At 39.8% G+C, this 461,373-nt stretch carries 399 protein-coding genes, 6 tRNA genes, 1 other RNA gene, 12 pseudogenes and 1 CRISPR repeat array (1 of these 419 only partly in view); of the genes and pseudogenes, 220 read left to right on the top strand and 198 right to left on the bottom strand.

Features of this window, described 5'->3' with window-relative positions; translation table 11 throughout:
* Nucleotides 1-269 precede the first annotated feature (269 nt).
* Complete coding sequence (gene pap, locus PL9214_RS14250; RefSeq protein WP_072719482.1) at nucleotides 270-1,757, bottom strand: polyphosphate:AMP phosphotransferase; 1,488 nt, start codon at nucleotides 1,755-1,757, stop codon at nucleotides 270-272.
* A 172-nt stretch (nucleotides 1,758-1,929) separates the two neighbouring features.
* Between pap and PL9214_RS14255 the strand changes: the two genes are divergently transcribed.
* Nucleotides 1,930-2,598 (top strand): phosphatase PAP2 family protein, encoded by a 669-nt coding sequence (locus tag PL9214_RS14255; protein ID WP_072719483.1) that lies wholly within the window; start codon nucleotides 1,930-1,932, stop codon nucleotides 2,596-2,598.
* Nucleotides 2,599-2,612: 14 nt separating this feature from the next.
* Nucleotides 2,613-4,394 (top strand): ArnT family glycosyltransferase, encoded by a 1,782-nt coding sequence (locus PL9214_RS14260; RefSeq protein WP_072719484.1) that lies wholly within the window; start codon nucleotides 2,613-2,615, stop codon nucleotides 4,392-4,394.
* A 47-nt stretch (nucleotides 4,395-4,441) separates the two neighbouring features.
* Here the strand turns inward: PL9214_RS14260 and PL9214_RS14265 are convergent, their stop codons facing one another.
* Entirely contained in the window at nucleotides 4,442-4,855 is a 414-nt protein-coding gene (locus PL9214_RS14265) for a thiol-disulfide oxidoreductase DCC family protein (protein ID WP_072719485.1), read from the bottom strand.
* A 394-nt stretch (nucleotides 4,856-5,249) separates the two neighbouring features.
* Here PL9214_RS14265 and PL9214_RS14270 point away from each other — a divergent pair, with 394 nt between their 5' ends.
* Entirely contained in the window at nucleotides 5,250-8,645 is a 3,396-nt protein-coding gene (locus PL9214_RS14270) for a diguanylate cyclase domain-containing protein (protein WP_072719486.1), read from the top strand.
* A gap of 213 nt (nucleotides 8,646-8,858) precedes the next feature.
* Here the strand turns inward: PL9214_RS14270 and PL9214_RS14275 are convergent, their stop codons facing one another.
* Together PL9214_RS14275 and PL9214_RS14280 are read right to left on the bottom strand one after the other, a co-directional pair.
* A complete protein-coding gene (locus tag PL9214_RS14275; RefSeq protein ID WP_072719487.1) occupies nucleotides 8,859-9,110 on the bottom strand; it encodes a MoaD/ThiS family protein in 252 nt (83 codons plus the stop codon).
* 211 nt (nucleotides 9,111-9,321) lie between these two features.
* Nucleotides 9,322-9,444: a photosystem II protein Y gene (locus PL9214_RS14280; RefSeq protein WP_072719488.1), complete on the bottom strand. Its 123-nt coding sequence runs from the start codon at nucleotides 9,442-9,444 to the stop codon at nucleotides 9,322-9,324.
* A gap of 553 nt (nucleotides 9,445-9,997) precedes the next feature.
* On the opposite strand from PL9214_RS14280, the gene PL9214_RS14285 reads away from it, so the two are divergent.
* A complete protein-coding gene (locus PL9214_RS14285) occupies nucleotides 9,998-11,833 on the top strand; it encodes a vWA domain-containing protein (RefSeq protein ID WP_072719489.1) in 1,836 nt (611 codons plus the stop codon).
* 327 nt (nucleotides 11,834-12,160) lie between these two features.
* On the opposite strand, the gene PL9214_RS32710 is transcribed toward PL9214_RS14285, so the two are convergent.
* The 4 genes from PL9214_RS32710 to PL9214_RS14305 all read right to left on the bottom strand — a co-directional run bounded on the left by PL9214_RS32710 (nucleotide 12,161) and on the right by PL9214_RS14305 (nucleotide 17,236).
* Nucleotides 12,161-13,747 (bottom strand): SDR family NAD(P)-dependent oxidoreductase, encoded by a 1,587-nt coding sequence (locus PL9214_RS32710; protein WP_072719490.1) that lies wholly within the window; start codon nucleotides 13,745-13,747, stop codon nucleotides 12,161-12,163.
* 145 nt (nucleotides 13,748-13,892) lie between these two features.
* Nucleotides 13,893-15,512, bottom strand: coding sequence for a glutamine-hydrolyzing GMP synthase (guaA, locus tag PL9214_RS14295; protein WP_072719491.1), 1,620 nt, complete (start codon nucleotides 15,510-15,512; stop codon nucleotides 13,893-13,895).
* Between the two features lie 180 nt (nucleotides 15,513-15,692).
* Nucleotides 15,693-16,871 carry a cobalt-precorrin-5B (C(1))-methyltransferase CbiD gene (gene cbiD / locus PL9214_RS14300; protein WP_072719492.1) on the bottom strand — a complete coding sequence of 393 codons (1,179 nt, stop codon included), beginning with the start codon at nucleotides 16,869-16,871 and terminating at the stop codon, nucleotides 15,693-15,695.
* Between the two features lie 44 nt (nucleotides 16,872-16,915).
* Nucleotides 16,916-17,236, bottom strand: a complete 321-nt coding sequence (locus PL9214_RS14305; protein WP_367400274.1) for a TMEM14 family protein — start codon at nucleotides 17,234-17,236, stop codon at nucleotides 16,916-16,918.
* A 215-nt stretch (nucleotides 17,237-17,451) separates the two neighbouring features.
* Here PL9214_RS14305 and PL9214_RS14310 point away from each other — a divergent pair, with 215 nt between their 5' ends.
* The 5 genes from PL9214_RS14310 to PL9214_RS14330 all read left to right on the top strand — a co-directional run bounded on the left by PL9214_RS14310 (nucleotide 17,452) and on the right by PL9214_RS14330 (nucleotide 22,290).
* Entirely contained in the window at nucleotides 17,452-18,771 is a 1,320-nt protein-coding gene (locus tag PL9214_RS14310) for an ATP-binding protein (RefSeq protein WP_072719494.1), read from the top strand.
* An 82-nt stretch (nucleotides 18,772-18,853) separates the two neighbouring features.
* Complete coding sequence (locus PL9214_RS14315) at nucleotides 18,854-19,267, top strand: tellurite resistance TerB family protein (protein ID WP_072719495.1); 414 nt, start codon at nucleotides 18,854-18,856, stop codon at nucleotides 19,265-19,267.
* A 108-nt stretch (nucleotides 19,268-19,375) separates the two neighbouring features.
* A complete protein-coding gene (locus PL9214_RS32920) occupies nucleotides 19,376-20,431 on the top strand; it encodes a hemopexin repeat-containing protein (RefSeq protein ID WP_072719496.1) in 1,056 nt (351 codons plus the stop codon).
* A 23-nt stretch (nucleotides 20,432-20,454) separates the two neighbouring features.
* Entirely contained in the window at nucleotides 20,455-21,402 is a 948-nt protein-coding gene (locus tag PL9214_RS14325) for a putative 2-dehydropantoate 2-reductase (protein WP_072719497.1), read from the top strand.
* A 60-nt stretch (nucleotides 21,403-21,462) separates the two neighbouring features.
* Nucleotides 21,463-22,290, top strand: a complete 828-nt coding sequence (locus PL9214_RS14330) for a DUF1206 domain-containing protein (protein ID WP_072719498.1) — start codon at nucleotides 21,463-21,465, stop codon at nucleotides 22,288-22,290.
* A 195-nt stretch (nucleotides 22,291-22,485) separates the two neighbouring features.
* On the opposite strand, the gene PL9214_RS14335 is transcribed toward PL9214_RS14330, so the two are convergent.
* Nucleotides 22,486-22,869, bottom strand: coding sequence for a phage holin family protein (locus PL9214_RS14335; RefSeq protein ID WP_072719499.1), 384 nt, complete (start codon nucleotides 22,867-22,869; stop codon nucleotides 22,486-22,488).
* Between the two features lie 207 nt (nucleotides 22,870-23,076).
* Here PL9214_RS14335 and PL9214_RS14340 point away from each other — a divergent pair, with 207 nt between their 5' ends.
* Nucleotides 23,077-23,274, top strand: a complete 198-nt coding sequence (locus PL9214_RS14340) for a YqaE/Pmp3 family membrane protein (RefSeq protein ID WP_072719500.1) — start codon at nucleotides 23,077-23,079, stop codon at nucleotides 23,272-23,274.
* A 289-nt stretch (nucleotides 23,275-23,563) separates the two neighbouring features.
* Here the strand turns inward: PL9214_RS14340 and PL9214_RS14350 are convergent, their stop codons facing one another.
* Nucleotides 23,564-25,210 carry a sensor histidine kinase gene (locus tag PL9214_RS14350; protein ID WP_245824251.1) on the bottom strand — a complete coding sequence of 549 codons (1,647 nt, stop codon included), beginning with the start codon at nucleotides 25,208-25,210 and terminating at the stop codon, nucleotides 23,564-23,566.
* A 1,088-nt stretch (nucleotides 25,211-26,298) separates the two neighbouring features.
* Between PL9214_RS14350 and PL9214_RS30095 the strand changes: the two genes are divergently transcribed.
* The 3 genes from PL9214_RS30095 (at nucleotide 26,299) to rpsU (ending at nucleotide 33,728) form a co-directional block, all read left to right on the top strand.
* Nucleotides 26,299-31,740 (top strand): DUF4347 domain-containing protein, encoded by a 5,442-nt coding sequence (locus tag PL9214_RS30095; RefSeq protein ID WP_083580025.1) that lies wholly within the window; start codon nucleotides 26,299-26,301, stop codon nucleotides 31,738-31,740.
* A gap of 104 nt (nucleotides 31,741-31,844) precedes the next feature.
* Entirely contained in the window at nucleotides 31,845-33,167 is a 1,323-nt protein-coding gene (locus PL9214_RS14365) for a calcium-binding protein (protein ID WP_072719503.1), read from the top strand.
* A gap of 363 nt (nucleotides 33,168-33,530) precedes the next feature.
* Nucleotides 33,531-33,728, top strand: a complete 198-nt coding sequence (rpsU, locus tag PL9214_RS14375; protein ID WP_006616180.1) for a 30S ribosomal protein S21 — start codon at nucleotides 33,531-33,533, stop codon at nucleotides 33,726-33,728.
* Nucleotides 33,729-33,868: 140 nt separating this feature from the next.
* Here rpsU and PL9214_RS14380 read toward each other — a convergent pair whose 3' ends face one another.
* The 3 genes and pseudogenes from PL9214_RS14380 to PL9214_RS14390 form a co-directional block, all read right to left on the bottom strand.
* Nucleotides 33,869-34,324: a GAF domain-containing protein gene (locus PL9214_RS14380; protein WP_083580027.1), complete on the bottom strand. Its 456-nt coding sequence runs from the start codon at nucleotides 34,322-34,324 to the stop codon at nucleotides 33,869-33,871.
* A 69-nt stretch (nucleotides 34,325-34,393) separates the two neighbouring features.
* Nucleotides 34,394-34,747 (bottom strand): annotated as a pseudogene (locus PL9214_RS14385) (RNA-guided endonuclease IscB); the annotation flags it as partial.
* A 21-nt stretch (nucleotides 34,748-34,768) separates the two neighbouring features.
* Complete coding sequence (locus PL9214_RS14390) at nucleotides 34,769-35,881, bottom strand: YihY/virulence factor BrkB family protein (protein WP_083580028.1); 1,113 nt, start codon at nucleotides 35,879-35,881, stop codon at nucleotides 34,769-34,771.
* Nucleotides 35,882-36,001: 120 nt separating this feature from the next.
* Here PL9214_RS14390 and PL9214_RS14395 point away from each other — a divergent pair, with 120 nt between their 5' ends.
* Nucleotides 36,002-37,186: an aminotransferase class V-fold PLP-dependent enzyme gene (locus tag PL9214_RS14395; RefSeq protein WP_072719506.1), complete on the top strand. Its 1,185-nt coding sequence runs from the start codon at nucleotides 36,002-36,004 to the stop codon at nucleotides 37,184-37,186.
* Nucleotides 37,187-37,222: 36 nt separating this feature from the next.
* Here PL9214_RS14395 and dcm read toward each other — a convergent pair whose 3' ends face one another.
* Genes dcm through mfd form a run of 5 tightly spaced genes read right to left on the bottom strand, consistent with a single transcriptional unit; the run spans nucleotide 37,223 to nucleotide 42,564 of the window.
* Nucleotides 37,223-38,509 carry a DNA (cytosine-5-)-methyltransferase gene (gene dcm / locus PL9214_RS14400; protein ID WP_072719507.1) on the bottom strand — a complete coding sequence of 429 codons (1,287 nt, stop codon included), beginning with the start codon at nucleotides 38,507-38,509 and terminating at the stop codon, nucleotides 37,223-37,225.
* A 7-nt stretch (nucleotides 38,510-38,516) separates the two neighbouring features.
* Nucleotides 38,517-38,636 (bottom strand): hypothetical protein, encoded by a 120-nt coding sequence (locus tag PL9214_RS33250; protein WP_437126714.1) that lies wholly within the window; start codon nucleotides 38,634-38,636, stop codon nucleotides 38,517-38,519.
* On the bottom strand, nucleotides 38,620-38,775 hold the full coding sequence (locus PL9214_RS31275) for a hypothetical protein (RefSeq protein WP_186440392.1): 156 nt from the start codon (nucleotides 38,773-38,775) through the stop codon (nucleotides 38,620-38,622). Before PL9214_RS31275 ends, PL9214_RS33250 begins: the two co-directional genes overlap by 17 nt.
* 12 nt (nucleotides 38,776-38,787) lie before the next feature.
* On the bottom strand, nucleotides 38,788-39,024 hold the full coding sequence (locus PL9214_RS14405) for a DUF6737 family protein (RefSeq protein ID WP_072719508.1): 237 nt from the start codon (nucleotides 39,022-39,024) through the stop codon (nucleotides 38,788-38,790).
* 27 nt (nucleotides 39,025-39,051) lie between these two features.
* Nucleotides 39,052-42,564, bottom strand: a complete 3,513-nt coding sequence (gene mfd / locus PL9214_RS14410) for a transcription-repair coupling factor (RefSeq protein WP_072719509.1) — start codon at nucleotides 42,562-42,564, stop codon at nucleotides 39,052-39,054.
* 233 nt (nucleotides 42,565-42,797) lie between these two features.
* Here mfd and PL9214_RS14415 point away from each other — a divergent pair, with 233 nt between their 5' ends.
* The 3 genes from PL9214_RS14415 to PL9214_RS14425 are packed head-to-tail and all read left to right on the top strand — an operon-like array spanning nucleotide 42,798 to nucleotide 46,489.
* Nucleotides 42,798-44,141 (top strand): hemolysin family protein, encoded by a 1,344-nt coding sequence (locus PL9214_RS14415; RefSeq protein ID WP_072719510.1) that lies wholly within the window; start codon nucleotides 42,798-42,800, stop codon nucleotides 44,139-44,141.
* A gap of 58 nt (nucleotides 44,142-44,199) precedes the next feature.
* Nucleotides 44,200-45,414, top strand: a complete 1,215-nt coding sequence (locus PL9214_RS14420; protein ID WP_072719511.1) for an SGNH/GDSL hydrolase family protein — start codon at nucleotides 44,200-44,202, stop codon at nucleotides 45,412-45,414.
* A 1-nt stretch (nucleotide 45,415) separates the two neighbouring features.
* Nucleotides 45,416-46,489, top strand: coding sequence for an SGNH/GDSL hydrolase family protein (locus PL9214_RS14425; RefSeq protein ID WP_072719512.1), 1,074 nt, complete (start codon nucleotides 45,416-45,418; stop codon nucleotides 46,487-46,489).
* A 27-nt stretch (nucleotides 46,490-46,516) separates the two neighbouring features.
* On the opposite strand, the gene PL9214_RS14430 is transcribed toward PL9214_RS14425, so the two are convergent.
* The gene (locus PL9214_RS14430) at nucleotides 46,517-47,353 is read right to left on the bottom strand and encodes a hypothetical protein (RefSeq protein ID WP_139295061.1); all 837 of its coding nucleotides are present in this window, start codon (nucleotides 47,351-47,353) and stop codon (nucleotides 46,517-46,519) included.
* Between the two features lie 203 nt (nucleotides 47,354-47,556).
* Here PL9214_RS14430 and mnmG point away from each other — a divergent pair, with 203 nt between their 5' ends.
* From mnmG to PL9214_RS33260, 3 genes and pseudogenes are all read left to right on the top strand, one after another.
* Complete coding sequence (gene mnmG, locus PL9214_RS14435) at nucleotides 47,557-49,473, top strand: tRNA uridine-5-carboxymethylaminomethyl(34) synthesis enzyme MnmG (protein ID WP_072719514.1); 1,917 nt, start codon at nucleotides 47,557-47,559, stop codon at nucleotides 49,471-49,473.
* 212 nt (nucleotides 49,474-49,685) lie between these two features.
* Nucleotides 49,686-49,881, top strand: a pseudogene (locus PL9214_RS33255) (IS701 family transposase); the annotation flags it as partial.
* Nucleotides 49,882-50,136, top strand: a pseudogene (locus PL9214_RS33260) (IS701 family transposase); the annotation flags it as partial. It abuts the pseudogene before it with no gap.
* A gap of 96 nt (nucleotides 50,137-50,232) precedes the next feature.
* Here PL9214_RS33260 and PL9214_RS14450 read toward each other — a convergent pair.
* Nucleotides 50,233-51,429 carry a M20 family metallopeptidase gene (locus PL9214_RS14450; protein WP_072720049.1) on the bottom strand — a complete coding sequence of 399 codons (1,197 nt, stop codon included), beginning with the start codon at nucleotides 51,427-51,429 and terminating at the stop codon, nucleotides 50,233-50,235.
* A 140-nt stretch (nucleotides 51,430-51,569) separates the two neighbouring features.
* Nucleotides 51,570-53,033, bottom strand: coding sequence for a glycoside hydrolase family 13 protein (locus PL9214_RS14455; protein WP_072719516.1), 1,464 nt, complete (start codon nucleotides 53,031-53,033; stop codon nucleotides 51,570-51,572).
* 292 nt (nucleotides 53,034-53,325) lie between these two features.
* On the opposite strand from PL9214_RS14455, the gene PL9214_RS14460 reads away from it, so the two are divergent.
* Nucleotides 53,326-55,428: a S8 family serine peptidase gene (locus PL9214_RS14460; protein WP_072719517.1), complete on the top strand. Its 2,103-nt coding sequence runs from the start codon at nucleotides 53,326-53,328 to the stop codon at nucleotides 55,426-55,428.
* Nucleotides 55,429-55,436: 8 nt separating this feature from the next.
* Here the strand turns inward: PL9214_RS14460 and PL9214_RS14465 are convergent, their stop codons facing one another.
* Nucleotides 55,437-57,950: an NACHT domain-containing protein gene (locus PL9214_RS14465; RefSeq protein WP_083580029.1), complete on the bottom strand. Its 2,514-nt coding sequence runs from the start codon at nucleotides 57,948-57,950 to the stop codon at nucleotides 55,437-55,439.
* 304 nt (nucleotides 57,951-58,254) lie between these two features.
* Between PL9214_RS14465 and PL9214_RS14470 the strand changes: the two genes are divergently transcribed.
* The 5 genes from PL9214_RS14470 (at nucleotide 58,255) to PL9214_RS14490 (ending at nucleotide 61,831) form a co-directional block, all read left to right on the top strand.
* Nucleotides 58,255-59,544: a glucose-1-phosphate adenylyltransferase gene (locus PL9214_RS14470; protein ID WP_072719519.1), complete on the top strand. Its 1,290-nt coding sequence runs from the start codon at nucleotides 58,255-58,257 to the stop codon at nucleotides 59,542-59,544.
* A gap of 201 nt (nucleotides 59,545-59,745) precedes the next feature.
* The gene (locus tag PL9214_RS14475; RefSeq protein ID WP_072720050.1) at nucleotides 59,746-60,858 is read left to right on the top strand and encodes a hemolysin family protein; all 1,113 of its coding nucleotides are present in this window, start codon (nucleotides 59,746-59,748) and stop codon (nucleotides 60,856-60,858) included.
* Between the two features lie 71 nt (nucleotides 60,859-60,929).
* Nucleotides 60,930-61,011: transfer RNA gene (locus tag PL9214_RS14480), tRNA-Tyr, on the top strand.
* A gap of 66 nt (nucleotides 61,012-61,077) precedes the next feature.
* A tRNA-Thr gene (locus PL9214_RS14485) sits at nucleotides 61,078-61,149 on the top strand.
* A gap of 262 nt (nucleotides 61,150-61,411) precedes the next feature.
* On the top strand, nucleotides 61,412-61,831 hold the full coding sequence (locus PL9214_RS14490) for a helix-turn-helix domain-containing protein (RefSeq protein WP_245824252.1): 420 nt from the start codon (nucleotides 61,412-61,414) through the stop codon (nucleotides 61,829-61,831).
* A 188-nt stretch (nucleotides 61,832-62,019) separates the two neighbouring features.
* Here PL9214_RS14490 and PL9214_RS14495 read toward each other — a convergent pair whose 3' ends face one another.
* Together PL9214_RS14495 and PL9214_RS14500 are read right to left on the bottom strand one after the other, a co-directional pair.
* Nucleotides 62,020-62,457 (bottom strand): hypothetical protein, encoded by a 438-nt coding sequence (locus PL9214_RS14495; protein ID WP_072719520.1) that lies wholly within the window; start codon nucleotides 62,455-62,457, stop codon nucleotides 62,020-62,022.
* Between the two features lie 57 nt (nucleotides 62,458-62,514).
* Entirely contained in the window at nucleotides 62,515-62,847 is a 333-nt protein-coding gene (locus PL9214_RS14500) for a 2Fe-2S iron-sulfur cluster-binding protein (RefSeq protein WP_072719521.1), read from the bottom strand.
* Nucleotides 62,848-63,128: 281 nt separating this feature from the next.
* On the opposite strand from PL9214_RS14500, the gene PL9214_RS14505 reads away from it, so the two are divergent.
* The gene (locus tag PL9214_RS14505; protein WP_083580030.1) at nucleotides 63,129-64,931 is read left to right on the top strand and encodes a ShlB/FhaC/HecB family hemolysin secretion/activation protein; all 1,803 of its coding nucleotides are present in this window, start codon (nucleotides 63,129-63,131) and stop codon (nucleotides 64,929-64,931) included.
* Here PL9214_RS14505 and PL9214_RS14510 read toward each other — a convergent pair.
* The 4 genes from PL9214_RS14510 to PL9214_RS14525 all read right to left on the bottom strand — a co-directional run bounded on the left by PL9214_RS14510 (nucleotide 64,928) and on the right by PL9214_RS14525 (nucleotide 70,103).
* Nucleotides 64,928-66,232: a TldD/PmbA family protein gene (locus PL9214_RS14510; protein WP_072719522.1), complete on the bottom strand. Its 1,305-nt coding sequence runs from the start codon at nucleotides 66,230-66,232 to the stop codon at nucleotides 64,928-64,930. The genes PL9214_RS14505 and PL9214_RS14510 overlap by 4 nt on opposite strands.
* Nucleotides 66,233-66,385: 153 nt before the next feature.
* Nucleotides 66,386-68,080, bottom strand: coding sequence for a DNA mismatch repair endonuclease MutL (gene mutL / locus PL9214_RS14515; RefSeq protein WP_072719523.1), 1,695 nt, complete (start codon nucleotides 68,078-68,080; stop codon nucleotides 66,386-66,388).
* 212 nt (nucleotides 68,081-68,292) lie between these two features.
* Nucleotides 68,293-69,432: an ATP-binding protein gene (locus PL9214_RS14520; RefSeq protein WP_072719524.1), complete on the bottom strand. Its 1,140-nt coding sequence runs from the start codon at nucleotides 69,430-69,432 to the stop codon at nucleotides 68,293-68,295.
* 173 nt (nucleotides 69,433-69,605) lie between these two features.
* Nucleotides 69,606-70,103: an acyl-CoA thioesterase gene (locus PL9214_RS14525; RefSeq protein WP_083580031.1), complete on the bottom strand. Its 498-nt coding sequence runs from the start codon at nucleotides 70,101-70,103 to the stop codon at nucleotides 69,606-69,608.
* 115 nt (nucleotides 70,104-70,218) lie between these two features.
* Between PL9214_RS14525 and PL9214_RS14530 the strand changes: the two genes are divergently transcribed.
* Entirely contained in the window at nucleotides 70,219-71,073 is an 855-nt protein-coding gene (locus PL9214_RS14530; protein WP_072719525.1) for a universal stress protein, read from the top strand.
* Between the two features lie 99 nt (nucleotides 71,074-71,172).
* On the opposite strand, the gene psbM is transcribed toward PL9214_RS14530, so the two are convergent.
* Together psbM and PL9214_RS14540 are read right to left on the bottom strand one after the other, a co-directional pair.
* The gene (gene psbM / locus PL9214_RS14535) at nucleotides 71,173-71,286 is read right to left on the bottom strand and encodes a photosystem II reaction center protein PsbM (protein WP_072719526.1); all 114 of its coding nucleotides are present in this window, start codon (nucleotides 71,284-71,286) and stop codon (nucleotides 71,173-71,175) included.
* A gap of 155 nt (nucleotides 71,287-71,441) precedes the next feature.
* On the bottom strand, nucleotides 71,442-71,690 hold the full coding sequence (locus tag PL9214_RS14540; protein WP_083580032.1) for a Uma2 family endonuclease: 249 nt from the start codon (nucleotides 71,688-71,690) through the stop codon (nucleotides 71,442-71,444).
* A 239-nt stretch (nucleotides 71,691-71,929) separates the two neighbouring features.
* On the opposite strand from PL9214_RS14540, the gene PL9214_RS14545 reads away from it, so the two are divergent.
* The gene (locus tag PL9214_RS14545) at nucleotides 71,930-77,671 is read left to right on the top strand and encodes an alpha-2-macroglobulin family protein (RefSeq protein WP_072719527.1); all 5,742 of its coding nucleotides are present in this window, start codon (nucleotides 71,930-71,932) and stop codon (nucleotides 77,669-77,671) included.
* Between the two features lie 83 nt (nucleotides 77,672-77,754).
* Here the strand turns inward: PL9214_RS14545 and PL9214_RS14550 are convergent, their stop codons facing one another.
* The 5 genes from PL9214_RS14550 to PL9214_RS14570 form a co-directional block, all read right to left on the bottom strand.
* Entirely contained in the window at nucleotides 77,755-78,657 is a 903-nt protein-coding gene (locus tag PL9214_RS14550) for a succinate--CoA ligase subunit alpha (protein WP_072719528.1), read from the bottom strand.
* Nucleotides 78,658-78,705: 48 nt separating this feature from the next.
* Nucleotides 78,706-79,860 carry an ATP-grasp domain-containing protein gene (locus tag PL9214_RS14555; RefSeq protein ID WP_072719529.1) on the bottom strand — a complete coding sequence of 385 codons (1,155 nt, stop codon included), beginning with the start codon at nucleotides 79,858-79,860 and terminating at the stop codon, nucleotides 78,706-78,708.
* A 10-nt stretch (nucleotides 79,861-79,870) separates the two neighbouring features.
* Nucleotides 79,871-81,517 (bottom strand): glycosyltransferase family 2 protein, encoded by a 1,647-nt coding sequence (locus PL9214_RS14560; protein WP_072719530.1) that lies wholly within the window; start codon nucleotides 81,515-81,517, stop codon nucleotides 79,871-79,873.
* Nucleotides 81,518-81,726: 209 nt separating this feature from the next.
* Entirely contained in the window at nucleotides 81,727-82,338 is a 612-nt protein-coding gene (locus PL9214_RS14565) for a hypothetical protein (protein WP_072719531.1), read from the bottom strand.
* A gap of 119 nt (nucleotides 82,339-82,457) precedes the next feature.
* A complete protein-coding gene (locus PL9214_RS14570; RefSeq protein ID WP_072719532.1) occupies nucleotides 82,458-82,967 on the bottom strand; it encodes a hypothetical protein in 510 nt (169 codons plus the stop codon).
* 58 nt (nucleotides 82,968-83,025) lie between these two features.
* Between PL9214_RS14570 and PL9214_RS14575 the strand changes: the two genes are divergently transcribed.
* From PL9214_RS14575 to PL9214_RS14605, 7 genes are all read left to right on the top strand, one after another.
* On the top strand, nucleotides 83,026-83,943 hold the full coding sequence (locus PL9214_RS14575) for a histone deacetylase family protein (RefSeq protein WP_072719533.1): 918 nt from the start codon (nucleotides 83,026-83,028) through the stop codon (nucleotides 83,941-83,943).
* A 312-nt stretch (nucleotides 83,944-84,255) separates the two neighbouring features.
* Complete coding sequence (locus PL9214_RS14580) at nucleotides 84,256-86,862, top strand: ATP-binding protein (protein WP_072719534.1); 2,607 nt, start codon at nucleotides 84,256-84,258, stop codon at nucleotides 86,860-86,862.
* Between the two features lie 58 nt (nucleotides 86,863-86,920).
* Nucleotides 86,921-87,211: a DUF7734 family protein gene (locus tag PL9214_RS14585; RefSeq protein ID WP_072719535.1), complete on the top strand. Its 291-nt coding sequence runs from the start codon at nucleotides 86,921-86,923 to the stop codon at nucleotides 87,209-87,211.
* A 119-nt stretch (nucleotides 87,212-87,330) separates the two neighbouring features.
* Nucleotides 87,331-88,710: a GUN4 domain-containing protein gene (locus PL9214_RS14590; protein WP_083580033.1), complete on the top strand. Its 1,380-nt coding sequence runs from the start codon at nucleotides 87,331-87,333 to the stop codon at nucleotides 88,708-88,710.
* Nucleotides 88,711-89,229: 519 nt separating this feature from the next.
* On the top strand, nucleotides 89,230-89,547 hold the full coding sequence (locus tag PL9214_RS14595; RefSeq protein ID WP_072719536.1) for a hypothetical protein: 318 nt from the start codon (nucleotides 89,230-89,232) through the stop codon (nucleotides 89,545-89,547).
* Nucleotides 89,537-89,899, top strand: coding sequence for a papain fold toxin domain-containing protein (locus tag PL9214_RS14600; RefSeq protein ID WP_072719537.1), 363 nt, complete (start codon nucleotides 89,537-89,539; stop codon nucleotides 89,897-89,899). The genes PL9214_RS14595 and PL9214_RS14600 overlap by 11 nt, the downstream gene beginning before the upstream one ends.
* A 25-nt stretch (nucleotides 89,900-89,924) precedes the next feature.
* The gene (locus PL9214_RS14605; protein ID WP_072719538.1) at nucleotides 89,925-90,272 is read left to right on the top strand and encodes a hypothetical protein; all 348 of its coding nucleotides are present in this window, start codon (nucleotides 89,925-89,927) and stop codon (nucleotides 90,270-90,272) included.
* A gap of 170 nt (nucleotides 90,273-90,442) precedes the next feature.
* Here PL9214_RS14605 and atpC read toward each other — a convergent pair whose 3' ends face one another.
* The 9 genes and pseudogenes from atpC to tnpA (PL9214_RS14650) all read right to left on the bottom strand — a co-directional run bounded on the left by atpC (nucleotide 90,443) and on the right by tnpA (PL9214_RS14650) (nucleotide 97,502).
* Nucleotides 90,443-90,856, bottom strand: coding sequence for an ATP synthase F1 subunit epsilon (gene atpC, locus PL9214_RS14610; RefSeq protein WP_072719539.1), 414 nt, complete (start codon nucleotides 90,854-90,856; stop codon nucleotides 90,443-90,445).
* Between the two features lie 92 nt (nucleotides 90,857-90,948).
* Nucleotides 90,949-92,397, bottom strand: coding sequence for a F0F1 ATP synthase subunit beta (gene atpD, locus PL9214_RS14615; protein ID WP_072719540.1), 1,449 nt, complete (start codon nucleotides 92,395-92,397; stop codon nucleotides 90,949-90,951).
* Nucleotides 92,398-92,548: 151 nt separating this feature from the next.
* A complete protein-coding gene (gene minE / locus PL9214_RS14620) occupies nucleotides 92,549-93,034 on the bottom strand; it encodes a cell division topological specificity factor MinE (protein WP_072719541.1) in 486 nt (161 codons plus the stop codon).
* Nucleotides 93,035-93,092: 58 nt separating this feature from the next.
* The gene (gene minD, locus PL9214_RS14625) at nucleotides 93,093-93,899 is read right to left on the bottom strand and encodes a septum site-determining protein MinD (RefSeq protein ID WP_072719542.1); all 807 of its coding nucleotides are present in this window, start codon (nucleotides 93,897-93,899) and stop codon (nucleotides 93,093-93,095) included.
* Nucleotides 93,900-93,959: 60 nt separating this feature from the next.
* On the bottom strand, nucleotides 93,960-94,781 hold the full coding sequence (gene minC, locus PL9214_RS14630; protein ID WP_072719543.1) for a septum site-determining protein MinC: 822 nt from the start codon (nucleotides 94,779-94,781) through the stop codon (nucleotides 93,960-93,962).
* A 144-nt stretch (nucleotides 94,782-94,925) separates the two neighbouring features.
* Nucleotides 94,926-94,998 (bottom strand) — tRNA-Ala (locus tag PL9214_RS14635).
* 54 nt (nucleotides 94,999-95,052) lie between these two features.
* Nucleotides 95,053-95,781 (bottom strand): HAD family hydrolase, encoded by a 729-nt coding sequence (locus PL9214_RS14640; protein WP_072719544.1) that lies wholly within the window; start codon nucleotides 95,779-95,781, stop codon nucleotides 95,053-95,055.
* A 178-nt stretch (nucleotides 95,782-95,959) separates the two neighbouring features.
* Nucleotides 95,960-97,030: pseudogene (locus PL9214_RS14645) on the bottom strand (amylo-alpha-1,6-glucosidase); the annotation flags it as partial.
* Nucleotides 97,031-97,103: 73 nt separating this feature from the next.
* Nucleotides 97,104-97,502 carry an IS200/IS605 family transposase gene (tnpA, locus tag PL9214_RS14650; protein ID WP_072717176.1) on the bottom strand — a complete coding sequence of 133 codons (399 nt, stop codon included), beginning with the start codon at nucleotides 97,500-97,502 and terminating at the stop codon, nucleotides 97,104-97,106.
* A gap of 35 nt (nucleotides 97,503-97,537) precedes the next feature.
* On the opposite strand from tnpA (PL9214_RS14650), the gene PL9214_RS14655 reads away from it, so the two are divergent.
* Complete coding sequence (locus PL9214_RS14655) at nucleotides 97,538-98,764, top strand: RNA-guided endonuclease InsQ/TnpB family protein (RefSeq protein WP_222425192.1); 1,227 nt, start codon at nucleotides 97,538-97,540, stop codon at nucleotides 98,762-98,764.
* On the opposite strand, the gene PL9214_RS14660 is transcribed toward PL9214_RS14655, so the two are convergent.
* On the bottom strand, nucleotides 98,756-99,700 hold the full coding sequence (locus PL9214_RS14660; protein ID WP_072719545.1) for a glycogen debranching enzyme N-terminal domain-containing protein: 945 nt from the start codon (nucleotides 99,698-99,700) through the stop codon (nucleotides 98,756-98,758). The two genes, PL9214_RS14655 and PL9214_RS14660, sit on opposite strands and share 9 nt — an antisense overlap.
* A 380-nt stretch (nucleotides 99,701-100,080) precedes the next feature.
* Between PL9214_RS14660 and PL9214_RS14665 the strand changes: the two genes are divergently transcribed.
* Complete coding sequence (locus PL9214_RS14665) at nucleotides 100,081-101,577, top strand: polysaccharide deacetylase family protein (RefSeq protein ID WP_072719546.1); 1,497 nt, start codon at nucleotides 100,081-100,083, stop codon at nucleotides 101,575-101,577.
* Nucleotides 101,578-102,000: 423 nt separating this feature from the next.
* Nucleotides 102,001-104,124, top strand: coding sequence for a PAS domain S-box protein (locus PL9214_RS14670; protein ID WP_245824253.1), 2,124 nt, complete (start codon nucleotides 102,001-102,003; stop codon nucleotides 104,122-104,124).
* Between the two features lie 21 nt (nucleotides 104,125-104,145).
* On the opposite strand, the gene PL9214_RS14675 is transcribed toward PL9214_RS14670, so the two are convergent.
* Genes PL9214_RS14675 through PL9214_RS14690 form a run of 4 tightly spaced genes read right to left on the bottom strand, consistent with a single transcriptional unit; the run spans nucleotide 104,146 to nucleotide 107,019 of the window.
* Nucleotides 104,146-104,955: an MBL fold metallo-hydrolase gene (locus PL9214_RS14675; RefSeq protein WP_072719547.1), complete on the bottom strand. Its 810-nt coding sequence runs from the start codon at nucleotides 104,953-104,955 to the stop codon at nucleotides 104,146-104,148.
* Between the two features lie 27 nt (nucleotides 104,956-104,982).
* On the bottom strand, nucleotides 104,983-105,972 hold the full coding sequence (locus PL9214_RS14680; RefSeq protein ID WP_072719548.1) for an NAD-dependent epimerase/dehydratase family protein: 990 nt from the start codon (nucleotides 105,970-105,972) through the stop codon (nucleotides 104,983-104,985).
* Nucleotides 105,973-105,985: 13 nt separating this feature from the next.
* The gene (locus PL9214_RS14685; RefSeq protein ID WP_072719549.1) at nucleotides 105,986-106,564 is read right to left on the bottom strand and encodes a SitI3 family protein; all 579 of its coding nucleotides are present in this window, start codon (nucleotides 106,562-106,564) and stop codon (nucleotides 105,986-105,988) included.
* Nucleotides 106,565-106,584: 20 nt separating this feature from the next.
* Nucleotides 106,585-107,019 (bottom strand): CdiA C-terminal domain-containing protein, encoded by a 435-nt coding sequence (locus PL9214_RS14690; protein WP_072719550.1) that lies wholly within the window; start codon nucleotides 107,017-107,019, stop codon nucleotides 106,585-106,587.
* Nucleotides 107,020-107,141: 122 nt separating this feature from the next.
* On the opposite strand from PL9214_RS14690, the gene moaA reads away from it, so the two are divergent.
* Nucleotides 107,142-108,128, top strand: coding sequence for a GTP 3',8-cyclase MoaA (gene moaA, locus PL9214_RS14695; RefSeq protein WP_072719551.1), 987 nt, complete (start codon nucleotides 107,142-107,144; stop codon nucleotides 108,126-108,128).
* A 100-nt stretch (nucleotides 108,129-108,228) separates the two neighbouring features.
* Here the strand turns inward: moaA and rpsD are convergent, their stop codons facing one another.
* The 3 genes from rpsD to PL9214_RS14710 form a co-directional block, all read right to left on the bottom strand.
* Nucleotides 108,229-108,837: a 30S ribosomal protein S4 gene (rpsD, locus tag PL9214_RS14700; RefSeq protein ID WP_072719552.1), complete on the bottom strand. Its 609-nt coding sequence runs from the start codon at nucleotides 108,835-108,837 to the stop codon at nucleotides 108,229-108,231.
* Nucleotides 108,838-108,906: 69 nt separating this feature from the next.
* Nucleotides 108,907-109,320: a type II toxin-antitoxin system VapC family toxin gene (locus PL9214_RS14705; protein ID WP_072719553.1), complete on the bottom strand. Its 414-nt coding sequence runs from the start codon at nucleotides 109,318-109,320 to the stop codon at nucleotides 108,907-108,909.
* On the bottom strand, nucleotides 109,313-109,546 hold the full coding sequence (locus PL9214_RS14710) for a hypothetical protein (RefSeq protein ID WP_072719554.1): 234 nt from the start codon (nucleotides 109,544-109,546) through the stop codon (nucleotides 109,313-109,315). Before PL9214_RS14710 ends, PL9214_RS14705 begins: the two co-directional genes overlap by 8 nt.
* Before the next feature lie 329 nt (nucleotides 109,547-109,875).
* Here PL9214_RS14710 and PL9214_RS30635 point away from each other — a divergent pair, with 329 nt between their 5' ends.
* Together PL9214_RS30635 and PL9214_RS14720 are read left to right on the top strand one after the other, a co-directional pair.
* The gene (locus PL9214_RS30635) at nucleotides 109,876-110,154 is read left to right on the top strand and encodes a hypothetical protein (RefSeq protein WP_072719555.1); all 279 of its coding nucleotides are present in this window, start codon (nucleotides 109,876-109,878) and stop codon (nucleotides 110,152-110,154) included.
* Between the two features lie 26 nt (nucleotides 110,155-110,180).
* Complete coding sequence (locus tag PL9214_RS14720; protein WP_245824275.1) at nucleotides 110,181-110,999, top strand: Druantia anti-phage system protein DruA; 819 nt, start codon at nucleotides 110,181-110,183, stop codon at nucleotides 110,997-110,999.
* 78 nt (nucleotides 111,000-111,077) lie between these two features.
* Here the strand turns inward: PL9214_RS14720 and PL9214_RS14730 are convergent, their stop codons facing one another.
* Nucleotides 111,078-111,269: a hypothetical protein gene (locus PL9214_RS14730; RefSeq protein ID WP_072719556.1), complete on the bottom strand. Its 192-nt coding sequence runs from the start codon at nucleotides 111,267-111,269 to the stop codon at nucleotides 111,078-111,080.
* A gap of 320 nt (nucleotides 111,270-111,589) precedes the next feature.
* Here PL9214_RS14730 and PL9214_RS14735 point away from each other — a divergent pair, with 320 nt between their 5' ends.
* The 6 genes from PL9214_RS14735 (at nucleotide 111,590) to urtD (ending at nucleotide 119,971) form a co-directional block, all read left to right on the top strand.
* Nucleotides 111,590-111,838 (top strand): hypothetical protein, encoded by a 249-nt coding sequence (locus PL9214_RS14735; RefSeq protein WP_072719557.1) that lies wholly within the window; start codon nucleotides 111,590-111,592, stop codon nucleotides 111,836-111,838.
* A gap of 129 nt (nucleotides 111,839-111,967) precedes the next feature.
* Complete coding sequence (locus PL9214_RS14740; RefSeq protein ID WP_072719558.1) at nucleotides 111,968-114,529, top strand: glycoside hydrolase family 31 protein; 2,562 nt, start codon at nucleotides 111,968-111,970, stop codon at nucleotides 114,527-114,529.
* 903 nt (nucleotides 114,530-115,432) lie between these two features.
* The gene (urtA, locus tag PL9214_RS14745) at nucleotides 115,433-116,773 is read left to right on the top strand and encodes an urea ABC transporter substrate-binding protein (protein WP_186440366.1); all 1,341 of its coding nucleotides are present in this window, start codon (nucleotides 115,433-115,435) and stop codon (nucleotides 116,771-116,773) included.
* 102 nt (nucleotides 116,774-116,875) lie between these two features.
* Nucleotides 116,876-118,039, top strand: a complete 1,164-nt coding sequence (locus tag PL9214_RS14750) for an ABC transporter permease subunit (RefSeq protein ID WP_072719560.1) — start codon at nucleotides 116,876-116,878, stop codon at nucleotides 118,037-118,039.
* A complete protein-coding gene (gene urtC, locus PL9214_RS14755) occupies nucleotides 118,036-119,217 on the top strand; it encodes an urea ABC transporter permease subunit UrtC (RefSeq protein ID WP_072719561.1) in 1,182 nt (393 codons plus the stop codon). Before PL9214_RS14750 ends, urtC begins: the two co-directional genes overlap by 4 nt.
* Before the next feature lie 4 nt (nucleotides 119,218-119,221).
* A complete protein-coding gene (gene urtD, locus PL9214_RS14760) occupies nucleotides 119,222-119,971 on the top strand; it encodes an urea ABC transporter ATP-binding protein UrtD (protein WP_072719562.1) in 750 nt (249 codons plus the stop codon).
* Nucleotides 119,972-120,087: 116 nt separating this feature from the next.
* Here urtD and PL9214_RS14765 read toward each other — a convergent pair whose 3' ends face one another.
* From PL9214_RS14765 to PL9214_RS14780, 4 genes are all read right to left on the bottom strand, one after another.
* A complete protein-coding gene (locus PL9214_RS14765; protein ID WP_072719563.1) occupies nucleotides 120,088-122,082 on the bottom strand; it encodes an adenylate/guanylate cyclase domain-containing protein in 1,995 nt (664 codons plus the stop codon).
* 140 nt (nucleotides 122,083-122,222) lie between these two features.
* Nucleotides 122,223-122,903, bottom strand: a complete 681-nt coding sequence (gene plsY, locus PL9214_RS14770) for a glycerol-3-phosphate 1-O-acyltransferase PlsY (protein ID WP_072719564.1) — start codon at nucleotides 122,901-122,903, stop codon at nucleotides 122,223-122,225.
* Between the two features lie 121 nt (nucleotides 122,904-123,024).
* Nucleotides 123,025-124,068, bottom strand: coding sequence for a DUF3086 domain-containing protein (locus PL9214_RS14775; RefSeq protein WP_072720053.1), 1,044 nt, complete (start codon nucleotides 124,066-124,068; stop codon nucleotides 123,025-123,027).
* A 480-nt stretch (nucleotides 124,069-124,548) separates the two neighbouring features.
* Entirely contained in the window at nucleotides 124,549-125,445 is an 897-nt protein-coding gene (locus PL9214_RS14780; RefSeq protein WP_072719565.1) for an ABC transporter permease, read from the bottom strand.
* Between the two features lie 103 nt (nucleotides 125,446-125,548).
* Here PL9214_RS14780 and ccmP point away from each other — a divergent pair, with 103 nt between their 5' ends.
* Nucleotides 125,549-126,190, top strand: a complete 642-nt coding sequence (gene ccmP / locus PL9214_RS14785; protein ID WP_072719566.1) for a beta-carboxysome protein CcmP — start codon at nucleotides 125,549-125,551, stop codon at nucleotides 126,188-126,190.
* 182 nt (nucleotides 126,191-126,372) lie between these two features.
* Here ccmP and PL9214_RS14790 read toward each other — a convergent pair whose 3' ends face one another.
* The 3 genes from PL9214_RS14790 to PL9214_RS14805 all read right to left on the bottom strand — a co-directional run bounded on the left by PL9214_RS14790 (nucleotide 126,373) and on the right by PL9214_RS14805 (nucleotide 129,242).
* A complete protein-coding gene (locus tag PL9214_RS14790; protein WP_072719567.1) occupies nucleotides 126,373-126,756 on the bottom strand; it encodes a hypothetical protein in 384 nt (127 codons plus the stop codon).
* Nucleotides 126,757-126,767: 11 nt separating this feature from the next.
* On the bottom strand, nucleotides 126,768-127,178 hold the full coding sequence (locus PL9214_RS14795; RefSeq protein ID WP_186440367.1) for a CdiA C-terminal domain-containing protein: 411 nt from the start codon (nucleotides 127,176-127,178) through the stop codon (nucleotides 126,768-126,770).
* A 1,188-nt stretch (nucleotides 127,179-128,366) separates the two neighbouring features.
* Nucleotides 128,367-129,242, bottom strand: a complete 876-nt coding sequence (locus tag PL9214_RS14805) for a hypothetical protein (protein WP_083580037.1) — start codon at nucleotides 129,240-129,242, stop codon at nucleotides 128,367-128,369.
* Nucleotides 129,243-129,499: 257 nt separating this feature from the next.
* On the opposite strand from PL9214_RS14805, the gene PL9214_RS14810 reads away from it, so the two are divergent.
* Nucleotides 129,500-130,420: an IS5/IS1182 family transposase gene (locus tag PL9214_RS14810; protein WP_072717485.1), complete on the top strand. Its 921-nt coding sequence runs from the start codon at nucleotides 129,500-129,502 to the stop codon at nucleotides 130,418-130,420.
* A 151-nt stretch (nucleotides 130,421-130,571) separates the two neighbouring features.
* On the opposite strand, the gene PL9214_RS14815 is transcribed toward PL9214_RS14810, so the two are convergent.
* A complete protein-coding gene (locus PL9214_RS14815; RefSeq protein WP_083580038.1) occupies nucleotides 130,572-131,576 on the bottom strand; it encodes a dynamin family protein in 1,005 nt (334 codons plus the stop codon).
* Between the two features lie 276 nt (nucleotides 131,577-131,852).
* On the opposite strand from PL9214_RS14815, the gene PL9214_RS14820 reads away from it, so the two are divergent.
* Complete coding sequence (locus tag PL9214_RS14820; protein WP_072719569.1) at nucleotides 131,853-132,506, top strand: pentapeptide repeat-containing protein; 654 nt, start codon at nucleotides 131,853-131,855, stop codon at nucleotides 132,504-132,506.
* A 73-nt stretch (nucleotides 132,507-132,579) separates the two neighbouring features.
* Here PL9214_RS14820 and PL9214_RS14825 read toward each other — a convergent pair whose 3' ends face one another.
* From PL9214_RS14825 to PL9214_RS14835, 3 genes are all read right to left on the bottom strand, one after another.
* Nucleotides 132,580-133,335 carry a WecB/TagA/CpsF family glycosyltransferase gene (locus PL9214_RS14825; RefSeq protein WP_072719570.1) on the bottom strand — a complete coding sequence of 252 codons (756 nt, stop codon included), beginning with the start codon at nucleotides 133,333-133,335 and terminating at the stop codon, nucleotides 132,580-132,582.
* Between the two features lie 234 nt (nucleotides 133,336-133,569).
* Nucleotides 133,570-133,788 (bottom strand): hypothetical protein, encoded by a 219-nt coding sequence (locus PL9214_RS14830; protein WP_072719571.1) that lies wholly within the window; start codon nucleotides 133,786-133,788, stop codon nucleotides 133,570-133,572.
* A gap of 239 nt (nucleotides 133,789-134,027) precedes the next feature.
* Nucleotides 134,028-135,359: a S8 family serine peptidase gene (locus PL9214_RS14835; RefSeq protein WP_072719572.1), complete on the bottom strand. Its 1,332-nt coding sequence runs from the start codon at nucleotides 135,357-135,359 to the stop codon at nucleotides 134,028-134,030.
* A gap of 217 nt (nucleotides 135,360-135,576) precedes the next feature.
* On the opposite strand from PL9214_RS14835, the gene PL9214_RS14840 reads away from it, so the two are divergent.
* Together PL9214_RS14840 and PL9214_RS31285 are read left to right on the top strand one after the other, a co-directional pair.
* Nucleotides 135,577-136,962, top strand: a complete 1,386-nt coding sequence (locus PL9214_RS14840) for an MFS transporter (protein ID WP_072719573.1) — start codon at nucleotides 135,577-135,579, stop codon at nucleotides 136,960-136,962.
* A gap of 101 nt (nucleotides 136,963-137,063) precedes the next feature.
* Nucleotides 137,064-137,516 carry a hypothetical protein gene (locus tag PL9214_RS31285; RefSeq protein WP_222425241.1) on the top strand — a complete coding sequence of 151 codons (453 nt, stop codon included), beginning with the start codon at nucleotides 137,064-137,066 and terminating at the stop codon, nucleotides 137,514-137,516.
* A 63-nt stretch (nucleotides 137,517-137,579) separates the two neighbouring features.
* On the opposite strand, the gene PL9214_RS14850 is transcribed toward PL9214_RS31285, so the two are convergent.
* The gene (locus PL9214_RS14850; RefSeq protein ID WP_072719574.1) at nucleotides 137,580-138,716 is read right to left on the bottom strand and encodes a Rid family detoxifying hydrolase; all 1,137 of its coding nucleotides are present in this window, start codon (nucleotides 138,714-138,716) and stop codon (nucleotides 137,580-137,582) included.
* 268 nt (nucleotides 138,717-138,984) lie between these two features.
* Between PL9214_RS14850 and lysS the strand changes: the two genes are divergently transcribed.
* Nucleotides 138,985-140,547: a lysine--tRNA ligase gene (gene lysS, locus PL9214_RS14855; RefSeq protein WP_072719575.1), complete on the top strand. Its 1,563-nt coding sequence runs from the start codon at nucleotides 138,985-138,987 to the stop codon at nucleotides 140,545-140,547.
* An 84-nt stretch (nucleotides 140,548-140,631) separates the two neighbouring features.
* Here the strand turns inward: lysS and PL9214_RS14860 are convergent, their stop codons facing one another.
* Entirely contained in the window at nucleotides 140,632-142,629 is a 1,998-nt protein-coding gene (locus tag PL9214_RS14860) for a CHASE2 domain-containing protein (RefSeq protein ID WP_083580039.1), read from the bottom strand.
* Nucleotides 142,630-142,997: 368 nt separating this feature from the next.
* On the opposite strand from PL9214_RS14860, the gene PL9214_RS14865 reads away from it, so the two are divergent.
* The gene (locus tag PL9214_RS14865; RefSeq protein ID WP_072719576.1) at nucleotides 142,998-144,599 is read left to right on the top strand and encodes a diguanylate cyclase domain-containing protein; all 1,602 of its coding nucleotides are present in this window, start codon (nucleotides 142,998-143,000) and stop codon (nucleotides 144,597-144,599) included.
* Nucleotides 144,600-144,680: 81 nt separating this feature from the next.
* Here the strand turns inward: PL9214_RS14865 and PL9214_RS14870 are convergent, their stop codons facing one another.
* Entirely contained in the window at nucleotides 144,681-145,301 is a 621-nt protein-coding gene (locus PL9214_RS14870) for a DedA family protein (RefSeq protein ID WP_072719577.1), read from the bottom strand.
* A gap of 493 nt (nucleotides 145,302-145,794) precedes the next feature.
* On the opposite strand from PL9214_RS14870, the gene PL9214_RS14875 reads away from it, so the two are divergent.
* On the top strand, nucleotides 145,795-146,148 hold the full coding sequence (locus PL9214_RS14875) for an STAS domain-containing protein (protein WP_072719578.1): 354 nt from the start codon (nucleotides 145,795-145,797) through the stop codon (nucleotides 146,146-146,148).
* A gap of 112 nt (nucleotides 146,149-146,260) precedes the next feature.
* Here the strand turns inward: PL9214_RS14875 and PL9214_RS14880 are convergent, their stop codons facing one another.
* The gene (locus PL9214_RS14880; RefSeq protein ID WP_072719579.1) at nucleotides 146,261-148,243 is read right to left on the bottom strand and encodes a diguanylate cyclase domain-containing protein; all 1,983 of its coding nucleotides are present in this window, start codon (nucleotides 148,241-148,243) and stop codon (nucleotides 146,261-146,263) included.
* A 557-nt stretch (nucleotides 148,244-148,800) separates the two neighbouring features.
* Between PL9214_RS14880 and PL9214_RS14885 the strand changes: the two genes are divergently transcribed.
* The gene (locus tag PL9214_RS14885; protein WP_072719580.1) at nucleotides 148,801-149,283 is read left to right on the top strand and encodes an orange carotenoid protein N-terminal domain-containing protein; all 483 of its coding nucleotides are present in this window, start codon (nucleotides 148,801-148,803) and stop codon (nucleotides 149,281-149,283) included.
* 100 nt (nucleotides 149,284-149,383) lie between these two features.
* On the opposite strand, the gene PL9214_RS30645 is transcribed toward PL9214_RS14885, so the two are convergent.
* Nucleotides 149,384-152,296, bottom strand: coding sequence for a calcium-binding protein (locus PL9214_RS30645; RefSeq protein ID WP_072719581.1), 2,913 nt, complete (start codon nucleotides 152,294-152,296; stop codon nucleotides 149,384-149,386).
* Between the two features lie 591 nt (nucleotides 152,297-152,887).
* Nucleotides 152,888-153,613, bottom strand: a complete 726-nt coding sequence (locus PL9214_RS14895) for a Bax inhibitor-1/YccA family protein (RefSeq protein WP_072719582.1) — start codon at nucleotides 153,611-153,613, stop codon at nucleotides 152,888-152,890.
* Nucleotides 153,614-153,877: 264 nt separating this feature from the next.
* Between PL9214_RS14895 and PL9214_RS14900 the strand changes: the two genes are divergently transcribed.
* Complete coding sequence (locus PL9214_RS14900) at nucleotides 153,878-154,918, top strand: tyrosine-type recombinase/integrase (RefSeq protein WP_186440368.1); 1,041 nt, start codon at nucleotides 153,878-153,880, stop codon at nucleotides 154,916-154,918.
* A 343-nt stretch (nucleotides 154,919-155,261) separates the two neighbouring features.
* Here the strand turns inward: PL9214_RS14900 and PL9214_RS14905 are convergent.
* Nucleotides 155,262-155,335, bottom strand: a tRNA-Arg gene (locus PL9214_RS14905).
* A gap of 264 nt (nucleotides 155,336-155,599) precedes the next feature.
* Here PL9214_RS14905 and PL9214_RS14910 point away from each other — a divergent pair.
* The 3 genes from PL9214_RS14910 to PL9214_RS14920 all read left to right on the top strand — a co-directional run bounded on the left by PL9214_RS14910 (nucleotide 155,600) and on the right by PL9214_RS14920 (nucleotide 158,516).
* A complete protein-coding gene (locus PL9214_RS14910; RefSeq protein ID WP_072719584.1) occupies nucleotides 155,600-156,271 on the top strand; it encodes an Npun_F0813 family protein in 672 nt (223 codons plus the stop codon).
* A gap of 134 nt (nucleotides 156,272-156,405) precedes the next feature.
* A complete protein-coding gene (locus PL9214_RS14915) occupies nucleotides 156,406-157,446 on the top strand; it encodes a hypothetical protein (RefSeq protein WP_072719585.1) in 1,041 nt (346 codons plus the stop codon).
* 92 nt (nucleotides 157,447-157,538) lie between these two features.
* The gene (locus PL9214_RS14920; RefSeq protein WP_072719586.1) at nucleotides 157,539-158,516 is read left to right on the top strand and encodes a helix-turn-helix domain-containing protein; all 978 of its coding nucleotides are present in this window, start codon (nucleotides 157,539-157,541) and stop codon (nucleotides 158,514-158,516) included.
* Between the two features lie 65 nt (nucleotides 158,517-158,581).
* Here the strand turns inward: PL9214_RS14920 and PL9214_RS14925 are convergent, their stop codons facing one another.
* Nucleotides 158,582-159,439: a methyltransferase domain-containing protein gene (locus PL9214_RS14925; protein WP_072719587.1), complete on the bottom strand. Its 858-nt coding sequence runs from the start codon at nucleotides 159,437-159,439 to the stop codon at nucleotides 158,582-158,584.
* Between the two features lie 114 nt (nucleotides 159,440-159,553).
* Between PL9214_RS14925 and PL9214_RS14930 the strand changes: the two genes are divergently transcribed.
* The gene (locus PL9214_RS14930) at nucleotides 159,554-160,888 is read left to right on the top strand and encodes a TrkH family potassium uptake protein (protein WP_072719588.1); all 1,335 of its coding nucleotides are present in this window, start codon (nucleotides 159,554-159,556) and stop codon (nucleotides 160,886-160,888) included.
* Nucleotides 160,889-160,922: 34 nt separating this feature from the next.
* On the top strand, nucleotides 160,923-161,621 hold the full coding sequence (locus PL9214_RS14935; RefSeq protein ID WP_072719589.1) for a potassium channel family protein: 699 nt from the start codon (nucleotides 160,923-160,925) through the stop codon (nucleotides 161,619-161,621).
* Between the two features lie 13 nt (nucleotides 161,622-161,634).
* Here the strand turns inward: PL9214_RS14935 and PL9214_RS14940 are convergent, their stop codons facing one another.
* The 3 genes from PL9214_RS14940 to PL9214_RS14950 all read right to left on the bottom strand — a co-directional run bounded on the left by PL9214_RS14940 (nucleotide 161,635) and on the right by PL9214_RS14950 (nucleotide 165,167).
* Nucleotides 161,635-162,045, bottom strand: a complete 411-nt coding sequence (locus tag PL9214_RS14940; RefSeq protein ID WP_072719590.1) for a hypothetical protein — start codon at nucleotides 162,043-162,045, stop codon at nucleotides 161,635-161,637.
* Nucleotides 162,046-162,147: 102 nt separating this feature from the next.
* The gene (locus tag PL9214_RS14945) at nucleotides 162,148-163,824 is read right to left on the bottom strand and encodes an ABC1 kinase family protein (RefSeq protein WP_072719591.1); all 1,677 of its coding nucleotides are present in this window, start codon (nucleotides 163,822-163,824) and stop codon (nucleotides 162,148-162,150) included.
* A gap of 188 nt (nucleotides 163,825-164,012) precedes the next feature.
* A complete protein-coding gene (locus PL9214_RS14950) occupies nucleotides 164,013-165,167 on the bottom strand; it encodes a DegT/DnrJ/EryC1/StrS family aminotransferase (protein WP_072719592.1) in 1,155 nt (384 codons plus the stop codon).
* Between the two features lie 201 nt (nucleotides 165,168-165,368).
* On the opposite strand from PL9214_RS14950, the gene PL9214_RS14955 reads away from it, so the two are divergent.
* The 7 genes from PL9214_RS14955 to PL9214_RS14985 all read left to right on the top strand — a co-directional run bounded on the left by PL9214_RS14955 (nucleotide 165,369) and on the right by PL9214_RS14985 (nucleotide 172,356).
* Nucleotides 165,369-166,598 carry an RNA-guided endonuclease InsQ/TnpB family protein gene (locus PL9214_RS14955; protein WP_072719593.1) on the top strand — a complete coding sequence of 410 codons (1,230 nt, stop codon included), beginning with the start codon at nucleotides 165,369-165,371 and terminating at the stop codon, nucleotides 166,596-166,598.
* A gap of 427 nt (nucleotides 166,599-167,025) precedes the next feature.
* Nucleotides 167,026-167,376, top strand: a complete 351-nt coding sequence (locus PL9214_RS14960) for an antibiotic biosynthesis monooxygenase (protein WP_072719594.1) — start codon at nucleotides 167,026-167,028, stop codon at nucleotides 167,374-167,376.
* 163 nt (nucleotides 167,377-167,539) lie between these two features.
* On the top strand, nucleotides 167,540-168,193 hold the full coding sequence (locus tag PL9214_RS14965; protein WP_072719595.1) for a hypothetical protein: 654 nt from the start codon (nucleotides 167,540-167,542) through the stop codon (nucleotides 168,191-168,193).
* A 126-nt stretch (nucleotides 168,194-168,319) separates the two neighbouring features.
* Nucleotides 168,320-169,381: a class I SAM-dependent methyltransferase gene (locus PL9214_RS14970; protein WP_072719596.1), complete on the top strand. Its 1,062-nt coding sequence runs from the start codon at nucleotides 168,320-168,322 to the stop codon at nucleotides 169,379-169,381.
* A 99-nt stretch (nucleotides 169,382-169,480) separates the two neighbouring features.
* Nucleotides 169,481-169,957, top strand: a complete 477-nt coding sequence (locus PL9214_RS14975) for a YbjN domain-containing protein (protein WP_072719597.1) — start codon at nucleotides 169,481-169,483, stop codon at nucleotides 169,955-169,957.
* On the top strand, nucleotides 169,926-170,711 hold the full coding sequence (locus PL9214_RS14980) for a lipoate--protein ligase family protein (protein ID WP_072719598.1): 786 nt from the start codon (nucleotides 169,926-169,928) through the stop codon (nucleotides 170,709-170,711). The genes PL9214_RS14975 and PL9214_RS14980 overlap by 32 nt, the downstream gene beginning before the upstream one ends.
* A gap of 436 nt (nucleotides 170,712-171,147) precedes the next feature.
* On the top strand, nucleotides 171,148-172,356 hold the full coding sequence (locus PL9214_RS14985; RefSeq protein ID WP_072719599.1) for a 4-hydroxy-3-methylbut-2-enyl diphosphate reductase: 1,209 nt from the start codon (nucleotides 171,148-171,150) through the stop codon (nucleotides 172,354-172,356).
* A gap of 106 nt (nucleotides 172,357-172,462) precedes the next feature.
* Here the strand turns inward: PL9214_RS14985 and PL9214_RS14990 are convergent, their stop codons facing one another.
* Nucleotides 172,463-173,881 carry an aldehyde dehydrogenase gene (locus tag PL9214_RS14990; protein WP_281250336.1) on the bottom strand — a complete coding sequence of 473 codons (1,419 nt, stop codon included), beginning with the start codon at nucleotides 173,879-173,881 and terminating at the stop codon, nucleotides 172,463-172,465.
* Nucleotides 173,882-174,068: 187 nt separating this feature from the next.
* On the opposite strand from PL9214_RS14990, the gene PL9214_RS14995 reads away from it, so the two are divergent.
* The 3 genes from PL9214_RS14995 (at nucleotide 174,069) to PL9214_RS15010 (ending at nucleotide 180,201) form a co-directional block, all read left to right on the top strand.
* Entirely contained in the window at nucleotides 174,069-175,184 is a 1,116-nt protein-coding gene (locus PL9214_RS14995) for an RNA-guided endonuclease InsQ/TnpB family protein (protein WP_245824254.1), read from the top strand.
* Between the two features lie 745 nt (nucleotides 175,185-175,929).
* Nucleotides 175,930-177,825 carry a group II intron reverse transcriptase/maturase gene (gene ltrA / locus PL9214_RS15000; protein WP_072717411.1) on the top strand — a complete coding sequence of 632 codons (1,896 nt, stop codon included), beginning with the start codon at nucleotides 175,930-175,932 and terminating at the stop codon, nucleotides 177,823-177,825.
* A 318-nt stretch (nucleotides 177,826-178,143) separates the two neighbouring features.
* The gene (locus PL9214_RS15010) at nucleotides 178,144-180,201 is read left to right on the top strand and encodes an NAD(P)/FAD-dependent oxidoreductase (RefSeq protein WP_072719602.1); all 2,058 of its coding nucleotides are present in this window, start codon (nucleotides 178,144-178,146) and stop codon (nucleotides 180,199-180,201) included.
* Here PL9214_RS15010 and PL9214_RS15015 read toward each other — a convergent pair.
* On the bottom strand, nucleotides 180,198-180,575 hold the full coding sequence (locus PL9214_RS15015) for a hypothetical protein (RefSeq protein WP_072719603.1): 378 nt from the start codon (nucleotides 180,573-180,575) through the stop codon (nucleotides 180,198-180,200). The two genes, PL9214_RS15010 and PL9214_RS15015, sit on opposite strands and share 4 nt — an antisense overlap.
* Before the next feature lie 445 nt (nucleotides 180,576-181,020).
* Here PL9214_RS15015 and PL9214_RS15020 point away from each other — a divergent pair, with 445 nt between their 5' ends.
* The gene (locus PL9214_RS15020) at nucleotides 181,021-182,163 is read left to right on the top strand and encodes a linear amide C-N hydrolase (protein ID WP_072719604.1); all 1,143 of its coding nucleotides are present in this window, start codon (nucleotides 181,021-181,023) and stop codon (nucleotides 182,161-182,163) included.
* A 101-nt stretch (nucleotides 182,164-182,264) separates the two neighbouring features.
* Here PL9214_RS15020 and ftsH read toward each other — a convergent pair whose 3' ends face one another.
* On the bottom strand, nucleotides 182,265-184,166 hold the full coding sequence (ftsH, locus tag PL9214_RS15025) for an ATP-dependent zinc metalloprotease FtsH (RefSeq protein ID WP_072719605.1): 1,902 nt from the start codon (nucleotides 184,164-184,166) through the stop codon (nucleotides 182,265-182,267).
* Nucleotides 184,167-184,394: 228 nt separating this feature from the next.
* On the opposite strand from ftsH, the gene PL9214_RS15030 reads away from it, so the two are divergent.
* Complete coding sequence (locus tag PL9214_RS15030) at nucleotides 184,395-184,850, top strand: NADPH-dependent FMN reductase (protein WP_083580042.1); 456 nt, start codon at nucleotides 184,395-184,397, stop codon at nucleotides 184,848-184,850.
* Here PL9214_RS15030 and PL9214_RS30650 read toward each other — a convergent pair.
* From PL9214_RS30650 to PL9214_RS15045, 4 genes are all read right to left on the bottom strand, one after another.
* Complete coding sequence (locus tag PL9214_RS30650; RefSeq protein ID WP_139295063.1) at nucleotides 184,771-185,181, bottom strand: hypothetical protein; 411 nt, start codon at nucleotides 185,179-185,181, stop codon at nucleotides 184,771-184,773. The genes PL9214_RS15030 and PL9214_RS30650 overlap by 80 nt on opposite strands.
* 48 nt (nucleotides 185,182-185,229) lie before the next feature.
* Nucleotides 185,230-185,931, bottom strand: coding sequence for a cyclase family protein (locus PL9214_RS15035; RefSeq protein ID WP_072719606.1), 702 nt, complete (start codon nucleotides 185,929-185,931; stop codon nucleotides 185,230-185,232).
* 18 nt (nucleotides 185,932-185,949) lie between these two features.
* Nucleotides 185,950-187,167, bottom strand: coding sequence for a glycosyltransferase (locus PL9214_RS15040; protein ID WP_072719607.1), 1,218 nt, complete (start codon nucleotides 187,165-187,167; stop codon nucleotides 185,950-185,952).
* Nucleotides 187,168-187,346: 179 nt separating this feature from the next.
* Nucleotides 187,347-188,243: an alpha/beta fold hydrolase gene (locus tag PL9214_RS15045; RefSeq protein WP_072719608.1), complete on the bottom strand. Its 897-nt coding sequence runs from the start codon at nucleotides 188,241-188,243 to the stop codon at nucleotides 187,347-187,349.
* Between the two features lie 81 nt (nucleotides 188,244-188,324).
* On the opposite strand from PL9214_RS15045, the gene PL9214_RS15050 reads away from it, so the two are divergent.
* A complete protein-coding gene (locus tag PL9214_RS15050; protein WP_072719609.1) occupies nucleotides 188,325-188,789 on the top strand; it encodes an MEKHLA domain-containing protein in 465 nt (154 codons plus the stop codon).
* 54 nt (nucleotides 188,790-188,843) lie between these two features.
* Here PL9214_RS15050 and PL9214_RS15055 read toward each other — a convergent pair whose 3' ends face one another.
* On the bottom strand, nucleotides 188,844-191,114 hold the full coding sequence (locus PL9214_RS15055; protein ID WP_072719610.1) for a RelA/SpoT family protein: 2,271 nt from the start codon (nucleotides 191,112-191,114) through the stop codon (nucleotides 188,844-188,846).
* 370 nt (nucleotides 191,115-191,484) lie between these two features.
* Here PL9214_RS15055 and patD point away from each other — a divergent pair, with 370 nt between their 5' ends.
* The 3 genes and pseudogenes from patD to PL9214_RS15070 all read left to right on the top strand — a co-directional run bounded on the left by patD (nucleotide 191,485) and on the right by PL9214_RS15070 (nucleotide 194,693).
* Nucleotides 191,485-191,847, top strand: a complete 363-nt coding sequence (gene patD / locus PL9214_RS15060; protein ID WP_072719611.1) for a heterocyst frequency control protein PatD — start codon at nucleotides 191,485-191,487, stop codon at nucleotides 191,845-191,847.
* A gap of 316 nt (nucleotides 191,848-192,163) precedes the next feature.
* A pseudogene (locus PL9214_RS15065) lies at nucleotides 192,164-193,159 on the top strand (IS1634 family transposase); the annotation flags it as partial.
* Between the two features lie 516 nt (nucleotides 193,160-193,675).
* Nucleotides 193,676-194,693, top strand: a pseudogene (locus tag PL9214_RS15070) (group II intron reverse transcriptase/maturase).
* A 167-nt stretch (nucleotides 194,694-194,860) separates the two neighbouring features.
* Here the strand turns inward: PL9214_RS15070 and PL9214_RS15075 are convergent.
* Complete coding sequence (locus tag PL9214_RS15075) at nucleotides 194,861-195,385, bottom strand: M48 family metallopeptidase (RefSeq protein ID WP_186440369.1); 525 nt, start codon at nucleotides 195,383-195,385, stop codon at nucleotides 194,861-194,863.
* 172 nt (nucleotides 195,386-195,557) lie between these two features.
* Entirely contained in the window at nucleotides 195,558-195,965 is a 408-nt protein-coding gene (locus tag PL9214_RS15080; RefSeq protein WP_072719612.1) for an AbrB family transcriptional regulator, read from the bottom strand.
* A 468-nt stretch (nucleotides 195,966-196,433) separates the two neighbouring features.
* Here PL9214_RS15080 and PL9214_RS15085 point away from each other — a divergent pair, with 468 nt between their 5' ends.
* From PL9214_RS15085 to proX, 10 genes are all read left to right on the top strand, one after another.
* On the top strand, nucleotides 196,434-196,877 hold the full coding sequence (locus PL9214_RS15085; RefSeq protein ID WP_072719613.1) for an Rrf2 family transcriptional regulator: 444 nt from the start codon (nucleotides 196,434-196,436) through the stop codon (nucleotides 196,875-196,877).
* 63 nt (nucleotides 196,878-196,940) lie between these two features.
* Nucleotides 196,941-197,939, top strand: coding sequence for an adenosylcobinamide-phosphate synthase CbiB (cbiB, locus tag PL9214_RS15090; protein ID WP_072720057.1), 999 nt, complete (start codon nucleotides 196,941-196,943; stop codon nucleotides 197,937-197,939).
* Between the two features lie 47 nt (nucleotides 197,940-197,986).
* Nucleotides 197,987-198,526, top strand: a complete 540-nt coding sequence (gene pyrR, locus PL9214_RS15095; protein WP_072719614.1) for a bifunctional pyr operon transcriptional regulator/uracil phosphoribosyltransferase PyrR — start codon at nucleotides 197,987-197,989, stop codon at nucleotides 198,524-198,526.
* 132 nt (nucleotides 198,527-198,658) lie between these two features.
* Nucleotides 198,659-199,732: a type 2 isopentenyl-diphosphate Delta-isomerase gene (fni, locus tag PL9214_RS15100; protein ID WP_072719615.1), complete on the top strand. Its 1,074-nt coding sequence runs from the start codon at nucleotides 198,659-198,661 to the stop codon at nucleotides 199,730-199,732.
* Between the two features lie 74 nt (nucleotides 199,733-199,806).
* Nucleotides 199,807-201,633, top strand: coding sequence for a signal peptide peptidase SppA (gene sppA / locus PL9214_RS15105; protein ID WP_072719616.1), 1,827 nt, complete (start codon nucleotides 199,807-199,809; stop codon nucleotides 201,631-201,633).
* A 194-nt stretch (nucleotides 201,634-201,827) separates the two neighbouring features.
* Nucleotides 201,828-203,363 (top strand): radical SAM protein, encoded by a 1,536-nt coding sequence (locus PL9214_RS15110; protein ID WP_072719617.1) that lies wholly within the window; start codon nucleotides 201,828-201,830, stop codon nucleotides 203,361-203,363.
* Nucleotides 203,364-203,390: 27 nt separating this feature from the next.
* Entirely contained in the window at nucleotides 203,391-203,888 is a 498-nt protein-coding gene (locus tag PL9214_RS15115) for a DUF427 domain-containing protein (RefSeq protein ID WP_072719618.1), read from the top strand.
* 3 nt (nucleotides 203,889-203,891) lie between these two features.
* Nucleotides 203,892-205,247, top strand: coding sequence for a MurL-like N-terminal domain-containing (locus tag PL9214_RS15120; RefSeq protein WP_072719619.1), 1,356 nt, complete (start codon nucleotides 203,892-203,894; stop codon nucleotides 205,245-205,247).
* Nucleotides 205,248-205,280: 33 nt separating this feature from the next.
* Complete coding sequence (locus PL9214_RS15125; protein WP_072719620.1) at nucleotides 205,281-206,483, top strand: quaternary amine ABC transporter ATP-binding protein; 1,203 nt, start codon at nucleotides 205,281-205,283, stop codon at nucleotides 206,481-206,483.
* 33 nt (nucleotides 206,484-206,516) lie between these two features.
* Complete coding sequence (proX, locus tag PL9214_RS32325) at nucleotides 206,517-208,463, top strand: glycine betaine/L-proline ABC transporter substrate-binding protein ProX (protein ID WP_245824256.1); 1,947 nt, start codon at nucleotides 206,517-206,519, stop codon at nucleotides 208,461-208,463.
* A gap of 24 nt (nucleotides 208,464-208,487) precedes the next feature.
* On the opposite strand, the gene PL9214_RS15140 is transcribed toward proX, so the two are convergent.
* Entirely contained in the window at nucleotides 208,488-209,273 is a 786-nt protein-coding gene (locus PL9214_RS15140; RefSeq protein WP_072719621.1) for a TIGR00297 family protein, read from the bottom strand.
* Nucleotides 209,274-209,291: 18 nt separating this feature from the next.
* Here PL9214_RS15140 and PL9214_RS15145 point away from each other — a divergent pair, with 18 nt between their 5' ends.
* A complete protein-coding gene (locus PL9214_RS15145) occupies nucleotides 209,292-209,720 on the top strand; it encodes a VOC family protein (protein ID WP_072720059.1) in 429 nt (142 codons plus the stop codon).
* 11 nt (nucleotides 209,721-209,731) lie between these two features.
* Here the strand turns inward: PL9214_RS15145 and PL9214_RS15150 are convergent, their stop codons facing one another.
* Nucleotides 209,732-210,382, bottom strand: coding sequence for a lipase family alpha/beta hydrolase (locus tag PL9214_RS15150; RefSeq protein ID WP_072719622.1), 651 nt, complete (start codon nucleotides 210,380-210,382; stop codon nucleotides 209,732-209,734).
* Between the two features lie 301 nt (nucleotides 210,383-210,683).
* On the opposite strand from PL9214_RS15150, the gene PL9214_RS15155 reads away from it, so the two are divergent.
* Both PL9214_RS15155 and hetR read left to right on the top strand, forming a co-directional pair.
* Entirely contained in the window at nucleotides 210,684-211,055 is a 372-nt protein-coding gene (locus tag PL9214_RS15155; RefSeq protein WP_072719623.1) for a hypothetical protein, read from the top strand.
* A 454-nt stretch (nucleotides 211,056-211,509) separates the two neighbouring features.
* Nucleotides 211,510-212,412, top strand: a complete 903-nt coding sequence (hetR, locus tag PL9214_RS15160) for a heterocyst differentiation master regulator HetR (protein ID WP_072720060.1) — start codon at nucleotides 211,510-211,512, stop codon at nucleotides 212,410-212,412.
* Between the two features lie 144 nt (nucleotides 212,413-212,556).
* On the opposite strand, the gene PL9214_RS15165 is transcribed toward hetR, so the two are convergent.
* Entirely contained in the window at nucleotides 212,557-213,318 is a 762-nt protein-coding gene (locus tag PL9214_RS15165; protein ID WP_072719624.1) for a peptidylprolyl isomerase, read from the bottom strand.
* A gap of 97 nt (nucleotides 213,319-213,415) precedes the next feature.
* Between PL9214_RS15165 and PL9214_RS15170 the strand changes: the two genes are divergently transcribed.
* Nucleotides 213,416-213,691, top strand: a complete 276-nt coding sequence (locus PL9214_RS15170; RefSeq protein ID WP_072719625.1) for a cupin domain-containing protein — start codon at nucleotides 213,416-213,418, stop codon at nucleotides 213,689-213,691.
* A 49-nt stretch (nucleotides 213,692-213,740) separates the two neighbouring features.
* Here PL9214_RS15170 and PL9214_RS15175 read toward each other — a convergent pair whose 3' ends face one another.
* Nucleotides 213,741-214,622 (bottom strand): 4-hydroxybenzoate solanesyltransferase, encoded by an 882-nt coding sequence (locus PL9214_RS15175; RefSeq protein WP_072719626.1) that lies wholly within the window; start codon nucleotides 214,620-214,622, stop codon nucleotides 213,741-213,743.
* Between the two features lie 104 nt (nucleotides 214,623-214,726).
* Between PL9214_RS15175 and PL9214_RS15180 the strand changes: the two genes are divergently transcribed.
* Nucleotides 214,727-216,346, top strand: a complete 1,620-nt coding sequence (locus tag PL9214_RS15180) for a Ppx/GppA phosphatase family protein (RefSeq protein ID WP_072719627.1) — start codon at nucleotides 214,727-214,729, stop codon at nucleotides 216,344-216,346.
* A 42-nt stretch (nucleotides 216,347-216,388) separates the two neighbouring features.
* Here the strand turns inward: PL9214_RS15180 and PL9214_RS15185 are convergent, their stop codons facing one another.
* Nucleotides 216,389-218,635 (bottom strand): glycosyltransferase family 2 protein, encoded by a 2,247-nt coding sequence (locus PL9214_RS15185; protein WP_072719628.1) that lies wholly within the window; start codon nucleotides 218,633-218,635, stop codon nucleotides 216,389-216,391.
* Between the two features lie 223 nt (nucleotides 218,636-218,858).
* Nucleotides 218,859-222,638, bottom strand: a complete 3,780-nt coding sequence (locus PL9214_RS15190) for a hypothetical protein (protein ID WP_072719629.1) — start codon at nucleotides 222,636-222,638, stop codon at nucleotides 218,859-218,861.
* 238 nt (nucleotides 222,639-222,876) lie between these two features.
* On the opposite strand from PL9214_RS15190, the gene PL9214_RS15195 reads away from it, so the two are divergent.
* The gene (locus PL9214_RS15195) at nucleotides 222,877-223,614 is read left to right on the top strand and encodes a Uma2 family endonuclease (protein WP_072719630.1); all 738 of its coding nucleotides are present in this window, start codon (nucleotides 222,877-222,879) and stop codon (nucleotides 223,612-223,614) included.
* A 112-nt stretch (nucleotides 223,615-223,726) separates the two neighbouring features.
* Here PL9214_RS15195 and petN read toward each other — a convergent pair whose 3' ends face one another.
* On the bottom strand, nucleotides 223,727-223,816 hold the full coding sequence (gene petN, locus PL9214_RS32715; RefSeq protein ID WP_071782645.1) for a cytochrome b6-f complex subunit PetN: 90 nt from the start codon (nucleotides 223,814-223,816) through the stop codon (nucleotides 223,727-223,729).
* Nucleotides 223,817-223,820: 4 nt separating this feature from the next.
* Between petN and PL9214_RS15205 the strand changes: the two genes are divergently transcribed.
* Nucleotides 223,821-224,306, top strand: coding sequence for a hypothetical protein (locus PL9214_RS15205; protein WP_245824257.1), 486 nt, complete (start codon nucleotides 223,821-223,823; stop codon nucleotides 224,304-224,306).
* A 29-nt stretch (nucleotides 224,307-224,335) separates the two neighbouring features.
* Here the strand turns inward: PL9214_RS15205 and PL9214_RS15210 are convergent, their stop codons facing one another.
* Nucleotides 224,336-225,013: an SDR family oxidoreductase gene (locus PL9214_RS15210; protein WP_072720062.1), complete on the bottom strand. Its 678-nt coding sequence runs from the start codon at nucleotides 225,011-225,013 to the stop codon at nucleotides 224,336-224,338.
* A 186-nt stretch (nucleotides 225,014-225,199) separates the two neighbouring features.
* Here PL9214_RS15210 and PL9214_RS15215 point away from each other — a divergent pair, with 186 nt between their 5' ends.
* Nucleotides 225,200-227,128 carry a PP2C family protein-serine/threonine phosphatase gene (locus PL9214_RS15215; RefSeq protein ID WP_072719631.1) on the top strand — a complete coding sequence of 643 codons (1,929 nt, stop codon included), beginning with the start codon at nucleotides 225,200-225,202 and terminating at the stop codon, nucleotides 227,126-227,128.
* Nucleotides 227,129-227,145: 17 nt separating this feature from the next.
* Here PL9214_RS15215 and PL9214_RS15220 read toward each other — a convergent pair whose 3' ends face one another.
* Both PL9214_RS15220 and PL9214_RS15225 read right to left on the bottom strand, forming a co-directional pair.
* On the bottom strand, nucleotides 227,146-228,084 hold the full coding sequence (locus PL9214_RS15220; protein WP_072719632.1) for an SPFH domain-containing protein: 939 nt from the start codon (nucleotides 228,082-228,084) through the stop codon (nucleotides 227,146-227,148).
* Nucleotides 228,081-228,464: a hypothetical protein gene (locus tag PL9214_RS15225; protein ID WP_139295064.1), complete on the bottom strand. Its 384-nt coding sequence runs from the start codon at nucleotides 228,462-228,464 to the stop codon at nucleotides 228,081-228,083. The genes PL9214_RS15220 and PL9214_RS15225 overlap by 4 nt, the downstream gene beginning before the upstream one ends.
* A gap of 490 nt (nucleotides 228,465-228,954) precedes the next feature.
* Nucleotides 228,955-229,650: a CRISPR direct-repeat array (repeat unit 37 nt; unit sequence GTTATAATAGCCATTAATCCCTTTCAGGGATTGAAAC).
* A 191-nt stretch (nucleotides 229,651-229,841) separates the two neighbouring features.
* On the opposite strand from PL9214_RS15225, the gene PL9214_RS15230 reads away from it, so the two are divergent.
* From PL9214_RS15230 to PL9214_RS15240, 3 genes are all read left to right on the top strand, one after another.
* Nucleotides 229,842-231,353, top strand: coding sequence for a family 10 glycosylhydrolase (locus PL9214_RS15230; protein ID WP_072719634.1), 1,512 nt, complete (start codon nucleotides 229,842-229,844; stop codon nucleotides 231,351-231,353).
* A gap of 94 nt (nucleotides 231,354-231,447) precedes the next feature.
* Nucleotides 231,448-232,305: a prohibitin family protein gene (locus tag PL9214_RS15235; RefSeq protein WP_072720063.1), complete on the top strand. Its 858-nt coding sequence runs from the start codon at nucleotides 231,448-231,450 to the stop codon at nucleotides 232,303-232,305.
* A 207-nt stretch (nucleotides 232,306-232,512) separates the two neighbouring features.
* Complete coding sequence (locus tag PL9214_RS15240; RefSeq protein ID WP_072719635.1) at nucleotides 232,513-234,453, top strand: ABC-F family ATP-binding cassette domain-containing protein; 1,941 nt, start codon at nucleotides 232,513-232,515, stop codon at nucleotides 234,451-234,453.
* Nucleotides 234,454-234,499: 46 nt separating this feature from the next.
* Here PL9214_RS15240 and PL9214_RS15245 read toward each other — a convergent pair whose 3' ends face one another.
* The 14 genes from PL9214_RS15245 to PL9214_RS31295 all read right to left on the bottom strand — a co-directional run bounded on the left by PL9214_RS15245 (nucleotide 234,500) and on the right by PL9214_RS31295 (nucleotide 246,308).
* Nucleotides 234,500-234,808, bottom strand: a complete 309-nt coding sequence (locus tag PL9214_RS15245) for a hypothetical protein (RefSeq protein ID WP_072719636.1) — start codon at nucleotides 234,806-234,808, stop codon at nucleotides 234,500-234,502.
* 225 nt (nucleotides 234,809-235,033) lie between these two features.
* A complete protein-coding gene (galT, locus tag PL9214_RS15250; protein WP_281250337.1) occupies nucleotides 235,034-236,071 on the bottom strand; it encodes a galactose-1-phosphate uridylyltransferase in 1,038 nt (345 codons plus the stop codon).
* A gap of 44 nt (nucleotides 236,072-236,115) precedes the next feature.
* Nucleotides 236,116-237,156 carry a DUF2891 domain-containing protein gene (locus PL9214_RS15255; protein ID WP_072719638.1) on the bottom strand — a complete coding sequence of 347 codons (1,041 nt, stop codon included), beginning with the start codon at nucleotides 237,154-237,156 and terminating at the stop codon, nucleotides 236,116-236,118.
* Nucleotides 237,157-237,399: 243 nt separating this feature from the next.
* Nucleotides 237,400-237,912: a CVNH domain-containing protein gene (locus PL9214_RS15260; RefSeq protein WP_083580043.1), complete on the bottom strand. Its 513-nt coding sequence runs from the start codon at nucleotides 237,910-237,912 to the stop codon at nucleotides 237,400-237,402.
* 101 nt (nucleotides 237,913-238,013) lie between these two features.
* Nucleotides 238,014-238,679 carry a DUF4340 domain-containing protein gene (locus PL9214_RS15265; protein ID WP_072719639.1) on the bottom strand — a complete coding sequence of 222 codons (666 nt, stop codon included), beginning with the start codon at nucleotides 238,677-238,679 and terminating at the stop codon, nucleotides 238,014-238,016.
* A 56-nt stretch (nucleotides 238,680-238,735) separates the two neighbouring features.
* Complete coding sequence (locus PL9214_RS15270; protein ID WP_072719640.1) at nucleotides 238,736-240,361, bottom strand: GldG family protein; 1,626 nt, start codon at nucleotides 240,359-240,361, stop codon at nucleotides 238,736-238,738.
* Between the two features lie 62 nt (nucleotides 240,362-240,423).
* Nucleotides 240,424-241,224: an ABC transporter permease gene (locus PL9214_RS15275; RefSeq protein ID WP_072719641.1), complete on the bottom strand. Its 801-nt coding sequence runs from the start codon at nucleotides 241,222-241,224 to the stop codon at nucleotides 240,424-240,426.
* Between the two features lie 5 nt (nucleotides 241,225-241,229).
* A complete protein-coding gene (locus tag PL9214_RS15280) occupies nucleotides 241,230-242,330 on the bottom strand; it encodes an ABC transporter ATP-binding protein (protein WP_072719642.1) in 1,101 nt (366 codons plus the stop codon).
* Nucleotides 242,331-242,877: 547 nt separating this feature from the next.
* Nucleotides 242,878-243,216, bottom strand: coding sequence for a DUF5615 family PIN-like protein (locus PL9214_RS15285; protein ID WP_222425242.1), 339 nt, complete (start codon nucleotides 243,214-243,216; stop codon nucleotides 242,878-242,880).
* An 8-nt stretch (nucleotides 243,217-243,224) separates the two neighbouring features.
* Nucleotides 243,225-243,554 carry a DUF433 domain-containing protein gene (locus tag PL9214_RS15290; RefSeq protein ID WP_072720065.1) on the bottom strand — a complete coding sequence of 110 codons (330 nt, stop codon included), beginning with the start codon at nucleotides 243,552-243,554 and terminating at the stop codon, nucleotides 243,225-243,227.
* Nucleotides 243,555-243,794: 240 nt separating this feature from the next.
* Nucleotides 243,795-244,703, bottom strand: coding sequence for an AAA family ATPase (locus tag PL9214_RS15295; protein WP_072719643.1), 909 nt, complete (start codon nucleotides 244,701-244,703; stop codon nucleotides 243,795-243,797).
* A gap of 181 nt (nucleotides 244,704-244,884) precedes the next feature.
* Complete coding sequence (locus PL9214_RS15300) at nucleotides 244,885-245,931, bottom strand: bifunctional riboflavin kinase/FAD synthetase (protein WP_072719644.1); 1,047 nt, start codon at nucleotides 245,929-245,931, stop codon at nucleotides 244,885-244,887.
* Nucleotides 245,932-246,015: 84 nt separating this feature from the next.
* Nucleotides 246,016-246,165 carry a hypothetical protein gene (locus PL9214_RS31290; protein WP_186440370.1) on the bottom strand — a complete coding sequence of 50 codons (150 nt, stop codon included), beginning with the start codon at nucleotides 246,163-246,165 and terminating at the stop codon, nucleotides 246,016-246,018.
* Complete coding sequence (locus PL9214_RS31295) at nucleotides 246,165-246,308, bottom strand: response regulator (RefSeq protein ID WP_186440371.1); 144 nt, start codon at nucleotides 246,306-246,308, stop codon at nucleotides 246,165-246,167. The genes PL9214_RS31290 and PL9214_RS31295 overlap by 1 nt, the downstream gene beginning before the upstream one ends.
* A 511-nt stretch (nucleotides 246,309-246,819) precedes the next feature.
* Between PL9214_RS31295 and PL9214_RS15305 the strand changes: the two are divergent.
* From PL9214_RS15305 to PL9214_RS15320, 4 genes and pseudogenes are all read left to right on the top strand, one after another.
* A pseudogene (locus PL9214_RS15305) lies at nucleotides 246,820-246,942 on the top strand (transposase); the annotation flags it as partial.
* A 238-nt stretch (nucleotides 246,943-247,180) separates the two neighbouring features.
* An RNA gene (gene rnpB / locus PL9214_RS15310) (RNase P RNA component class A) lies at nucleotides 247,181-247,599 on the top strand.
* Between the two features lie 85 nt (nucleotides 247,600-247,684).
* On the top strand, nucleotides 247,685-248,419 hold the full coding sequence (rnc, locus tag PL9214_RS15315) for a ribonuclease III (protein ID WP_072719645.1): 735 nt from the start codon (nucleotides 247,685-247,687) through the stop codon (nucleotides 248,417-248,419).
* Nucleotides 248,420-248,484: 65 nt separating this feature from the next.
* Complete coding sequence (locus PL9214_RS15320) at nucleotides 248,485-249,501, top strand: Gfo/Idh/MocA family protein (protein WP_072719646.1); 1,017 nt, start codon at nucleotides 248,485-248,487, stop codon at nucleotides 249,499-249,501.
* 31 nt (nucleotides 249,502-249,532) lie between these two features.
* Here PL9214_RS15320 and PL9214_RS15325 read toward each other — a convergent pair whose 3' ends face one another.
* Nucleotides 249,533-251,545 (bottom strand): sensor histidine kinase, encoded by a 2,013-nt coding sequence (locus PL9214_RS15325; protein ID WP_072719647.1) that lies wholly within the window; start codon nucleotides 251,543-251,545, stop codon nucleotides 249,533-249,535.
* A 1,061-nt stretch (nucleotides 251,546-252,606) separates the two neighbouring features.
* On the opposite strand from PL9214_RS15325, the gene PL9214_RS15330 reads away from it, so the two are divergent.
* Nucleotides 252,607-252,825 carry a DUF2811 domain-containing protein gene (locus PL9214_RS15330; RefSeq protein ID WP_072719648.1) on the top strand — a complete coding sequence of 73 codons (219 nt, stop codon included), beginning with the start codon at nucleotides 252,607-252,609 and terminating at the stop codon, nucleotides 252,823-252,825.
* Between the two features lie 178 nt (nucleotides 252,826-253,003).
* On the opposite strand, the gene PL9214_RS15335 is transcribed toward PL9214_RS15330, so the two are convergent.
* From PL9214_RS15335 to PL9214_RS15355, 6 genes are all read right to left on the bottom strand, one after another.
* Nucleotides 253,004-253,684: a response regulator transcription factor gene (locus tag PL9214_RS15335; RefSeq protein WP_072719649.1), complete on the bottom strand. Its 681-nt coding sequence runs from the start codon at nucleotides 253,682-253,684 to the stop codon at nucleotides 253,004-253,006.
* 210 nt (nucleotides 253,685-253,894) lie between these two features.
* Nucleotides 253,895-254,590: a response regulator transcription factor gene (locus PL9214_RS15340; RefSeq protein ID WP_072719650.1), complete on the bottom strand. Its 696-nt coding sequence runs from the start codon at nucleotides 254,588-254,590 to the stop codon at nucleotides 253,895-253,897.
* A 109-nt stretch (nucleotides 254,591-254,699) separates the two neighbouring features.
* Nucleotides 254,700-256,649, bottom strand: coding sequence for a tetratricopeptide repeat protein (locus PL9214_RS15345; protein ID WP_072719651.1), 1,950 nt, complete (start codon nucleotides 256,647-256,649; stop codon nucleotides 254,700-254,702).
* A 222-nt stretch (nucleotides 256,650-256,871) separates the two neighbouring features.
* The gene (psb34, locus tag PL9214_RS30660) at nucleotides 256,872-257,042 is read right to left on the bottom strand and encodes a photosystem II assembly protein Psb34 (RefSeq protein ID WP_139295065.1); all 171 of its coding nucleotides are present in this window, start codon (nucleotides 257,040-257,042) and stop codon (nucleotides 256,872-256,874) included.
* Nucleotides 257,043-257,107: 65 nt separating this feature from the next.
* Nucleotides 257,108-257,935, bottom strand: a complete 828-nt coding sequence (locus tag PL9214_RS15350; RefSeq protein ID WP_072719652.1) for a thiazole synthase — start codon at nucleotides 257,933-257,935, stop codon at nucleotides 257,108-257,110.
* 134 nt (nucleotides 257,936-258,069) lie between these two features.
* Nucleotides 258,070-258,900 (bottom strand): sulfurtransferase, encoded by an 831-nt coding sequence (locus tag PL9214_RS15355; RefSeq protein WP_072719653.1) that lies wholly within the window; start codon nucleotides 258,898-258,900, stop codon nucleotides 258,070-258,072.
* A 289-nt stretch (nucleotides 258,901-259,189) separates the two neighbouring features.
* Here PL9214_RS15355 and PL9214_RS15360 point away from each other — a divergent pair, with 289 nt between their 5' ends.
* The 3 genes from PL9214_RS15360 (at nucleotide 259,190) to PL9214_RS15370 (ending at nucleotide 262,550) form a co-directional block, all read left to right on the top strand.
* Nucleotides 259,190-260,062, top strand: a complete 873-nt coding sequence (locus tag PL9214_RS15360) for a tRNA (5-methylaminomethyl-2-thiouridine)(34)-methyltransferase MnmD (protein WP_072719654.1) — start codon at nucleotides 259,190-259,192, stop codon at nucleotides 260,060-260,062.
* A 61-nt stretch (nucleotides 260,063-260,123) separates the two neighbouring features.
* The gene (gene glmU, locus PL9214_RS15365) at nucleotides 260,124-261,509 is read left to right on the top strand and encodes a bifunctional UDP-N-acetylglucosamine diphosphorylase/glucosamine-1-phosphate N-acetyltransferase GlmU (RefSeq protein ID WP_072719655.1); all 1,386 of its coding nucleotides are present in this window, start codon (nucleotides 260,124-260,126) and stop codon (nucleotides 261,507-261,509) included.
* Nucleotides 261,510-261,569: 60 nt separating this feature from the next.
* Nucleotides 261,570-262,550: a homogentisate phytyltransferase gene (locus PL9214_RS15370; protein ID WP_072719656.1), complete on the top strand. Its 981-nt coding sequence runs from the start codon at nucleotides 261,570-261,572 to the stop codon at nucleotides 262,548-262,550.
* A 414-nt stretch (nucleotides 262,551-262,964) separates the two neighbouring features.
* On the opposite strand, the gene PL9214_RS15375 is transcribed toward PL9214_RS15370, so the two are convergent.
* From PL9214_RS15375 to PL9214_RS15390, 4 genes are all read right to left on the bottom strand, one after another.
* On the bottom strand, nucleotides 262,965-263,615 hold the full coding sequence (locus tag PL9214_RS15375; RefSeq protein WP_072719657.1) for a Maf family protein: 651 nt from the start codon (nucleotides 263,613-263,615) through the stop codon (nucleotides 262,965-262,967).
* A gap of 18 nt (nucleotides 263,616-263,633) precedes the next feature.
* Nucleotides 263,634-264,179, bottom strand: coding sequence for a photosystem II reaction center PsbP (gene psbP, locus PL9214_RS15380; RefSeq protein WP_072719658.1), 546 nt, complete (start codon nucleotides 264,177-264,179; stop codon nucleotides 263,634-263,636).
* 141 nt (nucleotides 264,180-264,320) lie between these two features.
* The gene (locus tag PL9214_RS15385; RefSeq protein WP_072719659.1) at nucleotides 264,321-265,007 is read right to left on the bottom strand and encodes a hypothetical protein; all 687 of its coding nucleotides are present in this window, start codon (nucleotides 265,005-265,007) and stop codon (nucleotides 264,321-264,323) included.
* A complete protein-coding gene (locus PL9214_RS15390) occupies nucleotides 265,004-265,408 on the bottom strand; it encodes a RusA family crossover junction endodeoxyribonuclease (protein ID WP_083580044.1) in 405 nt (134 codons plus the stop codon). The genes PL9214_RS15385 and PL9214_RS15390 overlap by 4 nt, the downstream gene beginning before the upstream one ends.
* A gap of 215 nt (nucleotides 265,409-265,623) precedes the next feature.
* Between PL9214_RS15390 and pyrF the strand changes: the two genes are divergently transcribed.
* Nucleotides 265,624-266,331, top strand: coding sequence for an orotidine-5'-phosphate decarboxylase (gene pyrF, locus PL9214_RS15395; RefSeq protein ID WP_072719661.1), 708 nt, complete (start codon nucleotides 265,624-265,626; stop codon nucleotides 266,329-266,331).
* A 15-nt stretch (nucleotides 266,332-266,346) separates the two neighbouring features.
* Here the strand turns inward: pyrF and crtH are convergent, their stop codons facing one another.
* On the bottom strand, nucleotides 266,347-267,891 hold the full coding sequence (crtH, locus tag PL9214_RS15400) for a carotenoid isomerase (RefSeq protein WP_072719662.1): 1,545 nt from the start codon (nucleotides 267,889-267,891) through the stop codon (nucleotides 266,347-266,349).
* Between the two features lie 420 nt (nucleotides 267,892-268,311).
* Here crtH and ilvN point away from each other — a divergent pair, with 420 nt between their 5' ends.
* The 4 genes from ilvN to psbQ all read left to right on the top strand — a co-directional run bounded on the left by ilvN (nucleotide 268,312) and on the right by psbQ (nucleotide 270,796).
* Nucleotides 268,312-268,842, top strand: coding sequence for an acetolactate synthase small subunit (gene ilvN / locus PL9214_RS15405; RefSeq protein WP_072719663.1), 531 nt, complete (start codon nucleotides 268,312-268,314; stop codon nucleotides 268,840-268,842).
* A gap of 184 nt (nucleotides 268,843-269,026) precedes the next feature.
* Nucleotides 269,027-269,482, top strand: coding sequence for a hypothetical protein (locus PL9214_RS32330; RefSeq protein WP_245824258.1), 456 nt, complete (start codon nucleotides 269,027-269,029; stop codon nucleotides 269,480-269,482).
* Nucleotides 269,472-270,143 (top strand): hypothetical protein, encoded by a 672-nt coding sequence (locus PL9214_RS32335; protein ID WP_245824259.1) that lies wholly within the window; start codon nucleotides 269,472-269,474, stop codon nucleotides 270,141-270,143. The genes PL9214_RS32330 and PL9214_RS32335 overlap by 11 nt, the downstream gene beginning before the upstream one ends.
* Before the next feature lie 173 nt (nucleotides 270,144-270,316).
* Nucleotides 270,317-270,796, top strand: coding sequence for a photosystem II protein PsbQ (gene psbQ, locus PL9214_RS15415; protein WP_245824260.1), 480 nt, complete (start codon nucleotides 270,317-270,319; stop codon nucleotides 270,794-270,796).
* Between the two features lie 70 nt (nucleotides 270,797-270,866).
* On the opposite strand, the gene argB is transcribed toward psbQ, so the two are convergent.
* From argB to PL9214_RS15435, 4 genes are all read right to left on the bottom strand, one after another.
* Nucleotides 270,867-271,760, bottom strand: a complete 894-nt coding sequence (gene argB / locus PL9214_RS15420; RefSeq protein WP_072719664.1) for an acetylglutamate kinase — start codon at nucleotides 271,758-271,760, stop codon at nucleotides 270,867-270,869.
* Between the two features lie 78 nt (nucleotides 271,761-271,838).
* Nucleotides 271,839-272,378 carry a rod shape-determining protein MreD gene (gene mreD, locus PL9214_RS15425; protein ID WP_072719665.1) on the bottom strand — a complete coding sequence of 180 codons (540 nt, stop codon included), beginning with the start codon at nucleotides 272,376-272,378 and terminating at the stop codon, nucleotides 271,839-271,841.
* Between the two features lie 266 nt (nucleotides 272,379-272,644).
* Entirely contained in the window at nucleotides 272,645-273,463 is an 819-nt protein-coding gene (mreC, locus tag PL9214_RS15430; RefSeq protein ID WP_072719666.1) for a rod shape-determining protein MreC, read from the bottom strand.
* A gap of 76 nt (nucleotides 273,464-273,539) precedes the next feature.
* Nucleotides 273,540-274,547: a rod shape-determining protein gene (locus PL9214_RS15435; protein ID WP_186440372.1), complete on the bottom strand. Its 1,008-nt coding sequence runs from the start codon at nucleotides 274,545-274,547 to the stop codon at nucleotides 273,540-273,542.
* 1,184 nt (nucleotides 274,548-275,731) lie between these two features.
* Here PL9214_RS15435 and ltrA (PL9214_RS15440) point away from each other — a divergent pair.
* The 7 genes and pseudogenes from ltrA (PL9214_RS15440) to PL9214_RS15470 all read left to right on the top strand — a co-directional run bounded on the left by ltrA (PL9214_RS15440) (nucleotide 275,732) and on the right by PL9214_RS15470 (nucleotide 281,843).
* Nucleotides 275,732-277,420 carry a group II intron reverse transcriptase/maturase gene (gene ltrA / locus PL9214_RS15440; protein WP_072719668.1) on the top strand — a complete coding sequence of 563 codons (1,689 nt, stop codon included), beginning with the start codon at nucleotides 275,732-275,734 and terminating at the stop codon, nucleotides 277,418-277,420.
* 107 nt (nucleotides 277,421-277,527) lie between these two features.
* Nucleotides 277,528-277,809, top strand: a pseudogene (gene ssb / locus PL9214_RS15445) (single-stranded DNA-binding protein); the annotation flags it as partial.
* Nucleotides 277,810-277,821: 12 nt separating this feature from the next.
* A complete protein-coding gene (locus PL9214_RS15450) occupies nucleotides 277,822-278,349 on the top strand; it encodes a tetratricopeptide repeat protein (protein WP_072719669.1) in 528 nt (175 codons plus the stop codon).
* A gap of 192 nt (nucleotides 278,350-278,541) precedes the next feature.
* Nucleotides 278,542-279,483, top strand: coding sequence for a response regulator (locus PL9214_RS15455; protein ID WP_072719670.1), 942 nt, complete (start codon nucleotides 278,542-278,544; stop codon nucleotides 279,481-279,483).
* A 14-nt stretch (nucleotides 279,484-279,497) separates the two neighbouring features.
* Nucleotides 279,498-280,205 carry a bifunctional demethylmenaquinone methyltransferase/2-methoxy-6-polyprenyl-1,4-benzoquinol methylase UbiE gene (gene ubiE / locus PL9214_RS15460; RefSeq protein ID WP_072719671.1) on the top strand — a complete coding sequence of 236 codons (708 nt, stop codon included), beginning with the start codon at nucleotides 279,498-279,500 and terminating at the stop codon, nucleotides 280,203-280,205.
* A gap of 99 nt (nucleotides 280,206-280,304) precedes the next feature.
* Nucleotides 280,305-281,537, top strand: coding sequence for a DUF445 domain-containing protein (locus PL9214_RS15465; protein ID WP_072719672.1), 1,233 nt, complete (start codon nucleotides 280,305-280,307; stop codon nucleotides 281,535-281,537).
* Between the two features lie 30 nt (nucleotides 281,538-281,567).
* Nucleotides 281,568-281,843 (top strand): DUF3493 domain-containing protein, encoded by a 276-nt coding sequence (locus tag PL9214_RS15470; protein WP_139295066.1) that lies wholly within the window; start codon nucleotides 281,568-281,570, stop codon nucleotides 281,841-281,843.
* 266 nt (nucleotides 281,844-282,109) lie between these two features.
* Here the strand turns inward: PL9214_RS15470 and PL9214_RS15475 are convergent, their stop codons facing one another.
* Complete coding sequence (locus PL9214_RS15475) at nucleotides 282,110-283,078, bottom strand: DUF1565 domain-containing protein (protein WP_072719674.1); 969 nt, start codon at nucleotides 283,076-283,078, stop codon at nucleotides 282,110-282,112.
* A gap of 902 nt (nucleotides 283,079-283,980) precedes the next feature.
* Between PL9214_RS15475 and PL9214_RS15485 the strand changes: the two genes are divergently transcribed.
* Nucleotides 283,981-284,925 (top strand): calcium-binding protein, encoded by a 945-nt coding sequence (locus PL9214_RS15485; RefSeq protein WP_072719676.1) that lies wholly within the window; start codon nucleotides 283,981-283,983, stop codon nucleotides 284,923-284,925.
* 69 nt (nucleotides 284,926-284,994) lie between these two features.
* Here PL9214_RS15485 and yidD read toward each other — a convergent pair whose 3' ends face one another.
* The 3 genes from yidD to PL9214_RS15500 all read right to left on the bottom strand — a co-directional run bounded on the left by yidD (nucleotide 284,995) and on the right by PL9214_RS15500 (nucleotide 287,042).
* Complete coding sequence (gene yidD / locus PL9214_RS15490) at nucleotides 284,995-285,219, bottom strand: membrane protein insertion efficiency factor YidD (RefSeq protein WP_072719677.1); 225 nt, start codon at nucleotides 285,217-285,219, stop codon at nucleotides 284,995-284,997.
* 13 nt (nucleotides 285,220-285,232) lie between these two features.
* On the bottom strand, nucleotides 285,233-286,126 hold the full coding sequence (truB, locus tag PL9214_RS15495; RefSeq protein ID WP_072719678.1) for a tRNA pseudouridine(55) synthase TruB: 894 nt from the start codon (nucleotides 286,124-286,126) through the stop codon (nucleotides 285,233-285,235).
* A 61-nt stretch (nucleotides 286,127-286,187) separates the two neighbouring features.
* Nucleotides 286,188-287,042 carry a calcium-binding protein gene (locus PL9214_RS15500; protein WP_083580047.1) on the bottom strand — a complete coding sequence of 285 codons (855 nt, stop codon included), beginning with the start codon at nucleotides 287,040-287,042 and terminating at the stop codon, nucleotides 286,188-286,190.
* A 355-nt stretch (nucleotides 287,043-287,397) separates the two neighbouring features.
* On the opposite strand from PL9214_RS15500, the gene PL9214_RS15505 reads away from it, so the two are divergent.
* The 3 genes from PL9214_RS15505 to PL9214_RS15515 all read left to right on the top strand — a co-directional run bounded on the left by PL9214_RS15505 (nucleotide 287,398) and on the right by PL9214_RS15515 (nucleotide 291,555).
* Entirely contained in the window at nucleotides 287,398-288,360 is a 963-nt protein-coding gene (locus PL9214_RS15505) for an Npun_R2479 family HD domain-containing metalloprotein (RefSeq protein WP_072719679.1), read from the top strand.
* A 108-nt stretch (nucleotides 288,361-288,468) separates the two neighbouring features.
* Nucleotides 288,469-290,508, top strand: a complete 2,040-nt coding sequence (gene ligA / locus PL9214_RS15510; protein WP_072719680.1) for an NAD-dependent DNA ligase LigA — start codon at nucleotides 288,469-288,471, stop codon at nucleotides 290,506-290,508.
* Between the two features lie 114 nt (nucleotides 290,509-290,622).
* Nucleotides 290,623-291,555, top strand: coding sequence for a DMT family transporter (locus PL9214_RS15515; RefSeq protein WP_072719681.1), 933 nt, complete (start codon nucleotides 290,623-290,625; stop codon nucleotides 291,553-291,555).
* A gap of 44 nt (nucleotides 291,556-291,599) precedes the next feature.
* Here PL9214_RS15515 and PL9214_RS15520 read toward each other — a convergent pair whose 3' ends face one another.
* The gene (locus PL9214_RS15520; RefSeq protein WP_083580048.1) at nucleotides 291,600-291,917 is read right to left on the bottom strand and encodes a Uma2 family endonuclease; all 318 of its coding nucleotides are present in this window, start codon (nucleotides 291,915-291,917) and stop codon (nucleotides 291,600-291,602) included.
* Between the two features lie 179 nt (nucleotides 291,918-292,096).
* Between PL9214_RS15520 and PL9214_RS15525 the strand changes: the two genes are divergently transcribed.
* Nucleotides 292,097-292,801: a DUF1997 domain-containing protein gene (locus PL9214_RS15525; RefSeq protein ID WP_072719682.1), complete on the top strand. Its 705-nt coding sequence runs from the start codon at nucleotides 292,097-292,099 to the stop codon at nucleotides 292,799-292,801.
* 72 nt (nucleotides 292,802-292,873) lie between these two features.
* Here the strand turns inward: PL9214_RS15525 and PL9214_RS15530 are convergent, their stop codons facing one another.
* Complete coding sequence (locus PL9214_RS15530; RefSeq protein WP_072719683.1) at nucleotides 292,874-294,544, bottom strand: DUF655 domain-containing protein; 1,671 nt, start codon at nucleotides 294,542-294,544, stop codon at nucleotides 292,874-292,876.
* Between the two features lie 288 nt (nucleotides 294,545-294,832).
* Here PL9214_RS15530 and PL9214_RS15535 point away from each other — a divergent pair, with 288 nt between their 5' ends.
* The 6 genes from PL9214_RS15535 (at nucleotide 294,833) to PL9214_RS15560 (ending at nucleotide 299,982) form a co-directional block, all read left to right on the top strand.
* A complete protein-coding gene (locus tag PL9214_RS15535; RefSeq protein ID WP_072719684.1) occupies nucleotides 294,833-295,234 on the top strand; it encodes a DUF7682 family zinc-binding protein in 402 nt (133 codons plus the stop codon).
* Nucleotides 295,235-295,304: 70 nt separating this feature from the next.
* A complete protein-coding gene (locus tag PL9214_RS15540; RefSeq protein ID WP_072719685.1) occupies nucleotides 295,305-296,483 on the top strand; it encodes a cysteine desulfurase family protein in 1,179 nt (392 codons plus the stop codon).
* Nucleotides 296,484-296,513: 30 nt separating this feature from the next.
* Nucleotides 296,514-297,830 (top strand): TRM11 family methyltransferase, encoded by a 1,317-nt coding sequence (locus tag PL9214_RS15545; protein ID WP_072719686.1) that lies wholly within the window; start codon nucleotides 296,514-296,516, stop codon nucleotides 297,828-297,830.
* On the top strand, nucleotides 297,830-298,402 hold the full coding sequence (locus PL9214_RS15550; RefSeq protein ID WP_072719687.1) for a hypothetical protein: 573 nt from the start codon (nucleotides 297,830-297,832) through the stop codon (nucleotides 298,400-298,402). Before PL9214_RS15545 ends, PL9214_RS15550 begins: the two co-directional genes overlap by 1 nt.
* 34 nt (nucleotides 298,403-298,436) lie before the next feature.
* Complete coding sequence (locus PL9214_RS15555; RefSeq protein WP_072719688.1) at nucleotides 298,437-299,180, top strand: DUF1995 family protein; 744 nt, start codon at nucleotides 298,437-298,439, stop codon at nucleotides 299,178-299,180.
* A 46-nt stretch (nucleotides 299,181-299,226) separates the two neighbouring features.
* Nucleotides 299,227-299,982: a metallophosphoesterase family protein gene (locus PL9214_RS15560; RefSeq protein WP_072719689.1), complete on the top strand. Its 756-nt coding sequence runs from the start codon at nucleotides 299,227-299,229 to the stop codon at nucleotides 299,980-299,982.
* An 89-nt stretch (nucleotides 299,983-300,071) separates the two neighbouring features.
* Here the strand turns inward: PL9214_RS15560 and PL9214_RS15565 are convergent, their stop codons facing one another.
* The 5 genes and pseudogenes from PL9214_RS15565 to plsX form a co-directional block, all read right to left on the bottom strand.
* The gene (locus PL9214_RS15565) at nucleotides 300,072-300,908 is read right to left on the bottom strand and encodes an alpha/beta fold hydrolase (protein ID WP_245824261.1); all 837 of its coding nucleotides are present in this window, start codon (nucleotides 300,906-300,908) and stop codon (nucleotides 300,072-300,074) included.
* A gap of 87 nt (nucleotides 300,909-300,995) precedes the next feature.
* Nucleotides 300,996-301,856, bottom strand: coding sequence for an ACP S-malonyltransferase (gene fabD, locus PL9214_RS15570; RefSeq protein ID WP_072719690.1), 861 nt, complete (start codon nucleotides 301,854-301,856; stop codon nucleotides 300,996-300,998).
* A 66-nt stretch (nucleotides 301,857-301,922) separates the two neighbouring features.
* Nucleotides 301,923-302,915, bottom strand: a complete 993-nt coding sequence (locus PL9214_RS15575) for a beta-ketoacyl-ACP synthase III (protein WP_072719691.1) — start codon at nucleotides 302,913-302,915, stop codon at nucleotides 301,923-301,925.
* A 72-nt stretch (nucleotides 302,916-302,987) separates the two neighbouring features.
* Nucleotides 302,988-304,262, bottom strand: coding sequence for an RNA-guided endonuclease IscB (gene iscB, locus PL9214_RS15580; RefSeq protein ID WP_072719692.1), 1,275 nt, complete (start codon nucleotides 304,260-304,262; stop codon nucleotides 302,988-302,990).
* 379 nt (nucleotides 304,263-304,641) lie between these two features.
* Nucleotides 304,642-305,637: pseudogene (gene plsX, locus PL9214_RS15585) on the bottom strand (phosphate acyltransferase PlsX); the annotation flags it as partial.
* Nucleotides 305,638-305,770: 133 nt separating this feature from the next.
* Here plsX and PL9214_RS15590 point away from each other — a divergent pair.
* The 3 genes and pseudogenes from PL9214_RS15590 (at nucleotide 305,771) to PL9214_RS33065 (ending at nucleotide 307,672) form a co-directional block, all read left to right on the top strand.
* Nucleotides 305,771-307,093, top strand: coding sequence for a D-alanyl-D-alanine carboxypeptidase (locus PL9214_RS15590; protein WP_072719694.1), 1,323 nt, complete (start codon nucleotides 305,771-305,773; stop codon nucleotides 307,091-307,093).
* Between the two features lie 89 nt (nucleotides 307,094-307,182).
* Nucleotides 307,183-307,466, top strand: a pseudogene (locus PL9214_RS33060) (ScaI family restriction endonuclease).
* Nucleotides 307,388-307,672: a ScaI family restriction endonuclease gene (locus PL9214_RS33065; RefSeq protein WP_186440388.1), complete on the top strand. Its 285-nt coding sequence runs from the start codon at nucleotides 307,388-307,390 to the stop codon at nucleotides 307,670-307,672. Before PL9214_RS33060 ends, PL9214_RS33065 begins: the two are co-directional and overlap by 79 nt.
* A 7-nt stretch (nucleotides 307,673-307,679) precedes the next feature.
* On the opposite strand, the gene PL9214_RS30110 is transcribed toward PL9214_RS33065, so the two are convergent.
* Complete coding sequence (locus PL9214_RS30110) at nucleotides 307,680-308,054, bottom strand: DNA-methyltransferase (RefSeq protein WP_139295068.1); 375 nt, start codon at nucleotides 308,052-308,054, stop codon at nucleotides 307,680-307,682.
* Between the two features lie 401 nt (nucleotides 308,055-308,455).
* Here PL9214_RS30110 and PL9214_RS33265 point away from each other — a divergent pair, with 401 nt between their 5' ends.
* A complete protein-coding gene (locus tag PL9214_RS33265) occupies nucleotides 308,456-308,635 on the top strand; it encodes a hypothetical protein (RefSeq protein WP_072719696.1) in 180 nt (59 codons plus the stop codon).
* A gap of 22 nt (nucleotides 308,636-308,657) precedes the next feature.
* On the opposite strand, the gene PL9214_RS15605 is transcribed toward PL9214_RS33265, so the two are convergent.
* Entirely contained in the window at nucleotides 308,658-311,369 is a 2,712-nt protein-coding gene (locus PL9214_RS15605) for a DNA methyltransferase (protein ID WP_072719697.1), read from the bottom strand.
* 224 nt (nucleotides 311,370-311,593) lie between these two features.
* Between PL9214_RS15605 and PL9214_RS15610 the strand changes: the two genes are divergently transcribed.
* Nucleotides 311,594-313,507, top strand: a complete 1,914-nt coding sequence (locus PL9214_RS15610; protein WP_072719698.1) for a S9 family peptidase — start codon at nucleotides 311,594-311,596, stop codon at nucleotides 313,505-313,507.
* A 134-nt stretch (nucleotides 313,508-313,641) separates the two neighbouring features.
* Here PL9214_RS15610 and PL9214_RS15615 read toward each other — a convergent pair whose 3' ends face one another.
* From PL9214_RS15615 to PL9214_RS31305, 3 genes are all read right to left on the bottom strand, one after another.
* Nucleotides 313,642-314,136, bottom strand: a complete 495-nt coding sequence (locus PL9214_RS15615; RefSeq protein WP_072719699.1) for a PIN domain-containing protein — start codon at nucleotides 314,134-314,136, stop codon at nucleotides 313,642-313,644.
* The gene (locus PL9214_RS15620; protein WP_072719700.1) at nucleotides 314,133-314,378 is read right to left on the bottom strand and encodes a UPF0175 family protein; all 246 of its coding nucleotides are present in this window, start codon (nucleotides 314,376-314,378) and stop codon (nucleotides 314,133-314,135) included. Before PL9214_RS15620 ends, PL9214_RS15615 begins: the two co-directional genes overlap by 4 nt.
* A gap of 109 nt (nucleotides 314,379-314,487) precedes the next feature.
* Entirely contained in the window at nucleotides 314,488-314,655 is a 168-nt protein-coding gene (locus PL9214_RS31305) for a hypothetical protein (RefSeq protein ID WP_186440373.1), read from the bottom strand.
* Between the two features lie 106 nt (nucleotides 314,656-314,761).
* Here PL9214_RS31305 and miaB point away from each other — a divergent pair, with 106 nt between their 5' ends.
* Nucleotides 314,762-316,120 carry a tRNA (N6-isopentenyl adenosine(37)-C2)-methylthiotransferase MiaB gene (gene miaB / locus PL9214_RS15625; protein WP_072719701.1) on the top strand — a complete coding sequence of 453 codons (1,359 nt, stop codon included), beginning with the start codon at nucleotides 314,762-314,764 and terminating at the stop codon, nucleotides 316,118-316,120.
* Nucleotides 316,117-316,671 carry a hypothetical protein gene (locus tag PL9214_RS15630; RefSeq protein ID WP_083580049.1) on the top strand — a complete coding sequence of 185 codons (555 nt, stop codon included), beginning with the start codon at nucleotides 316,117-316,119 and terminating at the stop codon, nucleotides 316,669-316,671. The genes miaB and PL9214_RS15630 overlap by 4 nt, the downstream gene beginning before the upstream one ends.
* Nucleotides 316,672-316,728: 57 nt before the next feature.
* On the opposite strand, the gene PL9214_RS15635 is transcribed toward PL9214_RS15630, so the two are convergent.
* The 4 genes from PL9214_RS15635 to cax form a co-directional block, all read right to left on the bottom strand.
* Entirely contained in the window at nucleotides 316,729-318,375 is a 1,647-nt protein-coding gene (locus PL9214_RS15635; RefSeq protein ID WP_072719702.1) for a serine/threonine-protein kinase, read from the bottom strand.
* A 94-nt stretch (nucleotides 318,376-318,469) separates the two neighbouring features.
* Entirely contained in the window at nucleotides 318,470-319,252 is a 783-nt protein-coding gene (locus tag PL9214_RS15640; RefSeq protein ID WP_072719703.1) for an HAD hydrolase family protein, read from the bottom strand.
* A 286-nt stretch (nucleotides 319,253-319,538) separates the two neighbouring features.
* Nucleotides 319,539-321,593, bottom strand: coding sequence for a serine/threonine-protein kinase (locus PL9214_RS15645; RefSeq protein WP_072719704.1), 2,055 nt, complete (start codon nucleotides 321,591-321,593; stop codon nucleotides 319,539-319,541).
* A gap of 352 nt (nucleotides 321,594-321,945) precedes the next feature.
* A complete protein-coding gene (cax, locus tag PL9214_RS15650; protein WP_072719705.1) occupies nucleotides 321,946-323,061 on the bottom strand; it encodes a calcium/proton exchanger in 1,116 nt (371 codons plus the stop codon).
* Nucleotides 323,062-323,729: 668 nt separating this feature from the next.
* Here cax and PL9214_RS15655 point away from each other — a divergent pair.
* Complete coding sequence (locus PL9214_RS15655; protein WP_083580050.1) at nucleotides 323,730-326,435, top strand: DUF3536 domain-containing protein; 2,706 nt, start codon at nucleotides 323,730-323,732, stop codon at nucleotides 326,433-326,435.
* 116 nt (nucleotides 326,436-326,551) lie between these two features.
* On the opposite strand, the gene PL9214_RS15660 is transcribed toward PL9214_RS15655, so the two are convergent.
* From PL9214_RS15660 to PL9214_RS15680, 4 genes are all read right to left on the bottom strand, one after another.
* Nucleotides 326,552-328,141 (bottom strand): CheR family methyltransferase, encoded by a 1,590-nt coding sequence (locus PL9214_RS15660; RefSeq protein ID WP_072719706.1) that lies wholly within the window; start codon nucleotides 328,139-328,141, stop codon nucleotides 326,552-326,554.
* A gap of 477 nt (nucleotides 328,142-328,618) precedes the next feature.
* Nucleotides 328,619-330,379 carry a R3H domain-containing nucleic acid-binding protein gene (locus tag PL9214_RS15670; RefSeq protein ID WP_072719707.1) on the bottom strand — a complete coding sequence of 587 codons (1,761 nt, stop codon included), beginning with the start codon at nucleotides 330,377-330,379 and terminating at the stop codon, nucleotides 328,619-328,621.
* Between the two features lie 46 nt (nucleotides 330,380-330,425).
* Nucleotides 330,426-331,718: a circadian clock protein LdpA gene (gene ldpA, locus PL9214_RS15675; protein ID WP_072719708.1), complete on the bottom strand. Its 1,293-nt coding sequence runs from the start codon at nucleotides 331,716-331,718 to the stop codon at nucleotides 330,426-330,428.
* A 112-nt stretch (nucleotides 331,719-331,830) separates the two neighbouring features.
* The gene (locus PL9214_RS15680) at nucleotides 331,831-332,307 is read right to left on the bottom strand and encodes an NAD(P)H-quinone oxidoreductase subunit N (RefSeq protein ID WP_072719709.1); all 477 of its coding nucleotides are present in this window, start codon (nucleotides 332,305-332,307) and stop codon (nucleotides 331,831-331,833) included.
* A gap of 866 nt (nucleotides 332,308-333,173) precedes the next feature.
* On the opposite strand from PL9214_RS15680, the gene rplC reads away from it, so the two are divergent.
* The 37 genes from rplC to PL9214_RS15865 all read left to right on the top strand — a co-directional run bounded on the left by rplC (nucleotide 333,174) and on the right by PL9214_RS15865 (nucleotide 355,701).
* Nucleotides 333,174-333,863 (top strand): 50S ribosomal protein L3, encoded by a 690-nt coding sequence (gene rplC / locus PL9214_RS15685; protein ID WP_072719710.1) that lies wholly within the window; start codon nucleotides 333,174-333,176, stop codon nucleotides 333,861-333,863.
* A 14-nt stretch (nucleotides 333,864-333,877) separates the two neighbouring features.
* Complete coding sequence (gene rplD / locus PL9214_RS15690) at nucleotides 333,878-334,510, top strand: 50S ribosomal protein L4 (protein ID WP_072719711.1); 633 nt, start codon at nucleotides 333,878-333,880, stop codon at nucleotides 334,508-334,510.
* Nucleotides 334,503-334,811 (top strand): 50S ribosomal protein L23, encoded by a 309-nt coding sequence (locus PL9214_RS15695; RefSeq protein WP_072719712.1) that lies wholly within the window; start codon nucleotides 334,503-334,505, stop codon nucleotides 334,809-334,811. Before rplD ends, PL9214_RS15695 begins: the two co-directional genes overlap by 8 nt.
* 80 nt (nucleotides 334,812-334,891) lie before the next feature.
* A complete protein-coding gene (rplB, locus tag PL9214_RS15700; RefSeq protein ID WP_072719713.1) occupies nucleotides 334,892-335,755 on the top strand; it encodes a 50S ribosomal protein L2 in 864 nt (287 codons plus the stop codon).
* 71 nt (nucleotides 335,756-335,826) lie between these two features.
* Nucleotides 335,827-336,105 (top strand): 30S ribosomal protein S19, encoded by a 279-nt coding sequence (gene rpsS, locus PL9214_RS15705; protein WP_072719714.1) that lies wholly within the window; start codon nucleotides 335,827-335,829, stop codon nucleotides 336,103-336,105.
* A gap of 55 nt (nucleotides 336,106-336,160) precedes the next feature.
* Nucleotides 336,161-336,520, top strand: coding sequence for a 50S ribosomal protein L22 (gene rplV, locus PL9214_RS15710; RefSeq protein WP_072719715.1), 360 nt, complete (start codon nucleotides 336,161-336,163; stop codon nucleotides 336,518-336,520).
* A 104-nt stretch (nucleotides 336,521-336,624) separates the two neighbouring features.
* On the top strand, nucleotides 336,625-337,353 hold the full coding sequence (rpsC, locus tag PL9214_RS15715; protein ID WP_072719716.1) for a 30S ribosomal protein S3: 729 nt from the start codon (nucleotides 336,625-336,627) through the stop codon (nucleotides 337,351-337,353).
* A 33-nt stretch (nucleotides 337,354-337,386) separates the two neighbouring features.
* Nucleotides 337,387-337,812 carry a 50S ribosomal protein L16 gene (gene rplP, locus PL9214_RS15720; protein ID WP_072719717.1) on the top strand — a complete coding sequence of 142 codons (426 nt, stop codon included), beginning with the start codon at nucleotides 337,387-337,389 and terminating at the stop codon, nucleotides 337,810-337,812.
* Nucleotides 337,813-337,860: 48 nt separating this feature from the next.
* The gene (rpmC, locus tag PL9214_RS15725) at nucleotides 337,861-338,082 is read left to right on the top strand and encodes a 50S ribosomal protein L29 (RefSeq protein WP_072719718.1); all 222 of its coding nucleotides are present in this window, start codon (nucleotides 337,861-337,863) and stop codon (nucleotides 338,080-338,082) included.
* 133 nt (nucleotides 338,083-338,215) lie between these two features.
* A complete protein-coding gene (rpsQ, locus tag PL9214_RS15730) occupies nucleotides 338,216-338,473 on the top strand; it encodes a 30S ribosomal protein S17 (protein WP_072719719.1) in 258 nt (85 codons plus the stop codon).
* Nucleotides 338,474-338,534: 61 nt separating this feature from the next.
* Complete coding sequence (rplN, locus tag PL9214_RS15735; RefSeq protein WP_072719720.1) at nucleotides 338,535-338,903, top strand: 50S ribosomal protein L14; 369 nt, start codon at nucleotides 338,535-338,537, stop codon at nucleotides 338,901-338,903.
* Entirely contained in the window at nucleotides 338,903-339,256 is a 354-nt protein-coding gene (gene rplX, locus PL9214_RS15740; protein ID WP_072719721.1) for a 50S ribosomal protein L24, read from the top strand. The genes rplN and rplX overlap by 1 nt, the downstream gene beginning before the upstream one ends.
* A 79-nt stretch (nucleotides 339,257-339,335) precedes the next feature.
* Complete coding sequence (gene rplE / locus PL9214_RS15745; protein ID WP_072719722.1) at nucleotides 339,336-339,881, top strand: 50S ribosomal protein L5; 546 nt, start codon at nucleotides 339,336-339,338, stop codon at nucleotides 339,879-339,881.
* Nucleotides 339,882-339,926: 45 nt separating this feature from the next.
* On the top strand, nucleotides 339,927-340,328 hold the full coding sequence (rpsH, locus tag PL9214_RS15750; RefSeq protein ID WP_072719723.1) for a 30S ribosomal protein S8: 402 nt from the start codon (nucleotides 339,927-339,929) through the stop codon (nucleotides 340,326-340,328).
* A 110-nt stretch (nucleotides 340,329-340,438) separates the two neighbouring features.
* On the top strand, nucleotides 340,439-340,987 hold the full coding sequence (gene rplF / locus PL9214_RS15755) for a 50S ribosomal protein L6 (RefSeq protein ID WP_072719724.1): 549 nt from the start codon (nucleotides 340,439-340,441) through the stop codon (nucleotides 340,985-340,987).
* Between the two features lie 3 nt (nucleotides 340,988-340,990).
* Entirely contained in the window at nucleotides 340,991-341,353 is a 363-nt protein-coding gene (gene rplR, locus PL9214_RS15760) for a 50S ribosomal protein L18 (RefSeq protein WP_072719725.1), read from the top strand.
* 77 nt (nucleotides 341,354-341,430) lie between these two features.
* Entirely contained in the window at nucleotides 341,431-341,970 is a 540-nt protein-coding gene (gene rpsE, locus PL9214_RS15765; protein ID WP_072720071.1) for a 30S ribosomal protein S5, read from the top strand.
* A gap of 39 nt (nucleotides 341,971-342,009) precedes the next feature.
* Nucleotides 342,010-342,468 carry a 50S ribosomal protein L15 gene (gene rplO, locus PL9214_RS15770; RefSeq protein WP_072719726.1) on the top strand — a complete coding sequence of 153 codons (459 nt, stop codon included), beginning with the start codon at nucleotides 342,010-342,012 and terminating at the stop codon, nucleotides 342,466-342,468.
* Between the two features lie 129 nt (nucleotides 342,469-342,597).
* Complete coding sequence (gene secY / locus PL9214_RS15775) at nucleotides 342,598-343,902, top strand: preprotein translocase subunit SecY (protein WP_072719727.1); 1,305 nt, start codon at nucleotides 342,598-342,600, stop codon at nucleotides 343,900-343,902.
* Nucleotides 343,899-344,471, top strand: coding sequence for an adenylate kinase (locus tag PL9214_RS15780; RefSeq protein WP_139295069.1), 573 nt, complete (start codon nucleotides 343,899-343,901; stop codon nucleotides 344,469-344,471). The genes secY and PL9214_RS15780 overlap by 4 nt, the downstream gene beginning before the upstream one ends.
* 313 nt (nucleotides 344,472-344,784) lie before the next feature.
* Nucleotides 344,785-345,009, top strand: a complete 225-nt coding sequence (gene infA / locus PL9214_RS15785) for a translation initiation factor IF-1 (protein ID WP_008191178.1) — start codon at nucleotides 344,785-344,787, stop codon at nucleotides 345,007-345,009.
* A 104-nt stretch (nucleotides 345,010-345,113) separates the two neighbouring features.
* Nucleotides 345,114-345,227: a 50S ribosomal protein L36 gene (rpmJ, locus tag PL9214_RS15790; RefSeq protein ID WP_071782548.1), complete on the top strand. Its 114-nt coding sequence runs from the start codon at nucleotides 345,114-345,116 to the stop codon at nucleotides 345,225-345,227.
* Between the two features lie 315 nt (nucleotides 345,228-345,542).
* The gene (rpsM, locus tag PL9214_RS15795; protein ID WP_072719729.1) at nucleotides 345,543-345,923 is read left to right on the top strand and encodes a 30S ribosomal protein S13; all 381 of its coding nucleotides are present in this window, start codon (nucleotides 345,543-345,545) and stop codon (nucleotides 345,921-345,923) included.
* A gap of 92 nt (nucleotides 345,924-346,015) precedes the next feature.
* The gene (rpsK, locus tag PL9214_RS15800) at nucleotides 346,016-346,408 is read left to right on the top strand and encodes a 30S ribosomal protein S11 (RefSeq protein WP_072719730.1); all 393 of its coding nucleotides are present in this window, start codon (nucleotides 346,016-346,018) and stop codon (nucleotides 346,406-346,408) included.
* A gap of 136 nt (nucleotides 346,409-346,544) precedes the next feature.
* Nucleotides 346,545-347,504, top strand: coding sequence for a DNA-directed RNA polymerase subunit alpha (locus PL9214_RS15805; RefSeq protein WP_186440374.1), 960 nt, complete (start codon nucleotides 346,545-346,547; stop codon nucleotides 347,502-347,504).
* Nucleotides 347,505-347,655: 151 nt separating this feature from the next.
* Nucleotides 347,656-348,006: a 50S ribosomal protein L17 gene (gene rplQ, locus PL9214_RS15810; RefSeq protein WP_072719732.1), complete on the top strand. Its 351-nt coding sequence runs from the start codon at nucleotides 347,656-347,658 to the stop codon at nucleotides 348,004-348,006.
* 85 nt (nucleotides 348,007-348,091) lie between these two features.
* On the top strand, nucleotides 348,092-348,898 hold the full coding sequence (gene truA, locus PL9214_RS15815; RefSeq protein WP_072719733.1) for a tRNA pseudouridine(38-40) synthase TruA: 807 nt from the start codon (nucleotides 348,092-348,094) through the stop codon (nucleotides 348,896-348,898).
* A gap of 96 nt (nucleotides 348,899-348,994) precedes the next feature.
* Complete coding sequence (gene rplM / locus PL9214_RS15820) at nucleotides 348,995-349,453, top strand: 50S ribosomal protein L13 (protein ID WP_072719734.1); 459 nt, start codon at nucleotides 348,995-348,997, stop codon at nucleotides 349,451-349,453.
* The gene (gene rpsI, locus PL9214_RS15825) at nucleotides 349,453-349,863 is read left to right on the top strand and encodes a 30S ribosomal protein S9 (protein WP_072719735.1); all 411 of its coding nucleotides are present in this window, start codon (nucleotides 349,453-349,455) and stop codon (nucleotides 349,861-349,863) included. The genes rplM and rpsI overlap by 1 nt, the downstream gene beginning before the upstream one ends.
* Nucleotides 349,864-349,950: 87 nt before the next feature.
* Nucleotides 349,951-350,178, top strand: coding sequence for a 50S ribosomal protein L31 (rpmE, locus tag PL9214_RS15830; RefSeq protein ID WP_072719736.1), 228 nt, complete (start codon nucleotides 349,951-349,953; stop codon nucleotides 350,176-350,178).
* A gap of 193 nt (nucleotides 350,179-350,371) precedes the next feature.
* Nucleotides 350,372-351,481 (top strand): peptide chain release factor 1, encoded by a 1,110-nt coding sequence (prfA, locus tag PL9214_RS15835; protein ID WP_072719737.1) that lies wholly within the window; start codon nucleotides 350,372-350,374, stop codon nucleotides 351,479-351,481.
* Nucleotides 351,482-351,743: 262 nt separating this feature from the next.
* Entirely contained in the window at nucleotides 351,744-352,160 is a 417-nt protein-coding gene (locus PL9214_RS15840) for a response regulator (protein ID WP_072719738.1), read from the top strand.
* Nucleotides 352,161-352,249: 89 nt separating this feature from the next.
* Complete coding sequence (locus PL9214_RS15845) at nucleotides 352,250-353,950, top strand: ABC-F family ATP-binding cassette domain-containing protein (protein ID WP_072719739.1); 1,701 nt, start codon at nucleotides 352,250-352,252, stop codon at nucleotides 353,948-353,950.
* A gap of 46 nt (nucleotides 353,951-353,996) precedes the next feature.
* Nucleotides 353,997-354,641, top strand: a complete 645-nt coding sequence (locus PL9214_RS15850; protein ID WP_072719740.1) for a Uma2 family endonuclease — start codon at nucleotides 353,997-353,999, stop codon at nucleotides 354,639-354,641.
* 49 nt (nucleotides 354,642-354,690) lie between these two features.
* A complete protein-coding gene (locus PL9214_RS15855) occupies nucleotides 354,691-354,972 on the top strand; it encodes a type II toxin-antitoxin system Phd/YefM family antitoxin (protein ID WP_072719741.1) in 282 nt (93 codons plus the stop codon).
* Nucleotides 354,969-355,238 (top strand): PIN domain-containing protein, encoded by a 270-nt coding sequence (locus PL9214_RS33070; RefSeq protein ID WP_072719742.1) that lies wholly within the window; start codon nucleotides 354,969-354,971, stop codon nucleotides 355,236-355,238. The genes PL9214_RS15855 and PL9214_RS33070 overlap by 4 nt, the downstream gene beginning before the upstream one ends.
* Nucleotides 355,239-355,329: 91 nt before the next feature.
* Entirely contained in the window at nucleotides 355,330-355,701 is a 372-nt protein-coding gene (locus PL9214_RS15865; protein WP_072719743.1) for a hypothetical protein, read from the top strand.
* 59 nt (nucleotides 355,702-355,760) lie between these two features.
* On the opposite strand, the gene PL9214_RS15870 is transcribed toward PL9214_RS15865, so the two are convergent.
* A complete protein-coding gene (locus PL9214_RS15870; protein WP_072717485.1) occupies nucleotides 355,761-356,681 on the bottom strand; it encodes an IS5/IS1182 family transposase in 921 nt (306 codons plus the stop codon).
* 70 nt (nucleotides 356,682-356,751) lie between these two features.
* Between PL9214_RS15870 and PL9214_RS15875 the strand changes: the two genes are divergently transcribed.
* The 3 genes from PL9214_RS15875 to ptsG all read left to right on the top strand — a co-directional run bounded on the left by PL9214_RS15875 (nucleotide 356,752) and on the right by ptsG (nucleotide 362,319).
* On the top strand, nucleotides 356,752-357,315 hold the full coding sequence (locus tag PL9214_RS15875) for a hypothetical protein (protein WP_072719744.1): 564 nt from the start codon (nucleotides 356,752-356,754) through the stop codon (nucleotides 357,313-357,315).
* A 489-nt stretch (nucleotides 357,316-357,804) separates the two neighbouring features.
* Nucleotides 357,805-360,348, top strand: a complete 2,544-nt coding sequence (gene ptsP, locus PL9214_RS15880) for a phosphoenolpyruvate--protein phosphotransferase (RefSeq protein ID WP_072719745.1) — start codon at nucleotides 357,805-357,807, stop codon at nucleotides 360,346-360,348.
* A 126-nt stretch (nucleotides 360,349-360,474) separates the two neighbouring features.
* Nucleotides 360,475-362,319, top strand: a complete 1,845-nt coding sequence (gene ptsG, locus PL9214_RS15885) for a glucose-specific PTS transporter subunit IIBC (protein ID WP_072719746.1) — start codon at nucleotides 360,475-360,477, stop codon at nucleotides 362,317-362,319.
* A gap of 120 nt (nucleotides 362,320-362,439) precedes the next feature.
* On the opposite strand, the gene PL9214_RS15890 is transcribed toward ptsG, so the two are convergent.
* Complete coding sequence (locus PL9214_RS15890) at nucleotides 362,440-363,147, bottom strand: calcium-binding protein (protein ID WP_072719747.1); 708 nt, start codon at nucleotides 363,145-363,147, stop codon at nucleotides 362,440-362,442.
* A gap of 198 nt (nucleotides 363,148-363,345) precedes the next feature.
* A complete protein-coding gene (locus tag PL9214_RS15895; RefSeq protein WP_072719748.1) occupies nucleotides 363,346-364,026 on the bottom strand; it encodes a ComF family protein in 681 nt (226 codons plus the stop codon).
* Between the two features lie 113 nt (nucleotides 364,027-364,139).
* Here PL9214_RS15895 and PL9214_RS15900 point away from each other — a divergent pair, with 113 nt between their 5' ends.
* Nucleotides 364,140-366,521: a putative PEP-binding protein gene (locus tag PL9214_RS15900; RefSeq protein WP_083580051.1), complete on the top strand. Its 2,382-nt coding sequence runs from the start codon at nucleotides 364,140-364,142 to the stop codon at nucleotides 366,519-366,521.
* A 139-nt stretch (nucleotides 366,522-366,660) separates the two neighbouring features.
* Here PL9214_RS15900 and PL9214_RS15905 read toward each other — a convergent pair whose 3' ends face one another.
* Nucleotides 366,661-367,182, bottom strand: a complete 522-nt coding sequence (locus tag PL9214_RS15905; RefSeq protein WP_245824262.1) for a YbjN domain-containing protein — start codon at nucleotides 367,180-367,182, stop codon at nucleotides 366,661-366,663.
* A 43-nt stretch (nucleotides 367,183-367,225) separates the two neighbouring features.
* On the bottom strand, nucleotides 367,226-367,837 hold the full coding sequence (locus PL9214_RS15910) for a hypothetical protein (RefSeq protein WP_072719749.1): 612 nt from the start codon (nucleotides 367,835-367,837) through the stop codon (nucleotides 367,226-367,228).
* 221 nt (nucleotides 367,838-368,058) lie between these two features.
* On the opposite strand from PL9214_RS15910, the gene PL9214_RS15915 reads away from it, so the two are divergent.
* Nucleotides 368,059-368,529 carry a hypothetical protein gene (locus tag PL9214_RS15915; protein WP_072719750.1) on the top strand — a complete coding sequence of 157 codons (471 nt, stop codon included), beginning with the start codon at nucleotides 368,059-368,061 and terminating at the stop codon, nucleotides 368,527-368,529.
* A gap of 259 nt (nucleotides 368,530-368,788) precedes the next feature.
* On the opposite strand, the gene PL9214_RS15920 is transcribed toward PL9214_RS15915, so the two are convergent.
* From PL9214_RS15920 to PL9214_RS15935, 4 genes are all read right to left on the bottom strand, one after another.
* Nucleotides 368,789-369,244 carry a molybdenum cofactor biosynthesis protein MoaE gene (locus tag PL9214_RS15920; RefSeq protein ID WP_186440389.1) on the bottom strand — a complete coding sequence of 152 codons (456 nt, stop codon included), beginning with the start codon at nucleotides 369,242-369,244 and terminating at the stop codon, nucleotides 368,789-368,791.
* A gap of 142 nt (nucleotides 369,245-369,386) precedes the next feature.
* Nucleotides 369,387-370,382, bottom strand: a complete 996-nt coding sequence (locus tag PL9214_RS15925; RefSeq protein WP_072719751.1) for a polysaccharide deacetylase family protein — start codon at nucleotides 370,380-370,382, stop codon at nucleotides 369,387-369,389.
* A 222-nt stretch (nucleotides 370,383-370,604) separates the two neighbouring features.
* The gene (locus PL9214_RS15930; protein ID WP_072720075.1) at nucleotides 370,605-372,137 is read right to left on the bottom strand and encodes a bifunctional pantoate--beta-alanine ligase/(d)CMP kinase; all 1,533 of its coding nucleotides are present in this window, start codon (nucleotides 372,135-372,137) and stop codon (nucleotides 370,605-370,607) included.
* Between the two features lie 129 nt (nucleotides 372,138-372,266).
* Nucleotides 372,267-373,367, bottom strand: coding sequence for a septal ring lytic transglycosylase RlpA family protein (locus PL9214_RS15935; RefSeq protein WP_072719752.1), 1,101 nt, complete (start codon nucleotides 373,365-373,367; stop codon nucleotides 372,267-372,269).
* A gap of 475 nt (nucleotides 373,368-373,842) precedes the next feature.
* Between PL9214_RS15935 and purM the strand changes: the two genes are divergently transcribed.
* The gene (gene purM, locus PL9214_RS15940) at nucleotides 373,843-374,874 is read left to right on the top strand and encodes a phosphoribosylformylglycinamidine cyclo-ligase (protein WP_072719753.1); all 1,032 of its coding nucleotides are present in this window, start codon (nucleotides 373,843-373,845) and stop codon (nucleotides 374,872-374,874) included.
* Between the two features lie 136 nt (nucleotides 374,875-375,010).
* Complete coding sequence (gene menB, locus PL9214_RS15945; protein WP_072719754.1) at nucleotides 375,011-375,844, top strand: 1,4-dihydroxy-2-naphthoyl-CoA synthase; 834 nt, start codon at nucleotides 375,011-375,013, stop codon at nucleotides 375,842-375,844.
* 54 nt (nucleotides 375,845-375,898) lie between these two features.
* Here menB and PL9214_RS15950 read toward each other — a convergent pair whose 3' ends face one another.
* Entirely contained in the window at nucleotides 375,899-376,168 is a 270-nt protein-coding gene (locus tag PL9214_RS15950; RefSeq protein ID WP_072719755.1) for a hypothetical protein, read from the bottom strand.
* 323 nt (nucleotides 376,169-376,491) lie between these two features.
* Entirely contained in the window at nucleotides 376,492-377,091 is a 600-nt protein-coding gene (locus tag PL9214_RS15955; RefSeq protein ID WP_072719756.1) for a DciA family protein, read from the bottom strand.
* 147 nt (nucleotides 377,092-377,238) lie between these two features.
* Between PL9214_RS15955 and PL9214_RS15960 the strand changes: the two genes are divergently transcribed.
* From PL9214_RS15960 to grxC, 4 genes are all read left to right on the top strand, one after another.
* Nucleotides 377,239-378,528 (top strand): hypothetical protein, encoded by a 1,290-nt coding sequence (locus tag PL9214_RS15960; protein ID WP_072719757.1) that lies wholly within the window; start codon nucleotides 377,239-377,241, stop codon nucleotides 378,526-378,528.
* Nucleotides 378,529-378,618: 90 nt separating this feature from the next.
* Nucleotides 378,619-379,380, top strand: a complete 762-nt coding sequence (locus PL9214_RS15965) for a PspA/IM30 family protein (protein WP_072719758.1) — start codon at nucleotides 378,619-378,621, stop codon at nucleotides 379,378-379,380.
* A gap of 392 nt (nucleotides 379,381-379,772) precedes the next feature.
* A complete protein-coding gene (locus PL9214_RS15970) occupies nucleotides 379,773-380,021 on the top strand; it encodes a hypothetical protein (protein WP_072719759.1) in 249 nt (82 codons plus the stop codon).
* 115 nt (nucleotides 380,022-380,136) lie between these two features.
* Nucleotides 380,137-380,448, top strand: a complete 312-nt coding sequence (grxC, locus tag PL9214_RS15975; protein ID WP_072719760.1) for a glutaredoxin 3 — start codon at nucleotides 380,137-380,139, stop codon at nucleotides 380,446-380,448.
* A gap of 34 nt (nucleotides 380,449-380,482) precedes the next feature.
* On the opposite strand, the gene folB is transcribed toward grxC, so the two are convergent.
* Nucleotides 380,483-380,842 carry a dihydroneopterin aldolase gene (gene folB, locus PL9214_RS15980; protein WP_072719761.1) on the bottom strand — a complete coding sequence of 120 codons (360 nt, stop codon included), beginning with the start codon at nucleotides 380,840-380,842 and terminating at the stop codon, nucleotides 380,483-380,485.
* Between the two features lie 56 nt (nucleotides 380,843-380,898).
* On the opposite strand from folB, the gene PL9214_RS15985 reads away from it, so the two are divergent.
* Nucleotides 380,899-380,971: transfer RNA gene (locus PL9214_RS15985), tRNA-Arg, on the top strand.
* 152 nt (nucleotides 380,972-381,123) lie between these two features.
* Here PL9214_RS15985 and PL9214_RS15990 read toward each other — a convergent pair.
* Both PL9214_RS15990 and PL9214_RS15995 read right to left on the bottom strand, forming a co-directional pair.
* The gene (locus PL9214_RS15990) at nucleotides 381,124-382,803 is read right to left on the bottom strand and encodes an ABC1 kinase family protein (protein WP_072719762.1); all 1,680 of its coding nucleotides are present in this window, start codon (nucleotides 382,801-382,803) and stop codon (nucleotides 381,124-381,126) included.
* 51 nt (nucleotides 382,804-382,854) lie between these two features.
* The gene (locus PL9214_RS15995) at nucleotides 382,855-384,516 is read right to left on the bottom strand and encodes a GspE/PulE family protein (protein WP_072719763.1); all 1,662 of its coding nucleotides are present in this window, start codon (nucleotides 384,514-384,516) and stop codon (nucleotides 382,855-382,857) included.
* A 213-nt stretch (nucleotides 384,517-384,729) separates the two neighbouring features.
* Between PL9214_RS15995 and PL9214_RS16000 the strand changes: the two genes are divergently transcribed.
* From PL9214_RS16000 to PL9214_RS16010, 3 genes are all read left to right on the top strand, one after another.
* Nucleotides 384,730-386,418, top strand: a complete 1,689-nt coding sequence (locus PL9214_RS16000) for a DUF3352 domain-containing protein (RefSeq protein WP_072719764.1) — start codon at nucleotides 384,730-384,732, stop codon at nucleotides 386,416-386,418.
* 74 nt (nucleotides 386,419-386,492) lie between these two features.
* On the top strand, nucleotides 386,493-386,741 hold the full coding sequence (locus tag PL9214_RS16005) for a ribbon-helix-helix domain-containing protein (RefSeq protein ID WP_245824263.1): 249 nt from the start codon (nucleotides 386,493-386,495) through the stop codon (nucleotides 386,739-386,741).
* Entirely contained in the window at nucleotides 386,741-387,058 is a 318-nt protein-coding gene (locus PL9214_RS16010; RefSeq protein ID WP_072719765.1) for a type II toxin-antitoxin system RelE/ParE family toxin, read from the top strand. Before PL9214_RS16005 ends, PL9214_RS16010 begins: the two co-directional genes overlap by 1 nt.
* Before the next feature lie 52 nt (nucleotides 387,059-387,110).
* On the opposite strand, the gene PL9214_RS16015 is transcribed toward PL9214_RS16010, so the two are convergent.
* Nucleotides 387,111-388,262 (bottom strand): pyridoxal-phosphate-dependent aminotransferase family protein, encoded by a 1,152-nt coding sequence (locus PL9214_RS16015; protein WP_072719766.1) that lies wholly within the window; start codon nucleotides 388,260-388,262, stop codon nucleotides 387,111-387,113.
* Nucleotides 388,263-388,458: 196 nt separating this feature from the next.
* Nucleotides 388,459-388,532, bottom strand: a tRNA-Asp gene (locus PL9214_RS16020).
* A 78-nt stretch (nucleotides 388,533-388,610) separates the two neighbouring features.
* On the opposite strand from PL9214_RS16020, the gene glsA reads away from it, so the two are divergent.
* Nucleotides 388,611-389,624, top strand: a complete 1,014-nt coding sequence (glsA, locus tag PL9214_RS16025; protein ID WP_245824264.1) for a glutaminase A — start codon at nucleotides 388,611-388,613, stop codon at nucleotides 389,622-389,624.
* On the opposite strand, the gene PL9214_RS16030 is transcribed toward glsA, so the two are convergent.
* Together PL9214_RS16030 and PL9214_RS16035 are read right to left on the bottom strand one after the other, a co-directional pair.
* Nucleotides 389,617-390,723 (bottom strand): NAD(P)/FAD-dependent oxidoreductase, encoded by a 1,107-nt coding sequence (locus PL9214_RS16030; protein ID WP_072719767.1) that lies wholly within the window; start codon nucleotides 390,721-390,723, stop codon nucleotides 389,617-389,619. The two genes, glsA and PL9214_RS16030, sit on opposite strands and share 8 nt — an antisense overlap.
* Before the next feature lie 50 nt (nucleotides 390,724-390,773).
* Nucleotides 390,774-392,237 carry a bifunctional orotidine-5'-phosphate decarboxylase/orotate phosphoribosyltransferase gene (locus PL9214_RS16035; RefSeq protein ID WP_072719768.1) on the bottom strand — a complete coding sequence of 488 codons (1,464 nt, stop codon included), beginning with the start codon at nucleotides 392,235-392,237 and terminating at the stop codon, nucleotides 390,774-390,776.
* Between the two features lie 263 nt (nucleotides 392,238-392,500).
* Here PL9214_RS16035 and PL9214_RS32340 point away from each other — a divergent pair.
* From PL9214_RS32340 to PL9214_RS16070, 7 genes and pseudogenes are all read left to right on the top strand, one after another.
* A pseudogene (locus tag PL9214_RS32340) lies at nucleotides 392,501-393,145 on the top strand (transposase); the annotation flags it as partial.
* A 209-nt stretch (nucleotides 393,146-393,354) separates the two neighbouring features.
* Nucleotides 393,355-394,449 (top strand): chemotaxis protein CheW, encoded by a 1,095-nt coding sequence (locus PL9214_RS16050; RefSeq protein ID WP_072719770.1) that lies wholly within the window; start codon nucleotides 393,355-393,357, stop codon nucleotides 394,447-394,449.
* Nucleotides 394,450-394,532: 83 nt separating this feature from the next.
* Complete coding sequence (locus PL9214_RS16055) at nucleotides 394,533-395,981, top strand: methyl-accepting chemotaxis protein (protein ID WP_072720078.1); 1,449 nt, start codon at nucleotides 394,533-394,535, stop codon at nucleotides 395,979-395,981.
* Between the two features lie 281 nt (nucleotides 395,982-396,262).
* A complete protein-coding gene (locus tag PL9214_RS31310) occupies nucleotides 396,263-396,439 on the top strand; it encodes a hypothetical protein (protein ID WP_186440376.1) in 177 nt (58 codons plus the stop codon).
* Between the two features lie 42 nt (nucleotides 396,440-396,481).
* The gene (locus tag PL9214_RS16060; protein ID WP_072720079.1) at nucleotides 396,482-399,022 is read left to right on the top strand and encodes a hybrid sensor histidine kinase/response regulator; all 2,541 of its coding nucleotides are present in this window, start codon (nucleotides 396,482-396,484) and stop codon (nucleotides 399,020-399,022) included.
* Between the two features lie 62 nt (nucleotides 399,023-399,084).
* Nucleotides 399,085-400,230 (top strand): chemotaxis-specific protein-glutamate methyltransferase CheB, encoded by a 1,146-nt coding sequence (gene cheB / locus PL9214_RS16065; RefSeq protein WP_072719771.1) that lies wholly within the window; start codon nucleotides 399,085-399,087, stop codon nucleotides 400,228-400,230.
* Between the two features lie 180 nt (nucleotides 400,231-400,410).
* Entirely contained in the window at nucleotides 400,411-401,160 is a 750-nt protein-coding gene (locus tag PL9214_RS16070; protein ID WP_139295070.1) for a hypothetical protein, read from the top strand.
* 102 nt (nucleotides 401,161-401,262) lie between these two features.
* On the opposite strand, the gene tnpA (PL9214_RS16075) is transcribed toward PL9214_RS16070, so the two are convergent.
* Nucleotides 401,263-401,661: an IS200/IS605 family transposase gene (gene tnpA, locus PL9214_RS16075; RefSeq protein ID WP_072717176.1), complete on the bottom strand. Its 399-nt coding sequence runs from the start codon at nucleotides 401,659-401,661 to the stop codon at nucleotides 401,263-401,265.
* A gap of 35 nt (nucleotides 401,662-401,696) precedes the next feature.
* Here tnpA (PL9214_RS16075) and PL9214_RS16080 point away from each other — a divergent pair, with 35 nt between their 5' ends.
* Nucleotides 401,697-402,923, top strand: coding sequence for an RNA-guided endonuclease InsQ/TnpB family protein (locus PL9214_RS16080; protein ID WP_222425192.1), 1,227 nt, complete (start codon nucleotides 401,697-401,699; stop codon nucleotides 402,921-402,923).
* Nucleotides 402,924-402,965: 42 nt separating this feature from the next.
* On the opposite strand, the gene smpB is transcribed toward PL9214_RS16080, so the two are convergent.
* The 7 genes and pseudogenes from smpB to PL9214_RS16115 all read right to left on the bottom strand — a co-directional run bounded on the left by smpB (nucleotide 402,966) and on the right by PL9214_RS16115 (nucleotide 417,522).
* Nucleotides 402,966-403,433 (bottom strand): SsrA-binding protein SmpB, encoded by a 468-nt coding sequence (gene smpB / locus PL9214_RS16085; RefSeq protein ID WP_072719773.1) that lies wholly within the window; start codon nucleotides 403,431-403,433, stop codon nucleotides 402,966-402,968.
* A 73-nt stretch (nucleotides 403,434-403,506) separates the two neighbouring features.
* Nucleotides 403,507-404,955: a HAMP domain-containing methyl-accepting chemotaxis protein gene (locus PL9214_RS16090; protein ID WP_072719774.1), complete on the bottom strand. Its 1,449-nt coding sequence runs from the start codon at nucleotides 404,953-404,955 to the stop codon at nucleotides 403,507-403,509.
* Between the two features lie 268 nt (nucleotides 404,956-405,223).
* Entirely contained in the window at nucleotides 405,224-411,859 is a 6,636-nt protein-coding gene (locus PL9214_RS16095) for a type I polyketide synthase (protein WP_072719775.1), read from the bottom strand.
* Between the two features lie 176 nt (nucleotides 411,860-412,035).
* On the bottom strand, nucleotides 412,036-412,608 hold the full coding sequence (locus PL9214_RS16100; protein ID WP_083580052.1) for an acyltransferase domain-containing protein: 573 nt from the start codon (nucleotides 412,606-412,608) through the stop codon (nucleotides 412,036-412,038).
* Nucleotides 412,609-412,611: 3 nt separating this feature from the next.
* A pseudogene (locus PL9214_RS16105) lies at nucleotides 412,612-413,822 on the bottom strand (IS5 family transposase).
* A 180-nt stretch (nucleotides 413,823-414,002) separates the two neighbouring features.
* Nucleotides 414,003-414,536, bottom strand: a complete 534-nt coding sequence (locus tag PL9214_RS16110) for an EF-hand domain-containing protein (protein WP_072719777.1) — start codon at nucleotides 414,534-414,536, stop codon at nucleotides 414,003-414,005.
* A 244-nt stretch (nucleotides 414,537-414,780) separates the two neighbouring features.
* Nucleotides 414,781-417,522, bottom strand: a complete 2,742-nt coding sequence (locus PL9214_RS16115; protein ID WP_072719778.1) for a phycobilisome rod-core linker polypeptide — start codon at nucleotides 417,520-417,522, stop codon at nucleotides 414,781-414,783.
* Nucleotides 417,523-417,884: 362 nt separating this feature from the next.
* On the opposite strand from PL9214_RS16115, the gene PL9214_RS16120 reads away from it, so the two are divergent.
* Nucleotides 417,885-419,078, top strand: coding sequence for a class I SAM-dependent methyltransferase (locus PL9214_RS16120; RefSeq protein WP_072719779.1), 1,194 nt, complete (start codon nucleotides 417,885-417,887; stop codon nucleotides 419,076-419,078).
* A 204-nt stretch (nucleotides 419,079-419,282) separates the two neighbouring features.
* On the top strand, nucleotides 419,283-420,620 hold the full coding sequence (locus tag PL9214_RS16125; protein WP_072719780.1) for a serine/threonine-protein kinase: 1,338 nt from the start codon (nucleotides 419,283-419,285) through the stop codon (nucleotides 420,618-420,620).
* A 471-nt stretch (nucleotides 420,621-421,091) separates the two neighbouring features.
* Here the strand turns inward: PL9214_RS16125 and PL9214_RS16130 are convergent, their stop codons facing one another.
* Nucleotides 421,092-421,664, bottom strand: a complete 573-nt coding sequence (locus tag PL9214_RS16130) for a transposase (RefSeq protein ID WP_437126713.1) — start codon at nucleotides 421,662-421,664, stop codon at nucleotides 421,092-421,094.
* Nucleotides 421,665-421,748: 84 nt separating this feature from the next.
* Between PL9214_RS16130 and PL9214_RS16135 the strand changes: the two genes are divergently transcribed.
* The gene (locus PL9214_RS16135) at nucleotides 421,749-422,375 is read left to right on the top strand and encodes a GerMN domain-containing protein (RefSeq protein WP_072719781.1); all 627 of its coding nucleotides are present in this window, start codon (nucleotides 421,749-421,751) and stop codon (nucleotides 422,373-422,375) included.
* A 10-nt stretch (nucleotides 422,376-422,385) separates the two neighbouring features.
* Here PL9214_RS16135 and accB read toward each other — a convergent pair whose 3' ends face one another.
* On the bottom strand, nucleotides 422,386-422,916 hold the full coding sequence (gene accB, locus PL9214_RS16140) for an acetyl-CoA carboxylase biotin carboxyl carrier protein (RefSeq protein WP_072719782.1): 531 nt from the start codon (nucleotides 422,914-422,916) through the stop codon (nucleotides 422,386-422,388).
* Between the two features lie 146 nt (nucleotides 422,917-423,062).
* A complete protein-coding gene (gene efp, locus PL9214_RS16145) occupies nucleotides 423,063-423,620 on the bottom strand; it encodes an elongation factor P (RefSeq protein WP_072719783.1) in 558 nt (185 codons plus the stop codon).
* 561 nt (nucleotides 423,621-424,181) lie between these two features.
* Here efp and PL9214_RS16150 point away from each other — a divergent pair.
* The 3 genes from PL9214_RS16150 to PL9214_RS16160 all read left to right on the top strand — a co-directional run bounded on the left by PL9214_RS16150 (nucleotide 424,182) and on the right by PL9214_RS16160 (nucleotide 426,457).
* Complete coding sequence (locus PL9214_RS16150; protein ID WP_072719784.1) at nucleotides 424,182-425,315, top strand: peptidylprolyl isomerase; 1,134 nt, start codon at nucleotides 424,182-424,184, stop codon at nucleotides 425,313-425,315.
* A gap of 94 nt (nucleotides 425,316-425,409) precedes the next feature.
* Nucleotides 425,410-425,724, top strand: a complete 315-nt coding sequence (locus tag PL9214_RS16155) for a hypothetical protein (RefSeq protein ID WP_072719785.1) — start codon at nucleotides 425,410-425,412, stop codon at nucleotides 425,722-425,724.
* A 106-nt stretch (nucleotides 425,725-425,830) separates the two neighbouring features.
* On the top strand, nucleotides 425,831-426,457 hold the full coding sequence (locus PL9214_RS16160) for a hypothetical protein (RefSeq protein ID WP_139295071.1): 627 nt from the start codon (nucleotides 425,831-425,833) through the stop codon (nucleotides 426,455-426,457).
* Nucleotides 426,458-426,798: 341 nt separating this feature from the next.
* Here the strand turns inward: PL9214_RS16160 and PL9214_RS16165 are convergent, their stop codons facing one another.
* Entirely contained in the window at nucleotides 426,799-428,091 is a 1,293-nt protein-coding gene (locus PL9214_RS16165) for an AAA-like domain-containing protein (protein ID WP_072719787.1), read from the bottom strand.
* Between the two features lie 17 nt (nucleotides 428,092-428,108).
* A complete protein-coding gene (locus PL9214_RS16170; RefSeq protein ID WP_072719788.1) occupies nucleotides 428,109-430,064 on the bottom strand; it encodes an AAA-like domain-containing protein in 1,956 nt (651 codons plus the stop codon).
* A 444-nt stretch (nucleotides 430,065-430,508) separates the two neighbouring features.
* Here PL9214_RS16170 and PL9214_RS16175 point away from each other — a divergent pair, with 444 nt between their 5' ends.
* From PL9214_RS16175 to PL9214_RS16190, 4 genes are all read left to right on the top strand, one after another.
* Entirely contained in the window at nucleotides 430,509-431,420 is a 912-nt protein-coding gene (locus PL9214_RS16175) for a hypothetical protein (RefSeq protein WP_083580067.1), read from the top strand.
* A gap of 94 nt (nucleotides 431,421-431,514) precedes the next feature.
* Nucleotides 431,515-431,838 (top strand): hypothetical protein, encoded by a 324-nt coding sequence (locus tag PL9214_RS16180; protein ID WP_072719789.1) that lies wholly within the window; start codon nucleotides 431,515-431,517, stop codon nucleotides 431,836-431,838.
* A gap of 32 nt (nucleotides 431,839-431,870) precedes the next feature.
* Entirely contained in the window at nucleotides 431,871-432,665 is a 795-nt protein-coding gene (locus tag PL9214_RS16185) for a YdcF family protein (protein WP_072719790.1), read from the top strand.
* A 48-nt stretch (nucleotides 432,666-432,713) separates the two neighbouring features.
* Complete coding sequence (locus PL9214_RS16190) at nucleotides 432,714-432,938, top strand: hypothetical protein (RefSeq protein WP_072719791.1); 225 nt, start codon at nucleotides 432,714-432,716, stop codon at nucleotides 432,936-432,938.
* 59 nt (nucleotides 432,939-432,997) lie between these two features.
* On the opposite strand, the gene PL9214_RS16195 is transcribed toward PL9214_RS16190, so the two are convergent.
* Both PL9214_RS16195 and PL9214_RS16200 read right to left on the bottom strand, forming a co-directional pair.
* A complete protein-coding gene (locus tag PL9214_RS16195; protein ID WP_072719792.1) occupies nucleotides 432,998-433,222 on the bottom strand; it encodes a ferredoxin-thioredoxin reductase variable chain in 225 nt (74 codons plus the stop codon).
* 210 nt (nucleotides 433,223-433,432) lie between these two features.
* Nucleotides 433,433-433,714 (bottom strand): DUF3288 family protein, encoded by a 282-nt coding sequence (locus PL9214_RS16200; RefSeq protein WP_072719793.1) that lies wholly within the window; start codon nucleotides 433,712-433,714, stop codon nucleotides 433,433-433,435.
* A gap of 244 nt (nucleotides 433,715-433,958) precedes the next feature.
* Between PL9214_RS16200 and patX the strand changes: the two genes are divergently transcribed.
* Entirely contained in the window at nucleotides 433,959-434,165 is a 207-nt protein-coding gene (patX, locus tag PL9214_RS16205; RefSeq protein WP_139295072.1) for a heterocyst-inhibiting protein PatX, read from the top strand.
* 352 nt (nucleotides 434,166-434,517) lie between these two features.
* Nucleotides 434,518-434,754: a hypothetical protein gene (locus PL9214_RS16210; RefSeq protein ID WP_072719795.1), complete on the top strand. Its 237-nt coding sequence runs from the start codon at nucleotides 434,518-434,520 to the stop codon at nucleotides 434,752-434,754.
* A gap of 49 nt (nucleotides 434,755-434,803) precedes the next feature.
* Here PL9214_RS16210 and PL9214_RS16215 read toward each other — a convergent pair whose 3' ends face one another.
* On the bottom strand, nucleotides 434,804-436,204 hold the full coding sequence (locus PL9214_RS16215) for a TldD/PmbA family protein (protein WP_072719796.1): 1,401 nt from the start codon (nucleotides 436,202-436,204) through the stop codon (nucleotides 434,804-434,806).
* Between the two features lie 175 nt (nucleotides 436,205-436,379).
* On the opposite strand from PL9214_RS16215, the gene PL9214_RS16220 reads away from it, so the two are divergent.
* From PL9214_RS16220 to PL9214_RS16230, 3 genes are all read left to right on the top strand, one after another.
* A complete protein-coding gene (locus PL9214_RS16220) occupies nucleotides 436,380-438,014 on the top strand; it encodes a sensor histidine kinase (protein WP_245824265.1) in 1,635 nt (544 codons plus the stop codon).
* A gap of 547 nt (nucleotides 438,015-438,561) precedes the next feature.
* Nucleotides 438,562-438,942, top strand: coding sequence for a DUF4189 domain-containing protein (locus PL9214_RS16225; RefSeq protein ID WP_072719798.1), 381 nt, complete (start codon nucleotides 438,562-438,564; stop codon nucleotides 438,940-438,942).
* A gap of 74 nt (nucleotides 438,943-439,016) precedes the next feature.
* A complete protein-coding gene (locus PL9214_RS16230; RefSeq protein ID WP_072719799.1) occupies nucleotides 439,017-440,021 on the top strand; it encodes a hypothetical protein in 1,005 nt (334 codons plus the stop codon).
* 185 nt (nucleotides 440,022-440,206) lie between these two features.
* Here the strand turns inward: PL9214_RS16230 and PL9214_RS16235 are convergent, their stop codons facing one another.
* The 4 genes from PL9214_RS16235 to sppA (PL9214_RS16250) form a co-directional block, all read right to left on the bottom strand.
* Nucleotides 440,207-440,503 carry a type II toxin-antitoxin system RelE/ParE family toxin gene (locus PL9214_RS16235; RefSeq protein WP_072719800.1) on the bottom strand — a complete coding sequence of 99 codons (297 nt, stop codon included), beginning with the start codon at nucleotides 440,501-440,503 and terminating at the stop codon, nucleotides 440,207-440,209.
* Nucleotides 440,493-440,717 carry an addiction module protein gene (locus PL9214_RS16240; RefSeq protein WP_072719801.1) on the bottom strand — a complete coding sequence of 75 codons (225 nt, stop codon included), beginning with the start codon at nucleotides 440,715-440,717 and terminating at the stop codon, nucleotides 440,493-440,495. The genes PL9214_RS16235 and PL9214_RS16240 overlap by 11 nt, the downstream gene beginning before the upstream one ends.
* Before the next feature lie 207 nt (nucleotides 440,718-440,924).
* Entirely contained in the window at nucleotides 440,925-441,038 is a 114-nt protein-coding gene (locus PL9214_RS33400; RefSeq protein WP_496196695.1) for a hypothetical protein, read from the bottom strand.
* A gap of 166 nt (nucleotides 441,039-441,204) precedes the next feature.
* Nucleotides 441,205-442,050 carry a signal peptide peptidase SppA gene (gene sppA / locus PL9214_RS16250; RefSeq protein ID WP_072719802.1) on the bottom strand — a complete coding sequence of 282 codons (846 nt, stop codon included), beginning with the start codon at nucleotides 442,048-442,050 and terminating at the stop codon, nucleotides 441,205-441,207.
* Nucleotides 442,051-442,141: 91 nt separating this feature from the next.
* Between sppA (PL9214_RS16250) and PL9214_RS16255 the strand changes: the two genes are divergently transcribed.
* Nucleotides 442,142-443,206 (top strand): DMT family transporter, encoded by a 1,065-nt coding sequence (locus PL9214_RS16255; RefSeq protein ID WP_072719803.1) that lies wholly within the window; start codon nucleotides 442,142-442,144, stop codon nucleotides 443,204-443,206.
* A gap of 46 nt (nucleotides 443,207-443,252) precedes the next feature.
* The gene (gene treZ, locus PL9214_RS16260) at nucleotides 443,253-445,073 is read left to right on the top strand and encodes a malto-oligosyltrehalose trehalohydrolase (protein WP_072719804.1); all 1,821 of its coding nucleotides are present in this window, start codon (nucleotides 443,253-443,255) and stop codon (nucleotides 445,071-445,073) included.
* A gap of 180 nt (nucleotides 445,074-445,253) precedes the next feature.
* Here treZ and PL9214_RS16265 read toward each other — a convergent pair whose 3' ends face one another.
* From PL9214_RS16265 to PL9214_RS16305, 9 genes are all read right to left on the bottom strand, one after another.
* On the bottom strand, nucleotides 445,254-446,342 hold the full coding sequence (locus PL9214_RS16265) for a nucleotidyltransferase family protein (RefSeq protein WP_072719805.1): 1,089 nt from the start codon (nucleotides 446,340-446,342) through the stop codon (nucleotides 445,254-445,256).
* A gap of 17 nt (nucleotides 446,343-446,359) precedes the next feature.
* Nucleotides 446,360-447,307, bottom strand: a complete 948-nt coding sequence (locus PL9214_RS16270; protein WP_083580053.1) for an SMP-30/gluconolactonase/LRE family protein — start codon at nucleotides 447,305-447,307, stop codon at nucleotides 446,360-446,362.
* A gap of 29 nt (nucleotides 447,308-447,336) precedes the next feature.
* Nucleotides 447,337-448,236 carry an SDR family NAD(P)-dependent oxidoreductase gene (locus tag PL9214_RS16275; RefSeq protein ID WP_072719806.1) on the bottom strand — a complete coding sequence of 300 codons (900 nt, stop codon included), beginning with the start codon at nucleotides 448,234-448,236 and terminating at the stop codon, nucleotides 447,337-447,339.
* A 33-nt stretch (nucleotides 448,237-448,269) separates the two neighbouring features.
* Nucleotides 448,270-448,968, bottom strand: coding sequence for a glycosyltransferase family 2 protein (locus tag PL9214_RS16280; RefSeq protein ID WP_245824266.1), 699 nt, complete (start codon nucleotides 448,966-448,968; stop codon nucleotides 448,270-448,272).
* A gap of 5 nt (nucleotides 448,969-448,973) precedes the next feature.
* Nucleotides 448,974-449,678: a glycosyltransferase family 2 protein gene (locus PL9214_RS16285; protein ID WP_072719807.1), complete on the bottom strand. Its 705-nt coding sequence runs from the start codon at nucleotides 449,676-449,678 to the stop codon at nucleotides 448,974-448,976.
* Nucleotides 449,678-450,496 carry a glycosyltransferase family 2 protein gene (locus PL9214_RS16290; protein WP_072719808.1) on the bottom strand — a complete coding sequence of 273 codons (819 nt, stop codon included), beginning with the start codon at nucleotides 450,494-450,496 and terminating at the stop codon, nucleotides 449,678-449,680. The genes PL9214_RS16285 and PL9214_RS16290 overlap by 1 nt, the downstream gene beginning before the upstream one ends.
* 3 nt (nucleotides 450,497-450,499) lie before the next feature.
* Nucleotides 450,500-451,579 carry a hypothetical protein gene (locus tag PL9214_RS16295; protein WP_072719809.1) on the bottom strand — a complete coding sequence of 360 codons (1,080 nt, stop codon included), beginning with the start codon at nucleotides 451,577-451,579 and terminating at the stop codon, nucleotides 450,500-450,502.
* Nucleotides 451,580-451,647: 68 nt separating this feature from the next.
* Complete coding sequence (locus PL9214_RS16300) at nucleotides 451,648-452,112, bottom strand: PqqD family protein (RefSeq protein ID WP_245824267.1); 465 nt, start codon at nucleotides 452,110-452,112, stop codon at nucleotides 451,648-451,650.
* Nucleotides 452,113-452,373: 261 nt separating this feature from the next.
* A complete protein-coding gene (locus PL9214_RS16305; protein ID WP_083580054.1) occupies nucleotides 452,374-453,606 on the bottom strand; it encodes a nucleotidyltransferase domain-containing protein in 1,233 nt (410 codons plus the stop codon).
* 294 nt (nucleotides 453,607-453,900) lie between these two features.
* Here PL9214_RS16305 and treY point away from each other — a divergent pair, with 294 nt between their 5' ends.
* The gene (gene treY / locus PL9214_RS16310) at nucleotides 453,901-456,693 is read left to right on the top strand and encodes a malto-oligosyltrehalose synthase (protein ID WP_072719812.1); all 2,793 of its coding nucleotides are present in this window, start codon (nucleotides 453,901-453,903) and stop codon (nucleotides 456,691-456,693) included.
* Between the two features lie 71 nt (nucleotides 456,694-456,764).
* Here the strand turns inward: treY and PL9214_RS16315 are convergent, their stop codons facing one another.
* Together PL9214_RS16315 and PL9214_RS16320 are read right to left on the bottom strand one after the other, a co-directional pair.
* Nucleotides 456,765-457,589: a helix-turn-helix domain-containing protein gene (locus tag PL9214_RS16315; protein WP_072719813.1), complete on the bottom strand. Its 825-nt coding sequence runs from the start codon at nucleotides 457,587-457,589 to the stop codon at nucleotides 456,765-456,767.
* A gap of 61 nt (nucleotides 457,590-457,650) precedes the next feature.
* Nucleotides 457,651-458,487: a DUF4351 domain-containing protein gene (locus PL9214_RS16320; RefSeq protein WP_072719814.1), complete on the bottom strand. Its 837-nt coding sequence runs from the start codon at nucleotides 458,485-458,487 to the stop codon at nucleotides 457,651-457,653.
* Between the two features lie 211 nt (nucleotides 458,488-458,698).
* On the opposite strand from PL9214_RS16320, the gene PL9214_RS16325 reads away from it, so the two are divergent.
* Both PL9214_RS16325 and PL9214_RS16330 read left to right on the top strand, forming a co-directional pair.
* The gene (locus PL9214_RS16325; RefSeq protein ID WP_072719815.1) at nucleotides 458,699-459,526 is read left to right on the top strand and encodes a transporter substrate-binding domain-containing protein; all 828 of its coding nucleotides are present in this window, start codon (nucleotides 458,699-458,701) and stop codon (nucleotides 459,524-459,526) included.
* 34 nt (nucleotides 459,527-459,560) lie between these two features.
* Nucleotides 459,561-461,373 carry the 5' portion of an ABC transporter substrate-binding protein gene (locus PL9214_RS16330; protein ID WP_245824268.1) on the top strand. Its footprint extends 368 nt past the window's final position, so the window shows 1,813 of its 2,181 coding nt (coding positions 1-1,813); its start codon is at nucleotides 459,561-459,563; its stop codon lies off the right edge, out of view.

The following is a 461,373-nucleotide window of genomic DNA, read 5'->3' on the forward strand; positions in this document are numbered from 1 at the left end:
TGTTCCCTGTTCCCAGTTAAGCTGTTCCCTTTTGAGCAGAAATTTTGGATACAAATCAAATAGGATTGCTATATGTTTGCTCTGCAATAATAATACTAGGGTTATAGCACTACCCATGACAGTGGTACAGACGTGCCAATAGCCTTACAGCATAAATAGGCACGTCTCTACTAATCTACTAAATCCAGCAAACCCTTTCCCAATTCGTAATTCCTAATTCCTAATTCGTAATTCCCAGTTAAGCTATTCCTGCTTCAAGTAACGCTAGATTAGTCCTGTTTTAACCGACGGCGAATCGCCTCAACAACGGTTTCAATGACTTTCACACGAGCATAATATTTATTATTAGCAGCTACTAATGTCCAAGGCGCATGGGGTGTATGGGTGCGTTGAATCATTTGATTAGCGGCTACTTCATACAACGGCCATTTTTCGCGGTTTCGCCAATCTTCTTCCGTGAGTTTATGTAATTTATAAGGGTTGTCTTTCCGTTCCTGAAAACGTTTTAATTGTTCTTCTTGATCAATATGTAACCAGAATTTAACTAACACATAGCCCGCACTGGTTAACTGTTCTTCAAATTCATTAATTTCTTGATAAGCTCGTCGCCATTCTAACTCAGTCGCAAAGCCTTCGACTCGTTCTACTAATACTCGACCATACCAACTGCGGTCAAATACTCCTAATTTTCCCCCCGGAGGTAACCAACGCCAAAACCGCCATAAATAATGATGAGCTTTTTCTTCATCCGTCGGTGCAGCAAAGGTATTTACTTCATAACTACGGGGATCTAAAATATCGGTTAATCGTTTAATTGCTCCTCCTTTTCCTGCCGCATCCCAACCTTCAAATAAAGCTAAAACGGGGATTTGTTGTTGATGGAGAGTTTGTTGCAATTGACTTAAATTAACTTGTTGCTGACGTAACTGGATTTTGTAGTTTTCCGAAGATAAGGCGGCACTTAAATTAACCGCAGCCAGGGGGTTAGGTTCTGTGGGTTGTAAACGGTCTTGAGGCGTTGTAAAGGCAGGAGGTAATTGAATATACAAACGGTCTAAGGCTTCTTTTATGGAAGCCACCATTGTTGATAATACCTTTACCCTAGCCCAGCGTTTACAGTCTCCTTCGACTAATATCCAAGGGGCTGAACCTGTCCCAGTATGAATCACCATTTCTTCTGCTAGGGTGCTATAGGTATCATAATTTTTGGCTTGTTTCCAATCTTCAGGACGCACCCGCCAAGCTTCTAACTCATCTTCTGAAGCCGTTTTTAGACGTTTTTTCAGTTCTTTTTTACTCAAATGGATCCAAAATTTCGCCATCACCGCCCCATCATCGACAAGCTGACGTTCAAAGGCGTTAATTTGTCGCATGGCCATGGGCACATCCGGTGCTTCCAGTCGCCCAAACAAGCGATCTTCTAAAATATGGGTATACCAACTATGATAAAAAATGCCAATAGTGCCTTGAGGAGGTAATTTTTGCCAAAACCGCCACAGAAACGGATAACGGGATTCTTCAGGGGTCGGGGGCCAGATGGGATGAACCGTAAACCCCCTCGGGTCCATGTATCCCACCATTTTTTTCACGAGTCCACCTTTTCCCGCCGCTGCCCATCCTTCTAATACAATAATAATCGGTAATTTTTTATCTCGGCAGGTTTGTTGAAGCGATCGCAACTCCTTCATTAAAGCTTCTATCTGAGTTTTATAGCTTTCTTTATCCAGCGATAGCGTCAGGTCAAGGGTATCTAACATTGACTCTTTGATCCTCATGAAGTCCTGATTCAATATTCTAATTCTGATTAGGGCATGACTCAAAAACCTAAATAACTTTTTTAACTTTTGGTTTGAGAACATTCACCGGATTGGGATCAGTTATTGTATAATCAAAACTCACTCAACTACGGATTAGTAAACGTGGGAAATAATGCGTTTAACTTGCAATCGTCGATTTGTTTCGTTTAAAAAAGCCATTTCTCAACAGCAAGCTTGGATTTGTCTGGTAATTTTAGTTCCTTTTATCTTACTTTCTGTTCGATTTAATGTTCACGAAGATTTATTACTGGATCAAATTTTAATTCAAGTTCCCCATCAAATCTTTCCCCAGAGTTGGGATGCTATTTTTCGGTTTTTTTATTTATTAACAGGGGTCAAAGGAACAGCCGTTATTATTGCTTTAACTTTAGGGTTACTCGTTTGGAAACGGTATTGGATTGAAGCCAAAGTTTTAGCGTTTTCCACCTTGGGTATTTTAATTGTAGTCGATGATATCCTGAAACCGCTAATTTCTCGCAGTCGTCCCCCAGATCGATTAGTTGAATCTGTCGGAAGAAGCTTTCCCAGTGGTCACGCGACGGGGAATGTTTTGTTTTATTTTTTTATGGCTTATCTCCTCGCAGAACGTTATCCCAAATTAACGCCCTATATCTATGGATTTGCTACCCTCTGGGTACTGATTATTGGCTTTAGTAGTGTTTATTTAAGATGTCATTGGCCGAGTGATATTCTCGCCGGGTATGGTTTAGGCTATATTAGTTTAACCCTGAGCTTGGCGTGGTTAAAAATAGCGCGTGAAAATCATAAAATCAGGAAATAGTCAACCATCAACCCATGTTATTGAATCAATCTTTTAAAACGATCTGGAAATCCTGGGAAAATTATCCGAAATTTCTTTGGGGAATAACTATTCTAGGATTATTATTGCTCAGTGTGATCGCCTTTTTAAGTCATTTAGGCGATATTGGGTTAATTGATAAAACCGAACCCATGTTTGTTGAAGCCGCCCGACAAATGCACCTCACAGGCGATTGGATTACTCCCTATTGGAATGGGGAAACTCGTTTTGATAAACCGCCCTTAATTTATTGGTTAATGGTGATCGCTTTTCAAGCTGTAGGGGTGAATGAATGGGGCGCACGATTACCGTCAGCTATAACCGCAATTTTATCGACTTTTTTTGTATTTTATACCCTGCGTTACTTTGGAAACCCAGCCTCTTTACTAGGGGAAATTAAACCTTCTACCCTGCGTCAACAGTGGATTGGAGCCTGGTGGGGAATGGCAATGATGGCCTTAAATCCAGCTTGGATTGCTTGGGGACGCACGGGGGTTTCCGATATGCTTTTAGCCAGTTGTTTAACGATTTCATTATTAGCATTTTTCTTAGGTTATGCTCAACCCCAAACTCGCCAACAAAAAGCTTGGTATTTTACATTTTATACCTTTTCTGCTTTAGCCGTTTTAGCCAAGGGGCCGATTGGAATTATATTTCCGATTTTGATTATTGGTGCATTTTTAATTTATACCCAACAATGGCAAAGAGTGATTTGGGAAATGCAGTTATTACCCGGAATTTTAATTTTTATCATCATAGCAGTTCCCTGGTTTATTTTAGTCACCCTTGCCAATGGTCAAGCTTATTTAGACACATTTTTTGGACATCATAATTTAGAACGATTTACCAGTGTGGTTAGTAATCATCCTGGCCCTTGGTTTTATTATTTCCCCGTAATTTTAGTAGCGTTATTACCTTGGTCTGTCTATTTACCGATAGCAATTTATCAAGTCAAATTTTGGCAACTTCAAGAGTGGCGTTCTCAAGATCGTTCTCAACAGTTAGGTGTATTTGCTTTATTGTGGTTTGTGATTATTTTCGCTTTTTTTAGTGTATCTGCAACCAAACTACCCAGTTATGTTTTACCCTGTATTCCCGCCGGAGTGATTTTAATCAGTTTATGGGGAAATCAGCAGAATAATATTGAGTCAAACAAAACTAAAATATCTCTGCCTTTTTTAATCACAGGCAGTATTAATATTCTGATATTATTAATATTAGCAATTGCCAGTTTTTTAAGTCCGAAACTGGTGGGAGAAGATACTCCTAATTTTCCTCAATTATTACAAACCAGTCATTTACCCATAATATCAGGAATAATCTGGTTAATCGCTAGTGGAATCACCCTTTATTGCCTTTTGCAACCTCGATGGAGACGGGCAGTTTGGATCGGAAATGTTTTAGGATTTTTAGCATTTATGAGTTTAGTTGCCTTACCAGTGGGTCAATTATTAGATACTCAAAGACACTTACCTCTGCGACAATTATCCCTACGAGTTCAACAAGTTCATCAACCCAATGAACCCCTGATTACCATTGGTGTTTTTAAACCCAGTTTGGTATTTTATACCCAACGCCGGATCTATTTCATGACCTACAATATTAAACAACGATTATTAGAATTATTTCCTTTAAATCGTCCCATTGATACCATTTTAATGATTACAAAACCTAAAGAAATCGCCAAATTAGGATTAAATTCTTCAGAATATCAAGTTTTAGAAAATCAAGGCGGTTATCAATTAATTAGAATTAAGCGAGATGTGCTATTAAAATAATAGAGGTGGAGAAACCCCACCTCAAATAGTTCAGCCAGAATTTGGTGTTAAAGATTACATTTACCCTTTGTACAACAACTAGGATAAGTAGACTGATAAGGAGTTGAGCGTTTACCAAATAATAAATATCGATGATCCCGAACTTGTTCATAAAGGCGATCGCCGATCCATTTTAACCCAGGTAAGGCTCGATAAGTTGCGACAAAAATTCCTCCTGCGGGTAAAAGTCTGCCAATTTCTTCCGCCGCGTCACTTCCTTGCCAACGGTGGTTAGGTTGATTCCCATCAATTAAAATCATACCTAAGTTACACTCGCCGGGAGTAATGGCAAAATGGCTTAACCCTTGCTCATCCTGCATAGGAATATAGGTAAACTGGTGTCCTTGATCTAAAATTTCTAACAGTTGCACCAAGGTAACACATAAGTTGCAATTCCCGTCATAGATTACATGATATGTCATTAAATTAGCCCAGAGTCACAATCCGATAGTGTTACCATGCTCTTATAGGATAAAACATTTCTAACCATCCAGGGAATTAAGAAGTGATATTGATTCAAGGATCACCTCTATCTAAAGAAATAGGGGAATTCATCAGTATTTTTGTACCAGTACCGTATCAAGCCTAATCTGTACAACGCTTAAAGTTCCGTAATATCACTGTTTCCTACAGATATTTTTTTGAGTAAACTAATAAGTTTATCTCGAAAAATTTTTGTGAGGTAGGATCGTTTAAATCCTCATCTTAAAATCTTTTTTTTTCTGTATAAGCCAGTTTTCTTAGCTATAGATAGAGGGAAATACCGAAAGATTGAGGTTAAAATTGATAGCCATCTCAAAAACTGGAATTGTCAATATGAATCAGAATGGAAGCAATCACTCTTGGCAACTCAAAACTCATCTACAACAATCTTTTTTTGAGAAGAAAAAGACGGATTTTGAGCCTTTTTCCCGGTCAATGGGTTTAGACTTAATCAGTTTAGTGCTAAGTGTGCTGTTAGGTTTGTATTTGAACAGTTCGGTTTTGAATATTGTCTTACGAGATTTTTTCAAGATTCAAGTTGATATGGCGTTTTGTCTGGTTTTAGCGGGAATCAGTTTATGGCTATGGTATCAAAACTCTTCATTTGTTTTTCAGAAATTTACACTATTTTGGCTTAAATTTCAGGGCGTGTATCAACTCGCCTGTCAAATCCTCCAACAGTTTTTACCCAGAATATTTTTAATGGGGTTGTTCCTACGAGGATTAATCTTTTTAGGGTTCCATTACCCCCTCTACACTCGTGAACCTGAAGAGATGATCCAAAATCTGACCAATTGGGTTTTGTTTCTAATCTTTATTGGGTGGATCATCCATCATGTTAATTATATGTCCTACCGCCATTCTCAAGCTGAAGACTCAAACCCTCTGGAACTAAAACAGAACTTGCCACCGGGGGAAAATGACACCTCCCAACCCCAAGAAAAGCTTTACCAAGCTCTTTTATCTGCCCCCCATCCCATGATGCTACACACCGAAGATGGCGAAGTCATTGAAATCAATCAGAGTTGGGCAGAAATTACAGGCTATACTGTGGCTCAATTACCCACCATTTCAGCCTGGAGCCAACGGTTAACGAACCCAAAACCTCTCCCCAGCACTAAAAATCTAGTCGGGGGCTCTCGTTTACCTGAACTTCGCCGAAATTATCTGATTACAAATCATCAAGGCTATCTGAGAATTTGGGAATGGAGTACCCTGACCTTGGGACAATTGACCGATGGTAGAGCATTACTTCTAAGTACAATTGTAGATGTTACAGAAGATCAACCAACCCAAACGCCTATTCAACAATCTCAACAATCTAATGAACAACTACAACTTTCTTTATTACAATGGACAGCCGAATTAACTCAGGCGAATGATGGGTTACAAGAAGAACTCCAACGTCGTCAACAAATGACATCGGAACTTTATCAAGTCAGTGAACGCCTTAAACAATTACTTCGCAGTAGTCCGGCGGTGATTTTTAGTTGTCAACCCCAACCCCACTATCAAATTACATTTATTAGTGACAATGTATATACGCTTTTAGGATATGAAGTTACTACTTTTTTAAAGGAAGAAAATATTTGGCACAACTATGTTCCAGAGGAAGAAAAATCTCAATGGCAGGATGCTTTTATTCAGGTGTTAACAACTGGAACTTATATTCATGAAGCTCGTTTTTTACACGCTCAAGGTCATTGGCGTTGGTTACGGTTAGAAATGCGATTGATTAAAGATGGGCGCGGAAATCCCTTAGAAATTGTGGGTTATTTCGTTGATATTACTGATCGCAAAGAAGCTGAAATGCAACTTTTAACAACACAAAATCGGTTAAAAACAGTGATTGAAACTGTGGGCAATGGAATTATGCTTAGTGATGAACAGGGGAATTTTTATCTGTTTAATCCTCAAATGACAGAAATTACGGGATATACCTTAGAAGAAGCTCAATCTCATTCCGATTTTCTGGCTTTATTATATCCAACGCCTGAAGGTTATCAGAAGGCGCAAGAGCGATTAAAAAAGGTGATTGCAACGGGTTCAATTTTTAATTTAGAAACCACAATTCAAGCTAAAAATGGGCAGTTAAAAACCTTACTGTTATCAACGGTGATGATGCAAGATCAGCAACATCGCTTATTTTTATCCACATTTCAAGATATTACACCGCTCAAACGAGCCGAAAAAGCATTGTGTCAACTGATTGTTCAAGAACATTTAATTTGGGAAATTACCCATCAAATTCGTCAATCCTTGAATTTAGATGATATTTTAAATGCAACGGTTAAAGAAGTTCAACAATTACTCGAATGTGATCAGGTTTTAATTTATCGAATTTTTCCAGATCGGCGAGGTAAAATTATTGCCGAAACAGAACCCGATGAATCGTTAAAATTTCTGAGAAACCAACAATCTAAAACTCCTTTAATACCTCTGGAATGCTATGAAAATTTTAATCAAGGTCGGATGCGAGTGATTAATGATATTAATCATGATCCGATTCATTCAGGAATGCTCAAGGTCTTAAAATATTGGGGAATTTGTTCGGCGATTATGGTTCCTTTATTTGAACAAAATCAACTTTGGGGACTCTTAATGATTTGTCAAAATCATGGGTTACGCCATTGGTTACAGTGGGAAGCGACGTTACTGCGACAAATTTCCGAACAAGTTGGAATTGCCCTACAACAAAGTCAACTTTATCAACAAACTCAATATCAAGCTCGTCGTGCCCAAACGTTAAATCATGTGATTCAATTCATTCGTCAATCGTTGGATTTAGATACCATTTTTTCCACAGCCGTCGCTGAAATTGTCACCTTATTACGGGTGGATCGCGCTTGTATTTTACAACATCTTCCCCAAGAAGAACAATGGAAAGAGGTAGCGTCCTATAGTTATGATCGCAATACAACTCCTGCAATTCTTTCCCCCATTCAGCAACTTCATCACTCAGAAACTGAAGATCTAACTGTTCCAAATTCTCAAGAAATTCAACATTTAACTGGAATTTCAGGAACCTGGTTGCCGATTCCTTTGCGGGTGGGTTCTCAAGTTTGGGGCTGTTTGGGGTTACTTAAACATCAACATTTAAGGGGTTGGAAAGAATCGGAAATCGAGTTAACTTGTGCCATTGCTGATCAATTAGCGATCGCAATTCAACAATCTGAACTTTATCAAGAATTACAAGTTGCTAACCAACAATTAAAACGCCTCGCCACCGTTGATGGTTTAACTCAAGTGGCAAACCGTCGTCGCTTTGATGAATATTTGGAACAGGAATGGCAACGTTTACAACGAGAACAAGGTTCTTTAGCTTTAATTATGTGTGATATTGACTATTTCAAACAATATAATGATTACTACGGACATCCCGCCGGAGATAGCTGTTTGAAACAAGTCGCTCAAGCAATTGAGAATACGTTACGGCGCCCTGCTGATTTAGTCGCTCGTTATGGTGGAGAAGAATTTGCCATTATTTTACCCAATACCAATCAGGATGGAGCGATTCATGTTGCACAACATATTCAAGGGGCGGTTTTACAACTAGAAATACCCCACGACAAATCAACAGTAAGTCAGTGGTTAACTTTAAGTTTAGGGGTGGCTTGTACCCTTCCCTCTCCTTTAACGTCTTTGTCTGTGTTAATTGAGGCTGCTGATCAAGCCTTATACCAAGCTAAACAACAAGGACGCGCCCGTTATTGTGTTCAACCCGTGTAGAATTTACTGTTTTGGAGAAATATCGATTCCCAATAAGAATGTACGGTATAAAATTTTATGCCTAATAGGGGTTTCGTTTTTAAAACAGGTGTGATAGTATACTATTGTGATGAAATTTTGGGGACTGAGCGCTCTGTTGAACTGAAAGGGGGAGAGCGCTCTTCATTAATTCCAACAAATCAATAGCGGTAAATCACCTCAATTCCCTTAAAATTAACCACCACTAACCGGGGGAATTAAAACAACTTCATCTCCATTTTTTAGAGGTGTCTCAGCACTGGCAAATTCTAGGTTAATGCCAAATTGCGTTAGATTTCGCCATTTCTCTAGTTCAGGATGTTCCTGAATACAGTGGTCTAAAATTGCAGATACAGGCGTTTGAGGTGGAAGGTGTAACACTAATTCGGAAACACTGTAGGCTTCTTGAAAGGCTGCAAAGAGTTTAACCGTAACCGTAATTGACATATTGAGAATGAAGACTTAAAAAATATTATGATAACAAAAAAAGCAGCTGATCGCGGCTTGAAATGAAAAATCAAATTGTTATTTTTTCCACTAGAGAAAAGTTTTAAAAATTAGCTTAATCTTAACGTTAATTTGAACCCTTTTAAAGCAAATAAAAACCCTACCCCTTAGAATCACAGGATAGGGCAAAGCATTGCTTAAGAGTTAATATTTAACTTTTATTTAAAAAGCCTTGAACTTGTCTGAGGGCGATCGCACCAATATTATAGACAGCCCATCCCGCCGCAGCCAGCAAGGGTAACAGAACAATGAGAATCCGAAAATCGAAATCCATAGATTTTCCTCCTAAAAATTTTTAAACGTCTCTCATCTTTTTATTGTGATCGTATTTTTGTCTTTACTGGTCTTAAATTTCCTCCCCAGGCAGGAGTTGGGGTTCCCAAGACCCAAGACCCAAAAAACTGATCTTTGACTGTTTAGCGATTAGCTAAGGTTTCGCTAATGGCCTAAAGTCAAGCATGATAAGGAGATTCTATCAGATTTCCGGGGGGATGGAATGAGAACCCTGTTCAAAAATGTGAAGTTTTGTTAATTATCTTCAGGGAAAGTCCCCAAAACCTATAGCGCTACTTGAAGAGGGAACAGCTTAACTGGGAACACCGAACAGTAAGCAGTGAATCCTTTTGCTGGATTTAGAAATGTCCTAACTGTAATGTGTAGCGCTATAGACCCAAAAAGCAAATCTTAAATTTTGATCGATTTGAACCTTGACTGGGCACAATAGAAACCAGAGAAATTGGGGGATAGACCATGTTAACCCGATCACACTTGTGATGACAGCTTTTGATGAATTTTGAAATTTTGGCTGATCTTTAGGAGTTTAAATTATGATTCAGGTTAACTATTCGCTTTCTCATTCATTAATTGCTACGAATACAGCGACTACCGTTGATTTAATTCTAAATTTTAATGGAGAAAAAACAGCCCGTGTTTCTTCTCGACGACCGTTGAATTTAAGTTTAGTCATTGATCGTTCGGGTTCAATGGCAGGTCAACCTTTGCGTTATGCCATTCAAGCTGCCCAAAAGTTAGTTGAATCTTTAACGGAGCAAGATATTGTTTCTGTTGTCATTTATGATGATCAAGCTGATTTAATTTTACCTCCTCAACCCGTTAAAAATAAAGCGGAAATTTGTAAAATCCTGGGCAAAATTAAAGCCGGAGGTTGTACAAATTTAAGTGGGGGTTGGTTATTAGGCTGCGAACAAGTTAAATCTTGTCTCAATCGTGAACATTTAAACCGAGTTTTATTATTAACCGATGGACAAGCCAATGAGGGCATTACCGATCCTCAAATCTTGACAAAAACGGCTCATAAACAATCAGAACAGGGTATTATCACAACTACATTGGGATTTGGTACTTATTTTAATGAAGATTTATTAATTGCGATGGCTAAGGCGGCGGGAGGGAATTTTTATTTTATTCAATCTCCCGATGAAGCCACCGATGTCTTTCGGATTGAATTAGAAAGTTTAACCTCCGTAGTTGGCCAAAATTTAACCGTAACATTACACCCTGAATCCTCGATTGAACTCCGAGAAATCTTAAATAATTACCGAACATCCTCCACTGAAAAGGGCTTAGAAATTTTTGTCGGGGATGTTTATGAAATAGAAGCCAAACAGTTAGCCGTACAATTAGTAATTCCGCCTCAAAATCCTATTGGTCAACTGCCACTGATCTCGATTCATTATCAATATCAAACCCTTGTTAATGACAGTATTGAACAGCTTTCTGGAGAATTACCGATTACCATTAATATCGGTTCCGAGGCAGACGCTCAACAAGTTAAACCCGATCAATCCGTTTTTGAACAAACCAGTAAATTGAGAATTGCTCAAGTTAAAGAACAAGCGATCTCTTTAACCGATAAAGGAGACTATCAAAAAGCGGCGGAAACCTTACGATCTGCGATTCAAGACATTCAACAAAAACTCTTAAACGAAATCTTTGAAATTGCTGAAGAAATTGAACAATTAGAATATTATGCTCAACGGATTGAAACCCGAAATTTTGATTCCGTCAGCCGTAAAGAAATGCGAGATCAATCCTATCAAACCCGAACTCGCAACCGAGAAGACTTAAATTTACGAGGAATTGCAGCCGGAGATGCTGATAGTTTAGAGGCCGTTTCCAGTTTTGAACAAGGGGTATTAGTCGAATGTATTCGCGAGGGGGGAAAATTAAGAGTTCGAGTTATTTCAGACGGGTATAATCCAGAGTTTAATGTTCAGTTTCCACGTCATATTCGAGAAGAAGGCGTTACTTATATTGTCGAAGAAATTAAACTGTCTGCCAATGGAGATTTTTATCGTGCTTCTGGAACCATTAAACGCTTCGTCAAACCCGGAGAAGAATGTCAAGCCGGAACACAGAAAACCCCAAAAACGACTAATTTACAAGCTGCTAAAGCTCCTAAATCCTTCGCTGATTTAGAAACCACTGATACCGTCGGAAATGGCGTGATTATTCAATGTGTGAAAGAAGGCAGTAAACTCCGGGCGCGAGTTGTTTCCGATGGTTATAATCCTAATTATAATATTCGCTTTCCTCGTGATATTCGCGCCGAAGGTGTACTCTATGTAGTTGATGAAGTTCGGGAGTCTTCCGATGGCAAATCTTATGCCGCTTATGGCAAAATTCGCCGTCTGATTCAATAGAATTGGATGCTAACCATCAACACTTAAAGAAAATAAACCTCAAGGTTTCGGGTCTAAACAACTAGCACATATTACTGAAAAAAGGAATCGTCTACGGCAGGCTTGGTCGCTAGTGATTCAATGCTGACTGTAGTTATAATGCCCTGAACTCAAGTTCGGGCTAAAAGCTCAAACCCGTTTTAACGGGTTAAGAAAAACAAGCCTTCAGTCATCTTTAGATGACGTAGAGACGTTGCATGCAACGTCTCTACAGCCTGAAATTTATTTCAAGGCTTTTAGGGTTAAGTTGACGGACTTTGAAAGAAACCTCGCTCCTACGATTTACCTCTAAAAAAATACAATGGGAGATTGGATGTGAGAACTATAACTTCTACACATTTTAACGCTAGATTCGGCAAAACGGAGGGTTAAGGAGAGACGAACTTGACCACTCATATTACAAATCGAACGGTGAATTAAATCATCAGTAAAAAAGATAAATTCTCCCGGTTTTAAACAAACGGGTAATGCCAATTGTTCTACATCTGTTTTGACTTCAAAAAAAGGATTTCCGCTAAAGGGATCATTCATTTTAACCGAACATAACGAGTTATATTTTTCCGGTAAATATTGAAATCCATTGCCCGCATTTACTTCAGTTAAAGCAAGATAAGCATGGAGAGTTTTTCCCGTTTTTGTTAATAACTGAGGATATCGGTCTTGATGCCAAAGGGGAATTAATTGTTGTGCGGGATAATTCACCCATAATTCAGAACGCCAAAGAAACAAAGATTCTCCTAAATATTCTCGAACTTTTTCGAGTAAATAGGGGTTTTGGCAAAGTTCAAAAATAACAGGAGAATCTAAATGGCGTTCCATGTGAAATTCCCGTTTTAATCCTTGAATTAGTAATAATATTAATGAGCCAAAATTTCCGGTTTTGAGAAATTGATAGCTATTAAAAAGGACGGGAATAGGAGAACGGGGTAAAACAATCTTGAAAATCTGTTTTTGAATCTCTTTCAGTTCGGTTTCGGTTAAATTTAAAGAATAAGGCCCCCAGATTCCATCTTCAGGGTTATATTGAACGGGGGTTTGTATAATTGGATTAGATAATCCAGTCCAAAATAAACTTTTTTCCCAAATTTGACTCGCTAAATGATCATTTATGCTAACATCCGTTAAGGGCATCGGTTGAAGATTTCGATTTAGGAATTGACCTTGAACTGAATTATATTCAGGATCAGTCAAAAATTTCATAATATTTTTACTTATTTTTTGAGGAGAATTACCAATCTTTAAAAAACGGCTTAACTGATGCCAAATGGTAATATTAGATTGAACAAAACCCGGATGAAATGTATTGACTCTGACGGCGGTTTGATACAATTGATGTTGTAGAAGATACCGCATCAAGAGTAATAAACACATTTTAGAATCTGCATATAATTTCAGGAAGTTCAAGGGCGTTTTCTTCACCCATCGTTTCCAGTCCAGATTTTTTGACCATAAAGCTACATCAGAACCTATGAATATTATTTGGCTGGATTCTGATGAGTTGAGTTTATCTAATAATAAATAGGTTAATAAAAAATGTCCTAAATAATTGGTTCCCCAAATTAATTCAAATCCTTCTTCTGTGGTTCCAGATTGATTAAAAATACCTGCATTATTAATTAATAAATTTAACGGAAGCTGTCGTTTTTCAAAATGATTAACACAGCAACGAATTGAATCTAATGAAGCTAAATCTAACGGTAAAAATTCAACTTTTCCCTGATTTGTGTGTTTTTCAATATAATCAATGGCTTGATAGGCTTTGCGTTCAGAACGACAAGCTATTAAAACATGATATCCCTGTTTAGCGAGTTCTAATGCGGTGGTTAAACCTATTCCAGAACTTCCCCCGGTGATTAGACAAACTGGTGGTTTCATATTAACTCTGGTTAAAATTCACTCTGGTTAAAAAAATGCCCTTGTAGAGACGCGCCTATTTATGCCGTCAGGCTATTGGCGCGTCTCTACGGTTATTGAAGGCGCGTCTCTACGATTGTTTATGGGGAATTTGACTTAAAAAATTCTATTCCCATTCAATAGTTCCAGGCGGCTTAGACGTAATATCATAAACGACCCGATTCACGCCACGAACTTCATTCACAATCCGATTAGAAATCTGTTCTAATAAATCATAGGGAACCCGTGACCAATCGGCCGTCATGCCATCTTCACTACTCACAAATCGTAGAACAATCGGATAAGCATAGGTGCGATGATCTCCCATCACCCCAACGCTTCGCACCGGAAGTAATACTGCAAAAGCTTGCCAATAATCGTGATAAACCCCTTGTTTATTGATTTCTTCACGAACAATTAAATCTGCATCTCGGAGAATATTTAACTTTTCAGCCGTGACTTCTCCTAAAATCCGAATGGCTAAACCAGGGCCAGGAAAAGGATGACGTCGAACAATTTCTTCGGGTAAACCAATAGAACGCCCGACTTTTCTGACTTCATCTTTAAACAGTTTTCGCAGGGGTTCTACTAATTTAAACCGTAAATCTTTAGGTAATCCTCCGACATTGTGATGGCTTTTAATTTTAACCGCAACCCGTTCTCCGGTTTTGGGATCAACATTAGTATCAGCCGATTCAATCACATCAGGATATAATGTTCCTTGAGCTAAATAATCAAAGGGCCCTAAACGAGTCGATTCTTCTTCAAAAACTCGAATAAATTCTCGACCAATGCGTTTACGTTTTTCTTCGGGGTCAGTAACACCTTCAAGTTGTTTTAAGAAGCGTTCACGGGCGTTCACATATTGAACCGGAATATGAAATTGTTCATGAAATAACTTAACTAATCGTTCCGGTTCTAATTTCCGCATAAACCCTTGGTCGATAAACATACAAGTTAAATTATCGCCAATGGCACGGTGTAATAAAAAGGCTAAAGTTGAAGAATCAACGCCACCGGAAAGTGCTAATAATACTCGTTTATCACCAACTCGCGCACGAATTTCTCGAATGGATTCTTCAACAAAAGCTTCCATTGTCCAAGTCGGTTGACAGCGACAAATATGATAAACAAAATTGCGAATTAAGGCTTGACCCCCAATGGAATGAACCACTTCAGGATGGAATTGGACACCATATAAACGTCTTTCATGGTCAGCAATGGCGGCGCAGGGGGTATTATCAGTATGGGCTAAAACTTCAAATCCAGGGGGTAATTGGGTGCAGGAGTCAGCATGACTCATCCACATCGTTGCACCCTGTTCAACATTGGTGAGTAAATCCGTTGGATCATCAATCTGTAAAGAAGCTTTACCATATTCGGCGCGTTTGGCTCGTTCTACGCCGCCACCTAGCTGTTTTACCATTAACTGCATTCCATAACAAACCCCTAAAACGGGAATACCCAACTCCCAGAGTTGGGGATCACATTCGGGTGCGCCTTCATCATAGACAGAATTGGGGCCACCAGAGAGGATAATGCCTTTTGGGTTCAGGGCTGTGAGTTGTTCGGCGGTGGTGCGGTAGGAAATCACCTCAGAATAAACCTCGGTTTCCCGAATGCGGCGGGCAATTAATTCGGAATATTGGGAACCGAAGTCAAGAATGACAATCATTTGTCGGTTCAATTTTTCGCCTGAAGTATGAGTATCTTGGGGTTGAGTTGGAGTTTGAGTCTGGGGAGACATATTGAGTTTAATGTAAGGGATAGAAATTAGAAGGTCAAAAACTATAAAATCCACACGTCCTCTAGTCTCACTGAGGAGAATATATAGAGGAGGCTTTCAACGGCTCATGACATGATTATAGATTTAGCGATCCTGAATTAGCGGTTATGGGTCAGGATGGACAAATCTTGACAACAGCCTTCAAGAGTGATTCAAATTAGAATAACAAATTTGCTGTAAAAGTGTATCAGCGATTTTACTTGTGATGATAATTTTACGCTTACGGTCGAACATTAGGGAACCTACCTTGACATTTTTTTCGCAGTGGGTGTAAATATAAGCCTGGGATCGGTGATCAATCGCGGTTGCGATCGCTCCATAAACTTGATTAACCCAATTTTCCCCTTGTATTACCTCTAATTCTCGCAGATATTGTAAGGCATCCTCAGCCGTTGTGCTGTTAAAAATTTGTTGAAGATTTACGGTGGGGAGTCCAGCAGTTGCACAATAGGCGGTTAATATTTCTAATCGGCCATCAGCTAGATGATGATGGGTGTGGAAAATTCCCCCCGCTAATTTGATTAATTTGCCATGATAACCTAATAATAAAATGGATTGAATTCCAGCTAAGGCTGCGGAAACTAACATTGATCCTAACCAATTTGCTGTTTTCACGATTTGTTGAGGTGGAATTCCCATTTTCTGAGCCAAATCTAATCCATTTTCACCAATACAGAAAACTAAACAATCAAATTCTCTAGCTTTTTCTTGTAATTGCGCTTGATAGTGTTCTAATTGTTCAGGAACAGTTAAGGCTTGAGAAATTCCGGTTGTTCCCAATAACGATAAGCCTTCAACAATTCCAAAAGCAGCATTAGAGGTGCGGGTTGCCAGTTGTTTCCCTTCAGGTAAAATAAAGGTGATTAAAATTTTTTCGTTAGGTTTTAGGTATTTCTCAAGATTGGCTAATAATAAAAGTTTTGCATAACGATAAATTGCGGTTTGTCCGGTTTTTTCATGATAGCCAATTCCTTCTCCACCTTGAATAAAAATAGCATCTGAAAGTTGATCCCTTCTCCCTGGAGAAGACAAAGGTAGGGGTAAATGATTCACCCATTCTACCCTTGCCCAAATGGGCGTATTTCGAGTTAAATCTAAATTATCTCCTGGATCAGAACGAGTAATCGCTAAAGCAGAATTTTCGGTTAACATCGCAATTTGTTCAATGGGGATATTAACTGTTTCCGCCGGATCTATTAAATCAATGGAAACTTGCTGAAGGAACTGATTTTTTTGTTGTAAATATTGTAAAGCAGCTACAGCCGCAGCACAAGCAAAAACAGGAAGTGTATATCCAGAACAAGGTTGATTTATAATCATAATTTTTAGCTGTATTCCCTATTCCCTATTCCCTATTACTATATTCAAAGAATTTGCAGTTGATATCCCATCAAAGCCAAGGCAACAAATCCGGCAATAATCATTAATCCAGAAGGCATGAATTTACGGGTTTTGAATAAACGGGAAATAAAAGTAATGATCAAAAAACCCGACAGAACAATGGAGAAAATTAATCCCCAGGTTAACCCTTGAATCTGAAGAATTCCACCTAACACCAGTAATAGACCAGTGGTACAACCTGCAAACAGAGAAATTTTACTTTTAGCTTTAGTATAACCAACAATGCCACCGATAATCGCTAATAAGCCGTAAGCGATCGCAGCAATTACCCCTAAACTCATCATAACTCCTGTTCATCCCATTATTACAAAGTTCTTTTATACAACTTTAGGGGCGAACTGGATTAACATTTGTTCTAATTGTATCAAAAGTTAAACTTTAACGTTGTAAAAATTTATATAGAGCTTGTTAATCCTAGAAATCCAGCATCTGGGAAAAAAAGAGTTTCTGAATCAGACAATTTTTGGTAAAATGGAAGATAAATTGTCAACTTGTTCCTATGTCTTCTCTGAATAGTCAAATCATCTCTCAGGTACGCTTTTTGCAACGTCAAGCTGCATCTTTATTATTATATCAAGAGGTTTTAAATGATGAAATTGGACAGGCATTTTTAAGCCTGCTAGAAGCATTCCATCACGGTGAATCTAGTATTTTAAATTGTTTAAAAGCCTATGGAATTTGGTTTCAAGTTCAAGCCAAACATCGACAAACTTGGCAAGACTATTTAATTACCCAAATTTTACGCGCTGATAATCCCTTTAGTCAACAAGCGCAGCAAATCTCCTTTAATCAATTATCCTCGTCTTTAATTGAAGCAACAAAACTAGACTTAAAAACATTACAAACCCTCTATCAATGTAATAGTGAAAAAATAAGTCAGTGGTTACGAAGTATTGCCCAATTATCCGAAAATCCGACAATTTGGCAACCGCAACCGGAACAGTTAAATAAAATTGAAGAATTGCCCCTAAAAAGTCAGTTTTCAACCTTAGAAAATTGGTCAGATGCCGTAGAAAGTTTAGCAGATCATTATCGGAAATTTGGGACGGGTTTATTTGCCAGTGCCTCTGCATTTCGTTGGCAACAGAAACAATTTATTAAAATTTTAAATCCCGATCCTGTCCATTTAAACCAGTTAGTCGGTTATGAAACCCAACGGGATATGCTCTTAAAAAATACTGAAATTTTATTAGCCGGATATCCCGCCTTAAATGTTTTATTATATGGAAGTCGAGGTGCGGGTAAATCCTCTTTAATCAAGGCATTATTACACCATTATAGGGATCGAAATTTAAAATTAATTGAAGTCGCAAAATCAGATTTAAAAGATTTATCTCTTGTGGTCGAACAGTTGCAAGGTGTACCGCAAAAATTTATTATTTTTGTGGATGATTTATCCTTTGAAGAAGATGACGATGCTTTTAAAGCCTTGAAAGTTGTATTAGAAGGAAATTTAACAGCCCGTCCTCAAAACGTTGTGGTTTATGCAACCTCTAACCGTCGTCATTTAGTGCGAGAATATTTTGAAGATCGACCGTCTCCAAAAGATCAGGATGAAGTTCATGTTTGGGATACGGTACAGGAAAAATTATCCTTTAGCGATCGCTTTGGTTTAACCTTAACCTTTGAACCGGCGGATCAAAATACTTATTTGAATATTGTCAAACATTTAGCTTATCAAGGAGGAATTGAGATTAGTCCTGAAGATTTGCAGTTTCGAGCCTTACAATGGGCCACTCGTCATAATGGTCGATCTGGGCGGACGGCGCGACAATTTATTGACTTTTTAACGGCTGAATTAGCAATTTTCAGAAAATAAATTGGAAAAAATCAGCAGATAGTGTCATCATAAGCGTGGGAAAAATCTGCTTCAATTCCAAATTAGTCAGGAGGTTTTAACAATGCCAAGTCCCATTGAACTGAATTCTGCGGAAGCTTTTGCTGCGATCTCATTAATTGCAGTAGCAGCCGATGGTTATATTACCGGAAGTGAGTCCCAAGCGATAACAACAACGTTTTCACGAATGCAGCTTTTCAGTGATTATTCCGGTGAGAAAATGCGAGCTATGATTGATCAACTCCTAAATCAATTACAAGAGCAGGGATCGGATGTATTATTAAAAGCAGCCGTGGAAAAATTGCCTAAAGAATTGAGAGAAACGGCTTTTGCCGTTGTTACAGATATTACCTTAGCCGATGGAGAAATTACCGAAGAAGAAGATGCCTTGCTCGATAATCTCTTTAATGTCTTAGAGATTTCTGAAAGCATGGCAAATAACATTATTGATGTTATGTTGATCAAAAATAAAGGATGATACAATTAGAGAAAAAGAATTAAAATTGAGTAGGTGGGCATTGCCCACCTCAGTGTATTTTTACAAAATTTAAGTTTTCAAGATTTAGGTTTGAAATGAGAGGATAAAATGACTTATATCTACAGTCGAATCGTTCGTTTTCAAGATACGGATGCTGCGGGTGTGGTTTATTTTACCAATATTTTGGCGATGTGTCATGAAGCTTATGAAGCCTCTCTAACAACGGCTGAAATTGATATTAAAAATTTTTTTATTAATCCTGATTCTGCTATTCCTGTTGTTCATGCAACAGTTGATTTCCGCTTTCCTTTATATTGTGGAGATCACATTTTAATTGAATCAACCCCTGAATTGATTAATGAAACTTCTTTCAAAATACAATATAAAGTTGTCTTGAAATCTTCTGATCAATTAATTGCTCAAGGATCAACGAAACATATCTGTATTGATCCAAAAACTCGTCAACGCAAACATTTACCAGCAGAAATTCTTAACTGGTTAGATTTGGGAAAAGCTCGGTTTTTGATGGCGGATTTAGATACAGTTGTAATTTGGCGAGATGGAAATGCTTATTTTTTCAAAGGCAATCAGTATATTAATTATAATTTAGCCCACCACTGTATTGAATCAGGATACCCTAAAAAAATTCAACAGGGAATCGGAGCTAGTTTTCCAGAGTCCTTTCATCAGGGAATTGATGCGGGTTTACTCTGGAATAATGGCAAAGCATTTTTATTTAAAGGAAATGAATATCTTCGCTTTGATTTATATCAAAATCGGGTAGAACCGGGTTATCCTCAAAAATTAAATAGTGGGAATTGGTTGGGATGGCCTAGTCATTTTTATCAAGGAATTGATGCTGCTGTTTTATGGAATAATGGAAAAGCTTATTTTTTTAAAGGGGATGAATATATACAATATGATATTTATAAAGAAATGACAGATCGAGGTTATCCCAAGAAGATTAAAGACGGATTAGGAAAAGAATGGCCTTTGAAATTTACGGAAGGGATTGATGCAGCCGTAACACTTAATTATCAGAAAGCCTTTTTATTTAAAGAAGATCAATATATTGTCTATGATATTAATCTAGGCTCTATTGAGCCAGGTCATCCTAAAAAAATCAATGAAACTTGGTCAATTTTTTATTGTAAACCTCGTTAAATTCAGGAGCGTTTTTTAAGGTTATGGCAACTCGAAGCTATGCAATTATTGGTACAGGTGCAGTCGGAGGGTTTTACGGTGCGAAACTTCAAAAAGCGGGTCTGGAAGTTCATTTTCTCCTAAATCGAGATTATGAATTTGTCCGTACACAAGGTTTAAAAATTGACTCTTTAGAGGGGAATTTTACCCTGCCCCAAGTTCAGGCCTATAATGATGTTCATCAAATGCCTCCCTGTGATGTTGTGATTGTTGCTTTAAAAACGACTCACAATTATTTATTACCTCAACTATTGCCACCCATTGTTAAACCCGATGGAGTTGTTTTACTCTTACAAAATGGACTCAATGTTGAACCTCAAATTGCTGAAATCGTTGGGGAAAAACGAGTGATGGGGGGACTTTGTTTTATTTGTTCTAATAAAGTCGGGCCTGGACATATTCAGCATATTGATTATAGTGCGGTTCATTTAGGAGAATATCAAGCTCAATATCAACCCGGAGGAATTTCCGAGCGTATGCAAGAGATTGGAAGAGATTTTCAGCAAGCTAATATTCCGGTGGAACTGACAGAAGATTTAATGTTATCTCGATGGAAAAAATTAGTCTGGAATATTCCTTATAATGGTCTTTCAGTGGTGTTAGATGCCAGAACCGATGAAATCATGGCAAACCCAGAAACTCGTCTTTTAGCAGAAGAATTAATGGGAGAAGTCGTGGCGATCGCTTCTAGTTATAATCGCCATCTTCCTAAAAATTATATTGAATTGATGCTCGATCATACGGATAAAATGAAGCCTTATTTAACCAGTATGAAGTTAGATTATGACGCTCATCGTCCTTTAGAACTGGAAGCTATTGTTGGAAATCCTTTACAAGCTGCTATTGCTCAGGGTGTTGATGTTCCTAAAATTACGATGCTCTATCAACAGTTAAAATTTTTAGATGCCCGAAATCAAACTATCCTCCGATAGAGGGAGAAATTAGGAAGGGTTCGTTAAATTAGAAAGATCAAATCTAATTTGAAGGACGTTATGAGTTCTAATCGACCTTCCTATACTGTCACTGCAAATCGTTCAACTTGGATAGAACGTTTAGCCCGCTTAGGGTATATAACGAAAGGCTTTGTTTATGGATTAATTGGAGTGTTAGCCCTAATGGCTGCCTTTGGTTTGGGCGGACAAACAACGGATACCACTGGAGCCTTACAGACAATTGCAACCCAACCTTTTGGACAATTTCTATTAGTATTAATCACGATTGGATTAATCGGATATGCCCTATGGCGATGGATTGAATGTATTCAAGATCCTGAACATAAAGGCAGCGATGCAACAGGAATTTTCAGCCGTTTAGGTTATGCGATAAGCGGATTAATTTATGCGGGATTAGCCTTAACATCGGCTCGTTTAGTGATGGGTGCAGGTAGCGAAGGTGGAAATTCCCAGCAAGATTGGACAGCGTTTGTACTCGCTCAACCTTGGGGAAATTGGCTAGTTGCCACCCTAGGAGCATTCATTATTGGCTTAGGGTTTTATATGTTTTATAAAGCCTATAAAACTAAGTTTACTCAAGAGCTAGATTTAAGGAATTTAGAACCCAAAAAGCAAAACTTATTAATTAATATTTGCCGATTAGGGATTTTTGCTAGAGGGATTGTTTTTGTTATTATTGGTTTTTTCTTGATTCAAGCCGCTCGTTTTACTAATCCCAATGAAGTTAAAGGAATTGATGGAGCTTTACAAACCTTAAAACAACAACCTTTTGGTAAATTTCTATTAACTTTAGTCGCTTTAGGTTTAGTTGCTTACGGAATTTATATGGCGGTAAAAGCCATTTATAAGCGCATTGAAGTGGATTAAGGAGTTTAGGGGGAATCTTTACTAATTTGTATCAGATATATAGCAAGTTGAAAGGAATTTTATAAAATGGTCAACTTGATTATTAATACTAAAAAATACTTTGATTTGCAGTTCGGGGCGAGGCGCGCCTCGCCCCTACGATCAATTGGGATCAAGACAGTTGTACAATTGATTTAGACTTACTATAGATGCCACTTATTTAGTTAAGGGTTCTTGAGCATTAAATTGTTGGGGATATTTCTCCACAAAATAACTATTCAAGAAAGTATTAACGGCTGATAAAATTACAGGGCCTAAAATAAAGCCCAAGAAACCATAGACCTGAAATCCAGGAACTAATACAGAAGCCAACCAGAAACACAAACCATTAACAACAAAGGAAAAAGCACCCAAGCTTAAAAAATTCAGGGGAAGAGATAATGTTGAGATCACAGGCTTAATAAAAGCATTCACCCCACCAATGGCTACTGCCGCAATTAAAGCAGCCGGAAATGTGGCTAGATTTACTCCAGGAACAACAAGATCAACAACTAATAAACTTAGAGCCGTTGCTACCAAAGTCAATAACGATGCCATCATAAATTTTCCTCAATTTTTTACAAATCTAACAAATTTTACTTTTTATCTTAGTTAAAAAAAGTAATGATTGACCTCTATAGATAGATAGATTCGTTATCGTAAATCATTTTCATCCCCCAGACCTGAATCGTCCTTTAGAAAGATGTAAATCTAAGGGTTAAAATTAAAAATAAAAGCATAAGGTAGTTGCTATGGAAACCAATTCTGATGAGATTATTACAAGTTATCTTAGGAATTCTTTTGCCACCTCTTGGGGTTTATTTAACAGTTGGGTTTAGTTCAGCACTGTTATTTAATATTCTGCTTACCCTGTTAGGTTGGCTACCCGGTTCAATTCACGCGGTTTGGGTGATTGCCAAGCACGCCGAAAGACAAGGAGAAGTAGAAAGAACCTACAATACTTAACAGATTTTCTCGAATTTTATCTCGGTAATCTCTACAGGGTCGCCAATAAATTTCGAGTTAGGATTTGTTCCAAAGTTAAGCCTGGTTTCATCATGAAACTGGGTTTTTTTACAAGTTATAGAACTACGCGCTTTTATAGCACTACGCATTACGGTTAGGACATTTTTAAACTCTGAAACCCTTTCAATTCTTACTGTTCCCTGTTCCCTGCTCCCTGTTCCCTCTTCAAGTAGCACTATAACAAAGAATAGTAGGTTCTAACCCTTGTTACAAGGTTGAGTATGGTTATTTATCCTTTGACATGAACGGGTAGCCAAACACTAAAAATAGAACCTTTATTAATTTGACTTTCTACCGTAATCACTCCCCCCAAAATTTGGCATAAACGCTGACTAATAGCTAGTCCTAAACCCGTTCCCCCAAAACGTTTTGTTGTAGAAGCATCCGCTTGAATAAACGGTTTAAAAATCTGTTGTAATTGTTCTTCTGTCATCCCAATTCCTGTGTCTCGTACTCGAAACACCAGATATTGAGGAGAGTTAGCAATCAATCCATACATTAACTCATCATCTTCTGAAATAGGGGGTTTTTCCTGAGTTCGTTCAATAATTAAATAAATCGTTCCTTTTTCAGTAAATTTAGAAGCATTACTCAGTAAATTTAATAAAATTTGTCTAACTTTCGGCATATCGGCATACATCGTTCCAATATTAGATTTAGCCTTAACTTTCAAAACATTATTATTTTTTTCGGCTAAGGGTTTAGCCGTTGTAATCACATCTTCTACCAATTTATCAACGGGGAAATTTTCTAAATATAGGGTGACATGACCCGCTTCAATTTTAGAAATATCTAAAATATCACTAATCATATCCCGCAGATGCTTTCCGGCGGTTTGAATTCGTTCTAGGTCAGGTAAAAAGTCTGTATATCCCAAATCTTCAGATTCATCATGAAGCATTTCACTATAGCCAATAATCGCATTTAAAGGGGTTCTTAATTCATGACTCATATTGGCTAAAAAGACACTCTTAGAACGGTTGGCAGCTTCCGCCGCCATTTTTGCTTTTTGCAATTCTTCCGTATACTCAGCAACCCGTTGAATTAAATGATTTAAAGATAGCGTTAATGCTCCCAATTCATCGGAACTGGTCACGGGAGCTTGTAAGGCAAAATCCGATTCTTCACTCACTTGCTCGGCGACTTTAATCATTGTTTCCAAAGGAAAGGCAATCATTCGACCAATACCAATGGCTAATATGATTGCTAATCCCCCAGATATTAATAAAGTAACGATAATAATTTGATTGCTTAAAACACTGATTTTATCATAAGCTTGGATTGCATTTTCGGCTCGTTTCCGAAATCTATTTTCAAGTTGAGTTGTTTCTGAATAAAGGGGATAAACTTGGGTAATTCCGGCACTCCGATTCAAATCAATCAAAGATTTTTGAACGGATTGCAAAATTTTAGGATTAAGGTTAGGTCTTTCTGTGATTTGAATGAGTTTTTCAAACGGGGATGAATAGTTATTGAGTCGTTCTTTATAGCGTTGAGTTAAGTCTTGTAAGAGTTGATAATCCTGTTGAACCTCGTTATCTGTAGTTTCAGGAATATTTTGAAGTTGTTGAAGCTGATTATTCATCACAAAAAGAGTAGAACGCAAGGCTGAAACCCCTCGTTCAACTTTTTCCATATCCTGGCTATTGCTGAGGAATTGGACTAAATTATCTTGATTATGCTTTAACTGTAGAAGACTTTGGCTGAGTCCATCAAGAACCGTTGCTTTCTCCTGATCAATTTGCAATTGGGTTCGCAGAGGTTTTTGAGAAGCGGTTTCAATTAAAAATGCTGTGGTTACGCCAACCAGCACTACCCCAATCACTAATCCATAACCCCAGCCAATTTTTTGCCGAATGCTTAGACGATCAAACATAGGCAATACAATGCCAGAGGAACGTTTACTTTTTGTTAAGTTATGTTGAGATGAAATTAGAGACATCCGCAAGGTCGCTCTTAGCCAAGAAGGTCTATATTATTTTATGCTAGTTGACATCCACCTTGCTGTTCTACGCCAGGGATTTCCTAAAACAAAATTAACTGAATTGCTTGAGGGATGTTGACGCTTCACGGGATGCCACTACTTTTAAGATAACCTTATGTTTCCTTGTCGTCCATTTTCTCTAGCTGATTGCCCACCCGGAACGTTACGATTTACCCCAGTATTTTCCAGCGAGTACACCCAACAAACTGAGAGAGTGGGATTTTTGATCAATATATCCGTGTTAACTCGGATAATAGTTTTAAAACAGGGTCATAGAAGTTAGAATCTCAATTGATTATTCTTAATATTTCTCCACTCATCTATCGCTTCTCTACAACAAGATAATAGGTCTATAACCCTTGTGGGGAGGGATTTGGTTCCCAGATTTAATGAATTGGATTCAAAAAAGCACTTTTACTATATTGATAGTATCTTGTCAACTGTTAATAGGACAATTTTAAATCTGACATATACAGAGTGATTTTCTCAAACATCCGCATTTATACTTACAAAATGTAAATTGTGATACACAATTTTAATTCAGGGTCAAAAGCATCATAATAGTGTATCAGTGTCTCTCGAATACAAACTGGATCATCAGTTTTCGAGAAATCTAGCTTTTTGTATAAAAAAAATCCTTCTTTCTATGAAAGAGCATTGTTTTAATTGTGTATATTTCTGCACAAATCTAGTTTTAAAAGCTTCCCTACTTGTTTGATGATTTCTAAAAGTAGTGATGAATATTTTTGGATTTGCTCGCCAATGCCTTTCAAAGCAAAAACGCATCTCTAATAGGAGTTTATCAGTATAATCTCTAATCTAATGAGCAAAAGCTTTTTTGCTATAAAAATTTGCGTTTAAGATAGATTATACTTAATGGATAAAAAAGTATCTTGCCATTTAAGATACTGAGTTTATCTTGTATAAACCCCATTTATTAAACTTTCTTAAAGCCTATCTCAATCAAAGGAAATCAGGGTATGTCATCTAATCATAATTCCATCCATAATTCTCATAAAACCCTTGTTGTTATTGATTCTCAAGTTGAGAATTATGAAACATTACTACAAGGTATTGATCCAAATGCAGAGGTAGTAGTTCTTGACCCAAATCAAGACGGAATTTATCAAATTACTTCTATTTTATCAAATTCTAACAATATTGGCTCTCTACAAATTATTGCTCATGGAAGTTCAGGAAGTATCCAATTAGGCAATACAATTTTAGATAATCAAACCTTAAATCAATATACTGCACAATTCCAAGAATGGCAAACCGGATTAACTGAAAATGCTGATATTTTATTATATAGCTGTAATACGGCTTCAGGAAGTTTAGGACAATCTTTCGTTACAAATTTATCCCAACTAACTCAAGCAGACATCGCAGCCTCGGAAAATTTAACAGGTGCGACTCAGTTCGGAGGAGATTGGAATTTAGAATATGCAACCGGAACCATTGATACCAGTTTAGCCATTCAAACTCAAACGTTATCGAACTATGATGGCGTATTACTGAACACATTAGTCGATGAATCTTTTAATAATAGCACCCTAACACCTCAACCCCCAGGAAGCGCTTCACCTACGATTAATTGGTTGTATGGAAATAACACGAAAGGTTCGGCGGATGTTGTTGCTGATCCTTCTCTGTTAAATACTCAATTTTTTCCCTACTTAACAGCGCGAACAATTAGAGCACCTCAACAAACTACTGGTGCAATTCCTGGGATTCCTTCATCAGGAGTAACGGCTGATCCTGATGGGACGGGAGCCTTAAGGTTAACTTCAGCTACCACTAACCAGTCAGGGTTTGTGATTTATAATCAACCCGTTTCTTCCACCTCTGGATTAACAATATTATTTGATTATTACTCCTATGGAGGAACCGCTGATGCAACAGGGAATAGAGGAGATGGATTAAGCTTTTTTTTAATAGATGGCAGCAAATCTCCAACCAAAGCAGGAGCGTTTGGGGGTTCCTTGGGATATGCTCAAAACCGCTCTAATAATACAGACGGTATCGCCGGAGGTTATATTGGAATTGGATTTGATGAGTATGGGAACTTTGCTACAGAGGTCAGAAGTAGTGATAGTGCAACTATTCGTGTAGGAGCAAGTCCCCTAGCAGGTGCCGCTAAAAAAACTTCTGTTCCTGATTCGATTACAATTCGGGGGAGGGAAATTCTATCTGGAGCCGGGGTACAAGATCGCAATCAATCTTATCCCTGGATTAATACTTATAATACCTTAGCAGGAGGTATTACTAGCATTGATGGGCCTAATGGTGCAACGAAAAGAACGGATGCAGGTGTTGAAAGAAAAGTAGGAATTCAACTGTCTAAAGATGGAAAATTAAGCCTTTTCTTTGATGCTGATGCTGATGGAATTGGAGATGCAGGTGAATATGTTTTTCAGAATTTGGATATCAAAGCAGCCAATGGAGGTATAGTACCTGCTACCTTCAAATTTGGCTTTGCTGCCTCTACGGGTGGAACTACAAATATTCATGAAATTACCAATACCAAAGTATTAAGTTTGGGTTCTCCCCCAGTTGTTGATTTGAATGGCAGTACCATTGGAACTGATTATACCACGACCTTCACCGAAGGTAATAGTCCAGTTAATATTGCTAGTAATATCGTGGGTAATCTTGCCACCGTTAGTGATCCTGATGGGAATGATATTATCAGTCTTACCCTTCAGATTTCTGGTATTTTAAACGGAGCCTCAGAGGTCTTAACAATTGGGGGTACAGAGTTTCCCCAAAATGCAAATAAAACAGCAACAATTACAGTAGGTAGCACCAGTTTCAATGTTGCTTACGATGACACCCAAAAGGAAATTAAAGTTACTAAATCCGATAACAGCAATATTCTGACGGCTGACTTACAGAGTTTATTACAAGGTATTACCTACAAGAATACTTCAGAAAACCCCACTGCCGGAGATCGTAAGATTAATGTGTTTGCTAATGATGGTGTTAATGTTAGTAATACTGCTGTTAGTACAATTACGGTTGTACCTGTCAACGACCCCCCCGTCATCGATTTAGACAGTAGCCAACCCGGAACAAACTACACAACAACCTTCACCGAAAACAGTGCAGGAGTAGCCATAGCCAATAGCGATATTAGTATCACAGACCTAGACGATACCAATATTGAAAATGCTGTTATTACCCTGACGAACGCTCAAACAGCAGACAATTTAACCCTGCCCACATTCCCCACAGGAATTAGCGGAACAATTGACACCAGTGTAGCTGGACAAATCACCGTGAATTTAACGGGGAGTAGCAGTTTAAGCAACTATCAAACCGCCATTAAAGGAATTCAATTTAGCAACAATAGCAGCAACCCCGACCTCACCCCTCGGAATATTTCAGTGGTGGTCAATGACGGAGAAAATGATAGTAATATTGCTCAAACAACCATTAATATTAATCCGACACCAACACCAACACCATCTCCAACACCATCTCCAACACCAACACCAACACCAACACCAACACCATCTCCAACACCATCTCCAACACCATCTCCAACACCAACACCGACACCGACTCCATCTCCATCTCCATCTCCATCTCCATCTCCCACACCTAATCCCACACCAACACCATCTCCAACACCAACGCCGGAACCGACTCCCACACCGCCACCGAATCCCACACCGACACCAACGCCGGAACCAACTCCCACACCATTACCAACACCTTCACCGACACCAGCGCCAGAGAATATTTCTCCGGTGGCTGACAGCCTGAATGCTGCGGTTTTACCCAATAGTAAGATTCCCATCTCACTATCAGGAAGTGACTTTGATGGTACTATTGTTAGTTTTACAATTACCAGCTTACCGGATGCAGCCGATGGGATATTGCTGCTCAATGGTCAACCTGTACAGTTGAATCAGGTTTTAACCCCAGAAGAAGCGACACAACTGGAGTTCCAAGCTATAGGAACCTTTAATGGGGGTAGTTTTGGTTATACCGTTACGGATAATCAAGGAGCAACTGACTCCACTCCAGCTACGGTAACACTGATTCAGCCTTCGGTAAATCAACCTCCGACTGCTAATAATATCAACCTTACCTTAACTCCGAATAGTACCACACTTGTTTCTTTATCGGGACAAGATCCGGATGGAACAATCGCGACTATCACCATTACCAGCTTACCGGATGCAGCCGATGGGATATTGCTGCTCAATGGTCAACCTGTGGAGTTAAATCAGGTTTTAACGCCTGAAGAAGCTACACAACTGCAATTCCAATCTACAGGAACTTTTGATGGTAGCCAGTTTAACTACATTGTCACGGATAACCAAGGTTTAAGTTCGCCAGGAGTTGCTGTTGTTAGTTTAATTGCGCCTCTGGTAAATCAACCGCCTGTGGCGAATAATTTGAACGTTTCTATTACCCCTAATACCACTGTTCCTGTCAGCTTATCGGGGAGTGATCCTGATGGGACTGTCGCAAGTTTTACCATTACCAAACTGCCAGATCCGGCGGATGGGGTGCTGCTGCTTGATGGTCAACCTATAACATCCAACCAGGTTTTGACCCCTGAACAAGCCTCTCGCCTGCAATTTCAATCTACGGGTAGCTTTAATGGTAGTAGCTTTAGCTACACAGTAACAGATAATCAAGGTTTAACTTCAGCCGGAGCCGGAACCATAGGGTTGATCCTACCTCCCGTCAATCAACCTCCCATTCCCAATAACTTAAATACTCTGATTGTCCCGAATAGCACCGTAAATCTACCGAGTCTATCAGGGACAGATGCCGATGGAACCGTTGCCAATTATACAATTACTGCTTTACCAGATCCGGCTGATGGCTTGTTATTACTGAATGAAAACCCTGTCACCCTGAATCAAACTGTTACACCCGAACAAGCTTCTCAACTGCAATTCCAAGCAACAGATCAGTTTGACGGAGGTAGCTTTAGTTACACGGTTACGGATAATCAAGGGACAGTTTCAGTACAGGCGGCAACGGTGGATTTAGTTGTGGTGGATGTTAATCAACCTCCTACCGCCAATAACCTGAACGTTTCTTTCCTACCCAATAGTACCTCCTTTATTCCCCCGTTATCGGGGACTGATCCTGATGGTACGATCACGGGTTTTACGATTACGCAACTCCCCGATCCCGCCGATGGTGTGCTGCTGTTGAATGGAAAACCTATCGAACTCAACCAAATCCTCACACCAGAAGAAGCGGCTCAACTACAATTTCAATCTACAGGTTCTTCAAACGAGGTTGTTTTTGCTTATAAAACCATAGATAACGAAGGATTAATTTCTTCGACAGCAGCTACGGTGTCTTTAGTTCCTCTGGAGGTGAATCTGCCCCCAGTTGCCAATCCTGTGGATCTGCCTGTACAACCGAATAGCCTTGTTAAGGTGCCTCCGCTATCAGGAAACGATGCTGATGGTACAATTACGAGTATCACGATTACTCAACTCCCCGATCCGGCGGATGGGGTACTGCTGCTCAATGGTAAACCTGTAACCGTGAATCAGGTTTTGACCCCTGAAGAAGCGGCGCAACTGCAATTTCAATCCACAGGTAACTTTGATGGCGGTGGCTTTAGTTTTACAGTCACGGATGACAAAGGCGCAACCTCTCCAGCGACGACTTTAAACTTAAACTTTCAACCCATTCCCAATCAACCTCCGGTTGCTACGGATGAAAATCTGGAAAGCACTCCTAATACACCAATTACTTTTAATATTGCTGATCAGATCACTGACCCCGATGGCACGCTTAATTTAGCCACTGTGGATCTTGACCCCAATACTCCGGGTCAACAAAAAACCATTACTCTGGACAATCAAGGAACCTTTAAGGTTGATGATCAGGGCAATATTACCTTTACCCCAGTTCCAGGGTTTGCTGGAGTTGCAACCCTGAGTTATACGGTTGAGGATAATCAAGGTGCTACTTCAAATCCTGCCAAAGTTGGGGTGACGATTCCCAATCAACCCCCAGTTGCTGAAAATCTTAACCTTTCAGGAATTGTCAATACTTCTGATTCGGTGAAAATACCCAATTTGGTCGCAACGGATTTAACCGGAAGTATCGTTGGCTATAGTCTCACCAGCTTACCTAATTCTGAACAAGGAACCTTATTCTTAGGTCAAACCCCGATTACGGATCTGAGTCAGGTACAAGGACTCACCCCAGAACAAGCCCAAACCCTAGCCTTCGCTCCCAATCCTAACTTTGTAGGTTCCTTTGTTCTCAATTATCTGGCAACGGACAATTTCGGTGCTACTTCTAATCCAGCAACCCTAACCATTTCTGTAGTAGCTGCACCCATTCCCACGCCAGAACCCACGCCAGAACCCACACCCATTCCCACGCCAGAACCCACACCCATTCCCACACCCATTCCCACACCCANGGTTTAGAGTCACCCAATCCTACTTTCAGTATCCTGAATGGAACACAGGGCAATGATGTTGTCATCGGAGTCATTGCTAATCAAAGCATCTTTACCTTTGGTGGGGATGATTTGATTACAGCCTTTACAGGAAATGAAAATGTCTATGCTGGTGAAGGAAATGATACCGTTGATGCTTTATCCGGTAATGATTGGATTGAAGGAGGCGGGGGTGATGATTTACTTCGGGGTAGCTATGGCAATGATACCCTTCAGGGTCAAGAGGGGAATGATACTCTCTTAGCTGGAATTGATGATCCTGATGTTCCCCAAGACTTGGAAGGACGGGATTGGCTCAGTGGGGGTACTGGAGATGATTTTCTATCGGGTAACGAAAACAACGATACGCTGACGGCAGGAGAAGGCAACGATATCGGATATGGGGGTCAAAATGATGACCTAATTTTTGGAGATCACGGCAACGATACTCTCTATGGTGATGAGGGGAATGATACTGTGATTGGCAGTCCCACTGATGATGTTGTTAACGCAGACGAGGAACAGGATGTCCTCTATGGCTACACAGAGGACGATTTACTCCAAGGCGGTGTTGGCAACGATACGGTTTATGCTGGCCCTGGCAATGATTTTGTGTTTGGCGGTCAAGGTGACGATCTCCTCCGGGGTGAGTTGGGTACGGATACGATCTATGGAGATCAGGGTAATGACACCATCTTTGCCGATAATCTCAGTATTGGTATTGACACCGATGCTCTCAGTAACACTGGAGATGGGGCTGATGTAGTTTGGGGAGGAGCCGGAAATGATTGGATTTCTGGCAACCGCAACAACGACACCCTCATGGGCGGTGAGGGCGATGATACAGGATATGGCGGTGAGCAGGATGATATGCTCTATGGAGATGTTGGAAATGATCTCCTGTACGGTGATCAAGGTACGGATATTCTCTGCGGTGGTGATGGAGATGATACCCTCTATGGCGGTCTGGGCCAGAATAATACCGTTCATGATAGTTCAGCTAAAGATCAATTAAGTGGTGGTGCGGGTAACGATCTACTGTCGGCCAATGAGGGAGAGAATAAACTTTGTGGTGGCGATGGCAATGACACCCTCTACAGTGGACAACAAAATGATACCTTGAGTGGGGGGTCAGGGGATGATTGGTTGTTTGGGGATCTCGGTGATGATTTAATCAGTGGCGGCAGTGGTAGTGATCGCTTTGTTATGTCTGCTGAAACTGGGTTTGACCAAATTATTAATTTCCAAGTCGGAGAAGATATTTTAGTCTTGGCTAACGGTTTAACGTTTAATCAATTAACCCTCACCCAAGATGGAACTTCTACCTTAATTCGGGTAGGGGATAAATCCTTAGCCCGTCTTGCGGGTGTATCGGTAGATTTAATTACTCCGAATAGCTTTGAACTCTTAAGTTAAGCTATAAAGGAGCATTTCCAGCCTGGTACTCTTTGTGACTCGACATCCTGATTCCCAAAAGCTGATTTTCTCTTATCTGTTTGCATTCATCACAACCGTCTTAGTTGTGTTATGGACGCTCAGGGGCTTATCCTTTTTAGCTTTTATTCCGGGTTATGTGATTTGGATATTACTCATCCTCTCAATTGGTACTGGTGTTTTAAGTTCGGTGAGCCGCTAAATTTAGGCTCTATGCCCTACTATCTCCAGGATTGTAGCCATCACAAACATGGACGAGATCTCCCCTATTGCTGTAATATGGCATAAGGGGAATAATCTCACAAAAAATTTTCAAATGTTGTTGTAGACCATTAAGGAGAGGACATGACCCAAGTTATTCTGGGTGAAAATGAACAGCTAGAGTCAGCCTTAAGACGTTTTAAGCGTGAAGTTTCTAAGGCTGGCATTTTGGCGGACGTTAGAAAAAAACGTCACTTTGAAACCCCTCCAGAAAAGCGTAAGCGTAAAGCCATCGCTAACCAACGTCAAAGACGTGCTTTCCGCAAAAAACGGATGTTCTAGTTTTAGGGATTTTACAACCTAAAACCTCACTCTGAATGAACCGCGCCACAACTCCCGCTTGAGGCCCAATGGACAAAGCCGGGAGTAACGTCGCGGATTTTCGTTTTTTCCAGGTCTCTTTGATCTTGCATACCTTCATTCTAACTTGTGGATTCTGAATGTTGAGAGAGGGGAAGGTAATCGGAAATCGTCGCTCCATAATTGACTAACTTTTGCTGATCTTGTTCAGTAAAGCTTTCAGCGTCTAAACGATTCAAAGCCATTAAAGCACCCCAAAGTTGACCTTGGAAAAATAAAGGTATTGCTAAAGCGCTTTTAATTCCCCAGGCTTGTGCAGTATCTTGGCGAACTCGAGGATCTCCCTTGGTATTTTCGACTAAAACAGGACATGAACCTTTAAACACTATTCCCGGTAAACCGGATGTCGCTGCATTTGCTCGTTTTCCCACAACATCTGCTGCATATTTTCCTACGGCTGCCGCAAAGTAAACTTGCTCACCAGAAGATTCTGCCAGCATAACAACAACCGTTTCAGCTTGCAGTAATTCTTGAACTTGTTCAGCAATGGTTTGTAATGTTAGAGCTTGATTCATCATTCTTTCTCTGTGGAGACCCCCACTGAACCTGTAATCAGGTCAGTGGTGGGAGGAAACAGAGGGTGGGTTTTAGACTGCATATAAGTAACCATCCTTTTTGTGAATTATTGTGCAGTATTTGTAACTGATTCCTTGAACAATTGCCCCTTTCGAGGTGATATTGAAACTCCCGCTTGAACGAACAGCAATTCGTCCAAAATAGGTTCCAATTTTCTTTCCTTGAGTCACAACAGCTTTAATAATGTCCCCGGTCTGGAATCCTTTAACAAATTTAAAGCGAGGAACATAACGAGACGGAAACCCGTATTTATCGGTTCGACACATTTGCCTTGACCCATGACCTGTTGCCTGAATCAATAACGGTTGACGAGTTAAGATTTTTAAGGATTCAACTTTTCCCACACAAGCTGCATCTAACCAGTGTCAGTGGGGGTTGTTTACTGCTTAGGAGTTAGTGTTCATGGCATCTCCCACAATAACATTAAGTTGAGCACCAATCAACATAATCAATGAACTGATTTGCAGCCAAAGTAATAAGACAACGAAACCGCCAATTGTGCCATAGGTAATATTAAAATTACCAAAATGGTAAACATACCAGCGAAATAAATTAGACACAAATGCCCAAAATACAGCCGCTAAAATCGCTCCCGGCATCAACGGAGTTCCGGGTTCTCGGTAACTGGGTGCATAACGATAAATAAACGCATAGTTTGTGGAAACAATTCCTAACGTTATCGGCCAGCGAAATTGTTTCCAGGTTTCTAATAAAGTTGATTCTAATAAACAACTTTGTACTGGAGGTTTGATCATACAAATTGCTAAATCCTCTAAAGCACAATTACCAACCGTCTCAAGCATACAACTTTGCCGAGCCATTCCTTCAACAATCAAGTCACTAATTAAGACTAATGCTGATGCCAAAATTAATAATAATAGAGTCCCTAATGCTAAAGCTAAGGCAATTAATTTATTTTTCCAAAAAGGTCGAAGATGATCCTTTTTAACGCGATGAATATGATTTAATGCGTCCATCGCTGCACCAATAACACCTGAAAAAATCCACAAAGAAACCAGAAAACTAAACGAGAGTAAACTAGAACTAGGCGTGAGGGATAATTGATCAATGCCATTTCCAATTAAATCCTGTACCTCTTCCGGGACAATCTGACTCAGTAAGATTGCCATTTGATAGAGTTCAGTTTGTACTAATTGAAATGAACTAATAGCAATTAATAAAGCTAATACGGCTGGAAATAAAGCGAGGGTAGCATGATAAGCCATTTCCGCCGCAAAACCTGGTAATCGTTGTTCTAGGCTGGCTTGAATTAGCTGTTTGAAGGTTCTGCGATTCAAATACAGAAAAAAACAGCAAAAACGCATCATTCGCCGATGAATCCTTTTGAGTCCTTTGATTAGGATAGGAAACAAGGCAATTAATAGATCAGCGACGCAATCAGCACTGTCAGCAATCAGTTTTACTAAATGGGTGTGAACTGAACAAGGTTGCCACTTTACCCATTTGAGATGTCGCCAGAACCGGAAAAAGCTGGCCATTACCATTGACTTAAGGAAAGCATACTTTCTTTCTAATTTACAAGGATTCTGAAACAGTGGTTCAAAATAAATTAGCTCAAGATTGATTTAAGATTATTGTAGCTCTTAATATTATCGGACATGAAAGATAATCCTTCACAGACTAAACCTGAATATTCTGCTTTTCATCGCTATTGGATGTTTGATCCAGAGGTAACTTTTCTGAATCATGGTGCTTTTGGTGCTTGTCCGATTCCAATTTTAGACGCTCAATATCAATTTCGACAACAACTTGAACAGCAACCTTTCCATTTTTTTGTCCGAGAATATGAAACTTTACTCGATCAGGCTAGACAACAGTTAGCTGATTTTGTAGGGGCAAATCCTGAAGATTTGGTCTTTGTTCCGAATGCGACAACAGGGATCAATACGGTTTTGCGATCGCTTTCTTTTTCAGAACAAGATGAACTCCTCACCACCAATCATGAATATAATGCCTGTCGCAATGTCTTAGATTTTGTTGCAACTCGCACAGGAGCTAAAATTATTATAGCAGATATTCCTTTTTTTATCACTTCATCTCAACAAATTATTGAAGCAGTCATGGCAAAGGTTTCTCCTCGTACAAAATTAGTATTAATTGATCACATTACGAGCCAAACGGGGTTAATTTTTCCGATTCAACAGATTATTCAACAATTAAATCATTTAGGAATAGATACTCTAATCGATGGAGCCCATGCACCCGGAATGTTAGCTTTAAATTTACAAGAAATTAAGGCAACTTACTATACGGGAAATTGCCATAAATGGTTATCTGCACCCAAAGGAGCGGCGTTTTTAGCAGTACAACAAGATAAACAAGCGTTGATTCGTCCCCTTACTATTAGTCATGGAGCTAATTCTACCCGTAGCGATCTCTCTCGATTTTTATTAGAATTTGACTGGACAGGAACCCCTGATCCGAGTGCTTATTTATCGATTCCTAAAGCAATTAATTTTATGGGTTCTCTTTTACCCGGAGGATGGTCAGAATTAATCAAAACCAATCATAATTTAGCGGTAAATGCTCGAAAATTATTAGCAGAAAAGTTAGATATTCCTTTACCTTGTCCTGATCATCTAATCGGTTCAATGGCGGTTTTACCATTAGGAAAAAGATGGCAAGGGTTCTCCGATTTGAATCAAAAACTCTGGAAAGAACATCAAATTGAAGTCCCAATTATGCCTTGGGATGATGACAATCAACCTTTAATCAGAATTTCTGCCCAAATTTATAATCATTTATCTCAATATGAATATTTAGCAGAAGTTTTATTAAATTGACTCAGGTTGCAGGTGTCACTTATTAGCCAATAACCTTTAAATTGTAGGATGGGTCAGCAAATAAATTTCACTCAATAACACTTTTGACAAAACTTCCTTAGCAATAAACTCTATCACATTAATACTAACTGAATTCCCCAGTTGATAATAAGCCTTATCATCATTATAATGCAGATTAAAATGGTCAGGAAAACCTTGTAAACGGGCTGCTTCACGGGGAGTAATCCGACGAACTCGACCCTGATGATAAATTCCTAACTTATTTGCATCACTCGCTACTAACGTTACAGCAATAGATTCAGGATCTAAAAATTTATACACTTCAAAGGAAAAATTACCACTAGCAGGTTTATATTGATTATTAATCATTTTTAGGTATTTTTTATCAACCAATCCTTGCAGAATATCATCTAAATTAGGAGCATTAAAAAACGTCGCAATTTGCTCTTGGGTTAAAAGCTTTCCATCTTGTTCATCTCCAAACTCTTTATTTCGTCTTTTTAAAATAAAACGATTCATTAACTCGATTTCTTCGGGACTGCATTCTCCTTTTAAACCAAGTTCCCAAGAATGAATTGAGTTTCCTCCTCGGTAATCAATTAATCTTTTCCCATGTAACTTGTCTAAGTCTCCCTTAAAATGGTGTTTTAAGCGTTCAATAAACACAGGAGAACAATCATATTTAGGATCAGGATTATCTTCTAAAATTGTTTTTACACAGGAAAATTGATGCTGTTGAAACAGAGAAAGTTGCTGACTATAAGAATGAGAATCGGGTGGCCCACAATCGGAAACAATATTTAATTTAGGTGATTTTTCTAATACCCCAATCATATAAGCTCTTAATCGATTTTGGGGTAAACCAAAGTTGCAGCTATTCAATAAAAAAAATTGAAAACTATAACCTCTTTTTGTAATTTCATATTCTATAGTTTTTAGGGTTCTTCCCTGATCATTAGTCTGGATTCCTCGTACATTTTCTAAAATCATGATTTGAGGTTTATTGGTATCTATTAATCTCATGATTTCAAAAAATAAGGTTCCCCTCGTATCTCCAAAGCCTTCTTTTTTTCCCGCATAAGAAAAAGATTGACAAGGAAAACCCGCTAGTAAAACATCATGTTCTGGTAAGTGTTCAAGTGTTCTAATATCACCGAAAGACTGTTCTTTAAAATTAGCTTGATAAACCCATCTCGAATCTTGATTAATTTCACTACTGAGTAAACATTGGGGTTTAAATCCTAATGAAGAAGCAGCTTTTTCAAATCCGAGTCTAATTCCTCCAATTCCAGCAAATAAATCAATAAATTTAATTATTTTCATTGTAATGTTATGAATTTTCTTGAATAAACTTAGCTAACAGTTGAATTTCTTCTTTTGAGAAAGCTACAGTACAATCACTATAACGGCAAATTGTACTTACTGCATTTTCTCTAATATTTCGATTCATCAATAACACGAATCATTTGATGATGAGTTGCTTGTTCATCAGGAATAAATTGATAAATCTTTTTTACTTCTAAGGAAGCTGGATAATCTTGGTTATTAACACAGACCACAAAATATTGTTCTTGATCTTCTTGATACATGGTTTTAATCACTTAATCTTTATTGCTTAAATACTCCTGAGCATAAACCTCCGCCATTAACTTCGGCCATATCAATAGAAAAAATCCCATCCAAGCTAACAAAGGAATAGCAACTAAAATCGTAATCCAAATAATATGCAATAGAAACCAACTTCCTAAAATCAACGTCATTCCAGTTAATAGAATAGACCAAGGTTGACACCACCAAGGTTTATAATTCCAGGGGTTAAACGGTTCTTGATTCGTCATTTTATAATTCCCTTAAAACGTCAAGTTCTAAACAACAGAATTCTCTGGTAAAGCGGTTTGCATTTGAGCCAACCAACTTACCAAAGATTCTAACTGCTTATCGGCGCTGACGGCGGCTAATCCCCGAACAGTAACTTTACCTTTACTATACACAAACCGACTGTGTAAATGTTCCGCTAAATTCGCTTTTAATAAATTCCAGGCGGGTTCTTCCATTGGAGTTTCTAATAAGATATGTTGTTGACCGTCGGGTTTAATGCGAGAAAAGCCTAATTTCTTGGCAATTTGTTTAAGTTCCATAATTCTAATTAATTGACGTGCTGGGGTAGGAATAGGGCCATAACGATCGCACCAATCTTCTTGAATTCGAGATAATTCATCTCGACTTTGACAAGCCGCTACTGAGCGATAGGCACTGACTTTTTGATCTAAATCAGGGATATAATCGGAAGGAATAAAGGCAGTTAAACTTAAGTCAATTTGAGTATCATCAACCTGCGGGATTTCTTGACCTTTGACTTCTTGAATGGCTTCCTGTAACATTTCACTATAAAGATCAAACCCCACCACATCCATTTGACCGGATTGTTCTGCCCCTAAAATATCACCCGCACCCCGAATTTCTAAATCTCGCATCGCTAATTGATAACCCGATCCTAACTGAGCAAATTCTTGAATCGCTCTTAATCTTTTACGAGCATCATCAGTTAAATTAACCCGTCCATCGGCGGTGGTGGGATAGAATAACCAGGCGTGAGCTTGTACTCCTGAACGTCCAACCCGACCTCTTAATTGATACAATTGAGCTAACCCGAAACGGTGAGCATCTTCAACTAAAATGGTATTAACTCTGGGAATATCTAACCCGGATTCAATAATCGTGGTACACACTAAAACATCCGCTTCCCCAGAACTAAAAGTTAACATAATCGATTCTAATTCAGAGGCATCAATTTGTCCGTGAGCGATCGCTAATCTGACCCCAGGAATCATCTCTCGAATTTGGGCAGATTTTTCTTCAATTCCTTCAATTCTAGGCACAACATAAAACACCTGTCCGCCTCGGTCTAATTCTTGACGAATAGCGGTTCTTACGGTTTCTAAATTTAACGGTGCTAAATGGGTTTGGATGGGGCGACGGGAGGGAGGTGGAGTTGTAATTAAACTCATTTCTCGAATTCCCGATAATGCCATATATAACGTTCGAGGAATGGGAGTTGCAGTTAATGTTAACACATCCACATGGGTTTTTAAGGTTTTGATTTTTTCTTTTTGATTAACACCAAATCGTTGTTCTTCATCCACCACTAATAACCCTAAATCTTTAAAATGAACGCCTTTTCCAAGTAACGCTTGGGTTCCGACAATCACATCAATTTCCCCGGTTGCTAATCGTTTTAAAATTTCTTGTTTTTCTGCTGTTGTCCGAAAACGATTCAGTAAAGCAACTTCAATGGGATAGGGGGCAAATCGTTCTTTTAAGGTATGATAATGTTGTTGAGTTAAAATTGTTGTCGGGGCTAATAATGCCACTTGTTTTCCAGCCGTCGCTGCTTTAAAAATAGCTCGAATTGCCACTTCAGTTTTGCCAAATCCCACATCTCCACAAACTAAACGATCCATCGGGCGATCGCTTTCCATATCCCATTTAACGTCTTGGGTGGATTTAATTTGATCCGGTGTGGGTTGATAGGAAAAGGAATCTTCAAGTTCCTGTTGCCAAGGCATATCTTCAGGAAAGGCATAACCCGTTTGTTGGGCACGTTGGGCGTATAATTTCAATAAATCAACGGCTAATTTCTTTAAGGATTTTTTGACTTTTTCCTTGGTTTTTTCCCACGCTTGTCCGGTGAGTTTATTCAGTTGAGGAACTTTCCCTCCCGCACTTCTAAACCGCGATAAACTTCCGACTTGATCGGCCGCAACCCGTAGGGTTCCATCTTCATATTGTAATACTAAATATTCACGGGTTTCATGATTAATCACTAAACTTTCTAATTTAATAAATTTTCCCACCCCATGTTGACGATGAACGACAAAATCACCGGGTCTTAGTTTATTTAGGTCAACTTGTTTGGAGGTCGCCCGACGCCGCTTTCTAATATAACTGGGAGTGGCGAGGGAATGTTGCCCATAAAATTCTCGATCGGTGATTAAAACTAATCGAAATGTCGGTAAAACAAACCCTTCTAATTCTGCTAGTCCGGTATATTTTAAGGCGACGGGGGTATTTTTAATTAAGTTATCAATAGCCGGATAATCACGGGGGTTAGGAATAAATTTAGACGGACAATCATGTTCGGATAACAGTGCAACGGATCGACTAGGTTGAGCAGAAACGAGAAAAATAGCAAAATGTCGTTGTCGTTCGTGACGAATGAGTTCAGCGAGTTTGGCAAATTGATGGGGAGTGGCAGGTACGGGACGGGAAGATAAATTTAAACTAGGAACATCAGCAATATTAATTAGAGTGGGTTGATAATCTGCTAATTCAGATAAATATAATTTGTCAAACCCTTCAATTTTTTGGAGAGCATCTATAAAAGAACGGTGAATTTTCGGCAGTTTTTCAGGTAACGTTTGCCATTGTTCTTCAATATGTTCTAACCAGCGATCGCTATGGGCACAACATTGATCCGGTTCATCAATAACAATTAAGGTAGTATCGGTTAAATAATCTAATAACGAAGCCGGAGTTTCAAAGGCTAATCCTAATAAAGGATGATAGGATTTGGGGGGTTTATAATTAGTATTATCCAGTTGAAATTCCGGTGTCGGAGTTGGGGGAATCACTTCTGTAATTAAGGTTTCTGCTTCCGGTAAATTCCCCTGAATCATGACATCAAAATTCGTTGGGGTGAGAATCAAACTTTCGATTTTATCTAATGATCGTTGGGTGGTGGGATCGAGTTCTCGAAGTTGTTCTAATTCATCTCCAAACCATTCTAAACGCACGGGTAATTCCGAGGCGACGGGAAAAATATCGACAATATCCCCTCGCCGACTCCATTGTCCTTCGGTTTCGACGGTGGCTACCCGTTCATAGCCTAATTTAGCCAACTGTTGATCCAGGGTTTTTCCTTCAAACGTCATTCCCCGATACAGCGTTAAACAATAAGGTTGAAAGACGTTAACGGGGGGTAAATGGGGTTGTAAACTGCGTTCTGTGGCGACCACCGCAACGGGAGAACCAGGGTTTTTTAAACGTCCTGCTAAGTCGGCTAAAACTTGCATTTGTCCCCAGGTCATTTCTTCAGAAGACACCGACTCGTAGGGGGAGGCTTCCGACGTGGGGTAAAAGTGAACCGTTGTCCATCCCATAGCCTCCAGTTGCGCCGCCCAGCGTCCGGCTTCCTCTAAGGTGGCGGTGACGACGAATAAATTTAATCCCGACTCCTGCGCTAAGGTGGACGCAACTAACCCCTTGGGAATGCGAGGCATACCGTTGAGGTAGAGGGCTTGAAATTTGTTAAGTTTGGTCAGGAGTTCAGCCGTTAACGGCGATCGCCCCAATGCACGCACGATAGAGGAAAACGTCATATAGAGGAGGGAACAGGGAACAGATCATGGCCTGGGTAGAGACGGGCCGTGGCGCATCTCTACAACAGTCGTTCTCATATTTTAAGGAATTCCAGAAGATTCGATCTCGAAAGAAGTTAGATTATTTTCCCGTCTAAACACAGATGACACAATCTGACCTTTGGGGTTTAGAATCATCACATTGAGATGTGATCGGTTATTCTTATCTTTTATCGTTCTATCCTGACCCAAAAATGTCATCTGTGTTCCAAGAAATTTTGATTGTTGTTCTGCTGATTCTCGCCAATGGGGTTTTTGCGATGTCCGAAATGGCGATTGTTTCTTCGCGTAAAGTGCGGTTACAACAATTAGCCAATCAAGGCAATAAAAAAGCAAAAGTCGCTTTAGAATTAGCAAACTCTCCAAATCGTTTCCTCTCAACGGTGCAAGTGGGAATTACCTTAATTGGAATTTTAGCAGGTGCCTTTGGAGGGGCGGCAATTTCGGCTCGATTAGATACCCAACTCAAGCAAATTCCAATTTTAGCCCCTTACAGTAATGCCATTAGTTTTACCGTTGTTGTAATTACGATTACCTATTTATCATTAATTGTAGGGGAATTAGTTCCGAAACGGTTGGCTCTGAATTCTCCTGAATTAATCGCAACTACGGTTTCTATTCCTATGCGTTGGTTATCTCGCGTTAGTTCCCCTATTGTTCATTTGTTGAGTGCGTCTACAGAATTAATTGTTCGGTTTTTAGGCAGTCATACCTCGACAGAGCCGGAAGTCACCGAAGAAGAAATTAAAATTCTGATTGAACAAGGAACAAAATCAGGAATTGTTGAGGAAACGGAACAAAATATTGTCGGACGGGTGTTTGAATTAGGCGATCGCCAAGTGCGAACCTTAATGACCCCTCGCCCGGATATTTTTTGGATTGATATTGATGATCCGGTTGAAGAAAATCGTCAAAGTATTTCCGAAAGTTCTTATACTCGGATTTTGGTTTGTCAAGAAGATTTAGATCATGTTGTCGGGTTTATTAAAGTCACGGATTTATTAACCCAAGCTTTATCGGGTCAACCCTTAGATTTAACGGCTAATTTATGCCGCCCTTTATTTGTACCAGAAACCACATCGGTTTTAAAAATTTTAGAATTATTTAAACAGGGAGAAACCCATTTTGCGTTGGTGGTCGATGAATATGGGGTGATTCAAGGATTAGTCACCTTAAATGATATTTTAATGGAATTAGTCGGGGATATTCCGTCTTGGGAAAACCCAGAAGAACCGCAGAAAGTTCAACGAGAAGATGGGTCTTGGTTGTTGGATGGGATGTTACCCGTTGAGGAATTTTTTGAGCTATTTGGTTTAGAACATTTATTAGAAGAATCAGAAGGAAATTATCACACCGTTGGGGGGTTTGTGATTACCCAGTTAGGTCGTATTCCGGCAGCGGCGGATCATTTTGAATGGCAAAATCTCCGTATTGAAGTTATGGATATGGATGGAAACCGAGTCGATAAAGTGTTAATTGTACCTTTATCTTCCCCTGAAAATAACCCCGCTTCTGATATTGAACCCGAAGAAGCTTAAACCTAACAGACTAGGTTTAGGATATTTGTGATCGCTCATTTCCGTTTCCTTTTGATTCATGTTTAAAAAGTTCTCCCAATTGCGTTTAAAATCCCTACGCCAAAGCTTACTATTGTTATTTTGTTGGACAATTTTACCATTATTTCTTGTGGAATTGTTAATGATTGTCCTCGAACCTTATTTATCCCAAGGGCTATATCAATACGATCCAGATTTAGGCTTCAAAATTCGTCCCTATGCTAATGGAAACAATCAATTTGGCTTTAATGATCGAGATTATCCCCTACAAAAACAACCTGAAAACTATCGAATTTTAATTCTCAGTGATTCTTTTAACTGGGCGGGAGGAAAGGAAGGAAATTATACAGCGTTATTAGAAAAACAATTTGAACGCTATTATCAAAAACCTAACGTTGAAGTGATTAATGCTGGATACCCCGGAACTCATACCGGGGAACAGTTAGCCTTATTAAAAAAATATGCTTTACAATATCATCCTGATTTAGTCGTGTTAGGGTTTTTTGTCGGCAATGATTTTATTGATGCTGACCCCAACCGAAAACGCATTATTGTTAATGATATTTATATTGATATTGATAAACGCAAAGAAGTAAAAATCTTCGGTTATCCCATTATTAATCAATCTCGTTTCCTTCTGTTTCTTCAACAAAAATATAAAATTTTTCAAGAAGCCACCAAAGCAAAACAACACTCCGTTATTCCATCTTCCTCCCCCTATCAATTCCAACTCGTTTCTAATTCATCTCTCCCAGAAAAATCTCCGGGTATTTTATCGTTAGAAACCTTTCTGGATACTGAAAAAACTCGCTTAGACTTTTGTAAACGCAAAGATTTGCAAAAGGGTGTCTGGAATGATAATATTAACTATATTTTCCAAAGCATTGATGAAATGAACCAGCTGTTAAAACAGCAAAATATTCAATTTATCGTTGCCATTTATCCTGATGAATTCCAAGTCAACCCAAATTTATTAACCCAAATTACCCAAACCCATAAATTAAACTTAGCAAATTATGATCCAACCTGTATGCAGAATCTTCTGATTCCTTATCTTAAAACACAACAAATTGCTTATCTTGATTTCTTACCTCAATTTCAAGCGGAACAAAAACAGCGTCTCTTATATCTATTACAGGAACCTCACTGGAATACAGCCGGAAATCAATTAGCTGCGGATATCCTCTTTAATCAGTTATTAGAAAAAACTCAACAATTTTTTAAACGTCTACCTCCTTCCTCAAACAAAATTTAAAATGCAAAAACTTAAACTCAAAGCTTTTAGTAAAATTCTCGGACAAACCGCCTTAATTGCCTTAATTACCTTTGTAATGTCCGAAATTACCTTAAGAATTTATAATAAAATCAATCCCAGTTTTGTGTTTTATGATTCATCCTATAATCGGTTTCGTGGAAAACCTAACGCCCCCGACTATGACTTTAAGTTAAATTCCCAAGGCTTTAAAGATGTTGAATTTACCGTTGAAAAACCTGCGGGAACCTATCGAATTTTAGGGATAGGAGATTCCTTTGCTTATGGCGTGGTTCCCTATCAATATAATTATTTGACGCTTTTAGAGGAAAACTTAAACCAGTCTGGTCAAAAAACAGAAGTGATTAATATGGGAATACCCGGAATGGGGCCAAGAGATTATTTATCAATTTTAGTCAATGAAGGATTAAAACTTAATCCCGATAAAGTGATGGTATTTTTCTATATTGGCAATGATTTTTTAGATAATTCCTTGACCGCTAACCTTAGAACTGAGGAAAAATCCTATGTGATTGCTTTAATTAAATCTTTAATTAAAATTCAAAGTAATTATAAAGGAAAAGTTCTCAATCCAACGTCGGTTAAATATAACGATAATCAACCCACATTTAATAACCAAAAATATCTCCAAGATACGGTTAATAAAAGTAATATGTTTGTTAGAAACCCTGCGGATAGTATTTTTAAAAGCTTTGTAGAGGATGCGGTACAAGATTTACTAAAAATTAAACAAATTTGTGATTCTCAAAAGCTCCCCTTAACCGTTGTGATCATTCCCGATGAAGTTCAAGTCAATTCCCAACTTCAACAACAAGTCAAACAAGTGTTTGATCCTAAGAATGAGAATTTATTAGACTTTGAACTTCCCAACCGAATGTTAACAGAACAGTTACAGCAAGCTAATATTGATTATTTGGATTTATTACCTTATTTTAAGGCTTCTTCTCAACAAACCCGCCTCTATAAACCCAATGATACCCACTGGAATATCGCCGGAAATCGTTTAGCGGCTGAATTAATTACCCAACATCTCACCTCAAAAAACAACCAACCTTAGAAACGGAGTTTTTAACTGTAGAAGAAACTACAAAGACACAAAGGGGATGAGCTTAATTTTATCGGTATTGCATATTCTAACAGTCCCTAGCTTTTTGCAAGAATACTGAGTGGTAATTATCTTTTCTCCCTCTGTCACGAAATTATTCCAATTCTCCATTATAATTTTTCTCTCCGCATCTCTTGGCAACACGGAAACTCTGCTGTGATGAAGCGAAAATGACTCATCAACGATGAGTGTCGGTGACGTTTTGATGCAAGTAAGAATATTATCCAATCTTTCGCGAGAATAGAAAGGATACTGAGCAAAGTCTGGGCACAGGAGTTTATCGTTGGCGGCTCCATATGGTATTATATAAGTGTTTAGACCAAGCCGCGCAAATGCTGCTCCATTTGGATATATAGCCCTGAAAGCTCTGGTTTGAGGTGGCTCTTGAGTTAAGGATGAAATCTTTGTTATTATTTCCTGTGGGGAGACAACATAGTGAGTCAAGCGAAGTGTCCCACTGAGTAGGATTGCCAAAACTACAAATGCAATTCCAAATGATGAATTAATAAAGGCTTTCTTTGGCTTAAAGTTTATTGCTATGTAAATTAATATAAGAGTTTGCGAGAAGTATATTAGCTGCAGGTGATGAGACCATATACCTGTCAACCCCAATATTATTATTGAAATGATGTATGTAGCGAGTGTGCTAATCAAAAAAGACTTGCTCTTCTTCTCGACCGTGGGTTGAGTTGCAATATATCCAGAAAAGCTTATGATTGCTATTATTGAGAGTCCTATGCGTAACGACCCACCAGATAGCAGGAAGATTGATCGAAGATGCGAAGCAAAAGAATTTCCTAGGTTACTATTAGACATCTCCGAAAATCTCCAAATGCCCTCTATCGCTACTTTTGGAATCTCTAGCACTCCTGTGCCGGCTTCTCCAAAAGNACATCGAGTGATTGGAGAAATTGGTTTAATAAGCTGTATTTATGTAAATACAGAAACGGGATATTATGATGATATTAATTTTAACCGCTAAAATCAAAAAATAAGTCTATAAAACCTTAAACTAACCTATGACCCTAACATCTTCAGTAGAATTTTTAGATGAATTTGACATTGTTGTTGTCGGTGCTGGACATTCCGGCTGTGAAGCAGCGCTGGCTTCCGCGCGGTTGGGATGCCGTACCCTGCTGTTAACCTTAAATTTGGATAAAATCGCTTGGCAACCCTGTAACCCGGCTGTCGGAGGCCCTGCTAAGTCCCAACTCGTCCATGAAGTGGATGCTTTGGGGGGGGAAATTGGCAAAATGGCTGACCGTACCTATTTGCAAAAACGAGTGCTGAATATTTCTCGTGGCCCTGCGGTGTGGGCGTTACGGGCGCAAACCGATAAACGGGAATACGCCGCCGTGATGAAAACTATTATTGAAAATCAGGATAATTTGACCGTCCGAGAAGGGATGGTGACGGATTTAATTTTAGGTAAAAATGAGGAAATTATTGGAGTACAAACTTATTTTGGAGTTGCCTTTAAATGCCAAGCAGTAATTTTAACAACGGGTACTTTTTTAGGGGGAATAATTTGGGTCGGGAATAAATCAATGGCTGCTGGACGGGCGGGAGAATTTGCAGCTATTGGATTAACAGAAACTCTCAACCGTTTAGGGTTTGAAACGGGACGATTAAAAACCGGAACTCCAGCGCGAGTGGATAAACGGTCTGTTGATTATTCTAAGTTAGAACCGCAACCGGGAGATACAGAAGTGCGGTGGTTTAGTTTCGACCCGGAAGTTCAAATTGAACGGGAACAAATGTGTTGTCATTTGACTCGAACCACAGCCGAAACCCATCGAATTATTCGAGAAAATTTGCATTTATCTCCGGTTTATGGCGGTTGGGTGGATGCGAAGGGCCCCCGTTATTGTCCGAGTATTGAAGATAAAATTGTTCGGTTTGCGGATAAAGAAAGTCATCAGATTTTTATAGAACCGGAAGGTCGAGATATTCCTGAGTTGTATATTCAAGGATTTTCGACAGGTTTACCAGAAACGTTGCAATTGCAAATGTTAAGAAGTCTTCCAGGCTTAGAAAATTGTGCAATGTTGCGTCCGGCTTATGCGGTGGAATATGATTATTTACCCGCCACTCAATGTTATCCCACGTTGATGACGAAGAAAATTGAGGGGCTATTTTGTGCGGGACAAATTAATGGCACAACGGGCTATGAAGAAGCGGCAGCGCAAGGTTTTGTAGCCGGAATTAATGCGGTGCGATTTGTCAAACATCAACAAATGATTGTATTTTCCCGTGAACAAAGTTATATCGGAACGTTAATTGATGATTTGTGTACCAAAGATTTGCGAGAACCCTATCGAATGTTAACAAGTCGGTCTGAATATCGGTTATTATTACGGTCTGATAATGCGGATGAACGGTTAACGCCGTTGGGTCGAGAAATTGGGTTAATTGATGACCGTCGTTGGGAGTTATTTCAACAGAAACAAGAAAATATTATTGCTGAAAAAGAGCGGTTATACTCGACTCGAATTAAGGAAAATCATCCGGTGGGAATTGCGATTTTTAATGACACCCAACAAAAAATTAAAGGGTCAATTACCTTAGCAGATTTATTGCGTCGGCCAGGGTTCCATTACGTTGATTTAGAAAAGTATAATTTAGGCAATATTAATCTTAATCAACTGGAAAAAGAAGGAACAGAAATCGAGATTAAATATTCAGGGTATCTGCAACGCCAACAAAACCAAATTGACCAAGTTAGTCGCCAATCAAATCGGGCATTACCTGAAGATTTAGACTATATGAAAATTGAAACTTTGTCTATGGAGGCGCGAGAAAAGTTAATGAAAGTTAAACCATTAACGGTGGGTCAAGCGTCGAGAATTGGCGGGGTGAATCCTGCTGATATTAATGCGTTATTGATTTATTTAGAAGTGCGAAATCGTCAACATCAGGTGAGTCTTAATTCTTAAAGTTCACTGATTTTTGATAGTAAGTTTAAATCAGTTGTACATCAGTCTGAAAATCCAATTCAGTGTAGGGGCGAGGCGCGCCTCGCCCCTACCCAAAACTTGGGTATTTTTTATAATTAATAATTGGGTTCATTATCGGTACTTAAACAGAAAAAAAGAAATAAAACGTCTATAATATCGATAGGGTAAGTATTCTACGTTGGGAAGCTGCCATGAAAGAAACCACTCCCTCTGCTATGCCACCGTGCTTTGAGAAATGGTGCGCTAGGTTCGATTTGGTATTCAGGAATCCATCTCAAAAAAAAGGATTTAGGCACTATTTAGGAGGATTATTGGGCGAAAGTGAACGAAAAAACTTAACTCAGATGTCAAATAATGCAGCTTTGCGTGGTTTATCACCAATTGCATCAAGAATATCAGACTCGAAGTCTTAAAAGCCTTCATCGGCATCTAATCTTAGTTTTTTGTGCCTACAGTTTCATTATTTGGCAACAGTTAACTGGCGGATTAAGACGGCGTTGGGCTAACAAACCGTTAAATACATTTACTGATGCTTTATCCGCTTTTAGAACAGCTATATCTTATCGATTTGTCGCTTGGCTCCAAGAGAATCATGATGTATTTGCTCTACATCTAAGCAATTTGGGGCTTGTTTGGGCTTGAACTTTGTTCAAATCCCGTTAAGAACTATAGAGTTATAGGCAGTTCCCCCAAGGGTTACGCAAACTTTACATTTCTTTACAATAGTCAACCTGTTGATTAACTCTTTTCCATTGTTAATTGTTTCTGACAATATTTATAAGTAGAATAAGCTAATGTCACCACTCCCGTAATAATCGCAGATTCATCGACTTCAAATTTGGGATGATGTAAGGGATAATTTTGTTTCTTTTTGTGTCCGACACCCAACCGAAACATCATGCCTGGTGCATAATCTAAATAGACGGAAAAATCTTCTGCACCTAAAGAAGGTTCGGGTAAATTAATAATAGCTTGAGTGCCAAAGGCTTCTCGTACCGTTTCTTCTACAATTTGAGTTAATATTGGGTCATTTTGCACCGAAGGAACGCCCCGACGATAATTTAACTCATAATTTGCCCCATACATTTGACAGACATTGGCAACAATTTGTTCAATCCAATTAGGTAAAGCTTCGTAGGTTTCAGGATGAAGCGATCGCACCGTTCCTAATAGTTTAACTTGATCCGCAATAATATTAGGAGCCCGTCCCCCCATAATTTGACCAATAGATAAAACCACAGGTCTTAACGGATTTTGGGTGCGACTAATGGCTTGTTGTAACATGGTAATTACCTGTGCGGCTATCCAAATTGCATCCTTAGCTTCATGAGGTCGCGCCCCATGACCGGACTCCCCGATAATTGTTAATTCCAAATCATCCGCCGCCGCCGTTAACGCACCTTGGCGCAGTCCCACACATCCGGCGGGAATACTGGGGAAGACATGAACCCCCAAAATCGCCGCCACATCCTCCATGACGTTATCATGTACCATCCAGGTCGCGCCTTTGGCAATTTCCTCCGCCGGTTGAAACAGAAACCGCACCTTTCCAGGGAACTCCTGACCTAACTGAGATAACACCATCGCTGTTCCTAACCCCAAGGTGGTGTGCAAGTCGTGTCCGCAGGCGTGCATGACTCCTATCTGTCGGGAAGCATACTCTAACCCGGTTAATTCCGTCATCGGTAAAGCATCCATATCCGTGCGAATCGCAAACCAACGGGAAGCGGTGGTGTTTCCCTTGAGTTCTCCGATAACTCCCGTTTTTCCTACCCCTTCTTGAACTTTAAGTCCACAGGAAGATAAAACCCCAGCAACATAAGCAGAGGTTTGATATTCTTGACCACTGAGTTCTGGATGTGCATGAATGTGGCGACGAATTTCAATTAACCGAGGTGCTAAAGCAGTCGCAATCTCTTTAATTTTTTCAAGCATAGATGGGGGAGTCTGGGTCATGGGCTAGAATGAAATTACCAAGTATTCAATTAAAGTTGATTCTTTATTATAGGGTAATTTTCTAACCCTAGGGCATGGCATTGCCATACCCTGATCTTGAATTTCTCTCCTCGAAGATTCTAAAAATTCGCTACAATTATCCCTTGACGCGGGGGAATGTATACCTCTAATTCTGTGTGTTCATCTTCTGGTTTCCAGCTAATTTTCCCTTCTCCATAAATCAACCGATTCGGACAGGTTTTTAAATCGGTAACAGTACAATGAATATGGGCTGGTTCAGTTCCTGAATTCACCCAAACCATCACTTCTTCGTTTTCTAAACACCGGGCAAACCCATAAACAATTCCCTCAGCATATAATATTTTGTAGGAACCGATTCGTAATGCCTGATACTGATGACGAATAGCAATCAGTTTTTTATGATAATCTAAAACATCCTGATGCCAAGATTCTTTCATCGGGAAAGCGCGGCGAGAATCAGGATCAAGCTGTCCTTCTAACCCGACTTCATCCCCATAATAAATACTAGGTGCACCGGGAAAAGTAAATAATAATAGCGTAGCTAATTGAACCGTAACTTTATCGCCTCCAGCAATCGTAATTAATCGGGCTGTATCATGACTATCAAGTAAATTCAATTGGGTGAGTTGAATGTCCCAAGGATATAAGTCTAATAACGCTTTAATTTTCTCTCCATATTCTTTTGCAAATAAAGGCGGATAGGGAGAATAAGAAGGGCCTTCGACTAATTCCATTTTAACGCGATCGCCTGCGGTAAACGCAATGGTTGGGCCTGCAAATAAATAATTCATTACCCCATCAAATTGGGTTCCATCTAACCATTCTCTGGAATCCCCCCACACTTCTCCGACAATATAAGCCTCTGGATTAACCGCCTTCACTCGCTCTCGAAATTCCTTCCAAAACCCTGGAGTTTTCACTTCAAAGGGTACATCTAAACGCCAACCATCAATGCCAAAATCAACCCAATATTCGGCAACTTCCATAATAAATTCTCTAACTTGAGGGTTATCATGATTAAATTGAGGTAAAGCCCGATTTCCAATCCAACCTACATAATTTGCAGGTTTACTCCCATCATAAGCTGATAGCGGCCATCCTTCAATTTTAAACCAATCTAACCAAGGAGAATGGGGGCCATTTTCTAAGATATCATGAAACTGAAAAAAACCCCGACTGGCATGATTAAATACCCCATCTAAAACAACTTTAATATTGCGTTGGTGAGCCGCTTTTAGCATTTCTTCAAACGCTGGATTTCCACCTAAGATGGGGTCAATTTGATAATAATCATGGGTATGGTAACGATGATTAGAAGCGGATTGAAAAATGGGGGTAAAATAAATCGCATTAATTCCTAAATCTTGTAAATAATCTAATTGTTCAATCACGCCCCATAAATTTCCTCCTTTATATCCTTGTAAGCTCGGAGGTAAATCCCATTGTTCCCAGCGATCAGAACTTAACAATTTTTTGCGGGGAATGGCAGCTTGAGCAAAGCGATCGGGAAAAATTTGATAAAATACCGCGTGTTTGACCCAATCAGGCGTTTGTACAATCATAGAATCCTTATAACTCATCCAAAATACAGTAAAAGCCTCTATCCTATTTAACCTCTGACTTTAGGTGTAAATTTTGGTAGCAATTCTAAAGTTAAGCAAAATTTCACAAAATTACTTCATTTAACTTAACTAAACTAAACTAAGCTGGGACATTAGTGATTATACCCCTAGTTATTGTTACTTAAAAAGATCAAGCGTCCTGATCAAATATTGAATTTTTCTTAAGACATCCTAAATTTCTCAGTTATCTATGATAGGTTAAAAACAAATTATTGGATTTGCACCCAGAGGGATGAATGACTTAAATAATAAATTACCATCAATTGTGTATGCGGAAGCCTCCGTCCATTCCCAAGGCGGGGTTTCCCTATTCCAATTTTCAGAACAAATTACCCATGAGAATATTAATCAATTTTATTCTCATCCTCAACAGGTTAATTTAGCGATTCAGCGTCTACAAGCAGAAGGATTTGAAGTTTTACAAACCGGACGAGTTACTCTCAGCATTGCAGGTTCTATTGACCTGTACGAGCGGGTTTTTAAAACAAAAATCATTGCTAAAGACAAAACCGTTATCAAAGGGGGAGGATTAGAAAGTATCGCCACATTTTTAGATACTCCCGATACTGATATGGTGGGTTTTGTTGATCCGTCTTCTAGTCCTTTATCCGATTTAATTGAAGGAATTGCCTTAAGTGAACCTGTTTATTATACAGATGTCGGCTTACCTTCGGAATCTCCTCCAAATCCGTCCTATTGGCATTTAATACCCCAGGATATTGCCCAAAAACTCAATGCAGTAACGGCTCATCACCAAGGAATTAAAGGTCAAGGGATTAACGTTGTCATGGTCGATTCTGGATGGTATCGTCATCCTTTTTTTGCCCGGAATCGATATCAAGGTAAAGTTATTTTAGGGGCAGGATGTATTAATCCCGAAGTCGATGAAAATGGACATGGAACCGGAGAATCTGCCAATCTATTTTCTGTAGCTCCAGATATCAATTTTACCATGATAAAATGGAACTTTAAAAATTCCATTGCAGCCTTTAAAAAAGCGGTTTCCTTGCGTCCTGATGTTATTTCTTGTAGTTGGGGAAGCAGCAAACAATATTTGCCTTTATCTGCCTATGATATTGCCTTAACTGCTAATATTGCCGATGCAGTTTATCAAGGAATTATTGTTGTTTTTTCCGCCGGAAATGGACATTGGGGATTTCCCTCTCAACACCCAGATGTGATTGCGGCTGGAGGCGTTTATATCAATTCTGATGGCAAGTTAGAAGCGAGTAATTATGCTAGTGGTTTTAGCAGTAACATCTATTCGGGGCGAATTGTTCCTGATATTTGTGGGTTAGTGGGAAAAAAACCCAGGGCGGCTTATATTGTCTTACCTGTTCCCCCTGGAAGCACGTTAGATGCCGTTTTTGGTATACCCGGTGTTAAACACCCTGACGCGGATGAAACGTCCTCAGAAGATGGTTGGGCAGCCTTTAGTGGAACATCCGCCGCAGCCCCCCAAGTGGCGGGAATTTGCGCGTTGATGAAGCAAGTTAACCCGCAATTATCGCCCCAACAAGCTAATGAAATTCTACAACAGACCGCCATTGATGTAATTGCAGGAAATTGCAATTCTGCGACGGGAGGACATTCGGCAAAACCCGGATTTGATTGGGCAACAGGGAGCGGTTTAGTTAATGGGTTTGAGGCGGTAAAAACAGCAAAAAAATTAGCAAAAGGGGAAACAAAAAGACAAAATCGAAATTCTCAAGTTCGATATGCACACCCAGTTTCAAAACATCAAAACATCAAACCAGTGGAGGGATTTATGAATTTTTCTGTTGATATTCAGTCTAACGAACAGCTTACCCAAAAATTAAACAAATTAGATATTAAGTGGCAACTTGACCAAAAACTGCAAGAGCTTCTAAAGGATGCTCGACGCCATGATCCCGATATCCCCTATCTGGAAATTGATCAAATCAGCTTTACCATACGCTCTCCAAAAACTAATGTTGTTGCTGCACTGAAACAAGAAATTGAAGAAGTGAAAAATAGCATGAAAAATGTAGGAAAAATCAACATTCCTCTGTCGGCTTTAGTCGCGGCTGAAAGTCTATTAAAGATGGGTCAAGCCGATGATTTTGTAATTGAGTTTCTGACAGAAGTATTGGAAAAAGCTGATCGCCCAATAGCAAGATCTCGTGCAATTAAAGCGTTAGGAGAACTGAGTTTTTGTGGTTGTGGTTCAAAATCCAGTAATCCTAATGAGGATGATGAACTGATGGTACGATGCAGTGACGGTACATCTGCGGAGTGTAATATAAAAGAAAATGGAATTTGGAATGCGCGTTGCGGACGAATGCTCATTCCATGTACCCCACCCAATAGATAGAGAAAAACTTAAATCTTTGAGTTGGAGCCTGAACTTGTTCTCGTATCAAGTTCTAATAATACAAACTCAGGGATTTTTGCAGCTTTATCGTTAGCTAAACAACAATCTAGCACTGCTAATAGCAATCCTTTAATCATTTCCGGCGTACCTTGTTGTATATCGGCTTGAGCAAAAAATTCATGCCATAACTGCTCATTATTACCGCAATGTTCTACAACGGACATAGCCGCTAGGTACTCAGCTAAAGGATCAAGCACAAAGCGAATTTCAGTGTAACTAGGAGGAATAGTTTGGATGATGCAGAGACGATTTTCTAAATATTTGAGACGCACTTCTGCATCATCACTCCCTAACGCTTTAACAACAGTCTCTTTTAACGCTGTTGTCGGTCGATACGTTTGTTTTAGACATTCCCAAGCAATAATTTTAACATCCTGATGAATCTTAGAGTTTTCTGGATGATCACCTGATATATTCCCATTAATTCGATTTAAGTATTCTAAGATTAAATCAGGGATATTTTGAGGAAACTTATCAATATTTCCTCCCGTTTTAACTGAAATAATCTGTTCAATAAAAAGTTTAGTTAACAGCACTGTAACATCTCTTTTATCGGCAATCATCAACAGTCGATCACGGGCATTAACTAATTCTTGATCTTTAAAGATATCGTGTTTTCCCCGTTGAGTAATATAAGCCTGCATAAAAGGTAATAGGCGATCTCGCTCAACTCGCATCGGTTGAAGTATCGTTTTATTCACTCCACCTAATGATTCCTCCATCCGTGATGTTACAATCAAAGCATTAACAGGAAATCCGGGTAATTCAGGACGAATTTGTTCGCGGGTTGGTGAACTCATTTCTGAGAAGTGATCCACAATTACCAGTAAACGTTGTTGAATCAGAAGTTGTTCTAAAAATTCTTCAGAAACCGGCTTCTGAGCATCGACTAAATTTTTCAATAAACCTCGGATAACCTCAAGAAAAACCTGTTTTCCTTCAGCAACTTTAACATCTAGTTCCTGTTCAACTAATATTGGCAGCATCCGATGTTTACACAGCCGTTTTTCAGGAACATCTGACATAGCCCAGCGTGCAATTTGACAGGCAAGACTTGTTTTTCCTGAACCCCCTTCACCCCAAATTAAAAGACATTCTTGTTGTTCACTAAATTTAGCTTGCAATTCCTTCGCTGTCAATTCCGCTATATCAATACCATCTAAAATGACTGGGATGGGAACATAAATACTACGCTCTTTAACCGTTGTTTTTTTGTCAAATTCTTTACGAGCTTTACCTAAATTATCTTTAACCCATGCGTCTAGTACCCTGGGGTGGTAACAAGACCGAAATAAAAGCAACCTTAATAAATCTGAAATTTTGAGATTTCCTAGAAAATTTGGTAAGGGAATATCGGTATAGCGCTGTAGAATATCATTACACCTTAACAGCCACAAAGGACGTAACCACAGAGACATTAAAACAAAATATAGCCAAGATATAATGATTAATATTGGCACGGATTCTTGAGGTTTACTGACTATCCAATCCAGTATAATTTTAGGTTCTACTGAGTCGGGTATATTATCAATATTATTGATGGCATAATTTAAAGATTCTTTGGCTTGGGTGATATTTGATCTTGATTGTTGATCTTCACTACTATAGTTTTGATTCAAATAATCTAAAGCATCTTCCAAACCTTCTTTAGCATTGGACTTTTCTTCTTTTGTTAAGTTAGATGATTTTATTGATAATTCATCTCCTGCATAACGCAATGACGTAATTACCTCTTGTGTTATTTCTTGATCTTGTTGGTCTAATAATTGTTTAAAGGTGGTAATTGCGGTTTTAACGTCTCGACCACTACTTGCAAGAGCATAAGCAGCACCTAGTCGTACTTGCCAATCATTGCTTTTAGTTAATGCAACTGATCTCACGTCTACTAGAGCCTGTTGTAAATCTGAAGAATCAATTTTACGAAGTAGAAAATAGATAGCACCAGCAGCGCGATAACGAACACCTTTGTTATTATCTTTCAGGGTATTTAATAAAATTTTAAGTGTCTTCTGTATTTTCTCTGGCGGTGCAATCTTGCTCAAAACATCAATAGCATAAACACGCACTAACTGATCAGGGTGACTGAGCAACTTATGATCAATGATTAAATTAGTAATATAATCAGTTTGTTGAGGCAGAATTTTAGTAGTTTGTGCAATTTCTGATAAGGCTTGGAGTACAGAGGCAATAACTTCAGGATTGTTATTATTTTCTAATTCTTGAATTAAAGTATTAACAACATCAGGAATTTTGCTTAATTGGCTAATAGCTTCTTGATCATTATCAATATTATCATCCATCAACATCTCAATCGGCTCTTTAATTCTCGGATCAACCTGAATAGCTTCTTGCTTAACATTCTGTTGCGCTAACCCAGCACTCGACAACAATAACGGTAAAGAAACGCCAACCACAGCCACTTTAATCGCCTGAGAAACCTTATGCCAATATGGGTGCATCATAAATCCTCTGTTCTGAATCAAAATTGATTCTGTTTATTCTGGTATAACCTTAATTATTCAAAACCGTTCCCCATTAATCCAGCAAAAAAATATAAAGAATTATCAACAACAATGCAAGTAGAAACGATTCAACCCTTAAAATTCAATTCTTCTTGAACAATTCCTTGGCCATTGTTATCCCTTCCTGTTAACTTCCCCCTAACCCAAACTTAAGACAGGTTTTGCTTCTCCCCCCTTGTCAAGAGTACCGTACAGTCGGACACTGGACTTGGGAAGACTATTGGCAGTTGAGAGGTAATTTTTTGTGAAACGAGTTTTAGCAATCATTCTCGGTGGCGGTGCGGGTAGCCGCCTGTATCCTTTAACCAAAATGCGGGCCAAACCTGCGGTGCCCATTGCGGGTAAATATCGGTTAATCGACATCCCCATTAGTAACTGTATTAACTCCGAAATCCTCAAAATCTACGTTTTAACCCAGTTTAACTCAGCATCTTTAAACCGTCATATTGCTCGTGCTTACAACTTCTCTGGCTTTGATGATAGCTTTACAGAAGTGTTAGCCGCCCAACAGACCACCCAAAACCCCAATTGGTTCCAGGGTACAGCAGATGCGGTGCGTCAGTATTTGTGGTTGTTTCAAGAATGGGACGTTGACCAATATCTGATTTTATCCGGTGATCATCTTTACCGCATGGACTATCGACAATTTGTCCAACGTCATTTAGATACTAATGCGGATATTACCCTTTCAGTATTACCCATTGATGAAAAACGAGCTTCTGATTTTGGGTTAATGAAACTGGATGACTCAGGGCGAGTGGTCAGTTTCAGTGAAAAACCAAAAGGAGACGCTCTCAAACAAATGCAGGTCGATACCTCCATGTTGGGTTTATCTCCTGAACAAGCGAAAGAAAATCCTTATATTGCTTCGATGGGGATTTATGTCTTTAACAAAGATGTCTTGATTAAGCTGTTAACAGACAATCCTGAACAGACAGATTTTGGTAAAGAAATTATTCCCAGCGCCTCCGGCGATCATAATGTTCAAGCCTTTTTATTTAAAGACTATTGGGAAGATATTGGAACCATTGAAGCATTTTATAATGCCAATATTGGTTTAACCCAACAACCTCAACCTTCCTTTAGTTTTTACGACGAAAAATCCCCGATTTATACCCGTTCTCGTTATTTACCCCCCACGAAAATCTTAGATTGTCACATTACTGAATCTATTGTTGCTGAGGGTTGTATTCTCAAAGAATGTCGGATTGATCATTCTGTTTTGGGCTTACGTTCCCGTGTGGAAGCTGGATGTGTGATTGAAGATACCCTGCTTATGGGTTCAGACTTTTATCAACCGTTTTCAGAACGTCAATCGGGTTTACAAGAAGGTGGAGTTCCATTAGGGATTGGTTCTAATACCTTAATTCGTAAGGCAATTGTTGATAAAAATGCCCGCATTGGTCGCAATGTTAAAATTATCAACAAAGATAATATCCAAGAAGCAGAACGGGAAGATTTAGGATTTTATATCCGCAGTGGAATTGTTGTTGTTCTTAAAAATGCGGTGATTCCTGACGATACCGTGATTTAAGGCTACTGCCAAAATAAAACTTAACCCATTGTATTCAGAGGACTTCCTGAAAATCAGGAGTCCTTTCTTGCATAGATTCCTTTTCAAAATTGGCTGACTACAATGACAATGCTCTACAATCAAAACAGTTTTTTTAGATAACTTTATCCTGTTGTGTTTACAACTTTTCCGTCTGAATTCTTGTTGGCCCTTGCGGAAGCGATGCCTTTACTGGGAAATGTTGGGCTAGATATTCTGGTTCTGACCTTCATGCTGGTTCTCTCTGCCTTTTTCTCCGGTTCCGAAACGGCTATCACCGCCCTCGATAATTTAAAACTGCGAGCTTTAATTAAAGAACAAGGTGACCCCAATGGAATGTATACCTTGGTTTTAGAAAAACGGGCAAGATTTATTACAACGTTGTTAGTGGGAAACAACTTGGTGAATAATTTCTCTGCCATTCTCACCAGTAATTTATTTGCAATTTGGCTAGGAAATGCGGGAATAGGAATTGCAACGGCTGTTGTTACTTTCTTAGTCCTAATTTTTGGAGAAATTACTCCCAAATCCTTTGCCATTAACAACATTTTACCGATTTTTAAAGCTGTAGTTCGCCCGATTTACCTGTTATCTATTATCCTGTCTCCGGTTATTGTTCTATTAGAAACGATTACTCAAAGCATTATTCGCCTGTTTAGCCCCGGTGGAGTCCAGCAGGGGTTATCGGTGCAAGACCTACGACTGATGATTGAAATTTTAGGGGGTCGGGGTCAGTTAGATTGGCAAAAACATCAACTGTTGAATAAAGCGTTGATGATGGATTATTTAATGGCGCGAGAAGTCGTTAAACCGCGAATTGAGATGCGAACAATTTCCAACCAAGCCACTTTACCCGAAGTGATTGAGTTATGTTTAGAAACCGGATATTCTCGAATTCCAGTTCAAGGAGAATCCAAAGATGAAATTGTGGGAATTGTTCATTTAAAACGGGCGTTACAATTAGCTCATACCCACGAGGAGGAACGCAACACTATTTCTGTCACCGAAGCTATGAGCCCGCCGGTTTACGTTCCCGAAACGAAACGAGTCGGGGATTTACTCAAGGAAATGCTACAACAGCGCCTCCACCTGGCGATTGTGGTTGATGAATATGGGGGAACCGTTGGGTTAATCACGTTAGAAGATATTTTAGAGGAGTTAGTCGGGGAAATTTACGATGAGAGCGATTTTCCGAGTCGTACCCAACGTCCCCGCAATCCCTCCCGCCCAAACCGAACTTCAGAACAATCCCGCCGACTCCCAAATCGTCAGTATTTTGAGCCTCCTTCCTCCTAATGGAAAAAAAGTTTTCCAAACCCCTAGACATTTCCTGAGATTGTGCTACTATATAAAATTGTTGAATAAATGGGTCGATGCCCGAGCGGTTAATGGGGGCGGACTGTAAATCCGCTGGCTACGCCTACGCTGGTTCAAATCCAGCTCGGCCCACCTCTAAAATTAAACCTTAGAGATTAGGAACTTCCAAATCTTAGTTCTTACTTCTTAATTTTTTTTGCCCGTGTAACTCAGTGGTAGAGTACCTCCTTGGTAAGGAGGAAGTCACGAGTTCAATCCTCGTCACGGGCTTCTGTTCTTTCGTTCACTCTAAGCACTTGCTGACAAGGCTTACATCGTGACTTCAGCCTTACGCAAGAGAGATTCTACCACTGAGTTACTCAAAAATTACTCAATCTATATCTAGCTTAAGAGTAAAATGAGTAACTCACCCATAACTTTTATATAGAAATGCCCAAACGAGCCCCAAATTAGCTAGATGTAGAGCGAATAAGCTGCTACGCAGCTTGATTGTATAATAGAAGATTAAGTGTTTTTAGGAATATAACCCCCAATGCCAGCCAAAAATCATCTGTCTAAAGAGCAAAAAAGAAAATTACTTAAAGAAATGAAAGAGAATAAAAATGCTCAAATTAGAGAAAGAATATTAATTTTATTATTAATGAATGAGGGAAAAACGTATCAAGAGATAGCCAATTTTTTAGAGATTTCCTATCCGACAGTAGCGTACTGGGCCGTTCATGGAGATCCAGATAAAATGGAGAGTTTTATAGATGGGAGAAGCCAAGGAAACTTTCGGAAAGCCACTGCTGAATATGAAGAAATGTTAGTAGAAGTAGTAGAAAAAGAGCCATCAGAATATGGATATGAATTTGGGAGATGGACAGGAAATAGATTAGCAACATATTTAGAGCAAGCAACAGGAATTAAGTTGAGCGGCTCTCAAGTCAGGAGAATATTACAAAGAAAGTAGAGCAGCTAGAAGACTTGTTACATAAATTATTAATGAAGGAAAGCTAATCATCAATTGGCATCGTAAAATTAAAAACAAGGGAAATGCCGTTTATTAAATCAAGCTGCTACGCAGCTTATGACAAGGAGATTCAGCATAACACGCCCCGCACAACCGAATTGGTTCCATAGTTAATGTACAAGAGTTTTTTATGGCTCGGTGACTGTCCCAGAACGATCTAATCCGGCTTTGACCCAATTAATACAATCTTGTTGTGAAAGGAAAAGTTTAGGGGCTGCAATATTATTTAAACTATAAGGTTTGTAATGATCGTAAAAGTATTTTTCCGCTTCTTGATAAATTACAATTAAATCATTTTGATAGGTATATCGACAGTGAAAATAATCTTCTTTAGGAACAATATCCGAATAGTGATCTAAATGATCTTGAGCAATTTCGATAATTTTTTCCAGTTGACTACAATAGAGATCAGCCGGATTTTCAGATTTGTGAAATTTTCCTTTATGTCCCCATTGGGATAATAACATATAAGAATAAATCTTTTTATCACTCACCGTTACTCGAACGAAGGGAATAATTAAATACCCTTGATAAGAAATAGATTTTTCGTATAAAAAACGATCCATATTAAGAATAAAAAGTTAAGTTTTGACGGCGAGTTTAGATGAATCAAGGGATAAATATCAATCTGAATTGGGTTGATGATAAAGAGAGGATTGATATAAAACTTGTTCTTGATGGGTATAGAGGGTACAATCTGAACGAGGATAAGCAACACAGGTTACAGTATACCCCAGCGCGATTTCCGCAGGACGGAGAAATTTTTGTTCACGTTGATCAACTTGACCGTTGAGGAGTTTAGCAACACAAACTGAACAATCTCCTTGTTCACATCCTGATGGTAGACGAATACCATTGTCTTTTGCAATATCGAGAATATACTGATCATCAGGAACCGGAATGGTGCAATCTAAACCTTGAGCTTCGTTAATTAAGCGGACTTGATAAACGGTCATTGTAAAAATTTGACTCAATTGCTGTTCAGGAGTAGCCTAATTTTTAATTATAAAAGAAGAAGGAGATACTGTAGACCCAAGATCTCTAATCTTGATATCAATTTGTTGCAAAAGTTAAAATGGCTAATAATCAGGATTTAGATTGGCTGAATTGAAGAAAGAAATCAATAGAAGAATCAAGGCTCTGGAGGTTGATGAAATATTCATGCTCTGGACTATTTTCAATTTCTGGATTCCTTAACTTCTAAGACTCTAGTAAAACCAGATTTATATATTTTTTTATGCCTCATTTTTTACATTTTTTTAACATCAAAAACTTTTGTTTTAATTCTTTAAAACTTAATATTAAACTTCGTTTTTTTCCTGCCTATTCTCAACTTTTAATCCTACTTTTACAGATCAATTCTGCCTTTGCTCAGGTGAGTCCTCCTCTAACAGATCAACGTCCTGAATCTTTACCCCACGACGGATCAATTATCCCAATTCCCCCTCAACCCTCACCCCCAGAACCTCAACTTCTTTCTCCTTCTCCTCCATTAGAACCCTTGCTTTCTCCGTCAGTTCCTACCCCAATTCCCTCAGAACAAATTCCTGAGAGTTTGAATACTATTACAATTGAACGGTTTGAATTTGAAGGGAATACGGTTTTTAGCGATCAACAGTTAGCGGAAATCACTAAACCCTTTGTGGGTCATCCGATCACCTTTACTGAATTATTGCAAGCGCGTTCTGCGGTGACAAATTTTTATATTTCTCAGGGTTATATTACGTCCGGTGCATTCATTCCACCCCAAACCTTAACGAATGGAACCGTGACCATTTCAGTTTTAGAAGGAAGAATTACAAACATTAATATTGAAGGAAAAGGGCGGTTAAATCCTAACTATGTTAAAAGTCGGTTGGAATTAGTAACTCGTAAACCCTTTAATCAAAAACACCTTCTACAAGCTTTACAATTGCTGCAACTTGATCCGGTTGTGGAAAGGATTTCGGCGGAATTAGCAACCGGAATTAATCCAGGTGAAAGTATTCTGAATGTTACGTTTGAAACGGCAGACACCTTTAATGTTAATTTATTTACCGATAATAATCGCTCTCCGACGGTCGGATCATGGGAACGGGGAATTGAAGTCAGTGAAGGGAATTTATTAGGACAAGGCGATCGCTTAGACTTGTCCTATAGTAATACTCAGGGGAGTAATATTGTTGATACGTTGTATACCTTTCCCGTTAGCTCTCGCAATACGACATTAGGCTTTTATTTTAACTATACTAATAGTCGAATTGTGGAACCCCCGTTTAACGATTTAGATATTAAAGCTAATAGTGTTAGTTATGAATTCCGCGTTCGCCAACCCATTATTCAAACCCCCACAGAAGAATTCGCATTAGGGTTAACCTTTGGTCGTCGGGAAAGTGATACCAGCATTTTAGGGGTGGGTTTTCCTTTGTCCAGAGGGGCTGAGGAGGACGGGAAAACGCGACTTTCGATTTTGCGCTTTTCTCAAGAATATACCTATCAGGGGCCAAAACAGGTGTTTGCGGTGCGATCGCAATTGAGTTTTGGTGTCGGACTGTTGGATGCAACTTTGAGTTCAGATCAACCGGATAGTCAATATTTTGCTTGGCGGGGTCAGGCGCAGTGGGTGCGGTTGTTAGCACCGGATACGTTGTTTTTATTGCGGTCTGATGTGCAACTGACGAACCAAGAATTACTCCCCTTAGAACAAATGGGACTGGGAGGGATGGAAAGTGTGCGAGGGTATCGTCAGGATGTGTTGTTACGCGATAATGTGATTTTCGCTTCCGCAGAATTGCGTTATCCCCTAGTTCGCACCAAAAATGGTCAGGGAGTCTTACAACTCACCCCCTTTATAGATTTTGGTCAAGGTTGGAATGCGCCGGGAGAATTGGAGTTACCCGATCGCACGTTATTGTCCGTCGGGTTAGGATTAAGGTGGAAATATAGCGATCGCTTGACTGCACGAATTGACTGGGGAATTCCTTTAATTAAAATAGAGTCCGGCGATCGCACCTTACAGGAACAAGGGATTTATTTTCTACTCAATTGGAGTCCGTTTTAATGTTTAGCTGCAACTCCTAACTGTTGAAATAATAAACTAGGAACATAGGAACTACTTCCCACCCATTCCGGTTGATTTCCTAAATCCACTAACTGTTTAAAAGCTTCAAAAATATTTCCGGCTACCATTGTATTTTTCACCCGACCGACAATTTTACCTTGTTCAACTTTATAGCCTAAATCGAGGTTAACGGAAAATTCTCCTGCGAGTTGATTTGATTGACCCGCCCCTAAAACTTGATCCACAATTAAGCCTTCATCAATACTAGCAATTAAATCTTCTGTTGAGGTTTGTCCGGGTTCAAGACATAAATTAACTAAGGATGGACTGGGACGAGATAACCCCCCGCGAAATCCATTTCCGGTGGATGAAATTTGGCCACGACTTCCCCATTGTCGATCCCAATAAAATTGATTTATTGTTCCGTGATCAATGAATCGTTTGACGGTGGTGGGAGTTCCTTCATCGTCAAAAGAACAGGCGGAGGGGCCGAAATTGGGGTCTTCATATAAACTTAAGCGAGAATCAAATAAAGTTTCTCCGATTTTATCAAGTAAGGGGGAAGATTTTTGAACAATAGTTTGACCGGATAAAATTGTTCTGAATAATCCCCCAAATATTCTCGCAACCGCTTGAGGGGTAAAAAAGATGGGGAAAGTCCCACTTTGAATCGTGGCTTTTTGTTCGGCTAGGGAATATTTTCGGATTAAGTCTTGGAGTAAGCGGTCAGTTTGTAAAGGGCGATCGCTGGCGACATCATAACAGGCAATTTCTAAAAAATCTTCTCCTCTGACTAAATTTCCCGATAAGGAAGCACTGAATAACTGACTAGAACGTTCTGCATAAACATCCTGATTTGTGGCAATTTGGATTTGTTGACGAGAAATATTAAATCCCACACTGACTAAGATTTCAGGATTATAATTAAGTACCTGTTCAATCAAGTTTTTTCCGATTTCAACTAATTCTTGAGTTGCGGGAGGAATAAAGGCGGAAGCTGGAGAAGATAAATGTACATCCGCAGCGAATTCAAAATCAGCCGGGGCTCCAATTTCTGAAGTTTGTAAGGCTGCTTCTACTAAATCTTCTAAACGGGTTAAATCCGTTGAACTGGCAAATCCTAATTTACCTTGGTGAATGAGTCGTAATGCTACTCCTTGTCTCGCTTTTGTTTGTAGGGACTTGAGGCGATTATTTTCAAACTCAATGGGAGTATTCTGACTCGACAGATAATAAACCTCAACATCATCTGCTTTTTGAGTGGCGAGTTGTAAGATTTGATCGAGAATAGGATTTACCATGGGAAATTGATATAAATAGATTTTTTTATTGTATAGCACTAGGGAACAGGGAACAGGGAACAGGGAACAGTAAGCATTGAAAGGGTTTTAGGATTTAGAATTGTCAAACACTTTCATGCGTACTGCTATATAATTTTATTGAGCAAAAATTGCTTAAATCCCATGACTTTTTCCAATCACCCAATGGCGACGGAAAAACCGAGATAGGGAAGATTCTTCTAATTGTAAAACAATCGGGCGACCATGGGGGCAAGTCCGGGGATTTCGAGTTTTGATCCATTGATCTAATAAAGTTTGCATTTGGGTTAAACTCAGAGATGTTCCATTTTTAATCGCACTACGACAAGCCGTTGCAACTTGGGCAGCTTGTAAATCTCCGCCTAAACTTAATTCTAATAAAGCTTCTGAACAATCACTGCGTTTTGCTAATAATTCCGGTGCATTTCTAACAACCCAAACCCCCTCGCCAAACAGATCAATTTCTAATCCTAAACGCTGCATTTGTTCTAATTGGGCTGTTGATAGAGATTGTAAAATAATACCGGGTTCGAGAGGAACTAATCGCCATTGATCACAAATTTGTTCATATAAAACCCGTTCATGGGCAATATGTTGTTCAATTAACCATAATCCGCTAGAATGTTCTGCAATAATATAAGTATTAAGAACTTGGGCGATCGCTTTAATTTCGATCATCCCTAATTCATTGTGAGAGGAAGTTGCAGATTCTTCTAAATTAGAGTTTATCGAAGAATTAATTTGATACTTTCCCTTTTCTTCTGAGACTTTTATTAACTGATCGATTCGATTTTGAGGTAGGGAAATTCGATCAAAATTTAACCGTAAAGCTTGGTCAATTCCTTGACTGATTTGTTCTTGTAATAAGTTTAAGTTTTGGAGATAAATTTCACTTTTATCCGGGTTACGATTCCAGTCTATTTGTTCAGGAGAAAGGTGAACATGAATAAAACAAATGGGATAGCGATCACGGGGACAAGTTCGCGCTAAAGCCGTTAATAAGGTTTGTTCTAATTCAGGCGATCGCACCATACGACCATTAATTGCAACCTTCACCCAATCAGGTTTACGACGATGGCATCGGTCGGGTAATCCTAATATTAATTCAATAGTTTCTTCATTAATATTATCAAAATTTTGCGGGATTTTTAAATAATATAAATCACTCAAACGAATATTTTTAATAATTTGAGGTAAAATCTGTTGAGCATTGACCCCCGGACTAATTTGAAACCAAGGAGTATTACCTTGACGAAGTTGCCAAGTAACCTGGGGATGACATAAGGCAATTTGCTGAATTGTTAACTGAATTCCCCGCAATTGTTGAGCAGAAGAAGGTAAAGATTGGCGACGAGTTTGCCAATTTTCAAATAAATTAGAAACAGTAACAACGGTTCCCGATGCAACAGCAATAGTTTCCGTTTTAATTGCTTCTCCTTGCTGATTATAATGAACTCGCCAACCGGAACTTGAAGCAGAAGGAGAACTCGGACGACTAATAATTTCTAAATCCGACAATTGCGCTAAACTATGTAACGCTTCCCCACGAAATCCTAAACTTTTAATTTGAAATAAATCAGTAATAGTATTAATTTTACTGGTACTATGGGCGGTGGCAGCTTGTTTTAAATTGGCTAAATCCATTCCTAAGCCATTATCCGCCACTTGTACCCGCCACAATTCCGGCAATACAGAGATTGTAATCCGAGTTGCGTTGGCATCTAAGGCATTTTCAACTAATTCTCGAACCACAGCGGCTAAGGAATCAATAACTTCACTAGCCGCAATTAAATAAACAACATCTTGGGGGAGTGGACGAATTAAATTCAATGGAAAAGAAGTTAAGTTTAACGTTAAAGTGCTGTAGAGATCGAGTTTATTCTTTCCCTACAGTTCCTATCCTGATGTCAGGGTTAACACTTATAGCAGTTGCCAAGGCAGTTAGGACATAAACTGATGCTAAAACCATGAGCAGAGAACCCTTTTCCTGCCTGTTCCCTGTTCCCTGTTCCCTGTTCCCTGTTCCCTACTATAATTTAATTTTAGTGTAATTTGACTTCTTCAGCAACTTCTTCTAGCATTTCTTGGGGTTGGGTTTCTGGCAATAGAATATAAAACGTAGTGCCTTCGTGAGCAATCGATTTAAACTCGATTTTACCGCCATGAGCATCAATAATTGATTTAGCAATTGCTGTTCCTAATCCCGTCCCACTGCGTTTTCCATAGGTGACAAAAGCATCAAATAAATGCTCTCGAATGGCTTCAGGAATTCCAGGGCCATTATCCGCAATGGCAATCGTAACCCAGCCTGGAGTTTTTGAGGTGGTGATTACAATTTTTCCTCCTGGTTTTTCAAAGGCTTCTACCGCATTCCCCACTAAATTTTGAAAGACTCGAATCAATTTATTTTCATCAACATAAATAATACAATCATCATCCGCCTTCACAGAGAACTCAACTTGAGTGGATTGAAAATAAACTCGATTTAATTTCTCAAAATGTTCCAGCATTTTAGCAACATAAACGGGTCGGCGATACAAGACCGTGCTGCCTTTGGCAAATTCCAAAACTTCCTCCGCCATGCCTAACATTCGTTGAATTTGCATCGAAATTAAATCACACCATTCTTCCGTTTCTTCATCGGGGTGCATTTCCTTCAGCATGGCGCTGGATAACTGAATTCCGGTAAAAGGACTTCTAAAGTCATGCAAAATGGTATTGACCATTTCCCCGACTAATTCCATTTTTTCTTTCCGAACCAACTGATTAACATATTGATTAGTAGTCACTCGCAAATGGTGAATAATATAACTAAATAAATTCAGAATAACTTTACCCTTAGCATTGCTTAAAATTTCCATCAAGTGAGGTCGGGAAATTTTGGCTAATTTGATTTTTCCAGCCGCCATTGCTCTAGCGCTGCGAGGTTGTCCATCTAAAACCCCAAATTCTCCAAAAAAGTCATTGGCTTTAGCAACAGCAACGGTTTGATATTGATTCAAGGAAGCTTGTTTTTTAAACTCAACTTGACCTTCTAAAACTAAGTATAAAAAACTAGGGTCTTCCCCTTCTTCAAAAATAATAGATTGGTCTGTAAATTGTTCAACAACGGCGAGATCACAGAGTTGTTGAGCTTCTGGAGCATCAAAATAACTAATAAATCGATGGGAGGCTAGATCCATTTCAAAATACCGGGTTATTATGCAGAATAGGAGTGATCCGCTCTTGTAGCGTTAAACAGGGGAAGAGAAAGGGCTTGATAGTTAAGAAAAGAGGGATTTCAAAGGTAGGATTGGATTAGGTTTTGGGGATCAAAAAACGAAAGTTCAATATCATGACTCAATTATAGCTTGAGTTAATCCAGCAGTTGAGCTAAAGATGCTTGCAACACCGGAGGTAGACAACGCATAATTTTTCCGGTTTGTCGGTCTATGGGAACTAAAGTTACTTGAGCCGTAAGATAAAGGCATTGACCGTCTAAGGATTCAATCCGATATTCCCAGGGCAATCGCACGCCTTTTGTTGGTAGGATTCGACTTTTAACAACAATCTCCATGCCCATTTTCACGGGTTGATGATAACGAATATTGAGATACACAACCGGCAATTCGCACCCGATTTCTACTAAAGTATGATACTCCAATCCGGTCAAACGTAACCGTTCTACCCGCGCTTCTTCCAGCCAAGACAGATAAGTTCCATGCCAAACAATCCCGCCATAGTCGGTATGGTGGGGAAAAACTCGCACAATATAGTCAAACCAAGGCTGTTCGGAAGCGGTATCCGTTGAGAGCCGAGACTGAGGGAAAGGATTTGTTTCAAACACGTTACAAATAGATTGAGAACGCAACATTTCTACAAATTATCTGTCAACAGTCAGGTTTATTCTAGGTATAGAACCTTTTTAATCCGAGTCGGATGTAATCTGACCACTGACAAATCATTTATTTTAATCCAAGGAAATACAGATGATAAACAAAATTCTAGTTGCTGTTGCAGGTCGGGGATTGTGCGAAGAAATGCTGAATATGCTGTTGGATATCCCCTCCTTCCAACAAGCATCTGTCACGGTTCTGCACGTTGTTTCCCCTCAAGTCAGTTCAGATACAATGTCAGAAAAGTTAGAGGAGGGGGGAAAAATTTTGGCGGAGGCTGTTAAATCAATTCACCTTGACTCTAAACAAATTACTCCTCAACTTAAACAAGGTGACCCTAAAGATATTGTCTGTCAAGTGGCTGATGAGGAAGATGCGGATTTAATTATTATGGGTTCACGGGGTCTGGGACGCATTCAAGCCATTTTGGAAAACTCCGTTAGTCAATATGTGTTTCAATTAACCAGTCGTCCGATGCTATTAGTTAAGGACGATACTTATGTCAAAAAACTCCGCAAAATTATGGTAGCGGTGGACGGTTCTGAATCCTCTAAACAGTGTTTGCAGTTGGCGATTTCCTTTGCTAAAGATCTTCCAGGTGCTCAACTGATTTTAGTCCATATTAATAAAGATTTATCGGGGAAATCGAGCGAAGATTTCAGTATGAATGCCGAAAGAGACCCGATTTTAGCCCCTGCTATTGAAGAAGCAAAACGCATGGGAATTAGCTACCGTTGTGTCAGTGGGATTGGTAAACCCGGCCCTGAATTATGTCGTGTTGCTGAAGAAGCAAACGCTGATTTATTGATGTTGGGTTCCCCAGACCGTCGCCCCAACGTAGCGAAGAGCTTCATCGACTTAGACCGATTGTTAGGAGCTTCACTATCAGATTATGTTCGAGTTTATGCGAGTTGTCCTGTGTTATTAACCCGAACAACCAGCGCATAATTTCTTCTGAATCAACCCTAATTAGAAAAAAGCGCCACAGTAATAGTCTGAGGGCGCTTTTTTGAATGAAAATTCAACTAAAATTTAGGAAAAACGAAATTAACCTTGTTTTCCTTCCCGGCTTTGAGTTTGGATATACAGAATCAACAGGAAAACAGCCGGAACTAGCACGAACAAAATGCTGGCAACAAAACCCAGATCATTAACTTGCATAATTGCCCTACCTTAACTTAAACAGAAAATTCTAATAGACATAGGATATCATTGATTGACGTTTCCGTATAGTGTTAATGGTTGCCGAGTGCGGAGTACCAAGTACGGAGTTCCTCTCCCTGGTCTTCAGTGTTGCGGTGATAGGTAAGCACAACTTACCAAATTGTAGTTAAATCTAACACAAAACCGGGTAAAATGTCCTCTCCTGAAATTTGGTTTGGATAATCTAAAATTTCCACATCTTGATTCAAGCGATAGATTTCAATTTGTTGCTGTTTCCGATTAATTAACCATCCTAATTTTGCCCCATTTTCTTGATATTCTTGCATTTGCCAAAATTGTTCCGCCGTTAAATCAAGTTTTAATGTTAAAAGAGGGGGTAAAGTCAAAATATTGGTTTCCATATTAATCTCAATCTTAAAACTTTAGGATTTAATTTAACATAAATGTCTTGAAAATGAACCGTTTCCTTGAACAAACTCATCTTTTTTATTGTTAACTTTTGTAACAAATATTTGCTCAAAATCCGATTCTCTTGTTCCCTTGAAATTCAAATAAAAACTAAAATTAAATCTTCTGGAATTTTCGGGAATTTCACTTGAAATATCTGTTATTACAAAAGGAAGTATTTTAATTAAAGACGATGAGAAATTTTACTCAACTCCGTCTCCGTCGCAGGCGGTTTATCTTCGTTTTTCTGTTTATCTTAACTCTGGTGGGATGTCGCATCATCAGTCATTCTCCGGTTAGCGAAGTGATTCCGATGGTGGCTGATTTACCCAAACCCCAACTTCCTACCTGGATTGAAGCCATTAATCCGTTAGGGGATAGTCCAGAATTAAGCCAAATTCATGTTATTTTTAAAGATCCTTTAATTCCGGTTGAAAATTTAGAGAGTTCTCGACAAAAAAAATTACTCAAAAACTTTGAAATTACCCCTAAAATACCCGGAGAATTTCGATTTTTAACCCCAAAAATGGTCGGATTTCAAGCTGATAAAGCATTACCTTTAGCAACTCGGTTACAAGTCACTGTTAAAAAAGGATTAGCCGATTTAAACCAACATCAATTAGAGCAGGATATCGCCTGGACATTTGCCACCGAACCGATAAAATTATCAAATTTACCGGGAAGTAAAGAACAACCGGAATCTCCAGAAAACCCTTTAGGATTAAATCCCCAACTCAAATTTAACTCTAACGTAGAATTAGATTTAAACTCTTTAAAACAACATTTACAACTGATTTCACAAAAAACAAATCAAGTGATTCCAGTTGAGGTTAAACTTGCAGAACCCGAAGAAAATAAAACCCCCATTGAACCCGACGTTAAATTTAATCCGGCTGTTCAAACCAAAGAATATATTGTTACGCCTAAACAACTTTTACAAACCGCTACCCAATATCAATTTAAAATCACACCTGGGTTACGTCCGGCGCAAGGAAATTTAGAGACTCAAGTTGAAATTTCTAGCTTGATTAAAACCTATGACTCGTTAAAATTTATCAGTTTACAACTTCCCGGTAAAGCCAGCATAGAAGGAACATCAGGACGGTTTGTAACCGGAAACCCCCAACTGCAATTTAATAATGGAATTATTGCAGAATCTGCCCTTAAAAATATTACCATTAAACCGTCACCAAAACCCGATATTAAATTAATCCAAGCCTATGATAATAATGACATTGTAACCCTGAATCCTTGGGCTTTAGAACCCCAAACCAATTATACAATTACCATAGGGGGAGAACTTGAAGATCAATTTAACCAGAAACTAGGCAAACCTGTTACTATTACTCATAAAACCGGAGATTTAACCCCCGATATTTTTGTCCCTTCAGGACTCAATATTTTTCCCTCTCAACAGAATTTAGAACTCAATATTTCCACATTAAATTTACCTCAATCTCAATATCAAGCGAGTTATAACGTTGTTCAACCAACAGATTTAGTTTATACCGATAGTGCTTACCCCAGAAACGAGGGGAAAAATTTATTGCCTCCCGTAGAAAAATGGGCAACGTTTGTGGCTTCTACCCCGAAAAATAAAGTTCAAGAAACTTCCATTAATTTACGAGAAAAATTAGGCCGAAATACGGGACTTTTAGCCTATGGGGTGACAGCAAAAACCACTCAATATCAACAAGAAGGTCAACAAAAATGGAGTGAACCTCAATTTTATGGACTGGTACAGTTAACTAATTTAGGAGTCTTTGCTCAATGGTTTCCAGAATCAGGATTAGTTCGAGTTCATCACTTAGATACGGGTTCCGTTGCTGAGGGGGTATCGGTGGATATTTATCCATCTCAACTGGAGGCGAAATCCTATCCTCAACCCAAAGCTTGTGCAACGGGAACGACTGACGAACAGGGAATGTTAGTGTTTAATTCTCAACAGTTACAGCAATGTATGAAGGGGAAACGATTTGCTAAAGCACCGGAATTATTAGTGATTGCTAAAGAAGGCAAAGATTGGGCATTTACTCGAACTTTTTCCTATAGTGGAGCTTACGGTTATGGAATTGACGCCAATTGGGAAGACCAACAAATTTCATCACGGGGAGTGATTTTTTCCGACCGTCAACTTTATAAACCCGGAGAAAAAGTTGCCTTAACGGCTATGGCATACTCCTTAGATAAAGGAACCTTAAAACCGAATAAAAATGAAAGTTATACCGTGACATTAGAAAATCCTAAAAAGCAAATCCAAACTTTGGGAGAGTATAAAACTAACGAATTTGCAACATTTTCTGTAGAATTGCCCTTAACAGAAAACCAACCATTAGGGAATTATATTGTTCGGGCAAAAAATCAAAATGGGATAGAAATTTTAGGCGATTTTCGTGTCGCTGAATTTAAACCCCCTAATTTTAAAGTAGATCTAAGTTTAAATCAACCATTTGCTCAAATTGGAGAAACAATTACGGCTAATGCTAAGAGTGAATATTTATTTGGTTCTCCCGTTGCGGAGGGTTTAGCTCAATATTATGTCACCCGGACAGCAACGGATTTTATTCCGAAAGGATGGGAGAATTATTCCTTTGGTCGCCAATGGTTTTGGCCAGAAGAAAAACCGAATGTTTCTGATAGTGTGTTGCAAGAAAATCAACCGTTAGATGCTCAGGGTTTGGGAAGTAAAACCGTTACCGTTGCCAAAGATTTACCGTATCCCATGACCTATCGTGTTGATGTAGAAGTGACGGATATTTCTAATTTATCCGTTGCCAATTCTCAATCGTTTATTGCCCTTCCCAGTAATCGTTTAATTGGGTTAAAAACACCCTTTATTGGAGAAGCAGGTAAACCCTTACCCATTGATGTCATTGTTACCGATTATCAGGGAAAACCCTTAGAAAATGTTGGGGTGAATTTGCAATTGCAAAAAATGGATTATAGCCAGGTTACACGGGTAGTAGAAGGTGCACAAACCAACAAAAACCAAATTCAATATCAAACAGTTGCTCAAATTGATGTCAAATCGGGTCAACAAGAACAAACGGTTTCTTTAACTGCCCCAGAGTCAGGTTCCTATCGTATTCGGGCGAATTTTAGTGACACCAAGGATGAAATTACAGCCACAGATTTACAGATTTGGGTAACAGGAAATGAATTGGTGAACTGGGGAGGGATAGACGAGAACCGTTTAGAAATTAAACTCAATAAAACTACCTATAAACCTGGAGAAACGGCAACGGCTTTAATTCAATCTCCCTATCCTGAAGGAGAATTATATTTTGCCGTCGTCCGCGATAAACCTCTGTATCAAACGGTCATAAAAGTTAAAGGAAGCGCGCCAGAAATCAAGTTTCAAGTGACTACTGAAATGTTACCGAATGCAGCAGTTGAAGCGGTATTAGTTCGACAAGGAAAACCCATTTCTGACCTTGAACCGGGGAGCTTAGAAAACTTAGCTAAAATTGGGTTAACACCGTTTAATATTAATCTCGAAGATCAATATCTCAAAGTCCAAGTTAATCCTCAACACAACAAGCTAGAACCCAGTTCTAAACAAACCTTAAATTTAACTTTAACAGATGCCCAAAATCAACCTGTTCGCGGACAATTGACGGTAATGGTAGTGAATGATTCGATTTTACAACTTAATGGTTCTCGTCCCCCCAATTTAATCGAAACAGTCTATGCTGACCAACCCATTTCCACCCGATTTAGTGATAATCGTCCGGCGGTTATTTTAAATCAAGTCGCCTCTCCGTTAGCAAAAGGTTGGGGTTATGGAGGCGGTTTATCCACTGCAACTGCTAATCCTCGAATTCGCAAAGAATTTCAACCTTTAGCTTTTTATAACGGTTCAATTGTTACGGATAATCAAGGAAAAGCAACGGTTAATTTCAAGGTTCCTGATGATTTGACGACTTGGCGAGTCATGGTTGTCGCAACGGATGGAAATCTTAAATTTGGTTCGGAGGAAACCACATTTATTACCACTCAAGCGTTAATTTCTAATCCCATTTTACCTCAATTTGCTCGTCCTGGCGATCGCATTTTAGCAGGATTATCCATTACCAATTTAACGGAAGAACAAGGTAACTTAAATATTACAGGAACCGTTAATGGCGGGATTCAATTTTCTCCTGGAAATACGAATCAACAAACTTTAAAAACCAAAGCTGAAGCTGGAACCAATGCTTATCGTTTTCCAATTTTAGTGAAACAAGCGGGTAACGCTAAAGTTCAGTTCAAAACGGAATTCAACAACAAATTCGATGGGTTTGAAGTGCCTTTAGAAGTTAAAACGTTTAACGTTATTGAACAGGTGATTGAGTCAGGACGCACGACAAATTCCGTCACCATTCCCCTGAATATTAGTAAAAAAGTTGTTCCTGATGTGGGAGGATTAGAAATTAATTTAGCGAGTACCTTAATTCCTCAATTAACGGCTTCTGCTGAACAAGTTTTTAATCAAGAAAAATTTCCTTTTCTGGAACCGGCTGTAAGTGAATTGCTCATCGCTGCTAATTTGGAAATTTTGGGTAAAAAATACAATCAAAGTTTGAGTGAATTGCAGTTACCTGAACGTGCTAAAACAGCTTTAGCTCAGATTAAGACGTTACAACAGGAAAATGGCGGGATTGAAGCTTATCCGGGTTTAAAAGCCTCTGATCCTATCCTTTCAGCTTATACGGGGGAAGCCTTAGCTCAAGCTCAAAAAGCAGGGTTTGCTGTTGATTCTCAGGTAATTAGTTCCCTAAAAACCTATTTAATACAAGGTGTTAATGACCCTGGGAAATATGACTTTTGTACCGAGGACGTTTGTAAAAATGAAATTCGGTTAAATGCGTTAATTGCTTTGGATAATTTGGGAGAAAAACGCAGTGATTTCTTAGATACTATCTTGCAAAACTTTGAGGAATTTGATACTGTTAACCAAATTAAATTGGTGCGTTATTTATCCCAATTTCCTCAATGGAAAGAAGAGTATAATCGTCTCTTTGAGCAAGTCCAGAAACAGATCTATATCACCGGAAGAACTGCGACGCTCAATTTCCCCCAAGGCTACCGTTGGTTAAATTCTCCGACAACCATTCAATCTCAAGGATTACGTTTAGTGATCACCCAAAATCCCCAATCTCAAACCGTTGATAAACTGGTACAAAGTTTATTGAATCTGCGTAAAGATGGCACTTGGGGAAGTAGTTATGATAATGCACAAGCGTTAACAGCTTTAGTTGCTTATGCAGACACGGAAACGACACCTCCTAACTTTAATATTGCCATTCAACTCGGAAATCAAACTTTAGGAGAAACTCAATTTAAGGGGTATAAAGATTCGAGTTATCGTTTGAATGTACCGATGTCAGAATTACCAAAAGGCAAAAATGATTTAATTCTCCAACAATCTAATCAAGGTTTATTAAATTATTGGGTTGCCTATCGGTATCGTTTAGAAGGAAATCAACCGGGACGATTAAATGGCTTAAGAATTACCCGAACAATTCGTTCTGCTGATGAGGATAAAGTTTTACAAACAATTGATTTAAACTCTCCTCAACAGCTTTTGAAAGTTCAACCTGGACAAGTGTTTGATATTGGGTTAGATATTATTACTGATCATCCCATTGATCAGGTGATGATTACTGATCCCCTTCCGGCTGGATTTGAAGCGATTGATGCTAGTTTTAAAACGACTAATTTGGCAGTACAAGCTCAAAAAAGTAGTTGGGAAATTAACTATCAAACCATTTACAAGGATCGAATTATTGCCTATAGTGATCGTTTAGAACCGGGGGTTTATCAACTGCATTATTTAGTTCGGTCTGTTACCCCAGGAGAATATTTATGGCCCGGTGCAGAAGCTAAATTACAATATACTCCTGAAGAATTTGGTCGCAGTGCATCAACAACTTTATTAGTTTCTAAACCTTAGTCCCCTGTAGAGACGCGCCAATAGCCTTCGGCATTGCTACGCTAAGGCGCGTCTCTACTCTACTAGATCTGAAACCTGTCCCATTATTTTTTCCGTCTTTTGATCGCTTTTTTAACTAAAATTGGAATTTCTGAAGGACGTTCTGCAACGAGAACTTCTGCCGTTTTAAAAGCCGCAATTTTACTTTCAACAGTGCCTGCATCTACCATATTACTGACAACTTTTGAAGTCATTAATAAACTAGCATGACCTAAAAGTTTAGTCGCTGGAGCGTGTAACCCGGCAATATAAGCAACAACGGGTTTATCAATGGCTTCGGCGATATAAGAAGCGGCTTCTTCTTCGCTAGTTCCCCCCATTTCTCCTACTAAGACAATCACCTCTGTATTTTCATCTTCATCTAAAATTTCTAACCATTGTAAAAAAGAAGAACCTACAATAAAATCACTCCCAATACTGACCGCCACCGATTGACCTAATCCCGCTTGGGTTAATTCTGCCGCTACTTCATAAGTTAAGGTACTACTTCGACTTAATAATCCCACATTTCCCGGTTTATAAAATTCACTTGGATGGGTTCCTAATAACAATTGATCTGGAATAATAATTCCTGAACAATTAGGGCCAACGACTAAGGTTTCTGTAGCTTCCGCTTTGCGGACTAAATGTACCATATCTAAAGGGGGCATTCCTTCAGTAACAATAATTAACTGACGAATTCCCGCCGCCATTGCTTCTAAAGCCGCATCTAAAACATGATAAGGATGAACAAAAATCACACTAATATCGATATCTCCGACACTGGCAATCGCTTGTTCAACTAAATCAAAAACTGGTATTTCATTTAACTCCTGCCCTCCCTGACCCGGACTGACACAGGCGACAATCTGAGTCCCGTAGGTTTTCATTTGCATAACCGCTTGGGTTAAGGAGGGCGAGATCGTTGTACCCTGTACGATCACTTTACTATCAGGAGTTAAATTCATATTTGATCATCCAAATTCGGGGGAAGTTTTACAAGGGTGAGTTACAAACTATTTTGCTAAATTAATCGCTGCCACTACAGCTAAATCTAACCGATCAAATAAATTTACAGGTAAATCAGCAAACTGTTCTCGACAGGATTCGGGTTCAATTCCAGCTAACCGAAACACAAATTGAGGTAAATTAGTTGTTCGAGCTTTGCGTTTTAAATACCCGGCAATTTCCACTAAGAGCGGGAAACGAATCGTAGGTTGAACCCAGAAATTTGCAATCACAACCTTAACCTGTTTGGATTGGGTTACTAAATCAATTCCCCGATATAATCGTTGGCGAAAATCTTCTGTAATTTCATAATGATCTGCCCCGCCTAAATTCAGAAAATTTGCAGGTTTACCAGAGGATTGCATGACTAAATCTAAGGTTGCCATGGTTAACCCAGCACCATTACATAAAATCCCCATATTACCTTCTAATTCAACTAAATTCAGTTGGGGATGAAACAATTCATCGGTAATTTTCGGTAGGGAAACCGCATGATAAGTTTGTTGGGCTTTCAAAAGCAAAATCAAGTCTTCATGTCGTCCCAAGGCACCACTATTGGCAATGACTTTGCCATCTAGTGCCATAACTTCACCCGTCGGACTAATGCCTAACGGATTAATTTCAACGAGATCTAAATCTTTCTCAACAAATAGACGATACATTTTTTCAACAATGGTACTCACCGAGAGAATTAAATCTCCCTCTAATCCCATTTTCAACATTAATCGTCGAGCATAAAACGAGGAAAAATCCTGATCGACAATCACTTGCTGAATTTTGGAAAGGGTGGCTTCTACATTCACCCCTCCCTGTTGCGATCCCAATAACACCGGACGCCGTGATCCCGGATCTAAGGTAACGGCTAAATATAATTCCCGGTCTGCATCATATTTGGCTTCGGCTAAGAGGACTTGGGGACATTCACCGCGAATGGGTAAATTAAAAATCATTTGGGCGGCGGCGACCGCATCAATGGTATTTTCCACAAACCGAATGCCTCCGGCTTTTCCCCTTCCTCCCGCCCGGACTTGGGATTTAAGCACCACCGGATAGGGGATGGTCAAACCCTTCAAATCCTGAGCTTGATCAATCCGTTGTGAAGGTAAAACCGGAATCGCCATTTGACGAAATAACGTTTTAGCTTGATACTCTAGCAAATCCATGCACAATTCCTCATTCAGGGGTTAGGGTTCCTTGATGAACGGTCTTGACCCACTTCAGTTGTTTGGGACGAATCGAAATCCGAGCCGTTGTACTCCCCACCACTAATAACCAGTGAAGCATATAGACCGTACCCCGAACGGTATCAATCCACAGGGTTAAGGGTTCGGGGAGGCGCAACCCTAGACTCTGAGCCAAAGCCGGTTGAGGCGAGGTCACGTTTGTTGACTCTGGGGAAGTCAATTCTCCGGTTTTCCTGAGTTGACCATTGGTTTTGACTTTTAGGGGTTTGGTTTGGCGAATTCGTTGTAAGCCCAGAAACATTCCCAATAAAGACAGGGTGACGGTAAAACAAGTTAAGGGTGTTGTTAAGGGTAAACGGCGTTGAATTAAAGACAGTACCAAATCGGGAACCGCCGCCGTCGGTAAGATATATTGAGTAATCCAAAAACCCAGCAAATCGATGGTTTTTGAAGTTCCCATGCGATTACGGAGAATTAAACGCCAATAATCTAAATAGCGTTGATACCCTCCTTCTGCCCAACGATTGCGTTGATGCCATAAGGCTTTAAAATGGGTAACTCCTTCTTCATTTACCGGAGGAAAGGACAAACATTCAATGTCCCATTGATCCAAATGCAATCGAATCGTTAAATCTAAATCATCGGTAATGGTTTCTTCATTCCAACCCCCACAACTTAACAAAGCCTGACGTCGGACAAACTGCCCATTTCCCCGCAGTTCTCCAATGCCACCAATGGTAATTCGTTGTTCTTGAAAATAAGCATCTAAAGCCATCTCTGCGGCTTGAGAACGAGTCCAAAAATTTTCCGAGGCATTGGCTATGGCTTTTCGCACTTGGACAGCCCCCACCTGTTCCGCATTGAAGAGAGGAACAACGTGGTGTAACATATCCGGTGCGATTTGAGCATCGGCATCAAAAACTCCGATAATATCGCCTTGAGTTAAGGGTAAAACTTTATTTAAAGCCCCTGATTTCCCACCCGTAGCATTTCCTGAACGCCGTAATACCTTGAGTTGAGGATAGTCTGGGGCGAGTTTTTCCAGAACAACCGAGGTTTGATCGCTGCTATTATCGTCAACGACCCAGAGTTCATAGCAATCACTGGGATAATCTAAGCTACAGAGATTTTTAACCAAACGACCAATGACGGCTTCTTCATTTTTAGCGGCGACTAATAACGAAATATAAGGCCAATTTTGTTGGGGTTGTTCCGGTAAACTTTCGTCTAGGGAGCGGGTTTTGGCTAAAAAAATTCTTAAGGCATGAATGGATAATAAACCCGTTAAACCGAGGATAAATCCCATTCCCCAAGAAACAAAATGTAGAATAATGATTCCACCCCAAATTAAGCTAAGGGCAACGGCCGCTTTCTGTCTACGACCTTGATACCACTGGGAGCAAACCTTGAAGTTTGACTCTTTGGGGGAAAAACTCGTGCCAGCGTGTGGAGTAGCGACATTTACCGAGGGATAAACCATTGAGGCTCCATTCCCACTGACCCCACTATCCTGCTGATTCCGTTGAGATTTCCAAGCCGGAGATGAATCAGGATAGTCTTGATCACTGGTTAGCGCTTTTACATCACCGTTGCATAAGCTGTCAGCATCCTTTTCTGGCCAAGACTGTTTTGGCATAGATAATCTGATTTAACCCTCAATATTCGTCCAATCTGCTATCTAGTATCCAATATTGTGGCACTTCTTCGCGGTTCAAGGCAGATTAACTGTTGAGAGCATTTTATGGGTGATGCTGGAATCATGGCTAGGTTTGGGATCTCAGATAGAAACCGAACCCTAAATCGAGTTCTATGCAGGCAAACGAGATGAAATAGCGCTGCTCCTCTTCAACAAATGGGCTGCTGACCCGGTTTAACGGCATGAATATTTTCACTTCCTGATTGAGGCCAACCCCGTCGATCTCCGGCTTCTCCAGGTTGTCCCCAACCTAATTGTAATAACATCTCTAAAAAACTAGATTTTTCCCATTTCCAAATACAAGCCCATTCCGTGCGTTGAACAATAGCATCTACTTCTTCAACACAAATTTGGCGATAATCTTTACCACTATTTAAACTTAAATATAAATCCATTCCCGCCGTTACCTCATGCCAAAATTTTAAAACTCGAATTTTTGCCGTTTTTAACTGTTCAAAATCACAAGGTAAGGCGATTAATTGTTCATTCACAAAGGGAAACTGTAGGGTTTTTCCCTTAACGGTAATTTCTCGCTCCAGAACCCCAGAAACTTGATTCTCTTTTTGGTACTGGTGAATGGTGGCTTTAAAATTTTGATAGGCTGTAAACTTTTGAATTCCCTCCGGCTTCAAAAAACAATCAATGACTGGATTTCCGACGGCAGGCGTTGCCTTTAAATTCAAACGCTCCCCTTTCAGACAAGCCTCGCGCTCCTCATTTAAGATGTGGATCAGTTCCTCTGTGCTATAGATTTTTGACATCAGAAACGTCCTAACTTGCCAGTATTTATCAGATGGGTTTGTGATTAGACGACATGGTAGTGCATCAATCTCAGGGATGTCAAGGAACTGATCCGGGGTTGAATCACATCTGGGTGCAGTTATTGATCAGAACTCAGTTTAGATTTTAACAGGTTCAGTCGATCTAAACTCAGATTGATTTTCACTTCTATTAACTGTTGATGATCTCGTAATAAAATCATACCATTTTTACCGACTGCTAAATCTGGATCAGTTAATTCAATCAGTTTATAGGGCAGTTTATAGCGTTCCACTCGAATCACAATTTGTTGTTGAGATTCAGGAAAAATATACAATCGTTTTTGTTGTACATCCAATTCTAATTTATGGGGGGTAATACTTCGTTCTTGAGGTTGTTGGGGTTTAAACCAATAAAGTGTAGCACCCCGAACTTGTGGGGTCTTAATGGTAAAGATTTCATCAAATTGTTGGGGTTCCCAGTCTAAATGGATGAGATCTCCATCGGTCGGGAGTAACCGTTGTTGCCAATGAATTTCCTGATCTTGTAAGGATGCCCACCACTGACGAATGGTATCGAGATGGGTTGCATTATCAGGGTTACTACTGCCATACTGCCAAAGGGTTGTCATTGTTTTTGACTCAATTCTATTTTCTTTAACTCTAACGTTTTAACTACAATTAGCGAGTATGGATTTACCGATTGTTTTTCATCCTGATTATGTTGTTCCGTTACCGCCAGAACATCGGTTTCCGATGGCTAAGTTTCGTTTATTATATGAGTTATTATTGCGGGATGGAGTGACAGACATTTCTCAAGTTCATACCCCAGAATTACCGCCTCAAGACTGGATTGAATGGGTGCATGATAAAGATTATGTAGAGGGGTATTGTCAGGGAACTCTTGAGCCTAAAGCACAACGTCGCATCGGTTTACCTTGGAGTCCGGCTTTAGCAAGGCGAACTTGTATTGCCGTGGGCGGGTCAATTTTAACTGCAAAATTAGCGTTATCTCAGGGTTTAGCGTGTAATACGGCCGGAGGAACTCATCATGCGTTTCCCAGTTTTGGATCGGGATTTTGTATTTTTAATGATATGGCGATCGCTACTCGTGTGGTACAAGAGTTAGGACTGGCTAAAACAATATTAATTCTGGATTTGGATGTACATCAAGGAGATGCAACGGCCGTTATTTTCCAAAATGATCCGAATGTATTTACTTTTTCGATGCACTGTGAGGCGAATTTTCCGGCTAAAAAACAAATCAGTGATTTAGATGTTCCCTTACCTATCGGTATGGAAGATGAGGAATATTTACAAACTTTAGCTGATTATTTACCGGATATATTATCTCAAGTGAAACCCGATTTAGTCTTTTATGATGCAGGCGTTGACCCCCATTGTGAGGATCGATTAGGAAAATTAGCTTTAACTGATACGGGGCTTTGGCGACGAGAAATGCAAGTTTTAAGCACTTGTGTTAGTCTAGGTTATCCGGTTGCTGGAATCATTGGTGGAGGTTATTCCGATGATTTAGAAGCATTAGTTTATCGCCATTCTTTACTGCATCGCGCTGCTTCCCAAGTTTATCATCAATATCGTCTTTAATCGAATAAAAGCTTTAGTATTCAATCAAAAACCCACAAAAATTATTTAAAATAAAACAATGATTTTCGACGTTAAAACTCTAAATATATTCAAAAATTAGCTCAAATTGTTGTTTTCATTAAATTTTCTCATTCTGATTTAATCAATCTATTTAATTTAGCCTAAAATAACGCAATATCCCGGCTTGAAGATACTCTTGTTTCCATCGGCTGTCATTATTAACTTTAAAGATAGACTTACAACTTCCCCTGGGGTAGTTTAAACTAAAGAATATGTCCCCTAAATTCCCGTCCCAACGGTTCCGAAGTGACAATGATCACAACTCAATCTAATTCTATTGTTTCAAGTACGATTGTTATTCTATCCATTCCGATTCTGGTTGGCATCTTTACACCAGAAGTCTTTCAAACCCTATTTAATGGGTCTGGTTTTATTCCTCATGGTCATTGTTATTTATGGAAACCCGGACTGGTCTGGATGCACGTCAGTTCTGATGTTCTGATTGCTTTAGCTTATTTTTCCATTTCTGTCACATTGGTTTATTTTGTTCATAAATCTCGTCGAGAAATTCCCTTCCATTGGATGTTCTTAGCGTTTGGAGCCTTTATTATTGCCTGTGGAATGACTCATCTGATGGAGGTCTGGACACTCTGGCATCCGATGTATTGGTTAGCGGGAGTCATTAAAGTTATTACAGCCTTTGTTTCAGTGGTAACGGCGTTAGCATTACCGCCTTTAGTTCCCGAAGCTTTAGCTTTAATTGAATCGGCTCATTTATCAGAACAACGGCATCAAAATTTAAAATCTGCTAATCAAAAATTAGAAACGCTTTATGATCAACTCAAGGAATTAGATCACCTCAAAACACAATTTTTTGCCAATATGAGCCATGAACTTCGGACTCCTTTGGCATTAATTTTGGGGCCAGCAGAACAGTTATTAGCTTCACCCGAACTTCCTCAACAACACCATAAAGATATCCAAATTATTGAACGTAATGCGCGTTTATTACTCAAACAAGTGAATGACCTGCTAGATGTCTCTAAATTAGCAGAAGGTCAAATGGAGCTTCACTATAGCTCGGTGGATATTGCCCATCTGGTGCAAGTGATGGCCGCAAATTTTGACGGATTCGCCCAGGAACAAAATATTGATTTCACGGTAGATACGCCAGAATGTGTTCTAGCAGAAATCGATGTGGAAAAAATGGAACGTATTTTATTAAATTTACTTTCAAATGCCTTTAAATTTACGCCAAAGGGGGGGAAAGTTTACTGCGGTTTATCTGTGTCTGAAAAAACAGATTCTCCTTGGGGAATTATACAAGTGCAAGATAGTGGAATTGGGATTGCGCCTGAACTTCGGGAGGAAATTTTTGAACGGTTTCGTCAAGTAGATACGGGGTTAGCTCGACAGTTTGGAGGAACGGGATTAGGATTAGCCATTGTTAAAGAATTTGTGGAACTTCAAGGCGGTTTTGTTACGGTTAAGGATGCACCAGAGGACGGAGCATTATTTTGGGTAGAATTTCCGTTAAGAATGATCTCTGAGACTGAAGTTGAGTCTTTAACTACTACCAATATTAACCAGAATTCCCCCATTTGGAGTGAAAAGAAAATTCAACCTTGGTTAGATGAACTGCGAACCTTAATCCCTAATGAGTCCTTATCTCAAAAAATTTCTCAACCGGAAAAACCGTTAGTTTTGGTAGTCGAAGATAATCCAACGATGAGTCAATTTGTCTGTACGACTTTAGCATTAGACTATAATACAGCTACTGCTAATAATGGAGAAACAGGTTTACAGCAAGCCCTCGCCCTACATCCTGATTTAATTATTAGTGATATTATGATGCCTGGAATGAGTGGGGATGAACTGGTACATCAAATCCGAACTTATCCAGAACTAAATATGATTCCGATTGTGATGTTAACGGCTAAAGTGGATGATGAATCACGGGTACAATTATTACGAGAAGGCGCACAAGATTATTTAATGAAACCCTTTTCGGTAGAGGAATTAAGAGCCAGGGTTAGTAACTGGATTATCATTAAGCGAACCAGAGAGTTATTACAGCAAGAATTAGCGACTCAAAGTGTAGATTTAGAAACCTTAGCTCAGGAATTAGCGTTAAGAAAACGAGAATTACAAATTGCTTTAAAAGGACTCCAACAACAAACAGAAGAATTGACACAAGCTAATCAATTAAAGAATGAATTTTTAGCAATCGTTTCCCATGAATTAAGGACTCCTTTAAATGTTATTTTAGGTTGGTTATATCTTTTGCGTACCCGTTCTTTAACTCCTGAACGTTCCCAAGCCGCCTTAGAAACGATGGAACGTAACGCTAAGGCTTTGACGAAGTTAATTGAGAATTTATTAGATATTTCTAATTTATTACAAGGCAAAACTAAAATTAATTTAATGTCTGTTAAGTTACAAGCGGTGATTGAATCTGTATTAAAAAACTTTGAATCTGTCGCAATTACCAAAGGAATTAATTTGCAAGTACAAGTGGATGAATCCGTTAGTAATGTCATTGGAGATCCAGAACGATTACAACAAATTGTAGAACATCTTTTAGATAATGCGATTAAGTTTACCCCTCAAGGGGGACAGGTTAAGATTAGTTTAACAACAAATTCAACTCAAGCTTTTATTCAAGTTCAAGATACAGGTCAAGGCATCCCAGAAGAATCCTTACCTTCTATTTTTGAATCCTTTCGACAAGCTGATAGTTCAATTACTCGACAACATGGAGGATTAGGATTAGGATTAGCTATTGTTAAACAGTTAGTCAAATTGCAGCACGGAAGCGTTCAAGCTGAAAGTGCAGGGGAAGGAAAAGGATCAACTTTTACGGTTACTTTACCCTTGAGAAAATCATCTTATTTCGCTGCTCTTAATTCTAACAATTAAATGAATCAAAATTAGGCTATCTTCTGAATACAGTTTTGCAAAAAAACAGGTTTTAATTATGATTTTACATCGCTTAGAACAATATACTATTAAACGTCCACAAGAAGTTTTAATTGTTAAAATTGAAATTGAGGGAGACGCGGATGAAATTGCTATTTTCAAAGGATTTTCCAGTTCGTTAATGCGTCCTACTGCTTTTGATCCTGATGTTCCAGTTCTTCCTAATACTGCTAAAATTATTGAAATTGATCGCTTATTAAGCCCTTATAATCCCACCGAACCCCGTTATATTCAACAGGGATTAACTTGGGAAATGATGCAGGAATTATTAACAGAATTGGGACTATAGCAAAACTAAATTCGTCGTAATATTTTATTGTAGGGGGTTAGATCTTCCATTGCTATTTGTAGAGAATATGATAAAATCAAATCACTTGTATTATCCCATCCTTAAACCAGTTCTCAGCCATGAGCCAATGTCTTAACCCTGATTGCCTCCAACCCAACCCAAAAACCACAATTTTTTGTCAAAAATGTGGTTCTAAATTACTGTTAAAGGAACGATATCGAGCGTTAAAAATATTAGGTCAAGGGGGGTTTGGTCGAACGTTTCAAGCAGTAGATGAAAATAAACCTTCTCAACCCTATTGTGTAATTAAACAATTTTTACCCCAAGCCCAAGACACGAATAATCAACAAAAAGCCGAAGAACTATTTAAACAAGAAGCCATACAATTAGAACGTTTAGGAAAACATAATCAAATTCCTGAATTATTCGCCTATTTTATCCAAGATCATCGTCACTATCTTATTCAAGAATATATTGAAGGACAAAATTTATTACAAGAATTAAATCAAAATGGGGCATTTTCAGAAACTAAAACCATTAATCTGTTAGGAGATTTATTACCTATTTTAGCATTTATCCATCAACAACAAGTAATTCATCGAGATATTAAACCGGAAAATATTATTAGAAGACAGGGGGATAATAAATTAGTTTTAGTGGATTTTGGAGCGGCTAAAACTGCTACCCACACTGCGTTAGTGGTGACAGGAACAGTGATTGGTTCTGCCCAATATGTGGCACCCGAACAAGCAATGGGAAAATCGACTTTTGCCAGTGATTTATATAGTTTAGGGGTAATGTGTATTCATTTATTAACGAATATTGAACCGTTTGATTTATTTGATGTCAGTGAAAGTGAGTGGGTGTGGCGAGATTATTTAACGGTTAAAGTTAATGATCGTTTGGGTCAAGTATTAGATAAACTACTACAACAGGCAACTAAAAAACGCTTTCAAACCGCCCAAGAAGTATTAGCTGCTTTACAATTAACTATTAAACCGACACCCCAAGCGACACCCCAAACTGATATAGAATTAAAGTCAGCTAGAGGTGTTAATTATGGTCAATTAGAACAACTTTTGAAAGCGGGAAACTGGAAAGAAGCTGACCGAGAAACTGCTAATAAAATGTTAGAAGTGGCGGGAATAAAAAACCAGGGATGGTTAAGGGAAGAAGATATTGATAATTTTCCCTGTGAGGATTTACGCACCATTGACCAACTTTGGGTAAAATACAGCAATGGTCGCTTCGGCTTTTCGGTACAGAAGCGCATCTATCAAAGTCTGGGAGGAACCCGGAGTTATGATAGCAAAATTTGGGAAGCGTTTGCTGATCAGGTGGGTTGGCGTGTGAAGGGAGATTGGTTGTATTATGATTATCTAAAATTTAATCAGACAGCACAAACTGGCCACCTCCCGTTATTACGTTGCGGGGTAAGGAGGATGTTAGGTGTTGGGGGGGGGTTTGGAGGTTCTCTTCTCTCGCGTCGAGACTTGTAGACTGTAATATATAAGGCTTACAGATTTTCGTAAAGATTTATGACATCAACATTTTCCTCGAAGTCATACGGGTTGCGGGTTTCCGATAGGGTCAGAAACCGGGTTTCTTAATTGAGCTTTTTGTTAGTAACAAAGGTTAAGGTAGAAACCCGGTTTCTTGGAGGCGTGGGTGGGGCTCAGAAACCGGGTTTCTTAAGTTATCTTTCTGTTAATAGCAAAGGTTAAGGCAGAAACCCGGTTTCTTGGAGGGGTGGGCGTGGGTGATGCCTGTTCGATATAATTAAGTTAAAGGAAAAGAAAAGGAGGTGAAACAATCGTACATAAGTTCTCTGGCCAAAAAGTATGTGACATTTTAAAACTAAAAAAAGGCAGTATCAAACAAGCACAACTTCCACAAGGATCGCCTAGCTGGGAAGAATTTAGTGAGATGACATGGGAAGAAATAGAAAAAGGAGTTGCTGAAAACTCTCCGGGTTTTAAAGTTGTTCGCAAATTATTAAGTGATCGGAGGTTTGATAAATGAAAAATGATATTTTTGATCAGTTTCTTGGTTTCTTACAAAATTTAGATCAACAAGAAATTAGCTATTCTCTAGCTCATCATCGGGATGAGGCGATTATGGTGAGTGTTGCGCTTCCTGGGGAGCGTTGGGAAGTTGAATTTTTGAATGATGGATCTGTCGAGATTGAAAGATTTATTAGTCAAGGCGAAATATCTGGAGAAGAAGCTTTAAACGAATTATTTTCTCGATATTCAGATCCAGAGGATGTTTCTATTGAGACTAATTCAAATCCTAACTTGATATCTACGTTCTTAATTCCCAATAATGTCCAATAATTCCCAATTTCCCGATGAACAAATCTATCAACAAATTGCTCAAATTATTCAAAAATACAAATTGTTAGAATGTGCGGAGTGTGCTGCTGCTATCAAAAACTGGTTAAAGGCGAATCAAATTAATGGTATCCATCTGAAAATAAAACTCGTAGGTCGGGGATTATTTATTGTTAGTAAGCGTTGGGATAATGGTCAAACATCAATTACCCAAAATGGAACGCACTATGGTATTGAAGCAAGAGGTAAAGTCTTTGATAACCTATCTACTTTCGGATTAACTAGAGAAGAATGGATAGTAGACTTTGACTGTCCAAGTGGAAAGTTTATAATAGAAGAAATTGAAAAGTTTTAACTATAATATTTCTGGAGAAATAAAGATGACAAACCTCTATGACTTACTCGAACAAATTAAACAAAAACCAGGAATGTATATTGGGAACCCTAATATTAATAATTTATTGATGTTTTTGTGTGGTTATCAATACGCCTGTGAAGCGATGGAACTTCCTGAAACTCAACAAGAAATAGAATTTGCACAATTTCAGCCTTGGCTACAAGCTAAATTTGGAGTCAATACTTCCGCATCTTGGGCTAGAATTATTTTATTGTATTCTAGTGATGAAGCCGACGCTTTTAAAAATTTCTTTGATTTATTATCAGAGTTTAGAAATCAGCAACATGATTCAGAAACAATTAAAAAAGAGTCTTTATCTTTAAAGGTTTAAATTACTGGTGAGGGTCAGAAACCGGGTTTCTTAAGTTATCTTTCTGTTAATAGCAAAGGTTAAGGGAGAAACCCGGTTTCTTGGAGGTGGGTGAGAGTCAGAAACCGGGTTTGTTAAGTTATCTTTCTGTTAATAGCAAAGGTTAGGGCAGAAACCCGGTTTCTTGTTTGTTACTCGACGCTACCACCCGCCGCTTGTAACCTTGCTCTGGCTCTTTTTACTCTTTTTTTGGCTTTAATTTTGCCTTCTTCAGAACCACTACTTTCAGCCGCTTCTAAATCAGCTTGAGCTTTGGTATAAGCAGTCCGAGCATCCTCTAAATTAATAGAGTCACCGCGCTCGGCACCATTCACTAAAATTGTGACTTCATTGGCTTCAACTTCAGCAAACCCACCCATTAAAGCAATAGGAGTCCATTGGTTTTTTAACCGAACCCGCAGTACCCCGGTATCTAAAGCCGTTAATAGGGGGGCGTGACCTGTCAGAATACCCAGTTGTCCTGTGGTACTCGGAAGAATCACCTCATCGGCAGTTTCATCCCAGACCGTCCGATCTGGAGCGATTACACGCACAGTTAATGTCATTTGTCAAGAGGTAAAAAAATATTGTGGAGATTAAAACAGAATCGTTGTTGGACTGATGCCAAATAGCTAAAGCCCAACAACGCAGGTGAAAGTTAGCCTTTCAATTTTTCAGCTTTAGCAATCACTTGGTCAATATCGCCCACCATGTAAAAGGCTTGTTCTGGCAGATCATCAAGTTCCCCAGACATAATCATATTGAACCCTTTAATGGTTTTTTCCAGGGTGACATATTGACCCGGAGAACCCGTAAACACTTCCGCCACAAAGAAAGGTTGAGACAGGAATTTCTCAATTTTCCGAGCACGAGCCACCGTCATGCGGTCTTCTTCAGACAGTTCATCTAACCCTAAAATGGCGATGATGTCTTGCAGTTCTTTGTACCGTTGCAGGGTAGCTTGTACAGCACGAGCGGTGTTATAGTGTTCGCTACCGACAATCCCCGGCTGTAACATTGTGGAAGTCGAATCCAGAGGATCAACCGCCGGATAGATTCCTTTAGACGCCAAACCCCGTGATAATACGGTGGTTGCGTCTAAGTGAGCAAAGGTAGTGGCCGGAGCGGGGTCAGTTAAGTCATCCGCAGGGACATAAACCGCTTGAATTGAGGTAATAGACCCTTCGGTGGTCGAGGTGATGCGCTCTTGCAGTTCACCCATTTCCGTCCCTAGAGTAGGCTGATATCCCACAGCAGAAGGCATCCGACCTAACAGCGCGGACACTTCAGAACCCGCTTGCACGAACCGGAAGATATTATCAATAAACAGCAGCACGTCTTGTTTGCTGACATCCCGGAAATATTCAGCCATCGTCAGAGCCGACAGACCCACCCGCATTCTAGCTCCAGGGGGTTCATTCATCTGACCATAAACCAGAGCCACTTTAGATTGAGTCAGGTCGTTGGTGTTGATAACCCCAGACTCAATCATTTCATTGTAAAGGTCATTCCCTTCACGAGTCCGTTCACCCACACCGCCAAACACGGATACTCCCCCGTGAGCTTTAGCGATGTTATTAATCAGTTCCATAATAATAACGGTTTTGCCCACTCCGGCTCCACCGAACAAACCAATTTTTCCACCCCGACGATAGGGAGCTAACAGGTCTACCACTTTAATCCCCGTTTCAAATACGGCGGGTTTTGTTTCTAACTGAGTAAATGCAGGGGCGGGACGGTGAATAGACGAGGTTTCTTGGGTTTGTACCGGGCCAAAGCTATCAACGGGCTCGCCCACCACGTTGAAAATCCGTCCCAAGGTAGCAGGGCCAACGGGAACACTAATGGGGGCGCCCGTATCCACTACTTCCATCCCTCGGACTAAGCCATCGGTGGTACTCATGGAGACGGAACGGATTTGGCCGTCGCCGAGGAGTTGTTGGACTTCGCAAACAACGGAAACTTCCTGACCAACTTCGTTTTTGCCACTAATTTTTAATGCGTTGTAGATTTCCGGCAATTTACCGCTCGGAAACTTAACATCTACAACCGGGCCAATGATTTGAGTAATGTAGCCTACGTGTGTTTTTTCTGCGGTGGTGACCATGGGTTTGCCTATGGGTTAATACAAGCTGATTCCGAATTCATCTCGGAAAGCTTTAGAAGAATTTAATATTGCCATCTTTTAGGGTATCACGCTATCAGTCACCCGTTAACAAAGAGTTGGCTATTGGCTGCAACCCAGGTTAGACCTAATCCTACTCCTGTGTTCTTGTTTTCTTCTCTTCTTCTGCTTTCGGTTTCTTCCCCTGCTTCTCCTCTTCTGCTGCTCCTGCTTTCCCCAGTGGGGTTGGGGAGGGTTCAGAACTCTCCGTTAGAGGTTCGGGGTTTTTTTCTATTTTGTCAGTTTTTTCCGCTTGAGACGGTTCAGGTTGAGGTTCTGGAGTAACTTCAGGCTCCACCGAATCAACTAATGCTTTTTGTTTAACCCGGCGAATCGGTAAATTAGCAACTAAGGCGGTGACTCGGTTATCGCTTTCTAAATTAAATTCAGAATCATTGGTGTCGATTTCTACATAGCGGGACACCACTTCAAGGATTTCTTTTCGCATGGCTTCCACCATTTCCGGTGGTAAATCAGCCCGGTCATGGGCTAAAACAAATTTCAGACGTCGTTTAGCTGCTTCTCGACTACTCTGATTTGTTCGAGGAAAAAGTCGTTCTAGGATTTCATTAATTTTCATGGGGTGTTTGCAGGGTAACTACAGAGGCAGAAAAATCAAAAAACTAAGAGAAAAACCTTTAACCCACTTTAGAGGTAAACAAACGACGTAGTTTTGCAAAAAACCCTTCTGGACGGGGATTGAGATCCAAGAATGCTACTTTTTCCCCTTCAATGCGGCGCACGACATTATTAAACGCTTGGGCAGCTTGAGAGGCGTTTTCTGCTAATATCAACGGTTCTCCTTTATTGGTGGAAACAATCACGGTTTCATCATCAGGAACCACCCCAATTAAAGGAATCGCTAAAATTTCTTCCACATCCTGCACCGACATCATATCGTTAGCTTCCACCATCAAGGGTTTAATTCGATTAATTAATAGCCGAATTTGTTTAACGGAATTGGCTTCTAATAACCCAATCACTCGATCCGCATCTCGAACGGCAGAAATCTCTGGAGTCGTGACAATAATGGCTTCTTTAGCGGGAGCGATCGCATTTTGAAACCCTTGTTCAATACCCGCCGGACAATCAATTAAAATATAATCATATTTCCCCTCTAACATTTCTACTAATTGTTTCATTTGATCCGGGGTCACGGCTTCTTTCATGCGATTTTGAGCCGCAGGTAATAACACTAAACGGGCTTCTCGTTTATCTTTAACTAAAGCTTGTTCTAAGCGACATTCCCCGGATAAAACTTCCATTGCGGTATAGACAATTCGATTTTCTAAACCCAGGAGTAAGTCTAAATTTCTTAATCCAAAATCGGCATCAATCAGGACAACTTTATGTCCTCGTTTTGCTAATGCCATCCCCACATTAGCGGTGCAGGTTGTTTTTCCGACTCCTCCTTTTCCAGAGGTAATTACAATAACACGACTCATATTTGTATTCAGCAATAATTGATCCGGTGATTAGGATAACGTATTTATGCGCTTAATCGGTTAAGGCTCAAGGGTCAATACTCTGGCTTTAGCAACTTCCCTGGCGTGACTGATGCGAATACCGTTAGCATTAATATAAGCCACTTCAGGATAAACTTGTTCGGGTGATGTTTCTGGCCCCCGTGCCACTTGATCCGCAATCCGAATTAACTTGGGTTCCATTTGCAGGGCCATAATTAAACTGTTACGGTTGCCTTTAGCCCCGGCGTGGACATTTCCCCCTAAACGTCCCCAAATAATAATATCGCCATCGGCAATAATCGAACTACCCGGATTAACATCCCCAAAAATCACAATGGTTCCCGGATGACGAATATCCACCCCAGACCGCACCGTTTTTTTCAAATATAACGGTTCTGCTAAGGTGGATGGGGAAGGTTCCGAGACAGATTGAGTTAAGGTTTCCCGTTCTGCATCTTGATCAACACTATATCCTGCCATGACGGCGGCGACGGCGGTTTGACGACGACTGGTTTTAACCCGTTTCAGTTGCAGTTCGACTTCGTTTAAGGCTTCGGCGATATCTTGCAGTTGGCGAACATCTAATAACCGATTTTCGGCGATCAGATGCACCTCGGTTTGGGGTTGTTCTGCGTGTTCACCGCCATTGAGACGATGTTTGAGTTGTTGCCAAAGTTCTGTCCAGGTATTATTGAGGTTAGTCTCAGTATCTTCTCGATTATTTTCCGGTGGTAAGAATAAGAGTAATCGTCCATCTTCGCGCTTAAACCGGACTTGTAAATTCGGATCAACCTCCAGTACACTCGCAGGAGATTCAGGTTCAGTGGTGATCAACTCGGAGGTCGGGGTATCCAAAGACATAGATAAAAATGTAATGGGCAATCGTTCAACTCAATTGGTTATTCTAAGGGATCAGGGACAGATCTAATAACTTCAGGAAATTAGCTGAGGGGGTAGAAGCTAGAATTACCCCAGAGATTCAGAAATTTGAGTTCCCAACAAAAATGGAGAATAGGGGATTCGAACCCCTGACCTCTGCGGTGCGATCGCAGCACTCTACCAACTGAGCTAATTCCCCGTGCGAGTCAAACAATCCAGTGTGAGGAATGATGTCTGACTCCGATTTATTATTCTAACACAACGGAACCCCAGATTGTAAAGATTCTTGTAAAAAATTTTTTTGAATTCTGTCTAATTCCAGATCACCGAATCGATCCACAGCCCAATTAGCCCAGCGTTGGAGAAGATGCAGGGGGTAGGTATGGGCGATACCGACCACTTGAATATCAGCCCGTTGAGCCGCGATAATCCCGACAAAGGTATCTTCTAAAGCCAGACAGTCCGAGGGCTGTAAATTTAACTGGGGGTAGACTTGGTTTAAGGTTTGTACTGCTAATAAATAGCCTTCGGGTTCGGGTTTGCTGAGGATAATATCATCCCCCGTTACAATCACCGGAAAAGCTTCCATCAGCCCGATTTTATTTAAAATCAGTTCCACTTCTGGCCGGATCGCCCCCGTCACCAAGGCTAATTTTAGATCAGCTGCTTGCAAGTGTTGAATAAACTCCTCAAGACCCGGATAGATAGGAAGTTGTTCTAGCTGTTCTAAACGCTGTTTATAGGCAAGGGATTTACGTTCAATTAACTGATCCAAATAGCTATTGGTAACAGTACGACCGCAATAAGTTAACAAATCTGTTAAACAAGCCCGATCACTTCTTCCTAAACAAAATTTGCGAATTTCCTCCCGTTTAGAACGTAGGTTTTCTGCCAGTAACAATTCTTCTATCAGTTGTTCATGGATAGGCTCATCATTAATAATGACTCCATTAAAATCAAATAGAACTGCCTTTAAACTCATCGTCCAAACCCTAAACTTAAGAGAGGGAACAGGGAACAGGGAACAGGGAACAGCAATAATACTTTTGGCTGTTTTATGTCAGTTGTAAATGATTACAACCTCGGCGCAAATTGCTATAAGATTTGCTAATTATAAACTGATAACTGATAACTGATAACTGATAACTGATAACTGATTTTCATCTAAAACGTTCTATCGCTAACCAAGCCCGAAGAATTTCTCCCACTGACCAAGCTTGTGCAATACAGCCCTGGGGGTGCATGGGGGCATTGCCATCAAAAATTTCGCTAATACTTCCGATCCCGGCTGTTGAAAGATGGTTAATCATGGGGTCTAAAAAAGTACGGGCTATATTGGGATTTTGGAACACCCGCAAATGGGCGATCACAAACGGCCCTAACAGCCACGCCCAAACTGTCCCTTGATGATAAGCACTATCTCGTTGAATCGGATTTCCCCCATAATACCCTCGATAGTGAAAATTATTGGGGGCGAGCGATCGCAACCCAAAGGATGTCAGCAAAAACTGTCCGCAGGTTTCAACAACGGCCCGTTGCTGTTCGGGGGGCAGAGCACTGTTAGGCAAAGAAACAGCAAAAATTTGATTCGGACGCAAGGTGGCATCATCCCCATAAATGCCATCGATCACATCATAGCAATAGCCTAATTCAGGATGCCAGAACCGTTCAAACCGAGCTAAAGCTCGATCCGCTAGGGCATCATATTCTTGATAAGGTCTGCCAATTTGACGGGCAAATTTCCCCATGATTCGCAGGGCATTATACCAAAGAGCATTAATTTCAATGGGTTTGCCGATGCGGGGCGTAACAACCCAATCCCCGATCTTGGCATCCATCCAGGTTAATTGAGTTCCGGGTTCTCCGGCATACAGTAAACCATCGGCCGGATCAAGGTGAATATTGTAGCGAGTTCCTCGACAGTGAGAGTGAATAATATCCGTCAGTACAGGAAATAAATTTTCGATCACATCAAGATCTTCAGTGAGTTCATAATATTGACGAATGGCTTCAAAATACCAAAGGGTCGCATCAACGGTGTTATATTCTGGGATTTCTCCTTCGTCGGGGAAACGGTTGGGTAACATCCCTTGATCAACGTATTTGGCGTAGGTATAAAGAATCGCGCGGGCAATTTGTAGCCGACCTGTGGTGATGGTCAGACCGGGTAAACTAATCATGGTATCCCGTCCCCAATCACCAAACCAAGGATAGCCAGCTAGAATGGTTTTACAATAACCGTATTCAAAGCCCACGTCTTTCAAGCGTGGGATGTAGAATACCCGCCTTTAGGCGGAGTGAAGGCTAGTGAGAGTTTTGGTTAGCAATATACTTTTTGATAGTTTCACTAGAAACAGAACCAGCCGTCCCACAATAATAGCTTCGACTCCACAAAGAAGGTAGTTTAAGTAAATGAGGAAATTCTTTTCTTAATATTCTTGATGATGCCCCTTTGATTCTGAACATAATTTGATGTGGAGCAATCAAAGGGTGACAACTAATAAATAAATGCACATGATCAGGCATTATCTCCAGAGCTAGGACATCACATTCTAGCTCTTTTGCTTTTTGGTAGATAATTTCCTCTAATCTTCTGCTCACTCCGTTAACCAACACCCTTTTCCTCCTTTTTGGGCAAAAGACAAAATGATAGTTGATCAGACTAACTGATGTGTTTTTTCTTCTATATTGATTTTCTGTCATTGTCGATACACACGATTCATCAACCTTATGTTATCATGGATGACATGACAAAAATAACTCGGACGATTAAATTGAAATTCGTGGATCTCAACCGTTGTAAAGCTCAGGTGTTTGAGCAAATGACGGCAGAAAACACACGGGTTGCCAACAAGCTGTTGTCATTGCCGATTAAAGAACGGCGTAAAATGACAACAGCTAAAATTATGTCCGAGTTAAAATCTGCCCTTGTTAACCAAGTAATCCGACATACCACATCACCCACAGGTCGTAAAACCAAACAATATAAAGTTCTTCCTGTGGAAGTTAACAACCAAAACTGGAAGTTAACCCTAAAAGGGAATACTTATTCAATTAGTTTTCCAACCCTTAAAGGTGAAAAAAGAATTCCCATTGAAGTTGCATCTCCCCATTGGCAACCTGTTTTAGACGGATTGTTAGAGGGAACAATTCAAGGGGGTTCTTTTAAATTAATTAAACATCGAAATAAGTGGTATGCCTATCTGTCAATTACTGAGGATGTTCCAGAAGTTAAGACGGAGAAAAGATTAGGATGTGACCGAGGACAGAATAATTTAGCGGTAGTTGCACCTAAACAGGGTTTTGGTAAGTTCTTTAATGGTCAAAGCGTTAAGCATCGGAGACGTTATTTTCAACAACGAAGAAAACAACTTCAAGAAGCTAAAAAGTTTCGAGCATTAAAGAAATGGGACAAAAAAGAACGACGATGGATGGATGCAATCAATCATACAATCAGCCGTCGAATTGTTCGTTTTGCCGAATACCATAATGCTGATGTTGTTATTGAGGATTTAGAAGGATGTCGAAGCACAATGAAACAGAGCCAAAAATCTCGTTCTGATTCCGGTGAATCTCGACATAATTGGTCTTATTATTCTTTGGAACAGAAACTTAATTATAAGTTGGCTCTTAAAGGATTGAAATTAATTAAAAGACCTGCGCCATACACTTCCAAATCCTGTTCAACCTGTGGTTTTATTGGTAAAAGAAATCGACATGATTTCAATTGCCCTAATGGTCACTACCATAACTCTGATTTGAATGCTGCGAAAAACCTAGCTCAATGGGACGGTTTTTCTTGTCAGTTAGACCTACAGAGAGATGCTTCTGTAATGGATTCATCCGGTTTAACTGATGGGGTGCTTGGCACACCCCTGAACTCGGTGAATACAGTCAAACAAGAGTATATTCAACTGTCTCTGCTTGACTGGACTAGATACGAGAATCCCACCCCTTTAGCGTAGCGCAGGGGTGGGAGTGTCAACAACTGGATTTTCGGGGATGGGACGATTGACAATAAATTGATCCGCCGCAAAAACTAACTGTTGTATCCATTGAGGCGTTTCTCGGATGTTAGCCGGACAGCTATCTTGCCAAAATCCTAATAATTTGCGTTCGTAGGTGCGACGGACTTCTAAGGCGGCTTCTCCATTTAAACTAGGATTGGGTTCTGTACTCGCAACAAAACATAAAGATTCTCCGGGGTTTAAGGTGGCGGTGAAGGTGGCGGCTTGAAGATGATCTTCGTAATCTCTTAAGCCACGCTCGCGTTCCCGTGCTAAATCAAAGTTATAGTGCCATTGGGGGGTAGGGGTAACACTAGCGCGATCGGTTAATAAATAAAAAGGCACTGCTTCTGCAAAGGGAGTCACACAAACGCCGTTTTCAACGTGTTCGATCTGCATTTGCCAATTCCCGGCCTGGGTATCGCTATGATAATCTCGATAATTAACAAAAACTTTTAATGTCAGGGTAATAGGGCCAGAGGCACGAGTTAAACTATAACGAACGTAGGTAATATTCGCTTCGGGCTGCATCCAAATTCGTTTTTCCAGCAACGCATCGGCGCAGGCAAATTTCCAGGTGGGGATCGTTCGTTCTAACTGAAACCGTTCAATCTGGTGATGTCCATAACCGTCAATTGAGCCTCCGGCCCAACGGTTCGTATAAAGAGGGTAAACTTGTCCCTGATAGTTTACAAGGTCATCTATTTTCGCCACCAGTAAGGTACGACCCAAGGGAGGTTTTAAAGCCGCCACTAATAACCCTTGATAACGGCGTGTTAGTACACCTGCGATTGTTCCTGAAGCATAGCCACCGATCCCATTGGTGACTAACCATTCTCGTGCTTCAGCACTGGGCAAATTACAGCAAGTTTCTCGTCCAAAATTAATACTCATACTACCTTAAACACTCAAAATTTTGCATCAACAATAAAATTAAAGATTTAGAAGCCTTTCACCCTCTCAATTCACAACTTAAACCTCTACAACAGATGAAGGATCATTTGTCCAATTTCAGGATAGAATGTCAGTAATAACTGTTTACGACTCAAAAAGGTTGTCCTTGTTGACTCCACGTCAAGTACCAGCGTTATTTACTATAACGTTTTATCGTCTAAATCAAAACCCCCATTTGCTCAAATCGAACCTTGACTAAACCCCTTCCTCTCGTCTCTCAAAATATTGCGGTGTATTAACTGCCCTTTTTTGAGTTTTTGTCTTCAAAAGTATGATGGGATTATTAAATTTTGTGTTCCAATTGCTGAAGATTTAGTTTTATGACAAAGCCCGAATTTTTAACTCCTTTTCCTATTTTAGAACACTTAGATTCTAACCTCCCTAACTTTTGTGGTTGGGAAGCCCAAATCCAGGATCTTGTTAATCATAATTATCCCATATTTTTGCCAAAAACAAATTTAAACTTAGATAAAATCACGGCTGGCTTTGCTTGTGCGTTACATTTTCATCAACCCACGATTCCGGCGGGGGAAAATGGGGCATTAATCAGTAATCTTCAATATATGTATGAGCATCCCCAGGAAGGGGATAACCATAATGCGGAACCCTTTGCTTGGTGTTATCGGCGGATGGGAGAGTTTATTCCTCAATTAGTCGCCGAAGGATGTAACCCTCGAATTATGTTGGATTATTCCGGGAATTTATTATGGGCATTTGAGCAAATGGGGCGAGAGGATATTCTAAATTCTTTGAAAAAAATTACCTGCGATCCCAACTATCAACCCTATGTGGAATGGTTAGGAACTCTGTGGAGTCATGGGGTGGTTCCTTCAACTCCGATTCCTGATATTTTATTACAAATTCAAGCTTGGCAACATCATTTTGCAGCTATTTTTGGAGAAGAAGCTTTGAAGCGAGTTAAGGGGTTTTCACCTCCCGAAATGCACTTACCCAACCATCCCGATACCTTATATGAATATATAAAAGCGTTAAAAGATTGTGGTTATTGCTGGTTATTGGTTCAGGAACATTCGGTAGAAACCTTAGAAGGTGGCGGGCTCCCTCAAGAGCAAAAATATAGTCCTAATCGGTTAATTGCCCGGAATTCTCAGGGGGAAACGGTAAGCATCATTGCTTTAATTAAAACCCAAGGATCGGATACCAAATTAGTCGCCCAGATGCAGCCTTATTTTGAAGCAAAAACCAAACAAAAACAATTGATTTCTGGGGTTGAAATTCCGGCGTTAGTCACCCAAATTGCCGATGGAGAAAATGGCGGGGTGATGATGAATGAATATCCCCGTGATTTCTTTAGAATTTACTATGAAATGCGGGATCAAAATCCAGAAAATTCTGGAGTTGTAGCGTTGAATGGAACGGAATATTTAGAATTATTAGAAGCATCAGGAGTGAACCCAGAAGATTATCCTACCTGTCAAGGAGTTCATCAGCATAAAATTTGGCAACACGTTGATCCCCATCAAGCAACACCGGAAGCCGTTGAAACTGCGATCGCCCATTTAAAACAAACCGATCATTCATTTCAAATGGAGGGTGCATCCTGGACAAATAATTTAAGCTGGGTACAAGGCTATGAAAATGTTTTAGAACCGATGAAACAATTGAGTATTGCTTTTCATCAAAAGTATGATTCCTTAGTGCAGCAAAACCCCAATATTACAAAAGACGTTCATTATCAACAAGCGTTATTGTACAACTTGTTATTACAAACCAGTTGTTTTCGCTATTGGGGACAGGGAACCTGGACAGATTATGCTCAAGAACTTTATCGTCGAGGAATGGAATTGTTAAATTAATTCATTTTGGGATAAAAGTCGCTGAAATTATCTTATTGACCGTGTTATAGGAAGTTAGTCATCTCTAACTTCCTCGGAAACTGAACAAAACAATGCCATACTCTACTTAACCCAAGATAGAGGAAATCTCTACTGGACGTGAGTTACATTAATTAGTTACTGAGATTTCAGTATCAGAGATAACAATTAATTTAAAAAAAGAATGATTAACTGTCTAGCCAGCCCTCACCGCCGAGAATTTCGACGATAAATCGAGGGTACTTATAGACAACAGGGTGTAATTAATCATACAATGGAGGGTAATACCCCTCATTCGGGTAAACTTCCATTTAAAAGTCTATTTCAGAAATCAATTTCTTCCATCTTGTATTCAGAAATGGATCAACTTATTTGACCCAACCTTGACTGAGGGAGTGCCAAACCGTGAACAAAAGGCGAGTTCTACCCATTATCATTTCTAACCCTCCTGATCCCCCAGGGAAGTTGATTCTTTCCCCGACTTCTGCCAATGCCGAGGAAGATTATTTCCGTCGTTTCGTGGAATATTTACCAACGGCAGTGGCAATGGTTGACTCGCAACTGCGATATTTAGCCGTGTCCCGTCAATGGCAACAACATTATGCAGGTGGACATCCTGATTTAATCGGTTGTTCTCATCAAGACTGGTTTCCCCATTTACCCGAAATTTGGTATCAAAATGCTGAACAGTGTTTAGTGGGAAAATTACCTTATTGGGAACTAGAAATTTGTCAACCCTTGGTGAATGGTGCTCTGGAGTGGAAAAAATGGGTTGTTCAACCTTGGAAAACCGCATCAGGAACCATAGGGGGGTTAATGTTATCCCTAGAAGTCATTACCCCTCAAAAACAATTACAAGAAAAATTACAACTGACTCAACAAGCTTTTGAACAAGCGGCGACGGCGATTTTTGGGATGACGTTAGACGGTCGTTTTTGTTATGTGAATCAAGCCGCCTGTCGGATGTTGGGTTATACCCAAAGTGAATTGCTACAACTGAATATTCATGATATTGATCGAGATTTAACCCCTGTCATTTGGGGAGAATATTGCCAACAATTGCAGCAAAAAGGCTCATTAACCTTTGAGTCCCGTCATCAAAAAAAATCCGGTTTTATTTTTCCCGTTGACTTTACGATTAATTATTTAGAATTACAGTCTACTAAACCCGAGTTAACGGTTCAAGCTGAATTTGGCGCAGCGTGCGTTCTCTGTTCCCCATTAATTTGCGGTTTTGCGGCGGATATTTCTGACCGAAAAGCCACATCCTCTGCGGTGGTCGCATCCAAAGATCAATTAGAAGCGGTGTTGAATGCTGTCCCAGGGTTAGTGTCTTGGATTAGTTCGGATTTAAAATATTTAGGGGTGAATCGCCATTTAGCCAATTCTTACAATGTTCCGGCGGAAGAATTTGTCGGGAAAGAAGTCGGATTTCTGCAAAATAGCCCTAAATTTAATGAATTTGTCTATGAATTTTTTGCCCAAGATGCTTGGAAAAGCTCTAGGGAAATTACGGCTAATGTTCGTGGCGTTCCTTACACCTATTTAATTGTTGCTCAAAAATATCATCGCGGATCAGCGGCGGTTTTCGTCGGATTAGATATTACAGAACGACAAAAAATGGAAGAGGCTTTACGCCAAAGTGAAGGACAAGAAGCTAAACGACGAGCAGAATTAGAAGCGATTTTAAATCAGCTTCAACGCACTCAAACCCAACTGATTCAAACGGAAAAAATGTCAAGTTTGGGTCAGTTAGTGGCGGGAATTGCCCATGAAATTAATAATCCCGTGAATTTTATTTCAGGAAATATTGCCCATGCCAAAAATTATATTGAGGATTTAATGAAGTTATTAACTTTATATCAACAGCATTATCCTCAGATTATTCCTGAAATTGCTGATGAAATAGAAGAGATGAATTTGAGCTTTTTAAAACAGGATTTACCGAGAATTTTAGAATCGATGAAAGTCGGGTCAGAACGAATTCGGGATGTCGTGCGATCGCTGCGTCATTTCACTCGTTTAGATGAAGCTCAAATGAAATCTGTTGATATTCATGAAGGGTTAGATAGTACAATTTTAATCTTACAAAATCGCCTGCAAGCTAAAGCCGGACGACCGAGTATTAACTTAATTAAAGAATATAGTGCTTTACCGAAAGTGGAGTGCTACGCCGGACAATTGAATCAGGTGTTTATGAATTTACTCACCTATACCATTGATCAGTTAGAAGCAACCAGTTCTAAAGGAGATTTAACCACTCAACCTCAGATTATCATTCGTACCTATTTACCGGATAAAAATACCGTTGCTATCTCGATTTCTGATAATGGAATTGGAATGTCAGAAGTTGAATGTAAAAGTATTTTTGACCCGTTGATGACCTCACACATACAGGGAAAAGGAACAGGTTTAGGATTATCTTTGGCTTATCATTTAGTCACGGATAAACATCAAGGACAACTCAATTGTTTTTCTAGCTTAGGAGTCGGAACCGAGTTTTTAATTACAATTCCGTTAAAAAGTTAGATAGAAACTAAGCTATTTCTGCTAATCTATTGAACTATGGGATGGAACAATATTAAGATGAGGATTATTTCGATATAACTGATTAATTTTTTTCAGGGTTTCTCGATAAGCCGTTTTATCTGCAAACAATAAATCAGCAATGCGTTGAGGATAAATTAATTCTTGATAGGCACGGCTTAACCAACAAGCATCCGCAATTAAAAAATACTGTTTTCCGTTATTATCTGTTAAATATAACCCCATTTGTCCAACGGCATGACCCGGTAATTCAATGGCAATTAAACAACCATCTCCGAATAAATCAAACCCCTGTTCAAAGGGAGTTAAATTTTCAGGTAATTTTATGGCTTTATAATTTTCCGCAAAAATGACTCGTTCTTCAAAATTATCGGGCATTAAACCTGCTAAAAAACCAGCTTTTAATGCCCTCAAACCCTGTGTATTTTTGATCGCCTTATAACCCGACTGAAAACAAATAAATTCTGCTTTGGGAAAATCTTTTAATCCCCCAATATGATCCGCATGAAAATGAGAAATAATAATATATTGAATCTCCTCCGGTTCAATTCCTAACTGTTTGAGTTGAGAAATCGCAGTTTCTTGAGGTTTTAAATAAACCGGGGTTAATAAAGCATAAAGCTTATTGGGTAGATATTGTGTTTCTTGATAAAACCGTTCAGAATATCCCGTATCAAATAAAATCCACCCCATAGGATGACGAATTAAAGCAAATAACGCCGGGAAAATTATCGATTTCCAACTTTCCCCCGGAAGTACCATCGCTTCAGGGTGTGTACAATATCCCGCCTTCAAAAATGTAATTTCTACCATATTCTGTTGTTGTACTTTAACCTTATTTTATAAAGATTTCCAATATCTAACAAACTCATCTAAACCTTTTTCAATGGAAATTTGAGGTTTATACCCTAACTGGATTTTAGCCGATGTAATATCCAAAGTTTGACTAAAAGCTAATAATCCTAGAGTATAGCGCGTTAAAGCAGGTTCTCGACTGGGTAAAAAAGATTGATAAAACCATTCCATCCCCGTTGCTAAAGTGTATGAGATCGCGTAGGGTAAAGGTTTAAACTTTAAGGAAATATTCAATTTTTGTGATAATTTTTCTAATAAGGCTAATAATTCCATCGGTTCTCCATTGGTAATATTAAAATATTCTCCTAATTGTTGATCCAGTGCAGTTTGACACAATAATAACGCATCCACAACATTATCAACATAAGTCATATCTAAGATCGCCTTTCCTCCATTAATTAATGGAATACCCGTTGTTTCACTTACTTTTAATAGTCGGGGAAAAATCACCGTATCCCCAGCGCCAAAAATACCACGCGGACGAATAGAAATCACAGGTAAACCTTGTTGAAACCCACGATTAATTTCTTGTTCTGCTAATTGCTTTGTTTTAATATAAGGATGGATAGGATTTTGAACTAAATTATCGGTTTCTTTAATATTAAAGCGATGGGTTAAATTAAAATAAACCGCCGAAGTAGAAACATAAATTAAACGTCTGACATGATGAGTGAAACAACTTTCAATAATATTCCGAGTTCCGATAACATTCGTTTTATAAAACTCTTCTTCTCGTCCCCAGGGAGAAGATAAAGCCGCACAATGAAAAACATCTTCTTGTCCAGACATTGCTGATAATATAGCATCAGAATTTGTAATATCAACGGGTAAGAATTTAAGTCCTAATTGTTGTAAGCAATCGCCTATAATTAAGTTACGTCCTAAAATTGTCACATCCTGACCTAAAGAATGCAATCTCAACGCTAATTTCTGACCTAAAAATCCAGTTCCACCCGTGACTAAAACTTTTTTCATAACTTAATTTTTTTTATTCATTTATTAAACCTGCCTTTAATACATCATTTGTTAACTGTTTTAAAGATTTTCCTTGCGAAATTGCCAATGCTTGTAAACGAGAGTAAATAGCAGGTTGAATCGCAATTTTAGGGGAAGGATCACCCAGTAAGGGGGATTTTAAGGGTTTAACATGATAATTAAGTTCAACTTGAGATAATTCTGAATCCTGCCATGTTTCAGGTTTTTGATTAAAAATCAAAACTCCGCTAATTCGTTGTAAAACTGTTTTTTCGCTATTAAATAATAGTACCGCATCTCCTGAAATTTGACTTAATAATAATATTGAAACATTCAAGAGAGTTTGTTTACCTAAGATTTTTTCATCTTGATGTTTGAGACGAAACCATACATCAATTGTTGGCTTAAATCCGTAATTTTCTAGCATTAGATATTGTGTTGCTGGTTTTTCCGGGGAAACGCCAATAATAATTCCAGAATTAAATAATCGTTGGTCTTCCCCAGGTTGCAAATCGAATTGATTAGATAAAATATCGTAGATATTATTAGAATTAAAATTTGTTTCTAGTCTGAGTTCATAATCTAATGACATTAACTAATTCCTCCTGAATTTTAAAAAGGAAAGAATGGAATAATCTGAGCATCCTTTGTTATAATTATAATCTCTTCTAAACCTTCAATAGAACTTTCAATAAGCTGCTGTTTGAGATTCTTAACAGAAACTTTACTATCTGCTAGATTTAGAATAATCCGACTAGCTTGTTTTCTTTCTACCTTACTCCGAATTGTTTCAATAATATTGTAGAAATTGGCAGTTGATGGAGCATAACAATCAAAAATCCTACCTTCTATTTTATAATCAGGCTCTTTATCACCAGATATAGCAGGGTTTTGTTCTACATTATACCCGGCATTTGCTAAAATTATAGCTGACTCATTTTCTCGGCATTTACCGCGAATGGTATCGACATCATCATGAACTCGAATTTTAGCTGGAGAACCTGTTGGTCTTCCTCCGGTTTGTCCTGATGGTTGAGTTGGTGTCATTGGAATTTAAAAACTCGCTCTCAGCCTTCAATAGATACTTATATCATTAATTCGTGTTTCCTCAATAGAAAAATTCGACATAATACAGAAAGAACAATATTCTGTTATTCTCCTAAAATTCCATGAACCTTGTTGATTATCTTCGCATTAGTTTGATTGACCGTTGTAACTTCCAGTGTCAATATTGTATGCCCGAAGGAGCAGAAATTGATTATATCCTGCAACAGAATTTGTTGACTCTGGATGAACTATTAACGCTGTTGCGAGAGGTATTTATCCCCGTTGGGTTTACTCGATTTCGGTTAACCGGAGGTGAACCTTTATTACGTCCGGGGGTGGTAGAGTTGGTCAAACAAATTAACGCCTTTCCTGAAACAAAAGATGTGGCGATGACAACTAATGGCTTTTTATTAGCAGGAATGGCAGAGGATCTATATAAAGCTGGACTGCGACGGATTAATATTAGTTTAGATTCCCTTGATCCTGATATTTTTGATCAAATTATCGGCAACCGAGGACGCAGCCGATGGCAACAGGTTTGGGAGGGAATACAAGCTGCTTATGAGGTGGGTTTTAATCCTTTAAAATTAAACGTTGTGGTAATTCCTGGGGTGAATGATCATGAGGTTTTGGAGTTAGCAAAATTAACAATTGAACGACAATGGCACGTTAGATTTATTGAATTTATGCCCATTGGAAATAACGATTTATTTGCTGATCGCGGTTGGATTTCTTCAGAAGAATTAAGACAACAAATTCGAGAAAAATGGGGATTAGAAACTGCACAGGTGAGGGGAAACGGCCCTGCGGATGTCTTTCAAATTCCGGGGGCGAAAGGAACATTAGGATTTATTAGTCAGATGTCAGAATGTTTTTGCGATCGCTGTAACCGCATGAGATTATCGGCTGATGGCTGGTTACGGCCTTGTTTACTCAATGAAACCGGACAAATTGACTTAAAAACTCCTCTGCGTCAAAATGTGACGTTTGAGGAGTTACGAGAACAGGTGAATAACCTATTAACAATTAAACCCGATATTAATTTTAAACAACGGGACTCTGGTACAACAGGAAATTACTCTCGAACCATGTCCCAAATTGGGGGATAGCAGCCTGATTGATTTTGGATTTAGGGTTTAATAATAACCGGGTGGGGTACGTTATTTTTAGCCGATAACGCCCCACATAAAATAGAACGGTGAGGAACTCTTAGGCTTGACGTGAATAATATTCAACCACTAACAGTTCGTTAATTTGTAAAGCCACCCATTCCCGTTCAATGACGCTATTCACCTTCGCAGTTAATTTTTCTTTATCTAACTCTAAATGGCTAGGAACGTTGGCTAAACCGGGATATTGTAAATTGGCTTTTACCAGTTCACGGGATTTTTCAGTATTTCTGATCCCAATTAATTCGCCCGGTCTGCATTGATAGCTAGGAATGTTCACGCGATGACCATTAACGGTAACGTGACCATGACTGACTAACTGACGAGCCGCCGGAATTGTAGGGGCCATTCCTAAACGGAAAATGGTATTATCCAAACGCATTTCCAACAGTTGCAGCAACACTTGACCCGTAGAACCAGAGGCGCGGCGAGCTTTACGGACATAGCGTAATAGTTGGCGCTCAGACACACCATAGTTATAGCGCAGTTTTTGCTTCTCTTCTAACCGAATCGCATATTCTGAACGTTTGCGACGGGCTTGACCGTGTTGTCCAGGGGGATAGGCCTTTCTGGGGGTCTTCCGGGTTAATCCGGGTAAATCGCCCAAACGACGAACGATTCTCAGACGGGGGCCTCTATATCGAGCCATCTAACTTCTTCTCCGCATAAAATTTTTTGCACCAATCTTTTATTATAGTATGTATCTAACTAGAATGGTCTAGTTTTTGAGTAATGCTCGAAACCCAGCTTGCTGAAAATGAGTATCGGCGGTTAGTGCATCCGTAATTCCTCGATTTCCCATAACGATAAATGACAGACAATCGACTAAACCCCATTCTTTATCTTTTCGCTGTTTAAACAAATTGAATGCAGCCATATACAAATCATGAGTCAACAAGACAATTTCCACACTGGGATCAGCTTCAAGAGATTCTAATAGTTGGATTGCAGCCATTCTATATTTTAATTTAGAAAGTGCATTACCAATTTCTAGTAAAATAGCTTGAGTAGTAACTAAACGGGCTTGACTAGCTTGCAGTTGAGCAGCCAATTGAACAGCCCGTGCATGATGTTGATCCGTAATTGAAGAAAGCGCGATCGCAAAGGAAGTATCTAAAAAAACTTCATTCATGATCAGAAACAGTTTCCCCATATAAATACTGATCAATTTTCTCAGACCAATCTGGATTCCCTTGTAGCTGTAAAGATTGAGCGGTTTCAAAAAATGTTTTTTGGGGTTTTTCTTGAGGTAATATTGTTTCAACAATAATTTTAACCCTTGTACCTATATCCAGGTTTAAGGGAGATTCCAGTTGCAGGGATTTACCATCAAATATGGCATTAATTTCTTGAATCATAATAATTAAAATGCTCTCAAGCCCGTTTTTTAATGATTTAGATTAATTCCATAATAGCATTTTTTAGAGAGGCAGATCGTGAGTTTCGGGTAACACAACAACCCAATACCGAAACCCGGTTTCTATAATTTTGGAGGGTTGGGATATGCAAGGCTGCCATCTCTGATACTCTTAGCTCCTGATCTTTTAAGATTGAAAGCATAGGAGTTGACAGACAACCTATCTCGTGGTTAGATTGCAGGGCTGAATGTGTAGAGCGATCATGTGAATGTCAGGGCAGCGACTGTTACAATAGATTGTCTTTGTTATAAAACTACTAGAAGTAAGATATGCCAGGAAAACAGATCCCCGATAGTGCTATCGAGCTAGTTGCTAAGCACATAAATACCAGAAGTAATAAAAATCACGGCATTCCAGTGATTGGACATAAAGAAAATATAGAAACGCCTCAAATCTTTGAAATTATTCAGTTTGACAAAATTGATGATAGCGATAGGAGGTTCTATGCGATAGATGGTAGCTACAACAGTGAGCAGTTTTATAATGGTCTAGCCATAGCAATTTATGCTGCTGGTTACATTTGCTTTCATCAAGGTAAGCAAATATAGATCCATATCTTGTTGTTGTTGAACCCATAGCAGAACATCAAAAATTATGGGCCTATGCTATATCTCACTGGTCGATACCCGTTACAAATGGTTATGGTAGACGGATTCGATATTTTGTTTTTGATAGCCAAAATCATAAATTGATCGGGATTATTGGACTTTGTGACCCTGTAATTGGTCTGGGAGTACGAGATGAAAATTCTATTAATTGGACAAAAAATCAGAAATTGAAACGGCTGTATAACTGTATGACAGCCTATATTTTAGGAGCAATCCCTCCCTACAATCGAGTGCTTGCCTCAAAATTAGTTGCTCTTGCTGTAATGTTTCCAACAGTGCGTCAAGACTTTTATAGAAAATATAAGAATAAATCTTCTCTTATTACAGGAGAAAATAAAAAATCCGATCTTGTTTATATTGATACGCTAGGAGCTTTCGGAAAGTCAGCAATTTATAATCGCTTGATTAACTGGGAATTTGTTGATTATACTAAAGGTCAAAGTCATCTTCATATAACAGTAAATGGAAGTTGGGAACTAATTAAGCAAGTTGTACCACCGGAAGTTTTTGAAACATACAAATATGGAAAGGGGCCTAATTGGAAAATGCGTATCTTAAAAAGGGGACTAAGAGAACTTGGGTTATCAGAAGATATGTTAAGTATTGGTTGGCAGAGAGCATACTATCGTTGCCCATTGGCAGAAAATTGGAATGAATATTTATTAGGAGAGACAGATTCTGTTGTCTGGCGAAAATTTACACAAAAAGACTTAGTAACTTATTGGCATCAAAGATGGGTTAATCCCAGAATGGATGTACTACAAGCTAAACTAGATGAGGAATGACCCTAATCTCCCACTAAGCATGGTCTAACTTTTGCCACATAGCCCAGATCGACAAGCCAGACTTCGCCACGCTCAGGACTATTCATAATCAATTTCTTGTTGATCTAATGCTAAGAATAACTCTTCAGCATTTAAGATAAAGTCTTCATCTGTCAATGGTGGAAAGTCAAAATGCACAAGCCGCCTCAAGATTTCTAGCCCAATCTCAAGTTGCTCTGCGTCAGCCAAACTATCAAAAGTATTAAGAATCTTTTGAGCTAAGGCCGTCATAGTTTTTCACTCCTGTAATGAGTAAAGCATTGTGACTAAACTCCTCTATTAATTTATTTTACTGCAAACCCCAAAGGATCGCACCTTTGCTGTGGGCTTGATACCAGTGAATTTTTGCTTCACATCCATACGAGCAAAAGAATTACCTTTATATTAATTCTCTATTACCCAGCAAGATAGATTTATTTTCCTAGATAAATCAAACCTTATGTAGAGGTCAATTGATTTTCCCTAAAACAGAATAAAAGTAAGGATTTAGAGAACGTGTGATGGTTTAACCTTGATTTCAATCAAGATTCTAATTAAAAAAGGAGTCAATTATGACTGGACAAATGTGTTGGCTCTCCCGGTGTGGAGGCGATGGCAAAAAAATTTTACATTTGCGCCTTGATGTCAATAAACCTTGGGTTCCTTATTATTTAATGGCTAATTATTCTGTTCCTGATTATCCTATTCCAGGTGGTTCTAAAGGGTGGGCTACCTATCAAAAATTATTTAAAGCAGGTTGGAAATTAGAACCCACTCCCCAGCCCGCATTTCAAGATCAACAAATACCAAAAGCAGCTTAAGGATGTTAAACCTTGAAAAATTTATCAACAGGCTATGCCTGGGGGCTATAGGGGTGTCCCCAGTTTTTCCATTGTTAAAATAGGTGAGCGTTTGATTCTTTTATCCATAAAGTTTTTTATTTTAATAAAATGAAAATATTTCTCAAAAAATTATACTTAAAATGGAAATTTTTCTGGGTCAATTTAATTTATTTAACCTACACCCCTCAAGCTATCTTATATTCTTATAAACGCGATCGCGCTGACCGCAATATTTCCCCACTACAACCTCACTCCTCAGAAACGGGAGATACACCAGGGAAATTATTAAGAGCAGCAAACACAGAAACAGGCACAATATTTTATTTTGAGAAAGCAGAATTAGAACTAACCTTTTTAACCGATGATTTTGTCAGAATTACCTGGAAACCGACTATTCTACCTTATCCTTATGGTATTGAACGTCACGACTGGGAAATCCTAGAACCAATTTTAAATCAAGTCGAAAATACTTGGACTGTTACCTCTCCAAACGCAACATTAACGATCCAGGTTCAAGATGAAGGTCATCTTAAATTTTTCGATCATCAACACCAATTAATCCGCGAAGAATACCCTCCAGAAAAGTTAAATGAACAATGGATACATCGAGCTAATTTACGACCTGAAGAACATATTTATGGGTTAGGAGAACGTTCATTTCCCTTAAATTTACGATTAGCAAAAGAAATCAATGAAAAAGGGGAACCCACCGCAGAACCGAAAAAATTTAGAATGTGGAATTTTGATGCAGCCGGACAATATAGTCCGGGTTCTGACCCCATGTATTTGTGTATTCCCCTCTATTTAGGATTACATGAACAAGGGAGTTATTTAATTTTTTATGAAAATCCTCATGAAGCAATTTTTCAATTTTCAGACACAGCAACAGCTAATTTTAGTGGCGGTGCATTGCGATACTATTTCACCCTAGGTTCTCTCCCTAAATTAATAGAAAATTACACCGAATTAACCGGACATTCTCCCCTTCCTCCCTGTTGGGCATTAGGCTATCATCATTCTCGTTGGGGGTTTGGAACTGAAACCCAAGTCAGAGAAACCTATCGTAATTTTGAAAAAAATGATTTACCTTTAAGTGCCATTCATCTTGATATTGATGTCATGGTAGATTATCAAGCTTTTACGATTGATCCCAAACGATTTCCTGACTTAAAACGGTTTATTCAAGAACTCGAAGTTCATGGCGTTAAATTTATTAGTATTCTCAACCCTGGAATTAAATATACTCGCCATAATCAAATGTTTTTACAAGGGCAAATTCTTCATGCTTTTTGTAAATATCCCAACGGTGAATTAGTCGTCGCCCCGGTATGGCCAGGATGGACAGTTTTTCCTGATTTTACCCATCCAATGGTACGCCGTTGGTGGACACGACAATATTTATATTTATTAGAAGTTGGAGTTGGAGGGTTTTGGCATGATATGAACGAACCTGCGGCTTTTATTGCGTGGGGAGATCGTTCATTACCTAAAGTAACTCGCCATTTTGTTGAAGGTCGAGGCGGAGATCATCGAGAAATTCATAACGTTTATGGAATGTTACAATCCTCCGCCGCTTTTGAAAGTTTATGTCAATCTCGACCCCATCATCGCCCTTTTATTGTATCTCGTGCAGGGTGGGCAGGTTTACAACGTTATGCGTGGGTTTGGACGGGGGATATTGAGTCGAGTTGGGCGGCTTTACGTCAAACCATTTCAACAGTTATTGGGTTAGGATTATCGGGTATTCCCTATAGTGGTTCAGACACCGGAGGTTTTCAAGGAAACCCTAGCGCAGAATTGTATTTACGTTGGTTTCAAATGTCAACTTTTATGATGTTTTATCGCACCCATTCTTCTAATAACGTCGAACATCGAACCCCTTGGATATATGGAGAACCAACGTTAAGTATTTTACGCGAATTCTTGAAATTACGTTATCGATTAATTCCCTATATTTATACCTTAACTTGGGAAACTCATCAACAAGGATATCCCCCAGTGCGTCCCATATTTTGGCTTGATCCAACGGATAGTAATTTATGGGATATTGATGATGCGTTTTTATTGGGAAATGCTTTAATGATCTGTCCGATTTATGAACCCGGAATGCGATCACGCAATGTCTATTTACCCGAAGGAGAATGGTATCATTTTTGGGATGATCAGAAATTAACAGGTTCCCAAACTGTTGAATTTGATGCTCCCTTAGAACAAATTCCTTTATTAATAAAAGCCGGAAGTATTATCCCAATGGAAGAGGAAAAAACCTTAATCTTACATCTCTATCCCACCCGTGAAAGAAACGCTCAAGGACTATTATATAGTGATGCAGGAGATGGATATGAAACCTCAAGAATTGATCAATTTCAACTTCAACCCAGTTTCACCTCAGCAACAACCAATCAACTGCTTCCTAACTTACTAGCAGCAACTGAGTCAGATCCTATTGATTCTTCAGGAGATGGGATGAAGGAAAACGGAAATTCAATGACATTGACCTGGGAACAACAAGGAGATTATGCTTTTTCATATCAGCAAATTCAGTTACAATTACATGGCTTTAATTTACAAAAAGCCTGGATTGATGAGGTTGAAGTTAGTTGTGAAAATAATAGTATAATTTGCGATCGCCGCTTTCAACAAGCTCGTTTTATTGCTCTTATTTCATAACTATTTCGAGTTTCAGTAATGCGAGTGTCCTCACTCGCCAGAAAATAGTCAGGACTTACGCTTCATCAGGTAAATAATCAACCCTCAAAACATCATCTAATAAAGTGTTAATTGATTCCGATGTTTTTGGGATAATTGAGAATTCATAATTTTACCTTGGGGTTAACAGGGAATGTTCTTAAACCAATTTATCAAGATGTGATTTTACAACTCTGTGCATAATATTTGCTCAACTTTATTTTTAACTCTAGTATACTAAGTTGTTTCCCCTCCCCTTAAATATGATAAAATTAAAATAATATTGTAGGGTGTGTAAGCGCAGCGCACGCACCATTTCCCCAGTTGCGATCGCTCACAATTAACCCAAAATCAAAAAGTCCAGGGCTGTTTCATTCTAAAAAAATTAGGTACACAAAAGGCAAAGATAATTGATATTGTCGGCTATCATTCTTTGAGTTGTTGNTCAACGGTCAAGACGCCTGTTCTGCTGTATAATCCTTAAATTGCATATCTTCAATGCAACTGTTGAATACAAAAGAGGTTCTTAATAGAAGCCTCTGGTTTTTTCGGGAGTTAAGTTAAAGCAATACTCGCGTTATTTTCTTGATGTTAAATTTTAGGTTTTCAGGAAAAATCCATGTTAATATAATTAACTTTTTAATAATTTTGGATATTTTGTATTGTAGATTACAATTCACAGTTTAGAATTCCTTTAGTATACAAAGCCTGAATGGGAAATTGTTCATACCATATCTTGATCGAATCGTAGTTAATGGGTCATTTTTAAGCTTTTTTATCTACGGTTCGATGGGGGAAGTTAACCGATATATTATTGGCTAACAGGGTAAAGAAAATGACCTATTCTTCATCCATTTTTTTAAGTTAAATACCTAAATAGTCATCGTGAAAAAAAGATTAGGTAGACGCAAATTCTTAGTGTATGGTTCGGCAGCCTTTGGAAGTGCCTTTTTCCTCAAAGGTTGTGCTAACTCTGCTGTCAATACCACCAGCCCAACAACAGCAAATACTCCCAATCCAACCGCTACAACTGCAAGTACCAGCACAGGAAGTGGCGATACCATTAAAGTTGGAATTCTTCACTCTTTGAGTGGAACAATGGCAATTAGTGAAACCACCGTTGTTGAAGCCGAAAAATTAGCAATTAAAGAAATTAATGCCAATGGTGGGGTACTCGGTAAACAAATTGAAGCCGTAATTGAAGATGGGGCTTCTGACTGGCCGACCTTCGCCGAAAAAGCCCAAAAATTGATCGATCAAGATAAAGTTGTGACGGTGTTTGGATGCTGGACATCAGCTAGTCGTAAAGCGGTAAAAGATGTCTTTGAATCCAAAAACCATATGTTATGGTATCCGGTGCAATACGAAGGTCAAGAATGTTCTAAAAACATTTTTTATACAGGTGCCGCCCCAAACCAACAAATTGAACCTGCTGTTCAATGGTTATTTGATAATAAAGGGAAAGAATTTTTCTTAGTCGGATCAGACTATGTGTTTCCTCGCACTGCAAACACCATTATTAAAGAACAATTAGCAGCCATTGGTGGAACAACTGTTGGCGAAGATTACTTACCGTTAGGCAATACGGAAGTTACCCCCATTATTACCAAAATTAAACAAGCTTTACCCAACGGAGGCGTAATTTTTAATAGCCTCAATGGGGATAGTAATGTGGCGTTCTTCAAACAATTACAGGGTGCAGGGATGACTCCTGAGCAGTATCCTGTAATGTCGGTGAGTATTGCGGAAGAAGAAGTGCGACAAATTGGTAAAGAATTCCTTTTAGGTCACTATGCAGCTTGGAATTATTTCCAAACCGTTGATACTCCTGCTAATAAAAAATGGGTAGAAGCTTTTAAAGCGGAATATGGACAAGATCGAGTCACAAATGACCCCATGGAAGCCGCTTATATTATGGTGTATTTGTGGAAACAAGCGGTCGAAAAAGCGGGAACGGCTGATGATTTAGAAAAAGTTAGATTAGCGGCTGTTGGTCAAAGTATGGATGCTCCAGAAGGTCAAGTCACGATGTTCCCGAACCATCATATTTCTAAAACTGTGCGAATTGGACAGGTTAGAGATGATGGATTATTTAATATTGTTTGGGCAACAGAAGGCCCTGTTGATCCCGTTCCCTGGAACCAATTTGTGCCAGCAACAAAAGGCTTTGGTTGTGACTGGACAGATCCCAAAAAAGGCGAAAAATATAAACTTGACGGGACATAATTAATCCTAGATTAGATCCCCCGAAATCCCCCTGAAAAAGGGGGACTTTGACTTTCTAATTTTTCCCTATTCCCTGCTACAATTTACAGATTTTCCTAAAAAATGCAAGACCTATTCATTGCCATCTTTAATGGAATTAGCATCGGTTCGGTGTTGTTAATGGCAGCATTAGGACTCGCTATTGTTTTTGGACTTATGGGTGTGATTAACCTCGCCCATGGGGAACTGATTATGTTAGGTGCCTATACAACGTTTGTCGTTCAAAATATCTTCAAACCGTTAGGCGAACCTTTATTTAGTACCTATATTATTTTTGCGATTCCCATTGCCTTTATTGTCACGGCTTTAGCAGGATTAGCCTTAGAACGAGGTGTGATTCGGTTTCTTTATGGAAGACCTTTAGAAACTTTATTAGCCACTTGGGGTGTGAGTTTAATTTTGCAACAATTGGTTCGGAGTATCAGTACCACATTTCTGATGGGGATTATTATCTTTTGTCTGCTATTTTTTGGAGGATTATGGGTACTGCGTCGTCAGACTAATTGGCAGAAAATTCAACAGTGGGCGATTTCTGTTTTGTTTTTATTATCATCAGGAATAGCCTTAACAGTCGGATTAGTTATTGGACAAAGCCAAAAAGCTTTAGCGAAACCTTGGTTTAGTGCCAGAAACGTCGATGTAACTGCTCCACCTTGGCTGCGAGGAGGCTTAGAATTAGGAACATTTCAAATCCCCTATTCCCGTGTTTTTATTATTGTTTTAACGATTCTTTGTTTAATCGGAATTAATTGGTTTTTCAACCAATCTAATTGGGGGTTAAGAATTCGCGCTGTCACTCAAAATCGTACCATGAGCGCTTGTTTAGGCATTCCCACAAGCACCGTTGATGCGCTGACTTTTTCCATTGGTTCAGGACTTGCTGGAATTGCTGGATGTGCGATTACATTATTAGGATCAGTTGGCCCTAATACGGGACAAAATTATATTGTGGATACCTTCATGGTTGTCGTTGTTGGAGGAGTCGGAAATCTTTTAGGAGCCGTAATTGCCGCCTTTGCTATTGGTGTCAGCAGTTATTTAATTGGTTCAGGAACCTTAGCCTTATTATTAACTAACATCAATGCTGCGCCATTCTTCGTTGATTTCTTTAATTTTTTTGCAACAACCAGTATGGCAAAAGTCTTGGTGTTCGTGTTAATTATTGCCTTTTTACAAGTCAAACCATCAGGAATTTTTCCACAGAAAGGGAGAACGGCTGAACTATGAAGGATGAGATTAGCATTCTAGCAAAAACTAAAAAACAGAAACGTCAAAAACTGCTGATTGAAGGGGCAGTAATTATTGGATTTAGTTTATTTTTTGCGATTCTGATGCCCTTGATTTTACCGATTTTTCGGTTACAACTATTGGGTCGATTTCTGGCATTATCAATTGCTGCATTAGGCATTGATTTAATTTGGGGATATACGGGATTATTGAGTTTAGGACATGGCATCTTTTTTGCTTTAGGGGGTTATGCCCTAGCCATGTATATTAAATTGCAACTTCCCCCTGGAGAAATTCCCGAATTTTTTACCCTCTATGGTGTGAATGATTTACCCGGTTTATGGAAACCATTTTATTCCTTTCCCTTTACCCTGTTTGCGGTTATTGTGATTCCGGGTATTGTTGCTGGATTATTAGGGTATTTAGTCTTTAGAAACCGGATTAAAGGCGTATACTTTTCGATTATTACCCAAGCCGCGTTAATCGTTTTCTTTAACTTCTTTAACGGTCAACAACAACTAATTAACGGAACTAACGGATTAAAAACAGAAACCGATAAAATCTTCGGATTTGTGGTTGGTTCTCCTCCAGTTCAGTTAGCGTTTTATGAAATTACCATTCTGTTTTTAATTGCCATCTATTTAATTTGTCGTTGGTTAACCAGTGGACGGTTTGGTAATTTATTAATTGCCATTCGAGATGATGAATTTCGCCTGAGATTTTCCGGTTATAATCCCACTTGGTTTAAGGTTTTAGTCTTTTCCATTTCAGGAGCTTTTGCTGGAATTGCAGGGGCATTATATACTGTCCAAACCGGAATTATTACCCCAAATGCCATGGATGTTGCCTTTTCAATTGAAATGGTGATTTGGGTCGCCGTGGGCGGTCGAGGAACCTTGGTTGGGGCAATTTTAGGAACCTTATTAGTTCGGTTAGGAAGAACTGTATTGAGTGAACAATTTCCCGAAGTTTGGCTGTTTTTCCAAGGAGCATTATTCCTAATTGTGGTGACAGTATTACCCGATGGAATTGTGGGATGGATGCGAACCGTTGGATTTGATAAAATTCGGTCTTTATTCGGGTTTCCCAAAGTCGTTATTACCTATCCCAGTTTAGAAGAAGACCCGGAAACCGAGTTAGAACGAGAAGAATTTGAACATAACATAACCAAAGATTAAAACCATGACTGCTAAAATTTTAGAGATTAACGATGTCACCGTCAGTTTTGATGGATTTAAAGCTCTCAATCATCTAACTTTTAGTATGGATGTGGGGGAATTACGAGTAATTATTGGCCCCAATGGAGCTGGAAAAACGACGTTTTTAGATGTGATTACGGGCAAAGTTCAACCCACCGAAGGACAGGTAATTTTTAAAGGGCGTAATCTTAGAAAAATGCCCGAATATCAAATTGCTTGTTTTGGCATCGGGCGAAAATTCCAAACCCCTAGAATTTATCTGAATTTAACGGTTAGACATAATTTAGATTTAGCGTGTAACCGCAATAAAAATGTATTTCCTACCTTATTTCAACGCACAACTGGGGGAGAAATTAGAACCGTTGCGGGACTGTTAGAAACCGTTGGATTAATTGCTAAAGCTGATTTTCCCGCCGCCTTATTATCTCATGGGGAAAAACAACGGTTAGAAATCGGAATGTTAGTGGCACAATCTCCTGATTTATTATTAGTTGATGAACCGGTAGCGGGTCTGACCGATGAAGAAACGGAAAATGTCGGCAATTTGTTATTAGCGTTAGCCGAAAGTCACTCTATTATTGTGATAGAACATGATATGGAATTTGTCCGACAAATTGCTCGAACAGTAACGGTTTTGCATCAAGGTTCGGTATTGTGTCAAGGGGATATGGATGAAGTTCAAAATGACCCCCGTGTGATTGAAGTTTATTTAGGAAAACAAGAGGAAGAATAAACAGTTTAATCATACCCTGAACACGCAGTTTGGGCATAGGGGCTATCCTGAGTGAATTAGTGCTGGCGGGGTGACAAACCCGTCAGGTTGAAATAGTTTATAATGCTAATCAAGATTTATTTTTTACCCACTAACCAATAAGTGGTCATTTCTCCTTTCCCTTTAATTGAAATTTTACCCCGTTTTTCAAAATTATATTGATCTTTAATTCGTTCATAAGTGGCTTCTGTGACTTGAATACGTCCCGGTTCCCCGGAAGATTCCATCCGAGAAGCAATATTAACCGCATCTCCCCATAAATCATAAATAAACTTTTTAATTCCAATCACACCTGCGACGACAGAACCCGTATTAATTCCGATTCTAATTTGAAATTGAGATCCGATATTAAATCGTTCTAAAGGCGCTTGAAATTGAGACATAGCAGCTTGCATTCCTAACGCCATATTTGCGATCGCTTCTGCGTGATTGGGTTTGGGTAAGGGTAAACCACCGACCACCATATAAGCATCCCCAATGGTTTTAATTTTTTCTAATCCATTCTGTTCGGCTAAATTATCAAAAATGGAAAACATTTCATTGAGAACACCGACTAATTCTATGGGAGGAACTTTAGAAGAAAGTGGCGTAAATCCGACAATATCAGCAAATAATATCGTCACTTCTTCAATCGCAGATGCGATCGCTTTTGTATCTTGTTTGAGTTGTTCAGCAATGGCTTCGGGTAAAATATTTAATAATAATTGTTCTGAACGTTCTTTTTCTAACCTTAAATCTGCGGTACGTTCTTCAACTCGTTGTTCGAGTTCTGCATTCGTTTTTTCTAATTCATGAAAAGACGCTTTTAACTGTTGCGTCATTGTATTAAAAGAATGGGCTAAAATTCCTAATTCTTGAATGGATTCTACGGGAATGGTTTGATCGAGTTCTCCACTAGCGATCGCTTGACTGGCTTGACTGAGGCGTAAAATCGGGGTACTAATCCAACGGGCGGTATAAATTCCACATAAGGTGGCTACAAATAACGCCACTAAACATAATAAAATCGTGGTTTGAGTATTCGCATGAATTTCTGCCATAAAATCCGATTCAGGAACAACAACCACAATTAACCAATTAATTCCCCGTTTATCAGATAAAGGAGTGACTTGTAAATATTGTTGTTTACCATTGATCTCAAAAGTAAGTTGAGTTGACTGTTGAATCTGATCTAAATTACCAAAATGTTCTACTAAATAACGAGAGGTGGCTTGGGTTAAAGGATTACTACTTTTAACGGCTTTGATCCGTTCTGTTTCCTCTTTTTTAGCATTAACAATAAAGGTTTCTTCTAAAGTGGATGTCGCGACTAAATAGCCGTTTTTTTCCATAACAAAGGTTTGTCCGGTTTTGCCAATTTTTAAACTATTGAGAAACTGACTAATGCGTTCTAATGTTAAATCGGTACTCGCTACCCCTAATAGCTGTTTTTTTTGATTATAAATGGGTTGGTTAGCTGAAATCACGAGAACTCTGGAACCAAAATAGGCATAAATTTCACTCCAAACGGGTTTTCCAGCTTTCACCCCCGCTTTATACCAAGGACGAACTCTCGGATCGTAATTCTCTCGAACACTTAATAATTGACTGCGATCGCCTTGATTATTGGTTAACCATTTTTCAAATTTTCCTGATGTTCTTTGATCAACAATATCAAATTCGATTGTGCCATCATCGTTACGATTTGCCCCAATATAATAGCCATTTTGCAATCCAACACCAATATAACTTGCGGTTTGAAATTGTTGTAACTGATTCCAAAGATACCGTTCCATCTGGGACGTATTATTGAGGTTAATTAATCCCATTTTTAAGGTATCAACATTAATTTGATTAACAATATGGGGAGTTTCTAAATAGGTGTGAAGTTCCTGTTGAATACGATTACTTAATTCAATTCTTAATTGAGTTGCTAAATCATTAACGGCGATGGAACCATTGCGAAAGGATAACCATCCGGTTAATCCGACCGAGGCAAAAATTTGTAACAGGAAAGGAACGACAAAAACAATCCGCAGGGATAGTTTAGGTGCGTTTTGATTTGATCCAAATAGACGAGATAGAGATGCCATTTTGATACTCCCTGGTTCCATAATCTGGATTCGCACCTAATCCCTGCCAGAACAGGAATAAGTTCTCTATCAAAAGATAGAATTTAATCGAAATCAAACTGTTGTTGACTTTATCTTAACGAATAATTTTAAGGTTGAGCTTATGATTGAACTTGGGATGTTAATTTTTCGCCAACTTTGGGTTCTGTTCCTTTGAGAATCCGATCAATATTACTGCGATGTCGCCAGATGACATAAACTCCCCCAGCGATCGCAAATATTTGATAAGGTAAAGGTTCTCCTGTAACAATCATTAAAATTCCAATCCCAATTGCACCTGCTATCGAACTCAAGGAAACAATTCGAGAAATCGCTAAAACTAAGGCAAAAATTCCTAATGTGGCTAAAGCTAATTTCCAATCTAAGGCGAATAAAATCCCCAAGCTAGAAGCAACAGATTTTCCTCCTCTCCATCCAATCCAAATGGATTTTGTATGACCAATAATAACAATTAATCCCGCCAAAATTGCTATCCAATATTGCAATTGATCCAGATTTTGAATTCCCGCCGTTTGAGCGAGTTCAGAGGTTAAGGAAAGGGAATAAACCCAAAACACCAGAACAACTGCTAATGTTCCTTTTAAAATATCAATCAGTAACACTAACAATGCTGGGAGTTTTCCCAAGGTTCTGAGGATATTGGTAGCCCCTGTAGAACCGGAACCCTCAGCCAGAATATCAACTCCATAAAACCAACGTCCAATTGCATATCCCGTTGGCATAGAACCCAGGAAATAGGCTGTTACTAATAATCCTGTATTAATTAATAACCATTCAATCATGTTTAAATTCCATTATTTTATAGAACAGGGAACAAACAACAGTTAACTGATAACTAATAACTGATGATGCGGATACTTGATAACTGATTAACAGGCAAGATGCCTGTTCCACATATTGGATTTAAAATCTTTCAATGGGTTGTTGTTGTAGGGTTTGGGGATCGGGAGCGAAGGCTAACCACAGGGGAAATTGAAGTAAAGATAGACTAATTTTGTCTTCCATATCATCAATAATAATCAAGGGTAATCGTCCTTCTTTGACTAGACGTTCGGCTTTTTGAGATAAGACTTCTGGCTCTTCAAATAATACAATTCCCTGTTCTGGCCCAAAATCTCGGCGATCAATTCCTAAACAATCTTGTAATCCCCGTCGCCATTCTCCTAAACGTTCAGGAGTATTGGCTAAAACCAAGGTTCTTAAACGGTTTCCATAGAGATTTCTGAGAACGGAAATCGTCGCAGAAGCAATCAAAATATTTTGTAAACGACTCCCCATCGTCCGTAACGCACCCCGTCCTCCTTGGGTAAAGAACCAATTAGAGACCCGTTTGGCGTGGATGGGTTCAAAGGTACGCCGCAATTGCCAAGGAGCACCGTAATAATCGGGAGAATTGCGATATTGATCGAGGAGTTGGCGAATTCTCTTGGTTTGTTCCTGAAATCCCTGTTCAGAAAATTGGGGAATAAGGGTACTTTGGGAGTTGTCTCCATTCTCTATCCGGGACGGTTGAGGTGCTTGAGGGGGGGGAGCAATTTCTCGCAGGGGCGGTTGGGGAGGAGTTTCAGGTAAAAGTTCTAATTGTTCAGTCGTGGCGACTAAATCTTGTAAACTTCCAACTAAATAATCTTTAAATCCTTGCACACGGATGGCGAGTTCTTGGGAAACTCCGGCGAAGGAAGTCCGCATTTCTTTTTGAATGCGATCGCGGCGACGTTCTAGTTTTTCAACTTCAATTTGTAAGGTTTGTTTACGTTGTTCTAACTGCTCTAACGCTGAGGAGATTAATTTCCCCATCGACTGAGTTAAGGCCAATTGTTCTTGCTGCATTTTGGCGTTAGTCGCCTGTAATTGAGCAATTTTTTGCTGAAGTTCTTGTTCTTGACGCTGTAACGTACTTACCCGTTGACCTAACTGAGTGGTTACTTCTTCTATGGGTTCGGACATTAGGCGTTCAGACAGGGTGGGCATTGTTGAGGGTGTTGATACAGGTTCGGGAGTTTGCGGTTCATTAGACTCCCAAGGGTCAGCAATGGCTAGACGATTCATATTGCTAGGGTTCCCTCCGGTTTCTGAATTAGAGGGAACAGACGGTTCTGTGAAGGAAGAAGCATCGCCTTTTTGGGGGTCGTTTTGATCTCGGATTTGATTTTCTTCTGAATTCATGAAATTGACAGTCCCGGTCTAAACACAAAGGGATGTGCTGAGTGAAAGTATAGCGTTAATCTGTTCGGTTATTCGGGTGTTTAGACAGGTTTTTTACCCTCACCTGTTAGAGCGATTGTAGCATTACAGAAGCCTCTGAGGTGAGTCATTGAATCACCTGAAGTCATCTGTCGTTCATCAAGGGTACATTTTAAATTGATAAAAAACGACGGATAGAAGGGTGATGGACAGAATATTGTCCGACCGTTAGATGGGATCAGCTTACCGTTTTAAAAAGGTTCCTAAACGACTGCGAGATTGAGGTAAAACTAAAGCTAATGCCACTAATATTGCGGTAACTAAATTCAAATCTTGGGCTTGAAATCCTAAAAAATCTGCATTTAAGGCTAAAGCAACGGCTATTCGATAAACGACTGATCCTAATATTGCTCCTAATGTGGCTTTCATAACCGTTGTCGGCGCAATAAATGTTTCTCCAATAATCACCGCAGCTAATCCAAAAACAATCGTTCCTACCCCCATTGTGACATCGGCAAATCCATAAATTTGAGCAAATAATGCCCCTCCTAATGCTACTAAACCATTACTGATTGCCATTCCTAATAATATCATCCTTTCCGTTGTAATTCCTTGGGCTTTTGCCATCAAGGGATTAGCACCCGTTGCCCGCATAGCTAACCCAATTTCTGAATTGAGAAATTGATCTAATAGGATTTTAATTATAATGACAATTGCCAATAAAATTATCGGAATCACAAGCCATTGAGGGATTGAGTTAAACAGAGGTTGTAACGGGGTTAAAATTGTTGGTTGTCCTAATAACGCAATATTTGGTTTTCCCATAATTCTTAAGTTAATTGAATAGAGGGAAATCATCGTTAAAATACTGGCTAATAAATGCAGAATTTTTAACTGAACATTTAACCAAGCGGTAACTAACCCGGCTAACGCACCTGCTAGACAGGCGATGAAGGTTGCGATCGCTGGATTTACCCCCTGAAGGATTAAAGTTGCCACCACCGCACCCCCCAAGGGGAAACTGCCATCAACGGTTAAATCAGGAAATTCTAAGACTCGAAAGGACAAATACACCCCTAAACCAATTAAGGCATAGAGTAATCCCGTTTCAATTGCCCCAAATAATGCCACAATACTCATAGTTTATTGATGGTTGACGGTTGATTGTTGACTGTTGGCTGTTGGCTGTTGCCCACGCGAGATTGTCCACTGATAACTGATAACTGATAACTGATAACTGAAAATGGGTATAGAATTACGCAGCTACGTTTATTTAGATAATCTGCAACGGCAACACGCAGCTTATATTGGTACGGTGTCACTGGGGTTTTTACCCTTACCTGGGGATTCTTCCCTGTGGATTGAAGTATCACCGGGGATTGAAATTAACCGAATTACAGATGTGGCATTGAAAGCGACGTCTGTACGTCCGGGGGTGTTGTTTATTGAACGGCTTTATGGCCTTTTGGAAATACATTCTAGCCGTCAAGGGGATACGGTGACGGCCGGACGGGCAATTTTGGACTTTTTAGGTTTACGCGAAAGCGATCGCCTCAAACCTCAAATTATGACCAGTCAAATTATTCGCAATCTTGACCCCCATCAAGCTCAACTTATTAATCGTAACCGTCGAGGTCAGTTAATTTTAGGGGGTCAAAGTTTGTATATTTTGGAAGTTCAACCCGCCGCTTATGCCGCTTTAGCCGCCAATGAAGCGGAAAAAGCCGCGTTAATTAATATTCTGCAAGTGACGGCTGTGGGAAGTTTTGGACGGTTGTATTTAGGAGGAGAAGAACGAGATATTATCGCCGGATCAAAAGCGGCTTTAGAAGCCATTGAAAATGTATCAGGGCGAGAATACGGAGGTAGTTTTAATCCTGAATAAAGCTGATTTAATCAAAGCTAATTCAAGGGCTGATGTTCTGATTAAAAACTGCCCTGGATATTTCAGTTATCCCCTGAATTAATATTTTTATTATTGAGATAAAGGAGTTACTCTGAGTGGCAAATATAGCTTAGATTAATATTCCCTTTGATTTGAGCACTTGTCTGTACCGTGATGTTTGATCAAACCTTCACCACGGGAACAAACTCCTCTAATTGTACTTGTAAGTTATCCACGAGCATTAAATGATACCTTTCAGTCTCTTTCAACTTTTGGAAAACATAACTCGCAAAATCATCAGACCACTTTTTTCTCTCAAATTCATTGGAGATATTTAGGGCTCTGATTGATAGATTATAAGGGTATTCTTCAAATTTAATATCTCGATCATTTTCAAAATCATGCTTTCCTATAGTAAGAGTGATTGTTGAGTTACGAAACTCATACCAGTTGTCAGTCCCATCAGAAAAAATATCGAATTTTAAATCCAATATCAACTCTAATTCTTTGATTAAATATTCTATTTTCTGGGGAAAGTTTACAAAAATATCTAGTGTGCGAGACATAAAAACCTCCTTTATTGAAACTCAGTAAAAGTGATATCATAGCGATCGCCAATAATTCGGACGCAATCGATTTTTCCGCGTGTAATATTTTTCGCCCTCTCCAAACCTCGTTCTGCCTCAGACTCTATCAACCCAGATGTCCTAGCATCTATAATTATATCTCTAGCTTGTCCCCCTCGTCTAATTGAGTTGTTGATCTGATTTTTTACTGTTGCGCTTGTAGCACCAAAATCCAGACTTTTAAATTCAGTGGGTTTTCCATCTACCTCAGCATCGGGATTTCTACCTCCATCAGTTTTTTCTGCTAAGGCTTTAACATTTTTTCCCTCTCTTTCGAGAAATTCTGCGATCGCTTTTTCTTTTGCACCAAAAGCTCTTTCTGATTCATCAATACTGCCACTCTTAGCCGAATTTTGCTTCATTTGTGGTGCTTTTCTTTTATTAGTAGTATTCGCATATCTTATAGTGCATATATACCCGGTTCAGCGTCATTCCCAGGGATAATTTCCTGGCTGCTTTTCACGCCTTTACTTTCGCACAGATCGGCAAAAGATTCTAAACTTTCTAATCTGGCTGAAAGTTCGCTCAAACTATCTAAATATTCAGCTACTGCAATTTGGCGATGAGTCCAAGCTTGATCAAATTTAGGAATGAAAAATCAATAAATGGATTAATGAGTGAGTTGAGGTACGGCTCGATAGTTCCATTTGGGTAAATATTCATCAAAAACNTTTAGCTTCTTGATTTTTTCCTATTTCTAGGAGAAGATTGGCTTCTGTTGCGATGGCTACAGCCCAACCTTGAATAGAAACATCAGCATTAAGCATAATTTCAGCATCTAATTCTGGGGTAGCTTGTATGGCTTGATTACTGAGAAATAATCGCACTCTGGAAGCTGTTTTAATGGTCGATCTGGGTGATTCATCAGGAAAACGAGAGCGATCATCAAGTTCAGCTTTTAAAGCCGCAATTTCTTTAATTAGCATCGCTTGATGAAGATGGGAAATCGCTTTAGCGAGGCTTTTTTGTTTTTGGCGACTATCTTCTACTAATAAATACAGATAAGCTAATTGTCCAGAGATAATATCTAAACTATTGTCAACTTGATTTAAGCGCTGATCAAGATGATTAAAACCCGCGTTTAAGTTATTTTCAATCCGATTTAAGTCAGCTTCAACTCGGTTAAATCCTGCTTCCATTGACTGTTGAATGTGACCTAAAGTATTTTGAATTTGGTGCAGTTTATAGCCCATATAGGCAAAACCAGCAATACTCACACCAAGGTTTAAAACACTCGCGCCCGCAGCAATTTGAGTTAATCCCATTACTGAGGATAAAGTTTTTTCAATACCCATTAATTTATGATAGGTAAGCCCATGACCAATAATATCAACTCCTCCCAAGATGGGGGAAAAGGGAACTGTCATCAGTTTGCTAGTTAGTCCCGGCGTTTCGGCTAAATGGCGGACAATTTGACCCCCATTTGCAGTACCCGCAGCCCATCGAATTACGCTTCCATAGCGTGTCATTGAACCATCTAATAAACCCTTGATAATTTCGGGATTTTTAACTAAAAGAGTGGTATCAATTAACATTTTAATTGCTCCTGTTTAACGATTATAAACTCCAATATTTTCGTAGGCTTCCATTTGCAATCTAGGGGAGATTGTAAGATTAACTGATAAATCAGCTAATTTACGGAAAGCATCATATCTATCGAGTTGATTCACATTAGAATTGAACCCTTCATCAGCTTGGTTTAGCTCGATAGAGACTAGATAAATATCATATTCTGATTCTGCTCCTTTGGCGACTGAATAATCGCTAATATTAGCTTCGATCTTAGAATATTTATCTTCAGTCCCTACCCATAAATATTTCGTGATTTCATAAAGAGATTCTCCATCTTTAAAATCAATGCGTTCTTGTGCTTGGAGTGATTCAAGAAAACCAGCCTCTGCATGAGAAACTACTAAAACTAAAAACTGTTTAGTAATGGTTGGATTTGGAGAAGGAGGAAGCGTTTTATCTGAGGGATTTTGAACTGTAAAAGATGGATCATTACTCGATTTTATAGTTCCTTCTCTACGAGTTATTTGTTGTTCTTTATCTAGTTTATCTAGTTTATATATACAGTAACAAATTGCGGTGATAGCAAAGGCAATAAGGACAATAAATTTTATATTTTCATCCTTACCTTTTATTTTTATTACCTTCCAAAATTCTAAATCATATAACTTACTACGTTTAAACAAAAAATTGAATTTCCATTCTTCATCAAGATAATCTGTTAACTCTTTTACTTCATCTCGACAATAAATGTCCTTAATATAATTAGTTTCATCGTCGTTTAGATCGAGTTTTTTACACCAAATCTTGATAGCCTCAAATAAAGGATCGATATCCTCAAATAAACGATCGTGTGGGATACCTCGATATTTCTGATTTATTTGATCTGCGACTTTGTTTAATATTGTAACAAACATAATAGCATCTTAAATCCTAAAAGATAGATGGTTTAGGGTGGGAGCAATATGCTCCCTAAAATTATACAATAGCCGTCTTAAGATTGACGACTATCTTCTTTTAAATTTTCACAGACTGATGTTGCATGATCTTTTTTAATTTCAAAATCACGCCAGAACTGTTTTTCCTGCTCAAAGTTTTCCTCAATAGACATCTCCAAAATAGAAAAAAGGAGGGGTAAAAAGATGATAAAATTAAATTTTACCCCGGATTAGAGATGAGTAAATTAAGAGACTATCTGGACAAGAATCCCCAGCAAGCAAAAAGGCTATTAGGGATGGAATATGAACAGATGATAGAACTCATTCAAGCTGCGGAGTTATTAGAAGAAGAAAAACGACAGGAAAAAGAAAAAACTAAAATCAGGTTGATTAAAGCAGGTGGGGGTCGTCGGCAGAAATTATCTGTGGAGGAACAAATCTTACTGACTCTAATTTATCTGCATCAAATGCCGACATTTCAAATGTTAGGGTTACAGTTTGAAGTCAGTGAATCAACAGCGAATGATATTTTCCATAACTGGATAAAAATCTTGAGAGAATTACTACCAGCGAGTTTGCTAGAGCAAGTAAAAAAAAACGAGAGTGATTGGGAGTGGGTAGAAAAAATTCTGGTGGAATTTGAGTTAGTAGTAGATAGCTATGAACAGCCCAGGGAAAGACCAACAGACAATGAAGAGCAGAAAAAATATTACTCAGGAAAGAAAAAGACACATACCTTTAAAAATCAAGTCATTGTCATGCCAAATGGAAAAGAAATAGTGGATGTAGCTGTGGGTTATACCGGAGCAACAAGTGATCTGAAATTGTGGAGAGAAAGAAGCCAGGAATTGGGGAATAATCAAAAATACAGAGGGGATAAAGCTTATGTAGGAGAAACAGCAATTAATACACCGTATAAGAAACCGAGGAATCAAGAGATGTCGGCGGAAAAGCGAGAAGAAAATCGGTTAAAAGCCCAACAAAGGATTGTAGTTGAACATTTAATAAGACTGATAAAAATTTATCGAGTTGCTTCAGAAAGATTTCGGTTAAAGAGGCAAAATTATGAAGCAGTAATCTTGACAGTATGTGGATTAATAAGATGGCGAATAGGAGCGATTGTATTACCATCTAAGAATTGCCCAGAATTCTTTTGAGAAATAATTGTATATCAGAGATAAAATTCATTAGTTATTATTAATGTGACTGAAAAAGCCTATGAATCCGTTACTTTTGGAGAAGCCGGCACAGGAGTGCTAGAGATTCCAAAAGTAGCGATAGAGGGCATTTGGAGATTTTCGGAGATGTCTACTGAAGAATTCGATTAAAACAGTCTTCAAAAAGTGCTTTTAGGAATTTTGCTCGTGTCGCTTGATCAACTGTTGATGGTTCGTGAAGAGATCCTGAACCCCAAGCACATTGAGCATAATATAAAAGACGAGCATTAAAGGGTAGGACATCAGGAAGTTCTGGCAGTGATAAAACCTCTTTAATTTCCTCTCTTAACTTATCAATCCGCACTGGCAGAGGTAAATCATCCGCTCCTCGATTATCGACCCGATTTAAGATAAAAATCATCGAATCTGTGCGTCCCTGTAGAAATTCGACAACTTTTTTTAACTCTTCCAAAAGGCGTTTTGTGTGATCATCATCTACCTGCATATAGTCCAAAGCCACTAAACTAAAAGCTTTATTAACTTGCCCTTGAATCGTTGCTGAATTAGTCCGATCTTGAACTGATTTTAATCCAGGTAAATCAATTAATTCAACTCCTATTCCGTCGGGTAAACCTAGTAAGGAACTATTGCAAGCTGGTAAAATAGAAACCTGAGCAGTGATTTGGGGTGCAACATACTCTCGTTTTTTACGAGCATCATGATAGGAGTGCATAACAACGCTAATTCGCTGATATAAATCCTCATCATTTAATCCTGTCCATTCACCCGTATCCCAAACCGCATCCTCTGTTTTTTCAATGATTAATTTTTGTTCCTGAGAATGTTGGATTGTTAATACACCCCCACTCATTTCTCCAGCTTCAATCGGTGCAATTTTTCGACCAATCAGCGCGTTAACAATCGTTGATTTTCCAGAGGAAGTTGTACCCAGAGTCGCAATCCGAAAACTAGGATTTTTTAGCCGTTGGACAGCTTCTTGATAAACCCTTAAAAAATCTTGTAAGGAAGATTGAATCCCTGGATCATTAAAAACATCTGGGGACGAGTTGACTAAGTTAGAAACTGAGTTACCTAATTCTTGTAAAAGGTTGCGGGTGTTGTTTAACTTAGATTCAATATTGAGGTTATTCCGCATGGTCACTACCTGGGATGTTTGAAAGGTTACTCATGGCTTGACTAAGACAGAGGCGAGAGCATAGAAGAATTATAACTCTTAAAGTTGAGCTTGAGCCAATATTTTGAAGATTTGCAACAGAGATTCATAGGATTTACGGATGGTAACGGTTTAATAAGGCTTTGAGATTGCTTCGTTACCCTCGCAATGACATAATTTAAAAATGTTCCAGCAGAGATTTCTCTTGTTCATAAACCTTTCGCAGCGACTCCAGGGCGATCGCCTTAAACCTCAAATATGGCAAATCCAGAACATTTAGCATTATTACAGTGGGGAATTCAACGTTGGCAAGTTTGGCGGTTAAATCATCCTGATATTCAGCCGGACTTATGCGAAGCAAACTTAATGGGGGCTGATTTAAACGGAATTAATTTAGCAGATGCTGATTTAAGTAAAGCCAATTTAATTGCAACGGATTTACGTTATGCAAATCTAATAAAAGCAGATTTAACTTTAGCTCAACTGCGACGGGCAAACCTCAGTGAAGCGGTATTGTTTCAAGCTGATTTAAGTCAAGCCAATCTAAATATGGCAACTTTAAATGATGCAGAATTGATTGAAACTCACTTTTATCAAACAGATTTTAATAATGCAAAATTAATTAATGTTCATTTTAATGGAGCTTATTTATATCGGGCAAATTTAAGTGAAGCCGATTTAACTCAAGCTGATTTGAGATTTGCTAATCTTAATAAAGCTAATCTTTATCAAGCGGATTTAACGGGTGCAAATTTAAGGGGGACAACGTTAATTCAAGCCAATTTACAAAATGCTAATTTGTCCTACGCAAATTTAAGAGGAACAAACCTCTATAAAGCCAATTTACAAGGGGCAAATTTAACCGGGGTTAATTTACAATTTGCTAATTTAAACGGTGCTATTCTTTCCTAATTCTCTCGTAGGGGTTTGGTCACCAAACCCTCTTTCTTCAAATTCGTAATTCCTAATTCCTAATTCGTAATTCCTAATTCTCGGTTCCCTTTAATAACACTTTAATCGCAAACTCTGGTAACGCTAACATCCGTCGCCAACGCCAAGGTTCTTGATATAATCGATATAACCATTCTAAATGATATTTACAAAAAAATTCCGGTGCTCGTTGTTTAATTCCTGACCAAATATCAAAACTTCCTCCCACACCTATCCAAATCGAATTCGGACAAAGATGACGATTTTGACTAATCCAATATTCCTGACGAGGAACCCCTAAACCTACTAATATTAATCGAGGTTGTAAATCTTTTAACGTTATTTTTAAATCTTCTTCTTCTGAAGCAGACAGATAGCCATGATAACTCGAAATTCCCAGACTCGGAAATTTTTGTTGGATATTATCAGCCGCCTGTTGAGCAATTCCCGGTTTTCCGCCATAGAAAAAGACTAATTCAGAATTGTCTAATTTACCAATATTTTTGATTAAGGTTTCGGCTAATTCAATCCCAGGACACCGTTGGATTTTTTTACCTTTATATTGTAAATAAAGCACCACTCCCGCACCATCGGGAATGACTAACTCGGCTGAATGAATAATTTCTGCTAATTGCCTATTTTTTTCCGCCTGTATCGCCATTTCTGCATTCAGGGTAATCACATGAGTTCCTAACCCTTGTTGCCAACGTTTTAATAACCAGTTACTATAATTATCAATCAAATGAACGGGTAAACCTAAAACCGGAAAACGGTTTAGACTAGAATCATAAGGTAAAATCGTTTGACTCATTATCGACTTTAGTAACCTCACACACATTATTATAAGATTAGCGGATTATGTCACCAAAATTTCACATTTTAGGAATCCACCAATTTTACTGATGGGTCGGACTGTGAACGGGAAGTTGAAGAAAAAATCGACTCGTTTTCAGGTGGTTGAGTGTTACGTTAATTAAACCTCGTCAAAAATTCATTAACAGTAATAATTTCAATATTCCCAAAAGGATTTAATACCAATCTCAGCTTATTCATCTTCTAATAACTTGGCTAAAATTTCGGGGGTTAAACCATTAACTTTAGCTTCTTCTCTCACTTGTTTAACCATTTCATCAAAACTAGATGGCTTTAATAAGCCTTTCAGAACCAAGTTACAAACCCAAATCGCTTTTTCTTGCTGATTAATATCAGCTTCTTGGTAAAGTTTTGCGACTTCATTTTCAACTTTAATCGTAATTGTTTCCATTAGTTACTCCTGATTGATTACCGCATATTCTCATATTGATGTTTTCATTTTAATATCCTAATCTGGCGGGAAAATAGGGTACAAATATAAATCTCAAAATGATTTCTACACCGTAATTAACCTAATTATAAATTAATTTCAGGTGTAGGGGCGACGGCAGTGGAATATCTTTCCTAATTAACAGTAACCCTACTAAACCTGCCCCTACAAACCCATTAATCAGTCAACCGTCAACCCATCTATTTCAACGCCTTCAACGCTTCTAACGGTCGCACCATTCCCCAACCCCATCGGTTATCGGGACGTTGTTCTTCACCCCCCGGATGATAGGCGGTTTTCTTCAAAACATCGATAATTTTGCTCAACGGTGCTTCGGGATAAGCTGACATCAATAAGGCTGCAATTCCGGCGATGTGGGGCGTAGCCATGGATGTCCCGTCCATATAGGTATATTGAAAAACGCCGTTATCCATTTTCACCGGAGGAATACAGGAATAAACCTGGGCACCGGGGGCGGAAATATCAGGTTTTGTCACCCAGGCGTTGGGGGCATCCGCCGGAAACACTAAACTGGCGCCACTACTAAAAAATGTAATTCCCACATTATCTTTATCAATTTGTTCCACAGCACCCACAGAAAAGGCATTATAAGCATTACCCGGAGAACTGGTATTTCCATGATTTTCGTTTCCAATAGCGACAACGGGTAAAATTCCGTATTGATTCACTAAAATATCAAAAACTTGGGGGAATAAGGGTTCATAATAACTCAATCCCAAGGACATATTAATAATTTTTGCCCCTTTTTCAACAGCCCAAGATATCCCTTCAACTAAGGTTAATAAAGTCGCTTCTCCGACTAAGACTCCAGCAACAATTAAATTTGCTTGAGGTGCGACACCAATCGACAAACCCTCCTCGGTTTTCCCTCCTGCAATTGTGCCACAAACGTGGGTTCCATGTTGTCCACCATCAAAGCTGGGGGAAGCAGTAATTCGACGTCCTAACGGGTCAATAACAATAAAATCTTTCACCCGTCCTTGTAAAGCAGGATGGTCTCCATGTACCCCTGAATCTAACACCGCAACGGTAACATTTTGTCCTTGGGTTGTTTCCCAAACTTTGGGAATTTCTAACCGTTTTAATCCCCAGGTTAGTTTATCTTCTAATTCTTGTTTTTGTAAGCCAGAATAATCAACTTCTTTAGGTTCAATTAAATGAATTCTTTGGTTAGGAAGAATGGCTACAACATCAGGATGTTCTGCTAAAACAGGTAAGCTTTGACGGGTTACTTCAATTTGGGCAATGGGTAAACTTCCGCGACCAACAGGTTCTGCATAAAAGGATTGACGAGTGGCACTTTGATAATCATTAATAATTTTATTAGCAATGGATTGATTGGTTTGTTCTTGTTGTTTTAAGGTTTCAAAATAAGCAGCAGTTCCTGGTTGTGGCATTGACCCTGGAGAAACTAAACCTCTATAAATAACGATGGCATCTTTTCGGGCGTTGGGTTGACTGTGGCCTAAAAAGGGTTCAAAAGCGGGAGAAATTTTAGATTGAGTTGTCATTTAGGGTTGACTCCGTTTTAATAATAATCCTTGAGCTTAGTGTACTGATTTTCTGACCCAAGGGATAGAGGGAAAATTCCGTTCAGGATATTAGTCTTCTTGTTCTACCTTAAATCTTGAGATTCAGGGTAATTTGATCACTTGGCAGAGATCCACTATTCCTGTAGGATTAGACAATGATCACAACAATTAACCATCTTTTTTCTTGAAATTAAGAATGAACAATAAAGATAAAAAACTGCATCCGGGTTGGTGGATTTCAATTTTATATTTTGCCCAAGGATTTCCTTATACCGTTGTCAATACAATGTCAGTGGTTTTTTTAAAAGGATTAGGGGCGAGTAATGAATTAATTGGATTAACCAGTTTGTTATCCCTCCCTTGGGTGATGAAAGGATTATGGGGGCCAATTGTTGATATTTATTCAACCAAACGGCGATGGATTTTAAGAATGGAAGTGTTATGTATAATTCTATTCTTAATTTTAGCATTGGGTGCACCATTTCCCTCAGCAATTCCCTTTTCCATTGCAATTTTTTCCCTCATTGCCTTTGTTAGTGCTACCCATGATATCGCCATTGATGGCTTTTATTTAACGGTGTTAAATTTAGACCAACAGGCGTTTTATGTAGGAGTTAGAAACACCGCTTATCGCATGGCGGTTTTAGCTGGAGGCGGTGGGTTAGTATTTTTAGCGGGACATATTGCTGAACAATATATTCAGGATAAAAATGCGAAGGGGGAAATTACATATAATCTGGTTCAGTTAGGTTTTTGGGGATCTGATTTTTCACTTCCTGCATTACAATGGGGATGGACGATTGCCTTTAGTCTTGCAAGTTTAATCTTTTTATTCATCTACGGATTTCAAAGAATTTATTTACCCTATTCCCCAAAACCAGTATTCTCAGAAACCGAAAATCTCTCAAATTCTGCTAATTTTATCAATTCCTTCAAAACCTATTTTACTCAATATAAAATTGGTTGGATTATCGCCTTTATTTTATTATTCCGTTTAGGAGATGCCTTAACCTTCAAAATGGCAACTCCTTTTTTAATGGATACACCCGCAAAAGGAGGGTTAGGGATTACCACCGCCGAAATTGGGATTCTATCAGGAACAGTTGGGGTGATTTTCCTATTATTTGGGGGACTATTAGGGGGATTCTTAATCGCCAAACAAGGGTTAAAAACCTGGATATGGCCGATGGCAATTTTACAAAATTTTACCAATATCTTTTATTGGTTATTAGCCAAAACTCAACCGGAAATTTTTTGGGCTTATGTGGTTAATTCTCTTGAACAGTTTACCTATGGGTTAGGGGTAGCCGCCTATACAGTGTTTTTAATGCAAACTGTCCGTCCTGAATATAAAGCTTCCCATTATGCAATTACAACGGCATTTATGGCGGCTGGAGTATTAATTCCAGGAGTATTTAGTGGGTATATTCAAGCAGATTTAGGCTATCAAAACTACTTTTTATTAAGTGCAATGGCGGTAATTCCAGGTTTATTAACAATCTTCTTTATTCCGATTAAAGATCAACACAATTTAAAATCTATCCCCCGACCCGGATTAGATGATGAAGACAGCGAAAGTTGATAAAAGACTCTAGTATAAACGAGCTTAACCTAAAAAAGACTGATCTTTTTAGCTCTATTCCCTGTTCCCTACTATACAACAATTTTGGAGTAAAATCAACCATGAAAACCTTATCAATTGTGGCTGCATTAATGGGTTTATCGATTAGCGGTTTTAGCTATTCTTCTAGTTCTGCTAATCCTAATACTTTGTTAGCGAATTCCTCCATTAATCAACAACACAATTCTACTATCGCTCAAAATTCTATGGCGGTTGAACAATTTATTGTTCGAGGTGCAGAACCTTTTTGGAATATTACGATTAACCGCAATAATATTATCTATTCCACTCCCGATATTAAAGAGAAAAAATACCCCTTTACTCCACCTTTGACCGCCGAAGGTCGTCCGAGAGATTTAGTGCGGGTTTATCGCCTTAATGGTCAACCGAGTGGAACATTAATTATCAAAAAGGTTAATAGTTGTAGCGATTCAATGTCGGATAAAGTTTATCCTTATAGCGCGACTCTCATTTTAGGAAATAAAGTTTTTGACGGTTGCGCTGAGAAAAAATAACCTTATTCTAATCAGAAAACCATTTTAGGGTGCGTGTAGCTTTGTCTTCCGCACCCTACCAGTTTAGAGAACAGCAATACACTCGATTTCTACTAATACATCCTTGGGAAGACGAGACACTTCCACCGTCGCCCTAGCGGGGGCTGTTTCGGGTTTAAAATATTTAGAATAAACTTCATTAACTTGGGTAAAATCGTTCATATCCTTTAAGAAGATTGTGGTTTTAACGACGTTTTCCCAAGTCGCACCCGCTTCGGTTAATACCGCTTCTAAATTTGACATCACTCTTTCGGTTTGTTTGATAACATCATCGGGATAAAGAATTTGATTAATGCGGGGGTCAATGGCAATTTGTCCTGATAAAAAGATCATGTTATTGACCATTACTGCTTGATTATAAGGGCCAACAGGGTTGGGAGCGTTTTCGGTTTTAATGATTTTGCGAGTCATGGTTTCTTGTGTGTCCAATAATGTTTCTATTGATTCTGATAAATTAGGAGTGTTCTCTTCAGGTTGATAGAGTTCTCCATCAGGCATAATTGTATCTGTAAAGTTAACATTTTCAAGGTTAGCCCCATAAATATTAGCATTTGTTAAGTCTGCTTGTGTTAAGTTTGCACCCTCTAAATTTGCCTTAACTAGATTAGCTCCTCGCAAATCAGCTTTTGTGAGATTAGCATTTTTAAGTATTGCTTTTTTTAAATTAGCATTTTCAAGATTGGCACATTGCAAATTGGCATTTATAAAGTTTACTGATGATAAATTTACATCACTTAAGTTAGCAAAATTTAAGTTAGATGATATAAAATTACATCCTTCAAACTTTCCCCCTCTTAAATTAGCTCGACTTAAATTTGCATTTGTAAAATCTGCTCTATTCAGACTACAATTTGTAAAATCTGCTCCTGTTAAATTTGATCTTGTAAAGTCTGCTCTATTCAGAATAGAACCTGTTAAATTAGCTCCTGTCAAATTGGATTGAGATATATAGGCTTGCTCAAGGTAAACTGATCTTAATTCGGTATAACTGAGATTGGCACCACATAATATAGCACGGCTTAATTTTGCACCTGCTAAATTAGCGCCAGACAATTGAATACTATCTAAATCTGTTCCTTCAAGGTTAACATTAACTAATTGTACGTTCTGAAAGTTACGTTCACCTTTAGAGCGTTTTTCTAAAAATTCTTTGATGTCCATAATTCACTTCTTGATTATCCTTATATTAGTTTATCATTAATATCAACTCCTAAAAATCCTCGTTCCAAGGCAGAGCCTTGGAATGCTAAATAGAGGCTCTGCCTCTGTTATAATATTATGATAGTCTTCTGGTGGCAGAGCCACCTTAATAGCATTTCTAGGTAGAACCTAGAAACGAGTAAAACAAGATTTCATAGCAATTACAAATAATAGCCAATAACTGTTATGATCAAAAATTGCGCTTAAATTAATATAGGAAATCCTAAACATGGCTGCAAATGAAACCCGCAATGAAGTAGAAGTTCGTTCTCAGAAAGTCGATGACTTGAGAGAATTGGGAATAGAACCCTATCCGAGTCACTCCCTTCAACGGTCACATACGACCCAAGAGATTAAAGATTTATTCGCACAACCGGGGAAAGAATTAAATGATGGAGAAAGCGACCCCGACGCTGTTCCTTTAACTGTTTGTGGACGTATTACCTTTAAACGGGATAGTGGAAGTATTGGGTTTATTGGGTTAACCGATATTGCGGGAACCATTCAACTCAAACTAGAGAAAAAATTAGTCACAGGCGAAACCGGATTATCCTTTAATCAAGTTAAAAAATATCTGGATTTAGGAGATTTTATTGCCGCCGAAGGAATAGGATGTCGCACAAACCGAGGGGAATTATCCGTACAAGTAGAACGGATTTTTGTGATTTCTAAAGCAACGATGCCTTTTCCTGATTCCTATTATGGAATTAATGACCCGGAATTGTGTCGTCGCCATCGAGAAATTGATTTAGTGAGTAATCCTAAATCTTTAGAAACCTTTAAAGTTAGAAATCGGATTCTCAAAAGGATTCGGATGTATTTATGGGATAATGAATTTGAGGAATTAGAAACCCCCGTATTACAAGCTATTTATGGTGGTGCGGCGGCGCGTCCTTTTGTCACCCATCATAATGCTTTAGATATTAATTTATATCTACGAATTGCTACCGAACTGCATTTAAAACGAGCAATTTGTGGAGGTTTTGAACGAGTCTTTGAAATGGGAAGAGTCTTTAGAAATGAAGGCATTGATAGCACCCATAATCCAGAATTCACTTCTATTGAAGTTTATCAAGCTTATGCTGATTATTTTGATGTTATGACTTTAGTAGAAGATGTAATTTGTGCCGTTGCTGCGGATGTATTAGGAGAACAAACTGAAATTGAATATCAAGGTCAAGTGATTAGTTTGGAACGGAAATATAACTATTCTGAACAATATCCGACCTTTACGGGGAACCATTGGAAAGTTCAAACTATGGTGGAAGCGGTGCGAGAAAAAACAGGCTTAGATTTTGATACCTTAGAATTAGATGAAGCTCTAAAATCGGCTGAAAATTTAGGGTTACATTTATCAAAATTAGATACTCAAAGTTTAGGCTATGTTCTCTATGCTGTTTTTGATAAATTAGTTTCTCCTCAATTAATGCAACCGACTTTTATTACGGAATTTCCGGTAGAAGTCAGTCCTTTAGCAAAACGTCATCGTTCTAAACCGGGATTTGTAGAACGGTTTGAGTTATTTATTCACGGAACAGAATATTCTAATGGTTTTTCGGAATTAAATGATCCTAAAGACCAACGGAAACGATTTGAAGAACAATTAGCGCAGCGAAATGCAGGGGATGAAGAAGCACATCCAATGGATGAAGACTTTATTCAAGCACTTTCTTTAGGAATGCCAAATTGTGGGGGAATGGGAATTGGAATTGATCGATTAATCATGTTATTTACGAATACCGCTAGTATTCGAGATGTGATTATGTTCCCCACGATGCGAACCTCTATTTAACGTTAGATTCCATCCTTAAATCTGTGCTACAGATGATCCCTTAAAATCCAAGAGACGCGCCATGGCGCGTCTCTACATTGAAAATTAGGAGGTTGAATTACTGTTTTCATGAAGATGATTAATAACTCGATAAACTTTGATTTTTTGTAATTTTCCTTTTAAAGGTAATTCTCCCCAAAATTCTACGTTATATTGTTCATTCAAATAAATTAATGTTTCATAAGCAATTAAAATTCGACAGGTATCAACTTGACGCTCTTTTAAACAGCTTTCTAAACGAGAAGCGGTATTTACACTATCTCCTATTACCCCATATTCTAACCGATTTTTTCCGCCTAAACTACCAACAACTACTGGCCCGGTAAAGATTCCTACCCGCATTTCAACCACAGGTAAACCTCGTTTTTGCCAATCTTGATTGACCGTTTCTAAGCGCTGACGAATAGATAACGCACAATTGACAGCCTGTTGAGCTTTGGTCGCAATTTCAGCTTCTGTTTTACTCGCAACCGGAACTCCAAATACAGCCATGACACCATCCCCCATAAATTTATTCACAATGCCATGATGGGTTTGAACTTCTTCGGTAATAATATTTAGATATTCATTTAACCATCCCATAATAAATTCGGGAGATTCCGCTTCTGAAAGGGTACTAAAATTTTTAATATCCGAAAAAAACACCGTTGCAGTTAATTTTTGCCAAGGTAAACGACCGGATTCTAATAAATTTGACCGTCCTTTCCATAACGCATCAGCAATTTCTGGGGAGGTTTGTTGTCCTAATAAACGCATTACCGTTTTTTGTTGTTTTTGAGATTGATATTCTCGATTAATAACCCCTAAAATAACCGTTAAAATTAAAGCTACACTCGGAGAAATAAGGGGAATCCACCCTTGATTTAAAAAAACTAAAAAGCTGATTCCGCCTAATGCTGTTAATAGTAGTCCTGTTCCTAATAAAAGGTAGGAATATCGAGAAGAAAATTCAGATAAAATTAGACCTGCGATCGCCCAAATTAAAATCCATAATAATTCTTGACGTTCTGACAGAAACCAAAACAGAGATTCTTCCTCTAAAACCACACTCAATAACTGACTGGTCATTTGAGCTAAATTAACCACACCGGGCAATTTTGGCATCCGATTATTCCCAGTATTGAGAGGGGTTAAGACCGAATCTCGTAAACTCGGCGCACTCACTCCAATTAGCACAATTTTATCTTTAATCCAGGCAGAATTAACCTTTCCTTCTAATACATCGATTAACGAAACTTGACGAATTGCATCAGGAGCGTGACGATAATTAACCAAAATTTGAGAACCCCCAATGACAGATTGATAACTCCCATCATTCGGTTTGAGTTTGGGAAAAGCAATTGATCCTAGTTGATAATCTAAATTCTGATTAAGTTTGGGTTTAATGTTTTTACAAGGAATACTTGAATGTAAAGGAGTGTAGCCGGGACAGTCAGCGTTTAAATAGGTTAAAACTAAACGCAGAGGTAAAGATAAACGGTTAATTTTCCCATCCCAATTAAACATTAAATGGCGACGGGATACCCCATCTGGATCCAGGGGGACATCTACCGTTCCCACCTGTTGAGGAGGAACTCTAGGGGGGGGTAAAATACGATCCGCTTCGCTATTTCCAACGCTCATGACTGCGATAAAATTGGGTTGTTTCATTTGCTCAATTAAAGCTTGATGACCGGGTTCTTGGGGTACGTTTCGAGCTATATCTAACCCGATAACGGCGGCTTGTTCCTGTTGTAATTTAGCTAAAACTTGAGCAATAATTTCATCGGACAACGGCCATTGTTTAAGGCGGTTAATATCAGTTTCTGTAATTTCTACCACTAAGAGTCTAGGATCGGGTTGATGGTAAGGACGCAGTTGTACCATCCGATCATAAACCCGCAGTTCTAACCCTTGAAACAAACCCCATTGCTTGAGTCCACCCACTCCCATTGTAATCATCAATAGGGTCAAAATTAACTTTAAAAATTCCCCGAATTGTAAGGATGTTTCATCATGTTGAGAAAGCCACTGTTTCCAGACAAAAGATTTGCGATCGCTCATTGCATTCGCCTATTTAAAATTTTATATTACTTTTTTTATAAAGATTAGATCCGGGAGTTGGGGTTAACTGTTAACCCATCTTCCCTAAAGCCAATCCTCTAAACCCTGATTCTGACGCTGTACACCCTGATTTTTCGATCAGCCAAATGTAAAGGAGCTTATAATCTAATTCTAGGTCAATTTTAGATAACTTTGATGATTGTTTGCGATTCAATTCGGCTGGGTGTTACCCGAATTAGTGATAAAATTTTAGGATGTAGTTTATCATTAGGCTTTATCACTCCTTAAGCAATCTTATCATTATCATTTTCTCAGGTAAACCTTCACAACGCTGTTCAATGGGTTTTATCTATCATCTACTTGAAAATATGAAAATAGACGATCAGGAAAAAGATGGGCAGAAATCTCTGCGAATTATTTGTGCAGTCGGATTAGTAATAATAGTGGCTACCGTTTTGGGGATTGAACTTTTCTATTCTTATCAATTTAAGGCTCGAAATACAGAGCAAAATATTCGGAATATCGCTCAACTTGTAGCTCAGAATATTTCCTATAAATTAAACTCTAAACAGGGTTTAAGTTTTTTCCAAAAAAATTTTGATTCTTCAGTTTTAAACCGTGAAATTCAAGGGATCAACCTAGATAATCGGGGTGTAATTGAAATTATAGATTTAAAATTAAGACTAATCACTAGAGAACCCCACCTATCTTCTGATAAAAATCGATTATTACAACTTGTGGCTTTACAAAAATTTATTAAAGAGAATCAAAGCCAAAAAATTGAGATATTAATATCTCCTAGGGATGGAAAAAAAAGCATTTATGGAATTCAAAGAATTGAAGGTTATCCCTTAATTATTTTAATAGAGTTGCCTTTATTTGATGTGTTTTTGACTTGGTATATTAAAGTAATGATATATGGATTTTTATTTTTATTATTGATAATTTTATTGATGACTTTAATTAAGAGAGAAAACAATTATTTACAGCAAACTCAAGAATTAATGACCCGTTTTGTAGCAATGGAATCGGCAGATGATATGATTGTAATTACTAGCAAAGATGGAACAATTGAATATGTCAACCCTGCCTTTACAAAGATTACAGGCTATCAGGCAAACGAAGTGATTGGAAAGAAACCTTCTCTGTTAAAAAGTGGTCGTCAAAACAAAGAATTTTATCAACGCTTGTGGAAAACTATTTTATCAGGAAAAGGCTGGAAAGGAGAATTAGTTAACTCCAAAAAAGATGGGACGACTTATTATGAAGAAATGACGATTGCACCTGTTAAAAATTCTCTTAATGAAATTATTCGCTTTGTTGCTGTTAAACGGGATATTAGCGATCGCAAACAATTAGAAGCTCAATTAGCTTGGTTAGCTCATTTTGATAAATTAACAGGATTACCTAATCGTGTTTTATTTTTTGACCGTTTAGAACGAGCGATCACCCAAGCCCAACGACAACAAACGCGGTTTGCTGTTCTTTTTATTGATTTAGATGGGTTTAAATTAGTAAATGATTGTTTAGGACATCAAAGTGGTGATTTAGTATTGCAGGAGGTCGCGAAACGATTATCTTTATCTGTCCGAAAATCCGATACGGTTGCCCGCATGGGAGGGGATGAATTTACCTTAATTTTAGGTAATATTTCTCAAAAAAATGATGTGATTAAAATTGCTCAGACGATTCTTTTAACACTCTCTAAACGTTGTGTAGTCAACGGTCATGAATGTCAAATTGGAGCCAGTATTGGCATTAGTTTTTATCCTGATGATGGAACAGATTTAGAAACCTTAGTTAATAAAGCTGATGCAGCCATGTATAGGGGCAAACATCAAGGAAAAAACCGCTATGAATTTGCCTCAACCGAGGAAAGCGTAACCGTCTGCATCAATCATTTTATCCCCCTTTCGGATCTTGAGACTCAGGGAGAGGGGGAGAAGGGGACTAGGGGACTAGGGGACTAGGGAATGACGGGGACGGAGGGAGGGGGAAAGAGTAACCAACAGTCATTCCTCCTCCACTGATAACTGATAACTGATAACTGATTAAAGATGGTTAGCTTTACGGGTTTCTAACCACATGGGAATAACGAACCAAGCCACCACTAAAATTAGAGCCAGAATTGCAAATTGGGCAACCCAAGCGACTAATTTTTCCAAGGAGATAAGATTACCGACGAAATAGGATAAACTGACCATCACCGATGCCCAAACGGTCGCTCCAGCAGCATTACAAAGAAAAAATTTCCAGTAGGGCATTTGGGCAATTCCGGCTAAAGGGCCAGCAAAAATCCGTAACAAGGCGACAAATCGACCGAGAAAAACAGCCCGGGCTGCATTTTGGCGAAATTGTTCTTTAACCTCATGGAGTTGTTCTTCGCGGATACGGAATAACTTACCCAGACGCAATAGCAATGGCCACCCACCCCATTTGCCCAGCCAGTAGCCAAAATTATCGCCTAAAATTGCCCCAGCAATGGCACTACCGAGGACAAACCAATAATTCAATTCACCACTCCCAGCCAGAAACCCACCCACGAGGGTAATCGTTTCTCCAGGGAGCGGAATGCCCGCATTTTCTAAGGCTATTCCGACAAACACAGCCCAGTAGCCGTATTGATGAGCAATTTCTCGAATTGTTTCTAAGGATACAAACTCAAAAGACATTCAATGCTGCCTTTATATTTTTTTGCAAAGCTTTATACTTCTCTATATATCTTGACGTGTTTTTCCGAATTGTGTCAATCTCAATTGGGTTGAGGAACACAACAAATTAGGTTCAGTCGATCAAACCTCAGTTAGATGTCCCGCGAAAGGGGATCGTTGGCAAAATCCTAGGAACTGGATCTGAGTCAATGTCAAGACTTCTGTAAAAAATCCAGAATTGCTGTAATTCCCAGTATACCTGGATGTGAGTCCCTCTCGTTTCTCTCTTTCAATTGTAGCTAAGTTAAGATGAAATAAAGTTTAATTCATCCTAAATGGCTATAAATCCCTCTTTGGACAGACCAAAAACTCTCAACAGTTCAATTATTATAGGTGCTTCATCTTGTTTTTTGAGGATGATGAGTCTCAACTGTTTTAACGTTGGTCTGAACAATTCTATTGTTGGGTGAAAGGGTGAGTATCTGCTGCCTTTAACAAGCTAGGAGTGATAACAATGGAATGGCAAGAATTAAATGGGTATGTTTGGCTTCAGCCTCAAACTCGTCTTGACTCCCAAGGAGGTCTTTTTCTCAAAGAACAATTAGTTAATATTCCCATAGAACCCCACAAAATCTGGGTGATGAATCTGGCAACTGTAGATTTTATGGATAGTTCAGGTTTAGGAGCCGTTGTGACGGCTGTTAAATTTGCGCGCAGTAAAGGGTGTCGTTTGGTGATGTGTAGGCCATCTGCAACCGCCCGACTGGTTTTTGAAATTACACAACTCGATCGAGTCTTTGAAATTATCGAAAATATCGAGGAGATTTTCTCTAATTCTTCTATTTCTGAAGAATTATTGTCTGCTTAGTTGTATATTTTCACTCCCGACCAAGGTTATCCGATGAAGGATATTATTTTGAACCCATGCTAAATATCAATGATCTTTTCTTGATGGCAATTGATGATGAACCCTTAGCGGTTCATTTTTTCTGGCTGAAGGAAGAAGATAAGGAAGAGACAACATATTGATTTCGTCCTTGAGCTTTGGCTTGATAGAGTGCTTGATCAGCCATTGCGACTAATTGTTTTGGAGGTATTTTTTCTGAAGGAATAACACTACTAATTCCCAAACTACAAGTCATATAAGTATCCACTAATGAACCCTCATGAACAATCTTTAATTGTTCGATCTGGTTTTGAATATTTTGGGCAATTAAAATCGCTTCTGATACGTCTGTTTTAGGTAAAATAACGGCAAATTCTTCCCCACCATATCGAGCCAATAAATCCCCCGGATATCTCATGACTCGGTTAATTCCTTGAGCGACTTCTCGTAAGGCGAGATCCCCGGCTAAATGTCCGTAGGTATCGTTATACCGTTTAAAAAAGTCTAAATCACACAAAATGACCGATAAGGGCAGTTGGTCTTGAGATAATTGAGCCCATTGATGATGCAGATAATCATCAAAACAACGACGGTTAGCAACTCCGGTTAAACTATCAGAGGTTGCTAAATCTTTTAATTCATGATTGACAAGTTGTAACTGATGATAAAGTTCCGATTGTTGAATGGCGATCGCCAATTGGGCGGATAAAGATACTAATAATTCCTGCTCCCAAGTTTGCCATTGTCGGGGACTCGAACATTGATGGACGAGTAATAAGCCCCACATTTTTTGTCCATGCCAAATTGGTGTGACTAAATAAGCTCGAACCTGAAGTTTGTGCAACAGTTCGTAATGACAACAGCTTAAATTAGAGGTGTCAATATCAGCAACGGATTTAATTTTCTGAGGATTTTCTAACCCTAATGTTTGTTGAATACAACTATCAGTATATCGATTCCCTAGCAGAGAAAAGCATCCTTTCGTTTGAGATTCGGTTAAAACTTCTCCGCCATAATGGTCATCAAACCGGAAAATAATCACCCGTTCAGTTTGTAGCACCTGACGAATTTCGGTAACGGTGGTATTGAGAATTTCACTTAACTCTAAAGATTCATGAATGCGTTGAGTCAGCCGGGAAGTAAATCGTTCCCGTTCTGCTTGTTGTTTGAGTTGTTGTTCAATTTGTAAGCGATCGCTAATATCGCGGGCTAAAGCATGAATTAATTGTTGTTCTCCCACTTGAATTAACCCAACCCGGACTTCTACGGGAAAGGTGGTTTGATCTTTACGACGGTAAATTCGGCGTAGGGTTATGGGTTCATTCGGAACTAAACTTTGCAAAAAGAGCGCGGGAATTTCCTCAGTTTCTATTTGTTGAATCGATAACTTTAAAAGTTCTTGTCGCGTATACCCCAAACTTTGACACGCAAATTGATTAACATCTAAAATCTGGCCGTTCAAATCATGTAACAAAAACCCATCCGCCGCCTGTTCTACTAATGACCGAAACCGATCTTCACTTTGCAACAAAGCTATTTCTGTTTGCTGTAACCGTTGGGATGCTAATCGTAAATCTAACTGTTCAATGACTAATTCCCCAAGAGATTGTAGGGTTTGGACTTCCAACTCACTCAACTGGCGGGGATGATGATCCATTACACATAGGGTTCCTAAGCGTTGTCCATCAGACGTACACAAAGGAGCCGCTGCATAAAACCGGAGATTAAACTCCCCCGTTACCAAAGGATGATTGCACCATCGGGAATCTGTGAGGGTGTCATTAATACAATAAACCCCTGGATTATACATCGCAAAACCGCAAAAGCTGCCTTCACGATCAACCTGAGGATACTCCAGTCCTAGACGGGATTTAAACCAAATTCGATTCTGATCAACTAAACTCACCAAGGAGATAGGCACCTTGAGCAATCGAGATGCTAAAAGTGTAATCCGGTCAAATGCTGCTTCAGAAGGCGTATCTAAGATTTGGTAACGATAAAGCGTTTCTAATCGTTCATTTTCCTCAAAATTAGAAGATAAAAACATACATTGAAGCACTTTAAAAAAACTAGCCATAATATTGGGTTGAGATCCAGCAAAGAAGATCAGGTTTAATTAAACTCAATTGATACAAGTAAGATAGAAGCCTGAAAAGCCAGAAACTTTATTCTTACTGAATTATACTCAAATTTATAACACATCTTATGGGTTAAACTGAGTAAAATATGATACTGTAGAAAAGCACAAAGGGCAGAATCGGGTGTCTGTGTTTATTATTGTAGCGTTCTCTTCTATTGATTTTCATTCCTAGAGAAGAAAGAAGCAGGTATTAAGAGTGTAAGGGATTGATTTTATTGCTCATCGGGGACAAGTACAAAGTTAAATTAATTTAACCCTTCTATTAGGAAAACTAAACTTACGAATGGACTCAACAATAAATAGGATCAATATTTTTGTAAAAAATCTACAAGTTTCTAATTAATTGGGTGGGTAATCATTTCGCTTTTTTTTCATTCTTGAGAAAGAGGAAGATTACCCTTATATTTATTAAGATTTATAACAATGTCTTCCTTGATTCAATTTGAATCAGGATAAATTACATCGTTTTGCATTAATAAATTGGAGCATTTTTCATGACCTTTACACCCACTCAACAGGATTTAGAACAAGCTTTATCTAAATTCCGAGGATTAGATGTCGATACCCAATTAGCCTTTTTGTGGTTTGTTTATACAAAAATGGGTCAATCTATTACTCCTGCGGCTCCTGGTGCTGCCCAAACGGAGATTGCCGACGGGTTATATAATCAAGTTCAAGCCCTTTCTTTTGAAGAACAATTGCAAGCTCAACGCGACTTTTTACAAAGTAATGATACCCAATTGTGCCGTGAATATGGCTCTTTAAGTGACAATACTAAACTCTTGTTTTGGTATCGTTTAGCGCAAGGAATGGATGCTAAAACCATTGTTCCGATGCCGGAAAATTATGAATTTTCTCAAGAAGGCAAAGCTTTATTAGGTCAATTAGAAAATATGGATTTTGAACAACAAATTACCTTCCTCCGTCAAAGTGTTGAACCCACTGGAGCCGCGCCTCAATCTGGTTCTGGACTGTAATTCAACATTTCTTTCAATTGCTTAGATTGTGTTTAGACCCTCTATTATTCATCCCCCTGAATCAGGGGGATTTTTTTTCTAATTCTTATTGATCAGAGGATTAAATGACCTGAAACTGATTAGCAGTTATTAAATCTAAATCAATCCCGTTTAATTTAGCTAAATCTTCTTCTGTAGAAGTTAAACGAATAATAACTGCATTTTCTTCTTGAATTAAGGTGAGTTGCTCAAAGGTTAATCCGTTACTGAGTCCTAACTGATCTAAGGTAATATCAAAGTCAAGAATTAAGTCATTTCCGGCGTTCATTTGCAACATAAAAATATCTTGACCTAATCCCCCATTGAGGGTATCATCCCCCAGGTCTCCCCATAAACTATCATTGCCAATTCCTCCGATTAAAGAATCATTTTCACTTCCCCCATACAGGCTATCATTTCCTAAACAACCGTCTATAATATCTACTCCTGAATTTCCCAACAGCAAATCGTTATTGTCTCCTCCACAAAGGCTATCATTTCCCAGATCTCCCCATAAACTATCATTCCCAATTCCTCCTTCTAAACTATCTTGATTTTCCCCTCCTAATAAACTATCGTCTCCTGAACCTCCATCAAGCAAATCGTCGTCTAAATTTCCTAATAAAATATCGTTTTCGCTTCCTCCAATTAAGGTATCATTTCCTAAATCACCGTATAAAATATCATCGCCTTCATCTCCCTGTAACTGATCATTTTCTTTCCCCCCATAGAGGGTATCTTCTCCTAAATTTCCCTGGATCAAATCATGATTGCGATCGCCAAATAGCAAATCGTTATTTTCATCTCCTTGCAAAATATCATCATCTTGTCCTCCATATTGGGTATCATCTCCTAACCCTCCCATAAAAACATCTGCACCTTGATTTCCCAATAACAAATCATTCCCATTTCCACCATTAAGGTTATCTGCGCTTTCCATTCCTATTAAAGTATCATTTCCTTCAAAACCATTGATTTGATCGTTAAAATTACTTCCCCTTAAGTCATCATTTTCTATTGTCCCATTTAAGTTTTTTTCGATTACATTTTGTGTTTTTTCTGGGTTTAAGTTGGGTTTAGGGAATTGATCACACAAACAGTCATTTTCACCAACAATAGGACTCTGTGTAGGTTGTGGTGTTGGCGTTGGTGTTGGACTCGGAGTTGGTGTTGGTGTTGGTTGTGGAATTGGCGTTGGTGTTGGTGTTGGTGTTGGACTCGGAGTTACTGTCGGACTTGAAGTTGGAGTTGGACTCGGAGTTACTGTCGGAGTTGGACTGGGAGTTGGAGTTGGAGTTGGAGTTATTGTCGGAGTTGGTGTTGGAGTTGGAGTTACTGTCAGAGTTGGACTGGGAGTTGGAGTTGGAGTTGGAGTTACTGTCGGAGTTGGTGTGGGTGTTAGGACGGGAAACTCATAAGCACCACTATCAATAATGGCTGTACCATTTTGATCCCCATCAATAGGACGAGTTTGACCGAGTTGATCCGTTATGGGTGAATTATTATTATTACCTGTATCAATAGCGGGACTTCCGATTAATAAAGGATGAATTAATTTTCCATCAATTGTTTGTAAATCCCCTAATAAAGCATCAGCCACTAATTGAATATTAGCCGTTGCTTTAGTGTCATTAGGGTTTAACTCATTAGTTTGAATATTACCGCCGCCTTCATTATATTCAGTTCCCGTATGATGTTTAACGTTCCAAGAATTTCCCCCATTATTAGCAAAATTTTTCGCTAAAATCGTATTTTGTAAAGTAACATTTGTCCCTCCTCCCCAAAATCCTCCCCCTTGAAACCCTGCATAATTATTAGCAATTGTTGTATTAATAATCTGGGTTGAATTTGTCCCATTAGCAAGAGTTATTGCACCCCCTAAACCCTGATTACCGTCGGAAGATTCGGCACGATTTCCTGAAAATGTGCTATTGGTTATCGTAGTCGGAGAAGTTTCACCAATCCATAAACCACCTCCTTGACTATAGGCTCGGTTATTGGCAAAAGTTGTATGATTAATCGTTAATTCAGCATTTCCTGAACGCAATCCTCCCCCTAAAGAATCGCCTTTCAGATTAGTTTGAATGATATTATTAATAATCGTACTATTTTCAACAATGATTTGATCAGGAGGATAAGCAAATAAAAATAATCCGCCTCCTTGTCCAGCACCAGTATTACCATCAAATAAAGAATTACTAATCTGAATGATTCCCCCTGTTAATCCCGGCTCAAAATTCGCACCCGAAGCATTTGCACCATCAGTATAAATGGCTCCCCCAGCACCATGATAATTATTAGAACCATTCGGAACTGTACCCCCTGGAACAGAGGTATTATTAATAAATTTAGAATTATCAATTGTTAAATTACCGAGTAAATGATTGATTGCACCTCCATTAATTCCCTTATTATTGGTAAATTCACTATCTTTAACCGTCAAAGAACCTGCGCTTTTTGTAGCGATCGCACCTCCCCCTCGTTCACTTCCCCCTAAAGTGCCATCATTATGATTAAATTTGCTATTAATCACAACCGTATTACTTTTAAATCCGGTATAAATTCCGCCTCCAAATTGGGCAACATTATCATTGAGTTCGCTATTTTCTAAGGTGAGGTTTGTTGAACCTCCCATGCGAATTCCTCCTCCTGCACCTGCTTCATCAATTCCTGTTGCATTACCATTAATAATGATCAGATTTTTAAGGGTTATATTTGTAGGTTGAAATTGCTGATCAACTTGCAGTTCTAATACCCGAAATTGGTTTTCCCCGCTAATCGTAACTGGCGTTGGGATTGTACCCGAAATTAGTCCATCAATGGTAATACTTTTATCAATATTTAATTGACCTGTCGTCAGTTTTATGATAGAATTTTGCTGATTAGCTAAACTAGAATCAAATTGAATAATATCTCCAGATTGAGCTTGAGCGATCGCCTCTCGTAAAGAACCAATACCATTGTCATTTAAGTTCGTAACAATTAAATTAGCCATGTTGATAGATCCTAATTTCGAGGGTTATTCTTAGATAATTATCCTTTCCAGCAAAGTTGATTAATATCCAGGATCTGATCTCATTTTTATTAATTGTTAACAGAATTAATAATCAAACAGAGCAATATATTTTTATAATCAAGACTCTGTATTGGGGTAATTTTTAGCCCTTGTGACTGTTGACGAAAATCAATAAAATGAGCGATCGCGAATTTTCATCAAATTTGAGACCAGATTTTAAATCGTTGATGATTTGGGTCTAGCGGTTTATAAATTTCTAATAAGATTAAGCCTGATTTTAATAAATAGATTGGCCCTTTCACCCAGCCACCACGGGAAAGCACCAATCTAATTGTGGCACACTGCCAAGAAGCCACAAGAGCATATTATTAAAGCCCAAATGATGTTAATTTAAGCTTTAATTTATTAATAACCTAAATTAGGAGTTTTTCGCCTCAGAAATTCTACGGAACTTTTTAATTAAAATAAACGTTGGAACTCCGAAAAATTATGGAGAAGGAGTATTCATCAAAAAGGGCGAGGAATACCCCGCCCCTTGTTACACTGAGGGATAAGCTCTCCAACCCAGAATTAATCCCGATTAAAGGCAATCAGTAAGCGCAGGATAAAGATAAATAAATTGATGTACGTTAAATACATCGATAAAGCTGCGGATAAATACTGTTGGTCGTTGTAGGCGCGAGGTAACAAATAGAAATCAACCACCGCCGCCCCAACAAACAATAAGACTCCTAGACCCGAAATTCCTATTTCTAACCAAGAGGGGGCAATTATCCCAAAGAAACTCAGGACAAACTGTGCCAGAATGACAACGAATAGGGCAATAATTCCGAGGTTGATGGTTTTGCTTAAGGCCATCCCATCGGACTCGGAGAGGTTAGACCCAATGGAACGCGCCCCAATAAACGTGACTCCACACCCTAATGCAGCCACACCAATTCCGGCAATCCCAACACCATTAGTCCCTAAAGCAACAGCAACCAAACCGGTGAGGGTATAGCCTGTGAGTAGGCTGTAGGTCGCTAATAGGGGTAAGGCAGCTTTGTTATTCCCTTTATTGGCAACACCAGAGGCAACAAAAAATAGAACGAGTTGTGCAATCACGGCTACCCAGAAGGTCGGCATGAACAATCCGCGGTTTGTCGCTAAAACGTTTAAACCCCCAAAGGTGCCAACCGCAGTCAGAATTAACCCACCACCCACATAGGGTAAAGCGTTAGCAATCACATTGGGGCCGAGGATGGCTTCATTTTTAGCTTCTCGTAAAGCTTGACGGAAGTTACTGGTACTGGTCATATCGTCCTTATGCAATTCACAATCAGAACACTATTTATTATTTTATTGTGACTGATTCAGTCAAGTTTGGTAATCTAAAAAGGATCTCATCCTAATCTACCCCTAAATCCAGGTCTTTTGACATTCGTAGACATTGCGTAGACAATTGAGGCTAGATAGAGTTATGACCTGAGTAGACAAATGAAAACATCCACATATAGTCCGAGGGGTTTGGCACGGATAGAGAAGAATGCGGAAAACCTGCGGATTGTGTTCCCCCGGAGCTTGTTCAATGGCAAAGTTAAAACTTTTGCTTTAGGGCTAAAGGCGGATAGTCCAACTGACGTAAAAAAGGCTGAGGAGATTTGTGATGCAATCAATGCTGATATCCGATTTGATCAACTTGATGTCACCCTAGAACGATATAAACCACGTCATAAAAGCCACTCTTATAAAAACAAAGTCTCGGAACTATATCCAGACATTGACCTGGTAGAACTTTATGAAAAATTTATTGACTATAAAAAACCGACCTGGAAGTTGGCAACTTTACACCACAGAACCCGATGTATTTTGCCACTGATTAAAAAATCTGGTGTTACCTCTCCCTACCAGTCCCTAGAGTTGCGTGAATGGCTGCTTAAGAACACCTCAGAGGGATATACCAAGAAAGTTCTACAACAGGTTAACGCCGCGTTTAAGTGGGCATTATCTGTCAAGATTTTGAGGGGAGATAACCCTTTTGACGGCATGGCAAAAGAATTTAAGGACAATTACGAGAAAAACGAACCGGAGCCTAATGCTTTTAGCCAACAGGAAAAGCAAGCCATTTTAGAGGCGTTTAAAAATCATTCAATTCCTGGTAATAGTTACAAGCGTTATTATCCCTTTGTCAATTTCCTATTTATGACGGGTTGCCGTCCCAGTGAAGCAATAGGCTTAAACTGGGGGAACATTAACGCAAACTACATTGTTTTTAAGGAATCTATTACAACCGTTGGTGGCCGTGTTGTTAAGAATAAAGGCAGTAAAAACAATAAGGTTCGTAAGTTTCCAATGAATGAAAAATTACGAGACTTTATTGAGTCTATTAAGCCAGAGGATATTAACCCTAATGATTTAGTTTTCCCTAGCCCTGACCATCTCCCCATCAACTACAGCAACTTTTCTCAGAGAGCCTGGAAGACAATCGTTGATCCAATTGTTAAACGTAACACAACGCCCTATTCTTGCCGTGATACGTTTATCACAGAACAGGTTAACAACTCGGAACTCATGACTCACCCAATCCCGAATCCTGACGGCAGTAGATTGGCTAAACAATAAATATTGATGATTGAGGCTTGTTTCTAACAGGCCTCTATTATTTCGTGGGGTAGGCTGTGAAAGTCTGGCTACGAGGTGTTGGGGTATCGGGTTGAGTTCAGGATTGTGGGGGCGGTTGTTGTCGTTGTCGTTGGGATTGGAAGTTGCAATATGATCGGCCGTCGTTGCCTGAACCATTAAATAAAGTTTTAGGATTAGTGGCTGTGTTGGGACTGGGGAAACTGTGAACTCTGACAAGTTGGGATAAAAGCAATTAAATGTCTACGCAATGTCTACAAATTTCGCGTAGACATTGCGTAGACATTTGAGAGAAAAATTAGGGTCTGAAAGGCTTGGTTTTTAACGGGTGTGGAGGGATTTGAACCCCCGACTGACGACTTAGAAGGTCGCTACTCTATCCACCTGAGTTACACACCCAATCTATAAGATATTTTACCTTATTCCTGCTCAATTTTTAACACAATCTCACAAGACTTTTACTCAAGTCATTGACAGATGCCATGTTATTCTGAGTAAATGGCGGAAATAAGAGGTTTGATCTCAAGCCAACTGTAACCCGTAAAGATCTACCTAGCGTATCTTTGTCGGGAAAAGTCTGAGGCTTCTAGGCGGAGACAGAAGTTAAAGACTACAATCAAAGACACAGCCGACCGCCAGGACAGGAGTAGGTGCAGAAGTGTCATGTTTATATTGAAACGAACGGATGTTGAAATAACAACGGTTCAACACCCTAGTAAAGATCAGCAGATTCCTGTTTTAAATTATCAGGGACAAACATTTCGCCTGATGAAAATGTTTAGCGCCCAACAAGCGGAAGAGGCGAGAGCATTGTGGCGAGATCTCACTGATAATAAGGGAAAAGCTTGTGTCCTATTAGAAGAATCAGATCGATATAGTGTTTGGGGAAAAGTCCGTTTAGATCAACTCTTGGGGGAAGGTCACGGCGGAACAGACACCAAATTACCTATTTTGACTCAAGCCTGTTTACTCCTCTTGCAAGCAGTGTACTTTGATATTGAAGATTTGCTAGGGGCTAAACAAGCGGGCTCTTTTGAAAAAGATTTGATCAAAATTTTTCAAAAGTCTAAGTTTCCCCAAGCCGATCATTCAGAGGCTATAAAAACATTACTGACCCTAAATCCCCTGGATAGCCTGCACATTCCACCTTGGCAAGAGAATCACCTCTGCACCTTGCTGCAAGAACTCTATAAGTTAGGGAAAGGCTATTTTGGGAATACCAGTTTTGCTGAGGGAATAGAAGAAGTGCTTGAAGATTTATCGCCAGATGATCGGGATCTGTTTATCAATTGGTTGAGTCAGTCTGCTTTGGACAAACTCTGGATTATGAATTGACCCATGTTAGACTAGCTGATCTGACCTAAATATGGGACGATCTTACCAAAGACTCTTGTTGAAATGCTGGAGTTAAAAACGATCAGCTTCTCAAGGTTGTCTTAATTCTTTAAGTTGCTAGTTATTTTAATCTTATGAGTAGCACTTCACAACAAAAGTCCTCCTTATCGTCCTCCCTGTTTTCGGCACAGGGCATGGTGATTGCAGGGATTGTGTGGGCTGTTCTTGCCTTGTTATTCTTCCTGCTGTTTAGTGTGACGGTAGAAGGAGAAGAGTTACCTCTGTGGTACTCCATCGGAACCTACTTTTTTGAATTAGGGGCATTTCTGGGAGCAGCGATTGTCTGTTATAGAAACTGGCAAAGTCCCCAGATGGTAAGCGGTCGCAATGTCTGGTTGTGTATCGGGTTAGGAGTATTTTTCTACTTTATCGGGGGTGTTCTATTTGGGGTATGGGAACTGGTTTGGCATTTAGACCCTGCGGTTTCCATAGCCGACGCCTTTTATGTCCTCAGCTACCTATTTCTGGGTGCGGGGATGATTTTGGCAGTGCTTTCTAAACGAGTGGATTTAGAAATTGCACAGTGGGTTGCTTTGGTGGGGGTAGCCGTTGCAGGAACCGCCTTTGGTTTGTGGGTGGCTAGTCCGACCTTTTTTGGATTGCTGGGTTCACCGGAACCTGTGGCTATTGAACAACAGGTTGCTGCACCTTCAGTCCCGGTTCCTGGGGTATCTGCCCCTAAAGTGGAAAAACCGAGCACTCAAACCCGAGGGACGCCTGCTGCTGAATCTGAGGAAGAAACTTCACCCGCTCCTTTATGGGTAGAAGCCATTGATAGTAAACTCGAACCCCTCGAATTCGGGGTGAACTTGTTCTATATTATCGGGGATGTTTTCCTGTTAATTTTAGCAACAGCCCTGATTTTAGCGTTTTGGGGCGGACGATTTTCTCAATCCTGGCGGATGATTGCGTTTGCGATCTTTTCCCTTTACATTGCGGATATGTACTTCAAATGGTCTGACTCCCGACTGGAAGGGGACTATGAAAGTGGCGGTTTGCTAGAGGTGTTCTTTGTGTTTACGGGGGTTTTATTTGCGGTTGGCGCAATTTTGGAATACGACATCTCCACCCGTTCTCGTCAAAGCCGACGGAGCAGACGCACGGCGAAAGGTTAATCGATTAACCTGTTAGTCGAATTCTCGATATCCATCGGATCACCCTGATTAACCCCAACGTTAAATCTGACTATGAAGTGACTCCCAACTCAATGACATCCACGAAACTTTCTGAATCTGAAAAACAGGAAATTATTAGGCTCTATCAAGAGGTGCCAGAGGAAACAACGATAACTTTGGCAGAACGCTATGGAGTCAGTAGCTCAACGGTGAGACGAGTCCTGCAAAATGCTGTTCCTAAAGATGTTTATGACATTCTGACAACTCAAAAACAGCGTCTTCATCGTGCGGGTAAACGCTCCCTAGAGGATCAGGGTGATTTGGATATTGCCGAAACCCAACTCACTCTTGATTTGGAGACACCTGAACCTGTAGAGGTTTCCCGCGAATCTACACTGATACTGCCTCGTAAGCGTAAACGCTCATCTGCGCTTGAGTCGGAGCCGATAGAATCTAACGCTTCTCATTTCTTAGGAGCCGATTCTATACAGACTCAAACGTCTAATTATCAACCTTCTACTCCTGGCTTAGAAGAACTGTTAGCAAAAGATCTGCTTGATTCCAGGGGCCATGTGTTTGGGGACTATGAAGATAATGAGGATGACGAGGAAAACCAGGAAGACGAAGAAGACGAGGATGGGGAAAATCACAATGAGGAGGACTACCTAGACGAGTTTGGCGATGATGAGGATGAGGATGAGGATGAAGACGACAATCGGCACAATCTATTTTCTCACTCTCCGACGAGTGGAGGGACTGCATTAGTCAAGATTTTGCCTCTAACAGAAACGGCATTACCCAGAACGTGCTATTTAGTGATTGACCGCTCCTCAGAATTGATTGCTAAACCCCTGAGAGCGTTTAGTGAGTTAGGAACGATTCCAGAGGAGGAAATTCTGGAAAAAACCCTTCCTGTCTTTGATAACCACCGGGTAGCGAGTCGTTTCTCAGGACGAAACCAACGGGTGTTTAAAGTCCCCGATGGCCGACTCCTGAGAAAAGCAGCCCCCTATCTACAGGCTAAAGGAATCACTAGATTGTTAATTGATGGCCAAGTCTATCGATTTTGAAGCAGACCGCAGACAGGAGACAGAAAAGGGTTTCCCGTCTTTCTCCTGTTCTCCCCCTGCTCTCTCTATTTCGTTCCTTGTAATAAACCAAAACGAATTAATCCGGTTTCATAGCCTCGGCTCATCAGAGGTAAGGCCAGAGCCGCTTGAATGGTTGTCCAGCCACTCAATACCAAACCCATCAGGGCACGGAGATCGAAGGCTGAATTAATCACAGTATTCCAAAAAGGGGCAACGGATACAGACCAGTCGGCAGTTTGGAGATGGTTAAACCCAATTTGAGTGGCGATTGCTTCATATTCAGGTAAAGAAATCACATAAGGTAAGGCATAAACTCGATAAATTTCGGCTAAATGACGACGTTCTGCATCGTTAAGTTGTCCGGCATTTCCATCTAAGGGACGATGACACCAAGTCGCCATCAGTAACGTTCCTCCGGGTTTCAACACTCGATAGGATTCCTGCAAAAACTTAATTTTATTCGGGAAATGTTCAGCACTTTCTAAAGACCACACCAAATCAAAGCGATTCGCCTCAAAGGGCATTTCTAAGGCATCAGCTACCAAAAACCTCGTTTTTGCCTGTAACTGAGCTTCTAGGGCGCGTTCTGTAGCGCGTTGAGCTTGAACGGGACTCAGGGTAATACCTGTGACCTCAGCTTGAAATTTATCGGCTAAATATAAGCTACTTCCCCCAATACCACAGCCCACATCCAGAATTTGAGATAATGTCAAAGGGTTTGAGGTCAATCCCCAGTTTAAAAGTTCTTCAATTAAATCAATCTGGGCTTGACGTCGCTCTTTCTTTAAGGTTCCATCTGGCCCATAATATCCATGATGCAGATGTTCTCCCCAAATCTCTTCCCATAAACCAGAAGAAGAATCATAGAATTGCTGAATTTGTTGATATAATGCTGAGTTCATCTGAATCAATCAAAGAATTTTTTTCGGACACGCTTAGGTAAGCGTCTCTACAGTTTGATTCTATTGATTCGGAATTATCTTGTCACTGAACTTAAAGATTTATCCTAAACTCCCATGACCGTACCTCGAACAATTGGTTTAGGTTTCCTGGCGGTGATTACCGTTGGAACAATGTTGCTGATGTTGCCCTTTTCCTTGAGTACGGGAACTTGGGGTGATCCTCTAACGGCTTTATTTACGGCCACTTCTGCCGTTTGCGTGACGGGATTATCCGTTGTGGACGTCGGGAAATTTTACTCCTTTTGGGGTCAGTTTATTTTAATGTTGCTGGTTCAGGTGGGGGGATTAGGATACATGACTGTCACCACCTTTTTATTATTGGTATTAGGTCGGAAGTTTCGCCTCAAAGATAAATTAGCTTTACAACAATCTTTAGACGCTTCGGGAATAGCGGGGGCTGTTCCTTTATTAAAATCGATTGTAGCAACCACCGCTATTTTTGAATTAACCGGGTTTTTTCTGTTGTTATTTGTATTTGTTCCTAATTTGGGATGGAATCAAGGATTATGGTTCGCTCTGTTTCATAGTTTAAATGCTTTTAATAATGCCGGTTTTGGTTTATTAGCTGATAGTTTTATCAGCTATGTTCACTCGCCTTTATTAAATTTTGTGATTACCTTTCTGATTATTTGGGGAGGCATGGGTTATCAAGTAATTCAAGAACTTTATTTATGGATTCGGAATCGTTTTTCTAAAAATCCCCTGCGTCGGGATTTTTCCGTTCACTTTCGAGTTGTTACTTCCACAACAGTTTTTCTATTAATTTTAGGGACAGTTTTAGTATTCTTCACAGAATATCGTAATCCAGGAACCTTAGAACCCCTTAATTTTCCTGATCAAATCATGGCTGCTTGGTTTCAATCGGTCACGACTCGAACCGCCGGATTTAATACCATTAATAATGGAGCATTAACCGTTGGCGGGTTATTTGTATCGATTATTTTGATGTTTTTGGGGGCTAGTCCAGGGGGAACGGGAGGAGGGATTAAAACGACAACGATTCGGATTTTATTCAATGCGACTCGCTCGGCTTTACAAGGACGAGAAGAAGTGATTTGTTATAAACGCCAAATTCCATTACCTTTAATTTTAAAAGCTATTGGTGTTTTATTGGGTTCATTTGTCGTCATTTGTATTTCGACAATTCTCATCTCTTTAAGTCAACCGGAAATTGATTTTGATCCGATTTTGTTTGAAGTTGTTTCTGCCTTTGCAACGGTGGGATTATCAACGGGAATTACAGCGAGTTTAACCCCCTTGAGTAAACTGGTTATTATTAGTACAATGTATATGGGACGGGTTGGGGTATTGTTGTTAATGTCAGCAATTTTAGGAGATCCTAAACCAACCTCCATTGACTATCCTGAAGAAAACCTTTTAGTCGGATAAAACTTTAATTTCCTCTTTCTGGAAAACCCACAATATGAATCTCTCTTCTTGGAATTTTTTACGCAATCTCAGAACCGAAAAAAAACAATTTGCGGTGATTGGATTAGGTCGTTTTGGGAGTGCCGTTTGTTCAACATTGCACAAAAGCGGTTATGAAGTTCTGGCGGTTGATAAAGAAGAAAAACGAGTAACTTCGGCATTAGGGGATCAAATAGCCTCCCATGCGTTACTCTTAGATTCAACAGAAACCTCTGCACTTCGAGAAGCGGGAATTTTAGAATTTGATACGGTAATTGTGGCGGTGGGTAGTTTTTTGGCTGAAAGTATTACCACCACTTTAAACTTAAAAGAAGGGGGCGTTCCTAATGTGATTGCCAAAGCTTCATCAGAAACCCATGTTAAATTATTAAATAAAGTTGGGGCGGATTTGGTGGTCTTTCCCGAACAGGAAATGGGACAACAATTAGCTCGACAATTAACCCGTCCTCGTTTAATTGAACAATTTGAACTGGATGCGGAACATAGTATTGTAGAAATAATTGTTCCTGATGAATTTGATGGGAAAACCATTGCTGAATTAGAACTCCGTCGTCGCTATGGATTGAATCTTTTAGCAATCAAAAACGAAGGGGATAAAATGGATATTAATCCCCTTTCTAATCGACGACTTTACAAAGGAACGTTGATTGTTGTTGTCGGTTCTAATCAAGATATTAATCGTTTAGCGGGTTAGAATTTATCCGCGATTAATTATCCCGTGGATTTTGTTGAGGGATGATTTTACCTAAACTTAAATCGTCTAAATCAATCCCTCTTAAACCTTTTTCTTCAAGTTGATTAAATAACCGAGTTAGCTGATACCAAACTAATCCCGCCATTAATACTGTTAAAGGAATAGAAAACCCATAAGCAATGATTTCTGAAAAGGCAAAAACTTGCAAACAGGAAGCTAGAAAAATACAAATTCCCACTGCCACTCCCGAAAATGGAAAAAAGACTTGAGCGCCTCGCAGGTTCGCTAAATTACGAGTTGAACGATTTTTAGACCATTCTTTTAACAGTTGTTTGAGCGTCACAACAAATGCGGTACAGGAGGTTATTCCAATGAATAAACCTGCAACCAGTAAAATCAAAGGTGGATCAGCAGAATTATACATAAATTATGTCTGAGTCAGGGAACAGGGAACAGGGAACAGCGAAATCTGTATGAATCTCTGAGATGTGTTGGTTGTTGACTATTAACCGACAACCATTAAAGTTTAAGAAAGTTTAAGGGCAGCAACTTGATCAGTTGAAAATTGGGAGATTGCACCCCAAGCCGCATCGAACAAACGACTGGGTTGTAAATCAGGTTGAATTAAACTCCATAACCGTTGAACTTCTGTTGTATGGAGGCGATCATCTTCTGTTAACGCCAAAATAATTTGTCGTCGTAAGAAGTCTCCCTCATCAGACAGTAAATATTTTAATCCTAATTGTGCCGTTGGTAATAGATCAAAATTTCGATCTGAACGGGCGATCGCAATCATATTTTCTAACCGTTGCCATTGGAATTTCCCATCCTTAAATAAAACTTCAATTAAACGACGGCGTAAAGCTGGAGTTTCCCCATTTAATAAGCGACGGGCAACATAAGGATAAGCAACATCCACAATTTTAAAATCAGGATTTAAGCTCAAAGCAATACCTTCCTGTGTCACCAGAGAGCGAATAATTAAGGCAAATTGAGCCGGAACTCGGAAGGGATATTCATACATCAATTCCGAAAAACTATCAGTAATGGTTTTAAAATTAAAATCTTTAACGCTCGTTCCCATTACATCCCCTAACACCGATTCTAACGCCGGAATAATCGGTCTAATATCAGTTTCGGGAGATAAAAACCCTAATTTAACGAAATCAATCGCCAGTTGATCATAATCTTTATTAATCAAATGCACCACTGAATCCACAAGGGTTTCTTTCGTGATTTGTTCTAACTGATCCATCATCCCAAAATCAATAAATGCCATGCGACCATCGGGCAAAGCAAATAAATTACCGGGGTGAGGATCGGCGTGGAAAAAGCCAAATTCTAACAATTGTCTTAAACCACTGGTAACTCCAATTTGAATTAAAGCATCTTGATCTAATCCGGCGGCTTTAATTCGTTCAGTATCCGTCAATTTAAAACCATTAATCCACTCCAAAGTTAAAACACAAGTTGTGGTGTAACGCCAATAAATTGAGGGAACTTTAACATGAGGATCATCGGCAAAATAGGTGGCGAAGCGTTCAGCATTGCGCCCTTCATTGATATAGTCAATTTCCTCAAATAATTTGATGCCAAATTCATCGACAATTAACGTTAAATCATGACCTAAATTTAACGGCAACCAAGGAGAAAGCCATCCCGCAGCCCAACGCATTAAATATAAATCTAAGGTCAAAACGGGTAATAAATTCGGGCGCTGTACCTTAACGGCAACTTCTTCTCCGGTTCGCAGTCGAGCGCGATAAACTTGACCTAAACTCGCCGCAGCAATCGGTTCAGGAGAAATTTCGTTGTAAATTAGATCTAAATCTTGGTCTAATTCTGCTTCAATAATCGCCATTGCCTGCTCATGATTAAAGGGAGGCAATTGATCTTGAAGTTTAGTTAATTCCTCTAAAAAATCTTTGCGAATTAAATCAGGACGAGTGGAAAGAGCTTGACCGACCTTAATATAGGTTGGGCCTAAATCGGTGAGAACGTGGCGGAGGTGGGCGGCTCGTTTGGGGGTATGTTCAACATCTCGATGTTGCCATTGATCCCACAATAAACCCAGAAGGAACCCGGCAAAGTGCCAAATTATTAGGATTGTTCGCCCAATTGCTAACCAAGGACGACGACGATAATAGCGGGCAATCTCCTCTGGGTCATAGCGTCGTCTTGATGTTCCTGCCTGTGGATTCACGCTTGTAATATTCCTCTGTTACCGTTAAATTGTTAGGTTTTGGATAAAAAGTTGACGGTTGACGGTTGGCTATTCATTAACAACGGACAACCGATACCGAATCAACCAAGATTTGTGAAATTTTTTATCGTTTCATTACATTACAGTATACAAAAATTGCAACGGTAGGGACGCGCCATAGCACATTTCTACTGTTGGGTCGTTTGAACTAATCCTTCTTTAAGGGCATCAATCACTTGCTGTTGTTGGTCTGGGGATAATTCCGGGAACAACGGTAAAGATAAAACTTCCTGACAAACGGCTTCAACACTAGGCAGTTGATGGGGTTGATACCCTAAATTTTGATAAACGGGTTGCTGATGGAGGGGAATGGGATAGTAAATCATAGAACCAATTCCCTTTTCCTGGAGATAATTTCGCAGGTAATCTCGTGGTTTGAGATCAGAATTTAATCGCTCAGAGGTTGATAGAACCCTTATGGTGTATTGGTTCCACACACTCTGGCTCCCAGCAATTTCCTGGGGAGTGATGATTTCAGCAAGAGGATAGAGAAATTGGTGATATCGTTGGGCGACGGCTTGCCGTTGTTGGTTCCAAGTGTCGAGATACGGCAGTTTGATGCGTAAAATAGCAGCTTGCAAGGCATCCAAACGGCTATTAATCCCGATGGTGTCTGAACGATAGCGGCTGGCTTGACCGTGTTCTTTAATAATTCTCATGGACTGAGCCAAAGTTGGATCTTGGGTCGTTACAGCCCCCCCATCTCCACAAGCTCCTAAATTTTTAGTCGGGAAGAAACTAAAACAGCCAATATGCCCAATACTGCCGACCTTTTGCCCCTGCCAAGTTGCCCCCGTTGCTTGGGCACAGTCTTCAATCACCGCTAAATGATAGGATTCAGCAATTGCCATTAACCGAGTCATATTGACAGGTTGACCAAATAAATGCACCGGAATAATAGCCTTGGTTCTTTCGGTAATGGCCTTGGGGATTTGTTCGAGATCGAGATTAAAGGTTTGGGGATCAATATCAACAAATACAGGAGTTGCCCCCACCGCACTAATCATTTCTGCTGTGGCGATAAAGGTAAACGGCGTGGTAATGACTTCATCCCCTGGCCCAATATTGAAAGCGCGTAAAGCCAAAAATAAAGCATCGGTTCCTGAGTTGCAAGCAATGGTTTCTCGGACTCCAATATATTGCCCAAACTCCTGCTCAAAGGCTTCGACGATTGCACCTCCAATATAACGACCCGAAGCCAAGACCGCTTGCACCGCTTGGCTGACTTCATCCTGAATTAATTTGTACTGTTGGCTTAAATCAAGGGGAGGGACTGTATTCACGTTTCACACCACCAAGTAAAATTTAACTGACGAGGGGGTTTGGGGGAGCGATAAGTCCCACACTGAATTTCACGCTCACAAAAAAAATAACCAGAAATCAGTGTGGGTTACATGGACTCCCCCAAGTTAATTTTGAGCGGTAAATCCCGACAAAATTAACAATAATATGTTAGATTATATCTAAGAGTTTTGAAAGCGATAATGTTTCAAGGGTATAAGTTCCGAATCTATCCAACACTTGAACAGCAGATTGCCTTAGCCAAAAGCTTTGGTTGTGCAAGATGGTATTGGAATTATGCTCTGAATTTGTGTCAAGGAACCTACAAAACAACAGGAAAAGGGTTATCAAGAAAAGCAATTCAAGGATTGTTACCTCAACTGAAGAAGGAATATCCTTGGTTGAAAGAGGCTTACTCCCAATGTTTACAAGTTGTCGCTCTTAACTTGTCTGTTGCTTACAAAAATTTCTTTGAAAAACGGGCTAGATTACCTCAATTCAAATCCAAACATGGTAGACAATCAATCAGTTATCCTCAAAACGTTAAATTTGAAGGGGATTACCTAAAATTACCGGGTAAGATTGGGTTGATTTATTGTCGTCGTCATCGAGAAATTGAGGCAACAATCAAAACTGTTACCATCTCAAAGAATCGTGATGGGAAATACTACGCATCCATCTTGGTCGATGATGGCAAGGAAACACCTAACTTGTCAACTAACGGGAAAGCAATTGGGATTGATTTAGGATTGACCCACTTTGCGATTACCAGTGATGGAGATAAATATAGTAATCCCAAGCATTTTGTCAAACATCAACAGAATTTAAAACGAAAACAACAAAAATTATCTCGTAAACAAAAAGCCAGTAACAGTAGACAAAAGGCACGATTAAAAGTCGCTAAAGTCCACGCTAAAATCGCTCGTTGCCGAGAAGATTTTCTACACAAGCTATCCCGCAAGATAGTCAACGAAAACGTAGAGACGTGCCATGGCACGTCTGTACTTGCTGTGGAAGATCTGGGAGTTAAAAATATGGTTAAAAACCATAAGTTAGCTAAAGTAATTAGTGATTGTGGTTGGGGAATGTTTGGCACAATGCTCAAATATAAAGCTGAAAAAGAAGGGAAAACCTATATCGAAATTGATCGGTTTTTCCCGTCTTCTAAGACTTGTAGCGTCTGTCTAAATCAAGTGGGTAGTTTACCACTGGATATTAGAAGCTGGACTTGCGAACATTGTCAAACAACTCATGACCGTGATATCAACGCTGCAATCAATATCAAAACTGAAGCCAAGCGGATTTTATCGTTGGGAACCAGCGATACTGCTAGTCTGAGGGGATGTCAGCCATCAGAAAAAACTTCTGTTTCTTCTGATGCTATCCCCGTTGATGCTAGAAGCCCACACTTACTCGTAGAGAAGTTTGGGTAGTTCACTTATTTTCTATAATTTTTTGGGATTAAACTGGTAAAATTGTTAAAGGTTGAATCTGCATCCCAAGAGCGTGCAAGGGTGATCAATTCTTCCTGTCGGAGAGTACCTCATTTTTGGTTCACTTTTGGGAAATAGAGGGGCTTTCTATTGATTTTTTTGTATAAGACTGGATTTCAAGTGACTATTTTACCAAAAAAATACCATTTGCTATCCTCTTTCCCCGAAGAATACAGCCTGAACAATTTGCTATTTGACTCAGCCTGTGAGGTCGGGAACAGTCGTCAAAATTTTTTAGTTCCCCTTAGCCTATTTTCTCCGGTTTACGGTGATGGTCAAGAGTGAAACCTGAGTCCCTTCATCAACAGGCCGAAACACCAGATATAGAATCTCTGGAAAAATTATCGTTTATTACATCCCTTAACTTATGTCTGAATTTCAGGATTTTCTAAGACGAAAAGTTGCCTACGTTGCTATCGGTGAATTCAAACCGGGTAAATTTAAAGAAGCTCAAACATTATTTGAAAAAGCCGTAGCCACTTATAAACAAGGCTTTCAAGGGGCTTACTTACTTCAAGAGCCGGGAACCGATAAAGGAATTGCCATTATTTTTTGGGAAGATATTGGCGATATGGATGTCTCTGATAATCAAACAGAAGCCTATCAATCTATTATGAATGAAATGGCAACTTTATTTGTCAAAGCACCCACGACATCGTTTTATGAAGTGAGCAGTGCTATTCGTTTAGAGCAACTTGCAGAAGCGTTATTGCGATAAAATTTTTGATCGGTTTCGACTTTTTAAACCGATTAAAATCTGTGGTAACACACACCAAACCCGCGCCTGCGGGTTTTTAAGATTAAAGATGGGATTTATTAATTGTATAATGCCTTATGAATAGCCTACACTGCACTTATACACCCTACAATTGAGGTGAATTATGGAATCAATGATTAAACTTTCGGCCCTGAATACCAGTTTAATCGAAGTTCGCTTAATTGAAGGTCGAGATCAAGCTTATATTACTGTTAATGAACATTATTTTTCTTGGGTAACGGGGACAAAAATTAATATTTCTTCTGCGTTACAAGAAGGAGTTAATTTATTAAACTTAATGATTAAGACCTATCCGCTTATAGAACGAATCCGCAGAGGGTTATTTAATCAAGATTGGTGTGGACGTTTTGAACTTTATATTGATGGAAAATTACGAGGAACTTATAATCAAAGTGGCGGTGTGATTCTCGGTTCCCGTGAATATACCGTTGCTCAAATTGAACTCAATATTGATATTGATCATAGCAAAAATAATCCTGATCAGCCTGACAAAGAACTTTTAAAAATTATTAGTCGTTTAGAAAATATTCCAGGGATGACCTCAGCTAATTCTAAAGATGTTCAATATTCTACTCCTTATATTCTTCTAAAGAATAAATTTAAAATTAATATTTGGAAAAACTTGGCAGGGGTTGATCATGTTTTTGTCCTTGATTCTTCAGGAAATTGTTGTTTTGCGGGTTATGTGGGATGGATTCATGCTCAAAAATTCTATCAAACGTTACAGCAAATTCGGAATGATTACTCTAATATTTAATAAGCGATCGCCTTTAATCTCATCTAATCCCAGAACCAATCTCAACCCAAAGTTGCAATTTTTAAGCAAAATATTACAATACTTAATAAGACAGAAAAACCCGTTACATCTATCTCATCTTGAACCATGACTGACCCACTCACCAAATTAACCTACCAAGCATTTCAGCAGGGAAAAAGCTATTTTAGCGTAGCTCATAGTACCCTAACCCATCAACTGCTGAACTGGATTAATCCCATTTCTCCTGAGCGGAAAACCGAACCCCTGAGTCCTGAAATTCTGTTAAAAATCCGACAGTTGTTGAATGAAATTATCGAAACAGACTGGAAAGATGCTGAAAAAGGGGTGTATCCCGTTTCTATTTTATTTGATAATCCCTGGGAGGATTTCTTTCATTACTATCCGAGCATTTTATTAGAGCTACCTGAACGCAGAAAACGGGCAAATCAAAAACAACATCAAGATTTTTCTGCTAATATTGATATAGAAGGATATCCGAGTTATTATGTGCAGAACTTCCATCATCAAACCGATGGATATTTGAGTGAGATGTCCGCAAATTTATACGATTTGCAGGTAGAAATTTTATTTTATGGGGGTGCAGATGCCATGCGTCGCCGGGTTCTTGCCCCTTTAAAAACAGGATTAAACGCATTTAATGATATTCCTGAAAAACAAATTCGAGTGTTAGATGTTGCCTGTGGAACAGGTCGAACCCTGAAAAATATTCGGGCGATGTTACCCAAAGCTTCCTTATTTGGTGTGGATTTATCTCCGGCTTATTTACGAAAAGCCAATCAACTTTTATCGGAAATTCCCCAAGAGTTACCCCAACTCATTCAAGCCAATGCTGAAGAGTTACCCTTTTGTGATGATTTCTTTCATGGTGTTACCTCCGTTTTTTTATTCCATGAATTACCCGCTAATGTTCGTCAAAAGGTAATCGATGAATGTTTCCGAATCATCAAACCCGGAGGCATTTTTATTATTTGTGATTCTATGCAAATTTCGGATTATCCCGATTTGACACCCCTAATGGAAAACTTTCCTAAAACCTTGCATGAACCCTATTATAATCATTATATTAGGGATGATTTAGTCGAACGTTTGGAAAAGGCAGGATTCCAAAATATTACCACTCAAAACCATTTTGCCAGTAAATATTGGATTGCCCATAAATCGGTTTAAAGGTGGAGTTGACACAACCCTTTTGACTTCACCTAACCCTCTCCTTAGCAAGGGGAGGGCGATTTAGGATACAATTTAACTAAACGCGAGTAACAGTTTATGACAAGTACAGAACAAGCCCCGTTAACCACTGAAACGAACGACGAACTGATTGAAGATGCCATGGCGACCGTCAAACCGTCAGACGAAATTGAAGCGGTTCTCGCTGGGTTAGCTGAAGACCAAAAGGTGATGGTAGCAACGTCCGAAGCGGGTAAGGTTTGGCAGTTTGAATATGGGAGTGTCGAAGTGTTTGTCCAACTCACCGGAGAAACCGATGAAGACACCCTCAGAGTTTGGGCCTCTGTACTGAAATTCCCAGTGAAAAACGAAGACCAGTTAATGCGAAGATTATTAGAAATGAACTGGTTATCAACTTTAGAATCCCATTTTGCCATTGTTAATGATCAAGTTGTGGTTTTATCCAGTCGGACATTAGCGGATATTTCTGCGAGTGAAATCTCTCGAATTATTACGATTGTAGCGACGGTTGCTGATAATAACGATGATCAATTACAAGCGGAATTCGGAGTCTAAAGTTTGGCGTTTAATTCCCGTATTGAAGGCATCGGGACATCTGCAAATGGCAATTGACCATTGGTTATTTCAACAACATCAGCAAGGTCAACATCCCTCGACTTTGCGGTTTTATGTGTGGGAAACGGCAACGATTTCTTTAGGCTATCATCAAAAAAAATGGCCGCAACATTGGCAACAATTAACCTGGGAAAATCAACCGTTACCCTTAGTCAGACGTCCAACGGGAGGCAGGGCTGTTTTACATCAGGGAGATTTAACCTATGGGGTGATTACCTCTGGATTGCCCGAAAATCGCAAGGTAGCTTATGAAATATTATGCCAATTTTTAATCGAAGGATGGCGATCGCTCGGCATTGAACTACATTATGGTTGTGGGGGACGAGGATACATTCACAACCCGAACTGTTTCGCCACTGCCACTAGCACCGATTTAGTCTTATCCGATGGCATCAAATTAATTGGGAGCGCTCAACTGAGGGGGAATGGAACCATTTTACAACACGGGTCAATCCGGTTAACCCCCGATGCAGAATTATTTCGTCAAGTATTTGGTTTGGAAATGCCTACACCCACTTTAACCTCAGTCGCTTCACCAGATAGCTTAATTCCAACGGTTATCGAAGCTTTAGCGATGGCGGCTAGTCGTTGTTTTGGGGTGGAATGGGTAATAGAACCCCTTTCGGATCTGGAATTAGAGACAATTGTACAGCAGTATTCAACCTCTTGGAAAGTTAGCCCCCAGGTAGTTTAAAATCATCGAAAATTTTGGGTAGAAACCCCTAACTTCTAGTTAGGCTTTGCATTAATTTGAACTAGGATTAGAATAATTAAAGCCACGATGACCTTAATTGACGGGTGAGATTCCCAGTGGTGGGACGCTCTAGTTAAAGGGCGTTTAACCGAAATGGTTGAACCGGTGTTGACACTCTAGTTCTAGCCCCCACAAGCAGAAACGATTAAGCGAGTGAGTGAAAAACGACTTAAAAGTAGGCTCAGACCCTTCGGGGCGAGAGAGTAGAGGCAATTGGCATCGCCTGTCGCACGACACTAGAACACGCCTAAGAAGGGTTTTGGGAGTTGTGGTTCGAGCAATGACCATCGGGTTATCTCCTTCTAAAGAATCCTCGCACTTATAGGGCGAGGTGTGTCAATAATAACAAACGCATCTGAGTTAAAGATAAAAAAAGATGGATACAAAAGCATTTAGACGTTCATTACAACAGTCAGAAAGCTATCATCGTAAGGGCTTTGGTCATGAAGAAGAAGTGGCGAATGTCATGCAATCTGCTTATCAAAGTTCTTTAATTCAAGAAATTCGAGACAATAACTATATTATTAAACGCGGTAATGTTACCATTAAAATGGCTCAATCTTTTGGGTTTTGTTGGGGTGTAGAACGAGCGGTGGCAATGGCCTATGAAACTCGCCAGCATTTCCCCACCGAAAATATTTGGATTACCAATGAAATTATTCATAATCCTTCTGTAAATCAACATTTACAGGATATGAAAGTTGAGTTTATTCCGGTAGAAAATGGGAATAAGGATTTTTCAGTGGTCAATTCTGGGGATGTGGTGATATTACCCGCTTTTGGGGCAAGTGTTCAAGAAATGCAAATCTTGAATGAAAAAGGCTGTAAAATTGTCGATACAACTTGCCCTTGGGTTTCTAAAGTTTGGAATACCGTTGAGAAACATAAAAAGAGAGATTACACCTCAATTATTCATGGAAAATATAGCCATGAAGAAACCGTCGCCACCAGTTCTTTTGCAGATAAATATTTAATTGTTTTGAATTATAAAGAAGCAGAATATGTCTCGAATTATATTCTGAATGGGGGCAACCGTGAGGAGTTTTTAGCAAAATTTAGTCGTGCTTGTTCCGAAGGTTTTGATCCCGACCAAGATTTAGTCCAAATTGGTATTGCTAACCAAACAACAATGTTAAAAAGTGAAACCGAACAAATCGGAAAACTTTTAGAACATACGATGATGAAAAAATATGGCCCCGATAACTTAAATCAACATTTCCAAAGTTTTAATACCATTTGTGATGCGACCCAAGAACGCCAAGATGCAATGATTGGTATATTAGATGACCCCTTGGATTTAATGGTGGTTATCGGTGGATTTAATTCTTCTAATACGACCCATTTACAAGAAATGTCTGTCGAAAAAGGAATTCCATCTTATCATATTGATTGTTCAGAACGCATTTTAACTGATAATCGTATTGAACATAAACCGTTAGGAAAGCTTTTAGAAATTCAAGAAAATTGGCTTCCAGAGGGTGAAATTTTAGTTGGAATTACGTCTGGTGCGTCTACTCCTGATAAAGTCGTTGAAGAAGTCATTGAAAAGATTTTTGCCCAGCAACTTTCTAGTGTTCAGGGTTAAACCTTAACAATAGTAATTCTTAAATGTTTGCTACGCATTCCTATCCTGTAGAGACGTGCCATGGCGCGTCTCTACATAGCGCGTCTCTACTAGACCATAGTTTCGATTACATTAATAATAATTTTTTCATTAACCATTCCTTGCCTTTATAAGGTGCATAACGTAAAGGTAAATCAAATAAAAAGGTTTGTTTTAACACACTACGATAATGGGAAAATCGATCAAACGTAGCTTTTCCGTGAGAACTTCCCATCCCACTCTGTCCTACTCCCCCAAAAGGCAAAGTTCGACTACTAAACTGTAATAACGTGTCATTTAAACACAGAGTTCCTGATGAAGTTTCTTGTAAAATGCGGTTTTGTTTGTCTTTATTTTGAGAAAATAAATATAAAGCTAAGGGTTTGGGACGGCTGTTAATTTGAGCGATCGCATCTCCTAAATCATCATACTCCAAAATGGGTAAAATCGGCCCAAAAATTTCCTCTTGCATAACTGGATCATCCCAAGATACTTGATCAATAATCGTGGGGGAAATATATTGAGTTTCGGAGTTACTTTCACCGCCTGTAATGATTTTACCTACTTTTAAAAATTCCTGTAATCGGTTAAAATGGAAACGGTTAATGATTCGAGCATAATCAGGGCTAATGGCGGGATTATCCCCAAAAAAACTTTGAATAGATTGTTGCATTGCTGTGATTAATTCTGATTTAATCCGAGAATCTACCAGCAAATAATCTGGGGCGATACAAGTTTGACCTGCATTCACAAATTTTCCCCAAATAATCCGTTTTGCTGTATAATCTAATTGAATCTCCTCATCCACAATACAAGGGCTTTTTCCACCCAACTCTAAGGTTACAGGTGTTAAATATTTAGCGGCTGATTCTAACAAAATTTTTCCTACTTTTGCCCCTCCAGTAAAGAAAATATGATCCAACTTTTCAGCTAATAACTCTTGACTGGTTTCCACCCCGCCTTCAACGACAGTAATATATTCAGAATTAAAATTTTTATTAATAATTTCACTAATAATTTTAGATGTATTTTGACTAATTTCTGATGGTTTTAAAATTGCACAATTGCCAGCAGTGATCGCCCCAACCAAAGGAGAAATAAGCAGTTGAAACGGATAATTCCAAGGAGCTATAATTAATACAACTCCTAACGGTTGAGGATAAATCCATGTTGAAGCAGGAAATTGACTTAAAGATGGGGTAACTTTTTGTGGTTTAACCCAAGATTTGAGATGTTTAATGGCATAATTAATTTCAGCAACGGGAGCCAGTTCAAAATAAGCTTCCAGATCAGGACGGCCTAAATCCGCTTTGACTGCGTTAATAATAGCCGTTTCATGGTCTGCGATCACTTGTTTTAACCGATAAAGTTTTTCGAGACGAAACTGGATATCCTGGGTTTGTCCCGTCGCAAAAAAGTCTCGTTGTTGCTGGATTAAACTTTGAATAGCAGTTTTTTCAGTCATTTTTACCTCTCCAAATTTCCCTGATCCCCTTTTATCGAAAATTTTGGGTTTAAAACCCCGTCCCTTCGACAGGACTTCGGCGTGAGTTCAGTCGAACGCTCAGGGCAAGGTCTTCTAGGACGGCTTTTGATTCAATTGTAGTGTATACTGAAGAATAAGATTTTAATCGCAGATCATGAAGCTAAGATATCGATACAGAATCTACCCAACAGACCAACAAAAGAGGCTAATGTCTCAATTGTTTGGTTGTTGTCGGGTCGTTTTTAACGATGCCTTGGCTTACTGTAAAGAACAATACCGTGCGGGTCACAAAAAACCTAATAGCAAGGAACTTTCTAAAAGGCTAACAGAACTCAAAAAGACCACTGAAAAGCAATGGTTAACAGAAGTTTCTTCTATTCCTTTGCAACAGTCTTTGAGAGATTTAGAACAAGCTTACTCCAACTTTTTCCAATCCTGCAACGGACAAAGAAAAGGCAAGAAAGTTAAACCTCCCCAGTTTAAAAAGCGTAAATCTAAGCAATCAGCTAGATTTATGGATAACGGTTTTAAACTCTACCCTAATTCAGATTACATTTACATTGCTAAAATTGGTGAGATTAAAGTAGTCTGGAGTAGAGAATTACCCGCAACGCCTTCCAGTGCTACCTTAATTAAGGATAGTTCTGACAGGTATTTTGTGAGTTTTGTTGTTGAGTTTAATCCTCAACCCTTACCTGAAAATCAAAATTCCGTAGGAATCGATTTAGGAATTACTGATTTTGCGACATTAAGCAACGGTGAAAAGATTAAATCTCCTCAACCTTTAAAGAAACACTTAAAGCGTTTAAGGAGATTACAACGGAATTTGTCAATAAAACAGAAAGGCAGCAAAAGAAGGGAAATTACTAGAAAGAAACTAGCTAGACTTCACGCTAAGATTTCTGATACCAGAACCGATTTTCTTCATCAGTTGTCAACCCGGATTATTCGTGAAAATCAAACGATAGTTTTGGAAGACTTAAACGTTTCAGGAATGATGAAAAACCGGAAACTAGCCCGTGCTATTTCAGATTTAGGTTGGCAGTATTTTAGAACGATGCTAGAAGCCAAATCTGTTATGTACGGACGTGATTTTCGAGTCATCGATAGATGGATTCCCACTTCTCAAATTTGTTCGGACTGCGGTTTTCGCGGGGGTAAAAAAGAATTAAATATTAGAGAGTGGACTTGTTTAAATTGTGGTAAATCTCATGACCGAGATATTAACGCCGCAAACAATATTTTAGTCGCCGGAGGACTTTCGGAGACTTTAAACGGACGTGGAGAGAAGGTCAGGTGCGATTCGTTCAGTCGAAATAAGTAGAAATACTTAGGGATGACTGGCTTCAGTAGAGTAACAATTATGTTGAGTTCGCACTTTAAAATCCTCTACTGATGACAACTTACATATCCATATAGGTGAAGAAACCTAGCCGAGCATTAGCCTAGATAGCTAGGGGAAAAAATGGGAAAGATGAAGGATTACACCAACATCATAACCTAATCCAAAATAAACCAAGCCCTATCGTCCTAGTGCGGGATTGAAAGCACACAACCTACCAAATCAACTTGGTAGCCCCTACGGGAGAGACTGACTATCAAATCCGTAAAGCGGGGGTGAAGACAGGAATAGGTGGTAATAGCTGAAAGCACCTACTGTTAGCAGGAGTCTATGGGTAGAACAGACAAAGTGTTGTTGAACCATCGAAATCTCTCACCAAGGGATATAAGCTCGTAGGAATACCCTACCTCTTGGGTCGGAAATAGCCGACAAGGATAAGGACTATCAGGTTTCTGACACCGAGATAGCGCACTTCCTAAACCCCCGGTGGAAAGACACGCCCTAAAGACTCAATCAATGGATAGTAGGAACGAAATAACCTCCTGAACGCTCCTAGTTAGGTCGGTTAACTAGGTAGGCAGTCAAGCCAGACGCTAAGGGAGTTGAGATGGTTCAAGAAGCAAATGCTAAACCCGAAATAACGGGTAATGCCTGAAAAGGGATGGAGTAATTTCCTAGATAAGCAGACGTGAACCGCAATGTGTTAAAGCTAGAGGAACAAGTAGCAATGAATAAGCCTAATTTAGATTCAAATCCGAATACTAAGGGATGGGACGAAATCGATTGGCGTAAAGTCGAAAGATACGTTTTCAAGTTGCAAAAGAACATCTATGCTGCTTCCCGTTGTGGCGATGTCAAACGAGTCCGCAAACTCCAAAGAACGTTGATGAGGTCTTGGTCTAACAGGGTTTTATCGGTTCGTCGGGTCACACAAGAAAATCAAGGCAAGAAAACGGCAGGAGTGGACGGAGTGAAAGCTCTGAACCCCAAAGAACGTATGAGCCTCGTAGGTCAACTCAAAATAACAGGAAAATCTAAACCAACTCGTAGGGTATGGATTCCAAAACCTGGAACAGATGAGAAAAGACCATTAGGAATACCCACAATGTACGACCGAGCCTTGCAAGCAGTAGTAAAAGCTGCCTTAGAGCCAGAATGGGAGGCAATATTTGAGCCAAACAGCTTTGGTTTTAGACCCGGAAGGTCATGTCATGATGCGATATGGCAGATAAAGAACAGCATCCAAAATCAAGCCAAATTCGTGCTTGATGCTGATATATCAAAATGCTTTGACCGCATCAACCATTCAGCCCTACTCCAGAAAATAAACATCAAAGGAAAAGTCAGACAACAAATCAAATCCTGGCTCTCCTCTGGAGTCATAGACCAAGGGGCTTTTACTGCTACATCTGAGGGTACGCCACAAGGGGGGGTAATTAGCCCTCTGCTGGCAAATATTGCCCTTCACGGATTAGAAAACAAACTCAACGAATATATCAAAACCCTAAAAATGATATATCGGGGAGGACGACATTATTCCAAACGGGATAAAGTTAAAAGTCTTAGCTTTATTCGATATGCCGATGATTTCGTCTGTATTCATAAAGATAAATCCGTTATCCAAAGATGTCGAGAAATAATCTCGGAATGGTTATCTGACATTGGACTTGAATTAAAACCTGAGAAAACGAGGCTAACTCATACACTCCAACCAGAGCTAAGTGAGGATGGTAAAGCTGGATTTGATTTCTTAGGACATCATATTCAACAATACCCTGCTGGTAAATATCGAAGCAGAAAAAGTGCAGAAGGTAGAATATTAGGTTTTATAACACTCATCACCCCAACGAAGAAGGCGAGTAAGGTACACCAAGAAGAAATTAGAAGAATCATCAAAAAACACAGGTCAAGCCCACAGGCAGCATTAATTCAAGACCTCAACCCTGTAATAAGGGGATGGACTTCTTACTTCCACTTCTCAGACGCACAAACAGTCGGAGAATTATCAAAACAAGATAAACTCACATACCTGAAACTTCGACGATGGGCAAAACGCCGATGCGGAAATATCAATGATGGTCACAAGTTATATTGGACAAGCATCGGCAATAACAATTGGATATTCGCAACCAATGAAGGGAAAGCGAACCCCCTTCGGTTACTTAGACACTCAGAATTCGGCAGCAGTAGCACTGAGTACGTCAAAGTTAAAGGCGATAAAAGCCCATTCGACGGCGATTTAATTTACTGGAGTTCAAGACTAGGGACACACCCTGAATTGCCGAGTCGGACGGCTAAGTTGCTTAAGCGACAAAAGGGTAAATGTCAGGAGTGCGGATTAAGTTTCCAAAACTGGGATGTAATGGAAGTTGACCACATCATTCCTAAAACCCTCGGCGGAAAGGATGAACACATAAATTTACAACTATTACATCGGCACTGTCACGATAAAAAGACCGCAATTGACCTTAAAGAAATTAGGATGAAAGAATGCTCTATATTTCGCTCAACACTATCTCAAGAATGGGATAAATACGAGTGGGAATGTAACAATGATAATCCCAACATTTCAAGAATAAAACGGTCAGGAAGTCCTATGACAAAAGGAAACACCATTGAGTAGCCGTGTGAGATGAAAGTTTCACGCACGGTTTCGGACGAGAGGGGGAAGATGGTAACATCTCCCTCGACTCTTCTACTTTCTGTGAAGAAAGCACATCTCACTGAAGCGTCAACCCGTCCAGTATTTAAGCAGTTGTCAATATTTGATCTGCTAAAATAGATGGAATCCCCTTGCGTTCACGCCGGGGCGGATGTCAAGGTACAACTTGATCTATAGTGCTACCCATTAAGGTGTTTGACAATTCTAAATCCAGCAAACCCTTTCACTGCTTACAGTCAATTGCTGTTCCCTGTTCCCTGTTCCCTGTTTCCTTGAAAAATGGCAAACCTAAAAGAAATTTTATATCTTGAAGTTCCCACTCCCGATACTCAACAGGTTTGTACTTGGTTGCAACAAAACTTTCAAGCAGAAGTGGGAGAAAAAATTATTACTCCCGATGGGTTTCGGTTGCGATTTTCCCAGCCTGATCAAAATACAACAGAATGGAGTGAACTTTCAACCTTTGTTTGGTCAGTTCAACGCACCACCTATTTAAAAGTCTTTCGAGTAGGTCAACCTCCCAAAGCGCAGGAACAGAAGTTTTTAAAGCGTTTAGAAACTGAACTTAGAATAAAATTTCCTTATCAATATCCTGAACCCCCAGAGATTAATTTATCCGAACAATCCATTTTTGAAGCCTTAGAAAAGGATTATCCCTTAACGGTCAAATACTTTAAAAAAATGCCCAATGGAGAATTTGATCTCCAACGGGTTTATTGGTGGGAAAAACGTTGGCGAGAAGGGGTGAGAAATCCACAAACGCCTCAACAAGTTATCTTTAAGACGGAAACATCCCAGGAATCCAATTCCCCTGAGTATGACTTAATTTATATTGGGGGCGCATTAGGAGTCATTCATGCTGCTGTAATGGCAAGATTAGGTTATAAAGTATTATTAATTGAACGGTTGCCCTTTGGTCGGATGAACCGAGAATGGAATATTTCTCGCAGTGAGTTAAAAAGTTTAACAGATTTAGGATTATTTACTCAAACCGAGATTGAAAGTTTTATCGCCAGAGAATATAAAGACGGATTTCATAAGTTTTTTGATGCTTATAATCCTGACATTGCTAAAGCTCAAATTCTACATACGCCTAGGGTGTTAAATATTGCTTTAAATGCAGATGTATTACTTAAATTATCTGGGGAGAAACTTAAACAAGCTGGAGGAGAAATTTGGGATGAGACAGAATTTTTAAAAGCCGATATTCATCCGAATTTAGTTAATATTCAATGTCTCCATCTTCCCACCCAAACCCAACGCAACGCCACTGCCCGTTTATTAGTCGATGCGATGGGAACGGCTTCCCCCATTGCTTGGCAATTGAACGGAGGACGAGCGTTTGATAGTGTTTGTCCGACCGTTGGGGCGGTGATTGATGGCGGGTTTGAACCGGGGGTTTGGGATTCCACATTAGGAGATGTTTTAAATACTCATGGGGATATTTCACGGGGAAGACAGTTAATTTGGGAACTGTTTCCAGGGGCGGGAAATGAATTAACCTTTTATCTATTTCACTATCATCAAGTCAATCCAACAAACCCCGGTTCCCTATTAGAAATGTATGAAGACTTTTTTACCATTTTACCCGAATATCGTCGATGTGATCTGGATCAATTAGTCTGGAAAAAAGCGACGTTTGGCTATATTCCGGGGCATTTTAGTACCGGAAGTAGCGATCGAAAAGTTAGTTTTGATCGATTAATTTTAATTGGAGATGCAGCTTCTTTACAATCTCCGTTAGTCTTTACTGGATTTGGCTCTTTAGTCCGAAATTTATCTCGATTAACGGATTTATTAAATACGGCTTTAAAGCATGATTTATTAACCGCAGATTGGTTAGATAAAATTCGAGCCTATCAAACCAATATTTCTGTAACGTGGTTATTTTCTAAAGGAATGATGGTTCCCACAGGAAAATATTTACCGCCCGAAAAAATTAACTCAATTTTAAATACCTTTTTTGGGATTTTAGCCACTGAACCTCAAGACATTGCAGAAACCTTTATTAAAGATCGGACAACTTGGTGGATATTTACCCGGTTAGCCTTAAAAGCTGCCCGCATGAATCCTTTATTATTATTGTGGATTTTAGACTTTGTAAGCTTTGGGGAAGTAGTACGCTGGACAAAGAATTTTATGCAATTTATGGTGTTGTCTGTGCTGAGTTTTCTTTTCGGTTGGCTTCCCAATTTCACTCGTCAAATTCAACCTTGGTTAGAACCTCGATATCCTAAACTTTGGATGTGGTTATTAACAACCAGTTATGCTTTAACTGACGGGATGGGGAAACCCCAAGCCCCCCATTTCACAACATTAAAACTCAGGGTTTCTTAAATTTCGGGGTGAAACTCGACGGAATCAATCATAGATTTCTCCGGTTCAAAATGGAAGTTTAAACGTCCAAACCCGAGATCAAAAGAGATTATACTTTGGGGGATATTTAGGCTAACGTTATACCCTAAATCTCGCATTTCTGAAATCACATCACTGGTCGTCCAACCTAAATAAACTTCTAATTCTTCAGGTTGAGGTTGACTGCTAAAGGTACAGTTTCGATATTTTTTCTTAAGCAATGAGTAATAGTTTGTCCCTGGAGACGTGTAACCCGTAGAGGTGGGTAAAGGATGCGATCTTAGATGGCGTTTAAGATCCTGTTCCCAAGGGTTTTGTGCCGTTGATGAGGGAGTTAAAGGGATGGGAATCAGCATGAGTTATCCTCCAATCTAAAATTCTTGTAGAAGTACCTTTCTTCCTAGCTTGTTCTATAACTTCCTCGTTTGTCGATAGGGATAAGTTCAGGATTTCAGGTTTTTACTCGTCTCTCTGGGGATAGAGATTCCTACAAAAAAGGATAGAAAAGTTCAGTTCAGATCTCCCTAAATCTTCCAGGGCTAGTTCCTCCTCTAGGGGAAAATGGTTGGGGCTGGGGGGCTAAGTTATGCAGTCTAATAGATATACCAACCGCTTCTCCGTTAAAATGTTCTCTATTTCCGTAAAATTGTAGCCTTTTTTATATTTAAAATAATTGAAAGTCGATTAAAATGTTCCCTATTTCAGTGAAATTGTAGCCTTATTTCAGTGAAATTGTAGCCTTCAAATTCTGGAATGGATTAATTCCCAAAAGACGTATGTAGAATAATCGCATCGCAGGAAATGGTATTTAACCTGCTTAATCATAAACACTGGACAACAACAAAAATGTGTACTGGAATTCGCCTAATAGCAGCCGATAAAACCGTAGTTCATGCACGAACACTGGAGTTTGCTGTTGATATTTTATCCGATATCATTGTGGTTCCCAGAGGCTATGAACGGGTAGGAAGTACCCCCGCTATGGCAGAAGAACCTCCTTTACCCGGTAAAAAATGGAAGAGTAAATATGCCAGTGTCGGAATGTCCGCCCTTGGTTTACCGTTGATTATTGATGGATTCAATGAAGTGGGTCTGGCTATTGGTTTGTTTTACTTCCCAGGCTTTGCTGAATATATGCCCTATAGCCGTTCTGATGCAGAGAATACCATAGCTCCCTGGGAAGTAGGTTCTTGGATATTAGAGAATTTCGAGACTGTAGATCAGGTTAAGACTGCAATCAAAGATATTGTCGTGCCTGGAGTAATATTCGCGCAATTCGACCCCAACGCTTCACCTACTGTTCATTTCGTTGTACACGACGCATCGGGTCAAAGCATCGTGATCGAATATGTTGGTGGCAAACTCAATGTCCACGACAACCCACTAGGCGTGATTACTAACTCACCAACTTTTGATTGGCACATGACCAACCTACGGAACTATGTGAATTTCTCGTTCACAAATGTTTCTGGTTTCAAACTAGGGTCAGTTCAGCTATCTCCATTCGGACAGGGTTCGGGAATGCTCGGAATACCAGGTGATTTTACACCCCCTTCACGCTTCGTAAGAGCCGTGGCATATAGTCAATCAGTCAGTGAAGCATTCAGTCAGGGATACAATGACAAGGGAGAGGGAGAATCTTTTCACGCAGCCACAGGTAAAGACGCAATTTTACAGGCGTTTCATATCCTCAACAACTTCGATATTCCGAAGGGTGTGGCTCGTGAACATGAACATATCGTAGAGGAAACAGGAACAACCCTTGTCCCAGCAGATTACACACTCTGGACAAGCGCGAGTGACCTCCAACTGAAACAATACTATTTTCGTACTTATGAGAACAGTCAGATCCGGATGGTGGATCTGAACGTACATAAGGATCGCAGTTTCAAGATTGAGAGATTCTCGATAGCGGGTCAAGAGACTATCCAAACAATAGGTTAGTATTAGTATCACCTCTGCCCCTAAGCTGCTTTCCTAGTAACAGAAGAGCTAGGGGAGAGGTTAAATCAGTGTTCCAGAAGTAAGAAAACAACCCGATAAAGTTAACTTCTGGTTGCTAACTGACGCTTTGGAAGGGGAGTTTTTTCAGCAACCAGTTGTCGGAATTGTTCACCATCTAAGGTTTCCACCTCTAACAATAATTCCACTAACTGATCAATGAGCATTCTATGTTCCCGAATAATTGCTCGCGCCTGTTCATAACATTCACTGGCTAGAGATCGAATCAGGTGATCAATTTGGGTGGCGACTTCTTCAGAATATTCGGATTGAGAGGGAAATCCTCGCCCTAAAAACACCTCTCCCGATGGACTTTCTAAGGCTACTAATCCTAAATCTGACATTCCATAATGGGTGATCATTTCCCGTGCTAAATTAGTCACGGTTTGGATATCGCTCGTGGCGCCATTGGTAACTTCCGCATCCCCAAAAACTTCCATTTCAGCGGCTCGTCCTCCCAAACAAATGGTAATTCGATCAATTAACCAGGATTTTGTATATAAGCCACTATCGACCATTTCTTCATTGAACATTTGTTGAGCAAAGCCCCCAATGCCTCCAGAACGGGGAATAATGGTGACTTTATTTAAGGGATCGGAATTTTTCAACAATGTCATTAATAAAGCGTGTCCGATTTCATGATAGGCAATCAAACGTTTTTTCTTACTATCTAATAATGGCGTTAACGCTAACCCAATGGTAATCCGATCAATGGCATCATCAATTTCTAAAGGTGTAATGGCTTCTTTGCGCCGTCGGGCGGTTAAAATAGCCGCTTCATTGAGTAAATTGGCTAAATCTGCACCGGATAATCCAGGGGTACGACGGGCGATCGCATCTAAAGAAACCTCTTCGGATAACTTCTTATTGCGAGCGTGAACTTTAAGAATTCCTAAGCGACCATTAAAACTCGGTAAATCCACCATCACCTGTCGATCAAATCGACCCGGACGTAATAACGCCGCATCTAAAACATCAGGACGGTTGGTAGCAGCAATGACAATAATTCCCGTATTGCCTTCAAACCCATCCATTTCTGTTAATAATTGGTTCAGGGTTTGTTCTCGTTCATCATTTCCCCCCCCAATTCCCGCACCCCGTTGACGTCCGACCGCATCAATTTCATCAATAAAAATTAAACAAGGGGAATTTTCCTTGGCTTTTCTAAATAAATCTCTCACCCGTGAAGCACCGACTCCAACAAACATCTCCACAAATTCTGACCCAGAGATGCTGAAAAAGGGAACTCCAGCTTCCCCAGCAATGGCTTTGGCTAAGAGGGTTTTTCCGGTTCCCGGTGGCCCAATTAACAACACCCCCCTGGGAATTTTCGCCCCAATGGCTGTAAACCTTTCCGGTTGCTTCAGGAAGGTAACGACTTCTTGCAGTTCTTCCTTGGCTTCTTCAACCCCGGCTACATCCTCAAATAATATGCCGGTTTTGGCTTCCATTTGGAATCTCGCCCTGGATTTGCCAAAATTCATCGCTTGGCCCGATGCTTGGGTAGACCGTCGCAGAATCATTAATAAAAATGCCAATACGCCAAAAATAATTAGCATATTGACAATTAACCCCATGGCTGCACTATTATCAGCCGTAGGGCTAACTTCATACTCAACATTATTCGCCCGAATTTCCCGCATTAATTCCGGGTTTTGTTCAAACAGAGAAACCCAATACACTGACGATGGCTTTTTATCTTTGTCTCCCTTCAAGGTGACTTTCGCCATTTGTCGCGAGGGATCTTCTTCAATTTTTTGGACTTCCCCAGCCTCAATTTTCTGCAACAGTTGACTGTAGGTTAGGGTTTTTGGGGTGTTATTGGCGAAGGCGGGAGTTCCCAAGAGTAGCCCCTGGGCCATCATCCAACTGCCCAAAATTCGCCCTAGTCGTTTGGCGATGATGGTTTTTTGGGGGATGATCTGTTTAGCATCTAACCATCCCATCCCGATTTTGATCCAAGACCTCTTCATATCGACTCTACCTTTTCCTGTTGCTACGCTCCCAACTGTTAAGACAAGTGGGGATGTAAATCTAGTTTAACGCTCAGACGTTGGGATGAGCGGTTGACGACTGAAGAAACCCAGTTTCTGTATCCGTTTTGATTTAGCTATGCTATTGTTTAATTAAGCGAAGTCATTATGAGTACATTATAGAATTAGGAGATTCCCATTATGGTTAAAATCGTAGGACTCGCAGGCAGTTTGCGTCTGGGTTCCCATAGTTATCAAGCACTGATGGAAGTGGCGAAACGAGTCGAAGTGTTGGGTGTAGAGGTGGAAATCTTGGATTTGCGATCGCTGAATCTCCCCTTTTGCAACGGTGAAGATCACTATCCCGACTATCCTGATGTGGAAAAACTGCAAGAAACCGTTAAACAGGCAGACGGTTTAATTTTAGCAACACCTGAATATCATGGTAGTGTCAGTGGTGTGTTAAAAAATGCCTTAGATTTGATGAGTTTTGAACATTTAGAAGATAAAGTTGTTGGTTTAATCAGTGTCTTAGGGGGTCAATCAAATAGCAATGCCCTCAATGATTTACGAGTGATTATGCGATGGGTTCATGCGTGGGTAATTCCTGAGCAAGTTGCCATTGGACAAGCCTGGAAAGCCTTTTTAACAACCTGATTTCTACCATTTTGCTTGGCTTGATAAAGAGCTTGAAAGAATTAATTTTTTGATTCAAAAACTTAATAATGCCAATGGTATATAATATTTGAGAGAAAACGATCAATGAATTTCCTAAGAAACGAAGATTCAATAAAATTGTTTCTTGATTGATAAAAAGGGGACGAATCGGAAAAATTAAAAACCCAATGGCTGATAATACAGTTCCAATCGCATAAATTCCAATTCCTTGATATTGCTTCGCCAGGAAGAAGAAAAAGATCAGGGTAATAGATTGTAAAATAGATGCTGCACTGACCATGACGGACATTGTGCTAATATCAAGACTCATAATATAATTTCCGAATTAATAGTTAATAAAAAGCACTATCACGGAAGTTTAAATTAAGGCTAACACAGAAACAGGTGATCCAGAACCACCTGTAAGCTTTATAATTCCTAGGATCAAAGTAATTCCTGTGGGGGGAATTTGATTAAGATTTGTCAGATTTTCTAACACAAAACCGTTGTTTTTTAAAATTAGTTTATTGGTTGTAAAACTATCATCAAAACCCGGATCAACGCCATGACTATCAATACCAACTCCCCGAATCTTTCGCTGTTGAGTTAAAAATTGAATCGCTTCACCTCCAAACCCTGGAAAGTGGGGTTTTCCCTGTTCATCAAGATTTAAAAAAGCAGCCGGATCATGCCATTTTTCTTGCCATCCAGTATAGAGTAAAACTATACTATTTTCGGGAATAAGATGATGCTGACTCTCCCATCTTTCAATATCGTTTACAGTTAAAATTGAATCAGGATTTAAGATAGCTTTTTCGCGAATATCAATCACCACTGCGGGAAGAATACAAGACTCAGGAGAATAGTGCTCCACTCCCATTCCTGCTGGATAAAAACTTTGAGGGGAATTGAGATGAGTACCGCTATGTTCTCCCATCGAAAACTGTCTTAAATAATAACCGGATGTTGAAAAATCTGCCACCGTTTCAAACTGAACAGCAGGATCACCAGGCCATAATGGAATATTCGGATGAATCTTATGGCTTAAATCAATAATTCTACTATAGTTAATCGTTTTCATGATTCTAATGACTAACTTTTATGATTGAATTTTAATCCATTGGTTGATGGTTTTATAAATATTAACTAATCCTTGAATTTGCGATCGCGGTGAACGTCCATACAAAAAATCATGGAGACTAATTTGATAATTGTGTTGAATTGCTAAATCTAACCATAAATTATGATAAGCTTGTCCTTGCTCATAATCAGGAATCGTGCTAAAATAATGGGAAAAGTAATCTAAACAAGTATTAAAAAAATGTTTTCGACCTTGATATTTTAAATAATTCAGCCGAGGTTTAAAAGTCGTTAAATTATCTTTAGCCGTATGTAACGTATCGGCTAAAGATTCAGCATCAAATTCTGATAAAAACCCTGAACCTTGAGGGAAAATTTGAGCTTGACCTCTAGCATATTGATTAAAGGCTTGGAAACAAATAACCGGAGTATTACAACTCATTGCTTCCGCAAGACTGCTATTTTTTCCATCTAAAAGAGAACCTATAAGGTAAATTTTAGAGCGAGAATAATAAAGCGGTCTTTCTTGATAATAGTCAACCTGAGAAATAATCTGAATATAATCTAAAGGATTCACTAAAATATTTTTAACTTTTTGCCATTCTAATTGTGCTTCGCTACTGAGTTTATGAATAGAGTTTGGATCAAAATCATCTTCTAAAATAAATATTGTTTTTAAAAGTTTATTATATTTTTTTTTGTAAATCTTTAACGCCTCAGCAATGATAGGGAGATTATTGACAGGAGATAATCGAGATACGCATAAAACATCAATATCTTTAACGGTAAAAGGCTGAGGAGCAATTAAATATTCATGAATAAAATCAGAATGAGAAGCTGGAATTAAAATTTTATTTGCTCGTTGTGGGTCGGTTTTTCTAAACCATGTTTCACGGGATGGATTATCATATAAGGTAAAATAACCATCCGCCGTATTTGACCAGGGGTAGGAACACCAGAGAGAATCAGCAATTGAAAAGAATGTATCAGAAAGTTGAGGTAAAACTTTATTTAATAAATCAACAGATTCACTAAAATATAATCCTTTAATAAATTGACCTTCATACATTAAAGGTGGCAGGATGATCGAAAAATTTACGTTTTCATAGCGTCCTGATTCCAACTCAAAAATCTCGTTTGTCCAGCTATCTAAATCTACATAAATTTCTTCTAAGGGTTTATAAATTTGATCGGTATTAAAATATTGCTTTTGCCGTTGGTAGTTTCCGATTCCCATAATAATTGATTGATGAATTTATTTATAATATCGTGTAATATAACCTATATAAAGCAATTTTAAATCTATTTTAATATAAATTTTATTGTAGGGGTTTGGTTTTCAAACCCTCTAGCTATCTAGGTTAGAAAAGAAGCCACCCCTACAGAATTTTTTCGCCCATCCTAAACATCAAACCATCATATCCCGCATTGGTTTAACCAATTCAAAATAATGGTATTAACTTGTTCAGGACGTTCATCATGGGGACAGTGACCAGTATTCGGAATCGAAATAAACTGAACAGATGGATTAATATCGGCTAAATCTTGATAAATTTTTGCCCCTGTAATCGGTGTCCAAGGGTCAGCTTCTCCCCAAATAATTAATAAAGGATGTTGAATTTGAGGTAATAATTCCGAAGGATGGGGGCCAGGAGGAGCCGTTAAAATCGATGCAAAAACTTGTTGAGCACCGATATCATTAGAAGGAGCATATAATAACTCAACTAATTCATCTGTAATTGCGGCTTTATTGCCATAAACTTGTTTCAATGTATTGCGAATTCGGTGTTTTTGTCGAATTTGATTAAACACAAACGGCCCTATAATTGGATGACTCACCAATTTTGTAAAGAATCCCATCACCATCCGCAACGGTAAATTTAATTCTTCTGGACGATGATTTAACCCTCCTGCACAATTTAATAAAACAGCACCAGAGGAAATTTCAGGATGATGAGCAACAATCATTAAACTCAATAATGCTCCAATCGAATTCCCAATAAAAATGGCAGGTTGCTGAATTTTTTCAGCCCAAAAATCCGTTAGTAATTCTTGCCATAAATTTAAACTATAATCAAGGTTAGGTTTCGCAGAAGCACCAAATCCTAATAAATCTAACGTAAAAACTTGATACCCTCCCTCGGCTAAAACGGGAATATTCTGACGCCAATGTCCAATGGATGCGCCAAACCCATGAATCAGGACTAAAGGTTGTCCACTTCCTGCGACGGTGTAGTGAATTTGATGTCCTTTCCAGACCCAGGTGAGGGAATCAAACAGGGTTGTTGTTTTGGCGGGGGTCGTTGTTGTCATTTTATGAAGATTTGTAAACGCTATGTTTCTATAATAGTTGAATTTGATAGAAAACCTTAGCTGAACCTCGTTATAAATCCGATGATTAAACCTTGGAAACAAGACACGATTATTTTGCATACTCAACGTCTGTTGAGGAGTTATCAATATTGGACAGGAGAAACCTTGTTAGACGTTCAAGGAACACCTGAAGCGGTTGCAAAAGCATTATTTTATGCGCCATTTGTGTTAGTTTCTCATGGAATTGAACCTGATCCAATTCTTAATTATGGCAATCAAAAAGCCTTAGAACTTTGGGAATTAACCTGGGAAGAATTAACCCAAATGCCTTCTCGAAAAACGGCTGAACCGATGGTACAGGAAGCCCGAAATCGTTTATTAGCTGAAACGGAAGCTAAGGGATTTGTGAGAAATTATCAAGGCGTGAGAATTTCAAGTAGCCGCAAACGTTTTTTAATTCAAGATGTATTAATCTGGAATCTTTTAGATGAAGACAATCAACGCTGTGGACAAGCTGCGGTTTCTTCTCAATATACGTTTTTATAGTTGACTAAAACCCCGGTTTCTTGAAGAAACCAGGGTTTTGATCAAACTGCGGTTTTATTTACTATTAATTCGACGTAATGTCAACACATCGCTAATGTTTTTAACTTGGGTACAAGTGCGTTCAAATTGTTCGCGATCGCAAATTTCAATTCCTAATTCAATCAACGCAGGTGCATCAGGAAAAGTTTTTACTTGGGCGCTACAAACGTTAATATTATTATCTTTCAAGCGGGATAAAATATCATTCAAAACGCCTACTCGATCTAACACTTCAATGGAAATATTCACCGCATAGGTTTGAGGACGACCACCACTTTGATAGTTCGGATTCCAACCGACAGGAACTAACCGTTCTCCTTCTACCGTTGCGGTATTAGAACATCCTTGCTGATGAATAGAAATCCCCTTAGTTCGAGTCACAACCCCGATAATCGGTTCTCCTGGAATGGGATTACAACACCCAGCAATATGATAGAGTAAGCCTTCAACGCCCATAATTGGAGAATTACTCGGAGAAGAAGAGGGAAGAGGACAAGGAGGAGAAAGATTAGGAACTTGTAAAGAAGTGGTGGTGAGTTCTTGAGAAGCCGGTTGAACTTGGCTTTGGGATTTCACCACATCTCGCAAACGATTCACCACTAAATTTAAGGTGATTTCTCCATAACCCAAGGCAGCTAATAAATCATCCACACTATGATAATTACATCGCTTAGAAACAGAAAGCATCGGTTCAGATTTGAGCAAGGATTCAAAGCCATTTTTGCCCATTTCTTTTTCTAATAATTCTCGTCCCCGTGCAATATTTTCGTCTCGATGCGATCGCTTATACCACTGACGAATTCGGTTTTTAGCCGCACTGGTTTTAACAAAATTCAACCAATCTAAACTAGGGCGAATATTTTTCTGGGTTAATATTTCCACAATATCCCCATTTTTTAAAGGCGTATCTAAGGGAACAATGCGATCATTAACTTTTGCTCCTTTACAATGATTTCCCACTTCACTATGGATACGATAGGCAAAGTCAACGGGGGTCGCCCCATGAGTTAATGCCATCACATCTCCTTCGGGAGTAAACACATAAACATCATCAAACTCTAAATTGCTTTTAACGCTTTCGAGATATTCTTTGGCATCTTTTAAATCACTATGCCATTCTAATAATTGCCGTAACCAGGTGAATTTGTCATCCATTCCTGTGACTTGGCCCCCATTAGAATTTCCTTTTTCTTTGTACTTCCAATGGGCTGCAATCCCATATTCGGCAATATGGTGCATTTCTACTGTCCGAATTTGTACCTCAACGGGTCTTCCCGTATTGCCAATCACCCCAGTATGTAGGGACTGATACCGATTAGGTTTGGGCAATCCAATATAATCTTTAAAGCGTCCAGGAATAGGGCGAAAAGCGTCATGGACAATGGCTAAGGTACGATAACATTCCTCGTTGGTTTCAACGATGACTCGTAACGCCGCAATATCATAAATTTCATGAAATTGTTTCTGTCTTTGGTGCATTTTTTTATAAATGCCATATAAATGTTTGGGGCGTCCCGTGACTTCATAACATTTAATTCCTGCATTCTCTAGTCTATCGCGCAAAACCTGGGCAAGTTCGGCTAATTTTTCTTCTCGAATTACCCGACGATCAGAGACTAATTCTTTAATATTTTGGTAAGCTTCGGGCTCTAAATATTTAAAGGATAAATCCTCTAATTCCCATTTAAACCGACCAATCCCTAAACGATTGGCTAAGGGAGCAAAAATTTCACGGGTTTCTAACGCAATACTGCGCTGTTTATGTTCAGGAAGAAAATCTAGGGTTCGCATATTATGAAGTCGGTCAGCGAGTTTCACCACAATCACACGAATATCTTTCGCCATGGCTAAAAACATTCGCCGGAAGTTTTCAGCCTGTCGTTCTGTAGTGTTAGAAAAGTTAAATTTAGACAGCTTAGTGACGCCCTCGACCAGATGACGCACTTCTGCCCCAAAATGCTGTTCTAGTTCTTCTGGAGTCACCTCCGTATCTTCAATAATGTCATGGAGAAAACCCGCCGCCACCATGGCAGAATCTCCTCCTAAATACCGCAGCAACCCTGCTACGGCAATGGGATGATTAATATAGGGTTCTCCTGATTTGCGATACTGTCCTTGGTGCAGTTGATAGGCAAACTGAAAAGCCCGCACAATCAAATCATTCTTGGCAGAAGGCGAGGTATCAGATTTTACCAGAGAACTAGAAACCTCCATACACTGTTGTAGCCAGTCAGGAATGCTACATTCATAGTCAAAGTCAGTTTTAGCAAGGATTTGAGTATTCATGATAGTTACACCTATAGGGTAATAATACTGATAAGACAATCAGGCGTGACAGAGACTTGTGTATTTTTTTATACAAATAAAAACGAGAAAATCCAAACGGGTGAAACGGTTAAGTTTCACGGAGTTGATTTACAACTATCCGCCCCTTCATTCTGAGAAGTGAACAGCACTTGATAAAACAATACCACTCTCTTAAGGTCAGCTTAACCTGCTCCCAAGTGCAGATTTGAAGATTAGGATCAACCGCTAATCTCCCTCAAAATCAGGATTTGGTCTTGGGGGTACTGCGATCGGATTTTGCTAAACCTCTACTGAATGAAGCCTGAATCCTTGTCTATTATTTAATAATATAGACAAAATTCTTAACAATATGTTATCAAAATCTACCTCTCAAGCGATCGATCAGTTCCAAAATACCTTGAAACAGCTTCACACGACCTTGATCTTAGTCCCTTTCGATTCTACCGATTTAAAACAGACCTTTCAACAGGCAAAAGTCACCTTTCAAACCCAAATTATGGGGATCAACGAGAGTGATTTTGATCCCCCTGTTGAGTCTAAAATCCAATCCTATTTAACTGAAACTCATAAACAGATGCGACTCTTAGAAATGGATCTAAAATTTCTACAAGCATCCCATCAATCTGCCACCTTCCGCACCCGCCTCACCCAAATTCAAAATCGCCTCGATCTCCTGTTGAGTTATGGTGAAGCCATTTTGAAAGATGTTTGATACTGAAACCTAAACAGTGAAATCTTTTTCCCTGTTCCCGGCTCTAACCAATGCGACGAGGGAGTTCCACTCGAAATGTTGTTCCTTTTCCCGGTTGGCTTTCTACAGTAATACCCACATTCCGCAGATATTTAAGTCAATTTAATTTTCAACTAAATTGGAATAAATAAAAGCCCAAATGATTGCTATGTAATAATTTGGGCTATTTTTAATGTAGAATAATAATTGGAGTAACTGAACAAATAAAAAGATGAAAAACCCCCTAGAAGCGATGGAAATCGTAAATTTAGACCATTTAGGAATAGTGGCAGGGATAAAGGAAGAAGGAAATCAGGAAGAAGAAGAAGAAATGAAAGCGATAAAAATAGTGCATGGATACTCAAGAGATAAAAGACCAGATCTAAAACAATTTATAATAGATATGGTGGTAAGTGGAGATGGAGATGTGCCATTATATCTAAAAATAGATGACGGAAATGCCGATGATAAAAGTGTATTTGTAGAAAGACTAAAAGAATTTACTCATCAATGGACATTTGAAGGAATATGTGTAGCAGACAGTGCGTTATACACAGCAGAGAATATAGGAGCAATGGCGGGAATGAAATGGATAACGAGAGTGCCATTAAGTCTAAAAGAAGCGCAAAATAAGATAGTGGAAATAGAAGAGGAAGAATGGGTTCCTAGTAAAATAATAGGATACAAAATAGCAACGAAATCAAGTGAGTACGGGAACAGCAAACAAAGATGGCTAGTGGTAGAAAGTGAAATCAGGAAAAAAGCAGCGATAAAAAAAATATCAGAGCAAGTAGAAAAACAGTTAGAGAACGCTAAAGCAGCACTGCGTAAGCTATCAAAACAAGAGTATGCCTGCATAGCAGATGCAGAGATAGGGATAAAAATGTTATCAGATTCGTGGATATATCACGAAATAAAAGAAATAAAATGCACAGAAAAAGCCAATAACAAAAGCCAAAGTAAAACGAAAAAAGGAAATAAAGAAAAGACAATAGTTTATCAAGTTACAGGAGAGATAGAGGCAAGAGAATCAGTAATAGAGGGGGAAAGAATCAAAGCGGGAAGATTTATATTAGCGACAAATATATTAGACAAGGAAGAGGTGAGGAATCAGGTCAAGAAAATAACGAATAAACCGACAATGCGATGGATATTTAAAATGTTTCAAGCGGTGCATTTAGTCAAGATAAATGGGGAGAAATAAGTGAGTAACTTAACCCGAGAACGTCAAGAAATATTGCAGCATTTAGGGAAAGATTGCTGTCAATACTATTTAATGATTTCTGGGGTATAAAGATTAAGAGAAAGGGGGAAATAGTTGAAAACAAATCTAAGTTATGAGTCAAGATGAGAATTCTTGGCTGGAATCAACTTGGGTATAAAATATAAATTGGTTAAAAAAGTAGGATTCTATTTTCTTTAATAAATATAAATTATTTCTATTTAGCTAAACACCAGTATATTAGCCATAAGATATGATAGTAAAGCCTGGAAAATTTAACGAAAAAGTGTAATGAACATCGAATTTTTTAGAATTAGTAAAAAATTCGATGCCCATCTGCGGAATATGGGTTCCAAAGCTTTTTAGAAAATCCTAGAATCGCATTAAGGAGGGTTCGTAATTCATGAGAAATAGCTGACGGGGTGACAACCCCGTTAAAAGGTTGATAAAATCAAGGACATAGCCCTTAACCCCCTCTGAAAAAAAGGCAACTTGTTACGTCTGATCAGCATTAATTCATTGACAAGTTCTTGAAAAAACTCCATTCCTATTACCCAAGATGAAAGGTTTCAATTAGCAGTTAAAACGGTGAAAACGAGTATAACCAAGACTACGACTGCATGGAATTCTATCAATTGGGCGAAAGTCCAAAGGGTAGTATTTAAGCTGCAAAAGAGAATTTACCAGGCATCATTATCGGGACAAAATGCGAAAGCTCGGAATCTCCAAAAACTTCTAGTTAAGTCATATTACGCCAAACTCTTAGCGATAAGAAGGGTAACTCAAGATAATCAAGGCAAGAAAACAGCCGGGGTAGACGGAATTAAATCCATCACACCCAAACAACGATTAGAACTTGTAGAAAACTTGAGTAAATATCAAAAGGTGAAACCACTCCGAAGAAAATGGATACCCAAACCCAACGGAGAGAAACGACCTCTAGGAATCCCAACGATACAAGATAGAGTCAGGCAAGCCTTGGTGAAATCTGCATTAGAACCCCAATGGGAAGCCAGATTTGAGGGTAAAAGCTACGGGTTTAGACCCGGACGTTCAGCCCATGACGCAATGTCACGAATCTTCCAAAGCATCAATCACGGGGAATACTTCATTCTTGATGCTGACATCTCAAAATGTTTTGACCAGATTAATCATGATTACCTACTGTCCAAAATTGATTGTCCATCAATAATAAAAGCCCAAATCAGACAATGGTTAAAAGCTGGAGTGATGGATAATGGCAGATTTGAAGCAACAGAGGCAGGCACTCCACAAGGCGGTGTTATTAGTCCTTTACTTGCTAACATCGCACTGGATGGAATCCTTATGACGGAAACTGGACTTATTGGAGTACAAGGAAAGGAACATCAAATGAGGTTCCCAAACGAGTAGCAACTTTGCTCAAAAAACAAAAAGGCAAATGTAATCTCTGTGGTCAATATTTCACCCCAGATGATGTTGTAGAAATCGGGACACAATTCAACCCAAATCTTTACGTGGGAAAGACGAATATAAGAACCTACAACTACTGCATCGCCATTGTCACGATATTAAAACGGCATCCGATGGATCTTACAACCCAAAGGAAACCGGATGTTCTGAATGACAGAACAGGCAACTAAACTAGGAGCCGTGTGCGGTGAAAGTCGCAAGCACGGTTTTGAATGGGAGGTGAGGGTTGCAAGGCTCTCATCGACCCCTAATTTTTGACTTGATGGGGCTTTTCACGCATACTACCCCATCTTTTTTTACCGCAATTTGGCTCCCTTCCCTCTAGCTCAGGTTTTTGACGGGGTTGTCACCCCGTGAGGTCAGGGACTGCATCAAGGGAAGTCCCAACAGTAAATAGTTTTCCTGCCAACCAAAGATGCCCAGACGTGGAATTTGAACCACTGCTGCATTGAACTGTTGATTCAGCAAAATTTTATGGAATTGAGGAGCTTGGAGTGCTGTTGTCAATTCATCGACCAGAGCAAATAAATCAGGAGCTTGATGACGACTGAGCCTTAAACCTTGAGGAGATGGGATAGTGACCCAAAGTGAACGCGCAATCACCCAGGCTGGAATTAGCAACACAATACCCAGCTTGATAACGGCACCACTGATATGCTGACTAAAGATTATAAATAAGACGACTAGCCCGACTAATCCTAATAACGCAGCAAGTATCAAAAAGATATAGGCATACCCTAATACCGCAAACAGGGCAACTCGTAGACGATAACTTTGAGGATGACTTTTCGAGAAAGTTTCCAACTTTTCGACTAATACGTCAAACTGTGTCTGTGTGATTGCCATAGGAAATTTAAGATGGGGACGATCAAAACAGGCAACTTATTCGAATTTATGAATATAACAATAGCTGGCAGCGACTTAAAAATAGCCATTGCCAGTCTAAAAAATTTGTACGTTAAAACAGCGTACAACAGTAATTAAATTCAGTCTGAGGATTAAATAGAAGACGATAATCCTATGATTCTTCTTCTTCGTCTCCGGCTTCAACTTGTTTGAGGTGAATATGCTTACGTCCTAGAGAAATTTCAAATTCATCACCAGGATTCAAATCCATTTGTTTTGTATAAGCCGCACCAATTAACAAGTTACCATTTGACTGAACACTAATCCGATAACTAGCGGAGCGTCCACCCCGTCCGTTTCCTTGTTGTTTGCCATCTAACTCAATTCCCTCTGCATCAATTAGAGCATTCAGGAATTTCATCATGTTGACGCGCTCAACATTGTTTTTAGTCAGGGTGTAGTAACCACATTCTCTAGCTTTCTCTTCTTTGCTCAGATGTTCAAGTCCTTTGACTTTATCGAGTAAAGCTTCTCCGGTCAGAGGCTGAGGTTGAGGATCAGAACTTTTCTTTTTAACCATTAACTGTTCCTGTAAATATTTTGCAAAAGGTCTTGACTTTTTTCTGGAATGGCTGTTCAGTCATCCAGAGGGTTTAGCTAGATCGCTACTTGAGAAACTATATTACACTAATTAACGAAATTGTTCACCTGTTTCTTAAATTTTTTAACAGATCTAATTGAGATCAAGGAGTTGAGTGGAAGGGTGGGACATCCAACACCTGTCGATCACGTTCAGCTATCAGCTTGTCAGGAATAGTATCGATCTCCATCACATCAAGTCAAACCCCCCTTTGAACAGAAAACTTACCTGTCCAGACTGATGAGAAGTTATCAACTCCAGACTAAACTCTTGGGAGGGGGTTATTACTGCCATTTTCCTGTGAGTTGTAGCGAATTCCTTTTAGGTATGCTCAACTTGGTAGAATCTGTCAAGACCATCTTTACCCTTTAAAACTCAATTGCAAAGTTATCTATTTTATTACCGAGGATGAAGTTAACTACACGGGGACACTATAGCGTTAAAGCCTTACTCGATCTATCCTTACAACGGGGGATCGGGCCGACTTCTGTAAACGCGATCGCACAGCGCCAAAATATTCCTGCACCTTATTTAGAAAAACTCCTAATTGAGATGCGACGATCGGGGTTAGTTGAATCAGTTCGAGGAGCTCAAGGAGGCTATCAATTGGCAAAATCTCCAGCCCAAATCTCCCTAGGACAAATCTTAGAAGCAGTAGGAGAAACCATTGAACCTTTACCCCGCCATCAAGCGGATATTGAACAAGCAGAAGATTGGGTAACTTTTACCCTGTGGAATCGCTTACACCAAAAGCTCAAAGAGGCTCTCTATGGGATTTCCCTCGAAGATCTCTATTATGATGCTCGCAGTTGGCAAGCTGCACAAGGGGAAGAAACAAGTTTTGTTGTTTAGAGAATTTTGAATCCGAGAATCTTCCTCCAAGATCCAGTGTCCTTTTCGATTTATCCTTTGTCCATGACGGATTTTAATTCCCTGATCATTTTATTCATTGCTGCTGGATTAGATTATCTCATTGGAGATCCCCAAAGTTGGTTTCATCCAGTGCAGGGGATGGGGTGGGTAATTACTCACTATACGCAATTTTTCTTTAAACACTTAAACCAACCCATAATGCTTCGGATTGCAGGGGTATTCCTCACCCTGATTGTCGTGTTAGGGAGTGCCTTGACAGCGGCTTTAATTGGATATGGTGTGCAAGCATTAGTCGTTCAATTTCCCTGGAATCCAATTTTGAGCATTGCAGTAGAAAGTATCCTCTTGGCCAGTTGTTTTGCGGGTCGAAGTTTAAGGGATGCCGCCGAGGATGTTCTGTACTGGATTGATCAAAAAGATTTAGTCACGGCTCGTCAACGATTAAGCCGTTATGTGGGTCGAGATACTGAAAGCCTATCCGAGTCAGAAATCCTTAGAGCCGTTTTAGAAACGGTCACAGAAAATGCCACCGATGGTGTCATGGCTCCTTTATTTTATGCCCTAATTGGTGCGCTATTTCCAGTTGTGGGTAGTGTCCCTCTTGCTTTTGCTTACAAAGCCGCTAGTACCCTCGATTCTATGGTGGGTTATCGAGAAGCACTTTACAACGATATCGGATGGTTTAGTGCCAAATTAGAAGATGTTTTAACGTGGCTTCCCTGTCGATTAACGGTAATCATAATTGCTATCTTATCAGGAAAACCTAAATCTGTTTTAAACATTTGTCAACGAGATGCGGTTTTTGATCCGAGTCCGAATGCCGGATGGAGTGAATGTGCTTATGCTGCCGCTTTAGGAGTACAACTCGGAGGAAAAAATTCCTATCGCGGGGTGATCAAACACAAACCTTTATTGGGAGATCCCCAACAACCGATTACATCTACCACAATTGAACACGCATTACAACTGACTCGATATAGTTTTTTAATCGCGTTAGGATTATTTGCAGGAGGATTTATCCTTTGGGGCCTGGGAAAATAATCCTGAATATCTTTAAAAAACTCAAGATTGTTAATCTTTAATCCAATATGACAAAAATAGTTGAAATTCTATCGGCGACTGAACTCCGGCGAACCCTGAACCGAATGGCTTCCCAAATTATAGAAAAATATGGGGATTTAGAAAATTTAGTTTTATTGGGAATCTATACCAAGGGGGTTCCCTTAGCGAAACTTTTGGCTCACCAAATTGAGGTCTTAGAACAGGTTTCGGTTTCTGTGGGTGCGTTAGATATTACGTTTTATCGAGATGATTTGGATCAAGTCGGAATGCGAACTCCTGAAAAAACCACCATTCCCTTTGACTTGACGGGGAAAACCGTTGTTTTAGTTGATGATGTCATTTATAAAGGGAGAACCATTCGCGCCGCCCTCAACGCCGTGATCGATTATGGCCGTCCTGAAACCATTGGGTTAGCTGTTCTTGTAGATCGAGGTCATCGTCAACTTCCCATTCACCCCGATTTTATTGGAAAAATACTCCCCACCGCCAAAGAAGAACAGGTAAAAGTTTATTTAGAAGACCTGGATGGACGAGATGCGGTTGAATTGTTGTCCCCGAGTTCTTAAGAGGGGACAAGGGGAAGGGGACGCTCGCTAACAGTCAAAAGTCAAGCGTCAAAAGCTAAAAGCCAACCGTTAACAGCCAAGCGTCAACCAAAATAGGTCATACTGTTAAAAGTTGAGTTTTATTGAAACTCAATGTCTGTGTCAATTTCCCCGAATACTGTTCCGATGGATATTGCTTCTACTCAAATTGAAAGCCGCAAAGCAGATCACCTGCGGATTTGCTTAGAAGAAGATGTGCAGTTTCGACAAACAACAACGGGATTAGAACGTTATCATTTTACCCATTGTTGTTTACCGGATTTAAACCGCAGTGAAATTGAAATCACAACCTCGTTTTTAGGTAAAATATTAGGATCACCGTTCTTAATTTCCTCAATGACCGGGGGAACACAACAAGCAAAATTAATTAATCATCGGTTAGCGGCTGTCGCTCAACACTATAATATTGCAATGGGGGTGGGTTCCCAACGGGTAGCGGTAGAAAATCCTGATGTGGCTGATACTTTTGCCGTGCGATCCCTTGCTCCTGATATTTTACTCTTTGCCAATTTAGGAGCGGTGCAGTTAAATTATCAATATGGTTTAGAAGAATGTCGAAAAACCATTGATTTATTAGCAGCCGATGCCTTAATTTTACATCTTAATCCCTTACAAGAATGTATTCAAACCGAAGGCGATACCAACTTTAGAGGATTACTCCCTAAAATCGAACAATTATGTGCTCAACTTCCTGTTCCTGTGATTGCTAAAGAAGTCGGAAATGGGATTAATGCAGCCATGGCAAAACAATTAATCGAAGCCGGAGTTGCTGCCATTGACGTTGCAGGCGCAGGCGGCACATCTTGGGCTAAAATTGAAGGAGAACGCGCTCAAGACCCCTTACAACGTCGCCTAGGGGAAACCTTTACCAATTGGGGAATTCCAACGGCTGATTGTATTAGCAAAATTCGCGAACTTTCCCCCGATATTCCGTTAATTGCTTCCGGGGGATTACGCAATGGTTTAGAAGCGGCAAAAGCGATCGCCTTGGGTGCAAATTTAGCCGGGTTAGCATGGCCGTTTTTGCAAGCCGCTGCTGAGTCTGAAGCAGCCGTCTATACTTTAGTGGAAATTTTACAAGCTGAACTGATTACGGTTCTTTTTTGTACGAATAATCGTACCCTTTCTGAACTGCAAACATCAGGAGCATTAACTCTGGAAAAATAAAATCATCCCTCCCTCTCCTCCCTCCTAATTGAAATTAATTACAATAGATTTAACCCTATCCCTGAATCATAATTATGAAAGATTTTTTCAAGTTTACATTGGCAAGTTTATTAGGAAATTTAATCGGACTTGTCTTAATTACCACAATGGGAATTGGTGGATTAATTTTCCTGATTATTATGAGTGCCAGTCAAGATTCAGGGCCACAAGTTAAAGATAAATCCGTATTGGTATTTGATTTATCCTTAAGTGTTAGTGATACTGGCCCTAATCCCTCTACTTCAGAAGCACTACAACAAGCCTTATCCGAAAATACTTCCACAGAAATTCAATTAAGAACCTTAGTTCAAAGCATTGATCAAGCCAGCAAAGATAAGAATATTATCGCCCTTTATTTGCAAGGAACTAATAGTCCAACCTCCGCAGGATTAGCTAATTTAAAAGAAATTCGTCAAGCCTTACAACGGTTTAGAGATAGCGGGAAAACCATTATTGCTTATGATATGGACTGGACAGCACCGGAATATTATTTAGCTTCCGTGGCGAATCAAGTCATTGTTAATCCTTTAGGTTCTTTAGATATTAAAGGCTTGAGTTCTCAAGTCATGTTTTTAACTGGTGCATTAGAAAAATATGGTATTGGCGTGCAAGTTACACGGGTGGGGAAATATAAATCAGCCGTTGAACCTTTTTTACTCAAAAAATTAAGTCCCGAAAGTCGGCAACAAACCCAACAATTGTTAGGAAATATTTGGGGAGAATGGTTAAGAACAATTGCTCCTAGTCGTCAAGTTACACCCCAACAGTTACAAGCTTTTTCTAATACGGAGGGAATTTTATTAGCAAATACGGCATTAAAAGGAAAGCTGGTAGATCAGATTGCTTATGGAGATGAAGTGGTTACTAACTTCAAAAAAATCACGGGAGAATCTCCAGAAGAGGATAAGCAATTTCGCCAAATCAGTATTACTTCCTATTCAAAACTACCTGATGTTGCTAAAAACAATAGTGGCGATAAAAATAGCGATAATAAAATTGCCATTGTTTATGCTGAGGGTGAAATTGTTGATGGAAAAGGAACCTCAACTCAAATTGGAGGAGATCGGTTAGCGAAAGAATTAAGAAAACTTCGCTTAGATGTAAAGGTAAAAGCAGTAGTTTTACGGGTTAATAGTCCAGGGGGAAGTGCCACAGCCTCAGAGGTAATTGGACGGGAAATAGAACTGATCCGCAAGCAAAAACCTGTGATTGTTTCGATGGGAAATTATGCCGCGTCCGGGGGATATTGGATTTCAATGGGTGCGGATCAAATTTTTGCCGAAACCAATACCATTACTGGATCAATTGGGGTGTTTGGATTGTTATTTAATATTCAAGATATTTCTAGTCAAAATGGCATTACTTGGGATATTGTTAAAATGGGTAAATTTGCCGATATTCAAAGCATTAGTCGCCCGAAAACCCCTGAAGAATTAGCAAAACTACAACGGATTGTAGACTTAATTTATGAACGATTTGTTTCTCATGTAGCCACGAATCGCAAATTACCCAAGACTAAAGTTCAAGAAATTGCTCAAGGGCGAGTTTGGTCAGGATCACAAGCCAAACAGTTAGGGTTAGTCGATGAAATTGGAGGGTTAGATGCCGCGATCGCAGCAGCCGTTAAAAAAGCGAATTTAGGGGATAATTGGACATTACAAGAAGCTCCGAAACCTCGAAGCTTAGAAGAACGAATCTTGGAAAATTTATCTGGAGAAAATACCAGACATTCCGTAGCGATGCCTGTTGATCCCTTGACAGATGAATTTCTCAGACTTAAAGAGGAATTATCGACCCTAACAACAATGAATGATCCCAAAGGAATTTATGCTCGTTTACCCTTTAATTTAAGAATTGAATAAAGAAATCGTAAAGATTAATTAACGATGGGTGCGTTTGGTATTGAAAATCCTAAAGACTACCCCTACAATCAATAAAACATAAACAGATTCTGAAATTTCCCCCTCCCTATAGGTCTATAAACTTAGAGATTGATGTCTCCAACAATCTACATCCAGTGACATTAAAATTTTCCCTCTGTTTTTAGGAGATTCTCATGACATTACCCTCAAAAAAGGCTCCGACCATTGGACTTGTGGAAGTACCCGCCCTGGGATTATATGACGAAGAGGGGCATAACTGGACGGCCTTATATCGACGGAATACTCTACTCAGTAAGCAGGTTTTAATGGCTGACTTACAAGCGGGTGGTTTCGATGCTCAATTGGTTAATCTCAAAGATGGTGATTGTCGAGAACCCTTTGGAGAAGTGACCTGGAAAGGCATGAATCTGACCAAAGCTTATGTGGGGCGACGGATTTTTGATGTCGATCCAGACGCTTATGACGCTTGGGGTGTTACCGTTAACTACACCCAAGAACGCCAAGTCACCTGTATGACCATCGCCCATCTCGCCAGTAAAGGCAAACCTGTTGTTGTGGGCGGTTCTGATGCTATTGCTGAACCCGAACATTACCTAAAAGCAGGTGCAACAGCCATCGTCACTGATAAATCCGGTGCAGCCAATTGGCCGATTTTTGACGATGTAGTGGGAACACTGCCACGAGAAAAGCTGACGGGTGTACTTTTTGCGGATGGTCGTTCTTATCCCAACCGTACTAAAGCCATGAGCCCGGATGAGTGGGCATTGCCATCGGTGGACGTAGCCCAGCAATGTTTGGGCCAAGAATATTCAGAAGAGCCTTTTATTGAAGACCTTGTACCCATCGGCTCAGTCTATCCTGATATTGGGTGCGATCGCAAATGTGACTTTTGCCAAACCCCAACCTACACATCAGGTTATCGGCGGATGTCACCGGAAACCACCCTCAAATGGATTGCTCGTCAGAAGGAAGCCGGGGCAAAATGTACAGTGATGGGTTCTGATCAATTTCTGGGTCGCGTTTTGTTTCCAGAGGGACGAGAAGAAGTTCTAAAAATTACTAAAGGCGCCAGAGAAATTGGAATGCCGCTTTTATGGCCTAATGGTTTGGAACTGAGAAAAGCGACTTTAGGCCGAGGACGTAACTATGATCATACAGACCTTTCACCAGACGAAGAATTAATCGAAGCCCTTTGGGGATGGGATGGCAAAGTTGGGGGGTTTCTGGGTTATATTCCCGCCGAACGTCCGGTTTTTGGCCGAGAATCCTATGCAAAGCTTCTCCCTTGGCGGCAACATTGTGAGATGATGCGAGCCATTGTTCGAGTCGGTCTTCCGGTAATTGTCTATGGTTTTATCATTGGATTTCCTGATGACAACCATGACAGTTTATTGCGTCTTGAAGAAGCCATTTTAGAACTACATCAACAACTGCGAGAAATTAACCCAGATTTAGAATTTCAAGTTGCTTCCTATTCTATTTCTCCCATACCCGGAACACCCCAAGGCGAAAATATCCGTAAATCGGGTTTATTACGCTTTGATGATCCCTCAATTGTGGGTGGTTTATGGACGCCCTGTTGTGACACCCACCACCTCAGTTATGAAGAGATTTCTGAGTGGCAATTTCGATTAGCTCAAATTGGCAAAGCTGAATCTAAATTGATTAACTATCATGGCGGACTGACCAAACTATCAACCGCTAGTTAAACAGAAATTCTACCCAGTTATACAACAATGAGAACACCCAATCCTATTCCACCAGAACCCGGTCAAGAATCCGTTTGGGATTATCCCCGTCCTGCTTGTTTAGAAGATACAAATAAACATCTGAAGGTGATTTGTAAGGGGATTATTTTAGCCGAAACCAATAGAGGCAAAAGAGTCTTAGAAACTAGCCATCCTCCAACTTATTACTTTCCTCCAGAAGACATTAAATTAGAACATCTGATTGCAACACCCAAAAAAGGATTGTGTGAATGGAAAGGGCGATATCAGTATTACGATGTCAGCATCGGTGATCAATATATTAACCATGCCGCTTGGTGTTATTTTGAACCGACCCCCGGTTTTGAGTCGATTCAAGAATACTATGGTTTTATTGCTAGTTTAATGGATGCTTGCTATGTTAACGATGAGCAAGTAATCCCTCAACCGGGGGAGTTTTATGGGGGATGGATTACGGCTGATATTGTGGGGCCGTTTAAAGGTAGCCCTGGGACTTATGGATGGTAAGTCATGAAAATTGAAGTCATTAAAATAGATGATTTGGCAATTCATGAACATCATCTTGATATCTCCTATCGTGCCGATCAATTTCGATTTTCCACGAAAGTTTTTTATCATGATGTCTCATTTTCAGCCCTGATAGAAAAGTATTCTCAACCCTTAATAGAACGCATTACTGCCCATATTGCCTTATTTGAAGGCATGAAATTCTGTTCTTTATTTCCCAAATATTACGATATTTCAAAAATTTCTCCCCATCTGGAAAAGCCTGTTTTAGATTTATTTATCAAAATCTATCAAGGCGTATTTGGTCAACATTGGTATGAAAATAATATTACCAATTATCAACATCCTGAAATCATTTATTCACAAACATTAGGAGAAAGTCATCCGGTTTCAATTTTAGGGGATAATCATACAATTCTGACAGGTTGTGGAGGAGGCAAAGATAGTATTTTAGCAATGAAAATGTTGCAAGAAGCAGAAATTCCTTTCGCTTCTATGCAATATTCTCATAGTGTTTATGGCAAAGCTGATTTACAACATCAATTAATTGCTCAAGTATTGGAAAATGTTCAACCGATTAAAAGCCATAAAATCTCAATTTTTGACGATTTCGTTGACTTTCCCTTTTTCCAACTTTATTTTCCCGAAAATTCAGGAATTACCGCCCCAGAAACCCCTGTTTCTATCTTTGAATCCTTAATTTTAATGCTCGATGGAGGATACAATTATTTATGTTTAGCCCATGAAAAAAGTGCTAATACAGGAAATCTGTTTTGGTCAGAAATTGGACAAGAAGTTAATCATCAATGGGGTAAAAGTCTGGAATCTGAACAGATTTTAGATCAATTTGTTCGAGATCATCTTTTATCCAACTTTAAATATTTTAGCATCTTACAACCGATTTACGACTTCCGCATCTTTCAAAACTTAAGCAAATATCCCGAAGTTATTTCTACAATCTATTCCTGTAATATCCAAAAACCTTGGTGTAAAAAATGCCCAAAATGTGCTTATGTTTGGTTGGGGTTAATGGCTTTTTGTCAGCATGAAAAGGTTGATGCTGTATTTCAATCTAACTTATTTGATGATGAAGATTTACAGCCTACATTTCGAGAAATGTTAGGTTTATCAACCCATACTCCGTTTGAATGTATTGGCGAAATCGATGAAAGCCGTTTGCTGATGAAAAAATGTTTGGAGAAAGGTTTATCGGGTAAAGCCTTAGAAATGTTTGCTCAAACCATTCTTTCAGATTTTTCTATAGATTGGCTAAATATCGAACAAAAGTATAATTTTATTTACTCCAAAGAACACGCTATTCCAGAGCAGATATTTGCTAAAATAAAAGACAAATTATAAACCGAGTTCTACCCGTCTTACAACTTATGTTTCATGAATGATTCTCAACCCAAAATCCGCATTGAACATCTGATCAAAATCTATGGAGAAAATTGTCGTGATGCACTGAAACTATTTTCCCAAGGTGCAAACCGAGAGGCGATTTTGCAAGCAACGGGTCAGGTTTTGGGTATTGCAGATGTGTCTTTTACCATTAACCCAGGTGAAATTTTTGTGGTGATGGGGTTGTCCGGTTCAGGTAAATCGACTCTAATTCGTTGTATTAATCGTTTGATTACCCCAACCAGTGGACACATTTATATTGATGATGAGGATATTGCCTATATTGATGAAAAACGTATTCGTCAAATTCGTCTCACTAAAATATCAATGGTGTTTCAGCATTTTGGCTTATTTCCCCATCGAACTGTCGCTGATAACGTAGAATATGGGCTGAAGTTACGCGGAATCAGCAAAACCCAACGTCGGAAAAAAGCCTTGGAAGCCTTGGAAGTCGTTGGGCTGGCTCAATGGGCCGACTACCGACCTTCGGCTCTGAGTGGGGGAATGCAGCAACGGGTGGGACTGGCTCGTGCGTTGGCGACGGATGCTGAGATTTTACTGATGGATGAACCCTTTAGTGCCCTCGACCCCTTGACTCGCCGGGAGATGCAAAATGAATTATTAAGACTTCAGAAAGAGTTGAACAAAACTATCGTTTTTATTACTCATGACACTCCCGAAGCTTTAAAATTAGGCGATCGCATTGCGGTAATGAAAGAAGGAGTAATTGTTCAGCTTGCGACTCCTGAAGAACTATTAAATCAACCGACTAATGATTATATCCGGGATTTTATTCAAGATGTTAATCGAGGACAAATCCTCAAAGCAGGAACCATTACCCGTCCAACCCTTTCCTTAATTCTCGGTGAAGATTTAGATCAACTCGCACTCCAACAGATACAAAGCTCAAATAAAGAGCGAATCTATATACTCAATCCTAACAAAGAACCTGTTGGTTTTCTTGATCCAAAACAGCTTGATCTCGCAATTCAACAAGACGTTAAAAATATTACTCAATTCATGGAAACCAACTTTTCTAAAGTTTCAGAAACTGTACCTTTAGAAGATGTTTTTCACCTTTACCGCCATGAACAAAACCTAGTCGTGGTTGATGAAGCCGGAAAATTTAAAGGAGTTTTAAAACCCACAGATATCCTCGCTAGTCTAAGCAAGTTTAGCGATAATTTTAACTAAAAAAATCGTAATTCGTAATTCGTAATTCCTAATATGTTCAAATATTCAAGAGTAAAACTATTAAAAACATTAATTTTAACAATTCTATTGTTAATCGGTTTAATCAATTTTTCCTCCTTAGCACAAACCACAACTAATTCAGATCTACCTGGAAAAGGCGTGATGATTCGTTCCGCAACAAGTGATTGGATTGACGATCGATTTCAAGCTGAAATTATTAATATAGGCTTAGAGAAACTCGGTTATAAAATAGCGCCCCTGATAGCAGCAACTTATCCGGCTGTCTATACCGCAGTGGCGAATGGAGATTTAGATTTTGCGCCCATTTTTGGAGATCCTGGACATAATGAATTTTATAAAAATGCGGGCGGTGACAAAAAATTAGAGAAAGTGGGTCTACTGTTTCCCCTGATTCAAGGTTATCAAATTGATAAAAAAACGGCTGATCAATATAAAATTACTAACTTACAACAATTTCAAGAGCCGCGTATTGCCAAGATCTTTGATACCGATGGAGATGGGAAAGCGGATCTCGTAGGTTGCGATCCCGGTTGGAGTTGTGAGTTAGAAATGGATTACCATTTAGATGCTTACAAACTGCGGGATACTGTAGAAATTAATAAGGGAAATTATACCGCCTTAATTGCAGATGCTTTAACTCGTTACCAACAAGGAAAACCAGTTTTTTTGTATGCTTATAGTCCCTTCTGGTTGGGTGATATTCTGAAAGTAAATCAAGATGTTATCTGGCTGGAAGTTCCTTTTACTGCTGTTCGCCCAGGTTATGGAAAAGTAACTGAAAAAGATACATCTGTCAATGGTAAAAATCTGGGAATGGTTCAAGGAAAATATCGAGTAATTGCTAATCAGAAATTTTTAGAAAATAATCCATCTATTCGACATTTTTTTGAACTCGTTAAAATCCCTTCTGAAGATATGGCTAGAGAAAGTTCTCGCATTAAACAAGGTGAAGATAAACCCCAAGATATTCGTCGTCATGCTGAAGAATGGATTAAGGAGAATCAAACCCAATTTGAAGGGTGGATTAATCAAATTAAGCAGATTAATAACAATCCCGAAGCACCCTCATCCAGTATCCCGAATCCAACTAACCCAGAAGCTTTAAACAAGTTAAATATTCTATTAAATCCCTTCCAACTTTACACAATTCCTCTCGCTCATTGGATTACCACCGCCATTAATTTTCTAGTAGACCACTTTCGCCCCTTTTTCCAAGCCATTCGGATTCCGATTAGTTGGGTACTTGAAGAAATTCGCCGTTTATTGTTAACAATTCCTCCTCTGATTTTCCTGCTGCTGTTGGGTTTAACGACCTGGAAACTAGCTGGGCGAAGAGTCGGAATTTTTAGCGTACTAGCCCTTACTTTAATTGGTTTTATAGGACAGTGGGAAGCAGCAATGATTTCCCTGGCTTTGGTCATTACGGCGGTGATCTTTTGTATTCTTGTGGGGATTCCGTTGGGTGTGGCTTGTGCACGCAGTAACCGATTTGAACAAGGGTTTCTCCCCCTTCTGGATGTGATGCAAACCCTACCCACTTTTGTTTATTTAGTTCCGGTGATTATGTTATTTGGAATTGGGGAAGTTCCGGGAGTAATTGCTACAATTATCTACGCCCTTCCTCCCTTAATTCGGTTTACAAATTTGGGAATTCGACAAGTCTCGACCGAGTTTGTTGAGGTGGGTTATGCGTTTGGTTCAACCCCTAGACAAATCCTCTGGGATGTGCAAATTCCCCTGGCTATCCCGACAATTTTGGCGGGAGTCAATCAAACGGTATTATTCTCTCTGGGAATGTCGGTTATTGCTTCGATGATTGCAGTTCCAGGGCTGGGTTTAACGGTATTACAAGGGATGGGACGTTTGGATGTGGGAATGGCGGCGGTGGGGGGACTAGCAATTGTTTTGTTGGCTATTTTACTTGATCGAATTACTCAAGCCATTGGAAAGGTGAATTAGGAATTAGGAATTAGGAATTACGAATTAGGAGAAAAATTGCCCATAAAAACCGAAAAGGATAGCTGAGATCGCACCGATTAATGTATTAATAAAATTCACAATTTCATTGGTTAACCAGGTAAACTTTGTTTGTAAGGTTGCCCCAATCACACTTTCTAAATTCGTCGCAATAAACGCAGCAATAACACACCAAAGAATCCCCCAGATATCAATTAACCCAATACTATAACCCAAAACAGAAACAATAATAGAAGCCACAACACCTGCTAATGTTCCTTCTAAACTTACAGCCCCTTCTGTCCCTTTAGGAACGGGTTTTAAGGTGGTAATTAAAAAGGTACTTTTGCCATAGGCTTTACCAATTTCACTTCCACAGGTATCAGATAATTTTGTACTAAAACTGGCAACATATCCTAATAATAATAGCGGAATCCAAGGCTGTAGTTCAACTGCATCAGGAAAAAAACCCTCTAGGACAAAGACTCCTAACGCACATAATGTGGCCGTTAACGCCGAACCCCAGACATTTTCTGGCCCCCTAGCACCGCCTCGTTTTTCTGCAATTCCGGCGGCTTCTTTTTCAGCTTTTCCAATGCGAGTCACACCCGACCCCACTAAAAAATAAAACGCCACAATTACATAACCTTGCCATCCTAAACACCCCCAAATTAGTACCCCCAACAGCCAAGCGTGCAGCCATCCGGCGGTGGTTAATAAGGTTTTGGCTAAAATTACCCCTAAACTAATTAAAACTGTATTTAAAGCGATCGCAAATAGCCAAGGATTAAGCCACACTAATTCATGAATCATGATTTGGATCTCAAAACGATGAACAAAACTTTATTCCATCTTGCCTTTCCCGTGAACAATATTGAAGAAACCAAAGCGTTTTATGGGGAAGGGTTAGGCTGTGGACTGGGGCGAGAAACCCCCAATTCCATTATTATGAACCTTTATGGTCATCAAATTGTTGCCCATGTCAGTAAAGAACCCCTAACACCCCAAAACGGGATTTATCCGCGACATTTTGGCTTAGTCTTTACCTCGGAAGCTGACTGGGAAACCCTCTTAAACCATGCCCAACAAAACCATCTTAAATTTTACCAAGAACCTAAACGCCGTTTTCCGAATTTACCCACAGAACACCGCACCTTTTTCTTAGAAGATCCCTTTCATAATTTTTTAGAGTTCAAATACTATTGTTATCCCGAAGCGGTGTTCGGTTGTAATGAATACGCCCAAGTCGGAGACGCTTAAAATTCGGTTTGTTACCCGTTATGACCGGAAACCATAGCGGGTGATACCGGAGTGGGGAGGGTTTTTAACGGTGTATTTAAGGCTTCCTCAACCCGAACTAAACACTTTGGATCATTGACCATCCAGGAGTGAACTAAAACATTTACAATAAATTCTTGACCAATGGGCATTTGAGAACTTTGAGCCGGAACAATCATGCTGTCATAGGGTGTCCAAATTGAGGTAAAATTAATTCGGTCTAAGGTTTCTAAATCCCGATTTAAGTCTTGTAAAAACGGACAATTTGAACGCATTTGAGATGCGGCTAAGGTGGGGTAAAGGTATCCGGTTAAAGTTCCATGATGAGGTGAGGAAATGGTGATGAAACGTTGAACTCGTTCAATCCCGCCTAACCTTTGGACATAGTAACGACTGACAATTCCCCCCATACTAAAGCCGATTAAATCAATCGGTTGTTCGGCGGGGAAAGTTTGAGTCACATAATCAGCAACTTGCTTGGCTAAGACTTCTAATCCTAATCGGCCATCATTAGGAATGAGATTCAAACTATGAACATTCCATCCCCGTTGAGTTAGATGGGCTGTCATGGTTTTAAAAATAGCTTTAGTATCAAAAATACCATGAATCAATAAAACCGGATTGCGAGGGGTGCTGTTATTCATCGGATCAACACGAGATTAATCTGGTTCCAACTTAGACTATCACAAACCCTACCCGACTACGGGATATGACACTCCGGGAATTGGGTGTTAGGGAATGGGCAACCGTCAAGCAATTCTGAGAATTTTGTAAATAAATGCAAAGATTTAACAGAATTATGGTGAATCAAGCCCAAGACAGGGGCTTATCTTGGAATAAATGTAACAAAATGTAAATTTTTATAGACAAATCTTTCATTCTTCTTTAATCTATCGTTAGGGCTAAAGCTTTAAATTTGTTAAAAATACAGACGGAGTAAACATAATGTTAGGTAAACTATTCAATTCTAAAAAAGATGAATATTTTTTAGAGTTTGGCGAAGCGAAAGATAAGCAGGCTCCTCAACCTGAGTCCAAACCTGCACCCCAAGCTCAAACAAAACCAGAAAAATCTGCAAAGACTAAAACCCCATCGGCTCCATCAGCGCAACCTCAGACCACCGCCGTTGTTCCTCCTCAACCTAAACCCGCCCCTGCTAAGGAACCTGCACCCCTCAACCCGGGACAAGTCAAAACACCTGCGGGGATGACCTTCGCCCCAGATAATTTAATGCCGAACTCCTCTACTCCTCGCCGGTGGCCAGGGCCAAGTATGGCAATGTTTACAACTATGGCAAATCAGATGAATCGTTCTTAATCAATATCAATCCTTCAGAACAATTTTTCAAGCCTTTAGACCCCCCTAACCTCATTGAGACGGCTAGGGGGGTTGTTCTCTTTCTGAGGGATGAAAAATATCCAAAAATTGGGGGAATTTTATTGAGAATTCAGCAAATTCTTGTAGAAAGCAAGAGGTCTTGTATAATAGAGTCGTGTGACACATCCATCAATAAAGAACCCTGAGTGCCAAGGGTGCGAAATAATCTACTTAATTTTTGACGATGCTCATCAATAATCGTGTCGTCACATCCCAGTTCAATTCACAACGCTCACTCAAGCGTCAAAACCTCACTCATCTCAGGGATAGGAACTGGCGTAGATTGAGTAAAAAACTGACTTCCCCTAAACTTAGGGTTTCCAAGTCAGAGAATTTCTCACAATTTAGGGAGGATGCTACCATGCCTCCAAGGTAGGCGATTTCAGGGATGATTATGACAAAAGATACCGATCTGATCAAAAGTCTGAGCCCCAGCGCCATGGATCAGATCATGTTATATCTGGCCTTTAGCGCGATGCGAACCAGTGGACATCGACATGGGGCTTTCCTGGATGCAGCCGCAACGGCGGCAAAATGCGCTATCTATATGACTTATATGGAGCAGGGAAAAAACCTGAGAATGACAGGACACCTGCACCATATTGAACCGAAGCGAGTTAAAGTGATTGTTGAGGAAGTTCAACAAGCATTAACCGAAGGTAAACTGTTAAAAATGTTGGGGTCTCAAGAACCTCGATATTTGATTCAATTTCCCTATGTTTGGTTAGAACATTATCCTTGGCAACCCGGTAAATCTCGCATTTCCGGTAGTAGTTTAACCTCAGAAGAAAAGCGGGTTATTGAAAGTAAACTCCCGAAATATTTACCCGATGCTCAATTAATTAATTCCTTTCAATTTATGGAATTAATTGAATTTTTGCATAGGCGTTCTCAAGAAGATTTAGAACCGAGTCGCAGAATGCCTTTAAGTGAAGCTTTAGCAGAACATATTAAGCGACGTTTAACTTATTCCGAAACAGTTATTAAAATAGAATCTCCTTGGGGAATGCCCTTTTATGCCTTGAATCGTTCGTCCTATTCTCCAGAAGATCAGGAAGAACGCACTTATATTATGGTTGAAGATACAGCTCGATATTTCAGATTAATGAAAGATTGGGCTGAACGTCAACCCAGGGTCATGAGGGTTTTGGAAGAATTAGATATCCCTCCTGAACGAATTGATCAAGCGATTGAAGAATTAGATGAAATTATTCGTCAATGGGCTGATCGATATCATGAAAAAGGGGGAGAACCCATGGTGGTACAAATGGTATTTGGGCCAAAAGGAGAGGATTAAAAAGCAAGGGCTAGGGCTGTTTCATGGGTCAGGTCAGAAAGAATAAAGAAAAAGCGGTCGCATCTAATAAAATCAAGAGCGATCGCAATTTTTTATTAAAACTGAACATCTACTTACTGTTCCCTGTTCCCTACTATTAGAAAATTAATCTTGAATATTGAGGGTGATTTTAGCGGATTGAAGTTGTTGATTTAACCAGCGTTCAAATAACTCATTTTGCAACCGTTGTTTGATTTGAGGATTCTCTAAGGACGCTTCTAAAAATTGTTCAACTCGGAAAATACACCAGCCTCCCTCCACTTCTTGGGGGCTAATAATTTGTCCGGGTAGGGTTTGCTGCACAATGACCTTAAGAGAATCGGGTAAAGTTGACAAAGAAACGGCTCCCATCATGCCATTAAACGAGCTTTCATTGGTAATAGAATACTCTTTTGCTAATTCTTCAAACCGGGTTTCTTGTTCTTTTAAACGGTTGAATAATGTTTCTGCTAATTCATAGTCATTTAAAGAAATGCGGGACAGAATCACCGCATCTAAGGCGGGTTTTCGTTGGACAAAATAGTTTTCCAGTTCGGGTTCTACCACCAAAAGTTTAAGTTTTTCTCGTTTGAACCCCAGCATAATTTGCTGGTGAAACCCTTCATAACTCATGCGATTATTTTCTAACCACTGTTGAAACGCTTGAGGGTCACTGAGATTGCGTTCTAGCCTAAAGTTCACAACCGCTTGTTCAATACTCGCAGCCGGGACATCTAAATCAGACCGAGCTTGCAATTCCCGATCCAGAATATATTCTCGCAGAATATCTGTGATCATCGGCTGTAATTTTCCAGCCGTTTGCAAATATTTCAGTGCTTGACCTAAAATAATGGGTTCGTCGTTAACGGTTAAAAAGGGATTCGCCACTGAGATTTACATCCTAAAAAATTCTATTCACCAATATTGTATGGGTTGAGGTTCCCTTCCTGTAAAATTTGGGCGTAGATGTTGATAGGAAATTGAAATGAGCATTCACGTTGAATCTCAACCCAGTTTAGAACGATTGGAACAATTGGGGGTTTTTAATTGGCCTATTTGGGAAAAGGAGGTTTCAGAGTTTCCCTGGACGTATGATGAAAGCGAAACCTGCTATTTATTAGCGGGGGATGTCATCGTTACCCCAGAGGTTGGCGAACCAGTCCAGTTTGGGAAAGGGGATTTAGTCACCTTTGAGGCGGGACTGTCTTGTCGGTGGAAAATCCGGGCAGATGTTCGCAAACATTATAGGTTTGGGGATTAAATCTCTGCTATTTAGGCGTGCCGTTATTTAGACGTGCCGTGGCACGTCTCTACAGTAACAACCCACTAATCATTCCCCCTAATAAAACAAAACCAATTCCGACATTATCACTAAAAATTTTGCCATAAATCGGTCTAGGAAGATCGGGGTTTCGCAGTTGCCAATATTGTTTTGACCAGATCACAATAGAAGCAGTTAGGGTCAGCCAATATTCCCAATGTAACTGTAGATTCCAGCCTAAAATTCCTAATAAAATTGCTGTGCCTAAAAAGAAGATCCCAACGGCATTAGCAGATTGTTCTCCAAAAAAGATGGCACTAGAATTTACCCCTAAACGAATATCATCTTCGCGATCGCTCATGGCATAAACGGTATCAAATCCCAACGTCCATAATACCGTTGCAGCCCATAAAAACCAAGTAGCTGTTTCTAAATTTCCCACCGCCGCCGTCCAACTAATTAAGACAGCAAATCCCCAAGCAATTGATAGAACTAATTGGGGAATGGGAAACACCCGCTTTGCTAAAGGATAGCCAATAATCACCGGAACAGCCGCCACACATAAGCCAAAACTTAAAGGGTTTAAATAAACGGCCAGTCCCGCCGCACAAATGAAGGCAACCCCAGCGATAACCAACCCGGTTTTGACCGTTAAGGCACGGGAAGCGAGGGGACGGGTGCGAGTGCGTTCTACTTCCGGGTCAATATCCCTATCCCATAAATCATTCACGACACACCCAGCGGCACTGGTGGCCAAGGTTCCAAAGACAATCACTAAAATTAAAGCTAAAGGAGGTGTGCCATTGGTTGCTAAAACAATAGCCCATAAGGCAGGAATCATCAAAATTAGGCGTCCGGCGGGTTTATCCCATCGCAACAGTCGAATAATAATTTGCCAAGTCGGTTCCGGTAGATTAGATTGGGTCAGCATTGCGCGTTGATATCGAGATTAAGAGATGGAGTCTTCACAATATTTTTTAACACAGATCCGCAATCGGTCTAAAATTAAAAAGAATAGCTTCTTAGAGAGTGATTATGGTCACATCAATGCCTTTGGTGAAGAGTTTTGAACCCGCAGATGATCGAGATCGAATCTTAGCCGCCATTGATTTAGGAACAAATTCTCTGCACATGGTTGTGGTGAAAGTTCAGCCCCAACTGACCACTTTTACAATTATTGCACGGGAAAAAGAAACCGTTCGTTTGGGAGATTGTGGAGAAAAGGGCAACCTCAAACCAGAGGTAATGGAACGGGCGATTAATTGTTTAAAACGGTTTCAAGGCATTGCTCAAACCTTTAATGCGGAACAAATTGTGGCCGTAGCAACCAGTGCGGTTCGAGAAGCCCCCAATGGTCGAGAATTTATTCGCCGAGTCGCTGATGAATTAGATTTAGAAATTAGTTTAATTTCCGGTCAGGAAGAAGCCCGACGCATCTATTTAGGGGTACTTTCGGCAATGGAATTTAATAACCAACCCCATATTATTATTGATATTGGTGGGGGGTCTACGGAATTAATTTTAGGAGATGGTTGGGAACCTCGATTTTTAAGTAGTACAAAAGTGGGGGCGGTGCGGTTAACCCATGATTTTGTGCATACAGATCCGATTAGTCGTGCGGAATTTTTATATTTACAAGCTTATATTCGAGGCACATTAGAACGAGTTGTTGATGAATTATCTTCCCATTTAAAATCCGGGGAAATTCCTCGTTTAGTGGGAACTTCAGGAACGATTGAAACCTTAGTTGGAATTAAAGCTAGAGAGAAGTCAGGAACAGACCCCACTCGGTTAGTTGGGTATAAATTAACCTTAGAAGACTTACAAGAATTTATTAATCGCATTCGCAAATTATCTTATCAAGAACGATTACAAATTCCGGGAATTGCTGACCGTCGCGCCGAGATTATTTTAGCGGGGGCTTTAATTTTACAAGAAGCTATGACGTTGTTAAATCTGCGGTCTTTAACGGTGTGTGAACGCAGTCTCCGAGAAGGGGTGATTGTAGACTGGATGTTAACTCATGGGTTAATTGATGATCGACTTCATTATGGCCGTTCAGTTCGGGAAAGAAGCGTGTTAAAAATTGCTCAAAAATATCAAGTTGATTTAGAATCTAGTCAACGGGTTGCTACTTTGGCGTTAAGTTTATTTGATCAGACGAAAGGATTATTACATAATTGGGGAGAAACTGAACGGGAATTATTATGGTCTGCTAGTATTCTTCATAATTGCGGATTATATGTGAGTCATTCTGCTCATCATAAACATTCCTATTATTTAATTCGCTATGGAGAATTATTAGGATTTACAGAAATGGAAATTGAAGCGATCGCAAATTTAGCTCGATATCACCGGAAAAGTAGTCCTAAAAAGAAACATGAAGCTTATCAAGGTTTACCGCGACGGTTTCGACAAGTGATTGATCAATTGCATCCTTTATTAAGATTAGCAGTGGCATTAGATCGACGTTTGATTGGTGCCATTTCTCAAGTTATTTGTGAATATAAACCGATGGCACGGGAGTTTTATTTGAAATTAAAACCAACCCATGCTGATGATGATTGTGCTTTAGAATTATGGAGTTTAGACTTCAAGAAAGAAGCTTTTGAAACTAACTATGGGTTAAAGTTAGTGGCTCAATTAGAACCTTAATCTTTTGGGGTGCGTGCGCGGAGCTTACACACCCTACAAGATTTAGAATTGGGAGACTTTCATGGCTTTAATTTTGGGTTTTTTATCAAATAAAAATCGGGGTTTAATTAAGGCTCTAAAAACCAGAAAAAGCGATCTCAATTCCCCTGGAACTTTTTGGTTTTTCCATTGACCGGGACGACAAAATAAAAGTTCAATCAGTTGACGATATTGAGATAAACTCACGGCTTCAAATTCGACCTGTAGGGTTAAGTTATCTCCTTTGTAATCGAAGGTTTTGATGTGTCCCTGTAGGCTTAAATTTTCTTCAACCCAATCTAGTTTAATGGTCTGCTGAGTCGAAAAATCCAGGGGATATTGGGTTGTAATATCAATTTCTGCACCAGCTTCTGAGACTTGGGTTGTAATTCCCCAAAGAGTTTGATTTTGAATCTGAATTTGTACCACTCGCCGTAATTCAAACCAATCATAATGATCAGGTTTAGGGGCATCAATTGTCATTAAAATAGATAAGGTAATAATAATTAAATTGTAAACGCCCCAAATAATTCCTAAACTGATTCCAGATTCGGTATTAATTTCGTCTATTTCAGGTGTTCCTAAAATCGTAATTTTCAGGACAGCTAAAGCTGTTAAGATCCAAAATCCAATTAAGGGTAAAGCCAAATTATGATTCCAATTATAGCGATCTTGAATGATACCCTTTGGCGTTACCTTAAATCCTTGATTAAAAGGATTAAGGATTGTATTAAATACCATTAATCCTAACTGAAAACAATGTTGAATAGAGCAAATTTCATTAAAAATAAAAGAGCGACTATGATAATTTAACCAAGAAAAAGTTATCATCTGAAAGAAATAAATGGGGGTAAAAAAGTAAAGCCATTCATCTAAAGAGGCTTGAACGGGAAGAATATTAAAGAAGGCATAAATTAAGGGCATTATCAGTAAATAGATTCTCAATCCAAACATAAACCAACTGGCTAATCCTTCTAAATGAGCTAACCGTTGTACGAGGGTTAAACCTGGAATGGTTAAGGGATTAGACTTAATAAAAAAGGCTTGTAATGTTCCTTGTCCCCATCGTTCTCGTTGCGTTAAATGAGCATTAATATTTTCTGCTGCTAACCCAGCACTTAATTTTTCATTCAAATAAACCAGGCGATATCCCTTAGCTGTTAACTGAATTCCGGTGAAATAATCTTCACAAATAGATTCTGTAACAAACCCTCCAATACTCTCTAAAGCACTGCGGCGCACAACAAAAGAGGTTCCTGAACAAACGGTACTCCCCACCGAATTTTTGATTAATTCCAGTTGACGATAAAATTGTTCTTCATCAGGAAGTAATTGATTTTCTAAGCCTAAATTTCGGGCAATTGGGTCAAAGTTATAATAAGTTTGGGGGGTTTGAACTAAGGCAATTTGAGAATCTTGGAAAAAGCCAATGGTTCGATTTATAAAGTTTTTGGTGGGAATAAAATCTGCATCAAATACAACAATTAATTCTCCTTTTGTCTGCATTAACGCATGATTTAAGTTTCCGGCTTTAGCGTAAAGATTATCAACCCGTGTAATATATTGACATCCTAAAGTTTTAGCTAATTTTTTAATTTCTGGGCGACGAGTATCATCAAGGAGATAAATTTTTTTATGGGGATAATCTAAAGCTTGACAGCCAATTATTGTCCGTTTTATAATAAATTCAGGTTCATCATAGCTGGGAATAAAAATATCCACTGAAGGGGTATATCGAGTTTCTATAATATCCTTAGCTAGGGGATTGACTTCAGATTTATTATCCTTAATTTTTAGGGATAAATAAAGTTGTAAGCTACTCAGAAGCAGCATAAGTAATTCAGCTAAAAATAACCCTAAACTTAAGATTCCAGCAACAGGATGAGTTAAATTGAGTGTGGTAATACCCCGCCATAATAAATATCTCAGAATAATGGCTAAATTAATACTAATAATTAACGCTCTTGTCCAAGTTTGAGGCTGCGGAGAGACTTTAATAATAATTGCTGCAATTCCAGAAAAAATTAGGGTCGGTAACAACAAATATTTAGGAGACAATTCAGGAACTTCAGACCACCAGGGAGGATTATTTTGGAAGTTACAAAGGAGATTAAAAAATTTGGTAATGTTGGGTTCGCCGTTCAACCACGCTAGGCTCAATACAGTAATCAATGTAACTAATCCCAGAAACACTAAAGTGGTCGTTTGAGGGAGAGGATATCCCAACAAAATTAACCGTTTCAGGCGTTGACTACTAAACCCAAATGTCATAATGCAGAAACTCCTATTGGAACGCATTTAGTCTGTATTGAGTCAGAGGTCATCCCTAAGACTCAGATTCGCAGAAGAACTGCTTTACATTATTTAACATTTTTTTGAAAATTGCAGGGTTTCTGTTATTTTTCGTTGAATTAATTTTTTATTTTACCTTGAAAATATTATCGAAAATGCTTCTGTATCGGGGTTTGAGCCAAATTAATGCAGAGTTTTTGCCTTATTCCCAGGTTTCTAATTCTGTCATCCAGTTATTCCAAAGAGCAATTAATTGTTCTCGACGGGTTTCAAAAGTAGCAGCAATCCAAATTAAAATTAACCCTAAAATAAAGGAAATTACCCATTTCATAAAAGAATAATGAGCATTGAGAATCATCAGTTGCTCTACAATATTAATTAAAAATGTTGCAGTTCCAATATAGAGAAACGCTCGAATTTTAAATCCTAACCCAGCAAAAATTGTGATTAAGCTTAAGATTCCCGGAAGAATCCCTATCCCTTGATTAGTTATCAGAGACATTCCACAAAATAGACTGGTTCCAAAAATCCGAAATCCATGTCGCCAAGGGCGATTTTGTTCTAAGGTTAAATTGGGTTCAAATTGGGCAAAATAAAGTAATGATAAGGCAATGGGGAGGGTCAGAATAAACTCATCCGCTTGATAATTAATAAACCCTAACCCATTATAAAAGGTAAAATTAATTAAGATTAAACTGAAATAACTTAAGCGAATATTCCGGGTAAAGCTCGATAACACCATATACAATATTATGGCAAGAATGGCTGAAATATACCACGTTAATTGTTGTTCGGGTTGTAAGAGGAAAAAGGAAGTGATAACCGTGATAATCGGAAGAATAATGGCTGCTCTTTTCCAGGGTTTCTCCGACCATCCACCATTATTCCAAGGCAAAATATAAAAGAACCAGGATATGATTGATACAATTGACCCTGACCAAGGAATAAAAAATCCGTTTAAATTGAATAAATGTTGAAGATAAAGAATTAAAGCGGTTGCTTCTGCTAAACCGAGATAGACCCAAATTTCAGAGGCTGTAGGATTGGAATTATAACGACCTTGGAAAATAGCATAACGCACGACTAATATACTGGTTCCAATGGCTAAAAAAGGTTGAGAATAACCTGGAGTTAAACTGGCTAACACTAAAAATAGACTACTAATAAACCAATGAAGATGGGCAATGAATTTGATTTCACTTTCCAGCAGTCGTAAATAAACCGTTAACCCAGGACTGAGAACTCGATAGGCATACATTAAACTGGTTCCTAATGTGGCAAAAGCAATCCATTGTGTGGCTAAAGGTTGAGACTGAATTTGATAGAATAAAATTTCATAGGTAGAAACAGAAACCCCTATCAATCCTAAATAAGTTAAAGGTTTGGTGTCGTTACTGCGTCTGCCAATACCGATTAAAATTAAAGCCAGCCCTAAAGATGTTAATCCTGTCCAATTAGCAACAGTTGGGAAGCGGAAAATAACACCTAAAAGACCGTAAAGAATAGGAATAACTTGCCAAGGGTTAGGCAGTTTTTTAATTTGATAATAACGTTGCCACCAATCTCCAAAAAGTTGTGTAATCAGTCCTAAAATAATATTAGTAACTGCTAAACTAACTAAAGAACGGTCGTTAAAAATTAGAATTTCAACAATCAGTAATTCAACCGCCCAAGCTAAACTATATAATATCCAAGGGGAGAATCCAGACCTGTCTCTTCTGGGTGGTTCTGCTATATTGAATCCTCGGAGAATTAAGGCAATTATTACAATGATTAACGTTGAAATCAGGTTAGAATTCGCTGGAAATTTCGCTGCATATAATCCAAAGGAATGAAGGGTTATCGCTGAAAGTTCAAACCCTAATAGTACCATTGCCCAACCATCAATGGATTTTTTATAAAGTTTAATAATCTTTGATTGAGATGAACCATATCGAGATAACATTAAACGCAATATCCATAACCCGGTGACGGTTAAACTCAATAGCATTAACCATCCTTCTCTGACTACAAAATCCTGTACGGATAAAAAGAGTAAAGTTAATCCTAAACCAACGGTAAAAGTTGATGCCAATAACGTTTTTAGAACTTGAGTATTAACAACCATTAATAGCGTTGTTAAGCTTAAACTCAATAAACGGATTTCAGGATGGGGTAACGTTAAAATTTGAACTAACCCACAAGCTACAAGACTAAATTGGCTGGCTTTTATTCGTTGGGTGTCTGTGGTTTGGGTTGCTACAACTGTTAAGGCTAGGGGTGTGATTAACCAAGTAATTTCTAAAGTTTTGTTATCAAAATAAAAGTTAGTTAAAAATAACATATAACTGAGTTCAGATAATACTATTCCTAGGTTTAAGGCATCTTTTCGGATAATATTATCTAAGGGGCTATTGACCGTAAATAATAAAAATTCACCCAGCATTAAGCCCAATAAAATTATTGCCCAAAGTTCTAAGGTTAAGTTGGGAAATTGCCAGTAAACTAGATTACAAACGGTAACTAACCCTAAAAGATGGGTGGCTAAAACTAAGGGGGGTTTTAGGGGTTGACGACGGCTCGTAATCACCGCTAAAGTAATAGTAGAGGCTAATAAATTTAGCGATCGCAATGGGGGGTTTAATAATGATAAACTGGTTAAAAATAACCCGAAAATTAAACCCATTTGATCTCCAAACTGAGCTAATTTTCGTTGGGGACGGTGGTAAATCCAATCCGTAAAGACAACCATTGCAATGAGATAGGGAAACCAGGTTAAACTGAGTAAAGCCCAAGGAGACTGCTGAGAACGGGCAACTTCTACTCCAACTGTAATGGCTGTTTGTCTAAGTTCCGGTGGAATTAAACGACCTACTAACACCACCATTGATAATCCAAAACCAAAAATTGCAGCTAAATCTTGTCGTTTCCAGTATTTTAATAAATTATGAGTAAAAATTCCAACTCCAATTCCACTGATTAAAAAGGCTTGTCCGGGTTGAGTAAAAAGAGTTGTTAACCAGCCGAAAATTAGAATACCATAGCTACACCGATGTAAAATAATAGAAGGAGAAAGATATAAAAATATTGAAAAGATTCCTAATGCTAATCCGAGTTCACTAATGGGAATATCAACCCCAAAAATTGCCCGACCAAACAGCAAGGCTAAAAGATAAATCACAATAATTTTAGGGTCGATGCGTTGGTTGGGAGTCGAAGATGTTGAGGGCGGGTTAGCAATAGTTAAAATTCCACTGATGATAATTCCTAAATAAACCGCTATGATGGGAAAACCTGGAATTTGCCACCCCCAGTTTAGATAACTTAATCCTAACTGGTTGAAGAGGAAACGACGTTGCAATTGTCCTTGATTTCGATATAAGATAATAGTGAGGGCAGTTAGCGCAATTGTAGCGATCGCTATTGTAACTAAACCCAAAGGATATAACCACAACTTTAATCCATCCATTGCCCAAAAATTTAGAGGAATTAACAGTAAGGTAACTAATTTTAAAGCTTCCGCCGTCACGGGTAAGCTAGACTGTTGACTTCCCCATAAACTCGTCCCCCAAAACGCAAAGGTATAGGCAAATAAGATTAAATATTGTCCGGTGGCTGGAAATTTTTCCCATTGACTCGCTGCTAAAACCCCAGAGGAAACAATGACTAAAAATAACCCTAAAAATAATAGCCAGCGAACACTCAATTCAGCTTTTAAAGATTCCACTAAATCTGTTATAATCGCTGGTAATTCAAAAGCAGGTTGAGGCGGTTTAGAAACAACAGAATTTCGAGTTGTTGTTTCCGTGCTAACCACTTTAGTTTTCTCAGAAGAGACAACCTTTCGAGGGATAGGGTCACTTAAATAAAGTTCACCAATTTCGCGCACTTGGGCATCGGATAATAAACCTAAACGCAACCAAGCTTCTAACCCTTCTAAAATCATCGGATTAGTTGTATCAGCTTGAATTAAGATGCGAATCAGGTGTTTTGAAGGGGACATGGGGAGAAATAGGGTTTTGGGGAAAAGACGGAATGGATTTTGATGTATGTCTACGATAACGGCTAATCTTGCGAGTTAGATTTTTATTAATAATTATTTTAGATCATCAAACAGCTAAAAACCCAGCTTCTGGTCTGAATTCATTAATGATTGAGAACGGCTATAATTTCCTTTGAAATTAATGGCTATTTCGGTTATTTTATGCTATCTTAATCCTTAAGCATTTATTCAGTCTGCTATGGTTCAAACTGACCCCCCACGTTCCCCGAAAGAAGTCCTACCGACGATGTATGACCTCAAAAGTGAAGACCCGGAGGAACCCGGTTTGCCAGACGAATTCCATGATTTACAACCCGAATTATTGAGAATAACGTTTCATCCCCCCGGTTATTCTCCTGACTCGGTTTTTATTGCCAGTGACCTCAATCTCTATTATGACCCTCACCATTTGAACTGGTATAAACGCCCAGATTGGTTTGCAGTTATGGGGGTATCTCGGTTATATGAACAACGGGATTTACGCTTAAGTTATGTAACTTGGCAAGAAGGAGTAAACCCGTTTGTGGTGGTAGAATTATTATCACCCGGAACAGAAGCCGAAGATTTAGGTCAAACCTTGCGGGAAATTCATCAACCTCCGACAAAATGGGAAGTCTACGAACGGATTTTACGCATTCCTTATTATGTAGTTTTTAGTCGTTATACCAATGAACTGCGGGTGTTTCAAAATAATGCCAGTCGCTATCAGGAATTAACGGTTTCAAATTCACGGGTTTGGATGCCCGAATTAGAATTAGGTTTAGGATTATGGCAAGGATGTTATCAAGGAATTGCAGGATGTTGGTTGCGTTGGTATGATCAAAATCAGAATTGGATACCAACACCGACAGAACAAATAGAACAAGAACGACAAAAAGTTGAAGAATTAGAAGCCCTATTGCAGCGTTATCGAGAACAATATGGCGATTTATCCTAATAATTATAGAGACGTGACCTATAAATAATTTAGAGAGACGCGCCATAATTTAGAGAGACGCGCCATGGCACGTCTCTACAGATTTTGGTAAGGGTTAGAGAAGGAATCAATGTTAGAATCCGTTACGAGCCCAAACAACCATTGAAATTGAAAAAGTAAACAGCACTAACAGCGAAACCCAGCCCAGTGAGACAATATCCATAGTAATGTTAAAAAAAACGTTGCAAAATAACTGCACTGTAGATCATAACTTGAAACGGAGCGATCGCGTGAATCTAAACTCCTCCTCAAATTTTACGGCGACCGAACGGTTAGAATCTCTCAAGGGAGGTCTTTTAGCCGGATTTTGTGTCGGACTGACTCATATTCTCCTCAGTAGCCTTAACCTGTGGCTTTGGGGACAACCGATTAATGTTTGGTTTTCCGTCCCCATCGCAGGAGTTAGCGGGTTTTTATTTGGTGTCACCTATCGATATATTATTCGGGGTGACAATAACCCGCAATTAAAATTAGGAGGAATTTTTGCCTTTGGACTGGTTCGCGGCTTGGCAGAAATTGACATCCAACTTAAAACCCAAACTTCCCTGGAACAAATAGTTATTGTAGCTGGCGAAAGTTTATTATTATTTGGAATAGCGGGATTAATCTTAGATAAAGCCTTACAAAAAGGTTGGATTAAACCCTTTTGTTAAACTTTTCCCCCTATTCCCGGTTGCCAATTTTAACTTAAATTCAAAACCTCAAAATCCGGTTCTCCATAGGTCATATTGCCGTCAATGGCTGACAAAATCTTACCATTTGCTAAATCTGAAAATAAACAATCACAGACCAACTGACCCACATCCCCCCGATGAATGATACCTGCAACTCGGTAATTTTCCGTTAATATCCCATTTCCCGTTGCGGGTTCAGACTTTAACCCCCCCGGACGAATAATGGTGTAAGTCAGCCCACTATTAATTAAATGTTGTTCTGCTTTTTCCTTTTCCACCAAAACCGATTTTAAGGTTTCCAACGCTTGGGGCGGTAAAGCCACCACACTCTCCCCACTCCCAATCGAAGACACTAAAATAAACTTCCTGACCCCCGCTTTCACCGCCGCATCAATTAAATTTTTATTTCCTAAATAATCAGCCCTCTCTCCCTCTTTGGGTAAACCGCCAATGGTACTAATCACGGCGGAAATGGGTTCTGGGCCTAATAGTGCCTGTTCAACGGCTGTTATCTCTAACGCATCCCCCATGACCACTTGTACCCCCATTGCTTCCAATTCGGGGCGAGTGTCCGGTGTTCTTAACAATGCTTTCACGTTTTGCTGTTGGTTTCGTAAGCAGTTCACCACTTCTCGTCCGACACCTCGACTCGCACCAGCGACAAAAATATAAGATTCCGTGTTCATGGCTGTTAAAAATTCCATCAATTCTTTATTATCTATCAATCTACAAGATGGTTGTGCTAACGTGACCAACGACTACACCCAATCAAAGATGTTGAGGGAAAACCCTCTGATAAATCAATAAAAGCTACAATCGTTTTATATTATGAATCCTTGTACGATTAAGTCCCCCTATTAACAGTTCTAGCCGTGTCCTTACAAAAATTATTTCAAATTAGCACTTCGGCGCCGCCGCCTATCCATTGTACAAATCCCGCCTGTCCCCAACCGCGTAACTCGTTAGGAAATCACATTTGTGAAGCTTGTCAAACTCCCCTAACCTATCGATATTTGTGGGCGACGGGTGCCGGGGCGAATCAAATTCAACCGGGTCAGTTAGTGGGAAATCGCTATTATGTAACCTTTCCGCAAGTTTGGTTAGATACCAAACCCGGAGCTCCGCCGATTTTGCCCGATATGCTCTCGGAGTCAATTTTGTCCTATTTATACTTACATCCCCATCGACTCCATATTCCTGGGGTGTTTGGGGTGTATCCCTTGGGAATTCCCCCAGAAGCAACGGAAACTTTATTATTAGATAACATTCCCGTTGATAGTCGGGGTCAATTGTTACCGACGTTAGTAGAAGCATGGCCAAAAACGAACCCGGTGCGTCAGGTGTATTGGTTATGGCAAATGCTGCAATTATGGACACCGTTAACTGAACAAGGTGCCTCCTATAGTTTATTAGTCAAAGATAATTTACGAGTAGATGGATGGCGGGTGCGGTTGCGAGAACTGCATCAAGGTAAAGTTCAACCGACCCAACGAGATTTAGCCGAGTCTTGGACAGCGTTTATTGAAACCGCCCATCCCACCATCCAATATCGGTTACAAACCCTGCATCAATTGCTGCGTCATCAGGAAGACTCGTTAAAAGAAGTGGCGAGTCAACTGAATCACTTATTAATGGAACAAGCGGCTCAATTACCCTTACATTTAGCGGTCATGGGCTTAACCGATGTGGGGATTAAACGTTCCCATAATGAGGATAGTTGTTATCCGAATCTTCACGATGTACGGAATCTTTATATTTATCCCAATGATAAATTAATTCCTAATTTAAGTATTGTTTGTGATGGTGTGGGGGGTCATGACGGGGGCGAGGTAGCCAGTCAATTAGCGGTACAATCTGTTAAACCGTTAATTCATAGTTTAATGGCGGAAATTTATGCTCAAGAAGAGTTAGCACCGCCGGAATTAATTATGGAACAATTGCAAGAAATTGCCCGCGTTGTTAATAATGTAATTGCGGCACAAAATAATCAACAGGGACGAGAATTTAGACAACGGATGGGAACAACCTTAGTCATGGCGTTGCAACTCCCCCAAAAAGTCAAAACCCCAGAGGGAGTTGAATTGAATAATTGCCATGAACTTTATATTGTTAATGTTGGGGATAGTCGAGCTTATTGGATAACCCAGAATTCCTGTCAACAATTAACCCTTGATGATGACGTGATAAATCGAGAAATCCGTCATGGTCGCTCTTTATATTGGGATGCTGCTCAACGCTCTGGTTCCGGTGCTTTAACCCAAGCGTTAGGAACCCGGGAAGCGGAATTTTTACGCCCTATGGTGCAACGATTTATTATTGAAGAAGACGGATTATTATTATTATGTTCCGATGGATTAAGTGATAATCAACGAGTGGAACAATGTTGGCAAGATTTTTCCGCTTCGGTGTTAAATGGAGAACAATCTTTAGAATCTGCTGTGCAAGGATGGATTGATGTTGCTAATGACAAAAATGGTCATGATAATGTTTCCGTTGTTTTAACGTATTGTGGGGTTTCTCCTCAAAAATTAGTGTTAGTAGAAACCATCCCGTTATCCACAAAACCAGAACCCCTCGAAACAGAACCAACGGAAGCATCCAAAGTTTTATTATATGGTGAATCTATTCCTGAACCAGAAATTCAACCCACACCAAAACCTCCCTCCAAATGGAAGGAAGTTGCCTTTATTCTGAGTTTATTTGCTATAGTAATATCCGCAGGTTTTGCGATTTGGTGGCAAGTTAGTCAATCTCAACTCAAATCAATTCCTGAACAACCAAAACCCACCAATAAACGTTAGTTCTGATTCTAACTTAATTATGGTGTTCCCCCAGGCGTTCCACTTCCTAACTGCACATTAGGGGTTTGAATAATATTCGCTTGTTGACCATTCCATTTTTCCACCCTGACTCGTTCTACTCTTAAACGTTCTAATTCTAATAATTGGGGGGTAATGGAATTGGCTAATAAACGGTTTGATTCTGCTTCGGCTCTGGCTTGTTCAATGGTGACTTGAGCTTCTCCTTTAGCTTTAGCAACATTAGATGCAGCTTCTGCTTCGACTTTACGACGATTAGATTCAGCCGTTTGAGCCGCTTGTTGCGCCGCAAATTGTTCATCAATACTCTTTTGAATTTCAGGTGGTAAACGTAGAGGATTCAATAAAGAAATATCTTGAACAACAATAATTGTAAACCGCTTTTGGGTACAATCTCTCACACCATTCACTAATTTTTGTTGATTCATCGGTAACATGGCTGGCGTTAATTTCTGATTTTCTGCGACTTCTCCAAAACAATTTCTTAACCCATTTCTTAACTCATTAGCTCGAAATTGCTCAGGGGTTTTTCGGTAGGTTTCATAAAATTGATGAAGTTTGGTTTTTGTTGTTCCTGAAAGAGCTTCTGTACTAAATCCAAAGGAAACTCCGACATCCGCAGAAACGGGACTCCCTCCGACTGAAAATACCACGGATTCATCCGTCGGTGAACCCTCGGTTGCAGCTTGAGTAAAGGGATAGGTATTAATAAATGTAGGGAAAACTACAACTTCTTCTGTATAACCATTATACCACACTCTTCCTGTAACTACTTTGGCGTTTTCGATGCCTTTTTCTCCGCCATAAAGTTGAATTTTTAACCCAGCGTAACCCGGTTCAACAGTGGTGACACTGGTTCCTGGAACAATACCACAGGAACTTAAACTGGTTCCTAAAAGAGTGGTGAATAGAATAGATGAAAAACGGGTGAATTTCATCGCTTTTTAGCTCCCTGTAATAAATCAAGGGGTGAAAAATTTAATTGAGAACAATCAGGATCATTTTTTAAGGTTTGATATATTTCTATTTTTTCCTGAATTGAAGTTGGAGATAATTCGATAAAATCCCAGATTTTTAATTTTTTATATTCAGGAAAGTAAGAAATAAATACTTTTTTTGCTTGAGAAGCTTGCCCTATCTTTAATAAGCTATAAACTCCTGAACTGCTTAATAGGATAAAAACGAAAAGCCACATTAAAAAGCCAATCATTGGTAGATTAGAGTTTAAAAAATGAGGAGCCATTGCAATTAAGAATAGAGAAATAAAAACTTCTATCATTCCAATGACTAACCATTTTTTTAGAGGATTAGTTCTCAAAATCCCCTCCTATATAATAACAGATTTGATTGTTTATCTGGACTATTTCACGATGGCTTAATTTTTGGAAACCATACTAATATTATATGTTGTCTTTCCTAAACCCTTTCTTGGGGGATAACCGTACTGTTTAAACGCTGTTGACAAGTGATTATGGTTTGCTATAACGAGATAGAATCGGGAAATTTGCGATCGCTATTGAAAACAAACTTAATTTGATCAATCTTTTGGCTTCTACTAGCGACAACTGATAGGTGTTGGGAACAAGGAAGGTAAAATTTAGGGCTGAAATCTTTGTCTATTCTGGGTTTGAAGCCTATCTACTTGATTAAGGGGTTGGCGCAAGTTCTGAAAGTCTTATGGGAAAGGGATTTTAGGATATTTTTCTTTTTACCCCTTGTTACGTCAATGGCTGAAATGGTATATTTAGATCACGTTGGCGCAATCGAACCTCGAAAACTTCATAAATTAAGGGTTTCAAAAGCCTGCGGTTATAATAGCCATTAATCCCTTTCAGGGATTGAAACCTCAAATTAATTCAATATCCGACACCAGGATTGGGGGTAAAGTTATAATAGCCATTAATCCCTTTCAGGGATTGAAACTTAATTTTGAGATTTAATTAATATGTTGATCATAATGTTATAATAGCCATTAATCCCTTTCAGGGATTGAAACGATGATTTCCTCTCGGTTGTCCAATACGCGGCGGAGTTATAATAGCCATTAATCCCTTTCAGGGATTGAAACATAAGTCTTAATGTGGGTTTGAATGCCTACCTCAAGTTATAATAGCCATTAATCCCTTTCAGGGATTGAAACAGTATTTAACATTAAAAGCGATTTCCTTTGGTTCAGTTATAATAGCCATTAATCCCTTTCAGGGATTGAAACCTGGAAATACTGCACTAATCTTTATCTTGATTATCGGTTATAATAGCCATTAATCCCTTTCAGGGATTGAAACTTCTTTACCAAAGTAATGAAGGTTCAGTTTTCCGGTAGTTATAATAGCCATTAATCCCTTTCAGGGATTGAAACTTTTCAATGTAATTAACTAAAGTATTCAATTGAAGTTATAATAGCCATTAATCCCTTTCAGGGATTGAAACACCTATGGACTAATAAGCAGCAATCTAAACCTGAATCGTTATAATAGCCATTAATCCCTTTCAGGGATGGATTTCACCGCCCGGACTCAGTTATCAGTCAATAGGGAATCTTGAAATAGGGAATAGGGAATGGGGAATGGGGAATGGGGAATGGGGAATGGGGAATGGGGAATGGGGAATGGGGAAGAGCCAACATCCCTCTTTTCCACTGATCTGTTTAAGAATGTTGTGAATCATTTAATATAGTGAAATCCTGTAATAATTTATGTTTAGTTTAATGATTCATCAACAGCATTTTTCCAGATTGTTATTGAGTTTCTTGATAACTTTTTCCTTGAATCCTTTCCTGTTAGCGTCTGTCGCTCGTTCTCAAACTTTAGCTTATTGTAAATTATCTCCGCAAGCGATCGCTCAAAAAGAAAGTTTACGACAAACCGCATTAACCGGAGATGCCCAGGGTATTCAAAACTATAATACCATTTTAATTCAACACGCTCAACAAGTCAATCAATGTCGTCAACGAATTAACCCCAAAACTCAAGCGATATGGTTACGATTATATCCCTGTGATGCTCGACCCGGAGAAATTGAGCGGATTTTAGATAATATTATTAATCAAGGCTATAACAAAGTTTATTTAGAAGTATTTTATGATGGTCAAGTGTTGTTACCTGCTAGTAAAAATCCCACTGCTTGGCTATCAGCAATGCGATCGCCAGGAATGGAAAACCGCGATTTATTAGCAGAAACCATCCAAAAAGGTAGACAACGGGGCTTAAAAGTTTATGCTTGGATGTTTATGTTAAATTATGGTTATACTTATACTTTAAAACCCGATAAACAAACTGTTTTAGCTCGTAATGGTAAGGGAGAAACAACAACAACAGCAGTCATTGATCAAACGAAAATCGACGAATATGGCGAAAGTTTTGTCAATCAAGGGTTTGTTGATCCCTATCATCCCACTGCTAGACAAGATTATTTGACCTTATTAAATGCTATTTTACAACGTCGTCCAGATGGCGTTTTATTTGATTATGTCCGCTATCCCAAAGGGTTAGGAGGAGAATCCGTTGCGACCAAAGTAAAAGATTTATGGATTTATGGAGAAGCGTCTCAACAAGCATTTTTAAATCGAGCCAGTAGTCAAAAAGGCAAAGACTTAATGCAGCGATTTATACAGCAAGGATTTATTACTGAAAATGATGTAAAAGCGGTGACAGAAAAATACCCTGATGAAAAAGATAAACCTTATTGGCCTGATGAGAAACAGTGGAAAACTTTAGCTTCTGTTCCTAAACTGGGAGAAACATTACAATTACAATTATGGCGGTTAAGTGTTGCCCATGCTAGACAGGGAGTTTTAGACTTTTTAGCAACCGTAACTCAACCTGTTCAAAGCCAAGGAATTCCTGCGGGAGCCGTGTTTTTTCCTGAAGGAAATCGTAAAATAGGAGCCATGGGGTTTGACTCCCGAATGCAGCCTTGGGATCAATTTTCACCCTCAATTGAATGGCATCCCATGTCCTATGCAGTGTGTGGGGAAACGAACTGTATTACAGCACAAGTTCAGCAAGTTATTCAGCAAGCTCCCCCAGGAACTCAAGTGATTCCCGCTTTAGCCGGAGACTGGGGAAAATCCATAAAAAATCGCCCTTCTTTAGAACAGCAAATGGTGAATATTTCTGCAATGATTCCTCAAATTAATGCGTTTAGTCATTATGGTTATGATTGGCAAGATTTGGAAGAAACTCGACAACGAAAATTCTGTAAATGATAAGGATTAAGATAATTAGCTCTACAAAATGACTGATTGTAGTTCATATTGGATAAATCCCGCTATAATGAATTTATCAATTAGAGTGAACATTATGAAAAGAGCAGAACCTCAAACAGGTTTAACCAGTATTATTTTAGGAATTGCATTAGCAATATTGGCGTTAATCTCTGTCAATTCCTTTGTTATTGTTAACCCTGGTCAAGCAGGAGTATTGAGTATTTTAGGAAAAGCGCAAGATGGGGTATTATTAGAAGGAATTCATTTTAAACCTCCCTTAGTTTCTAATGTTGACATTTATGATTTAACGGTGCAGAAATTTGAAGTACCTGCCCAAAGTTCTACAAAGGATTTACAACAGTTATCGGCGAGTTTTGCCATTAACTTTAGGCTTGACCCGGTACAAGTCGTCAGAATTAGACGAGAACAGGGAACGTTACAAAATGTTGTTTCTAAAGTAGTTGCTCCCCAAACCCAAGAATCTTTTAAAATTGCAGCAGCAAAACGAACCATTGAAGAAGCAATTACGCAACGGGAATTATTGAAATCAGACTTTGATGAAGCACTGAATGAACGATTAGATAAATATGGAATTATTGTCTTAGATACCAGTGTGGTTGATTTGGCTTTTTCTCCTGAATTTGCCAAAGCGGTTGAAGAAAAACAAATTGCTGAACAACGAGCAAGACGGGCAGTTTATATTGCGAAAGAAGCAGAACAACAAGCTCAAGCTGATATTAATCGGGCAAAAGGAACGGCGGAAGCTCAACGATTATTAGCAGAAACATTGAAAGCCACAGGGGGACAATTAGTCTTACAAAAAGAAGCTATTGAAGCTTGGGAAAAGGGAGGAGCCCAAATGCCAAAAGTGTTGATTTTGAATGGGGATAATAAAAGTATGGTGCCGTTTTTATTTAATTTAGGAAATCTCCCAGAAATGGGTTATGAATAAGGGTTAAAAAAATCCTAAGAAAATGAACTAATCAGTTTTTTAGGTAAATTTTTTTAGACCATCTGTAGGGGCGAGGTGACCTCGCCCTTACTTACGCCCCAAATAAATTTCGGAGCTTTTGGCGTTAGTTTAATACAACTTGAAGAATAATTAGAGTATAATCATATCAGATTTACCTAATTTCTATATTTTAAAGAATTAAAAATCATGTCTATCTTTACATTACAATCTGTTAAAAAAGAATTTGGAACCAAAGAAATTCTCAGAGAAGCTAACTTTAGTTTAGATGCAACGGATAAAGTCGGTTTAATTGGAACCAATGGGTCAGGAAAATCAACCTTATTAAAAATGATTGCTGGACAGGAACCCATTGATGGGGGGCAACTTTGGGTGAACCCTAGAGCTAAAGTCATCTATTTACCGCAACAACCGAATTTAGATGAAAATCGCACGGTTTTAGAACAAATTTTTGCCGATAGTGGCGAACAAATGCACTTAATTCAAGAATATGAAGATTTATCTCATAAATTAGCAAAACATCCTGAAGATTCTCAACTCTTAACGCGATTTTCCCAAGTGACTCAAAAAATGGATGCAACCAACGCTTGGGAATTAGAAAACCGAGCTAAAATTATTTTAACAAAATTAGGCATTGAAGATTTTGACACACCTATTCGTCAGTTATCCGGGGGATATCGCAAACGCATTGCTTTAGCAACAGCGTTATTAGTTGAACCGGATGTTTTATTAATGGATGAACCGACTAACCATTTAGATGCAATGTCCGTTGAATGGTTGCAAGATTACTTGAAAAATTATCGTGGTGCTTTACTTTTAATTACCCATGACCGTTATTTTTTAGACCAAGTAACGAATCGAATTTTAGAATTAGACCGAGGGGACTTATTTACCTATTCAGGGAATTATTCTTATTTTTTAGAAAAGAAAGCAGAAGCCGAGGATATTGCTGTAAGTCAACAACGCAAACATCGGGGAGTTTTACGCCGAGAATTAGAATGGTTGAAGCGAGGGCCAAAAGCCAGAAGTACCAAACAAAAAGCTCGAATTCAACGCATCGAAGGAATGCAAGAAACGGAGTTTAAACAAATTCAGGGGAAAGTGGAAATTTCAACTCCAGGTCGTCGGATTGGGAAAAAGGTAATTGAATTAAATAACGTTTCTAAATCCTATGATAATCGGGTTTTAATTCAAGAGTTTACCTATAGTTTTAATCCCGATGACCGTTTAGGAATTATTGGGGGAAATGGAGTCGGAAAATCAACGTTATTAGATATGATTACAGGTCGAGTCCAACCGGATAGCGGAATATTAGAAATAGGGTCAACGATTCATATCGGTTATTTTGACCAACATTCCGAAGATTTGTTAGCCGCCATGAATGAAAACCAGCGTGTAATTGATTATTTAAAAGAAGTAGCTGAATACGTTAAAACCGCCGATGGAACCCAAATTACCGCCTCTCAAATGTTAGAACGGTTTTTGTTTCCTCCCAATCAACAATATTCACCATTAAACAAACTTTCGGGAGGTGAAAAACGACGGTTATTTTTATTACGAGTATTAATGAGTGCGCCGAATGTATTAATTTTGGATGAACCCACGAATGATTTAGATGTGCAAACTTTATCGGTTTTAGAAGATTATTTAGAGGATTTTAATGGCTGTGTGATAGTGGTTTCCCACGACCGTTATTTTTTAGACCGAACCGTTGAAACAATTTTTTCCTTTGAATCTGGGGGGATTTTACGACAATATCCAGGGAATTATTCGGTTTATTTAGATTATAAAAAATCCGAGGAATTAGAGTTAAGTCGCCAGACGGTAAAAGTTGAAGAAAAACTGAAAGATGCAGGAATAGAGTCTGATAAATCTCAACGGTATTCTTGGGATAAAAGTGGACAACGGAAATTATCGTCTAAAGAACGGCGAGAATATGAAAAGTTAGAGACAAAAATTGCTGAGTTAGAAGCGAAAAAAATAGAGTTAGAACAGCAATTATATCATGCACCTCCGGGGGCGGTTTCTAAAGTTCAAGACTTACATCAACAAGTAGAAACCATTACCCAAGAGATTGATAATGCCACAGAACGGTGGCTAGAATTAGCAGAAATTGCTTCTTCTAACTAACAAAAGGTAGAGATAATTTTAATTACCTTTACTCCTGTAAATTAAGCTATAAACGGCTTTGTTCGATGGGGGCTGAGGGATTAAGATTGGTATCAATGGTTTTAGGTTGACTTGCCACCCGAATTAATCCTATTAATAATACCAAAATCACTCCCATCAACGGCCAGAATGAATCTTCGGAGGATTTCTGTTTAGAGCTAGCGGATTTTTCTCCAATCTCTCGAATATCATATTCATTCCCGCCACAACTTTGACAAAACATCACGTTTTTGTTGTAGGGATGGGGTAGAAAGTCACAGGGAAGTTTTTGAAGACCTTCATGATTTTTATAGGGGCAATTCACTTTATGAGTCATATCAACCTCCCTCTTTGTGGGATGATTAAAGAGTATTCCTTTTAAATGAAATACACCCTGCTAAAAAGGTTTATCTTTATAATATAACGGTTATTTTCCGCAAAAGTCTCTATGAAAAGGGGGAAATTAAGCTTCTATCCATAGGCTGATAACCTCAGATATTTTTCTATCTTATTATAGAGTTAAGTTTAGAGTTTAGCTGCTTTTAAAGCCCGTTAAAAAAAATTAGTTTTTATTAAAAATAGAATATGGGGGAATTTCAATCGAACGTAAAAATGCAGCACTTTCTTCAGGTAAAGCCGTATTAATATACATTCCACTGCCGAGTTCAAATCCGGCGGATAAAGAAACTCTGGGAATTAAAGCAATATACCAATGGGAATAATCGGTACGTTGTTCAGCAGTCGGGATTGAACGAATGGTATAGTTATAATCAGGATTATTTAACCCATAGTAAAGTTTGGCTAGGACAGTTTTTAAAGTTTTAGCTAAATCTAAAATTTCCACTTCGGTAATTTCATCAAAGGAAGACGTATGGCGACGGGGAAAAATCCAAGTATGAAACGGTGAAAGAGCGGCATAAGGAATAAACGCCACAAAATGTTCACTGGTAAAAATAATTCGTTCTTGTGCTTGTAATTCCTCTGCTAAAGTTCGGCAAAAAATACATTCTCCCGTATCATCATAATAGCGAATTGCTTCCCGTGCACGATCTCTCCATTGATAGGGAACAATGGGAATGGCGGCAATTTGAGAGTGCGGATGTTCTAAGGAAGTTCCCGCACCTCGACCATGATTTTTAAAGATAATAATAGTTTCCACACGAGAATCTAGGCGAATATCAGCATAGCGTTTGCGATAAACTCGAATAATATTGGCTAAATCGTTAATTTCCATTAATGCCATTGTTAAATCATGGCGAGGATGTTCAATCACAACTTCATGAAATCCAAACCCTGATAAAGCTCTAAAAATACCGTCAGTTTCTCGGACTCTTTCACCTTCAGGAGATAAAGCGGGATATTTATTAGAAACAACGCGGACTCGCCATTCTAAATCATTCGATAACCTTAACATTTCTCGACCTCCTGTTAACGGTTCATTCCCAGCACAAAAGGGACAGTTAGAACGATAGTGAGGAATAGGGGTGAGAGACATTTCAGGCTTAGAAAATTCATCGGGTCGTTTAGCCCGTTCAGTGGCAATAATCACCCAATCTCTTGTAATTAAATTTTGTCTGAGTTCAGTCATATTATCAAAAATGAATTGAAAAGGCTGAATATAAAAGGAGGAACAGAGAGAATGATTTAATTAGGTAGAGTTAGTCCTCGTTTTGTCCCTAGATAAACAGCAAAACTCCCTAACCAATGACTTCCCCCATAGGAATTTCCTGATAAAGGATTTAAACCGACTTGGCGATGAAGATTTGCCACAGCTTTTAAAGCAGGAATTCGGTTATCTTCTGGAAATAAGCCTGAGATAATCCCGTCTAACATCCATGCCCGACTTAAGTTTAACCCATCAAAATGGGATTGTCCGTAATCTTCAGTATTTTCCAGAGTAATCGGATAAAGCCAGTCCGTTTTCAAGTCAAGGGGAAGTTCGGGTAAAAAAAGAGTTAACCATTCGCTAAATTCGACAGCCGGAAGCACCCGTCGCATTAAGTCTGCTTCTGCTAAACACGGAGAAAGAAAATCATAACCCAAGGGTTCGCAATGCAAGGAATAATTGTGATCTTGGCTATAGAATTTTTGAACTTTATATTCAACTTCATCTAAGAGGTTTTCCTGATCCGTAATCGTTGCCCAATCTAACATTAATCCTAATGCAAAGGCAGTTTGATTGTGTAATCCGGTGCGATTAGGATGGGTTAAAGTATTTAACCAATTTCGCAGATTATTCACGACAACGGTTTCTAATGGTGCTAAATCTTCCAATAAACATTTAGCTTGGTTGTCGTTCCATTCGGTTAATTCTGCTATTAATTGTAAAAACCAAACTAACCCATAGGGACATTCAAATCGAGGTTGAGACTTTAAAAACTCTGCTTCAATTCTAATATTTTCAGGTGTGAGATTTTGAGTTAAAATTTCTCTAGCGGGGGTAACAAAATCTGCTTCTGGAAAATATCGAATTAATCGGGTTAACATCCAATGATTATGAACCGCAGAATGCCAATCTAAACAGCCATAAAAAGCCGGATTGAGTTTTCGAGGAGGAATCAAATCAGCATCACTTTCTAACCAGTAACACTGAACATGAGGATATTCTTGAAGGGTACATTTCAAGCCGAATTCAGCAAAGCGATTAGCAACTTCTAAAGAAAAGGTTTCAGGGTTTAAATTCACGGGTTTGAAAATGGGATTTTAACTCATAAATATGATATAAATATCAGTTATATTGGGCAGTTGACTAAATTGCAATAATAATTAATAAATATTAAACTTAACTCTATATCCGTATATTTACCGACACTTTCAGTCATTGCTCTTAATCTGACTTAAAATTGGCAATCCCTCTTAACCTTAACCCACAACTGAAGATGAAAGTTAAGGTTAAACAGACACAAAATTTAGGGAAACTTTGTGATCTTATTCATATTTGAGGCTGCCATCAATATTGGCAATATGTTCATTCAAGTTAATTGATGTTTCCACATCTGAACTCATTTTTTTGGATAAATTGAAACACATCCCTTGAAGTACCCCCTGATCAGATACAGTCAAGTCGTAACAATTAATTAATGCTTGCCGTCCTAAGTTTTCTTGTTTCCAAGATAGAATTCCTTCGCGATTATTTTCAAGATATGGATTTAATTCCAGCGTTGTTTGCTGATAAGAACCGTTCATTTTCTCGCAGTTTGCTGAGAGAATTGCTTTTCCTAAACTTGCCATATCTGTACCACTCGAAACAGTAATATCTGTACAGGTATTACTAAATTCACCAATTGCCCATGCCTGACCACCCCATACATTGAAGCCTAGAACAACGGCTAAGATAAAGGTAATGATTACTTTTACCCACAAAGATAAAATTTTCATACTTTCCCTCTGAAAAATTAACATCTTCTCTAAGTTTACAAGACGATCAGCGATCGCTGCCATAAATTTCTCTCAATCACCTGAAGTACCCAGGAGAAACTAATTGTCAGGGTGCTAGCACCATTTGGTCAAAGATTTTGTAGCGAGAACGCAGCACAAATTCGTTATTTAGGGGTTGCTGACGGGTTTGGAGTTTGAGTTTGTGTTTGACTTTGTTGAGGAACTTTAGGCGTTTCTGGGGGAAGTTTCCAATCTTCCAGGGAACGGTTCATTGCCGATAAAATCTCATCAGAAATGACTAAAACTGTGATATCTTTTGGTGTAGGTTGAGGTGAGTTAATTTGAGCATATAAAGACTTTCCTTGAAAATCTTTTTTTCCTAATCGTAATTGATAAGTTGTATTGTTCTTGAGTTTGATATCTATTTTATCGGTTACGGTATCTAACCCATAATCCTTGATTTTATCGGGTGAAACGGTTAACTTTTGAATTCCCGAATGAGGGTCAGAGGGGATGCTTTGATTTTTTAATAATTCCATCAAAAGATAATCTACTGAAGCAGGGTTTGCTAAAAATTGTGTTGGGGTTGTAATTTTCCAAGGGGATTTTTTTAACTCATCGGCATTCGTAACTCGTTCCACAGTAATGATTTGTTGAGGAGTTGTCACCGTAAAAGATTGAATTTCATCCTTACCAAAGGAAAATATTTTTTGTTGTTTGGCTTGGATTTCTTCCTGCTGTGTTTTTCCTCGAATTTCAAACACATAAACAAACCCTGCTAAACCTAGGGCTAAAGTCATTAAAATTAAAGTTGAACGTTGAAATTTCATAACCAATTCAGCATTAAACTACTTTTCAACCAGAAACGGGGTTTCTACACCTAGATTTACCGTCTTTTCCACCACAAAAACACAGCCATTCCAAATCCAAATAGGGGTAAAATGACTAACCCTAACCAACTGAGAGTTTGTCCTAAAGTTGGAGTTATAGCAAGGCGACGACTGGTGGGTAATTTGGGGCGAATGGATAACGTTTCTTGGTCAGACTTGCTTAACCAACTCACTGAATTTAGAAACACGTCTCCATTGAGTTGTTGACCAAACCATCCATTGGTTGCAAATTGTGAATTTCCAAACACCACTAACCGCGCTTCAGGTTTTTCCGGGGTGGGCTGGGATGTCGGTGTTGGACTTGGTGATGGTTTATTAGTCGCATCCTCAGCTTTTTTTGGGGTACGACTTAACGCTACCCCTAGAGATAGGGGGCCTTGTCGGTCAACTCCTGGGTTAAGCTGAAGTTGGGGACTCTTCAGGTCACTTTCAGCCCAAGTTTGATCATTTGTCCAAATTAACGGACTTTCCGTAATTCCATCAATGGTGCGAGTTTCAACGGGACTAGCGTAGGGATAAATGGAAATGCCATTGCCAAAATCTTGCGTAATCGGATGTTGACCATATTCTCGCACAATCGGAACCGTAGGCCCTAACCCTACTAAACGCCCACTTCCTGACCCATCAATAGCAAGGCGAGTATCAACTTTAACGCCCCATTTTTCTAATAAATCATCTAAACCATGATTGGTTTGTGGGTCTAACATTAATAAAATAGAGCCACCTTGGTCTAAATAAGCTTCTAATGCTTTGACTTCTCCTTCAAATAATTTCCGTTGAGGACTAGCAACAATAATCACATCCGCATCCGTTGGAACTGCTGTTTTTTCGGCTAAATTTATCGGTTCTGCTATAAAATTCTTTTCTTTTAAACTATTTAAAGCCTCTGATAATCCGCCTTGTCCTTCGGTTAAAGGCCGTTCCCCATGACCTTGCAGAAAATAAACTTTTGGGGCGCGGTTACTGACTAATTGTTCAAGATTATTCGTTAGTTTTATTTCTGTTAACGGTTCTAACGCTTCTTTTCTGACTCGTTGACGTTTTTCTCCCGATTGTAAATAAATTTCTCCAAATTCTTGTACTCCAAATTGTTGAGCCAGCCCCGGTTTAGCTTGGGGGTCTACAAATTCATATTGAAAATTTTTGCCGCCAATGCGTTCATAACTGACTAATAATTCTTGGGTTTGAGGATTTTCTCCTCGGTCAAAAACCCAAACTTTCACAGGTTTTTTAAAGCTTTTTACTAAAGTTTGGGTTTGTGGAGATAACGTAAATTGTTGATTTTCCGTTAAATCAATTCGCCAGTTATTTCTAATGGCAATGAAATTAATGAGTCCTAAAATAACCAAGACAGAAATTGTAGAAGCTAAAGCATTTGTTCCGGCTTGGGTAGAGCGACGACTCCAATAAGGTGTTTGAGATTTATCCTGGGGTTTAAAATAAGCTTGGAACAAAAACCATAAGCCTAAAAATACCACTCCCGTAATGATTAAAATTAAGGAAATCGGTTCCCAGCTTCCCATAACTACACCCGCCGATATCCCCATCACCATTAGACACGGCCCCAGCCAAAATAGAAAGGGAATGAGTTTACTATTGATTTTGAATTGTTTTTTTTTCATAATTTAATCAAGAGTTAGGATAAAAAACTTTGATAGATTTAGATTCAAAAGGTAGCTGATTATTAACTTCGTTGGAAGCGTAACGCATCAATAGATTGGGCTGTTAGAAATATTCCGACAATAATATAACTAGCTAATAGAATAATGCTACTACTATCAACAATTCCTCGAATAAAGTTGGTGTAGCTGGAAATTAGAGATAAATATTTTAACCCTTCTCCCAAAATTCCCCCTACACTGCTTCCAATTAAGTCTATAACCCATAAAAATAAAATTAGGGCAAAGGTAAATACAGCCGATAAAATTGTGCTATCCGTTAAAGAAGAAATAAACATTCCCAAGGATAAAACCCCCGCCGCAAATAAAATTAACCCTAGATGAGCCAAGAGAAATACCTGCGGCGCAAGAGGCGGGTTAGAAGCACTTAACGCTAACGCTTCTAATCCCATCAATGGTAAAATCATCGTGAAATAAAAGGTCAGTACCCCCAATAATTTTCCGGTTGCTACTACCCAATTTGTTAGGGGAGAAGTGGCTAATAGTTCTAAGGTTCCCCGTTTGCGTTCTTCCGCATATAATCCCATTGATAACATCGGTAATACGAATAAAGATAACGTTCCAATTAATCGCAAATAGACTTGTAAAAATTCATAAGGTAAATCAATTGGTGGGTCAGTCATTCCCATTTGATCTCGATAAGCAACCTGTTGAATTAACCCATCTGGCCCCAATAAAATCGCAATAAAAAAGTAACCCGTAATCAGCCAAAAAACTCCTGCAATGGCATAGGCTAAGGGAGAGGCAAAATACCCCTGTAACTCTTTCCGATAAATTGCCAGAATATTGTTCAGAATCACTAACATAATTATTATTTATCCGAGTCAGATGTTAAATTTTCGGGTTGAAAGTCAGTATCTTCTCGTCTTTCAGATTCCTGATTTTCCGGTTCTGAAGCCAGGTCTTCCTCTGTTTCTGTATCCGTTATCATATCTGAGTTTGTGTCTGTTATAAACTCAGTTTTTTGAGGCGGATTTTGGGTCGTTAACTCTAAAAATACATCTTCTAAAGTGGCGCGAGTTCGTCGCAGTTCATACACTTTTAAATCTAAGGCAAATAAAGCTGCAAGAATTTCAGGCGCAGGTTCTTGATCCAGTTCACAACTTAGCCTTAACTGTTCTCGATTGCTTCCCTCTGAAATTTTGAGTTGCTCAACAACTTTCACCCCGGAGATCTGGTTTAAGGTAACTAATTTTTCAGACGTGATTTCCCCCTCAACTTCTACTTCATATCCTGATCCCCCAGTTAACTGTTCCATCAGGGTTTCTGGTGTTCCCGTTGCCACAATTTGACCTCGATTAATAATGGCAACTTGGCTACAAGTCATACTTACTTCCGGTAAAATATGAGTTGATAAAACAATCGTATGGCTTCCCGCTAAACTTTTAATTAAATTACGGACTTCAATAATTTGCCGGGGATCTAGCCCTACCGTTGGTTCATCTAATACAATCACAGGCGGATCATGAACAATAGCTTGAGCAATTCCGACCCGTTGTCGATAACCTTTTGATAATTTCCGAATTAAAGATTTTCGTCGTTCTAATAATCCACATTTTGCCATCGCCGTTTCTACATTGGTTTTGCGATCACCAGCGACAACTCGTTTAATCTGTGCGACAAAATGCAAATATCCTTCAACCGTCATATCAGGATATAACGGCGGATTTTCTGGTAAATATCCAATTCGTTGTCGCACATCCATTGATTGTTCGTGGACATCAAACCCAGCAATTCTTGCCGTTCCACTCGTTGCGGGAAGATAGGCTGATAAAATTCGCAGGGTGGTTGTTTTGCCCGCCCCATTAGGCCCTAAAAATCCCAAAATTGCCCCAGGTTCCACCGCAAAGGAAACATCCCGCAGCGCCACAGTAGAACCATAGGTTTTACACAACTTCTCAACTTCAATCATGCTGACCGATAGAGCAACGTTTCTTACTTTAGCTTGAAATGGGCATCCTCAGACACAGACATAAATCCTTCAGGACTAACGCACCCATTAAAACCTATCTCTAAAAGATTCAACGGCTCTATCCTCAAGTTATATCTATATATATAAGAACTTTTAACAGATCAGTATGAACTGTAATTCAAGCTGTATCAGTGTTTGAGGTATATATAATTTAAATTTATGCAAAATACTCTACTTTATAAATATTACAAATGCAAAAAATCCCCCAAAGGGGTTGACACAGCCAAGAAAGGCTGTTAGATTAATAAGAGTGTCGAAAAACAAAGACGGCACGCCGAACCTGGACAACTTAAGAGTTTGAAAGCCAAGTTAGCACATTCTGTATATCTCGTCTTTAAGAATTTCTTCTTAATCGGGGAGTTTAACACAAACTTTCTGAAAAAGCAAAAAATTCTAAAACTTTGAGAAACAAGTTTTAGAGCCAAAAAAACAGATTCTTCAAAATGGAGAGTTTGATCCTGGCTCAGGATGAACGCTGGCGGTCTGCTTAACACATGCAAGTCGAACNCTCATCTTGTTCACTACAATCAATCAGTAGTAGCAATTCATCGATTACCTGCCTAACCGGCATCCGATCATTGATCACAAATAGCCCCGACATTTGGTGTCCCTGAGATAACCGCTCATAAGCAAAGTCTGGCATTGTTGCACGATCATGAGTTAAGAGAATGCGCCCATTGCTTGTGGCCCAATCTAGAATTTCTGGATCATCCACTTTTCGCAACCCAACATCCTGAACACGCAATAAGTCAAGATCTGGTTGACGAAGAAACAATCCTCGCACGATATCGCCATTAAAATTTTCATCACTCAGCAACCTCAACATAACAAAGCTTAGGGAGTTTGTTGTGCTAAAAGTCTGGATCGAATCAAGCTCAGATCAGGCTGAATTTCAGAAAATCGTTGATGAACGGATTCTGCTAACTGTTCGCGCTCGTTCAGATAGGATTCTATTTCTTGCTGATGCCGAAGATAATAACCAATTGTGATGTAAACGTCAGACAGAGAAAGTGTTGAGTATCTTTGCACAATGGTTTCTGGAGAAGCACCATCCTGGAATCCTCGGATTACCAGTTCCAGGAGAACCCTTGAGTTACCAACCCGAATTGCTCCTGTTGCATCTTTTCTAAGTGGTGGGGACTCGCACTCCAAGACAAGACTCACAATTTTATCTCCATTAGGGACTACTAGAGCAGGCTTTAAGTCAAAAGTATTAGTCCTAATTATACCTACTAATCCTGTGTCGTTACGATATACGGAAAACTTCTGCATAAAACTCCCGAAATTCTATGTCCTAACCACGCCTAGCGGTTGCTATAATTCTGGATTGATGCCGATAATCCTATGGGGATAATTTGTTGCTGCGCTTGAGCGCATCCTAAAGAGGCGTGAACGCCTCACAACTTAGGGTATGGGAACTGTTCTTAATAACTGTTCAATAATCGTTTTTGACCGTCTTCCTCCGGCTGGAATTAAACGATGGGATAAAACATGAGGTGCGAGATATTTCACATCATCGGGTGTGCCATAATCTCTTCCTAATAAAAAGGCTAAGGCTTGTGTGGCTCGATGTAAAGCAATTGCGCCACGAGGACTTACTCCTAATGTAATTTCTTCTGATTCTCTTGTAGCTCTCACTAAATTGAGAATATATTGTTGTAACGAAGTTTCCATTTTAACTTGATGACACCAGTGTTGCAGTTCTAAGACTTCATCCTGAGAAATACAAGGTTCTAATTCCTCAACGCTTATCCCATCGGATAATCGTTGTAACATTTGCAATTCTTCGGCTTCGCTGGGATATCCTAACGTTAAGGATAATAAAAATCGATCCATTTGGGCTTCCGGTAAAGGAAATGTCCCTTGATATTCAATGGGGTTTTGAGTCGCTATCACAAAAAACGGTTTAGGAACAAACCGAGATACCCCATCAACGGTGACTTGTCGTTCTTCCATGACTTCTAATAACGCGGACTGAGTTCGAGGGGTTGCTCGGTTAATTTCATCCGTTAATAAAATATTGGTAAAAATTGGCCCAGGGAGAAATTCAAACTCTCCCGTGCGGGGGTTCCAAATATTGGTTCCGGTGATATCTGTCGGTAATAAATCCGGTGTACATTGAATCCGTTGAAATTGTCCCGCAATGGAACGCGCGAGGGATTTTGCGAGTAAGGTTTTTCCCACACCCGGTACATCTTCTAATAACGCATGACCTCCCGCTAATAAGGCAACTAACGTTAGCCGAATAGCATCTTCTTTTCCTACAATCGTCCGGCTTAAATTGTGTTTTAGACGTTCAATTCGTTCTTTCATATTAACAGTTATCAGTTATCAGTTATCAGTTATCAGTTATCAGTTATCAGTGTAAGAGTTAGCCGTTAGTTAGTCACGAGTCAGACGTTCATAATTTCCCCTCTTCCCCTTGTCCCCTCTTCCCTCTTCTCTTTTCCCCTTTCCCCTTGTCCCCTTATCCCCTTGTCCCTACTTCCCCTGCTTATTTCTGTGACTCCACTGCTAACACCTCTGTTGCGTGTAAACAGTCAGCTTGAATTTGAGTTGTGAGACTCTCTAAAGAGGGGAATTTCTGTTCCGGTCGCAAGAATTCTTCTAGGCTAACCTTTAAGGTTTTCCCATATAAATCTCCTGACCAATTTAATAAATGAACCTCGACAGTGATGGTTTGACCTGCGACCGTTGGACGACAGCCAATATTCATCACCCCCGGATGATTTACTAATCCCAAATTAGCATTATTTTCGGTTTCTGAGACTTTCACCGCATAAACTCCAGACCGAGGGAAAAACTTTTCTGGGGGGAGGTGTAAATTAGCAGTCGGAAATCCGATGGTTCGTCCTAACTGTTGACCCTGAACCACTGAACCGACTAAATGATAGGATCTTCCTAATAATTGATTGGCGCGACGAATTGCACCCTTTTCTAAAGACGTGCGAATTTCTGAACTGCTAATTCGTTCCCCATTTTCACATAAATATAAAGGAACTGTTTTAACTTTAATTCCGTGATGTCCGGCAATTTTTTCTAAATCCTTCACTGTTCCCGTTCGCTTTTTTCCAAAGCGGAAATCAAATCCTACACTAATACAACGAGGTTGCAATTTTTGAATTAAAATTCTTTCAACAAATTCCCTCGGACTTAAGGTTGCCATTTGTTCATCAAACGGTAACAACACCCATTGTTCTACCCCCATTGTTTTTAACCATTCAGCTTTTTCATCTAAGGGGGTGAGTAACTTTTTGGGTTGACCTGTAAAAAATTCTTGAGGATGGGGATGAAACGTTACCACTGTACTATAACAGGGTTGAGATTCTCCTAAATTGTTATCCAACAGCCCTCTATCCCACGTCAACAGGGTGACGGGGTTCGTTAAAAGCATCTCTGTCCGTTGTCGGGAATCTAAAGGTGAGTGTCGCTTTAAAATCGGCTGAATCACCTGTTGATGACCACGATGTAAGCCATCAAAGTTCCCCAAAGCAATGGCAGTGGGCGTTAATACGGTATCAAGCGATGATGTTATCCACACGCTTCACATTTTACTCTACTTTGGAAATTACCCTATTTTTAAAACCCTACCAAGATTAAGGAACTCAGTAGGGCTTTAAAAAGTTTAGCGTTTAAACCGCTTAAGTAATTCTGAGTAAAGCAAGTTAACGTGAGTTCGACGAAGCGATGGCGTAGCCGCCGCCTGTCGGCATCGCACCTGAGCACAAGACCACGAAGCGAGCGCATAGCCAGGGCTGGGGACGGAATTAGACATCAACAGGAGAAAGGGGGAGCGATAATAGAATATAAAAAATGTTCCGGGTCAAACGGATAAGCCGCCATTGCCAACGCATCCACCGCATCGTTTTTCCCGTGGCCGGGTAAATTTTTTCCCTCACGATAGCGTTTAAGCTCCATGTGACCGACCCATTTAACCTCAACTCCCTCACCCTTTAAAATCTGATAGAAGATGCGACTATAATGAATACCCGTCGGCTCTAAGACTGCTAAATTTGGCTCGTTTTCCCGAACAAATTCTACAAAATCCCACAGTGATTTTTGCCGATCACCTTTTGGGTTTGAGTAAAATCGTGGGTATTCTACCGCCGCGTTTCTTGCAGATTTTCGCCAATAATTTCCGAGTCCGCCTGCTGGATAATTCTCTAGCGGTTTAATTCTTGTAATAAAACCTCAGCTTGTACACCGTGATAAAGGCAGATGAAAGGGGGAAATTAATCCCCCAAGACAAATGATTTGGAAGTCTTACTCACCCTCCCGAATATTACGGTGTTCAGTCGCCAAGAAAAAGAAGGTTTTGTTGTTCGTAAGTTAGAACTATTAAAGGAATTACATCATTCGTTATGAAGAATATATCTATGAAAGAGTTAAAGAATTAACTGTAGAACAAGTCAGCCAAAACGAACAATATCGAACAACCAGTGGAGTCATGGAGGGATTAAACAACCGAATCAAATTAATTCTTCGTCAAAGCTATGGCTTCAAAAATTTTGAGATGATCCGTGAAAAGCTACTAGCTTGCCTTTTTATATAATCTTTACTTATCACCCTAAGTATAGGAGAGTCCTATTCATCTGCGTTTTACTGTTTGTTAAAAACATAATACAAATGTAATCTTTGTTAGGGCGATCGCTGTTTTGTTATAACCACGAATCTCTTTCAGGGATTTAAACTTGTCTGGGGAATCGATGCTAACGGATTAGTCAGCTTCTCGTCTATGGGGAAATGCTATCAACTGGAGAACAGTTGCAGTAGTATGGGAAAGGGGGTAAAGAGTAAGCGCAGGCGATTACGGACTTGTTAAGAGTCTGAGGAAAGTCCGGGCTCCCGAAAGACCAAACTTGCTGGGTAACGCCCAGTGCGAGTAATCGTGAGGATAGTGCCACAGAAAGATACCGCCTTTTTACAGTCAACCGTGAACAGTCAATCTTTTGATAACTGATAACTGATAACTGATAAGGGGTAAGGGTGCAAAGGTGTGGTAAGAGCGCACCAGCAACGTCGTGAGGCGTTGGCTCGGTAAACCCCGGTTGGGAGCAAGGTCGGAGGAACTAAGGTTGGTCTTTTTCCCGTTCCGATCAAAAGTGGTACCGCTAGAGGTGTTTGGTAACAGACATCCCAGATAGATAATCGCCATCTAAAGCTGATTTCAGCCTGGATAACAGAACCCGGCTTATGTCTGACTCTTTCCCTCCCTTTTTGACTAACAGGCAAGATGCCTGTGACACACACCTGACTTGATTGACAGGCAAGATGCCTGTTCTACTTTCACACTTATGACTCTTGGCTATCCAAATCGAAAACGCCAGTTACAAAAGCTGATCCAACGTTTGGGACTTTCTAATCAGGCTCCCATTCCCTGGGACTTGTTAGATTTGGCTTTAACTCACCCTACATTGTCAGCAGAAGCCAATTATGAACAATTGGAATTTGTCGGAGATTCGGTGGTGCGGTTGGTGGCATCTGAGTTGCTATTTGAAGTTTATCCCCACTGTCCGGTCGGAGAATTTGCGGCAATTCGTTCAATTTTAGTGAGCGATCGCACCTTAGCAGAAATCGCAGATTATTACGGAATGTCCCAATTTTTGCTCGTCGCCGGTAGTGCAATGCGGGATAAAGCTGGGGAAGAATCTCGTCTGGCGGACTGTTTTGAAGCGGTGTTAGCAACATTATATCTTGGGACTCACGATTTAACCTTAATTCGTCCTTGGTTAGATCCCCATTTTCGACAACGAGCCGCAGAGATTATTCGAGATCCGGCTCGTCATAATTATAAAGCTGCCTTACAGGAATGGACGCAAAGCCATCATAAAATTTTGCCCGAATATAAGGTGCAGCAAAATCGCCAAATTCATAATGATGAAGAACGTTTTACCGCAGAAGTTTGGTTAAAAGGTCGTAAACTGGGTGAAGGAACGGGACGGTCAATTAAATCGGCTGAACAAGCGGCGGCTCAAGTTGCATTTCTTTCTTTAGTAGATACCCAAAATCTGACAACTCTTCAGCATTAATCCCTTAAACACTGAACAACTAATAACTGACAACTGATAACTGACAAAATATACCCTGAATTTCTATGACTCATCCAATTAATATTGCTATCTTTGGTGCAGGTCGTTGGGGTGTTCATTTAATCCGTAACTTCCAGCAACATCCTGACTCTCAAATTGTGGCGATCGTAGATTCTAATCCCGAAGGTTTACAAGCTGTTAGAGAACGATTTCAACTCCCTGAAACGGTCAGGTTAGTAACGGATGGATCAACCATTTGGAATTTACCGAATTTAGATGCCGTTGTAATTGCGACTCCGGCGGTAACACATTTTTCTTTAATTTCAGCCGCTTTAAAAAATGGGTGTCATGTTTTTACAGAAAAACCTTTAACTTTAAGTGTTTCTGAATCTTTGCAATTGTGTGAATTAGCAGAACAAAAACAGAAGCAACTTTTTGTGGATCATACTTATTTATTTCATCCGGCTGTAGAAGAGGGTCAAAGGGTTATTCAATCAGGAAAATTAGGAGAATTACGCTATGGTTACGCCACCCGAACACATTTAGAGCCTGTCCGACAAGATGTTGATGCGTTATGGGATTTAGCCATTCATGATATTGGAATTTTTAACCATTGGTTAGGGGAAAAACCCATCAAAGTTAAAGCGACTGGAACGGTTTGGTTACAACCTGAATCAGGGTTATCGGATTTAGTGATCGCTAATTTAGCCTATCCCAGTGGATTTCAAGCGTTTCTACATTTGTGTTGGCTAAATCCTGACAAACAGCGTCGTTTAGCAGCAGTTGGAACTCAGGGAACCTTAATTTTTGATGAACTCCAATCAGAAGCACCTCTTACTTTACAACACGGTTATTTTAATCGAATTGATAATACTTGGAAAGCGGCTGGATTAAATCAAGAAATTATTTCTATTGAACGCCGTGAACCTTTAGCTCAAGTTTGTGATCGCTTTCTCAATTCGATTCAGAATCATCAACCTTCCCCCATTTCTTCCGGCTGGGTTGGTGCAGAATTAGTTAATGTTTTGTGTGCGTTGAGTGAATCGTTAAAAGCAGATGGACAGCCTATTTTATTAGAGTAGGGAACATTTACAAGTTATTGATTTTTCATTCCTAAGTTGAAACTGAGTTAACTTTAGGAGGAGAAATTGAATCTTGATTTTCCGGCGATTTAACATCAGTATCGGACAAAGGAATTCCAATCATCACACTTGTTCCTTGATTTAATCCCGCACTATCGAGAACAATATAACCCCCCATCATTTGCATTAAACTCCGGGAAATCGCTAAACCTAATCCAATTCCCCCAAATTCCCGTGTCGTTGAACCATCCACCATCGCAAACGGTTGAAAGATTTTTTCCTGTTGTTCGGGCGCAATTCCAATTCCCGTATCCTTAATTGTTACCATAACTTGATACCGGATTAAAGCGGATTTTGAGCGGGGTTCATCTTCCGTTATTTCAAAAGGATTAGTATCAGAATTTTCGGGGGAATTTGAGATAGATTCAATGCAGGTTGCCATTGTAATTCCTCCAGACTTCGTAAACTTGACGCAATTGTCAATAATATTAATAAAAACTTGTTTTAACTTATCAGGATCAGCGTGAACAATAATCGGTTTATTTAGAATGGGTAGAGCAATGGTTAAGCCTTTTTGTTGAATATCTACCATTTTTAAATTCACCGCATCTTTCAGGGTTTGTTCTAAATCCGTTGGTTCAAGCATGACCGACAACTTGCCTTCTTCAATTAAAGCAATATCTAAAATATCATCAACTAAATTTAATAAATGTTTGCTGGAATCATAGGCAATTTGAAGATAATCGTCCTCTTCTTCTTGGGTATCACAAAATCCATCTTGAATTAAGTTAATTGAATTAATAATCCCATTTAAAGGGGTTCTTAATTCGTGAGAAACAACTCGCAAAAATTCATTTTTCAATCGATTAGCAACTTTGGCTTCTTTGGACGCATACTCTAAAGCTTGCGCTCTTGCTCTAAGACTCCCGACCATTGTATTCAGAGCTTCAGCTAATTGATTAAATTCTCGAATTTTAAGATTTCGAGGAACATTACCCGGAGCATCTAAATCATTAGCTTTGAGGGCATAATCTCTCAACTTTTCTAATGGATAAGCTAAATCTCTGGAAATATAAAGGGCTGCAATAATGCTGGCAATAACCAAACATAAAATTAATGAAATTAACAAAGACTTAATATCTCTTAATCCTGATAAAGCATCGTCTAAATCAACAACCGCTAAAACCACCCACTGATTATCCTTTTCTTGGGTAATTGGGCTAGGAATTGCATCATATCCTGCTAAAAGTTCCCGACCGGATTTATCAAAAGAAAATAAATGAATATAAGAATTTTTATTCTCTGCTAAAGCATTAGATAATAAGTTATTTAATCGATCAGAATCTGTTTCTTCTTCAATATTTCGCCCCACTTGATCAATGTTAGGATGACTGATAATAGTTCCCCCTTGATCAATAATCACTGTAAATCCTGTTAAAGATTTAGGACGATCTTTGGCTTCTAAATATAAGGTTGATTGCAAACTTAACGCATATTTTAATACGCTTTTATTTTTATTCTGATTAATATAAACTGGAGAACTAAATACTAATCTAACTTGATTCTGCCAATCTGACTGCTGTGAATCTACTTCAGGAGCTAAATAATTAATATAAATCTGAGAGTTTTGAGGCTTTTGTAAAGGCCAGAAATTTTTAGGGATAGAATAGATGGGCTGTTTTCCACAGGTACTCGCAACCACTTGTTCTGTTTGCAGATTAGTCAATTGTAGACAATTGACCACAGGAAACATTTGCCCTTTAAGCTGGGAAAGAAAAACAGAATACTGTTGAGTTTTCCCTGATTGTAAAACAATATTGTCCGTTGCAATCCTCAAATTAGACTGGATAGAAGCAGTCCATTCCTCAAGGGTTTGTGCTTTTTTAGTAGCACTCTCTGTTAAATTAAAACGGGCTGTTTCTAATAAACCAGAACGAGCTTTTCTATAAGTAACATACTCTCCCACAAGCAGCACAGGAAGACTAAGCAGTAAAATCTGCGTCAGTAGAATCCGGCGAAATGAAGATTGACGTAGCTTGGGCATAGTAGAAGATAGGAAACAGGAGACAGGTGGCAAGGGTGAACAGCACAGAGCAGTTCCCTGGATAATGGATCAATGATGCTTTGACTTTAACCGATCTGAATCCATCAGATCTAAAAAAACAGATCCCTATCCTAACCGACTGAGCGTCAAGTTTTGCAGCATCATCACGAGTTAGGGTTAAACCCTGACAATTTATCACTAAATTTGCTCGTTTACAAAACTGGACATGAGAGTTTTCATTGATTCAGTCTTAATTATTATATAAGATCAACGGTTCATCATCTATCCCCAATTGATCCCAGAAAATTTCTGAGGCTGCTCCACAAAGGACAAAAACTTCTCTGTTAATCGTGATCTGTTATCCCTGATGATCCTCTATAACGGCAATCTGATTTTTGCTCCCCAGGAAATCTTCTAAACTGTTCAGACACAGATCAAAAATTGATCATAGATCATCAAAGATAAATTGTTTTTTATTCAGAAAAATCTCAAATTTAACGCATGAGTTCTTTGAATCAGATCCAATGAATAATACTTTTAATTGATGGGGTTTATAGCTAGACTTTCTCCCCCAGGAATTGCAACTGGATTTGATGCTGTTTTTAGAGCTTTAATCCGGTCTCCTGTGTTGAGTCTGTGCAATCTTTAAAATTCTTATCGTTATCGCAAATTTTCCCCACCGATTCCACAGGTTTTCCACAGTGAAGCGCAACGTTTTCCCCAGGTAAAGCAGAGTTTTCCACAAGAGAAGACGTGAGGTTGCAGCCTGCTGGTGGAATTGGGGATTTTGCCTATCCCAGGGAAAAGGATGAGAAAAACGAGTTGTTTATGAACTTTTGTAACAGAAATAGCAGGTCAAATATCGATTCTTTCGTGACTGAATAGAAACTTCGTGACAGGTTGTAACAGTTTGCAACATTGACAACCCTACCCCTAGATCGCACAAAATGAATCGACTACCCAATTTCAACTTTTAGGGCTGAGGGGGAAATTGAGTCCCAACCCATCCCTGATGTTGAAATTGTGCATTGTCCTGTACCAACACCGATGAGAGCAGTTTCATGAACACAAGTGTAAGCATCTTGACCGAAATTCCTGAAACGCTGCACGAATCCCTCCAGGGCTATCTGGAGACCCACCCAGACTGGGATCAAGATCGGGTTTTTTCCGCAGCCCTGTCGCTTTTTTTGTTGCAGAATGGAAATAGCAACACCCCAGAAGCATCGAGCACTTATCATCAAGTGGCTCGTGTTTATCAGGAAACCCTATTTCAGTCTTAGGAAGAAAAATACTTCTGTGCAGTTGTTTCAGGTGAATCAGCAACAGGGGGATAAAGAAACCATTACCTAATTTTGTCGGCATCCGGATCGAATCTAAGGTGTTGCATCAACAGGTGCACCCTTTCGGTTCCGGGGGATAGACTGAGTAGAGAGTCCTTGACAACTGTTTACTCATCAATCAATCAAATCGATAACCAACACTTCTAACCGTTTGAATAAAGGAAGGATTTTTAGGGTCGGGTTCAATTTTTTTCCGAATTTGACCAATATGAACATCAATCACCCGTACCCCTTCACTACTCTCATCTTGATAGCCCCAAACTTTTTGTAATAGTTCTTTGCGTTCCCAAGCTCGACCCGGTTTACTCGCTAAACAATATAGCAGATCAAATTCCAACGCACTTAAAGTGACTAATTCACCTTTAAGATAAACTTCTCGTCGATTAGGATCAATCATTAAATCTCGATAGGTTAAACTCTGACGTTCTTTGTTAGATGTTGAGCGATGGCGCTTCAAAATGGCTTGAATCCGAAGGGTTAATTCTTCTAAATCAAAGGGTTTGGTTACAAAGTCATCTGCTCCTTGTTTTAACCCCAGTTTAGGATCTTGTTCACTGGTTAGCATTAAGATAAATACACTGGTTCGACTTTGCATTTCTCGGCATAATGCTAAACCTGTGGTATCGGGCAAATTCAAATCTAAAATCACTAAATCCGGGTTGAACTGTTCAAATGCCTTTAACGCTGAATCGCCGTCGGATGCAACCTCCAGTTGGTAGTTCTGTTGGCTAAGATAGCGACTAATTAAATTCCTGATTGCCGGATCATCATCAACTACAAGAATTTTTGCCGATGTCATAACAAGAGGGTTAAACGAAGAGGTGACTAAAAGGATAAGCTAAACACTTTTATACTCATTAAAGAGTTGAATTTTGTCCTCATTTCCTCAGAATGAATAGAGGGTATAAAAGAGGATAATATTCAAAACCTTAATATCAGTAGCTCCCCTTTGAATTGGACAATTATGTTCACCTACAAACCGTTAACAATTAATGATAATTATCTTTAATTATTGACGTTCTGTGGTGCGTCGATCAAACATATATCCCACACCCCGAATAGTCTTAATAAAAGAAGGTTTATCCGCATCAGGTTCGATTTTTTTACGAATCTGACCGATATGAACATCAACGACGCGCTGCTCTCCTTCATACTCATAATCCCATACTTCTTGCAATAATTCAGCCCGTCGCCAAGCTCGACCGGGTTTACGAGCTAAACAATACAGCAAATCAAATTCTAATGCACTCAGTGGGATGATTTCACCCCGAATATAAACCTCACGACGATTAGGATCAATGGTTAAATCCCCATAAACTAAACTTTTGGGTTGTGTTTGTACCGGAGTTCGTTGACGCTTCAAAATCGCTTTGATGCGAAGGTTTAACTCTTCTAAATCAAAGGGTTTTGTTACAAAGTCATCTGCTCCCTCCTTTAACCCGAGTTTGGGATCTTTTTCACTGGTTAGCATTAAAATAAATACACTGGTTCGACTTTGCATTTCTCGGCATAATGCTAAACCTGTGGTATCGGGTAAATTGAGATCCAATACTACTAAGTCAGGATTGAACTGTTCAAACCTTTCCAATGCCGAATGGCCATCACCCGCCGTGTCAACTTGATAGTCTTGTTGGCTGAGATAGCGACTAATTAAGTTCCGTATTGCCGGATCATCATCGACCACGAGAATCTTTGCAGATGCCATAACCACCCATATCGAGCAGAAGGTTGAGCAAGAATACTAAATAGACATCTCAATGTTAATGGAAAAGTTGAACCTACACCTAACAAAATGTCAATTTAGTTGTATTGCGTTACAGAGCGCGTAATATTTCAGGTAGTAGATGACCTGGAATTTGAGATAAAGCCTGATTTTGTCCCTGTAACCCAAACTCATTGTAGAAGGCGCGAATGGTTCTGAGCAAATAACTCAACGTCGTTTGATGATGTTCGGTGATCTTTGAGTTAGGGATAACACCCTCTGTTGGCCGTTGTTTTTCTAGCTGACTAGACCCATTAATATCAGCTTGAATATGGTGTTTGAGTGCGACTTCTAATAGAGAAATTCGAGTAGCTTTGCTCAGGGGGAAGTTCGAGTCTGTGGCAAGCTGGTAATGCGTAAGCCCTAGGTTATTATGAGTCGCTAACGGATCAAAGGTGAGTTGGGTTGGACTCAGAGCGGATGCAATTGAGAGCGCCTTTTGATAGGCTGCAATTGCCCTTTTAAAGAATTTAGCACGAATCTCTGACTTCTGATAGTGGTTGGCTAAATGCCAATAGGCTATGCCCAAGTTATTATAGGTGGCTGCACAGGCAATGGGGGCTGATGCGCTGGTGCGATAGGTTAAGGCTTGATGATAGGCATGAATAGCTTGCAGGAGCAATTTAGCTGAGGGTTGATATTGGCTGAGTGTCCAATAGGCGGTTCCTAAGTTGGTTTGGAGGAGGGCATAGTTGAGGGGGTCTTGTTGCGGGGTATAAAATTCCATCGCCTCAGTATAGGCAGCAATGGCGGCTTTGAGGTGAGGAATGGGGTGAGTTTGTTGGGCGAGTTTCCAATAGGTGGTTCCGAGGTTATTTTGAATCGTGGCATAATCTTGGATGTCAGAAGCATCAATTTTACTGTTGTTCAGCTTGAAGCAAGATAAGGCTTCTGTATAGGCAATCAAGGATTGTTCTAAGTTTTCAATGGGATCTCGTAGGGTGGCTAAATCACTGTAGGCTGTTCCTAGGTTTTTTTGGATTTTGATGATCAGGTGGGGTTGAACTTCGGGGTTAATTTTCATCAAAGCATTTTGATAGAAAATAATGCTTTGTTCTAAATCGGAAACCACATCGGCTGAAGAATGTTTCTCTGGAACTCGTTGGCGAAATCGCATCCAATACAAGGTTCCTAAGTCATTACAGATATCAATCGAATTAGGGGAATGATTTAACAACAACTCGGTTTCTGGGACAATCTCTAAGGCTTTTTCATGGGCTTGAATGGCAAGGGTGTAGTTGAGTTCTGAATTTTCTCCAGCTAAAATGCGATCGCGGTAAATTGTTCCTAATTGGCGATAGGCTTGGCGCAGGGAGAAAGTGTCGGACTGTCGTTGCAGGTGCTGAATCTGATCCAGGAGTTGTTTTAAAGGATCAGATATTGTCTCGTCTCGGTGTGCAGCAACCCCAGGAGAATCTAAGGGAATCGTCTCTGATTCTAAATCACTGGGGGTTGGATCACTCATCCAGTGAAACACTCCGGTTCGTCTGCGCCAAAACTCCGGTGCAGATTGTTGGATACAGCATAACCAAGGGGAAGAAATCCACAGCACTAAGCTACATTCTAAGCTCTCAAGATGCTGTTCTAGGGTGCGTAAATGCCGTAAAAATGACCATTGCATCGCCGGAGGTTGGCGGGTGAGATGTTCAACGCCTAAAATTTGAAATCCGAGCAAAGATTTAGGGTCAGAATTAGATGAATTTTGAGCATACCATTGGGTAATTGCTTCAAAGGGATTAGGATCGTTTAAATCCAGTTTTAAATTAATTAAGGGTGAGAAAAGCGGGGAATTTAAACTGTGTTGCGCGGTTGAGACTGTCTGATTTTTGGCTAACAAATCTTTTTCTAATTGGAGTATCAGATAATTCCGCAACTTTAAGTTATCACAAACCGCAATAAAAATTTGATGGCGAAGTTGTAAACGTAGCGCCTGTTGTAAACGATGATAAGTTTGCTGATCAGTTTCCGAGAATAGAATGGAAGAATTGTTGCTCGTCGCCATTGTCAATCATTAAGCCATTACACCTCTACTTCTTTTCTTCTATCAAGTTGTTCTGGCTCAGGAGGAGGCGACTTTTTAACGGTTATTTAAGAATAGTAAAAATTTTCACAGAACCCGCCCCTACTCTTAAAATTCCCTATTTTCCATAAGGACGAGTTCAATTGTATCTTTGAGATTAACAAAAAAATTCCCAAAACCCACCTGGACTGAAACGTTGATATTTTAGGATATGGAAGCAGCGAGGACGACTAAACCCCCCACTAAGACAATCCCGGCAATACCCGCAATCAGATAATTCCGTTTTTGTGAACTGGTCGGGGGTTCGGCTGTATAAACTTTAGGTTCCACCGCGAAGTTATTTAGGCGTCCACCCTCTTCTTTTGTATAAGGCATGAGTAAAAATCCATAGATTACTATCTGGGATCAACCATAACAAAAATTTACACAAAAGGGAAACATTAACTGGTAATTGTACCTGTTAAGGGGGAAGAAGCTTCAGCGTAGGTTTTAACAGGGATGCGTCCGGCCAGATAAGCTAAACGTCCGGCTTCGGTAGCCATTCCCATCGCTTTTGCCATAGCGATTGGATTTTGGGCTAAAGCGATCGCTGAATTAATTAATAACGCATCCGCCCCCATTTCCATAGCTAATGTGGCTTCACTGGGCGCACCAATGCCCGCATCCACAACAACCGGAATTTTGGCATTATCGATAATAATGGCAATATTGGCAGCGTTCCTAATTCCTTGTCCTGAACCAATGGGAGATCCTAATGGCATTACCGTTGCACAGCCAACTTCTTCTAATCGTTTCGCTAAGAGTGGATCGGCGTTAATATACGGTAACACCGCAAAGCCTTCTTTCACTAATTGTTCGGCGGCTTCTAAGGTTCCAATCGGGTCAGGAAGCAAATATTTACTATCAGGAATCACTTCTAATTTGACAAAATTATTGTCTTCCTGTCCTAATAATTTTGCCATTTCCCGCCCTAATCTGGCTACCCGAATGGCGTCTTCGGCGGTTTGACATCCGGCGGTATTCGGAAGCATCCAAATTTTATTCCAATCAATGGCTTCAGCTAATCCTTCATGTCCGGGAGCTTGGGTTTGGACTCGTCTAACAGCAACGGTGACAATTTCACAGCCACTCGCTGCAATACTATCTTGCATTTGTTGGAGGTTGCGATATTTCCCGCTTCCCGTCATTAACCGAGATTTAAAGGTTTTTCTCCCAATGGTTAAGGGGGTATCCAGAAGAGATGGGGTTGGTTTTTCTAGGGTTTGCATCCGTGTTAATCCTGAATCTAAATTGTTCAAATCGGTTTATTTTATCGTTCAACTTTTATTGTAATTCAACTGGGGAAAAACCGATCAATTATCTCGGATTTTTGAAGTTAATCTTCAAAAATCCTAATGGATTATTATTGTTCTTCGATTAAATAAGAACACCAATCACTCCAACTTCCTCCGTACAGTTTGGCGTGATGAATTCCAGCTAATTCTAAGGATAATAAATTGACACAAGCTGTAACTCCTGAACCACAATAAACGATAATTTCTTCAGCCTCTTTAATATTTTCCCAACGTTGAGATTGTTCATTGATTTTAACAAATCCGGTGGGTTCTGTCACCTCTTGCCAAGGATAATTAACCGCCCCCGGAATACACCCAGCAATGGGATCAATGGGTTCGGTTTTTCCTAAATAACGTTCCGGTTCACGGGAGTCTACAACCACAACTCCGGGTAAATCTTTTCGGGCTTTTACCGTTTCAATATTAACTAACATTTCGGGATGAATTTGCGGTGTAAATTGTCCGAATTGGGCTGAGGGAATTTCCGAACTAATCGGATATCCCGAATTTTTCCACTGGCTAAATCCACCATCTAATAAAATGACTTTTTCATGTCCATAATAACGCAGCAACCACCACAACCGCGAAGCAAAAGCGAATCGAGAATCATCATAAGCTACAACTAAGGTTTGTTGAGAAGTTATGCCAATTTCTGATAATTTCGCAGCAAGTTTTTCTGGGTTGGGTAGGGGGTGACGTCCGCCGTGTTTTTGAATCGGACTCGCTAAATCCTGGTCTAAATCTAAATAATAAGCACCCGGAATATGACCGTCTTGATATTGTTGTTGACCGAGTTGGGGATTTGCTAAGGAAAATCGACAATCTACAATGACGATATTGGAATCTTCGAGATGGTTTACTAACCATTCTGGGGAAACAATTAATTGGGGTTCTGTCATGGCAATATTGATAATAATGTGATTTAAAGGTTCATGGGTAGCCCTGAAGGGCTTACTACTTAATCAGGGGAATTTATTTTATAATTATCATATCGGATTCTTAAATAGAATGAGTTTAATCTTTTTTACAGAAATCAGGAAAAACGTTATGATGGCTAATGCTCAACCCGATAGGGCGCGTGAAGATGATCTCGAAGCTGAAAAGAACAGTCTAATCAAGCATGAATGGTTATTATAAATAGTTAGATAGTGCCTGTGCTGCACTTACACACCCTACAGAGGAGAAAAAATGATAGAAAATAGAGGATTAATACCCCAATTAACGGCTGATGGTTCGTTTACGTTTTTCTCTTCGGAATTTGGAGAATTATTCCATAGTCATTTTGGGGCGAAACAGGAAGCCGAACACAAATTTGTTGAACCCTTACAATTAAGAAAGAAAGCCCAAAAATCTTCTTTATTTTTGCTTGATATTTGTTACGGTTTGGGTTATAATACAGCCGCGGCTTTAACCGCGATTTGGGATATTAATCCTAACTGCAAAATTGAATGGATCGGCTTAGAATTTGATCCCAGAATTCCGCCAGCAACCCTAGAGTTTAATTTACTGAATGACTATCCTAATTATATTCAAGAAATTTTAAAAGAACTCGCCCAAAATTATTATCTAAAAACAGAATTATTGAATGCTGAGTTAAGGATTGCAGATGCTCGAAATACCATTCAAACTGTTCATCATTCTGGGTTTAAAGCCGATGCAATTTTTCTTGATCCCTTTTCCCCGCCCCATTGTCCCCAATTGTGGACAGTCGAATTTTTAACTCTAGTTGGCCAATGTCTCAAACCCCAGGGACAGTTAGCCACTTATTCCTGTTCGGCTGCGGTCAGAAGGGCTTTACTGGACGCGGGATTAAACATTGGTTCTACCTCTCCAGTGGGTAGGCGCACACCAGGAACAATCGCCAGTTTTGAGGGTTTACCGCCTCTGTCTCTCCAAGAACAGGAACATCTGCAAACCCGCGCCGCCATCCCGTATCGAGATCCCAGTTTATCCGATACGGCGGAAGTGATTATCCTCCGTCGCCAAGCCGAACAAGACATCTCCCCCCTAGAACCCACATCCCATTGGAAGAAACGATGGCGCAATCAGTCCATCTTGTGAAAAGATGGATTAAGATGCGATTTATCGTGTCTATTACTCACAGTTGACACCAAAACGGTAGATGGTAGCGGTAGCAATTTTAGCGGCGGGACGCGGAACTCGCATGAAATCTGACCTTCCCAAGGTTTTGCATGAATTGGGGGGACGTACTTTAGTTCAACGGGTTTTAGAAAGTTGTGTTCGGCTGCAACCTTCTCGGAGATTAGTAATTGTGGGCTATGGTGCTGATTTAGTCCGCGATTCTCTTCAACAAACAGATGCTATTGCAAACGGACAAAATCATCCACCAGCTTTAGAATTTGTTGAACAAATCGAACAATTAGGGACAGGCCATGCGATTCAACAATTACTCCCCTGTTTAACAGACTTTACAGGAGATTTACTGGTTTTAAATGGGGATGTTCCTTTATTACGCCCTGACACTTTAGAACAGTTAATTAAAATTCACAAAGAACACGGAAATGCAGCGACTTTATTAGCCGCCCATTTACCTAATCCTAAAGGATATGGTCGGGTATTTTGTGATAGTCAAAATTTAGTCAAGCAAATTGTTGAGGAACGAGATTGTACCGATGCTCAACGCCAAAATCATCGGATTAATGCGGGAGTTTATTGTTTTAATTGGCCGAAATTAGCAGAAATTTTACCCCACCTCAAAGCCGATAATGATCAACAGGAATATTATCTCACAGATACGGTTCATCTTTTGGATCAAGTGATGGCGGTGGATGTGGATGATTATCGAGAAATTTTAGGGATTAATAGTCGCCAACATTTGGCGAATTCCTATCATGTTTTGCAAGATTGGGTTAAAACGAAGTGGATGGCAGCCGGAGTCACCATAATTGACCCCGATAGTATCACAATTGATGATACGGTACAGTTAGAACCCGATGTGATTATTGAACCGCAAACTCACTTACGAGGAAACACAATTATTCAAACGGGAAGTCGCATTGGCCCTGGAAGTTTAATTGAAAATAGTCAGATTGGAAAAAATGTCACGGTGCAGTTTTCCGTTGTTTCTGATAGTGTTATTGCGGATGAAACCCGCATAGGGCCTTATGCCCATTTAAGGGGTCATGCAAAAGTCGGTGAACACTGTCGCATCGGAAATTTTGTAGAATTGAAAAATGCAGAGGTGGGAAATCGCACAAATATTGTCCATTTATCCTATTTGGGAGATGCCACATTAGGAGATAAAGTTAATATTGGGGCGGGAACAATTACGGCTAATTATGATGGGGTGAAAAAGCATCGCACAACTATTGGAGATCGAACTAAAACCGGGTCAAATAGTGTTTTAGTCGCCCCCCTAACCTTGGGAACTGATGTGACGGTGGCGGCGGGTTCTGTTGTTACTGATGATGTTCCTGATGATAGTTTAGTCATTGCTCGTGAACGTCAAGTGATTAAACCCGGTTGGCGCTTAGAATCCCCAGAATAATATTAACCCAATTCCCCATTCGTAATTCGTAATTCCCCATTCCCTGTTCCCTGGTTTAATATGACGAAAACTTCTTCTTCTCCTCCGGTGATTTCTTCCCCTAACTTGATTCAACAGAGTTTTCCAGGTTTATACTCCTTTTGGAAATTTTCTCGCCCCCATACAATTATTGGAACCAGTTTAAGCGTATTAGGGGTATATTTAATTGCCATGAGTGAGTTTAGGCAATTTCCAGGTTTTAGTTGGAATGGGTTGGCTTTATTTTTCAGTTGGTTAGCTTGTATTTGTGGCAATATTTATATTGTGGGTTTAAATCAACTGGAAGATATTGAAATTGATCAGATCAATAAACCCCATTTACCCTTAGCTGCTGAGGAATACTCCCGGTTTCAAGCTCAACTGATTGTCGGAATAACGGGAATATTAGCATTAAGTATTGCAGCCTTTCAAGGCTATTATTTATTGGGAATGGTAGGAATTAGCTTGTTTTTAGGGACAATCTATTCTTTACCCCCCATTCGGTTAAAACGCTTTCCCTTTTGGGCTGCATTTTGTATTTTTACCGTTAGGGGAATTATTGTTAATTTAGGGTTATATTTACACTTTAGCTGGCTTTTATCGGGGAAATCCCTATCCTTAATCCCGACAATACCGCCTTCTGTTTGGGCGTTAACATTATTTATTTTAGTGTTTACCGTAGCGATCGCAATTTTCAAGGATATTCCAGATTTAGAAGGCGATCGCCAATTTCAGATTAACACTTTAACGATAAAATTAGGAACCGTTACAGTCTTTAATATCTCTCGATGGATACTTACTCTTTGTTATCTCGGAATGATTCTAGGGAGTTTTACTTTACAATCCTCTGTCAATTCTCTATTCTTAGGGTTAAGCCATTTTATTTTACTGGCTGTCTTATGGTGGCGTAGTCTAAGCATTGATTTAAGCCAAAAACAATCCATCGCCCAAGGTTATCAATTTATTTGGAAACTCTTTTTCCTAGAATATTTAATCTTTCCCCTCTCCTGCTTATTCACTTAATTAAACTCAGGAAAGGGTATCATAACCGACCCTCTAATTTAACTCTGGAAGCAACCCCAAAGACAGGAAGAGATAGTTAAGTTTTTGTAATCGGTTTGTAAAAATAGTTTTATTTTTTAAAAGTTTGTCAGGGAATCTTGATATTTTATTGAAAATACCTCTCAAATAGTTGACGAAATCATAGGGGTTCTGGTAGACTTAAAAAAATACCACCCAAGGGGTTATTGTGTCTATAGGTCAATTTTGGGGCTAAAACGCTTATGCTGTCGTAAAATATCTTGATTTTCTGACTAAATTTCCGTTTGGCGATGCACGAGTTTTGGGAGGGGAACATCAAACCGAAAACAGGGGGCTTGACAAATTTCACATTTTATGCAATTAGACAATAGCGATCGCCCTATACCCGGATAAATCTTAAAGACCTTTGTGGTTTCTAGCCAACGACCAGAAGTCAGTAATATTGTATCCAAATTCCTGGATCATTTTTCTTAATAAAGGTAAGCTCAATCCAATCACATTGGTATGACATCCTTCTAATTTTTCCACAAATAACCCCCCCTTTCCTTCAATAGCAAAACACCCAGCACAGTTGAGGGGTTCTCCGGTAGCAATATAAGCTTCAATTTCCCTATCGGAAATATCAGAAAAATAAACGTTAGTCGTTTGACAATGAACTAAAGTTTGGTGGGTTGAAACATTAACTAAAGCATGACCCGTATAAAGTTGTCCAACTTGACCTCGCATGGTTTGCCAACGGGCGATCGCTTCTTCAATATTAGCAGGTTTGCCATAAATTTCTCCCTCAACCGCCAGAACCGAATCACATCCCAAAACTAAGATTATTCCCTCCTCGATCTGAGGAGAATTGATTAAGGTTTGGGTTACAACTTCTGCTTTAGCTTGGGCGAGTTTCTGTACTAACTGTACCGGATTAGAATCTTGGATTTGAGATTCATCAAAATCACTAGGGGAAATTATAGGCTGAATTCCCACCGTTTCTAATAACCGTTTGCGCGCTGGAGAAGCAGAAGCTAAAATAAATGTGATTCGATTAGGCTGAGTCATAAACGCAATGGATCTTAATTAATACACGTTAAAAGATTGAACAACTTGTTCTAAAAGTTGATGAGCTTTTTGCCAACGTTTTTCAGTGGTAGAAACATTTAATGTAAATAGTTTACCGCGACTAATGGCAACACTGGCAAAATCATGACGTTTTTGTTCATTAGGGAGTTGTACCGCATATTCTAACCAATAATAAAGATTCGATCCTTTCGTGTATGATTCTGCACTAATCAGTTCGGCGGTGCGTCCTGAACCTTCAGGAGCGATCGCTTTTTTACTTAAGGTATATCCGACTTCTGTGGGGCTTCCAATATCGGATAAAGTTTGACTGGGATTAGAAATAGGATTAATTACCACACTGACATTTTCACTTTGTTCAATCATATCGTGTAGCACCGTATCAGGGCCGTTAGACACACTCACCTGCGTCCATCCATTCGGATACGCAAATTCATAGCCATCTGCGGTATCAACAAAGCTATTTAATCCGACACCAACAGACACACAACCTGTTAAGCTAAGGCTAAAACAGACTAAAGCAATTGCCAAAATTCGTTTGAACATCTGAGCGTTTCCCTTATTAAATCTTGAATAAGTGCGTTTTACTGGGATCTGGGCGATCTCAGTTCTGTTATTTTCTCATTATTTGGGCGCTTGGGTTCAATTTTTATCAATTCCTGTTTGAATGGGAGTAATTGGCGATATTCAGTTAATTAATTCATCACTTGTCTGCAAATCTTTCAAGAGTTTCTCCGTAATTTCAATCAGTTCATAGACAAAATTTTGCGTAAGTTGTGTCGTTTTAAAACCATGAGCAATAGCGTTACGGAATGAGATCGCATCCATGAGTAACCGATACTCAGATTGAGAAATTATGCCCTCTGTTGCTAGTTGTTTGACTAAATAAAGTGGATCAAGTCTTTGTAAACTCAATTCTTCTTTTTCTGTAATTAACCTTAAAGTTGCCTCAACTAAAGACCAACAATACAACATCGCTGATTCTAAATGTTGCGTTGTTAGTTGCTTTACTACTTGCAATTGTGATTCAATTTCATCTTTTTGCAACGAATATTCTGCTTTCGGGGAATAGGTTATATCCTCCGGGTTAATCATCACAAACTCAAACCTCCAGCCCGGATGTTTTTCTACTGCTTGGGCTAAATTTTGTAAATATTGATCAGAGTAAGAGTTGAGTGAAGCGCGGGACTTAACCTCAATAACGACTGCTTCTTCGCCCCGACGGACTATCAGATCAGGACGATAACTTTTCAGGAAATCAGGTAATTCTTCAAGGTTAGGATGAAGGAAAATCTCATAACCTTTTTGGCAATAATTCTCGGCTAATTTGAGTAATTGTTCTCTTTCCTGCTTGGCAGTTAAAGTTGATATCATATAAGTACCTCTTGGTCAGGAGCATCAAGTACGACAATATGCAAAAATTGATTCCCACGGGCAAAGCCTTCTGCCAATATCGAGGTCATATTTTCTATCTTAAAGTTACCTGACAAATTCCTCTTCCTAACGATAATATCGGTTACTTGACCATCATCGACATAGGCTAACCCGATAATTGAATCTTGAATGGGTTTAACTATATTATCCACATCTATAGCCACAGAATCGTAGAAATAGGTTATTTGCAGCATAACAAATCCAGTAGCGGTTTGTTGATCCGAAGACCAGTATTTTTCCGCCTCTTGTCGTACTGTTGCTTTCCATTCTCTAAGACGCTCTCGTCTACGAGCTTGTTGTGATACTGGTGGCCCATCTACTATAAACTCAAATTTGCTCAATGTGTTAATTACCCCAAACGAATCCTGTCTATAACTTACACTCTCTCTTAGCTATAGTAATTCGCGCCGAGATTGTAATAATTTTAAACGTCTATGAAACAGCAAAAAGTAGCGGAAATTATTTCTCGAATTCATCGAATCTCTTGACTTCTACTCCTAAAAAGCTGACTACAATTTGATAGAATAAAACCAGAAAATTAGGGTCAGAGAATCTCATGAGCTTAGACAAAATTATTGTTCCCTTAGATGTTCCAACTCAAGAAGAGGCGATCGCACTGGTTGAAAAACTGCCTCAAGTCACATTTTGGAAAGTCGGTTTAGAATTATTCGTCAGTTGTGGCCCCGAAATTCTAACCTTCCTCAAAGCTCAACAAAAACGTATTTTTCTTGATTTAAAATTCCATGATATTCCCAATACTGTAGCCGGAGCTTGTCGATCTGCATCCCGATATGGGGTTGATTTAATCACCGTTCATGCAACCGCCGGAAAAACAGCCTTAAAAGCAGCCCAAAAAGCAGCAGAAGAGGGAGCAAATGAAGCCGGGTATCCCACCCCCAAATTAATCGCCATTACCCTATTAACGAGTTTAAATTCCAGGGATTTAGCCTTTGATTTAAAAGTCCCTTTAGAATTACCAGAATATACATTAAATATGGCTTTATTAGCTCAAGAAAGCGGGTTAGCAGGAGCCGTTTGTTCCCCCCTGGAAGTCTCCCAACTCCGTCAAACCTGCGGAAATGAGTTTTTATTCGTCTGTCCTGGGGTACGTCCCGCTTGGTCAGAACGCGGCGATCAACAACGCACCTTTACCCCCGCCCAAGCTCTCAAAGCCGGAGCCGATTATCTTGTCATCGGACGTCCGATCACCGCCTCAGATGACCCCACAACTGCCCTACAACGAATTGTTGAGGAAATAAGTTGATTGTTGACGGTGAGTTTATAATCCCAAATCAACAGCGACCCGATGAGCACAGGCGAAGCCGGAGAAGGCAACAGCGTTTAATCCTTGGCCGGGGAAGGTGCTATCACCGACACAATATAGCCCTCGAATTGACGTGCGGTTAAAGGGCATTCCTAGGAGTCCCTTTAACTTGTAGGCGGGAATGGGGCCATAGGTTCCATCCTGTCGGTTCAAAAAGCGACGATGCGATCGTGCCGTTCCCACTTCCATATAATCTAACCCCGCATCTAACCCCGGAAAAAAGGTTTCTAACTGATTAATAATTCTACCTGCGGCTTCTTCTTTTTTAGCTTCATATTCTGACTCTGGTAATTTTTCCCACTCATCAATCCAACTAGGGGTAAAGGTATGAACAATATGATACCCTTTTGGAGCTAAACTCGGATCTAATAAAGTAGGAATGGAGACAAAAATTGTTCCTTCTGGTTCCTCCATTTTTTCCCAATCTTTAACAATAATATGGTGACAATCCGTTTCCGGGGGTAAGACAGACGCTTCTACTCCTAAATGTAAACTCAAGAAACTCGGAGATTTTTGATAACGTTCTCGCCATTTATGTTCAGCCCTAGGAATTAATTCCGGGGGGATTAACTTACCAAAGGTATCCCAACGAGTCGCATTAGAAACGATGCGTTTTCCTCGATAAACTGTGCCATCAACAAGCTGCACACCTACCGCTTTTCCGTTTTCTAGCAAAATTTGTTTAACTCTAGCTTTATATTCAATTTGTCCCCCGAATTTTTCTAATCCTTCCACTAATTTCAGGGCGATTTGACCGACGCCTCCTTTAGGATAATTAATTCCTCCATAATGGCGATCGGAAAATACCATTCCAGCGTTGATCATCGGAGTTAAATCCGCCGGAACCACTGACCAGCAGTAACATTCAATATCGATAAATTTTAAAAGTTCAGGATCAGTAATATAACGTTTCGCTATATCCCCGACGTTTTGGGGAAGATACTGCACTAACCCTAAACAAGATCCGGGCTCTTGGAAAAACACCCGCATTAAGTAACGAGGTTCTTCCAAGGACAGCAACTCCATTGAGTTCAAACAGTTAAAGACGTTCCAGCATTCATCATAAAATTTACGAATTCCTTTTTCTTCGTGGGGGAACCGGGTAATGAGTTCTTGCAAAAATTTCTCATAATTCCGGTGAACTCTCAATGTCAGATCATGGGGTAGATGATAGTGGATTTGAACCGGGTCGGGAATCGTCTCTAAGGTAACGTTTACCGCTTGTAACGCACGAGTGAGAAGATTGGTAGTTCCTTTGTCCCCAAAGCCAAAAATCATCGACGCACCGACATCAAATCGATATCCCTCTCGTTCAAAATATGCAGAACTTCCACCGGGGATGATATAGCTTTCCAACACAAGAACTTTTGCGCCCTTCGCAGCTAATTGGGTCGCAGTCACCAGTCCTCCAATACCAGAACCAATGACAATCACGTCAAATTCCTGATAGGCGTCAGAACTATATTCAGCAAAAGACTGGAATGGCGTAGAAACAGGCATCGGGTCAACTCTCTTAAGCATTTCCTGACTCTACAGTGTAGCGTCTTCCGCCCAATTCAGAGAGTTCAATCTTCACACTTCCCCCAAAAACCCTTAACCACTATGGCGCTACGCTTTAGGTAACAGGGAACAGCGAACAGGGAACAGTAAGAAGTGAAAGGGTTTCAGGATTCAAAAATTTCCTAACTGTAATGCGTAGTGCTATAACTCTTAACCCCCTCCTCTCCCAANAACACTACAATTTACTATAGTCTTATTGAAAATAATTGTCAACTTATAGTTACATTTTTTAAAATATTGAGTAAAAATTTGGGTTTATAGCTTTGTCGTTATAGGATGTCACTATGGAGCAAAAAATATACTTAGTCTAACTTTTAGGTTTTAAGTGGGCTGTATAGTCCCACGTTAACTTGTAGAAACATGAAACACACCCTATCTGTTCTAGTAGAAGATGAAGCCGGAGTCCTGACGCGAATTGCAGGTTTGTTTGCGCGTCGAGGTTTCAATATTGAGAGTTTAGCCGTAGGCCCTGCTGAACAATCTGGTATTTCTCGAATTACAATGGTTGTTCCAGGAGATGACCACATTATTGAACAGTTGACTAAACAACTCTACAAACTGATCAATGTTCTCAAAGTGCAGGATATTACCGAGGTTCCCTGCGTGGAACGAGAGTTGATGCTATTAAAGGTCAATTACAATAGCAGCACTACTCGCTCAGAAATTATTGAGTTAGCCCAAATTTTCCGAGCGCGGGTTGTTGATATTGGCGATGACTCCCTGACCATCGAAGTCGTCGGCGACCCTGGAAAAATGGTAGCCATTGTCCAAGTCTTAAGCCGCTTTGGTATTCGGGAAATTGCTCGCACGGGTAAAATTGTCTTGGTGCGGGAGTCGGGCGTGAATACCGAATTCCTCAAAACTCAAGCTCCTGTTGAAGCTCGGTTCTAGGACTTCCCGGTTTCTGAAAACCAGAGATGAGGACTGTCCACTTCCCCCCTTCAGCATAAAGTTAGGGGGGGATATGATTTTCCTTTTTAAAGAAATGTTGATTTTTAAGTCATTATTCCAGAAAATCCGTTAGAATAGATCAAGGTGAGTGTTCACGCAGTGTCGAGGCTGATCAGTTAAAGTTATGAACATTAACGTCATGAATGAAGAAGATTGTTCAGCCGTTTATAACGCGCTGATAGAGATGTTAAATTCTATAAAATTGGGGTGGGTAACAGAACAAGTCGCCGATGTTATTAGCGCGGGAAAAACCACTGAAGAGATTGTATCCGGTCGAAAATCTCCTGATTTAAAATTAAGTTATTATACCCCCCAAGAACAATTGTTACTGTTGATTTATGCGATTGAAAAATCGGTGATTCATACCGGAGAAATTGAAGGTGAAATCATGGATATTTTTAGCCATGAAGCGACAACTTCTGATTTAAAACCCGAATTAAGGTTTACCTCATCGGTGGATGGAAAAGGGAAACTGTTTAAATATAATATTGAATCCGTTAATAGCCGAAAACAAAAAATTCAAGAATTACAAAAATTATTGGGACAATTACGTCAGGAGATTGGAAGCGATGTCAATTAATACAGCCTTACTCGAAAATATCAATCAACAGTTAAAACAAAGTTTAAATCCTGATCTCAAAACGGCTAAAGATCTGAACGATTGGTTTAAATTTTACATTTTCAATATTATTGTGAAAGCAGCCCGGAATGAAGGAGCTTTTGTTTATTATAAAGATGTTTTGAAACGAAATCCTGAAACCTTAGTATTTCGTAGACGGGCTGGACAAATTTATGATCTCACCCAACCTTATACCCATGCTGTGATTGAATTTGAACAAAAACCTCCGTTAGAAATTCATGTCGGAGTTAAAATTCATGGTCGGTTAAGGGTGTTGTATGATTGTGATGTTTGTGTTCTTTATAAAATGGAAGCCGATAGTTGTCGCACTAATAAACGAGAACCTCGCGCCTCTCGAATTTTTCTCGCCATCGATTGTCAACATTATGCCTCGGAATTGCGCCTAGAATTTGCTCAAGCTTTTATTGCCTTTTCTTCAGAATTAAGAGTAGCTGGGGATTGTTATTTTGTATCTAATAGTGCGTCTAATCCCGTGGCAAAACTGTTAGCCAGTCGGAAACGTAAATGGGAATATGATATTGTTCCCAGCCAAACCAATAATGTTAATCGGTTGATGTACGAATTTCAGACCAAATTCAAAGATTTTAAAGCTAGAAATTAATCCTTTAAAGATGAACTCAGGGACATTTCGCTCCCGGATGATCCAGGTAGAAAACGTTGATCTTAAGCAATTTTTACCTTGATCCAAGGTCAGCAGAGGAGAGAGGATTATTAACTGTCCCCCTAATCTGCAACAATAGTAACATCCCCACTCGGAAGGGTTGAGGGACTGTTGTGTTTTTTTATTCAACTCAAAATATTTGGGATATGAAACGTTATCGTTCACTTCTGGCTTGTATTTTAGCCCTAGTTACAACATTTGTCGTCGGTTGTAGTTCTCCGAAAGTGGAAATTCCTAAAACCTACACGGAAATTCAAATTCAACAGATCCAAAAACATAACACTGATATTTTAGCCCTGCGCGATCGCTTTACCACCGAACTTCCTCGGTATATTAGCGCTCGGAATTGGGTACAAGTGGACACCTTTGTGCATGGGCCATTAGGTTCATTGTTGCAAGAAATGAATTATATTACTAAAAATTTGTTGCCCGATGCCCAACCGAAAGCCCGCAAACTGTCGAGAGAAGTGTTTGAACACTTAGTTGAAGTGACCAAAGCAGCAGAAAATCGTGACCCGGTAAAAGCTGCGTCAGGATATGAAGAAGCACTCAAAGATTTAGATTCATTTTTGAGTTTAGTTCCTCAAGCTTAAGGAACATTCGTTGAATCTGGAATAAATTTGAGACAATAGAGGCGTGAAATATCACGTCTCTATTCGATTTTTAAAGCATAAATTCCGAAGCAACAATCATTGTTCCTATCCCGGCATCCGTGAACACTTCTTGTAATAACGCATGGGGAACACGACCATCTAAAATATGAGCCGCCCGGACTCCTTGGGCTAAACTTCTGACACAACAAGTCACTTTAGGAATCATGCCACCCGAAACAATCCCTTGGTCAATTAATTGTCGAGCTTCCTGAATATTAACTTGGGCAATTAAAGTATCAGGATTATGATAATCCTCTAAAATTCCAGCCGTATCCGTTAACAGAATTAACTTTTCAGCACCCAAAGCCGCCGCAATTTCCCCCGCAACCGTATCGGCATTCATATTATAAGCCTGTCCATTTTCATCCGTTGCGACACTAGAAACAACAGGAATATAACCACTACTGACCAAAGATTCTAATAATTTAGTATTAACACTACTGACTTCTCCCACAAACCCAATATCAGCTTGACCTTGAGGACGAGCTTTAATTAAATTGGCATCTTTCCCGCATAACCCAACGGCTTCTCCTCCAGCTTGGTTAATCAGAGAAACAATTTCCTTATTCACTCGACCCACTAACACCATTTCCACCACATCCATCGTTGCTGCATCCGTCACGCGCAACCCATTTTTAAATTGAGGTTCAATTCCCAGTTTTCCCAACCAACTGTTAATTTCCGGGCCACCTCCATGAACCACCACCACTCGAATTCCGACAAAGGAAAGTAAGACAATATCTTGCATCACCTTATCTTTGAGGGTACTGTCCTTCATCGCAGCCCCACCATATTTCACTACAATAGTACGATTGGAAAACTTTTGAATATAGGGGAGCGCTTCACTAAGGACTTTAGCGCGAATCGCCGTTTCGGTTTTGTCGAAGTCGCTATATTTAAGCATAGAAATTTCCTGAGCACGTTTAGAGACGGATTCATTAGGGTTTTGGTTAATTAGGTCAAGATCTCACCGAACCCGCCCCTAAGATTTTAGTTGATTTGAGGGTTCCATAAATGCCCACCAACGACTAAGCGGCAAATAGATGACAGGAGCCCACAAACTGCTCAGAATGGCCGTTGACAGTGCCACCCGTTGTTGATGCAGCCACAGTTGTTCCAAATTAGAATAACCAAAGGCACTAAATTGTAAACCTCGAATCGTTTCTACGATAACAGCCATGCCAAAAACAATCAAAGCAACAGAAATAAAATCCTCCTGAATTTTTTTGATAATCCGTCTGTAAATCACAACGGTTAAAACGGCAACAGCAATAAAAGGAAGGATATGGGAAGGTTGAACGCGGGTTAATCCATCTAAAATTAATCCACAGCTTAAACCTCCAATAACGGCTTCGAGTAAAGTTCGTTTAATACTCCAAGCCACCAGCCAAATTAACACCCAGTTTGGAGTAATCCCAAACAATTCTAAGCCAGGGATACGAACCAAAGATAACCACATACAAACCATTAAGGAAATAATGGTAACAGTCCAATTTAAAACTTGATTCGGTTTAAAAAACATGAATATAGCAATCCTATTTGAGTTGTATCCAAAATTTCGGTTCAAAAGGGAACAGGGAACAGGGAACAGGCAACAGGCAACAGGGATAATACTTTTGGCTGTTTCATATCAGTTTTAAATTATTACAACCTCCGTCTCGAAGGCGCGGATTGCTATATTTAGGGAATTAATTCATTAAAAATCACTATTTTTTGAATGATACAGGAGTTTTAGGAATAAATTAACGTGAATAGCCCCAACCCTAGAATTTAATTTAAACGTTAAATTTATTGTCCTGGGGGAATAGGTTGTACAGAAGGATTAAGAGTTTTATTCGATTCCGAAGAGTTTTTTTGATTAGGATAAATAATCACCCATTCTAAAGAAGAAATCGGCACAAAAAATTCAACAATCGCTTCAGGAGCAGGAGCTTTATTCATATCTAAAGAAACAACTTTTCCAATGGGTAAACCAGCGGGTACAAGCTGACTAAAAGCGGACGTTACAACCACATCTCCCACCTTAACATTGGGATCACTTTCAAAAAATTCCATCACGCCTTGCTCCGTCGCATTTCCCTTCAGAAATCCCATATTGCGACTGCGGCTTACTGTGACACCAATGCGACTCATCGGATCACTCAGAAGCATGACTGTGCTAGTATTAGGCGTGACACTGATAACTCGTCCGATTAATCCCCCAGGTGCCACAACTAAATCTTGATTTTGAATTCCTTGCCGACTCCCACGACCGATAATAATTTGTTTCCACCAGGAATCTGCACTGCGACCGATTACAGGAGAAACAATTCCTTTATCTTGTTTTTTAGAAGCCACATAATTTAAAAGTTCTTGAAACTTTTGATTTTGGGTTTGTAATTCTTGAATTTGGGCTTCTAACTGATTAATTCGAGGATCAATTTGTCGAACAATTTTCTCTTGTTCTGTAACCGTTGATGTTGCTAAATGAAAGGGACGAGTTAACCAATAATACATTTCATATAACGCCGCCCCTTGGGTTTGTCGGACTAACCAAGCCGCTAAAACAGCTAAACCCAGTAAAATCCATTGATTCCGACTCCGATTCCACCAACTCCGTGTTTCCATACATCAGACCATTAAACGCTTAAAAAAATTGAGGATGGTAAAAATTTTCCATCCCCTACTTCCCCAAGAATATCACCTAGAGATTACGAGAACCTCCAGTAAATACCCGTTCTAGTTGTTTAAAGTTTTCTAACACCCGACCTGTTCCCAACACCACACAACACAAAGGATCAGCGGCAATATGGGTAATAATTCCGGTTTCATGACTGATTAAGGTATCAATTCCCTTGAGTAAAGCTCCGCCCCCTGCCAACATAATACCCCGATCAATAATATCAGCTGCCAGTTCTGGGGGAGTCCGCTCTAAGGTTCGTTTAACCGCATCAATAATAATGGATAATGGCTCTGACATACTTTCCCGAACTTCCGGTGCTTTAATCGTCACGGTTCGGGGTAAACCCGATAATAAATGAATTCCCCGCACTTCCATGATCAATTCTTCATCCGCATAGGTGGGATAGGCTGAACCCATCTTGACTTTGATCTCCTCAGCCGTTTGCTCTCCAATCACCAAGTTATGAACTTTTTTCATATACTGGATGATAGCATCGTTGAGTTCGTCTCCTGCCACCCGCACCGATTCACTCAAGACCGTTCCTTGTAAACTCAGAACCGCGACTTCGGTGGTTCCCCCCCCAATATCCACAATCATATTTCCCGTCGGTTCCGCAACGGGTAAACCTGCACCAATAGCAGCAGCTATGGGTTCTTCAATCAGTCGGACATCTCTGGCTCCGGCTTGGGACGCTGCTTCAATCACTGCTCGCCGTTCTACTCCCGTTACTCCACTGGGAATACCAATCACAATTCGAGGAGCAATCAGGGTTTTTCCATCATGGACTCGCCGAATAAAATGTTTCAGCATTTGTTCAGCAACATCAAAATCCGCAATCACCCCATCTCGTAGAGGTCGCAGCGCAATTACATTTTCTGGCGTCCGACCCAACATTTTTTTGGCTTCTTCTCCAACAGCCAAGGGGATCTTTTCCTGTTGGTCAATGGCAACTACAGAGGGTTCTTGTAGTACAATCCCTTTACCCGATACATAAACCAGCGTATTAGCGGTACCCAGGTCAATACCCATGTCCCGCGATAAAGAAAAACGACTAAAAAGACCCACTATTATTTACGCCCCCAATATACGATTTTTTTTAACAAAGTCTGATAGAAGTTTGACAGATTCCCGCGTTAATCAGAATGTTAGACGAGGGATGCTAAAGTGGTTCTTTGCTGATTCGGAGTGTCCCCAAGAGCGAGTAACCGATGTGAATTTTATTACGTTTTGGTGTTTGCGTCTAGTCATCCCGCTTCTAGCATGAATCAGCAAGAGCTATCCTTCTCTTAACTATAGCCATAGTTCGTTGGCTCAAAGACCGGATCAGGATTGATTCTCGGTTATGGAGACCAAGGGATAAGGGGATAAGGGGATGAGGGGATGAGGGTGAATCAATAGTTAATCATCAACAACCCACGGTGAAATCGAATACAATACCATCAGGGTTGTTAATACCCGTACATCATTCGCAATCGTTAATTATTAGTCAATTATTAATTCAAAATAATGAGTCTAAATATCGTTACCTTGGTTGGTCGTGCTGGCAGAGATCCCGAAGTTAAATATTTTGGTGCGACCCGTTAAGCGTAAAAGTCATCAACCTTGATGGTGTAACGCTTGCAAGGAATTGTACAAACATACAAGACCTTGACAACTTAATTCCTGAGTGGGTGAGAATTATTAAGGAGTGTTACAGAAACATAAATCTTAACAAAATCTTAATAATACAATTCCCATCGTCTAAATGCGAGACGAAGCAATGCCCCCACTGGGGAGACTGACCATCAAACTGGTGAAGCGGGGCATAACGGAGGTAACTCTGAACCCAACAGGGAATCCCTTCTAGTGAGGTGAGTATGAGTAAGGAAAACTGAATCTGCGATTGAACCATCGTTATTGACAACAGCCTACGTGGGTTATGGGCTGGGCCAAAAGGCAAGGATAAGGGCTAGGCAACTCGAAGTTTGACCTAGAGCATTCCCAAAGAAACCCGGTGGATAGCAGGACTCTAACCTCGCCGTAAAGCAGGAATTAGGAACGGGATAACTTCTCGGTAATCTCTCAGGAGGTCGAATACCTGAGTAGGCAGTCAAGCCGCATGATGCCAAGAAGCGAGATTGATTCAGAAGCCAACGCCTTTAGGAAAGCTAAAGGATATGCTGACGGAATCACGGTGATTTGGAGATAGAAAATCGAGTAAAGGTAAAAACGTCATGGACACGGCTATTAAACCGATGTATGAATGGGAAACAATAAACTGGGCAAAAGCCCAGAGATATGTTTTCAAGCTTCAAAAGAGAATCTATCAAGCCTCTGAACGTGGTGATGTTAAGGCAGTTCGTAAGTTACAAAGGCTGTTGACTAATTCGTGGTACGCCAAAGCTTTGGCTGTCAGGAAAGTGACCCAAGATAACAAGGGTAAAAATACTCCCGGCTTTGATGGGATAAAGCGTCTTCGCAATCCTCAGAAAATCAGGTTAGCCAAAGAGTTACACTTCAATGACAAATCCGACCCCACTAAAAGGGTATGGATTCCAAAACCAGGCAAAGAGGAAAAAAGACCTCTTGGAATACCTACGATGACAGATAGAGCGAAACAAGCCCTAATGAAACTGGCACTTGAACCCGAATGGGAGGCTAAATTTGAGCCTAACTCTTATGGATTCAGACCAGGACGGTCAGCACATGACGCAATAGCGGCAATATACAATGGCATCGTTCAAAAACCGAAATATGTTCTTGATGCCGATATTGAAAAATGTTTTGACCAAATTAACCATGAGAAACTACTCGAAAAGTTGAACACCTCACCCACTTTTAGACGGCAAATTAAAGCATGGCTAAAATCTGGGGCAATGGCAGGCGAAAAATTATTTCCAACCCATGAAGAAACTCCCCAAGGAGGCGATATAACGCCATTATTGGCAAATATAGCTTTACACGGGATGGAAAACGCCTTAGAAGGTAAATTCAAACGAAGAGTCAGCAAAACTAAACAAAAGCGGGATATAAGCTTTGTTAGATATGCCGATGATTTTGTAATCATGGATGAAGATTTAGATGTAATCCTCGAAGCAAAATCAGTAATCAAAGAATGGTTAAAAGAAATGGGGCTAACTCTCAAAGAAAGCAAAACTAGAATCACTCACACTTTTGAAAAATACGAAGGTAAAGTGGGATTTGACTTTCTAGGTTTCAATATTCGGCAATACCCAGTTAGTGATAAACAAAGTGGGTCAATTGGTGGAACCGAATTAAAGAGAGGACATAAAACGCTCATCAAACCCAGTAAAGAAGCCATCCAAAGACATTTGGATAATATTGACGATTTACTAAGAAGGAATCGTAACTCAAGCCAAGAGCAAGTTATAAACGCCCTAAACCCGGTAATACGAGGATGGGCAGCTTACTACTCAACGGTAGCCAGTGCCAATACCTTCAGCAAAATCGACAGCATAATTTTTTCCAAACTAAGAGGATGGGCTAACAGCAGAAGTGGACGAGGACAGAATAAAACTGAAACCGTCTCAAAATACTGGGGAGTCAACAGAGGATTAGGCTGGATATTTATCACCCCCGATAACAAATATGTACTGGAAAAACACCAGAACATGAAAATTCGTCGCCATATCAAAGTAAAAGACACAAAAAGTCCTTTTAACGGAGATTGGATATATTGGGGACAAAGATTAAGCCAACATCCAATGCTAAGAAATATGGCATCCAAACTTCTTAAAAAACAAGAAGGAAAATGTAACCACTGTAATCTGAGATTCATTAGTATTGACTTGCTTGAAATCCATCATATTGACAGAAATCGAGCGAATAACAAAACGAAGAATCTTGAATTACTACATACGCACTGTCACGATATCAGACACGCGAATAAAGAGGTACTCTAACCAGCCAAGTCACTGAGGAGCCGTGTGAAGCGAAAGTTTCATGCACGGTTCTGAACGAGAGGTAGGAATGGCGACATCCCTATCGACTCTAATAGTCGGGCAAAGTCGTCTGTAAATTCACACTCGCTGTCAGACGTCGTAGTAGCAAAACCGATGAGCCGGATTGGTTCGATCTTGAACTGTGGAACAAAACCGCAGAAGTAGCGGCTAACTATGTCCGCAAGGGGACTTTAATTGGGATTAAAGGGGCATTAAAATTTGACCATTGGCAAGATCGCAATACCGGACTTCAGCGTTCTAAACCCTTAATTTCGGTTGAAGACTTAGAGTTACTGAGTTCTAAACGGGATGAAGAAGGCGCACCTCGGAACACTTACGATGAGTTTTAAGACGAGAATATTGTGGCTCAAGAATCATTAGACATCATCCAAAGTCAATACCAAGCGGGTCAATTGGCGTTTGAACAGGGACGTTATCGAGACTCTGTTCAATATTTAGAACAAGCTCGTGAAGCTGTGGACTCTAATTCTCGTCTGGGTGGAGAAATCCAAATCTGGTTAGTGACAGCGTTAGAAGCCTCTGGTCATCGGTCGGAGGCTCTCGCCCTGTGCAAACAGTTGATTCGTCATCCGACCGTTGCGACCCGTCAACAGGCGCGTCGGTTACGAGAAGTGTTAGAAGCACCCAAACTCTATATTGACCCAGAGGGATTTGTGAAAATTCCTGATTTAAATCATCTCGATGAGAAGGAAGATTCGCGCTCCCAAGCTTATCCGGTAACATCAACTCAGTCTGTTTCTAAATCCTCTCCTCCGGTGTTTGTGAGCAATATCGAGGGGGTAAAAACCCAAGACAATTACTTTTTGTGGGTGGCGTTAATCATGATGTTGCTCATCAGTGGTGGGTTATTTTGGCTAGGCTCCTTTTAACTTGAATATTCCCCCTGCTATAAACTTTGAGCAGGGGCATTCACTGTCATATTTTCGGCAACAAACCTGATAGACTGAGTATTGATGTTAATCTGCCTGCTCCCAGTCTGAAGCGGGGTTTCCTGTTTGCCATTAATTTTTTGATTGCAGTTTCCGGTGGATACCGCAGGAGTACCAACCGCGGAGGTATAGATGGAAGTTGAAATTCCCCAACTAGAAAGTGTTAAGCGCCAACTCATGAACCATCAGCGACCCAAAAAGCCCAAGATGTTGGTAGTTGACGATGAGCCAGATAATTTAGATCTGCTCTACCGTACATTTCGACGGAATTTTAATGTATTTAAGGCTGAAAGTGGCGTTCGAGCACTCGAAATTTTGGAAGATGAAGGGGAAGTGGCGGTGATTATCTCCGACCAACGAATGCCCGAAATGAAAGGGACGGAGTTTCTCAGCAAAACAGTGCCTCAGTTCCCTAATACTGTGCGAATTATTCTAACCGGGTTTACCGATATTGAGGACTTGGTAGATGCAATTAATTCTGGCCAGGTCTACAAATACATTACTAAGCCTTGGGATCCCAATGAACTCAAAGCCGTTGTCGAACGCGCCGCAGAAACCTATGAGTTACTGAACCAACGCACCGCAGAACTTAATCGTGCTCAGGCTCAAACCCAACTGTTAGCAACGATTATGGAAGTCGCACAAGTCGCTACTAATCAAGAAAGTCTATTGACAACTATTGCTGAAGCGGTAGCCAAACAGTTCCAAGCGGATGTTTGCATTTTACAATCCATTCAAGACAATCAACTGGCTCCGACAGTAGGTCATTATAGTGGTGCGGGTGTTGGGGAAAACTGGTTAGACCGTGATCCTATCGTCCAAGAAGCCCTAACAACGCGAAGTGTACAGGCTTCTATTAATATTACGGCTGATGCCACCTTAGCAACTCTCCCTCACTACCAAAGTTCAGGAATTCAAGCCCATATTAATGCTCCCATTCGCTATCGAGATCGTCAAATTGCTCTATTATCAATACAGTGGAAGCATCCTTGTCAGATGAGTCCCGATGATTTAACCACCATTTATTTAGTTGCCCAACAAATCGCCTTGGCTGTTATCAGCCTTGACCATTAATCCCCAAACTTAAAATGATCAACGAACACAACCGCGTTCAAGACATCTTTAATCGCATCGCACCGGTCTATGATCAGTTAAATGACGGGTTAAGTTTGGGACAACATCGGATTTGGAAAAAAATGGCAGTGGGCTGGAGTGGTTCAAAATTAGGAGATACAGCCCTAGATTTATGTTGTGGAAGTGGAGATTTAGCCCTATTATTAGCCCAACAAGTGGGAGAAACGGGACAGGTATTTGGAGTGGATTTTTCTAATTGTCAATTAGAAATTGCTAAATATCGACCTCAACCCTTTACCATTCCATCGGCTGCGATCGCTTGGGTAGAAGCGGATGTCTTAGCTTTGCCCTTTGCCGATAATACCTTTGACTGTGCCACTATGGGGTATGGTTTGCGGAATGTTCCCGATATTCCTCGCAGTCTCCAAGAACTGTATCGAGTCCTTAAGCCTGGATCAACGGCGGCGATTTTGGATTTTCATCGTCCTTCGAGTTCCCTACTGCGTACCTTTCAACAATGGTATTTGGATCAAATTGTTGTTCCCGCCGCAGAACGATTAGGTTTTAAAGAAGAATACGCTTATATTAACCCTAGTTTAGATAAATTTCCCATGGGCAATGAACAAGTAATATTAGCCCAGGAAGCCGGATTTTCTCAAGCCACACATTACCCGATTGCAAGCGGTATGATGGGAGTATTAGTGATAACTAAACCCCATTAAGCAATTAGCAAAGCTGCTCTGTTCCCTTGATTGGATGGGTAAAAAAACTGATAGCGGTTAGCTAGGGTGAAGGCTCACTCATAGTTTTTTGCGATAAGAATGGCTAATTTTTCTGATCTGTGGGTTTTAATTACGCCCCCAATTGTGGGGGGAATTATTGGTTATTTTACCAATGATTTAGCGATTAAAATGTTATTTCGTCCGTACCGACCCCTACAGGTTTATGGTCGAAGGGTTCCGTTTACTCCGGGTTTGATTCCTCGAAATCAAGACCGTTTAGCAAAACGGATTTCTGATACTATTATGGGGTCATTATTGACTCCAGAGGAGTTACAAAATTTAGCGCGTCGGTTGCTGGAAACCGAACGAATGCAAGCGGCTATTAATTGGTTTTTAAGATTGGCATTAGATCAAGTTAAATCTGATACAGAGCAAAAAACTGCTAAGATTTTATCAGGAATTTTACATGATTTTATTGGGGAGTCTTTACCTAGAATTTTAAGAGTTTTAGCCCGGAGAGATGATTTTTTGGCTCCTCAAATCAATCAAATTTTTGATCAAGTGTTATTAGAATTTCAACTTAGTGATAAACAATCAGAACAGTTATCAGAATGGATTTTAGAGGTTGTGTTACCTCCAGAAGTCTTGCGACAAGCTTTAATTGATTTTCTCACAGATCGCAATATTTCAATTATTGATGAGGGATTCCGCGAACAAAGCAGTGGAACTTATTGGGTTGTTGCCAATTTATTAGGATTACGCAATAGTTTAACTCGGCTGCGAACTTTTTGTTTAGATGAAAAAGAAGAAACAAATCGACGACTAGCGGAATTAATTAAATCGTTAGGATTAGGAATAAGGCTGCAAGAATGGTTACAGAATATTACCTTGCAAAATTTACCTGTTTCTACCGTTAAACAACTGCGAAAAACCCTACGAGATGCCGTTAAAGTTTATATTCAGGAACAAGGAATTGATGTCATGCAAGGGTTAAGCCAATCCATTGATTGGGATCATCTTTCAACGTTGATTTTAAAACGATTACAAACCTCTCCTGTGATGAATACATCTTTAGAGTTAGTGAGTCAAGAATTAGCCTTACTTCTGGAACGATATTTAGAACAGGATTTAGAAAAAATTATGACTCAAGTGATTCCCATTCTCAATATTGAACAGGTGATTATTGATCGAGTTAACGGAACTTCCCCGGAAAATTTGGAAGCTGCTATTAACGGTATCGTTAAAAGTGAATTACAGGCGATTGTTAATTTAGGGGGAATTTTAGGCATTATTGTGGGGCTATTGCAGACGCTTTTGTTAATATTACGATAGCGTTTATCTTTTCTAATTTTGTGAATGAATATGACAACTCCTAAATCAAAACTCAGTCCTGAAATCTATGCGCGTCTGAAAGCAGAAGCAAAGGCTCCCTATCGGGGTTTGCGACAGTTTATTTATGTTGGTTTTGGGGCTTCCGGTTTAATTGGTGCGTTTGTGTTCTTGGCCCAACTATTAGCGGGGCGGAATATTGAATCTGCGTTACCGAACTTAGCCTTACAAGTGGGAGTGGTAGCTCTGATGGTGGGGTTGTTTCGTTGGGAACAACGGGCCAATCGCCGGATATCTGGCCCAAAGTAACATAACGACACATTTCTCAATCAACCAAAACAAGACGCAATCAAAAGAAAATAAAGAAAATATTACGAAATTAAGGTTTCGTCATAATCCCTGAGAAGATTAAGTTTAGTGAATCAAATGGGGTCAGTTTTATAAAGACCCTAAAAGATAAATCCACTTTAATGCTTCAAATGGGGTCAGCTTTTATAAAGACCCTAACCATAGGAAAATCCATTCATAAAAACCTAGAGGTCAGCTTCCAAGGTACGGAAGCTGGCTTTCTTGTTTTAAAATTCCACTGCGCCGGAGATTTTGGATTGATCGATTTCATTCCCCACCACCGTAAGGGTGTAACCGCGTGTCGCATTATACACATCATAGCGACCATTACTCCGAATAATATTTTGACCGGGACTGGTGGCTGTTCCTAAATCAGGTTGAGCTTGGGAGATCGCAACAACTCCATCTCGTTCATTATTTTCAATTAAATTATTGCGGAGGATGGGTTTGGCTTGGTGAGAAATCACAATTCCATCCCGATTTTCAATAATTTTATTTTCCGTAATGGCAGGGGTTGCTTCGTCATTAATCGAGATGCCAAACCCTGTATTTTGGAAAATATTATTGCGAATTTCTCCCCGTCCTGAACGAGCAATCGAAATTCCATTTCCAGCATTTTGAGTAAAGATATTACTGGTCACTTTAGGGTTGCCTTCGGCACTAATAAAAACCCCATCTCGCTTGCTATTAATAAACGTACAGTTACTCACCGTAGGATTAGAAGATTCTATCCATAAAGCCGTTCCACGAGTATTCGGATTCGTTAAAGTTAACCCTAAAATTTGACTGTTTCCTTCCGTTCTAATGGTGGCATTTTGTCGAGCAAAAGTAGGACTAACAAAATTACCGCCGCCCATAATAACAGTATTTTGGCCATTGGTAGACACATCTCCTTGTAATGTGATTCCCTCTGGGAGAACGATGGGAAAACTCTCTCCGGTTTCTTGGCTATAGGTTCCGGGGTTAACTTGAATCACCGTACCCGGTTGGGCTTTTTGGACAGCATAGCTAATCGAACGATAGGGGCCAGCTTGACTTCCTGTGGAAGCACCGCTATCAATTCCACTGCTAGAATCAACATAAATCACGGAACCTTGGGCCAAATTTTGGGAAATTGAACGGGGATAGGGTGGAATCCTCTGGAGATTGGCCAAAACTGGAGTTTCTAAACTCGCTATTAGTCCGAGCCCCACCATTGTCGTCACCCAACCCCTGCTTTTGTAAAGCCTAGAGGGAATGGATAAAGTCAATCGTTGTATCGGGTTAGGTTGATTGCACATATGGTATTGATGGGTTGTCCTGATCAAGAGCGGATTTTCCTCCAGGGGGTTCCTGTCCCAGATTTGATTAGAACAATCGACCTTTGGGATGAATCGCGCTTGATTCTTTTAACTCCAAGCATTTTAGCCGATTCAGATCAATGGATTTTGTTTTTTCTAAGATTAAAGATAATTCTCTGGGAACATCTCAGCCGTGGGATAAGTCAATGAGGCTAGACTTTATCTTGCGTTCGTTTCGGCGGTAGTTTAGGGTTGTTGTCAAGAAGAGAGTTTTAAACGAAGCGATGTCAGGGATCATCAGCATTGAGAACTGGCGTTTCACGCTTGGGCAGTACAGGGATAGTTTTCACATCAAGCGATCATTAATTTATGAGGGGTTTGTCCCCTAAAAGCAATGAAACAAAAGAGGTGAGATCATCGAATCGTTCTTTTCTGTCCATTTAGCCCTTAAACAAAAGTTTCTCAATCGCTTGCTATTTTCTTGACACTTCTGTTAAGCTGATACGATATTTTTTTATTCATTACTGAAGAAAGTTTAGCTTTACGATCAGGGTTTCCCCTAGGTGATGCTCAACTGTTTTTTGTATTGACAGAGATGCAGGTTGCACAACTGCCAGCGATGTCCTTTTTTCAGTTAGAATACACTGGATTGTTTATTCCTTTTAGGATAAACTAAACCTGGTGTTCATTACCAAACTGGAATCACTGGTCAGTTAAAGTTTAATCATCTCTAAGACTACCAGTAGCGAAGTTCCTATTGTAGAATCCCAGAAAAATCAAAATCCTAACAACATTAAGCTCACGTGAGGAGGACTTGAATGTCTCAGATAGCAGGAACCAATCCATCAACAGTGGAAGTACAGACTGGCTCTAACGGGTTAGTTACTCTAGTTGCGGCAACAGCTGGAGAAAACAACATAACAGGAACCGCTAATACCGTCCTGATTAAGGGTAACGCTCAAGGTGGCCCTCTCGTAGCTGGTGCAGCAAACCCTATTATCATTCAAGGTTTGGGTGGCAATGATTCGATTGTAGGTAGCAGTGGCAGCAGTACCAGCAGTGGCAACGATCAACTGTACGGTAACGAGGGACTTGACACCATCTATGGTTTAGGTGGAAATGATGTGATTGCCGGGGGTGCTGACAATGACCTGCTGTACGGTGGAGATGGAAATGATAACATCTTTGGTGATCTAGGAGATGATAAGGTGTACGGTGGCGTTGGTAATGACCAGCTTGCGGGTGATGGTGCCCCAGAGCTACCCGGAGGAAATGACCTTATTGATGGTGGCGATGGCGATGACACCATCTGGGGTCAACAAGGCGATGACAGCCTTTATGGTGGAGTCGGAAACGACACCATCTTTGGTGGCAAAGGAGACGATATTATTGCGGGTGGAGACGGTAATGATTTCATTACTGGAGACAAAGGCAATGATAACCTATCGGGTAATGCCGGAAGTGACACATTTGCCTTCACCCAAGTTGGTAGTGCGGATGCTGACGTAGTAGTTGATTTCACATCAGGAACTGACAAGATTGCCTTATCTACTACTGAGTTCGCATCTCTAGGTGTCAGTGTAGAAGCTGGTGAATTCCAAGTGATTGCTAACTTCAATACTGCTAACGTCGGTACTACGACTGGACTGATTTATGACTCCCAAAGTGGCAAGTTATACTTCGTCACGGGTGGTGCTGCTCAAGAAGTAGCTACATTTGTCAATAAACCTACTCTAACAGCCAGCGACTTTGAACTATTCTAAGTCTGAACTTGCTATAATTTAGTTCTAGGGGGTAGCTAGTCTACCCCATTTTTTATGGGCAGTAATGGCTTAATCTTCCGGCTTAGGAGGGACAGGATCATATCCCCCTGGATGATAGGGATGACAGCGTAGAATGCGTTGCACTGCTAACCAACTGCCTTGAATTATTCCAAAGCGTTCGATGGCTTCAATGGCATATTGGGAACAAGTGGGGTGAAAGCGACAAACGGGAGGAAACAGGGGGGAAATTAAGAATCTGTAGCCTCGAATTAAGGTAATTAATAGAATTTTCATATCATTAAATTTGTTAATTTTCAGCGAGAACAACTTGAGGAGCGAGGAGAACTTGATCGGAAGTTTCGATAAATTTTCCAATTCCTAAAAGTTGATTGTCTAAATCATAAACACTCACGGGTTGAGGTTTTAAGGTTTCAGAATCTACAGCAATTGATTGTCCTTGACACCAACGTTTTGCAGATTCATCGGTGAGTGTAATAATTGTTAAATGATTTAAAGCTAAGGTCGGAGATAGGGGAAAAAATGTTTGTTGTTGAACTTGGGTTTCTAGGGTTTCTAAAGTTAAACTATTTTCTAAAGAGAAACCACTGCTTTCTGTTCGGATAAGATGAGCTAAGGTTCCACCGCAATTCAGTATCGCTCCTAAATCTCTAGCAATAGAGCGAATATAAGTTCCTGAACCACAGGCGATCACAATTTCTAACTCAGGAAATTCTCCCGGATACCAATTTAAAATTTTGAGATCAAAAATTTCAACTGTCCGACTTGGAACTTCAATATTTTCTCCTTTTCTCGCTAAATCATATAATCGTTTTCCTTGAACATGAATGGCACTATAAAGCGGAGGAATCTGTTGAATTTTACCCTTAAATTGAGGAAGAATTTCTTGAATTTGTTGGAGTTGTAAATGGGGTACAGGTTGACTCGTTAATATTTCTCCTTCCAAGTCATCGGTTGTGGTGGTGACACCAAATCGAATTCTAGCTTGATAGGCTTTTTGAGGCGGGAGAAATTGTAATAAACGAGTGGCTTTTCCCAGAGCAAGGGGTAACACTCCTGTTGCTGCTGGGTCGAGGGTTCCGGCGTGTCCGACTCGTTTTAATCGTAAGATTCGACGCACTCGCGCCACACAGTCATGGGAGGTTAAACCCGCAGATTTATTAAGGTTGAGAAACCCGTACATTATGGTATTGAATACTCTCTATGAAATCGTTATTTTATCCTATTATTTTCTCAAATTTTAGCTAAGAGAGAGATTTAAAATCTCCAGATGTTAAATTTCCTGTAAAACCGGGAAGGAATGCTAAATAAGTGGGATTATTAACATTATCCGTGCGAATCAATACACCGTTAATGTCATTAACACTTCCCGTTTCAATGACTAATTGACTATAGGTTAAGTCTGACGGCAGAAAAAAGAAGTCGTTATTATCATTATAATCGAAAATCACATCAACGAAAGCTGAATTAGCACTACCAGAATTAACAGAAATCAAAAATCCATCTTGTCCTTCACCGCCGACTAAAATATCTTGACCTCGATCTCCCGATAACAAATCATCTCTATTTCCCCCCAAGATACAATCATCACCGGCTCCGCCATATAGGGTGTTATTATTATCATCAGTTCCGATCGAATCACTACCCGCTATCAAGAGGTCATTATCATTATTTCCTGATAAAAAATCTTGTCCATTCCCTCCATATAAGGTATCACTACCTTTTCCTCCAAACAAGGTATCATTTCCTTCATTCCCTAAAATAGAATCCCGACTTTGATTCCCATTAATATAATCATTTCCCGTTTCACCCTCAATCAAATCCTCTCCGTCATCACCAAAAATGGTATCCCCTCCCCCCCGACCATACAAACTATCATCCCCTATATTGCCTCGAATAATATCAGCAGCAGCAGTTCCAGCTAGACTAGCTCCCAAGGTATCACTCACCTGGGGAATTTGATTTCCGGTCACGGTATCATTTCCGGTCACGGTATCATTTCCATTATTACCCCCGGTTGTATCATTGGTTAAGGTGTCCCCAGGAAGGGTTTGGTCGTATAATAGGAAAATTAAGTTAGGATCAAATGCGGATGTCATAATCAGTTAAGCATTAAGTTTGTCTTAAATTTTACCAACTCTGAAGTAGCCTAACGACAACCAAACGGTTAGTTTTTCAGATTTTTGCCTGTGCATTACTCAATTATATTAAAATCCAGCCTATTTGTTCTCCTCATTCCGAACCTTCGAGACTGCAAAATTCAACAACTGTCAATTGCCATAATTCCGTAAACTCACTGATAGCAAGATAAGGGATAAGTCGAATATAATAGGATCAACCTTGAGACTCTAAATAAATTTACTGCAAAAATGCGGGATTGCCAATCACAAGCCCAAACCTTGCACTCTTTTGTACCCGGATTGACATCTCTAATTCTTTATCCAACGGATTATTATGTTTAATGCCACAGCCATTCTAATTGATGCCTTTGTTCAACAATTACAAGCCGGATATCGTCGTACTTATGGAGGGTTTAAACCAGACTACCCTGAGATTATTGCTTGGGCTGGAACAATGGCTTTAGAAAATATTGCCAATTGTGATGCTCTTTATCATAACGTCGAGCATACTATGTTAGTGACGTTAGTAGGACAAGAAATTTTACGCGGAAAACATATCCGAGAAGGCGGTGTTACACCTCAAGATTGGTTGCATTTTATTATTTCCTTGCTGTGTCATGATATTGGTTATGTCAAAGGCGTTTGTCGTCAGGATCAAGAATCAATTGGTTTATATGCAACTGGAATTGGAGATGGAATTGTTTCGATTTCTGTTGGAGCCACGTCAGCTAGTTTAACACCTTATCATGTTGATCGCGGAAAATTAGTCATTGATGAACGATTTGGCGGTCATAATTTAATCGATGCGGAACAAATTAAACGCAATATTGAATTAACTCGTTTTCCGGTTCCCGCCGATGAAACCCACCAAGATCGACATAATTATTCAGGACTAGCAAGAGCCGCTGATTTGATTGGTCAACTCAGTGATCCGCGCTATTTGAAAAAAATTAGTTCCTTATTTTATGAATTTGAAGAAGTGGGAACGAACAAAGTTTTAGGGTATAAAACCCCTGGAGATTTACGCCGAAATTACGCTAAGTTTTACTGGAATGGCGTATTTCCTTATATTCCGGCGGCTCTCAAATATTTAGAACTCACCCAAGAAGGAAAGCAAGTTGTAGCAAATCTCTATGCTAATGTCTTTCAAGTGGAAAATGAATCTCGAATTTTACAAGGAATTAATCAATTTCCCACGGAAACGAATGGCGGAAGTCGAACAGATCAAAATAAAGACGGTGTTCTCAATGAGCAAAAACCGTTAGTCTTTAGTGAATTAACGGAGTTAAATTTATAGAGACTTAGGATGGTTTGAAAAAAGGGAAATTCAAAATTGAGAAAGGGAGGTTGATCAATTAACTTTCCTTTTTATCTCTATAACTGTAAAAGATTTGAGGTCTTAACCATGACAGAAGCTACCCAAAAAATGCAACAACGAGTTGAAGAATTAAGAAAATTATTGCAAAAAGCTAGTTATGAATATTATGTCTTGGATGCTCCAACAATGGAGGATTCTATTTATGATCAATTATATCGAGAACTGCAAGATTTAGAACAAAAATATCCTGAATTAATTACCTTAGATAGTCCGACCCAACGAGTTGGAGAAAGACCTGCTACCCAATTTCAATCTGTTCAACATAATATTCCTTTATATAGTTTAGAAAATGCCTTTAATTTTAACGAGTTAAAAACTTGGCAAGATCGAGGACAAAAAATAGCCACAAATTCCTCCAAATTACCGACTTATGTTTGTGAATTAAAAATAGATGGTTCAGCCTTAGCATTAACTTATGAAAACGGAATATTAGTTCGAGGCGCAACGCGAGGAGATGGAATAACCGGGGAAGAAATTACTCAAAATGTTAAAACAATTCGTTCCATCCCCTTAAAATTAGAAGGAGAAAATCCACCTGCTTTAGTTGAAGTACGAGGAGAAGCTTTTTTATCCTTAACTGTATTTGAACAAATTAATCAAGAACGAAAACAAGCAGGAGAGGCGTTATTTGCTAATCCGAGAAATGCTGCTGGTGGAACTTTAAGACAATTAGATTCTAAAATTGTAGCTCAACGGAAGCTTGATTTTTTTGCTTATACTTTACAAATTCCCCAACAAGATAATTTAGAAATTACTGATTTCCAAACCCAATGGGATAATTTAGAATTATTGCAAACAATGGGATTTAAAGTTAATCCAAATCGTCAAGTCTGTTCTAATTTAGAAGAAGTGATAAAATATTGTGAATATTGGGATCAAGAACGGCATAATTTACCTTATATGACTGATGGGGTTGTAATTAAAATTAATCCTTTGTCTTTACAGAAAAAATTAGGATTTACTCAAAAATTCCCCCGGTGGGCGATCGCTTATAAATATCCCGCCGAAGAAGCCCCAACGCAAGTAAAATCTGTCACAGTACAAGTGGGGAGAACTGGGGCGTTAACCCCGGTTGCAGAACTTAACCCCATTTTACTCGCAGGAACTACGGTTCAACGAGCAACATTACATAATCGCGATCGCATTACTGAGTTAGATTTGCATCTCGGTGACACTGTAATTGTACGGAAAGCCGGGGAAATTATTCCCGAAGTGCTGAGAGTCTTATTAGAATTACGCCCCAAGGACGCTAAACGGTTTGAAATGCCCACCCATTGTCCCGAATGCGGCCAACCCGTTGTACAACCTGTGGGAGAAGCAGTGACGCGATGTATTAATGAGTCTTGTCCGGCAATTTTACAAGGATCTTTGATTCATTGGTGTTCCAGAGATGCCTTAGATATTAATGGCATTGGGGATAAATTAGTACAACAATTAGTCAGTAAAAAATTAGTTAATTCTGTAGCTGATTTATATGATTTAACCGTTGAAAAATTAATGGTTTTAGACCGCATGGGGGAAAAATCAGCCACTAAAATTATGAATGCGATCGCTACCTCTAAAACTCAACCTTGGTCGCGGGTATTATATGGGTTAGGCATTCGTCACGTTGGCAGTGTCAACGCGGAATTAATTACTCAAAAATTTAAAAGTGTTGAACAGTTAACCCAAGCATCTGCCACGGACATTGAAGGGGTTTATGGAATTGGGCCAGAAATTGCCTATTCAGTTTATCAATGGTTTAATCTTCCCGCAAATCAAGACTTAATTGAACGATTAAAACTCGCAGAATTACAGCTTGCTAATTCTGAAAAAATAAATTATAATATAATTAATAGATCTCAATATTTAGCAGGTAAAACTTTTGTAATCACAGGAACTTTACCCACTTTAAAACGAGATGAAGCTAAAAAATTAATTCAAAATGCGGGCGGAAAAGTAACGGAATCGGTGAGTAAAAAAACTGATTATGTTGTGGTAGGAGAAGAAGCCGGATCTAAACTCAAAAAAGCCCAAGATTTAGGAATTACCCTGTTATCCGAAGAAGAATTATTAACCTTACTGTAGAGTTCAGTAACTGTGCTTAAGCAGCAATTAAATCATGAGAATAATCAATCCTAAGACAGATCAATACAATCGATTTTATTGTATAATTAATATGAGCTTATTTAAATTTTTAAAATGTCAATTCATTCAACATCAGGGCGTTGGCGGTTAGGATTAGGGTTAGCGCTATTAACAACATTTTTATGGGGAATTTTACCATTAGGATTAGCCATTATTTTACAAGCTTTAGATGTTTATACCGTTACTTGGTTTCGATTTTTAATTGCTTTTATCCTGTTAGGAGGATATTTAGCAACTCGTCAACAACTTCCTGATATCCAAAAGTGGCGTTTAATGCCTTGGGGATTATTAGCAATTGCTACAATATTTTTAGCTGCTAACTATGTACTATTTTTACAAGGGTTAGCTTTGACTTCCCCTACAAATGCAGAAGTTTTAATTCAACTGTCTCCTGTTTTAATGGGGTTAGGGGCGATTGTTTTTTTTAAAGAACGTTATACACGATTACAAGGGTTAGGTTTAGGAGTTCTGACATTAGGTTTTAGTTTATTTTTTAATGAACAATTACGAATTTTAGTTACGGCTTCTGATCAATATTTATGGGGAAGTTTTATAATTGGAGTTGCAGCAATCTCATGGGCAATTTATGCCTTAGCTCAAAAACAATTATTACAACAACTTCCCTCTACTCATATTATGTGGTTTATTTATGGAAGCTGCACCATTTTATATTTACCCATTGCGACACCAACAGCTATTTTTACTCTCACCCCTTTTCAACTCTTAATTTTACTGTTTTGCGGACTCAATACATTAATTGCTTACGGCGCTTTTGCCGAATCTTTAGAACATTGGGAAGCATCCAGAGTGAGTGCCGTTTTAGCCTTAGCCCCGATTATAACATTAATTGCTGTTGATCTGGTTGCCCTATTATTTCCCCTATTAATCGAACCCGAACATTTAACAAGTTTAGCAATTATAGGAGCAATTTTAGTTGTATTAGGTTCGATGATGATTGCATTAGGAAGAAAAACTTGGGGTGCGTAATTCTATTGAGAGTTTCAGAGTTTAAAGGTTAACCAACTGAATAATTAATTAACGGATAATTGATAACCTTTTAAGCTATCTAAAATCGGTAAAATTTGTTCTCCTTCAAATACTTCCAGTTCTTGCTTCGGTTTAAAGACTAATATTAATCGTTCCTGCGGATCAATTAACCAACCTAATTGCGTTTGATGTTTTAAACAAAATAAAATATTATTAATCACACGGGTTGACTGTTGTTCTGGGGATAAGATTTCAATTGTCCAATCTGGGGCGATAGTCGCATCATTGGCAATTTCTCCTTGTTCATCTAAAGGTATATTTTGCCATTCAAAAATAACAATATTAGGAACAATTGTTGTGATCCTAAACTGTTTTGTAGAATTGCGATCGCTTCTAAATACAAGGGTTCAGTTTGGGTATTGTCGAAAATTCCAACCTAGACTTTGACAGGAAAGTCTCGCACCCGTATATTTATTGTAGCGGTTTGAGATAACACAAGGCATCCTGGAAATAGGAAGAAACGCTTGTAGGAGAATGGATCATGCAGTATAATATGGCTGAACTTCAAGCATCAAGAGCATCATATAATTTGATTGATGATTCTACTGCTCTCCCAAACCCTGAAGACGAAACCCAGACCGTGCTGGATTCTCAGGAGTTAATGTGGTTTCATAGCCAGTTTGAAGACTGTATGGAAATGTTCGCCGATATGGATACGGTGGCGGAATATTTAGGTCAGCATAGTGGCTGGTTTTGTCGGTGTGCGTTACCGATGAAAACAGAACCGTTAGGAAATAACGCTTATGATTTACTGATTGGCAGATTTGGAGCTTTTGGCTATCTGGTGGAAGCGCGAATTGGGTTAGAATTAGTCCCACCGGATGCTGAGGGGGTTTATCGGATTCGGACAGTTCCCATACCCAATTATACGGCTCCCGGTTATGAGGTCGATTTTCAATCTACCATGACTTTAGTGGAATTACCCCCAGCAGAATTTTGCGCTGAACGCGGCATTAAATTAAGTGAATGTCCTACCCAAATTACCGGAGCAAAATGGCACTTAGATTTAGCAGTCGGGGTACAATTTCCTAAGTTTATTCGTTCCAAATCTCAATCGTTAATTCAAAAAACTGGGGATACCTTATTAAAAAATATTGTTAAACAAGTTTCCCGTCGTCTCAGCGCCAAAACTCAACAAGATTTCCACAGCACGTTGGGAATTCCCTTCCCCAAACAACAGCGTTAAGAATTGATTTAAAAGATAGAAGAAACTAGGTTTTTCACCTGGGTCATTGATCAACCTAGTTTCTAAGTTAGTTTACCAAGTAATGCGATCGCGGATTTTTTCTAATAATTTTGGCCCAACGCCGGACACCTGATCTAAATCTTCGAGGGAAGTAAAGGGTTTTTTCTGTCGAGCCGCTATAATATTTTGAGCTAATTTTGCACCGACTCCGGGTAAGGTTTCTAATTCCGCTTGGGTTGCTGTATTGAGATTAATTTTAATATCTGAAGACCCTGAATTTAAAGGTTTTACAGATTGATAAGAATTAGATGTTGTAACAATAGAATCCCCACAGGCTTTTAAATCTTTTTCGACTTTTGTTAATAGCCAAGTGGGAATCCCTAAAGCTGAATTTTGATATAATCGTTCAAATTCTCGCTTAAAATGAGTAGCAACTGTTGTATTATTAATAATTATCAAAGTTTCATCATTTTGAGTATTGGCGGCTTCTGTCCAATTATGGGAACCTGTAATCACAATTTTATGATCAATAATTCCAAATTTATGATGTAAGCGATCGCTCGGAGGTAAATTCGGACTTCCTACCGTTGAAATGGGTTGTTTCCAAGGCTTATTTTCCGCTTCATAACGGCATTGATTAACTAAGGAAATTCCCATCATATCCAACCCTTCACTATAGGAACGATAGGCAAAGCTCGGATCAATTAAGCCTTGAATTAAGACCTGATTTTGATGTTTTTTTTCTAAGGTATTGACAATTTTTTGATCTGAAAATACAAACAAAGCAAAATCAAAGGATTGTTGAGTTTTCTGTAATTCTTGTTGAATTAAACCATTGGTACTGTTTTGCCAAGGTTGTTTTTGAGAAGTCGGAGAAAATTGAACGGTTACAGGAGTATTCCCGACTAAAATTGTTTGATGACCTCGAAAAGGTTTATTAATTCCAAATAAACTATCCTTTTTTTTCCCAACCCCATCCCCCCACATTAAATTAAACTCTTGAGTCATTAATTGGGCTAATTTGGAACTTTCAATTTTTAATAAATTATTGGCATTTCCTTGACTTTCTAAGGTTTTAAAATCTCCATGAACATCACTGGTTGTCCAGTTAGCAGACGTAATGATAACATTCTTTCCATCAACGACCATAAATTTATGGTGCATTAACCCTGTCCCTTTGGAGCCATCTTCCGTATCGTCAATCATCGGAATTCCAGCGTTTTCTAATAACATTAAAGCGTCTCGTTGCTGACTTTCCTCTGGGCCAACTTTTCCATCCTGATTAACATCTGCTAGTAAGATAAACTCCTGATATCGCTCCTGCTCTCGTTCAGGTAACTGCTGAATTTCGGTGGCTGTAAATTGACTCCAAGGACGGCGATAAGTATTTTCTACAATAACTCGTATCTTCACCCCAGCTTGGTGACGTTCCACTAACGCTTGAGCAATATTCGGTAAACGAAATTCTTGAACCGCGATATCAATTGTTGATGTTCCTTGATGAATTGTATCAATAATAACTTGTTCTAAATTATCCCCAAACCGCAAAGATTGACGATAGGGTTCTGGATAAACAGAAGCTTCAGAATGATTAAAATAAACTTGAATTAAAGCATCTTGTTCTAAAGAATCTAAACGAGGTTTTAATACAGACTGGGAGGATGTTTTCACACAAGCACCCAGACCCCCAGCCCATAATAGTATTAACCCTAACCGCAGTGAAATTTGACGCAATTTATTCACCGATCAGCAACCATTAAATGGATTCTATTAACAGTTTGGCAGCAACAGGAGCGACAAACAAGGGATGGAACACAGTTCCCTGAAGGGATGAGGGAACTAGGAGTTGCTAACGGGTAACGGTTGACTTACTCCTGCCTCCTGATTCAGGTAATCTATTAATAGGGGGGAGATTAACTTAATTTCTGCCAAGCTACCGAGTTAAAAGGATGTTTCACTTTTTAACGGTCTGTCGCTGTAAGCACTCGCTCAGGGCTTATCGGCGCGGGTAATAACCCTCACTGCTGTATTATGCCAAAACGAAAGAGGACATTTCCCTGTGGCCATAAAGGATATGGGAAACTTTGTCATCGTTGTAATCAACAAGAAGTGACACAGGATTCCCAACATCAGGCTATTGAGGACAAACGAACTAAAAAACTAGAATGGGAAGCCTCCTTTGCTCAGGATATTATTGACCTGAGAGGCTTACCAGATTATGTCGTGATTAAAGCCAGGGCCATTATTGCTGGCTTAAATGACCAGAAAAGTTATCGAGACTTTGGGGGGAAGCGACTTCGCCATAATCGGTTTATTATCAGTATTCCCGTAACGCGGAATTATCGGATGCTTTGTCAAGATAGTGGTACTTTCCTCGTTCCCCAAAAAGTTCTTTCCCATGAAGATTACAACGTTTGTAAACCGGGAGATTAAATCGCTAAAATCCTAACCCGTTTATTTTTTTCCTTGATAACAAAACTTAACTTTTGATTGAGAAACATCCATGCAAATTTATCTCGACTATAGTGCAACCACTCCTCCCCATGCTGAAGTGATGACCCTGATGCAAAGGGTGATGGCTCAACAGTGGGGAAATCCTTCGAGTCTTCATGAGTGGGGTCAAAGAGCCGCAACGGTTTTAGAACGATCTCGAATACAAGTGGCTCATCTGATTAATGCTCCACCGGAATCGATTATTTTTACTTCCGGGGGAACTGAAGCGGACAATTTGGCGATTTTAGGGGTAGCCCGTCAATATGCTCAACCCCAACATTTGATTATTTCTACGGTGGAACATTCGGCTATTGCGGAACCGGTGCGAATGCTGGAACAATGGGGATGGCAAGTCACCCGATTACCCGTAGACTGTCGCGGACGGATTCACCCCTTGGACTTACAAGCGGCCATTCAACCGAATACGGTGTTAGTGTCGGTTATTTATGGTCAAAGTGAAGTAGGAACACTGCAACCGATTGAAATCTTAGGTAAAATAGCCCATTCCCAGGGGATTTTATTCCATACCGACGCGGTACAGGTAGCCGGACGTTTACCCCTGGATGTGCAGCAGTTACCCGTTGATTTATTATCCCTATCCAGTCATAAATTATATGGCCCCCAAGGAGCCGGGGCGTTATATGTTCGGGATACGGTAACGTTAACGCCGTTGTTAGCCGGAGGCGGACAGGAATTTCAATTGCGTTCAGGGACGCAGGGGGTTCCCACCCTTGCGGGATTTGGGTTAGCCTGCGAATTAGCCGCCCAGGAAATGGCCACGGAAACCCCTCGGTTAATTCGGTTGCGCGATCGCTTATTTGACTTATTGGCTGATGTACCCTATTTATTACCCACAGGCGATCGCTTAAATCGTTTACCCCATCATGTCAGTTTCTCTGTTATTCCCCCAAAACACATTGACCCCGCCACCCTAACCGGAAAAACCCTGGTTCGTCAACTGAATTTAGCCGGAATTGGCATTAGTGCAGGTTCGGCTTGTAGCAGTGGTAAACTCAGTCCCAGTCCGATTTTATTAGCGATGGGATATGACGAAACTGTGGCTTTAGGGGGAATTCGGTTTACCTTGGGACGGGATACCACCGAAGCAGATATTGATTGGACAGCAATGGTTCTGAAACAAGTCTTAGAACGCTTGATTCCCAATCAGTTGTTAGCCATGAGTGTTTAACTTAATCAGGTTGATAGAATTCTAAAGAGTATGCTCAACACATTTGAACAACAGTTGCATTCCTATTCACAGATTGCAGAGCAAATTCCTGATAATCTGGAGTCTGGAAAGTTTATAACTGTTGAAAGAGTTCCCCCTCTAAAAGTCTATTCTTTAGGATTCCAACCTGCAAAATTTATCCCAGAGATTCCTCGTTGGTTTCTCAAAAAATACGCTGTTCCTGCTTGTACAATTCTTGACCCATTTTGTGGCTCCGGTACAACTTTATTAGAAGCCATTCAACAAAATATTTCAGCCTACTGGTTAGACTATCACCCTCTCAGTCGTTTAATTTGCCAAGTTAAAACCACTGTATTTTCAACCCAGGAGATTTTAGAAGCAACAACCCAAATTATCGAAAAAGTATCTACCCAAAAGTTTGCACCCGCAACCATCAATTTTTCCAATAAAGATTTTTGGTTTCAGCAGCCTGTACAAGAAGGATTAGAACTTTTAAGAGAACAGATTCTATTAGCTGACTATAGCCTTCAACCTTTACTTTGGTTAGCATTTAGCTCAACCGTTAGAAAGACTTCAAATATGAATGATGGTATGATTTTGGCAGCCCGACGTTCCCATATTGAGAAAATCCCTATTCGTTCCCGTTCAGATGTATTTCAATATTTTCAACACTATGTTAAACAATCTATTGAAGCTTTTGGGGAATGGAACCCTTTCTTAAAAAACTTTACGGCTCAAATTCAACAACTATCTTCTCAAGATGCTCGACAACTGCCAGAACCCTTAACAGTTGATGCAATTATTACTTCTCCACCCTATATTAATGCGATTGATTATGTTTGGGCTTCTAAGTTTGAACTGCATTGGTTAGGATTGGTAAATAGTAACCAGGAACGTTTAAATTTATACTCTCAAGAAATCGGAACTGAACGAATTCCCAAGCAGGAGTGTAAAGAATTAGGAAAAACGGGTTATTTGCATTTAGATCAGTTGATCGAAAATATCTATTTTGGTAAAAAATATCAAGCAACTTCGGGTCAAAATCAACTTAGATCCAGAGTTGTTTATAAATATTTTATGGATATGAAGTTACATTTTTTACAGAGTTTACAGGTATTAAAAAAAGGTGGGTATTACTGTTTTTCTGTAGGCGATGTTAGCAATATTTGTGGCGTGGAAATTCCTGTAGCATCTCTTTTGTCAGAAATTGCTTGTGACTTAGGCTTTAAGAAAATATTCAATTTCAACCTTCTTTTAAAAAATCGACGTTTGAATCTACCCAGAAACGTTAATTGGGCTGGAACTATTAAACATGATACTATTATTGTGCTGGAGAAAATAAATTAATGTCTAATTCCATTGATGATCGGCATCTTGAATCCATTTTACAGCAGTATAGTGTATCATTCAATGCAAAAAAATTTATAGAAGAATCCTTGGAAGAAGATGATTTAATGCTGGTTTTTGGTTTGACACAAGAAATCAAAGATCTCAATAAACAGTATTGGGGAAGAGAATTAGGCAAATGTTGGGAACGTCTTATTATTGAAGTTGGTAGACAAAGTTGTATAGACTTTTCTCCTGCCATTCGAGATGGAAAAGATGAATTATGTGATTTAGTCATTGGAACCGATGCTATCGATGCAAAATATAGAATTGGATCAGGAGATTCAGGAACGTTAAAGAAGTTTAAGCAATACGCTGAACGATTAACGAATAGGGGGTACAAACCTGTTTTACTGATTTTGCGAACTGATAGTTTACCTCAAGCTATCAATGCTTGTATTGTAGGGGGGTGGAGGGTGCTATCGGGACAAGATGCCTTTGACTATTTATCTGAAATCACAAATTTTGATTTACAAGCTTGGTTAAAAGCCCGAAGAGGGTTATACTCAAGATCAATTAATCAACAACAGTAACTTAATCAAAGCCATTAATAATCCTATCCCACCTATGTCTCAACTACCTAACAGTTTAGAAGAAGCAATTGAACAAGCTAAACAAGCAACAAAAGCGGCATTAGCCGATGATTATAAATTAATTCAAGTTGAATTAGTGTTCCCTGAAATTGAACTACAAGCTCAATCTATCGCTCAAGAATTTATTCCGGCGATAGAAGAACCGAATCATCAATTAGTGGTATTGTTCCCCGATACCGGTGCCGCAGCCTTAGCTCGTCGGGACTGGGGAGAAACTTCTTTTCGGGTGACAGATTTAGGAACCTCCCGTTCTCCGGTTGAAACCCGATTAGAGCCAGAAGATCAACAGTTTTTAGTCGTCTCTCCCTCTGCGGTGGAAGTGGCGCAGGTGGAAAAATTGTACCAATTAGCCGGAGATCGCCCCGTAATTTTACTGAATCCAAAGCTTGAAGATCTTGCTATTATAGGAATAGGATATGCTGCTCGTCAGTTACGCGAACGGTTTATCAAGACTATTGAGTCTTGCTATTACCTCAAAGCCTTAGAAGGTGCTGCGCTCAGACGTTGTTATCCTTCAATGTGGGAAGTTTGGTTAGAAATTGATGGGCAGTACCAGTTGATCACTGAGCAGCCGACAAAACCCGTCGGCGATGAACTGGATCTAATTCTGGCACAGGTGACTCAAGAAAGTGATGAGTCAGTGGCACAACCTGTCCAACGGCCCAAAAAAGGTGTTTTGTCTGGACTTCAGAATTTTATTCGCGCCTTAAGCCGATGAGTCCTGTTCCTACGAACACCCTCTAACGTGTGCAAGTGAATCAAAAATGTTGACTCGACGCATTGTTATTGGTGACGTACATGGGCATTATGACGGGCTAATGACCCTTTTAGAGCGTATTGCTCCGGGTGCAAATGATCAAGTGTATTTTTTGGGGGATTTAATTGATCGTGGCCCCAAAAGTGCCCAGGTGGTCGAATTCGTCAAAAATAGCCCGTATCATTGTTTAAGGGGCAACCATGAACAATTGATGTTAAATGCTTTGCCGGAGGACGGAAAAAATCCTCAAGCTTGGCAAGCATGGTTGTATAGTGGCGGTATGACGACAATTACCAGTTATCAAGATTTAGGAATTATTCCTAGGGATCATGTGCACTGGATGGCTTCTTTACCTTTATATGTCGATTTAGGAGATGTTTGGCTGGTTCATGCGGGTGTTCATCCCAAAATGTCCATTAAAGAACAAGATGAAGCGGAATTTTGTTGGATACGGCGAGAATTTCACAATATCCCTAAACCCTATTTTGCCAATAAATTAATTATTATCGGTCATACCATTACGTTTACCTTTGATGGCATTGAACCCGGTAATTTAGTTCAAGGCCAAGGATGGTTAGGAATTGATACGGGGGTTTATCATGCCAGAAGTGGCTGGTTAACGGGATTGGATATTACGAATAAAAAAGTGTATCAGGTGAATGTTCTGCATAATAATCAAATTCGGATTTTACCCTTAAATCGGATTGTTACCCATTTAAAACCGCCTTCTTTGTTGGCGCGATTAAGTTATGTTAGACCTTAAATCAGTTATCAGTTATCAGTTATCAGTTATCAGTTATCAGTTTAAGATAGATTAAAATCCGTGAAATCCTCTTAAATCCGTGATCCCCATTACCTCTGATATTGAACGATGCGATCGCTGTCTTCAGATACAGAATAAGCCTGAATAATCGCATATAAATCAACATCATTTTCTAATAAACAAGCATGACCACTATCGGGTAAAACCACCATTTGAGAATTCGGTAAGGTTTTAGTTAAATATTGGGCTTCTAAAACAGAAGGTAATAATCGATCAGCACCACTCGCAATGACTAAAACAGGAATATCAATTTCTCGAAGATGGGCTTCATTCGGTTTAAACGCTTGCAATAATTCTAATCGCCAAGCTGAAATTTGTTGAGGTAATGAATTCATAGCTGTTAATAAGGCTTGACGTTCCGATGTTTCAATGCGTCCTAAAGAAGCTAAAAATGGCAGTAAACCCATCACCGAACTCGGATAAAACCAATCAGGAAGCCATTGAGTTAAATAGGAACCCCATCTTAACCAAGGTCGTTGTTTAAAGGATGAAGCGGGATTAACTAAAATTAAACGGCTGAACCATTGAGGAGCTACAATAGCAACTAATAAAGCTAAACACCCCCCAAAGGATTCTCCACATAAATAAATCTCACGTTTAGGATTAGCTTTACGCTCTGCATCAATTAAATCAATGGTTTTTGAAGCTAAAGTTTCCCAGTCAGATTGATCAGTTTTAGGAATGGTTAAACACCGAATTTCAAACGCATCCATCAACCGGGGAATTTGAACACTGAATAGTTTCCCTGTCCCATCCATTCCCGGTAAAAACAAAAATAACGGTAAATCGGGTTTAGGGGAAGTTGGTCGAAAAAAATGCAGGGTGTTTTCAGCGACTCTGGATGGTGTTAAGGAAGAAACAGTCATAATTTAGGTGTCAGGGGTGTGGAGCGGGTTTTCCCCGCCCGCTAACAGTATGTTATTAGGTTTCAGTCAACTGTCAAAAGTCAACCATTAACTTATATTTTGCAACACAATTTCAGGAAAAGTCCGCTTCATTAAACCCGTTAGAACGTTTCCGGGGCCAATTTCCACCACTTGTTGCACCTCTAATTCTGATAATTGTAAACAAATTTCTCGCCACCGGACAGAACCCGTCATTTGTTGAGTTAGGCGTTGTTTTAACAAACTTGCATCCGTTGTGGGGGTAGGGTCAACATTGGATAAGACGGGAACTTGTGCGTTGTTAAAGGGAATTTCATCTAAAATTCGTTGAAATTCTGTAGCTGCTTCCGCCATTAAAGGAGAGTGAAATGCACCGGAAACGTTTAATTTAACGGCTCGTTTGACTTTAATATTTGCTAACACTTGATCGACGGCTTCTGGGGTTCCTGAAATCACAACTTGTGCTGCACTATTATCATTAGCTAGAACAACATTGTCTGTTTTTTGAATTTGTTCTTGTAACTGTTCTGAGTTAAACCCAATTAACGCCGCCATTTGACCCCCATCGGCACTATCCATTAATTCAGCCCGACGTTTAACTAACGTTAAACCTGTTTCAAAATCAAAGACACCAGCAGCATATAAAGCTACATATTCTCCTAAACTATGACCCGCCACATAATCAGGAGATTGACCTTCCTGTTTTAAGCGATCCACCAGTAAAGTTTCAACCACATATAAGCAGGGTTGGGTATACAAAGTTTTAGAAATTTTATCTTCTGGATCACTACAAATTTCAGAAATAGACCACCCCAAAATATTTTCAGCTAATTCTAATTTCGTTTTAAGGTCAGATTGTTCAAATAAACCTGCTCCCATGCCAATTTTTTGCGAACCCTGACCCGGAAAAATCCATGCTGTTTTTGTCATTTTCAATAATTAACGGTTGACTCTTAACTGATAACTGATAACTGATAACTGATAACTGATAACTGATTATCTTCCCCATTCAAACACGGCAGCCCCCCAGGTTAATCCGGCTCCAAAACCAGATGTAACAATGCGATCGCCGAGTTTAATTTTTCCCTCTCGAACAGCTTCATCTAAAGCTAAAGGAATAGAAGCTGCCGAAGTATTACCATATTTTGCTAAATTACTAATGACTTTTTCTGAGGGAATATTTAACCGTTCTGCGACAGCATCTAAGATACGTTGATTCGCTTGGTGTAGAATTAACCAATCGATTTGATCAACGGTTAAATTCGCTCTAAATAATGCTTTTTCGATAACTTCTGGAACTTTTTTCACCGCAAATCGATAGATTTCTTGACCATTCATCGTAATGGGATGATAGGTTCCTTGACCAATCGTAATTCCCGGTAATATTTCTTGCGGTTGGGGTTGATAGGATAAATTTAAAGATTGATTTTGTCGGCCATCACTTCTAATTTCAAATCCCAATAAATGCTCCTGTTCATCAGCCTGTAAAATCACGGCTCCCGCCCCATCACCGAATAAAATACAGGTTCTGCGATCTGACCAATCAACCCAACGGGATAGAACATCAGCACCAATGACAAGAACAGTTTGATAGACCCCTGTGCGAATAAATTGGGCGGCGGTAACTAACCCAAACACAAACCCCGAACAAGCGGCGGTCATATCAAAGGCGACCGCTTTAGTTGCACCCAATTGAGCTTGAATTAAACTGGCACTCCCAAACAAATCATCAGCCGTTGATGTCGCTAAGATAATTAAATCAATGGCGGCTGGGTCAAGGTTCGCCATGGCGATCGCCTCTTGAGCCGCCGATGTTGCTAATGTACTTAACCCAGTATTGGGATCAGCTAATCGCCGATGCTGAATTCCCGTGCGAGAAGCAATCCATTCATCGGACGTTTCGACCCGTTGAGACAGTCCGTGATTATCCAGTAAAACCGAGGGAGTAGCAGATCCGCAGCCCGTAATTGCAATGCCTGTTATTGTCATCTGTCTTCCCCCTTGGAGACCCACACCATAGCTGTAATCAGCTTGGTATTGGGAGGAAAAGGGGGGCAGGGGCTATGTTGCATACAAATAACCATCTTTTCTGTGAATAAGTGAACAATATTTGTGACTAATACCTTGTACAAGTGTTTTCTTTAAGGAAATATTGAAACTACCTGTTGTACGAACTGCCACACGACCAATATAAGTTCCCACTTTATGGCCAGAGGAAACAATTGCTTTCACAATATCTCCAGTTTGAAACCCTTTGACGAATTTCAACCTGGGAACATATCGAGATGGGAATCCAAACTTGTCCGTGCGACACATCTGCCTAGAACCGTGTCCTGTCGCCTTAATTAACAAGGGTTGAGAAGTCAATACCTGCAAAGAATTAACTTCTCCAACACAGGCTGCATCTAGCCAATGAGTTTTTGGTAAATTTAACCGGGTTCGATTGAATTTTGTTAAACCACCACTACCCGTAGAAATAGGTAAGCCTGTTTCTTTAAGACGATTAAACAATGCCCATCGAGTTGAATTAACGGCTGTAGCATCTTTGAGAGGATGTTTAGCTTGAGATAAAATCTTCTTTAAAATGTCAGGTTTATGGGTAAGAAATAACTCAATGCTTTGAGTTCCTTTCTGGGTATTGCATTTTTCACAGGCTAGGCATAGGTTAGAAATTCGATTACTTCCACCCTGAGATTTGGGATGAATATGCTCTATTTGTAAACGCACATTTTCAATACCACAGTAAGCACATTTTCTCTGCCATTTATTCAGTAAATATTCCCGAATTTCATAGCCCTTTAATTCCCCTTGTTGATATTCAATGCCTGAGATTTCAGGATTATCCAGTTGTTGTAAGTCAAATCTTACTAACTCTTGAACAATGGAACCGATGGGTGCGAGTCGGAGCAATTTATTCACCCAAGTTAGGGTTGTTTCTACTCGATGCTGTAAGCAGGGTGCTAACCAACCCTCTTGTCGGGTGCGATTTAAAAATCGAGCCTGACGATAGCGAGTATGGCGGTTTCTTCGAGAGCGACGCAATAAACGACGGGACTCCAAAGACGCTTTTATTGTTTGACCTCGATGGGTTAATTCAGCACCAAAAATAACTTGCTCATCTTGAACTAAAGCTATCCCCGTAGTTTGAGAACCTGGGTCTAATTTGAGAATAATTAATTGCGGAGTTGCGATTACCACCTTTTTGAGAATAATCGTAAATGGATACCTTCTAAATACCGCAGCTTTACCCGCCGTTAACAACTTATGAGCCATTGACGGCTTGCATGGTGTTAGTGGTTTTTTATTGGTATCAAGGACGAAAACGAGATTAGACATTGTTGTGTCTCTCCACTGTTGTGTAATGTTAGCTTCGGCAATGTTGTAGGTTGGTACTTTCTCAATACACCTGCCTCCCAAATGGCTAATTAATATTGAGATTACAGAGCTTAGAACTAGCTACGCATTCTAAGGTGTGAACTTTAACGCTTCCCTACAACGGAGGTATTTCTACCTGAGCCTGGTCAACTAGGGCTTTTACAAGCCCCCGCTATATTGGTACTCCGATTAGCGGTGGGTTATTGACTGAACCTCTGTTCTGTATCAAGAGCTTGAAGATGGCGAGCAGTGATGAGAAAAAAGGTAAAAGGTAAACGTTAAAAACAAGAACATTTTGCCGTTTTACTTTTTACTTTAGTCTTCAGTCTTCCAGTGGGAATTAACCACTGATGGCTTTTTCATCTGGTTCAAGGTGGTGTTGATATTGGGATTGAATGCGTTCTAGCACTTGGTTATCGATGGCATCTTTTGCCAAACGAACCGCATTAGCAATTGTTGCTCCTTTCGAGGAACCGTGACTAATAATGCAAACCCCCGCCACCCCTAAGAGTAAAGCACCGCCATGTTCAACATGATCCACCCGTTGTTTAAACCGCATTAAACTGGGTTTGAGCAAACTTGTTCCTAATTTAGCTTGTAATCCAGAGGTTAATTCCTCCTTCAGCATTTGTAAAACTGCTTCTCCCACCCCTTCAGCAAATTTCAACAGTACATTCCCGACAAAGCCATCGCAGACAATGACATCAAATTTTCCCGATAGAACATCTCGCCCTTCAGCATTTCCACCAAAGGCAATCTCAGGATGATTTTCTAGGAGTTGATAGGTGCGAATTGCCAGATCATTACCTTTACAGGCTTCTTCACCAATATTCAGTAACCCCACTTGGGGTTGGGACGTTCCCAGGACATAACGACTGTAAATCGTTCCCATTACGGCAAACTGTTCTAAAAATTTGGGGCGACAATCGACATTCGCACCGACATCCAACACCAAAACCGGAGAGTCAGGCTTCATGGTGGGCAAAACAGCACCGATAGCAGGGCGATCAATACCGGGAAGACGTCCTAAACGCAACAAAGCCGAAGCCATTGCTGCACCGGAATGACCCGCCGAGACGACAGCATCCGCTTTTTTTTGCTTAACTAAATTCATTGCCACGTTAATTGAAGCCTTGGGTTTGCGTTTCAATGCTCCCAAGGGTTCTTCGTGCATTTCGATCGTTCCCTCAGCAGGAATAATTTGGGGCAGGGGCAAATTGCTAGAGTGGTGTTTGAGGGCGGATTCAATTTGATCGGGATCACCAACCAAAAAGACGTCCACGTCCCATTTTTCCTGGGCCATGATTGCCCCTGCAACAATTTCGGCCGGAGCATGANGGGACGGGGGGAGATGGGAAGTAGGGGAAGTAGGGGAAGTAGGGGAAGTAGGGGAAGTAGGGGAAGTAGGGGAAGAGTTTTTCCTTTATTCTTTAGTATTGGGTTGGTTTTATGTTTTTTAGCGATTAAATATGATTGATATTATTAGTTCGGGATTAGTGAGTGTTTGGTTGGAAATGGCAGGGGTGAATCAGGAAGGACTGAATGCCTCTGTGTTGGAGGATTTGGAAACGGAGTTATCGCAGGTGGTGTTTCCCCAACAGCCTGATCCGGTTGCGGAAGCGGTGGTGCAGCAATATTTGAATCGGTTATCAGCTAAGGGACTTTCCAAGGATATACAGGGCGTTTGGGTGCAGTCAAGTTGGGTTCCCTTAGCTAAGAATTCGGGGACAACACCCCTACCCGCAGCTTCTCTGACGAAGATTGCGACTTCTTTGGCATCCCTCCAGGTCTGGAGTCCTGAACATCGGTTTGAGACGTTAATAGGGGTCACAGGGCCGATTGTTGGCGGTGTGGTACAGGGGGATTTAGTCATTACCGGGAATGGCGATCCGTTTTTTATTTGGGAAGAAGCGATCGCATTAGGAAATACTTTAAATCAAATGGGAATTCGCGGGGTCGCTGGCAATTTAATCATTTCAGGTAGTTTTTATATGAATTATGAAGTTGATCCCATGAAAGCGGGTCAATTATTAAAACAAGCCTTAAATTCAGCATCTTGGAATGAAGAAATTATTTACCAACATTCTCGCATGACACCGGGAACCGCTAAACCGCAAGTTTTAATTGCGGGAACGGTCGTTTCTCAATTGGGGGGAGCTAATTCAACATTAATTATCCGTCATCAGTCTTTAGCTTTAGCAGAAATTATTAAACAAATGAATATTTATAGTAATAATTTGATGGCTGAAATTTTAGCAGCTAATGTTGGCGGGGCTGCTACGGTTCGGCAATTAGCTGCACAAGCAGCAGGAGTTCCTATCGATGAAATTCGATTAATTAATGGTTCGGGATTAGAACCTGAAAATCAGATTTCTCCCAGGGCTGTGGTGGGAATGTTTATGGCTTTAGCCCGATATTTACAAGATACAAATCTTACGGTTGCTGATTTATTTCCGATTTCAGGCATAGACACCCAAGGCACATTAGAAGACCGAAAAATTCCCATTTCTACTCCGGTCAAAACCGGAACCTTATCTGATGTTAGTGCGTTAGCAGGGGTTTTACCCACCCGTGATCGCGGTTTAGTTTGGTTTGCTATTATTAATCGCGGAACGGATTTAGATGGGTTAAGAGCCGATCAGGATTTATTATTACAACAATTGGTAAGTCAATGGGGTTCTCCTAATACTTTACCTGAATTAATTCAACCTCATATTGATAGTCATCATCCGGGTATTGGTGATTCAAATCGTAATCAAATTTTAGTCCAAACCGTTGCACCTTCTTCCTAAAATATTATGAGAATTTTTAACATCAGATATCAGGTGTTTGATCTAAACACCTCAACTTTTTAATGTTTGCATAAGGAGTAATAAATTTAATGACTTCACCTTATCAGGGTTTAAGTATCGAAGAATGGACAACTAAAACACAAGAGTTAATTGCTGATCATCCGCTTCATTTAGAAATGATTAGAGAAATTGCTTTGAAAAGTTATTTGCTAAAGAACTACAAATGAGAGAACCTCAAGTATGGAGGGGTGGTATTAGTAAAGAAGAAAAAGATCTGGTTTATATTCCGAATCAATTTTACTCCATTTTGGTTGGATTGATCATTCAGATTGGAAAGCACAATTATCACAAACAGGTCAAGCCGCAGGTTTAAGTGAAGAGACTTACACCTATAAGTTAATTCCTATTGTTGGAGAATATCGGTTAAATACTCCTGTCACACTGCTTAAAGGCGTTGGTAAAAAGACAGCTAAAATATTTGAAGCAGAAGGCATTAAAACAGTTCGAGAGTTGAAAAACTATCAAGGGAACAATCAAAAATTGTTGGAATTTAAACAAAAGCTGGAAAATTTAGAATAGAGTTAATCTAACAAATATCCGTTACCAGATTTATAGATTCATTATAAATCAGAGGCAACAATGAAGTTTGTATTAAATTTATTCCTTCTAAATAATTTTGTATTCTTTGAGTCGCAATTTCACAATATTCGGGTTTAGTTTCAAAACCAATCACCGGACGATTTAAACTTAAAGCTGCGATCGCAGTTGTTCCAGAACCCAAAAAAGGATCTAGAATTAAATCTCCGGTATTAGAAGAGGCTTTAATAATACGATCAATAACAGCAATGGGAAATTGTGCCGGATGGGAAGTTCGTTCTTTAGAAGCACGATTTTTACCGGATGTAACTTTAGGAAATGACCAAACATCTGTCGGGTTTTTACCTAATGGATTAACTTTAATTTTACCATTTTTATTTTGATATCGTTAATTTGACGCTATCAGCAGGAATTTGTTTTAAGGCTTCTAAGCAATCTAAATTATAAATCAAGCAGTTATTAGTTTTAAAATAAGGTTCACCCAAAATTCCTATTGCTTCAGTTAAATTCATTTTTCGCTTTTAGGATATAGAAAAGATTGAATCAATATAATTATACCAAAATAATTATTTTTTTAGTAAAAGCAATAATAATTTTTTTTAAATATGCTAAACTTATTTATATGATGAACGTTAAGCTCTAATAACATGATCTCCCCTTTAACAACTCTACCCTTAGAAAACGGCGATCAATTAACTCGAATCGAATTTGAACGTCGTTATGCCACGATGTCGGATATAAAAAAAGCAGAATTGATCGAAGGAATTGTTTATATGGCAGCTAGCAGATTCAGAAGGCATTATAAAAAGCGAAGTATTTCCGGGTTTATGGTTAGATGAACAAGCCTTATTAGCGGGTAATTTAGCTCAAGTTTTAGCGATTTTACAACAGGGAATTGCCACCGTTGAGCATCAAGATTTTGTTCAACAGTTGACTGCGAGTTAACCTAAATTAGACCGATTTAAGTTTAATTCGATACCCAAGGCCCTATAATTGATTCACCCTGCTTTTCTTTTTCTGCTAGTTCAAAATTTAAAGTTAATAGGCGTTCTAAAATATTATCATAAAGTTTGAATTCATAGGTTTCTATCACCAGACTGTCAAGCTTTGCATGAAGTTGATAAAGCTGAGTAGAGGGCTGATCAAAATATTCGTTATAAAGTTTAGTAATTCCCCAATTATTTTTATCCATTTGTTTAGTCCGATAATGATGCAATTCTATAGCAGTATCTCGAATCTGTTTAACTAAATTGGTATTAGGTTTTTGAGGAAAAGGGAAGGTTTCAAAACAAGTATTGTGAGTGTAAGCAATATCAGCTTTTAATGTGGATTTTTGGGCGTGCATCCAAATCCGATGAACCTGGGATAATAAAACTCCTAATATATAATAGTCTTCTGTTGCCACGACTATTGATTTATCTCCCGCTAACCATTCTATAGGTGCTGGCAGAAAAATTGCCCATTTTGATACTCTAGGCACTGTAAAATAATGGGATAAATTAGCCAATGCTTTTCTCATTGCAGGTCTTTTTTCTCCAAATTTCCACCAATTAACTTTAGTGACCTCTCTGCGATTTTTATCTCGCTCTGGTTTGACAGTATTTTGAATATGTTCAAAAGGTAGCTGATAATAACTAGCCTCTTCAAAAGTCATATCATTAAAATCAATAATCCACCTATCCGGTAATCCATGAGGGTTTTTGGCTAAATTTGAACCCATTGAAAAAAGTTTAAGAACTTCTTGATTTTTTGAATCCGCTTTTATCCATTCTTTAACCTGATTTTCAGTGACAATAAATCCCATCCCCACAGGAATGATACCCTGAAAACATTGATTTAGATTAGCTGATAAGCGAACAGCTTGAGAAACATCGGTATTACAATTTAGAGAAGAATTAATAGATAAAACTTCTTGATTATCTAAATAATATTGTTGGGGTTTTTGCTTACTCCAGTTAACAAGACTGACGTGAACCGCAGCTTCTCCAGACCAAGGTTGAGTTGAAATTGCATTATAGATATAACCGCCATTTTGAGTAATGTAATCTAATGCAGCGATTCTACTTTTTCCTTGACTAATTGAGTTAGTCGCTACTAACCCGGCTCTTCCATTTTCATTAAGATGATCCTGTGCCAAACGAAACCAATACGCACAAAAATCAACTGAATCTTTTACATCTGAAAATCGTTTAAAGACTTGATCAATATATTGATCACCGAGTTGAGTTCTGATATGTTTACCGCCTAAAAATGGGGGATTACCAATAATTGCATCGGCTGGATACCACTCATTTAAAAGTGCATCTTTACAAGTAATATTTTCATCTAAAGTATCTAAAGGTAATGCGGATTCAGTCAACCCTAATTTGTCAATTGCTATTTTTCGGGCGATGAGTAATGTCACCTTTGCTAATTCAACAGCGAAAGGATTATTATCAATCCCATAAAATTGCTTGGGACTTACTTTTCCCGCCGGAATTGGAGAAGATTTCTGAAATTCTGCTAGTTTATCTAATAATAATTGTTCGGTTTGTTTAAGCTCCTGATAAGCAATATAAAGAAAATTACCCGACCCACAAGCGGGATCAAGTACCCGATAATTTGCCATTTCATCATGCAGTAAAGTTAATTCTTCAATCGTAGTTGTTGCTTCAATTCTCTCTTCCCAATATTCTGTAATTGTGGGATAAACAATTTTCATAATATCATTTTCAGACGTAAAATGGATACCATACTTGTGGCGTTCCTCTTCATTAACTGTGCCTTCAAATATGTTACCAAAAATTGCAGGTCTAACTTTACTCCAGTCTTGTTCAGCCGCAGCTTTTAAATATTCTAATTCCTTTCGCGTTAGATCAATTTCATGGACAACCGAGAATAATCCCCCGTTAAAATATTGTACTTCTTTATAACGACGACCCACAGTTACTACCCCTGGAAGGTTCATGTGTCTAAATAAACCATCCGATAAAACTTCGTATGTACTTTGTCCATTCATGCACTCATCAATGCACTCCATAAAACGATTAGGGGGTAATAAATTTCTACTTTGAGCAAACATAGCAACGACACACTGAAGAATAAATTGTTGTGCTGTTTGTTCACTAAAACCTGCTTTTTTAGAGCGATTTTTGAGTTCTTGAAATAATTCTCCCATCCTCCGAGCCGCTAATGCTGTAACTTGAACTTGGTTGTTTCTAAATTTTGGAATTTCAGGCGTAAATTCCATGAATTTAAAAGCGTCTAACCGTTCAGGAAGCTCTTGGAGAGTAATAATATCTACGGGGGTATCAATTTGAATGCTAAAATCATAAATCCAGAATTCATCAAAATTGCAGAGTATTACATACTTAGGAAACACAGGTAAACATTGACAATATCTCCAAGCTTGACCATAATGTTTATTCAGTTTTTTCTCCTTACGAGACTTCATCTCAATTAATACAGAACCCAAGCGATCACGCTGCCACCATAAATCAGCAAAACCCATATTTCCTTTTTGGCTACTTTTAGGTATAGGGAGATCAAATTGTGCATTAACTTCTTTGAGTCCTTTATGTCCAAAGGCTTGAAAAAACTTGATTAAAAACTCAGGTGAATCTTGCCTTTCTCTACCTTCAGTAATATGTTGTTCACAAAAATTAATAAATTCATAAATACTCTCACGGGTCGCTGCCATAACTTCTGATCCTAATAGAAAAGCATTTCGAGTAGATAAAAATCATAATAGCTTATAAAAGAGCTTTGTCCAAGTTTTTCTAGTGTTAAACTTCTTAAATACTAAAATGGTAGAGGTTAATCATTAATTTATGGTGCGTGATGGTGGAAGGGTGAGAAAATCTGATTCCTAAGCTCTACAAGTGTTAAAATTTTTGATATTGTCAAAAATGAGATGAGAAAAATATGAGTAAGAAAACTGCACCTTATGGATCTTGGAAATCTCCCATTACCACAGATTTAATTGTAGAAGGAACTGTAGGACTCGGTGGTTTAACGTGGGATGGCGATAATATTTATTGGATAGAAGGACGGCCATCAGAAGCGGGACGAAGTGTGATTGTGCGTCTGACACCTGATAATCAATTAAATGATGTCACACCTCAATCCTTTAATGCTAGAACTCGTGTTCATGAATATGGTGGGGGTTCTTATACCGTTGATCAAGGAAATGTTTATTTTTCAAATTTCGTGGATCAACGTCTTTATCAACAGAAAATTCAAGGGAAAAATATACCTTATGAAGTTACTCCAGAACCCCTGACCCCAGAAGGAGACTATCGTTATGCAGATGGGGTAATTGATACCCAAAATCAACGGTTAATTTGTGTTCGAGAAGATCATACGCAAGGGGGAGAACCTGTTAATACAATTGTTAGTATTAATCTGAATAATAGTGAGGATATTCGGGTTTTAGTCGAGGGTAATGATTTTTATGCCTTTCCCCGTTTAAGTCCCAATGGTAACAAATTATCTTGGATTTCATGGAATCATCCGAATATGCCTTGGGATGGTACAGAATTATGGGTTGCTGATGTTAATTCCGAGGGGTTGTTAGGAGAAAAAATCTTAATTGCGGGAGGTTTAGAAGAATCTATTTTTCAACCCCAATGGTCGCCAGATGGGATATTATATTTTGTTAGCGATCGCTCGAATTGGTGGAACTTATATCGCTATACTGGAACAATAGAACCCTTACATCCAATAGCGGCAGAATTTGGTTTACCCCTTTGGGTATTTGGAATGTCAACCTATGGGTTTAGTTCTGCTGAAAAGATTATTTGTACCTACAGTAAAAATGGAAATTCCTATCTAGCAAGTTTAGATACTAAAACTCTGCAATTACAGGATATTGAGACACCTTACACAGTAATTGATGGCTTAACCGTTTCAGGAAATCAAGTATTATTTATTGGCAGTTCTCCCACAGAAAGCAGTGCTATTGTCAAACTCAATTTAGAGACGGGAGAACTGGAAGTATTAAGACGTTCTAGTCAAATTGTCCTCGATAAAGGCTATTTATCTGTACCTCAACCGATAGAATTTCCTACAGAAAATGGGAAAACGGCTTATGGATTTTTCTATCCGCCTCAAAACAAAGATTATCAAGCTTCAGAATCAGAAAAACCACCTTTAGTTGTTAAGAGTCATGGGGGGCCAACGGCAGCTACTTCGAGTAGTTTAAGCTTAAAAAATCAATATTGGACAAGTCGGGGATTTGCGGTTTTAGATGTTAATTATGGGGGAAGTACAGGTTACGGACGAGAGTATCGTCAACGGTTAAATAAAAGTTGGGGAATTGTGGATGTTGATGATTGCTGTAATGGGGCAAAATATCTAGCAGAACAGGGTTTAGTTGATGGAAATCGCATGGCAATTGCGGGGGGAAGTGCAGGTGGTTATACCACTTTATGCGCTTTAACTTTTAAGGATGTTTTCAAGGCTGGGGCGAGTTATTATGGTGTGAGTGATTTAGAAGCTTTAGCAACGGATACCCATAAATTTGAAGCTCGTTATTTGGATAAATTAATAGGGGATTATCCTGAAGAAAAGGCTATTTATCAACAGCGTTCTCCCATTCATTATGTCGATCAATTATCTTGTCCGGTGATATTTTTTCAAGGGTCAGAGGATAAAATTGTTCCTCCTAACCAAGCCGAAATGATGGTAGCAGCTTTAAAAGCAAAAGGTGTTACTGTAGAATACGTTTTGTTTGAAGGAGAACAACACGGTTTCAGAAAAGCCGAAAATATTAAACGCGCCATTGATGGTGAATTTGGTTTTTATGCCAAAGTCTTCAATTTCCAACCTGCAAAATAAATCCATTTAACTTTAGGGTTCTGGTCTTATTATCCTATTCTTATGGGGGGTTTGAGACCAAATCCTAATATTTTTTACAGATCCGATAGGGATTGTTATAATAGTTGATGAACAGAAATTTTTTTATGAGTAATTTATTCACCTGCTGCTTGCAAAATAGTTGTGTATAACTCTTGACTAACTCGAAAGTCAGCTTGGTTAATGAGTTGGTCAAGAAGTGGTTTAAGATTTAAGACAAAACCATTCCGTTTAGCTTGTAGTAATACTCCTAGTAAACCTGTTACTTTTAACCTATATTCTGCTGCTAACAATCTACCTCGACGTTCATCCATTAACAGAAGGTCTGCACTTAATTCTAAACTCAGTACAATCGCTTCAGCTTCACCTAAATCAATATTTTCTTGGCTTTCTAATATTTCTGTTACTCGCTCATAATTGATGACAGATTGAGTGACAATCCAAGGTAATGTTTGAACTTCTACAGCACCAGGAACTAGAGATTCAACTCCTACCATTTCATTATAAACGGCTGTGGGAATGAGTACACGAGTATAAAGTTTTTCTAGCAGTTCTAATTGCCCAATTGCTGCTAAATTGGTAATAGGTGAAGTATCACTAACAACAATCACAATAACCCCATGGATTGCAATGTTTTTATATCGGCTTCAAAATCCTCTACATCATAGTTGATACACAAACCTCTTTTAGCAAGTTCATGTTGAAACTCAATCACAGTTAGCTTAGTCCAAGTCCGAGCTTTACCACTACTAATTTTTTCTTGCTGATATAGCAAAATAGCAATTTCTAACTTCAATTCATCCTCAGTCATCTTTGTGGCTCGGAGGATATCATCAGGAATCAGAACACTCATCAGGGTTGTACCTAAAATGATCGATAATATAATTTTAGTATAAGCGATGATATTGAATTGGTGATGTTTTTTCCAAATTCCGCATCATTTTCAGTTTTATGAATAATTTTTAAATTTCTTTAGAAACAGAACGCCGTTTTCTAATTCCTTTGGTTAAAATTGCTAATAAAAATCCCATTAAAAACGATAATTCTAACGCTGGATTTTGAGTTGTTAACAAAAACGAGCCGATAATTGAAACAAGGGCTAAAGTATATACAATGTGTTTGGGTTTCATCGTTCTGAACTGTCAATGTCACAAACCTAGACAAAATGAATTATAATAAACGATGTAGAAAAGCTGAATGAACCTTTCTACAGAAATAGGATACTTCTGAAATTCGATGACTACAAATTCTCGACGTTACCATATTACAACTTTCGGCTGTCAGATGAATAAAGCCGACTCGGAACGCATGGCAGGTGTTTTAGAAGAGATGGGATTTGATTTTACCGAAGATCCCAATGATGCCAATGTGATTCTTTATAATACTTGTACGATTCGAGATAATGCCGAACAAAAGGTTTATTCCTATTTAGGAAGACAGGCAAAACGCAAACAGGAAGAGCCGGATTTAACGATTATTGTCGCGGGATGTGTTGCCCAACAGGAAGGGGAAACCTTGCTGCGTCGGGTTCCTGAAATTGATTTAGTTATGGGGCCACAACACGCCAACCGTTTACAAGACTTATTAGAACAGGTGTTTGATGGTCATCAAATTGTTGCCACAGAACCCATAGAAATCATCGAAGATATTACAAAACCTCGTCGAGATAGTGATGTTACGGCGTGGGTTAATGTAATTTATGGTTGTAATGAACGCTGTACCTATTGTGTGGTTCCTAATGTGCGCGGTATTGAACAGTCACGCACACCGGAAGCAATTCGCGCTGAAATGGAAGAATTAGGTCGTTTGGGTTATAAAGAAATAACATTATTAGGGCAAAATATTGATGCCTACGGTCGTGATTTGCCGGGTTCAACTCCTGAAGGTCGGCATCTCTATAACTTTACGGATTTATTGTATTTTATTCATGATGTACCCGGTATTGAACGGATTCGCTTTGCCACCAGTCACCCTCGTTATTTTACCGAAAGATTGATTCGAGCTTGTGCGGAATTACCGAAAGTTTGTGAACATTTTCACATCCCGTTTCAGTCGGGAGATAATCAGATTTTGAAAGCAATGGCACGAGGTTATACCCATGAAAAATATCGCCGAATTATTAATACAATTCGCGAGTATATGCCGGATGCTGCGATTAGTGCGGATGCCATTGTGGGATTTCCTGGGGAAACCGAGGAACAATTTGAAAATACCTTAAAATTAGTGGATGATATTGGCTTTGATCTGTTAAATACAGCAGCTTATTCTCCCCGTCCTGGGACTCCGGCGGCGTTGTGGGAAAATCAACTGAGTGAGGAGGTTAAAGCTGATCGTTTACAACGATTAAATCGTTTAGTTTCTGTTAAGGCTGCGGAACGTTCACAACGTTATTTTAACAGAATTGAAGAAGTGTTAGTCGAGGGAACAAATTCTAAAGATCCATCTCAAGTCATGGGACGCACACGGGGAAATCGTTTAACGTTTTTCACGGGAAATTTAGCGGAATTAAAAGGTCAACAGGTGAAAGTGAAAATAACCCAGGTAAGACCCTTTAGTCTCACTGGGGAGCCTGTTGAGTTGTGTATACCCGTATGACCGCTAAAAATAATTTGAGAACGACGATTTTATCCTTGGGTTTGGGGTTAGTTGTAACGGGAATGGGAGTGAGAGCCATCGCCTGTCAACTCGCTCCTAATTCCCCAACTCCTGAAGCAGAGGCGACGGTAGATTATTATTGGGAATTACCAGAAGTTCCCTTAAATTCTGGGGAAACCGAGAAAAATCCTGTACAATTACCCCAACCGCAGGCGAATGGAGATTATCAGCGATCGCCTCATTCCTCCTGGGAAGCGACAAACCCCAAGGCTGAAGGAATTGATTGTCGGATGTTAGGAAATACAACTTATGAAAAATTAGAAAATCCCAGCAATAAAACCGAATTAAATATTGAAAATTGGCCTGTAGTTGGACAACTAAAACCCGGACAGGATTTTGAAATTAATTTAGGCCCTGCGGGATTTGGCGTAGTTTACGATACGAAACAACAACCTTGGATTTATGTTGAAAAAACCAATGAAACAGGCGCACCTTCTCACTGTTTCGTTCGAGCAAATCAACGCTTTGTACAACCGATTTCTCCTGAATAAAGTATACAACAAAAACCCGGTTTCTTGAAGAAACCGGGTTTTTGAGAAACCGGGTTTTTATCTAATTTTACAACTTTCTATTTTTTCTGCTAATTTTTCTAAATGTTGCCACCATTTTCCGGTAGCAATAATCCAATTGCGGGTGGGTAAATGTCCGATAGGAGCAGAGGTTTTATATTCAATACCATAATCAGGATCATGGGGATTATAAGTTAACCATCCCACTTGCTGACAAAATTCTCCATAATCTCTTTCAGTTTGTTGATAAATTTGATTTTGGATACTAAACCCAAACCGTCCATTACTATATTTTACCCAAAGATGATTAATTGTTTTTAAATCTTCACAGGGTAAATTTTCTAAATCCTTGGCGTGTATGTAAGCTTTTCTCGATTTTTTGAGTGCTGCACACAAGACAAGCCAGGTTTCTTGATCCGCTTGTTTCCAGCGCTTTTGAGCTAAGAGAGTTTGTAGTTTAGTATAATCAACACCAACGGCGGATTTTAAAGGATCATTTAATGGCTGATAGCCAAAATTTTCTTTAATTCGATCTAATAAATTAGGGGTTTTAGGAGGAGTCTGGGGAACCTTTTGAGATGTCTTTTTAAGCGGAATAACAGGTTTAACTGGAAGATTTACAGAACTTTCAAAAGATTCAATTGCTTTTAAGGCTTCTTCGGCAGATTTATAACGCTGATTAATGGCTGGTGAAGTTAATCGATTTAATACGGTTTCTAAGCGATCGCTAATGATTTGTTTAGGTGTTAAATAATTGCGCCAATTCCATTTTCCCTCATGCTCATCATATAAATTTCCTGGGGAAATTCCTGTAATTAAATATAAACAAGTGACTCCTAAACTATATAAATCACTAGCTGGATAAACATTTCCTCTGGTTTGTTCAGGAGCCATAAATTCTGGCGTTCCAATAATTGTTCCACTCTGGAGTAAAGCAGTTCCCGTTAACACTTTTGCTACGCCAAAATCAATTAAAACAATATCACCTGTTTCTATATTTGGGTTAACTTTATTTTGAAAATTATTCTCATATATAATATTTGAAATCTGCTGTTTTAGTTTTATACTAATTTGAGCCTGTTCTTGTTCTCCCATTTTCAGAGTTGGAGGACTTTGGGTTAAATCTTCATCAGGATCGAAGGATTTTTCATAAGCAGGAAAGAGAGAACACCGCCGCATCAAATTAGCAGGTTTAATATCTCGATGAATAATATTGTGTTCATGAATAAATTGTAAAACAGGAAGAATTTGTTTTAAAACTTGCCAGATTTTTTTTTCTTGAAATAATCCGCTTTCTTTTAATTCATCAAATAAAGTTTTTCCCTCAATATATTCTTGTACAATAAACAATTGTTGATTTTGTTCAAAATGAGCTAAGAGTTGAGGGATTTGAGGGTGTTTTCCCAATTCATCTAAACGCACTGCTTCTTGACGAAATAATTTCGCGGCGGTTTCATAATCCTTGGGGTTTTCATATAGAAATAGAAATTGTTTAATGACACAATAGGGATGGGAAGGAATTTGTTGATCAATTGCTAAAAAGGTTCTGCCAAAACCGCCTCGACTTAAAGGTTTTATAGCGAGATAACGGTTTTGAAGTAATAGGAATTGACCACAACCTTGACAATATTCGGCTAAGTTGGGATTTTCTGGGTGAGAACATCCTACGGTCACACAGTAACTCATCGCAGGGAAGGGGGGGAAGAAAGTATTGTTGAGCCGATAATAGCACAACTGATCATAAAATTAGTTGTAGATTTTTGAAGGAACCACAAAGGCACTAAGGCACTAAGAAAGAATGAAAAATATTAACAATTTCACAAAACCCTTCCACTTCTAAACCTGCGGTTATATAACGGGGTTTATGGGTTAATTGATCAGTATAGTCTAAAAGATTAGCAACTCCAACGGATTCAGGAAATAACTCAGAATTAAATAAAGTTTGATCATTGGGACTATCGCCAATGGTGAGAATTTGTTCAGGGGTTAATTCTGACCAATATTGCTGAATTACTTTTAATAATCCTGTAGCTTTATCTTGGGTTTTGGGTTTAATATGACCTTGAACGGTGCTATAGGTAAATCCCCATCCTAATTCTTCACAAAGTTCTGTTAACAGTTGAATTTCGGATAAACTAATATTTTGAATATCAAAAGTCCAGTCTGTAAACCGAAAGGGATTATCGGCGGAAGCGTGTAGATGGGGACATTGGACTTGGAGAATTTGAAAAACTTGGGCTAAGTTTTGACGATGTTGGGAGAGGGAATTTAAGGAAATTAAAAATTGAGGCTGATCAAATTCAAAAGGATAAAATAATCCGCCATTTTCGGCGATCGCACCTGTCACCGGAAGATAATATTTTAAGGCTTGAACCCATCCCGCAGAACGTCCTGTAATTAAAATGATGGGGATTTTAGCTTGCTTTAATTGAGATAAAGCTTGTAATAAATCCGTTGTCAATTTTCCCTGTTTTGTTAGGGTTCCATCGATATCCGTTGCGATCAAACGAATATGCTGAAGTGCATTTGTTTGTATCGCTTCCGTCAATGGTATTAGAGACATGAACCGAACCTCCGTATGATTACTTAAGTTATTTTACTGGGTTTTTACATCAACTGAGCTTTCCTTAAAAGTTGCCAATTTAGCGGTGATATTTATCACAAGCTTGTTAAAAAACTATCACAAGATTATTTCTCAACCATACGGGTTTAATTTAATATTTAAAATCAGATTACAATTAGCACCTGAGAATAGGTTAAGGTGGATAAATGATTAACAGCTTGGGCTGATGATCAATTTCTAATTAGCTCTGAACCATTAGAAGAATTTGTGATCACCTGAATCTTCCCTATTTCAAAGGCATTTGCCAAATTTTAATCGTTTTATCTTCACTACCACTGACTACGATTTGACCATTGGAACTCACAGCCAAGGCATTAATGGGTTTAGAATGACCCCATAATGTTGCCAGTTTTTTCCCAGTTTTGAGATCCCAAACCACCACATTATCACCGCCACTGAGAAGGGTTTTACCATCCTTGGTGATTGCTAAAGATTTCACAGGATTATTATTCGCTTTCCAGACTGCTTTTTGTTCCCCAGTATTGGGATTCCATAACCGAATTGTGCCATCATCACTGGCACTAATTAAAGTTTTACCATCGGGACTATAAACTAGGGCAGTAATAGTTCCTTCATGACCGGATATGCTGCGTTTGCGAGTCCCGGTTTGTAGATTCCAAAATCGAATCAAGCGGTCTGTTCCGCCACTGACTAAAGTTTGACCATCAGGACTAAAAGCTAAGGTATTAATTGCCCCTTCATGACCTGTAATTGTTAATAGCCGAGATCCAGTTTCTGAACCCCAGAGGCGAATGGTTCGATCATCGCTACCACTCGCTAAAATCTGACCATTGGGACTAAAGGCAATCGCATTGACCGCTTCAGTATGCCCTTCAATGGTTCGCATTCGATTTCCGTCCTTCAAATCCCACAGACGAATGGTTTTATCATTACTACCACTGGCTAAAACTTTACCGTCTGGACTAATGGCTAAGGCTTTCACCCAACTGGAATGGGCTGCAATTGTACGGGGTGGGGCATCTGTTTTTAAATCCCAAATTCTAATCGCTCCAAAACTTCCCACCGCTAAGGTTTGATTATTAGGACTAATCACAACCGCATAAACCTGACCAACGGCTCGTTTGTAGTCCTCTAAAAAAATACTACTTGGTAAACTTTTTAAAATTAAAATAGGATTAGCTGGAATGAATCCATAGCGTACATAGCCATCAATTTGAGTATAAATTCCCCCCAATATTAGTAAAGAGGTTCCGAAAACCCAGAAATATTTAATTGGAATTTTAGGGAGTGTAATTTTAGGGGCGGAAAAATTAAAACCTGTACTTTGGGTGGCATTTATCTGCTCGCGTTTAGAGCGTTGACGTTTAGAGCCAGCAGTATCTTTAGATTCAGACGTATTATTCTTATTATTTGCAGATTGATTCAGATCAACCTCTGCCAAACATTGCAAAATCATCTGTGGATTTTGGGGGCGATTACCGGGAAAAGTCGCCATTAAATAATCAATCAGTGCCGCCAATTGATCCGAAATATTAGGAGCTCCTTTACGCCACAATAACTTCCCAGTTCGAGGATTTTCGGGATAAGCAGTGGGTGGTTTTCCGGTTAATAAATAAATAAAAGTTCGCCCTAGGGCAAAAAAATCAGATTGAGGGACGGCTTTCCCATTCATTTGTTCTGGGGGCGTATATCCAGGGGAAACAATACCCGTCACATTTTGCCCCTGTTCTACCTTGGCTAAATAGGTTCCTGAAACTTCTCGTGCGGTTCCAAAATCAATTAAAACTAACTGGCCATTGGGTTTCCTCATAATATTTTGAGGCTTAATATCCCGATGGAAGTATTGCAAATTATGAACTTGATCTAAAATTTCGGCTAGTTGTTTTAACCATTCCATCGCCTGTTCTTGGCTGATGGGCTCCTTTTTCCGTTCCTTCATCCAATCCTGTAAATTTAAACCCTCAATTTTTTCCATGACCAAACAATGGAGGGTTTCTTCGCTCCCTTTGGGGGTATAAGTGAAGTATCCATCAGGATCAACTTTAGGGATACCCGGATGGTTAAGATTGCTCAAAACCTTTGCTTCTTGCTTAAACAAAGTGACTGCTTTGGGATGGTTTTTTAATAAAACCTTCAGAACTTTACATTTTCCTTGATCATCAATTTCAAATGTTTTGCCAAAACCGCCACCGCCAAGTTGTTTGATGACACGATATCGCCCCTCCAGCAAAAGCTCTGAACCGCATTGACAACAAATGCGCCGATTCTCGTTTGCTGAATCAGTTGGATTTGGGCACTTAGGATTAAGGCAATAACTCACAGAAGCGAGAACCCAGATCTAGGTTGCAGAGTCAGGAGCCAGAAGTCAGAAGTCAGGAGGCAGAAGGTTATGGGGTATGGGGTATGGGGTGTGAGGTTTCGGATATTGGGTTTTGGGTTTCAGGACTTGGGTTTCAGATGGAATTAATTTCCCCCGTTCCCCTTGTCTCCTGACTCCCTTCGTCATGTCCTTGTCCTGATATCCTTCCTGCTCCCTTAATCCTCTACCCTTTTTTCCTTCTATATCCCGTTTCCTGTCTTCTGTATGAATGTCCTTAGACTAATTCCACTATAACAGGGAAACGAAGTATTCAGTGATCCATCCCCTACACAGGTAGTGGTTTAGTATTAAATCAACCAATTCCTTCAATAATCGGATGGAAGTAAAACGCAATCCCCAGTACCGTATAAGCAGCTAAGAGTAAAACCCCCTCCAGCCAATCAGAACGACCATCAGAACTGACGGAGTTGGCAATTAACACAGAGACCGCAACGGCGATTAATTCAAAGGGATTAAAATTCAAATCCATTGGTTTGCCTAATATCCATCCAGCTAATACTAAGACTGGGGCGACAAATAAAGCAATTTGTAAACTAGACCCCAAGGCAACGGAGACGGATAAATCCATTTTATCTTTCATGGCAACGGTAACGGCCGTGGCGTGTTCGGCTGCATTTCCAATAATGGGAACTAAAATCACCCCGGTAAAGAGTGCGGTAAGTCCCAAATTATTAGTTGCTTCTTCCAAGGTACCGACTAATAATTCCGACTCGAAGGCGACTGTCAGCGTCGCGAGCAGCAAAACACCAATCCACAGCTTTAAATTAACCTTTTCCGCTTCATGTCCGGCTTCTTCTGGGGTGATTTGTCCATCCGCATCGTTTTCAGCCACTCCCACATCATATAAATAGGAGTGGGTTTTCATGGAAAACAGCAAGGTGAGGATATAAACCGTAATCAAAACAATTGCAACCGCCGCCGAGAGGGTTTGCATGGTGGGTTCCTGGATGCCGATAGAGGTCACATCCACAGCCGTTGGCACTAAAATGGCAATCACGGCTAAATTCATGGCGGAGGCATTTAAACGGGCAATCACGGGCTGGAATTGCTGCTCTTTGAAGCGCAAACCTCCTAAAAACATGGATAATCCCATGACTAACAGCAGGTTTCCCATAATTGATCCCACTAAACTGGATTTCACCACATCCACTAATCCAGCGTTTAGGGCTACAATTCCAATAATTAATTCAGTGGCATTACCAAAGGTCGCGTTTAACAACCCCCCTAAATTAGGGCCAAGGACAACGGCGATTTCTTCGGTCGCGGTTCCCATCCAACCCGCTAAGGGAATAATCGCCAAGGCTGAGGTAATAAATACAATTGTTGATCCCCACTCGAAAAAGTGCGCCGCGATGGAAATGGGAACAAAAATTAAGAGTGTTGACAGTAAGGTTTTGGTATTTAACATGGAATTTAGAACCAATATGGGAATACAAGACTGGAATTTGGCAGTTGAGAATTTAGAGTAAGCCGTTTTCGAGATTACCACCAGCCCTTGTTAACAGGATTCATACCCTAATGTAGGAGAAAAGTCAGGATTTGCAAACATTAGGAGGATGGAACAACCGCCATCAACTCTTCATCCGTTCAATTCATAGATTTACAGGATAATCTGTTCTTTGCTGTGATCTGACTCTTAATTTATCCCTGAAAAACCTATTTCCTAGGGAGGGTTTAAAATTAAGCTCAATCAGTCATAGAAAGAATAACAATACTCCGGTGTACTGCAAAGCGATATAAACAAATATTAACTTTTTTAACTTAACTTGCCAGACCTTGAAATTTTAATTATCATACAATCACAGCAGTCAAAAATTTTATCCTAAAATTTCAGAACTATCTCTTCAAATTGTACGGAATTAACACCGATGAAAAGACTTTGATCATCCCTTAAACCGATTAAAAAAAGCTGAAGACTTCGGTTTATTCTGTTCTGATAGCATTGCCCTGTCTTTATTAGAATAGACAACAAATTTTGAGGCGGATTATCAATGCTGATTCCTCTTGAATCTACTAAAAGTTAAAGCTTTTTTTGGGACTTCTTGAATTGTTTGTATCTTATAGGATTACAGTTGCATGGTTTCTACATCTAATTTTCAGGTTTTTGGAATTGCTGATACTGACCTGAATTTTGCTGGGTCAGAATTCACCCAACCTCCTGAATTTGATTCCCCATCCACAGCGACGGGAGTGTATGTCACAATTCACGGACATTTTTATCAACCTCCCCGTGAAAATCCCTATCTCAATGTAGTTGAACGTCAATCTACCGCAGCCCCCTATCATAACTGGAATGAACGAATTCATCATGAATGTTATCGTCCAAATGCCTTTGCTCGTATCCTCAATGATCGCGGAGAAGTGGTGGGAATTGTCAATAATTATGAATATTTAAGCTTTAATATCGGCCCTACCTTGATGAGTTGGTTAGAACGCTATGATATGGAGGTTTATCAGAAAATTCTGGAAGCGGATCGCAAAAGTTGTCAACGCTTAAATGGACATGGAAATGCGATCGCTCAGGTCTATAACCATATTATTATGCCCTTAGCCAATGAACGGGATAAATATACCCAAATTCGTTGGGCAAAAGCAGATTTTCGCTCTCGTTTTGGCCGTGATCCCGAAGGACTGTGGTTAGCAGAAACAGCGATAGACTACGCTACCCTAGAAGTATTAGTCAATGAAGGCATTCGCTTTACCATTTTAGCCCCCTCCCAAGCGGAACGCTGTCGGCCCTTTGCCACATCGAATTGTCCCGAACCAGAATGGCAGGAAGTGGGGGGAAGTCAAATTGATACCACCCGTCCCTATCGCTGTTATCTGCAAGACAAAACCGGAGCTAAAGACGAATCTCGTTATCTGGATATTTTCTTCTATGATGGCCCCATTTCGCGTGATATGGGGTTTAATGATGTTTTAAATAGTTCCCATCACCTATCGGGACGCATCCGCCAAGCCGTCCGGGGAGATCATCGTCCAACGCAATTAATTTCTGTAGCCACCGATGGTGAAACTTTTGGCCATCATCGGGGGGGAACGGAAAAATGTTTAGCTTATGCTTTTGTAACAGAATTTCCCCAGAATGGCTGGACAGTAACGAATTTTGCCCATTATTTAAGTTTGTATCCCCCCACTTGGGAAGTGCAACTCAAACCTGTGACCGCTTGGAGTTGTAGTCATGGGGTAGACCGATGGCAGGATGACTGCGGTTGTGCTTCTGGAGGCGGATGGCATCAACAATGGCGTCGTCCCCTGCGGGATACGTTAAATGGATTACGCGATCGCTTAATTGAAATTTATGATCAATATGGTTGTCAATTCTTCCATGATCCTTGGGTCGCTAGAGATCATTATATCCAGGTGATTCGGGATCGTTCTGATGCCAATATTAATGCTTTTTTTGCCCAACATCAAACCCATGATCTGACTCATTCAGAACAGGTAGACGCTTTACGACTTTTAGAAATGCAGCGTCATTGTCTGTTAATGTTTACCAGTTGTGGCTGGTTTTTTGAAGAATTATCTCGACCCGAAGGTGTCCAAGTTTTATGCTATGCCAGTCGTGCCATTGAATTGGCAGCAGAAGTCGCAGGGGTAGAATTAGAAACTGAATTTATCTTTAATTTGGCGTTAGCACCGAGTAACGTTGAATTATTTAAAACAGGGGATGAAGTTTATCGTCAATTAGTCACAACGGCGCGAGTTAGTTTAAAACAAGTCGCTGCCCATTATGCCATTACTTCGTTGTTTACGACTTACCAAAGGGAACAACGGCTGTATTGTTATAAGGCTCAACAATTAGACTATCAAATGCAGCGCATGGGGTCTTTGAACCTAGCAGTCGGTGAAGTTTTATTAGTGTCTGAAATTACACGAGAACAAACCCATTTTGTGTTTGCTGTTTTTCATTTAGGCGGTTGGGATTTCCATTGCTGTATTCAACCTTTTAGCGGACGACGATCCTATTTTGAATTAAAACGGCTATTATTTGAGGCATTACAGGAAGCGAGTGCCGCTCATTTAATGTTGCGATTAGTACAGAGCTTTGGCGATGATTCCTTTAGTTTACGAGATTTATTTGCAGAAGAACGGCAGCGAATTATGGGGTTATTGTGTCATGAAACGTTAACTCGTTTGGATCAATTGTATACTCAGGTTTATCGAGATAATTATGGAATTATGATGGCGTTTCATCGCGATGAATTAGCGGTTCCTCCTGAGTTACAAGTCGCAACAGAAGTGGCATTAGGGAATCGATTTTTAAGCAGTGTTCGTGCTTTAGAATCAGAAAGCAGTGAAGGACGATTAAGTATTAATCATTTGGGAGAATTAGAAGCGATCGCCAAGGAAGCTCAATTATTACGATGTCGGCTACAACATCCAGAGGTTAAAGAGAGTTTTGAACGATTAATTATTCAGTTTCTCTGGCGACGGTTACAAGATCATGATCTAGGGACAATTGCCGAAGATTTACAGAATTTACAACGGTTAATTCAACTCAATTATAACTTGAATTTAGGCGTTTCTTTAAATCAAGCTCAGGAATTTTATTTCCAATATCTGAAAACCCATATTATTCCATTATGTTTGGGTTATTTACAACGAAATCATCAGGAAATCTACGTTGATTTTGCAGAAAATAACAATTCAGACACAAGGGTTGCGGTTCAAATTGTATCCGAAGGTCATACAAGCCAACTCCATCAAATTCGTCGCCTGTTACAATTAGGTCAAACCCTAGGCTTAGACGTTCAAGAATGGTTGAACCTTTTGGGCTAACCGTTAACGGTTTATATAGGCGCGATTGTTTCTAAGATGGGCGGGTTCTATAATTAATATTACTGAAACTTGAATATCATTACAGAACCTGTCCCTAAAATTTGGGGAGTTAACTGTTAACAGTCAACAACTAAACGTTTCTTTTCTAAAAATGCAATTAAATCTTGAGCCGTTACCCCTTCCAAATGTTCAATTCCCATACTAGGAGGTAAGGATTTGAGCAGAGCTAAAGCGGTACTATACATTTTAACGGCTCTTGTGTAATCTGCTTCTTGCTCATAAATAGATGCCAGTTCTAAATAAGCAGGAACCGATGAAGGAAGTAAATAAATAATTCGTTTAGACAATAATTTTGCTCCGGCTAAATCTTCCTGCTCTTGAGCAATACGCAGAAGTAAATAATAGGGAAAAATTGATAAAGAGTCTATTTCCAGTGCTTTTTTACAGTAGAATATGGCTTGTTCATATTGACCTAAATTAGCGGATGCTTGTGCTAATAAATAATAAGCCTCAAATTGAGTTTCCGGTTTCAGATTTCGACTTCCTATTCTATCTTCTTGCCCTTTAATACCTCCTTCTGGGTTTTTGTTTCCGAGTTCCCAACTTTTCAAATAAGGGTTACTACTTTGAAGAAATTGTTCAGCTTTTTGAATAGCAGTTTTATACTGTTTATTTTGGAAATATTGTTTTGCCTCTTCTAAGGTTCGTTTAGGTAACTTCACTGTTTCGGATAGATGACCCAAGGATCTCGCTTGCTGGATTTTCAGATGTGAATCTTGATGTTGCACCGATGAAGATAATAAATGTTCACCCTGATTATGATGAGTCAATCCTGTTTTTTGACTCAACACAGATTCTTCTATTAAACCAATCATTTTTTGATAAACCATCGATTCAGGGTAAATTTTAGATTGAAATAATTCAATACAATCTTGATGATTTAATTCTGCATGACCTGTTATTAAATAACCTCCTGGTTTCAAAACGTGATGAAATTTAGAAACGACTTGATTAATATAATTCTTCTCAAAATAAACAAAAACATTCCGGCAAACAATTAAATCAACGTCTTGAATTGCAGTATAATTAGGATAGCAATAGAGGTCTTTAACTAAATTTAACTTAAAAAATTGTACAGAACACTGAGTTTTTGAATTGATTTTCCAATCTTGTCCTTGTCGCGAAAAATATTGATTTCTAATTTCTGGGTCAACCATGCGAAAAGACCAAGACGTATACAAGCCTTGTCTGGCTTTCTGCAATGCTTCTTCATTAACATCAGTTCCCAGAATATTAATAGTCCAGTTAGTCCAATCAGGGAGTAACTGTTGCAGTAAAATTGAAAGGGTATAGGGTTCTTCTCCGGTCGAACAACCGGCACTCCAGAAGGTTAAGGTTTTCGTTTTTTGTCGAGACGCTATTAAATCTGGTAAAATTACCCCGCGTAATAAATTAATTTGACCTTGATCTCGAAAAAAATAACTCTCAATCGTTGTAATTAAAGGAATTAATTGTTTCCATTCCTGTTGGCTCGTTACCGTATCGGCACTTAATAAATTAAAGTAAGCTTGGGGATTCGGTAACTTTAAAGCTTTAACTCTTGCCTTAATTTTTTGAGCCAATCCAGCATAGTCTTGTACACGAATGGATAATCCCGTCTGCGTCGCAATAAGCTGAATAAAAAGTTCGATTAGTGCTGGTTCCATGAGCAATGTCAGGCGGTGAGTGGAAATCGAAAGATAGCCAACGGAAAAATAAATCCTGATCGAGGGTTTTTGGCACAATGAAAGGCTGTGGTGAACAAATACACTCTAATAAATGAATTATACGATTTCTCGTTAAAAATTACCGAATTTTGGTTATTGACGGTTAACGGTTAATGGGTATCGGGTGTCAGGTTTCAGGTTTCAGGTTTCAGGTTTCACCGAAGGAGTGTCTATTATTTCCCCTCTTCCCCCCGTCCCCTTATCCCCATTATCCCCTTATCCCCTTATCCCCTTATCCCCTTATCCCCTTGTCCCCTCTTCCCCTTGTCCCCTCTTCCCCCCGTCCCCTTGTCCCCTCTTCCCCCCGTCCCCTTATCCCCTTATCCCCTTGTCCCCTTGTCCCCTTATCCCCTTGTCCCCTTGTCCCCTTGTCCCCTTGTCCCCTTGTCCCCTTGTCCCCCCTTCCTTGCTTGAATTCTAAGCTGGATAAATTCGCAAACGACGGTTGGGTTCTTCTCCAAAACTATTAGATTTCAAGCGATAATGTTCTACCAATTCATGCTGCATTTTCCTAACCTGCGGAGACCGAGGAAGTAATTCCACCGGTTGTCCCTTCGGAATCACAATTTGTTCCACTGCTAAACGTGCTTCTTCTAACGCTTCAATTTCATCCGAAGAACCACTCTTTGTAAACAAACTCAAATCCGCAATTTCTGGGGTACTGGGATCTTCCATATTCAATAAACGCCGCAACGCTCGTGCAATTTGAGGGGGTGTTCCTGATTTAATCGTATGAATTGGAACTTGACGGGTTTTTGCCATGTGGCGCAGTTTAGATTGATTCCGAATATGCGATCGCAACGCCAACACCACATCCGCACTATCAATATCCTTGGTCAAAATTACAGGTAAAGAAAGGGTTTGGATCACCTGTTCAATTTGATGACGAGGAACCCCATACGGATAAATATTTAAAGATGAACCTTCCCCGATAGTCTTGATAAAAGGGAATTCTTCATCAGTATGCAGAGGTGTGACCCCAGAAAACGATTGTTCTAGGAGTTCTTCAAAATATTGAGACTCTGATACTGTATCTTCCCTGGCTTTTCCTAGGGGAGTTGGGGGAACGGCCATCATTTTCCCTGAACCTCGCAACCCTCGCAGACCGGGTATTGCAGCCACAGGCTCACGGGGTTTGAGGGCCGAGCGTCCTTCCATAGAAACCGGAGTTGTGGGAGTATATCGTTCTTCAAAAATATTAACCTCACCCTCATCATTAAGCGTCCGAACTTGTAACGTCGGTTGCAGTCCCCGTAACAGATGATCAATGGTGGTCGAAACAGATTCATGTACAACCCACCTTTGTTGCTCTAACATTTCAATGGCAATATCAAAGGTGGGGGGTGCTTTCCGTTCTAATACCGTTTTTTGCGAACCCCGGCGCCGAGCTTCCTCATCCCCTAACGTTACCGCTTGAATTCCCCCAATTAAGTCTGCTAAAGTAGGGTTCTTCATTAAGTTCTCAATGCGGTTGCCGTGAGCCGTGCCAATTAACTGTACCCCCCGTTCTGCGATGGTGCGAGCCGCTAATGCTTCGAGTTCTGTACCAATCTCGTCAATCACAATCACTTCCGGCATATGGTTCTCCACAGCCTCGATCATGACTTGATGTTGCAGTTCAGGACGTGCGACTTGCATCCGCCGGGCTCTGCCAATGGCAGGATGAGGAATATCGCCATCTCCAGCAATTTCATTGGACGTGTCAATAATCACCACCCGCTTTTCTAACTCATCCGCCAATACACGAGTAATTTCTCGCAATGCTGTTGTTTTTCCAACTCCAGGACGACCTAGCATCAGGATAGATTGACCCGTTTCTACCAAATCCCGGATCATGCCAATTTTGCCAAAGACCGCTCGACCGACCCGACAGGTTAAACCAATAATTTTTCCGGTACGGTTGCGAATGGCACTGATCCGATGTAGGGTTTGCGAGAGTCCTGCTCGGTTATCACCGCTAAACTCTCCAATTTGTGAAATACAATGTTCCAGATCTTCTAAGGAGACGGGAATAGTTGAGAGATATTCGGCTTTAGACGGAAAACGGGCTTCTGGAAGACGGCCTAAATCCATCACAATCTCAATCAAACTGTCTCGTTGTGGATGCTGCTGCAAATTCTGCCGAATTTCATCGGGAACAACTTCGAGTAATCTATTCAGGTCGTCTGTAATTTGCATACTCAAAACAGTTATCAGTTATCAGTTATCAGTTATCAGTTATCAGTTATGATTTGAGTTGGGAAACTAGGGTGGAAGCTTTACCTACCGCTTGCCACAGCAAGTCAGGGTTGGCTTCAAGCGTATATGTGACCGGGCTTGTCTCTACTTGTTGAACGATCTCGTCTTCCCTCAAAGATTTATAGGTTTGGGTGATTCGTTCTTCCCCAGAAACAGATTCGGCTTTGAGTTTTAGGGTAGACCGGGATTCTAACTGTTCTAAAATCGGTGATAACAGGACACGGGCATAGCTTCCATAGGCGACACCCGCCACCCGATGTTGGTAGTTGAGCCTGTCGAAACTAGCGTCATCCATTGACCGTATCCCGTTTTTCAGAAACGCTTGAGTCGGTTGCTCGGAATTAGCCAAAACGGAGTTGGGATACACAGGCGGATAAGCGGTACCAGATGATTGTAAAAGCCCAAGGGATTTGAGCTTGGCTACAGTATAATCGTTTGTGCCACCCGCAAGCTGTACATATCCCGGTAAATTCACAGCTAAAATTTTTTGAGCCAACTTGACACTAGCGATAGTTGTACCCACCCCAATATCTCCACTCATTGGACGCCCATCAGTTTGCCAAATTAAGGGGCAGGAAAGGGGGCTGATTAGGTCATATAAGGTTTGGAGATATTCAACTACACCCTCCCCATCAGGGCAGCTAATGGCAACCAGTTTGAGTTGGGCTAGATGGGGTTGAATACTACTCCACAACCGTTTAAAGTCTTTGTCTCGTCCAATTTGGGTATGAATTTCCAGGGCGTCTACTCCAGTTTGTAAGACTAAGGGTGCAATTACATCGGGGCGGAAGACATAAGACCGGGCATAAATTAAATCACTGGGACAAATCGGAATACAACGTCCACAGCCGTAACAGAGTTGATCGATGATGCCGGATTTTACGTCAGAAAAGGTAATTGCCCCCGTCGGACAAACAGTTTCACACGGTCGCCTACAACTGGATGGGCAAGCGGTTGCTTCAAATTCTGCTTTACGAAAATGGGGATCTTCACCATCATTGAGGCTGACCATTAACCAAGGACGATAGCGATAACTAAATCCTAAAGCTTGAGCTTGTTCGCCTAAAGCTTCGGCTTGTGTTAAAGCCTCCTGGGTTATGGCAATCACGGCTGGGTCAGCAGCTACATCAATACAGTCTGCACCTGCTAAGGTGTAAGCCAAGGTTAAACTTCTGACCGCAGGCAAGTGCTGGTAACTCGCTCCGCAGATAAGTTTGAACCAGTTACCTTGTTGCAATGCCGTTAAAGGGGAATCATAAGTGTTCACTCTTTCTATCATAACGAAGCAAAAGGGTTCATCATCTAAATTTTTGAGGCAATCTAAAAAAAATAAGTTGGGTGTTTACCCAACTCATTCGGTTTAATATCAACCTCAAAAATAAGAGCACTCTTCAAGCGGCAACATTAACATCTTTAAGGGGTGTCCATTGCACGACTCGTGCTCCTCCCATCTCCACTACCAACTTGACACGGGGTTCTTGTTGGGGGAGTTGTGTCAAAAAGGCGATTTCTTGACTGGACAAAATATGACCTTCAATGATCCAAAGCACTAAACCTTTGGATTTAGGGGGAAGTTGATCTAACTGTGTATTTAAAATGGGGGGGACATAATAAACATTGCCAACAGCCGCTTCATTCCCACTATTTTTTTTGCCTAAGTGGGGAGGACGAACCCCATGAACTCCCGTTAAATACGCGGCTAAGTCTCCGAGTCCCCGTGCAGACAGGTTATAGGTTGTATATCCATGGGCTCGTAACCGACGACGATACCGCCCCTCAAACCCCCCTTCTAGGGGAACATACAGTCCTAAAGCTCCGTATGTTTCTAAATCTCGAATTAGTTTGCTCCCGGTTGTAATCAGTGGCATAACTCGATAATAAACCTCTTTACTAAATCTTTGTTATCTTCGCTTGCAATATTTTGACTTGACACTCTCGGCGCGTAAACGCGCGGAGATTCTTAATTCAGCGACTGACCTTTAAGCACCGTATCTCTTTCGAGCAATACTCAAACCTTTCAATCCTCTCTATCTTAATCCAAAGCCGATGCTCAAAGCACGGGGTTTTAGACCCAAATTCTCGATAATCTCCCGTCAACCAACTCACTCATCAAGACTGCTCTTGCTTTTCCAATTGTCCCTAGTGGTGAAACAACCCTTAACCTAACTCCCCTGAGTTAAATTAAAAATCTTATCAAAGTCGCGATTCGTTCTTGACAGTTGGTAAAAATTACCCTACAATCAAAAATTGTCGCTAATCGGGAAGATGCTGCTAACTTTCTAAAGACTGAACTTAATTCATGGCGTTAACGTTGTTAGCCCCCATGAATCAGCGATTGGGCAAAAATAGTTAAGCAGTTAAGCCGAATCGGTCAGAAAACAGCAGCAAGGCTGACTTTAAACCCTAAACAAGCTTGGCGCAAGCCAGTCATCTGCATGGGATTAAAGATCTGTAACCCACAGGATACTGAGTAGCTTGCTGCTCAAGTCCCAGCGACATACAGGCAGAATCGAGGGAAATCCTTGATCCGCAAACAGCTTAAAACTTGTTGATAGCCTGAAACTGTTCTAAACTCCCAAGGGTTTATCCTCCTTAAACGGTGGGAGACTATTTTGGTGTGTTTAAACATCCACAAGGCATTTTAAATCATGTCTTGTTCATTTCAGCAAGCGGATTCTTCCTCACGGTCGATCCGAACTTTATTGTAATGCGTAGAAAAGAGAGGCTAGTTTAAGTGTCTGTAGGTATCCTCGGCACAAAAGTCGGCATGACCCAAGTGTTTGAAGCGGAAAGCGGAAAAGCTATTCCCGTTACCGTGATTCAAGCAGGGCCTTGCACTATTACCCAGATTAAAACCAAACAAACGGATGGTTACACCGCTATTCAACTAGGATACGGTGAAGTTCCTGATAAAAAACGCAAGCTTAATACGACTAAATCTCCCAACAAAGAGGTCAATAAGTATCTCAGTAATGCGGAACAGGGGCATTTAGCCAAATCTGGTGGAACAATGCTGCGCCACCTCAAAGAGTATCGCGTTAGCGATCCCGAAACCTTTGAATTAGGCCAACAACTGAAGGCGGATATTTTCACCCCCGGACAACTGGTGGATGTCAGTGGAACCAGCATGGGTCGTGGTTTTTCGGGTTATCAAAAACGCCATAACTTTAAACGGGGCCCTATGGCTCACGGTTCAAAAAACCATCGTCTTCCCGGTTCAATCGGCCCTGGAACCACCCCAGGACGGGTTTACCCCGGAAAACGCATGGCTGGACACTATGGAGCCAGCCAAGTCACCACTCGCAAATTAACCGTTGTGCGTGTTGATTCCGAACGTAACCTGCTGTTAGTGAAAGGCGCAGTTCCTGGCAAACCCGGCGGTTTGTTAAGTATCGCACCCGCTAACTTAGTCGGTGGCAAGTAGAGGAGAAAACAACCATGGTTGATTGTGTAGTCCGAAATTGGCAGGGTGAAAGCGTAGGACAAGCCACCCTTGACCTAAAAGTCGCATCCGAAGAAAATGCCAGCCACGTTGTCCATAGAGCCTTAGTGCGGCAAATGGCAAATGCGCGTCAAGGTACAGCCAGCACTAAAACCCGTTCAGAAGTTCGGGGGGGTGGCCGTAAGCCTTGGCGTCAAAAAGGAACCGGTCGCGCTAGGGCGGGTTCCATTCGTTCTCCCTTATGGCGAGGCGGTGGGGTAATTTTTGGGCCAAAACCCAGAGATTATTCTCAAAAAATGAACCGCAAAGAAAGACAGTTAGCATTGCGGACAGCGTTTCAAAGTCGTGTTGAAGATCTGGTTGTCGTTGAAGAATTTGCCGATCAGTTTTCTCGACCCAAAACCAAAGACTTAGTATCGGCGATGACCCGTTGGGGCGTTGAACCCGAAGCTAGAGTGCTGTTGGTGTTACCTGAGAAACAACCCAACGTTTATCTATCGGGTCGGAACATTCCCAAACTGAGAATGTGCTTGGCGGATAGCCTTAACGTTTATGATGTGCTCGCAGCCGACAAAATCGTAACCACAACTGCTGCCCTTGCCAAAATTCAGGAGGTTTACGGTGAGTGAACATAATACCGGCGATCTGATTGATTTGGTCAAGCGCCCCATTGTGACCGAAAAAGCCACAAGGTTAATGGAACTGAATCAGTTCACCTTTGATGTTGATCGCAAGGCGACCAAGCCCATGATCAAACAAGCCATTGAACTGTTATTCCCCGTTAAAGTCAAAGCCGTTAATACCCATATTCCGCCTCGTAAACGTCGTCGGGTCGGTAAGTTTGTTGGGTACAAAACGGGCTACAAACGGGCAATTATCACCCTGGAGGATGGGGAACCTCTGCGGAAAGTCCTGTTCCCAGAGGTATAAAGTTGTCTGTTGTCTGTTGTCTGTCAACTGATAACTGATAACTGATAACTGATAACTGATTTAGAATCTAAGGATCAAATATGGGAATTCGTTCATACCGACCCTATACTCCCAGCACTCGCCAACATACCGTTTCCGATTTTGCAGAAATTACCCGTTCTGAACCTGAGCCTTCTTTAACGGTTTCCAAACACCGGGATAAAGGGCGCAATAACCGAGGCGTGATTACCTGTCGCCATCGGGGAGGCGGACATAAAAAACTGTATCGGATCGTTGATTTCCGCCGGGATAAACACAATATCCCTGCTAAAGTTGCTGAGATTGAATACGATCCCAACCGGAATGCTCGGATCGCTTTGGTGTATTACACCGATGGCGAAAAACGCTATATCCTGCATCCCCTTGGGCTCAAAGTGGGAACCGTCATTATTTCTGGCCCCGAAGCTCCGATTGAAATCGGCAATGCCCTGCCTTTAGCTAAAATCCCGTTAGGGACAGAAGTGCATAACGTCGAGTTAGTTCCCGGTAAAGGAGGACAAATCGTTCGCGCTGCGGGTGCAACGGCTCAAGTTATGGCAAAAGAAGGGAGCTATGTCACCCTCAAACTGCCGTCTGGGGAACAACGAAAAATTCCGGCGAAATGCTACGCCACTATCGGACAAGTCGGCAATATTGATGCGCGTAACATCAGTGTTGGGAAGGCGGGTCGCACCCGTTGGAAAGGTCGTCGTCCTGAAGTTCGCGGTAGCGTCATGAACCCGGTGGATCACCCTCATGGTGGTGGAGAAGGACGCGCACCTATCGGTCGTTCTGGCCCTGTAACACCTTGGGGTAAACCCGCATTAGGGGCGAAGACTCGCAACAAGAAAAAACGCAGTACCGCTTTAATTGTTCGTCGTCGTCGGAAATCCTCGAAACGGGGTAAAGGTGGACGGCAAACTTAATCAGTAATCAGTAATCGACTGATAACTGATTACTGACAACTGATAACTGATAACTGATAACTGATTACTGTATGTCTCGTTCACTCAAAAAAGGCCCCTTTGTGGCGGATCATCTCCTGAGCAAAGTTGAAAAACTCAATGCCAAGGGAGAAAAACAAGTCATCAAAACTTGGTCAAGAGCATCCACAATTATTCCCCAGATGGTCGGTCATACGATCGCCGTCCATAACGGAAAACAACACGTTCCTGTGTTTGTTACGGATCAAATGGTGGGTCACAAATTAGGGGAATTTGCTCCAACTCGCACCTTTCGGGGTCACGCTAAAAGTGACAAAAAAGCCCGCCGTTAGAAGAGTTGCGACGCTGAAAACTCCATTGAATGCCGACTCGGAATTAACATGAACTATGGCTATAGATACTAGCGCCGAAGTAAAAGCGATCGCTCGTTACATTCGGATGTCACCCTCCAAAGTAAGACGAGTTTTAGATCAGATTCGGGGACGATCCTATCGAGAAGCTTTGATCATCTTGGAATTCATGCCCTATCGCTCTTGTGAGCCGATTCTCAAGGTTTTGCGCTCGGCGGTCGCTAACGCAGAACACAACGAGGGATTAGATCCAGCGAACTTAGTGATTTCTCAAGCTTACGCCGATCAAGGCCCAACGATTAAACGGTTTAGACCCCGCGCTCAAGGCCGTGCTTACCAAATTCGCAAGCCGACTTGTCATATTGTTGTTGCTGTAGCACCTCAAGCCGAAAGCTAAGAGCTATCAGGACATCAAGGAATGGAAAAGCTTAACTCTTTTCGATTCGAGAATTGAAACGAGAATTGAAACGAGAATTGAAACTACCTCACCCTTAATCTGCTATGGGACAAAAAATTCATCCTGTTGGGTTTCGACTGGGAATTACCCAAGAGCATAGATCTCGTTGGTTTGCTGATTCCAAACAGTATCCTGAACTGTTACAAGAAGACCATACCATTCGGGAATTTGTTCGTAAGGAACTCAACAATGCTGGGATTTCTAAAGTCCGCATTGAACGCAAAGCCGATCAAATTGATTTAGAAGTCCAAACCGCTAGACCTGGTGTTGTGGTTGGTCGTGGGGGAACAGGGATTGAATCTCTGCGCCTCGGCCTTCAGAAAAAACTAGGGTCACATCGTCAAATTCGGATCAATGTGGTGGAAGTTGCCCGCGTTGATGCCGATGCCACCTTGATTGCTGAGTATATCGCTCAACAACTCGAAAAACGGGTTTCCTTCCGTCGAGTTGTGCGTCAGGCGATTACACGGGCACAAAAAGCCGGAATTGAAGGGATCAAAATTCAAGTCAGTGGTCGGTTAAACGGTGCAGAAATTGCCCGAACCGAATGGACTCGTGAAGGCAGAGTTCCTCTGCATACCCTGCGGGCTGATATTGACTACGCCTACTGTACCGCCTTGACTATCTACGGCATTCTGGGTGTTAAAGTTTGGGTCTTCAAGGGCGAAATTATTCCGGGACAAGAAGAAGTGGCTGCCTCAACGACAACTCAACCTCGTCGAAATCGGCAACCTCGTCGTCAGAAATATGACGACCGTTCTAACGAAGGATAAAGAGAAACATCAAACCCCAAATCGAACACGATCATGTTAAGTCCCAGAAGAACAAAATTCCGCAAACAACAGCGTGGCCGGATGAAAGGTCAAGCCACTCGCGGTAATGATCTAAACTTCGGTGATTTTGCACTGCAAGCCTTAGAACCCTGTTGGATTACCTCCCGTCAAATTGAAGCGGCTCGACGAGCCATGACCCGTTATATTCGTCGGGGTGGCAAAATTTGGATTCGGATTTTCCCGGATAAACCTGTAACGATGCGGGCTGCTGAAACCCGGATGGGTTCGGGTAAAGGGGCGCCTGAATATTGGGTCGCTGTGGTCAAACCCGGTCGGGTGCTCTTTGAAATTGCAGGCGTTTCCGAAGAAATTGCACGGGAAGCAATGCGGTTAGCGGCATTTAAATTACCGATTAAAACCAAGTTTATTGCCCGTTCCGTTGAGGAAGAAGCTCAGTAAATCTATTGTTAACAGTAGTCGATACTGTCAACCCCAAAGGACTCAGTTATGTCTTTTCCTAAAATCGAAGAAGCAAGACAGTTGAATGATGAAGAACTGTCTCAGCAAATCTTAGAAGTCAAAAAACAACTGGCTAACCTTCGTTTACTCAAAGCGACAGGGCGTTTAGAAAAAACCCATGAATTTAAGCATATTCGCCATCGTTTAGCTCAATTGAAAACGGTGGAGCGGGAACGCCAAATCAGTAATCAGTTATCAGTTAACAGTTAACAGTTATCAGTGAAGAGTCAAGGGTTAATTGTTGATAGCTGATATTAATCGTTACTCCTTATCAACTGATAACTAATAACTAATAACTGATTACTGATTACTGACAACTGATTACTGATTTTGGAGTACAGCAATGGCAGTAAAAGAACGAGTTGGCTTGGTCGTTAGTAACAAAATGGATAAAACGGTGGTTGTAGCGGTGGAAAACCGTTCTCCCCATCCTAAATACGGCAAAATTGTCGTTAAAACGAAACGATATAAAGCCCACGACGAAAATAACGATTGTCAAGAAGGAGATCGAGTTCGGATTTCTGAAACTCGTCCTTTAAGTAAAACCAAACGCTGGAATGTGGTCGAAATTCTAAGCGATAAAAGCAAAACTGATCTGTAGAGACTTGAGCTTTCAACTCTCTATAAGGAATCGTCATACCTGAGAGGGAAAAAATAAGACTATGATCCAAGTTCAAACGATTCTGAATGTTGCTGACAATAGCGGTGCACGAAAATTAATGTGTATTCGCGTTTTAAAAGGTGGCAACTGTCGTTATGGCGGCATTGGTGATGTCATCATTGCTGTTGTTAAAGATGCTATCCCCAATATGGCGGTCAAAAAATCCGATGTGGTTCGGGCTGTAATTGTTCGGACTCGTCATAGTTTACGCCGGGATAGTGGCATGAGTATTCGGTTTGATGACAATGCGGCTGTGATTATCAACGCCGATGGGAATCCCAGAGGAACTCGTGTATTTGGCCCTGTAGCGCGGGAACTACGGGATAAGAATTTCACCAAAATTGTTTCTCTTGCACCGGAGGTTCTTTAATGTCCAAGAAAACAACATCCGACAAATCCCAACGTTATAAAATGCACGTTAAAAAAGGCGACACCGTGCAGGTGATTACGGGTAGCGATAGAGGGAAGGTGGGAGAAATCCTACGAGTTCTCCCTAAAGTGAGCAAAGTCGTTGTTAAAGATGTTAACGTGAGAACCAAGCACGTTAAACCTCGTCAAGAGGGTGAATCCGGTCAAATTACGACCTTTGAAGCTCCGATTCATAGTTCTAACGTCATGCTTTATTCCACCAAAGAAAACGTTGCCAGTCGGGTGTGTTATACCTTTACCGACGACGGCCGCAAGGTGAGAATGTTGAAAAAAACTGGTGAAATTATTGATTAAACCGTTGTTTGTTAACGGTTAACTGTCAACTGTCAACAATTATCCTGACAAAGCCCAGGGTTCATAAAGAGCAACAACTATGGTAGCTAAACTCAAGACGATCTACTTGGACAAAATCGTTCCCAAAATGATGGATCAGTTCAAATATGAAAATATCCATCAAGTTCCTAAGATTGTTAAAATCACTGTCAACCGGGGTTTAGGCGAAGCTTCTCAAAATGCCAAAGCTTTAGAGTCCTCCATCAATGAATTAGCTGTGATTACGGGACAAAAACCCGTTGTCACCCGCGCTAAAAAAGCCATTGCCGGGTTCAAAATTCGCAAAGGAATGCCCGTCGGTGTGATGGTAACCTTACGTTCAGACCGGATGTATGCCTTCTTAGATCGACTGATCAATTTATCTTTGCCTCGGATTCGTGATTTTCGCGGTGTCAGTGGCAAAAGCTTTGATGGTCGAGGAAATTACAGTTTGGGTGTCCGAGAACAATTGATCTTTCCTGAAATTAACTATGACAGTATTGATCAAATTCGAGGCTTAGATATTGCAATTGTGACCACAGCCAAAACCGACGAAGAAGGGCGAGCCTTGCTCAAAGAAATGGGAATGCCCTTCCGGGACAGCTAGTGTGGAACAGGCATCTTGCCTGTAACTTAAAGTAACGAGGAAACTATGGCGGCAAACGATACCATTGCGGATATGTTGACGCGCATTCGCAATTCTTGCATGGCGCGGCATCAAACTACACAAATTCCTTCTACAAAAATGACCCGTAGTATTGCCCAAGTTCTTAAACAAGAAGGCTTTATTGGGGATTTTGAAGAAACTGGCGAAGGCATTAAAAAATACTTGGTTGTCTCTCTCAAGTACAACTCTAAAACGAAGGCTCCCACCATTCAGAAGTTACAGCGAGTCAGCCGACCGGGTTTGCGAGTGTATCGCAACCGCAAAGAACTCCCTCGCGTTTTAGGTGGAATTGGCGTAGCCATTATTTCTACATCTCGCGGGGTGATGACCGACCGAGAAGCTCGACGTCAAGGACTCGGTGGTGAAGTGCTTTGTTACATTTGGTAGTTGTAAGAGTGTCCGTTGTCTGTTGACTGTTGAGGTGTTCATTGTCAACTGTCAACCGTCAACTGTCAACCGTCAACTGTCAACCGTTAACTGTCAACAAATAGATAACTATGTCTAGAATTGGTAAACGTCCAATTTCCGTACCTAAGCAAGTCACCCTTACCATTAATGGTCAACACGTGACTGTTAAAGGCCCCAAGGGTGAGCTTTCTCGTGTTCTCCCCCCGGAAGTCGTAGTGGAACAGGACGGAGAAACCGTCAATGTCAAACGAGCTTCCGAATCCCGGACTGCTCGTCAGCGTCATGGCCTTTGTCGAACCCTTGTATCTAATATGGTCGAAGGGGTTTCTAATGGGTTTGAACGACGTTTAGAAATCCAAGGGGTGGGTTATCGGGCTTCCGTGCAAGGGACAAACCTGGTGTTAAATGTGGGTTACAGTAAACCCGTAGAAATGATACCGCCTGAAGGCATTCGCGTTGCTGTTGAAAATAACACGAACGTCATTATTAGCGGGATTGACAAAGAAATTGTCGGCAATATGGCCGCCCGCGTTCGGGCTGTGCGTCCCCCAGAACCTTATAAAGGCAAAGGCATTCGTTATCAAGGCGAAGTGGTTAGACGTAAAGCTGGTAAAACTGGTAAGGGTGGGAAAAAATAAACTATGAAACTAACTCGTCAAGAATCCCGTGATCGTCGTCATCGCAGAGTTCGGGTCAAGGTATTTGGCACTGCTGAACGTCCCAGATTAGCAGTGTTTCGCTCCAACCAGCATATTTATGTGCAGGTGATAGATGATACCAAACATCACACTTTAGTTGCGGCTTCTACGGTGGAACCGGGTTTTAAATCCGAAGATTTATCAGGTTCAACCTGCGACGCTTCTGTCAAAATTGGCCAGTTAATTGCTGAACGCGCTGTAGCTAAAGGCATCAAACAGGTTGTTTTTGATCGGGGTGGATACATCTATCACGGTCGTGTCAAAGCTTTAGCCGATGCCGCCCGAGAAGCTGGACTAGACTTCTAATCAGGTTGGCTGTGGTGGTGTTTCAACAGTTAACAGTCAACCCCTCAATCGTAAAAGTTGTTCAGGATATTAAAACTATGGCAGAGCAGCAGCAACAGCAGCGTCGTAAAAAAAGTAATCGCACCAAAGAAAAAGAAACTGAGTGGCAAGAACGGGTTGTCCAAATCCGTCGGGTTACTAAAGTGGTCAAAGGCGGTAAAAAACTCAGCTTCCGGGCTGTGGTGATTGTTGGTAATGAAAAAGGTCAGGTTGGTGTCGGTGTCGGTAAAGCCGCCGATGTCATCGGAGCCGTGAGAAAAGGGGTGGCAGACGGTCGTAAAAACGTTGTAGAAGTTCCCTTAACTAAATCTAATTCGATTCCCCATCCGGTTAATGGTGAAGGGGGAGGCGCTCAAGTCATGATGCGTCCTGCTGCTCCGGGGACAGGGGTAATTGCTGGGGGAGCGGTGCGTACCGTTTTGGAATTAGCAGGGGTTCGCAATATCTTAGCCAAACAACTCGGTTCCAGCAACCCTCTGAATAATGCCAGAGCCACAATTCATGCTTTAAAATCATTACGAACCTTTGCAGACGTGGCCAAAGAGCGGGGCATTCCCATTGAGCATCTTTACGCCTAATTCCATTATTCATCTGAAACAGTTCAAGTAGAAGCAATCATGAGACTCAACGATGCTATACCCAAACCAGGCTCTCGCAAACGCGGTCGTCGCCTAGGTCGTGGGATCTCTGCTGGTCAAGGCGCAAGCTCTGGAAAAGGGATGCGGGGTCAAAATTCTCGTTCCGGTCGCAGTACCCGCCCTGGCTTTGAAGGAGGTCAAAATCCTCTCTATCGTCGCCTTCCTAAACTTAAAGGCTTCCCTCTCGTTAATCGTAAACAATACACTACGATTAATGTAGGTCAGTTGGCATCCCTGAGTGCTAATACTGAAGTTACCCTGAATTCCCTATTAGAAGCGGGACTCTTAACAGGATCTCGTGGCCCTCTGAAAATTTTAGGGCATGGGGAACTGAATGTGGCACTGCGGATAGAAGCGGCAGCCTTTACCCAAGGAGCCCGTACCAAAATTGAAGCCGCAGGTGGGACTTGTCAGTTACCAGTCAATAGTAATCAGTAAATCCTTAAGAGGTTAATAGTTAATAGTCGTCAATTGTTAACTAAAAACTGACTTCTGACAACTGATTACTGATAACTGACAACTGATTACTGATAACTGACAACTGATTACTGATTGAGGTCGTCCTTCATGGTCGTTAGTCGAGACAAAGCGCCAACTGCACAGGAAACCTTCTTGCAGATGGCACAAGCTGCTGGTCTAAGAGGTCGGATTTTAGTCACCATTGGTTTACTCATTCTGGTGCGTGTGGGGGTATTCATCCCCATTCCCGGAATTGATCGGGCCAGTTTTTCTGCGGCAATTCAGAATAGTCCGGTGATTGGATTCCTTGATTTATTTTCTGGAGGCGGACTATCGGCTCTGGGAATTTTTGCACTGGGGATTTTGCCCTATATTAATGCCTCCATCATCATGCAATTGATGACGGCGGCTTTACCCAGTCTCGAAGATTTACAAAAAAATGAGGGAGAAGCCGGACGCCGGAAGATTTCTCAAATTACTCGTTATGTCGCTTTAGGGTGGGCCCTGTTACAAAGTGTGGGGATTGCCATTTGGATTAATCCCTTTGCGGATAATCCCGGCATCCTATTCCAAGTTCAAGTGGTTCTTGCCCTGGCAGCCGGATCAATGTTTGTCATGTGGCTCTCGGAACTAATTACTGAACGCGGCATTGGCAACGGTGCTTCTTTACTGATTTTTCTGGGCATTGTGGCCGTATTACCGACATCCCTCGGTAATACCTTTGAGTTAGCTCAAAGCGGAGATCAGGCGATTGTGGGTCGGGTGATTCTGCTGTTAATCGTTTTTCTAGCGATGATCGTGGGGATTGTGTTTGTTCAGGAAGGAACACGACGAATTCCGATCGTTTCTGCTCGTCGCCAAGTCGGTCGTAAATTATACCGAGAAAAAACCAGCTATCTGCCTCTGCGCTTAAATCAAGGCGGGGTGATGCCGATTATTTTTGCCTCGGCGGTTTTGGTCTTACCGGCTTCCCTGGCTCAATTTACAAACAATCCGATTCTGGTTAACATAGCAACCGCTTTAACGCCAAGTGGTTCCCCTTGGCTCTATGCCATTTTCTATTTATTCCTGATTGTGTTCTTTAGCTATTTCTATGCTTCATTAATTATGAATCCTATAGATATGGCACAGAACCTTAAGAAAATGGGAGCTAGTGTTCCGGGTATTCGTCCAGGTCGCGCTACCAGTGAGTATATTGAGCGGGTTTTGAATCGCTTGACCTTTTTGGGAGCTATCTTTTTAGGGTTAGTTGCCATTATCCCAACCATCGTTGAGAGTGCTACACGAGTTCCTACTTTCCGGGGCTTTGGCGCCACCTCTCTGCTGATTTTGGTGGGGGTAGCCATTGATACGGCTAAACAGGTACAAACCTACGTGATTTCTCAACGATATGAAGGAATGGTGAAACGATAGTGCACTTGATTTTTCTAGGCCCTCCAGGGTCGGGAAAGGGGACTCAAGCAGGCCAGATTTCTGCCAAGTTTACAGTGCCTCATATCTCGACCGGTGAAATTTTACGCACTCATGTCAGTCAAGAAACTGATCTGGGTCAAAAAGCTAAGGATTATATGGATCAAGGGGAATTAGTCCCTGATGATTTGATCTTGGATATGGTTGTCCATCGTCTTGAACAATCTGATGCTCAAAACGGTTGGATCTTAGATGGGTTTCCCCGAAACATTTCTCAAGCGGACTTCGTGGCAACCACAATTATCCCGGCTGACAGTCACCCGAAAGAATTAGTCAGAGAGCTTCGAGTGATTAACTTAGATGTTCCTGATGATATTCTGGTACAGCGATTGTTAGCCCGAGGACGTCAGGATGATCATGAGGAAATCATTCGTCACCGCTTGCAAGTGTATCGGGAACAAACGGCTCCCTTAATTGATTATTATCAGGATCGAGATCAGCTTTATCACATCGATGGAAACCGTTCTATTGATGAAGTGACTGAGGATTTGAGCCAGATTGTTTCTGCTTAGGAGATTTCCGGGTTCTTGAAGTGTAAACTTTTTCCCGAAGTTTTCCAGCAGCCAGATGGATCGAAGAGCAACTCTTTGGACTAAAGTTCCTCCTACCTTACGAGTCAACATCTCCCCTCAGCCGTTGGTTTACCCTAGATTTCCCCAGGAATTGAAGGAAAGAGATTGACAAAAAACAGAGATTACGCTCAATTTTTTGATAAAATCTGTTAAGAAATGCGTTTGAACTCGAATTTCTAAACGTCGTCAGAGGAGCAAATCTCGGTCTTCTGTTGATCGAGGGGACAGATTGTTGAATTGAGGTAAAAATAACTTGGCTAAACAAGATCTCATTGAAATGGAAGGGACAGTCACTGAATCCCTTCCTAATGCTATGTTTCGCGTAGACTTGGATAATGGGTTTAATGTCTTGGCGCACATTTCGGGCAAAATTCGTCGGAATTACATTAAGATTTTGCCGGGAGATCGCGTCAAAGTAGAATTAACCCCCTATGACCTAACCAAAGGCAGAATCACCTATCGTCTACGCAAAAAATAGATTGAAATCTTATCCCTTAGCCTTTGGGGTAAGGGTTAGACTAGATAAAAATCAGGTTTTCAGTGATATAATAATAAATTTGTTGTAGTGTCGCCCAAATTGGCATGAAAGTTCGAGCATCAGTCCGCAAAATTTGTGAAAAGTGTCGCGTCATTCGCCGTCGAGGACGAGTGATGGTGATTTGTTCTAACCCCAAGCATAAGCAACGCCAAGGCTAACACCCTGGGTGATTCGGCGAGGACTGGCTCTGGGTCTTCCTGAACACAGGAAAACGAAACAGACTCAAGATTTCAAACTGCTGCGATTCACGCCTAGCTTTGAACCCGCCTAGATCCTGGTTAAGTCTTTAAGGAGTAGCTACAATTATGCTCCTTCCCACGCGAAAGAGTGTGCAGTATCCATCTAAACCGTAGCTTCAACTTGCATTCAGGGCTCAAGCCCTTCAGCCGATTGGGGATCAATTAATTGCCTATCATTCTACTGCATGATTTAGGCATTGTTGTGATTGTACATTTTAAAGGGAGACGTTCATTGTGGCACGGATAGCCGGAGTAGACCTTCCACGGGATAAACGTGTTGAAATCGGTCTGACTTACATTTATGGAATTGGACTTTCACGGTCTCAACAAATCATCAAAGACACGGGTGTCAATCCTGATATCCGCGTTAAAGATTTGAGTGATGCTGATGTTGCAGCCCTACGCGCCGCCGTTCAACTGTATCAGGTGGAAGGGGATCTGCGACGGATGGAGGCGATGAATATTAAACGCCTCATGGATATTGGTACCTATCGGGGGCGTCGTCATCGTCTAGGTCTGCCTGTGCGCGGTCAACGCACACGGACAAATGCTAGAACCCGTCGAGGCGTTCGCCGTACCGTTGCGGGCAAGAAAAAAGCAGCCGCTAAGAAATAATTAGGCAGGGCGTTTCCAACGACAGAAACTGCTGATTAAACTCCAGCAGCGTTCTGAATTCACAGAACAAGAAAATCGTAAACGAGATTACTATGGCGCGACAAACGAAAAAAACAGGGCCTAAAAAGCAAAAACGTAACGTCCCCAATGGGGTAGCCTACATCCAATCCACCTTTAACAATACGATTGTAACGATTACTGACCCTAATGGAGAGGTCATTTCTTGGGCCTCTGCCGGGTCTACAGGATTTAAAGGGGCTAAAAAGGGGACTCCTTTCGCTGCACAAACCGCAGCAGAAAACGCGGGACGCCGAGCCAATGATCAGGGAATGCGTCAGATTGAAGTCATGGTCAGTGGCCCGGGTGCGGGTCGGGAAACCGCGATTCGCGCGTTGCAAGGGGCTGGTTTAGAAATTACCCTGATTCGAGACATTACTCCAATTCCCCATAATGGTTGCCGTCCCCCCAAACGACGTCGAGTTTAAGTGCAGTTGTGCAAAGCTGTACAGGTGCACGTGGGTCGCGTCTCTACTAGCAAGAATGAACCAAAACGCTTAGTTTCATTCTTTGCCTTATACTGTCAATTCATTTTGGGGTTCAATGGAGAAGGGAGGTCCATCGGTGGCGCAGTTTAAGATTGAGTGTATTGAATCGAACACTGATACAGACCGGAGTCAGTACGGAAAATTTGTCTTGGAACCTTTAGAACGGGGTCAAGGGACAACGGTTGGTAATGCCCTAAGACGGGTTTTACTCTCGAACTTAGAAGGATCAGCGATTACATCAGTCAGGGTTGCTGGTGTTAATCATGAGTTCGCAACGATTACAGGGGTTAGGGAAGATGTTTTGGAAATTCTGCTCAACCTCAAAGAAGTTGTTCTCAAAAGCTATACCCATCAAAAACAAATCGGTCGCTTACTTGTCCAAGGCCCAGCGACGGTAACCGCAGGTCATTTTGATTTACCGTCCGAGGTTGAGGTAGTAGACAAAAACCAATATATCGCTACCCTGGCTCCTGGAGCAACCTTGGAAATGGAATTCCAAGTTGAGAAAGGAACGGGATATCGGGCTGTTGAGCGCAGCCGGGATGAGGCAACGGCTTTGGATTTTCTCCAAATCGATGCCGTGTTTATGCCTGTGCGAAAAGTAAATTACACCGTTGAGGATGCACGGGTCGGGGGGTCTTTAGAAAAAGACCGACTGATCATGGAAATTTGGACAAATGGGAGTTTCTCACCCCAAGAAGCCCTGAGCCAAGCCGCCAATATTCTGGTGGATTTGTTCACCCCGTTGAAAGATATCACGCTGGAATCGATTAAAAGTGACCAGAATGATGATATCGATCCGACCAGCCAAATCCCTATTGAAGAACTTCAGTTGTCGGTTCGGGCTTACAACTGCCTCAAACGCGCTCAAATCAACTCAGTGGCAGACTTACGAGATTATACTCAAGAAGACCTATTAGAAATTAAAAACTTCGGTCAGAAGTCTGCTGAAGAAGTCATCGAGGCGTTACAAAAACGCTTAGGAATTACGCTACCTCAAGAGCGAGCCTCTAAACCGGCGGCTTCATCACCTTGAGAAGCTAGTTTGACCGAATTCAGTAAACAGTAATCAGTAATCAGTAATCAGCCAAAAGAAAATATAACCCTAAACTCTTGCACTGATAACTGATAACTGATAACTGATAACTGATTTAACCCACTCAATCATTTTCTACCTTAAGGTAATTATGCGTCATCGTTGTCGTGTTCCCCAATTGGGCAAACCTGCGGATCAGCGTAAAGCACTGTTGCGATCGCTGGCAACCGAACTTATTCGTCATGGTCGAATCACCACCACGAAAGCTAGAGCGAAAGCGGTACAATCAGAAGCAGAAAAAATGATTACCCTGGCCAAAGACGGCTCCTTAGCAGCCCGTCGCCAAGCCATGGGGTATATCTATGACAAACAACTGGTTCATGCCTTATTTGAGGGAGCCCAAGAACGGTATGGTTCGCGCAATGGGGGTTACACCCGTGTTGTTAGAACCGTAAGCCGTCGGGGAGATAATTCACAAATGGCAATTATTGAATTGGTGTAGGAACCCTGAGTGCTGTTGACGATTGGCGGTTGGCGGTTAATGGTCAACGGTTAAGCCTGGGGTTAATCCCTCCATTGCATAACAAATAATGGATCAACAGCGTATTGCCTTAGTGATTCAGTATCAGGGAACTCACTTTCAAGGTTGGCAACGACAACCGAATCAACGGACAGTACAGCAGGAAATTGAAACCGCGATTGCGACGGTAACTCAAACTCCCGTGACACTGCACGCGGCGGGTCGCACGGATACGGGGGTTCATGCGGCAGCCCAAGTGGCGCACTTTGATGCACCCAGCCATATCCCAGCTTATCGTTGGGCGACCATTCTCAACAATCGCTTATCTGAGGATGTGTTGATTCGGTCATCAGCTTCTGTTCCCTCCGCTTGGCACGCTCGCTTTTCCGCCAAATGGCGTCGATATCGGTACACCCTCTATACAGATCCTCGACCCAACTTATTTGTCCGTCCTTTCACTTGGCATTACTACCATCATCCTTTGGATGAACAGTTAATCCAATCCGCCTTAGAGCAATTACTGGGATATCACCATTTATCGGCTTTTCAACGGAGTGGCACATCCCGCCCCCATGCTTGGGTAGACATACAATTTGTCAGTTGTCAACGCCAAGAACCCTTCATCCATATTGAAGTGCAAGCCAGTGGATTTTTATATGGAATGATGCGGCTGTTAGTCGGGTTGCTGGTACAGGTTGGAAACGGGGAACGCTCCTTAGAGGAGTTTCGAGACATCTGGGTTCAAGAACGCCGAGAAGTCGTTAAATATGCAGCCCCAGCCCAAGGGCTTTGTTTATTGCGAGTTGGTTATCCAGAGTTTCCCTTTGATCAGGCTATTTGGTTTGATACTTTTCCTAAATTTGTTGTGGGTTGATGGTTGATGTTCCAACAGAGACCTGACACCCCAGTTAACGGGCAAGATGCCTGTTCCACACAACCGATTTATTCTTAAACTTAAGGACAATCAAGAATGACCACAAAAACCTTCCTTCCTTCAGAAACATCCCTAGAACCGAAATGGTATGTCATTGATGCGGCTGACCAACGTTTAGGTCGTTTAGCCAGCGAAGTCGCCCGCATTATTCGGGGAAAAAATAAACCCATTTACACCCCTCACTTAGATACGGGTGACTTTGTGATTATTGTAAATGCGGAAAAAGTTCAAGTGACGGGTAAAAAACGGACTCAAAAACTGTATCGCCGTCACTCCGGTAGACCGGGGGGCATGAAAACCGAAACCTTTGATAAATTGCAAGCCCGGATACCCGAACGAATTATTGAGAAAGCCGTTAAAGGGATGTTACCCAAAAATACCTTGGGGCGGAACCTGTTTACTAAACTAAAAGTATATGCAGGGCCGGATCATCCTCATCAAGCTCAAAAACCCGAAACTTTAACAATTAATACAATTCCAACAGGAGGTAATTAATGCAAGCAACCGATACTGGCCGTGCTGTTTATTGGGGAACGGGCCGTCGTAAATGTTCTGTGGCAAGAGTTCGTCTGGTTCCTGGCACAGGCAAATTGACGATTAATGGTAAAGAGGGCGATTTGTATTTGCAATACAACATGGGCTATCTGTCTGCGGCTAAAGCTCCCCTGGACACCCTGGGACTGGAAAATGAATATGATATTTTGGTCAGTGTCAAGGGTGGGGGTTTAACCGGCCAAGCCGAGTCTATCCGTTTAGGGGTAGCCCGTGCCTTATGTGAACTTAGCCCGGATAACCGCAAACCGCTTAAAACCGAGGGTTACTTAACTCGTGACCCCCGTGCTACAGAGCGGAAAAAATATGGTTTACGCAAAGCGCGTAAAGCTCCTCAATACTCCAAACGGTAAACCGAGACAAGGTTTACGCCCCTTGGGGAACAGAATCCCCGTTAAAATTGTAATTGAACACTTTGTAAATTTAGAACATTACTCGCCATGCCTAAACCTGGTATTCATCCCGAATGGTATCCAGAGGCTGAAGTTTATTGCAACGGTGAATTAGTCACAACCGTTGGTTCTACTCAGCCTCGGCTTTATGTTGATGTGTGGTCAGGAAATCATCCTTTCTACACTGGAACTCAGAAACTCTTAGATACGGAAGGACGTGTTGAGCGCTTCCTTCGGAAGTACGGCATGATGGATGATAAGCAAGCCCAAAAATAGCGAGGTTGTCGTTTGTCTGTCGTCTGTTGTCTGTAGTTTTCTCTACTGACAACTGACTTTTTCCGTTTTGGCAGGGCATTCGGTGCTGATTTCAAGTTGGACTCAGCCCTCCCCCAGCCTTTGATTTGATTGAGAGGTTCAATGCCTCTGACAACTGACAACTGACAACTGACAACTGACAAAGGACAACCTTATGGCTGATGCTTATCTTGTTGATAAACTTAAATCCATTGAACAAACTTTCAATGAGTTGACCCTGCGTTTAGCTGATCCTGATATTGCCACCGACCCGGATGAATTTCAACGGGTTGCTAAAGCTCGCTCCTCAATGGAAGAAATTGTGGTCGCGTATCAAGATTGGAAAACCGCTCAAGAACAACTCCTGGGCGCTCGTCAAGTTATGAAGGAAGCTGGAGAAGACCCGGAAATGCGGGAAATGGCTTCTCTGGAAGTGGCAGAGTTGGAAACCCAAATTAACCAACTGGAAATTCTACTCAAAATCCTGTTACTACCCCGTGACCCCAATGATGAGAAAAACATCATGTTGGAAATTCGGGCTGGAACCGGAGGAGAAGAAGCCAGTATTTGGGCTGGGGATTTAGTGCGAATGTATACCCGATATGCGGAAAGCCAACGCTGGCGGGTGAGTATGGTGAGCGAATCTCTGGCGGATATGGGTGGCTTTAAGGAAGCGATTTTAGAAATCCAAGGGGATAGCGTTTATAGCAAACTCAAGTTTGAAGCAGGCGTTCACCGGGTTCAGCGTGTTCCGGTAACGGAAGCTGGTGGTCGGGTTCATACTTCTACTGCGACGGTGGCGGTGATGCCAGAAGTGGATGAAGTGGACGTCGAAATTGATCCCAAGGATATTGAGATGACAACGGCTCGTTCCGGGGGTGCGGGGGGTCAAAACGTGAACAAGGTGGAAACGGCGGTTGACCTGTTCCATAAACCCACGGGAATTCGGATTTTCTGTACCGAAGAGCGCAGTCAATTACAAAACCGGGAACGGGCGATGCAAATTTTACGCGCGAAGTTGTACGAAGCAAAACTGCGGGAACAACAGGAGGCTGTAACGTCGATGCGTCGTTCCCAGGTAGGAACGGGGTCACGTTCTGAGAAAATCCGTACTTATAACTATAAAGACAATCGCGTGACTGATCATCGCTTAGGTGAAAATTTTCCTCTGGCTACAATTTTGGAGGGAAATTTAGAAAATGTACTGGGTGCCTGTATTGCTAAAGATCAAGAGGAACGGTTAGCTGAATTAGCAAACTCCACATCTAATCCCGTTTCAGTGTAATTCAAGGGGTTTTGGCTTTACTGTTGAGATCATGTTCTCCCAGAGTCAGTCCTAATTGCAGCAAGTGCGAGAACTCATCGGAGTCTCGCCTTTTTTTGACATTAAGCACCACTCATATTCAATATTTTCTCCCTAGAACCTATTTTTGGGGGTAAATGCAGTCCTCTTGCGCGCTTTAAGATAGAATTGAAGTTACAATTAATGGTTATCCTAAACTCCAAATTTTATCTAATTTTATTTTTAGTTTCCTAGAGATCAAGATATGCCGCAAAGCAAACTGAAACTCATGGTGGTTGATGATGAGCGAGATAATCTCGATCTGCTCTATCGAACATTTAGGCGGGAATTTCAGGTATTTAGAGCCGATAGTCCTTCTAGTGCTATGAATATTCTCGATACAGAAGGAGAAATGGCGGTGATTATTTCTGATCAAAGTATGCCTGAAATGACGGGAATCCAGTTTTTTACCCTGGTCACTGACCGTTTCCCTGATACAATTAGGGTTCTACTAACGGGTTATTCTGAAGATGCTTTAGAGTTGGATTCGGAAACGATAACATCAACTTTGATTTTTAAATGTATTACAAAGCCCTGGGAGCCTGAAGCATTTAAAGCCATTATTCAAAAGGCAGTAGAAACTTATAAAGCCAGCAAGGAGAGAGATGATAATAAAACTTAAAGGGTTAAACTAGATAGAAAATAAATAGATTATTTTTTAATTTAAAGTTTGGCTTTAATAAAATAACAATTATACTCAAGGAAATTAAAATGTTACGACTTGAACATATCAGTAAAATTTATTCTACAGGTTTAGTTCTTAAAGATATTAATTGGGAAGTAAAACCGGGCGATCGCGTGGGTTTAGTTGGGGTGAATGGGGCGGGAAAATCAACTCAATTAAAAATTATTGCGGGGGAAATGGAACCGACTTCTGGGGAAATTATTCGTCCAGCAAGTTTAAAAATTGCCTATTTAACCCAAGAATTTGAAGTTAATCCCACTCATACGGTTCGGGAAGAGTTTTGGACAGTTTTTGAAGCTGCAAATCAGATTCATGAATCTTTGACACAGGTACAACATGAAATGCAAACAGCAACTCCAGAGGAGTTAGATCGATTAATTAAAAAATTAGATCGTTTACATCGAGAATTGGAAGCCATTGGCGGGTATACATTGGAGTCTCAAATTGAGAAAATATTACCGGAAATGGGGTTTGATTCAGAAGATGGCGATCGCTTAGTTAGTGCCTTTAGTGGCGGTTGGCAAATGCGAATGAGTTTAGGAAAAATTTTACTTCAAGAACCGGATTTATTATTATTAGATGAACCGACCAACCATTTAGATTTAGAAACAATTGAATGGTTAGAAACCTATCTCAAAGGCTTAACAACGCCGATGGTAATTGTTTCCCATGACCGAGAATTTTTAGATCGTCTTTGTACTCAAATTGTGGAAACAGAACAGGGAGTTTCTAAAACCTATTTAGGGAATTATTCAGCTTATTTACAACAAAAAGAAGAAGCGGAATTAGCTCAATTAAGTGCCTATGAACGGCAGCAAAAAGAGTTAGAAAAACAACAGGCTTTTATTGAACGATTTCGAGCTAGTGCCACCCGCAGTACCCAAGCAAAAAGCCGTGAAAAACAACTGGATAAAATAGAACGAATTGAAGCTCCTACGTCCTATTCCCCCACCTTAAAATTCCGGTTTCCGTCGGCGGTGAGAAGTGGTCGAGAAGTGGTAAATATTAAAGATTTAACTCATTTTTATGATGAAAAAATCTTATTTTTAGGGACAGAATTATTAGTTGAACGGGGCGATCGCATTGCCTTTTTAGGGCCGAATGGGTGTGGAAAATCGACCTTACTGCGTTTAATTATGGGGTTAGAAGCACCCACAGAAGGCACTGTTAGTTTAGGGGAACATAATGTTATTCCGGGCTATTTTGAACAGAATCAAGCGGAAGCTTTGGATTTAGAAAAAACGGTTATGGAAACCATTCATGATGAAGTTCCTGAGTGGAAAAATGAAGAAGTTCGGACTTTATTAGGACGGTTTTTATTTAGCGGAGATACGGTTTTTAAACAAGTTGGGGCGTTAAGTGGAGGGGAAAAAGCGCGTTTAGCTTTAGCGAAATTATTACTGCAACCCGTGAATTGTTTAATTTTAGATGAACCCACAAACCATTTAGATATTCCGGCGAAGGAAATGTTGGAGGAAGCTTTACAACATTATGAGGGTACGGTTTTAATTGTTTCCCATGACCGTTATTTTATTTCTCGCGTTGCTAATAAAATTGTTGAAATTCGAGATGGAGAGTTTCGGGTTTATTTAGGGGATTATCATTATTATCTCGATAAGCTGGAAGAAGAAAAAGAACAAGCGCGTTTAGCTAAATTGGAAGCTGAGAAAGCCGCTAAAAAAGCAGCTAAGGATGCGAAGAAAAAAGCTAAGGCTAAAGGGAAATGATGACTCTCCAAAATTGAAGAAAAAACGCAGAAATGGGGACAAAAACATGAGTGTAACTTTTCCAATTCAAGCGATTAAACTCACTCCGGGTAGCCAGATTACTATTTCTAACCTATCTTGGCAAGATTTTGAACAAATTTTGATCGATTTGGGAGAAAAACGTAACAGTCGCGTTACTTACTACCGAGGAACCTTAGAAATTATGTCTCCTTTGGCACGACCTGATCGTCCCCACCGGATTATCGCCGATATCGTTAAAGCAATTTTAGATATTCAAGGGCGGGACTGGGAGGATTTTGGTTCAACGACGCTCAAACGTCCACCCCTTGCTGGGATAGAACCGGATACCTGCTTTTATATCGAAAACGCTCAACGGGTGCAAGGTTGTACTCGTTTAGATTTAAAACAGTATCCACCCCCAGACTTAGCAATAGAAGCAGATGTTACTTCTAAAACAACATTAGAAGCCTACGAAGCTATCGGAGTTCCTGAAGTTTGGATTTATGAAAATCAACAGTTAAAAATTTATTTGCTTTGTGATCAAAGCTATACTGAAACGGTTAATAGTCGGATTTTTCCTGAGTTATCCCTAACAGAAATTATTCCCCAACTGGTACCAAAAGCAATTGATTTAGGAACAAGCAAAATGTTACGCGACCTTAGAACTTCTCTCCCTAGCCGCCTCTCCTAAAAGGCAATGGGTTGAGGTGAGGTCAAAACTAATATGGAGGTGAAACGTAATGTCTCAGCAATATTCAATTGAACAAATACCTGTTAACCTGAATAAAATTATTCAGGAAGTCGAACAAGGTGAACCCATTGAAATTACACGCCAAGGTCAACAAATCGCCGTGATTCTTTCGACAACAGAATATGAACGATTAGTCAATAAAGCTCCTGGTTTCTGGGAATCTCTTCAACAATTTCGCCAAGAAATGATCGAAGAAGGCATCGAAATTGACCCCGATGAAGTGTGGAAAAATGTCCGCGACAAGTCCCCTGGACGTGAGGTGAACCTGTGAACCGCTTCTTACTTGATACTAACATTATATCTGAACCCTTAAAACTGGAACCCAATCCAGTTATCATCTCCAGGTTGCAACAATATCAGGAGGAAGTTTCTATTGCCACCGTTACTTGGCACGAATTAGTTTTCGGTTGCTATCGTTTACCTATTTCTAAAAGAAGAGAGAGAATTGAACAGTATCTTCACGAAATAGTCGAGCCAAATATTCCAATTCTTTCATATAATAGCGATAAGACGTTTAATTTTTTCCTTGACTTTTAATTGCTGTTAAGTTTACTATTAGTTTATTCTCCTTGTTATTAAGGGTAGGCGGGATTAAACTCTAACCATGTATATGTAAGGAAATAGATTGATGATTAAGAAAGAAGACTTATTGGAGCAATATGGTTCACCAAGAACCCAGCGTTTAGTAAGAGACTGTCTTTATAATTTTAGCTTGGTTACTCCAAGAGCTGTAAATGAACTAAATGACCAGTCACTTCACGAGAATTGGGGAAGAGAGTTGAATGTTTTGGATAAATACATAGCAGTTACCCTTTATTGGAGTATAGAACAAGGGAAATTTATAGAGTATCAAGGTGGTTTTATCGTCGCGGCTGGCTTGTTAAGAAATCGATATAATGTTCCATTAGACATCTCCGAAAATCTCCAAATGCCCTCTATCGCTACTTTTGGAATCTCTAGCACTCCTGTGCCGGCTTCTCCAAAAGTAACGGATTCATAGGCTTTTTCAGTCACATTAATAATAACTAATGAATTTTATCTCTGATATACAATTATTTCTCAAAAGAATTCTGGGCAATTCTTAGATGGTAATACAATCGCTCCTATTCGCCATCTTATTAATCCACATACTGTCAAGATTACTGCTTCATAATTTTGCCTCTTTAACCGAAATCTTTCTGAAGCAACTCGATAAATTTTTATCAGTCTTATTAAATGTTCAACTACAATCCTTTGTTGGGCTTTTAACCGATTTTCTTCTCGCTTTTCCGCCGACATCTCTTGATTCCTCGGTTTCTTATACGGTGTATTAATTGCTGTTTCTCCTACATAAGCTTTATCCCCTCTGTATTTTTGATTATTCCCCAATTCCTGGCTTCTTTCTCTCCACAATTTCAGATCACTTGTTGCTCCGGTATAACCCACAGCTACATCCACTATTTCTTTTCCATTTGGCATGACAATGACTTGATTTTTAAAGGTATGTGTCTTTTTCTTTCCTGAGTAATATTTTTTCTGCTCTTCATTGTCTGTTGGTCTTTCCCTGGGCTGTTCATAGCTATCTACTACTAACTCAAATTCCACCAGAATTTTTTCTACCCACTCCCAATCACTCTCGTTTTTTTTTACTTGCTCTAGCAAACTCGCTGGTAGTAATTCTCTCAAGATTTTTATCCAGTTATGGAAAATATCATTCGCTGTTGATTCACTGACTTCAAACTGTAACCCTAACATTTGAAATGTCGGCATTTGATGCAGATAAATTAGAGTCAGTAAGATTTGTTCCTCCACAGATAATTTCTGCCGACGACCCCCACCTGCTTTAATCAACCTGATTTTAGTTTTTTCTTTTTCCTGTCGTTTTTCTTCTTCTAATAACTCCGCAGCTTGAATGAGTTCTATCATCTGTTCATATTCCATCCCTAATAGCCTTTTTGCTTGCTGGGGATTCTTGTCCAGATAGTCTCTTAATTTACTCATCTCTAATCCGGGGTAAAATTTAATTTTATCATCTTTTTACCCCTCCTTTTTTCTATTTTGGAGATGTCTATTGTATTTAAAGTTTGAACCAAATCAACGTAACAGTCTACCACCTTGGGCATTAACATATGCTGGAACTGGAGAAAATTTCAGTGATGATGTGGAATTGCCACCACCGCCAGAAGTACCAAAAGCGCCTGAAATCCCCAGGGGTAATGAAATTGTGGTGAAAGATGAACATATACTCCGTGATAATGTCGAGAGAATAGAATTTCTTGCTCCAGCCAGCACGGTGACTCAAATATGTGCATTAAATGGTGCAATTCAATGGTCTATACACAGGGAGTTGTATCAGCCTTGTTGGTATTATGGAAAAATGCAGTATTTTATCCCTGTTTATCTAAAGAGCCAAGAAAATATTACCAAAACTCCCGATTTAATTGCGCCTTTAGAAGTTCGGTCAGGTCAGTTTCCTCTACTGGTTAGAACGGTAATGAATCCACTCAAACAAACATCCTATTATGGCAATATTCGACCAGTAGTACCTAGAGCGGATCAGCTTAAGCCTTGGATTATTAGTAGCTGGAATGAAGCAATGACTTCTCCAAATGAAATGAGTGACGATGATGATTAAATACTAGATTACTGAAGTCGCTTCTATTATTAGAAGTGGAATTAATAGAAAAATTACACTCATTAATAATTCGATAAAATCAAAAATATTAGTGAGGGCTAACTTCGTTTAAAACCAACAAAAAACAGGATAGTAAAATTTAAGGTATCCTAGAACCTTCTAGCCCTTAGAATACAGATAATTATTCTCGGAAACAACAGTAAATATACGGATTTTCAATCAGTCTTTGCTTTTAACCGAATTAAGCCCTAAACTTGAGAAAATTACAGTGAAATACTAAGATGGAAATCCAAATCACCCTAACGACAGGAGAGCCTTATAGGTTTTATTGCGACTTGAAATTGATTTTTTTATATTAAGAATTGTTGCAGATTAAAAAAAAATAAGAATTTTTGAACAACACAGAAAAGCTCGCTGTATCTTAAACAATATCTTGGGTTTGACAACCCACAACAGCTTAAAAAACTTAAATTGAAACAGGACTTAATAATGATCAATACTGGAATACCAGTTTCTCAAGGGACTGGCGTTGTCTTAAAAGCACCTTTATCGGGATATATTCTCCCCCTTGAACAAGTTCCTGACCCGGTATTTGCTCAAAAAATGGTTGGGGATGGGATTTCAATTGACCCGGTGAGTCAAGTTTTAATAGCCCCTTGTGATGGGGAAGTTATACAACTCCATCCCTCCCATCATGCTGTCACTCTCAAAACAGCAGAAGGGTTAGAAATATTGATGCACATTGGTTTAGATACCGTTACATTGCGGGGTGAAGGGTTTAAGCCTAAAGTTAAAATGGGCGATCGCATTCAAACCGGTGATCCCTTAATTGAATTTGATATTGATTATGTTGCCCTTCATGCTAAAAGTTTGCTCACTCAAATTGTAATTACAAATAGTGAGGAAGTGGCAAATTTTCAGGCAAATTCTGGCAATGTTATTGCTGGCGAAACGGTGATTTTAAAACTCATTTTGTCCACAACCGTTAAAAAGCAGACTCCTACTTCTAATCAGACCATTACTTCCGATGAAATTATTATTCCTAATCCCACAGGATTACACGCTAGACCTTCGGCTGTCTTAGCCAATTTAGCCAAAAAATATCAATCGAAAATTCGGTTACAACGGGGCGATCAAGACGCCAATATTCGCAGCGTTGTTGGGTTAATGGGGTTAGAAGTTAATCACGGAGATCGGGTGGTTTTAGTCGCCCAAGGGCTAGATGCAGCAGAAGCGATCGCCGAACTCTGCGATGCCATCCGTTCCGGTTTAGGAGAAGAAGGAACAGTCCCCATTGCTGCACCTGCGAGTGTTGCTCAAGGGGACATCTCAGCACCGCCTCCCCGTCGCCGTTCTGATGATCCCAATCTAATTTTAGGGGTAGCAGCATCCTCCGGGGTAGCTGTCGGTCAGACGTTCCGAGTTCGGGAACAGGAGATTGAGGTGAAAGAACGGGGCGAAAACCCCAATTCAGAACGGCGTAAACTAGAAGCCGCCATTAAACAAGCCCAATTAGAGGTAGAAGCGTTACGCGCTAATGTACATGGACAAGGTGATCCGAGTAAATCGGCGATTTTTGCCGCTCATCAAGAATTATTAGAAGATCCCGAATTAATTGATATTGCAACCAGTACCATTGATAAGGGAAAAAGTGCCGCTTTTGCCTGGAAACAAACCTTTACCAATAGTGCAGAACAATTAGCAAAATTACAAAATGAATTGTTATCTCAACGGGCAAATGATGTCCGAGATGTGGGACAACGGGTACTCAGAATTCTTACAGGAGTCAATTCAACCGGGCCTATTTATCCCGATAATACTATCTTGATTGCTGAAGATTTAACACCTTCAGATATGGCAACGTTAGATCGATCTAAAGTGATTGGATTTTGTACTGTTGCGGGGGGAGCGACTTCTCACGTTGCGATTTTAGCTCGTTCAATGGGAATTCCAGCGATCGCAGGAACGGAACCCCAAGTGTTAGATTTACCTGATGGAACTTGGGTGATTTTAGATGGCAATAAAGGAACGTTGCAGCTAAACCCAACTTCCGCAGAAATGGAAGAGGTGAAAACCTTACAAATTGAAATTGCTAAAAAGCGAGAACAGGATGTAGCTAATGCGATGAAACCCGCCATCACAACGGATGGGTATCGAATGGAAATTGTGGCAAATATTGGCAACCAACTAGATGCAGAAACTGCCGTTCAATTAGGCGGAGAAGGGGTGGGTTTATTGCGAACCGAATTTATTTTTATGGATCGCTCATCGGCTCCCACAGAAGACGAACAAACCGAGATTTATAGCAGTATTGCTGAAGTTTTAGGAAAGGAAAGACCGTTAATTATTCGGACGTTAGATGTTGGGGGAGATAAACCTTTACCTTATTTACCCATTCCCCATGAAGAAAACCCATTTTTAGGAGAAAGAGGCATTCGAGTTGGGTTTGATCGTCCTGAAATTTTAAGAACCCAGTTAAGAGCCATTCTGAGATCAGCGTCTTCGGGAAATCTGAAAATTATGTTTCCCATGATTGCGAGATTAGAAGAAATAAAAATGGCAAAAGCCATGTTAGAAGAAGAACGAGAAAAGTTAAATGCTCTGGCGGTTTCTGTGGGAATTATGGTAGAAATTCCAGCCGCAGCAATGATGGCTGAACAGTTTGCCCAAGAAGTTGATTTCTTCTCTATTGGAACCAATGATTTAACCCAATATACTTTAGCAATGGATCGAGGACATCCAAAACTTGCTCCTTATGTTGATGGCTTAAATCCCGCTATTTTAAGATTAATTGATTTAACCGTAAAAGGAGCAACTAAACAGGGAAAATGGGTAGGTGTTTGTGGTGGCATAGCCAGTGATCCGCAAGCAATTCCATTATTAATTGGTTTAGGCGTTAAGGAATTAAGTGTCAGTGTTCCCAATATTCCTAGTATTAAGGCACAAATCCGAGAATTAAGTTTAGTTCAATGTCAAGAATTAGCCCAAAAAGCATTAAACGCAGAAACAGGAGCAGATGTTCGGGTGCTTTAATCAGTGTAGAGACGTGCCATGGCGCGTCTGTAGCAGTTATCAGTTATCAGTAACAAATCTGATAGAGTCCTGAAGGACTCACTACATTTGATAGAGCCCTGAAGGGCTCACTACTTAAGAAAAACAATGCTAAAAAACGCTTTTGCTTTATTACAAAAAATGGGAAAGTCTTTAATGCTTCCCGTTTCTGTGTTACCCATTGCTGGTTTATTATTGGGATTGGGGAGTGCTCGTTTAATTGAATTGCAAAACTTGGCATCGGGAACGATTACCTCCCCTAAATTTTGGTGGTTACCTGATTGGTTAGCCACCATTATGAAGAATTCCGGGGATGCTATTTTTGGCAATTTACCGATTATTTTTGCGATTTCCGTTGCTATTGGATTTGCTGAAAATGATGGGGTTTCTGCCTTAGCTGCGACCGTTGGATTCGTTGTTTTTGTGGCTTCATTGGGGGCAGCTTCTACCACTTTATTTGGCATGAATCCCGACGATTTAGTCAAAGTCATGGGGATTTCTTCGTTAGATACGGGGGTATTTGGGGGTTTAATTATGGGCTGTGTTGCAGCTTATTTATTTAACCGATTTTTCCGAATTCAACTCCCACAATATTTAGGATTTTTTGCCGGAAAACGATTTGTTCCCATTATTACGTCCTTTGCAGCGATCGCAATGGGAATTTTAATGAGCGTGATCTGGCCCCCCATTGGAGACGCGATTTCTGCGGCTGCAAATGCGGCTGCATCGGGAAATAATGTTAGTATTACCGCCGCAATTTATGGGGTTGTAGAACGCTTATTATTGCCCTTTGGATTACATCATATTTGGAATGTTCCGTTCTTCTTTCAAATTGGTTCCTTTACTGATCCGATTACAAACCGAGTCGTTACCGGAGATATTAATCGCTTCTTTGCAGGTGACCCAACAGCCGGAATTCTAGGGGGTGCTTATTGGTTTAAAATGTTCGGTTTACCTGCTGCTGCCATTGCCATTTGGCGGGCTGCAAAACCCAAAAATCGGGTGGTAACGGGAGGGATTATGATCTCCGCAGCTTTTACCTCTTTTCTAACCGGAATTACCGAACCGATTGAATTTTCATTTATGTTTGTCGCCCCAGCTTTATATGGAGTTCATGCGTTAATGGCAGGGTTTTGTGATTGGTTATTTATTACCCTCGGTGGGCGTATGGGATTTACCTTTTCCCAGGGATTTATTGACTTTTTCCTATTCAATAGTTTAGGAACAAAAGCTTGGTTAATTCCCGCTTTAGGGCCATTTTTTGCCGCTTTATATTTCTGTGTGTTTTACTTTGGAATCCGACAGTTCAATTTACCTACCCCAGGTCGAGAAGATGATGTAGAAATAGTAGAAAATATTGCCCTAGGAACCGGAGTAGGTAGTCTAGCAATGGAACTGGTACGAGCTTTTGGAGGACGCAGTAATATTACAACATTAGATGCTTGTATTACTCGGTTACGCATCACGGTTAAGGATATGAAAAAGGTCAATAAAGACCGACTGAAAGCGTTAGGCGCATCGGGAGTGTTAGAAATTGGAAATAACGCCCAAGCTATATTTGGCCCTCGTTCAGAAAACTTAAAAACCGATATGATTGAATATCTCAAAACGGCTGGCCCAGAAGCAGATATTGTGGAAAGTTCACCCTCTGCAACAGCTTCTGCTGATTCCATACAAAATGAGGAAATTTCACCTACAATTACCCTAGATGTAGAGGCAAAAAATCGGATTCAAAATATCATTATTGCTCTCGGAGGAAAACAGAATATTCAAACGGTTGAGGCAGTTGCTTTAACTCGATTACGAGTCCAAGTGATTGATAATACCCTAATTGATGAAGCGGCATTAACAGCGGCAGGTGTAGAAGGAATTTTACGTTTACCGGATGGGATCTTGCATTTATTAGTCGGTTTAGGAGCCCAACAATATGCAGCCCAAATTAGTAATCAGTAATTAGTTAATAGGGAACAGGGAGCAGGGAATTACGAATTACTGATCACTGATAACTGTTTACTGATATAGGCGGAATTCAATATGTAGGGGTAATTCATGAATTGCCCCTACTCCTAATCTTTAAATCGGTGTAAAATCCAGGTTAAGATTAAGTTGATTGGCTTGTACTCCCGGTAAAAATGCAATTAATTCCTGTTGACCGGATTTGTTAACATAAATACCGGCTCCTGTTCCATAACCTGATAATGTTAAATCATTGAATGTAATTACATCCCCAGTTTTATAAGCAAAGTAATCTTCACCAACCTTAAAATCAGTAATAAACGCAAAATCCGTTAAACCTCCAGTTGAATAATAACTGGTAGAATCAGAACTTCCCAAATAAAACGCATCAAATCCGGCTCCACCCACTAAGGTATCAATTTCACCCGATCCCGGACTGGCAGTATTAACATCCACACCCGCTACATAATCATCCCCAACATCACCAGAAACATAATCATTCCCCCCTCCACCTGCCAGTAAATCTTGGTCTTTCCCCCCAAACAAAGAGTCATTATTAACTCCCCCAACTAAGTAGTCTGAACCTAAATTCCCAAAGAGTTGATTAGTGCCTGATTCTTCAATCAGAATATCGTCTCCTTTTCCTCCAAAGAGTAAATCATTTCCGGGGTTGCCATAAATCAAGTCTTTTCCCGGATTGCCATTAATCGTATCATCACCCGCAAGACCTTGTAGAGTATCATCTCCTTCTAAACCATAGATTTCATCGTTTTCGACAAATCCAGCGAGATTATCAGCTAACGTAGTTCCTAAAATTAAAGTCATTTTAATCAGTTATCAGTTATCAGTTATCAGTTATCAGTTATCAGTTATCAGTTATCAGTGTAGAGACGTGCCTGGGCGAAGCTGGTTCATGCCGTAAGGCTATTGCCGTAGGCTTTTGGCGCGTCTGTATAAGTAATCAGTCATTAGTTATAAAGCAGTTGTTGTTTGTTGTCAACTAATGGAAATCTTTATTTTGCTTCATTCACGGGATTTCTTTGATTTACTGATTACTGATTTTTGAGTTGTGGCGATCGCAACAACACCCGCCACCGGAATTTTAGCGTGTTGGAATTGATCAATGGCTGCTTTTACGGTTGCACCTGTGGTATAAATATCATCTAAAATTAAGACTGAACCTGGGGGACGGCGACGACGGAAATCTTGACCTAAATTAAAGACACTTTGCATTTTTTTAAACCGTTGTTCGGGTGATAATTCATGTAATGCTTCTGTTTCTTTAATTCGTTCTAAACCGTGAGCCACTAGAGATAAACCTGTGATTTCACAAAAACTTTTCGCTAAGAGTTCTGCTTGATTAAATCCCCGTTTTTTTAATTTAGCGACGTGTAAAGGAATCGGTACAACTGTAACAGACGACATTTCCCTCGGAGTCGATAACCAAGTTTCTGCTAATCCATAGCCTAAAGGTTTAGCTAATTCTGTATGATGATTATACTTCAAGGCTGCGATCGCTCGCTTGAGAACGTCTTTATATTGTCCCCAGACACAAAGCGGTATTTCTGTAGCAAATTTAGTCCCTTGGGGAAATCGACAGCGAAGTAACTGTCGTTGACAATAATCACAGAGTTCTGTATTAGCAGGTCGGTTACACAATGGACAATTGGGTTTAAGAAATAAGTTTAAAAGTGCTTTCATCATTCTGTTGACTGTTTGCTGTTGACTGTTTTCTGTTCCCTAGCACTACGCGCTATAATACCCGACCCCCAGCTAACCCCCAAAATCAGTTTGTCATATATCACAATTAGTAATTAGTGAACTTAGCTGAAGGCGTGGATAATTTTTATTGGCTTGACGAAATTCAACCTTCTGATCGAGAAGTTGTCGGGGAGCAAGCGTTCTATTTAAGTCATTTACTCCGTCAAGGTCATCCGATATTACCGGGTTTCGTTGTGACGGCTCAATTATTCTGGGAATTTCTACAAACGATTGACTGGTTAGAACCTTTGTTTGTGGATTTACCCCAATCATCCCTTTATTTTGATGTTAATCAACCTCGTCAATTACAAGCGATCGCTCAACACCTTTGTCAACAACTCATCGATACCCCTTTACCGGAATCTTGGGTTCAACAAATTCAAGCTTATATTAACCCATTAAATACACCTGCATTGATATTTTATCCAAGCCTGAGTATTCCCCATCAATCCCCCATATCAGGACTATTAGAATCGGTAATTTGTTGGGGAGATGCTGAAGCCGCCTTATTAGGACTTAAACAAGCATACTGTGAATTTTTTCGGGCTAGAAGTTTATTATATTGGCAACGATGTGGTCTGCGATTACAAGATTTACAGCCTACGGTATTAGTTCAACCCCTTCAGTCTGCAATCGCGTCTGGATTGGTTCAGATTCAGCCTGATGCTTGGGAAATTCACTCAACTTGGGGTTTAGAATTCTCCCTACTCTGGGGAGAGAACTATCCTGATCTTTATAGAATTGAACCCCAAACCGCAAGGATTGAATATCAACATTTAGGCTCTAAAACAATTGTCTATGATTTAAAATCTTCTCCGCAGCAACCGACCCAATATCCCATTCCTCAAAAGCAATTTGGAACAGGAGTTACTCAACTTCCGATTTACGCCACCTTAGTTTCTGAACAACAACCGGAATTTTCCCTGACACCGAAACAACTCCAACAGTTAATTGAAAGAACTCAACAGGTTATCAACGATTTACCTGTGATCACCCAATTCCATTGGGGTTTATTTCAATCGTCCCAGAACCCAGAACCCCAATTATATCTCGCTGGGGTTGGATCTCCTGAAATCCGTCTTTTATCTCATCCGTTGAATTCTGAGTCTACCTCTGAACGTCAACCCCGTTTTCAAGGACTGGCGGTCGCTTCTGGACAATGTAACGGAACTGCTTACATCCTGACTACCCCAGACTCTATTCCCTCCCAATTACCCGATAATACGGTGTTAGTGGTTCCTACGATTACTTGGGATTATTTACCGTTATTAAGGCAATGTGTGGGAATTGTGGCTGAACAAGGGGGAATGACCAGTCATGGTGCAATTGTGGCGCGAGAACTGGGAATCCCTGCGGTCTGTGGTATTGTGAATGCAACAGTACAAATTAAAACAGGTGAGTCCGTGTTTGTAGATGGCAAGCGCGGAGAAGTTTATTTTATGGAACAAGATCATTCGGTGAATGAAGGGTTATCAGAACAAAGTCTTCAGCAACAACACTTCTTTGAAACCCACTTCATACCGAACGCGACCCCGTTGATGGTCAATATTAGTCAATCGAGTTCTATACATCGACTCCACTCTTTACCCATTGATGGAGTGGGTTTACTGCGTTCAGAATTAATGGCGATTGAAGTCTTAGAATTTCCTCAACATTCCCCTGTTTCTGAGGGAATCCGAAGCAAATTCTATAATTATAGTCGTTGGATTGAACCAGAACACCAACCCGCATTTATTCAACGAATGGTAGAGCCCCTGAATCAACTGGCAATTATTTTATCTTCTCGACCTCTCTATTATCGAGCGTTAGATTTACGCGAATCAGGAAAAGAGGAAGGTAATTTTCCGGTTTCAAACTCCCCATCGCTAGAACGTCTCGCTTTATTCGATTTAGAACTCAAAATTTTATTACAATTATATGAATCCGGTTATCAAAACATTTATCTAATTTTACCGTTTATTCGTTGCGTTGAAGAGTTTTTAATCTATCGTTATCGCATTGAAAGTTCAGGATTAAGTCATTATCCTCAGTTTCAAGTTTGGATTATGGCAGAAGTGCCATCGCTGTTATTTTCATTACCCGATTATGTCAAAGCAGGAGTGCAAGGTATTTCTATTGGAACGAATGATCTCACGCAATTATTATTCGGAATTGATCGCAATCAAATCCACAGTTCTCCTGACAATCAGATTGAATATGAACGCCATCCTGCGTTAAAAAAAGCGATAAAACAGTTCATTAAAAAGGCGAGAAAAGCCAAAATTCCTTGTTCAATTTGTGGCGATGCACCCGCCTTATATCCTGAATTAATTGAAGATTTAGTGCGTTGGGGAATTACATCGATTTCTGTTAATTTAGATGCTGTCGAATCCACCCATACCGCGATCGCCAAATCCGAAAAACGCATTCTCCTTAAAGCTGCACGCCAACAGATTTAGAGCCGCAAACAGGGGGAGAAGAGGAAAAAGGGGGGCAACTGTTATAATGCTACGCATAAATTTAGGACAATTCTACATCCTAAAACCCCTTCAATTTTTTCTGTTCCCTGTTCCCTGTTCCCAGTTAAGCTGTTCCCTCTTAATATTGAGTCCGTTGAAAGGCTTCTTCAGGTGAAATATTACCGTAAATCACAGATAAAATCCCCGGTAAATAGTCATCCATTGTTGTGATGCTGGTATAAATTAAATGTTTAATAAATGCTGGAGTGAGTGCTGCATCTTCCGCATCTAAACTGGTTTTATAGCGAACTTCACCATCGTGGAAATTCAGTTCAAAGTTTCCAACCACTGTGCCATAATTAAGCATCGTAATAAACGCTGCCATATTATAACGTTTATAATCAGGAACTTTCACCGGGCAAATAGAATAAACGGCAATTTGTCGTTCTGCTTCCCGGACAACTGTATAACAATCAAATCGTCCATTTTTACCTTCCACTCCCAATGCCAAGACTCGCCGATGTTCAATTTCTCTATAAACCCAACCATCTAGGTTCATAAAATCAATGAGAACATCAAATACAGCCCGATCACTGGGGTATTCTTGAGACATTAATTCCGGGTTTTGTACTTCAGGGTTTTGTTCTGACACAGTAAACATCCTTAATTTTCCTAATCTTTACAAAATTCTATGAATACTAACTTCAACAATTACGCTCTATTGTTCGGTTTTCTTGCGTTGGAATATTATACGCAATTTTATTATCTTTGGCACTGCGGTAAGCAATATTAGTTAATTCATAATAAATCGGGGAATAAAGAGAGTAAAGCTGACCATAATAAAATCGATTTCGATATCGATAATAATCTTGAAGTTTTTTTCTAATGACTAAGGGTAAATGAGGATTCTTTTCAAAGGTTTGATCCCGGCGTTCAATCACCCATTTAATTTCCTGTAAATCAACTCCCTGAGTGATTAACTGAAAACACTGTTCAATGACTTGACGAATTTTTTCCCGTTCTTTAGCCTGAAATTCTAAGCCTTCTTGCTCTGGATTTCCAGCTAATAATTCTAACCGATAAGCTCCTTGCGGGTTAGCGTGGGGATACCAGCCCAATTTTAAGCGATCGCCCGTTTGATTAATAATCCAGTCTGTTCCATTAAACTTAATGGGTTGAATCATCAACAGGTTTTCATTATAAAACTGCTCATTGACAATACGGCCATCTTGAATGAATGGATCTTCATCCCCAAAAGTATTATGAGTGATTGCCCAACCACTGGGAATATTCAGACGCACAAGTTTTGAATACATAAATTAGGATTGACTGGATCAAGACTCAATGTAAACCATGAGAACTAACGCTGTCAGCAGCAGTTGATGTTGCTTTCAGCTTACTTCTGGTGGAATTATAATGCAACTTCTGATCTATATCATGTTTTTTCCTCAATTGCAGTCTAAAAATCAATGTCCCTTTTCCGGATCGAAGGTTGACAGGCGGATCAGTGGAAGTATGATTGCGTTGAAGTAAGTTTATGTTTAAATCTCGTATTTTAATCTTAACGACCCTAGTAACGACTCTCAGCTTAGGGTTAGCTTCCTCAAGTCTAGCTGAATGGTTTTCTGACTATCCTGACAGGTTTTCTGACTATACTGTGTCCCCTTCTGACTCTAAGGTAGAAGCAACGGTTGATCCCAGTCAATTGATCACGGTGAGACTGCGGAATAAAACTGACCAAACCCTAGTTTATGCCTTAGCCAATGATAATTCTCAACAGTTAGCACCGGGTAAAACCGGAGAATTTTTAGTTCGAGTGGGACGTCATCCCGGAGAAACTAGCACAATTTTAATTAACACACCCGAATATACTTATCCATTAATTTATAGTGTCCGGGTTATTCCCAAAAATACATTAATGGTTGAAATTACCCCCACCAGTGCCGCAAACCCCCATCAAGAACGTACCATTTATATTGATGAACAGGGAAGAGTTTACTCATTTTAATTAGAGCAGGGAACAGGGAACACTTCGACAGGCTCTTTGCTTCGCAGGGAACAGGTAGGAAAAGAGGAGTTTACGGTTTAGATTTTAGCATCAGTCTATGTCCTAACTTCCAGGCGTGACTGCTATAAGTTGCGAGGGAAGTTATATTCTATATTCCATGCTTCAATATTTTCTACAAATAATTGTCCGGGTTGCTAATCACTTTTTCCCATTCCCTATTCGTAATTCGTAATTCGTAATTCGTAATTCCCTGTTCCCTTTAACAATTAATTTCACAAGCCCCAATACTCACCCAACTACTTGAAGCATCTTTCCAATGTTCTTTTTTCCAAATAGGTGCAGTATGTTTTAAAGTATCAATTGCATATTGACAAGCTTCAAAGGCTTCTCGACGGTGAGGACAACCCACCGCAATTAAAACACTAATTTCACCAATTCTTAAACGTCCAACCCGATGATGAATCACTACACGAGTCACATCTAACCATTGTTGGCGGATGTCCGTAGCAATTTTTTCAAATACTTTTAAAGCCATCGGTTGATAAGCTTGATATTCTAAAGATTCTACGGCTTGACCTTGGGTTTGATTTCTCACCATTCCACTCATGACCACAATTGCACCATTCCTGGGGTCATCGGCTAAAGCATAAATCTCCTCCAATAAAAGAGGCGCAATTGTAATCGAGAAACTATCGTGAAACGGAGAAGGAATCAGTGTTAAATCCTTCTCCAAATCATTAGAAACAATCACAACTTTTGGCTCCTAAATTAATGGATGAATTGGCTTAGAGTTTCAATCCGAAACCGGGTTTCTACATCCATCTTATTTTAATCCATTTTTTCCGATGATTTCTGATTTAGGGTTGGCTGCTATCCGTTGACTGAGGTTGTTCAACTGGTTTTTGATCAGCCAGTTTTAATAATTCAGGAATTGTCACAAATGTATAACCCTGCTCTTTAAGTTTCTTGATGACAATGGGTAAAGCTTTTACCGTTGCTGAACGATCTCCGCCCCCATCGTGCATTAAAATAATTCCACCGGATTTAGCTTGTTTTAAAACATTACTAATAATTTTGTCCGATGAAGATTTCCAATCCTGCGAATCCACTGACCACATAATATTAACATGATTTTGCTTAAACGCATAATCCACTAATCCGTTATCTAAAACACCTCCTGGCGGTCGGAACATCGGAGTGTTAATTCCTGTTAAGTCTTCCATTAATTTAGCCGTGCTTTCAATTTCTTCGGAGGCACCAGAAGGACTATATTTTTGATAACGATGGCTCCAAGTATGGTTCCCTACAACATGACCCTCGTTAACCACTACCTTCGCAATATCTTTCTGATTTTTTAAAGCCGAACCCACCCAGAAAAATGTAGCTTTAATATTATTTTCTTCTAAAATATCTAAAATTTGGCGAGTGCTTTTCGGCCAGGGGCCATCATCAAATGTGAATGCAATTACTTTTTGTTCGCCAGGGATTGTTACTTCTTTAATGGTTTGGCTTTGAAATTGTTCGGGAATACTATAACTAAAGCGTTGGGTTTGCAATTGTTCTAAGGTTTTTTGGACATTATCAACTCGTTGAGTGATTGCTTTCTGAAGATTTAATCCCGACTGTGATAAGGGTTGAGAAGGTATTTCTGAGGAAGAATTTTTGAGTTTTTCAGTAATATTAGAAATAATCCTGGGGGGTTGGGAAGAACGAGCAGAAAGGCTTTGTTTTGTCGCTCGCTCTACACGCAGATTAAGGGGTAACATCACACCCATCGCAAAACTAGCAATGGCTGCTACAAGAGCAAATAAAGCCACTTTTTGTTGTCGTAAGAGAGGACTGTACTGAGCCACGAGATTACTCCTTCACACGGAAATAAATTTTAGAATTGAGCGTGATCGAACCGCATCTAAAAAGCCAACTGATTCACCCTTGACATCAGAGATGCACATTTTCAATAAAAAGTCAAGCCTCTGATTACAAACGTAATCATCTGAATTTTGAGGGTTGAACAATAATACCTCTAAAATCCTAGTGCATAAGGACACGAACAGGAAGACACTTTTAGGAAAACGTTAGGTTTTGTTGATAATGGTTTCACGGTATAAACTCACCGCTCGTTGAATCACATCGTCAATTGTTAAATTGTCCGTTTGAATTTCAACCGCATCGACGGCTTTTCGCAAAGGTGAAATGGCCCGATTACTATCAAGGTGATCCCGTTGAGCAATATCCTGTTCGAGTTGTTCTTGAGTAATATCCGTTTGACCTTTAGCGTGCAGTTCTAATAATCGCCGTTTAGCCCGTTCTTGCACGGATGCCGTTAAGAAAATTTTCAATTCGGCATCGGGAAATACCGTTGTTCCAATATCCCGACCTTCTGCTACAATTCCCCCTTGACGACCGAAAGCTTGTTGCTTTTTCACTAAAGCTTGACGAACTGCCCCTTGAGAGGCGATCGCAGACACATTCGCCGTTACCTCTAAGGATCGAATTGCCTCGGTTACATCCTGGCTATTAATCACCGTTCGCGGTTGTTCCCCATCAGGAATTAATTCAATTTGGCATTGACTCACGATTTCAGCAATGGCAGGTTGATCATCAATCTCAATTCCCGACTGAAGCACCAACCACGTCACCGCCCGATACATCGCCCCCGTATCCAAATACAACAACCCTAACGCCTCGGCAATTTGGCGAGTCACCGTCGATTTCCCGGCTCCGGCTGGCCCATCAATGGCAATAATCGGTTGACGATGACGCAAAATCAGATTATCAATTAACCGAGTTGTCCCGACCCGGGCTGCAACCGCTAATAAACCCGTTGTGTCTAAGGTTGTCAGTGGAATTAACGTTTCAGGTTCGACTAAATCAATATATTCGACTTGTACCCCAGGTTCAGTGTCTAATTCTGCTTGTACAATCTGCTTAATTTCCGTAGCGACAGAACAACCTTGTTGAAAGTGTTCTTGACCTCGACGCAGCGCCCGATATAAAACAGCGGCTTGCTGTTTTTCGTCCTGTGTTAAATATTGATTGCGAGAACTATAAGCCAGTCCCGATGATTCTCGAATAATGGGACAGGGAATAATCTCAATGGGCCAGTTTAAATCCTGAACCAAACGTTGAATAATTGCAATTTGTTGAGCATCTTTTTGGCCAAAATAAGCACGATCCGGTTGCACTAAATTGAATAATTTAGCCACAACCGTCGCCACCCCTTGAAAATGTCCGGGTCGAGATGCCCCACACAACCCCGACATCATTGATGCTAGGGGAATCACCATTGTCTGCATTGAGGAAGGATACATTTCCCCCACTTCAGGAGCAAAAACTACATCAACCCCCGCTTGTTCACACTGTTGCAAATCCGCCTCCAACAAACGGGGATATTTTTGGAAATCCTCTTGGGGGCCAAACTGTATAGGATTGACAAAAATACTGACCACCACTAACGAATTTTCTGATCTCGCCCGTTGAATTAAACTCAAATGCCCTAAATGTAACCCTCCCATCGTGGGAACCAAACCCACTAACTTGTCAGGGTTTTGGGTTCGGTAGCCCCGAAGATAACACCGCAGAGCCGCAACGCTAGTCAACAGACGAATCATAAATCAGTTATCAGTTATCAGTTGTCAGTTGTCAGTTGTAGGGGCCGGGTTTCCCCGCCCGTACTCAGTTATCAATTATCGGTCAACCGTCAACAGTTAACAGCCTACTCCGACACTGATAACTGATCACTGATTCGGAGTCAATACATCAATCTGGACAGGAGCAACTCCACTGCCAATCATGCCAATGGCTTCGGCTGCACCTGTGGATAAATCAAGCACCCGGCCTCCGGCATAGGGGCCACGATCATTAATCCGCACGACAACGGATTGACCATTATCTTTGTTGGTAACTCTTACCTTTGTGCCAAAGGGTAAAGAAGGATGGGCTGCCGTTAAATCGTATTGATTAAAGGTTTCTCCATTCGCCGTTTGTCCGCCATCAAAACCAGGGCCATACCAAGATGCCCAACCCTCGATTCGCCGGAAGAAGAACCCAGTAGCGACCTCTGGAACAGATGGCTTGGGTAAACCTTCAATTGTATTTAAAGGGGGAGCATTGCCAATCTGCCGTCGGATGCGATTAGTCGCTTGTAAAGCATCCGTTGCTTTGTCATTGGTTGTATCCGGCAGAATGGTTTGTGAGTCAATGGCGACCAGTTCTTTACCAGCCGCTTCAATCAGGTAACGCTGGCGCTGTTCGTCCCATCGGACTTGAATCGTCGTCGCATCAAAGTTATTGCGAATGAGTTGATTAATTTCGGCTGCAACGGCAGTAGCACGGGAAACTGGGTCGGAGGTGATGGTAGATTGCGTTGCAGGGGTTTTAGGATTGGGTAGATCAGCTTGGTCAGAATACGATCCCACTTTTATTGGTTGAAGCGTTGGGGCTGTTCTAGCTTTGGGATCAAAGTTGGCATTCTGGATAAAGGTCAGGACTGGAATATTCCTAATGTAAAGGGTTGCTGCTTGTTCTTGATTCAATTCATGAGCTTTGATTTTGGCAACCGTTTCGGGTAAAAAGGCGGTAGTGGTTTGTTGGGATTGATATTCTCCAACTTTTACCACGTCGGCAGGTTCAGTTTTGGTCGCAGATAGGATGATCTCTTCAGAGGGCGTTTTTAATAATGGGATTGACGGTACAAAATCGGGAGGATTTAAACGTTCTCCTTGATTTGAGGGCTTGGGGTTAAACGCTGAGGTAGATTCAGCGTGGCTGGAGGAGCTTATGCTTAAAATCGGCAGAAGAAGAACTGCTGTAAGACCGCTCCAAAGTTGATGCTTCATAAGTCTATTCTCAAAACTGCTGGTTGATCGAGTTGAAGCTTTACACTGGTTGAAATCTCCTGAATGGGAAGCATTAAGTCTCGCAATTCGTGTTTAGGCACTGAACAGCTAAAGATTTTAATGCTGGGTTGAAAACCCGAATCTAGGGAGATTCAATTCGTCAACTCACACTCGTTCCGCATTCACCTTTGTTTGAGGAACTGCAACAGACTAACATGAACTTGCGAATTTGGGGATCACTCCCTCACGGGGGTTTGGAGTGCTTTTTAAGAAACTAAACTGTTCAGTTTTAAGCCCAAACCCTCATCTGTCAAAGGATGTAGAGATTCTTACTTAGTAAAAATTTTCAAAATTTAGTTTTGATTGAATTTTCTTATAGGTTTGACAACGTGCGACAGAATCGAGAAGACAGAACCGCAAATAACAGAACCGAAAATTGATTAAATAGGTTGTAGAAAGACAAGGATCGAACAAGATGGATTATCGGGAAGCTGGTGTAGATATTCAAGCAGGTCGAGATTTTGTTGATGGCATTCGTAGCCTCGTTCAGAAAACCTATCGACCGGAAGTATTAGGGGGATTAGGGGGGTTTGGAGGTTGTTTTGCCCTTCCTTCCGGGTATAACGAACCCATCCTCGTTTCTGGAACTGATGGGGTGGGAACTAAATTAAAACTAGCCACAAGCCTCAACCGTCACGATACCGTTGGTATTGATTTAGTGGCCATGTGCGTTAACGATGTTCTGACCTGTGGGGCAGAACCCTTATTTTTTCTGGACTATTTAGCCACTGGAAAGCTCGACAGTGACCAATTAACCCAAGTCGTCACCGGAATTTCCCAAGGATGTCAACAAGCGGGATGTAGCCTTCTGGGGGGAGAAACAGCCGAAATGCCCGGATTTTATCAACCGGGGGAATATGATATGGCGGGTTTTTGTGTGGGAATTGTGGAAAAAAGCCGAATGTTGAACGGTTCCCAAGTCCAAATCGGCGATATTGCCATTGGATTAGCGAGTAGTGGTGTTCACAGTAATGGCTTTAGTTTAGTGCGAAAAGTGGTCAGTGATGGCGGATGGAATTGGAATGACTGTCCTGAAGCTTTGGGAGGTCAATCCATTGGAGATGTGTGTTTAACGCCGACGCAAATTTACGTTAAACCAATTCTACAAGCTCGGAGCCAGGGTGTAGAAATTCATGGCATGGCCCATATTACCGGAGGCGGTTTACCGGAAAACTTACCACGCTGTTTGGGAGAAGGACAAGCCGTGAAGATTCATCCCAATAGTTGGCCCGTACTTCCGATTTTTAATTGGTTAGCTGAAGTGGGACAAGTGAACCTAGCAGCAATGTTTGATACCTTTAACATGGGTCTTGGTTTTGTGGTCTTAGTTCCTCCTCAACAAGCGGAAACCACACGAGAATGGTTTGAAACTCAAGGAATTCTAGCCTATACCATTGGGGAAGTTGTATCAGGAACCGGGGGTTTAATCGGATTACCACTCAATTGATTGATATCCTAATCGTAGGATAAGCTAGAGTGCTACCCATTACAGTTAGGATACTGTTGAATTCAGCAAACTCTTTCACTTCCTACTGTTCCCTGTTCCCTGTTCCTTGTTCTCTCTTTCCTATTAATTACCCATCATGTCAGTTGCATGGCAAATTGCCAAAACCTACGAAGATATTCTCTATCACAAAGCCGGGGGTATCGCTAAAATTACGATTAACCGTCCTGAAAAACGTAATGCCTTCCGGCCGAAAACTGTTTTTGAACTCTATGATGCCTTTTGTGATGCCCGTGAAGACATCAATATTGGTGTAGTATTATTCACCGGATCGGGGCCACATACCGATGGTAAATATGCCTTTTGTTCCGGCGGGGATCAAAGCGTGCGGGGAGATGCAGGATATATTGATGATATTGGAATTCCGCGATTAAACGTTTTAGATTTACAACGATTAATCCGAACAATGCCCAAAGTTGTGATTGCAATGGTGGCAGGATATGCAATTGGAGGCGGTCATGTTTTACATTTAATTTGTGATTTAACCTTAGCAGCAGATAATGCGGTTTTTGGTCAAACGGGGCCGAAAGTGGGAAGTTTTGATGGGGGATTTGGAGCGAGTTATTTAGCCCGAATTGTCGGTCAAAAGAAAGCACGAGAAATCTGGTATTTGTGTCGTCAATATGATGCTCAACAAGCCCTAGATATGGGGTTAGTTAATTGTGTCGTTCCCGTAGAACAATTAGAATCTGAAGGGATTCAATGGGCTCAGGAAATTTTGGAGAAAAGTCCCATTGCCATTCGTTGTTTAAAATCTGCCTTTAATGCTGATTGTGATGGTCAGGCGGGTTTACAGGAATTAGCGGGAAATGCCACCTTACTGTATTACATGACGGAGGAAGGAACTGAAGGCAAACAAGCCTTCTTGGAGAAACGGCCACCCAATTTCCGCCAATATCCTTGGCTTCCCTAGGGAAAAGATAATCTGTGGGGGGACGAAAAACACTTCGCCCCCAAAATGTCTGGACTAAGCTAACAAGGACTTTGCCTCTTCTGGCTCATGAACTCGATGGGACTCTAAGGGAATAACATCGCGTAACCGAGGTGTTTCCGGTTGTAACTGAATCAAGGTTTCTAAAGTTTCCCAGGATGGAGCAAAGGCGGGGATCGCTAACTGACAAGACTTCCACCCGCCTTTAACTGAAACTTGAAGCAACTGACAGTGCCCCCCACGATGACCTTCGGGTGTGTAACGTTGGCAATGCCGACAGACTGAGATCAAGTTTGCAGACTCCATTTGTAATTCCCCAAGAAGATTATCTATTTATAATTGTCGGGGATCAGCAAATCCGGGTTTTTTATCGGCAAACTTAGATTCTGTCTGCGTTTGAGTTCGATTTTTAGGGGGTTTAAATTTAATACTTCTTTTATGTTTTGTTTAAAATTAGACACACAATAAATCCAAAATATTAAGAATTGTAAATTTCCTAGAGCGTGCCTGAAACAGGATAAAATGAATGGGGATCAAGGTAAAATTCGGTGGAAGGAATTAATAACTCCGTATAAATCCCGTTGAAACCTAATTGTAAACTACCTAAAGATAGAGTTTCATAGAGGAACTTAGGTTTCAGTTCCAGAGCCTTCTAAAGTTTTCATGGCACAAAGACAACAAACTGACCAGCGAGTCAATTCCCCTGGAGGAGTTGGACAGTGACATTGAGGACAGAGGGGGATATGTTGCGATCGCTGTTGAATAATATTGGCCCAACGTTGAAAAGCGGTTAACGGCGTAGTAGAAGCATGAGGATGAGAATGAATCAAAGGTTCGGTGGGGGTTGGAGGCAAATTAACCCGACTTGGATGATCCTGCCAAAGTTGAGAGAATTCATCTGAGGTTGAACCCAGAGAACGGTGTTGCTCCCCATGACATTGATATCGCCATTGCGCTGTAGAAAACCGGATATCTTCAACGGGAAATAATAGTTTTTGATTTAAGCGATACAGCAGTTGAATTCGTTTTAAAGTCAACTCTTGAGACCAAGTGGCACTAGAGGTGGCAACATTCAACACCCCTCGATGCCAACTCACCGCACGGCTATGAAGACGAGCAACAGTTCCGACAATTTCCGGCCAATAGGCACAAAGTTCTTGAAATTGTTGTTGTTCTGGGGTGAGAATTTGAGATTGAAGCAGACTTAAGACCTGATGGAGGGATTGCATCTTTAAAAAAATGAGCGAAATCGATCAAAAATAGATAAACTGACTTGTTAGCCGATCTAAGAATTGTCAATAATAAGGTTTATTCGTGAAACCCTAAATCTAAAAATCTTTATTTTAAAATTATCAACAAGTGGGTAGGAGTTAACCATGAGTCAAGGAGCCCGGATGAAATCCCCTCAATCTCCACAGCCAGAATTAAAGTCTGAACTCAAAGCGGTTTTAGGCTGTCTGGATGTGCAACTAGAGCCAGAATTAACCCGTTATCGGCGTCATCGACGACGCACGAAACAGACAACCCCCGACTCAACAGGACAAACCACCCCCCAATTTCAACAAACTCCTGATGCGGTAGCGGTCGCTGTCAATGAGGGGGCTGCATCTCAAGGAAAACTGTTTGAACCCCAAGCTCAACCGTCGGGCTGGGAAACGGTGGTTCCCTCCCAACCTGCACCCTTAGTCGTTTCTAACTCAGCGACAACAACAAACGACCCCAAAACCAATGGTAAAGATCCGGCGGTCAGTTTTAACTTAAAGTCATCGGCTCCGGTAGCAGCACCATCAGACGGATATTTAGAATCAACGGAAGCCCTAATCAAAAGTATAGAAGAACGGCGTTCTCAGTCACCAGAAAAACGGAGTTTGATGGCGAGTTTATTAACTCCGATGGGAATTGCCTCAATGTTCTTATTTTTGTTATCTTGCACCGCCTTAAGTTATGTTCTGTCTTCCCCATCCAGTCGGACTAGCTTAGGGTTAAATCGGTTTTTCCCAACCCCAACCCCAACGGCTAACCCCAGTCCAACGACTCCTCCAACAACTGCCTCAACGGACACTTCACTCCCAGCGACAGATTCCCTATCTCCCAACTTAGCGGCGAAGGAATTTGTTAACTTGGATTTAGATACCTTGAGCAATATTAATCCTAACCCCAATACCCTGCCGACACCTGCGGTTGCTCCCCCTGTGCCACCGAGTCCCGCCACAACCTTACCCGCACCTTCAAACAACCTGACCTCTCCAACTGACCCCGGTTTGAATAATCTCACTCAGGAATTGTTACCTAAAAAGCCCACCACTTCTACTGTTCCTACTCCCACAACAACCGCCCCAGCCCCAGTTACAGGGCAAGGAAGGAGTGCTGCGACGGTGCAACCGGGGGGTGGTACAGCCCCAAAAGTTGCAACTGCATCCACTCCACCTAAGCCAACGGAACCGATCAAATCCCAGGATGGTTATTATTATGTTGTCTTGGATTACGTCGATGAACGTTCCTTTGAGCAGGCTAAAGAAGTCATTCCTGATGCTTATATTGCTGAGTTCAAAACCGGGAAAAAAATCCAAGTGGCGGCTTTAACCGATGCGGCTTCAGCCAAACGCCTGCGGGATGAGTTAAAAGTTCAAGGGATTAATGCTTATTATGATATTCCTAAGCCGTAATTAGTCCACTCCTCCTGCATCATGAACTAGCGTTAAACTGTAGACAGAAGTGATTACAGAACCGTACACCCTCAAAGGAAGAACAGCGTCATGGGATTATTTGATCGGATTGGCCGTCTTGTTAGAGCTAATTTGAATGATTTGGTCAGTAAAGCCGAAGATCCAGAAAAAATTCTGGAACAGGCGATCATTGATATGCAGGAAGACCTGGTGCAGTTACGTCAGGCTGTTGCTCAAGCGATCGCCAATCAAAAGCGCACCGAACAACAATATAATCAAGCCATGTCCCAAGCTAACCAATGGCAATCTCGCGCCGAATTAGCTTTGCGGAAAGGGGATGAAACCTTAGCCAGAGAAGCCTTACAGCGCAAAAAAAGCTACATGGAAACGGCGAATACAGTGAAACTGACTTTGGATCAAACGTTCGGTCAGGTAGATGCTCTAAAACGCAATTTAATTCAGTTGGAGAGCAAAATCTCTGAGGCTAAAACCAAGAAGAATATGCTCAAAGCTCGGGCGCAAGCTGCAAAAGCCAACGAACAGTTACAAGGCTTATTGGGGAATATTAATCCCAGTAGCGCAACAGCAGCTTTTGAACGCATGGAAGAAAAAGTATTGCAGTTAGAATCACGTTCTCAAGCCGCAGGAGAATTGGCGGGTTCAGATTTTGAAAGTAAATTTGCAGCGTTGGAAGCAGGAAGCGATGTTGATGACGAATTAATGGCTCTGAAAGCCCAAATTTCTGGCGCTCCGGCTCCCCAGGCTTTACCTGCGGGACAAACAACGGCGAAAAATCCAACACCAGTGGATGATGAGTTAGAGGCGTTGAAAAAGGAATTGGATAAGATGTAAGCTGGAATTTCTATCTATTAAAGCGTTTGGGCTTTTTGTCAGGGGTCAAGGGAAACTGTAACAGTCACCATTGACTCCCAGAGTTCGATGGAAAGCCATTGTCTGGAAATGTTGAAAAAACTCCGATGTGTTTAGCCACCTATTAGAATTTCGCTGTATAGTATTAACGAGTTTGATTTGGTAGTTTTACTTATATAGCAGGGAACAGGCAACAGGGAATAGGGAACAGACAGGTTCATAGGGAAATAAGTTTAGGTTTTAGCATCAGTCTATTTCCTAACTTCCTTGGCGACTGCTATATTAATCCTGATTAATCCTGAAATAAGAGAAGCAGAAACGACAGATCAACTGAATAACTCTATTTAATTTTTATTCAAACCTATCCCTTAACGATGGCTAAAGTGCGTTTACTGATTCTCAGTTCATTTGCAGCTGGATTTGGGCTTTGCTCAATTGTTTTTTCCATCTTTACGATGATGTCTGAATTCAATTTTTCCACCGTATTTAGATTTATTTTAACTTTAGGCTTTTTTGCGATTAATTTTTTATTTGCCTTACATTATTATGGATTACTCTTGAAAGAGTTTAAACTCATTAGTAAAATGAAAGCTCAACTTAAACGCTTAAATTATGATTTTTAATGGATAGGAAGGAACAGGGAACAGGGAATAGTTATAATTCAGAGTCATCACTATCCTAAAATTAAAAATAGGTTAAAGTTAAAACTAAAGTGAATTGATTTTGAGGAATGTGATTATGTTAGATGCGTTTAATTCCCTATTCAGTCGTCATCCTGAACGAAATCAAGCCAACGTCGAAATCTATACTTGGCAAACCTGTCCCTTTTGTATTCGAGCTAAACTGTTGCTGTGGTGGAAAGGAGTTAATTTCACAGAATATAAAATAGATGGGGATGATAGCGCACGATCTCAAATGGCTGAACGTGCCAATGGATGTCGCACAGTTCCCCAAATTTTTATTAATAATCAACATATTGGCGGGTGTAATGAGCTCTATCAATTAGATGGAGAAGGAAAATTAGAACCCCTATTAGCTGAACCAGCTTAATATTTAGGGTGAAAATTACTAACCCTATTTTTTTCTAAATCGACTCACGAGTTAGATCGATTTGGATTTTTCCCGTAAAATCAGGAATTGGGGGGTTTGGTTTCGTTAACTGTATACGCACTTTTTTGACTAAGGGCTGTTTTAATAAGGTGTCGGAAATTTCTGTAGCCAATCGTTCTATAAGAGCAAATTTGCAAGTTTTAATGATAGTCTCAACGGTGGTAATGGTGTGGCGATAATCGAGGGTATCTGCGATTTGATCACTGGTTCCGGCTGGTGTTAAATCCAACCACAGGGTCACATCGACTTCAAACCATTGGCCTAACATTTGTTCTTCGGGTAAATAACCCGTATAGCCGTAGCTGCGAATCCCGGTAATGTGAATGGAGTCCATGATAACTTAAATTAAAATGACATTTTCCAAAGGATATGTTATAGTAACAAAAGTATGGGTATGTAGCTCAGTGGATAGAGCATCAGATTCCGGTTCTGAGGGTCGGGGGTTCGAGTCCCTCCATACTCGTTTAATTTAACGGTTATCAAACGTATGTATAGATTTTAGATACGGACCATATCTCTGATGTTCTGTCTCAACAAGCAATTTTAGTCACTCGTAACCGTCAAGATTTTGAAAAAATACCGAATTTATTAATAGAAGATTGGACAGTTTAATTCTTAACTTTCTGCAATGCGATCTAAGCGTTCTCGAATAGCCAGATTAAAGAGCGATCGCACTGACATCCATAACCCTAATATTGATAAAAGTAAGACAAATACTGCCCATCCTTGATAATTTCCAATTAATAAAATCGCACCTGCAATTAAAGTAAACCCTGTCCAACAGATATAAATTAAACTTTTTAAGGCTAAATTAATTCGTTTTAAGGCGCGATCGCTTTCTACAGACCTGACTCTAATTTGTAACTCTCCTTCTTCTAAACGTTCTTCTAAACGACGAATTAAAACCTCTGATTTACTGGGTTGTTGTAATCTAAATTTAATAAAATCTCGCGCCTGTTGTGCCAATTCTCCGACTAAATTACCCCGTTCTTGAGAAATGGTTAAACTCTTAACAAAGGGTTGAGCACAAGCGACTAAACTATATTTGGGATCTAAGGTTCTCGCTAAACCATCTAAGGTGGTTAAAGACTTTAAAATAAACATCATTTGAGCAGGTAAACGGAAGGGTTGTTGCTCAAACATGACATAAACTTCTTCTTTAATTTGATTAAACATTTGAAAATCAACCGGTTTTTCTGTAAATTCTTCTAATAAAAACCGAACCATTCTCCGTACTGGTCTCATATCCGCTACGGGTTCTATTAAACCAATATCCACTAACGTATCTAACACCACATCCGTATCTTTTTTTAACACAGCAAAAAAGGTTTTAATCATCTGATCTTTGGCTAAGGCTTTGACTTCTGCCATCATGCCAAAATCATAAAAAATTAAATTCCCATCCGCACTCACCGCTAAATTTCCAGGGTGAGGATCAGCCTGAAAAAAACCATCCTGAAGAATTTGTTTTAAATAACAACAAATCCCTAATTGATTTAACCGTTTAACATCAATTCCATAGGCTAGTAATTGATCTCGATCATCCGCTTTTATTCCCGGTAAATATTGCATTGTTAAAACTTTATGGGTGGTATATTTCCAATACACTTTAGGAACTAAAATCCCTGGATAATTTTTAAAGTTATCTCGAAAGTGATCGGCATTTTTACCTTCTTTAATATAATCAATTTCTTGATATAAAATTAAAAAAAACTCATTATACAAATCATCCAGATTATAAAGCCTTGTCCAATTAAAATTCTGTTGACAAAATTGAATCACCCGACGCACCGCTTGTACATCTAAATCAAATAATTGTTTTAAGCCTGGACGCTGCACTTTAACAATTACATCTTCTCCAGTATGGAGTCTAGCTTTATGAACTTGTCCTAAACTAGCAGCCGCTAACGGTTGTTCATCAAAATCTCGATATAATGTAAATAAAGAATTGCCTAATTCCGCTTCAATAATAGCGACGGCTTGATCACTACTAAAGGGTGGAACTTTATCCTGTAATTTCTCTAATTCTTCAACATATTCTAAGGGTAAAATATCGGCTCTTGTCGATAAAGCTTGGCCAATTTTAATAAAGGTTGGCCCTAAATCTAACATGGTTTTAACTAACCAAGTTGCCCGTTTTCGTCTCTGAAGCGAGGTATTATTTGCCAGTGTTCTATCCCACCACAAAAAGAACATAAACAGTCCGCAGGCGGTGAAAACATCTAATTGTCTCGTTAAGGGAGAATATCGAGTTTGTTGCCAGCGAAGCGGTTTAGAATCCATTTGAGTGAGCATGGGAAAGATTAGATAAAAATGAATAAAATTTGAGCCGTTAGAAATCAGTTTTTAGGATTGCATTACTGAGGCATTTATTGAGAATTTTCGAGCTAAGGCACTGCGGGGTAAAACACGCTGAACTTCTTCAACAGTTGTCGCTCCAGTTGTTACTTTTTCAATGGCAGCCATGCGAAAGGATAAAAAACCGGTTTCATGTAAATAACGATGTAATTCTGTTAAGGTTCCTTCATAAATAATTTGACGAATTCGATCATCTACGGCTAATAATTCTACTATCGCTTCTCGCCCTGAATAGCCGGAATAAAAACAGTTAGAACAGCCTCGACCTTTGCGCCAACTGTCGGGATTTGCTTCTTTTAATTTTAACCCTAAAAGGTCTAAATCCATCGCCGTTGGGGTATAAGGTTCGGCACAGTGGGGACACACGCGACGAGTTAAGCGTTGTCCGACAATTCCTAATAAAGCATCACTAATTAACCCTGGATCGGGGCCGATATCTTTGAGCCGAGGAATTGCACCAATAGCATCATTAGTATGCAAAGTTGTTAACACTAAATGACCCGTTAATGCGGCACGGACGGCGGTATCTGCGGTATCGCGATCGCGGATTTCTCCCACCATAATAATATCAGGATCTTGTCGCAAAATCGCGCGTAATCCGGCTGCAAATGTCATCCCTGCTCGTTCATGAACTTGTGTTTGAGTAATGCCGGGTAAAACATATTCAACGGGATCTTCAACCGTAACCACATTAACATTTTCTGTGGCAACGGCTAACAAACTATTATAAAGGGTACTGGTTTTTCCTGACCCCGTTGGCCCGGTAAAAATAATCATTCCTTGGGGTTGACAGAGCCAACTTTTATAAATATTCAGTGTTTTTTCTGAAAAGCCTAAATCCTGTAATCCTGAGAAAGGATTTTCTTGAGGTAATAATCGAATCACGGCTTTTTCTCCCCCCACACAAGGGAGGGTACTCACGCGCATATCCAGGGCAACTTCTAAGTCTTGTTCAGAGACATAATTCTCTCCAATTCTACCATCTTGGGGGCGACGACTTTCGGCAATATCCATATTAGACATAACTTTAATTGCCACAATTACTTTGCGCCCAATATCTGAAGGTAACAGCGTAATATTACGAAGTAAACCATCAATTCGATAGCGAACTCTTAAGCCCTCTTGGGAAGGTTCTAAATGAATATCGCTGGCACGATTTCTTAAGGCTCCTGAAATTAAGGTTTTAATTCGAGTCAGTTGATCAGCCGCTTTTGATAAATATAATTCTGTGGTTTCACTAACATTTTCTGATTCTAATTCTCCCGTTAAAGGGTTAATTAATGGAGTAGAACTAATCCGATGGGGATCAAGATTTTGAGCATGATACCAAGCGCGATAACTTTTATCATCAATGGGAATAATTTTAATATCAGAAAAGGTGCGATCGCCCATCATTCTCAGGGCATCCATTGAAACTTCTACCGGACAGCCTAAATAATAACAATTTCGCCATAATAATAACGGAATCACGGGGGGTAAAATGTTGCGATCGGGAAATTCTCGAAAAAATCTGAAACTAACATCCCGATCTAATAATTTTAGGTTTAAAATTCCCTGGTCATCAACTAAATTTTTTAAGGCTTGTTCACAGGTAATACTTTGGTTCCTCAGTTGTTGCCAAGCTGATAAAACGGGTGTGCTTGAAGTCATAGGGTTAGCTCTGGGATGAAGGTGATGAAATTTAAAGTCAAGTTAAGAAATACTGAGACTCTAATCGCTCCTCTAAAATAATTATAAAGGGAAGGAATATTTTTTAAACTTTTTTAACTTGAATCCTTCTCATCTATATCAACAGGACACAATTAACGCATAATAGAGAATGAACTCCCATCGGTCACTGTTATTCGCTCAACTGTTAAATTTATGAAAGGACGCTCATTTCCTAAGATTTTGGTCATTGGTCTAGTCGTTTTGGGACTCCTGGGAATTGGGGGGTTTTATTGGCTGTCGGGTACTGATCCCGCCTCCTTAGTAACAGGTAGCACAAAAACAGCCCCAGAGGCGGCAATGTTTGTTCCTCGAACTGCACCCGCAATGGTTTCATTATTAGTGAATCCAGATCGGTTAGAATCTGTTGGAAAGATTTTAACCTTTTCCCAAAAAAGTAATAATAATCGAATTCAACTAAACCCAATTAAAGAAAGTCTTTTAACGAACACAGGGTTAAATTATGGGCGGGATATTCAACCTTGGCTAGGAAATGAAATCACTTGGGCATTAGTTACCCCCGATGTAGATCGAACCCCAAATAATGGTCAACAACCGGGGTATTTTGTCGCTTTATCTACAAAAAATTCTCAAAAAAGTCAAGAAGCTTTAGAACAATTTTGGCAGAAACAAGTCAAAGCAGGATTAGATATTATTTCTGATCAATATCGAGGGGTTAAATTAGTCTATCGCCGACCTTTTGAAGGAGAGGTTAACGATGCACCGAGTTTAGTCACAGCCATGATTAATGATCGCTTTGTGTTATTTGCTAACTATCCCAAAGTGATGAAAGAAGCGTTAAATACGGTGCAAGCTAATCTAAATTTAAGTCAATCAGAATCCTATCAAAAAGCTTTACAAGAATTAAAACCAAGGGGAGTTGGATTTGGATTTTTTAATTTAGGAAACTGGCAATTAGTGGCTGATCAAGCAGAAGAATTTATTAGTCAAAAACCCAGTTTAGCCGTATCTTTAGGAATTAACCCGAAAGGAATTTTAGCAGAAACGACATTAATTACAGCCCTAGAATCAGATACGATTAATCCTTCTCCTGCCTTTTCCAAACCTGTGGAAGCCTTAAACTATATTAGTGCCAATAGTCCCTTATTAATTGCCGGAAAAGACTTAAAACAACTCTGGACAGACTTTTCAAAAATTGTTTCAGTAAATCCAGCTTTAGCAGAATTTGTTGACCAACCCATTGAGGGAATTAAAACTTTATGGGGGTTAGATTTACCTCAAGATATTTTTAGTTGGGTAACGGGAGAATATGCTTTAGCTGTTGTTCCTCATGGGGATGAAAACTGGGACTGGGTTTTTGTCGCAGAACGTTCAGAGAATGCGGATCAATCGATTGAAAATTTAGATAAAATAGCGACAGCACAAGGCTATAGTGTGGGATCATTTAATCTCAATAATAATACCCTTTCAGCTTGGACAAAATTAACCCCTGTGGTGTTGGAGAAAAAAGATAAAGCAAAAACCCAAACCCGATTAATTCAAGCTAATGCAAAAGGAGTCCATTCGACAGTCGGGAAATATGAAATTTTTACAACTTCTGTTGAAGCCATGGATGAAGCCTTAGAAGTGGCAAAAACGGCAAATATTATTACTCAAGATCCCGATTTTAAAGCCAGTCTTGAAGTCTTACCCCAAACCCATGATGGTTATTTCTATCTCAATTGGTTAACCAGTCGAGACTTTTTGAATCAACAATTACCTCTGTTTAAATTAGTGGAACTTTCCGCTAAACCCTTTTTTGATAATTTGCGATCGTTTACCATTAGTAGTAGCGATCGCGTGGGAAATGTTCAACACGCAACGGTATTTTTAAGACTGCGTTAGTTGAGCCAATAAACCCGGTTTCTGAGAAACTGGGTTTCTGTCTAAACTGTAAATCTAAAATTAGAGGTTAAACAATGATGAACTTACTAAATCTTTCTCTCCCTGAGTCAATTCAAACTTTTGTTGAACACCAAGTTGCTAAAGGAGGTTATGCTAATGCTAATGAATATATCCTAGATTTGCTGCGTCAAGAACAAGTAAAAATAGAACGAGTTGAATCTTTATTATTAGAAGGGTTAGAAAGTGGTGAACCGATAGAGTTAACAGATGAATTGTGGGATCAAAAACGTTCTCAATTAATACAACATTTTCAACCAGAGTAATGACTAAAAGAATTATAATCACTCCTAAAGCAAGCCAAGATATTGATGATCATTTTATGTATATTTCTTCAATAAATCAGAATGCAGCATTACGTTTTTTTGATGCAGTCCGTGAAACCTTGGCAAACTTGGCTAGAATGTCAGAAATAGGGAGTTTGTATCCTATTAATAATGTTCATTTAGAAAAGTTAAGGAGATGGTCAGTTAAAGGATTTGAAAAGTATTTAATCTTTTATTTATCCTTTGAAGATCGGATTTTAATTGTTCGTATTCTTCACTCGGCTAGAGATATTGAAAGAATTTTAAAAGAAGAATAACGATTGACTATTCTTGAGAAAAGCAAGCGAGCGAGGACGCTCGCACTGCAATTTAACGATTTAAAACCCGTTTTAACGCCGATAATAATAACAGAACATTTTCAGGACGGCTATTATATCCCATTAACCCAACTCGCCAAACTTGACCTGCTAATTCTCCTAAACCATTGCCGATTTCAATATTATATTCAGTCAATAATTGACGAGAGATCGCTTTTCCATCTACCCCTTCAGGAATGCGAACCGTTGTTAATGTGGGTAAACGATAATCTTCATGAACATGACACTTTAATCCCAAATCGTTTAACCCCTCCCATAATAATTTAGCATTGGTGAGATGACGATTCCAACTCGCTTCTAATCCTTCTTGTGCTAAAATTCTGAGAGCTTCTCGCAAAGCATAATTCATATTAATAGGAGCCGTGTGATGATAGACTCGATCCTGACCCCAATATTGAGACAGAAGAGACACATCTAAATACCAATTCGCCACTTTAGTTGACCGATTTTTCAACTTTTCAACGGCGCGAGGACTCATGGTAAACGGCCCTAAACCGGGAGGACAACCTAACCCTTTCTGACTACAACTATAAGATAAATCCACACCCCAACTATCTAAAAATAAGGGCACACCGCCTAAACTGGTAACAGTATCAACTAATAACAAACAATCAAATTCTCGACATAATTCCCCTAACCCTTCCAACGGTTGACAAGCACCTGTAGAAGTTTCCGCATGAACTATCGCTAACACCTTGGGACGATGGGTTTCTATCCCTTGGCGCAATTCTTCCAAACTAAACACCCGACCCCAGGGTTTGACTAATTTTCTCACATCAGCCCCATAACGGCCCGCCATATCCACTAACCGATAGCCGAAATACCCCATCACCCCTACTAACACCACGTCTCCAGGTTCAACAATATTCGCCAGAGTCGCTTCCATCGCCGCGCTTCCCGTCCCACTCATGGGGATAGTCATGGGGTTATCGGTTTGCCAAGCATAGCGTAATAGGGTTTGTACCTCATTCATCAGTTGCAGAAAATAGGGGTCAAGGTGTCCAACGGGAGACATCGCCAAGGCTTGCAATACACGCGGGTTGGCATTGGATGGCCCAGGCCCTAACAACAGACGGGGAGGAACATTCAATTCTGGGGGAATAATGCGATTTTTATCATTAACCGAAGGTGAAACTAAACTCATAAATTATTTTTGACTCAATACTATTATTGTGCTGTAATTTGCCTTTAAGGAAAATATGGGTGGGAATTACGATTTTCTTCTGATGAAGAATTATTAAATTAAATTGCATAGAGTTGTCTTTGCACTCTCCTTCTCAGGACAGAATTTCTGGCTGATAATTCCGATAGTGCAGGCGTTTTGTTTTTAGGATTAAGAACGGGACTGACGGGGCTCGAACCCGCAACTTCCGCCGTGACAGGGCGGTGCTCTAACCAATTGAACTACAGTCCCTTGCTGTCGTTCTTTTTTTGCGACAATTTTTATTATTACTGCTTTTTTTGAATTTGTCAACACCTGCTGGAAATTTTTTTGGGGGGAGGTCTGGATGGACGGTTAGCCAATGACCCAGGAAGGGGAAACGCTAGACTAAAGAAAATCAATCAGGAGCGATCAGGAGTGAATTTAGGGGTTAAACAGTTAGACGGATTAACTCAAAAACGACTGGAAACTTGGGTTAAGGAAGCACAACGGCGGAGTCAATTGGGCCAATTACCCACCTATATTCCCCAATTAGCTCAGGTGAAACCCCTGGAATTTGTGGTACAAATCCTCACCCTGACCGGGAAATCTTACCAAGCCGGAGATGCCACCCTTCGGTTTCCGTTGATGAGTGTGATTAAGCCTTTTTTATTACTTAATCGACTGGTGGAATTAGGAGAAGATGAGGTGTTCAAGCGGGTCGGTGTTCAACCTTCTGATCAACCCTTCAATTCCCTCGAACAACTTCAAACCGATGACGGATGGCCGCGTAATCCCATGTTAAATAGTGGAGCCATCGCCCTAGCCGCATTACTCCCTGGACAAGATGCTGATTCTCGCTGTGATTATCTCTGTTCTTGGTTAAATCAATTTGCCCATTGTGATCTCGTTTTAGATCAAGACATTCTGGAGTCGGTGCGTTCGGTTCCCAACCCCAAAAACCAAAGGCTGATTGCTACCCTACAAGCGTCCGGTTATATCAATAATCCTGATGTAACCCTCGATACCTATAACCAAATCTGTTGCTTATCAGCCACAATTTCAGATTTAGCTCAATTGGGTCTATTATTAGCCCAACCCTCCCAGCCACAATGGCAAGTTTGCTGTCGCATGGTGAAAGCGTTAATGATGACCTGTGGGTTATACCAAGCATCAGGACAGTTTGCAGTACAGGTGGGACTCCCGACAAAATCAGGGGTAAGTGGGGCTGTATTATCGATTATTCCACAACAAGGAGCGATCGCGTGTTACAGTCCCCCCCTCGATTCCGAAGGAAATTCCGTGGGGAGTTTATTTTTAATTCAAAAAATGGCTCAAAGTTTAGGATTAAGTGTGTTTAATTAGGCTGAATTAATTCTCGAATTTCCTGAGCCGTTGCGGGTGCTAATAAAATCCCATTTCGATAATGTCCAGTGGCTAATAAAATATTAGAAAATCCGGGTAAATTGCCAATAACAGGAGCCGGAATACCTTCAGGACGAGGACGTAAACCCGACCAGGTTTTAAGAATGGTTGCCTTTTCTAAAGCTGGACAAATGGCGAGTGCTCCTTTTAATACTAAATCCAAAGGTTCAGGATTCACCAAAATTTCTTGATCATTTTCAGGAAATTCAACCGTTGCTCCTACCCAATATTCGGCATTTCCTAACGGTACAATATGAATATCATTTCCCGTAATTACAGGTTCTCGTCCTAATATTCCTAACGGTTCAATACAACGAATTTGCAAAGCTTGTCCTAAAACCGGACGAATTTTAATCGGTTTTTTCCCTGAATTTTCGGTTTCCAGGGGAGAAATTAAGGGTGTTGTTCCTAACCCTGATGCCATCACCACCCAATCAAAATTAAAGTCTCCTCTATTAGTTTTAACTTGTTGTGCTTCTAGGGTTTGTAAGGTTTCTAAAGACTCTACCGTTACGCCGAATTTAAAAGTTACCCCTCGCTGTTGTGCTGCTGCAACTAAGGCTAAGGTTAATTGAGTGGGATCTAGTTGTCGATCCTGGGGAGAATAAACCGCACCGAATACTTGTTCAGTATTAATTTGAGGATAGGAATTTTTAATTTCCGTTGGGTTTAACCATTGTAATTCAAAGCCTTGAGAACGCCGTAAATTAATTAACTGATGCCATTTTTTTATTTCCTCTTCGGCATAACATAATAATAAAATTCCTTGACGATTAAAGGGAATTTTTTGACCTGTTATGGCTTCTAATTCAGGAATTAAGGTTTCATAACGTTGCATACTATATTGTCGGAGTCGCCACGCTCGTCCTTTTGTTTTTTGGCTAATAATCCCCATTAAAACTCCTAATGAAGCTTTCGTTGCAGCTTGAGCCGGAGGGTTTTGATCAATGACTGTAATTTGGAAATTGGGAATTTGGGAAAGTTCATAAGCCAGGGTTGCCCCAACGATACCACAGCCAATAATAACGATAGAATTCATAACTCAATTTTTAGGAATTTTTTCAATCTGAAAATTAATCAAATCCCGTTTTAAAACAAGTTAAATTGTTTTTCTGTAATTCGATTTGATTCATACAATGTTTCTGCAATTTCGGATAATTTTAAAACCGCATGGGCATTATAATCATTCTCTTTTAAACGTTCTTTAACTCCTCGTTCATGATCAATTAAAACCACAATATCATACACTTTTAATCCTGCTGATTTTAATTTTTCGGCTCCTTTCATGACACTGTTTCCAGTAATTAAAATATCATCAACCACAACAATAGTTTCTCCGGGTTGAAAATGCCCTTCAATTAATCGTCCTGCACCATAAGTTTTGACTTCTTTTCGGGGAAAAATCATCGGACGTTGTAACCGTAAAGATAACCCCGTTGCTGTGGGTAAAGAACCGTAGGGAATACCTGCTATGCGGTCAAAGGTTAGGGTTTCTAAAATTTCTCCATAAGCTCCTACAATTTGATGGAAAATCTGCGGGGTTGAAATAATTCGTCTCAAGTCAATATAATAGGGAAAAATTTCACCCGATGCTTGAACGTGATCTCCGAAAGTAATACAACCAATATCATAAAGTTGTAAAATTAAATCTCGATGGGGTTGATGCCTTAAAAAACAGACATCAGGCAACCATAAATCACAAGTCGGATTTCCTTGAATGACCCGATATCGTTCTTCATTAATTTGATCTCGTAATTGTTTGACTCCCTTCTTAAGGTTTTCTTGTTCTAATAATTTAGGCGGGATAGGTAATAATAATCCTTCCCCATTTAAACTTAATCCTGCGGATAAAATAGAAGTTAAATCTTCTATATCCGTTAAATCATTTTCTTCCGCTACATCTCCCTGCAATAAAATTAATCGTTCCGGTGCAGCTTGACGAATTTTAGCTAACATATCTGGAACCATTCCCACTTCTAACCCTAATTGCTCATGAGTTCCCCAGGTTTGAGACGCATTGACTAATTCTAAATATAAAGGTTTATCAAATTGGGGATATTCTTGGATAATAGAAGCAGAAGGATTAGCCGTTGCACATAAAATAAAAACAGCTTTATCAGGATAAACTAAAAACGGTGCAACTTGATCTAATCCTGCATAGGGAGTTAGGGTACAAGCATCTACTTGTAAATCTTTAAATATAAAACGTGCAAATACGGTACTGGAATTAAAATCGCTGTGTTTTGCATCTAAAATAATAGGAATATGATCGGGAATCAATTTTAGGGTTTTTTCTAATAATTTTAACCCAGGAATTCCCAACCCCAAGTAAAAGCCTAATGAGAGTTTATAAGCACAAACTAACGCTGCTGTTTCCCGAATAACAAACTGTAACCATTCTTGCCATTGTTCAATAATATCATGGCGATCGCCTTCAATTCCTCCACAATTACCATTATCAAAAATATGGCTATCAGGATCAGGTTCTAAAGCCACATAAAGTAAACTATTCTGTTGTTCGATGGCCATTAATAATTTATCAAAAAAGTTCATGAGTTAACGGTTGAAAGTTGACAGGTGCAGACAAGACCTAACTTAAAATTGTAATATTTTAGGGTAGGGGTGGCATCCCTTCCCATCCTATTTAGGGCTTGCTGAAAAAAGGGGAAAAGCCAGAACAGGCGGGAGAAGAAGACAAGAAAAAATGAATCAGGTGCACGGGAGGGGTGTAAAATAGCCCAAAAACCTTGCAGGAGTCGGGGAAAATGTACCGTAAAGACGAGCAACCAACAACATCAGCAGAAAGCTTTAAACTGCCATTTGATAGCTTAATATTAGTGCACTTTCGGACAAGAATCAATGTAAATTTAGTCAATAAAGTCAATCGGGTAATGGTCAAAAGAATGCGAGAGGCGAGTAACGAGCCAGTCGGAGAAAATCCATCAGGATCTGAAGAAGGAAGTGAGAGGAAAAACCGAGGAAAATTAATAGAGTCGTACAACTTGTGCCCCGGCTGATATAACGTATCCAACGGACTTAAAAATTTTAAATCAAGCCAGAGAACAGACAGAAAAAATCATTGATAGTTGGCAGAAAAGCTGTCAGGATAAATCAGAAAAGAAACCCAGAACTTATAGAAAGAAAGCCAGAAAAGACTACCTAGAAATAGCCAAACAACGCCGAGCTTCCCGACAAAAAAGACGAAATGCAATTAAAAAGCAAAAGAATATACGGGACATTATCCTGAGTCAGTCCATGTAGATAAGATTTACCGAACTAGAGACAACCGAGCTTGGTGTAAAGAAAAAGGGATTAGAATCAGTGGCCTCCCGTTAGGGAGACCCCCAGTAAATCTTAGTGAAGCTACTAAGAAACAGGCGTTAGACGATGAAAAGATTCGGAATTCAATTAAGGGCAAATTTGGGCAAGAGAAAAGAAGATTTAGCCCCAAAATGACTCTTAATAATACTAGCCATATGGGATGCCTTGTTCCCTGGGCATTCCGGTAATCCTTGACTTTTTTAAGTTTTTCTATTAAACTTGTTAGCATCTTTATTTTAGAAAAAAATAAGCGACCGCTCTTAATTTTATCAAGTAGCGATCGCTATTTCTTTACTCTTTTTCCCCGACTTTGAAACAGCCCTGATCTAACACCCAATACTAACGACCTATGGATAGTCATGCTTATCTTATTTTTGCAATTAGGTTAATGCGTTATGCAATTGCAGCTTCTGCGGTTCAAGAAATTTTTTTCCTCCCCGAATTAACTCCACTTCCATCGGCTCCGGCTGATTTAGTAGGTTTAATTAATCTACGTGGGGAGTTAATTCCGATTATTGATCTCACGATTCGATTAGGGTATCCTCCATCCAATTATGCTATATCGGATAGCGTTGTACTCTTAAAATTTAACAACATTAAAATCGGAATTATTGTGAATCAAGTTTATGAAGTTCAGATGATTACGACTGATGCCATTAAAACCGAATTGGCTTATAATCTTCAACATAAGTTTAATTCTACTAATAATTCCTATTATCTTCAAGGAATTGCTCAAGTAGATGAATATCTAGTCATGGTCTTGAATCCCGAAACCCTGATTCAATATATAAGCCATTTCTTAAGAGATATTAATTTAGACCAAGGAGAAATTAATCTTGAAGAAAATCAACAAAAACTCGCAGAATTTTCAACTAAAAACCATTTCAAAACTCAACAAAATTTTGTTTTTTGCCCCGATGCAACTTCAGAAGAACGGACTCTTTTTCAAGAACGAGCTAAAAATTTAAGACGTTCCCTAGATAACCAAGATTTTACGGGGTTAGTTCCTTTAGCGGTCATTGGTTTAAATGGGGAATACTTTGGTGTGAATTTAGAAATTATTCGAGAGTTTACGGATATTCATCATGTTACACCCATTCCTTGTACACCGCTTCATATCGTGGGAAATATGAATTTACGAGGGGAAATTTTAACCTTAGTTGATATTCGAGGATTGGTTAATTTACCGTTAGAGATATCTCAGACCTTATCCAAAGCAATGATTGTTAAAATTAATGATATGGTTGCTGGAATTGTGGTAGAAGGGATTTTTGATGTGATGTACTTAAAAGAGTCCGAAATAAAAACGATTCCCACGGCTGTCCATTTAAAACAAGATGAATATTTACAAGGCACAGCATTTTATCGGGATAAAATGATGAGTATCCTGAATATTCCTAAAATCATGATTCAAGGAGAATTAGTTGTGGAGCAAGAAGTTTAAAGGGATGTCGGTTGTCGGTGCTCTATTTTCTACCAACGGTCAAGCTCACAGTCAACAGTCAACTATTAACGATTAACAATCCAATGCTAACTAACTTAAAACTTCGAGAACGGTTATTATTAGGCTATACCATCCCTGTTGCTTTGTTTATTGGGTTAACGGTGGTCGTATACAGTAGTATCAATCAAGTTTCTAATATCTTTAAAGAAGTAGAACGAGTTCAAAATGTCATATTAGAAGTGAACTTGATGGAGCGAGGAGCCCAGGGGATGATTCGCAATCTGCGGGGATATTTAGCGTTAAAAAACTCCGAGTTCCTGACTGAATATGAAACAAGCTTACAGACCTATCGTAAAGCGTCTGAAGATATTGAACCTTTAATTATCAATGAACAGCAAAAAGAACGTTTAAATCGTTTAAATACTTTAGTTAATCAATATGATCAAGTCGCTCGCAGAGCATTTGATTATGTCAATCAAGGTAAACTGGAGTTAGCCTTTGAGCAAGCTCGAATTGGGACTCAATATGTACAAGATTTTGATACAGAAAGTATGAGTTTCTCTGAGTTTGAACGTTCAATGTTAGCTCAAAAAACTAACAATACTGAAGAATCTTTACAGTGGTTATTATATGCTCTGGCATTGGGTTCGATAGTTATCCTAATTGCAGCGATTGTAATTGCTTTATCTATTGCCGTTAATATTAGTGGGACGATTCATCGTGCGACGCAGGTGATTGCGACTTCTTCGACTGAAATAGCAGCGACTATTGAAGAACAGGAACGAACCGCGAACCAACAGGCAGCTTCTGTTCATGAAACAACAACTACAATGGATGAATTAAGTGCTTCTTCTCAATCAACCGCCGAACAAGCCGAGTCTGCAACATTCGGAGCTAGACAAGCGTTAGGCTTAACAGAAGGAGGGAAAAAAGCCGTTAGTACCACCTTAGAGGGGATGGGAAATCTTCAACAAAAAGTTGAAGCCATTGCTCAACAAATTATTCGATTAAGTGAACAAACCAATCAAATTGGCAATATTTCGGAATTGGTGAGTGATTTGGCAAATCAAACCAATATGTTAGCGTTAAATGCGGCAGTAGAAGCTGTTCGAGCCGGAGAACATGGGAAAGGATTTGCCGTTGTAGCGACAGAAATTCGTAAATTAGCGGATGAAAGTCGAAAATCGGCTTTAAAAATCAATACTTTGGTCGCTGATATTTTAATGGCGATTAATTCAACGGTAATGGCAACGGAAGAAGGAACAAAAACAGTATTATCCAGTGTAGAATTAGCCCGAGAAACAGCAGATACTTTTGCTGGGGTGGCTGAAGCCGTGAATAATGTTGTTTTAAATAATCAACAAATTTCTCTCAATGTCAAGCAACAAGCAATTGCTATTGGGCAGGTTTTAGAAGCGATGAATACCTTAAGTCAAGGAGTCGGGGAAACGGCGAATGGGTTAGGTCAAGCTAAAATTGGAATGCAAAAATTAAATGAAGTTGCTTTAGATCTTAACTCCATTGTTTCATAACTGTTCCAAGACATGAACTTTTTTAATTAGGATTGAGGAAAGGAGAAACCTATTGGTTAAAATAATCATAAAGTTTTCGTTCTCATTCCTAAGATGACTGCTATAGTATGCGGGAAAGAGATAAGCGTGAATCATCGTGTTCAAAACCTTGAAATTTATTTCAGGTGTAGAGAAGGAGATGCACTACAGTGTGTCTCTACAATTGAGAATGGGGGGTCAAGGTGCAAGGAGGTTAGAAATGTACCCTATATCATCAGACTTATGTTAAATTTTAATAATTAATGCAGGCTATTAATAATTTAATTTTGGCGATAAAAGACATAACAGTTGAACAAGTAGTTGATGCGATGAATAACTTAAATTTTGTCGCGAAAGAAATGGCAACCAGTATCAACCAAACAAAACAAGGGATTGAAAAATTAAATGAAACTGCAAAAAACCTGCAAACCCTCGTTTAATCGTCCACAATTGAATTAGAGTCAAAGGATTAACCACCCATGATGATTGAAGATGATGAACTGCGAGAAGTTTTTAAAACCGCCAGTGCAGAACATTTGCAAAACTTGAATGACGGATTGTTATATCTGGAGAAAAATCCCCATGACCTGATCAAACTTGAAGAATTATTACGAGAAGCCCATAGCCTCAAAGGGGATGCGGGAATGTTAGGGGTAAAGGATGTTGCCACTTTAGCCCATCAAATTGAACATTTATTAGGAGGATTAAAACGTCAAGAAACGATCCTATCTGCGGAATTAGTCGATCGCATTTCCCATGGAATTGATGCGATGGGTCAATTGGTTCATGCAGCCGTGACCGGAGAACCTTCTGGAATTAATACCTTTCATAGTCTTGCCTATTTGATGGGTGCTAAACCGGCTACTCCGGCTGCAACTGTTTCTATTCCCCCTGCTGTTGTAAAACCTGAACCGCCCGCCCCTGCTCCTGTAGTGGTGGAAACTTCAGAAGAAGATAAAATTGCTCCCGTTAAGATTCATCAGCCTCCCACCCCCAGCCCAGAGCCTATTTCCCCGACTCCCTCCAAGCAAAAAGTTCCCGTCACGACAACCCCGGAAGCCGCGTATAAAATTGAAACCATTCGAGTTCCGACGGGGAATTTAGATGGGTTAATGACTCAAACCGGAGAATTAACCGTAACAAAAATTCGCATTGCCCATCGATTAAGTGAAATTGAAGAAATTACCAGCTTATGGGAAGAATGGAGCCGAGATGCCTTTGTCAATCGCTTTATTGTTCATGACTTAGAAAATCGCCTGAATCATCAAAATTCCGGTAATGGAACAATGGGGCAACTGCAAAATTATTATCATCGCAGCGCGGAACGTTTAGAACAGTTGGGACGATTAATTAATCAACTCAGAAACACCTTTTCTGAAGATATTGCCCGCTTAGAAATGATTAGTGACGAACTTGAAGATGGAGTTCGGACACTGCGATTATTACCCTTATCAACTATTTTTAATTTATTTCCCCGGATGGTACGGGATTTAGCACGACAACAAGGCAAAGAAATCGAATTAGTGATTTCGGGCGGAGATACCCGTGCGGACAAGCGGATTTTAGAAGAAATGAAAGATCCGTTAATGCACATTTTAAGAAATGCCATTGATCATGGAATTGAAACGCCAGAAGAGCGAGAACAAAAAGGCAAAGTTCCTCTAGCAAAAATTGAGTTAAAAGGGTATCAAACGGCAACCCATGTTGTGTTGGAAGTCAGGGATGATGGTCGAGGTTTAGATATCGAACAAATTAAACAAACGGCTTTAAAACGAGGTATTTGCCAAGCAGAAGAATTATTAGGGATGAGTGCCCAACAAATTCATGCTTTAATTTTTACCCCTGGTTTTACCACCCGAACCGTTGTTACCGAAGTATCAGGACGGGGGGTTGGTATGGATGTGGTACGAACCAACGTTGAACGATTAAAAGGAATTATTCAAGTTGATTCTTCTCCGGGAAAAGGTTGTTTATTTCGGATTCAATTAGGCACAACCTTAGCTACTGCTCATGTTTTAATTGTGTCGGTTCAGGGCATTTCTTATGCCATTCCTGTAGAATTTGTTCAAATGACTCGGCTGGTGATGTCCACTGAAATTTTTGCAATTGAAGGGCGAGAAACGATTGTTTTTGAAGATCAACCTATTTCTGTAGCCAAACTCGCAGATTTATTAGAAATTCGTTTAATTCAATCTGAAAGGGCATCGGAAAAAATATCGTCTACCGAGACAAAATCTCGCAGTTCGGCTTCCTCATCATTCCTTCAAAGTTTCGCTCAAACTTCCCCTTCAGTTGGGGGAAATGGGCTATCCATGCCTGCGGGTAATCTCGAACAAAGTTTCTCCCCTCGAACCTTGAACAAGACTGAAAATTCTGAACCTGTTGATGTTTCTTTACCTTGCATTATTCTGAAAGTTGGGGAAGAGAAATTAGGATTATTTGTTGATGCTTTAATTGATGAGCAGGATGTTGTGTTAAAACCCCAAAGTCAATTATTAAAGCGGGTCAGAAATGTTGCAGGTGCAACGATTTTAGGAACGGGGGAAGTGTGTATTATTTTAAGCCCCCAAGACTTAATCAAATCCATTCGCAAACAAGCTGGTGTAATTCCCTCTCCAACTCGGCGAGCGCCTTTAAATATTCAGGAGTCTTCCTCCCATAAACCGGTAATTTTATTAGTAGAAGATTCCATTGCTACTCGTACCCAAGAGAAACGAATTTTAGAATCTGCGGGTTATGAAGTGGTCACGGCTGTTGATGGGTTAGATGGGTTTAATAAGCTCACGGCTCGTGCCTTTGATGCTGTGGTTTCTGATATCCAAATGCCTAATCTTGATGGGTTAAGTTTAACCGCCAAAATTCGACAAAATCAAGACTATAGTGAACTGCCGATTATTCTTGTTACCTCCCTGGCGTCGGATGAAGATAAACGTAAAGGAGCAGAAGCAGGAGCAAATGCTTATATTACCAAAGCCTCCTTTAATCAGGAAGTGTTGATAGAGACTTTAAAAAGACTGGTATGATCAAAGTCAGTGTTGACCGTTGATCGTTAACCGTCAACTGACAACTGACAATCACTTGACAAATGCCAATTCGAGTTCTCCTTGTTGAAGATTCGACCGTTGCTTTAATTATTCTGAAACGAATTTTATCGATTTCTCCAGACCTTTGTATTGTGGGAACGGCTCAAACCGGTAAGGAAGCATTAACATTAGTTCCCACTTTACAACCGGACGTGATTTGTACCGATTTTCATATGCCCCAAATGAATGGGCTGGAATTTATCCAGGAAGTTATGGTACTTTATCCTCGTCCAATTTTAGTGATTAGTGCCTCCGTTCAAACCGATGATACCCATAATGTTTTTCAACTGTTAAATGCTGGGGCTGTTGATGTCTTTCCCAAACCCAAAACAGGTTTAGCTTCTGATTATGAGTTAATTGGACAGGAATTAATTCAAAAAATTAAAGTGCTTTCTGGGGTGAAAGTTTTTACTAAACATCGTAAATCTCAACAGACGTTAAATCCCTTACCCTTGAATAACCGCCTCTCTATTCCTCCTGCTCCTTCCCCCTTACCCGTCACAAGAACAATAGGTTCTTCCCCTACCTCTATTTCAAATTGGACTGATACCCCAAAGGTTCCGTTTGTTTCTTCTAAAATCATTAAAATGCTGGCGATTGGTGCCTCGACGGGTGGCCCCCAAGCATTACATACTATTTTGACCCAACTTCCGAGTAATTTTCCTGTTCCCGTGGTTTGCGTTCAGCATATTAGTGAGGGATTTTTGCAAGGGTTGGTGACTTGGCTTGATGGGGAATGTCATTTATCGATTAAAATTGCGACACCAGGGGAACTGCCTCACGCAGGATGTGTTTATTTTGCCCCAGAAGGGCATCATTTAGAATTTAGTCGGAATGGTCGCTTTGCTTACTCCACTGCACCCCCTCTGGCTGGTCATCGCCCTTCAGTGACAACAACGTTAGAATCGGTCGCCCAATTTTATGGCAGCAATAGTGCGGGTATTTTATTAACCGGAATGGGACGAGATGGTGCTGATGGGATGAAAGCTATTGCTGAGGTGGGAGGTTTAACCATTGCCCAAAATCAGGACAGTTGCGTTGTCTTTGGAATGCCCGCAGAAGCAATTGCTTTAGGGGCAGCCCAATATATTCTATCCGTTAACGAGATTGCACCCTTTCTATTAAATCGAGTCAAGGGCTTGAGTTGATTGTTCACGATTTGCTATCTCTTGATTCCAGGATGCTCTATTGCCGATTCCCTATTCTCAGCTATATAGCACTACACATTACAGTTAAAACTTCGGAGTGAATCCTGAAACCCTTTCTCTTCTTACTGTTCCCTGTTCCCTTGCGCGTAGCGCTATAGTTTTGAATTAAGGACGATTAACATGAACTTGAAGATGAATTTTAAACAAGAGGGTAATCAGCAAAATCCCATTTTCAAAAGTTTAAAACTATTCAGTTTAGTTGCAACCTCTTTTTTCATTAATTTTCCGGCTTTAGCGCAAATTAATTTAGCGACGTTGATGGATATTATTGGGAATAAAAATGAAGTCTTTATTGAAGAGCAAGTGGCTCAAGTTCCAGAACAAGCAACATTAGGACAAAATATCAGAACAGAACAAGCTCGTGCTCAAATTGATTTTAATACAGGGGCGACGGGACGGATGGCGGAAAATTCTAAAATTATCGTTGGTCAATGTGTGGAAGTCCAAGAAGGAGTTTTAATTGCTTCTGGCCCTGCCAATGGTTGTCTTTTAGAGTTTGCAACGGGAGTCCAAGGCACGATTTATATGTTAAATGTAGACAGAAATAATAATACGAATAGTAATACAGGAACGATTCGGGTTTTGGAAGGTAAAATTCAATTATTGTCACGAAATAATCCGAATGATCCTAATCCCATCACCATTCAAGAAGGACAAAAAGTTTCTAGTTTAACGCCAGGTTTAACTTTATCTCAAGTCTCGGTTCAACAAATTAGTAAACAAGAATATGAAGACATCATTACAGGGCCATTGTTCCAAGGGTATAAAACTCCCCTTCCCAATCAAGATAAGCTGAATGAGGTTTGTAAACGACTCTACGGAAATTGTCGTCCCGTAGGCGGAAATGGCCCAGTTCGGGGGTTATGGTAAGGGTTGCGTAAGCTGTGTACACGGATTTTACAATAACCGTATTCAAAGCCCACGTCTTTCAAGCGTGGGATGTAGAATACCCGCCTTTAGGCGGAGTGAAGGCTAGTGAGAGTTTTGGTTAGCAATATACTTTTTGATAGTTTCACTAGAAACAGAACCAGCCGTCCCACAATAATAGCTTCGACTCCACAAAGAAGGTAGTTTAAGTAAATGAGGAAATTCTTTTCTTAATATTCTTGATGATGCCCCTTTGATTCTGAACATAATTTGATGTGGAGCAATCAAAGGGTGACAACTAATAAATAAATGCACATGATCAGGCATTATCTCCAGAGCTAGGACATCACATTCTAGCTCTTTTGCTTTTTGGTAGATAATTTCCTCTAATCTTCTGCTCACTCCGTTAACCAACACCCTTTTCCTCCTTTTTGGGCAAAAGACAAAATGATAGTTGATCAGACTAACTGATGTGTTTTTTCTTCTATATTGATTTTCTGTCATTGTCGATACACACGATTCATCAACCTTATGTTATCATGGATGACATGACAAAAATAACTCGGACGATTAAATTGAAATTCGTGGATCTCAACCGTTGTAAAGCTCAGGTGTTTGAGCAAATGACGGCAGAAAACACACGGGTTGCCAACAAGCTGTTGTCATTGCCGATTAAAGAACGGCGTAAAATGACAACAGCTAAAATTATGTCCGAGTTAAAATCTGCCCTTGTTAACCAAGTAATCCGACATACCACATCACCCACAGGTCGTAAAACCAAACAATATAAAGTTCTTCCTGTGGAAGTTAACAACCAAAACTGGAAGTTAACCCTAAAAGGGAATACTTATTCAATTAGTTTTCCAACCCTTAAAGGTGAAAAAAGAATTCCCATTGAAGTTGCATCTCCCCATTGGCAACCTGTTTTAGACGGATTGTTAGAGGGAACAATTCAAGGGGGTTCTTTTAAATTAATTAAACATCGAAATAAGTGGTATGCCTATCTGTCAATTACTGAGGATGTTCCAGAAGTTAAGACGGAGAAAAGATTAGGATGTGACCGAGGACAGAATAATTTAGCGGTAGTTGCACCTAAACAGGGTTTTGGTAAGTTCTTTAATGGTCAAAGCGTTAAGCATCGGAGACGTTATTTTCAACAACGAAGAAAACAACTTCAAGAAGCTAAAAAGTTTCGAGCATTAAAGAAATGGGACAAAAAAGAACGACGATGGATGGATGCAATCAATCATACAATCAGCCGTCGAATTGTTCGTTTTGCCGAATACCATAATGCTGATGTTGTTATTGAGGATTTAGAAGGATGTCGAAGCACAATGAAACAGAGCCAAAAATCTCGTTCTGATTCCGGTGAATCTCGACATAATTGGTCTTATTATTCTTTGGAACAGAAACTTAATTATAAGTTGGCTCTTAAAGGATTGAAATTAATTAAAAGACCTGCGCCATACACTTCCAAATCCTGTTCAACCTGTGGTTTTATTGGTAAAAGAAATCGACATGATTTCAATTGCCCTAATGGTCACTACCATAACTCTGATTTGAATGCTGCGAAAAACCTAGCTCAATGGGACGGTTTTTCTTGTCAGTTAGACCTACAGAGAGATGCTTCTGTAATGGATTCATCCGGTTTAACTGATGGGGTGCTTGGCACACCCCTGAACTCGGTGAATACAGTCAAACAAGAGTATATTCAACTGTCTCTGCTTGACTGGACTAGATACGAGAATCCCACCCCTTTAGCGTAGCGCAGGGGTGGGAGTGTCAACAATTAACCGTCAACATCCCATTTAATACCGTTTCATCGCCCTTTCCATTGTCCGTTTATCATCCCGTTGGCGAATATCTTCCCGTTTATCGTGGAGTTTCTTACCGCGACCAACGGCGATGTCAATTTTAACTCGTCCGCCTTTAAGATACATTTTCAAGGGAACTAATGTTAGTCCCTTTTGTTCGACTTGTCCTAAAAGTTTATTAATTTCTTCTTTATGCAGCAACAGTTTGCGGGTGCGACGAGGATCATGATTAAAATAACTACCCGCTTTCTCAAAGGGTGATATATGGGCATTCAACAGCCATGCTTCACCTCCCCGAATTAAGGCATAGGCATCTTGCAGGTTAACTTTACCCGCCCGAATCGATTTGACTTCCGTTCCCTGGAGGGCGATTCCCGCCTGATACGTTTCTAAAATTTCGTACAGATAGCGGGCTTTGCGGTTGTCGCTAACAATTTTATATCCTTCACTGTTTTTGCTCATATTCCCAATTTAGCAGATTTCCCCACAATCAGTAATCCTGAGAAAAATATCAATTTTGTTGGTGTTGGGTCGTTCACACCATTGATTTTAAGTGATCAGCGACGATTTTTAAGTTCGCCATTCCAATTTTAACTTGGGAAATTCCGGCGGTTGTTTCTTGGACAGCACGATTGAGTTGATTCATTGCTGTAACCACTTGTTCAATCGCCCGTTCCTGATCTTTGGCACAATTTAAACTTTGTTGATTATCTGAAACAACATGGCGCATCATTTCATTCATACCCATAAATGTTTGAGAAATTTTATGAGTCATTTGTACCCCTTGTTCTACAGCTTCCTTGCCTGCATGAGTAGCTTTGACTGTGGAATCTACGGCGGTTTCAATATCATTAACTAACAGATCAATACTACTTGCAGATTTTTGACTTTGATTGGCGAGATCTCTAATTTCAGAGGCGACAATACTAAATCCTTGATTCTGAGTATCTGAGCGCACCCACTCAATACGAGCATTCAAGGCTAAGACATTCGTTTGATTAGCAATATGACTGACTAAGGTAGAAATCTGGCTAATTTGTTCCGCATGATATTGTAAATTGAGCATTTTTTCAGAAATCTGGTTGACTTTCTGATTTAATAGCTCCATTCTGGCTTTAATATCAGTTATTGATTGATTATTTTGTTCAATTAAATTCAAGGATCTCTCGGCATATAAAACGGTATGTTCAGATTTTTCATAGGATTCTTGATAGGCATTATTTAAAGACTCCATCAAGCTTTTCGTTTGCTGAACGACGGTAGATTGTTGTAGAGAAAGTTGTTCCTGTTCATCCACAACGGCTGCAATTTCTGTAGAAGAGACAACAATATTATTAATAATGGTTTCAAAGGTTGAAATAATACCCCGCCTAATCACGAGAAATCCTACAGGAGAACCGACTAAGATTGCCAGAAATAAAAGCGGTAAAAACACTTTTAAAGTTTGTTGATAAATTAAAGCGGATTTTTGACGTTCTTCGGCTGCAATCTGTAATTGAATATTGCTTAATTCTTCTAGCTTTTGAGTTAGGGGGTCAATCACTTTATATAAAATTTTTATAGATTTATAAACCTCAGATTTATTTCTTTCATTTAATACTTGTTTTAAGTCTTGGATGTGAGAATCGGCATCAAAAAATAATTTCTCGATTTCATTGGCTAACTGTTTCTCTCTGTTCTCTAATTTAGTGTTTTTATAAGCTTTCCATTGTTTCCTGATATCAATTTCAGCTTGATTCACAGAGCTTAAAGCTTCTCCCATGGATAACATATTAGCATTGACTTTATTAACAGAATCAATAATATTAACTGCATAAGAATCTGAAACAATTTTTAATTGTTGTAATGGCACAACCCGATCATCATAAATCGTGGAAACTTGACGATCAATTTGTTGAAAAGAATACAAAGAATAGGAACCCATGAGCACTAAGGTTGCTAAAGGAATCCCGCACCCAATATATAATTTTTGACTTAATTTCATACCGTTCTCTTCTCGACTTCTGATCCTGTTGTAACACGTCCAAGGAGCTAGGTACTGACACACTAAGTAGGTAGGCAGGATTAAGCTATACCATGTAACAATATGTAAAGAAGCCTCGATCAACCATTACAGAGCGTTAGAGCGGTTTACAATCGTTTACATAGTGGCGTTTTATAGAGCCTACCTACTTATATAGCAATCCTATTTGATTTGTGTCCTATCAAGTCCAGAAAGTATTTTCTCAATTTCATTAATCATGATTACTTTCTTAAGCCAACCCCTGCTTAATTAATGATACCAAAGCATAAGCCGCTTCAATATGAAGATTATGTCCTCCTGAAACAAAGACTCGTTTTGCTTCAACCATAGCAATTTGTTGTTGTTGCAAATCTTCTGGACGATTCAGTTTACTGTGTTCTCCATAGACTAATATAGTCGGAATTTTAATCTGTTTAAGCATTGCTAAATATTGCTCTCGACCTCCATTAAAACTGCTAAAACTTAGGGGAGAACGGGTACGAAGAATTTCATCCCAACTCCACATCACTCCCCCTTCACAGGGTTGGGTTGTTCTTTCAGCTAGAATATGAGAAAATTCTTCCGACAGAGCGGGCGTAACTTGACGCAATCTTCTTGCTGCGGTTGCCACATCTGGGAAGATTGGATGTTGAGGTGCAGAGGCAAAATATTCTAAAAAAGTTGTTAGCTGATTAACGGGTTCTTGCTTCTTTTCTGCCGCAGGTACTGGAGGTTCTACTAACATTAATCCTTTTATTTTATTCGGTCGTACACTCGCAATCATCGCGGCTAACATTGCCCCCATAGAATGACCCACTAAAAACAAAGGTTGGTCAGGCAATTCCTGAATCACCCGATCTATTTGAGCTAAAAATGTCAGAGAATTGTAAGAGGTTGCGATTTCCAAATGAGCAGAACGTCCATGACCCAATAAATCAGGAGCCACTACCCAATAACCGGCATTTGCTAGAGGAAGTGCGACTTCTTGCCAAGCTAATCCTTGTTCCAAAATTCCATGAATACACAGGACGACAGGATGATTTTGGGAACCCCAACTACACAAGCAAATCTGTTTGCCTTTGAAATCTAAAAACTTTTCCTCATGCTGATTTTTTCTCTGGAAAATTTGAGCAACTTCCCTTTTACTAACAGAGGAAATCCTGTCAATTGAGTTAGGGAATTCATAATTGAATTGTTGGGCAATCTGTTGCGTTTCTTTACCTAAATCATGAGGTAATTGAATCGTTTTCCATTGATCTCCTAAACTGGAATCAATAGAACTGTGTTTAAGAAAGTTGGGATCACTGATTGACAAAGAACTTTCATAAATGCCCTCAGTCATGCGATGACCTTCATAGGGTTGCAAAAGTGCAGAATTAAAATTAATATTCAGAAAATCGCAGAGTTGTGATAATATTTTATCGGGTTGTTGAACTAATTCCTCATAGCGTATCTGATGGTGACGTTCGGGTTCTAATTTTGTCAGAAAATCTAATATATTTTGATTACTCTTAGTCCATATTTCTTCTGCGAATTGGTAAGGATTTCCATCTCCTAATCCTGCTAATTTTTGCATCCGCATCCGCACGAATGATTCAATGACTGAATAGGGATGACGAACTAAGTGAATATATTTAGAGTTAGCAAATAGAGATTCTGCTCTTTCTAAAATTGCACGATTTATGGCGTAGGATGGAGATTTATCAACTAGCAAACGAGGGGCTATATTTTGTTGAATTTCCTGATACATCTGCTGAATAGAAAAATTCTGCAAGCATTTATCTTGAATTAATACTTGACTAGCGGCTGCACTAGACTTGTAAATTGCCATCAAAGCTTTCTGTAAACCTTCACCCAAATGAGAAAGCTTGAGTTTTTCCTCTCGTTCTCTCATCGTATTAAAGGGTAAAAGATGCAATTCAGGTGGAGAAAATAAACCCGGATGACCTGCTAACATTACCCTCAGTAACGTTGACCCAGACCGAGGACTAGAAAGGATAAAAATAATCCCAGGGAGACGTTCTGAACTAGGAGTTACAAACGGAGAATTAGCAATAGATTGTGTCTCTAAGATTTCTAAAGTTTTGGAGGATAGTTGTTGGGAACTTAAGCTGGTGTCTTGCTTCCTAAGTTCAGCACTCAAATACTCAGTTAAAGAGTCTATTCTCGGTCGTTCATAAAATTCTCTGGGATAAATTATAAAATTCAAATCCTGACTTAATTGATTCACAATCTCCATTGTCATCAGAGAATCCATACCCAGTTCAATCAGATTCCTCTGGGTGGGAATTTCTGATAAATTGATTTGCAGAGTCTTGGCAACTAAAGATAGGAGATAATTTTGCAAAATATCTTTATATTCTGCTTCCGTCGTTGCTTTTAATTTCTCTAAAATTCCTTGATTATTCTTCGGCGTTATTGCTGGTTTCTGTTCTAATTTCTCCTGTTCTAACAGTTCCGAAAGTAATGAATTGGGGTATCCTAAACTCCATTGTTCTGTCAAAATTGACCAATCTGCGGCTAGCACTCCCACCTGTGGAGAAGACTGATTGAGTAAAAGTTCTCCTAATATTTGTAACCCTTGTTTTGGAGTAATAGAACTGATGCCAAAAGTTTTCCATCGATTTTGATATTGACTAGCTACACGAGTCGCCATTCCAGCTTGTGACCATGCTCCCCAGTTAATAGTTAATCCTGGTAATCCTATCTGACGGCGATAATAAGCTAAAGCATCTATAAACGCATTTGCTGCCGCATAGTTTCCTTGACCGGGGGAACCGAGTAACGAAGCCATTGAAGAGAAACAAACAAAGAAGTCTAGTGATAGTTTTTGCGTGAGTTTGTGTAGATGGCAAGCCCCTTTTACTTTCGGTGCTATCACCTGAGTAAAACGTTCCCAACTCATATTTTGTAAAATCCCATCATCCAAAATACCAGCAGCATGAATTACTCCTCGCAGTGGCGGTAAGGATGTTTGAATTTTGTCTATAATTTTGCTTAGATCGGTTTCAATAGAGATATCACTAGAAAAAATATGAATACTAGCACCTGCGGTTTCTAATCTCTCAATTTTTTTCTGTGCTTGTTCAGAAGCTGGGCGACGACTTATTAATACTAAATGTTTGGCTCCCTTTGACACCATCCACTCGGCAGTATGTAATCCTAAATCTCCTAATCCTCCAGTAATTAGATAGGTTGCTTCTTCATAGAAAGACATTTCTACTTTTTGTGGCTTTAAGTTATATTTAACTAAAGAAGCTTTATATAATTGGTCACTGCGTAGGGCGAGATGGTCTTGTTTTTGCGAGTCTATTACAAGTTGCAATAATGTTTCTATTTCCTGTTGTGAACCTTGAGAATCTAAATCAATTAATCCTCCCCAAAGATGCGAATATTCCCAAGAAATTACTCGACCTAATCCCCATAAAGATGATTGAGTAACTGCTATTTTTTCTGTGTTTAATACAGGCTGAGATCCTCTAGTGATTAACCACAATTGCGGTAAGATAGTCTTGGAGTTTTTGATTACAGCTTGTAACCAGTGGATTACACTACCACATCCCCAAAGTTGTAATTCTTCTAAGGCAGAAATGGTTAAATTCTGTTCGGTAGTAGCATCTAAACTCCACAAGTGAATAATTTTTTGTAAAGGTAATGTACTGCTTTCAATAATAGCTTGATAGAGTTGATCAAATTCCTGGGGCTGTTCGGGATTTAGTCGATAAATTCCTGTCTCTGAATGTTGATAGGTATCGGCTCGATAAACTAAACTACATTCATGTCCTTGGTGCTGTAATTGATTCTTTAAGGCTTGTCCTAATCCTTTGGAATCAGCAAAGATTAACCAATGACTCGGTTGGAAAATATGATGTGATTGAGTAATATTTAAAGGTTTCCACTCAATTTTATAGAGCCAATCTTTAATATTAGGTTCTGATAATTGACTCTGCTCTTTTTTAGTCAAATCATTTAAGGAATTAACAAGTATTTCTAGCTGGCTGTCTGAAAATTTATCCGTTTTTTCCAGCTTTTGAACTAATTCTTCAATATCTTTTTGATTCAGTTGTTTAAGCGGAGAAATGTTATTTTGTCTGGTAATGGAGGTAAGTTTTTTTTGTGTGTCTTGTAACGATTCTATCCAGTATCGTTGCCGTTGAAAGGGATAGGTTGGTAAGGAAACTTTAACAGGCAAGATGTCTGTTCTATAGGGATAGTTTATTTTAAATCCTTGCACATATAACTGTGCCAAACTGGAAAACGTTTGTTGGGAATCTATTTGAGGTGGATGCAAAGAGGGCAACCATATTGCTTTATTTCCAGGGAGACATTGACGACCCATTCCTAACAGAATCGGCTGAGGGCCAATTTCCAAAAAAACTGTATATCCCTGCTGATGTAATGTATCGATACCCTGAGCAAACTTTACAGGTTGTCTGAGATGTTGCACCCAATATTGAGAGGTGGCAATACTTTGGTCATTTTGCTGACCTGTAATATTAGAAATTAGTGGAATTTGAGGCAAGTTGTAGGTAATTTGTTGAGCGATCGCAGCAAATTCTGTTAATATCGGTTCCATTAATGGAGAATGGAAAGCATGAGATACCTGTAATTGCTTTGTCTTGATTCCTTGTGATTCTAAATGACTACAAATTGCCCTAATCGCTTCTTTGGTTCCCGAAATTACGATACTTTCAATCCCGTTAAAAGCGGCAATAGAAACTTGTGAATTGTAGGGTGTGATCGCTTTTCTAACCACCGACTCTGAAGCTAACACTGAAACCATTTCACCCGCTTGGGTTAACTGCATTAACCTTCCTCTAGCAGCAATTAATTTCAAACCTTCTTCGAGACTAAAAACTCCGGCAACAGTTGCGGCAACATATTCTCCCACACTATGACCCATCAGAATATCTGGTTTGATTCCCCAGGATTTCCATAACTCGAATAAGGCATATTCAATGGCAAATAAGGCGGGTTGAGTATAAACAGTTTGGTTAATAAGATCGGGATTTTCTAAATTAGAATAAAGTGCTTCTAGGAGAGGAATTTCTAAATAAGGTTGTAGAATGCGATCGCATTCTTGTAAAACTTCACGAAAGCGAGGTTGAGTTTGATATAAATCCCATCCCATTCTATGATATTGAGCACCCTGACCTGTAAATAGAAAAGCAATCTTAGGTTGTCTGCTCGTATTCAGAACTTGACCATAAAATGCTCCCGATGCTTGATTTTCCCTCTGGAAATTTGCCAATTTTTCCCCAAGTTCGGCAGAGGTTGTTGCTAATAAAGCTAAACGATATTGAAAATGAGATCGTCCCATATTAGCGGTAAAACAAACATCTTGTAATTTTTGTTCGGGATACAGTTGTAGATGATTTTGATATCGATAGACTAAATCTTTGAGAGCATTTTCAGTTTTCGCTGACAGCATTAACAGATTTACAGGACGCTTTAAACCCTCTTCAGATTTAACCGTTTCTGGAGCTTCTGACAAAATCACATGAACATTGCTGCCACTCATGCCGAAGGAACTCACCCCCGCCAAACGCGGCGCTTTTTCCCAAGGCATAACTTTCGTTGAAATCACCACAGGAATCTGATTCCAAGGGATATAAGGATTGGGTTGATTAAAATGTAAATGAGGGGGAATTTCCTGATTTTTAATTGCTAAAGCGACTTTAATTAAACTAGAAATTCCAGCAGCGGCTTCTAAATGTCCAAAATTGGTTTTCACCGAACCTACAATTAGAGGTTGATTGATAGGCCTGTTTTTCCCATAAACTGCTGCTAAAGCCTCTAATTCAATCGGATCACCCAAAGTTGTGCCTGTACCGTGAGCTTCTACATAACTAACTTGATGGGGTTCAATTCTAGCATTTTTCAAAGCTTGCTCAATCACATCTTTTTGAGCCTTTTTATTAGGAACTGTCAAACCACCACTCGGCCCATCATGGTTGGTTGCCGAACCGCGAATCACTGCTAAAATTCTATCCCCATCGCTGATAGCATCGGAGAGACGTTTGACGACGACCATCCCACATCCTTCTCCCTGACCATAACCATCTGCGGTGGCATCAAACGTCTTGCAACGACCGTCAGGCGCTAGAGCTTTCATTTGGCAGCGAGCAATTGTATTTCCTGGGGACAAAATCAAGTTAACTCCACCCACAAGAGCGAGATTGCATTCTTTTAAACGCAAACCACAACACGCCAAATGTACAGCAATTAAAGAAGAAGAACAGGCGGTATCTAACTGAATATTCGGCCCTTGTAATCCGAGAAAATGGGAAATTCGACCCACTGCAATACTACGAGCACCACCGATACCAGTGTAGGCATCAACAGAGGTAGAAACTTCTTGATTTGTAAGTGCTTGGGTGACTAATCGAGTTGTTGCGTTGATGATTTGGTTAGATACATAATCGTCTGTGCAAATGCCAACATAAACACTCGTGCGACTATTTTTGAGTTGATGGGGTGCTATTGCTGCATTTTCCAAAGCTTCCCAAGTCACCTCTAAAAGCAGTCTTTGTTGTGGGTCTAAACTCGCTGCTTCTCTCGGAGAAATCCCAAAAAATAAAGGATCAAACTGGTCTATTTGCTGAAGGAAACTACCTTGTTTTGTATAAGCTTTCAAAGGTGTTTTGGGATCGGGATCATAGAAAGCTTCAATATCCCATCGGTCTGATGGGATTTCTGTGACCGCATCTACACCTTTGCGTAATAACTGCCAAAATGAAGCCGGATCGTTGACGTTACCGGGAAATCGACAACCTACACCAATAATTGCAATGGGTTCGGTTTTTTCCCGTTCAACTGCCTCCAATTTATTGTGAACTTGCTCTAAAAGTTCAAGTAACTGTTGAGATGAAAGCGGTTGATTCATATCATAACCCTCTTCTGTCAGTTTCCGAAAAACCTTGCATTTTTTGAATCCTAGAGCCTAGACAGAGCAAGTGATCGCGTTATTTTTTCTCAGTAGCAATTCCTGAGAGTGCGAAATTAGTCAAAATGCGATCGCCACATCCCAGACTGTTGACTATAACGTGGCTTTGGAAATTACTAATCATAGGAAAAACCGGAGAGTGACAGAAGAGGGATAGAGATAATTTGTTGCCAATCTTCTTGAGGCGGACGTAAACTTGGCAACCAAATTCCCTGCTTTTCTGGCAAACATTGCCGACCCATTCCTAACAAAATTGGCTTGGCTCCAATTTCTAAAAATAGTTTATATCCTTGCTGATCAAGAGTTTGCATCCCATCACTGAAACGGACAGGTTGTCGGATATGGTTCACCCAATATTCAGGAGTTGCTATTTCTTGTGTTGCTAACTGTCCTGTAACATTAGAAATTAGCGGTATCCCCGGCTGATTGTAAGTAACCTCTTTAGCTGCCAGTTCAAACTCTGCTAACATCGGTTCCATCAAAGGCGAGTGGAAAGCATGGGAAACTTGCAGAGGTTTGGTTTTAATTCCCATCTCAGTTAATCGGCTACAAATTTCTTGGATGGCTTCACTAAGACCAGAAATGACAACACTTTCCGGGCCATTAATCGCAGCAATATTAACTTGTGAATTGTAGGGAGTTATTAATTCGGGCTTGCTGAAAAAGTAACAGAAAAGGAAACGAATGATGAACTAGCGAATGAAGTTAGAAGGGTAAATCAGTTTTTTTTTGAGGAAAGAAGTTAACCGATAAGTTATGATAATCAATGACTCGAAAAAAGTAATTGACTAAAAAAATTGACACCAAAATCTGCCTAAGAATGGCAGAGAGATTCATGACTAAAAAAGTAATAGCAATTGCCGTTTCGGAAGTATGAGCTAGTTTATTCATAATCCGATTGAGGCTAAATCTTCTTTTCCCTTGCCCAAATTTGCCCTCAATTGAATTCCGAATCTTTTCATCGTCTAACGCCTGCTTCTTAGTAGCTTCACTCAGATTTACTGGGGGTCTCCCTAACGGAGGGCCACTGATTCTAATTCCTCTTTCTTTACACCAAGCTCGGTTGTCTCTAGTTCGGTAAATTTTATCTACATGGACTGACTCAGGATAATACCCCGTATATTCTTTAAAAGCCTCTATTTGTGCTTTTAAATCACAGGATTCGTTAAAATTATCCCAACTAATTCGGTCAAGAAATACATATTCATCCAGACAACTCGCCGACAATTTGGCACCAAATTCTACTGAAGTTCCGGCTTTTCCTCGCACAATCGGACGAATATGAGGTTGGCTCAAACTGACGATTCTATCGGAAATACTCTGTTTGTTATTATCAAACATCCATTGCTGTTGACGGTAAACTTCTGATATTACTAATAAACTCTTATATTGCTTGTTATTTAAGCTATCCAGCGTTGCTCTATTGGCGATAAGTTGGTCTATATGTCCTAAGTTTCGTTTAATATATTGCAGTTGTTTTTTAACTGCCTTTCGTCTTTTTTGTCGGGAAGGTCGGCGTTGTTTGGCTATTTCTAGGTAGTCTTTTCTGGCTTTCTTTCTATAAGTTCTAGGTTTCTTCTCTGATTTATCCTGACGGCTTTTATACAAACTATCAATGATTTTTTCCGTTTGTTCTCTGGCTTGATTTAAAATTTTTAAGTCCGTTGGATCTGTCACTTATCCCTAATTTTTCTTTAATGATTAAGGCTCCCAATGCCATTCTAAATCTTTTGGCTGGTGCTCCCATCACAGATGAGAATAATTCTTCATATTCTGCTTCAAATTCTTCCCAGGGTATCACTTTTGCCATGATGACCCAGCGATTCTCTTCCGACAGCTTTCCCTCAAACGGCAGTTTGAAATCTTCTGCTGGTGTCCTTGGTTGTTCGTCTTTACGGTACATTTTCCCCGACTCCTGCAAGGTTTTTGGGCTATTTTACACCCCTCCCTTGCACCTGATTCATTTTTTCTTGTCTTCTCCTCCCCTCTGTTCTGGCTTTTCGCCTTTTTTCAGCAAGCCCTAGGTAGCACAAGCTCAAAAATAGAGCCATTGCAGCCGTTCTCTGAGTTACCGAGTCACCCTTTAGAATTGGCCAAACAGCCAGTTACCAGGAGCATTCTCGTCTTCGGTCAAATAGAACTCTCGGACAGCTGCTTGTAATTCGGTGATATCGACTTCCCCATTACCGGATGTGTCAAGCTTGTTAAATGCAGCTTCAGCGTCACTTTCACTGACGTTCAACGCCGCAGCCAGCTTTTTGTACTCGTCCAAACCGAGTCTGTTGTTTCCTGTAGCATCTAAAGATTTCAGCACTGTCACTGCGGTACTGAGGACATACTTATCGAACCGAGCCGAATCCTTGATCAACTCTTCAATGTAGCTGTACCATTCATCAAGGGTTACTCCCCCATTGCCATCAATATCAGCTTTTGATGTTAAGTCATTCCAAATTTCTGTGTAGAGTTTCTTGGCTAGGTCGTTTGACTTGTTATTGATAGTGGTTAAATTTTCAATCAATCGCTCAAAGTCTGCTTGAGTTAATACCCCAGTACCATCAACGTCCTGAGAATCAAAAGCCACTTTAAACTTACGTTCTTGCAATTCGGTTAAAGCCATAATTTGTGTCCTTATATCGAGGGAAAAGATTAGCTAGACTATATTGGCTGAAACCATTTTTTCATGTTTTCAGAAAAATAGTCAAATTTGTTACATTTATTAATGTTGTGTTTGGTTAAGAATTGATTAAAAAAACGATTCTTTTGAATTTTCAAGCTGTTTCCAGCAATAAAAATCCCTCCGTAATAATACAGAGGGATCAAATTGATCAAATTTTCACGAATAGCCTGAAAACTCGTTTTCGTTAGCTGCGGTCAGCGGCCGCCACAGGTTCAAAACTAGGAACCACTAACTCATCGTTTTGCTTGGTTAATTGGTTATACAAGCGTTCGGTATTCGGGAAGTTAGCCGCAGGTAAGGTCGGATAACGACGATAGGGAACTGTATCTTCCCCGAACAGTTGAGCATATTCCACACTGTTCACCATGGCGTTAATAAATCCTTTCAACCCGTTAGCAGCCAGGATTTGGTTATACACCCGGATTTCTGCTTGGTTGAGAGGTGCACGACCTAAGAAGTGCTTGGTTCCCAACTCAATCACCTTCGTATTGGGGTAGGGGGTATAGAACTCTTTGATATACAGAGAAGTGCTTCCCAACGCCTCAACGAACTCTTTGAGGTTAATTTCATTGTTCCCCAGTTTACTTTCCAGAGCAGTAAACTCATTTTTGGTCACATAGGGATCAATATTGCGTTCAAAGATTTGACGATAAACCGCTTGAATTAAAGTCTTCAGAGCCACTTTATCCGTCGTTGTCGTCAGCTTGAACACTTTGCTTTGTTGACGACGCTTGCTGACGCCTTGAGCGATGCGATTGTCTAATTCAATCTCACCCTTAATTTCAGGAGTACCTAGTTCGATAAACCGAGGCGTAATAACTTCTGTCCCCACCGGTTTTTTCTCAGCAAATGCCGCAACACGACCTGTCCGCAAGGACACACCACCCGGAGTCAAATACCGTTCATAAGGAACCGTATCTTCCCCAAAGGCTTCGTTGTATTCCTGACTATCGAGAATTGCATCCACCAAAGCATAGAAGCCTTTTTTGGAGCAAAGATCGAAGTAGGCGTTCATTTCCTGACGACCGTAGGTGGGACGACCTAACAGACGACGATGGATGTATTCAATCGCTTTACACACATACAGCGATGTCCAATACATCTTGCGGAAGACATCAGACTTAGCCAGGATGCGAATAAACTCCCGAACGGTAATATCGCCGTTTTCGAGTTTAATTTCAGCAACAGTTTGGCGTTGACCCGCATAGAGTTCCCGACCAAACACCTGCCGATAGGCTGCCTGAATCACCGCTTGGGTAGAGGTTTCAGAATAATTAACACTGGTTCCTTTGCTGCTACCACTGCGTTTGAACCGACTGCTAATATAACCACCGGGCAGTTGATCCAGTTTGAACACTTTTGGCCCCAGAGAACCGGGATTGTTACCCCGTGCGGCTGGGTTGCTTAACTGGTTATCAATACCTGCCCCATTGCGAATCAGAATCCGACGGGTATCTTTGCCAAAGGGGGCTGGACGGTTACTGGGATTCCGGGTTTCTTTCGGGAAAATTGCACCGAACTGGATTTCCAGAGGATCATTCCCGGTTCCATAAACGTGCTGATCCCGCAGAGGTTGTTTGTAATCTGCGAACAGCGTTACAAACTGGGGCACTTTGCGGAAGGGTGCACTGTAGTTAAACAGGTCAATTTGTGGCCCCCAGTTGCGACATTCTTGGGCTTCTTGACCCAAACCCCGCAAATAGGGAACGGTTTCTTCCCCGAAATAATCCGAATATTCTTGAGAATCCACCATTGCATCCACTAAGGGGCCTAAGCCACCTTTGGACACAACCGAGAAATATTTGCTAAATTCTTCAGGAGAACTTAAACCCCGACCTAGGAAGTGACGGGCTGCCAGTTCCACCACCCGACTATTGACAAAGGGTTGATAGAACTGTTTCCGGTATAACGGAGATTTACCTAAACGGCGGATAAACTCTTTAGTCGAGATTTCGCTGTTTTTTACTTTGGATTCTAAGTCGGAAATCCCCAAACTGTAGGCGCGGGTAATATCCCGTTCAAACACTTGGCGATAGGCGGCTTTCACCACATCTTGTTTTTCCGTCGAAGACAGTCCGGGTTTCATCACAAACTTCTGACGTCGCTCGGCGGCGTTGAAGTAAATTTGAGGCAGCGCTAACCCTTGTTGGTCACTGCTAGGACGTTGCCGTACTTTGTTAGCCGGTGCTGACGCTTCAAATTCTGTGATTAACACATTGAAGTATTGCAGGGCGATTTCTTGGGCATCTTTATCGCCTTTCAAATAGCCTAACGCTGCCCGACGCATTTCTTGGAGGGCAACTAAAGTTGCCGCACTAGAACAGGCATTTTCAATAATTTCCCGCAGTCCCCGCACGTTAACGGCGATCAGATTCGGATCTCCGGCAACAATTGCGTAGGTTGTATAACGCAAGAACCAGCTTAAATCTCGCAGGGATTTGGTCATGTTCCCAGGGCCATAACGAGAAACGTTAATCGGCCGGAACCCAGGGGGTAAAAAGACGGCTGGCCCTGCTCCTGCATCTACAAAAATTGATCTTAAACCCTCGAACAGACCGCCACCTTTGTTATCCACATAGGAAATAGTTCCCAGTTTCATGCCTTCGGTGAGGTTGACTTCACCTCCCCCAACTGTGGCCATGACCATAGTGGGAGTTTCCGTCGGTTTCTCCAAGAATGCTAGAGGTGAACCGCCCGTGAAAATCCGGTTCGCGGCACGGGAGACAATCAATTCGGCGTTTTGCGTCAGAATTTGAGCAATTTCTAAACGCTTTGCGCCAGAACTGAAATAGGTTGCCAGTTCACTTAATTCGCTTTTACCCAAAAAGCGATCTTGTTGCTCCGCTTGGGAAATGGTTGCAACGGGTACGGTTTGATAGAGTTGCGGACGCGCAACTGAGCTTCCACCACTTGCCTTTACACTCATTCGATCTCTGTCGCTCCCTATCTGAATCGTTACAGCATGGAACCTGAAGTATGGTACTGTTCTCAAACAATAAACGGATTAGTTTTGGCTAAATATAAGAATGCCTTCCACCCGATCATCGTGCTTGAGTTGTTGCCAGTTTAATCTTTCAGATTAAAATGATTTTGGCTGATTACCAGACATTTATAAAAAAGCGTACCGACAATTATTGTATAGACTTGGGTGAAGTTATCTGAGAAAAAAGAATAAGTTTTGTTACGCTCTCAGAGGTCGGTTGTGGGTTGTCGGTCAACCGTCAACCGCAGCACCCAACAGCCAACGGTCAACATGAATCAATCTTAATGCTTAATTGAGTTAAAACGATGGAAGAAGTTAGTTCTGCGGTTAAACGGCTTTATGATACCTATCCCTTTCCTCCTGACCCCCTGTTAGATGAACCCCCGCCAGGGTACAACTGGCGATGGTCTTGGCCAGCAGCTTATAGTTTTTGCACGGGTCAAAAACCCAAACATCTTGATATTCGCATTTTAGATGCAGGCTGTGGGACAGGTTCGAGTACGGAGTATTTAATTCAACTCAACCCAGAAGCGTCGGTACTGGGAATTGATTTGAGTGAAGGGGCCATTCAAACGGCGCAAGAACGCTGTCGTCGGTCTGGAATTTCTACCCCCGGAACACCCTCACCTGAATTTCGCCGTTTAAGTCTTTATGATGCAACCCAGTTAGAGGGACAGTTTGATTTTATTAACTGTGTTGGCGTTTTGCACCATTTACCTGATCCGATTCGGGGCATTCAAACCCTAGCATTAAAGTTAGCACCGGGGGGGTTAATGCACATTTTTGTTTATGCTGAATTGGGACGCTGGGAAATTCAATTGATGCAGAACGCGATCGCATTGTTACAAGGAAATAAACAAGGCGATTATAAAGATGGAGTTAAAATTGGTCGTCAAATTTTTGAAGCTCTCCCGGAAAATAATCGGTTAGTTAAATATGAATCTCAACGCTGGGGATTAGAAAATCAACGAGATGAATGTTTTGCTGATATGTATGTTCATCCCCAGGAAATTGACTACAATATTAATAGTTTATTTGAGTTAATTGATGCGTCAGGTTTAGAGTTTATTGGTTTTTCTAATCCTAATTATTGGAATTTAGAGCGATTAATTGGTAATTCACCGGAGTTACGTGAACGGTCAAAGGATTTAAGCGATCGCCAACGATATCGTTTAATTGAACTTCTTGATCCTGAAATTAGTCATTATGAATTTTTCCTCGGACGTTCACCTTTACCTCGGAATACTTGGTCAAATGATCAAGCGTTATTAGCAGCAATTCCTGAGCGCAGTCCTTGTATGAATGGGTGGCCGAGTCAAAATTTGTTTGACTATAATTATCAAATTATCAGTTTATCCGATGCTGAATTTCAATTTCTAAACGCTTGTGATGAAAACACAGACTCTCCTCGAACTGTTGGGGAACTTTTAACTCAAAGCCAACTGGATTTAGATGGGGTGCGATCGCTCCAGGCTCGACAATTAATTTTGTTAAGTTAAACCGTAGGATGATGCTCTGCTCATCGATTAGAAGTGAAATTGATCAGGAGCAGAGCATGGTTTTATTTACTATAACTATTTAACTCTACGGATTTAATAACCTCATTAAATTTTGGAATAGAGCTTGAATCAACTTCCATTTGAACGGTATAAAAACATCTTGCAAAATAGTATAATATCAATTCATTATTTTTATCAATCATTATGAAATGTTTTAACCCTGATTGCCTTCACCAAAATGCTCAACTTACTAATTTTTGTCAGAAATGCGGACAAAAGTTATTATTAACTGAACGTTATCGCGCCCATAGTTATCTTGGAGAAGGCGGTTTTGGGCGGACTTTTATTGGTGTTGATCAAAATAGAAGAAATAGCTCTTGTGTGATTAAGCAATTTTTACCTTTATCACAAAATAGCGGTGCATTGCAAAAATGTATTCAACTATTTGAACAGGAAGCAGAGCTATTAGAAAAACTAGGTAAACATCCCCAAATTCCTGATTTATTGGCTTTCTTTGAACAGGATGGTAAGTTGTATTTAATTCAAGAATATATTGAAGGTCAAGATTTACTCAAAGAATTAAAACAACAGGGAAGATTTAACGAAACGAAGCTCAAGTCTTTTTTAGTGGAAATGTTACCTATTTTGGATTTTATTCATAATAAGTCTATTATCCATCGTGACATTAAACCAGAAAATATTATTCGTAGAAAAAATAAATTAGATCCTACTATCTATGGACAAATTAGCGATTTAGTGTTAATAGATTTTGGTGTTTCCAGACAAGTTAGCGCGACTATTATGACCCGTATGGGAACTGTGACAGGCACTCCCGGCTATGCGCCACCGGAACAATTGAGAGGAGTAACGAATGCTTCTAGTGATATGTATAGCTTGGCAATTACTGCTATTAGATTATTAACGGGTGTCTTTCCTCAAGAAAGAAATGGAACCTTGGTTGATGAGATTTTTGACCACTATAATTTAGGTTGGATTTGGAAGGAATGGTTAAGCAAAAATCGCCTATCTATTAGTCAAAATTTGGCTAGTGTTTTGGATAAAATGTTAGCGGATAAACCTAGCGATCGCTTTCAGTCTGCTCAGGAAGTTTTAACTGCTATTGGACAACCCAGTTTCGTTGTTGCACCTCAATTCCAACCTGCTCCAAAACCTAATATTAAGTTACAAACTTCTAAAGCTAATTTTACCAAACTAGACCAACTTTTATCAACAGAAAAATGGAAAGAAGCCGATCAGGAAACTGGGAGAGTGATGTTGCAAATTATGGGGAGAGAAGAAGAAGGTTGCTTAAGGCTAGATGATTGTCGCAATTTCTCTCCAGAAGAATTACGCATTATTGACCAATTGTGGTTAAAATATTCTGAGGGCAGATTTGGTTTTTCTGTGCAGAAACAAATCTGGTTAAAATTAGGTGGTAAATTAGATGGACACCCGGATTGGAATACCTTTGAGGAACTTGGGACGGAAATAGGCTGGAGTAAAAGGAGGAGAGTGGTTAAATTACGAACTTTTGACCTTTAATAAAAATGCACTTCCGGGTCATCTCCCGTGGGGTTGGGGGGTGGGTGGGTCTTGGGTGGTCGTGTTTGGTAGTGAGTACGAAGTTATAAGGTTTTCCGCTTTTCATTACCTGTCATGATATGAGGGGATACTGTTGATTAAGGGACGAAATATAATTTCTCCTTAGAATTAAATCAAACAATGTATAAATAACTACAGAAATCAGCGTCAAAACATGATTTTTGACACACTACTCCTATAAGGAAACCGGGCTAAAAAAAACCAGGTTTCCAGCATTGTCAATAATGAATATAATTATTTAAAAATTCGGCTACCGATTTTTTGTTATAACAATTAGCAAAAATAAACTTTTCCGAAACTTCCACAATTTCAGGATGATTTTCTCGCCAAATTTCATAAAATCTTTTAGCTTCCTCATCGGGTTGATGAGGTTTTTTATTCTGAGGAGAAGCTTTCTTAATTCTAGTTAACTTAGGTTAATTTACTCCCCCAATGAAAGCCTTTAGACTGCTTTTCTGGGGGCTTGTATTTATAACAGAAATTACGATATTTTTCCGCACACTCTTCTAAGTTTTCTCCCAAAGCCAAAAAAGCAGGATGCCAAGTAGTAATACCATCATCACTTAATCTTTCATAAACACCATAATTACTAAAATCATAGAAAAAGCCCTTTTGCATTCCCGCCGATTGGGGGTTAGCATGGATATATCTAAGAGTATTTAAAGCCCTTCTTTGATCACTACTAGGAAAACTTGTACTATGGTATCTTTTTTCCCAAAAATGTCCCGTACGTTTTAACATTCGATTAAAACACATAGCACTATACCAGTTAAGATAGTGCATGATTTTCGGTACATCTTCTGTTTTTTGAGGTTCAATTAAATAGTGAATATGATTAGACATTATACATAAAGAATAAAGCTTAAAATCATATTTAATAATTGCTTTTTTGAGAATGTATAAGAAAACTTGACGACATTCTAAACGAGTCAAGCGAAACTCACGATTATTACAACGGGAGGTAATATGATAGGAATAGGGCATTTTCAATTTGGGAGTGATTCAGTCTATCATTAGAAAATCGGGATAAAGATACCCGACTCAAATTAAATCTACAATTCAAAATCGATGGAAGATCCCCAAAACAATCGTATTATCCCGATTAGAATTGTGGCTGGAATTGCCACTGTTTTAATTGCTGTGGGTGCAGGGTTAACCTGGTGGACATCAACGTCTCGTTCTCCCCAAGAACCCGTTATTTCTTCCCCGGATACAACCTCACCCAGTCCTCTAATTTCTCCTTCTCCATCACAAACCGTTGAAAAAACCCTTGCCATTTATTGGGTGAAGGATACAAACGGTAAACAGACAATTGTTGCTCAACCTGTACAAATTCAAGCCCAAAATGATCCCACGGCATTTTTAACCGTCGCTTTTGATCAATTATTAACGAGTTCTCCCGATGCCAATCAATTGAGTGAAATTCCCAAAGGAACAACAATTCAGCAGTTAACCACTAACAATGATGATGTTTATATAGATTTATCCCCAGAATTCACCCAAGGTGGGGGGAGTACATCAATGACCGGACGACTAGGACAAGTGGTGTATACCGCGACAACCCTTAACCCCAATAGCAAAGTTTGGCTTTCCGTTGGCGGTAAACCGTTAACGGTTTTAGGCGGAGAAGGGTTAGAAATTCCTCAACCCATCACTCGCCCCATTTTCGAGAAAGAATTTTTACCTGTTCCCTAATAGCCCGTTTTTAATCCGGTTTAACTCGCATTAACGGCTGGCCATATTCCACCGGGGAACCATTCTGAATCAAAATTTCCATGACTTGGCCAGAAAATTCCGCTTCTATTTCGTTCATCAACTTCATAGCTTCAATAATACAAACGGTCTGACCCGTCGAAATCCGATCGCCCGTTTCCACAAAAGGCGGTTCATCGGGGGCGGGAGAACGATAGAACGTTCCCACCATTGGGGACGTAATTTCAACCCACTTAGATTCAGTCGAAGTCGGTGGGGGAGGCGGTGATACAGTTGGGCTGGATGCAGGGGAAGTTTTCCCAACGGAATCAATAACAGTGGGAACCACCGGAGACGAAACCAACTGTGAACTAACTCCTGCATCCGTTAACAGCGTCTCAACGGAAGGCAGAGTCCCAGAACTGAGCGAAATTTCTTTGCGAACAGTCAGTTCAAAATCTGCGCTTTTGAGCGTTAGCTCTGAAATGTTGGTTTTATCGAGATCAGCCAGCAGTTCACGAAGCTGGTTCAAATCTAGTTGCACAGTTGGTATGTCTCCCCTAAATTTGCAATCTATCTTGATTTAGTCTGTTGGGTGGCTATACGAGCAATAACCCAACATTCTAAATGCCTTGTGTTTTTATCTAAGTTTGGCACGCTTAAAATATCAAATCATGGTTCGGTGAGTCTTTATTCTCGACCTTGATAGCTGTCAGTCCGGGTATCAATCCGAATCCGTTCTCCTTTAGCAATAAATAAGGGAACCATCACTTGAGCGCCTGTTTCCACAATAGCGGGTTTTGTACCCCCTGTTGCTGTGTCTCCTTTGACTCCGGGATCGGTTTCAATGACTTCTAAGGTGACAGAGTTGGGGAGTTCAACTTCCAGAACCTGCTCTCCCCAGCGAACAACGTTAACGGTCATTCCATCTTTAAGATATTTCACGCGATCGCCAATTTCACTTGCCTTTAAACGGGCTTCTTCATAGGTTTCCATATCCATAAAGACGTATTCTTCCGCGTCTTTATAAGTATGTTGCATTTCGCTTTTTTCCAGGGTCGCTTGAGGAACCGTCTCTCCCGCCCTAAAAGTGCGCTCTACCACATTCCCGTTTTGTGCGTTTTTGAGTTTTGTCCGCACAAAAGCAGAACCTTTTCCGGGCTTAACGTGAAGAAATTCTACTACACGCCAGACTGACCCATCTAATACAATCGTGACACCTGTGCGAAAGTCGTTACTGGAAATCATAAGAAAAATTGTGGGACGTTTGGAAACTGCGTCTCTTTAGGGCGCAGAGGAAAAACGACTCAGGGGAATAAATTCCCCGTGAAATATTGTTGCCACCTGGGAGTTGCTTTACTCGGTGTACTTTTGTGATGTACTTTCAACGGGACAGTTACCGTCTCAAGTATTGCAACTCTCTAGGCACAACAGTTTGCTCAAAAGAGCCTCCCATTACTGGGGTAATGTTCGCTTCGCCAATGTTATCTGAGCTTGTTAGGCCAACCACACTGTCTTACCCCTCGTAAAACTGTTTAATGATTGACGATAGAGCCACAAACTAGCGACGCATTTGTGGGTATCTTGACTCAGATAACGTAGCCAGTTAAGGCTTAGGCTGGTCAGCTACCTAAAGGGGAGGCACGAAGACCCGTCTCTTTAGAGCGGGGTGCTGACGCAAGCTAATACCTGGGCAGAATAATCGGCATCTTATTTTACCCTTGAACGGGGAACAGGGGATTAATTTTTTTAGGATGACTGGTGACGGAATAATGGCAAGATCAGTAAAGAGAACAAACGTTAAGATTTATGTTGCATTTGCCCAATTCCATGAAAAACACCTATAAACATTGGTTGAGAACGAGTTTGGTGGCTGTACTGCTGTTTACCCTATCCCTAGGTCTGAGTGCGGCTTGGTGGGAGGGAGGGAGTCCACCAAAACGAGAAAGTATTTTACCTCAAGGAAATGCGATCACCGATGGTTCGGCACTATTACGCTATGCTCTGCCCATTGATAACGAAGCGGTCAGAAAACTGCAATCGAGTTTAGAATCTATTTCGTCTCAACTGCGAGGAAAGCGTTGGAATAATATCAATGGAGATATTACCCTTGCTTCCAGAGTTTTATCGACCCGGGAGGCGGAACTCTTGGCTAATATTCCAGAGGAACGCCAACCCCAAGCTCAAGCTTTAGTTGACCAATTAAAACAAGACATTGATACCCTACGCTCTGCTGTTGAAGTTAAAGATGCGACAATGGTGTTAGCAACCCGGGGAAAAATGTTAGATAGTGTTGGCAAATTAGAAGAATTAATGGTACAGGAATTTCCCTTTGAAGTTCCCGCAGAATATTCTAATTTACCTCAACTCAAAGGTCGGGCTACCGTTGCAATTCAAACCAATAAAGGCAACTTAACCGTTGTCGTTGATGGTTATAGTGCTCCAATTACGGCTGGGAATTTTGTGGATTTAGTTCAACGGGGATTTTATAATAACTTAAAATTCATCCGTTCAGAAGAATCCTATGCGTTACAGGTGGGAGATCCTGATGGAGAAGAAGACGGTTTTATTGATCCCAAAACGGGACAATATCGAGGGATTCCTTTAGAAATTTTGGTTCAGGGAGAAACAGAACCGATCTATAATATTACCTTTGAAGAATCTGGTCGTTATCAAGAGCATCCAGTTTTACCCTTTTCTGCTTTTGGAACCGTTGCATTAGCCCGTCCAGAAGCCATTTTAGATGGAGGATCTTCTCAAATTTTCTTCTTTCTTTTTGAGCCGGAATTAACACCTGCCGGACTCAATTTATTAGACGGTCGTTATGCTGTCTTTGGATATGTGACTGAAGGAAAAGACGTGTTAGAACAACTCCGTAAAGGGGATGTGATTGAATCTGCAAAAGTGATTCAAGGGGGAGAAAATCTCGTTGAACCTGCTTAATTAAGGTCAATCCTTAACAGTTGACAGTTGATTTTCAAAAATTAGCTGTTAACTGTTAATATTGATTTTATTCCTATTTTCTATTGTGTTAACTATGGCTATTATTGAATTAATTTCTATTGCTGGATTGGGTGTATTAGTCACTTTATTAATTGTGAATGTCGGAAATAATCGAGAACAACAGCGCCAATTAGATTCCGCATTTTATCGATTAATTGCTGCCCAAGCAGGTCGAGTTTCCCTAATTCAACTCTCTGCTTTAGCCGGAGTGAGTGCCGAAGTTGCCCAAAAATATTTAGATCATCAAGTACAAGTTTTTGCTGCATTTCCTGAAATCGATGATGAAGGAAATACCTTTTATCGGTTTCCTAAACTGCGTTTACCTCCCCGCTTAGAGCGAGAATGGTAACAACACTAACTGACTAAAACTCCATAATCTGATATAAGTGTTAATGATCAACTCGATAGTCAAACATCTCATCTAAAGAGTCAGCGTCGTTAGTACATCTGAACCTATGGCCAGTAAAATTGTATCACTTGTTTTTAACTTCTGTGGAGTGGCAGTAGTAGTGGGTGTTTCGAGTCTGAATCCAGCTTATTCATTGAATATTTCATCAACGTCGGAAACCACTGCCAATTCTAATTCTAACGCCGAACAAATCAACTCTTCATTCCAACGGAAGCAATACGGTAAACATCTTGATTGTTTTACATGGCATGATAAAAGTGCTATAGATGGTGGGCAACAAGATATTGATGGATACTGTAACTTAGAAGGTGTGACACCTAAATTAGAATTCAATGAACCTGCACCTGATGTATCCTCTGATCAACAGATTGAAAAATCTGTGATTGATCAAGAAAATATTGATCAAGAAAATATTGATCAAGAAAATCAGGATGCTTCCTCATTGCCATCAACAACGACATCAACATCGGGGTCTAAGAAACAAGGGTCTAAAGAAAAAATTGTCAACTCAGAAAAGACAATACAACTTCCCGGTTTTCAAGATGCCCTTCAATATCAAGCCTTAAATTCATCCTTAGATGAGGAACCCTCTTTTTCAATTCCCATCACTTGGGTTATGGGAATTGTGATTACATTATCATTAGGATTAACTGTGTTTTTTGAACAAAAATGAAAACATAGATTTATAGCAACTGCTTTGCCTGATCAATGTTAAGACCTAACTCCCTATAGTAATCCTATTTGAGTTGTATCCAAAATTTGGGTTCAAAAGGGAACAGGGAACAGGGATAATACTTTTGGCTGTTTCATATGAGTTTTAAATTATTACAACCTCCGTCTCGAAGGCGCGGATTGCTAGAGTTTTTTTCCTCACAAGCGGAAGACGAGTCATTAGTATTTTTAAATGGCTGGGATGTTTAATAGGTAAAAGCCTTTTCACCCTGCTTGTAAGAGAAGAAGTTAAGGGGAGAGGCCTTACAAATCTACCCCCAGCAAAAAATCGTCCTATTTTTCTCAAAAATCCTCTAATTGATCTACTTCAATTTTTCCCGTATTAAATTTTTCGCGTAAACTTTGTTCTTGAAATTTAACAGCCGCTAAAAGTTCAGCATTTTGTAAAATTACCCCAACTTGATTATTAAAAATTTGCATATATTTCTGATCATTACCATCAAAACTGACTCGAAATGCTTCTGGAACTTGGCTATTATAACTTAAAACTTGATCATCCTCTTCAACAAGTTGCTTTTTATTCACTAATTGAGTAACACCAATTAACTCGCCATCGGGGTTCCAAACTGGCATACATAATAAACTACAGGTACGATATCCTGTTTTTGTATCAGTTTTTTTAGCCATTCCTGAGTCAGGATAATCATATAAATCAAAAGGAATATTTAAAGTCACTCCAATTTCTGCTACTTTTCCGGCATACCCTTGACCCACTTTAATTCTAATTTCTTGTTCTGAACCATCGTTAAAAATAATTTTAGTCCAAAGTTCATGATTTTGCCGATCTAATAACCATAATGTACTCCGATCAGCCATCATTAAATCCTTAGCGGCCGCCATAACTCGCTTGAGGATTTCATCGAGTTCTAAACTACTTTGACTCACCGAACGTGTCGCTGCCATTAAGGCGGCTGCAACTCGTTGTCCTCTGGCAGTTTTATGATAGGAACAGAAGCTTTCTAAGATCATCAGTTCAATGGCGCGACCAATATTAAAAGGATTGTTGCTTTTATTCTGCATTAAATCATGGGGAGAAGCCACTCCTAATAATGCAAAGGTTAATAATGGATATTCGTCACAGGTTCTAATAAAAGCAAAAAAATCATCGGTCGAAAAGTTGAGGCTCAAAATACTATCAACTTCATCAATAAAAATAACAATCGGTTGTTGAATACAATCTAATAAAACTTGTTCTATTAATTCACTTAACCGTTGAATAGGAGGTAAAAATTCTCGTTCCTGTAACCAAGCTTTTAAATGAATAGGAAGTCGAAAACTGGTAACTAAACGTCGCATAATTCCAGCATACCATTGATCGGGCGTAATATCCTGAGAACCAATTTTAGTTAAATCAACAGCCGCACAAGCAAACTCTTCATTTTGGAGTTGATGTAACGTTCTCACTCGTAAACTGGTCTTTCCCATTTGTCTAGCATTTAAAACATAACAAAATTCTCCAGCTTTTAATGCTTCATAAAGTTCTCGATCTGCTTGTCGAGTTACATAACTGGGGGTATCCAGAGAAAGATGTCCACCGACTTTATAATGATAGGTTGGAGAAAAAGTTAAATCCATAGAATGGGGGTCAGTAATTAGGGTTTAAGTTTTAAACGACGACCAAAATAGTTTTGATAAAGTTGAAACCGAGGAGTAACTTCATTTCCTTGGAGATGGACTAAACCTAAACTATGTAATTTAAACGCTAAAATTGATTCTAACTCTACAGGTTGAGAAGAACAAACCACTTGATAAAAGGCTTCGGCTAATTGAGGATGTTGTTGTAAATTCCACAAATGTCGGCGGAGGTGGTCGCTATAAATTCCTCCTTCCGTTGGTGCAATTTCTGCAAATTGATCTAAACTCATTGAATATTGAACCAGATGATAAAGTGCGACCCGAACTAAATAAGGATGTCCGCCAACCAGTCTCATCAAAGTTTCAACTTCCACGCCTCCCCAATTTAATCCATGTCGCTGTGCTAATTCTTCAACTTGAGTCGCCGTAAATTCAGTTAATTCAATGGGTAAACCCACGTTAAACGGCGATTGATTAATATCTAAAGGAATATAAACTTCTGTCGAATGAACAATCACTAATCGCAATTTTTCCCACAGTTCACTATCTCCCCCTCCATAGTTAGCTTCTTCATACCAAGCACGGAGTAAACTAAAGAAATCATCAGCAATATTGGGATATTGAAACACCCGATCCACTTCATCTAATCCTAACACTAAAGGTTGATCGCTTTGGGATAATAAATAATCTTCAAAATAGGCAGTACAATTATCTTTACTTCCAAAAGTATTACTCCAATAATCAGGAATATGATAAGCTAACTTTAATTTACGAGTTACCTTAGAACAGAGCCATTGTAAGAGATGATTTAAGTTCGTAAAAATGGTTTTATCGGCGTGTTGAAAACTTAAAGGAACTGCACGATAACCTTGTTCTCGTCCTTGTTCTAAAATTCGCGCCATGAGTGAAGTTTTTCCCATCTGACGGGGTGCTTTTAAACGAATTAATGCACCGGGATGGCTAATTTCTTGATAACATTGATCTTCATGGGGAACCCGTTTAATATAAAAAGCTGATTCTAAACGGACTTGTCCACTGGGTAGTTCAGGTTCTGCGACGGGGAAGGGAGAGGGAATTACTGAAGAATAAAAAGGTTTAATGGAAAGAGAAGAAATAGAGGGAGATTTATGAGATTGGATGACTAGATTAGGCTGATTTTCGAGTTCAGATTTATCCCAATCTAGCGGTGAATATTGGGGAGGAGATTCGTGAATTAACTCCTGGAAAACACTGAGAATTTTTTGTAGGAGTAAAACCGTATCTTGTTGACCACTCCAGGTATATTGCATTGTTCCCCATAAATAACTTCTTAGATCATGATTTAAGGGTAAATTCGCTGGACAATTCACCCAAATCGGAATAAGTTTTGGTAAACGATGGGGATGAGTATCTTGTAATTCTCGAACTTGACGCAATTCTTCAATTACCATTTCACTATGACTAGATTGAGGAGATAACAATAAAATAAAAGCATCACACTGTTTTAATTCTTTGTCAATTTGAGCGAGAAAATCACTGTCCTGTTGATTGAGAGGAGATCGAATCACTTCCCAAGCCGCTAAAAATACAGAATTTCCAACTTGAGTTAAAACCGCTTCTAATTGTTGTGCTAAACGCAGATTTAACTCAGCATAACCATGACTCACAAACACTCGATAAACTGGGGTTGAAAGTTGCAGCAGTTCCCCAGAAATTTGACTGGATTGAATAATATTTTCTTTTTGCTGATATCGTTCTACAGCACCTCTAATCGTTTTTTTAGTAACTTTATCTCCCAACGCTTGAGAAATTTTTTGCCAAAGTTTATAACCTACATATTTTTCAATATAAGTTGGATTCAAGGGGTAGATTTCCAGGTAACTTTTTCCATCCCAAGAACCTAGAAAAACTTCTCGCTCTAAATCATTGAGATGCTTCCCTTGATGCTCAAAAACTAATTGGTCAACCCATTCTAGTGCTACTTTAGCATCCATAGTCTCGTGATAATCCCTTTGGTTTATTCAGCCAAAACCACTTTGATTAAACTGATGATGCTACAATCTTAATTAAGATTTGTGAAAAAAGTTTTCTTATCCGTCACCATGATACCCTCTAGGAACTGGTAAATTTTTATTATAAGTATTTTTTGTATTGCCAGTGTGAGTGAAATCACTGAAAGTTGATAGACAATTGTGATATGACCCAATCTAAGTTATCTCCTCCTGAATATTTCTGAGGTTTTATGGGGTTTTGAGGAGAAAAACCAAGATAAAATATAACTTAGCCTCAAAAGGATTTTACAGGTTGGTAAAAATTTGGCAAAACTCATGGGCTTTTCTGGTTTTCATTGGGTTCAAATTGAATCAAACTATAAGTAATCCATCCTCCATCACAATTGTATGAAGAACCCCCCTACCTCCTTAACCCAAACCCTCCTTATGTGCTACCAGACCCAAGTTTTTATGATTCAAGACTGCATTCATTCTTTATACACAGGTTACTATCAAGTTTATGGTCGCCAACACCTGAATTATGCGTCCTTAATTGCTAAAGTTGCTGACTTTGCTTTGCATCAAATTTTACACAGTGACGCACCTTACCACGACGTAGAACATACAATTTTAGTAACCTTAGCCGGACAAGCAATTTTACAGGGAAAATATCTTAGTGAAGGAAACGTTTCCCCTAGCGAGTGGCTTCATAGCATCATTGCTTTACTATGTCATGATATTGGCTATATTAAAGGCATTTGTGCCTCAGACAAAATCCCAGATAGAATTTATGTAGCAGGACAAAATGGAGGCTTAATTCAACTTCCACCTGAAGCAACAGATGCCAGCCTCACTCCTTATCATATTGATCGGGGAAAGCAGTTTGTTCAAGAATATTTTGAGCAGAACCCCCTGATTAATATTACCACCCTTCAAAATTATATTGAGTTAACTCGTTTTCCTGTTCCCAATGATGAAGAACATCGAGATACAACGGATTATCCGGGTTTAATTCGGGCTGCGGATTTAATTGGTCAGTTAGCTGATCAAAAGTATCTTAAAAAAATGCCGAATTTATTTCAAGAATTTGAAGAAACGGGAACAAATCAACAGCTTGGGTATGCTCATCCCGATCATATCCGAGAAGCTTATCCGAAATTTTTTAATAACGTTGTTGCTCAATATATCCAAACGGGTTTGTATTATTTATCGTTGACTATAGAAGGAAATCAAATCATTCATAATCTCTATCAAAATGTAGAGTCTGCAAAACAACATCCTGAACATAAACTGGGGAACGCTTATTTGATTTCCGCTTACAATTCTTCCCGATCTTCAATCTCAAGTCAAAAACGATAAACTTTTGAATCCTCAATTCATTTAAACGTGTTAAAATTAAAAGAGTAGGGGTTCTGACTTCCCAATAAAATATCCTTAATTCAAAAAAAAGATTATGTTAAAATCATCCTTAGCATTTCGTGCAGGATTTAGTACAGGCTTATTTTTTACCCTCTGCTTTATTGTGCTGGGGGACTCATTATTTACCAGTTTAGGGCTAGGGATTCTATCAGGATGGTCTGTAGGATGTTTAGTAAAATGGTGGCAAATTGATCAAAAACCAGAACAGTCAGAACCCTTTGAAATTGAAGTGATTACCGATAATCTTTCGGACATTTTGGTTAAATCTAAACTCTTACCCCCTCAAGCTAAATCCACTGCCCGTCCTACCCAAGCTACAACCCTTTTAGGGTGGATGTTTAAACGCAATAAAGATTAAACCTTATTCGTTATTTATATTAATTTTATCCTATGTTTCTCTTTTTATCTAAACTTTTACCCTTATTTATTTATCCATTAGGATTGAGTTGCTTATTAATGTTTTTAGCACTCTTTACTTTATGGAAATATCCCCGATGGACAGGGCCAGTTATTGGTTGTGCTTTAGTCATTTTACTCTTAGGAAGTAGTCGAAGTGTTGCTCAAGGATTAGTTCGATCATTGGAATCTCAAAATGTTCCTCAAGGTGAACTTCCCAATGCGGCGGCGATCATTGTTTTAGGAGGAGGAACAAAACCCGCTTTATCCCCTCGTCCTTGGGTTGATGTTGGAGAAGCAGGTGATCGCATTTTATATGGAGCCTTATTATATCGTCAGAAAAAAGCCCCTTGGTTAATCTTAAGTGGGGGAAGAATTAATTGGCAAGGAGGGGGCGATCCTGAATCTCAAGATATGGCAAAAATTGCTGAAGTTATGGGTGTCCCTCCCTCTGCTATTTTACAAGATCCGACTTCATTAAATACCTATGAAAATGCAGTCAATGTCCGAAAAATTTTAGATGAAAAAAATATTAAAGATCCGGTTTTATTAGTGACCTCTGCCTTACATACACCGCGATCCCTCTTAATTTTTAAGCGTCAAGGAATCAATGTTATTCCAGCACCAACAGATTTTTTAATGATTCCTTCAGAAATTAATGAAGCTCAAAGAACTTGGCAAGGAATTCTACTCAGTTGGATACCCGATACCCTCTCTCTGCATCAAACCACTCAAGCGTTAAAAGAATATATTGGCTTAGGGGTTTATCGCTGGCGGGGTTGGTTGTGAAAAAATTATGCTAAGGTAACAGTATCCTTAATTTAGGATTGTGTACTCATGCCATTTGAATGGGAACAGATTGTTCAACAACCCAGTCCACCAGCGGCGGAAGTTCTCAAAGCTCATCAACTGACCCGTGAGTTTCATCAAGAAGTTGAATATCGGGAAGAATTTGAGCAATATTGTCATTGGTATTATCAAACCGCTGCCCGTCACCGTCAAGAACTGGAAAAAATGCGAGGCGATATTAATATTTTCGGCTGGTTTTTAGGAGGAAAATAGGAGATCGGAGAAACAACTCATCCCCAATCCTCCTATCTCCTGTTTTTTGTATTTTTCAACTATTGTATCAATTCTAACTCATCTTCTCGGAAGTGAGCTTTAAATTTATTGCCAAAATCGACAACAATAGGCAAATTAGGGCTAATGGGTCTTCCATGCCAATCAGTAATAACAGATACAATATTTCCTTCCAATCCCTGCACATCAAACTTTTGATTTCGATGTTCGGGATGGACATACACGATAACAGATGCTTTAACCGTAACGCGATCGCCAACCTTCATATATTCTAACCTAGTATTTCCTCTCTAACTCTCTGGTACGAGCACCTGTAACTATTACAGGTACTTTGATCAGACAGCTTTTCTATATTTACACAAAATTGTCACAAAACCTACAATAACACAGGGGAAATTTGAGAGGATCGTTTTTTCCCAAGATCAACCTTTACCCGGAAACTGCCATTGGGACAATGAAGAAAACAGAATACCCACTCAAATCCAATCTTCTTGATCGCTCTTTTTCCCTCGATAAATTTGACCCGTAGCGTGAATTTGACGAGTCTTTTCAAATAAACTTTCGTCAGTATATCCCCAGATTTGTAAAATTTTTTCTAAATCATCTTGAATATCTCGTGCACCGGGAAAACCTCGATAGCGAATTTTTAGACGTGCTAATTCAGCAAGATTATAATCGGTTGCTTCTTGCTCTAAAAAACTACTAACAATCTTTCGGTCTGTATTGTATTGAGGATGTTTTTGTTCTTGTGTGGTCATAATTGAGAGTGCCAACCTGATTTTGATCACCCGATTAATCCTTTTAATTATAACACCATCCTTAGACATTAACCCAGACCCTCAGTCACTTGTTATCACTTCAGATCTTGATGCCTTGATGAGTTGTGCCTATCTTCTCTGCTACATCAAGTTTAAATCGATTGTCCTATCACTGGACTGAAAAATAATTGTGGAAAAGTTGACGGTTTTTACCGGATTAATTTCAGTCAACTCGTATTAGAGAATGGACACTCTAAGACGGACAACTATTATGCGAATCTACAGCACTATTTTACTTTCTACTTTGTTATTGGCTGGTATGAATCGTCACAATCCTACTCCTATTAATGTTGCTTTATCTCCAACTAGCGAAGTAACAGCCGTTCTTGTCACACAAACGAATCCAGAAGTTGAGCCACAAGCGGTTCCTCACCGAGGCAGTGGACGTTAATGATTCTGATTAAAACCCCACAGGAGTGAGTTAAGAAGCTACCGACTAATCCTGATAGACTTCTTGGTGTTGGAAACTCACTCCATTTTTTGACTCTGAATTTTATAAGCTTTAGCTTTATTTTTCATCGATTCTCGATTCTCTTCACCTGACCTGACGTTGATAATATTTGATATTTTTATCCGGTTCCTAACCCGTTTATTCCTTAAAACTTGTGCAAGTCTAAAGCCTAAATACACGGGATTTGATCAATTGTTTGATCAGAGGATCATGATGAGATTTTATCAACGATCCGGATGAAGAAGTCAAACCTTGGTATTGAAAAATAGCCACCTAAATACCTAATCCGAAAATGTCTAACTTCATTGTCGCCTTAATGATGAGTACCGTTGTGGGTTTACCTCCAAGTTTTAACCTCCAACCTCAAACAATTCAACAGCTTGATGTAAAACAAATTCAGTCTTGCCCATCTAGCAATACGCTAGTGTATCTCAAGAATTATGATATAAAAGTTGCCCAGCACAACAATAATGATGAAGATCCCAGTGATAAAGCACCATTACGGGGTGATGGGCGACGAGACAGTTAATCACAGATTTAAACGAATGACTTAGATTTCAAGGCTCGATTCTGTTTTGTCATTCTATTGCTTCTCCTCCAACAACCACATTACGAATGCGTAAACTAGGGCCACCACAGCCAACAGGTAAACCGTTTTGTCCCCCTTTTCCACAACCCCCCGATTCATCCCAGTAGAAGTCATTGCCAATGGCTTCAATATCTGTCAATGTTGTAAAGACATTTCCCGATAACGTCACATCTCGAACAGGTTCTGCGAGTTTACCATTCCGAATCATCCACGCTTCTCCGGCACTGAATGTAAACATTTCGCCATTGGTCATTCCCCCTAACCAGTTACGAGCATAAACCCCTTCTTTAACATCACTGAATAAATCTTCAACAGACGTATCCCCCTGTTCAATCCAGGTGTTGGTCATCCGCACTAAGGGGGGAAAGTGATAATTTAAACATCGGGCATTTCCGGTTGGAACTTCCCCTAATTTGCCTGCGGTTTCACGGGAATGAAGGCGACCAACTAACGCGCCATCTTGAATCAGTTGTGTGGTGGTCGCTGGAGTTCCTTCATCATCGTATTTATAGCTTCCCCGATGGTCAGGAGGAGCAGCACCATCAAAAATTTGTAGGTTTTTGGGGCCAAATTGACGCCCCAGAGTCATAACTTCCAATAAGTCAGGATTTTCATAGGTCATATCCGCTTCAGACAAATGACCAAAGGCTTCATGAACAAATAAACCGGACAAAATCGGGTCAATAACAACGGTATAAACATTCCCTTTAACGGGGGGAAGCGCTAAGGAATTAACGGCCCGTTGCGCCGCACTGCGAACTTGCTCATCCAAATTCGTTAAATCTTCATAGGCTTTTCGGGAACCTGTGGTTTCTCGTCCCGTTTGTACAGTGTCCCCATTTCTAGCGGTGGCTGCAAAGCGCATTTCCATATCCACCCAAGATTGTTCTAAGAAAGTGCCTTCGGAGGTAATCAGAATTAACCGTTGGGTGCTGTCATTGTAGCGTACAGATATGGTGGCAATACGCGGATCAACACTACGAAGAATGTGACCATAGCGATCGCAGAGTTCCTTTTTTTGGGCGAGGGGAACTTGACGCGGATCGGTTCCCGTTAACGGTAAGGTACAGCTATCTTGAATAATAGGAATCGGAGCAAGCAGAGTTTCTTCGTCGCCGATGAGTTTTGCGGCTGCGATCGCTTCACCGATGCGTTCTTCGAGGGTTGAGAGCCGATTAAAACTAGAAAAACCCCATCCCCCTCGATAACAAGCGCGGACTTGACCCCCAATAGAAAGCCCTTCGCTTAAAGTTTCAATCCGATCTCCTCGCAACAAAATATCTGTTTCTTCCGCTTCCTCCAAACGAATTGCTAAATAATCCACTTGGGATTGGTAACGAGCCATTAAATCGGCTAACAGATTCTTCACATCAGCAAGCAAACTGGGCATAATGGTCAGCAATGTTGACTATAATTTCCCTATTTTGCATCATCTTGGATTGTTGACGGTTGACAGTTGACAGTTATCAGTTATCAGTTATCAGTGTAGGAGTCAGGAGCCAGAATTTAGGAGTGAATGATTTCCCCCTCTTCNCGATATTTTAGCCGAAGATGAAACTCATGATTTGAGTTCTTTATATTCGGCTAAACTGCTCGATCAGGCAGAAAATAATTTTCAGGATTCTTCTACTTTTAAACCCTATTCAAAAGCAGAAAAAGAATGGTATAGCGGGGTTCAATCTATTAATTTCTTATTAGAAGAAATTCGATTAAAAGCGAATGCAGAATCGACCAATACTATTTCAAGTTGTCCTTCTATAAAATCTGAACCTTTATCTTCGTTAGGCTTAATTATTTCCGGGCCTGTTCCGGTTTTAATTCATCCTTATTTAGCGATTCATTTTGCCACCCAAATTTTTACTCATGATCTCTCAAAATTAGGAGATGAATTAGTCTTAAAATTACGCCATCCTTTAGCTTTGCTTCCGGCTTCTGATGGAACGTCTACTTCCCTCCCTGAAACTTTAGCCTGTCCTTTACATGGGAAAGATCCCTTAGTCAAAGAACAGTTTTGTTTAGTTTTAACTCGTCAGTTCAGTTTGATCATGGTTTTGGGTCAAGATGCAAAAGGAAATCCGGCTTTTCTGTTTTCCTTTAATCCTGATATTGTTGAAAAAGCCTTATTGATGCTGCGCGATCGCATGGACTTAATTCAAGGAACAGCAAACCGTGAATTAAGAATGGAAATCGCTAGACAGAAAGCCAAATTAGAGGAAAATATTGCCCAGTTTTTACCCATTGAACCGAGTTATCAAACGGTGATGAAATTTAGTCGTTTATTATTAAACAATTTATGTTTAGAAATCAATAAAAAAGCCGAAGTAAACCCTTTAAACAATAATTTAAAAACTGTTACAATTACAGTCCCTAAATTAGCTAAAGTTGCCGAAAAAATTAGTCCGAAACCGTCTTCTCAATTCCCAGAAACACCCATTCTGGACAATACCATCCAAACCGCAGAAGTGGAATTATTACAAGCGATCGCCCATGAAGTCCGAACCCCGTTAGCTACGATTCGTACCTTAACACGACTGTTATTAAAACGGCCAGACCTTCCGCCAGAAGTGATTCGGAAGCGTTTAGAAATGATTGATCAAGAATGTACAACCCAAATTGATCGCTTTAATTTGATTTTCCGGGCTGTTGAATTAGAAATAGAACAAGCTCGACAAAATAGCCGAGGTCATCGGGATGAAAAACCTTTACCGCTAACTGCAATGTCATTAGCAGAGGTGTTCCAAATTAGCCTTCCTCGATGGCAAAAACAAGCCAGTCAACGCAACCAAACCTTAGAGGTGATTTTGCCCCAAAAATTACCTACTGTTGTCAGTGACCCCACCATGCTTGATCAAGTATTAACCGGAGTGATTGAAAATTTTACCCGCAGTCTTCCCGATGGTAGTCATATTCAAGTGGGAGTGAGATTAGCCGGACATCAATTAAAATTACAATTAGAATCCCAACCTCAACCCGGAAACGAAGGAAATTCTAGCTTTGCAGTCTCTCCCCAATCCCCTTTAAAATCTATTGGGCCGTTGTTAATGTTTCAACCGGAAACAGGTTGTTTAAGCTTAAATATGGCGGTGACTAAAAATTTATTTCAGGCATTAGGAGGGAAACTGGTTGTTAAACAGCGCCCTCAACAAGGAAACGTGATGACGATTTATTTGCCACTTTGGGAAACCTACAATAATCCTTGAACTCTTGACATTAAACCCAGATTTGTGTAAAAAAGTGCAAAATAACCCTCAAAGTCTTACCTAGAAACATTTTATCTTTTCCTGTTCTAGGAGGAATAGCACGGGTAAGTGTGACAATGGGGGACGTTCAAATCTGGGATGAGTGATGGGAGAAAACCCAAGGTTTTTAATTTACCTGAAATGTTTTGTGATTCTCAAGGATTCAATTTTATTAATCCTTTTTTTTAATTCATAATATTTATAATTCTCAACGGTGATTACACATGAGTTATCACTAGAGAATGCCGATAAATCACGCCCATTATCCCATATCAACCAATCTCGGTAAATCCCAATCATGTCCTGCAATCCTTTTTTTATTCTTATGATTTTTCATTAATTATAATTCCAATTTTTATAAAAAATTATCACAATATTCTATTAATCTAAAGCATCAACGGATACAATTAAAGGAGTTAAGATGAAATTTAGCGCAGGGCTTACTCTTCCCCCAAACGTCTTCTAAAGTTACAATCTAAGATGATCTATTGTGCGGTTAAATTAATTTATGGGAATCAATTCCGCCAAACAGCATTTTCTATTGATCAGTGCTTGTGCTTTAGTTCTTGAAGGTTTAATAGCTGGGGTCGCAGTTGCTCAACCGGATCGTTATGGAGCGATCGCAACCTCAGCATCAGGGGGTTGGGGTTATGGTTACGATTATCTGACTCGACAAGAAGCTGAACAAAAGGCATTGAGAGAATGCGGTAAATCTGATTGTCAAGTCCAGGTTTGGTTTAAAAATGCCTGTGGCGCAGTGGCTAAGGATCAATTAGGAAACTTGGGCTGGGGATGGGCTGTAACCCGTGAGCAAGCCGAAGCCAGTGCTTTGTCGGGATGCGGTACAGGGGCTTGCAGAATTCAAGTTTGGGCTTGTACAACGCGGTAATTAGTTTAATGATAAATCAAGTATTGTTAATTTTCTTAATTTTCATGGATAGTGTCATCGCGCTCTGATTAAATATGCTCAAACAATCTGAAATTTATAGACTTGTAAATGACTACATTGGTGTATCTAAAGGATATTTGAATGGTTTTTCCTACAGAACCCACTATGAGTTCTATCCTTACTATTGCGACTTGGAGATTGATGTAGCTGACTACGAACCTGGTACTACACGAGAAAAATTCATTCGTATACTCGAAGAATCTAATCCATTAGTCCAGGCTAAAATTTTAAAGGGAGTATTTAAAAAAATTCCTGTTTCAGCTTTTGAAGAACAAGATCGAGAAAGAAAACAGGAGCTTTACGATGAATATCAGGTAATCATTGCAAGGCTTGACCCAAAGACTCAAGGAGTGAGTGGCGATTTTAAGAATTTAATCTTTGCTGCGAACGGGCCAAAACCTGAAATCGTATTGGTAAATGCAACTACTAATGAAATCAGGATTGTGAAGAATGAGGAATATTGTCTCGTATATGATAGACCATTGACTGAAAAGGGACTTCTATGGGAGGAGTTAGTTGATTGGTGGTGTGATAGAGAAAATTTACAAAGTCAAAACCGCTCTGAACAGAGACATGGACTGTTCAATAGATTGCTAACATCTATTGAAGATAACGAGCCAGAAAAAGTCTTATTCCGAACATATTACAAATTCTTTTTTGAAGAATTTGTAGATAGACTACCAGCATTAATCCCGCAAGTCTACTTACATTATGATCCCTATACCTGGAAGTACCTAAAAGATGAAAAAAGGTTAGTTCGGCAAAGGATGGATTTTTTGTTATTACTTCCGTATGGCAAAAATGTTGTAATTGAAATAGACGGCAGACAACATTATTCTGAAAATGGACAATCAAGCCCTCATCTCTACGCAGAAATGGTTGCAGAGGATAGACGTTTGAAACTTACAGGCTATGAAGTATACAGATTTGGTGGGTATGAGTTCTTAGATCCTGAGAAGGCGCAGGAAAAAGTAGGAGTTTTTTTCAGCGAACTTTTCAAGCTTTATGCTATTAGCTGATACCAGCAGCCCAACATTTCATGTGATTTCTCGGATTAAGGGAAAAATTTATAAATATCTTTTCGATGTAAAAACCTAGTAAAAATAATTGTATCTTTACTCAATTCTATCCCTATTCTATAGTTGCCTAAACAGATAAGATAGAATGTATCATAACCTTGTAATTTTTTGAGATGATTCGAGCGCTAGAAACGTTTTTTCCACTGTTGAGGATCACGCTTAACATGGAAAAAAGCCAAGATAAAAATAATATCATCGTGAATTACATAAAACAAACCATAGGGAAATCTTGGCAATAATTTCCGGCGTACATTATTATAAATAATGGGATAAGCGAGAGGATTTTGTTGAATTAAAGCTAAATTTTGATCTACAACTCGAATCAACTCTGATCCAAGTTGGTTAACTTGTGATTCATACCACTGATAAGCATCATCTAAATCTAATTCAGCTTCCTCTGAAATTTTAATTTTATATGTCATCTTTAATAATTCTTCGCTTAACGACTTCCCAAGATTTACCTTCATTTTCAATATTTTGATAAGATGCTAAACGCCGATCTAATTCCTGTTTTTGAGATTGAGTTAAAGGAATTTGATCAGCATCCATAACAACACTATCCCAAATTTCTTCTATTAATTGAAGCTTTTCGGGAATAGTTAGGGGTAAAATTTGTTCAGATAATAAACTATTCATAAATAAATCGAACAATTTAACTTGATGATCTTTACTTAGCTTAACTTATTTTTACCATTTTGTGTCATTAATTTTTGTTAATTTCTTCAAATCTTGATTCAAATTTGATTTTTATTAATCTTGACTATCTAATAAAGCAAATATTTTTTCTTCAGAAACAAAATCATCTTGTCTTCCTTCTTTAATAGCATTAGCTAGAGAAATTTCCTACAATGCTTCTAGGATAAGATCATAAAATAAATCTTTTCTTGTTTTAATAATTTCTACCATTATTTCTGTCAGCATTTCTTTTGTAATGTCGTCATCAATTGATAATTTCATGGTTTACAATATCAAATTTAGTTTTTAAAATTATAGCATATTTTAATACATTTGGACATGAGATTTTAAAGATAGTTTATCCCTCTTCTGTCACTCTCCGAAATCAACAAGTAATAAAAAGTAGAGTTATCCATTGGGAAAATAAGATTGAAATTGATTAANTCTTCTACGGTCGATACATCCACAAGGGTAGACCGTTTGTAGATAGCTCGAATTCTAACCAATGGTTAGCAGCAATTAAACTATTAGGGGTTAAATTATTTCCTAGAACCTGATTAATCAAAGTATTTCCTAGAACTTTATTAACAAAAGGTTTGGGTTTTTCTAACGTAAAATATTCGGTTTTGTCGGGATCGAGTTTAACCAGTTCAGCCGCCCAGCGACGGGCATCTTCTTCTGTCCCTAAACGATCAACAATTCCTAGTTCAACGGCTTGTTGTCCGGTAAAAATTCGACCATCAGCAAAGGTTCTAACGGTTTCTACGGGTAAGTTACGAGATTCGGCAACGGTTTGTACAAATTGTTGATAACTGGTATCAATTAATTCTTGCAAAATTTGTTGTTCGGGTTCCGTGAGTTCTCGATCAAAAGACAAAATATCTTTATAAGGGCCAGACTTAATCACTTTGAAAGAAACCCCCACTTTTTCTAATAACCGTTCTAAGTTATTACCGCGTAAAATTACACCAATACTTCCGGTGATTGTTCCTGGGTTTGCCATAATATGTTCGGCTCCCATGCCAATATAAACGCCACCGGATGCCGAAATATTGCCGAAACTGGCAACAATTTTGACTTTTTTCTGCAACCGTTTTAGGGCACTATAAATTTCTTGGGAGTCGCCAACGGTTCCCCCAGGACTATCAATTCTCAACAATAGGGCGGGAAATTTCTTTTCTTCAATGGTTTTCAGGGCTTCTAACACCCGTTTGCGCGTATCTCCGCCGATCGCGCCATTAATTTCTATGCGGGCGATTTGTTTGCGGTATCGAGGTTTAAATGGCCAAATCATGGGCAATGACAGAACTGTATTAAATTAATAATATTGTATAAACTTCTTAATAAAAGTACATAATTTTCGTCCCCCCTACCCGGAGAAGCGAATGCAGAAACCGCAAACCCAAGCAAAATTACCCTTTCAGCCGTTATTGTTAATTGCCCCATTCTTCTTTTGGGGGACAGCAATGGTGGCGATGAAAGGCGTTATTCCCCATACAACGCCGTTTTTTATGGCAGGTGTGCGGTTAGTTCCCGCCGGGGTTTTGGTACTCTTGGCAGGGCTGCTGTCGGGACGTCCGCAACCGAAAGGCTGGCAAGCTTGGCTGTGGATCTCAATTTTTGGGTTTGTGGATGCAACATTATTTCAAGGATTTTTAGCCCAAGGGTTAGTGCGAACCAGTGCTGGGTTAGGATCGGTAATGATAGATTCCCAACCCTTAGCCGTTGCGATTTTATCTCTATGGTTATTTCAAGAAACCATTGGATTTTGGGGATGGTTAGGGTTAGCCATTGGCCTTATTGGAATTAGTTTAATTGGTTTACCTGATGATTGGATTTTAGGCTTATTTAATTCGGAATTATTGACAACTTCTGCCGATTTCACTCAACTGTTTAATAGTGGCGAATGGTTGATGTTATTAGCGGCGTTATCAATGGCGGTGGGAACCGTATTAGTGCGGTGGGTTTGTCGATATGCTGATCCAGTCATGGGAACAGGATGGCACATGATTATTGGGGGGTTGCCTTTATTTGGGTTATCGGCACTTTTAGAAACTCAACAATGGCAAAATATTGATCTGTCGGGTTGGGTGGCCATGGGCTATTCTACAATATTTGGCAGTGCTATCTCTTATGGTTTATTTTTCTATTTTGCATCGAGTGGTAGCTTAACAAGCTTGAGTTCGCTAACATTTCTTACCCCAGTTTTTGCCCTATTCTTTGGAAATTTATTCCTCCAGGAAGTCTTAAGTTCGCTACAATCAATGGGAGTCGGCTTAACATTAGTCAGTATCTATTTGGTAAATCAACGGGATACCTTAGCAGAAAAGCTTAAAATCAAACGTTCCAAGGATTTAGCCCCATCTCAACCAGAAACCAATGTATTACAACCCGCAGAGGGAAATTCCGTTGAGTTACCGATAGAAATTAAAGAAATAGAGACCAGCTAAAGCGCATCTCTATACCTGAAGATGTAGTTAATCCCCAAATTTTATCATGAAACTCGGTGCAAATTATTTAGGCGAAAATCGCTGTGAATTTCGCGTCTGGTCGCCATTAAGAGAAACCGTTTCTCTCAAAATTGTGTCTCCCGAAGAACGATTAATTCCCTTAGAACGAGATGAACAGGGATATTGGAATGCAACGGTTGAAAATATTCCCCCAGGAACCCGTTATTTTTATCAATTAGAGGGTCAATTTACCCATCCTGATCCTGCTTCCCATTCTCAACCGGAAGGGGTTCATGGTGCATCTGAAGTCATCGATCAAAATACCTTTGTTTGGCAGGATCAGAACTGGAAAACAATTCCGTTAGATGAATTAATTGTTTATGAACTGCACGTTGGTACGTTTACCCCAGAGGGAACCTTTGAAGCCATTATTCCGCATCTTCCTGAATTATTAGACTTAGGAATTAATGCCATTGAAATCATGCCCATTGGTCAGTTTCCCGGTGATCGCAATTGGGGTTATGATGGTGTTTATCTGTACGCGCCTCAAAATTCTTATGGCGGAGTAGAAGGGTTAAAACGTTTAGTAAATGCTTGCCATCAGCAAGGCGTTGCGGTGATTTTAGATGCGGTTTATAATCACTTTGGCCCTGAAGGAAATTACATGGCAGAATTCGGCCCCTATTTTACTGAACGTTATCGAACTGCTTGGGGTTTTGCGATTAATTATGATCAAGCTTACTGTCAGGGGGTGAGACAGTTTGTGATTGAAAACGCCCTGTATTGGTTAGGAGATTTTCACATTGATGCGTTGAGATTAGATGCGGCTGATAACATTTTTGATCTCGGTGCTAAACATATTTTAAAGGAATTAGCTGATAATGTAGCCGAATTCTCTCAACAGCAAGGACGAAAGTTTTATTTAATGGCAGAAACCGATTTAAACGATGCAAAATTAATTCGTTCTAAAGCGGTCGGAGGGTATGGGTTAGATGTGCATTGGTGTGATGATTTCCATCATGCCATTCATACCGTATTAACGGGTGAAAATATGGGGTATTATAAAGATTATGGTCGCTGTGAGCAGTTAGCCAAATCTTACCGAGAAAGCTTTATTTACACTTGGGATTATTCCCCTAACCGTCAACGGTTACATGGAGAGTCGGCAATCGATTGTCCTCCCTATCAATTTTTAGTATTTAGTCAAAATCATGACCAAGTTGGCAACCGTTTACTAGGAGAAAGGTTAACGGCTTTAGTCTCTTATGAAGCATTGAAGTTAGCCGCCGCCACGGTATTACTGTCTCCTTATATCCCCTTATTATTTATGGGGGAAGAATATGGGGAACCTGCACCGTTTCAATATTTTATTAGTCACTCCGATCTTGAGCTAGTTGAAGCTGTGCGAAAAGGGCGAAAAGCTGATTTTGAAGCGTTTCATCTGGCAGGTGATCCTCCTGATGTTCAAAGTCGAGAAATCTTTGATCAATGTAAGTTAAATTGGAACTTAAAACAGGAAGGAAAGCATAAAATATTATGGGAATTCTATCAAAATTTGATTCGATTACGGCGGAGTATTCCAGCTTTAAAATTACGCGATCGCAATCATCAAGAAGTCCAATGTATTGAGGAAGATAAATTATTAATCTTCCGGCGTTGGTTTGAAGATCAGCAGGTTTTATGTCTGATTAACTTTAGCAAAAATCCGGTTTCCTACAGTCCTAATTTAATCGGTAAAACTTGGCATAAGCTTTTAGATTCTACCGATGAAAAATGGATGGGTTTAGGATCAAATCTACCCGAAACGTTAACGGATACTTCAGAATTAACCTTAGTTCCTGAAAGTTTTGTCTTGTATGAAACTTAATTGTTGTTTTGCTCAATTCTAACGAGATATAGCAAGTTTAAATCAGTTGTAGAAATGACTTAAAATCCAATTCATCGTAGGGGCTTGTGTCCTTTCTCGCCCTAACACTGGGATTTGTGTCCATTTTTGAGGATTAATAATCCTGATGATGATGGTACAATCCATTTAAACTTGCTATATCTACCTGTTAATTCCTCGTAGCATCGCTTGTATTGGGACTTGCCATAAATTCTCTAAACCCCAAATATATTGCAGATAACTGAAAAAATTGAAGAGGTTAAAATTATCCGTATTGACTGTTCTGGAATATTGAAAATATCTTTTTTTTAAACGATTTAAGGCGGTATTTTTTTTACTCGTTATCACCTGATCTTCCTGATCTTCAAATTTAGAAATTGATAATTTTTCGAGTTCGGATAAAATTGAGGATAAGATCGGTAAATTGAGAATTTCCTGTAACTGTATCATCCTCGATTTTAATTGTAAAATAAAACGGTATTTTTTAGCTAATGTTAGCAGTCGGTCTTTATCAATTTCAGATGGGTATGATTGAATAATAATCGTAGCATCTGCTAACCGACTAATCGGTAAAATTAGATTTGTTAATCCTCCAAATACACAGGTATAAAATAACTGGTCAGTTGTAGATAAAAGATAAACGGGAAAATCGTTGACTTGAGTTAATATTGCATTCTGCCAAAACTCAGTTTCCACATTTTCATTAAAACCATCCGCGAAAAGATGCCAACGAAGACTTAAATATTGCTTAGATTCATTTTCAAATCCAATATAATGGCTAAAGGGGATAGTGGGATTCGGAATTTTTTCTTTTGGTGTCCAACCCAATTTTTGTAATAATTTTATAGAGTTTAAAACATTTTTTGAGTTAATTAAAAACTCGAGATGATTCATATAACGTAGACCATAATCTTGATAATAATGCAAATTTAAAGCGGGATCTTTAAGCAGCATAATTTTAATATCAGCTTCTTGAAAAGACCCTAAAATAGAGCGAATTTGTTGAAACCAAACTTGATTTTCAACCCAGGTACGTCGGTAAACTCCCTTAAGCCTGCCAATGTATGGATCTGTAACATTATGAGCGGATAAATTACGATAGAGTAACGGTAATAACCGATAAGATTCTTGATCTACATCATCAATATTGACTAATGTTCTCCATTTTTGCCAGGAATTAATGGCTGCTTCACCTTGTAAAACTGCGGCTTGCAAAAGTAATTGTGGCTCTTGATTTAGATTAAAATTCATGGTATACTTTTAATTAATTACGGTACTTTAATCCCTGGAATATTAACTCTAATTCGGTAAACTGAAGTGCAAGCAGTGATATAAAGACTTTGCCCATCTTCATCTCCCCAAGCACAATTTGCAGGGCGTTCAGGAGTGACAATTGTTCCTAAATGATTGCCTTCACAATCAAACACCCACACCCCCCCTGCTCCAGTACAATAGATGTTTCCCTGGACATCAATTTTCATGCCATCCGGTGAACCGGGTTCCTTGATGTTCATATCGTGAAACACACGACTATTAGCAAGTGTACCATCAATTGTGACATCAAAAACTCGGATATGACGACATTGTGAATCGTCAATATAAAGCTGTTTTTCATCCGGTGAAAATGCCAAACCATTGGGTTTAGAAAAATCATCGGCGAGGAGAATGATTTCTTGATGATCTGGCGGAATTAAGTAAACTCCTTGGATGGGTTGTTCTTGTTGTTCCGGTTGAATTCCATAAGGAGGATCTGTAAAATAAATTGCACCGCTACTTTTAACCACAACATCATTAGGACTATTGAGTTTTTTGCCTTGAAATTGATCAGCTAAAATCGTAATTGAACCGTCTTTTTCGGTACGGGTAACTCGGCGCATCCCATGTTCACAGACAATTAATCGTCCTTGTTTGTCCCTGGTTAAACCATTAGAATTATTACTAGGTTTTCTAAATATTTTTACCTCTCCATTAGGAGTCAACTGCAAAATTTTGTTAGCGGGAATATCGCTAAATAGTAGATGCTTTTCTTCATCTATCCAAATCGGCCCTTCAATAAACTGAAATCCGGTAGCTACACGATCGATCTTTACTTTCTTAGGAAAGAGATTTCTAAACCCTTGAGATTTGGCTTCTAATCGACCCGATGCTAATTTTTGGGGAAAAGTCGAACCTAGTTTTTTTATCTGTCTATTGACCCATTTGGCGATACGCAACATTATATTTCATCCAAATAAACAGTGCTTTTTTATTGAGGTTGCTGCTGAAATACACGATAATTAAATAACGATAATCCCCCATCAATTTTAATGATACTGCCAGTAGTAAACCTGGAAAAATAATCAGAAGCTAGATAAACAGCCGCTCTGCCGATATAACAAGGATTAATAGAACTTTTATTCAGGGGCGTATACTCGTGGCTGAATGGATTTCCTTGCTCATCTTCTAAAACCCAACCTGGAGCAATTCCATTTACTCTGATTCCGTAGGGAGCAAATTCTACCGCTAATTCTTTGATAATCATGCCTAATGCTGCTTTTGAAGAACTATAACTAGGCCAGCGAACAAGTATTTCTTGGTGTATAGAAGTCAGAAAAATAATAGCACCCTGAATAGAATTATTTACCATCATTTTGGCGATACGTTGGGTGAGGTACATCGGCCCCAATATATTAGTTTGAAAGGTTTTCTGCCATTCTCCAAAATCCAAGTTATTGATCCCAATTGTTTCAAATTGAATTCCTACATTATTGACAAGAATATCAATTATGATTTTTTTCTGATCCAAAATGCTATATAAATAATCAATATCTTCAGGCTTTGATATGTCGGAAACAAAGCTTTTTACCTTAACTGGATAAGTATTTAATTCTTCTTCTAAGTTTAAACATCCTTCCTCAACAATATCGGTGAAGAAAATATTGGCGCCTTGTTTGGCCATTTCAATAGCAATACTTCTACCAATATTTCTTGCTGCTCCGGTAATCAAGACATTCTTTCCAGCTAAAAGCTGATTATCTAAAACTACAGCAGGATCTACTGTTTTGACAAAAACTTTTGGTTTGAGCGTAGGCATCGGATTAAGGAAGGCTTTGGATGCAGCTTTGAAACGAGTTTTGATGTTGTTTAGCCGAGTTTTTAAATTCATATCCGTCGATTATTAGCCACCAATTTCAATATCCTAACCTTTAGCACGGCGGCGGTCTAGTGATGCTTTCAAAATTTGAAGATATTCAGTTTGGTATTCGCGTTGTTTAATTCCCTTATTGGTTTCATGCAGTCGCCGTTTGGCTACTAATTCGGGTAACATCATCGTTTGGAGTCCTAGCTCTGTAACACGCACCTGCCAACTAGCGAATTCGGCTAATTTCCACTGAGTTTCAAATAAGCCAACTTGAAAAAAAGAATCCCGTTTGATTAGCAATGCTGAAGGAATATGTCCTGGTACTAATTTAGGAGAAACCTGTAGTTTTGCTTCCAGATTTTCCCCCAATTCTGGACTAATAAACTGTTGAACCTGTCCGTATACGACATCAAGATTGGGGTTATTAGTAAATGCTGCCATTTGCTTGGTTAATTTATCTTCTACCCAAAGGTCATCTGCGTCGAGAAAGGCAAAAAAATCGCCTTTGGCTAATTCTATTCCTCGATTACGAGCCGCCGCCGTACCGCTATTGACTTGAAAACAGTATTGCACTGTAGTACCAAAGTGCTTTGCTACTTCTGCACTGCCATCAGTTGAACCATCATCTATTACAATAATTTCTAGTGGCTGATAAGTTTGATCTAGTACGCTTTCGATAGCTTCTGCTAGATACTTTTCGCAATTGTAGACTGGTATAATTACGCTCACCAACGGGGTATAGTTCATTTTTTCCATTTCCTTTACTCAGGGTTAGATAGCTTCTGATTGCGTTTTCGCTCAATTGATGACCTTAAAATGCCCATAAGTTCTGAGTTCATTTCTTTTGTTTGATGGGATAAATTAGAGTTATGAATACGCTTATATAAAAGGACTTCGGGTATAATCGCAATTACAATACCCCCATCTTTGGCGCGAAAAAACCAGTCAGCATCATTGGTACGTCTGTAAGTTGGATCGAAATTACCAATTTTTTCAAACACAGTTTTACGGACAACTAAAGCACTGGGAATATAGCCTGCTACATCTGCATCTATTTGCTCTTTTTTTAACCACGAAGGCCAATCATTGTCAGATTCCAAGAAGTGACGCATTTGGCAAATTGTAGCCTCTATATGAGGGTGTTGAAGAAGATAATTAACTTGCAAATTCAATTTATTAGATGTCCACAGATCATCAACATCTAAAAAAGCAATCAACTCCCCCTGAGCAACTGAAATTCCCGTATTTTTTGCTGGCCCGTTACCTTGATTGTTTTGATAAATGTAGCGGATTTGTTGATCAGATCGCGCTATATTAGCACTATTATCAGTTGAACCATCATCAACTACGATAACCTCGATTGGTCGATAGGTTTGTGCCAAAACACTTTCGATTGCTTCAGCCAGATGGCGATCGCCGTTAAAAACTGGTATGATTACGCTGACTAGAGGGTTATTTTCTTTCATTATCCTATACCGTTTGCATCAGAGAATTTTGGCAGTTGTGTAACTAATCCATTCTTTTGTTCTTTGTGCGGAGGCGCTACACCAATGTAGTCTTTCATATTTGGCAATTCATTCGAGCGCGTAAAATCTCCTTTCTGTCGGCATCGATCCAAATGTTTTTTATAAATTCTTACAAACCCCAATTCAACTAACTTTTTACCCTTAGTCATGTTGTCATCGTGCTTTCTATAAAATAGAGTTACTTGATCGAGCACCACTTTAGATATATTACTTTCCCAGGCTTTAAAAAATAAATCCATATCTTCAGCATACCGTAGTGTTTCATCAAATAAGCCAATTTTTGCAAACAGGGACTTTCGATATATTGAGCTACCTAAGTTAACAAATTGATAGGGATTAGAAACTATTTTAAAGATTGAGTGACTATTTTCAGGCTCTTCAAAACGCTGAATTTGTTGGATTAATCCCTGGACAATTTCTACCGAAGGATTATTTGCTAAGTAATTTGCTTGCAGTTTCAGTTTATCATCCGACCAGAGATCGTCAACATCTAAGAATGCAATTACATCACCATTGGCTACTTTTATACCGTGATTGCGAGCCGCTGCTGGCCCACTATTTTGCTGGTAAATATAGCGGATACTGGCCTTAAATTGGGAAGCTATTTCCGCCGTTTTATCTGTTGAACCATCATCAATGACAATTATTTCTAAGGGCTGATAATCCTGATTTATGACATTTTGGATGGCTTCAGCTAAATATTTTTCTCCGTTATAAACCGGAATGATAACGCTAACAAATAATGGCTGATTTTCCATTGCTTATTGCTGGGTAATGAGGTTGAAAATGACTTGAGGAATTTGTTCTAAATCAGTGCCGAGTTCTAGATAATAAGCAGGAACTTGTTGCAAAACTTGCATCATAATTTGGCAAGCTTCTTTACCAGAACCTGGTAGTTGAATCATGGTACTGGGGACGAGTGAAGCTAAAGCAGCAGCAGCAGAGGTGGCTGTTAAGGAGGTATCTGTTTTTCCCGTAATGCGCGGCATTAAAACTGCACGGATGGGGAATTGTATCAATATTTTTTCGGGGAAATGGTCGTTAATGAAATAAAGTGCTTTTTCCTCTGAAAGGCGATCTCGATTACTGATAGCCGTCGCCAAAAAGGGTAATCTGTTCACATCATCGGCATTTTTTTTGCCCGTGTTGTAGATGCTAAATACCGTCGGGGTTGGTTCGGGGGAGATGAGACTGTAATCGTCGCTGGCATAAAAAAGCTGAGAATTCAGGCAAGTTAACGCTGTTGTCGATTTACCAGAACCTCCTTTTCCGACTAGCAGTACGCCACCCGATGGGAGTCCGACAGCACCACCATGAACTAGCTGAATTCCCCGCTTACTCATCCAGACGTTTAAAATTGTCCGTAGAGGAGATCCGCTTTCCCAATAAGGAATCCGATCGGCGTTTTTAACCCAATAAATTCCCAAATTGCGATCACTATCCAACAGACTTAACACAAATGTACCCCATTGGAAACTGGTGTGAATGCGATCGCTATTGTAACCGTGAATTTCTCCGCGCTTGGAAAGATAATCGTTTTTCTGCCAAGGTGGAGGAGGCATTACGGTATTTGTCGAGGTGCTATCCCACAAACAAATTGTAAGTGCTGGATCAGAAAAAGGTTCTGTTTCTAAGTGTGCTAAAGCCGGAGTTATGTATGGAATTAAGGCACCACCAGCAAACCGCAACCGAATTTTAAACCCTGCTATGCAGTAAAAACGGTCAATACAACCCCCAGCAGAAACCTCAGCTTTTTCATAGAATTCATAAACAGTATTGAAAAAATCTAAAGGGTCTTTCTGAGCAGAATGATCAATATTTTCAAATGTATTTGTAATCATCTGATTTTTGGGACTCAGCGACAATGATTAAAAAATGGGGAGGAAAAACCCTCCCTTTTTTGAAGCAATTAAACTTCAACTTTAGCACTCGGCCAACCGATTTCCTCGTCAACTTCATGGATAGGATCTAAAGCCAGTAGTTCTTCCATATCCGTGTATTTCTGTAAGCTGGGAGGTTCAAATTTTAATTTTTCTAAGTTAGGAAGGGTTGGAGTTAGATCGTTAGGGTTGTTGTGACTGTCTACCCCATCTCCTGTATTGACAACAATTAGTTCTTCCTGTTGTAATTGTTCGATAAAATGATTAACTGCATTTTCAATAATGGTGTGTTCACCCTCATAGCGCTGAATGATTTCTGATACAATATCGCCTCTGGAAAGACCTCTAATCAAACCGTCCCAAATATCTGCACCCACTTTAACTAAACTAAAATAATCTCCCTGCTCCAAGTTGACAACAACGACTTCACCATCAATAGTTTCATGAACAACTTTGGGCGTATTGGCATTAAATTTTTCGTCTGGATTCATCATTTTTGCTCTGGTTTTTGGGTGGATAAACTCAGTTGTATTTAACTATCTTTAACCTTACTATAACCTTAGATGAATGTCAAGTTCATTTTCCGTGAATTTGAGATTTGATTCGCAAAAAAGTGTTGTTTATTTTGACTCAATAAAAAAAGCCATAGTGTTACCTTCCTTTAAATATTTAAAGCTTTAAAGGATTAAAATTTCTCTTTTAAGAGGGGAGTAGATGACACCCAAAAACTTTTAGAAAATTGAAACGATGTTCAGTTATTTCTTAACTTTTTTAACAACCTGCTCTATTATTAACCGTAGGGGTCGCAGCAGATAGTAAATAAAAGCGGGAAATTTCGCTAAGGGAAGTACCAACCAATCAGTCGTTGTTGGTGTAATTGCAACCTGGACAAAGTATCGCACCTGATCTTGAAGTCGTTCTCTGACTTTGATATGAAAGCGGGTCGTTGAACCATCTTTAAACGAACTATCGACTTGATAAACAAGCTGTTTGTATACTTGATTAGCTAGGGATTCTACTTCTGGATCGGCTTTTATTTTTTGTAAGATATCCTGGGGTAGAATTGTTCCTAAAAGATGATCAGCAAGGGTTAAACCTAAAAACAACATTCGTTGACCGCCTTTTTCTGTTGCTTTCTCGATTAATTTTGCCCAGTCTAATTGGGGATGAGAGCGAATATATTCAGATAAATCGCAGATGCGAGCCAGTTGTGTCCAACACTCTTTGGTTCCGTGTCCTATAATTGCCAAAACTGTATTTTCTGGCGATAGATTGGGTATTGTTTTCCCCGCAATAACAACAGAATCTAAGTTTTCCCATAACCCCGAATCATCAATAGGAAAAGAAAAATACTGTGGCATAATTCCCCAGTGAAGTTCTACCAATATTTCTTTTTTAGGGTGAAGAAATGGGTAGGCAGCTTCGCGGACAAATTGATAGATTTGATCTGATCGCAAAAACACTTTTTCCTGTTCGAGGGTTAGTTCGACGCGCTCAATTTTCATTTGATACCCCTCAGATAAAAACAGTGCTTTTGATTGTTCAATATCTGGAGTATGAATGAGAATATCTAAATCGCTGAATTGTCGGAGTAGCAAATTCCCATAAGCAGCCGCTGCTAATACAGGCCCTTTAAACGGAAGAAGGGGGATTCCTTGGGTTTCAAACAAATTCAACAATCTGACCAGTTCACCACTCAATAACAGGCTTTTGCGAGTATTAAACTGAAACTCTAGTCGTAACTTTGTCAAAATCGGTTTGGGAACGGCTTCTGGACAAATCCCATTCAGGTTTGAGTACAAAAGCGGCATCACCTTATGGTAATTTGCCATCTCTATCAACTTGACCCAATCTATATTCTCTTGCAGTAAAGTTTTCAACCTTTGTCCGCTTTCTGCGCTTATCTGGGTATTAGCACAAATTAGCAATACTTCTAGTTCATGCTGAACTCCCACCGATGAAAACCAACGCGGTGATTTTAGCAACATTTGGCTCCAATTGTCTGGCTATCACTCCATTAGTAACTTAAGTTTTGGCTTAACGCAAGTTACCCGTGAAACCTATCGAGATGTTCCCTGGGATTCAGAATATCGCCCCATTTCCTTCACTAGCGCAAAAATTAAAAAAACACAAATCATCTCCAACATAGTCCGCCTGAAAAAATCAAAGAAGATTTGAGATTAATCCGCTAAACACTATTTTCACCCTAGAGATAGATACCTAAGATCAATCATACAAGTTAAAATCAGCCTGATTTTTCCAATTTCATTTCAATAATTATTATGCGAATTCCTCTAGCTACCTACCGGATTCAGTTTAATCCCGATTTTAATTTTAATCAGACTAAAGAGATTATTGCTTACTTACAGGAGTTAGGGATTTCTGATTTGTATGCGTCTCCAATTTTTAAAGCTCGAAGCGGAAGCACTCATGGCTATGATGTTGTTGATCCGAATCAATTAAATCCTGAACTAGGAACGCAGGAAGATTTTGATCAATTAATGGAAGAAGTTAAAAATAATGGCATGGGATGGTTACAGGATATTGTTCCCAATCACATGGCTTATGATAGTCAAAATCAATATTTAACAGATATCTTTGAATTTGGTTCTGATTCGGATTATTTAGAATTTTTCGATATTGATTGGAAACATCCTTATAGTGATTTTCAAGGTCGTGTTTTAGCTCCCTTATTAGGAGATTTTTATGGCAATTGTTTAGAGAATGGACAATTAAAAATTTCTTATGGAGAAGCAGGGTTATCCGTTAATTATTATAGTTTAAAGTTTCCGTTAAAAATTGAATCCTATACTTATTTAATCACTCCTCGTTTGAAAGAATTAGAAGACCGATTAGGACGAAGACACCCCAATGTAATTAAATTGTTAGGGGTGCTTTATGTGTTGAAAAATATTCCCCATGAAGAATCCAGTCAAGATCGGCGATCGCAAGCCGTATTTGCAAAAGGATTATTGTGGGAACTGTATCAAGAAAATAGCGATATTCAAAAATTTATTGATGAAAATATTGAATATTTGAATGGAAAAACAGGCGATACTGAAAGTTTTAACTTCTTAGATCAACTACTATCGGAACAATTTTTCCGATTATCCTATTGGAAAGTAGGCGCAGAGGAATTGAACTATCGACGGTTTTTCACAGTTAATGAATTAATTAGTGTCAAAGTTGAGGATGAAAAAGTTTTTAATAAAACCCATGACCTAATTTTAAAATTTGTTAGATCGGGGAAATTTACCGGATTAAGAATTGATCATATTGATGGATTATATAACCCCCTACAATATTTACAAGGAATTCGAGAAAAAGTCGGAAATGTCTATCTAACTGTTGAGAAAATTTTAGATGTTGAGGAAGAGTTACCGAGTAATTGGCCAATTGAAGGAACTTCAGGCTATGAATTTTTAATTTATCTGAATAGTTTATTTTGTCAACGTCAAAATGAAGATCGCTTCAGTCAAATTTATCGAGATGTAACAGGTTTAAGTGCTTCCTTTAAACAATTATTAATTGATAAAAAACGTTTAATTGCAGATCGGAACTTAGCGGGAGATGCAGATAATTTAGCAGGATTACTGAAACGGATTGCGGGTCAATATCGTTATGGACGAGACTTTACATTACAGGGGTTACAAACTGCCATTTTAGAGGTATTAGTGCGGTTTCCAGTTTATCGAACTTATATTAATGAAGGTCAAGTTAGCGAAGAAGATCGCTATTATGTTCAGTTTGCGATTCAAGAAGCGAAAGGACAACATCCTGAACTGATTAACGAACTCAATTTAATTGAAAAGTTTTTATTGCTAGAATATGATGATTATTTAAGCGATGAAAATAAACAGTTATGGCTGCATTTTGTCAGTAAGTTTCAACAGTTTTCGGGGCCATTAACAGCAAAAGGTGTAGAAGATACACTGTTCTATGTGTATAATCGTTTCGTTTCTTTAAATGAAGTTGGAGGCGCACCTCATCAATTTGGAATTAGTTCTGATATGTTCCATCAGTTTAATAAAAAACGGGCTAAAAGTTGGCCCCACACGATGAATACAACCTCAACCCATGATACCAAACGGAGTGAAGATTTACGCGCTCGATTAAACGTAATTTCCGAGATTCCTGATGAATGGGAAGCGCAAGTCAGAACTTGGATCGCGTTAAATCGGGACAAAAAAATAGAAACCGAAGGACGGATTATTCCTGATGGAAATGATGAATATTTCTTGTATCAAAATTTAATCGGTTCCTATCCCTTTTATGAAACAGAATATCCTGAATTTGTAGAACGAGTTAAACAGTTTGCAATTAAAGCCGTAAGAGAAGCAAAAGTTCATACCGCTTGGTTGCGTCCTGACTCGGTTTATGAAGAAGGCTTTTTCACTTTTGTTGATAAAATTCTCAACCCTTCGGAGGACAATCAGTTTTTACAAGAGTTCAGAAATTTTCAACAAAAGATAGCTTTTTATGGGATGTTTAATTCCCTCTCTCAAACTTTAATTAAAATCACCAGCCCCGGTTTACCCGATTTTTATCAAGGAACAGAACTTTGGGATTTAAGTTTAGTTGATCCTGATAATCGTCGTCCCGTTAATTATCAAAAACGGATGCAGTTTTTGGAGGAGATTAAACGCCGTTCTCAGGAGGATACTTTGTCTTTAATTGAGGAGTTAAAAGCAAGTCCTGAAGATGGACGGATGAAGTTATTTTTAATCTATCAAGGGTTAATAGTTCGCAAACAATATCTGGAAGTTTATCAACAAGGAACTTATATTCCCTTAGAAATAACAGGAGACTATGCTGAACATATTTTAGCCTTTGCTCGAACCTATGGTCAACAAATTATTATTACCGTTGTTCCTCAATTTTTAACAAATTTAGTTGAACCCCAACAATTTCCCTTGGGTGAAAATATTTGGAAAGATACAGCCATTGAAATACCGGAAGATTGGGAAACAGATTGGAAAAATACCCTAACAAATCAATTGATTAAAGGCGGTCATTCCTTAAAAATTGGTGATATTTTAACGGTGTTTCCTGTGGCTTTATTAACGAGTTGTTAGATAGGCTTTTTACTCAGGGTCTTGATTTTATCCGCTCTCGGTTGTCAAACCCTCTCAAAATTAGGTAATCTCTAACTTGATTCTTGACTTAAAATCTCTATAAATTCCTGAACAATGTCATCGGGTTCTTGATTGCACCTATTATAGTCATAATAGTGGATAATACAGATACCCTGAGTTTCAAAAAGGCGATCGCGATCTTCAGATTTTGCTGTATTAGGATGCAATAATTCCAGAATACCCCATTTACCTTGATAGAAAATTAAGAAGTTAGCTTCTTGATTTGATCTACCTTCTGGCGTAGTCAGACGGACTTTAGCATTAGGAAAAAAAAGGATATTAGCGCGCTCCAAGGCTTCGGCTATTTTAATTTGTTCTTCGCAGTGGAAATTAAAATTATTCCATAGATAGATTTTTTCTTCTGAGTTATAGTGAATTTGTTGATGTTCTTCTTCTGATTTTATAATTTCTTCGGGGAAGTTAGTGTTATTATCAACTCCCATTGAGTTATGTGAATCTCTTTGACAGGAATCTACACCTAAATTTGTAAATAGTCTTGCTCCTGTTAGATTGGCTTTACTCAAAGTTTTTCCAGTCAGATTGACTTCAATTACTTGATGGCGATGCAAATTAACTTGATTTCGTCGCAAATATCGCTTAAAAACAGACTGTAAATTATTTTTTTTTACTTTTTCATCAAAAGCGTCTGATAGTTGTTTCCAAAGTTTCGCCGCAATAGATTTTATGTATTCATCATCATAGTTAGAAAGTTGAGCAATCTCCTGATATGAACATCTTCCCTCCCAACATTGTCTAAATATTAGCTGCTCCACGTCGTTTAAACATTTGCCATCGAGGACAACTTCTGCGATCGCAAGTGCTTCATCAACGGTCATGGGTTCAATTTCCTTAAAGTATCAGTTAAAGTTTTAAACAGATAACACTATATTGTACCCATTAAGGTTGACTTTGATTCAACCAATTTTCTAAATCTGTTACTTCTGAAAAATCCAGAAGCGCTTCCCCTAAATTCTCTAATTCTTCGACAGATAAGGTCTGAATTTGTTCTTGGATTATAGGAGCGATCGCACCGACTCGTCGAGTCAACTGACGAGTAACAAATAACATCGCCTCCCGTTGTCGCCCTTCCAGGAGACCATCTTCCCGAATTTCTTGGTAAATGACAGACTCGCGCATTGTTTCGCTCCTAAATAATTGTCTGATTAAGTTTTTTTCAAACCTTAAACCCGCGAGAACTTGAGTACAAGCGAGGAGATCGGCTTGTTGATTGGGTTCTTCAATTGTAGCAATCCGATTTGCGACTTGCTCTAACAAAGTTCGGGGTGAGTTGGTTTGAGATAATGTCGCAAAGGGGAGTAAACCGGGGACAGATAGCAGTAAATTGGGGTCTTGCTCCCACAGGCGAATCACTCGGTAGCAGTGTTGAGTGTTGGTGTCTGTATACTCAGATACAAAAGCTTGTTCTGAGGTGGTTTGCTGTAAAAAGAGTACAACTTGATTGACCGAACAAGAGTATTGTCGCTTGAGCCTGACGTAGTAGTCAAGCATTCTGAATGGAAGGGGAGGGTTAGAATAAGACAGGGTTTGAAATTCCAGATGCAGAATTTGGTTATCGGCTTGCAAAAAAGTGAGAGAATCAGCCCGAATTGGTTCTTGAATGAGTTCAGTTTTGAGAACCTGAATGGTGGTAGGTTGTTCCAAGGGGAGTAACCATTGAACAAAAGCATCTGGGAATTTTTCAGCCAGATATTTACAAGTGTTGTCGTAGGCCAAGGAAGTTCGGTTGAGAAATAGGGGTGAATAGTTTCTTCAGAGGAGTTTAACTCTTAGGCGCATCTGTCTAACAGGATATTTTAGCAGAATTTTGCAAAAGTTACTACTTTTTATCACTTTTTATCACTTTTTATCACTGTCAAACTGAGACAGACTCGCTAAAATGCTACAAGAGCAGTGCAAGATGTCTAAGTCCAATTATTTATAGAAAATGAATAATATTTTAAAGCTGACTGTCATCACATCGAGCATAATTTTATCGGCGATTTTTACTTCAGCTAGTTGGGCATCAGTATTACAAGAGATTAAGAATACTGGGGTGTTAAAAGTTGGTATTAGAAAAGATTCTATGCTTTTTGGGTTTGAGGACAGTAGAGGAAATTGGACAGGTTACTGTGCGACTTTTGCCAATTCTCTGGCAAATAGCCTCAGCCGTCAACTCAATACTCCTGTTAGTGTCCAAGGAGTTCTCTCCACTCTGCAAAATCGGGAGTCAATCGTCCGAAACGGTATTGCACACATTGAGTGCGGGCCAAACACAATTAGCCGGGAGAAAGAAGTAGAGCGAAATATTAAATATTCTAGCGCATTTTTTGTTACGGGAACACAACTTATAGTCAGGGCTGGAAATGCTAACGCAAATTTGAGTAATGGGCAACTTGGCGTATTTCAAGGCTCTACCAATTTGCGTGCAGTTACCCAAGCATTTCCTAATGCTAATATTCAACAGTTTGCCCAGAGAAGTCAAGGGGTAAGCGCAGTAAGAAATGGTCAAATTACTGCATTTGCGGGAGATAGTATTCTTATAATTGGAGAGGCAGTTAGGCAAGGATGGGCTGCAAAAGATTTTGAGATATTACCCAAGAAACCTTTGTCCTGTGACCTTTATGGAATGATACTTCCTGCTAACGATTTGCAATGGGAAAATACGGTTAATTCTTTTATCAGAAGCAGTCAAGGATTAGAGGTTTGGAGAACTTGGTTTGAAGAGTTAGCTCCTTACCTTAAAGGAACACTTGATTATTGCAGGAGTAGATAATTATCATATTTTTCAAAGCAATTAGGATAGAACAATGCGTAGAAAATTTTGGGATGATATTTTATTAACAATTTTGGCGGTTTTTGGTTCTATAATTCTATTGTTTTTAGCGCGGGGCTTAGTATTTTTTATACTTAGACCTTTGGCACTATGGTTGCGAGACACATTCTCATCGAAAGCTATCTGGCATCTTCTAGAAATTCAAATTACTGGGATAGGATGGTTAGATATTATTTTACGGCCTATTATCTTCATCATTGTCAGTATCTTCGCATTAATTTGGTATGCTTTGCAAAATGCTGACGATCCAGAAATCAGGAAAATCAGAGGTATTCCAGAACAATTTGTTTGGAATATTATATGGGGTGCTTTTATTAGCATCGGTTATGGGCTACAGCCTTGGGTATATAGATTGGGCGTTCGTTCTACCCTCATCATTCTACCTTTAACCTTTTTTCTCTGCTTTTTTAATACTATCCTTGACTATCAAAATCTCGTCTCATTAGTTATTTCTGGAGTGAGCGATACCCCCTACATGGATATATTTACAGATAGAACAGTTAATTATATCAAAAACAAAACTTATATTGCTGAATTTGTCAAGTGGGCGACTCAAGATGCCGTTGCTATCAATAACTTTTTTGACTACTGGTTTTACACTCTCAGAGCATCTATACTAGGTTTTAGGATTGAAGGAATTTGGCAATGGTTAGTAGCTTTTCCTGTTAACGTAGCTGCTAGTATTTGGTTCTTTTGCTTAGGATGTGGTTACATATTCGCAGGTATAAATACAAAAACAATTGAGATTGATGAAGAACTAAATTTAAGAATTAATCCTCTAAATCAAAAGATTCATAATGGTAGCAGTTTGGTTCTACTCTTATCTTTAATTTTGTCTTTAATCTTGTTTCTTAGCCAACTTGGATGGGTGACAACAGGTTCAAAAGTCAACCTTGCCGTTTTACTTCCGTTTTTAAGCTTTGGAGAAAAGTATTTGATTGTGGATCAAAATAATTCCTATAAACACTCTGGTATACAAGCCTTCGCCAAGGGTGACTTTACAACTGCCATCAATCATCTACAACTCTCTTTGAAACAAAAAATTAACGATCCTGAAGTAAGAATTTATCTTAACAATGCTAAAATTGAGAATCGAAAATATTATGTGATTGCTGTAGCAGATCCGATTGGTCAAAAGGTAGATACAGCCAAAGAAATTTTGCGGGGTGTTGCACAAGCACAAGAGGAAATTAATCAAACAGGTGGTATTAAAGGTATCCCTTTAAAAGTGATGATTGCAAATGATGAAGACAATAAACAGATTGCGGTAGAAATTGCAAATGCCTTGGTAAAAAATCCATCAGTCTTGGGTGTAGTTGGTCATTTCAGCAGTGATGTCTCTCTGGAAGCCGGAACGGTATATGAGAAAGGGCAACTAGCAATGATTTCGCCTACTAGCACCTCAGTTAAACTTTCTAGCTTAGGCAATTATATCTTTCGCACAGTACCAAGCGATCAATTAGCTGGTCAAGCTCTTGCCAACTACCTGACCAATACATTAGGACTACAAAAAACTGCTATTTTCTTTAATTCTTCTAGTAACTATAGCCAATCTATAAAAAATGAGTTTACAAAAAATTGGGCTCAAAATAATGGCGAAGTGGTGGCAGAATTTGACTTGGGTAATACATCTTTTAGCCCTAAAGCTAACGTAGACGCGGCAATTAGTCAGGGAGCAGAAGTCATTACTTTATTGCCCAATGAGAAGACACGCAATCAAGCTTTACAAGTAGTACAAGTAAACCAGGGAAGACTACCACTTTTAGGAGGAGACAGTGCCTACCATA

The sequence above is a fragment of the Planktothrix tepida PCC 9214 genome, assembly GCF_900009145.1.
Lineage (GTDB): Bacteria > Cyanobacteriota > Cyanobacteriia > Cyanobacteriales > Microcoleaceae > Planktothrix > Planktothrix tepida.

Excerpts from the sequence above, each read along its gene's own strand:
- pap (WP_072719482.1), bottom strand. The coding sequence starts at position 1,757 with ATGTTAGATACCCTTGACCTGACGCTATCGCTGGATAAAGAAAGCTAT.
- PL9214_RS14255 (WP_072719483.1), top strand. The coding sequence starts at position 1,930 with ATGCGTTTAACTTGCAATCGTCGATTTGTTTCGTTTAAAAAAGCCATT.
- PL9214_RS14260 (WP_072719484.1), top strand. The coding sequence starts at position 2,613 with ATGTTATTGAATCAATCTTTTAAAACGATCTGGAAATCCTGGGAAAAT.
- PL9214_RS14265 (WP_072719485.1), bottom strand. The coding sequence starts at position 4,855 with ATGACATATCATGTAATCTATGACGGGAATTGCAACTTATGTGTTACC.
- PL9214_RS14270 (WP_072719486.1), top strand. The coding sequence starts at position 5,250 with ATGAATCAGAATGGAAGCAATCACTCTTGGCAACTCAAAACTCATCTA.
- PL9214_RS14275 (WP_072719487.1), bottom strand. The coding sequence starts at position 9,110 with ATGTCAATTACGGTTACGGTTAAACTCTTTGCAGCCTTTCAAGAAGCC.
- PL9214_RS14280 (WP_072719488.1), bottom strand. The coding sequence starts at position 9,444 with ATGGATTTCGATTTTCGGATTCTCATTGTTCTGTTACCCTTGCTGGCT.
- PL9214_RS14285 (WP_072719489.1), top strand. The coding sequence starts at position 9,998 with ATGATTCAGGTTAACTATTCGCTTTCTCATTCATTAATTGCTACGAAT.
- PL9214_RS32710 (WP_072719490.1), bottom strand. The coding sequence starts at position 13,747 with ATGAAACCACCAGTTTGTCTAATCACCGGGGGAAGTTCTGGAATAGGT.
- guaA (WP_072719491.1), bottom strand. The coding sequence starts at position 15,512 with ATGTCTCCCCAGACTCAAACTCCAACTCAACCCCAAGATACTCATACT.
- cbiD (WP_072719492.1), bottom strand. The coding sequence starts at position 16,871 with ATGATTATAAATCAACCTTGTTCTGGATATACACTTCCTGTTTTTGCT.
- PL9214_RS14305 (WP_367400274.1), bottom strand. The coding sequence starts at position 17,236 with ATGATGAGTTTAGGGGTAATTGCTGCGATCGCTTACGGCTTATTAGCG.
- PL9214_RS14310 (WP_072719494.1), top strand. The coding sequence starts at position 17,452 with ATGTCTTCTCTGAATAGTCAAATCATCTCTCAGGTACGCTTTTTGCAA.
- PL9214_RS14315 (WP_072719495.1), top strand. The coding sequence starts at position 18,854 with ATGCCAAGTCCCATTGAACTGAATTCTGCGGAAGCTTTTGCTGCGATC.
- PL9214_RS32920 (WP_072719496.1), top strand. The coding sequence starts at position 19,376 with ATGACTTATATCTACAGTCGAATCGTTCGTTTTCAAGATACGGATGCT.
- PL9214_RS14325 (WP_072719497.1), top strand. The coding sequence starts at position 20,455 with ATGGCAACTCGAAGCTATGCAATTATTGGTACAGGTGCAGTCGGAGGG.
- PL9214_RS14330 (WP_072719498.1), top strand. The coding sequence starts at position 21,463 with ATGAGTTCTAATCGACCTTCCTATACTGTCACTGCAAATCGTTCAACT.
- PL9214_RS14335 (WP_072719499.1), bottom strand. The coding sequence starts at position 22,869 with ATGATGGCATCGTTATTGACTTTGGTAGCAACGGCTCTAAGTTTATTA.
- PL9214_RS14340 (WP_072719500.1), top strand. The coding sequence starts at position 23,077 with ATGAGATTATTACAAGTTATCTTAGGAATTCTTTTGCCACCTCTTGGG.
- PL9214_RS14350 (WP_245824251.1), bottom strand. The coding sequence starts at position 25,210 with ATGTTTGATCGTCTAAGCATTCGGCAAAAAATTGGCTGGGGTTATGGA.
- rpsU (WP_006616180.1), top strand. The coding sequence starts at position 33,531 with ATGACCCAAGTTATTCTGGGTGAAAATGAACAGCTAGAGTCAGCCTTA.
- PL9214_RS14380 (WP_083580027.1), bottom strand. The coding sequence starts at position 34,324 with ATGATGAATCAAGCTCTAACATTACAAACCATTGCTGAACAAGTTCAA.
- PL9214_RS14390 (WP_083580028.1), bottom strand. The coding sequence starts at position 35,881 with ATGGCCAGCTTTTTCCGGTTCTGGCGACATCTCAAATGGGTAAAGTGG.
- PL9214_RS14395 (WP_072719506.1), top strand. The coding sequence starts at position 36,002 with ATGAAAGATAATCCTTCACAGACTAAACCTGAATATTCTGCTTTTCAT.
- dcm (WP_072719507.1), bottom strand. The coding sequence starts at position 38,509 with ATGAAAATAATTAAATTTATTGATTTATTTGCTGGAATTGGAGGAATT.
- PL9214_RS33250 (WP_437126714.1), bottom strand. The coding sequence starts at position 38,636 with ATGAATCGAAATATTAGAGAAAATGCAGTAAGTACAATTTGCCGTTAT.
- PL9214_RS31275 (WP_186440392.1), bottom strand. The coding sequence starts at position 38,775 with ATGTATCAAGAAGATCAAGAACAATATTTTGTGGTCTGTGTTAATAAC.
- PL9214_RS14405 (WP_072719508.1), bottom strand. The coding sequence starts at position 39,024 with ATGACGAATCAAGAACCGTTTAACCCCTGGAATTATAAACCTTGGTGG.
- mfd (WP_072719509.1), bottom strand. The coding sequence starts at position 42,564 with ATGACGTTTTCCTCTATCGTGCGTGCATTGGGGCGATCGCCGTTAACG.
- PL9214_RS14415 (WP_072719510.1), top strand. The coding sequence starts at position 42,798 with ATGTCATCTGTGTTCCAAGAAATTTTGATTGTTGTTCTGCTGATTCTC.
- PL9214_RS14420 (WP_072719511.1), top strand. The coding sequence starts at position 44,200 with ATGTTTAAAAAGTTCTCCCAATTGCGTTTAAAATCCCTACGCCAAAGC.
- PL9214_RS14425 (WP_072719512.1), top strand. The coding sequence starts at position 45,416 with ATGCAAAAACTTAAACTCAAAGCTTTTAGTAAAATTCTCGGACAAACC.
- PL9214_RS14430 (WP_139295061.1), bottom strand. The coding sequence starts at position 47,353 with ATGTCTAATAGTAACCTAGGAAATTCTTTTGCTTCGCATCTTCGATCA.
- mnmG (WP_072719514.1), top strand. The coding sequence starts at position 47,557 with ATGACCCTAACATCTTCAGTAGAATTTTTAGATGAATTTGACATTGTT.
- PL9214_RS14450 (WP_072720049.1), bottom strand. The coding sequence starts at position 51,429 with ATGCTTGAAAAAATTAAAGAGATTGCGACTGCTTTAGCACCTCGGTTA.
- PL9214_RS14455 (WP_072719516.1), bottom strand. The coding sequence starts at position 53,033 with ATGATTGTACAAACGCCTGATTGGGTCAAACACGCGGTATTTTATCAA.
- PL9214_RS14460 (WP_072719517.1), top strand. The coding sequence starts at position 53,326 with ATGAATGACTTAAATAATAAATTACCATCAATTGTGTATGCGGAAGCC.
- PL9214_RS14465 (WP_083580029.1), bottom strand. The coding sequence starts at position 57,950 with ATGATGCACCCATATTGGCATAAGGTTTCTCAGGCGATTAAAGTGGCT.
- PL9214_RS14475 (WP_072720050.1), top strand. The coding sequence starts at position 59,746 with ATGCCTTTACTGGGAAATGTTGGGCTAGATATTCTGGTTCTGACCTTC.
- PL9214_RS14490 (WP_245824252.1), top strand. The coding sequence starts at position 61,412 with ATGCCAGCCAAAAATCATCTGTCTAAAGAGCAAAAAAGAAAATTACTT.
- PL9214_RS14495 (WP_072719520.1), bottom strand. The coding sequence starts at position 62,457 with ATGGATCGTTTTTTATACGAAAAATCTATTTCTTATCAAGGGTATTTA.
- PL9214_RS14500 (WP_072719521.1), bottom strand. The coding sequence starts at position 62,847 with ATGACCGTTTATCAAGTCCGCTTAATTAACGAAGCTCAAGGTTTAGAT.
- PL9214_RS14505 (WP_083580030.1), top strand. The coding sequence starts at position 63,129 with ATGCCTCATTTTTTACATTTTTTTAACATCAAAAACTTTTGTTTTAAT.
- PL9214_RS14510 (WP_072719522.1), bottom strand. The coding sequence starts at position 66,232 with ATGGTAAATCCTATTCTCGATCAAATCTTACAACTCGCCACTCAAAAA.
- PL9214_RS14520 (WP_072719524.1), bottom strand. The coding sequence starts at position 69,432 with ATGGATCTAGCCTCCCATCGATTTATTAGTTATTTTGATGCTCCAGAA.
- PL9214_RS14525 (WP_083580031.1), bottom strand. The coding sequence starts at position 70,103 with ATGTTGCGTTCTCAATCTATTTGTAACGTGTTTGAAACAAATCCTTTC.
- PL9214_RS14530 (WP_072719525.1), top strand. The coding sequence starts at position 70,219 with ATGATAAACAAAATTCTAGTTGCTGTTGCAGGTCGGGGATTGTGCGAA.
- psbM (WP_072719526.1), bottom strand. The coding sequence starts at position 71,286 with ATGCAAGTTAATGATCTGGGTTTTGTTGCCAGCATTTTGTTCGTGCTA.
- PL9214_RS14540 (WP_083580032.1), bottom strand. The coding sequence starts at position 71,690 with ATGGAAACCAATATTTTGACTTTACCCCCTCTTTTAACATTAAAACTT.
- PL9214_RS14545 (WP_072719527.1), top strand. The coding sequence starts at position 71,930 with ATGAGAAATTTTACTCAACTCCGTCTCCGTCGCAGGCGGTTTATCTTC.
- PL9214_RS14550 (WP_072719528.1), bottom strand. The coding sequence starts at position 78,657 with ATGAATTTAACTCCTGATAGTAAAGTGATCGTACAGGGTACAACGATC.
- PL9214_RS14555 (WP_072719529.1), bottom strand. The coding sequence starts at position 79,860 with ATGGATTTGCTAGAGTATCAAGCTAAAACGTTATTTCGTCAAATGGCG.
- PL9214_RS14560 (WP_072719530.1), bottom strand. The coding sequence starts at position 81,517 with ATGCCAAAACAGTCTTGGCCAGAAAAGGATGCTGACAGCTTATGCAAC.
- PL9214_RS14565 (WP_072719531.1), bottom strand. The coding sequence starts at position 82,338 with ATGTCAAAAATCTATAGCACAGAGGAACTGATCCACATCTTAAATGAG.
- PL9214_RS14570 (WP_072719532.1), bottom strand. The coding sequence starts at position 82,967 with ATGACAACCCTTTGGCAGTATGGCAGTAGTAACCCTGATAATGCAACC.
- PL9214_RS14575 (WP_072719533.1), top strand. The coding sequence starts at position 83,026 with ATGGATTTACCGATTGTTTTTCATCCTGATTATGTTGTTCCGTTACCG.
- PL9214_RS14580 (WP_072719534.1), top strand. The coding sequence starts at position 84,256 with ATGATCACAACTCAATCTAATTCTATTGTTTCAAGTACGATTGTTATT.
- PL9214_RS14585 (WP_072719535.1), top strand. The coding sequence starts at position 86,921 with ATGATTTTACATCGCTTAGAACAATATACTATTAAACGTCCACAAGAA.
- PL9214_RS14590 (WP_083580033.1), top strand. The coding sequence starts at position 87,331 with ATGAGCCAATGTCTTAACCCTGATTGCCTCCAACCCAACCCAAAAACC.
- PL9214_RS14595 (WP_072719536.1), top strand. The coding sequence starts at position 89,230 with ATGAAAAATGATATTTTTGATCAGTTTCTTGGTTTCTTACAAAATTTA.
- PL9214_RS14600 (WP_072719537.1), top strand. The coding sequence starts at position 89,537 with ATGTCCAATAATTCCCAATTTCCCGATGAACAAATCTATCAACAAATT.
- PL9214_RS14605 (WP_072719538.1), top strand. The coding sequence starts at position 89,925 with ATGACAAACCTCTATGACTTACTCGAACAAATTAAACAAAAACCAGGA.
- atpC (WP_072719539.1), bottom strand. The coding sequence starts at position 90,856 with ATGACATTAACTGTGCGTGTAATCGCTCCAGATCGGACGGTCTGGGAT.
- atpD (WP_072719540.1), bottom strand. The coding sequence starts at position 92,397 with ATGGTCACCACCGCAGAAAAAACACACGTAGGCTACATTACTCAAATC.
- minE (WP_072719541.1), bottom strand. The coding sequence starts at position 93,034 with ATGAAAATTAATGAAATCCTAGAACGACTTTTTCCTCGAACAAATCAG.
- minD (WP_072719542.1), bottom strand. The coding sequence starts at position 93,899 with ATGAGTCGTGTTATTGTAATTACCTCTGGAAAAGGAGGAGTCGGAAAA.
- minC (WP_072719543.1), bottom strand. The coding sequence starts at position 94,781 with ATGTCTTTGGATACCCCGACCTCCGAGTTGATCACCACTGAACCTGAA.
- PL9214_RS14640 (WP_072719544.1), bottom strand. The coding sequence starts at position 95,781 with ATGAGTTTAAAGGCAGTTCTATTTGATTTTAATGGAGTCATTATTAAT.
- tnpA (WP_072717176.1), bottom strand. The coding sequence starts at position 97,502 with ATGACAGAAAATCAATATAGAAGAAAAAACACATCAGTTAGTCTGATC.
- PL9214_RS14655 (WP_222425192.1), top strand. The coding sequence starts at position 97,538 with ATGGATGACATGACAAAAATAACTCGGACGATTAAATTGAAATTCGTG.
- PL9214_RS14660 (WP_072719545.1), bottom strand. The coding sequence starts at position 99,700 with ATGAGTATTAATTTTGGACGAGAAACTTGCTGTAATTTGCCCAGTGCT.
- PL9214_RS14665 (WP_072719546.1), top strand. The coding sequence starts at position 100,081 with ATGACAAAGCCCGAATTTTTAACTCCTTTTCCTATTTTAGAACACTTA.
- PL9214_RS14675 (WP_072719547.1), bottom strand. The coding sequence starts at position 104,955 with ATGGTAGAAATTACATTTTTGAAGGCGGGATATTGTACACACCCTGAA.
- PL9214_RS14680 (WP_072719548.1), bottom strand. The coding sequence starts at position 105,972 with ATGAAAAAAGTTTTAGTCACGGGTGGAACTGGATTTTTAGGTCAGAAA.
- PL9214_RS14685 (WP_072719549.1), bottom strand. The coding sequence starts at position 106,564 with ATGTCATTAGATTATGAACTCAGACTAGAAACAAATTTTAATTCTAAT.
- PL9214_RS14690 (WP_072719550.1), bottom strand. The coding sequence starts at position 107,019 with ATGACACCAACTCAACCATCAGGACAAACCGGAGGAAGACCAACAGGT.
- moaA (WP_072719551.1), top strand. The coding sequence starts at position 107,142 with ATGAACCTTGTTGATTATCTTCGCATTAGTTTGATTGACCGTTGTAAC.
- rpsD (WP_072719552.1), bottom strand. The coding sequence starts at position 108,837 with ATGGCTCGATATAGAGGCCCCCGTCTGAGAATCGTTCGTCGTTTGGGC.
- PL9214_RS14705 (WP_072719553.1), bottom strand. The coding sequence starts at position 109,320 with ATGAATGAAGTTTTTTTAGATACTTCCTTTGCGATCGCGCTTTCTTCA.
- PL9214_RS14710 (WP_072719554.1), bottom strand. The coding sequence starts at position 109,546 with ATGATTCAAGAAATTAATGCCATATTTGATGGTAAATCCCTGCAACTG.
- PL9214_RS30635 (WP_072719555.1), top strand. The coding sequence starts at position 109,876 with ATGCCAGGAAAACAGATCCCCGATAGTGCTATCGAGCTAGTTGCTAAG.
- PL9214_RS14730 (WP_072719556.1), bottom strand. The coding sequence starts at position 111,269 with ATGACGGCCTTAGCTCAAAAGATTCTTAATACTTTTGATAGTTTGGCT.
- PL9214_RS14735 (WP_072719557.1), top strand. The coding sequence starts at position 111,590 with ATGACTGGACAAATGTGTTGGCTCTCCCGGTGTGGAGGCGATGGCAAA.
- PL9214_RS14740 (WP_072719558.1), top strand. The coding sequence starts at position 111,968 with ATGAAAATATTTCTCAAAAAATTATACTTAAAATGGAAATTTTTCTGG.
- PL9214_RS14750 (WP_072719560.1), top strand. The coding sequence starts at position 116,876 with ATGCAAGACCTATTCATTGCCATCTTTAATGGAATTAGCATCGGTTCG.
- urtC (WP_072719561.1), top strand. The coding sequence starts at position 118,036 with ATGAAGGATGAGATTAGCATTCTAGCAAAAACTAAAAAACAGAAACGT.
- urtD (WP_072719562.1), top strand. The coding sequence starts at position 119,222 with ATGACTGCTAAAATTTTAGAGATTAACGATGTCACCGTCAGTTTTGAT.
- PL9214_RS14765 (WP_072719563.1), bottom strand. The coding sequence starts at position 122,082 with ATGGCATCTCTATCTCGTCTATTTGGATCAAATCAAAACGCACCTAAA.
- plsY (WP_072719564.1), bottom strand. The coding sequence starts at position 122,903 with ATGATTGAATGGTTATTAATTAATACAGGATTATTAGTAACAGCCTAT.
- PL9214_RS14775 (WP_072720053.1), bottom strand. The coding sequence starts at position 124,068 with ATGTCCGAACCCATAGAAGAAGTAACCACTCAGTTAGGTCAACGGGTA.
- PL9214_RS14780 (WP_072719565.1), bottom strand. The coding sequence starts at position 125,445 with ATGAGTATTGTGGCATTATTTGGGGCAATTGAAACGGGATTACTCTAT.
- ccmP (WP_072719566.1), top strand. The coding sequence starts at position 125,549 with ATGGGTATAGAATTACGCAGCTACGTTTATTTAGATAATCTGCAACGG.
- PL9214_RS14790 (WP_072719567.1), bottom strand. The coding sequence starts at position 126,756 with ATGTCTCGCACACTAGATATTTTTGTAAACTTTCCCCAGAAAATAGAA.
- PL9214_RS14795 (WP_186440367.1), bottom strand. The coding sequence starts at position 127,178 with ATGAAGCAAAATTCGGCTAAGAGTGGCAGTATTGATGAATCAGAAAGA.
- PL9214_RS14805 (WP_083580037.1), bottom strand. The coding sequence starts at position 129,242 with ATGTTTGTTACAATATTAAACAAAGTCGCAGATCAAATAAATCAGAAA.
- PL9214_RS14810 (WP_072717485.1), top strand. The coding sequence starts at position 129,500 with ATGAGTAAATTAAGAGACTATCTGGACAAGAATCCCCAGCAAGCAAAA.
- PL9214_RS14815 (WP_083580038.1), bottom strand. The coding sequence starts at position 131,576 with ATGCGGAATAACCTCAATATTGAATCTAAGTTAAACAACACCCGCAAC.
- PL9214_RS14820 (WP_072719569.1), top strand. The coding sequence starts at position 131,853 with ATGGCAAATCCAGAACATTTAGCATTATTACAGTGGGGAATTCAACGT.
- PL9214_RS14825 (WP_072719570.1), bottom strand. The coding sequence starts at position 133,335 with ATGAGTCAAACGATTTTACCTTATGATTCTAGTCTAAACCGTTTTCCG.
- PL9214_RS14830 (WP_072719571.1), bottom strand. The coding sequence starts at position 133,788 with ATGGAAACAATTACGATTAAAGTTGAAAATGAAGTCGCAAAACTTTAC.
- PL9214_RS14835 (WP_072719572.1), bottom strand. The coding sequence starts at position 135,359 with ATGACAACTCAATCTAAAATTTCTCCCGCTTTTGAACCCTTTTTAGGC.
- PL9214_RS14840 (WP_072719573.1), top strand. The coding sequence starts at position 135,577 with ATGAACAATAAAGATAAAAAACTGCATCCGGGTTGGTGGATTTCAATT.
- PL9214_RS31285 (WP_222425241.1), top strand. The coding sequence starts at position 137,064 with ATGAAAACCTTATCAATTGTGGCTGCATTAATGGGTTTATCGATTAGC.
- PL9214_RS14850 (WP_072719574.1), bottom strand. The coding sequence starts at position 138,716 with ATGGACATCAAAGAATTTTTAGAAAAACGCTCTAAAGGTGAACGTAAC.
- lysS (WP_072719575.1), top strand. The coding sequence starts at position 138,985 with ATGGCTGCAAATGAAACCCGCAATGAAGTAGAAGTTCGTTCTCAGAAA.
- PL9214_RS14860 (WP_083580039.1), bottom strand. The coding sequence starts at position 142,629 with ATGAGCGATCGCAAATCTTTTGTCTGGAAACAGTGGCTTTCTCAACAT.
- PL9214_RS14865 (WP_072719576.1), top strand. The coding sequence starts at position 142,998 with ATGAAAATAGACGATCAGGAAAAAGATGGGCAGAAATCTCTGCGAATT.
- PL9214_RS14870 (WP_072719577.1), bottom strand. The coding sequence starts at position 145,301 with ATGTCTTTTGAGTTTGTATCCTTAGAAACAATTCGAGAAATTGCTCAT.
- PL9214_RS14875 (WP_072719578.1), top strand. The coding sequence starts at position 145,795 with ATGGAATGGCAAGAATTAAATGGGTATGTTTGGCTTCAGCCTCAAACT.
- PL9214_RS14880 (WP_072719579.1), bottom strand. The coding sequence starts at position 148,243 with ATGGCTAGTTTTTTTAAAGTGCTTCAATGTATGTTTTTATCTTCTAAT.
- PL9214_RS14885 (WP_072719580.1), top strand. The coding sequence starts at position 148,801 with ATGACCTTTACACCCACTCAACAGGATTTAGAACAAGCTTTATCTAAA.
- PL9214_RS30645 (WP_072719581.1), bottom strand. The coding sequence starts at position 152,296 with ATGGCTAATTTAATTGTTACGAACTTAAATGACAATGGTATTGGTTCT.
- PL9214_RS14895 (WP_072719582.1), bottom strand. The coding sequence starts at position 153,613 with ATGACCAGTACCAGTAACTTCCGTCAAGCTTTACGAGAAGCTAAAAAT.
- PL9214_RS14910 (WP_072719584.1), top strand. The coding sequence starts at position 155,600 with ATGTTTATATTGAAACGAACGGATGTTGAAATAACAACGGTTCAACAC.
- PL9214_RS14915 (WP_072719585.1), top strand. The coding sequence starts at position 156,406 with ATGAGTAGCACTTCACAACAAAAGTCCTCCTTATCGTCCTCCCTGTTT.
- PL9214_RS14920 (WP_072719586.1), top strand. The coding sequence starts at position 157,539 with ATGACATCCACGAAACTTTCTGAATCTGAAAAACAGGAAATTATTAGG.
- PL9214_RS14925 (WP_072719587.1), bottom strand. The coding sequence starts at position 159,439 with ATGAACTCAGCATTATATCAACAAATTCAGCAATTCTATGATTCTTCT.
- PL9214_RS14930 (WP_072719588.1), top strand. The coding sequence starts at position 159,554 with ATGACCGTACCTCGAACAATTGGTTTAGGTTTCCTGGCGGTGATTACC.
- PL9214_RS14935 (WP_072719589.1), top strand. The coding sequence starts at position 160,923 with ATGAATCTCTCTTCTTGGAATTTTTTACGCAATCTCAGAACCGAAAAA.
- PL9214_RS14940 (WP_072719590.1), bottom strand. The coding sequence starts at position 162,045 with ATGTATAATTCTGCTGATCCACCTTTGATTTTACTGGTTGCAGGTTTA.
- PL9214_RS14955 (WP_072719593.1), top strand. The coding sequence starts at position 165,369 with ATGTTTCAAGGGTATAAGTTCCGAATCTATCCAACACTTGAACAGCAG.
- PL9214_RS14960 (WP_072719594.1), top strand. The coding sequence starts at position 167,026 with ATGTCTGAATTTCAGGATTTTCTAAGACGAAAAGTTGCCTACGTTGCT.
- PL9214_RS14965 (WP_072719595.1), top strand. The coding sequence starts at position 167,540 with ATGGAATCAATGATTAAACTTTCGGCCCTGAATACCAGTTTAATCGAA.
- PL9214_RS14970 (WP_072719596.1), top strand. The coding sequence starts at position 168,320 with ATGACTGACCCACTCACCAAATTAACCTACCAAGCATTTCAGCAGGGA.
- PL9214_RS14975 (WP_072719597.1), top strand. The coding sequence starts at position 169,481 with ATGACAAGTACAGAACAAGCCCCGTTAACCACTGAAACGAACGACGAA.
- PL9214_RS14980 (WP_072719598.1), top strand. The coding sequence starts at position 169,926 with ATGATCAATTACAAGCGGAATTCGGAGTCTAAAGTTTGGCGTTTAATT.
- PL9214_RS14985 (WP_072719599.1), top strand. The coding sequence starts at position 171,148 with ATGGATACAAAAGCATTTAGACGTTCATTACAACAGTCAGAAAGCTAT.
- PL9214_RS14995 (WP_245824254.1), top strand. The coding sequence starts at position 174,069 with ATGTCTCAATTGTTTGGTTGTTGTCGGGTCGTTTTTAACGATGCCTTG.
- ltrA (WP_072717411.1), top strand. The coding sequence starts at position 175,930 with ATGAATAAGCCTAATTTAGATTCAAATCCGAATACTAAGGGATGGGAC.
- PL9214_RS15010 (WP_072719602.1), top strand. The coding sequence starts at position 178,144 with ATGGCAAACCTAAAAGAAATTTTATATCTTGAAGTTCCCACTCCCGAT.
- PL9214_RS15015 (WP_072719603.1), bottom strand. The coding sequence starts at position 180,575 with ATGCTGATTCCCATCCCTTTAACTCCCTCATCAACGGCACAAAACCCT.
- PL9214_RS15020 (WP_072719604.1), top strand. The coding sequence starts at position 181,021 with ATGGTATTTAACCTGCTTAATCATAAACACTGGACAACAACAAAAATG.
- ftsH (WP_072719605.1), bottom strand. The coding sequence starts at position 184,166 with ATGGGATGGTTAGATGCTAAACAGATCATCCCCCAAAAAACCATCATC.
- PL9214_RS15030 (WP_083580042.1), top strand. The coding sequence starts at position 184,395 with ATGGTTAAAATCGTAGGACTCGCAGGCAGTTTGCGTCTGGGTTCCCAT.
- PL9214_RS30650 (WP_139295063.1), bottom strand. The coding sequence starts at position 185,181 with ATGAGTCTTGATATTAGCACAATGTCCGTCATGGTCAGTGCAGCATCT.
- PL9214_RS15035 (WP_072719606.1), bottom strand. The coding sequence starts at position 185,931 with ATGAAAACGATTAACTATAGTAGAATTATTGATTTAAGCCATAAGATT.
- PL9214_RS15040 (WP_072719607.1), bottom strand. The coding sequence starts at position 187,167 with ATGGGAATCGGAAACTACCAACGGCAAAAGCAATATTTTAATACCGAT.
- PL9214_RS15045 (WP_072719608.1), bottom strand. The coding sequence starts at position 188,243 with ATGACAACAACGACCCCCGCCAAAACAACAACCCTGTTTGATTCCCTC.
- PL9214_RS15050 (WP_072719609.1), top strand. The coding sequence starts at position 188,325 with ATGATTAAACCTTGGAAACAAGACACGATTATTTTGCATACTCAACGT.
- PL9214_RS15055 (WP_072719610.1), bottom strand. The coding sequence starts at position 191,114 with ATGAATACTCAAATCCTTGCTAAAACTGACTTTGACTATGAATGTAGC.
- patD (WP_072719611.1), top strand. The coding sequence starts at position 191,485 with ATGTTATCAAAATCTACCTCTCAAGCGATCGATCAGTTCCAAAATACC.
- PL9214_RS15075 (WP_186440369.1), bottom strand. The coding sequence starts at position 195,385 with ATGGCAATCACACAGACACAGTTTGACGTATTAGTCGAAAAGTTGGAA.
- PL9214_RS15080 (WP_072719612.1), bottom strand. The coding sequence starts at position 195,965 with ATGGTTAAAAAGAAAAGTTCTGATCCTCAACCTCAGCCTCTGACCGGA.
- PL9214_RS15085 (WP_072719613.1), top strand. The coding sequence starts at position 196,434 with ATGAAGTTAACTACACGGGGACACTATAGCGTTAAAGCCTTACTCGAT.
- cbiB (WP_072720057.1), top strand. The coding sequence starts at position 196,941 with ATGACGGATTTTAATTCCCTGATCATTTTATTCATTGCTGCTGGATTA.
- pyrR (WP_072719614.1), top strand. The coding sequence starts at position 197,987 with ATGACAAAAATAGTTGAAATTCTATCGGCGACTGAACTCCGGCGAACC.
- fni (WP_072719615.1), top strand. The coding sequence starts at position 198,659 with ATGTCTGTGTCAATTTCCCCGAATACTGTTCCGATGGATATTGCTTCT.
- sppA (WP_072719616.1), top strand. The coding sequence starts at position 199,807 with ATGAAAGATTTTTTCAAGTTTACATTGGCAAGTTTATTAGGAAATTTA.
- PL9214_RS15110 (WP_072719617.1), top strand. The coding sequence starts at position 201,828 with ATGACATTACCCTCAAAAAAGGCTCCGACCATTGGACTTGTGGAAGTA.
- PL9214_RS15115 (WP_072719618.1), top strand. The coding sequence starts at position 203,391 with ATGAGAACACCCAATCCTATTCCACCAGAACCCGGTCAAGAATCCGTT.
- PL9214_RS15120 (WP_072719619.1), top strand. The coding sequence starts at position 203,892 with ATGAAAATTGAAGTCATTAAAATAGATGATTTGGCAATTCATGAACAT.
- PL9214_RS15125 (WP_072719620.1), top strand. The coding sequence starts at position 205,281 with ATGAATGATTCTCAACCCAAAATCCGCATTGAACATCTGATCAAAATC.
- proX (WP_245824256.1), top strand. The coding sequence starts at position 206,517 with ATGTTCAAATATTCAAGAGTAAAACTATTAAAAACATTAATTTTAACA.
- PL9214_RS15140 (WP_072719621.1), bottom strand. The coding sequence starts at position 209,273 with ATGATTCATGAATTAGTGTGGCTTAATCCTTGGCTATTTGCGATCGCT.
- PL9214_RS15145 (WP_072720059.1), top strand. The coding sequence starts at position 209,292 with ATGAACAAAACTTTATTCCATCTTGCCTTTCCCGTGAACAATATTGAA.
- PL9214_RS15150 (WP_072719622.1), bottom strand. The coding sequence starts at position 210,382 with ATGAATAACAGCACCCCTCGCAATCCGGTTTTATTGATTCATGGTATT.
- PL9214_RS15155 (WP_072719623.1), top strand. The coding sequence starts at position 210,684 with ATGTTAGGTAAACTATTCAATTCTAAAAAAGATGAATATTTTTTAGAG.
- hetR (WP_072720060.1), top strand. The coding sequence starts at position 211,510 with ATGACAAAAGATACCGATCTGATCAAAAGTCTGAGCCCCAGCGCCATG.
- PL9214_RS15170 (WP_072719625.1), top strand. The coding sequence starts at position 213,416 with ATGAGCATTCACGTTGAATCTCAACCCAGTTTAGAACGATTGGAACAA.
- PL9214_RS15175 (WP_072719626.1), bottom strand. The coding sequence starts at position 214,622 with ATGCTGACCCAATCTAATCTACCGGAACCGACTTGGCAAATTATTATT.
- PL9214_RS15180 (WP_072719627.1), top strand. The coding sequence starts at position 214,727 with ATGGTCACATCAATGCCTTTGGTGAAGAGTTTTGAACCCGCAGATGAT.
- PL9214_RS15185 (WP_072719628.1), bottom strand. The coding sequence starts at position 218,635 with ATGACATTTGGGTTTAGTAGTCAACGCCTGAAACGGTTAATTTTGTTG.
- PL9214_RS15190 (WP_072719629.1), bottom strand. The coding sequence starts at position 222,638 with ATGTCCCCTTCAAAACACCTGATTCGCATCTTAATTCAAGCTGATACA.
- PL9214_RS15195 (WP_072719630.1), top strand. The coding sequence starts at position 222,877 with ATGGTTCAAACTGACCCCCCACGTTCCCCGAAAGAAGTCCTACCGACG.
- petN (WP_071782645.1), bottom strand. The coding sequence starts at position 223,816 with ATGGATATTGTCTCACTGGGCTGGGTTTCGCTGTTAGTGCTGTTTACT.
- PL9214_RS15205 (WP_245824257.1), top strand. The coding sequence starts at position 223,821 with ATGTTAAAAAAAACGTTGCAAAATAACTGCACTGTAGATCATAACTTG.
- PL9214_RS15210 (WP_072720062.1), bottom strand. The coding sequence starts at position 225,013 with ATGAACACGGAATCTTATATTTTTGTCGCTGGTGCGAGTCGAGGTGTC.
- PL9214_RS15220 (WP_072719632.1), bottom strand. The coding sequence starts at position 228,084 with ATGAAATTCACCCGTTTTTCATCTATTCTATTCACCACTCTTTTAGGA.
- PL9214_RS15230 (WP_072719634.1), top strand. The coding sequence starts at position 229,842 with ATGTTTAGTTTAATGATTCATCAACAGCATTTTTCCAGATTGTTATTG.
- PL9214_RS15235 (WP_072720063.1), top strand. The coding sequence starts at position 231,448 with ATGAAAAGAGCAGAACCTCAAACAGGTTTAACCAGTATTATTTTAGGA.
- PL9214_RS15240 (WP_072719635.1), top strand. The coding sequence starts at position 232,513 with ATGTCTATCTTTACATTACAATCTGTTAAAAAAGAATTTGGAACCAAA.
- PL9214_RS15245 (WP_072719636.1), bottom strand. The coding sequence starts at position 234,808 with ATGACTCATAAAGTGAATTGCCCCTATAAAAATCATGAAGGTCTTCAA.
- PL9214_RS15260 (WP_083580043.1), bottom strand. The coding sequence starts at position 237,912 with ATGGCAGCGATCGCTGATCGTCTTGTAAACTTAGAGAAGATGTTAATT.
- PL9214_RS15265 (WP_072719639.1), bottom strand. The coding sequence starts at position 238,679 with ATGAAATTTCAACGTTCAACTTTAATTTTAATGACTTTAGCCCTAGGT.
- PL9214_RS15270 (WP_072719640.1), bottom strand. The coding sequence starts at position 240,361 with ATGAAAAAAAAACAATTCAAAATCAATAGTAAACTCATTCCCTTTCTA.
- PL9214_RS15275 (WP_072719641.1), bottom strand. The coding sequence starts at position 241,224 with ATGTTAGTGATTCTGAACAATATTCTGGCAATTTATCGGAAAGAGTTA.
- PL9214_RS15280 (WP_072719642.1), bottom strand. The coding sequence starts at position 242,330 with ATGATTGAAGTTGAGAAGTTGTGTAAAACCTATGGTTCTACTGTGGCG.
- PL9214_RS15295 (WP_072719643.1), bottom strand. The coding sequence starts at position 244,703 with ATGAAAGAACGAATTGAACGTCTAAAACACAATTTAAGCCGGACGATT.
- PL9214_RS31290 (WP_186440370.1), bottom strand. The coding sequence starts at position 246,165 with ATGTCTAATTCCGTCCCCAGCCCTGGCTATGCGCTCGCTTCGTGGTCT.
- PL9214_RS31295 (WP_186440371.1), bottom strand. The coding sequence starts at position 246,308 with ATGGAGCTTAAACGCTATCGTGAGGGAAAAAATTTACCCGGCCACGGG.
- rnc (WP_072719645.1), top strand. The coding sequence starts at position 247,685 with ATGACTCTTGGCTATCCAAATCGAAAACGCCAGTTACAAAAGCTGATC.
- PL9214_RS15320 (WP_072719646.1), top strand. The coding sequence starts at position 248,485 with ATGACTCATCCAATTAATATTGCTATCTTTGGTGCAGGTCGTTGGGGT.
- PL9214_RS15325 (WP_072719647.1), bottom strand. The coding sequence starts at position 251,545 with ATGCCCAAGCTACGTCAATCTTCATTTCGCCGGATTCTACTGACGCAG.
- PL9214_RS15330 (WP_072719648.1), top strand. The coding sequence starts at position 252,607 with ATGAACACAAGTGTAAGCATCTTGACCGAAATTCCTGAAACGCTGCAC.
- PL9214_RS15335 (WP_072719649.1), bottom strand. The coding sequence starts at position 253,684 with ATGACATCGGCAAAAATTCTTGTAGTTGATGATGATCCGGCAATCAGG.
- PL9214_RS15340 (WP_072719650.1), bottom strand. The coding sequence starts at position 254,590 with ATGGCATCTGCAAAGATTCTCGTGGTCGATGATGATCCGGCAATACGG.
- PL9214_RS15345 (WP_072719651.1), bottom strand. The coding sequence starts at position 256,649 with ATGGCGACGAGCAACAATTCTTCCATTCTATTCTCGGAAACTGATCAG.
- psb34 (WP_139295065.1), bottom strand. The coding sequence starts at position 257,042 with ATGCCTTATACAAAAGAAGAGGGTGGACGCCTAAATAACTTCGCGGTG.
- PL9214_RS15350 (WP_072719652.1), bottom strand. The coding sequence starts at position 257,935 with ATGCAAACCCTAGAAAAACCAACCCCATCTCTTCTGGATACCCCCTTA.
- PL9214_RS15355 (WP_072719653.1), bottom strand. The coding sequence starts at position 258,900 with ATGACAGAACCCCAATTAATTGTTTCCCCAGAATGGTTAGTAAACCAT.
- PL9214_RS15360 (WP_072719654.1), top strand. The coding sequence starts at position 259,190 with ATGATAGAAAATAGAGGATTAATACCCCAATTAACGGCTGATGGTTCG.
- glmU (WP_072719655.1), top strand. The coding sequence starts at position 260,124 with ATGGTAGCGGTAGCAATTTTAGCGGCGGGACGCGGAACTCGCATGAAA.
- PL9214_RS15370 (WP_072719656.1), top strand. The coding sequence starts at position 261,570 with ATGACGAAAACTTCTTCTTCTCCTCCGGTGATTTCTTCCCCTAACTTG.
- PL9214_RS15375 (WP_072719657.1), bottom strand. The coding sequence starts at position 263,615 with ATGACTCAGCCTAATCGAATCACATTTATTTTAGCTTCTGCTTCTCCA.
- psbP (WP_072719658.1), bottom strand. The coding sequence starts at position 264,179 with ATGTTCAAACGAATTTTGGCAATTGCTTTAGTCTGTTTTAGCCTTAGC.
- PL9214_RS15385 (WP_072719659.1), bottom strand. The coding sequence starts at position 265,007 with ATGATATCAACTTTAACTGCCAAGCAGGAAAGAGAACAATTACTCAAA.
- pyrF (WP_072719661.1), top strand. The coding sequence starts at position 265,624 with ATGAGCTTAGACAAAATTATTGTTCCCTTAGATGTTCCAACTCAAGAA.
- crtH (WP_072719662.1), bottom strand. The coding sequence starts at position 267,891 with ATGCCTGTTTCTACGCCATTCCAGTCTTTTGCTGAATATAGTTCTGAC.
- ilvN (WP_072719663.1), top strand. The coding sequence starts at position 268,312 with ATGAAACACACCCTATCTGTTCTAGTAGAAGATGAAGCCGGAGTCCTG.
- PL9214_RS32330 (WP_245824258.1), top strand. The coding sequence starts at position 269,027 with ATGAACATTAACGTCATGAATGAAGAAGATTGTTCAGCCGTTTATAAC.
- PL9214_RS32335 (WP_245824259.1), top strand. The coding sequence starts at position 269,472 with ATGTCAATTAATACAGCCTTACTCGAAAATATCAATCAACAGTTAAAA.
- argB (WP_072719664.1), bottom strand. The coding sequence starts at position 271,760 with ATGCTTAAATATAGCGACTTCGACAAAACCGAAACGGCGATTCGCGCT.
- mreD (WP_072719665.1), bottom strand. The coding sequence starts at position 272,378 with ATGTTTTTTAAACCGAATCAAGTTTTAAATTGGACTGTTACCATTATT.
- mreC (WP_072719666.1), bottom strand. The coding sequence starts at position 273,463 with ATGGAAACACGGAGTTGGTGGAATCGGAGTCGGAATCAATGGATTTTA.
- PL9214_RS15435 (WP_186440372.1), bottom strand. The coding sequence starts at position 274,547 with ATGGGTATTGACCTGGGTACCGCTAATACGCTGGTTTATGTATCGGGT.
- ltrA (WP_072719668.1), top strand. The coding sequence starts at position 275,732 with ATGGACACGGCTATTAAACCGATGTATGAATGGGAAACAATAAACTGG.
- PL9214_RS15455 (WP_072719670.1), top strand. The coding sequence starts at position 278,542 with ATGGAAGTTGAAATTCCCCAACTAGAAAGTGTTAAGCGCCAACTCATG.
- ubiE (WP_072719671.1), top strand. The coding sequence starts at position 279,498 with ATGATCAACGAACACAACCGCGTTCAAGACATCTTTAATCGCATCGCA.
- PL9214_RS15465 (WP_072719672.1), top strand. The coding sequence starts at position 280,305 with ATGGCTAATTTTTCTGATCTGTGGGTTTTAATTACGCCCCCAATTGTG.
- PL9214_RS15470 (WP_139295066.1), top strand. The coding sequence starts at position 281,568 with ATGACAACTCCTAAATCAAAACTCAGTCCTGAAATCTATGCGCGTCTG.
- PL9214_RS15475 (WP_072719674.1), bottom strand. The coding sequence starts at position 283,078 with ATGGTGGGGCTCGGACTAATAGCGAGTTTAGAAACTCCAGTTTTGGCC.
- PL9214_RS15485 (WP_072719676.1), top strand. The coding sequence starts at position 283,981 with ATGTCTCAGATAGCAGGAACCAATCCATCAACAGTGGAAGTACAGACT.
- yidD (WP_072719677.1), bottom strand. The coding sequence starts at position 285,219 with ATGAAAATTCTATTAATTACCTTAATTCGAGGCTACAGATTCTTAATT.
- truB (WP_072719678.1), bottom strand. The coding sequence starts at position 286,126 with ATGTACGGGTTTCTCAACCTTAATAAATCTGCGGGTTTAACCTCCCAT.
- PL9214_RS15500 (WP_083580047.1), bottom strand. The coding sequence starts at position 287,042 with ATGACATCCGCATTTGATCCTAACTTAATTTTCCTATTATACGACCAA.
- PL9214_RS15505 (WP_072719679.1), top strand. The coding sequence starts at position 287,398 with ATGTTTAATGCCACAGCCATTCTAATTGATGCCTTTGTTCAACAATTA.
- ligA (WP_072719680.1), top strand. The coding sequence starts at position 288,469 with ATGACAGAAGCTACCCAAAAAATGCAACAACGAGTTGAAGAATTAAGA.
- PL9214_RS15515 (WP_072719681.1), top strand. The coding sequence starts at position 290,623 with ATGTCAATTCATTCAACATCAGGGCGTTGGCGGTTAGGATTAGGGTTA.
- PL9214_RS15525 (WP_072719682.1), top strand. The coding sequence starts at position 292,097 with ATGCAGTATAATATGGCTGAACTTCAAGCATCAAGAGCATCATATAAT.
- PL9214_RS15535 (WP_072719684.1), top strand. The coding sequence starts at position 294,833 with ATGCCAAAACGAAAGAGGACATTTCCCTGTGGCCATAAAGGATATGGG.
- PL9214_RS15540 (WP_072719685.1), top strand. The coding sequence starts at position 295,305 with ATGCAAATTTATCTCGACTATAGTGCAACCACTCCTCCCCATGCTGAA.
- PL9214_RS15545 (WP_072719686.1), top strand. The coding sequence starts at position 296,514 with ATGCTCAACACATTTGAACAACAGTTGCATTCCTATTCACAGATTGCA.
- PL9214_RS15550 (WP_072719687.1), top strand. The coding sequence starts at position 297,830 with ATGTCTAATTCCATTGATGATCGGCATCTTGAATCCATTTTACAGCAG.
- PL9214_RS15555 (WP_072719688.1), top strand. The coding sequence starts at position 298,437 with ATGTCTCAACTACCTAACAGTTTAGAAGAAGCAATTGAACAAGCTAAA.
- PL9214_RS15560 (WP_072719689.1), top strand. The coding sequence starts at position 299,227 with ATGTTGACTCGACGCATTGTTATTGGTGACGTACATGGGCATTATGAC.
- PL9214_RS15565 (WP_245824261.1), bottom strand. The coding sequence starts at position 300,908 with ATGACTGTTTCTTCCTTAACACCATCCAGAGTCGCTGAAAACACCCTG.
- fabD (WP_072719690.1), bottom strand. The coding sequence starts at position 301,856 with ATGACAAAAACAGCATGGATTTTTCCGGGTCAGGGTTCGCAAAAAATT.
- PL9214_RS15575 (WP_072719691.1), bottom strand. The coding sequence starts at position 302,915 with ATGACAATAACAGGCATTGCAATTACGGGCTGCGGATCTGCTACTCCC.
- iscB (WP_072719692.1), bottom strand. The coding sequence starts at position 304,262 with ATGTCTAATCTCGTTTTCGTCCTTGATACCAATAAAAAACCACTAACA.
- PL9214_RS15590 (WP_072719694.1), top strand. The coding sequence starts at position 305,771 with ATGATTGATATTATTAGTTCGGGATTAGTGAGTGTTTGGTTGGAAATG.
- PL9214_RS15605 (WP_072719697.1), bottom strand. The coding sequence starts at position 311,369 with ATGGCAGCGACCCGTGAGAGTATTTATGAATTTATTAATTTTTGTGAA.
- PL9214_RS15610 (WP_072719698.1), top strand. The coding sequence starts at position 311,594 with ATGAGTAAGAAAACTGCACCTTATGGATCTTGGAAATCTCCCATTACC.
- PL9214_RS15620 (WP_072719700.1), bottom strand. The coding sequence starts at position 314,378 with ATGAGTGTTCTGATTCCTGATGATATCCTCCGAGCCACAAAGATGACT.
- PL9214_RS31305 (WP_186440373.1), bottom strand. The coding sequence starts at position 314,655 with ATGAAACCCAAACACATTGTATATACTTTAGCCCTTGTTTCAATTATC.
- miaB (WP_072719701.1), top strand. The coding sequence starts at position 314,762 with ATGACTACAAATTCTCGACGTTACCATATTACAACTTTCGGCTGTCAG.
- PL9214_RS15630 (WP_083580049.1), top strand. The coding sequence starts at position 316,117 with ATGACCGCTAAAAATAATTTGAGAACGACGATTTTATCCTTGGGTTTG.
- PL9214_RS15635 (WP_072719702.1), bottom strand. The coding sequence starts at position 318,375 with ATGAGTTACTGTGTGACCGTAGGATGTTCTCACCCAGAAAATCCCAAC.
- PL9214_RS15640 (WP_072719703.1), bottom strand. The coding sequence starts at position 319,252 with ATGTCTCTAATACCATTGACGGAAGCGATACAAACAAATGCACTTCAG.
- cax (WP_072719705.1), bottom strand. The coding sequence starts at position 323,061 with ATGTTAAATACCAAAACCTTACTGTCAACACTCTTAATTTTTGTTCCC.
- PL9214_RS15655 (WP_083580050.1), top strand. The coding sequence starts at position 323,730 with ATGGTTTCTACATCTAATTTTCAGGTTTTTGGAATTGCTGATACTGAC.
- PL9214_RS15660 (WP_072719706.1), bottom strand. The coding sequence starts at position 328,141 with ATGGAACCAGCACTAATCGAACTTTTTATTCAGCTTATTGCGACGCAG.
- PL9214_RS15670 (WP_072719707.1), bottom strand. The coding sequence starts at position 330,379 with ATGCAAATTACAGACGACCTGAATAGATTACTCGAAGTTGTTCCCGAT.
- ldpA (WP_072719708.1), bottom strand. The coding sequence starts at position 331,718 with ATGATAGAAAGAGTGAACACTTATGATTCCCCTTTAACGGCATTGCAA.
- PL9214_RS15680 (WP_072719709.1), bottom strand. The coding sequence starts at position 332,307 with ATGCCACTGATTACAACCGGGAGCAAACTAATTCGAGATTTAGAAACA.
- rplD (WP_072719711.1), top strand. The coding sequence starts at position 333,878 with ATGGTTGATTGTGTAGTCCGAAATTGGCAGGGTGAAAGCGTAGGACAA.
- rplB (WP_072719713.1), top strand. The coding sequence starts at position 334,892 with ATGGGAATTCGTTCATACCGACCCTATACTCCCAGCACTCGCCAACAT.
- rpsS (WP_072719714.1), top strand. The coding sequence starts at position 335,827 with ATGTCTCGTTCACTCAAAAAAGGCCCCTTTGTGGCGGATCATCTCCTG.
- rplV (WP_072719715.1), top strand. The coding sequence starts at position 336,161 with ATGGCTATAGATACTAGCGCCGAAGTAAAAGCGATCGCTCGTTACATT.
- rpsC (WP_072719716.1), top strand. The coding sequence starts at position 336,625 with ATGGGACAAAAAATTCATCCTGTTGGGTTTCGACTGGGAATTACCCAA.
- rplP (WP_072719717.1), top strand. The coding sequence starts at position 337,387 with ATGTTAAGTCCCAGAAGAACAAAATTCCGCAAACAACAGCGTGGCCGG.
- rpmC (WP_072719718.1), top strand. The coding sequence starts at position 337,861 with ATGTCTTTTCCTAAAATCGAAGAAGCAAGACAGTTGAATGATGAAGAA.
- rpsQ (WP_072719719.1), top strand. The coding sequence starts at position 338,216 with ATGGCAGTAAAAGAACGAGTTGGCTTGGTCGTTAGTAACAAAATGGAT.
- rplN (WP_072719720.1), top strand. The coding sequence starts at position 338,535 with ATGATCCAAGTTCAAACGATTCTGAATGTTGCTGACAATAGCGGTGCA.
- rplX (WP_072719721.1), top strand. The coding sequence starts at position 338,903 with ATGTCCAAGAAAACAACATCCGACAAATCCCAACGTTATAAAATGCAC.
- rplE (WP_072719722.1), top strand. The coding sequence starts at position 339,336 with ATGGTAGCTAAACTCAAGACGATCTACTTGGACAAAATCGTTCCCAAA.
- rpsH (WP_072719723.1), top strand. The coding sequence starts at position 339,927 with ATGGCGGCAAACGATACCATTGCGGATATGTTGACGCGCATTCGCAAT.
- rplF (WP_072719724.1), top strand. The coding sequence starts at position 340,439 with ATGTCTAGAATTGGTAAACGTCCAATTTCCGTACCTAAGCAAGTCACC.
- rplR (WP_072719725.1), top strand. The coding sequence starts at position 340,991 with ATGAAACTAACTCGTCAAGAATCCCGTGATCGTCGTCATCGCAGAGTT.
- rpsE (WP_072720071.1), top strand. The coding sequence starts at position 341,431 with ATGGCAGAGCAGCAGCAACAGCAGCGTCGTAAAAAAAGTAATCGCACC.
- rplO (WP_072719726.1), top strand. The coding sequence starts at position 342,010 with ATGAGACTCAACGATGCTATACCCAAACCAGGCTCTCGCAAACGCGGT.
- secY (WP_072719727.1), top strand. The coding sequence starts at position 342,598 with ATGGTCGTTAGTCGAGACAAAGCGCCAACTGCACAGGAAACCTTCTTG.
- rpmJ (WP_071782548.1), top strand. The coding sequence starts at position 345,114 with ATGAAAGTTCGAGCATCAGTCCGCAAAATTTGTGAAAAGTGTCGCGTC.
- rpsK (WP_072719730.1), top strand. The coding sequence starts at position 346,016 with ATGGCGCGACAAACGAAAAAAACAGGGCCTAAAAAGCAAAAACGTAAC.
- rplQ (WP_072719732.1), top strand. The coding sequence starts at position 347,656 with ATGCGTCATCGTTGTCGTGTTCCCCAATTGGGCAAACCTGCGGATCAG.
- rplM (WP_072719734.1), top strand. The coding sequence starts at position 348,995 with ATGACCACAAAAACCTTCCTTCCTTCAGAAACATCCCTAGAACCGAAA.
- rpsI (WP_072719735.1), top strand. The coding sequence starts at position 349,453 with ATGCAAGCAACCGATACTGGCCGTGCTGTTTATTGGGGAACGGGCCGT.
- rpmE (WP_072719736.1), top strand. The coding sequence starts at position 349,951 with ATGCCTAAACCTGGTATTCATCCCGAATGGTATCCAGAGGCTGAAGTT.
- prfA (WP_072719737.1), top strand. The coding sequence starts at position 350,372 with ATGGCTGATGCTTATCTTGTTGATAAACTTAAATCCATTGAACAAACT.
- PL9214_RS15840 (WP_072719738.1), top strand. The coding sequence starts at position 351,744 with ATGCCGCAAAGCAAACTGAAACTCATGGTGGTTGATGATGAGCGAGAT.
- PL9214_RS15845 (WP_072719739.1), top strand. The coding sequence starts at position 352,250 with ATGTTACGACTTGAACATATCAGTAAAATTTATTCTACAGGTTTAGTT.
- PL9214_RS15850 (WP_072719740.1), top strand. The coding sequence starts at position 353,997 with ATGAGTGTAACTTTTCCAATTCAAGCGATTAAACTCACTCCGGGTAGC.
- PL9214_RS15855 (WP_072719741.1), top strand. The coding sequence starts at position 354,691 with ATGTCTCAGCAATATTCAATTGAACAAATACCTGTTAACCTGAATAAA.
- PL9214_RS15865 (WP_072719743.1), top strand. The coding sequence starts at position 355,330 with ATGATTAAGAAAGAAGACTTATTGGAGCAATATGGTTCACCAAGAACC.
- PL9214_RS15870 (WP_072717485.1), bottom strand. The coding sequence starts at position 356,681 with ATGAGTAAATTAAGAGACTATCTGGACAAGAATCCCCAGCAAGCAAAA.
- ptsP (WP_072719745.1), top strand. The coding sequence starts at position 357,805 with ATGATCAATACTGGAATACCAGTTTCTCAAGGGACTGGCGTTGTCTTA.
- ptsG (WP_072719746.1), top strand. The coding sequence starts at position 360,475 with ATGCTAAAAAACGCTTTTGCTTTATTACAAAAAATGGGAAAGTCTTTA.
- PL9214_RS15890 (WP_072719747.1), bottom strand. The coding sequence starts at position 363,147 with ATGACTTTAATTTTAGGAACTACGTTAGCTGATAATCTCGCTGGATTT.
- PL9214_RS15895 (WP_072719748.1), bottom strand. The coding sequence starts at position 364,026 with ATGATGAAAGCACTTTTAAACTTATTTCTTAAACCCAATTGTCCATTG.
- PL9214_RS15905 (WP_245824262.1), bottom strand. The coding sequence starts at position 367,182 with ATGTTTACTGTGTCAGAACAAAACCCTGAAGTACAAAACCCGGAATTA.
- PL9214_RS15910 (WP_072719749.1), bottom strand. The coding sequence starts at position 367,837 with ATGTATTCAAAACTTGTGCGTCTGAATATTCCCAGTGGTTGGGCAATC.
- PL9214_RS15915 (WP_072719750.1), top strand. The coding sequence starts at position 368,059 with ATGTTTAAATCTCGTATTTTAATCTTAACGACCCTAGTAACGACTCTC.
- PL9214_RS15935 (WP_072719752.1), bottom strand. The coding sequence starts at position 373,367 with ATGAAGCATCAACTTTGGAGCGGTCTTACAGCAGTTCTTCTTCTGCCG.
- purM (WP_072719753.1), top strand. The coding sequence starts at position 373,843 with ATGGATTATCGGGAAGCTGGTGTAGATATTCAAGCAGGTCGAGATTTT.
- menB (WP_072719754.1), top strand. The coding sequence starts at position 375,011 with ATGTCAGTTGCATGGCAAATTGCCAAAACCTACGAAGATATTCTCTAT.
- PL9214_RS15950 (WP_072719755.1), bottom strand. The coding sequence starts at position 376,168 with ATGGAGTCTGCAAACTTGATCTCAGTCTGTCGGCATTGCCAACGTTAC.
- PL9214_RS15955 (WP_072719756.1), bottom strand. The coding sequence starts at position 377,091 with ATGCAATCCCTCCATCAGGTCTTAAGTCTGCTTCAATCTCAAATTCTC.
- PL9214_RS15960 (WP_072719757.1), top strand. The coding sequence starts at position 377,239 with ATGAGTCAAGGAGCCCGGATGAAATCCCCTCAATCTCCACAGCCAGAA.
- PL9214_RS15965 (WP_072719758.1), top strand. The coding sequence starts at position 378,619 with ATGGGATTATTTGATCGGATTGGCCGTCTTGTTAGAGCTAATTTGAAT.
- PL9214_RS15970 (WP_072719759.1), top strand. The coding sequence starts at position 379,773 with ATGGCTAAAGTGCGTTTACTGATTCTCAGTTCATTTGCAGCTGGATTT.
- grxC (WP_072719760.1), top strand. The coding sequence starts at position 380,137 with ATGTTAGATGCGTTTAATTCCCTATTCAGTCGTCATCCTGAACGAAAT.
- folB (WP_072719761.1), bottom strand. The coding sequence starts at position 380,842 with ATGGACTCCATTCACATTACCGGGATTCGCAGCTACGGCTATACGGGT.
- PL9214_RS15990 (WP_072719762.1), bottom strand. The coding sequence starts at position 382,803 with ATGCTCACTCAAATGGATTCTAAACCGCTTCGCTGGCAACAAACTCGA.
- PL9214_RS15995 (WP_072719763.1), bottom strand. The coding sequence starts at position 384,516 with ATGACTTCAAGCACACCCGTTTTATCAGCTTGGCAACAACTGAGGAAC.
- PL9214_RS16000 (WP_072719764.1), top strand. The coding sequence starts at position 384,730 with ATGAAAGGACGCTCATTTCCTAAGATTTTGGTCATTGGTCTAGTCGTT.
- PL9214_RS16005 (WP_245824263.1), top strand. The coding sequence starts at position 386,493 with ATGATGAACTTACTAAATCTTTCTCTCCCTGAGTCAATTCAAACTTTT.
- PL9214_RS16010 (WP_072719765.1), top strand. The coding sequence starts at position 386,741 with ATGACTAAAAGAATTATAATCACTCCTAAAGCAAGCCAAGATATTGAT.
- PL9214_RS16015 (WP_072719766.1), bottom strand. The coding sequence starts at position 388,262 with ATGAGTTTAGTTTCACCTTCGGTTAATGATAAAAATCGCATTATTCCC.
- PL9214_RS16030 (WP_072719767.1), bottom strand. The coding sequence starts at position 390,723 with ATGAATTCTATCGTTATTATTGGCTGTGGTATCGTTGGGGCAACCCTG.
- PL9214_RS16035 (WP_072719768.1), bottom strand. The coding sequence starts at position 392,237 with ATGAACTTTTTTGATAAATTATTAATGGCCATCGAACAACAGAATAGT.
- PL9214_RS16050 (WP_072719770.1), top strand. The coding sequence starts at position 393,355 with ATGGATAGTCATGCTTATCTTATTTTTGCAATTAGGTTAATGCGTTAT.
- PL9214_RS16055 (WP_072720078.1), top strand. The coding sequence starts at position 394,533 with ATGCTAACTAACTTAAAACTTCGAGAACGGTTATTATTAGGCTATACC.
- PL9214_RS31310 (WP_186440376.1), top strand. The coding sequence starts at position 396,263 with ATGCAGGCTATTAATAATTTAATTTTGGCGATAAAAGACATAACAGTT.
- PL9214_RS16060 (WP_072720079.1), top strand. The coding sequence starts at position 396,482 with ATGATTGAAGATGATGAACTGCGAGAAGTTTTTAAAACCGCCAGTGCA.
- cheB (WP_072719771.1), top strand. The coding sequence starts at position 399,085 with ATGCCAATTCGAGTTCTCCTTGTTGAAGATTCGACCGTTGCTTTAATT.
- PL9214_RS16070 (WP_139295070.1), top strand. The coding sequence starts at position 400,411 with ATGAACTTGAAGATGAATTTTAAACAAGAGGGTAATCAGCAAAATCCC.
- tnpA (WP_072717176.1), bottom strand. The coding sequence starts at position 401,661 with ATGACAGAAAATCAATATAGAAGAAAAAACACATCAGTTAGTCTGATC.
- PL9214_RS16080 (WP_222425192.1), top strand. The coding sequence starts at position 401,697 with ATGGATGACATGACAAAAATAACTCGGACGATTAAATTGAAATTCGTG.
- smpB (WP_072719773.1), bottom strand. The coding sequence starts at position 403,433 with ATGAGCAAAAACAGTGAAGGATATAAAATTGTTAGCGACAACCGCAAA.
- PL9214_RS16090 (WP_072719774.1), bottom strand. The coding sequence starts at position 404,955 with ATGAAATTAAGTCAAAAATTATATATTGGGTGCGGGATTCCTTTAGCA.
- PL9214_RS16095 (WP_072719775.1), bottom strand. The coding sequence starts at position 411,859 with ATGAATCAACCGCTTTCATCTCAACAGTTACTTGAACTTTTAGAGCAA.
- PL9214_RS16110 (WP_072719777.1), bottom strand. The coding sequence starts at position 414,536 with ATGGCTTTAACCGAATTGCAAGAACGTAAGTTTAAAGTGGCTTTTGAT.
- PL9214_RS16115 (WP_072719778.1), bottom strand. The coding sequence starts at position 417,522 with ATGAGTGTAAAGGCAAGTGGTGGAAGCTCAGTTGCGCGTCCGCAACTC.
- PL9214_RS16120 (WP_072719779.1), top strand. The coding sequence starts at position 417,885 with ATGGAAGAAGTTAGTTCTGCGGTTAAACGGCTTTATGATACCTATCCC.
- PL9214_RS16125 (WP_072719780.1), top strand. The coding sequence starts at position 419,283 with ATGAAATGTTTTAACCCTGATTGCCTTCACCAAAATGCTCAACTTACT.
- PL9214_RS16130 (WP_437126713.1), bottom strand. The coding sequence starts at position 421,664 with ATGCCCTATTCCTATCATATTACCTCCCGTTGTAATAATCGTGAGTTT.
- PL9214_RS16135 (WP_072719781.1), top strand. The coding sequence starts at position 421,749 with ATGGAAGATCCCCAAAACAATCGTATTATCCCGATTAGAATTGTGGCT.
- efp (WP_072719783.1), bottom strand. The coding sequence starts at position 423,620 with ATGATTTCCAGTAACGACTTTCGCACAGGTGTCACGATTGTATTAGAT.
- PL9214_RS16150 (WP_072719784.1), top strand. The coding sequence starts at position 424,182 with ATGTTGCATTTGCCCAATTCCATGAAAAACACCTATAAACATTGGTTG.
- PL9214_RS16155 (WP_072719785.1), top strand. The coding sequence starts at position 425,410 with ATGGCTATTATTGAATTAATTTCTATTGCTGGATTGGGTGTATTAGTC.
- PL9214_RS16160 (WP_139295071.1), top strand. The coding sequence starts at position 425,831 with ATGGCCAGTAAAATTGTATCACTTGTTTTTAACTTCTGTGGAGTGGCA.
- PL9214_RS16165 (WP_072719787.1), bottom strand. The coding sequence starts at position 428,091 with ATGGATTTAACTTTTTCTCCAACCTATCATTATAAAGTCGGTGGACAT.
- PL9214_RS16170 (WP_072719788.1), bottom strand. The coding sequence starts at position 430,064 with ATGGATGCTAAAGTAGCACTAGAATGGGTTGACCAATTAGTTTTTGAG.
- PL9214_RS16175 (WP_083580067.1), top strand. The coding sequence starts at position 430,509 with ATGTGCTACCAGACCCAAGTTTTTATGATTCAAGACTGCATTCATTCT.
- PL9214_RS16180 (WP_072719789.1), top strand. The coding sequence starts at position 431,515 with ATGTTAAAATCATCCTTAGCATTTCGTGCAGGATTTAGTACAGGCTTA.
- PL9214_RS16185 (WP_072719790.1), top strand. The coding sequence starts at position 431,871 with ATGTTTCTCTTTTTATCTAAACTTTTACCCTTATTTATTTATCCATTA.
- PL9214_RS16190 (WP_072719791.1), top strand. The coding sequence starts at position 432,714 with ATGCCATTTGAATGGGAACAGATTGTTCAACAACCCAGTCCACCAGCG.
- PL9214_RS16195 (WP_072719792.1), bottom strand. The coding sequence starts at position 433,222 with ATGAAGGTTGGCGATCGCGTTACGGTTAAAGCATCTGTTATCGTGTAT.
- PL9214_RS16200 (WP_072719793.1), bottom strand. The coding sequence starts at position 433,714 with ATGACCACACAAGAACAAAAACATCCTCAATACAATACAGACCGAAAG.
- patX (WP_139295072.1), top strand. The coding sequence starts at position 433,959 with ATGGACACTCTAAGACGGACAACTATTATGCGAATCTACAGCACTATT.
- PL9214_RS16210 (WP_072719795.1), top strand. The coding sequence starts at position 434,518 with ATGTCTAACTTCATTGTCGCCTTAATGATGAGTACCGTTGTGGGTTTA.
- PL9214_RS16215 (WP_072719796.1), bottom strand. The coding sequence starts at position 436,204 with ATGCCCAGTTTGCTTGCTGATGTGAAGAATCTGTTAGCCGATTTAATG.
- PL9214_RS16225 (WP_072719798.1), top strand. The coding sequence starts at position 438,562 with ATGGGAATCAATTCCGCCAAACAGCATTTTCTATTGATCAGTGCTTGT.
- PL9214_RS16230 (WP_072719799.1), top strand. The coding sequence starts at position 439,017 with ATGCTCAAACAATCTGAAATTTATAGACTTGTAAATGACTACATTGGT.
- PL9214_RS16235 (WP_072719800.1), bottom strand. The coding sequence starts at position 440,503 with ATGACATATAAAATTAAAATTTCAGAGGAAGCTGAATTAGATTTAGAT.
- PL9214_RS16240 (WP_072719801.1), bottom strand. The coding sequence starts at position 440,717 with ATGAATAGTTTATTATCTGAACAAATTTTACCCCTAACTATTCCCGAA.
- PL9214_RS33400 (WP_496196695.1), bottom strand. The coding sequence starts at position 441,038 with ATGAAATTATCAATTGATGACGACATTACAAAAGAAATGCTGACAGAA.
- sppA (WP_072719802.1), bottom strand. The coding sequence starts at position 442,050 with ATGATTTGGCCATTTAAACCTCGATACCGCAAACAAATCGCCCGCATA.
- PL9214_RS16255 (WP_072719803.1), top strand. The coding sequence starts at position 442,142 with ATGCAGAAACCGCAAACCCAAGCAAAATTACCCTTTCAGCCGTTATTG.
- treZ (WP_072719804.1), top strand. The coding sequence starts at position 443,253 with ATGAAACTCGGTGCAAATTATTTAGGCGAAAATCGCTGTGAATTTCGC.
- PL9214_RS16265 (WP_072719805.1), bottom strand. The coding sequence starts at position 446,342 with ATGAATTTTAATCTAAATCAAGAGCCACAATTACTTTTGCAAGCCGCA.
- PL9214_RS16270 (WP_083580053.1), bottom strand. The coding sequence starts at position 447,307 with ATGTTGCGTATCGCCAAATGGGTCAATAGACAGATAAAAAAACTAGGT.
- PL9214_RS16275 (WP_072719806.1), bottom strand. The coding sequence starts at position 448,236 with ATGAATTTAAAAACTCGGCTAAACAACATCAAAACTCGTTTCAAAGCT.
- PL9214_RS16280 (WP_245824266.1), bottom strand. The coding sequence starts at position 448,968 with ATGGAAAAAATGAACTATACCCCGTTGGTGAGCGTAATTATACCAGTC.
- PL9214_RS16285 (WP_072719807.1), bottom strand. The coding sequence starts at position 449,678 with ATGAAAGAAAATAACCCTCTAGTCAGCGTAATCATACCAGTTTTTAAC.
- PL9214_RS16290 (WP_072719808.1), bottom strand. The coding sequence starts at position 450,496 with ATGGAAAATCAGCCATTATTTGTTAGCGTTATCATTCCGGTTTATAAC.
- PL9214_RS16295 (WP_072719809.1), bottom strand. The coding sequence starts at position 451,579 with ATGATTACAAATACATTTGAAAATATTGATCATTCTGCTCAGAAAGAC.
- PL9214_RS16300 (WP_245824267.1), bottom strand. The coding sequence starts at position 452,112 with ATGATGAATCCAGACGAAAAATTTAATGCCAATACGCCCAAAGTTGTT.
- PL9214_RS16305 (WP_083580054.1), bottom strand. The coding sequence starts at position 453,606 with ATGTTGCTAAAATCACCGCGTTGGTTTTCATCGGTGGGAGTTCAGCAT.
- treY (WP_072719812.1), top strand. The coding sequence starts at position 453,901 with ATGCGAATTCCTCTAGCTACCTACCGGATTCAGTTTAATCCCGATTTT.
- PL9214_RS16315 (WP_072719813.1), bottom strand. The coding sequence starts at position 457,589 with ATGACCGTTGATGAAGCACTTGCGATCGCAGAAGTTGTCCTCGATGGC.
- PL9214_RS16325 (WP_072719815.1), top strand. The coding sequence starts at position 458,699 with ATGAATAATATTTTAAAGCTGACTGTCATCACATCGAGCATAATTTTA.